This is a genomic window from Clostridium sardiniense, assembly GCF_050584765.1.
Classification (GTDB): Bacteria; Bacillota; Clostridia; order Clostridiales; family Clostridiaceae; genus Clostridium; species Clostridium sardiniense_A.
The window spans coordinates 125,895-587,267 of record NZ_JBNOOR010000002.1 but is presented as its reverse complement, the minus strand read 5'-3'; the positions used below and the strand labels follow the sequence as shown (position 1 = coordinate 587,267).

Genomic DNA, 461,373 nt, shown 5'->3' with positions numbered 1-461,373 from the left:
TTAAAGAAAGTATATTAGAGATATTAAATAATAAAAAAATATATAACAATCTATCGGAAGGAGCTAAAAATACTTCTGATAAATTATGTAATATCAATGATTATATGAATAAATTAAATTATATATACAATAAAGAGATTTGAGAGGGGCTAATATGGAAAATAAGCCATTAGTATCAGTTATAATGGGGATTTATAATTGTGAAGATACATTACGAGAAAGTATAGATTCAATAATTAATCAGACTTATGCAAATTGGCAATTAATAATGTGTGATGATAAATCTAATGATAGAACATATGAAATTGCTAGAAGCTATGCAAATAAGTTTAGAGATAGAATAGTACTTATAAAAAATAAAGAAAATATAGGTCTTGCAGGTTCATTAAATAATTGTTTAAAACATGTTAAAGGAGATTATGTAGCAAGACAAGATGGTGACGATATTTCAGTAAAAGATAGATTCGAAAAGCAAGTCAAATTTTTAGAAGAAAATTTACAGTACGATTTAGTTGGAACCTCAATGATTTCTTTTAATGAGAACGGAGTACATGGAGTAAGAGGAGTATTAAGTAGCAAACCAGATAAAGGAAAGATAGCGGTATTACCGCCATTTTGCCATGCAACTATAATGGTAAAGTCTAACGTTTATAAAGAATTAAAAGGATATAAAGTAACAAAATATACAAAACGATGTGAAGATATAGATTTATGGTTTAGATTTTTTCATAAGGGATATGAGGGATTTAATATTAGAGAACCATTATATATGGTTAGGGATGATGATAATTCTTATAAAAAAAGAAATCTAAAAAGCTATTTATATGCGACCAAGGTATGCTTTGATGGATATAGATTACTTAAACTTCCTTTAAAAAAATATATATATTTAAGTAAACCGCTAATAGCTGCTATGGTTCCTACTTTAATAAAGAAGTATTATCATAGTAAATTAAATAGCATATAAATTAAATACTAAAGTTGGTGATAAATTTGATTATAATGATTTCAACTTTAATTAGTACGTATATATTAGCATTATTAAGTAGATTAATGGAAGGTAGAAAAAAATATATACAATCAAAATATTTCTTAGTTATATTAGCAATAGTTCTTATACTAATTGCTGGATTAAGAACAAATATAGGAGATACAGGAACATATATTAGATCATATATAGATTTTGAAGGTAAAACATTAAGTGAAGCACTAGAAAATAAAGGCGATTGGGGATTCTATTTATTCACATACTATATATATCAGATATCATCAAATCCACAAGTTATGATATTTATAAATGCACTTATAACGCAAATTTTATATTTAAGATTTTTCTTGAGATATAAAAGTTTATTAGAACTAGAGGTATTTATGTATATATCTTCTGGATATTACTTTGTAACTATGAATGGAATTAGACAAAGTTTAGCAGCTGGAATTATTATGATAGGAACTAAATATATTATAAGTGGTAACTTTAAGAAGTTCTTTATTATTATAGTAGCAGCTTCAATATTCCATCAATCAGCTTTAATAATGATACCAATATATTTTATAAGTAGAATGAAACCATGGTCTAAAAAAATATTTATAATGATAGGTATAGCAGTTGTAGGAACTATACTATTTTATGAGTTATTACCTATATTAGAAAGAATATTACAAGGAACAAATTATGAACACTATATAAAAGTTTTTCAAGAAGGAACAGAGCAAGGAGCTAATATATTAAGAGTGTTAGTTGCGGCAGTACCACTTGTTTTAGCTTATATAAGAAGGAAGGATTTAGAGGATTCCAGTTTCAATAGAGTTTTTATAAATATGTCTGTAATAAATTTTGTATTTATGCTGTTTTCACTACAAACTTGGATATTTGCAAGATTTACAATGTATTTTAATATGTTTAATTTTATTTTATTACCGAGTGTTATAAGCAGTTGGAAATCAAATAAAGAAAAAAGGTTATTATATATTCTGTTTATAATATGCTACTTATTATTTTTCATGAAAGAGCAAATGACTGCTGAGAGAATAAGATTTTACAAGTTTTAAAAAACTACAAAAGTAACAATGAGAGGTGAAATTTTGAAAAAGAAAGTATTGCATATAGTAGGTGGTATGGATATAGGTGGAACAGAAACTATGCTTATGAATTTATATAGAACAGTTAATACTAGAATACAGTTTGATTTTATTTCTTACTATGAAAAAGAAGGTTACTATGATAAAGAAATAAGAGAATTAGGTGGACAGGTTATTTCAATTGATTCATCTAGTAAAGTTGGAATGATAAAATCTATAAAAAACTTATGCAAAGTAATAAAAGAGAATGGACCATATGATGCAGTTCATGCACATACATTATTTAACTGCGGAGTCGCTATGATAGCGGCAAAGGTAAGTGGAGTAAATATACGAGTATCTCATGCTCATACAAATTTAGATTCAAGTTCAAATATAATTAAAAAAATATATATGTGGTGTATGAGAAAGACAATAAATTTATTTTCAACAGATTGTATAGCTTGTAGTGAAAGTGCAGGGAAATATTTATTCGGTGAGGATATATTTTCAAGTGAGAAGTACAGATTATTACCTAACTATGTTGATTATAAAAAATATTTAAATTGTCATGATACAGATGGTATAAGAGAAGAACTTGGAATTAAACATGATGATATAGTTATTGGACATGTAGGAAGATTTGTAGATGCTAAAAATCATAAGTTTTTGATAGAAATAATAGATGAAATGATTAAGGTTAATAAAAGAGTTAAAGCTATATTAGTTGGTGATGGGGAGCTTAAAGAAAAAATAGAAAATTATGCAAAGGAGCTAGGAATTAGAGATAGTATCTATTTCTTAGGAATACGAGAAGATATAGATAGGATATTAAATAATTTAGATGTATTTATATTTCCATCAATATATGAAGGATTAGGATTGGTAATGATAGAAGCACAGTCATCTGGAATACCATGCTTAGTATCAGAAGCAATACAGAAGGAGGCAGATTTAGAGATTGGGTTAGTTAAGCAAATAAAGTTAAGTGATAAAAAAGAATTATGGGTCAAAGAAGCATTTGAGTTAATTAAAAGCAAGAATAAGAATGAAGAATTAATATTAGATGCTATTAAAAATAAAGGATATGACTTAGATAATATAGTCAAAACTCTTTTAAAGATTTATAAATTGGATTTAGAATTAAGAGATATTTATGAATTAGGAGATATTTATGAAAAAGATACTGATATCATCTTTTGATATGGAGATTGGTGGAGTTGAAAGAAGTCTTATATCAATGCTTGATCAATTTAATTATAAAGATAATAATGTGGACTTAATGTTATATAGACATCAAGGTGAGTTTATGAATTTACTTAATAAAAACATAAATTTATTAGATGAAGTATATGAGTATTCAACAATTAGAAGATCAATATTAGAAATTATAAAGGCTGGTAATCTCAATATTGCATCTGGAAGAGTTAGGGCTAAATTATATTCAAATATAAGGGCATTTAAAAGAGGTAGTGATAAAGATCCTGTATACCAAATGCAATATATGTGGAAATTCATTATGAAATATTTACCTAAGTTAGAAAAGGAATATGATGTTGCAATTAGTTATTTATGGCCACATTACTTTGTAGCTGAAAAAGTAAATGCAAAAAAGAAGATAGCTTGGATTCATACAGACTATTCTGTTATAGATACTGATGTAGTTGATGACTTAAAAATATGGAATAAGTTTGATTACATATTTGCGGTATCGGAAGAATGCAAAAAATCTTTTTTAAAGAAATATATAGGTCTTAAAGATAAAGTTATGGTTATGGAAAATATAACATCACCTGATTTTATAAAAACTATGTCAAATGAAAAGGTTAATGATAATTTTATTAAAGATCCTGACTTTAAATTACTATCAGTTGCAAGACTATCTCATGCAAAAGGAATTGATAATGGAGTAAAAGCTCTTAGATTACTCCATGATAGAGGGTTTAAGGATATTAAATGGTATGTAGTTGGGTATGGCGGTGATGAAGAAAAAATAAGAAACATAATAAAAGAAAATAATTTAGAAGATAGTTTTGTTTTATTAGGAAAGAAAACTAATCCATATCCATACATGAAAGAATGTGACCTATATGTACAACCATCAAGATATGAAGGTAAAGCAGTAACTGTAGGGGAAGCCCAAATACTTTGTAAGCCCGTTGTTATAACAAACTATTCTACAGCAAATAGTCAGGTTAATAACAATGTAGATGGATATATAACAGAATTATCTGTTGAAGGAATAGCTGATGGAATAGAAAAGCTGTATAAAGATAGAGAATTCAAAAATAGATTGGTGCAAGGCTGCATGGAAAAAGATTTTAATAACTCTTTTGAATTAAATAAATTATATAAAATTTTATAATAAATGAGGTTAATAATAAATGTTAGTATCAATAATAGTTCCAATGTATAATTCAGAAAAATATATATCTAGATGTTTAGAATCACTAATAAAACAAACCTATAGAAATATTGAAATTATAGTAGTAGATGATGGTTCTAATGATAATAGCATTAATATAGTAAGTAGTTTAAAGGATAAAAGAATAAGATTATATAAAAAAGAAAACTCTGGAGTATCATTAACTAGAAATTATGGAATTGAGAAATCAAATGGGGATTTGTTATTATTCGTTGATTCTGATGATTATATAGATATTAATATGATTGATAAATTAGTAAAGAAAGTTAGAAACAAAGATGAGGCTTTTGTTATTTGTAATAATACAGAAATTTATACAGATAAAGAGGAGGTAAGAGAAATATTTGAAGAAGAGAATATAGACTTAAATAAAGAATATTTAATAAGAGCTATAGCAAGTGGGAGAGCCGGACTTGTATGTTCAAAATTAGTGAGTAGAAAAGTTATAATTGATAACAATATTAGATTTGATTCAAATTTAAAAGTAGGTGAAGATCAATTATTTTTTATAGAGGTAGCTCAATACTGTAGTGATTTTGAGTATATAAATGAAAGTTTATACTTTTATGATAGAAGAAATGAAAATAGTGCCACAATATCCTATCAGGAGAATTTAATTGATAATTTTAAGTATCTACAAGAGAAAATAGAGAATATATTCTTTGAAAATAATATGAATTCAAAAGAAGATGCCACTCTATTAAATAATAAAATAATAAGTTGGTTTAATCATTGTATGTTTAATGAGATAAGAGGGCGAAAGAAAATTGGAGTAAAAAGGACATTGCAAAATTTAAAAAAGATTTTAAATAAAGTAGAAGGATTAATTGAATTTAAATTTATAAGTAAACAAAGCTTTATATATGAAAGAATAAATAGTTGTATAAGAAAAAATAGTAAATTTAGTTCTTTAGAGCTATTTGTTATTGGAGAGTTAATAGCTTTAAAAGTAGGGAGAGATAGTATATGAGAAGAATTATAAATCATTGTATGGAAGGAATGAAGTTTTTTACTGCTATACTAATTTTACCTATATATAAGATATTTAATAGAGAAAAGATATATTTAATAGGAGAGAGAAAGGATCAGTGCCAAGATAATGGGTATCACCTATTTAAATACATTAGAGAAAATCATAATGAAAAAAAAATATTTTATTGTATTACAAAAGATTCAAGTCAATTAAATAAAATAAATTATTTAGGAAATATAGTTTATTATAAGTCATTAAAACACTATTTATATTATCTTTTAGCGGAGAAGCTAATTTGTGCTCATGTAGGAAGTTGTACTCCTGATACTCCTTTTACTTGGAAATTTGAAGGTAAGGGAATAATAAAAAAGAGAAAAATTTTTATTCAACATGGAATAAGCATAGGGCTAATACAATCATTAATGTATGATAATACAAAATTTGAGACGTTTGTGTGTGGAGCAAAACCGGAGTATGAGTATATTAAAAAGAATTTTAAATATCCAGATGAATCTGTTAAGTATTTAGGCTTATGCAGATTTGATAATTTACATGAATTTAATTTAAAAAATCAAATATTAGTTATGCCAACTTGGAGGCAATGGTTTGGAATGAATGGGAATAATGAAATTAGTATTAAGAAGTTTAAGAATTCTAACTATTTTAAAGCATATAATTCATTTATAAATAATAAAAATTTAAATGATATTTTAGAAAAATTTGATGTAAGTATTATATTTTATGCACATCATGAGATGCAGAGGTATTTAGAGATCTTTAATACAAATTCTAAAAAAATTATTATTGCTAATGAGGATGAGTATGATGTCCAAACATTATTGAAAGAATCAAAATTACTTATAACTGATTATTCAAGTGTATCTTTTGATTTTGCATATATGAAGAAGCCTATTATATATTATCAATTTGATGATAAAAAATATTATAAATCCCATTATAAAAAAGGATATTTTGATTATGAGAGAGATGGATTTGGTGAAGTTACAAAAGATGAAGGTGAATTGATTAGATGTATAGATGATATATTAAAGAACAAAGAAAATAAATATGTAGATAGAATAGATAAATTTTTCGTATTAAATGACAGTAATAATTGCAAAAGACATTATGAATATATAATGAATACTTAAGATTTCAGAATAGATTTAGATTAGTAAGAAAGTAGGATATTATGAAAAAAATATTATTTGTTATTAACTCATTAACAATAGGAGGATCGGAAAAAAGCTTGGTATCTCTTTTAAACATATTAGATTATGATAAATATGATGTTGATCTTCTTATGTTAAAAAGAGGAGAGGCCTTTGAAAAATATGTACCTGATAAGGTGAATATATTAGATATTCCTAAGTATTATGGATTTCTAAATAGCAATAAAATTAAAATTTCTACATTAGAAAAAATAAAATATATTCACTGTAGAATAAAATGCTCAATAGAATTACGAGTAAATAGATATAAAAAAGAAATGATGAATAACCAACAAATATTTTATAAAAATCAAAAAAATATTCTTGAAAAACTAGATGAGAATTATGATGTAGCAATAGCATATGCACAAGGTTTTCCGACATATTTTGTAGCAGATAAAGTATGTGCATCAAAGAAAATAGCATGGATTAATTGTGATTATACGGCAACATTATATGATAAGAAAATAGATGAAGTCTTTTATGAGAAATTTAATAAAATAATAGCAGTATCAGAGAGCGGAAAACAATCAATAATTAATGTGAATAGAAAGTATGAGAAGAAGATAGAAGTAATAAAAGATATAGTAGATCCAAAAATAATAACAAAAATGTCTGAAGAAAAGATTGAAATGTTTGATGGAAAATATATAAATATCCTAACTGTTGCAAGGCTTGTTATGACTTATAAAGGCTATGATATGTTAGTAAGAGCAGCTGAATTATTAAAAAAAAGCAATTATAAATTTAAGTGGTATGCAATAGGAGATGGACCAGATAGAAAAGAAATTGAGAAATTAATTAAACAGTATGATCTTATTAATGAAGTTATCTTGCTAGGAAGTAAAGATAATCCATATTCTTATATGAAAAATTGTGATATTTATGTACAAACATCAAGAAAAGAGGGATTTGGCTTAACAGTAATAGAAGCTAAGATTCTTAAGAAACCAATTATTTGTACTGGATTTAATTCTGCGAAAGAAATAATAAATGATGGAATAGATGGATTAATAGTAAATATAAATGAAAATTCAATATTTAAAGGTATAAAGAGATATATTGAGGATATTAATTTTAAAAATATTATACAATCTAATATTAGTATAGGTAGAGAATACAATTCGATAAACGAGATAAATAAAATAATTAAGTTAGTAGAGGATTAATATATGAAAAAAATAGTGTTTATGATAATAAATATGAATGTAGGTGGAACTGAAAAAGCACTATTAAACATGATAGATGAAATATCTAGAGAAGAGTATAGAATTACCATATTAATGTTAGAGTATAAAGGTGGATTTTTAGAAGATATTCCAAAGGATGTAGATGTGAAGTATTTAGAAAATTATATATATGTAAAAGATATATTAAATATGTCACCTAAAGAAGTGATATTAAAATCAATTAAAAATAGAAATATATTAAAAACAATTGAGCTTGGATCTATTTATTTAAACTATAAGATAAGAGGAGAAAGAAGCGGATATTTTAAGTATGTATTAAAGGATTTTCCTAGTATTGAAGATGAGTATGATATAGCAATAGCATACGCTGGACCAATGGAGTTTATTACTTATTATGTCTTAAATAATATTAATTCTAAACGCAAATATCAGTGGATACATTTTGATGTTAATAAAATACATTTTAATAAGAAATTTTCGAATAAATGTTTTAGTAAATTTGATAAGGTTATAACTGTATCGGAAGATGCGAAGGAATCACTAATAAAAAAGTGTCCTAAGTTGCAAGATAAAGTTAATGTTAAGTTAAATACAATTCCTAAAAAAGAAATTTTAAATAAATCAAAAATGGATAAAGGATTTAATGATAATTTTAATGGAATCAGAATATTAACGGTAGGTAGATTGAGTGAAGAAAAAGGACAAGATATAGCTATTAGGACTTGCAAAAGATTAGTGGATAATGGATTAAATATTAGATGGTATTGTATAGGTGAGGGTAATTTATTTAATAAATATAAAGAGCTTATAAATGAATTGAAAATTAATGATTCATTTAAGCTTTTAGGAATAAAAAAGAATCCATATCCATATATGAAAGAATGCGATATTTATGTGCAACCATCAAGGCATGAGGGGTTTTGTATAACATTAGGAGAAGCTAAGGTTTTTAATAAACCAATTATTGCAACTAATTTTGTTGGAGCTAAAGAGCAACTTAATAATATTAAAAATTCTTATATAGTAGATAATGAAAATGAAATGTATAACATTTTAAAAAAATTGTTCAATCAGAAGGAGATATAATAATGCCTAAGGTAAGTATCATTATACCTATATATAATGTAGAAAAATACTTAAAAAGATGTATTAAATCAGTATTAAATCAAACTTTACAAGATTTTGAGTTAATATTAATAAATGATGGATCAAGTGATAGTAGTGGAGAAATATGTGATGAATACATCAATATTAAAAATGTAATAGTAATACATAAGAGAAATGAGGGAGTATCCTCAGCAAGAAATAAAGGGATAAATATAGCTAAAGGTGAATTTTTAACTTTTATAGATCCAGATGATTGTATAGATGAAGATGCACTCGAATTGCTATATAATTTAGCAAAAGATAATGATGCCGAAATTGCATGTTATAGTATGAAAACATATAAAAATAATATATTAACGACAGCACCTGTTAAAAATTATAAAACTAAAATTTTTAAGAAAGAAAAAATATTAAAAGAATATATAGAAAAAGGTACTTTTTTATATTCTGTTTGTAATAAGATATATGCTAATAAACTTTTTGCTAATAATAGGAATAGATTTTCAGAAGACATAAATTATGCAGAAGATGCACTATTTAATTGCTATATTATGAATGATACTAATAAACTTGTATTTACAAATAAACAAAAATATAACTATTTTATTAATGATAATAGTACAGTTAAGTATGTAACTGAGAAAAGACTAGATGTATTAAAAGCGCAAAAAGCAATGTATTATTTTATTTTAAATAATCATAAAGAATATACAAAACATATAATTAAGCAATATGTTAATTCAAGCATTCATATTGTAATAGATATTTCAAGAGAGGACAATATAATTAAGAAAAAATATATATTAAGAAAACTAAAGACTATCGTAAATAGGGATAAGGAAATTTTGAAAAATATATATTATACAAATTTAAAAGATAAAATATGTTTTAATATGATAAAAATATCTCCTGTATCTCTAACTATTTTATATAAAATAAGATTTTTCATGAAAAATTATAATATGGAGAAATGTTAAAGTATGAGAACAGAAAATTCTATGAAGAATATTTATATAAGCATTTTAACTCAGATAGTAATAACGTTATTAGGATTTATATCTAGGAAAGTATTCATAGATAACCTTGGCACGGAGTATTTAGGAGTAAATGGGTTACTTACTAATGTATTATCAATGATGAGCCTTGTTGAAGGAGGCATTGGAACCGCTATAGTTTATAATTTATATAAGCCATTAGCAGAAAATGATAAAGAAAAAGTAATTGCTTTAACTCAATTATATAAGAAAGTTTATGGAATCTTAGCAATAATAATTTTTATATTAAGTCTAATTATATATCCTTTATTAGGATATATAATGAAGAGCGAAGAGGGAATACCATTCTTAGGAGTAGTTTATTTTTTATTTGTATTTAAGAATATGATATCTTATTTAAATGCCCATAAATGGTCATTAATAAATGCAGATCAAAAAGGGTATATATTAGCAAAATATAATTTATTATTCAATGTAATAACAACAATATCTAAAATAATTATATTAGCGATAACAAGGAATTATATTTTGTATTTATTAATAGAGTGCTTAATTTTTATAGTACAGAATATCTATAATGGGAAAATTGTCAATATTAAATATCCTTATATAAAAACAAAAAAGAAGTATGTAGTAGATAAGGAAGTGAAAAATAATTTAATAGTCAATGTTAAAGCATTATTTCTACATAATGTTGGTAGTTGGTGTGTTTTTGGAACAGATAATATACTTATATCTTCCTTTATTAGCGTTGCCACTGTTGGATTATATTCAAACTATACAATGATAATCGGTCAACTTTCATCACTTCTAACTCCAGTAATAGGAGGCATAGGGGCAAGTGTAGGAAACTTAATTGCAACAGAAAGTAGTGAGAAGAGCTATAAAATATTTAAAATTACGTATTTAATAAATTTCTGGATATATTCTTTTTCAGCAATATTCCTGTTTAACCTATTAGAACCATTTATAAATTGGTGGTTAGGCTATGGATTATTATTGGATAATATAACATTTTTTATAATATTAGTTAATTTTTATATATCAGGATTAAGATCTTCAATAATTACTTTTAAGGTTAAGGGTGGAGTATTTGATCAAGATAAATATATTCCATTAATAGAATCAGTAATTAATTTAGGTTCATCATTGATATTAGTAAAGTATTTAGGCCTTGCAGGGATATTTTTGGGTACTACAATAAGTAGTGTATTTGTTCCTTTATGGACTCAATCTCACTTGGTGTACAAACATATATTTAATAAACCTGTATTTTTATATTTTAAAAAATATGCTTTTTATGGGGCTATAACAATACTAGTAGGTGCATTCACAACATATACATGTAATTTTATTCAGGCTGGAAGTTTCATATCATTAGTAATTAGGGGGATAATATGTGCTATTGTACCAAATACAATATATTTATTAATTTTTTATAAAACAGAAGAGTTTAGATACTTATGGGGAATAGTTAAAGTGAAATTAATGAGTATTAAAGCAGTTGAAAAGATATTTAGAAGAGATATAGAGATTAGCAGTTAAGTTATTATAAATATTAGGTTTTATTATATATAATTTATTTTAGTGGGATTTAATTAGGATAACTAAAGCTTATAATCTTAATAATTGTATATTTGATGCATATCCATGATATATAAATTTAAATATGAATATATATAGTATAATTTGTTAATAATTTATATAGTTTTATATTAAGGAAGTAAATTAAATGAAGAATATATCTAAAAGTAAACTATTAAATATATTAGTAAGAACTATAATAATAGCTATAGTTATTACTATAGTAATAACTATTTTTATAAATTATAAAAAACTATATACTGATAATTATGTATTCTCTGATAACATACAAATAGAATATCATAAAGATGAAAATAATATTAATTATAGATCTCCTAGCATGGATATTAAAATAGAAAATGTAATAAGGGAAAATTCCAATATAGATATGTGGGTAGTAGATATTAAAGTTAAAAGTGCAAATCAAATAAAATCAGCTTTTGCAGGAAATAAGTTTACACTTAAAGAAAAGGAGAAAACTTCAACTATAGCTAAGAGAAATAATGCTATTTTAGCCATTAATGGATCGGCATATGGATTTAACGATAAAGGATTCGTAATAAGAGATAAAGTGTTATATAGAGAAACGAGCTTAGACGTAGGACCATTAATAATAAAAGATAATGGGGATTTTGCTATATATGATCAGGGGAAAAAAACTGGACAGGAAATGCTAGACTTAGGAGCTATGCATGTGTATGATTTTGGTCCAGATCTTATAAGAGATGGAGATATAGTCGATTATGGAGATACATGGTATAAAGATGATAAACAACCGAGGACGGTAATAGGACAAAAAGGTTCATTGGAATATGTAATAATAGTTGTAGATGGTAGAAGTAGAAAGTCAGAAGGTATGAGTTTGTATGATGTGGCACTAGAACTTGAAAATAGAGGATGTTATGTAGGATATAATCTAGACGGAGGAGGATCAACTACATTATATTTTAATGGAAAAGTATTAAACAATCCTTCAGATATATTAGGAGAAAGAAAAATATCAGATATACTATATTTTACAGATTAATAATTTACAGATAAGAGATATGTAAGCAAAGGACTTACATATCTTTTTTATTTTTCTACATAATTTAAAAATACGTTAACTTAAATATAACAATACGAATATATTGTATATGTAAGAAACGTTATATTTTAAAGGGAGATGAGATATATGTCAAATTATAACTTGATAGAAGATTCTGAAAAGGATGTTATTTTAAATTGCGCTAATAAATGTATTTTAAATGAAAAATTATCTAAGGATATAGAATTTACTAATATTAAGGGCTATAAAAGAGATAATAATGCTAAATCTCCTACATTTAATAATGGAGTAATTAAAATTAATAATAAAAATGTACAATTGGATTTAGAGCGAGAATTAAGATATTTTGATGAAAATCACTTTGATAGATATGAGGATGAAAAATATTTTATAAATGTATTATTTATAAAATATTCAGACCAAAAAGTGGTATCAGATTATACTAAAGATGGAGGGAGTGAAAATATAGAATTTGATAATGAGGATGGAAGCAGAACATTTGGGTCTGGTATTGTAACAAGTGAGTCTATATTATCAATTCCAAATGGTGATATGGATATATCAAAAAGAGATGAATGGATAACTAATACACCATCAGGGAAAATATTACAATATAATTATAGAGAAATGGCGAATGAAGCACTTAAATACGGATGGGCTTGTTGTGTCGTTTCAAATAGAATTCTAATTAGTATAAGAAGAGAGTTATTAAAAGATATTGATGCTTATAAGGAAACAAATATAGAAAAACTAAAAGTTGCAGTATCTAATTTTTTAATAGACAAAGACTTTTATATATTAGCCAAAAAGAATGTTGAATCAGTTTATTATGCAAATCATAAAATTTATTATAAATTAAATAATTATCTGGAATATAGTGTGATAGAATCGGATGGGGAATTTAGTATAAAATACGCCAATAATCGAAAGCAATTAATAAATTATAATTATGCAAATTCAAATTCGAATATATATATTATAGAACTCAATAAGTTTGGAATTAAAGAGGGGAGATTATATAGGGAGATAGATGGATCTTATAATAAAGAAAGTTACGATATTGCTTATAACAATGCTGAAGGATTTAAAAAGATGTTTTATTATTGTAGGCAAATGAAGTATAAGAATATTATATTGCCTTATGGTGATTATTCAATTTGCTATAGAAATCCTAAAGGAGTAGATTATTATTCAAATAATGGTTGGGAAATTTATATACCATCAGAAACTATATTTGATATGAACGAATCTACATTAAGAGTTATATTTGATTCAGGTAATAAAAACCCTTATGATAATTCAAAAAATGATCCTTTTAGGCTAAATGGAGGAATATTTAAAATATCAAATACAACTAATACGACTATAAAAAATGGAACTCTAATTGGAAGTAAGCCTGAAAGATCGTTTAAAAATCCTCAGGAAAAGACATTAGACTATGGAGTAGGAATAGATATATGCGATGGTAGTAGATATACCAAAATAGAAAATATGATAATAAAAGGATTTATGGCTGATGGAATAGCTACAACTCCAACGTCAGCTGGAGCTAATATTTTATATTGTGAAAGCTTTAAGAAGGGGATGTATGATAATAATGGATTATATAATACTAATATTCAAGGAACATTTACAACAGAATTATTTAGTTTAAAGGGTCTAAAATATATTCAATTAACTGGTGATGTTAATTACAGTAATTTTCCTAATTTTGCAAGCGAATTATATCGATATAATTTTTTTGATAAAGATAAAAAATTTATTTCAAAAGAAGTGTCAACTTATCTTCAAACAAATATAGTACCGTATAATGCAGAATATGTTGCTATAACAATATATGGAGAAGATAAAACGATTGATATTATAAAAGATAAGAACTATAGAGTTAGTGGTCCTATTCCAGAATTTTTAGAAATAAGAAATTGTGATGTAATAGAAAATCATAGAGGTGGTATTGCCAACCTAGCTAATGATACTTTAATAGAGTTTTGTAATATAAAAAATAATGGGAATGGCAAAAAAGAAGGTAAACCACAATTCACTGATACAACTAGATATGCTATAAATTGTGAAGATAATGTAAGTAGAAGTGTAACTGTGAGAAATTGTAATATATCGGATCATTTTAATAGTATACTTGTTAGTTCATTAAAGTTTACTTGTGATAATAATATTATAGCAAATGGTGAAACAAGTGCAGTTGTAATATATGAGTGTCTAAATGCTACTATAACTAATAATATGATTGACCAATGTCCAGGAGGTCTATTAAAATATGCTTATCCTGATATAACTAGAAAGAGAATTGTAAATATTGAAAATAATACTTGTTATGGATGTAGTGGATATAATGCTAAACCTTTAAATCAAAATATAATAGTTAATGATAGAAATAATATATTTAGAAATGAAAGAATAGAAATTGAAAATGTAAATCAATTAAAGTTCTTTGGGGAAAATGCAACTACTCAAATAACTAATTCTAAAATTGCTGGTATTGTAAAAAATAACTATGTAGAGTTTGAATATTTACCTAATAGTACTCATAATTTATCTATTGATCTATCAGAAAAGTCAATAGCAAATATATTTAATTTAGGTGAATTACAAACTTATATATATAATATTTATGGAACTGAAATTAACAATGGAAAGTTAAAAGTTAATTTAAAAGGAAATGAAAAAAATTTTAATATTAATATTAGAGATTCAATATTAAGTCCAAAATTATTTGAAGCCGAATATCTTAGTAGTGGAGATTATAATATCAATATTAGCTTTAAAAATTCTATTATTAATGATTTGAATATGCAATATTTAAATTCTAATGCGAATATATTTATGAATTTTAATTCATTATCAAATTTAAAATATATTAATTCTAATATTTTATTTGAAAATTGTACTATTAATTTGTTAAATGCAGATTTTTTATTAAGGATAGCTAACAGTATACAGAATTCATCAAATATAAATATAAATATTATATTCAAAAATTGTGAAATAAACTTAGGAAAAGAAGTTAGTGTATTTTATAATAACTCTATAAAACTGCCAAATTTAAATTTAATAATGGATAATATAATTTATAAATCAGACTTCAGATTTAATATAACTGGAGTGGGTAATATAAAAATAGATGAAAATGTAGCTATTATAAAAAAGAATATGCCTCCATCAAATGCTCCTAAATTTATAGGACAACAATATATAGATTTATTAAACAAAAAAGTATATATTGCAGTTGGAATAAACACAATTGAAGATTGGATTAAAATTAATTAAAAAAACAATGTAGTAAATAATATGAATATATAATAGTCAATCTATATTCAAATAATTCTGTAAGTGAGTTTATTAATTATGGACTTGAGATGTATTTTTAGTAGAAATCAATCAAGTAAGTTTTATGATACTACGTTTGAGCATCTTAGAATATTAACCTATGGAGAAAAGATAATTAATATAATTTTAATTAACACAGCTTTATATGAATCAGTTAAAAGGATGAAATGGTATATAAATGAAGAACTAAAATTAAATTATATAAAAGTAATAGAGAGATAATGGTTACTATATTTATTTATTTATTTATTTTAGAATTATTAATGATAATTTTAAGATAAATAAATACATAAAATTTAGGGGTTTGGAATATCTATAGAAATATCCAGATATTTAAGGTAAATGATTAATTAGAAATCAAAAGAAAAGGCTTTACACTTTTTGTAAATATATGGTAATATAATGTGGTAGTTGTTAAAGCAACTATATAAATAAAGATAAAAGGAGAGAGAATATGAAGAATAAAGTATGGGAGAATCCAACAATGACTGCATTAAATGCAAAGGAAACTATGGAAGATGCGGATTTATTTAAAAAATGTGAATATTGCGGCGATGGTATACATTTGGGACGTCCATGTAAACCAGTAAAGTCATAATATAATGACGAAGTCATATTAATATAAAAATAGATTCATAAGAATCAATTTTTTTATTGAATTTTTATTAGGGTGTATTAAAAGTTTTTTATTAATTTCATGTAAATGATCATTCTAAAGTCGTACAAATTTATCATTTATAGATAAAGTGGATGATCTATGAAAGATTATTATGCAAGTTTGTTTATGTGATAGAGTCTTAATTGATTTTAATAAAATACTTCACTTGCATTGTGAAAATATAGCAATATAATAGCTATTTAAATTAACTATATAAATAAATGGAAATAAAAGGAGAGATATTATGAAAAATAAAGTATGGGAAAATCCAACAATCGCTACATTAAATGCAAAGGAAACTATGGAAGAGAATATGACTGGAATAATTTCTCCTAAATGTGGAAGTTGTGGTGGCGATCATGATGGCCCATGTCACTCAAGGTCATAACATAAGGCTGAGCTTATATTAATAGAAAAGTGGATTCAGAAGAATCCACTTTTTTCAGTTTGCTCAAAAAACCCACTTCTTCAAAAACATAGGGGTTTTTATAATTAAATTTTTATTAGGTTATTAAAAGTTTTTTTATCAACTTCATGTAAATAACCATTTTCAAGTCGTATAACTTTATCACATATAGATAAAGCAGATGGTCTATGAGTAATTATTATACAAGTTGGTTTGTGAGATAAATTTTTAACTGACTTTAATACTTTAACTTCAGTTTCAGGATCTAATGCAGATGTTGCTTCATCTAATATTAATATAGGTTTCTTTCTAATAAATGCTCTAGCAATAGAAATCCTTTGAGCTTGTCCTTCTGATATACCATTTCCTCGTTCTTTAATTAAAGTATTAAATCCATCTTTTAAATCATTTATAAAATTTAAAGCACAAGCACTTTTAGTGGCTTCTTCTATTTCAGATGTTGTGGCATCTGCCTTTCCATACTTTAGGTTATCCATAATAGTTCCAGAAAAAAGTGTATTACCTTGAGGTACATATGATATTAGTTCTCTATGATTTCTATTGAGATTTTCTATATAAGAATCATTACCTTCAACTAATATTTCACCAGAGTCTGAATCAATTAAAGAAAGTAATAATTTAATTATTGTAGTTTTACCTTCTCCAGATGGACCAACAAAGGCTATAGTTTCTCCAGGATTAATATTTAGATTTAAGTCCTTTAATATAGATTTATTTTTGTCATAAGAAAAAGATACATTATTAAATTTCAAAAGAGGCTTCCTCATTTTAGTTATATCTAAAACCTGTGATGTATCTTCTAAAGGTAAATTTTCAATATCCATTAATCTTTCAGTTGCAGCTAATGCATTTATAAGCTTTGGGTAAGTCCCAGCTAGTGATGAAAATGGACCTTGAATATTTGAATATAGCTGAAGCATGGCAGTTAATGAACCGTATGTTCCAAGCCCCTTCGAAATATTTAAAGCGCCATAACAAAATATAGAGAAATAAACTACTGATGAAGCAAAACTCATAGAAAGACTTGAAAGTAAACTTATTTTTGTATTTTTCATTGATAAGTCATATTTATTTTTCTGGATAGTATTTAATGTATTCATATTATTTTTTTCAAAGCAAAATGTTTTAACTATCATAATATTATTTAAAGTCTCTTGTATGAAAGACCTGTATTTAACATCTTCTTCTTGAACTAACTTATATAAAATTTTTAATTTGCTACCAAATATCTTGCTTATTAAAACTAAGAAAGGACCAATAATAACGGCTATCATTGCAATTGCTGGAGATAAATATATTAGTGTAGCAAAGGAAGCAATTAATGTTGCTGTTAATGATACTATGCTTGGTATAGTACTTATTAATACAGATGATATTGTATCCACATCATTTGTAATACGGGTTAGTAGGCTAACACTATGAAATTTTGATTGCTCTATAGATTTGCTATAAGTTATATGATTGTACATATCCTTTTGAAGTGATTGATTAAATCTTATAGATGTATGGGTCGAAAATAATGATATTAGAGGTCTTATAGCCATATTGCTAAATATTATAATACCCATTATAATAAGCCATTTTATTACTGCTGATGTATCTTTAGAAATTGCAGAATCTATTAATGATTTTGACACCAATGCATTATAGACTCCAATTAAGGATAATATAGTATTCATTACTATTGTAAATATTAAAAATGGAAATATAGCTTTTGATTTTAATAATATCCATTTTAGTTTCTTAATTAAGTCTTTCATAAAAAAGTTCACCTCATATGTGTTAAAAATTGTAATATAATATATAATATGGTAACATAAAAAAAGTGTTAAATAAAGTAACAGATATAAAAAATTAATCATTGGGGGAGATGTATGAATAGTACAGAGAAAGGAATAATAAATGTTCTTAACCATACTATAAGAGGAGAAAAGATATATGGTAGAGATTTAATAAATATTGATTGGAATAAATTTATTGACAAAGCATCAGAGCATAGTATAAGTGGATTATTATATTCTTCTATAAGTTGGAATGGTAGAGAAGATATAGATAAATCATTAGTAAATGATTGGAGAAGAAACACGTTCTATACAGGGGTAAATCAACTTAAACATATTAACCAAGTAGAAAAGATAATTAAAAAGTTTAATGAAGAAAAAGTAAGAGTTATTGTATTAAAGGGATTAGTTATAAGAGAATTTTATAAAAATCCAGAACTTAGAACTATGTGTGATGCTGATATTTTAGTCTATGAAGAGGATTTAGATAAAGCTAGAAATATTTTAATTTCACTAGGATATCTAGAAAGTGAAGAATATGATGAACATGGTGCACATATAGTATTTGAACATACAAGTCATTTGCCTGTAGAAGTTCATTGGACTCTTATTAATGATGATTATTTTAGTGGAAGTAAGGAATTTGAGAAAACGGTATGGGAAAATACGATGAAGGTGAAAATTGGTGATACGGAAGCTTTATCTTTAGGATGGGAAGATCTAGCTCTCCATTTATGTGTTCATATGGCAGTTCATATAGTGCATAGAGGTTTTGGTATCAGGCAGCTTGTTGATTTAGTTGTTTTAATAGAAAATAAAGGCAAATATATAAATTGGAATGAATTCCGTAGAAAATCAATTGAATGTAAAGTAAATAAGTTCGTTATTATAATATTTAATGTTTGCAAGGAATTATTTAATATGGAGATACCATTTGAAGTTAATGATGGGTATGAAGTAGATAAAGGATTTTTAAATAATTTTATTGAGGAGATAATAGAATCAGGAATCTATGGTCATGGTGATTTAGCGAGAAGTTTTGGAAATGACATATCAGGGTCAGAAGAGAATAATTCAAGAAAGTTTTTATCATTATTATTTCCAGCAATAGAAGATATGAATTCTAAATATAATTATGCTAAGAAGTATAAAATTTTATTACCAATTGCGTGGATTCATCATTTATTATCAGGAATATTCAATAAAGAGTATTCTCTATTAGATAAGCTTAAATTTATGACCTTAACAGTTAAAAAGTCAAATAATAAAACAAAAATAATTAGATGGTTAGAATTAGAATAGATTTTTTAGGGTATTATTTTTTGCATTATATTAACATATATTTACAACTAATGTTATTTTTGTTAAAATAACCTTAGTTATGTTTTATATATGACATTTAAGGCAATTTTATATTAAAACAAGGAGCTTTGTATATGAAAAAATATCACTATAGGGTATATGATTTAAATGTTGAATCGGATATAGAAATACCTGAATTACTTAAATCAAATGCAGATGATAAAATTGATGTATTTATTAAATATGGGAAAATACCTAAAGGCATAATAGATAAAATTCCAAGGGGAGCATGGTATCACTTAGAGAAGGATTCTTTTGTATTTAGAGTAGAAAATGTAGCAAAATATTTTATTAAGAACGGTTCAGCGATAATAGTAGAGCCTTTTGATTCTGCAAATGAGGATGATGTGAGAATTTTTACATTAGGTACTTCATTTGGAATCTTGATAAATCAAAGAAATGATATTGCTATACATGGTGGATCTATATTAATTAATAATGAAGCAGTAATTCTAACAGGGGATACAGGGGCTGGAAAATCTACCTTAACTAATGCTTTTAGACATAATGGATATAGATTTTTATGTGATGATGTATCTGTTTTAGATAGTAAAAAAGAGGGAATATTCGTAATGCCGGCATATCCACAACAAAAATTATGTAGAGATGCAATGGATAAAATGGGATATGATACAGAAAAGTTTAAAAAAATAGATGATGATAGAGACAAATATTGTATTCCAGTTCATGACAGCTTTGAAAAGAATCCTTGTAAATTATCTGCTATTTGTGAAATAGAACTAGTGGAAAGAGATAAGGATGTTGAAGTAAAAGAATTACTAGGACAAGAGAAACTTTTCTCTGTAATGAGAAATATATACAGGATAGAGCTAATTAGAAATATGGATATGAGTAAAGAATATTTTAATAAATGCTTAAATATAGCAAAAAGTATTAGGATATTTAAAGTAAGAAGACCTAAAGATAAGTTTACTGTAAATGAGCAAATAAGCTTAATTGAACAAGCTATATCAAATTTAAAAATAAAAAATTAGATTTATGAAGGGATGAGGAGATATGGAGAAATTTTCAAACTCAAAGATAGTACAAAATAAAGAGATAGATGCTTCAGATATAGATGGAGATAAAGTTATGATGAATTTAGATAAAGGAATGTATTTTGCATTAAATTCAGTTGGAAGTAGAATATGGGATATTATAGAGAGTCCAATGACAATGGATGGAATAATAGAAATACTTTTAAATGAATATGATGCAGATGAAAATGAATGCAGAGACACTGTAGTATCATTCCTAAAAGGATTAGAGGAAAATGACCTTATCACAATGTGCTAATGTATTTAAAAGTATAGTTAGAAAGATAAAAATATTTGTATTAACTGATTTTAGTACAAAGAAAATGATGATTTCATGCGTATTTATAACGGCTATATCGAGATACTCTATATTAAATATTGAATTTAAATATTTAAAAGATAAGCTTGGAAAAAATGGAGAAGAAACTTCTTATAGCGAAGATATAACAAATTATGATATAGCAAGAAAAGTTTCATGGATTGTTACTACTATAAGTAGATATACACCTTGGGAAAGTAAATGCTTAGTACAAGCTATGACAGCTCAAAAGCTTTTAAAGAAGCATAATATAAAATCTACTTTATATCTTGGAGTTCGTAAATTAGATAATGAACTTAAAGCTCATGCTTGGCTAAGGTGTGGAGAATACTTTGTGACAGGTGGAGATGGAACAGGATATAAAGAAGTAGCTAAATTCTCTTAAGGATATTAATAACTTTGTTGTATTGCTAAAAAGATATTAATCTAATTTATTATTTAAATAAAAGTTATGGGGTATAAATTAATGAAAAATATTTTAGTTACAGGTGGAATGGGATATATAGGAAGTCACACTACATTAGCTTTATTAGAAAAAGGTTATGAAGTTATTATAGTGGACAATCTATGTAATAGTAATATAAGAATAAAAGAAAAGATAGAGCTTATAAGTAAGAGAAAAATAAAATTCTATAAAACTGACTTACTTGATTATGAAGGAATATTAAATATATTTGAGTGTGAAAAAATAGATAGTATAATACACTTTGCGGCTCTTAAGGCAGTAGGTGAATCAGTTAAAAAGCCTTTAGAATATTATAAGAATAATATAATTGGAACAGTGAATCTTTTGGATATTATGAAAAGATTTGATGTTAAGAATATTATATTTAGCTCATCAGCTACTGTTTATGGAGATAGCAACATAATGCCAGTTCATGAAGAATTACCACTATTACCAGCTACAAATCCTTATGGCAGAACTAAAGGTATAATTGAAGAGATATTAAAAGATATATATATATCAGATAAGGAGTGGAATATAGTAGCTCTTAGATATTTTAATCCAGTTGGTGCTCATGAAAGTGGTATTATCGGAGAGTTGCCAAATGGAATTCCAAGTAATTTAATGCCTTATATATCAAAAGTAGCAAATGGAGAGCTAAGTGAAGTTAGTGTATATGGAAATGATTATAATACTATAGATGGAACTGGGGTAAGGGATTATATACATGTATGCGATTTATCAGGTGGACATGTTGCTGCAATTAAAAAATTAGAAGAAAAATGTGGATATAAAGTATATAACTTAGGGACCGGAAAAGGATATTCTGTTTTGCAAATAATTGAAGCATTTAAAAGGGCATCTAAAAGAGATATTCCATTTAAAATAGTTAAAAGAAGAGATGGTGATATAGCTTCTTGTTATGCTGATATTAATAAAGCAAAAAGAGAATTAGGATGGTGTGCTAAAAAAGAATTAAATGATATGTGCGTAGATTTTTGGAGATGGCAATCTACAGGTGTAAAAGAATTTCAAGATGCAAAATAGAATAAAAGTGAGCCTAATTACAAAAGATTAAAATGTAATATTTATAGTTAGGAGGAGATTCTATTGGCAAAGAAAAATCAACAATCTTCATGGAATAGTAAAAGATTTAAGGCACCACAAAAAAATGACGTAGCGCCTGTTCCAGAGATTCAAGGAAAAGAAAAGACTAAGAATTAGTTGTTCTTATATTAAAATGGTGGTGATATAATCACCATTTTAATATTTGTAAGACGGAGGAATAAAATGAGTAAATATAAATCATTTAACATATTACAGATATATAAGAAATATAGAGGACAATATTTTAATAACACAGATAAATTAATGGATAATATAAAAGTGAATAGATTAGAGACAATTCTTTATTATGAAATAAAAAATAATAAGTTTAAAAATATATTATCAGAAGAACAAGAAAATATAATAAAAAAGAATGCATTAAGCAAAATGATTAAGGCTAAGCTAAAATATATAAAAGCAATGGAACTTTTTAAAGCTTTCAATGAAAAAAGTGTACAAGCTGTTGCTTTAAAGGGAATAATAATAAGATCATATTATGTTAATCCAGAGTTAAGAACAATGACAGATATAGATTTATTAGTCAGAGAAAATGATATGAATAAATGTGAGAATATACTTTTAAGATTAGGGTATACATATGATCATGAAACTCCAGCCCATAAGGTGTATAAAGATAAAAATAATTTGATAATTGAGCTGCATTCCACATTAATAGATGAAGATTATTATAAAAAGGACAATCCTTATTTAGATGTATTTGAAAGAGTGAGAAGTGTAGAGTTAGGTGAGGAAAAGATTTATGCATTAGGGTATACAGATCAATTAATCCATTTAATAACTCATATGATAACTCATATTTATTCAAGTAGTATAAATATAAGGCAATTTCTTGATATAGCATTATTTGTTAATAAGGAAAATGAAAAAATAAATTTTGTAGACTTTAAATATAAGGGAGAAATATATGGGTTTTATAGAAATGCAATATTAATTCTTAGTATATGTGATGATATGTTTGAATGTAATATACCTAAAGAAATAAAGAATGACTTTAATCTTTTAAGTAAATCTCAGAAAGAAATTATTATAGATATGCTTTTTTCAAAAAAAGCATTAGGGAAAGATAAGTTTACTCATAGTATAGGAAGCTCAATTGCTTATGATAGAAATAATAAAGATGATAATTCAGTTTGGATTAAATATATTAGATATTTATTTCCAAACTATAATATAATGCGAGATAAATTTAATTATTGTAGAAGATATAAGTATCTTTTACCTATAGCTTGGATTCATAGAATAATTACTGGTGGAATAACAAAAGAAAAATCTATTATAAAAAAAGTGAGTTTAATTATAAAAAGCTTTAAGGTAAGTAGAAATAAAATAAAAATCATGAAAGAGTTAGAACTTTAAGTTAATGGGTAAGGAGAAGTTTAGAGAATGCATAATTATTATAAAATTTATGGATTAAATATTAAATCAGAATTAAAGTTGAGCTATTTGGAAGAATTAAATGAAAATGAAAGAAGTAATATAGATATAGAGATAAGCTATGGAAAAATTCCAAAAAAATTTTTAGACGCTCATAAGATTAATGGTGATATAGATTTAGATGGCGAAGAAATGTGTATGGAAATAGGTAATTTAGCAAGGTACCATATTAAGAATGGAAAATATATAACAGTAGAAGCAATTAATAAGAATAAACATGAAAGGATAGAAGCTTTTCTCCTTGGACGAGCATTTTCTATATTATTATATCAAAGGAGATCTATAGTAATTCATGGTTCTACTATTTTCAATAATGAAAAACTTGGAGGAAGTATAATAATTTCAGGTAGTAGTGGTGCTGGAAAGAGTACATTATCAACTAAATTCATAGAATCTGGATATAAAATGTTAGCAGATGATATATCGGTTATAGAGTTAGAAAAAGGGGAGGTAAATGTTCTTCCAGCTGTTGGTGTTCAAAAAATTTGTGGGGATATTGTGGATTACTTTAGATGCAATAAAGATAGATTAGTGAAAATTACTGGAGGAAGAGACAAATACTATTATGATAGAAAAGAAGAATTTATAAATAAAAAGCAGAAATTAAAATCAATAATAATCTTAGAATCTGATGATAATGTTAGCAAAGTAGAATTAATAGAACTTAATGGTTTAGAAAAACTAAGATTAACAATGATAAATATATTTGGAATTACCTATATAAATAGAATGGGAATATGTCCTAAGTATCTAGAAGATATAATATATCTAATAAATAGCATAAATGTATATAAACTAATAAGACCTACTAAAAAAATAACTGTAGATGAACAACTAAAAAAGATTAAAGAAGTGGTATAAAATAGCTTAATAAAATATATTTTATTAATAGATTTATTTTAAATTTTAATTAAAGGAGAGAAATTATATGAATAAGAAAGAGTGGAATAATCCTACATTAAACAAATTAGGGGTAAGTAATACTGAAGACATAACGAATGTAAATAAGTTCTTTTCTGTATCAGGACATAGTGATGATAGTAGTAGTGCTGATAGTAACTGTAGTAGCGCTAGTTCAGATAATTTTAAATTTTAAAATTTAATAATCAGAAATAAAAGAAGATAGTAATTAATTACTATCTTCTTTTATCTGTAATTTCATTTCATTTACAATTTCAAAGTCTAAAGCTTCACTAGCTCTTAAAGCTTCTATACTATCCAGTCCATGTTCATCAATTACTTCATATAGTTTATCTTTAAGAATATCGATCATTTAAATACCTCTAATAATATTTTATATTGTAATTTATTTTTAGATTAAAAAAATTCTTTACTTATTATTGGAGTTATTTCTTCTGCAAATTCTATCATATTATTTCTATGATTTTTTCTTTGTTTATGCTCTAATATTTCAATTAGATCATCAATTTCTTTAATCTTTAAGGTTATCTCTTTATTAAGTTCTCTTAAGTGATTTTCATAATATTTTTTATTGTTTTTTAGTTTTCTAAGTAGCTTATCTATAGTAAATTTGTTTATATCGAAATTAAAATTTTGCTCAGTAAGTAGTGGGGGATCAAAGGGATAAGATTCAGTTGCAACTTTACCTTTAAGGAGTTCGTCTATAGAACAGTTAAAGAAGTTAGATATCTTTATTATCATATCTAAGTCAGGTTCGCTTATACCATTCTCGTAATTAGAATATGTAGAACGTGAGATTCCTAATTTTTCAGAAAGTTTTATTTGGCTTAAATCATTATCTAGCCGTAAGTTTTTCAAGTTAACACAAAAATTATAATTCATAAAATCACCTAAATATAATATACCAAAAACAGTAAATAAAAATTCGTTCTGACAAATAAATTAAATCAAAATTTTTGTCAAAATTAAAGTAATAAAGATATATTAACATAAACTTACTTATGTGAGAATACTATTATAGGAAGGTAATTATTATAAATTTATTAATATTTCTTGTGAATTATAAATTGTATTTAAAAAATGATATAATTAACAATAATTAAATTAGAAGTTAATTATATAATAAATTCATTGAATAATAAATTAATCCTCAAAATATTACTTTCATATAAGTCAATGAATATATGAGTAATAAAAACATAAATATAACAAGCTATAAGGAGGAAAGGAATTATGGGAAATGTAGTTAATTTAAAAGAATTAGATTTAATAAATTTGTATGCTCCTAAAAATATTAAAATAAATGATAAAAATTTAGATATAAATAGATATAAAGTTTTAGAAATAGAAGGGTATTATCCATCAAATATATTTAAGGATATTTATGATATACAACTAAAAGGATATATTCCAATAGTGCTTTATCCAGAAAAGCTTATACCAATAATAGATAACATAAGTGATATTAATGACTTTATTGATTCAGATTGTTTATTCGTACTTGATGCAAAGAGTTTAGAAGGAGACTATGGAAGGGCAATAAAGAATACTTCAAAAGTTTTACTAGAAAATAAAATTTATAATTTTATTAATAAAAATAGAGTTTCGGAAGATGATATAAGTACAGTTATTTCAAAATATAAAGGGTATGATGAAATCTTAGAAGAGAGTATTGAAAAATTAAACAATGGAGAATTAATTGAATTCTCAGGAAGAAGGGTTAAACCTAAGAAGAAATTACTTGGAATATTTTAAAAAATAGGATATTCTATTATGAAAGAATGGTTAGGCATGCATATATTTTAAGTAAGGCAAATGATGAATTTAAGTGAGGTAATCGATGAAGTATAAGAAAGTTATTAAAATTATGATGCGTCATTAAAGTATAAAAAAAGTATAAAAATATAATAAAATATTATAAAAAATGAGGAAGCTTGAGCAGTAAGTAGCTTACCTCATTTTTATTTGCAATAAATTAAAATCAAATTAATATTTTAAAAATTAGATGATTTTGCGTAATTTAATATTATATATTAAATAAAATTACTTTAAGATTATCTGCAAGTTTTTTCTTTCTATATAAGCACTTTGAATAAGGAATGCAATATATTTCAGAATATCTTTTAAGTGGACATTTAACCCCACTATACATAAGAAAGTCGAATAAATGCTTGTACTCAGCACTTAGGAGATTTGCGGCTGTCTCTATTCTATTATCTTCATACTTTCCAATTATTATATCTTCAGTAGTAGCCTTTTCTTCTAAAAAATCCATTACTTCAATCCCTCCATCTGTTTTATTATTTAAGCTTAAAGCTTTTTTATCTATATTATTTTTTCTGCAAAGATAAGCAAAATTATTTGAAATAGTCCATTTTACATAAGAGCTAAAGGATGAACTTTTATTAGTGTCAAATGTATCTATAGCTTTTAATATACAAAGAGCTCCATATTGCATAAGATCTTCATTGTCATAGCAATCTATAAAGGCATATTTTTTTATTTGGCTTTTAATAATAGGAGAATATTTAATTATTAGTTCTTCTTTTGCATTAGAATTATTTTCTTTAGCTAGATTTATTAAGAGTAAGTCACACATGTTATGTCCCCCTTTCAAATTAAAACAAATATTATTTACCTTTTATATATGCAGTTAAGTAAAAAAAGTATAAAAAATAGGAACGTATGTTCGTGTAGAATTTAAAAAATATGCTTAGTAATCATAGGATTAAAATTACTAAGCTAATATTTATATTATTCTTCAGCTGTTTTCCCGTATATGAAGTTATGAAGTTCATTTGTTTCTGATTTTTTATCAAAAGTCATGTAGTATATACCATTCATATTAGTTCCTTTTGAATGAGTATCACAAGGCAACCTATATTGACTCATATTAGATACACCCATTGAAGCTATATTTGTACCAATTGTCATAAATTCACTTGAGCTTAAATTTGTTTGGGCAAGTGGTAATGTTTCATTTAATAAAGAAGGATAACTTGTAACAGGCATTTTCTTAACTTTATTAAATATAGCTTCTATAACATTTCTATGCCTTTGAGTTCTCATTTGGTCGCCACCATCGTATCTGATTCTAGAATATGCTAGAGCTTGTTCACCATTTAAAGTTTGATTTCCAGTTTTAGTGACGGAAGGACCTATATACTTTAAATCACCTTCAGTTATATTTAAATCAATTCCTCCAATTTCATCTATTATCTTTGGAAGACTAGTAAAATCAACTGTTATAAAGTTTTCAATATCTAAATTGAAATTTTCATTTAATGTACTTACTGCAAGTTCAGGTCCACCAAAGGCATAAGCATGAGTGATTTTATCTTCACCATGTCCTTTAATATTTACATAAGAATCTCTCATTATAGATGAAAGTTTTAATTCATTATTTTTTTCATCTATTGTCAGAATCATTATTGAATCTGAGCGACCTTTTTCACCTTCAGGAGAATCAACTCCAAACAATGCGATATTTTTTATTTTATTATCTTCATCTAACTTTTGTGTGATTTCTTTATTAATAGATAGGTTATCCTTATTTATATCTACTTTAGTGGTTTTGTTTAAAAGATTCTTTATATACATAAAGCTTCCACCAAAGAAAAGAATTATTAAAAGACAGATTAATAAAAGTATCTTTTTCCACGAGGCCATATTTTTAAATTTTCCCATACCAATCTCCTTAAATTTACAAATTTTCAATCTAAAAATAGTATACCATTTTGAGAAAATTATGTAAATAAAAGAATAAAAAGGAAGTGAATTAGCCTATATAATAAAAAAGAGATAGATTATTGAGTTAATCTATCTCTAAAAATTTTAATTTTATTGTTCGTATATAAATTTATGCATCTCATTAGTTTCAGCTTTTAGATCATATGTCATATAATAAACACCGTTAATCATTTTACCATCTTCATGTTTATCACATGGTACTCTTAGATCTTGGAAACTTGTAGCACCAGTATCAAGTATATCTTTACCTAAGCTTATGAATTCACTTGAACTTATATTTGTAGTTACAAGTGGTAGTAATTCATTTAAAATAGCAGGGTATTTAGTTGGAGATGTGGATTTCATTTTATTAAGAACTGCTTCAAGAACTGTCCTTTGTCTTTCGGTTCTTCTTTGGTCTCCACCATCATATCTAATTCTACAATAAGCTAAAGCTTGAGTTCCATCTAAGTGATGCATTCCAACATCATTAATTTTAGGAGAATTAGTTTTATTTATTTGATTTAAGTTTTCTATATATCCATTAATATATTTTAAATCGCCTTTAGTTATATTAATATCAACTCCACCTAATTCATCAATAACCTTTGGCATTGATGAGAAGTTTACTGTAATAAATTTATCAATAGCTAAATCAAAGTTAGTATTAATTGTATTAAGTGCAAGTTCAGGTCCTCCATATGCATAAGCGTGTGTAAGTTTTGTCATACCATGACCTTTTACATCAACATATGAGTCTCTCATAATAGAAGTAAGCTTTAACTTATTATGTTTTTTATCTATTGTAAGTATAAGATCAGCATCTGATCTTCCTGCCTGACCGGTTGGAGCATCAACTCCAAACAATGCAATATTAATTATATCATCCTTTTTATCATTAGCCTGTGTACTTTCATTTAGGCCTAATGAGTCTTTGTTCAATTCGACTCTGTTTGCTTTGCTAAGAGTCGCATAAACATATCCCATTCCAGAACATATAATAACTATTGCAGCAACTACAACACCTATAAGTACCTTCTTCCACGTAGCCATCTTCTTTTTTGTAGTTTTATTATCCCCCATTGTTTTACTCCTTTCAAATTACATTAGAGAGCAAACTTTCTAATCGCTTTAGCAACACCAGAATTAACATTAGTATCAGTAATATAGTCTGCTTCTTCTTTAAGAAGATCAAGACCATTACCCATAGCAACCCCAGTTCCAGCAAATCTTATCATAGAAAGATCATTCTCGCTATCTCCAATGCACATAATTTCATCCTTAGTTATTTCAAGAATTTTTGCTAATTGTTTAACTGCATTTCCTTTTGAAGTGCCTTTTTTCATTACTTCAAAGTTATGTAATCCAGAACTTACGACCTCATATTTATTAAGATTTATAAATTCATTTTTTGCTTCTAAAAGTTCAGTATCATCTTCAGAAGCTCTATTAATTGATATAGATTTAAGCACATCACCGTCAAGCTCTTTTAATATATCTGTAAGGTCATTAGCTACTTTGAATTTAATTTTATCCTCATCTTTAAGTAGCTTATTTGTAACTGCGTAAGCATGATCTTCTTTAAAATCAGTAGAAGATATAGCTGTGTTATGAGTATTAAAATAAGTCTCAAAGCTATACTTCTTGGAAATATCATATATTTCTAAACACTCATCTAAAGATAGAGTATTTTCATATATAACCTTAGATGAATCTTTTTCTCTTATATAAGCACCATTTGATGATATTATAGGAGCGTTAATTCCAAGTAAATCTGAGTAGTGTTTTGCAGATGTGAAAAGTCTGCCAGTTGTAATTGCTATAACAATTCCTTTATCTATAGCTTCTATTAATGCCTGTTTATTTTCATCAGATACGTTATGGTCATTATCAAGAAGTGTACCATCCATATCTATACAAATTAGTTTTATAGCCATGTCTAAACCTCCTTTATACATAGATTATTATACCCTAATGTATTCATCAAAATTTTATCATCAATAAAAAATAATGTAAAGTTAAGTATTTATTACATTTACAATGCTAAATATGTAAATTAAAGTATGGAGTGCTTAATCTAAGTGATATACACTAATTTAATTAATAATCAAAATGGAAAGAAGCAGGATATTTTAAATAATCCTGCTTCTAAGGTGTTTTGGGTTGTATTTATTTCAATATTATTTAATAGAAAAACCAATAATTTATTTAACTAATTCCTCTTTAAAAGAAGTATTAGTGACATTGTCTTCATTTTTATTTCTAAATAATACACATCCAACTAAAATTGCTACTACAGTTGGAATTAACCAAGCAAAGCCTTGGCTTCCAAGTGGAATGAAACTTAAATTTATTCCAGGAACTTGGCTAAGTAATCCAAATACTAATGAAGTGTAAACTCCAAGTCGTACTGCATTAATATTAGTTAAGAACTTGTCTAAAAGAGTTGTTGCTATAAGTGTTATTGCAACAGGGTATAATACATTTAAGATTGGTCCTGATATTTTAACTATATTATCAACACCAAGACATCCAATTACTATACTTATAATTGATATAACTACTGCATTAACCTTATAAGGAAGCTTTCCTTTTGAGACTTCTGCAAAGAATGAAGAACCTGCTGTTATTAAACCTATTGAAGTAGTAAGGCAAGCTAGTCCCATTGCTATACCAATAATTATAGTTCCAACATTACCTAAGATACCTTTTGATATTATTAAAAGTAATCCTGTCTTTGTAACATCAGCTGGAGCAAGTGATGCAGTTTGTGCACCTATAATTGTTAAACCACCATATACGAAGGCTAGTCCAACAGCTGCTACAATTCCAGCCTTTATTGTCATTGGAACTAAATCTTTATTTTTATAACCTTTAGCTAAAATGCTAGAAGATACTATTGCTGCAAAAAGTAATGCTGCAAGGGCATCCATTGTTTGATAACCTTCAAGGAATGCAGTTGATAGTACTGAAGTTGCACCTGTTGCTTCTATATTACCAATTGGGAATATGAATCCTTTAATTATTATTATAGCTAATATAATAAGTAGTGAAGGTGTTAAGAATTTACCTATTGTATCTATAATACTTGATTGTCTAAATACGAAGAATAGGTTAATTCCAAAGTATATAAACATCCAAACTAGTGGTGGAATACCAGGAAGTATTGGATTAATAGTTAATTCGTAAGTAGTTGCTGCAGTTCTTGGAATTCCAAGCATTGGACCAATTGCGATAAATAAAAGTGATGCAAATATAATTGCAAACTTTGGACTTATTTTTGATGCCATAGTTTCAAATGTTCCATCACCTTTAGTACATGCAATTATTGCAAGAAGTGGAAGACCAACACCTGTTAATGTAAATCCTATTACTGCAAATATGTATTCTGTTCCTACTGCATGTCCAAGATAAGGAGGGAATATTAAGTTACCAGCACCAAAGAACATTGCAAATAGCGCAAAGCCTATAACTAAACAATCTTTTGTTTTCTTATTCATAATTTCAAACCCTTTCTTAATAAAGTAAAATATTGCGTTTTATAATATAACTCTTGCGTTAAGTATTACTAAATATCTTTTATTTTAATTCTTATAAATTTTAATATATCAACTATAATAGCACTAATATTTATAAATATCAACAAAAAACACATAATATTATAGAAAACTACAAGATTTATATGGAATTTAATTAACAAATTAATAAAAAAATACACTTAATATTGAAAAATCGTTACATGGTAATTAAAGTATGTCTTATGATATAATGTTTACATGTCTATATTTTAGTGAAAATTAGCCTTATGATTATTAATTTCATAATGGCAATTAATAACAATTAAGTTGAGGGTGATATAATGAAAGTAAAAAAGGCAATAATCCCTGCAGCAGGGCTTGGAACAAGGTTTTTACCTGCAACAAAGGCACAGCCAAAAGAGATGCTTCCAATAGTTGATAAACCAACAATACAATATATTATAGAGGAAGCTATTGCATCAGGCATTGAAGAAATATTAATAATTACAGGAAGAAATAAAAAATGTATAGAGGACCATTTTGATAAATCAATAGAACTTGAAATGGAACTTGAAAAATCAGGTAAGAATGAACTATTAGAACTTGTAAGAGATATTTCAGAGATGGTTGATATACATTATATAAGGCAAAAGGAGCCAAGAGGGTTAGGTCACGCTATTCATTGTGCAAAGACTTTCGTAAGTAATGAACCTTTTGCAGTACTACTTGGAGACGATGTAGTTGATAGTGAAACACCATGTTTAAAGCAACTTATGGATTGCTTTAATGAATATAAAACTTCAATACTTGGAGTTCAAACTGTTCCAGAAGAAGATGTATCAAAGTATGGTATAGTTGATGGAATTCATATAGAAGATAGAGTATACAAGGTTAAGGACTTAGTTGAAAAGCCAAAGAGAGAAGAAGCGCCAACTAATGTTGCCATCCTTGGAAGATATATAATAACTCCACAAATCTTTGAAATATTAGAAAATACAGCACCAGGTAAGGGAAATGAAATTCAACTTACAGATGCTCTAAAAACTTTAGCTGCTCAAGAAGCTATGTATGCATATGACTTTGAAGGAAGAAGATATGATGTTGGAGATAAGTTTGGATTCTTACAAGCTACAATAGAATTTGGACTTAAAAAGGATGAATTAAGACCACAATTATTAGAGTACTTAGAAAATAAAGAGTGGGAAAAAAATCTTAAGTAGAATTATTAGGTTAATAGTTATATTTACGAAACTAGTCTTAAATTAAATAAAATATGATAAATATCGGATGTAGGTTTTTAGAAAGCCTACATCCGATATTTTTTATTTATAATAATTTATATACATATTATTAATACAATATCCAAAGATATCATATATAATAAATTGGTAATACCAGTTTAAATTATAATTATAATATAATTTAAAAAACAATTAAAAAACACATATTAAATAAAATTAAGGGGAAATGATAGGAGAGAAGCAAATGAAGAGTAAGAAAATACAAGCAATAATTGTTGCAAGTTTACTTAGTGTAAATTTACTAGTACCAGGGGGGACTGCTTTTGCAGACGAATTAAAAGATACTAATACTAAATCAAGTGATTATAATGATTTGAGTAAACAAGAAAGTCAGGAAAATTTAAATTCCGATAGTAATTCTAATGTAGATATCAATAATCTATCAGTAGATAAGTTAAAGAATGAAATCAATTCAGCTGTAGATAAAACACCAATTTCTGATTTTGACAAATTATCAAGCGATGAAAGTTTAACTAAAAATGTGTATGTAAAAGAAATTATATCAAGAGTTGGAGAAAATAATCTTAAAAGTTTTGCAAGTAAAAGTAAAGAAAATGCAGACTTTTTAAATTGGCTTTTAAATGATGAAACTGCAATGAAGGAATATCTAGATGGGGGACTACCATCTAAAACAAAAGAAGGTACTATGGATGCATATTTTTATGGCAACGATAACAAGGTTGTTCCAGAAAAAGAACTAAGTGCCCTTGAAGTATGGTCAAAGATTTGGAATAAAGATTCATCTTCAAAGGATGGAATTAATTTAAAAATAGCAATAGCAACTTCATTAGAATTCGCAAGTCCAGTAATGAGTTGGCCAGCAAATAGGGTAATAGATCCAGTTGAAAGATATCTAAATTTTAAAGATGCCAATCAAAATAATGAATTATTTGATTGCTTTAGAACATTTAATGTAAAGAACTTAAGAAATATAGTAAATGTAAATTTAACAAATGAAGATATAGTATGGCTTAGACAACATACTAAGGATGTATCAGAAGGTAAAATAGATGAAAAGTTTAAGTGGCAAAAAGAGCATATTAAGAAGAAAGATTTATTAAGCCAAGACAAAATAGCTGAAAGTGATTATACAATACAGTATACAACTAAGAATCCAGAAGGTAAGAGTGTATTTGGATCAGGATTTTATGGAGATAACCCTACAATACAAAAGGTTGCAGAGTATGGAGGCGTTTGTGGTGCTTTATCTAAATATGGTACTGCTTCATGCCAAGTGTTTGGTGTTCCAGCATATGCAGTTGGACAACCTGGACATTGTGCTTTCCTTTATCTTAAATCAGATAATCATTGGTATATAGGAAATAACATTTCAGGCTGGAAGGGTACTGCACATTATACTACTACAATTCCATATATGTTTTTACATGAAACTCTAAGCCAAAATCAAGAGACTTTCGATAAATCAGAAGAACTTAGAATGCTTGCAAATGATGTTAATTCTAATGAAAAAGCAAAAGCTATATTAGATGAAGCCATTAAAGCTTGTCCGCTTAACTATAGTTCATGGGAAAATAAATTAGATTTAATGCTTAAAGATACTAGTACATCAACAGAAGAATTCATAAAAGTAAATTCAGATATAATGAATACTTTTGCGCAGTATCCACAAGTTATGGAAAATCTTCTTGTTAAAATTAAAGACAAAGTAATAAATAATAGAGCAGAACTTCAAAATTATGTTTCAGAATACAAAGATGCATTAAATAAAGTTACTGATAATAGACAAAAGCCATATGTTGAAAATATATTAAATGATATGCAAAAGAATGGTCTTTATTTAGCTACATTTAGCTTTGATGGGGAAAATGCAGGAAAATTAAATGGAGCTAAAAAGGATATTGATGAATATAGCTTAGATGGTGGAAAAACATATAAGTTAGTTAAAGAAGATTCACAGCAGCTAACTAAAGAAGAGTTAGATTCTATAACTTCAGAAAATGGAATATTAATTAGAGTAAAAGGAACAGATAGTGCAAATCTTATTTCTATAAAAAAAGCAGCTAATATAAATGTAACTAACAATGATGAAGAAAATTTAATCTTTGGATTAGATAAGAGTATGGAATTTTCATCTGATAATGGTGTAACTTGGACAAAATATAATGGAGATAATCTACCTGATCTTAGTAAAGATATGACATTATTAATACGTAAAGCAGCAACAGGTAATACAGTAGCTAGTAACATAATAAAGTTAGCATTTACAAATAATGAACTTCCAAAAGGATTTATACTTCATAAAGATATGACAGTGGATAGTTATTCAAGTCAGCAAGATAATGGATCTGCTGCAACAAAGGCTATTGATGGCAACGTAAAGACAATATGGCATACAAAGTGGGATGGAAGTGATAAGCATCCGTTTATAACTTTAAAGCTTAATAAAGAATATGATATCTCAAAATTAACTTACCTTCCAAGACAAGCAGGTAACTATAATGGAAATATAACAGAGTATAAGATATCTACAAGTTTAGATGGAAAGAACTTTACTGAGGTAGCAAGTGGTTCATGGGCTAATAATAGAGCAATGAAAACAGCAGAGTTTAAGGCAACTAAGGCTAATTATGTTAAACTTGAAGTTATTCAAGGGGTAAATGGATATGCATCAGCTACTGATATAAGTTTATATACAAATTAATAAAAGATAAGTTAAGAGAAACCAGTTATATTTCTGGTTTCTTTTTTGTTTCAATTAATTTTTAAAAGATAGGCTATATTGGCTACTAAAATTTATTTATCAGAGTTTAATACAAAAATTATAGTATTACGTGAGGATATAAAAATAGAATTCTATTTTTAAAAAGTAGTTTGAATAAGCTATTAAAAGTTATCTGATTAAAAACATTTCAATACCAAAAAGTCCACATCCAATGCTAACCATAATATCAACAATTCCATAAATACTGCATAAAAGGAAGCTTATAAATGCAGTATGCTTTTCTCTTTTTTCAGTAAAAACCTTAGGGAATTCTTTTATAAAAAGAAATATTTTCATAAAGAATCCTAATAGCAGGGACAAATAGGCTAGTTTGACCATATAAAATTCTCCTTTAAGTTAAGTAATATTATTTAAGTTGAATAATAAGAAAGATAGATTTAAAGTTTAAGCTAAATTAAGAAGCTTTCTATAAAATAATTAGAAAAGAAACAGGTTAATGCAATTATAGTAAATTTAAGTGAAGTAGCAAATACACTCATAGATACTTTATAACATACTGATTCATCTTCATTCCATATCTCAATAATAGAGTCCTTCAATTCAAAAAGTCTCATTAATACAACAATAAGTATAAAAATATACAATAAAATAATAAACATTATAATACACTCCTATGATGAAATAACTTAATTACAATTTTAACATAATATTAAATAAATTCCAGAATTATGTTATTATCTAATGGTATAAATAGATTTATATAACTTATAAAGGGGTAGGGGATTAAAAGATATGGAAAATAAAATACTTATAATTGAGGATGAAGCAGACATCCAAAATATATTAAGGTATGCTTTTATGAAGGAAAAGTTTAAAGTTAGATGTGCTTCATGTGGAATAGAGGGTATAGAAATATGTGAAGATTTTAGTCCAGATATAATAATGTTAGATTTAATGTTACCAGATATAAGTGGATTTGAGGTTTGCAAAAGATTAACAAAATATAATATACCAATAATTATGCTAACTGCAAGAAATGATATAGTTGATAAGGTTCTTGGATTAGAACTTGGAGCAGATGATTATATAACAAAACCTTTTGATATAAGAGAATGTATTGCAAGAGTTAATGTAGCATTAAGGAGATTGCAAAAAAATAAATCAAGGTATGAATATATAGATAAAGAGGAAAAGCTAACTGAATTTACTATAGATAATATAAAAATAGTTAAAAACTCAAGAAAGGTATTTATAGATAATACAGAAGTTAAATTAAAGCCAAAAGAAATGAGTCTACTACTATATTTGATAGATAATAGAAATATAGCAGTTTCAAGAGAACAGATAATGGACAAGGTGTGGGATGATGATTATGATGGGGACTTTAGAACTGTTGATGTTCATATAAGAAGGCTTAGGCAGAAGCTTAATAACAAGGATATTATAGAAACTATCTTTGGTATTGGCTATATGCTAAAGGGGTAATTATATGAAAGTTAAACATAAATTTGGAGCTGGATTTATAGCTGTATTTTTAATTTCTTTCATAGTATTTAATTACTTCATAAATAGAACATTTGATAATTATATTAAAAATCAAATAAAAGTAGAGATGGAAAGCTCGTATAAAAGTGCTTATAGAATTATAAATAGATACTTCCAAAATAATGATTTAGAAATTAAGGAAAGTATATTTGATAAGAATTCCCCAGAGCTTGCAACTCAGATAAATGAAGAAAATAATTGTCAGATAGATATCTACAATACAGAAGGAAGTAAGGATTATTCTTATGAAAATAATGATGTGGAGATTTATATAGATAAGGAAAAACTTAAAAAGTCATTAAATGATTCAAAAGAAAATAAATTATCTTTCAATATATACACAAAAGATAATAAAGTAACTTCAAGTATTACATTTCCTTTGTACATTAAAGGAAATTATTTTAAAATAATTTCTTTAAGTAAAGATTTTACTGAGAATTATAAAAGTTTAATTAACCTTATGGGAATATGGAAAACCCTAACTGTAATTATATTTATTTTAATACTGATTTCAAGCTATATATTATGCAGCAAAATAATTAAGCCCTTAGAGATATTAAAATATTTATTTAAGAAAGTTGAAAATGGAGATTTAAATGTAAGAAGTGATATAGAATCTAAGGACGAAATAGGAGACCTATCAATTGGATTCAACAATATGAATGAGAGAATACAAAATCAGATAGATGCAATAAATAATGAAAAAGATAAGGTTATAGCTTTAGAGAAAAATCGTAGAGAGTTTTTTAATAATGTAACTCATGAACTTAAGACACCTTTAACTACTATATCAGGTTATGCACAAATTCTTAAAGATCCTGATTTTAATGATATAGAATTTAAAGAATTAGCTTTAGGGAGAATAGAAAAAGAAAGTGATAGAATGCATAGAATGGTTAAGGAGCTTATAGATATATCAAAAGATAATCTGGATATAGATAGTGACTCTATGGAAATATTATGTGTAGATAGATTTATAGAAGTAATAGTAAAAGATTTATCAATAAAAGCTAAGAAAAATAATATAAATATTATCTATAACTTAGAAAAGGTTAAGCTAGTATGTTCTTCAGAGGATTTAAAGAGAATTCTTATAAACATAATAGATAATGCTATTAATTATTCTAAGCCTAATAAAGATATTAATATTAATCTTTCAAAAGATGATGGATATTTAGAATTAGTAGTTACGAATTCTAGTGAACTAATTAGTAAAGGGGAAATTAGTAAAGTATTCGAACCATTCTATAGATATAATATAAAAAAATCAAAAGATATAGGTGGAAATGGACTTGGACTTTATATAACACAGGGAATAGTTAAAAAGTATAATGGAGATATAAAATTTATATATGATGAAAAGCTTATGGAAGCAAAAGTACTCATTAAAATGGAATGTAATAAAAAACTTTGATTGGAAACATTTTGGCAATATAATTTAATATTTTGGTAAAATCCTACTATTATTATTGAGATATAAATAATAGATTGGAGTGGGGGAATATGATAATTAGGGGTAAAGGGAATATTATAAGGTCTGGAGTAATAATAGCTACATTAGTAGCTATGTTATTCACTATAGGATGTAATAGTCCAAAAAGTATTGAGGAATCATCAATACTTTCAGAAAATGTAAAGGAAGACTCAAATAAAAATGATTTTAAAGTAGTATCAAAAGAAGAATATAAAATTACTGATAATAAAATACTTGATGCAATAATATATGGATTTACAGGTATAGAATATTTAATAAGAGATGATGGGATTTATGCAGAATTTTATAAGGCTGATGATGAACCTGAGAATGAATCAGATTACAGCTTAATCGAAACAAAGGAGAAGTTGTTATTCAAAAATGGAGAGGTAAAGATAGACCCAGAGGGAGAGGTTACTAAGTCAGTTCATAAAAGGAATAATAGTTCATATGAAATTTATGAGACGTTTGATGGGTATGTAGTAAAGGATATATTAAATGCGAGTTGGCGTGAAGAGAAGAAGGTAAGAGTAGAAAATATAACCATATATAATGAAGAATATGATATAGATAATAAGAAGAACTCTAAAGAAAAGGAATCTAATATTAAAGAAAAAATATCAATAGATATACCAAAGGATATAAACTATTATTACACTATTGGAATTATAAATAACAAATTATTATATGCAAGTGGAGAAGAAGGCGGACAATTTGCAAATAAGATAGGGAAAATTGATTTAACTACAGAGGAATTTGAAGATACTATTAAGGTAGAACCATACAGCCAAGCAGTTTTAATAGATGAAAATACAGTTGCATTCAAAACTATATCCTCAGAATATGTAGATTTAAAAATTTTTAATTTAAATAAGAAAACTTACGATACTATAATTAAAAATAAAAATATTTGGAATATGGGAGTAAGCAAAAACAAAGAAAAGATTTATTATACTGAAGAAAATGATAATAAAAAAGTTGTATATCTTGCATCTATTTCAGGAGAGAATAAGGGTGAGCTATGTAAAGTTTATGAAAATAGCAATAATGAAGAATTTATAGTAGATATTAGCAATGATGGGAAAGAAGTTTATGTTTTTTTACATGGAAGTGAACCTAAAATAATAAAATATGAATTAAATAAATAATATAATGAAAATTTTATGAGGAGAAGACAGGTTATACCAATAGGTATAACCTGTCTTCTCATTTTTTTAGATTTTTCTCATTTTTACATATGTCTAAAATATTAATTCATTAACAAAATGTTCAAAAATACTATAAAAATAGACATATTTATAGCTAAATATTAAAGGTAAATGATTGAAATATACTATTAATTTACCTTATAAAGAAAAAATTGAAGATAGACTTTGATACAGTAAAAATTTTATTAATACAGCATTAATAAAATTTTGCATTTTTAAAATAATATATGGTAATTAATAGATATTAAAAATAGAGATTAAGATGATGGTATCACTAGTATTAATACCATTTTGCTACTTTAGTGTTATAAATCAATAAAGTATATAAAATCCTATAAAGAGTGTATTAATTAAAAACCAATATCAATTACAGCGTATTAAAAAAGTCAAATATTTGCAAAAAATATTATGAAATACACATGTATTCAACAGAAAAACATATGATAAAATGATAAAAAAATCAGAGTATTTTTATGAATGGTTTAATAGAATAAAAAATTTTCAAAAAATATATAATTTATTGATGTCATCTTTGATAGAATATATAAAAAAGGGGGCATAAAAATGAAAGCTAAAAAGGCAATAAGCACAATTTTGATTAGCGTACTAATATTAACTTCCTTTACTGGATGCGGAAATAAAAATGAAACATCCTCTAAAGAAGTGAAAGTATTAAATTTAACAACTGGGGCAGTTAAAACTATGGATTCTGTTAAAGCTACAGATTCGGAATCCTTTAATATAGCACAAAATACTCAAGAAACATTGTTAGTATATAACAATGATAAGCCAGTACCAGGTGCTGCAAAATCTTTTGAGAAAAGTAAAGATGGAAAAACATATACTTTTCACTTAAGAGATGGATTAAAGTGGAGTGATGGAAAAGAACTTACATCAAAAGATTATAAGTATGCTTGGATGAGATTAATAGATCCAAATGTAGCATCAGGATATTCTTTCTTTTTATTTGGTGTAAAAAATGGAGAAAATTATTTTAACGGAAAAGCAAAGGCTGAAGACGTTGGAATTAAAACACCAGATGATAAAACTTTAGTTGTAGAACTTGAAAATCCTATTCCATATTTCACTCAATTAGTTGCTTTCCCAGCTTTGGCGCCACAAAGAAAAGATATTGTGGAAGCACAAGGGGAAGCATTTGGAAGTAAAGAAGATGGACTAGTATTTAGTGGACCTTTTATGGTTTCTAGCTGGAAAAGAGGATCTAAAATAGAGTTAGTTAAAAATCCAAATTATTGGAATGCTGAAAATATTAAATTAGATGAAGTAAATTTAAATCAAATTGGTGAAGTAAATACACAATACCAAATGTTTTTAAGTGGACAACTTGATGTAATGTTTAAAGTTGGTGGAGAATACATAAAAGAACTTCAAAAAGGAGTTACAGAAGGAAAATGGGACGAAGTAAGTGGCGTTATGCCAACTGTATATTATGACCAATATAATATGAAAAGTCCAAATAAACTACTTCAAAATACAAAAATAAGACAGGCTCTATCTATTGCTATAGATAGGGAACAATATACAAAAGATATATTAAAAAGCGGAGTTCCAGCTTACGGAATGGTACCAGAGGGAATTGTAGCTGGAGATGTTGAATATAGAAAAGAAGTAAAAGAGCCATTAAAAGAAATAGCAAATAAAGATCCTAAAGAATTATTTATAGAAGGGTTAAAGGAACTTGGACTTGATCCTGATCCATCAAAATATACAATAGATTTATTACTTCAACGTGGCGATTCAAGTATAAAAAACCAAGGTGAATATTTACAAAATACTTGGAAACAAAAAATTGGAGTAAATGTAAAACTTCAAATACCAGCAGATTTTTCAGATTTTTTAAGAAAGCAAGATGCTGGAGAATTTGACATAGCAATGGCTGGTTGGGGTGCTGACTATAATGACCCTATGACATTCTTAGATTTATTCGGGGCAAAGAATGGAAGTAATTATGGAAAATTCAATAATGATAAAGTAAACAAACTTTTAGAAGATTTACAAACTGAAACAGATACTAATAAAAGAATTGAAATGTATAAGGAAATAGAAAAGATTGTAGTTACTGATAATCCAGCAATAGCTCCAACTTATTATTTAGATATACATTCATACCAAAAGAAAAATGTTCATGGAATGCAATATCCAAAGTTTGGTGGAAGTTACCAATTAAGATGGGCATATATAGAATAAAGTAATAAAGGGGGCAAAATATATGGTTAAGTATCTTTTGAAAAGATTAGGGTTAATGATAATTACCTTATTTGTTATAGTTTCTGCTACATTCTTTTTAATGAATAGTATGCCAGGAAATCCAGTAAGATCACAAGCTAAAAAGTTACCAGAATCAGTACTTAAAAATATGGAACAAAAATATGGATTAGACAAACCAGTTGGTGAAAGATATGCAATGTATCTAAAAAATCTTGTAAAAGGTGATTTAGGAGATTCATTTGTAACACCGGGATTAAGTGTTGGTGAAATAATTAAAGATGGATTCCCAGCTTCAGCAAGAATCGGAATACAATCTGTATTATTTGGATTAGTAATTGGGGTGCTACTTGGAATTATAGCAGGGTTTAAAAGAAATACTCCAGTAGATTATGCAGTTATGTTTATTGCAATACTTGGAGTTGCAATTCCAAGTTTTGTACTTGCAACATTAATACAAAGTATTTTAGGTGGGAATTTTGGTATACCTATTGCGGGATGGTATAGTAGTAAAACACCATTTTTAGAGCAATTTAAATTTGTAATATTACCTACTATAGCACTAAGTTTTGGTAGTATAGCAACTTATGCAAGATATATGAGGGCATCAGTTTTAGATGTATTAGGACAAGACTATATACTAACAGCTAAAGCTAAGGGGTTATCTTCAGGAGCTATAACTTGTAAGCATATTTTAAGAAATTCTATATTACCAATAATAACAATACTTGGACCACAAATAGCAACAATAATTACAGGAACAGTAGTTATAGAAAAAATATTTGCAATACCTGGTATTGGAAATGCTTTAGTAGATGCTATATATTCTAAAGATTATAACGTTATTATGGGATTAACATTATTTTTCTCAGCGTTATATATACTTTCAATATTAATTGTTGATATTTTATATAGTGTTATAGATCCACGTATCAAATTAGAGGGGAAGTAGAGGGATTTATATGGCAGAATTAAGTAGAGATAAATTTAAAATTGTAGGAATAGATAAAAATAAATCTGAGCAGATTGCAAGACCTAATTTAACATATTGGCAAGATGCTTGGAGAAGACTTAAGACTAATAAAGTAGCTTTAGCTTCATTGATACTTTTAATAGTTGTAGTATTAATGTGTATAATACAGCCAATGATTGCAGGAGACAATTATGCAGTGCAAAATATAGCACAAATGAATCAAGGACCTTCAGCTGAGCATTGGTTTGGTACTGATAATTTAGGAAGAGATTTATTTGATAGATTATGGGTTGGAGGAAGAGTTTCCTTAATAATTGCCTTTGTAGGTACTTTAGTAGAATGTGTACTTGGTATCATATACGGAGGTATAAGTGGATATTTTGGTGGAAAAGTAGATGCTGTAATGATGAGAATTGTGGAAATCTTAAGTGGAATTCCATATTTAATAGTAGTTATATTAATTGCAATTGTACTTGGAAATGGTATATTACCACTTTTAATAGCTTTATGTATAACTGGTTGGACTGGTATTGCTAGAATGGTTCGTGGACAAGTAATGCAACTTAAAGAAGCGGAATATGTTATGGCAGCAAAAACATTAGGTGCAAGTCCTCTTAGAATTATAATGAAGCATATGATTCCAAATAGTTTAGGAATCATAATTGTATACATAACTTTTGATATACCAAGTTATATATTTGCAGAAGCTTTCTTAAGCTTTATAGGACTTGGAATACAACCACCACAAACAAGCTGGGGTGCTATGGCTTCAGCTGGACAACAAGTAATGCAATTTTACCCAAGTCAGCTTATATTCCCATCATTAGCTATTGCTATAACAATGTTAGCATTTAACTTATTAGGTGACGGATTAAGAGATGCATTAGATCCAAAATTAAGAAAGTAGTAGCAGTTTGTAAGGAGGGGAAAGATATTATGGAAAAAATACTTGAGGTAAAGGACTTAAAGGTATCATTTCATACTTATGCTGGAGAAGTTAAAGCTGTAAGGGGAGTAAGCTTTGACTTAGCACAGGGAGAGACTTTAGCTGTAGTTGGAGAATCAGGTTGTGGTAAAAGCATAACAGCAAAATCTTTAATGAGATTATTGCCTACACCACCAGCAGAGATAGATAAAGAGTCAAAAATTATGTTTAACGGAAAAGATATATTATCTTTAAATGAAAAAGAAATGCAAAAAATTAGAGGAAAAGATATTAGTATGATCTTCCAAGATCCTATGACTTCTCTAAATCCAACAATGAAGCTTGGAAAGCAAATAATGGAAGTTCTTAAAATACACAGAGGTATGAATAAAAAAGATGCAGAGGAAGAGGCAATTAGATTATTAAAATTAGTTAATATTCCTAATGCTGAAAGCAGAATAAACCAATATCCATTTGAATTTTCAGGTGGTATGAGACAAAGAATGATGATTGCTATGGCACTTGCTTGTAATCCTAAGGTATTAATAGCAGATGAGCCTACAACTGCTTTAGATGTAACTATTCAGGCACAAATCATGAATCTTATGAATGATTTAAAAGAAAAGCTTGGAACATCTGTAATTCTTATAACTCATGATTTAGGAGTTGTTGCAGAATTCTCAGACAAGATACAAGTAATGTATGCTGGAATAATAGTTGAAAGAGGGACAGTTGAAGAGATATTTACTGATTCAAAACATCCATATACTTGGGCATTATTAAAGTCTATGCCAACTTTAGATACTGAACATAAGGGAGAATTATATTCAATAAGTGGAACTCCACCAGATTTATTAAATCCACCAGTAGGATGCCCATTTGCAGCAAGATGTGAGTATGCAATGGAAATATGTAAAGAAGAGATTCCAGAAGAAACAATAATCACAGATTCTCATAAGGTAAACTGCTGGCTTATGCATGAAAATGCACCAAAGGTAGAATCACCTTTAAAGAGGGGGGTGTAAGCTAATGAGTAAAGAAGTACTTTTAGAAGTTAAAGATTTAAAAAAATATTTTAATGTAGGAAAAGGTAAGACATTAAAGGCAGTAGATGGAGTTAGCTTTACTATAAATAAGGGAGAAACATTAGGTTTAGTTGGTGAATCAGGATGTGGAAAAACAACTTGTGGAAGAACTGTAATGGGCCTTTATGATGTAACAGGTGGAGAAGTAATATTAGACGGAAAAGATATTACTAAGTTTAGTAACAAGGAAAAAAGAGCTAACTCTAAAACATGTCAAATGATTTTCCAAGATCCATATGCTTCATTAGATCCTCGTATGACAGTTGGTGATATTATAGCAGAAGGTATAGATATACATAAGCTATACACTGGAGAAGAGAGAACAAAAAAGATATATGAGTTATTAGAACTTGTTGGTCTTAATAAAGAGCATGCATCAAGATTTGCCCATGAGTTCTCAGGTGGACAAAGACAACGTATAGGAATAGCAAGAGCACTTGCAGTAGAGCCTAAATTTATTGTATGTGATGAGCCAATTTCAGCTCTTGATGTTTCAATTCAAGCACAGGTTGTAAATTTATTAATTGATTTACAAAGAAGAATGGGGTTAACATATCTTTTTATTGCTCATGATTTATCAATGGTAAGACATATATCAGATAGAGTTGGAGTTATGTATCTAGGAAATCTTATGGAGATATCTGAAAGTAATAAGGTGTATGAACATCCATTACATCCATATACTAAAGCTCTTATGTCATCTATACCATTACCTGAATATAGCAATGAAAAAAGAGATGATAGAATAGTATTAGAAGGTGAAGTAAGCAGCCCTATAAATCCTAAACCAGGATGTAGATTTGCAAGTAGATGTAAGTATGCAAAGGATATTTGCTCAAAGGAACAACCTAAATTGAAGGAAGTAGAAAAAGATCACTTTGTTGCTTGTCACTTATATGATTAATAATATAGTGTAAATAAGTTAATAGAAGTAGATTTATAATCAATAGAGAGTATATCTATATATTTAATAAAAAAGATTTATAAAACCAATAGAGACTTATATAGTTAATAAGCGTAGTTTATATAGCTTTAATAAGAGTTGGTTTATACCTTGAATAGAATTATGTTTATATGGATAATAAACTATATTTATATAATTGGTTAATACTTTAAATTTAATATATAAAATAAAGGAGAGTTACTTAAATTAGAGCTAATCTAAATTTAGTAATTCTCCTTTTTTATCTTAGTTATATTAAAAAATTATCTTGGAATGAATCCAATTTTCTTTTGCATTTTTCTAAGAGTTTTATTTGCAACATATGATGCTTTTGAAGCACCTTCTTTATAAATAGCTTCTAAAGCTTTCTTATCTTTAAGAAGTTCATTAACCTTTGCTTGAATTGGAGCAAGTTCATTTACAAGAGCTTCTCCAACATCTGCTTTAAGCTCTGCATATCCTTTGCCTTCATATTCTTTTACTAAAGTTTCAGGACTCTTTTCTGTTATTGCAGATAAAATGTTTAAAAGGTTTTTAACACCAGGTTGATCATCTGTATAGTTAACAATTCCAAGGCTATCAGTTACAGCTCTTGAAACTTTCTTTCTTATGACATCTGGTGGATCCATGATTAAGATAAATGAATTTAAGTTGTCATCTGATTTTGACATCTTCTTAGTTGGCTCTTGTAAATTCATTATCTTAGCACCAGTTTTAGGAACATATCCTTCAGGTATTTTGAATGTAGGGCTGTAAGTATTATTAAATCTTGCAGCTATATCTCTTGCAAGCTCTAAATGTTGGATTTGGTCTTTACCAACAGGAACTAAATCAGTTTGATATAATAATATATCAGCTGCCATAAGTACAGGATATGTAAATAATCCTGCTCCTACTGAATCTCCAGCTTTCTTTGATTTATCCTTATATTGAGTCATTCTTGAAAGTTCTCCAATATATGAATTACAAGTTAAAAGCCATGCTCCTTCTGAATGAGCTGGTACATGAGATTGAATGAAAAGAGTATTCTTTTCAGGATCAATTCCACATGCTAAATATATTGAAAGAAGTTCTAATGTTCTTCTTCTTAAATCTGCAGGTTTTTGAGGAACTGTTATTGCATGTAAATCTACAACGCAGAAATAACTGTTATATTCATCTTGAAGTTTCACCCAATTTTTTATAGCTCCAAGGTAGTTACCTATTGTAAGGTCCCCTGAAGGCTGAATTCCACTAAAGATGACTTTTTTAGCTTCGCTATTTTCCATAGTGCTTCACTCCTTAATTTAAACTAAAGTCATAATATAAATTATAATTGGTCTTGCCTAGTAATGTCAATTTGTATGTATTATGTAAATAAGCAGTTTGCTTACATTATTTAGATATATATATGGTACTTTGTAGCAGATAAAAAATGCTTAGGTAAAATAATAAAACCTAAGCATTTTGGGGAATATTAATAATTAAAACTAAATAATTGATAGTAAACTTTGAAATAGCTTTTACTAGTAGATAGTGAGCTTTACAACAGTTTTCAATGATAATTTTTTCTATTCCTTTGACTGTGTGCCTGATGGGAAGAAAAAGTTACCGCTAAGGTGAGATTCTTTAGAATCTTGTTCACTATTACTTTGATTATTACTTTCACTGCTATTTTGATTATTATTTTGATTGTTACTTTGTGAATCAGTATAATTACCAAATACATAGCAACCATTGGATTCATCTTGATTATCACAATTATTAGCTCCATTTTGGTTATTATGATTATTTAATTTACTTTGATTATTAAGAGAATTTCCGTTGTTAAAATTATCTTGGTTATTTAAAATACTTTGCGCATTAGGATAATTTCCATTGTTAAAATTGTTTGGAGTATTTGATCCATTATTATTATTATTAAAGTAATTTTGATTATCATAATTGTTTTGAGTGTTTATTCCACTTTGATTATTTGGGTTACCTTGATTGTTTGGTGCACCTTGATTATTCAGGTTTCCTTGATTAATCGGGTTGCCCTGATTATTGGAATTGCCATGATTGTTTAGGCTTCCTTGATTAATCGCATTACCTTGATTATTAGGAACACATTGATTATTTGAAGGAGTATTCCCATTTCCAGCAGCTTGAACCTTTAAATGTTTATTCCATCTATAATAGTAAATACAAAATGTTATAAATGGCATTATACCAAGTAGTAATAAAGCAACTAATTGATAATATCTTAAAAAGTCAAAGAAGGCATAGTGGTTTTTTGTAACAAAAAATGCACATATATAGGCAATTATTGAATAAACAATGGCATATACCCTTTTGTTTGAGAACTTATCTTTATAAAGATAAAGTATAGCAACAGCACAAAGAACATATTTAAGAAACCATAAACAAGTTGTCTTTGATATAAATAATAAATCACCAAATTCTATAAACCTTTGAATCTCTATGCGCTGAGTTCTTAAAAATTCAGGATAATATATATTACTAGCTCTTAAAGGTCCAAAGGTTGTAACAGCAGATATAACACTTGATACTGAAATAAATACAATAATTAATCCAGCTATAAGGGTAAATTTACTTAGCTTTTCCTTTTTATCTACGTATTTTAAGAAGGGAAAAGTAACTGCTGTCGAACAAAAAGCACCAAGTATAAGTAGTATACACAGAATAAACTCTTTATTTATTCCAAGACCCATTATAGGTAAAAGATAAGTGTAATGTTGATATGAGAAGGTAAATAGCTCAACAATAAACATAGTTGAGAATACAAGTACAATGGTAACCGTTATTACAATTAATAATGTTTCAAGTCTTCTTGTAATTAAATAAGCAGCAGGTATTATGAAGAATAGTAAACTATACCAAATTGGTGTTTCAATAAATATATTAGAATGTATTGAATCACTTTGAGCTGCAGCAGATTCAATTGATGTTAAAAATAGTGTAAGTGCAAAAATAAATATAAATATATTACCAATCTTTTCAGGATATGCTCCTTTAAATATTACCTTAATATCAAAAGTATTTGTCTTTTTACATACATATATAATGAAGTATAAATAAGCTAAGTAAATAATTCCTGCAATAATTCCAGCAAGCCATGTATCAGCACCCCCCATACTAATAAAAATGGAAGAATAACTTCTTAAACTTATAAATGAAACAACACATATAAAAAATAAATAATGTTTGCTTGATAGTTTATTCATTAAATCACCTCTAAAACTCTAAGTTACAACATTCAAGTATAGTATTAGCAAAATAATGAATATTAAACATTTCTGGAGGAATAATATTTTTAGGTGATGTAGATGAAAAATAATTTAGAAATAATTAAAGAAAGATTTAAAGATAGCTTTGATGTCAAGTATAGAGAGATTAATGGACCTTTAGGTAAGACGACATTAGTCTTTATTGATAATCTTTGTAGTACACAATTTCTTAGTGACTACATTGTAAGTCCAATTAGGAGTAAAAAGGTAAGATGTCAAAGCCTTGAAGATTTAATTACTAATGTATTAGAAATTAATATTGCAGACTTTGTAGAGAACAAAACAAGTATAGATGATGCAATGCTTCATATAGTTTCAGGAGATGTTGTTATATTTGTTGAAGGCTATGAAGAAATGATTTACTGCGAAGTTAAAGGTTATGTAAGAAGAGGTGTTGGAGTCCCTCTTACTGAGTCAGTAGTAAAGGGGCCAAGAGAAGGTTTTAATGAATTATTTGTTGATAACATAGCACTTATTAGAAGAAGAATAAAAAATCCAGATCTTAAGTTTGAACCTATATATGTAGGTGATAAAAGCCAAACTGTTGTATGTGTAGCGTATATAAAGGGAGTTGCGCCAGATAATTTAATAAATTACATAAAAACTGTTGTTAAAGATATGGATATGGATTTTATTCTAGATACTAATTATGTAGAGAGCCAACTTAGAGAAACAGATTCTGTATTTGATACTATTGGATACACAGAAAAACCAGATGAAGTGGCTTCTAAGATGATGGAAGGAAGAGTAGCTGTATTAGTTGATGGTACTCCATTTGTAATAACAGCACCATATTTCTTTATAGAGAATTTCCAGGCTCCAGATGATTATTATTTAAATAAGACTTTTACTAATTTTACGAGAATAATAAGATGGATGGCATTTGTTTTTGCTACTTTTATACCAGGTATCTATGTTGCAGTTTTAACCCATCATGCTTCTCTTATACCATCTTTATTTCTATTTAGATTGGCAGTTTCAAGAGCTGGAGTTCCGCTCTCAACAGTACTAGAAGTCTTAGTTATGATTTTTGCATTTCAGATAATTAAAGAAGCCGGACTTAGACTTCCACAGCCAATTGGAGGAGCTATGAGTATTGTTGCTGCTCTTATTTTAGGTGATGCAGCAGTTGGTGCAGGTATTGCATCTAGAATAACCATAATAGTTGTAGCACTTAGTACATTAAGTTATTTCTTGATACCAAAGCTTTATGGTGCTTTATCAATTTGGTCTGTTATATTTGTAATAATAGCAGGATTTTATGGGCTTCCAGCCATATTTATTACCTTCCTTATATTTTTGACAACACTTGCAGATTTAAAATCAACAGGATATTCTTATCTATTTCCAATTGGAAGTATGGATACATTTAAATTTAAGGACGTATTATACAGGGGAAGACTTAGTAGAATATCTAAGAAGATAATTGGGGAGGGAAAGGAATATGAAAAAGAATGGAAAAAGAATATTTAGTCTAATATTAATAATTCTTATTACACCTACTATATTATCTGGATGCTTTAATTATAATGAAATAAATCAAATAACATTTGTAACAAGTGCAATTTTTGATATTGATGATACAGGAAATGTTATATTGTATTTAGATTCTATGAGACCATATAGAAATACAAGTGAAAGTTCAGATAATGGTAAGAGAGTGATATATAAAGGTGTTGGTAAGACAGCACTTGAAGCTATAAGAGATGTAAATATGGCTTCAAGTTATAAAATTAACTTTACTCAAAATAGAGCATTAATATTTACTGAAGCTGCTGCAAAGCAAGGTATAAATAAATTTTTGAATTTAATAAATAACGATCAGGAATTCCAAGTAAAACCATATGCATTTGTATACTTTGGAGATATTAAAAATTTAATTGATATTAGTCAAAATGATGAGGAATATATAGGGTTGTTTTTAAATGATTTAGTTCATAAAAACAAAAAAAATCCAAGGAGTATAATAAGTAACATAAATGACTATATAGTAGAATCAGAAGTAGGAAATAACTATGCAGTAATGAGTGGATTAGAAATTAGAAAAGATGTTGTAGACCAAAGAGTTGAGTTATCTGGTGGAGTACTTATGAGAGATAATAAAATGATTGAAAAAATAGATGTTACAGATGGAATGAGTTACAATTTTTTAATGGATAAAATAAAAACAGGAACATTAGAAATATCAAATCCTCAAATGAATGAAGGATTCGTAACACTAGAGATACTAAATAGTAAGACAAAGACAAGTGTTGAATATAAAAATGATAAAGTTATACTTAATAAAAAGATAAAAGTAAAGGCGGTAATTGCTGAGGCACAAGGAAGATTTGTTGTTTCTAAGGAGTCAGTAGATACTTTGAAAGCTAAAGCTGAACAGAATGCAAAAGATTATCTTGAACAATTTTTTTATAGCTTTGCTGATAAAGATATAGATATTTTGCAAGTTGAAAGACTATTAGAAATTAAATATCCACAGAAAACTATAGAGGATGTATTATCAAAAATTGATTTAAATTTAGATGTAGAAATAAATATTCAAAGTGGAGATAGAGTAGAAAGTAGCCTTATTTAATTAAAAAAATATGCTATTGTTAGATAGATTTAGATAACTTATAAAGTGACATTATAGACTATAGGTAAATTAGTCTATAATGTCACTTATTTTTTATTGTAAAATATAATTATATCTATAAAACTTTAGTAATAGAGTTAGCTAATAGAAATATAATATAAGATAGAGAGGTTTAAAACTTTTTAACTAGATAATCAACAGGACAAGTATTTAATTTGGAGAAAGGGAAGAAAAATTGTGGATAGAAAAAAGTTAAACTCCTTAATTAAAAGAGAAGAAGGGCAAAAATTAGATTTTAAGTTAAAACTAGACTTAGTGACTGACAGTGGTAAAAGGGAATTTGCAAAGGATATATGTGCAATTGCGAATTCTAATGGGGGAAGAGGATATATTGTTGTTGGAGTAAGGGATAAAAGTAAGATAATAGAGGGAATAAAAGAAGATGACATGTTTACAGAAGAGAAAGTCCAACAGATTGTATCATCAAGATGTGATCCACCTATTCCTATTATTGTTGATTTTCTTAAGGTAGATAGCAAGACTGTTGCTATACTTACAATATGTGATAGTCAGCAGAGGCCATATCAAATTAAAGAACATGGAATATTTTATACAAGAAGAGGTTCAATAACAGATGTTATGAGAAGAAGTGAACTTATTGCAGCCTTTGAAGATAATATGGAGCTAACAGTTGAGACCACAAGTGTTATAAGAAGCAATATTAATATGCTAGATGATAATTTACTAAAGTTATATTTTAGGCAAAAAGGAATAGAACTTAATAAAGAGAATAGAGAGTTTTTACTTCAAAGTGCAGGCATAATTAATTTTGTTGATAGATTAAATGGGTATAGATGCACTTATGGTGGATTACTTGTGTTTTCAGAGGTTAATAATTTATGCATTCCAAATAATATGATAAAGATAGTTAATAAATCAAAAAATCAAAGTAAAAGAAATAAGGGCAACAATAAGTGTGAGGGCTCTGATATTAGAGTAGTACAAGGCAGCCTACTTACAATGGTAGATAAAGCAGAAAAAGAAATAAATAGTATTATGCCAAGTAACTATCCATCATGTACTATTGTAGAAGCTATAAAAAATGCTATTTTGTATAGAGAGTATACAGAAATTAATAAGATTATAGAGGTAGTTATTACTGATAAAAGTGTAGCAATTACAAGTCCTGGTGATTTTATAGATAAGACAGTTGATTTTAATAAGTTATCTTGTAGCAAAAGAAACATGTGGATATATGAGAAATTAATAAGTTTAGATAAGCAAAAGAGATTTTTAAATGATGGGAATGGTTTATCAAGAATTAAGAGTGCCTTCGAAGGCAAAAATAGAGTAAGATTCATTAATTCTAAATCTCAAAACTCATTTAAAGTTATACTGCCTGGAACTTTTTAAAATATTTATCTATAAAATGATAAAACTTTTATTAAAATTAGGATTAAATTTAAAATGATGAATATAATGTAATATAACTATAAATAAGGGGTGGTCCTAATGATTCAAGTATTTTGTAACAGGAGAGGTTCAGGAAAGACAAAGAAACTAATTGAACTTGCAAATACTCATTTAGATAAAGTTAGAGGAGATTCAGTATATATAGACGATGATTCAAGATACATGAGGCAGGTAGATAGAAAGATAAGGTTTATATCCACAGAAGAATTTGGAGTAAATGATTGCGATAGTTTTTATGGAATGCTTTGTGGTCTTATTGCAGAAAATTACGATGTAGAGAATATTTATATTGATGGTTTACTTGGGATTGTTTCATGTTCAATTCAGGAAACTTCTAGTTTGTTTAAAAGATTAAGATCACTTTCAGCCAGATTCAATATTAATATATTCATAAATATAAATTATGAATTCCAAGAGGATATACCAGAGTTTATAAGAGCTCACGTTGCGTAGGTTTGTTTAATTTTGAAATAGTTAATTCTGAAAACAATTACTTTGTATTAAAGAATTTGAATTAGAAATACACTTGAGTATATTAGCATGGGATATAAATCAAGATAATCATATATTAATGGTAAAATATCAATTACTATCTGGAATTAGAGATACTATAGGCTTTTATTACATTAGTTAAAAGCTTATAGTATCTTGTAATTTTGGGTGATTTAATTTCATAAGGTAAAAATTAACGTATTAAACATAAAAAAGCAATGAATGATGATGAAGTAATGAATAAAGGTTGTTTTTATTGCAAAAATAACATATAGAATATATACTATTTATATGTAAAAGTAGGAAACAATTAAAGGCTTGGAGGATAATAAAATGGCTAATGTATTAGATCAATTATTAGAACGTGGATACATAAAACAATTTACACACGAAAAAGAAACTAGAGAGTTATTAGAAAAAGAAAAGATAACTTTTTACATAGGATTCGATCCAACAGCAGATAGCTTACATGTTGGACACTTTATCGCTATGATGTTTATGGCTCATATGCAAAGAGCAGGACATAGACCAATAGCATTACTTGGTGGCGGAACTGCAATGGTTGGAGATCCAAGTGGAAAAACTGATATGAGAAAGATGCTTACTAAAGAGCAAATACAGCATAATGTTGATTCAATAAAGAAGCAAATGGAAAGATTTATTGATTTTACAGATGATAAAGCACTTATTGTAAACAATGGAGATTGGTTATTAGACTTAAATTACATTGATTTCTTAAGAGAAGTTGGAGCACACTTCACAGTTAATAAGATGCTTTCAGCTGAATGTTTCAAGAAGAGACTTGCAACTGAGAATGGACTTTCATTCTTAGAATTTAACTACATGTTAATGCAAGGATATGACTTCTATGTATTAAACAATAAATATAACTGTAAAATGGAGCTTGGTGGAGACGATCAATGGTCAAACATGATTGCTGGTGTTGATTTAGTTAGAAAGAAATCACAAGAAAGCGTATTTGCAATGACTTGTTCACTTTTAACTAACAGCCAAGGTGAAAAGATGGGTAAAACTGTTGGAGGAGCTTTATGGCTTGATCCTGAAAAAGTTTCACCATTTGATTTCTATCAATACTGGAGAAATGTTGCAGATGCTGATGTAGAAAAATGCTTAAAGCTATTAACATTCTTACCAATGGATGAAATAAACAAACTTTCAAGTCTTGAAGGTGCAGAAATAAATGAAGCTAAGAAAGTACTTGCATTTGAAGTAACTAGCTTAGTTCACGGAGAAGAAGAAGCTAAGAAGGCTGAAGAAGCTTCAGAAGCACTTTTTGCAGGTGGAAATGATATGACTAATGTTCCAACTGAAGTAATCAAGAAGGAAATGATAGGTGGAAGCTTATTAGATGCATTAGTTGAAGTTAATATATTCCCATCAAAGGCTGAAGGTAAGAGATTAATGAAGCAAGGTGGAGTTGCAATAAATGATGAAAAAGTTACTGACTTTATGAGACCATTAGAAGAAAGTGACTTTGTAGATGGATCAGCTTTAGTTAAAAGAGGAAAGAAGAAGTTCTACAAATTAATAGTTGAATAATTTATAGTTTAATCACTGAATGATATAGTCTAAAAGCTTAATGATTTATAGAATCATTTAATTTAGTAAATTATTATTAGTTAAATAAAAGCCCTCTAATTTGTTTATTAATTAGGGGGCTTTAAAATATCTTATAAAATTATTTGTTTTTTAATTTATTCTATTGAAGTTATGTAATTTTTGACGTTGTTTACAACATCATTTTCACCTACATAAACTATTATATCGTGTTCATTTATAGTAAAGTATGGGCCTGGAGAAAGGTATAATTGATCGTTTCTTTTAATTCCAACTATAGTAGCTCCAGTATTATGCCAAAAGTTTAACTCACCTAAGCTTTTCCCAATCATTAAGCTATTAGGTTGAACTATACTCTCATAGGGAACAATAAGACCTACATTTCTAAGTTGAGTAGCAAATTCAATAAGATTTTCAATGTTACTTTCTAGACTTTTCTCTAGAGTTTTCTTCTCATCTAACAAAGTATAAATTTGCTCTTTGATATTTGTAAACTCACTTTTAGTCTTGAATTTTTTTAAAAATTCACTAGCATTGTCTTTGCTGGCAATTCTTATTCCGCTCTTTTCTTCTACAATTACAACATCCATATCTTTTAATAAAGCAATTGAGCGACGTATTGTCTCAGGAGAAACGTTGTATATACTTACAAGTGTAGAACGACCAGAAAGTTTCTCACCCTCAGTAAATCCACCATTTACTATTCTTGAAGCAATATCAATTGCTATTTTTAAGTATGCTGGAGTTGATGTTTTTCTTGCCATATTAATCACTCCTATCAGTGAATAATTGTACCATAAATTAATAAAACATAATAGATGAAATGAGAAATAGTATATATGATAATATTTGCTAAAGTTATTGGAAATCATTAAGGATATGATGATATAATAAAGCAGAGTTTAGAATATGTATACATAAATAGAAAGGTGATTAAATAATGGCGTTATATGCTATATCAGATTTGCATTTAGCTTTAAGTGGGGATAAGCCAATGGATATATTTGGAGAGCACTGGAGCAAACATGATGAAAAGATAAAAGAAAATTGGTTATCTAAGATAAATGAAGATGATACTGTATTAATTGCAGGGGATATTTCTTGGGCGATGAAATCAGGTGAAAGTGAAGCTGATCTTAACTGGATTGAAAGCCTTCCAGGAAAAAAGATAATATCAAAGGGAAATCATGATTATTGGTGGGGAAGTATTAGCAAATTAAACAGTATGTTTGAAAAGACAAAGTTCCTTCAAAATAATTTTTATGAATATGGAGAATATGCAATCTGTGGTACAAGAGGATGGATATGTCCTGGTACTGATAGATTCACTTCTCACGATGAAAAAATATATTCAAGAGAGGGGATAAGACTTAGACTTTCTTTAGATGAAGCAAAGAAAAAAGGATTTACTAAGTTTATTGTAATGCTACATTACCCTCCAACTAATGAAAAGTTTATGCCATCACAATTTACTGAAATTTGTACAGAATATGGTGTTGAAAAAGTAATTTATGGTCATCTTCATGGGAATTGTTTAAATAGAGTATTAGAAGGTGAATTTGAAGGCGTTGAATATATAATGACAGCAGCGGACTTTTTAGACTTTGATCCAAAACTTATAAAGGAATAATAGATTCTCTTATCTTTAAAATATAAAAGGGGTGAGACGTTTTTTTAATTGATTTAAAGTAATAAATAAATTTAAAAATGTTTCCCCCATATTTTATTTATTAATACCAAAGAAAAACACAAATAGATATTATAAAAATTAAATTTATATGTATCATTAATTGAGTTAAATATTTATAGAAACTAGCTATAATTTAATAGCATAAAATGAAATATTTTTGATGAATTTCATTGAGGATGAATATTTATAAAGACATTACATACGGAAAAGTTTTTGGTATAATAAAATGTAGTAATAGGAATAGGTGGGTTATTTATGGCGATTAATGATTGGAAGAGTTTTTTAATGCCCTATGAACAGGCAGTAGATGAATTAAAAGTTAAGCTAAGAAGTATAAGAAAAGAGTACAGAAAGAGAAAAGAATATTCTCCAATTGAGTTCGTTACTGGAAGAGTCAAGGAAGTATCAAGTATTTTAGAGAAAGCTAATAAATTTGGAATTCCTGTAGACAGAATAAGATTTGAAATGGAAGATATAGCTGGCATAAGGGTCATGTGTCAGTTTGTTGATGATATAGATAGAGTAGTCGAGCTGCTGAGAGAAAGACAAGATATGCAAGTCTTATATGAGAAGGACTACGTTAGAGGAGTAAAATCTAGTGGATATAGAAGTTACCATATGATTATTAAGTATACTATAAATATGGTTGATGGTCCTTTAGATATACTAGCAGAGTTTCAAATAAGAACTTTAGCTATGAATTTCTGGGCAACAATAGAACATTCACTAAATTATAAATATAAGCAACAAATACCAGTTGAACTTAAGCAAAAACTAAAAAGTGCAGCAGATGCAGCTTTTCAGCTTGATGAAGAAATGCTAGAAATTAAAGATGAAATAAAAGATGCTCAAAAGTTATTTGAAGTAAAATCTGCAATTATTTCAGATATAATGAATCAAATTCTAGTATTAATATCTTTAGGTAAGATCCCAGAAGCAAGTAGATATGAAAAGTCCTTAAATAAATTAATCGAAAATGGGGATGTTTGGGAACTTAATAATTTACTTAGCTCAATAAAAAAAGAAGTGGATAAGTATAAAGATTAAAATGTAAAAATTAGAATATAAAGATTAAAATATATTTTAAAAAAATCAGCATAGATTTGGTTTTCCAAATTGTGCTGATTTTTTTTATTAAAATTAAAAGAAATAATGAATTATAAATACTGATTTTCCAAAAACTAATGTTGAGCAAAATGGTAAGAAATGATATAATTATAAATAATAATTATTAGTAGATATTTAATATTGAGTATCTGCTTATTTATGATAAATTTCAGTTCGTTAAAGAAATAATAAATTTAAGCTAATAAAGCAAATAATAAATAAGAAAATATTATAGTGTGTAAGTAAAAAAGCATTGTGTTATGAGGTGTTACAATGGATGAAAAAAGTATAATTAAAATGATAGAACAAAATCCAATGAAGATTGGAGAGATAGAAAATCAAACTGAAGATATGAAAATAGCAGCTCTTAAGAGAAGTGGAATGACTATAAAATTTATGAAGAATCCAAGTATTGAGCTTCAAAAACTTGCAATAAAAAATGATCCATTATCAATAGAGTATATAGATAATTTAGATGAAGAAATTGCAATACTTGCAGTTAGAACATTATGGAATTCATTAAAATATATAAAATATCCAAGTGAAAGAGTTATAAAAGAAGCTATAAATACTAAGGGGTGGGCAATTCAATATGTAAAAGATCCTAGTGAAGAACTGCAACTTTTAGCAGTATTAAAGGACTATGATGCAATAAAATATATAGAAAATCCAAGTGAAGAAGTGCAAGAAACTGCAGTTAAAAATTATTGGGGAGCTATAAGGTTTATAAAGAATCCAACACTAAAGGTTCAAAGACTTTCTATAATGGAAGATGATGAAGCTATAAATTACATTCAAGGATACTCCTATGATGAGATGAAAATTTTTATAAAAGATAATATAAATGTAGTTAAATATCTTTATGAAAGTATAGATCCAGAACTTGTAGTGGATGTATTAATTGAAAAATTACGTGATAAAGAAATGACTAAAGAATATATGAGAAACTTTTTAGATTTAGAGATTTTAGATATGGATAAAGTATTTTTTATTAAAGAATATGGAGATAAAGAAACAAAGAAGCTTTTAGTAGATTGTAAGCTTTAGGGGAGGATTATAAATGAGATATTCAGAAGTTTTAAGTGCAGCAGAATTAGTTATGGAAGGAAATGATGTTCCTTTAATTATAGGAGAAAGTGGAATAGGTAAGACAGCTTTAGCACGTGAAATTGCTAAGAATAATAATTATACCCTTATTACAATTGATGCAAATCTATTAAAAGAGGGGGAAATAGGAGGTCTTCCAACAGTTGAGTGTGGAAGAACTAAATATGCAACTCATAACAAGTTAGTACAAGTATGTGAATGTACTAATCTTGATAGAACAGTATTACTTTTCATTGATGAATTAAATAGATGTGAACATGCAGTACAACAAGAGCTTATGAATCTAATTTTAAATAGAGAAATAAACGGATTTGTTCTTCATGATAATGTTAAGATACTTGCTGCTATGAACCCATCAAATAAATATGAAAATTATAGAGAGAGTGAATATGCGGTAGTTGATATGGATCCAGCTCAAGAGGATAGATTTGTTTGGCTTGAAATGGACGTTGATGTTAAAGAGTGGATTAAATGGGGGATGAGTAAGAGTGGAAATATAGATGAGGATATAATTGAATTTATATCAACATTCCCAGAATACCTTCATACTCCACATTCAAATGATAGTATAAAAGCAACACCAAGAAGTTATGAGAGAGTTTCTAAAGCTTATAAGATATATAAGAAGAATAAAGAAAGATATTCTTTTGATGTATTTTTAAGTACTGTCAAAGGAAATTTAGGAGTAAGTATATCAACAGATTTTGCAAGCTTTATAAAAAGTAAGAAGAAACCAATGGTTAAAGCTGAAGAAGTATTTAGCTATGATATACTTCCAAATCATATAAAAGAGAGACTTGAAAGTGAAAATAATTCAAGACTTTATATCCTAGCAAAAACATGTTTATTCTACCTTGATGGATTAGATGAATTCAATAATGAGCTTTCAATCTTTGGAGAAATATTAAACTATTATCCAAGAGATTTAAGACTTGGAATTATGAAGGAAATTAAGAGTGAAGGAAGTAGGAAGGTATATGAAGGACTTCTAGATGAGGATGAATTCTTAGAGGCATTCTTTGCTATATATGAATATTAGATGTAAGTATGGTATAAATAAATCCATAGATTAGGAGGAATGGTATGGCGGGAGCATTTGAAGACAAGAGGAGTTTACTATTAAAAGAAGCTCTAAATTTTCAGGATATAAATGATATCTCAGCTAAGTTTAAGAGAGAGTTCTTAAATTTAGTAGAAGGAATAATAATAGATCAAATAGAAATTGAGGAAGGTTTCTTTGGAAACTTTATGCTTAAAGTAGATAGGGAAATAAAGCTTGATATATCATGGCCACTTGCAACCATTCCAACTATTGATGGGTTTAAGATGTATTTTAATCCAATATTATTTCTTAATAGTTCAAAGAGAGAAATGGGAGCTCTTTTTAAGCATGAGATATATCATATAATGTTTAATCATTATGAGAGAGAAAGGGAGCTTAAAAACTCTTATAGTAAAGAAGCTGTAAGTGTTGCTATGGATATTTCAATAAATCAATTTATAAAGCATCTTCCAATGGAATGCAAGAGAATTGATTCTGTTAAAATGGAATACAATATAAATTTAAAAGATGAAATGACTGTTGAATATTATGCAAAAGAAATTGATGGAGCAATAAAAAAGCGAGAAGAAAAAAATAAGAATAAAAAGAAAAAGAATGAGAGCGACAAAATAAAAAGAGAGTACGATACTGAATCAGCTCATGATGTATGGGAAAATCTTGAGATGGATAAAGATAGAGTAAAAGAGCTTACTAAGAAAACTGCAATTAGCTCTATAAAGGGAGATACCCCTAAAAATATATTAGATATAGTTGCAAAGTATAAAGAAAAGGAAGAAATAAATTGGCAAGAGTTTCTTAAAAGAATTCTTCCAACTGTAAAGAGTGGATATAAGAAGACAATAGTTAGAAGAGATAGAAGACAGCCAGATAGAGTAGAACTTAGAGGTACTTTAAGAGATACCATTCCAGAATTAATTGTAGCAATTGATATTAGTGCTAGTATGAGCGAAGATGATGTACGTAAGATTATGGTTGAGGTACTTGCTATAACTAGGAGTAGAGTAGATAAAATAAAAGTTATTGAATGTGATGATATGATAAGACGAGTTTATGATATTAGAACGCCTAGAGATATAAAGGAGAGAAGTAGCAAAAATGGAGCAACTAAATTCTCGCCAGTATTTGAATATATAAAAGATAATAGACTTTCTGATAGAGTTTTAATTTATTTTACAGATGGTGTGGGTGAAGAGGAACTTACAGTAAAGCCTACTTGTAAAAATGTTATATGGGTATTAACTGGAGAAGGTGAACTTTCTTTAAAAGAAAAATTTGGAGTTATAAAGCATATAAAGGTTAAAAAGAAAGTTGGCGAAGGTGGATCAGCAGCCATTGAAATGATGAGGGAAGTTGGTCATGAATGGCATAGATAAAATATATATTCAATTAAAAGAAGGTATATAAAATAGTTTCAATCATTAGTGGAAAGGATAGTATATCTTAATAATTCAATTATTGGAAAATATTAGGGTGAAAATTTAACTTAAATTTACAAAATATAAATAAAAACTTTCTAAAATTAACAATCAATCAAAAAACACTCTATTTGTAGTATAATTGTAACCTTTATGTTAAAATTGTTAATGTAAGGGGGAGAATAAGTATGCAGAAAGGGAAAAAATATAAGAATCATTCAATCATACTCATAGTAATTTTGTTAATAAGTTTTTTAATAAACATTTTTGTTTATATTGATAATATAGAATACAAACATAGGGTCGGGGTTAATTCATATAAAAATATAGAGAGTATTAAAGTCAAGAATGATAAAACTCTTGAGATAGTAAATAAGGCTGTAGAAGTAAATAAAATTAGTAATGAGGAATTATTAACACTGTATACAAACTACAGTGATATTTCAGATTATATAATAGAGCTATGGGATGATTATAAATTTTATAGTGAAAATGACAGCAATAGTTTGTTTAAGAAGAACATAGACACTAGTTCAATAATAGAAAATGAAGTATATTCTAGAATTGAGAGTTATTTAAGCAATACATTGATAAATATAATGAATACTGAAAAAAATGAGCTTCTTCTTAAAGAAAAAGACCTAAGAGATTTTATTGTTATGAAAGACTTATCCACTAAAATGAATGATATATTTTTAGAATTTAATGAAACAACCTTAAATGGTATAGATGGTAAAGAAAAAGAAAAGGTAGTTGTTAAAAAGAAATATTGGATAGATGTTTTAAATAAGATTAATAGAACAAGTAGTGAATATATAGATTATGATTTTACAAGAGATGTTAGCGTATCTAAAGTAATTTATTAATATTAATAAGAGCTTTATAATAGTTTAAACTATTATAAAGCTCTTATTTTTTTGAGGTTATTAAAGTCTATATATCTTTTTAAGGAGGTAGCGACTCTAGCATTTCGCAAGGCTTAGAGGATTATTATAACTTTTTATATATTTTTTTAAGAAGGCTTATTCTAAATTATTTTATATGCTTCTAGAAGAAAATAAATTAAAAGTATAAGAAAATAAGATTTTACAAATGGAATAAATTAAATAAAAAAAGCATAGTATAAATACTACGCTTTTTTAGTAATTAATATAATTACTTATAATTAGTGACATCCGCCGCCACATGAACCGCATCCACCTTCTGGAGCGATAACTGGTTTTAAGCTTAAGCCGTTTCCGTTATTTTCTTCAGCTGAAAGTAAGATAAATCCACCGAATTCTTCGATTAATCTTTTTTCTATAACGAAGTTTATGTCGTTAACTACTTCTACTATATCGTCATCAGTTGCTTCATCAACAGTTATGTTAAATACTGGACCGCTACAAGCCATTCCACCTAAGTTAATTCTTATATTATAATTTTCAACTTTGTTTTCGTCTAAAAATTCTTTAAATTCTTTGTAAGCATCTTCGCTTATTGTCATATTTTTCATTTTCTTCACCTGTCCTTATTTTAAAATTAAAAATAGTCTTAATGATATTATAACACAATTTAATTCAAAGTAAACCAGTCAGAATTAAAAATATTTGTGTACAATAAAAAAAATAAAGGTATACTAGACTTTAGAGCGAATTTATTATAAGTAAGGTACTATATAAATGTAGAAAGGATGGTTTTTAGTGAAACCATATGACAGAAATTTTGTATTAGAAAAAATAAAAGAATATAATGAAAAGATTCATGAAGGAAGAGTAAATAATCATGAAATAATAAGGACAAATGGAATAAAAGGAAAGATTCAAGGATACCTTTATGAACATGATGATGAAATAGATATAGACATTTTAGAACTTATAGGAAATGATAAATTTTGGATGAAGCTTAGTCCTAGAGAAATAGAAAGCTCATATGGAATTATAAAGCAAGCACATGGAAGAGTTGGAATCGTTGGACTTGGACTTGGCTATGTGGCACAAGAAATGGCTAAAAGTGATAAAGTTTCTGAAGTAGTTGTTTATGAATTTGAAAAAGATATAATAGAACTTTATAAAAATAATTTTGGTGAAAATGAAAAGATAAAAATAATTAATGAAGATGCTTATAAAGTTAAGGGTGAAAAATTTGATTATTTTTATGTTGATATATATGAGTACAAATTAACAGAGCAAGTAGTTAGTGATTATAAACACTTCAATGAGGCTCTTGACATTGAAGATTATGTATTTTGGGGAGTTGAACATTTCTTATTAAGTTGTAGATATGAAGATATAGTATGGGTCTATATTCCTGAAATATGGATGGAACTTAGCAAGCATATATTTGCAGCACTTCAACAGTCAGGATATTTAGAGTGGTATAAGCAGTTAGATAGTAATCTTGTTAGAAAGGTTCTTGAAGAGTTTAAAGAAGTACTAAATGATTAATGATATTTTAAAGGTTCAGAGAAGGAATTAAATTATTCATATTATCTTAAATAGCTTAATGAAAGATTAAGTGATTGATGATATCTTGAAGGATTTAAGGAAGCACTTAATGATTTGAATTATCTTAAATGGTTTAAAAAAGTATTAAACTACTGATACCATAAAGTTTAAAGTTTATATAATTAATAGAGTGATAAAAAATTAAATATAATAAAAAGTAAAATGAATAAATCGTCATAATAATTCTAAAACTACTAAAGTACGTAATGGCTTATATTTTGGTATAGAAAATACCTTTAAGAATATTTAGTTTAAAAATACTTAGGAGGAATTTATTATGAAGGTTACTAACTCAGAAGAACTATCTAAAAAGATGGAAGAGATTAGATTAGCTCAAAAGGAATATGCAACATATACCCAAGAGCAAGTAGATGACATATTTAGAGCTGCTGCAATGGCGGCTAATAATGCAAGAATAAAGCTTGCAAAAATAGCTGTTGAAGAAAGTGGAATGGGAATAGTTGAAGATAAAGTTATTAAGAATCATTTTGCAGCTGAATATATTTATAATCAATATAAAGATATGAAAACTTGTGGAATAATAGATAAAGATAATACTTTTGGTGTTACAAAAGTTGCAGAGCCAATAGGGGTTGTTGCTGCAATTGTACCAACTACAAATCCTACATCAACAGCTATATTTAAAGCTTTGATATCTCTTAAAACAAGAAATGCCATAATAATATCACCTCATCCAAGGGCTAAGAATGCAACAATTGAAGCTGCTAAGATAATATTAGATGCAGCGGTTAAAGCAGGGGCACCTTCTAATATTATTGGATGGATTGATGAACCATCAGTTGAGCTTTCTCAAAAGGTTATGCATGAAGCTGATATAATCCTTGCAACTGGAGGACCTGCAATGGTTAAGGCTGCTTATTCATCAGGTAAGCCAGCTATTGGAGTTGGAGCAGGAAATACTCCAGCAATCATTGATGAGACAGCACATATTAAGATGGCTGTTAATTCAATTTTATTATCCAAAACTTTTGATAATGGAGTTATATGCGCATCAGAGCAAAGTATTATTGCTATTGATGAAGTATATGATGAAGTTCGTGCAGAACTTATGGATAGAGGAGCATATCTTTTAAATGATAGAGAATGCGAGAAGGTAAGAAAGGTTATCTTGAATGAAAAGGGAGGACTTAACGCTGCAATAGTTGGTCAATCTGCATATAATATTGCAAAGATGGCTGGAGTTAAAGTACCTGAAGATGCTAAGGTTTTAGTTGGAGAAGTTGAATCAGTAGAACTTGAAGAACCATTCTCCCATGAAAAATTATCACCTATATTAGGAATGTATAGAGCAAATAATTTTGATGAAGCATTAAAGAAAGCTTCAAGACTTATAGAACTTGGAGGCTTTGGCCATACATCAGTTCTTTATACAGATCAAATAAAATCAAAAGATAGAATGGATAAGTTTGGTACGACTATGAAGACTGCAAGAACTTTAGTAAATATGCCTTCTTCTCAAGGAGCAATTGGGGATATATTTAACTTTAAGTTAGCACCATCTCTTACTCTTGGTTGTGGATCATGGGGAGGAAACTCAGTTTCTGAAAATGTTGGTCCTAAGCACTTATTAAATATTAAAAGTGTAGCTGAGAGGAGAGAAAATATGTTATGGTTTAGAGTTCCTGAGAAAACTTACTTTAAATATGGTTGTCTGCCTATAGCACTTAAAGAACTATGTGATATGGGAAAGAAAAAAGCATTTATAGTAACTGATAAGGTATTATTTGAACTTGGATATACTGATAAGATCGTGGAAGTTTTAGAAGACTGCGGTATTGAATTTAAGATGTTTACAGATGTAGAACCAGATCCAACACTTGCAGCAGCTAAGATGGGTGCACAGCAAATGCTTTCATTTAATCCAGATGTAATAATTGCAGTTGGTGGCGGATCACCAATGGATGCAGCTAAGATTATGTGGGTAATGTATGAGCATCCAGATGTTAAATTTGATGAGCTTGCAATGAGATTTATGGATATAAGAAAGAGAGTATTTAAGTTCCCAGAGCTAGGTAATAAAGCAATGATGGTATCAATACCAACATCAGCAGGAACAGGATCAGAAGTAACTCCTTTTGCAGTTATAACTGATGAAAAGACAGGAATTAAATATCCATTAGCAGATTATGAATTAACACCTAATATGGCTATAATTGATACTGCACTTATGATGAGTATGCCAAAAGGATTAACAGCAGCTTCAGGTGTAGATGTATTAGTTCATGCGCTAGAAGCTTATGTATCAGTTCTTGCATCTGAATTTACAAATGGATTAGCACTTGAATCTATTAGATTAGTATTTAAATATTTACCAATCTCCTATGCAAATGGTGCAGAGAATGTTAAAGCTAGAGAAAAGATGGCTCATGCTGCATCTATGGCAGGTATGGCCTTTGCAAATGCATTCTTAGGAATTTGTCACTCAATGGCTCATAAATTAGGAGCATTCCACCATATACCTCATGGTATGGCAAATGCACTTTTAATTAAAGAAGTTATTAAGTTCAATGCAACGGATGCTCCAAGAAAGCAAGCAGCGTTCCCACAATATAAATATCCAAATGCTAAGTGGAGATATGCAAGAGTTGCTGGATACTTAGGTCTTCAAGGAGAAACTGATGATGAAAAAGTAGAAAGCTTACTTAAGGCTATAGATGAATTAAATGAAGCTGTTGGAATGCCAAAATCAATTAAGGAAGCTGGAGTTTCAGAGGATAAATTCTATGCAACTTTAGACGAAATGGTAGAGCAGGCATTTGATGATCAATGTACTGGAGCAAATCCAAGATATCCATTAATGAGTGAACTAAAACAAATGTACATAAATGCATATAACGGATATAAGAATTATGATGCTGTTAAAGAGGCTGGCAGAAGCGTAGATGAAGAGTACTCTGAAGACTATGGATATGCAGGTGAAGGAACAGAAGAATAAGATTACATAAATTAGGTTTTATAGATTTAAAATTAAATGTTTTTAAAATTTAAAGTTATATACTTGAATTAAATAATTTTAGAATCAAAAATAATTAAAGGAAGGTAATAGGTATTACCTTCCTTTTTATTAGTTATATGCTCATTTTACATTAACTCGAACTTATTTATATTTCCTATATTAAGTTTTTTAGTAGTCATATATTCATTTTACATAAAAAGTTGACGCACTACAAAATATAGTGCGTCAACTTTTTTGAATATAAATTAAGCATTGTTTTTATAGTTTATGACTTTTCTTATAGTCAGGATTTTTCTTAACTTTTTTATTAAAATTAAGAACTAATGCAGTAGAAAAGATAAGAATTATTATAAAAGCAATAAAATACATTAAAGAAAATGATTTGTAGATAGAACCTTGATTAAAGATATCGCTTGCAAAGGCGCAAGTTGGAGCTTTAATTGCTAAAAGTGAAGTTAGTGATACAGCTACTAAATTAAATTTCCCTTTAAATCTATTCAATTAAATGACCTCCTTTAAATAAAGAGTTTCATATATTCAATATATTAATATTAAAGAAAAATGTAATTTATGTTTCTTAGTAAATGTAGAGCTTTTTATAGAAAGTTTAAATAAACAATATTAAAAATATAGGAATTAGTGGAACTAGTATTATCATCCAAGTTGTCTTCTTTGCCCAATTTAATACAAGACCATTTCCAGATTTTTTAGGAATAAACATTGAAGGGTCTTCAGGATTATAATAAAATATTCCAAGCTTCCAAAGTGTAGAATCACTTTGAATAATAGTATTATGATCATTAAGTTGGCTAGAATTAAAAAGCAGCATAACTCTATGATTTATTATTAAGTAATTTACACATATATTAAATACTATCAGTATAGTAAAAAGTATAAAAAGATTAGCATTAGGATATTTTGAGAATGTTATAAATGATAGAGTTAAAAGAAATAAAGAACTTATAATATAACGTTTAAAATACAGTTTAGTAAAGTTAATTTTAGAATTAAAAGATTTATCTACCTTTACGCCAAAGATTGTATCGTCACTACTCATAAAGGGTAAGATACATCCAATTGAAAATAAAATCAACAAATTAAAGTAAAGAAAAATTGTAGAAATATTAATAATCATAATTTTGTATCCCTCCTTAATTTATGAAACTTAGTATATGTAATTTTGTACTTTTCATACTTTAATATTAGCATTAATGCATATTTTAATATTAACATTAACACATAAAAAAATGGAAATAAATTATAAAGAAATTATTAAGTAATTAGAAGTAGTATTAGCGTATATAAAACAGTAATTTATACTTCTAATTTGATAATTGACAATTAACAATATATGCTGTTGAGATTTAATTTATTAGTATACTTTATAAATTAATAATATTACTTTTATGCTGTAATGATGATTATTTTAAGCATAAATTTAAGGATTTATAAAATAATAATTAGGAAAGATAAAAGGAACTTTGCATAATACTTTGCAAAGTTCCTTTATAAATTTATAAACTAATTAATAGTGTAATGTTATTTTACAACTATATTAACTAATCTTCCTTTGATAACAATAACCTTAACGATATTCTTACCTTCAGTATTCTTAACTATATTTTCATCAGCCAAAGCAGCAGCTTTTATTCCTTCTTCATCAAGATCTGAAGCTACGTTTATCTTAGCTTTGATTTTACCGTTAACTTGGATAGCTATTTCAACTTCATCTTTAACTAAAGCCTTAGGATCAAATATTGGCCACGCTTCATTAAATACTGAAGTAGTATTTCCAAATAAGCTCCATTGTTCTTCAGAGAAGTGAGGTGCAAATGGTGCAAGTATTTTTATAAAGCTTTCACAAACTTCTTTTAAGAATGAAGCATTTACAACTTCTTCTTTGTTATACTTAGATAGTGCATTTACAAATTCCATCATTCTTGCAATTGCAGTATTAAATTGCATCTTTTCTCCATCTTCAGTAACACCCTTAATTGCAGTGTTAAGCCAGAAGTTAAGTTCCTTTTCAGCCTTATCTACAGTAGTCTTAGATTTTCCTGAATTAATAGCTTCTCTTGCAGTTTCAAGATTTCTTTCAATTCTATCTACGAATCTACCAACAGATTTAATTCCGTCATCACTCCAAGCTCCACCTTCAGTGTAAGCAAATCCAAACATTAAGTACATTCTAAATACGTCAGCACCATATTCTTTAATGTAATCATCTGGTGATATAGTATTTCCTTTTGATTTACTCATCTTAAGTCCATCTGGTCCTAAGATTAATCCTTGGTGAACTAATGAAGTAAATGGTTCATCAAAGTTTAGGTATCCCATATCTCTAAGTGCCTTAGTTATGAATCTTGCATATAAAAGATGCATGCAAGCATGTTCAGGTCCACCAACATACATATCAACTGGAAGCATCTTATCTATAAGTTCTTTATTGAATGGAGCTTCAGTATTTTTGTTATCTGGGTATCTTAAGTAGTACCATGATGAACAAACAAATGTATCTAAAGTATCAACTTCTCTCTTAGCTTTTCCTCCACAACATGGGCAAGTAGTATTAACGAACTCTTCGCACTTAGCTAGTGGTGACTTACCATCTGGTGTAAATTCAACATCATATGGTAATTTAACTGGAAGGTCTTTTTCAGGTACTGGTACAGTTCCACATTTTTCACAATATATCATTGGAATTGGAGCACCCCAGTATCTTTGTCTTGATACAAGCCAGTCTCTTAATCTATAGTTAACCTTTTGGCTACCTTCATTAGTTTCAGCTAATTTTTCAACGATTTTAACCTTAGCTTCTTTTGTAGTTAATCCATCAAACTCTCCTGAATTAACTAATACTCCATGCTCGCAGTATGGAATTTCAGTTTCTGATCCATCTTTAGCAGCTATAACTCTGTTTATTGGAAGATTAAATTTTGTAGCAAAAGCAAAGTCTCTTTCATCATGAGCAGGAACTGCCATTACAGCACCAGTTCCATAAGTTGCAAGAACATAGTCTCCAACCCAGATAGGAACTTCTTTTCCGTTTATAGGATTTATAGCATAAGCACCAGTAAATACTCCTGTCTTTTCTTTAGAAATTGATTGTCTTTCTATTTCTGATTGTTTAGCAGTTTCTTCTTTATAAGCTTCAACTGCATCTTTATTTTCTGGAGTTACTATTTTATCAACTAATTTATTTTCAGGAGCTAAAACAACATATGAAACTCCATATAATGTATCTGCTCTTGTTGTGAATACATCAAATGTTAAATCATGATCTTTAATCTTGAATGTAACTTCAGCACCAGTTGATTTACCAATCCAGTGTTTTTGCATTGATACAGTTTTTTCTGGCCAGTTAAGTCCATCTAATTTTTCAAGTAATTCATCAGCATAATCAGTGATTTTTAAGAACCATTGAGTTAAGTCTTTCTTAGTTACTTCTGTATCACATCTTTCACATAATCCATCAACAACTTGCTCATTAGCTAGAACAGTGTTACATGATGGACACCAGTTAACAGGAGCTTGCTTTCTGTAAGCTAATCCATTTTTATATAATTCTAAGAATAACCATTGAGTCCACTTGTAGTAATCAGGTCTACATGTTACAACTTCATTTTCCCAGTTAAACATAGCACCCATTGCTTTAAGTTGAGCTTCCATAGTTACAATATTTTTATCAGTTGAGTCTTGTGGATGAATACCAGTCTTTATAGCAAAGTTTTCAGCAGGTAATCCAAAAGCATCAAATCCCATTGGCTGGAATACATTGTATCCATTCATTTTCTTAAATCTAGCCCAAGTATCTACTGGTCCGTAGTTGAACCAGTGACCAGCATGTAGCTGACTTCCTGATGGATAAGAGAACATTTCTAATACATAAAGTTTTTTATCTAAGTTTTTAGGGTCGAATTTATATAATTCTTCTTTTTCCCATTTGTCTTGCCACTTCTTATCAATGACAGTTCCATAGTTTCCCATAGTTTATTCCTCCTTAATATTTCAAAAATAATAATCTAAATAGAGTTATTATTTAATATAAATTACATTTATAAAATTACAATTTAATTATATAGATGAGTGAAAATATGTAGTATATTCTTTTAACTTACCTTTTATCTACTAATATACTTTATAAAGTTTTAGGGGTCTTTGGTAAGGTGAAAATAGTACTTATTTATATAAGAAGATTATGAATATAAAATAAAAATAATATTCAATTATATAAGTTAAGTATATTTTGAGAATAAAAAAAACCCCTCATCTCTTAAAATATAAGAGACGAAAGGATACTTCCGCGTTACCACTCTTGTTAGAAAATTTTATAACATAATAAAACTTCCTCACTCAATAATTTAACGGTTAAACCGTACTTGACTTATCATCAAGTAAGCTCATAGACAAGTTCCTATATTTGCAATACTGTTTTGCACCAAACAACAGCTCTCTAAAATTACAAGGTTATAGTACTACTTCTAATCATAGCAATAAAATATATAATTGTAATCATTTCTTCTAATTATATATTAATGGACAACTTTAAGTCAATACCGATAGATAAGTTATAAAAGTATCTGGAGGATATAAGTTTTTCTGAAGATTAATTTCTATTTATAGAATAGAAGAAAAAAGTTATATATTAGAAGATATTAAGGTATATGAATATATTTTTGAAATATAAGGAAGTTAGAGCAAATCATACGAGATAATAGGAAATATGATGACGAAAGAGATGGATTCAATTGAATGCGTATTGCCTTGAAATAGTCCTAATAGACCTAAATAGGCGAGTTTGATATTAATTGAATATAATAATATAATTTTAATAAGGGTGTTAATGATTTAAAAAAATTTATATCAAACAAAGAATTTAGGAGAGTGATATTTTGTGTTCGACGAGAAAGAACCTGAGAAGCATATTATTAGTAATAATTGGCTCGGGTATCTTAGCTTTTGGAAGCTATAATTTTAATTATCAAAATGGTGTAACAGAGGGAGGAGTATTAGGGCTAATACTCTTAGTGAAAAATGTCTTTGATATCTCACCATCAATAACAAATCTTATAATTGATTTCTCATTATTTGCACTTGGTGCAAGATTTTTTGGGAAGAGATTCTTATTATGTTCAATATTTGCAACAGTATGTTTTTCAACTTCATATGGTATATTTGAAAGAATAGGATTTGTTGTACCAAATTTAAACGAGCATATGTTATTTGCAAGTATATTTGCAGGAATATTTGTAGGAATTGGAGCTGGACTAGTACTTCGTGGAGGAGGAGCGTCAGGTGGAGATGATGTTATTGCACTTTTAGGTAATAAATTTACACCCCTTAAAGTAAATCATGTTTATTTATTAAGTGATGCAATAATTCTTATAGTATCTTTAGTTTACCTAGATTTTATACAAGTTATGTTTTCTATTGTAGCTGTGCTTATAAGCGGTAAATTAATAGGTATTATATATGAATACAAAAATGATGATATACAAGATAATATTGTTGAAGATAAAAGTACTGATGATGCTGAAAATAATGACGGCCTAAAAGGTGAGTCAGTAACAGCATAGTATATTATATATTTTTTAGAGTAGTTTTTTAAAACTACTCTTTTTATTTTGAATAAATTGAGGGTCACAATGTTTAGAAGTTAGCCAAAAATAAGCTAATAGAAAATAGGCTAATAGGAAATAGGCTAGCTAAAAAGTAGGTTTAAGATAGAGGAATCTTTTATAGATAGAAATGATTTTGATTTTTCTATACTGGGCTAAAGGAAGATATTAAGAAAGTTAAGTTAATATTATTATGATTTTTACTAAGATATTAGATTATATATTGTTTATATTATTTTTTCTAACTTACCTATTAGTAATGATGATGGTCTTTTAAATATTTAATTCGTAACGTAGAAAATAATAATTCATATTCTATTGATTAGCAATAAGTTGTTTATAAGAAAATTTATAAAAATAAAATTAAGGATAAATGTAATATAAAATAAAATTTCACAATATAATAAGAATGAGTGAAATTTTATTTGTAAAATCTATTGCAAATAAAATATAGAATGCTATAATAAAGATGAAATTAAATTTCTTAATAAGTTATGGGTTATATGAAATATTATTTCTAAAAAGAGGAGATGAGGTATGAAGATGCAGGTGAATTTAAAAAGATTAAATACCGAAGAAAGAAATTTTAATAGTAGAAATATAGACAAGCTCTCAACAAGAGAAATTGTGAGATTGATAAATAATGAAGATAAGAAAGTTGCACTTGCAGTTGAAGAAGTATTACAAGATATAGCTAATGCTATTGATTTAGTATATGAACAGATTAAAAACGGCGGAAGATTAATTTACATAGGGGCTGGAACTTCAGGTAGGCTTGGAGTATTAGATGCAGTAGAATGTCCGCCAACTTATGGAGTTAGTTTTGATTTAGTAAGAGGAATAATTGCAGGTGGAGAAAGTGCTATGTTTAAAGCTAAGGAAGGTGCAGAGGACTCAAAAGAACTTTCGGTAGAAGATTTAAAGGACATAGGATTTAATAAAAATGATGCTTTAGTTGGAATTGCAGCATCTGGAAGAACTCCATATGTAATAGGTGGACTTGAATATGCAAGAGAAATTGGTGCAAAGTCTGTTTCAATATGTTGTGTTAACAAAGGTGAAGTTTCTAAGTACTCAGATATATCAATAGAAGTTATCCCAGGTGCAGAAGTTGTAACTGGATCTACTAGAATGAAAGCTGGAACTGCTCAAAAGATGATTTTAAATATGATTTCAACTGGAGTTATGATAAAGTTGGGTAAGGTATATGAAAATCTAATGATAGATTTAAAGCCTACAAATGAGAAATTACTTGAGAGAGCAAAAGTAATAATAATGGAATCTACAGGATGTGAAAGAGAAACTGCAGAAGAATTTTTCTATAAAGCTTCTGAAAACGTTAAACTTGCTATTTTTATGATTTTATCAGGATTGGAAAGGGATGATGCTATAGAGATATTAGAAAAAAATGAAGGGAGAATTTCAAAAGCTATAGATTTTATCTAAAATGGAGGAGATTTTATGAAGAGCTTAAAAATAACCGTAATTGGAGGAGGAAGTAGTTATACTCCAGAACTTATTAATGGATTTATAAAGAGAAAAAGTGAATTACCAGTAAGAGAAATAGTCCTAGTCGATATTGAAGAAGGCAGGGAAAAGGTAACAATAGTATCAAAACTTGCAGAAAGAATGATTAAAAAAGCAAACTTAGATACAAAAATTTCAGTTTCTTTTGATAGAAGAGAAGCATTAAAGGATGCAGACTTTGTTGTAACTCAATTTAGAGTAGGTGGATTAGATGCTAGAGCAAGAGATGAAAGATTTCCATTAAAGTATAATGTTATAGGACAAGAAACATGTGGGCCAGGAGGATTTGCTAAAGCACTTAGAACAATACCTGTAATACTTGATATATGTAAAGATATTGAAGATGTATGTCCAAATGCATGGTTAATTAACTTTACAAATCCATCAGGAATGGTTACAGAAGCAATAAATAAATATACAAATGTAAAATGTTTAGGTTTATGCAATGTTCCAATACATATGAAGATGACATTCGCAGATGTACTTGGAGTTAAACCAGAAGATTTATTTGTAGAATATGTAGGGTTAAATCATTTAGTATGGGCTAAGAGTATATGGTTAGATGGAAAGAATATAACAAAAGATTTAATAAATGAAATGACAGACTTTGAAAGTTTATCAATGAAAAATATACCAGCAATAGCTTGGGATAGGGATTATTTAAAAGCAATAGGAATGATACCATCACCATATCATAGATACTATTTAATGACTGCTGATATGGTAAATGAGGAAAAGGAAGCAGCCAGTGAAAATGGAAAGGGAACTAGAGCTGAGGTTGTAAAAGCAGTAGAAAATAATTTGTTTGAAATTTATAAGGACGAGTCTATTGATACAAAACCTAAAGAACTTGATAAAAGAGGCGGAGCATATTATTCAGATGCAGCAGTTTCCTTAATAAGTGCAATATATAACAATAAAAAGGAAATACACACAGTTAATATATTAAATAATGGGGTAATTAAAGAGCTTCCAAGGAATTGTATAATAGAAACTAATGCAATAATAGATAATACTGGAGCAACTCCACTTACATTAAAGAGTCCATTAGCACAAGAAGCAATTGGATTAATATATTCAGTTAAATCTTATGAGATTCCAGCTGTAGACGCAGCAGTAAAGGGAGATAGAGAAAAGGCACTTATAGCATTAGTAAATAATCCATTAATTCCATCAATTGATAGTGCTAAGAAATTATTAGAAGAATTATTAGAAATAAATAAAGATTATTTACCACAATTTTTTAAATAAGGAGTAGGACGATGAAATTTGAAAATGAAATATTTGAGCTTATATCTAATACTGGAGAGGCTAGAGCTAACATTTTTAATTCATTAGAAGAGGCTAGATTAAATAACAATGAAAAATCACAAGAGTTTGAAAAAATTGCTGAACAGTATTTAACAAAAGCTCATAATATTCAAACTAAGCTTATTCAAGAAGATATAGCATCAGAAGGAATTAATGTATCTCTTTTAATGGTACATGCACAAGATCAGTTCATGACTACAATGTCAGAACAATATTTAGTAAAAAAAATGATAGAAATGTATGATACTATTCATAATTTAGAAAAAAAGTTGGAGGAAACTAAATGAAAGGGTTATTAATTATAAGTCTGTATATAGTAGCTGTGGTTATAGCAACAATGATTCCAATTAAATTAACTAGTTATATGTATAAAAAGAAAAATATTTTAATTAATAGATGGATTTATGGATTTGCTGGATTTTCGCTTATGATTTTACCTAATTTATTCTTTGATAATATTCCTAAAACTTTAAACAGAATATTTTTAGTAATATTTTTCTTTTTAACCATGATGTTTTTTGAAACATCAAGAATTAAAGTCGAGAAATATAGTATGAAAACCATGTTTGATTACACATGGCTTGCAAAAAGAACAGTTAAAAAGAAATTATAATTGGAGATAAGATTATGATTAGAGAAAAATTAATTATAAGTGGAAATGTTAGTGAAGGTGGAATAAGATATTTTGCTCAAATGAATGCTTCATTACTTATGTTAAGTGGTTATGCAAAAAGAGGGCCAGAAGAGACTATATTAATAGAAGTTCAAGGTGAAAGAGAAAATATCAATAAATTAAAGGAAAAACTTAAAAGTGGGAATGGTTTTTTTAAAGTAACAAATATAGAAAGTAAAGAAATTGATATTATTAAAAATGAAAAATTTTTTTCAATAAAATAATAAATTTTAAGGAGGAATTATTTATGAAAGTATTAATGGTTTGTTCAGGAGGATTTTCTTCAACAATAGTTGTAAATGCTATAAAGAAAGAGGCAGATAAACAAGGGTTACCAATTGAAATAATGGCATGCGGTACACCTGAGTTTCTTGAAAACGTTTCAAATTTTGAACCGAAAGTTGTAATAATTGCACCACAAGTAAAACATAGATTCCCATATTTTAAAGAGGAAGGGGATAAGATCGGTCTTCCAGTAGAGCAAATTCCTCTAAATGCATATACACCATTAGGTGCACCAAAAATTATTAAAGATATACTAAGAAAATATATTGAATAATTAGGATGTAAAAAAGGGGGTAAAGGAATATGAATAAATTTATGGATAAGTTCATGAAATTTTTTGATGAGAAAATCACACCACCATTAACGAAGGTATCTGAGGTTAAACATTTAAGAGCTATAAGAGATGGAATTATATCTACAATGCCATTAATATTAATAGGTTGTTTATTTTTAGTTATTTATAACTTCCCAATACCTGCATGGAGAGAGTGGATTACTCCAAAAGCAGGAATATTTTTAATACCATTTAGAACTACAGTAGGCTTAATGTCTTTATACGCATCTTATGGTATGGGATATGCATTAGCAAAATCTTATAAGTTAGATGGAGTTAGTGGTGGAGTATTAACTATGGCTGCATTTGTTTTAATGAATGTGCCTAAAACAGTACTAGATGCTGCATCAGGAGTAGAATTAGGATGGGCTTTACCTATGGAATATTTAGGTGGCTCAGGAATGTTTGTAGCTATTATATGTATGCTTATTGCAGTTGAGATTCTTAGATTTTGTAAGGCTAGAAATTTAACTATTAAAATGCCAGAACAAGTGCCACCTTCAGTTGCGAGATCTTTTGAAGCTTTAATCCCAGGATTATTTATTATTGTATTAGTATGGGTTGTTAGAGTTTTATTAGGATTTGATGTAAATGCTTTCTTAATGAAATTATTTGAACCTTTAATGGGTATAGCGGGCAATAGTTTAATTGGAATATTAATCCCAGTAATTTTAATGTGTTTATTATGGACAACAGGTATTAGTGGAGACTCTGTTATAGGTTCAATAGTTAGACCAATTTGGTTAGTGCTTATGGATCAAAATATGGCAGCTGTTGCAGCCGGAGGACAAGCTCAAAATATAGGTGTAGAAGGATTTTTAGATGTATTTTTATGGATAGGTGGTACCGGTGGTACATTAGCTTTATGTATATTATTATTAGGATCCAAATCAGCATATTTAAAGGAAGTTGGTAAATTCTCAATAATACCAGGACTATTTAATATTAGTGAACCAATAATGTATGGGGCACCTGTTGCAGTAAATCCAATATTAGCAATACCTTTCATAGTAGGGCCAATAATCACAACTTGTGTAACATATTTTGCTATGTCTTGGGGGCTTGTAGCAAAGGTGTCAGTTATGGCTCCATGGACTTTACCAGCTCCAATTAAAGCTTTCCTTGCTACGAATGATTGGAAAGCTATAGTATTAGTAATAATTAATTTTGCAATTTATTTAGCAGTTTATTATCCATTCTTTAAGGCTTATGAAAAGGAATTACTTTCTGAAGAGAAAGGAAATGAAGAAATAGCGCAATAATATTAGTAATAAAATTAAGGAACCAGATTATTCTGGTTCCTTAATTAAAAGTGAGGATATATGAAAGAAAATAAAATATGCGTAAAAAGTGGTATAGATAATATTAGGGATTATAGTTACTTATTTAAAAATAAACGAATAGGTTTAGTAACTAATATAACAGGAATAGATAAAAATTATAATTCTACTGTAGATATAATTAATGAGTTATATAATTTAGAAATTTTATTTGCTCCAGAGCATGGGTTGAGAGGAGAAAATCAAGCAGGAGAGAAAGTTAATGATTATATTGATGAAATCACTGGAAAACAAGTAATAAGTCTTTATGGCGATAAAAAAGATCCAAGCGATGAGGATCTTAAGAAAATTGATGTTCTTATTTATGATATTCAGGATTTAGGAATAAGATATTATACTTATATTTATACGATGTATTTATGTATGAAAGCATGTAGTGTTAATAATATTAAATTTGTTATTTTGGATAGAATAAATCCTTTAGGTGGACAATTAATAGAAGGAAATATATTAGATCATAAATATGATTCTTTTGTAGGTATGTTACCTATACCAAATATATATGGGTTAACTGTTGGGGAACTAGCTAATTATATTAATGATATTGAAGAAGTAAATTGTGATTTAAAAATAGTTCCAATAAGAGGATGGGAGAGAGGGATCACATTCTATGAGACTGATTTACCTTGGATTCCTCCATCACCTAATATACCAACATTAGATTCAGCATTGATATATGCTGGTACATGTCTTTTTGAAGGAACTAATGTTTCAGAGGGAAGAGGAACAACAAAACCATTTGAGATCATAGGAGCACCTTGGATAGATTGTAATAAATTAAGTAAATCTTTGAATGAAAATAATGATATACTAGGTGTTTATTTTAGACCAGTATATTTTGTACCGGAATTTTCAAAGTATGAAAAAAAACTTTGTAATGGAGTGCAAATTCATATTAAAGATTATAAAGATTTTTTACCGGTTAGGACGGCTATAAATATTTTATATACAATTAAGAAGCTTTATCCAGATGAATTTAAATTTGACATACAATCAATAGAATTTAAATATAATTTTTTTAATCATTTAGCAGGATGTGATTATATTCTGAATAATTCATTAGACTATATTTATAAAAAATTTGAATATGATAAAGAGAAGTTTGAAAAATCAATAATTAATTATATTTTATATTAAGGAGGATGGAACTTGTATTACTTAGGAATAGATGGTGGCGGAACAAAAACACAATTTACATTAGTAAACGAAAAACTAGAAGTTATTTATTCTGTAAAAAGGGGAACATCTCACTTTAAGCAAGTAGGATTTAATGGGGTTAAAGAGGTTTTACAAGATGGCTTAGAAGAGATTATAAATAAAAGCAAAATAGATAAGTGTGACATAGCTTGGATAGGTATTGGCCTTGCTGGATATGGTAATATACAGAAGGATAGAGAGGCTCTTCTTAAAGTTGTAGATAGAGTATTTAAAGATTTTAAATACATCTTAAGAAATGATGTTGAGATAGCTTTAGCCGGAGCATTAAATGGAGAAGATGGTGTAGTAATAGTTTCAGGAACAGGCTCTATAGCGTTATCTAAAATAGGTGACAAGTATAAGAGATGCGGAGGATGGGGATATTCTATAGGTGATGAAGGGTCTGCTTACTGGATAGGTAAAAAGATTATAGAGACATTCTCTAAAGAAGCTGATGGAAGATTGGAAAAAACACATATATATGAGATAATTAAGGAAATGTTAGCTTTATCAAATGATTATGATCTTATTAGATATATTAATGAGGATATAAAGTCTGATAGGTTAGAAATAGCGAGGTTTTCAAAAGTTTGTTTTGAAGCAGCAAAGCTTGGTGACAAAAATGCAATTGAGATATTTAAATCAGCATCAAAAGAACTTTCAGAATTAGTGAATCTATTAATAAAAGATTTTGAAGATGATATTATCAAAGTATCTTATCTTGGTGGCGTATTTAAATCAGGAGAACTTATTTTAAATCCATTAATAGAATCATTAAATAAAAAATGTGTTTTAGTTACTCCAAGATATACAGCTGATATAGGAGCTGCCATACTTGCATTAAAAAATGATGAGTAAAAGTTACTTTAGTATTACAAATGAAATTAGGAGATAAAAAATGAGTTGTTTATATATTATAAGACAAGGGATGAAGGGATTTACAGATGTTGAAAGAAAGATAGGTAAATATATTCTTTCAAATAAAGATGAGGTAATTAATCTTTCAGCACAAGAACTTGCAGATAAGGTATCTGTATCGCCAGCGGGAATCATTAGATTCTCAAAAAAGTTAGGCTTTAAAGGGTTTACTGCTCTAAAGGTAGAACTTGCAAAGGAAAATGAAGAAGAAATAGTAGATTTTAGTGAAATTATTAGTGAAAATGATGATACTAAAACTATGATAAAGAAAGCTATAAAATCTAATATTAACACATTAGATCAGACATATAAGCTTCTAAATATTGATGTAGTAAATAATGCAATAGATACTATAGCCAATGCAAAAAAAGTATATCTTTATGGTGTAGGTGCATCAGGACTTATTGCCTTAGATTTTCAATATAAACTACTTAGAATAAAAAAGGATGTAGTATATAGTCATGATTCTCATATACAACTTGCTACTGCATCCCATATAGATAAAGATGATGTGGCTATAGGGATAAGCTACAGCGGTGAAACAAAGGAAATTAATATTGCCATAAATGAAGCTAAAAATAATGGTGCTAAAACTATTGCTATAACAAAATATAATAGTAGTACATTATCAAAAAATGCTGATATGTGCCTTTATATACCAAATGAAGAAAAAGAACTAAGACTTGGTGCTATAGCATCAAGAATGTCAGCTTTAACATTAATTGATATTTTATATCTTGGAATTGTAAAGAGTAATATATCAAAAACGAAAAACTACATTACTGAAACTAGAAGAATAATTGAAAAAATAAAATAAAAAAGCCTAGCAATTAGATAAAGTTAATTGCTAGGCTTTTTTGTGCTAAAATCTATTCTTTATTTTTTGTTTAGTATCTATTCTTTTGATTGTAAGTCTTAAATAACAATCATTTTAGTTGCAGTATTATATCTGATCTTTAATTATATTCTTTTTGTTTACTTCGCTTAAATAATAATATTCTAGATACAGCCATTAAAACTGGAATCTCAATAAGTGGGCCAACTATAAGTGCTACAGCAATCATAGGCCTATCAGAGAAATAAGCTACAGCAATTGCAAGAGCTATTGGTGAGTTTCTAGCTAATGTAGTTAAATTTAAAGCTACCGTATCCTCATAAGACATGTTTAACTTAAATCCAACAAATTGTCCTAAAATAAATATTATAAAGAAAAATAGTAATAAAGGAATTAGTAGTTTTAAAAATATGCTTGGGTGTGATAAAAATACTTTTCCTTGTGATGCAAACATTGAAAGTATGGCTAAATTTAAAAACCATCCTTGAAGAGTGCAACATTTTTTTGAGATAGTCTCATTAAAATATGTATTTCCTTTAAACTTAATAATTAAATTTCTAATTATTATAGAAAGTATAAGAGGAATAATTAAATTTATAATAGTGCTACTTATTAGTTCCATTGAATTAAATTTAATGCTTGTACCACCTATCAATAATACGTATAAAGGCAGTAACACAATTTGAAGTATAAAGTTTAATGGAAGAAGAGATGCACCAAGGGCAGTGTTACCTTTAGCTATATCTGTGAATATTAAATACCAATCAGTACAAGGGGTAACAGTAAGCATAACAAATCCAATTAATAAATCAGGTTCATTAATTAAAAATAATCTCCCTAATATAAAGATTAGCATAGGCGTTATTATAAAATTTATTATTATTGCTGTAGAAGTGAATTTTATATTTTTCAAAGAATCTTTTATATTTCCAATTGGTATTTGAAGAAATAATAAAAATAGCATTAGTGTAAGAAATGGCATAATAAGCTTATCAGATAGATTAGATATAAAATCTACTTGTCCAATAAAAATACCAATAAAAGCTATAATAATTATAATCAAGCTTTGAAATTTATCTTTTGTATCCAATTTAATGTCCTCCTGATGTAAGTTTTCTAAACGCTAATATAAAAGTATAGCATTAATGATAATTAATATCAATTATTCAAATACAAAAAGAAATCATAGTTAGATTGCTAAGGGAATAACAACTAACTATGATTCCATTTAATGTATTCTTGAGGAGGATAAATTTATATTTTTTATTATATATGAATTAATGTATGAGATAATAGCATTTAATAAGATAATAATGAAACTGAATCAGTATCAAAGGCAATCGCTTGAGGGCTTGGATGCGAATTATAATTGGGTGTTTTGTAGGCAATGTAGAATTCTCATTTGCACTATGAGGTATTATTATAGTTTTAATATCTCTTGGATACACTTTTTATATAAGATTAAAAAATGGATGCAAGATAGATGAGGCATAAGATATATAACGGTAATATGTATAATTGATTAATACAATAGAAGCGTAATCTATAACTATGATAATAAAGGAAAAAATAAAAATTACAATGTAGATATAGACAATAATTGGATTCGTGAAATGTTAATTAAATGATAACAGATAGTTAACAGCCTTTACTAATTAAAGTATTATCATAATATATGATACATACTTTTTATAGTTATAATTAATAAATTAGAATTATCAATAAACTAGCTAAATTTTAAATTAAATATTTTAATATATAGCTGTTAAGTAGAATTTTAATAAAACTAGGAGATGACGATAATGGACTGGGTACCATTTAAAAAGATAGAAAAATCAATAACAAACAGACTTCATAAAAGAGATAAAAAGAAATATGGCGTATATGAAGCTGAAGTAGAAGAGATGGAAGAGTTTTTAGCCATTGATGATTGTGATGAATTAATTAGGCAGGGATATAATTTCTTAGAAGGTAAAAATGGCTTTGATAAAAATATTAGAAAGGCCATTTCTTTATTTGAAAGAGCAGAATCATTTGCGAGTGTACATGCAGCAATGATTTTATGTGTAATTTACTCTAAGGGTGGTAGAGAAGTTAAGGCTGATGGATCTAAGAGTCATTACTATTACAAACTTGCAGAAAAGCATATGAAATCTACTAAAAGTGAAGTGAAATCTGCTATGAAAATTTTAGAAAATGGTGATGGTAAATTAATAAAACCTAATGATAATAGATTAGATGGACTTAGAAAGCTTGCGAAGGAGCTAAATAAGGAAAATTGATATTAAATTCAGAAAATAAAAAATATTTAACAGCTAAAATAATAAGCCTAGTGCAATGAAATTATTGCACTAGGCTTATTTATTTTATCAAAATATTAAAAACGTTAGATGTTTTTGATGAAAATATAAATAGACAACATAGGAAATGAGTCCAAATATTTGAAAATGTAACTATTTTGTTATAGAATGTTAACAAATATCATATTTTGTTAACAAATAAGACTTGAAATAAATTTAAATCTTGTTCTGTTAACTAGAAAAAATACAAAAGAAATAAAAAAACTGGAGGATTTATAAATATGATAAAAAGAAAAGTAAGTAAAATATTGGCTATAGCTACTATATTCTGTTCTGTAATTGGTATTACACAAAATGCTACGCAAGCTAATGCAACTCAGGTTAAAGCAGAGAGAAGCTCTGTATCAATTGGAAAAGTTACAGCAAAAAGTGGACTAAATATTAGAAAAAGTGCAACTACAAACTCACAAATACTTAGGACTATCCCTTATAATGGACAAGTTAATATAAAGAGTAAAAGTGGAAGTTGGTACTATATAGAATACAATGGTACTTATGGATATGTAAGTGATAGTTATATAAAGCAAATTTCAAGTGGTAATTCAGGAAGTAATTCAAATACACAAACTCAAACAACTGAAACTGGAAGAGTTACAGCAAGAAGTGGGTTAAATTTAAGGAAGAGTGCAACTACAAGTTCAGGAGTAATAAGAACTATTCCATATAATGGACAAGTTAATATAAAGAGCAAAAGTGGAAGTTGGTATTATGTAGAATATAATGGTTCTTATGGATATGTAAGTGATGATTATGTACAAAAAACTTCAAGTGAAAGCTCTAATTCACAAGGTTCAAGCAGTAATTCAAATACGCAAACTCAAGTAAATGGATATGGAAAAGTTACAGCAAGAAGTGGATTAAATTTAAGAAAAGGTGCATCTACAGGCTCAGGATTAATAACAACTATTCCATACAACTCTCAAGTTAAATTAAAGAGTAAAAGTGGAAATTGGTATTATGTAGATTATAATGGTTCCTTAGGATATGTAAGTGCAGATTATGTACAAAAGACTTCAGGTAGTAGTTCAAATTCACAGGATACAAGTAATACATCTTCTAAATATAATAAAGTTTTAAGTGCTATGAAATCTCAAATTGGTAAGCCATATCTTTATGGAGGATCATCACCATCAACAGGTTTTGATTGTTCTGGACTTATGCAATGGGGATTTAAACAAGCTGGAATTAATATAGGTAGAACTACTTATGATCAAGTAAAAGCAGGTTCAGCTGTGAATATTAATAGCGCAAAACCAGGAGATTTACTAGTTTATTCTAGCAAGGAACATATTGGTATGTATATAGGAAATGGACAGTGGATAGAATCACCTAGAACAGGAAAGAATGTAAGAATTTCTAATGTGCCTTGGAATAAGATAGGATATGCAAGAAGAGTAATAAATTAATATAAGTTTTTAAAATAAGACCTTTTAGATAGTTTTACTAAAACTATTTAAAAGGTCTTTTGTTTTATAGTTTTAAGAAAAGGTAAGAAGACATAAAAATATTTTAAAATTGTTAATTATGTCTTTAGCTAATATCTCCTTTTATTTTTAAATTTATTATAAAAATAAAACATTAAAAACAAATCTACTATTCCAAAAAGAATGGCTACAATACAACGAGTAGCAAATGATATGTTAGGTATATAAAATAATATTATTATAGCTCCTGTTATTAGTAGGAATAATGCTATTATCCCAATAATAATTTTTAAAGTATCGTTATTCATAAGTATTCTCCTTTCTTAATATTTTATATATGTTATCAAAATATCAAGAAATATATAACAAAAAAATGTACTATCCCCAAAATATAAAGATATAAGTATGTAATTCTTAAAATATAATTAGGAATTAGAATTTTAGAATATTTAAAGACATAAAATAATAAAAATACAGTAATATTAAGTTTTTTGGAGGGGTATAATTTGAACGTTATTTCAGAAATTTTTGGCTCAATGATAGGTCAAGGAATACTAGGGTGGGCTGTTATATTTATTATTTTAGCCCTTGGAGGTTATGGAGTATATTTAAGTATTAAACTTAAGAGAAATTATGAAGGATTAAGGGAGGAATTTGAACGTAGCATAGTTATAGATGAAGATACAGGAGAGAAGGATCTTAAAGGGACAGCACTTTATGAAATATCAGAAGAATTTAAAAGGAGTGCAAGTAAGGGAACGGAGAATATTAATACTGAAGTTCTTATGGAGAAAAATTTAAGAAAATATATAAATGTTAATGAAAGAGTGATTCATTTATTGCCATCTACTTCTATTGCATTAGGTCTTCTTGGAACATTTTTAGGTCTTACTGTTGCAATTCACTCAACTAATGGTGTATTAGAGTCTGGGATTAAAACTATGGATGTATTTTTAAATAGGATGGGAGTACCACTACAAGGGATGGCTAGTGCCTTCTGGACAAGTATCTTTGGTGTAATAATGTCACTTGTCTTAAATTCTGTAATCCAAATGGTAAAAAGAGAAAAGGAAGAATTTTATGATGATGTTGAAGATTATTTAGATAATGTTTTATATAGCGAACATGCTTTTAGTTTTGTAACTCAATTTGAAAGATTTAATGATACTATATCAGCTTCTATGATTACATTAACTAAAGAAATGAGATCATTATTCCAAGAAGGAATTGATGAATTAGTTTCAAACATAAACAAAAATACTATTGATATGACTGAGTCTGCAAAAGTTTTATCTAACTATACTAAGGATTTAGAAATGGTTATAGTATCACTTAATAAATCAGTTGATAACTTTAAAGAGCCAATTGATATGTTTAAGTCTTCAATAGATGATTTTGATATAACAACTGAAAAATTAGAATTTGTTATGAATACTTCAGTAACTAGACTTTCTGATAAGATTGATGTTTTATCAGAAGTATTAAACAAGCTTGATATGAGTATAGAAGGAGAAAAGGAATCTATCGAGCTTATAAATGAAGAACTTAGAGGTTATAAAGAAGGTTTAGATAAGAGTTATAGAGAGCTTATACGAGGAACAGAGAATATTAATAAATCAATTGAAGATAGTAATACCCGTGCAAGTGATCAAATTGAAAGCTTAAGGCAGGGATATGCAGGCTTTGAAGCTGGAATAAATGACTTTGTATCTAATGTAGAAATGTTAAGAGAAGGAGTAGGAGAAACTATATCTAAGGTGCTTAGAGAGGAACTTGCAAATATTTCAGAGGAGATAGCAAATAAACTTCAAAAATCAATTAGAGGAATTGAAGAGGCGACAGAAAGCTTAAGCTACAATACAAGAACTGTTGGGGAGCTTGTTCGTGCAACAAATGAATGGGTAGCTGCAACTAGTGATGAGTAGGGGAGGCGAAGCTTTATGAAGATAAGAAGCAGAAAGTATAGGACTAGGACAGAGGGACAATCTTATTGGCCTTCTTTTGTAGATGTAATGACAGCATCTACATTAGTTTTCTTCTTCCTTATGATTATATCTATGACAGTTTCCTCTTTATTTGTAGATAATATATCTAAAAAGAGAGAAGAAATTTATAATTCAATTCAAGAGAATCTAGATAAGAATGAAGTTAATGAAGATATTATGTATTTTGATAGAGATGAAGGAAAGATGGTTTTAAATACAGAAACATTCTTTGATACTGATAAATGGATATTAAAAGATGAAGGGAAGACTCTAGCAAGTCAGCTTAATAAGATATTTTATCTACTTTTAAATGAAAAAGGAATAGCACCTGAAATTGAGTATATAGAAGTTGTGGGGCATACAGATTATGCAGGAGATACAATTTCAAATAGGAAACTTTCTACAGAACGTGCTATGAGCTTTTTAAATGCTATGGTTCCAATGGATAGTCCTTTAGAAAATGAATTTGGAGGAAAGTTTAAAGCCTCTGGTATGTCAGAATTTGAAACCAATCCAGATAAGAAAGATAGAGATAGAGAAGAGTATTCTAAAGAAGATATTGAAAAGACTAAGGATCAAAGAAAGATTGAAATAAAAATGGTATTTTCTAATAGAGATTTAGAAGAGGCTATAAGGTCTAGAGCAAGTGAGTAGGAGGACTTTATGAGTAATATGATTTATAGAGATTATGAGGAAATTACAACAGATGATGCCTTTAGCTATAAAGAAAGTACTTCCCTAGAAGATAAAGTTTTGTATTATAAAAAGGATATTGGACTTCATAAAAGATTTGAAGTTAAGTATGAAAGTGATGGTCCACTTTATGATATAAGAGTTATTCATAATGATCATGGAGAAATTATAAGGTGTGATGTATTAAATACTCCTAGTGAGAAGAAAGTTAAGATAGCTGTTGATATTCCAAAAGGTCTTACTAGAGAATACAATTTTAAAGAGACAATTCTTATATATACAGATTATGATATTAGAGAATTTTCCTTTTGTATTGAATGCATAGATGGAAGTTCTGACGAAAATAATATTATAAAACTTGAAGAGATTTTATTTTTTAATAGAAGCGAAGAGAATCTATTAAAGATAGTAAATGGAATAAAGAGAGTTGATGATATATTAGAAATTACAAAGAAATCACCAGCTATATTAAATACTGAGCTTAGTATGAATACGTATATTAAAATAATAAAAAGATGTAGATCGTTAAGTAGAGAAAATATCAAGCTCTCAATGTTTTGTGAGGAACTTCTAAAAAATAAAGGAATACTTCTAAAGGATATTATAGAACCAATTAAAGATATGTATAAGAAAGGATTAGTCACTAAAAATACAAGAGATGTATTAAGATATCTAAGAATAGGTAGCTCCAGTGATGAGGAACTTAATGCTGCATTAATAAATGTTAAAGTTAAGCTTAAGGTTGTTGATGAAGAGTTTATACATGGATTAATAATTCTATATAGTAGATCAGATAATAAGAAATCATTAGATAAGATTTTAAATATTATTTTATACTCTGATAATGTTAAATATAATGATGAGCTATTAAAGATAATATTTGATTTTTATAGGAGAAATAATGATGTAAAGTCTTTAATTACTGTATGTAGAGAGCTTAAAAAGAGGGGAATACCTTTAAAAGATTATGGTATACAAATTAAAGATAGAAATTTACTTGTTAAAGCCTACAGAAAGAATATATTAATAGATTGGAGAGAGCTTTTAGAATACTCAGAAGACTACTATAAAAGAAGTATTTATATAAGAGATGCTTTAGTAAATATATTAGAAGAAATCATTACAAAGGGAAAAGATAGGGAGAAGAGATATATTCATGTAAAGTACAAAACTGTAATAAGGGATTTAAGCAATTATAGTAAAGTAGTTTATAAATATTATATAGAAAATGTAATGGATTCTTACACTAAAAAGAATTTAGATAAGATTATAACATTAGAAAATTATCTAAATAATATTGGTGAAGGTATTGAAGATTCTAAAAGGATAGAGATACTTGAGAATATAATAAATTTTTATATAAAAAATGGAGATGAAAAGAAGTATATATCTTATTTGAAATACTATATTGTTAACTTAGCTGCAAAGGATGAAAATAAGTGCCTTAAGAGAATTATAGAAAATAATCTTTTAAATATAGAGTTCTTAGGAACATTTATAATGAGAGATGGACTTGCAGAAGTATGCAGAGATGATGATATTTTAGAGATTGTAACTAAAGGAGTAATTAAAAATAGGAAACAGGATCTGTTAGTTGTTATATTAAAAGAATATAAGAAGCTGGAGAGAAAAGATAAGTATATTCCTATATTAAAAGAACTTATTACAAATGGAAGTTTCATAAATAATTACGCTTATAATAAGCTTATAATTCCAATATATAATGAACTTCCAAATGATGAAAAAATAGATATATATGAGCTTCTTATAAAGAGAAAAGATCTTCCAATAGACTTTAGAGAAAAAAATTATGATATTTATAGAAGTAAGGAGAATGAAAATTATATAGTGAAAAACTTCTTAAATGGAAATTCAGATAGTGCACTATCAAAAACTCTTGCTCTTAAAGAATGTTTTGATAGTGATGAGGAGTTCTTAAAGACTATAGCAAAAGGAAAAGATAATTCTGAAGTCTTAGCTATTGTACTAAAAAAGATAGAGAGTAAATTCTACAAAGATAAGGATTACGTTAAAAAATTAATATCACTATTACGTTCAAAAAATAAAGAGATTAAGAAGATTGAAGAGTATATAAGAGATTATTATAAGTATAAAGATGATCTTAAACTTCTATATATCTTTGGAAATATGAGAATCTTGAAAAGAAAAGCATCTAATGTATGTGATTTTGTAATACTAAAGGGAATATTTAACAAAGAAGAATCAAAGGGATACCTATTTAAAAATGATGGTTCTAAGAAGATAATTAAAAAATATCTAAAGGAAGCTAGTATAGGATTTAGAGAAATAGATTCTAAAATTTTAATTATAAATAATGAAATAGAAGATATAAAAAAAGAAAAGAAAAATACAATTAGCTTTGAGATTAGAAATGTACTAAATCTTATAAAACTTCAACAAGGACTAATATTAAATGGAAGCATGATAGTTGATTTTAGATATGATTCATTTAAGTATATAAATGGAGTAATATTGCCTAAGAATCTAGAAGATTTAGTTCCTTATAAGAAAGAGTATGTATGTAGAAATAAAGAGCTTTTTGAGAATGATAAGATTGTTACTAATGATAAAGGTAGACTAGTTATAAATGAAAAAAATATAGTTAATTTAATAAAGTATTATTTGCATTTAAGGCTTCAATTAATAGATAAGAAAGCATTAGATGAAGATGAAGCTAGAATATTAAATTCTATTATGAAAGATATAATTCAAAATAAGGATGTAGATACTTATGGAGGATTAAGAGATTCTTTAAAAACTGTAGTTAAATCATCTGGTGAAGAATTTAAAGTATATAAGTATCCTAAGTATTTAGAAGAATATCCAAAACTTAAAAATTTATTTAAAGAGAGAGTTCTTGAACTTATTCTTAAGAGGAGAGATACTAGAAAAAGAGCAAAAGAAATTGTTATAAATTATGATTTAGAGGTATCTAAAAAGGAAGAGTATTTTAGTTATTTAATTGATTGCTTTAATGATCATTATTTTGATTTAGATATGTTTGAACTTCAAGATATTTATGAAAAAGTAATAGCAATGATAAAAGAAGATAGCACTATAACTAAAAATTTCCAAAATGAACTTATAGAGCTATTTTTAAACACACCTAAGAAATGCAATTATGATAGCCTTGAAGTGCTAATGGAAGTTAGAAGTTTAGATGGAATAGAGAATATTCAATATATAGAAGAAAAGATGATAAGTTAATTAGAAAAATAGATATAGTGGCAGCATTATATCTATTTTTATTTTATAATTTAAAATTTCCTGAAGTTTTTAATAATTACTGCTTATTGATAATTATTATCTAAAGTTATAATATATAAATATAGATAAATTTATATATTATTAGGAGAAGAAAATGAAAAAACTTAACATAACTCATGATGGTGAGATTATTACATTTACTCTTATAAGAAAAAATGTAAAGAATATAAACCTTAGAGTTAAAGGAACAGGAGAGACTATAGTAACAGCAAATCCTAGGGTTGATGAAGAGTATATTATAGATTTCTTAAAGAGAAAAATGCCTTGGATAATAGGACATAGAGAAAAGTTTAAAGAGAGAAGAGAATCAATTCAAAAAGAAAAAGATAGAATTGGTGAAGATAGTATTTGGTATCTTGGAAAGGTATATAAAGTTAAGGCTGTTAAGAGTGAGAAGGAATATATAAAGCGAGGAAAAGATGAAATTTATGTATTTCTAAAGGATAAGGATAATGAGAAAAGAGTTAATACACTTTTAAGCAAGTGGTATGGAGAGAGTTGCTTAGAGATATTTACCTCTATATATGGAAGTATGTTTAAGAAATTTGGCTCTTATATGATTCCACATGTTGATATAAAGGTTAGAAAAATGAAAAGTAGATGGGGATCTTGTAATCCAGTAAAGAAAAGCGTGACTTTAAATAGTGAACTTATGAAAACACCAATGGAGTGTATTGAATTTGTAATAGCTCATGAACTAGCTCATTTAGTCGAAGCAAATCATAGCAAAGCTTTCTATGAGGTTTTAACTAAGGTAATGCCAGACTGGAAGGAAAGAAAAGAAGTATTAGATAAATTTTATTTATAGCTCAGGTAGGAGCATAATATTTTTTATAGTTTTTTAATTTTTAATCATATAAGAAATATTATGTTCCTATTTATTTTTATTAAAATTAATGTTTTATGCTGGATGTGAAGGTTTTAAATAATTAGCTTATTTAGAGTATTGATTAAGAGGTCCTTATATTGTTTAAGAATTTATTATATATGATATTTTAATTTAAAGGTGTATAAGAAGTTTACATATGATTAATTTGTAATAATATTAGAGTGTTAATTGTAGATATATAAAGTTATGCTAAGTAAGACTTAAGGATTTATCATTTAATATAATAAGCACTGTATATTTTATTTGATAGATGATATAATTTCAAATGAAAAGGATTAAATTGAAATAAGAATTTAAATAAAGGATAGATTTAACCGTAGTATAATGGGGGGACAAAGTTGAGTAATAAAGAAAAAATTGAGATATGTTTAGCAGAACTAACAGATGAAGCATTTAAATCTAATAGAAGTGGTGGAGTAGAAACCCTTGAAATATCAGAACGATTAAATTTAAGAAGAAATGTTGTTAGCCATTATTTAAACGTTTTAGTAGCAGAAGATAAAGTTATTAAGATAAAAAGTAGACCTGTACAATTTATTCACAGAGAGACTTTAAATAAGTATAGAAATAAAAAGAGTAGTGAAATAAAAGATGGATCTATTGAAGGAGTTATATATAATGAATTTATGTCTATAAGTAATTTACTTATAGAATATGATGAAAATAGATTAAGCTTAAAGGAAATTAGAAAAGAGATTAGCATAATAATGAATAAATGCTTAAGCACTATTGTATACAGTGAAAATACTGCTAAAAATGATATTTTGGAAAAAGAATATTTAAATATAATTAGCAAGTCTCTTGAAATAGTTCATGATAATTATGGCCTTAAATATTATGGGAATACTGCCAAAGTATTTAGCAGAATAATCTTATTTTTCATGAAACATAAATGTCTAAATTCAGCATGGTCAGAGGAAGAGAAGAATAAACTTCAAGAAATATTAAATAGAAAATTATCTAAAGAATACATAATGGTAAACAAGCTTACCTTAAATATTAAAAATAATATGGATTGTGACATAGATTTTAATACTAAGCTTTTTATAACACTATATATTTTAATTACAATGAAAAATAATAATTTAAAGGTGAATGCCTTAATAATTGCTCATGGATATTCAACTGCAAGTAGTATTGCAAGTACAGTAAATCAATACTTTGGAGAGTTTATATTTAATACATTTGATATACCTATAAATATGCCAAAGGAAGAGATTGTACGAATAATAAAGGGATATATAAAATCAGTAGATAATGAGGAAGATGCAATAGTTTTAGTTGATATGGAATCTCTACTATCTATTGCTAGTGATTTAGAGGATATAGTGCAGGGTGATATTGGAGTTATAAATAATATAACAACAAATGTTGCTATAAATATTGCAGAGAAGATGATAGATGGGAAGAGAATACCAGATATAATTGACTACATAAAAAAAGAAGAAAAATCAAAATGCAAATTTATTAAAGGTAAAAAGAAAAAGAAAGCTATACTTACAACCTGTATTTCTGGAATAGGTACTTCTGTAAAAATAAAAGAATTACTTTTAAAGTGTATAGGGGATGTGGATATCGAGATAATCCCTTATGAATATGGAAGTCTAGCTAATAAAGGAATTGATGATGAGATTTTTTCAAAGTATGATGTAAAGCTTATAATAAGTACAACCAATCTAAAAATAGATGGTATAAACTGCATTTTATTAGAAAATCTAATAACTTCTGATTCAAATAGAAAGCTTGAAAAATTATTATTAGAGTTTTTGGATAAAGAGCATATTAAGATTATAAGAAGAGACATTGCAAAGATGTTCTCACTTCAAAATATAATAAATCAATTAACTATATTAAATCCAAATAAGATAATAAATGAAGTTGATATAATAATAAGTAAAATGGAAAGAAAGTTTAAAAAGACATTCTCATTAGATCTTAGGATGCTTTTATATATTCATATAAGCGTTATGATAGAGAGACTTATATTAAATCAAGGAATGGTCTTTAAAGAAGATGATGGTAAGTATGTTAAGAATAATAAAAAGATTATAGAAGTCATAGAAGATAGTTTTGGAGATACTGCAAAAGAATATAATTTTTACTTAACAACTAAAGAAATTCAAATTGTTCAAGAAATAATAGAAAGTAGACTAGGGAAGATAAAAGTTTAATATTTAAATAAAAAAGAAGTGAGCTATATGGCTCGCTTCTTTTTTGAAGAATTTAAGCTGTATCTTATCTTTATAAAAATGATATTCTTATTTTAATATAAATTAATGAAAATCCTATTAACAAAATATTTGTTTTTGCTTAAGAATGTATTAAGCAATTCTGACTTTACTAATAATCCATATTAATTTGGCAAATAGTAGATTTAGAATATAATAGTTTTATATAAGTGAATAATTATTCACTAAAGGAGGATGAGTTAAAATGACTATTGTTGATATTAAAGATGTATCGAAAAGTTTCTCTAAAAATAAGGTTTTAAATAATATTAGTCTTACATTAGATAAGGGGGAAATACTTGGTCTTATAGGGCCATCAGGTTCTGGAAAGACTACTTTAGTAAAAGCTATAATAGGAATGGAAAAACAAGATAATGGAAGTATTAAAGTATTAGATACTAATATGCCAAATAGAAAAGTACTTCAAAGAATAGGATATATGGCTCAAGCAGATGCTTTATATGGTGATTTATCAGCTAGGGATAATCTTGTATTCTTTGCAAAATTATTTGGAATCCATAAAAATAAGATAAAAGATAGAATAGATTATGTTCTTAAACTTGTGAATTTATCAGAGCATATCAATAAAAAAGTGGATAACTTTTCAGGTGGTATGAAAAGAAGGCTATCTTTAGCTATTGCATTGATTCAAGATCCTGAGCTTTTAATTTTAGATGAACCAACAGTTGGAATAGATCCAGAGCTTCGCCTTAGTATATGGAAGGAATTAAATACCTTAAAGGAAAGTGGAAAATCAATAATAGTAACAACTCATGTTATGGATGAAGCTGAAAAGTGTGATCGTCTAGCCTTAATTAGAAATGGAGAAGTTATGGTAGATGGAACGCCAAAGAGTTTAAAGGAAGAGTTCAATGTTAATACAATAGAAGAAGTATTCTTAAAGGTTGGGAGAGAAAGAGAATGAGAGTAGCTGCATTAATAAAAAGAATAATTTTTCAAATGATTCATGATAAAAGAACATTAGCATTGATGATGGTGGCACCTTTAGTAATTTTAACTTTAATGAATGTATTATTTAAAACTAGTGATAATACAAACTTAAAGATTGGAACTTATAAAGTAAATAGTGAAATTGTAAGCGCCTTTAAGGACAATGGTGTTGATGTAGAAGAATATTCAAATGATAGTGATATAAAGAACAAAATAGAAGATAATAAGCTTGCTGCATTTATAAGCATGAATGATAATAAATTAGATGTAACTTATGAAAATAGTGATCCTTCAAAAACAGCACAGGTTAATATGAATCTTCAAGGTGCAATGACAAAAATGAATATAGAAAACTTAGTCAATATAACTAAAACACAAGGTGAAGTTATAAAAAAACAACAGGAACTTATTTTGAAATTAACAAGACAGCCGATTACTGAAAAACAAGATAAAACTATAACACATAATAATATTCAAATTGAAAGTCATTATATATATGGTAATAAAGATACTAATTTCTTTGATACTATAATACCTGTACTTGTTGGATTCTTTGTGTTCTTCTTTGTATTTTTAATTTCTGGAATAGCTTTATTAAAAGAAAGAACTACAGGTACACTAGATAGACTATTGTCAACTCCAATTAAGAGAAGTGAAGTAGTATTTGGATATTTAATAGGTTATGGAATATTTGCAGTTATACAGACAGTTATTGTAGCGTTATATACAATTTATGGACTGAAGGTTGATATTGTAGGAAGTCTTGGACTTGTATTATTAACTAATGTAATATTAGCATTTGTTGCATTATCCTTTGGAGTGCTTCTTTCAACATTTGCAAATTCAGAGTTTCAGATGATGCAATTTATACCAATAGCTATAATACCACAAATATTCTTTGCAGGAATTATACCAGTAGATGGAATGGCAAATTGGCTTCAGGTTATAGCTAAATTTATTCCTATGTATTACGCAGGTGATGCCCTTCAAGGTGTTATACTTAAGGGATATACTTTTAGCCAAATACAATTTGATTTACTTATATTATTAATATTTGCAGTTGTATTTATTATATTAAATATTGTGGGGTTAAAGAGGTATCGTAAGGTTTAGGAAGGTCTATGCAATTATTAAGGATATTATATAAGTATAGAGAGGATTTATAGAAAATTATTAGATAAAGTTAAATTGGAATAATGAAGAGTAAAGAGAATATATGTAATAGATAATATTAAAAGGATTATTAAAAATACTTTAACTTATCTACTATGTAGTAAATAGTTTAGCCTGTAGCTAGTAAATTTTATAATTTACTAGCTTTAAATTTATAAATTATAAAAATTAGAAATTTCTTATTTGTGAATTTATGAATTTGTGAAGTTGTATTCAAAATGAATATTATTTTCTAAACGTAGTGGTAATGCCGAGTGAGACGTATTATTGTGAACTTTTATTTTTTTAAATATTAATTATTATTGAAATACTAATTCTTATATTGATTTTAGAAAATTGCAGCAGTATACTAGTAACAAATAATAATTATTAATTAATATTAAAGATTTGAGATTTATTAGCTAATGAATTGGTAGTATTGAATTTATACAGATGAGGAGATAAGGTTATGGATGAAAAAAATATACTTTCTACTGCTGCTGGCGCTCCAGTGGGAAATGATAATCAATCACTTTCAACAGATGAAGGATATGTTGGTATACAAGATAGCGAGTTAATTGAAAAACTTGCTCATTTCACAAGAGAAAGAATTCCAGAGAGAGTTGTTCATGCAAAGGCCGCTGGAGCACATGGATATTTTGAAGTTACAAATGATGTATCAAAATATACAAAGGCTAAATTCTTATCAGAAGTAGGTAAGAGAACAGAGGTGCTTGCAAGAATATCAACAGTTGGTGGTGAATCAGGTACAGCTGACACTGCAAGGGATCCAAGAGGGTTTGCTTTAAAATTTTATACTGAAGACGGAAATTATGATATGGTTGGAAACAATACACCTGTTTTCTTCATTAGAGATGCTATAAAATTCCCGGATTTCGTACACACTCAAAAGAGAAATCCACAAACTCACTTAAAAGATGCAAATATGTACTGGGATTTCTTATCACTTACTCCAGAATCAATACATCAGGTAGTTTATATGTTTACAGATAGTGGGACACCAAAAGATATAAGACATATAAATGGATTTTCAAGCCATGCATACATGTGGTATAACGAAAAGAACGAGTATGTATGGGTTAAATATACATTTAAAACTGACTTAGGAAGAGAAAATCTTACTGTTGAAGAAGCAGAAGAATTAGCTAGTAAAAATCCTGATAGCTCTATATCAGATCTTTTTGAGAATATAGAGAAAGGAAATTTCCCAAGCTGGACTGTATATGTTCAAATAATGACACCAGAACAAGCTGAAAAATATGAGTTTGACCCATTTGATGTTACAAAGGTTTGGTATCATAAGGATTTCCCACTAATTCCATTTGGTAAATTGGTTCTAAATAGAAATCCAGAAAACTATTTTGAAGAAATTGAACAAGCAGCCTTTTCTCCAAGTAATTTTGTTCCAGGAATAGCAGCTTCACCAGATAAGTTGTTACAAGGTAGATTATTTGCATATAAGGATGCCCAAAGATATAGACTTGGTACTAATCATGATCAATTACCAGTCAATGCTCCAAAACATTCTGCAAATACAAAACAAAGAGATGGACAAATGAATTTAAATAATGGTGGATCAAGACCAAACTATTTCCCAAATTCATTTGAAGATATATCTACAGATGAGAAATATAATCCACCAGCAGTAAATGTAAGTGGTATATTAGCGAAACATAAATTAGATGTAGAAGATATAGATTTCGTTCAACCAGGAGAATTCTATAGAAGAGTTCTTAAACCACAAGAGAAAATTAACTTAGTTCATAATATTGCATTACATCTTGGTAATGCTGTTAAGAATATTCAATATAGACAAACTGCTTTATTCTATAAAGTTGATGTTGAACTTGGAACTAAAGTAGCAGAACAATTAAAATTAGATGTTAATAGAGTTAAAGAGCTTGCAGAAATGTCTCAAGAAGATAGAGTAAAAGCAACTTTAAATTATTAATATAAAATCAGTTTAAGTTTAAGTAGATTTCAATCTATTATAAAAGGACTTTTTCTTGAAGGAAAAAGTCCTTTTAATATTTTATATAATTAATTTTAAAATAGCGCAGTATAAGATTTGATTTATATTACTAAAATTTATTTTGATTGTAAGACAAAAGAGTGTTTACTTTGTTGATATGAAGTAGACAGGTTGGATATTTAACTTTATAATTGATAGATGATTAACTGATATAAATTATTAACTAATATCAATTAAATTTTAATGGAAATAAAATTTAAAATATAAATGATGGATAATAGTGGGGAAGATTTGAATAAATTATTAATAACTGATTTTATGTATTGAGGTAAAATTTGTATAGTGTTAGAATTGGTTTTGACAAAATGAGTAAATTTCATGATGACAATGAAATCTATAAACTTAAGAATTATATTCTGTATATTAAAATTTTATATATAGAATTTGTAGTGTAACGGGCTAATTTATTTAAATTAATACTTAGAAATATAAATTAGTCTTTTTTTATGCAAAAATGAACTAATTATATAATTTATATAATAAAAAAATTGAATAACACATTTTTAGGAACTGTGAAATACATTCTGCATTTGGGCACTTGGAATGTATGGAGTTAGTAGTGCAACCGACTAATTTATTTTTTAATTACTGTTATAGAACTTTTTATAGAAGTTATTTTTTAATATTGCTATAGAACTTTTTATACCAATTAAATATAAGTTGGTCTTTTTTTATGCAAAAATAAACTAATTATATAATAAAAAAATTAAATAACACATATTTTTAGGAACTGTGAAGTACATTCTGTATTTGGGCACTTGGAATGTATGGAGTTAGTAGTGCAACCGACTAATTTATTTTTTAATTACTGTCATAGAACTTTTTATAGCAATTATTTTTTTAATACTGTTATAGAAATTTTTATATAAATTAAATATAAATTAGTCTTTTTTTATACCAATAGAATGAAATGAACAACAGGAATTTGTTAAACTAAAAAATTTTAGAAAGGAGTGATAATTAAAGGATTATTTAAGAGTAAATGAAGAAGCGATTATCTTATGGGAATCTTAAGAAAATTTAAAAAGGAGGGATTATATGAGTCGTAAGAGAAAAGAGTTTTTTGCATTTCTTGCTATAGTAGTGGTAGTTAATATGATTACTAGTATGTTTTTACCCACTGCATCAGTTTTGGCAGCAACAACGTCAAAAGGTAACTCTAATATAGAAGTGAATATAACGAGTGATAAAAAGACTGTAGAATCAGGACAGCAGATTACATTTAATCTAGAGTATAAAGTTGTTGGTGGACAGGGTTCTATAAAAGAGGGGGATGTTTTAGAATTTAAACTACCTGATGAATTTAGTAATATAAAACCTAAATATCCACCAGAACATTTTAAAGATGTAGAGGTACAGGGAACGACTGTAAGAGCTATATTTAGTAAAGGGGCAGAAACAGCTATTGCTGGATATATGTCAATAAATGCAACTGCAAAAGATGTAAATAGTAATACTCCAGCTAGGGTTGAAGTAAATGTAAATGGTACAACACAATACTTAGATGTAGATGTAACACCAAAACCAGAAGATCCAAATCCAGATCCAGATCCGAATCCAATAGATAGACAGTTAATGAAGAGTGTTGAAAATGCTATTGGTTGGGAAGGGGATAAAATGTTAGCTAATATAGCTAAACCAGTGGTTGGAAAAAGTACAAAATATACTATAGATATAAATGAAAAATATGCACCAATGCATAATGTATCTTTAGATGATACTATGCCACAAGGTACAGAACTTATAAAGGATTCTATAAAAATTTATGAAATACCATATGGTGGATCACAAAAAGATGTGACTAATGATATGAAAAATAAGCTGAGTATAAGTTCTAATAGATTATATTTAAACTTAGGTTATATAGATAAACGATATAGAATAGAGTATTCAGCAAAGTATAATACTGAGTATCCTCAATATATAAATACAGCTAAGCTTTCACAATATGGAAAAGATCCTATAAATAGTTCAACAATAGTTAAACCTATAGTTGATGATAGGATGATTACTAAAGAATCTAGAAGTGAAAATGAAATTAAAGATAAGGATGGAAGGTCTACATTTGTTGTAAGTAAGATAGGAGACACTGTAGACTATACAGTTGATGTAAATCCTAATAATGCTAGTATAAAGAATGCAATATTTGAAGATAACTTTCCAAAAGGAATGCAGCTTGTTGATGGTAGTGTAAGGGTTGGAGAAAGAGATATAAGTGGAAATTTCAACTGGATAACAGATAGTATTAAAGATAATATAAGCACAACTGATAACAAAATGACTATAAAACTTGGAGATACAAACAAGCACTATTACATATACTACAAACTTAAAGTAACTGATAGATATAAAGAATATAACAATAATGCAAAAATATCTTATGATGGAACATCGCAGGAAGTAAATTCAGAAATTAATTATGAGATGAATGCAGGTGCAATAAATGCACAAAAATTAGTTGATAAGACAGAGCTTAAAAAGGGTGACGATCAGATAGTTACTTATACAATAAACTTTGATTGTTATGGATATTTTAATCAGAATTATTTAAGTTTAGTTGATAATTTAGATAGTAGATTAAAGATTGTAGGAGTTGAGGTACCAAAAGAATTTACAGCAAAAGTAGCAGATGGAAACAAAGTTACTGTAGTAAATGATAAAGGCTCAATAGAATATGGACAGAAGCTTCAAGTAAAGATAAAAACTGATTTTAGTAATGTACCAGATGGAACAACGATAAGCAATGTAGCTAAAATCGATAAAGCCACAACAAACGAAGTTACTACTAAAAAAGGATATGTTTTTGAAGCTAAAAAAATTGATAGCTATACAAAAGAAGCATTAAGTGGAGCAAAATTTGAACTTTTAGATAGCAACAAAAATTTAATTGATACTGTAACAAGCGATTCAGAAGGAAATATAAAGCATAACATTGATGCTCCAGGAGATTATTATCTTAAAGAGGTAGAAGCTCCAAAGGGCTATGTTTTAGATAGTTCAGAAAAGAAATTTACTATAAAAGATAGTGATATAGGAACAGTTATTAATATAGGAAACTTAGAAAATAACATAAAGACTGGATCAGTAAATCTTACTAAAGAAGATAGTGAGACATCACAAAAGTTAGAAGGAGCAGAATTTAAGTTATATTCTAAGGATGATAAAGAAATAGGAACATATACAACAAATAAGGATGGCTCAATAGAAGTAAAAGACTTAAGACCAGGGGATTATTACTTTGTTGAAACAAAAGCACCAGAAGGTTATGACATAGATAGCTCAAAGCATGAATTTACAATTGCTTTAGGGGGAACAGAGAATCCTATAAACTTAGTAGTAAAGAATAATATTAAAAAAGGTGAGGCTGTACTAATTAAAGAGGATGCAGATACTGGAGAAAAACTTCAAGGTGCTGTATACGGATTTTATGATTCATCAGATAATCTTATAGAACAAGTAACAACTGATGAAAATGGTCAAGGGGTAGTAAGTAGTAAATTAAGACCAGGAAACTATTACTTTAAAGAAATAAAAGCGCCAAAGGGATACAACCTAAGTGATGAGAAAATACCTGTTGAGATAAAAACAGGAGGAATTGCAAATCCAGAAAGCGTAATTGCAAAAGATTCAATAATGCTAGGATCTGTAAAACTTATAAAAGTAGATAGCAAAACAGGTGGAAAACTTAAAGGTGCAGTATATGGAATATATGATGCAGATAATAACTTAGTAGATAAGGTTACAACAGGTGATAATGGAGAGGTAACAACTACTAATTTAAGACCAGGAAAGTATTATTTTAAAGAGATAACAGCGCCAGTTGGATATGAAGTTAATGAAGCTAAATATCCATTTGAAATAATTTTGGGACAAACATCACAGATTCAAGAAATAACAGCTAGTGATAACATAATATTAGGTTCAATAAATCTAATTAAAGAAGATAGTGAAACATCTCAGAAGTTAGGTGGAGCAGAGTTTGATTTATATAAGGTTAATGATAATTCTACTAATGGATTATTTAGATTAATAAAATCACTATTTAAATCAAATGATGAGAAGATAGGAACATATACTACAGATGAAAATGGACAAATATCAGTAAAAGATTTAAGACCAGGAAACTATTATTTTGTAGAAATAAAAGCACCAGATGGATATGAATTAGATAATTCAAAACATGAATTTGAGATAGTTTTAGGTAAAGCAGAAAATGCTATACAACTAGTAGCTAAAAATAATATTAAAAAAGGTGAAGCTATATTAGTTAAGGAAGATAGTAAGACAGGAGAAAAGCTTCAAGGTGCTATATATGGGCTTTACGACTCATCAGATAAACTTATAGAACAGGTAACAACTGATGAAAATGGTCAAGCTATAGTAAGCACTAATTTAAGACCAGGAAACTATTACTTTAAAGAAATACAAGCACCAAAGGGATACAACATAAGTGATGAGAAAATACCTGTTGAGATAAAAATAGGAGGGATTGCAGATCCAGAAAGTGCAATTGCAAAAGATTCAGTTATTTTAGGATCAGCGAAACTTATAAAAGTAGATAGCAAAACTGGTGGAAAACTTAAAGGTGCAGTATATGGAATATATGATGCAGACAATAACTTAGTAGATAAAGTTACAACAGGTGATAATGGAGAAGTAACAGCTACTGATTTAAGACCAGGCAAGTATTACTTTAGAGAAATTACAGCTCCATTTGGATATGAGTTAAATCAAACTAAGTATCCATTTGAAATAACACTTGGAGAAACATCAAAGGTTCCAGAGATAACAGCTAATGATGATGTAACATTAGGTTCAGCAAAACTTATAAAGACTGATAGTAAAACAGGAGAAAAACTTCAAGGGGCAGTATATGGAGTATATAATTCAGATAATGAGTTAGTGGAGAAAGTTACAACAGGAGATAATGGAGAAACAACAGCCACTAATTTAAGACCAGGTAAGTACTACTTTAAAGAAATACAAGCACCACTTGGATATGCTTTAAGCCAAACAGAATATCCATTTGAAATAACACTCGGAGAGACATCAAAGGTTCCAGAGGTAGTTACTAAGAATGATATGCTTTTAGGTTCAGTAAATCTTATTAAAGAGGATAGTGAAACAGCTCAGAATTTAGAAGGAGCAGAATTTAAATTATACTCTCAAGACAATATAGAGCTAGGAACATATACTACAGATAAAAATGGATCAATAGAAGTAAAAGACTTAAGAGCAGGAACTTATTACTTTGTAGAAACAAAAGCACCAGAAGGATACGCTTTAGATGCTTCAAAGCATGAGTTTAAAATAGTTTTAGGTAAAACTGATACACCAATACAATTAACAGTAAAAAATAATATCAAAAAAGGTGAAGCTATCTTAGTTAAAGAGGATAGTAAAACAGGAGAAAAACTTCAAGGTGCTATATATGGACTTTATGATTCATCAGATAATCTTATAGAAAAGGTAACAACTGATGAAAATGGTCAAGCTATAGTAAGTAGTAAATTAAGACCAGGAAGTTATTACTTTAAAGAAATAACAGCACCAAAGGGATATAACATAAGTGATGAGAAGATATCTGTTGAGATAAAAACAGGAGGAATTGCAGATCCAGAGGTAGCAATTGCAAAAGATAATGTTATCTTAGGATCAGCAAAACTTATAAAGGTTGATAGCAAAACAGGTGGAAAACTTAAAGGTGCAGTATATGGAATATATGATGCAGACAATAATTTAGTAGATAAAGTTACAACAGGAGACAATGGCGAAGTAACAGCTACTGATTTAAGACCAGGAAAATATTATTTTAGAGAAATTACAGCTCCATTTGGATATGAATTAAATCAAGCTAAATATCCATTTGAGATAATTTTAGGTGAAACATCAAAGGTTCCAGAAGTAACAGCTAATGATGATATACTTTTAGGATCAGTAAATCTTATTAAAGAAGATAGTGAAACAGCTCAAAGGCTAGAAGGAGCAGAGTTTGATCTATATAAAGTAAATGAGAAATCAACTAATAGTAATTCAGTAATAAGGGCAATATCAGATTTTCTTACTCCAGATAGTAGTAAGATAGGAACTTATACTACAGATGAAAATGGAGCAATATCAGTAAAAGATTTAAGACCAGGAAACTATTATTTTGTGGAGACAAAGTCACCAATAGGATATGATTTAGATAATTCAAAACATGAATTTAAAGTAACTTTAGGTGAAACTAATACTCCAATACAATTAACAGTAAATAATAACATCAAAAAAGGTGAAGCTGTATTAGTTAAAGAAGATGTAAATACAGGTAATAAACTTCAAGGTGCTATATATGGCCTTTATGATTCATCAGATAAGCTTATAGAAAAGGTAACAACTGATGAAAATGGTCAAGCTATAGTAAGCACTAAGTTAAGACCAGGAAACTATTACTTTAAGGAAATACAAGCACCAAATGGGTATAACATAAGTGATGAAAAAATACCTGTTGAGATAAAAACAGGAGGAATTGCAGAGCGAGAAAGTGTAATTGCAAAAGATTCAGTTATTTTAGGATCAGCAAAACTTATAAAGGTTGATAGCAAAACAGGTGGAAAACTTAAGGGTGCAGTATATGGAATATATGATGCAGATAATAATTTAGTAGATAAGGTTACAACAGGAGATAATGGAGAAGTAACAGCTACTGATTTAAGACCAGGTAAATATTATTTTAAAGAGATAACAGCTCCATTTGGATATGAATTAAGTCAAACTAAGTATCCATTTGAAATAATCTTAGGAGAAACATCAAAGGTTCCAGAAATAACTGCTAGTAATGATGTAATATTAGGTTCAGCAAAGCTTATAAAAGTAGATAGTGAGACAGGTGAACAATTAGAAGGTGCAGTATATGGAATATATGATGCAGACAATAACTTAGTAGATAAAGTTACAACAAAAAATAATGGAGAAGTAACAGCTACTAATTTAAGGCCAGGCAAATATTACTTTAAGGAAATAACAGCACCAATTGGATATGCATTAAGTCAAACTAAATATCCATTTGAAATAACTTTGGGAGAAACATCAAAGGTTCCAGAAGTAACAGCTAAAAATGACATACTTTTAGGTTCAGTAAATCTTACTAAAGAAGATAGTGAAACAGATAAAAGATTAGAAGGTGCAGAATTTAAATTATATTCAAAAGATAATAAGGAACTTGGAACATACGCTACAGATAAGAATGGTTCATTAGAAGTAAAGAATTTAAGACCAGGAACTTATTATTTCATTGAAACAAAAGCACCAAATGGATATGCTTTAGATGGTTCAAAACATGAATTTAAAATAGTATTAGGAAAAACAGAAGAGGCAACTAAGTTAGTTATAAAAAATGATATAGAAAAAGGAGAAGCTATCTTAGTTAAAGAAGATTCAGATAATGGAGAAAGACTTAAAGGTGCTATATATGGACTTTATGATTCATCAGATAATCTTATAGAGAAGGTTACAACAGATGAAAATGGTCAAGCTATAGTAAGTAATAAATTAAGACCAGGAAAGTATTACTTTAAGGAAATACAAGCGCCTAATGGATACAATATAAGTGATGAAAAAATATCAGTTGAAATAAATACTGGTGGAGCAGTAAATCCAGAGGTAGCAATTGCAAAAGATAATGTTATCTTAGGATCAGCAAAACTTATAAAGGTTGATAGCAAAACAGGTGGAAAACTTAAAGGTGCAGTATATGGAATATATGATGCAGACAATAACTTAGTAGATAAGGTTACAACAGGAGATAATGGCAAAGTAACAGCTACTGATTTAAGACCAGGAAAGTATTACTTTAGAGAAATTACAGCTCCATTTGGATATGAATTAAATCAAGCTAAATATCCATTTGAAATAATCTTAGGGGAAACATCAAAGGTTCCAGAAATAACAGCTAATGATGATATAATTTTAGGTTCAGTAAATCTTATTAAAGAAGATAGTGAAACTAATCAGAGCTTAGAAGGTGCAGAGTTTGATTTATATAAAGTAAATGATAAATCAACTAATAGTAATTCAATAATAAGAGCAATATCAGATTTCATTACTCCAGATAGTAGTAAGATAGGAACATATACTACAGATAAAAATGGAGCAATATCAGTAAAAGACTTAAGACCAGGAAACTATTATTTTGTAGAGACAAAAGCTCCAGAAGGATACAATTTAGATAATTCAAAACATGAATTCAAGATAAACTTAGGGGATGTGGATAGTCCTATAAAATTAATAGTAAACAATGATATTAAAAAAGGTAAGGCAATCTTAATTAAAGAAGATATAGAAACAGGAGAAAAACTTCAAGGTGCTATATATGGTCTATATGATTTAGCAGGTAATATGATAGACAAAGTTACAACAGATAATAATGGACAGGCAATCACAAATGTAAATTTAAGACCAGGAAATTATTACTTTAAGGAAATACAAGCACCTAATGGATACAGTATAAGTAATGAAAAAATACCTGTTGAGATAAAATTAGGTGGAGTATCAGATCCTAATATAGTAGTAGCAAAAGATGCAGTAATATTAGGCTCAGCAAAACTTATTAAGGTAGATAGTAAAACAAATGAAAATTTAAAAGATGCAGTTTATGGAGTATATGACGAAGGCAATAACTTAGTAGATAAAGTTACAACAGGAGATAATGGAGAAGGAACAGTTACTAATTTAAGACCAGGCAAATATTACTTTAAAGAAATAACAGCACCATTTGGATATGAATTAAGTCAAACTAAGTATCCATTTGAGATAATTTTAGGAGAAACATCAAAGGTTCCAGAAGTAACAGCTAGTGATGATGTAATATTAGGTTCAGTAAATCTTACTAAAGAAGATAGTGAAACAGCTAAAAATTTAGAAGGTGCAGAATTTAAATTATATTCTAAAGATAATAAAGAGCTTGGAACATATACTACAGATAAAAATGGAGTATTAGAAGTAAAAGACTTAAGACCAGGAGATTATTACTTTGTAGAAACAAAGGCACCAGTAGGATATGAGTTAGACAATTCAAAGCATGAATTTATAATAACTTTAGGTGAAACTGAAAGTCCTATGGAATTAGTAGTTAAGAATACTAAGATAAAGGAAGAGAAGACTAAGGTAGAAGATCCTAAAGGAAATGATGATCCAAAGGATAACAATAATAAACCTAAAGATAAAGAAACAATAATTGATAATATTAAGAACAATATTCTTCCTAAGACAGGCTATGAGATGAAATATTTATATGCATTTATTATAATAGCAGTAGGTGTAATATTAATATTTATATCAAGAAGGAAAAATAACAAATAGATTAAAAGAGCACAACTAAGATTTAGTTGTGTTCTTTTTTTAGGATGTGTTTCAGTATAGTATTGAAATCTTTATAAGAATGATATGCTTTTAGGTTCAGTAAAGCTTACTAAACAGTATAGTGAAGCAGCTCAGAAATTAGAAGGAGCAGAATTTAAATTATGCTCTCAAGACAATACAGAGCTAGGAATATATATTACAGATAAAAATGGATCAATAGAAGTAAAAGATTTAAGAGCGGGAACTTATTACTTTGTAGAGACAAAAGCACTAGACTTTATGAAAATGTTTTCTTGAAGAGAAAATGTGGTATAATTAATGTAAAATATGGATTAATATAGGAGGTAACATGTCTATAAATTTTTTTGATTTTGTTAACGATAAAATAGGAACACTTAATAAAACAGAAAAGAAAATATTTGATTATGTAGTTGAAAACATAGATGCTGTAAAGGGAATGAGTATAAGGAAGTTATCAAATGAGTGTTACGTATCAACCACAACTTTGTTTCGGTTCGTTAAAAAGCTAGGTTTTGTAGGGTACAATGAATTTATATCAACTTTAAGAATTGGTTATGTTTCTGATGGTAAGGTTGTAATTCCACAGGTAGTTAAAAGGCAAGATTATAATGAAGAATATTTAAAAAATATAATAGAGGCTATTAGAGTGATTAAAAAGGATGATGCGGAGAAATTTGTTAACATATTAAGAAACAAGCCTAAAATATATATATTTGGAACTGGATTAACATTTCAAGTTGTTGGGTATATACATTATTTATTATTATCTATGGATTATGATGCTACTATAATAAATAGAGATTATGAAAAGCAACATATAATAAGAAGTGTATCTCCAGATGATTTAGTTCTTATTTTTTCTTTTAGTGGAGAGAATGATGAAATCATAGATATTTTAGAGCAAATAAAAGTAAAGAATAATAATATTGTTTCAATAACAAGAGCAGATAATAATTTAATTTGTAGTCTTAGTAATATTAATTTTTATATATTTTCAGATAGTATTACTAATAATGGGAATGATCTTAGTTCAAGAATAAGTATGATAGCTATTATGGAAACGTTACTATATAAATCATTATCATAATTTGAGAAATTTTATTACAAAATAAATCTATTAATAAAGCGTATTTTAATTTTATAAAGGTCTTAAAATAGATAGTCAATATAAAGAATCCTTAAAGGATTTATAGGTATTGATTATATATTTTAAGGCTTTTATTTTTTGAGTTTAGGAACGCAGGTGGAACAAAAGGAAACGTTTACTAATACGTTTCTACTTTGTTCCTAAATGATTTTCATAGGTTATAAGATTTTCATATCTCCAGTATAAATTACCATAAGCAAATCAAAAAATAAAAAATAAAAAATAAAAAATTTCTTTTTAAAATATGGAGGTATGAAAAATGTCAAGAATTAAGGATTTTGTAAACACTAACGATTTAAATAAGGAAGAATTACTGGATATAATGCATCTTGGAATTATGTTGAAAAAATGTGTTAAAAACGGATATTATCCTCAATTATTAAAAAATAAAGTTTTAGGAATGATTTTTGAACAATCATCAACAAGAACTAGAGTTTCTTTTGAAACAGCTATGGCTCAATTAGGAGGACATGCTCAATATTTAGCTCCAGGACAAATACAATTAGGTGGACATGAGTCTATAGAAGATACAGGAAAGGTTCTTTCTAAATTAGTGGATATACTTATGGCAAGAGTTGAAAGACATAAGACTATAGTTGATTTAGCAAATAGTGCTTCAATTCCAGTACTTAATGGAATGTCAGATTATAATCACCCAACACAAGAAATTGGAGACGCAATAACAATGCTTGAGAATTTACCACAAGGTAAAAAAATTGAAGATTGTAAGGTTGTATTTGTTGGAGACGCAACTCAAGTATGTAGATCATTAATGTTTATAGCTACAAAATTAGGAATGGATTTTGTTCAGTTTGGACCAAAAGGATTCCAATTATCAGCTGCAGACTTAGAAATAGGACAAGAAAACTGTAAAGTTTCTGGCGGTAGTGTTCTTATAACTGAGGATGTTGATGTAGCTATGAAAGATGCAGATTTTGTATATACAGATGTTTGGTATGGATTATATGAAGCAGAACTTTCAGAAGAAGAGAGATTAGCTACATTTATGCCAAAATATCAAGTTAATTCTGAATTAATGGCAAAGGCTAGTCCACATGCTAAATTCTTACACTGTCTACCAGCTACAAGAAATGAAGAGGTAACAGATGAAGTTTTAGATTCAGAAGATTCATTAGCTTGGGAAGAGGCTGGAAATAGATTAACTGCTCAAAGAGCATTATTAGTATATTTCTTAAATAGAGATGCTGTTCAAGATTTTAAAGTTGAAACTTGTAAGCGTGAATTAAATGAAATGCTATCAAGAATATTATAAGAAATTTAAGTGTATGTCACATAAGGATTATTAAATAAAGTTAGAAAGGAAGATTAATTTTGAAAAGTTTAAATACAACACCAAAACAAGATGGATTTAGAATGCCAGGAGAATTTGAAGAACATGCAGGATGCTTTATCTTATGGCCACAAAGACCAGATAACTGGAGACTTGGAGGTAAACCAGCACAAGAAGTATTTGTAAATGTTGCAAGAGCTATAAATGAATTTGAGCCAGTTACTGTACTTGTAAATGGAGATCAATATAGTAATGCAAGACAAATGTTAGATGAAAACATTAGAGTTGTAGAAATGTCTAATAATGATTCATGGGTTAGAGATTGCGGTCCTACATTTGTAACTAATGGCAAAGAAGTTAGAGGTGTTGATTGGGAGTTCAATGCGTGGGGCGGACTAGTTGACGGATTATATTTCCCTTGGGATAAAGATGATCAAGTTGCTCAAAAAGTATGTGAACTTGAAGGAGTTAAAAGATATAGAACTAATGGATTTGTTCTTGAAGGTGGCTCAATACATGTAGATGGTGAAGGAACTTGTATGGTTACTGAAGAGTGTTTATTAAGTGAAGGTCGTAATCCAGAACTTTCAAAAAGTAGTATTGAAGAAAATTTAAAAGAACATTTAGGCGTTGAAAAAGTTATATGGATTAAAAATGGAATATATAATGATGAAACAAATGGACATGTTGATAATATATGCTGCTTTGTAAGACCAGGAGAAGTTTTATTGGCTTGGACTGATGATAAAGAAGATCCTCAATATAGTATTTCAAGTGCTGCTTATGAAGTTTTAACAAATGAAGTTGATGCAAAGGGAAGAAAGTTAACAGTACACAAAATGCATATGCCAAAACCAGTATTAATAACTGATGCTGAAAGTAAAGGTGTTGATGCAGTAGATGGAACTCTTCCAAGGGAGGAAGGAGACAGGCTTGCAGCATCATATGTTAATTTTTATATAGCAAATGGAGGAATAGTATTCCCATTATTTAACGATCCGATGGATGATGTTGCAAAAGCTTTATTAGAAAAATTATTCCCAGATAGAAAAGTAGTTGGTATTCATGCTAGGGAAATACTTTTAGGTGGTGGAAATATTCACTGCATAACACAACAATTACCTAAGGCTAACGTTTAGGGTGGCTTTATGGCTAGAATAGTTGTGGCTCTTGGAGGAAATGCACTTGGAAATACTCCAAAGGAGCAAGAAGAAAAAGTTAAAGCAGCATCAAAATCATTACTTGACTTAGTTGATAATGGAAATGAAATAATAATAGCTCATGGAAATGGGCCACAAGTTGGAATGATTAATTTAGCCTTTGATGAAGGCAGTAAAGTAAACGATAAGATAGTAAGTGTTGAACTTCCAGAATGTACGGCTATGTCACAAGGGTATATAGGATATCATTTACAAAAAGGAATAAGAAATGAATTAAACAATAGAAAAATGCCATGGCATGTTGCAACAATAGCTACACAAATTATTGTAGATAAAAATGATGAAGCTTTTGAAAATCCAACAAAGCCAATAGGAGGATATTACTCAAAAGAAGTTGCTGAAAAGTTAATGGTAGAAAATAAAAATGTAATATTTAAAGAAGATGCAGGAAGAGGATATAGGAGAGTAGTACCATCTCCAAAACCAGTTGAAATTGTAGAAAAAGAATCAATATTAAATATGCTTGATAATGAATTTATTGTTATTGCTTGTGGTGGAGGTGGAATACCAGTAGTTAAAAATGAAGATGGTAATTTAGAAGGTATTCCAGCTGTTATAGATAAAGACTTTGCAGCAGCTAAATTAGCAAATAGCATTGATGCAGAATACTTGTTTATATTAACAGCAGTAGATAGAGTAGCTATAAACTTTAATAAACCTAATCAGCAAGAGGTCAAAAAAATGTCAGTAGAAGAAGCTATAGCCTATTGTAATGAAGGTCAATTTGCACCAGGTAGTATGTTACCAAAGGTACAAGCTGCCATGGATTTCGTAAAAGGTGGAAAAAATAGAAGAGCTATAATAGCGTCCTTAGAAAAAGCTGCCCAAGCTATAAATGGTGAGAGTGGAACTGAAATTTATTTGTAGGATTTGAATAGCACTTTGGTGCATATGTGAATTTAAATGCATATGCACTAAATGCTAATTTTATTAAATGTGTGTTTGGAAATTATCTTTAAGTTTATATAAATTTTTGTGAAGAGAGGAAATAATGATGAGCGTTAAAAATAAGAAATTTAAATTATTTGAGGCTGTTCTTGCGGCTGTATGTATAGTTCTAGTAGCAGAAGCAGCAGCTCCAGCAGCAGCTATAGGTAACTCTCAATATTTTTGGTGGATATTAATAGTAATTGGATTCTTTATGCCTTATGGACTTGTAACAGCAGAGCTTGGAACTACCTACGAAAGTGAAGGTGGAATGTTCGATTGGACAAATAGGGCATTTGGTGAAAAATGGGGTTCAAGAGTTGCATGGTTATATTGGGTTAATTATCCATTATGGATTGGTTCACTAGCAGTATTATTTACAGGGATAATAGAACAATTAACTGGAAATGCACTTCCAACTATGATTTATATACCAATTCAATTAGTATTTATATGGTTAGTTGTATTTGTTTGTAGTTCTCCTGTAAGTGATAATAAATTGTTATTAAATATATCAGCTGTATTTAAAGTTATAATTATGGTATCTCTTGGAGCTCTAGGAATATATGTAGCAGCTACAAAAGGGTTTGCTAATGATTTTTCAGCTGAAACCTTCCTTCCAAGTTTAGATCCAGCTGGATTATCTTTTATATCAGTTATAATATTTAATTTCATGGGATTTGAAGTAGTATCATCATTTGCATCACAAATGGAAAATCCTAAAAAGCAAATACCTAAAGCTATAATTATAGGTGGCGTACTAATTACTGGTTTTTATCTTTTAGCTTCTTTTGGAATGGGCGTTGCAGTTCCTAAAGAGGAGTTAAGCTCATCTGGAGGACTTATAGATAGTTTTATATTATTATTAGATGGAAATGCTAAATGGTTTGTTGTACTTATAGGTTTAATGTTTATGTTTACCTTAGCAGGAAACTTAATATCATGGGCAAGTGGTGTTAATTTTACAGCTAAATATGCTGCAGATAATAATGCTCTTCCTAAAATATTTGGAACAGTAAATAAAAAGGGAATGCCTAAGGGTGCAAATATATTAAATGGAGTTATAGCAACAGTACTTGTTGTAGCTGCACCTTTTATACCAAGTGAGGACATATTTTGGTCATTCTTTGGATTAAATGTTGTTGCATTGCTTTTATCATATATAATGTTATTCCCAACATTCTTAAAGCTTAGAAAGATTGATGGAGACATAGAAAGACCATTTAAAGTAAGTGGAAGTAATTTAAAGATAAAGATAATAGCTATAGTACCATTAATATTATTAGCTGCATCTGTAGGATTTAGTGTTATACCATTAGAAAATACTCCAGAGGAAATTGGAGTAAAAATACCTGTTTTAATAGGAACGATAGTAACTCTAATTATAGGAGAAATTTTTGCACATACATGTACTAAGAGAAATCATTTAAAAAAATAATTTATAAATAAAAATTAGAAGGATGAATGATATCCTTCTAATTTTTATTTATACTAGAACTTTTTCTACTTCCGTCTTTATTAAAAATCTTTTTCAAGTGTAATTCATCAAGAATAATCATAATAATAACACCTAGTAAAATTATTATATTTTCATAGATTATACTAATATTTTCAAATAAGTGACTTAAAACAAATCCTAAAGCTAGATAAATAAAACTCAATACAATAAAAGAATTTGCTGAATATTTTTGTGCCTCATTCCATGTATCTTGATTTTTCGTTGATGATGGGGTTCTATAACCATATATACAATTAATTTTCCGTGGTGGAAAAATCTTAAGTAAAAAACCAGCGCCTATACATATTATTCCTACAACACCTAGCATATTTACCTCCTAAATTCATTAATAATGAAATGATTTTAACCATATAATACGAACTCACCTATATTTTCTATAATTTCCATATATATTATTATTGTAATACTAATAATTATGGAAAGGAAGTAGTTATTATGGTATCTAAGAAGTTTCATATTGAGTTAATATTATTTATGATAATTCTTACATTCATTGAGGATTTTGCACCTCCAAAATATTTTGTCTTAAGTATTGTAATACTTCCATTTATAATAATAGGGTTAGGATTAATTTGTTACATGGAGAAAAGTAAGTAGAATATACAATTATTATGTATTATAGAAAAATAATTTTTTTTGTTAACTAAATCTTTAAAATTGCCATGAACACTAATATGTGAATATGAATGATATAAGGAAATTTTATTGAAGTAATGATATAAAATATAGAAAATTCAATAATAAATAGATACATATTAGATAGTGTGTAATTGATAAAGTGTGAATAATATTAAGAGAGTATTTTAAAAACAATAAAGATATAAACTATTGTTAAGAAGAACTACTAAAAATAGTTCTTCTATTTTTGACTTTTTTTTGGCAGTTGATATACTGATTATGTATTTGAATGTAGTTTCAAATACATAATGATTTAAATACATAAGCTTTGGGTTATTAAAAGTATATAATTCGTTTTAATTAATTATTTTAATTAAAAGAATGATGGATAGAGATTAAATAAAAATTAAAAAAGGAGAGAGTGATTTATGGAGCAGAAGGGCGAGCATAATGGCAGGAAAAAGATATTAAAATGCATTCCATTGCTCATTTGGATAGTAGCAATAATATTTTTAACAGTAGTATCTCCATCACTTACAAAACTAGTTAGTGAAAAGGGAGGAGTACAGCTACCAAATGGTTATTCTTCAAAAGTAGCAGAACAATTAGCTAAAGATCATGGGCTAGATTCTAATGATTCTTGTATAGCAGTTTTTCATTCAGATAGTGAACTTACAAATGCAAATAAAGAAAATATAAAACAGACGGTAAATAATTTGAAAAATGATGAAAATAATCTCCATATATCAAATGTATTAGATAGCTTTAATAATCCACAGTTAAAATCTCAAATGGTATCAAAGGATAATAAAACAATAATTGTATTATTTACATTAAACTCAACTCCAGAAAATCTTAATGATATAAGAGCGAAACTTGAATCTGAGATAAAGACGCCAGGAGTTCAAACTTACATTACAGGAAATAAATTAATACAAGATGATGTAAACATAGCGGCACAAAAAGGCCTCGAAAAAACAGAAGGTATAACAATAGTATTTATACTTATTGTATTAATAATAGTATTTAGATCAATAATTGCACCATTTATTCCATTAATGACAATTGGAATAAGTTATCTTGTGGCTCAAGATGTTGTAGCTATATTAGCTCATAGATTTAATTTTCCACTTTCAAATTATACGCAGATATTTATGATTTGTATAATGTTTGGTATAGGTACTGACTACTCAATTCTTTTATTAAGTAGATTTAAAGCGGAGTTAGCAAATGGAAAAGATAGATTTGAAGCTATAAAAATAACTTACAAAACAGCAGGTAAGACAGTATTATTTAGTGCAACACCAGTATTTGTAGTATTTGCTTCACTTAACTTTATTTCCTTTAATCTTTATAGAAGTGCAGTAGCTGTTGCAATTGGTATAGTATTCTTGGTACTAGCTTTATTTACAATAGTTCCAGCATTTATGGCTTTACTTGGCAGAAATGTATTCTGGCCATCTAAAAAGAACACTGGAGAAAAAGAAAATAAAGTATGGGGAAAGCTTGGCTTATTTGCTTTTAAAAGGCCAATACAAACACTTATTATAGTTGCTGTTGTAACTATTCCATTTATTATGTTAAACAACAGAGAGGAATCCTTTAATAATGTAAATGAAATAGGAAATCAGTATTCTTCAAAACAAGGTTTTAATATTTTAACTGATAGTTTTGGTGAAGGTAAGGCTTCTACGACATCAATTTATATTGAAAATGATGTTAATATGAAGACTCCAGAGTATATTGCATTAATAGAAAAGATATCAGAGGATCTTAAAAATTCTAATAGCAATATTACTTCAGTTTTAAGTGTTACAAGACCAGAAGGTACAAGACTAGATCAGATTTATGTAAATGATCAAGCAAGTCAAGTTAATAAAGGTGTAGATAAAGCTACAAATGGAATAAATACGGTTAAGGACGGATTAAGTAGTGCAAGTGATAAGCTAAATGCTTCAAAGCCACAGCTTTCTACTGCGCAAAAGGATGTTACAAAACTTCAAAATGGTACATCTAAGACAAAAGACGGTGTAGAGCAATTACAACAAGCATTAAACGAATTAACTGATAGTATAAACTTAGAAACAAGCGGTACAGATAAATTAAAATCAGGAATCGCAGATGCAAAGGGTAAATTACAAGAGTTAAAAACAGGACAAAGTGAGATACAAAATGGATATGTAGAAGTAGCGAAAAATCTAAATGAAGTATCAAATAAATTAAATGGATTTACTCAAAAAATTAATTCAGGTGCAAATGTAATAGATACTTCAGAGCTTCAAAAAATATTTGATTCTCTTAACTCTAACTTAACAGAATATATAAATAAGCATCCTGAAGTTATGGGAGACAGTAACTTTAAAGCTGTAGTTAATTATATAGAACAATTAGCTAAAGAAACAGGCGGTTTACAAAAGCAAATAGAAAATCAAGTAGCTAGTAAAATAAAGGGGTCTATTGATCAATTAAACGAACTAAACAATGGAATTAAGCTTTTAGCTACTTCAATGAATGAATTAAATTCAAAATCAGCTGAAGTAAGTAAAGGACTAGGTGAATTTAATACTGGTATTAGTCAATTAGAGGCAGGGTTAGATGCTTTAGATAATGGGTTAGATAAAACAGATAGCGGAAGCAAAGAGATATTAGGAAAAGCACCTGAAATATCAAGTGCATTAACTCAAATTAAATCAGGACAGGCTCAAATAAAGAATGGGTTTAAAGAATTTTCAAATCAAGTTGATGAATTATCTTCTGGATTATCATCAGGTGCAAGTGGTTTAGAGGAAATTCAAAATGGACTTAAATATGCTAATGGTTACATTAATGACTGGGCAAATCTTTCATATAATGATTCAGGAATTTCTGTACCAGTGCAAATATTTAATAATAGTGACTTCCAAAAGGCATTAAATCAATATATTAGTCCAGATGGAAAACTAACAGAAATAAATGTATCATTTAACGAAAATCCATATTCTAATGAAGCTATGGCAGAGATACCAAAGATTAAGGATACTGTAGAAAATAGCGTTAAGGGAACTGCGCTTGAAAATGCTAATGTTGGTATTGGTGGTATAGTTAGTACAAGCTATGAAACTAAATTAATGGCAAATACAGATTATAAGAAGGCAGTAGCATTTGTTATTATTGGTGTATCAATTGTATTAGTTTGTATATTAAGATCATTAGTTATGCCAATTTACTTAATGGCATCCCTAATATTAACTTACTTTACTTCATTAAGTATAGTAGAACTTATTGTAGAGAAGATAATGGGGTATCCGGGAATATCATGGATAACATCCTTCTTTGGATTTGTGGTTTTAATGGCACTTGGAATAGACTATTCTATATTTATAATGACAAGATTTAATCAATATGAAGGCATGCCAATTAAAGAGCGTATGATTAGGACAATGAAGGTAATGGGAGGAGTTATAATCTCAGCTGTAATTATACTAAGCGGAACATTTGCAGCATTACTTCCATCAGGAGTTTTATCTCTTGTTGAAATATCATTAGTTGTACTTACAGGAATACTTCTTTATGCAATAGTTATTCTTCCATTATTTATACCAGCTATGGTTAGAATATTTAGAGAAGCAAGTTGGTGGCCATTTATGGGTAAAAGGATTGAAGCTAAAACAGAAAATGTAGATGAAAAAAAGATTGAAGCTAAAACAGAAGATGTAAATGATAGTAAAGAATAATAATATGGTATAAAGATCTAAAGAAGAGAGAAAGGGTCATAGAGAAGAATTTTTAAAGATTTAGAGTTAACTTTAAAAGGGCGAAAGTAAATTTAAAAAGTTTGAGAGTTAACTTTTAAAGGTGATAGTAAACATTAAAAGGGTGAGAATAAAGATAGATAATATATTACAAAAGGGAGTAGAGATACTCCTTTTTTGTTTTGTTTAGGTTAAAGAAACCACCTGTTACACGGATGGTATAGTAAGAGTAAAATTTATAATATATAATTAAAATAATATTATGAAGATATAGTTTTTTATGAGAGGATGACAAACTAATGGAGAAGTTTAAAGCAGAAATTAAAAAGTTAGAAGATAAAGATGGAGCTTATATTGAAATTCCATTTGATGTTGAAAAAACTTATGGAAGTAAAAGAGTTAAGGTAAAAGCAACTTTTGATGGAGTTAATTATAGAGGTTCAATAGTTAAGATGGGAGCCCCTTGTTATATTATAGGAATTACTCAAGCTATAAGAAAAACTATTGGAAAGGAGCCTGGGGATATTATTGATGTAACTATTGAGAAGGATGAGGAGGAAAGAGTAGTTGTACCTCCAAAGGAATTAGTTAATGGTATGGAAAGTGATAATGAAATAAAAGAATTTTGGAATGACTTATCATTTTCAATGCAAAGAAAATATGTTAATTGGATAGAGTCAGCAAAAAAAGAGGAAACAAGGATTAAGCGTATAAATACAGCCTTAGAAAAACTTAAAAATAAAGAAAAGATATAAGCAAAATTGAAATAGATAACTAAAATAGAAAGCTATTAGTTTAAGTGAAACTAATAGCTTTTTATATTTATAGATATTGGGGAGTTTTTATGAACTCTAAGTTTAGGCTAATAAAATTTACTGAATTTACATATATTATATACAATTTATGGTAACTAAATTATAATTATCATAAGATAGGATATAAAGATTATAATTATCATAAGATAGTATATAAAGCATTTTAATAAAAAGGGGATTTTATTGTGGGGAAAATTCAATTTAAAGACCTGATTAAATGTGTAGTTTGGGGAGTAGTACTAGCTGCTATATTATTTGGTTTTGCATTAATAATAGCTAGACATACACATTATGTATTTAAGGATATTTTATTTTGTGAAGGGATTGCCTTTACTATTATTGGTCTTTTCTCCTGCGTTGGAGGAGACCCTATGGGTACATCAATTCAAGGGCTTGGGCAGAATAATGCTCAATATATAGGAAGTGCTAATCTTGAAATATCGAAGATGGAGCAAGATAAAGGGAGAAATAGATTTAAGACAACTATAAGTGCAAGTATAAGTATGATTTCAGTAATTATTGCTGGTATATTATGTATTATAATTAATTTTATAATCTAATATATTTGTAGATTTTACATTATAAAAGAAGTAATTAAATAAAAGTATTTTATTTAATTATAAGAAATGATTTATGGAATAAAGTTAATGGGAGATAATAAATAAAGGCTTACATATGTAGGCCTTTATTTATTATCTTAGATATTTTTAGTAGATTTAGATTAATAAAAATATACTAAGTTAATCAATAAATAAATTAATCGCATATAAATTAATTACTAAGCTACTAAATAAAATACCTCTTTAATTTTTTATACTTTCTTTTAAAATAATATTATTTCTAATATATTGTGATAAAGAGGTACTAAAAAATATTAAAAATATAGAGAATAATGAAAGTATAAATATACGTTTCTCTAATAATGAGTAGTTATAAAAAAGAGCAATAAATCCAATTACATTTGTAAATTTTAAAATAGTAATTAGATTTTTAGAATAAAGTTTTAGAAAATTCACCACCCTTTGAGATTTAGCTAGAAGTTTAACCATTATACTTGGAAGTAAAGCAGCGGATAGGATTAAAATAATATCTATAAGCATTAAAGCACCCCCCATATTATTATATAAATAAGTTTGAAATATTTGTAATAAGTAATTATAATTGTTTAGAGTACTTAAGAGAGTGAGGATTTAAAGGATGAAATATGAGGTATTATTATTTGATATTGATGAAACGCTATTTGATTTTAAGAAGGGAGAGAATTTTGCCTTTTTAAAATGTGTAGATGATTTTAATTTATCAGAAGATAAAGAAGCATGTATTAAATTGTATAGAGAGATAAATACTCTTATATGGCAGGAGTTTGAGAAGGGATTAATTACATCAAAAGATTTAAAGGTTGATAGATTTAGAAGACTTATTAAGGCATTAAATATTGAAAGAGATGCTGAAGAAATTAGTAATACATATATGAGGTATTTAGGAATGTCTACATTTTTATTTGATGGTGTAGAGGAACTTATTAATGAGTTAAGTAAAGATTATAGACTAGCTATTGTAACTAATGGATTAAAGGAAACGCAAACCAACAGAATAAATAAATCCACTATAGGAAAATATTTTGATGCAGTTATTATTTCAGATGGAATTGGGATAGCAAAGCCAGATGCTAGAATATTTGAATATGCATTAGATAGAATAAATTATAAAGATAAGAGTAAAGTATTAATGATAGGTGATAGCTTAACGGCTGATATTAAAGGTGGAATAAATGCAGAAATTGATACTTGTCTGTATAATCCAGATAAAAAAGTTAATGATACTGATATAAAACCTACATATGAGATACATAAATTAGAAGATTTAAAGAACATTCTATAAAAATTTTGGGCATCAATCTTTACAGATTGGTGCTTCTTTATTAACAGATAAACTCAAAAAAATTCAAATTTATTATGTATAATGATTTATAAAATAATAATTAGATGGAGAAGTAAAAATGAATAAAGAAACAGTATTTGTTATTGGAGATAGTATATCTTTAAATTATGGACCTTATTTAGAGGACATGATTAAAAGTAAATATAACTATGGAAGAAAAAGCAATTTAGAAGATGCCATGGAGGATTTAGATAAACCTAAGGGTGCAAATGCTGGTGATAGTTCTATGGTATTAGAGTATTTAAAAGAAGAACATGATAAAGGTGTTAGATACGAAATATTGTTACTAAATTGTGGGTTGCATGATATAAGAGTAGAGAGAGATACTAAAAAAATTCAGATAGATGAAGAGACTTATGAGAAGAACTTAAATGAGGTTGTTGGATTAGCTAATAAGATGGCTAAAAAGGTATTTTGGATTACAACAACTCCTGTTGATGATGAAATCCATAACAAGAGAAAGGTTGGGTTTTTGCGTTATAACAAGGATGTTTTAAAATACAATAAAATAGCAGATAAAATCATGATGGATAATGGTGTAGCATCTATTGATCTTTATAAATTTACAAGTACTTTAGGAAAAGATATTTATAAAGATCATGTACATTTTAAAGAGAATATAGTAAAAATGCAGAGTTCATTTATAGCTGGATATTTATTTGGGTTGTATATTTAATTTAGAATTGAGGAAAAAATAATGAAGATAAAGTATACTTTTACGGGCTCTGCTCTGAATTATCACATGACATGATAAAAGGAAAGTGGATAATTTACATAGGCATCTCATTGTCTTGTAATTTAATCAATATTTAAACTTGAGATAAAGGAGAGATATTATGAAAGTAACCAGTGCAGGCATCAATAATGGTGTCATTGAAGAAAAGTATGGTAAAAAGGGGAGTGAATTTAATAGCTTTGGTATGCCAACATATTCTTTACCTATAAAGATAGAAGATGCTCCAGCAAATACAGTATCTTTTGCTTTAGTATTAGAAGATAAGGATGCTTACCCTGTAACTAAAGGATTCACATGGATTCATTGGGTTGCAGCTAATATAACTAAAGACCATATTAGAGAAAATGAAAGCCAAAATGCTAAAGATTTTATTCAAGGGGTTAATAGCTGGCATAGTGAACTTGGAGGAAATTTAAGTAGAGGAGAATCAAGTTACTATGGTGGAATGGCACCTCCAGATGCACCTCACACATATGAAATTCATGTTTTTGCATTAGATAAATTACTTGATTTAAGAGATGGATTCTATTTAAATGAACTATACAAAGAGATGGAAGGCCATATTATAGACCAAGATACATTAAAAGGTGTTTATAATAATTAGTTAGAATAAAAATATGTTATATATAAATAAAGTACTTAAATATTTTAAAATATCTAAGTACTTTATTTATTTTAGATTTAATAATTTATTGAATCTATTAAGGTATTTAAGAGCTAGTGAAAGTTTTTAATGAATTAATTACATAATGACTTTATACATATTTGATTAAATAATATATAACATATATCCAGCTCATTAATCCATGGAATATTGCCCATGGTATTGAATGCCATGCAGTATAAGATATTATCATTGCTAGACAAGAACCAAAAGAAAGTCCAGACTTAACAGTTTTTTTTACTATAACGTTCCTATTATCATTAGTAGTTTGTTTAACTTCATTATTTTCTATATAGAACACCCCTTTTAAATTGATACATGTAAAAAAATGGTTTATTATTAATATTAAGTATAAGGTATAAAAGAATCATTTTCAAAGATTTATAGGAGAAAAATTTATAATAATATATTTTAGATATATTGATTATTTAAAATTAATCGTATGGTTATAGTAAATAAGCTTTATAAAGAATTAAATATAATAAGTTGTATTTATATAGCATAAATAATTTTATAGAGGATAATTTTATTTAGTGAAGGGGGATGGGTATAGTATGGGGGAGAAAAGAAGACGGAAAATTATAAGTAAGAGAAAAATAAAAATGATAATAAGTGGTATTTTAGTTATAGCTGTAATCTTTATTTTAAGTCATTTGACACCTTCAGCTGCAATTAGAAGTGATTTGTTTTTTAAAGGATATTTTATAAAATCAATTATAGCAGATATAGAATTTAATGAATTTCAGCATAATTTAGATAAAGAAACATTAGAAGATGAGAATTCTAAAATATATAATGTTAAAAATAAAGGATTTACAGATAGAAATGGATTTGGGATATATAATTTTAAAGTTAAAAAGGTAGGTTTTTTATATTTTGCAAACAATTATGGTGAAGCTTAAATTATATTTTTGTATATGTTTATTCTAAAGTTTAAATTATAACTTTTCAGATAATTAATAAGAATGAAAAAAGTCACAGTTTTTAATCTGTGACTTTTTCTAATATAACTCTATATTATATTCATTTAATATATTAACAATTTCATCATTTGGAACAGCATCAGTTATTATTCCTTGAACATCAGCTATTGTTGCAAATTTATAATTACCGTCAGTATAGAATTTTTGGTTTTCCATAACTAAGAAAGTTTTCTTACTAGACTCAATTATTGCAGTTTTAGTTATACCATCTTCAATGTCAAAAGTGGTAATACTTTTATCAAAAACATCAATTCCACAACTACCTATAAAGGATTTATCAAATTTATATCTTCTAATAAGATCAATTGTAACAGGACCGATAAACCCATGTAAGTTCTTACTTAATATTCCTGAAGTAGCTATTACGATTATATTATTATCTTCACTAGATAAAATATTTATTATATCTAGCATGTTTGTAACAACTGTAACTCTCTTTTTACTTGAGGCTAATAGCTTTGCAATTAAAATATTAGTAGTTGATAGATCTAGAAAGATTGTATCTCTATCTTCAATAATATCTAAGGCTTTTTTTGCTATTATACTTTTCTTAGAAATATCTATTTTTTTACGGTCAGAGAATTCATAATTTTGCTTAGATCTGCGAAGCTTAATAGCACCACCATAAGTTCTTTGAAGTTTATCCATTTGTTCTAATTGCTTTAAGTCTTTTCTAATGCAGTCTTCTGTGACACTGAATTTTTTACTTAAGTCTTTAACTTTAACTTTCCCTTCATTATCCAAGATATTTAATATTTCATCTAATCTTTCTTTGTTAAACAATATAAAAACTCCAATCCATATAATTTTAATAATCTTTTATAGAATAAATAATCTAAAATCAAATAATTACATATTACTTTAATAAAAAGTAATAAAAAATAATAAGTGATTTTTATATTGATAATATGGGTATGTCATGAAAGGCATAAAGAAAAGCACTAAGTAATTTTTTTATGACTTAGTACTTTTGCCGGCCTATAAAATATTACGCTAGGCATTATCCTATGACGCTACAATGATATCTTTAAAAATATTATAAGAGAAAAATCTGGGAAAATCAATAGAAAATAATAAAAAACAATAATAAATAATAAATGGAGAAAGCTTTTAAAACATAATTATTTTATTAGTGTTAATAATTTAAAATATATAAATATAATTTAAACTACATATTAAATTTGTAAATATTAAGTAACCTACACTGTAAACAAATGATTAAAATAACAGATTAATACAATTTAATCATATATAATAAAAAATGGAAAATACATATCAGCTAGGGGGATGAATAAACTAATGATAAAACTAGAAAACATTAATAAAAGATACACTATGGGAAAAGAAGTTTTTAATGCTTTAGATAATATAAATCTAGAGATTGAAAATGGAGATTTCATGGCTATAGTAGGTCCTTCAGGATCAGGTAAATCCACTCTTATGCATATTATAGGGGGACTTGATAAACCAACTACTGGACAAGTTATGGTAGATGGCAAAGACATAAGTACTTCAAAGGAAAAAGAACTTGCAAAGTATAGAAGTACAAAGACTGGATTTATATTTCAAAATTTTAATTTAGAATCAACACAGACTGCACTTGAAAATGTTATGATGCCACTTATATTTGCAGGGGTATCTGGAAAGAAAAGAGTTGAAATGGCAACTGAAGCCTTAGAGAAAGTTGGACTTAAAGATAAGATTAGAAATAAGCCAACAGAAATGTCAGGGGGACAAAGACAAAGGGTTGCTATTGCAAGAGCTCTTGTAAATAATCCAGAGATAATATTTGCAGATGAACCAACAGGTAACCTAGATTCTAAATCTGGAGCGCAAATAATGCAATTACTTAAGGATCTTAATAAAAAGGGATACACAATTATTATGGTTACTCATAATAATGAACAGGCAAATGAGGTCAAAACAGTAGTAACTATTAAGGATGGAAAAATAGAGGGGATAAGAAAAAATGAAATTTAAAGATTACATAAAGATGGCTTTTTCTAATTTAGGGAGAAGAAAGCTTAGAACATTTTTAACTGCTTTTGCAGTAGCTATTGGAGTTATGCTTATAATTACTATGGTAAGCCTCGGAAAAGGCGTTGAAAATTTAATAACAGATTCTTTAGAAGAATTCAATAACATAAACGCTATATCAGTTATACCTACTCAGTATAAAGATGATGTAGATGATAGCGAAAATACTAATGAAAATGCAGTAGCAGATGTGAAATTTAAAGAAATTACAAAAGAAAATATAAATAAGATTAAAGAAAAAGGGGACGTTCAAGATATAGTTTCAATGTTTAAGACAGATGTTAGTAGCATAAAACTTGGAGATAAGAGTGTTAAACTTGGCTTTGTTAATGGAGTAGATACCAATTATAGTATCTATGCAGAGTCAGATGTTGATGCAGCAAGACAAAAGAAGAAAGATGATAGTATAAACTACTTAATATCAGGTAACTTAATTAAAGATAATAATGCAAATGAATGTATGATTACAGAAAAACTTTCAAAGAAATTAGGAATAGATAATCCTAAAGACATGATAGGAAAAGAAATAGAGATAATAGCAGATAAAAGTTTTGCTAATATAAAAGAGAAACCACTGAACCTAAAGGTAAAAGTAGTTGGAGTAATAAATGAAAAAGTAAATGAGACAGATAGCGTAACTACAACAATTGGGGTGGCAGATAAGATAAATAAATTTATGAAAAATAATGAGTATATTTATTCAAAAGTTGGACCAACAACTATAAGCGTTAATGTTAAGAATGCTTCTGATGTTAAGAAAATCAATGAGTATATTCAAAAGGATTTAGGATATACAACATTCTCATTGGAAGATGTCGCAGAGAGAGTTAAATCAGTATTTATAGTAGTTAAATCAATACTTGCAATTGGTGGGGCAATAGTTCTATTTGTTGCAGCACTTGGAGTAATAAATACAATGGTTATGTCTATTTATGAAAGAACTAAATCTATTGGTGTTATGAAAGCTGTTGGTGCATCTAAAGGCGATATTAAGGCAATATTCTTAGTAGAGTCTGGAGCAATTGGATTTATAGGGGGAGTACTTGGAACATTATTCTCTTTATTTAACTTAGTTGTAATTAAGGCAATTGCAACGTATGTACTAAAATCTAAAGGGGTCACAGATACATCATTTTTAGGTAATGTATTTGCATCACCCCTTAGGATATGTTTAATAACAATAAGTTTTGCAATAATAATTACAATATTAGCTGGATTATATCCATCATCAAGGGCAGCTAAGCTTAACCCAATTGATGCATTAAAGTATGAGTAATTAAAATAAGTAATAAATTATTTATAAAAAAATAATTACAAATTAATTTTTAGTCTTTATAATTTTGTTACAATGATAGTATATAAAAGTAGAGAAAAGTGAGATGGTACATATGAAAAAATTTGATATCAATGAATTACTTAAACAAATTATTATTGTTAATAGCAGTATTAAAAGTGGAGATAAAGAAAAATTAATTAAGGGTATAAATTATTCAGAATTAACAAGCTTAGAAGCTTTAAAGGTAATAGAAGGAGTTATAAACTACGGTGTATTACTTACAGAAGAGCAATTAGAGGAACTTCCAAAGGTTGATTGTAAGAAGTTAAATACAGCATTATATTTAATACTTAAATATTATAGAATAATGGATATTGAAAGTTTAGATGATGGATTAGATTCAATGCTTAGTATAAATATAGATTCAACAGATGGCGGATTCTATGAAAAGGATGCTATGGCACCTGTATCTGCTATAAATGATATTATAGAAGACTATGCTTCAGGTTCTAGACCTTCAGAATTCGAAGATTATGACTTAGCAAGTGATGAAATAAGCCTTTATGAAGTTAAGATTGATTATGGAAATAAGAGTATGATAAGAGAATTTGAAAGAACAATTTTTAGTTAAGACTGTATAAAATATAAAATTTGAAATTTAAAATGACTAAACATATCTAATACACTAGATATGTTTAGTCATTTTTGTTTTATAAAAGATATTATGATGATTATTATAAAAATTTAATTTGCAAAGTGAAATTTTAGGGTGTAGTAGATTGTTAAAGATTTAGCTAGATATTTAGATATAAATAGTATTTTTATCTTAAGTTTTGGTGGTTTAGGTGGATATTATTTTATGTTTTTTACATGGAATGATGTAGTTATCTGTAAGTGAAAACTGATTCATATGTCGAAATTGATAATAAATTCACTAAAAGTTAAAAATATTTAATAAAAATTCAAAAAAATTAAAGAAAAGTATTGACCTTTAAACCTTTACATGATAATATTTGGGTTGTAAAGGATATTTATACAATTTAACAATTGGATTGTTACTCAATAGGAGGCAATACCTAAGTCAAAATTTAATTCTTACATTGGCTATACGCAAAGAACCATACTTTTTTGTGGTCTATTAGTGTGCTGTTATATGTTTAGAATAACTTTGATTTGGGTATTTTTTATGTACAAATAAATTTAAAAATATATTTAAGTTAATAATAGTGTCGCGACTAATTAATTATAAAAAAAAAGTAATTTTGGAAAGGGAGAATAATTTTATGGCTTTTAGAATTAAGAAAAAAACACTTATAGCTACTGTTTTAGCTGCAACTGTAATTGCTGGAAACCTAGGGGGAATAAACGCATTAGCAAAGGATAGAAGGGATCAGGTTACAGATTTCAAAAATGTACTTAATGTAACTGCAAACCCTACATCAGAAATATATGGATCATATTCAACAAATAAGTATAATAACTTCTCAGATATGGGAGCTTGGCATGGATACTACCTTCCAAGTGAAGATGCAACAAATATTTATGGGGGATTTGCTGGACCTGTAATTATAGGGGAAGAGTATCCTGTAAATATGTCAGATACAATAAGTAAGATAGAAGTTAAAAATGCTGATAATGATGAATTATATGATTTAACAAAAGCTAAAAAGGTAAGCTTTGATTATTATCCAGGAAAATTAGTACAAGTATATGAAATGGAAGATTTCAACTTAAATTTAGAACTTATATTTGCATCAAATAGAAGTGCGCTTGTAAGAACAGAAATTGAAAATAAGACAGATAAAGAATTAAACTTAGATGTTCAATGGACAGGAAGTATCTTTGGAGAGTTTAACACAGGTAAGAAGGTTATAGACTTAAAGCAAAGCTTAAAGGCTACAAATGATGGAGTTCAAGTTAACTTCTCAGATTTTAGAGATACATGGAACTTCTTCTCAACTCCTGAAACTAAGTTTACAGTTAAATATGATGGTAATGTAGAAACTAAAGTTGAAGGAAAAGAGTATACTACTAAATTAAAAGATGCAGTAACAATAGCACCTAAGGGAGAGTTTAAGACATATTCAACTCAAAGCTATACATTTACTGATAAGGAACTTAAACAAGAAAATAAAAAGTTAGATGACTTTATTAAAAATGGAGACAAGCACTTTGCAGATAACAATACACGTTGGCAAGGATATTTAGATAAAACATTTGAAAATGTAGAGAGCACAAGAAATCCAGAATATAAAAATGCTGCTGTAAAATCAATTGAAACATTAAGTACAAACTGGAGAAGTGCAGCAGGTGCTATAAAGCATGATGGTATAATACCTTCAATGTCATACAAATGGTTTATAGGAATGTGGGCATGGGATTCATGGAAGCAAGCAGTTGCTACAGCAAACTTTAATGGAGATTTAGCTAAGGATAATATTAGAGCATTATTTGATTATCAAATAAGTGGTAAGGATGATGTTAGACCTCAAGATAAGGGTGCAATAATTGATGCAATATTCTATAACAAAGATGGAGCTAGAGGAGAAGATGGTGGTAACTGGAATGAGAGAAATTCAAAGCCAGCATTAGCAGCTTGGTCTGTTTGGAATGTATATGAAGCAACAGGGGATAAGGCTTTTTTACAGGAAATGTATCCAAAACTTGTTGAGTACCATAACTGGTGGTATACAAATAGAGACCACGATAAAAATGGTATAGCTGAATATGGTGGAATGGTTCACGATGCTCATTGGTTATACGATGAAAATGGAAATATAGTAAAAGATAAGGATGGAAATCCTAGATTTAATGAAGATGAAGTAATCTTAGCTGCTGCTTGGGAAAGTGGTATGGATAATGCTACTAGATTCGATAAAGAAGGAGCAGGCGGAGAAGATATTGGAGTTAAGGTATTTGAAAATAAAGATAAGAAGGGAAATCTTATTGGATATTCAATAAACCAAGAATCAGCTGATTTAAATGCATATCTTTATGCTGAAAAAGCATTCTTAAAGTCAATGGCAGAAGAGCTTGGTAAAAATGGTGATGCTAAGAAGTATGAGAAGGAAGCAGATTACGTAAGAGAATACGTAAGTGATAATATGTTTGATGAAAAGACAGGATTCTTCTATGATCTTCAAATAAGTGCAGATGGAAAGAAGAAGAACATGTTAGATGAAAGAGGAAAAGGAACTGAAGGTTGGATTCCTCTATGGGCTAAGATGGCAACACAAGAACAAGCTGAAATGGTTAAAGATAATATGACTGACCCAGGAAAGTTTGATACATTTGTACCATTCCCAACAGCTTCAAAGGATAATTCAAAGTACAATCCAGATAAATATTGGAGAGGACCAGTTTGGATGGACCAAGCACTATATGGTGTAGAAGCTCTTCAAAACTATGGATTTGATAAAGATGCAGAAAGAATGGCAAAGAAACTATTTAATAATGCAGAAGGACTTATGGGAGATGGAGCAATAAGAGAAAATTATAATCCTGAAACAGGTAAGGGACTTCATACAACAAACTTCAGTTGGTCAGCATCAGCTTACTACTTAATGTACCAAAATACATTAACTTCAAAAGATACAACATCACAAGATGGAATAGCAATTCCAGTATCTGAGGTTGAAGAAGGAAATAAGCCAGATGACGGCAACAAACCAGATGATGGAAATAAGCCAGATGACGGCAACAAACCAGACGATGGAAATAAGCCAGATGATGGTAACAAGCCAGGCGAAGGTAATAAACCAGGAGAAGGAAACAAGCCAGGAGAAGGAAACAAGCCAGGAGAAGGCAATAAACCAGGAACAGACAAGCCAGGAGCTGATAATAGCAAGCCAGTACCACCAACTGGATATGCATTTGGATTCGCAGGACTTGCAGCAGCTGCAGCTTCAATAGGTGTAGGTGTTAGAATGCTTAAGAGAAGAAAGAAATAATAAATTTATTTAAGAGCTTCTTAAGTAATTAAAAGTTACTAAGGTAAACATTACAAATATGATTATTAATTAAATAGTTTAAATAAGTTTACTAAGGTAAGTAAAGATAATAAGATAAATAATTAAGTGAGTATTAGAAATTTAGGTTTTTAATACTCACTTTTAATTATTCAAATTAGTTATTCAGGATAGTTTATGTTTAATTATTTGGCTCTGTTTTAATTTAGTATTGATATTCGTGGTATTAGTAAAGAATAAGTTTATGTTGTAACTGCTATTGATAGGCAAGGTAATTTAATTATAGAGTTATTATGCACTGGTAGAATGACTTCTGATGAATTGGAGCGCCTATATGGTAATCGTATATAGAAACATTCTATTCTATGGAGAGATTCGCATAAAAATTATATTAAATTTGCTACAGATATGGAATTTAAATCCATATATTATGTATAATAAAAATATAAAATATTAAATAGATATACTATCGTAGGAGGTAAAAATTATTGAATCAATTGTTGTATATAGTAACAGCATTAGGTGCTACATTATTCATTCTGGGTTTTTTTGATAAAAATAAAAAGGATAAGAAATAATAATAGCTTTAGATATATTTTTATTTAATAAAGATTAAAATATAAGTGATATAATATTCTAAATAAGAAGTAAGAGGTGATAAATAACATGTTTAATACTCTAAGTTATATAGGGAAAAAACTTAATGAGTCAAATGTAGTATGGGGAGTAGGTGCTTCCATATTATTAAACCAATTTGGTCTTATAGATAAGCCTAATGACATAGATATCTTTGTAGATATTAAAGATATTAATAAAGCAGATGAAATTCTTAAAAGTATTGGTTATAAAAAGCCATGGGAAAAGGCTGCTACATATTCAACAAAGTATTTTTATGAGTATGTAATAAATGGTGTTGATGTTGATGTAATGGCTGGATTTAGAATTAATCATAATAGTGGCGTATTTGAATATGTTTTTGATAATAGCTCAATTTCAGAAACTAGAGAAATTAATGGAGTAGATATTCCTTTTACTTCTTTGGAAGATTGGTATGTAATTTATCAATTGATTCCGAGTAGAGAAGCAAAGGTAAATATGATAGAAAAATATATAGTATCAAATGGAATTAAAAGATATGATTTATTAGAGAGAATGTTAGAAGGAAATTTGCCATTAGAAGTTAGAGAGAAAGTTAAGAATATGTTATCTTCATAATACAATAGAAGCTATGAAAATCTTATGATATTCATAGCTTTTATTGTATTATAATTGTTTAAATTGAAGTGAATTTATAAAAGTCTTTTTATAGTATTTCTTTTTCAAGCACATAAGTTTCGATATCTAAGTCATGGGGATTAAGTATCTTAACTATTTTAAATCCACATTTATTTACATAAAAATTATGATTTCTTTTTGAGAAACCTGGTGTGTCAGTAGTCCATTTCTTAGTATTTGGATATTTAGATTCAATATAATTCCATACCTTTAGCTCTATCCCCTTGTTATGAATAGTAGGATCTATAAAGATATTACCTAAGTAGTTTTCTTGATTTTCATTTATAAACACAATAAAGCTTCCTATAAGTCTATTATCTAATAATATTTTATAGGATTCAGAAGGTGATTCTAAAGCCCACTTCCTTAGAAAGTCTCCATTATCATATCCAGTAGGGCCATCTTTTTCATTATCTGTATGAAGCTTGGAATCAGAGTCAAAAGCTCTTGTCATTATATCGGTTAAGGGAATAATATCATCTTTAGTTATAGGTTCAAATATTAGAGTTTTATTATTATCCATATCTTATCTCCTTTAAAATATTGAAGAGTTTAGTTAATTACTATAATATACCTATTATAACATTGTTTACATAATATTCTGTAATGATAATTCTAATAAAATATTTATAAATACAAGGGAACCTTATATAGATATTGAATATCTAATGGTCATAAGGGAGGGATAATGTGGAATCAATAAATTTTTTAAGACGAAACTTTATAATAGAAAAATCTGATATAAGTTTAGCTATGAAAATCTTATGATATTCATAGCTTTTTCTTTTGTAATTATTAAGTCTAATTGAAGTTATAAAAAAAGAATTAAGCTTTGAAATACAGCTTAACTCCACTCTTTTATAAATTATTTAATTATAAAGGATACAATACCTATAATTATACATAGAATTCCGCTTAGGAATTGTCCTATTCCAGAAGCTTGCCCATTTAATAAAAGATTAAATATATTTTTTCTCTTTTGAGTTTTTCCAAAAAATGCATCATCTGTTTTCATTCTATGGATACCCCATAATGTTAAAAGCACTCCAAATAGTATAAATAATAACTTTCCAATTATCATAAATTTTCCCCCGTTTATCATTTGCTTTTTTAAAAATCTGTCTATTTTACATATTGTATAGTTAATAATTCTATCCAAATATAAAAAATTCCTCAATTGATAAGTCAATTCATATTATAGTATTTTAGGGGGAGTGTCAAGAAGTAACATATCACGATTGCTGTGAAAAAATATGTTATAATTGTAATAAAAAGTATTTAAGTTTCGTATAAGATAGATAAGTTGAAGATTCGTTATAGTGTTAGAGCGTTAGTTTAAGATTTGAGCTTAGTTTAAGGCGTACGTTTATTAGCAAAAAGTTTTATTATTTTTAGAATTAGGGGGATTGAGTATGAGGACTTGTCTAAGATGTAAAAACGAAATGATTGAAGGATTTGATTTTAAGATTGATGGTAGCTTTACTACTAACATAAGAATTTCAGCAAGTAAAAGTTCTTTTTCAGATAAACTTGAAAAGCTTAGGGTTGCAATATGTCCTAAATGTGGAGAGGTTTCTTTATATATAAATAGGGAGAATAAGGTGGTTAGAAAAGAGTAGTTTAATATACGGAATTAAAGCTAATTATAAATAAAAATATACTATAGATAAGAAGATATATAGGAAGGTAAAATATTATTTGTAATTGTTCTGGAAATGGAGGTGCATATATGATAATTGAAAAAACAAATATATTATCAGATAAGCAGATAAAGGCTATTAAGGATTTAGAAGATATCATTTTTAAGGAAGAAGGTCTAAAAAGTAATGCCTTTTTATCTAATGAAATTAACTTTGATAAAACAGTTCCTTGTTTTTATTTGGCATATGAAAAGGATGAATTGGTTGCTTTTCTAAATACATTTATCCCAAGCCCATCTGAGGGGGAAGTGATAGCATTTACTCATCTAAAGTTTAGAGAAAAAGGATATTTCAAAGAATTATTTAAATGTGCTAAAGAAGAATTGTTAGAAGTAGGCATTGAAAAAGTTTTATTAGTAGTTGAGCCAAAAAGTAAGAGTGGAATTGCGGTTTTGGAAAAATTTAAAGAAGCAAAATGGGAGCATTCAGAATATAAAATGGCTCATGATGGACTTGAAGATATTCCAAAATATTCAGATTTGAGTTTTATTGAACTTAATAATTCAAACAGAGAAATATATGTTGAGATTAATTTAGAAGCATTTCCAGGTTTAGAATATAATAAAAATTTTATTGATACTATAATCAATTCAGAAAGTAGAAAAGGATATATAGTCTATGAAAATGAAACTCCTATAGGAGCTTTTGCTTTAAAGTATGATAAAGAAGAAGCTTACATCTATAATGTTGGAATTAATTCTAAATATCGAGGAAGAGGATTTGGAGTGGAACTTATTGGATATGCAATAAAGGATGGCATTGAAAAGTGTGATAAGGTAGTGCTTGATGTAGATTCTAATAATCCAATAGCTCTTAATTTATATAAAAAATGTGGTTTTAAGATTGATTGTCAGGTGGATTATTACGATTATGAGTTGAGATAGATATAGATTAATTTATAAATATTTAAAGGGATAAAGAAATAGAGTCTATTCTTAAAGATAAAATAAAGCCTAAATTGGGTAAAATTTTATTGTAGAAGTTAATAGATTTGAGGGGGGAATGAATATGAAAGGGAAGGTAGTAAGGTCAGCTATATTTATATTAAGCATTGTTTGCTTAATAATATCACTTAAATTATTTTGGAATATTGGGATTTATTCAGATGAATTTAATACATCACCAGAAATAATATTAGGAGGAGACTTCTGGCTTTATATGAATTGGTTAAGGTTAGGATTTATTGCACTTATATGTATTCTATCAGGAATTAATTTATTTAGTAAAAATAAGTAGTATATGGACAACCTTTTAAAGTGGATTAATAAGCTGTTAGATGGTAGAGGCTTACATAATTAAAGGAGGATAGATAATGAGATTTGAAATGATTTTTGTTGGAGTGATTATAGTATTATTTATTTTCTTAGGAGTTATTTTCTCAATGGGGAAGGGAGCCTTCTTGATTGCAGGAATTAATACAATGTCAAAGGAAGAGAAAGCAAAATATAATATTTCTGCATTATGCAAATTTATGGGGAAGTTTATGTTTGTAATTGCTTTTTCTATATTACTGTTTGCTTTAGGTGAAGTATTTGAAAAGAATGTATTATTTATTATAGGACAAGTAATCATGTATATTTCTATAATATTTACTTTAATTTATATGAATGTAAGTAAGAAATTTAAGAAGTAATATTTTTAAAAGCTATTATCAGCACGTATAGTATTGATAATAGCTTTTAATTTTAAATGAAGAAATTAATAAGAGTTAGTTATGAATATTCTCGATATCTTTCCATGCTATAGCAAATACAATTAAAATAAATAATGAATATATACCAATTATGAAATATTTATCTGTTATTGAATTATTTGATAAGGGAATGAGAAAGCTACATATCTTGCCGAATACTCCACTTAAAATTAGTGCAATAATATTTAAAATTAGTGCAATAAAAAGTATAATATACCATTTAATTCCTCTAGCTAAAGCTAAAATAACTCCTGAAAAAATCTGAAGCTGAATAATAGAAGATTTAAATAAAAAAGATACAGGCTGAACAAGTGATGATAGATATTGTGAGATAAAAGTATCAGAAGAATTTGCTAATAAAGTATTTATTAAAGCACCAATTAAGCTATAGAGTATAAATACTATAATCCATGGTTTTAATCCTTTAAAAAACAATTGTTTTTTGCTATAAGGAAGATTTGTTGTACTTAAATAAACTTTATCACTTCCCATTTGTGGGCATATTCCCTTTATAACAAATATTGGATACATACATAACAATCCTGCTATAACAGTATAGGCGCTATCGTAAATCTCTTTAATAAGTTCATGGTGTTCTGGAACAAATCTTAAAAATAAAAGGGATAGAATACCGAAACCAAGTACACCTGATATAACTGGCAATGTAAAAGAATTTACATCATATAACCAATCTTTTTTAACTATTTGCATGACTATATACCTCCTTATATAGATCTACTACTGAATTGCCATTCATTCTTAAATCTTCAACTAATTCATTATGGGCTATTTCCCCATCTTTTAAAAGAATAACTCTATCTAGCATTTTTTCGATATCCACTAGCAAATGACTAGAAATTATCATTGTGCTCTCTGGACTAAAGTTTTCTAAAATCATTTTAATTATTTCTTCTCTAGTAAGTAAATCAACAGCAGCTAAGGGTTCATCTAAAATATATAAGACACCTTCAATCGATAGAGCTAATGCTAAATGCAGTTTTTCATTTTCACCTTTTGACAATGTCTTTATTTTACTATTTAAGTCTAAATTAAAGTTTTTTAATATGGTTTTACATTTTTCTGTATTAAATAGCTTAAAGTTATCTGCATAATAAGATATACAATCCTTAATTAGCCAATTATTAGGCATAATTGACTTATCACTCATATAACCAATAAGTCCTTTATGCTTGTAATTGAATTTGTCTCCTTCAAAATAATATTTTCCACTATTAAATATAATTTGACCACCTAAAATTTTAAGTAATGTACTTTTCCCTTGTGCATTTGGAGCTAAAAGCCCAATTATTTCACCTTTGTTAATATTTAATGTTATATTGTTTAGAATAACTTTATTTTCATAACTTTTATTTAGATTAACTAATTTAATCATTTATTCCCCTCCTAAATTTATTCGGCTATTTCTTCAAGTATTTCTAAGGCCTTTGCTTTTGATATTCCTATTGATTTCATATCTTTAAGAAACTTAAAAGCTAATTCCTTTCCCATTTTATATTGAAGTTCATCTGAATTTTCTTTTCTATCACTTATAAATGATCCCATACCTCTCTTGGTATATGTAATACCAAGTCTTTCTAATTCACCATAAGCTCTCTGGAGTGTATTTGGATTAACCCCTAAGGAAGTGGACATATCTCTCACAGAGGGAAGCTTATCACCTGGCATTAAATTGCCAGTAGCAATAGCCCTACGAACAAGTTCTATTATTTGAAGGTATATGGGCTCATTACTATTAAATTCAAAATTATTTAGATTCAAAATTAAAATTCACCTCCGTTTACTTTGTACTAGTGTACTACTAATATAGTACACTAGTAAATAATGGAAGTCAACAAAAATTACCATATATTCAAGAAAATACTTTGGAATATATGGTAATCTAATATTAATTATCTAAAATAGACATATTGATTTAAAAATAATCTTACTTTTAGATGATTGTATTTTTAATTTTTACGTGATTCAATAAAGCAGATTATAAGTCCAGATATACTAGCTATTACTGCAAGCAGGAAGTAATAAAAAGAGTTGGTTCCATTTAAGAAACCTGGTAGACCTGATACACCATCAAATGTAATGGGAGCGATAACTGAAAGAGAGAATATTGTTAATATAATGAGTGTTCCAACTAATAGAAGGGTTGCACCAAAAAACATTTTTTTCATTTATAATACCTCCAGAATATGTGGTTTTGCACGGGAATTATTCATTAAATTATACTAATATGATATACTTATAATTACATATGTTGGATAAATATGTCAAGGAACTAAGGGGGATTTATGAAAAGGAAAGCAAGAAAATATATAGTAATTCTTATTGGGATTTTGGTTTTATTATTACCATTTCTTCCATATAAGATAGCAAGGACTTTAGATAATTCAGATTATACAATGATAAAGGTTTATCATTCACAAATGGCTGGATTTGTAGCAGAAGATCATAATTTAAAAGAGGGAAGTATATATGGGAATACTCCAAAGCTAACTACATTTACAGAAGGAAATCCTAAATATATAGACTTTAATTTTTATGGAACATTTAAAGAAGACGGAAATAATACTAAATTTGAAGTTAAAAAGTGGTATCCATCAAGTGGATACGTAAGATTATACGATACTGTTTTATGGGAGAAATATTTAAGGATAATTTATATGATTATTGTAATTCCTACAGGAATATCATTAATTATAGCAATGATTTTTGGAATTGGAAAAGTAAAGGAGAAAATTTAATTGAATTATTAAAAGCTCTTCAGATGATAAGGAAACGTAGAAAAAATAAAGGATACTCCTAAGTATCCTTTATTTTGTTACTATATTCATAAGCCTAGGTATTTTGCTGTATTTAAGAGTTTTAGTTTTTCTTAATATAAAAATACTTAAGGCAAGACCAGGTATACTTAGATTCCAAAATAATGAATAGCTTATTATGCTTAATATATATAGTGTAAATATTAATAGTAAATAAGATATATTAGCTATTTTAAGTATAGAAAAATTATTCATTTATATTCTCCTCTCAATAGGTTATAAAAAATTTTGGTATAAGGCCAGGAGAATTTCTTATTATATAATTTAACTCCTAACACTAACACACTAATTTAAACAGTTTTAATTTTAAATATAAATCTAACGGTATGCGTATCATCCCATATTGTTTCAACTATATATCCGTAAGTTCCAGGTTCTTTTGGAGCCGTAATTGTGTAATTAGACACTTCAACTTCTTTATGATCTTCATTTGACTTAATATTTTCATTTATAGAGTATAATTTAAATGTTTCAATATCTTCAGTAAAGGACAAGTCTAATTTAATATTAGTATTGCATGAGACAGTAGCAGTCTTAATTTCTGATAATTTTTCTATATCATATGTGCCTAAATCAAAACTATTACCACCTTTACCATTAGAGGAATCAAACCAAGTACCTCCATTTGTTTCTGCATAAAATTCAATATCATCGCTAGAGGAACTAACTTTTAATTCAGGATGAGTATATGGAAATTTGAAGTATGATGAGATTGATAATGTAATTATTGATATTATAGAAAATAAGAAAACAAATAATAAAATATTAACGTTATATTTCTTCATGAAGACCTCCTCTTTTTATTATATTATAACATATATTGGAAATTATTGAATTGAATATTAGGATTAATAGAATTAAAAAACCTCCAAAACTGTTAAGATGTAGAAGGCTCCCAGACCACCACATAAACAATTTAGGAAGTATCCTTTTATAAAGAAGAACAATGAAAGCTTATCACATACAGCGTGGAGAGGTGTGTGCCGAATTTGAGCTTACAACCACTATAATTGAAATGAAGGTGGATGCTTGTCTAAATAAAGTAGGTAGTTTATATATTTACATGCGAACTTTTATACAAAACTAGTATTGCCGCTGATATAAAGATAATACCCATAAAAGCGGGTGCGGCATGACCAATCGATACATAGATTTGGCCTCCAATGATAGGCCCAATCATTCTTGCTAAAGCCTGAATAGATTGGCTACCTCCTTGAATCCTTCCTTGTTCACTGGAATCGACAGACTTGGAGAGCATTCCATTGAATGAAGGCCCAAATATTGAATCACCAAAACCAAATATAAACATTCCAGCGATAAAAAGAGGATAGAATGAAAATAAAGACGATGCTGCAATGAGGATGTAGCCTATAATCTCTGAAGACATTCCAAGAATTGCTATCTGCTTATCACTAAGTTTTATCACAAGCTTTGGCATTATGAAACCTTGTGAAATGATGTCTTGGAAGCCCATAATTGAAAACATAAGTCCAATTAGTGCAGGTGCCCAATTAAAAGTATCTATTGTAAATTGTGAAAAAACTGCCTGCAGGGATCCGTTTGGTATCCAAAGTAAGAACGCTGAGACAAGTAGCCTTTTTAAGCTTTTCATGGAAAGTATGTCTGCAAGCTGTGTGAATGGATTAAGTCTTACAAAGGTAATCTCTTTTAGTCTATTATTCTCCTTAAGACTCTCAGGCATATAAAAAACTCCATAAACAACATTCAATAAAGTTATTATTGCTCCAAAATACATTGGTACAGAATAACCAAACTTGGCAAGTAATCCGCCTATAGTTGGACCAATGACGGTACCTACACCTACAACTGCACTTACCCATCCAAAGTATTTGGTTCGCTGTTCTCTAGGAATTATATCTGCAAAATATGCGAAAATAGTGCTTATACTCCCGCCTGTTATACCTTCTATTATACGCCCAGCAAATAGTACCCATAGAGATCCGCCTATGCCAAAAACTAAGTACCCCATTGCGGAACCCAAAAGGCATAATAAGAGTAATGGACGACGGCCATATTTGTCGCTCAAAGCTCCAAGTCCGGGAGCTACAAAAAACACGCAGACTGCATAAACTGAGGTCAGTAGTGTAACAACTATAGCTTGTTCTCCTGGAGTGCTTGTATAAGGTTGTACTAAGAATGGAACGACAGGTGTGATGATACTGAAGCCTATTCCACAAAGGAACACAGAGATAAGACCAAATATTAAAGCATGTTTATCTACGGTCTGTTCTGTGTTCTGTTCATTGTGTGATTTAAATTTGAACACTTAAATTCTCCTCTCAAAAGTTAATATTTTGTTTCCTTGTCAACAAAAATAATATCGTAATTTTGTTTCCTTGTCAACAAAATAATAACAATAAAAATGCAGCCTGTTCTCAATAGAGCTTTTGGCTGCATGTGTTTTCATTTTCATTATTTAAATTTATTTCGACTTAATATCTATCTCTAGTTTTTTTATTTCTTCATCTAAATGATTACTATACTTTTCCACTAAGCTAAGCATATTGTCAAATTGTTCATCGGTTACCTTCTCAAATACGGCTTTATCCCGCTCGCGAAACTCTTGATGAAGTTCCTCATGTATTTTATAAATTGCTTTCCCTTGCTCAGTAAGCCTAAAATAGATTTCTTTCTTGTTATCCTGCTTCTGGTAGCTCTCGATAAGGCCTTTTTCTATGAGTTTTTTAGTTAATTTACTTATGGCACCTCTAGTCATAAAAAAGGACTCTGCAAGTTTTGTAACATTGGAGTCTATATTTCTTCCAATGTATTCAATACAATGTACTTCAGAAGGTTTATAACCCTTAAGACTGTCTTCCATCTTAAATTTATTAAGCCAAGATATCTTGTTTAGTAAATCCCTTAAACCCATCATGACCTGTTCTTCTTTGTTCATGGACTGTCCTCCCATCCGTTGGTGCATTAACAATATTATATTAAAGTTTTGTTTCTATTTCAACAATACTAAAATAATTATTTTAGGAATTGAGCTATACGTGAAAAAAGAGATTCAGAAGGGGTCTAAGTACTGAGTAAATAAGCTCTAGTTATAATTTGTTTCTTATATTAAAAAGTAGTTTTGTATTTTTATTAAATATAGAAAGTGATATGATAAATACAATATGAATTTGAGAGTATTTTCCAATACAACTCTAATTTAATTGAGGTTAGATATTATAATTAATATGATTTTATAATGGTGATTATGAGACAGAGAGATTAAGGTATTGTACATAAGGGAATATAAAAATATAAATTTTTATGGAGGTAATTATGATTGGTTTAAAGAGAAATATAGTAAAGCTATATCCACATTCTGATGAATGGAGGAGGGTGGCAGAAGTTACAATAAAGGATTTAAAAGATATATTCTCAGATAAGGCAATAGATATTCAGCATGTAGGAAGTACATCTATAAAGGAGATTAAAGCCAAACCTATTATTGATATTGCTGTTGGAGTGAAATCTTTTGAAGATGTGGATAAGGTTATTGAAACTCTTGAAGATAGGGGATTTATTCATATGGTAAAGAATGATGATGAGAGTCAAAGGTTCTTTAGTTGCGGTGATTTTGGTGCTGATACTAGAACACATCATATCCATGTTGTTATATTTGGAGATAAAGAGTGGTGTGATTATATTAAGTTTAGGGATACTTTAAATAATGATGTTAGTAAGAGAAGGGCCTATGAAGAGTTGAAATTGAATCTAGAGAAGAAGTATCCAAATAGTAGATATGAGTATACAGAGGCAAAGGCTGATTTTATAAGTGGTATTTTAAATGGATAATTTAAGTTATGGAAAATAAATAAAATGCTTAATAAAAATAATTAATTTGTATGCTACAAGCAGACCAATCTCCTTAAAGTTTTATATAAAATATACTCATAAGAGAGGATTATAATATATTTTTAGGGGGACGTATAGATGAAATTATTTAAGAAATCAAAGATATTAGTATTAGGGTTATTAGTAATGGGTATAGGTGCAGGATTTGTTGGATGTTCGGAAACAAGTGATTCTGCTAAGACTTCAGGAGATGATAAAAAGGCTGAGCAACAGCAAGAAGAAAAGGTATATGGAGTAGGGGACACTTATAAATATAAAGATGATTACTCACTTAAAATAGATAGTGTTAAGACTACAAAGGAAAGAAATCAATTTGAAGATAAGAAGGCAAAAGAGGTTGTAATTATAACTTACACTTATGAGAACTTAAATAGTGATAAAGATTTATTTATAGATTCTATGGCATTTAAGGCATATGATGCTGATGGAAATGCAGTAGATACTTATCCAGCAAATATAGAAAATATGCCAAAAGCAGTTTCAAAGGGTAGAAAGTGTACTGCACAAATTGCTTATGCAGTAAATAGTGGAGATACTTTAGAACTTGAATATTATGATAATATGTTTAATAACAAGAAAGATACAATATTTAAGTTAAACTTTAAAAATTAGTAGTAATTAAGTGTAGTTATCGGCTTAGATAACTACACTTTTTGCGCTATTAGATTATATTTTACTTAAAAATAAAAGAGTGCTGACTTTGTCGGCACTCTGAGAGACATAACACTCTCTATTTAAAATTAATAATTAATTGACTACCTTAAATCCTTTCATCATTAATCCTTCCATATACTTTTTATTATAGATGAATGGCATTACTAACCAACTGATTCCGAATGAAATAAGTGCTAAAATCCACATTATAATGAACCACTTCAAATCTCCTCTAAATAATGGAACAAATCCTCCGAAGAAAAATGTTGTCCAACTAAATCCCTGTTTTACTTCTTTTCTTAATCCTGAATCATTTTGTAATAGTACTTTCATTTGTGTTTCCCCCTCTAATTTAAAAATAACTTAAGTAATATAATCATAGTCCAAATAACTTCTTCTAAAGTTATTGGATTACTATGTTTTTTGTAGAAAACTTTCCCATACTTGTTCATTATATATTCACAAATGTTATATGTCTACGGTTTTTTATAAATTATTCTACAGCTAAAAAATTAAGTTCAAAGCTTAAGTATAGTGGCATCCACTATCAATGAGGATACTGTTAAGACTTAATAAATTAATCTAAGGTTTTATATGATAAATATTATTAGGCAGATCAGAAGGCACAAGAGGTTGTAATTATAACTTGCACTTATAATAATTTAAATAGTGATAAATATAGTTAAAAACGAGGAATATATTGCGTTAATAAAACGTTGTCTATTACTCGTTTTATTTTTTTATATAATTCTTAGTCTGATGAAAATATATATTAAAAATTAAATATAACGCTCTAATGAAATTATAACATTACTTATTTTATATACAATTAGTATGTAATACTAATCATAGTAAACTATATAAGTAAGAAGATAAAGAATATAAGAGTGCATATAAGATAATGGAAGTATTAAAAGTAAGGAACTTGAAGATGAAAATAGAAAACTGAAATAAGAATTAGAAGTTCTTAGAGGTAAATTATATGAAGGAATATATAGTAATGGAAGGTGATTACTCTGAAAAGGCTAATAATAGTATTAAGTTGTGTACTATGCTTCACATGCTTCTTTTGTACAGATAAATCTTTTGCTTTAGATATAGAAAAACATTATAACGAAAAAATGTCTGAACTACCTGAAAATTCAAAAGAAGAAATATATCGAGATGTGGCTATTTCATTACTTATTCCATATATACAAAAAGAAATAAATAATTATTATAAAGATTACTTGACTGAATTGCCAATAGTTTTTCCATATAGCGTAGATATAGTAAGTTCTAAAAGAGAAAGTGGATATTCAATCGAATTAGAACTTATAGTACATCCATTCGTTGGGCCTATTAATATTGTTGGAGATGACAGAATGATAATTGAAACCGGAGCTTTTGGATCAGTTAAGGTTATTAAATTTGAACATATTAAAAGTTACAAATTGCCATGGAATTGGCAACATATAATAAAGAAAACATATTAGAATTAGCTTAATTATAGACTACATTGTCTATATGTAGTCTATGTAAAAATAAATAAATACAGTACGTTTAGCTTAGGCTACACGAGATGTTGAGGAAAAGGTGAGCGAAATACAAAAACATGATCTTTTAAAATTGAATAGCATTATATTGACAAAATATGTTTCAATTGGTTCGTAATTGTAAATTATTGTGTAACTAATGAATAACTACAAAATATATTTTGTAGTATCAAAGGGAGGTATGAATAATGAAAATAGTTTTTATGGGAACTCCTGATTTTGCAGTTCCCTCATTGAAGAAAATGATAGAGAAATATAATGTAAGTGCGATTGTAACACAACCTGATAAACCAAGTGGAAGAGGGAAAAAGGTAGCAATTTCACCAGTCAAAGAGGTCGGACTATCGAATCAAATTCCAATTTTTCAGCCTGAAAAAATAAAAACAGACTCTATAATTATTGATAAATTAAAAGAAATAAAACCTGATTTTATCATTGTTGTAGCATATGGTCAAATCATAACTAAGCATATACTTGACATACCAAGACTCGGATGTATTTGTCTACATGCGTCTCTCCTCCCAATGTATAGAGGGTCATCACCAATAAATTGGAGTTTAATAAATGGGGAAATAAGAACTGGAAATACAACTATACTAATGGATACTGGTATAGATACGGGTGATATGCTTATGAGAAGTGAGTTTGACATATCTGAATCTATGACAGCAGGAGAATTGTACAATTTATTAAAAATAAACGGTGCTGAACTGTTAGAGGAAACAATAAATGGAATTGTCACAGGTGAAATTTCTGGGGTAGAGCAACAGAGTGATGGAAGTTCTTATGTACAGATGTTAAACAAGCAAATGGCAAAGATTAATTGGAATGATAGTAGTATTAACATACATAATTTAATAAGAGGATTGAGTTCTTGGCCATATAAAAATATAAACTCATGGCCAACTACTCATACTTATTATAAAGATATCCCAATTAAAATATTCAAATCCAAGTCATTAGAGGCAAATATTATTAAACCACCTGGTTATATCATAGATGCAAATAATGAAGGAATTGCGGTCGCCACCAATAACGGTATTCTGATTATAGAAATATTACAGTTTCCAGGGGGAAAACCTCTTGAGGTAAAAGAATTTTTAAAAGGAAATAAAATAGAAAAAGGCATTGTATTATCATAATCATAATTGATTAATAGTCTATATAGGACTACAATATTATGATTATTGGTTCATAATATTCTTATGTTATGTAATAAATGGGAGAGTTTTTAATGAGAAAATTTATAGATATATCTATTAGTTTTGTTTTATTTATTTGGAGTTGTTTAAATTGGTTATATGCAACAAGAATTACAAGTGATATAAAGGTCTTTTATTCATTAAAAGAAATAATAATTTATATGTTAATTATTATTTTATATTTAACTATTCAAGTTTTTTATATTAATAAAAGTAGATTTCACTTTTTTAATATTTTATTATTAAGTTTACCAACAATAATTTGGTTTGTTATTTTAAAAAATTCATTAAGCATTGATGGATTTTTTAAATATGATGGGATAGCTTATACATCTGGATTTATTGTTATGGTAGTAGTATTATTTTATAATTTTTATAAAATAATATCAAATAATAGTACACAATCTTAAATTATTACGAATATAAAATTAAATATTAATTATTAAAACACCGTATTATTCAATGATGAATATACGGTATTTTTTAGTTCGCAATAGGCAGAAAAAATGATTTTAAATGTTCTTTAAAATTGAACAATACTGCACTTACAAAATATGGTATAATAATATATTATAAACCATATCACGTTTTATCTATAGGAGGTAATAAAATGAAAAATAGTATTAAGGTTGCGAAGAGAGGAGTAATTATTTCTTTATTTACTCTTGTTATTTCTTCAATAACCCTGATATATTCAAGTATTACAGGAAAGAAAATTGGTAGTGAAATTATAATATTTTGTTCGGTCATAACTATTTTATTTTCTAATATATCAATTTATAAATCAATTAAAGTTAATGAAAATAATTCACATAGATAAAACATTACAAAAGTATCGTATTATTCAGATATGAATTTGCGATATTTTTTTATTTAATTTTGGTTCGTAATTTGAGGATTAAGCGAATCAGTTAAGAAAAATTGTTCTTTGAAAATTGAATAGTACGGTATTTACAAAATATGTTATAATTAACTCATAATAGTATTATAATGAGAAACAAAGATACTTTTGATATCATATAGATAAATAGAAATTTATCGAATAGATTAAATAGGCTTTAAAGAAAGTGCTAAAAAGGAGGAAGTATGAAAAAGATATTTCAATATTTACCATTAGCAATTATTATTATTGTAACATATGGTATTATTTATTTTCTGACACAGAATAATGTAAATCCTGCAATCAATTTTGTTGTTATGGTATTATTAGTATTAATTACTGATAAATACTATCTGACAAGATTTATGGAAACAAATATAAAAGTTATATTGAAGTCATTTATCTGGGTATTTATAATTTCACTCATTGCTTATTTTATTTACAATAGTATTAGAGGGTATTTAACTTATGACATTATGACTTTGATAGCATTAACACTCTTAGTATTTATGGTGTCATCAACTCTGTTAATATATCTTATATTTTATAAGATAGCCTATTCTATAAAGTTGTTATATAGTAAGGTTATTAAATAATTCAAATTATTAGTCAAGTATAAAATTGACAAATTCCAATTTAGCGATTAGAGTCTGAGGAATAATCTTAATATATTAGGAATACACAATTAAATATAAATTAATGAAAATACCGTATTATTCAAATAGAATATGCGGTATTTTTTATTTGTATTAAGTTCACAATACCATAATATTGCAAACTTAAAATTAATCCCATTTTAAAATGAAAGGAAGTAAGTGTATGAGTAATATTGTTTTATTAATAGTAGATGTTCAAAATGGATTGATTAATTCACATCCTTATAATGAACAAAGGGTAATTGAAAATATTAAAAAACTTATTTTAACTGCAAGAGATAATAAAAAAGAAGTTCTATATGTACGTCACGATGATGGAGAGGGAACAGAATTAGAAAAGGGTACATATGGATGGCAGATTTATGATGAAATATCACCTAATAGCAATGAAGTAATCTTTGAGAAGAGTTATAATAGTGCCTTTTATAAAACTAATTTGAAGGAATATTTAGATAGCAAGAATATAGATACAGTAATATTGGTTGGACTTCAAACAGAATATTGTATTGATGCTACTTGCAAAAGTGCTTTTGATTATGGATATAAAATAATTATGCCAGAAGAAACAAATACAACTTTTGATAATGAATATCTATCTGGCGAAAAACTTTATGAATTTTATAACTATAAGATTTGGAATAAACGTTTTGCTAATATTATACAGGTTGAGGAAGCTATAAAAATTTTAGTATAATTAATTCGTGATTGTAAATTTTATACTATAAATTAAATTGGCAGGAGGAAATAATGGATAATATTATGAAAGATAAATTAATTAATATCACAAAAGAAAAGTTTCAAGAGGGTGACCCTGCTCATGATATTTATCATACCCTTAGGGTTTTAAAAAATGCTGAATTTATAGCAAGTAAAGAAAATGGAGATTTAGATATTATTATTCCTTCTGCATTATTTCACGATATTATTTGCTATCCAAAAGATAGTGAGAAGTCAAAAGATTCAGCAGCTGAAAGTGCAGATTTTGCAGCTAGTGTATTAAAAAGACTACCTGATTACCCTAAGAATAAAATATCAAAAGTGCATACATCAATAAGAGAATGTTCATTTTCTAAAGGAATAATCCCAGAACTGCTTGAAGGGAAGATATTACAGGATGCAGATCGTTTAGAGGCAACAGGAGCCATTTCTATAATGAGAACCTTTGCCTCTGCTGGTTTAATGAATAGTAAGTTATATAATTTTGATGACCCTTTTTGTAAAGAAAGGGATCCAGATAGTTTAAATTATGCTTTGGATTTATTTTATAATAGGCTTTTAATAGTAAAGGATGTAATGCATACTGAAACTGCAAAAAATATTGCAGAAAGACGAACTAAAATTTTGTATGATTTTTTAAATTCTTTAGAAGAAGAAATATATGAAATAGAAGAATGAGCGAATAATTAAGTTAGTAATTGTTATATATATTGTTAATCAAGGAATGTATAAGGGGGCTATTATGAATCATAAGGGAACAAAAAGAATAGAGACTAAAAATTTAATTTTGAGAAAGTTTGAATTATCAGATGCGGAGGATATGTATAGAAATTGGGCTAATGATTCAGAGGTTACAAAGTTTCTTACTTGGAAACCACATGGTAGCATTGAAGTTTCAAAAAATATCTTAAAAAGTTGGATAGATGAATATAAAAATAAAAATTTTTATCAATGGGCTATTGTACTAAAATCAAATGGAGATGAACCTATTGGATGCATAAGTATTGTACGTCAAGATGACGAAATAGGAATGGTGCATGTTGGTTATTGTATAGGAAGAAAATGGTGGAATCAAGGAATTACTTCTGAAGCACTAAATGCATTAATAAAATACTTTATTAATGAGGTTGGAGTAAAGCGTATTGAATCAAGACATGATCCATTAAACCCAAACTCTGGAAAAGTAATGATAAAGTGTGGATTGAAATATGAAGGAACAATGAGAAAGGCAGATATAAATAATCAAGGAATTTGTGATTATTCTATGTATGCATTACTTGCAGAAGATTATATTAGAGAATAGCATTAAAATGATTTGATAATATGAACTATAATTTGGCTATAATAATGCAAAATATAAAGTTCAATTTAAGAATTATGTAAAGTAATAAAAAGGTTATATAAGTTGTAAAGAAGATATGTTAAGTAATTAAGTGTAGTTATCAGGTTTAGATAACTACACTTTTTTTGGCTTAACTACTTCTTTAAATTACTTTTGATAATTTCAAATACTAATCTATACAAAACACAAACACATAGCACATTCATATAATGTAGTAAGTTTTTAACAAAGGGAAGATATAGCGTAATAAAAGGATGTGAATACAATGGAGATTAATAAGAAAGAAATAGAACTTAATAAAGAAGAGCCAAAGGGAAAAGAAAAGGGGCGGATTAAAAAAGAAGAGCCAAAGGGAAAAGAAAAGGAGCGGATTAAAAAAGAAGAAAAACCAAAGGGAAAAGAAAAGGAGCGGATTAAAAAAGAGGAAAAGCTAAAGGAAAAAGAAGAAGAGGAGATTAAAAAAGAAGAAAAGCCAAAGGAAGAAGAAGAGGAGATAAAAAAAGAAGAAGAGGTAAAGGAAGAGGAAGAGATTAATAAAGAGGAAGAGCCAAAGGAAGAAGAAGAAGAAGAGGAAATTAAAAAAGAAGAAGAGGCAAAGGAAGAAGAAGAGGAAATTAAAAAAGAAGAAGAGGCAAAGGAAGAAGAGGAAGAGATTAAAAAAGAGGAAGAGCCAAAGGAAGAAGAGGAAGAGATTAAAAAAGAGGAAGAGCCAAAGGAAGAAGAAGAGGAGATTAATAAAGAGGAAGAGCCAAAGGAAGAAGAAGAGGAAATTAAAAAAGAGGAAGAGCCAGAGGAAGAAGAAGAGGAAATTAAAAAAGAGGAAGAGCCAGAGGAAGAAGAAGAGGAGATTAAAAAAGAAGAAGAACCAAAGGAAAAAGAAGAGGAGCAAATTAATAAAGAGAAAAAGCCAATCAATAAAGAAGGAAAACAAAATAGAAAAGTTAACCCTTCTGACCCGAACACCATTTCTAAATTTAGAGATCCTTTAGTAATTCCCCCTATTGCAAGATCAATAAATAGTTGTGATAACACAAATAGAAGTCCTTATTATAATATTGTAATGAGAGAAGCAAGACATAAATTCCATAGGGATTTTCCATTCACTAAAATATGGGGCTATAATGGAATATATCCTGGACCAACTATTGAGGCAACTAAGGATTCAGCTATTTCTGTAAAGTGGACTAATTACCTTCCTGATAAACATTTCCTTCCAATAGATCATAGTCTTCATAGCACTATTGATCTTCCAGATGTGAGAACTGTAGTTCATGTACATGGTGCAAATGTAGACCCTGATAGTGATGGTCATCCAGATGCTTGGTTTACAAAAGATTACTCACAGGTAGGAAAAAAATTCACAAGAAAAGTTTATGAATATACTAATCATCAACCAGGTACTACTTTATGGTACCATGATCATTCTATGGGGATAACAAGATTAAATGTTTATGCTGGTCTTGCTGGTTTCTATATTATTAGAGACAGTTTAGAAAAAAGGCTTAATCTTCCTAGGGGAAAATATGAAATACCACTTCTTATACAAGATAAAAGCTTTAATGCTGATGGTTCATTATTCTACCCTGATAGAGTAGCAAATAATCCAAATGCACCTATCCCTTCAATAGTAGGATTATTCCTTGGAAACACCATATCAGTAAATGGAAAGTTATGGCCTTATCTTAATGTAGAACCTCGTAAATATAGATTTAGAATTTTAAATGGATCTAATGGAAGACCATATGATTTAAGCTTATCAAATGGAGAAAGTTTTTATCAAATAGGTACTGATGGTGGATTCATTGATCACACAATGGAGGTTTCAGGGATAACTATGGAGCCAGCTGAAAGAGTGGATGTTATAATAGATTTTTCAAAATTTAAAGGAGAAGAGATTACATTATTAAATTCAGCATTTGGTGCTGATGAGAATACTAGTGTAATAATGAAATTTAATGTTATTCTACCTTTAAGTGATGCAGATACAAGCGAAATTCCAGAAGAAATAAATCATGCTGAGCCTATAAATCAAACGTTAGTTAAAAATACTAGATTTCTACCACTAACTCAAAGATTAGATAGATTTAATAGACAAATGTTCTTATTAGATAATAAAACTTGGGCAGATCCTACTACTGAAAAACCTGAAATAGATAGTATAGAGATATGGAATATAATAAACACATTCCCATTCCCACATCCTATTCATGTGCATTTAGTTCAATTTAAAATACTAGATAGGACACCTTTTGATGTTGCGGAGTATCGAAGAACAGGGAAAATTGTGTTTACTGGTCCACCAGAGGAACCTTTAGATTTTGAAAGGGGATTCAAGGATACAGTAAGAGTTGATGGTGGAATGATTACAAGAATTATTATGCATTTTAAGGACCATGTAGGTGACTTTGTGTGGCATTGTCATATACTTGAACATGAGGATTATGATATGATGAGACCTCTTAGAGTCTTAAAAGATTAGTTTAAATATCTAATTACAATGGTAAAAGTAAGAGACTCATTAATAGATTTATAATTATAGAAAATATATTAGAAAGTTTAGGGATTGTATTAATTTATAAAAATTATATAAAAGATATATAATTTTTATAATGTGTATAAATATATATAATTAATGCAAAAATATATAAATTTAATATGCTTTTGGAGTATAGAAATGTATTGAATTATTTAAGAAAACAATGTAAATGAAAATGAAGAGGCAGATATATGCAGAATATATCTGCCTTTAATATTATAAAACAGTATAAATTTAGTACTTTAAAGTAATAAAATAAGATGTGAATATTAATTCAATATATTGTTAACAAAATATTAACAATTTGATTATCAAAATAAATTTTAAATTTCTGTTTTTTACTTTTACAGGAAATAAGGGACTAGGCATAAGTTATATCAATGGTTAAGTAAATTTAAGTGATAATATCATCTTGTTTAGTAATACTAAATTTTTTATTTAGTATTTGTTTAACAAAAGATAATATATTGAAAAAATGTAATAAAATTATATATATGGAAGTTTATAGTGATAGAAAAAAGAAAAATTGTAATATATAATAAATCCGAAAATTCGAAAAACCTGAAATTTAGCTAAATATCAAAGAGTAATGAGAAGAGGTGTGTATGCAGTGAGTGAAAAAATAAAACTTTATGGATTTAACAATCTAACAAAAACATTAAGCTTTAACATCTATGATGTTTGTTATGCAAAGACAGAAAGAGAAAAAGAAGATTATATTAAATATATAGATGAGCAATACAATTCAGAGCGTTTAACAAAAATATTATGTGATGTAACAGAAACGATTGGGGCCCATGTATTAAATATTTCAAGACAAGATTATGAGCCGCAAGGAGCTAGTGTTAATATCCTTATTACAGAAGAGGCGTTACCAATTGCTAATATTGATCCATCTTGCAACAAGGGAGAACTTTCATACGTGGATTTAAGAGATAGTATAGTGGGTCACTTAGATAAGAGCCACCTTACTGTGCATACATATCCAGAGTTTCATCCAAACAATGACATTATTTCTTTTAGAGTTGATATTGACGTTTCCACTTGTGGAATGATATCTCCACTAAATGCACTAGATTATTTAATAAATAGTTTTGATTCAGATGTAATCACTATGGATTATAGAGTTCGTGGATTTACAAGAGATGTTGATGGACGCAAGTGTTATATAGATCACGAGATGAAGACAATACAAGATTTTATAGATGATGATATATTAAAGCGTTATGATGCTATGGATGTAAATATGTATCAATCAAACATATTCCATACAAAAATGATGGTTAAAGATATTAAATTAGATAATTACTTATTCAATTCAGATCCATATGAATTATCACCACATGATAGAAGAGACATAAGAGATAGACTAACTAAAGAGATGATAGAAATTTATTGTGGAGTGAATGTTTATTAAGAAAGGGGTTGAGTTTTTTTTGAAGAAATTATCTCAAAGTAATGCCCCAATATATGAGGCACTAAAGTGGTATAGAAATCAGAGAATAGTTCCTTTTGATGTACCAGGGCACAAGCAAGGTAGAGGAAATAAAGAGCTTAGAGAGTTTTTAGGAGAAGATTGTTTATCTGTTGATGTAAATTCTATGAAGCCTTTAGATAATCTTTGCCATCCAACATCAGTAATTAAAGATGCTGAAAGTTTAGCAGCAGAAGCTTTTGGTGCAGATAGAGCATTCTTTATGGTAAATGGAACAACATCAGCAGTTCAAGCTATGATTATGAGTGTTTGTAAAGAGGGAGATAAGATTATAATCCCAAGAAATGTTCATAGGTCAGCTATTAATACTTTAATAATATCTGGAATAAAGCCAGTTTATATTAATCCTGGAACACATGAAAAAACAGGTATTTCACTTGGAATGTCTATAAAGGATATAGAAAAAACAATACTAGAGAATAAGGATGCTAAAGCTATTTTTGTTAACAATCCAACTTATTATGGGATTTGTTCACCACTTAAAGAAATAGTTAAATTAGCTCATGCATATGGCATGTATGTATTAGCTGATGAAGCACATGGAACACATTTTTATTTTGATAAAAATCTTCCACCATCAGCTATGGAAGCTGGTGCAGATATGGCAGCTGTTAGTATACATAAGACAGGAGGTTCTTTAACTCAAAGTTCAATTCTGCTTATGAAGTGCAATAATATAAATCCTGATTATGTAAGGACAGTTATAAATTTAACTCAGACAACAAGTGCATCTTATCTTTTATTATCATCTTTAGATATTGCAAGAAAGAATCTTGCAACTAATGGTGAAAAGATTTTTGAAGATATAGTTGAACTTGCAGAGTATGCAAGAAACGAAATAAATAAAATTGGAGGCTACTATGCTTTCTCAAAAGAAATTGTAAATGGTGATAATATTTATGATTTTGATATAACTAAATTAACTATAAATACTTTAAATGTAGGATTAGCTGGAATAGAAGTTTATGACATATTAAGAGATGACTATGGAATACAGATAGAACTTGGAGATACAGCAAATATTCTAGCTATAATATCAGTTGGTGATACAAAGTATAACATAGAAAGACTTGTATCAGCTTTAAGTGAGATTAAGAGAATCCACAAGAAGGAAGGGATTTTTATATTTGATCATGAGTATATAAATCCAATAGTTAAGGTTACTCCAAAGGAAGCATTTTATGCAGATAAGAAGAGCATTCCTCTTAAGGAGAGCGAAGGCAAGATAACAGGCGAATTTGTTATGTGTTATCCACCTGGAATACCAATATTAGCACCAGGGGAGCTTATAACGAAGGAAGCAATTGAGTGTATAGAGTATTCAAAATCAAAGGGAAGTTTAATAACTGGCCCTCAAGATATGAATATTGAATATATAAAGGTTTTAACTGATTAAGGAGGTATGAAAATGGAATTATGGTACACAGAAGAACATACAGATAAGGTTAGATTTTCAATAAAGGTTGAGGAGCAATTATTTAAGGGACAAAGTGATTTTCAAAGAATAGATGTTTTTAAATCACAAGAATTTGGAACTTTCTTCACATTAGATGGACTTATGATGGTAACAGAAAAGGATGAATTTATTTATCACGACATGATAGTTCACGTTCCTATGGCAACAAATCCTAATATAAAAAATGTATTAGTAATTGGAGCTGGAGATGGTGGAACTGTAAGAGAGCTTACAAGATATAAATCAATTGAAAAGATAGATATGGTTGAAATTGATAAGATGGTAGTTGATGTATGCAAGGAATATTTACCTCAAACTGCTTCAAAGCTTGATGATGAGAGAGTAACTTTATACTTTGAAGATGGATTAAAGTTTGTAAGAACAGTAGAAGATAAGTATGACTTAATAATTGTTGATTCAACTGACCCATTTGGACCAGGAGAAGGATTATTTACAAAAGAATTCTATGGAAACTGCTTTAAGGCTCTTAAAGAAGATGGAATTTTAGTAAATCAACATGAAAGTCCATATTATGAAGCTTATGCAAAATCAATGAAGAGAGCTCATAAGAGAATAAAAGAGTCATTCCCAATATGTAGAGTATATCAAGCACATATTCCAACATATCCTTCAGGACATTGGTTATTTGGATTTGCATCAAAGAAATATGATCCTATAAATAGTGAAAGAGTAGAAGAGTGGAACAACTTAGGATTAAAGACTAAGTACTATAATACAGAACTTCATAAAGCTTCATTTGCTCTTCCAAACTATGTAAAGGAAATGTTAGAAAATGCAAATGAATAAGAATGTTAGTACATTTATAGGCTGTGAATCAGAATATGATGAATCAAGTGTTGTAGTATTTGGAGCACCATTTGATTCAACTACATCTTTTAGACCAGGTACAAGATTTGCAAGCCAAACTATGAGACTTGAATCTTGGGGACTAGAAAGTTATAGTCCATATCAAGATGCAGACCTTTATGATATGAATATATTTGATGGTGGAGATTTGGAATTACCTTTTGGTAATACAAAAGAGTCACTTAAATGTATAGAAGAGTTTGCAACTAAAGTAGTAGAAAACTCTAAGATTCCAGCTATGATTGGAGGAGAGCATTTAGTAACACTTGGTGCATTTAGGGGAGTATTTAAGAAATATCCTGATGTTCATGTAATACATTTTGATGCTCATGCAGATTTAAGAGATAGCTATTTAGATCAAAAGTTATCTCATGCAACAGTTCTTCATAGAGTTTGGGACTTAGTTGGAGATAATAAGATATTCCAATTTGGAATACGCTCAGGGGATAGAGAGGAATTCCTTTGGGGAAAAGATCATGTATTTACAAATAAATTTAACTGTGACAACTTAGAGTATGCAATTGAGAAAGTTAAAGATCATCCAGTCTATGTAACTATAGATTTAGATGTACTAGACCCATCAGTATTTCCTGGAACAGGAACACCAGAACCAGGAGGAATAGAGTTTAATACCTTACTAAATTCTATTTTAAAGCTTAAAGGATTAAATATTGTTGGTTTTGATATTAATGAATTATCACCACAATATGATCAGGCAGGAGTATCAACTGCTGTTGCATGTAAGGTACTTAGAGAGATGTTACTTATAACAAATAAGTAATTTAAGAGAGTTTAAATATATTTTAATTGATTGAATTTCTAAATAAGAAGCTAGAGAGAGGTAGCAATCTTTCTAGCTTCTTTTAATTTATTATAGGGATGAATTGAAAGTTATTTTTATTATGTAAAATTAGAAAAATGATTAGTAAAACATATATACAATTAATACTTCAGCTAAAAGATTAAATTTATTATCCTTTTTTGAAAACTTATTGTTAAATCCCAATTTACTTAATTTTATTATTATATAATGAAGAAAAGATAGTAAAAATTAAATATAGGGGGAGTTTAAAGTGAAGATATTAAACAGGAAAATATTTATAATAATTGGAGCAATAGTTTTATCACTTGCATTTGTTGGCTGTGGGAACGACATGGTTACAAAGTCACTAAATGAAGCAAAACAAGATATAAATAATAAAGATTATGCAAAGGCAATGGATGCTTTGCAAATAGTAATAGACCAGGATAGCAATAATAAGGAAGCAAATGATCTTATGCAAATACTAGGAAATTATAATGGAGCAGTAATTCACTATAAAGATAAAGAATATAAGGCTGCTGAAAAGGAACTTAATGAAATAACAGCAGATTATAGTAACCTTGCTATTAAAGGTGATATAGATGAATTAAAGAGTGAGATTGCATTCCAAGAAAGTAAGACAAAGGTTGTAGATGAATATATAAATAAAGCAACTACATTGGTAAAGCAAAAGAAATATAAAGAAGCTGAAGCTGAGATAAAGAAAATAGATGTAAATTCACCAAGTAAAAAGCAACTAGAAAAGATTAATACTTTAAATAAGACTATAAAAGAGAATATGAATTAAAAAGAAAGAGACTATAATGAGTGATTAAGTTATAGTCTCTTTTATTTTAAGTTCAATCATTTACTTTTATTTTGCGATATGCGAAATAAGATATTTATTTACATATATTAAGAAAAGTACAAATATAATAGTGCAGAATAATATGTAAAAAATCTACAACTACTATAATAAGTCTTGAAGAGAATACTTTGATAGCTCCTTTATAAAGGCATCTAAAGACTTTGATAGTACTCCATTCAATTTACAACCACTATTCATAAGGGGGCACACATCAGGTTTATCCATACATTCTACAATATTTAGATTATCCTCAGTTAGAATTAATATTTTTCCAAGATTAATTTTTTCAGGTTCTAATCCTAATTTTAGTCCACCACTTCTTCCTTTAATAGAAATTATATATTCAGTTTTTGCTAATTTATTTATAACCTTTTTTAAATGATGCTCTGAGATTTCTAATTCTACTGCTAATTTTCCTATAGTTAAATTTTGATCCTGATTCTTAGCTAAAAAAATTAATGACCTAAAAGCATAATCTGTAAACTTTGATAATTGCATATTATATCTCCTAATAAAATCTTATAAATAATTCTAGCAAAAAAACTATATTATGAAAAGAATTCAAATTTATATTATTTTAATGTGCATTTTACTTGCACCTTTTATTTATATATGATATATTGAGTGCATAAAATAATAATAATTATTAATTGATAATTATTGATGATTAAAACTTTTTAAAATAGAGGAGAAATATATTATGATAGATTCAAAAACAATAGAAATTATTAAAAGTACAGTTCCAGCACTAAAGGAACACGGAGTTGAAATTACAAAAACTTTCTACAAGAGAATGTTTGAAAATAATCCTGAAGTAATGCCTTTATTTAATATGGATAGACAAGCTTCTGGAGAACAACCTAAAGCTTTAGCAATGACAATATTAGCCGCAGCTCAAAATGTAGATAACTTAGAATCTATAATGCCTGTAGTAAATAAGATAGGTGAAAGACACTGTGATTGCAATATTAAGCCTGAGCATTATCCTATAGTTGGCAAAAATCTTTTAATAGCAATTAAAGAAGTATTAGGTGATGCTGCAACAGATGAAGTAATTGAAGCTTGGGGTAAAACATATGGTGTTATTGCTGAAGTGTTTATAAATGTAGAAAAAGAAATCTACAAATCAAGAATGCAATAAAAATAGATTAATTTAAAAGTGCACCCCATTAAGTGGATTGTAATCTACTTAATGGGGTGCACTTTATTTACACTCTCTTTTAGTGTGATATATTTTATCTTGAGCCAATTTTATCTAAAGTAACAGATTCTATTGAAGAACTCTCTATAGTCGGAAGTTCGATAATATTAATATTACCTTCATTATAGTTAGGAGAACTCTTACTTAAAATATTATCAGATTCATTATTAGCATCTTCATTAGTTGTATACTTATGATTTTCAAAAGAACTATCTATAATATATCTATAAGATGTATTAATTGCTTGAGGTTCCAGACTTAAAAATGAATTAAAAAATAAAATGGAACCTAGTAAAATTATTGATTTCAAAATAATCACTCCTTAATAAAATACATATTTATTATTATGTATTATATATATTCTTCTGTATTTAAAATATTCAATTTAAAATATTAAATTTAAAATCAGAGTCGAGTAAAATATCATACTATATATAAAGATAGTTCTTTTTTAGATTTATAAAAATAATATTAAATAAATCTAGAATTACTGTGTATTTAAGGTAGGTGGTTTTTATGAAGAAAAAAGTATTAATACCACTAGATGGAAGTAATAGAGATTTAATTTCATTAAACTTCCTAAAAGAAAATTTTGATTCTAAAGATACAGAGGTACTATTATTAAATGTAGGTGATATAGTTTATTCCCATGGAATTGTTGTATCACATTTAATTTCAATGGAGGAAGAAAAGGCAGTTAGGACATTAGAAAGAGCTTATGAACTTTTAAAGGACTATGATTGCACTAAGGAATTCCAATTTGGATATGTAGATAAAACTATAGTTGAATGCTCCATTGATTATGAGATTGATATTATAATCATGACTAAGGATGCTAGAAAGATATATATACCTTTCATGGGTTCTGTTAATTGTAAAGTAGTTAAAAAAGCAAAGTGTATAGTAATAGTATTGCCACAAGTTTAGAATAAGTTATTAGTTTAAATATTTGGTGAGGTAGCTAAGATTCTAGCTACCTCATTATAATGAAAATATATTATATTTAAGCCAGTAAGATTTAAGTTCCTACTGGCTTTGTTTATATTATTTACTTAACTCTTATATATTCTACTTATATAACAATTTAATTACAATTATTTATAGCAATATATACAATTCCTAAAATAATTGTTAATAAAGAAATTACTAATATTATATTGCCTAATTTTTTTAAAGATTGATGTTTTCTATAGCTTAGAGCAATATAAAATAAACAAGTATATAAATATATAGTTACTACTATTTTGGTAAAAGTATTTATATTAACTATAACTCCCGCAAGAATAGTTAATATAAATATTATATGAGGTTTATTTTTAAAGAATTTATCTCCATAAATAGACTTTATATTGTATATATTTTTAAAACAAGCAATAAACATAATTATTATTAAAATTAATATTATTATTATAAATACCCTATTTAAATCTAACATATCTATAAAGGCAAGCTACTTCTAATTACTTTTTAATTTTTTTATTATAGATTTAGTTTTAAATTCAATTAACAACTCTAAACCTAAGGCGATTAATATTATTTTTAATATATGAAGTTCAGGAAATAATATTGATAAAATAAGTCCACTAATAAAAGGCACAGCAGCAAATTCAATAAATTTTTTGAATGTATTCATTTTAGAATCCCCCTTTTTATTTTTACAAATATATTACCATTTTTATATTGTTAAGTAAATAAATTACATATAAATATTTCTAAAGTTAGAAGGAAATAGTAAGTAGCTATAGAATTATAACTATAAAAGGAAGGTGATTTTTGTGAAGAAAAAAGTATTACTACCGCTTGATGGAAGTGATAGAGATTTAATTGCAGTAAACTTCCTAAAGGAGAATTTTAAGCCACAAGAAACAGAGGTCATATTACTAAATGTAGGGGAAATAGTTTATGCTCATGGTATTGTTGTGTCACACTTAATAGGTTCAGAAAAAGAACATGGTGGGAGAGTATTACAAAGAGCTTATGAACTTTTAAAAGACTTTAATTGTACTAAGGAATTTCAATTTGGATATGCAGATAAGGTTATAGGTGATTACGCTATTGATCTGAATGTTGATAGTATAATTATGGCGAAGAATACTAAAAAGAAATTTGTGCCATTTATTGGTTCAGTAACTTCTAAAGTTCTTAAAAAGTCAAAGTGTACAGTAATAGTATTACCACAGATTTAGAGGGAACTATTAATTAGATTTAGAGTGACTTATTAATTAAATTTAGAATGAGATATTAATCAAGTATAGAATAAGTTATTAATGAAATATAAGAAGAGGTAGTTAAAAATTTTAACTACCTCATTATTTTATAATTTTTTATTTGTTAAGTTCAAAGAACAATATTATATATTTTGAAATTATGTTTATGCCTTTTTAAAATTATGTTTATGGTTTTTTATTATTAAGATAATCCTATTTATATTTTATAGAATCAAAATTATATCTAATAATCTTTAAGATACTTTAGTGTTTTTTATTAAATCAAAGTTATCTTTAATTGCTTTTAAGGCTAAAGTTTCTCTATAAACCCAAGGACTTATAGTGTTATTAGTAGAATTTAAGATATTTTCATTTGAAGAGATAGCTTCATCTAATGTAACCCAAACTGGATTAAAGCCAAGCTCCTTCTCATAAAGGTCTAACTTTTGAGACGTCTTTTCATGGGATACTTCACATAAGTAGTAGGATGAAACCATTTCAAATATATCACCTATTTTAAAATGATCTGGATGTCTTTCTATAATTAATCCAATATTATCTTTTACTTTAGTGACTATATATCCAGTTTCTTCTTTAACTTCTCTTTTTAATGTGTCTTCATGTATTTCATCTATAACAGCTCCACCACCTGGGAATTTATAATCACCATTATTAGAATGAACCATAAGGAGCTTATCATCTCTAAATATGATACCGCGAACAGCTTCTCTATAGTTTATATTTACTCTATTGTTATTTACCTCTGTTATCCCTAAGTTATAATTGAATACCATAAAATCCCTCCAAACAAAACTTAATCTATATAGTATGTGCTAATTTTATAGTATTATACCATTTATCGTATAAATTTTTCTTAACAAAATAAATTAATACACCACCTAGCAGGTTAAAAACTATATCCATAATATCAAATCTTCCAATTGGGAAAATAGTAGATATAAATTCAGCAACTATAAGCCCAAGGGTAGGTGCAGCTATAAGTATAAGCTCATCAGTTTTATTTTCACAAAAGGAGGTATCTTTAAAAATCATATATGCAGATAAAAATACAGGCATAATTAAACTAGGAAAAGAACCTGCAATAAAGAAATCAAACATACCTCTGCTATAGATATAAGGCTTATAGATAAATTCCATAATTAATAATATGGCTATAAGAATCATCATAAATATAAAACTTTTTTTCTTCATAAGTCACTTCCTTTTCAAATTAAACTAGTTAATATTATGTTATAAACAACACTTTTTCTAAATATTTTTTACTTTCTATTATCCATGAATGAGGATGTAAAATCATACCATTATCTATAATATAATTTATGTAAGATAGGCATGCTTTTTCTAAAGAAAGAGATAAATTTTTAATTACTACATCATAAAATGGGGGAGTTCCCTCTTGGTCCCATGAAAGTTTATCAGCGATAAAAAGAGCCATATCATATTGTGATGGATTGGGTTTTAGAGTTGTATGACACTCGATAGCAGATAATATAGTTTCATCTTCTATATTGAAAAAATTCTTTGCTAGTAATTTTGAAATTCTTTGATGTAAGATAAAAGGATATTTCCTTTCTGACTCATCAATAAATAAATTGTTTTCCATCATATAAGTTAGCATATCATTAGGATCGATTACTGCACTTATATCATGTAAATAGCCAGATATAACACATATACTTTTATCTAATCCATACTTTTCTGCTATTTCACTATTTGTATTAGCAACATTAATAACATGTTCTAAAGTTTTTTGTTTATTGTTTTCTGAAAGAAAGTTAGTTACATCAACTACTATATTACCAGTAATTTCTATAGTGTTAACATATTTATAATTATCTAAATTCATTGGTATACCTCACTATATAGAATATTTAAGTATCGTTTATATGTAATTATTTATTGTAGAAAACATTAGTGTAATGTATTATGATAAATACATTAATAGAGCTTAAAATTAAAACAAGGCAGACTTTTTATAACCACCTTGCTTTAGAAACTTACTAAGCTTTTAAAATTTATAATTCTTTAAAATCAAGAAACCAACCTGCTCGTCCTTTTTGAACAAGTTCGCATTTATAAGTGACATCATTTATAGATATTATTGCAGGTTTTGTTCTTTGAATAAATTCAAATTTAAAATCTTCTTTAGTACAGTATTTTTCGATTTCAATCAAAAATTCCTCTCTATCACTTGGCCTTTCATCTAATCCAGCATCAAAACCTTTTTTCAGAAGTTTAGCAAAAAATCCTTCACTCATAATAATATCTCCTTTTTATATCGTGATATATTATACAATAGGTTATTATATAACTTATTATATTGTGTTTATTATCTACTTTCAAGGGTTTATTGGAAAAAATACATAAAATTACCTTTGTATATTTATATTATGAAAGGTTTATAAGTATGTATACACATATAAGCATTATTGTCTAATAGAGACTATTATTATTCAGAATTTAGATATAAAATATATAGTAAATAAGAAAAAATTAACAAATATAATATATAATGAGCAATTTGTATTAAAGAATAACTTATACAAATTGCTCATTATATTTAGTATGAAATTTTTAATGGAATCTAGATTAATTTATAAAAAATGGTCAGAAGATAAATTGTTAAACGTCTATATAGTGTAAAGAAAAAGAGGGGAGAAATAATATGACTGAAGACAAGTTGATAGAAGGTATATTAAATAATGATGTTGAAGCCTTTAGCCATTTATTAGACACATATTCGGTTATAACTTTAAAGGTTATAAAAAGCATATTAAATAAGTCACATGAAGAAGATTTTATAGTGCAATGTTTTGATGATGTAATCTTAAAAGTGTGGAAAAGTATAGGGGATCACGATAGAAGTTGTGAATTAAAATACTGGATATGTACAATAGCTAAGAATAAAGCACTTGATTATAAAAGAAAATTAAATAAATGTTATGAGACGCAAGAGCTTAAAGATTTTGATATAAAGGATAAAAGTGCAGAGGAAGAATTCTTAATAAAAGAAGAAATGAAGATAGTACAGAAAGTTATGGATAGATTAAAGCCTAAAGAAAAGGAACTTTTTATAGATAAATTTATAATTGGACTAACTCAGGGGGAGCTGGAAAATAAATATATCGTAAATAGCAGTGTTATATATAAACGGGTAAGTAGGCTTCGGGAAAAGATTCGGAAAATAAAGGGTGATTTAGATAAGGAGGATAGCTGTTATGAGTAAAGATAATATGATAAGTAAAGAAGAGTTAGAGATGTATGAAAAAACTGAAATAAATGAAGAGTTAGTGGAAAAAGCTAAAAATAAAAGTAGTGATAGCTTTATGAGAGAAATGTTTAGAAAATCTCTTATACAATTAAAGAAGGAATTAGATGAAGATGAGAAGATAGTAGATTATGTCAGAGGCTTTAATAATGAGGCTAATGAAACAAGATTATTTATGTCATTTGTTATACCAGCCTTTTCAAATCCAATGTTCTTTAATTGGTCTGCAGCATCAGTTTTAGTAAAAACAAATAAGAGGTTATTTTTACTTGAAGTTGATATGTTTAATAAAACAACAAATAAGTTTGAAGTTAATAAGCGAGATTTTACAATTTATAAGGGTAAGAAATTAGCTACACTTATATTTAAAAGAGATGATGGTAAAGATTATAGTATACAATTTAATACAGAAAGAGTAGATAGATTTAAGAATTTATTAGAAGAGTATAATCTTAAAATAGTAAACAAGAAGTTTAAAAATTCTACAACTAGAATAAATAGTATACTATTTACAGTAGCTATTATTATGGTTATTGCAGTTATTATAAAATTGATAATTGTAGACTGTCTGCCTCTTATGAAGTAAATATAAAATTATAATAATTATATAGCTAAAATATATAGTAAATGAAATTATATAAATATCAGAAATTGTGGGCAATTTGTATTATATTATCAAAAGATACAAATTGTTCATTTTTGGTTTATGGAAAAATAAGAATTTTAATATAAAATATATCTTAAATAAAGAGCAGTATTAGTAAAGAGGGGAATAAATAAAGGCTAATATGGGCAAAAACCACATGAATAAAAATTAGTATATAGTAAGAAACTAATAGTATACAAAAGAGGGGAGAAATTATTATGATAGAAAATTTTGATTATGACATGTTTTATTCTACAAGCATTTTAGGAATCAGCTTTATCTTATTAGTTATAATGTATGTTATAAGTGCATATCCACTTTATAAAATGGCAAAAAAGGCAGATCTTAAAAATAAATGGGTTATGTGGATACCACTAATTAATACATTTAAACTATACAATTTAGCAGGAGTATCAGGATGGCTTGTATGGTTAACATTTATACCTTTTATAGGATGGGTTATAGCAATAATAGTTTTATATAAAGTATTTAGTAACTTTGGAGTAGGGCTTCTTGGAAGTATATTAGGGGTAGTATTTTCAGTAATAGGCTTCTGGTACTTAGCATTAAGTAGCAAAAAGTTCATTGCAGATATAAACCCAAAATATAGGGAATAATAGTTAATATTTATCTTTAAAAAATTCTGTATGCAAAACTACGTATGCAGAATTTTAACCTATTTGTAATTAATTTTAATCAGTTTGTAAAAGAATTATAATTTTAAAAGGATTATAATTAATTTAAATCAAACGGAAGATAACTAGAGAGGTGATTATATATGTTAAAAGAACAATTAATAAATGCATTATTATGGAATGAAAATGAAGCTGTAGTCAAGAGACTTGAAGAAGAGGCTAGCTTAAATGATATATTTGAAATGGACAATGGAAAAAGAGTTGCAAGAAAAGAAAATGAAAGCCTGGGAAATTACATAGATAGATGTACAACTCAATTAATGCGTAACTTTTCAAGAGAAAAATACATAATACTTAAAAATCTTTATAAAAGCTATAATGATTCAGGAGATAGTAATGTAGCAATATATGAATCACTTCCAGTTAAGAAATCAAAAATAGATTATAAAAAGAACGTAGCTTTAGGTGTAGGGGCATTAATTGCAGGGGTAGCTGCATTTAAATTATTTAAAAGAAAAAAATAGATGGTTAATATTTAAAATAAATACTAGTTAACATTTAAAATAAATGTTAGTCTACATATGAAAAATAGGGACTTAGATTATCTAATGGATAGAAATCTAAGTCCCTATTTTTGTAGAATGTTTTAATTAGATTTTGAAAGTATCTAGGTACAAGTATATTATAATACATTTTTATTGGATAATATAGTAAAAAAAGTTAAATTTGTATATAATATTACTATACTATAAAGAGAAGAATTTTATAAATTGCATATTTTATAGAGAAAATCTTATACTCATCAAATAAAGGGCTTTAAAATAGAAGGGATGTTTTTATGAATAATAAAGATATTAAATTACTTTATTCTGCTTTAGGGGCTTTCATGCTTGTATTGTTACAAACTACTGTATTTCAAAATGCTGTAATGTTTTTAAATCTTATTGGCATACCTTATTTAGGTGATATAGCATTAGTACTAATTAACATGTTATCTTGTGTAGGTGTTATTATTTTTATAATTTCATCTGTGAAGTTAATTAAGAATAATATTAAATTTAAAGGTGAATAATCAGTTGTTTTTAATACATTAAAGAGGAGAAAATATACCCTATTTAAGAATTGTTAAATATTAATATTATTCTTGAAGATAGCGTAATTTTAATAAAGAATACTAGAGATTTAATATATACTACATAAAAATAAATTTAAATAACATTAGAAAAAAGCTAAAGGTGGAGCATATATTTATGTATAAAGGAGGTGATGAAGTTTGGATCCAGTTAGAATTATTTTAGCTATAATTGTTATAGCATATTGTACTTATAAGCTAACTAAAAATAATTTAACTAAAGGAAGAAAAAAGTTACATGTATTTTGGATACTTTTATTTATCTATAGTATAACTTCATTTGGATTTATAATAAGACCAGAAAACTACACTGAAATAATGAATATACAATCTTATGGAGCTGTGAGATTTTTAAATGCGGCACTAATAATTTCAGCCGCATTATTAGGAGTTAATATTTTATTTGAGCGTTTTAGAAAAAAACGAATTGCTTAAAATTCTATTAGAAGATAGTAGTGGAAGTATAAAAAGTATTAATATTAGGACTATTAAACTAGCACATGATGATGAAAATCAAAAAAAGATTTAGTAAAGTAGAGAAGGGAAATCTACTTAATTAATATGTAATAATGAAAAGTAAGAATTGATACAAGGTGATGGAGAGGATTTATTATGAGTATGATAGTAGGTATAGCAAATATATTTTTAACTATAATATATTTAATTTATTCAATAATATGTAGTAAAAATAAGAAGTCAGTGCCTATTTATTTTAATTTAGACAATTATGAAATTATAGATAAAAAGACGTTTTATCTATATAATTTATTAGCTTCATTACTTTTATGTACATTAAGCATTACTATAGGAATATTAATATCACTTGAATCAATAGAAATATACTTTATAATACTAGTTCCTCTGTTACTGCATAGTATTAATCTTATATTTAAAATAATATGTATTAGTAAAAAAATTATAAGTAAAATATAAATTGATAAAAGGTGCTTAATAGAACTTAAGCACCTTTTATTTATAATATTAAATATAACTTGTATTTTCTTATAGCAATAAATATAAGTACTATCATAATTAGGAGTACATATATGCTGACTTTAGTCCTATATATAAGTTATATTTATTTAAGAATATGGCGAATAATAAAGTAAAGTGTAGTAAAACAAGCTCATTAAAAGGAAATTGGTAATGCCAAAGGATAAAGAAGGAATTTGTTAATAAAAGTCCTGAATTAAGCCCTTTGTGGTAATTAATATAGTCATTTGTATTTTTGATGAATAAAATTACAAAGAGTACATTAAATGTAAAATGAGTAAAAAGATTTTAAAAATAATCATAAAAAAATTTAAATAGTATCAATTTAATATAGTCTCCACTACACTATTATCAAAAAATATATATGTCAAAATTATGTATAAAAATTTAATACAGTTGAAAAAAACTTAGAAATATTATAAACTTATAATGAATTTGAATAATGTGTTAAATATATATTAAAACAAAAGAGTAAAAATTGGAGGAACGTAATGAGGGGGAAAAAGTTAATAATGTGTTTAGCCGCTGTAGTAGCTATAGGGGCAGCTGTCGCATGCACATCAAGGAACGAAATTGCTGAATTTACGAAAACTAATAATACTACCAATAAAAAATCTGATGAAGAAATCAGCACAAATAAAGATGTAATATCACAAATAAACATAGAAGAAAATTTAGAAGTAGTAGATAATAATACTTCTGATGATAATAGTAAGAGTGAAGATTTATCCAATGAGACCAAAGATGTGGTAGAGCAAATACAAGAAACTGAAGTTTTTGGACAAGTTACAGAGAAGCCTGTAATGGATGAAAAGAAAACTAATAAAATAGGTACATATGCAGAAGTCACTATAAAGGATAAATCAAAATTCACAGATGCGAATTTAATAAAGTTTTATAAAGATACTGTAGAGGATTCAAATTATAAATGGGTAACATTAAAATTATCCAATAAAAAAGGAATACAATTTACAGGGGAATCATTTATATTTAAGTACGGCACTTTAGATGATAATGGAAGAGTTATTGATATAGAGGGCAGTGGAAATATTATGGAAGATAAAATAGAATACCAAAAGAAATAAAAACTTTATAATAAAAGATTAGTATATAGTATTAAGCATATTATTCAAATTGGAGGATTTAAGATAAAAATTGTTATTAAACAAAGTTATCTTAAGTCCTTTTTTTATTTATAATCCTTTGTTAGATAAAATTGTTGATTTATTATCTAAAATAAGATTACCCATATAGGTAATCTTATTTTATTTGGATTTTTAAATTATTCTTGAGGATTATTTTTACATTTTTTGTCTGCATATATATTATCAAGTAATAAGACGCATAAAGCGCCAACTACTCCAGCACTTAATCCAAGACCTAGCACCTCAAATATTGCACCAAAAATTATTCCAAAACCTAGATATTTAAACCACTTACCGTTATCTCCCATAATTCCCGCCCTCATTAAATATAGATTCTTTTAAAATCACTTCATTTTAAATTATAACAATTTTTTCCTAATGGAGGCATATACTTTCTAAAAATTTTCTTTAAAAACTTTAAGAAATTTTTCTAGTAAATTTAATCTACTGCATATATACAAAATAAGAGAAGAAACTTTAGGGGGAATGGTTATGGGAATGCAAAACATATTAATTGGATACTCACAAGAGAAAGGAATAGAACTTGGACTAGATTTAAAGGACCTAGTAATACTTAGATTTATTTCTACTTTTATAATAAGTAAATCGCTATTTAAGAAAGAAATTGATGGACGTGACTTTTATTGGATAAAGACAAGCTACATTATAGAGAAGCTTCCAATGCTTAATATAAAGAGCAAAGATATGATGATGAGAAGAATAAAGAAATTAGTTAAAAGTAATCTTTTAGATTATAGATTAATGAAAGAAGGAGGCACATACACGCTTTATGCAATAGGAAGTGAGTATGAAAATTTATTTTTTAAAAAGGACAATGAGTCTTTGCGCCCAAAAGGAGACGATAAAAATTCCAATGGGGGATCCGAATTTGACACAAAAGCAGACGATGAAAAATCAGTACCAAAGAATACTAAAGATATAAATACTAAAGAAAAAGATAATAAAAAAATATATACAAAAAAGATTTGCAAGGAGGTTATAGATTTTCTAAATGAGAAGCTAGACACTAATTATAAAAGCACAACAAAGACGACAGTTAAGCTAATAGAGGGAAGGCTAGAGGAAGGATACACTGTAGATGATTTTAAAAAGGTTATTGAAAACAAGAAAAAATCATGGAAAGGCACTAAGTATGAGGCTTATTTAAGACCATCAACTCTCTTTAGGGAGAGTAAATTTGAGGAATATCTTAACGAGAAAGTATCTTCAAGGGTAAGTACGCAAGATGAGATATTTAAGGACATGTATAGTGAATTTGATTTTGATATTTAGTAAATTAAATTTAGAAGTTAGGGTTTAAAAGAAAAGGGGTTTTGGGTATGGAGATAAAAAATATTGAGGCAGAGGTAGAAGTTTTAGGCGCTATGATTTATAAAAATAGCGTTATACCAAAGTGCATTGAAAGTCTAAAAGAAGAAGATTTTTACTTAGATAAGCACAAGAGAATATATAGAGCAATAATCACACTTTATGGGGAGGGGAAGGATATATCCCTTATAACTTTAATTGAGGAGATTTCAAGAAAGGTGCTTGAAAAGTTTGGTGGAGTAAGTTACTTAACTGAACTTATGGGAACTGGAACAGTTGTAAATATTGATTCTTATATAGGCATATTAAAGGACAAAAGCTACAGGAGAAGGCTTATAAAGTGTTTGCATAATGGCATTAGAGAACTGCAAGATGAAACCTCAAATTTAAGAAAGATTACAAGTCAGATAGAGGTAGAGCTTATGGAGAATTATACTAGCAAGAGAAGTATGCTTAATGAAAATCAGCTATTTAGTATAACACTAGACCATATAGAGGAGAGATATGTAAGCGGTGGTGGAATTGCAGGAATGAAGACAGGCTTTATAAAGTTTGATAATGCAGTAAATGGTCTTCAAAAGGGAGAGCTTGCTATAATTGGTGGTAGACCTTCTATGGGAAAGACAGCAATGGCGCTTATTATTGCAGAAGGATTAGCTGATAATGGGAATACTGTTGGCATTTTTGAGATGGAGATGAATGAAGAGAGTATTGGTACAAGAAGGCTTGCAGCAAATGCTAATATTAAAGCTGATAAGATTAAAAAGGCTATTTTAAGTGAAGCAGAGCTACTTAAGATAACTGATGTATTTAATGAAGTATCAAAGAGAGGCAAGATATTTACAGATTGTACAAGTGGACAAGATATGTTAAATATAAGAGCCAAATCAGCAGCGCTAAAGATGGCAGAAGGCTTAGATGCGATTATAATAGATCACTTAGGACTTATGGATATGGGAAGGACAGATAATAGAACACAAGCTATAGGTGATGTAACTAGAGCACTTAAAATCCTTGCAAAGGAGCTTGATATTAATGTTATACTTCTATGCCAATTATCCAGAGCAGTAGAGCAAAGATCTTGTAGAAGACCAAGACTTTCAGACCTTAGAGAAAGTGGGAATATAGAGCAAGATGCAGACCTTGTAATATTTGTTTATAGAGATGCTTATTATGAAAAAAGTAGTGATGAGAAGGATATTATGGAGTGGATTATTTCAAAGCAGAGAAATGGAAGGACAGGAATATTAAAGTTTAGATATTTAGAGAGTTATCAAAGGATAGAGAATATAGTGTAGCAAAGTATAGAGCATATATAAAGTGTAGATTAGCAAAGTATTATAAGGTTTAGAAAGTATAGGTTAGCAAGCATGCTATAGAGTGTATAAGTATAGGTTAGCAAAGTATATTATAGAGAAGTATAGGTTAGAAAATAGAAAAGATAATATGAGGATTATAAAATAATTTATCCAAATAAGAAAACATAAGAGAAGAGGGTTTAATTAATATATATTAGTGATATAATGCAATTAAATACAATATTTGGATTGTATTTATTATGGTTTATAAAAGTCTAAGAGGATAATATGAGGAGGAGATTATTTATGATAAAACTTATAAGAGAACTAAGTAATAAGGGTATATTATTTAGAGAAAAAAGAAACAAGGTATTTAGAGACGAAAAGATTATAAAGTTATGGATTATGGGTGAAATGAAATAACAATTATATTTATTAGATTCAATTGGTTCGGTTTTGAGGTGCAGAAAAATTTTTCACAGTAAAATTCACAAGCACTTTCTCAACTAAATTCACAAAATAAAGGTCGAGCATCTGCCCGACTTTTATTAATTTAAATTATTCTCATCATTATTTAACTCTTCTTCAATTTTCTTCTGTTTTATTCTATTTAAATAATATAATAGAAAAGAAAACACTAAAAAGCAAATAGTAGTACATATAAATATAGAAGCAAGAGTAATAAAATCACTTATACCTGCTAATATAAAAAGCATAATACAGCATACTAATCCAGAAATAATAGCACCAATAATAATATTTTTCTTAGTCTTAGAGCTTGTAGGGTAAAGATTATTCCCTAATAAAATATTGCTAATTGCCACATAAATATTAATAACTATAACTCCTATAAATTCAACAGCGATTTGATGAAATGGAGCATTGAAAAGAAATTTTTGAACTACAATTGTTATTAATAAATAAACTGATAATAATTGAAAAGCATCACTTTGGACCTTTCTTTTTAATAATAAAGTTCTCTCATCCTGATTCTTTAAATTGCTCATTACAATTCCTCCCAAAATAAATCGTTTAAAGTTTTTTTTAATACTTTGCATATAGAAATACAAAGATTTAATGATGGATTATAATTTCCTGCTTCTATTAAACCTATTGTTTGTCTTGTTACTCCAACAGCTTTTGCTAAATCCTCTTGACTCATGTCATACTCAATCCGAGCTATTTTCATTCTTTTATTTCTCATAAAAACCTCCTTATATTACATATGATATTCCATTTATCCCCAAATGTTAACTATATATTGCATTTTGTAATAAATAAAATAGCTATACTGTATATATTTTTATAATATAGCTATTAATTCTTTAACTTTATTGTACTTTTCATTCATTCACTATTTTCTCCTTTTTTGCTTGTTGCTAAACAACCTTAGTTTTATAACGCCTGTTTTTTAACCATTTTACAAAACCAAAACCAAACCCGTTGTTATTATATTTGATCTACTATTTAAAAATAGTAGATTTTTTTTTAGTTTTTTTAGGCTAGTGCATATATGTAAAGTGAAGGGAGTGATAAGTATGATAACAAAAACAATTGACGAGGTAGTTTTAAAAATTACCTACAACAGAGGTAAGGACGATAAGGGGAAGGACATAATAAAATATCAAAGATTTAAGGATGTAAACTTAAATGTAAAAGATGAGGATCTACATGCAGTTGGGGTAGCTTTATCAGAAGTTGTAAACTATCCAGCAGTATCTGTAGAAAGAGAAGAATTTAGCCTATTATCAGAATAATTAAAGTTGTTTTGAATCTATCCTTAGAAATTATCAGAGTTTACTTTTATAAAAATTATGTTAAGTCTTTTAAGGATAGAGGCTGGATTAGAATTTAAATATTAAAAGATTAAGGGGGAGAAGGAATATGATACAAAAGTCATTAGTTATGAGTTTTAAGAATGAATTAGAAAAGAAGGTTAATATTACAGTTAAGGATGCAAAGGAAGATTTAGATAACACAGCTGTTAATGATCTAATGGATTTAATCATTTCAAAGGGTGTTTTTGAAACATCAGGTGGTGCATTAGTTGAAAAACTAGGTGCTGAAGTAATTACTAAAGAAACTACTGATATAGAAATAGTGTAGTAAATTATTAATAATAGTATAAGATCTCTTACAGACCAATAACTTTTTTATAAGAAGCAATATTTTCTCAAACAAATTTACTCAGAGTGCCTAGGAATAGGCACTCTTTTTTTGTATATTATTTGCTTAATTATTTTATACTCTACTATTTTTATATTTAAATGTAAACTTCAGGTTGATCATATAAATAAAATGTAAATATGATAAAAATTTCAATTAAAGGATGATGTTGGGTGGTAATATATATATATACGCATATATATATATGTATATATAAATTGTACCTAGGGGGAATAGAAATGAATAGAAAAAGAATAACATCTTTATTATTGGCAAGCGCAATGATATCATCATTAGCTATTAGTAATAACATTATTACTGCAAATGCTGATACATTAAATAATACAGAGGTTAGCCAAAATATATATAGTTCATCAAATAAGGGGATAACTTTATCAAGAGCAATTCTTAAGGATAAAAATGGAAATACAGTAGGGAGTACTAATACATTCGATATGTTAGATATAATCAATGTTTCTAATGGAAAATATGAAGTTATCACTCAATCAGGTCTAAAAGGATATTTAAATAAATCAGATTTTGAGATAGCTAATGATGGGTTGAATTCTAAATTAATTTCTCTAGATAAAAATAGTAGTGTAACTAATGTAGCTACAGTATTAAATTTAAGAGAGAAACCATCTACTAATTCTAGCATTTTAGATACTATGCCTAATGGAACTATTTTAAATATTGTTGGAAAGCAAGGCGATTGGTATAAAGTTAAGGTTAATAATAAAGAAGGTTTTGTTTATGGAATGTTTACTTCTGAATCAAATAAGGATATTAAAAAAACTCAAGATAACCAAAAAAATTCAAATGAAGATGTTAATACAACTGTAAAACATTCAAATAAAGTAGTTAAACTAACCAAAGCAAATAATGATAAAGGTCACGATACTACAACAGCTCCAAGCAAACCTTCAGCAATAAATAATAAGCCAGTTTTAACAGCTAATGATGTAGTTTTAACTGAAGGAGAGCACTTCGATACTGATATGTTACATGCAAGAGCTATGGATAAAGAAGATGGAAACATTACTGATTCTATAGTTATATTTGGTAGACCAAATACCTCTAAACCAGGAACTTATGAATTGAAATTAGAAGTAACAGACTCACAAGGAGCTTATACAGATAAGATTGTTAAGGTAACAGTTAAAGCTAAAGAAGTAAATCCACCTGATGTAGCTAATACTGCTCCAGTTATAACAGCTAATGATGTAGTGCTAAATAAAGGAGAATATTTCTCATTTGATATGTTACATGCACAAGCTATGGATAAGGAAGATGGAAACATTACTGATTCTATAGTTATGTTTGGTAGACCAGATACCTCTAAACCAGGAATTTATGAGTTGACATTAGAAGTAACAGACTCACAAGGAGCTTATACAGATAAGGTTGTTAAGGTAACAGTTAAAGGTAAAGAAGTAAATCCACCTGATGTAGCTAATACTGCTCCAGTTATAACAGCTAATGATGTTGTTCTAACTCAAGGAGAACAATTCGATACTGACATGTTACATGCAAGAGCTATGGATAAAGAAGATGGAGATTTAACTCATTCACTAGTTATATATGATATGCCAGACACATCTAAGCCAGGAGTTTATAAAGTAGGGTTAGAAGTGGTTGACTCTCAAGGAGCATGTACTGACAAGTTTGTTACAGTAACAGTTAAAGCTAAAGAAGTAAATCCACCTGATGTAGCTAATACTGCTCCAGTTATAACAGCTAATGATGTAGTGCTAAATAAAGGAGAATATTTCTCATTTGATATGTTACATGCACAAGCTATGGATAAGGAAGATGGAAATATTACTAATTCTATAGTTATGTTTGGTAGACCAGATACCTCTAAACCAGGAATTTATGAGTTGACATTAGAAGTAACAGACTCACAAGGAGCTTATACAGATAAGGTTGTTAAGGTAACAGTTAAAGATAAATAAGTAGTTCCACCTGCTGTAGTTAATACTGCTCCAGTTATAAGAGCTAACGATGGATTAGTAAATGCAATTCAAGATTTCTGCTAGGAAAAAGTAATAAAGAGAGTATGTTAAATAAAGTGGATCCTATCAAGGACAATTTTAAAAAGCGAGTTTGGGCTGCTAAAAGCTGATTTTTTTATTGAAAAAGAGTCAGCTTTTTTTGAATCCATTATAATAACTTTAATTTAAAATTTTTGATATTTATAAATTAAAAGTTATATATATATAAATGGAGAGCAAGAATTAATTTTAATTAAAAGAAACATAGTAGATTTATATCAAATACAAAAACTATTAAATAGAATAATATGAAAAAATTACGGATGACCAGTTATCAATGATTACTGGAGAGAATTGGGAAAACATTTGGTCAGTTGGACCAGGAATGTATCAATATAATACAATTACACACAAAATATCGCTGGATTAAAACAGAAAGTAACTTATCTTATATTTTAAAAGTTATTAGTAATGGTTGGGCAAGCTCTGCTGTGGGTGGATATTTTTGCAGAAAGTAGGTAATTAAATTGAGTAAAAAAGAAAAAATAATAGCAGAACAAAATTCTTTATTATCAAGAGTTTATGATTTAATTTTAAATACACAAACCCTTGATGATGAACGTTCTAAATTGATTGAATTTAAGAATGCGGTTGAAAGCGGAAAAGACTTTGAGCAACAAGCAATGAACTTAGCAGAAGCTTTACGACAACTAGCAGTTCGCAAGTTAAAGGATAAAGAAACACTTAGTTCAGAAGTTGGTAAATTTTATATGGACATTTCTACTACTGGATTACTTAAAAAGAATTTGGGTATTGGATTGACTGCAATTAGCTTTTTAGCTAAATAAAGAATTTACTTAGGATATTCTTTTATTGCTTGATCTAATTCATCACCTTTTACATTTGGTGTTGTTAATGTTAAGTTAAAGTATATTTAAGTGAAAAACTTTAGTATAATATTTTAAATTAAAGTTACTTTACAAAATAAACTATATATAACATTAATAAAAAATTACATAATATAATGAAAAAATACTCTAAAATAAATATAGTGTAGATAACCAATGATATGAAGTGGTTAATTGATTTAGCTTAGTATATGTAATTAAATTATGATAATATATAGTTAATATTATATAGAAAGGTATAGAGTTATATGAGCAAAATACAGTATAAATACCAAGCAATTGCAGATCAGATTAGGAATAAAATTATTAATGGTGAGTATAAAGAGAATCAAGTTATAGATGATGAGAAAACCTTAGCTAATAAATTTTCCTGTAGTAGAATGACAATGAAACAAGCAATGGATCAATTAGTTGCAGAGGGATATATAGTTAAATCAAGGGGAAGAGGAACTTTAGTTAAGCAACAATTCAAATCTTTAAAAGGTAATAAAAGATATTCAAATAAACCATCAACTTTTGGATTTAACAATACTTTTACTAATGATAACAAAAAATCAGAGGTAAAATTATTCGAAGTTATTATAGCAGAGGATAATATTGCAAATATTCTTCAAATAAAGAAAGGTAGTTTTGTTTATCATATTGAGAGGGTAAGATATTTAGATGATTTACCTGTTATATTTGAAACTATATATATGTCAATTGATAGAATAACGGGATTAACAGAAGAGATATTAAAAGGATCATTATATAAATACATAGAAAATGAATTGAATTTAAGGATATATAATGCAGACAAATTAATAAGAGCGGAAATAGCAGATGAAAAGGATAAAGAATTTTTAAACATTGCTGATGGAAGTACAGTAATCGAAGTTGAGCATGTAGTTTATGGTGATGATGCAATACCATTAGAATATGCTATTATTCATTATAGTGGAGATAAGTTTGAATTGCATTTAATAAGTAAAAAAGAATAGAGTACAAATAACTTTAAGCTAATGGTAAATCCATTAGCTTAAAATTTTGTTTAAAATATACATTTTTAAAATAAAAGACTAGACAATTATAATTAAAAACTATATAATTAATGTAAACAATTACTTAATTTAAAGGGGATGTTTTTATGGGGAATATTATGAACAAAGTTGAAGAGAAGATGATGCCTATTGCTTCAAGGTTAGCAAGTAATGCGATACTAACTGCTATAAGAAATACTATGATTTCACTAATGCCATTCTTTATAGTTGGCTCTGTATTCTTACTTTTTGCATATCTGCCTATTAAGGGATATGATGAATTCATAAACGGTATATTTGGTGAAGGTGTTCTTCAAGGGTTAGTAACATCAGTTTCTAATGCAACTATAAATGTTATGGGACTTATTATTTTAATTGGTGTATCTTACAATTATTCAAAGGCAAAAGAGGAAGATCCTATATTTATAATAATAACAAATTTAATGGTATTTTTAATAGTTACTCCATTAGTTGATGGGAATATAGCTTCAGAATGGCTTGGAGCTAAGGGAATGTTTATATCAATTTTAATCGCTATAATATTTACTAATATTTTTATTAAAATAAAGAAATTAGGCATACAGCCTAAAATGCCAGATACTGTACCACCAGCAGTTACAAAGTCTTTTGGAGCCTTAGTACCAATAGCTTTAGTTTCAATAATTGCTGTATTAATTAGAGCTTTATTTATGAATACAAGCTATGGTGATATACATCATTTTGTTTTCTCAATTGTACAAGCTCCTTTATTAAAATTAGGAAATAATATTTTCTCAATGATTATAGCAGAAATGTTAGGACAATTCCTATGGTTCTTTGGATTGCATGGTAATGATATTGTAGGCTCTGTAATGAGTCCAGTTTGGTTAAGTCAATCAGCAGAGAACTTAGCTGCGTTTACTGCTAATGCAGAGTTACCTTTTATAATAACTAAACAATTTAAAGACATATTCATGCAAATGGGTGGATCAGGTTCAACACTTCCATTAGTTATCAGTTTAATCTTTTTAACTAAATCAAAACAACTTAGAACATTAGGAATACTAGCATTACCAGCAAGTCTTTTTAATATAAATGAACCAATAATTTTTGGGTTACCTATAGTTTTAAATGCAATAATGTTTATTCCATGGATGTTAGCAACACCAATTGTTTCTATAATAACTTATGTAAGTATGAGTATAGGATTAGTTAGTCTAACATCAGGAGTTATAATTCCTTGGACAACTCCAGTAGTCCTGAGTGGATATTTAGTATCAGGAGTTAGCGGTGCTATCCTTCAAATTGTTTTATTAGTTGTAGTATTCTTTATATACTATCCATTTATAAAAATATTAGACAAAAGATATCATAAGGAAGAAATGTTAGATTTAAGTATAGCAAAAGGGGTTTAAACTATGAAAAAAACAAGAGATATTTGCACACATGAATCAGAAAGTAATATAGGAGAGTATTTGGCTGTTTCCATGCCAATAGTACAAACAAGTTCTTTTAAATTTAATTCTTATGAGGACTTTTTAGATATAGTTTCTGATGAAAAAAACAGTTATATGTACACAAGAGGTTCTAATCCAACAACAAAGTTAATAGAAAATAGATTGGCAAAGTTAGAAGGTGGTGAAGCTTGTAAGGTATTTTCATCTGGTATGGCAGCTATAACATCTACCTTATTTACAATGCTGAAAAGTGGAGATCATATATTGACTATTGGGACAATCTACGGACAGACAGTTTCGTTTATGAAATACCTAAGTAAGTTCAATGTTTCACATTCGAATATAGCATCTGACGAAAAGGTAGATATAGAATCAGCAATAAAGGAAAATACAAAAGTAATATATATTGAAAGTCCATCCTCTCAACACATGAGATTATATGATTTAGAAGTTATTTCGAAAATTGCAAAGGAAAATAATATTATTACTATAATGGATAATACTTGGTCAACAGCTATTTTTCAAAAGCCAATTGAGTGGGGAATTGATATAGTAATACATTCTTGTTCAAAATATATTGGGGGAAGTTCAGATGTAGTAGCAGGGGCTGTTATATCAAAAAGGGATATTGTTGATGATATATTCGAAAATGGTCATCAAACTTTAGGCGGAGTAAGTAGTCCATTTAATTCATGGTTATTATTACGTTCTCTTACAACATTACCAATAAGAATGAAACAACATGATGAGTCAGTAAGAAAAGTTATAGACTTCTTAAAATCTGACAGTAGAATAAAAGCAATATATCACCCATATTGTTCAGAGGGTAAGCAAAAAGAATTAGCAAAGAAATATTTAAGTGGATATTCAAGTTTATTATCATTCGAATTGGTTGATAGCGATTTTAATAAATTAATTAAATTTGTTGATTCCTTTAAACTATTCACAATAGGAGTTAGCTGGGGAGGCTTTGAAAGTCTTATTTTGCCAGCTAATAAAGGCATAAATCATGAAGATTTAAAGGCTAGAGGAATTGGAGAATCGCATATAAGATTATATGTTGGATTAGAAGATCCAGAATCATTAATAGATGATATAAAAACTGCATTAGATAAAATATATATTTAAGATAAATATGTAAAGGGCTATTCTAGATTTAGGATAGCCCTTACATTATGTATTAATGAGATACTAATATATTATTAATAAAATTAGCTTTAATAATAATTCCTTATAATATATAATTGTCATATATTGGGGGGGGTATCTATGGGATTAAATAAAAAATACATGATTTTTAATGTAATTAAATTCTTAGTATTCTTAACTATTGTTATAGCATCTTTTGGATATAATGAAATGTATTTTGGAGATATTACAGTTAAAGCGAATCTTCGTGAAGCATATATTATATTCTCTGTAGTGATTGCTTTTTTATTTGGTAATTTATTTTTAAAGTTTTTTATAAAAAATAAATTATTAACTTTTATTGCTAGTATACTATTTTTAGTTATTATTACTAAATACTGGATTGCATTTATAGGAATGACGTTATGTATTATTTCCATGGATTTGCTTTTTGAATCTAGTATAAGATATTTTATTGACTTTTTTATAAAGGAAACTAAATTAGTTTATATTGTATTCTCATTACTAAATTTTTTTAGTTTGCTTTTTATTTGTGAAATTTTATCAATGGAACCATTATTATAATTTTATTTCAAAGTTAGTTTACAAAATAAACTATATATAACACTAATAAAAAACTATATAGTATAATTAGAACTATACTTTAAATAGTATAATGAGAAATACTTTAATAAGGAGAATTACAATGAACAACGGACAAGAAAGATTTTTTAATTTCATAATGGATAGAGTAGAAGAACAAAATCAAGATAAAGCAAAGGAATTACTTAGCGAAAGTTTTGCAAAGCAAAATAATGGTACTTTCAATGCAGAATATATGGCTACTTTTATTCCTAAAATGCTACAATTAATAAAGCCAGAATGCCTTGAAGAAGTAAAGAATATTATGACTAATCATAAAGCATAAAAACATAAAGTTTACGTGATATTTAGATAAACTTTTTTAATTAGCCACAATATATGTACTGGGAAATAAATTAAGCCCAGATATATATTGTGGTTAATTTTTTTTATAGCTCTTTATATAATTTTACTAACTTAAAATAATAAATAAGGCTCGTACATATTTACGTTTAAGGATTTACATTTTTGGACATAAGAAAATTTTAAGAAATTTGGTAATATTATCTTAATGTTTAAGGTATATACTATATTTGTAAATTTGAAAATTTTAATTGAATAATAAATGAGGAGGTTAAATTATTATGATGAAAAGTTATATAATATCCATGGCATTAGCATTGATCTTAATAACTATTTTAAATATTTGTTTAAATAAAGGTACTGATAGTATTAAAGAAAAAATTAAATGGCAGCATTACTTTTTTGGGTATCTTTTTATTCTATACTTAATGATTGCATTAAAAGATGTAGTAGGATTTCCTTCAATAAGTGATTTTCAAGGAGCTTTAAAAGTAAATAAACCAATATTTAATCCTATTATAAATTTTATTCCTTTTAGCAATGGAATTGAAATTTCAGCTATACTTAATATAATATTTTTTATGCCATTTGGATTTTTATTACCTGTCTTATGGCAAAAGTTTAGAAGGTTTTTACCTATATTATGTGCAGGGGTAGTATTTTCGCTTATCATTGAAATTGGACAATTATTTACTCATCGTGCCTCTGATATTGATGATTTAATAATGAATGTATTAGGAGCTATTTTAGGATGGATTATTTTTATGGTTATGAGTAAAATTTTTTATAAACTGTCTAATAAGACTGCAGCTGAGCCTTCTGCTACGGATAGTATTATTTTAAAATTGGAACCTTATATATACATTGTAATTGCAATTATGAGTACATTTTTAAGCTGAATTATTAAGTGAAGATAATAGCAAGTACAACTTACGAAAAATAGTATTTTCATAATATATAGAAGTTTACTATTGTATATTATGATTCATTAGATCTATTGAAAAGGAGTGAGAATGTGAAAAAGAAGGTAATCAATAGTTTATTTATAATAAGTTTTATTTTTTATATTTTATTTTTGCTGTGGAATATTCTTTTTAAGTATGTTTCACCTATGGAGCTATTTAGTAGTGGAAGATATTTTTCTAGAAGTATTAATTTAGTTCCTTTTAATGACATTATTAATGGATATTATAATAGCCTTGATATTTGGGGTAACGTGATTTTGTTTATTCCTTTAGGAGTTTATATTAATATATTTTTGAAAAATTCTAAGATAAGCAAAAATATAGTTAATATAGCAGGAATATCAATATTGTTTGAAGTTATTCAATATGTGTTTGCAATAGGGGCTAGTGATATAACTGATGTAATTACAAATACCTGTGGTGGAATTATTGGAATAGGGTTGTACTTAGTAATTAAAAAGGTATTAAAAAATGATAAAAGGGTTAAAACATTTGTGTCTATTTGTAGCACCTTAGTTATGATACCTGTTGCATTTATTATTTTAGCACTGTTTATTTATAATTAGTTTATTACTTGCAGATAGATATTTAATATATAATCTTAAAATATTTATGACTATGGAGGAAGAGAGATGGACAATATTGATATAATATTGAAAGAAATTCCTGAATGGAGTGGTATTGAAGGAATAACATACGAACCTTTAAATGGTGGTTTATCAAATGTTACTTATAAGGTAAAAGTAGATAATAAATTTTATGTATTAAGGATTAATAGTAATCAAAATTAATATCTAGATTTAAGCAGGGAAAAAGAACAAGATGCAAATATTAAAGCATCAAAATTAGGCGTAGCGCCTATTATTTTTTCTACAAGAAATAAGAAGGATTTTTTGATTACTGAATTTATCGAAGGAAAAAGTATAGAAACAGAAAGAATGAATAATCCAGAATTAATAAAAAGGTTACGGAAACTCTTCTAAAAATACATTCTCTAAAAGGTATAGAAAGAAAATGTTCTCCTTTTGATTTAATTAGAGGATATTTAAATGGTGCACAAGATTTAAAAGTAGCGGTTCCTGATAGATTATATAAACACTTAGAACGCATGGAGAAAATAGAACTTCAAAGAAGTAAAGATAAAGAAAATATAAACAAGTATTGCCATAATGATTACCATACACCATATAATATGATATTAAATGAGGAAAAGCTTACCGTAATTGATTGGGAGTTATCTGGTATTGGAGATGCGTTTTTTGATCTAGCAACTATTTCCTCAGATAATAGGTTTAGTGTAGAAGAAGATAAAGTTTTATTGGAGAGTTATTTTGGTGTGCTTAAAGAAGAGCAACTTAATACATTAAATGATATGAAATTTATTTGTATGTTAAGGGAAATAGCATGGGCATTAATGTATGAAGGAATGGACATTGAAAGAGTGAACTTCAATATGAACTATTATGAATTTGCAAACCATGTTTTAGATAGATTAGATCAAGGTTTAGTAACATTATAGTCTCTAGTCATTAGAAATAAACTAAGATATTTGCATAATGATAAATTTTTATGTAATGGTGGAGCTTGGTTAATAAGATACTATTTAATAATACTCTTATACTACTAAAGCAACTAGAAAAACAGGTGATGAGGGGATAGATGGAATAATATATGAAGTGAAGAAAATGGATACAGATTACTTTATTGAAGAATAATATTAAATTTTTAGTTAGATAAATTAGAATTTGTAAGAGAGGAAAATTAAAATATGTGTACTGATTTTGTTAACTTAACAACAGAAAATCTTGCTAATGAACATTTATGCTGTATTATACGCAGTAAAAAACCACATCAAGGTATTGACGAAAAACGACAATGGCTTTCTGATAGACTAAATGAAGGTCATGTTTTTAGAAAGTTAAATGAAAAGGCAACGGTTTTTATTGAATATGCTCCTCTTGAAACAGCTTGGGTTCCTATAACTGGTGATAACTATTACTATGTATATTGCTTATGGGTTTCCGGTAGTTATAAAGGAAAAGGGTATGGGAAATCACTAATGGAGTATTGTTTGGCAGATGCAAGGGAAAAGGGTAAATCAGGCGTTTGCATGATCGGAGCAAAGAAACAAAAACATTGGCTTTCTGATCAATCATTTGTGAAGAAGTTTGGTTTTGAGGTGGTTGATACTACCGATAATGGATATAAACTGCTTGCACTTTCTTTTGATGGAACAACACCAAAGTTCACACAAAATGCTAAAAAACAAGAAATTGAATGTAAAGATTTAATAATTTATTATGATATGCAATGCCCTTATATCTATCAAAACATTGAGAAGATAAAACAGTATTGTGAAATAAATGATGTTCCTGTATCTTTAATTCAAGTGGATATGCTACAAAAAGCAAAGGAATTACCTTGTGTTTTTAATAACTATGGTGTGTTTTATAAAGGAAAATTTGAGACAGTGAATTTATTAGATATTGGAAGTTTAGAGAGAATACTCAAGAAATGAGAATACAATTTTGAGTTTTTCTTTTGATAATTAGGACTATCTATTAAAAAAAAGTGTCACCTGAATGTATGATGGAGATATAGATATAATAGAAAAATATTATAGCTATAAGGTTTGTTAAATTAGAATTTGAAAGTGTGAGGGATAGTGATGGAAAAGAAGGAAACAGTAACACAAGAAGACTTGCTTAAAGTGTTGAATTTAATAGATAATACTGGAATAAGTTATTGGTTAGATGGTGGATGGGGAGTAGATGTGCTTGTTGGGAAACAAACGAGAGAACATAGAGATGTAGACATAAATTTCGATTCTAAATACACCGAAAAACTATTACAGATATTGAAAGAAAACGGATATGAAATAGTAACAGATTGGAGTCCTGTTCGTATAGAACTGTATCATCCGCACTTAGGTTATATAGATATCCATCCATTTATTCTTAATGATAATGGAACAGCGAAACAAGCTGATTTAGAAGGAGGATGGTATGAATTTGAAGCTGATTTTTTTGGGAATGCTATTTTTAATGGAAGAATAATACCATGTATATCTGCTAAGGGTCAAAAAATATTTCATACAGGTTATGAATTACGTGAAGTTGATAAACACGATATTAGAAATATAGAAAAATTATTAAATTTCAAAGAATAGGCACCGTGTCAAATTTCAGTTTGTCTAATAGATAAAAAACCTCACTTACTACCGATACGGAGAATCGTACCATAAGTAAGCCTCCGAATCTTCGATTTTGGGAGCAGAGCTAGCACTTGGTGATAGCGATGAAAGAATATATATAGTTGAACCTACTGGTGAATTTGAAGATGATCCTAATTTGACTGATAAAAAATTCCCAGGGAATCCTACACGTTCTTATCGTACACGCTTTCCACTGAAAGTAATTGGTGAAATAAGTGAATGGAAAGGGCATTCACCAGAAGTACTTAAAAATATGAAAGATAATTTAATTAAGCTTAAGAAACAGGGAATTGAAGCTATTAATGAGTAAAAGTTATATTAAGTACTACTAAAAATGAGTATATATAACAATGAGGTAAATAAAATTTAAAAAAATATATTCAAGCAAAAGGAGTTATTATGGCTAAAGTACGAAAAATGATTGGAAAAGCAGATTCACCATATATTGTTTCTCTTATGAGATTAATAGAAACACAAAGCAAAAATACAATTGTAAAATGGTGTAATGAATATGCAAGGGAGCATATTCTACCTATTTATGAAAAAGATTATCCAGAGGATTCTCGTCTAAAAAATGCATTGAATGCATCTAATGAATGGCTAGAAGGAAATATGAAATTAATAGAGGCAAAGAAAATTATTAAGGAAGCTCAAATAGCTGCAAGAGAAGCAGAAGGAAATCCAGCTGCACAAGCCGCAGCTAGGGCAATTGGAGCAACAACGGCAACAATTAATACTGTAACAAGTTCTTTAGGACTCGCATTTTACGGTGCTGCAGCCATAGCATATTCATCTATTGGTGTTAATGAAAAGGCTGAGGTTTATGATGAAATTGCAACAAGAGAGTGTAAAAAAATGGAGGAGGCTTTACGTAAAGTTGCTATAATAGATGAGCCTAATCCAGCAAAAATAAATTGGAATTGCTAAATATGAAAATTTATATTTATTAACGAAAAAGATGCTATCTTGTAAGAAGAAAGTGTCTTTTTATTTTAATTTAAAATTTAGTTGACCTATCAACTAAATCTATTTATAATAGGATTAATAGATAAGAAATAATGAGAATAAAAGATACAATCTAATAATAAAGAAAAGATTAATTGAATAAAAAATAATAGGGGCTAGTTAATGAAAAGGTTTAAAACAGAATCAATTAGTAGATATATTAATTACTTATATAGGCAAGGTGTTAGTTTTTTAGGAAATGAATATAAAGATTATAATATTGGAGCAGGTCAATACCAATTTTTGCTTTATTTATATATGAAGGATGGAATAACTCAGGATGAATTAACTCATAAAATAGGTGTTGATAAAGCAGCTACAACTAGAGCAATTACTAAATTAGAGGAAAATGGATATGTAAAAAGAGTTCATGATGAAAAGGATAAAAGAAAGCATCATATATTTTTAACAGAGTATTCTAAAAAAAATAAAGAAGAGATAATTAATGTATCAAAAAAATGGGAAAATGGGTTAGTAGAAGAATTAACTAAGGAGGAAATAGAACAGTTTTATTACCTTCTTAGAAAAATAACTAAAAATGAATTAAAAGATGACTTTAATGAAGAAACTATTTAAGAGGAGAGGTTTTGAATATGGAAAAGAAGTTTTTTGAAGGTAGATTTGAAAATAAAGTTATGATAGTAACAGGTGCTGCTAGGGGGATAGGTAAAGCAACTGCCATAAGAGCAGCTAAAGAAGGAGCAAAAGTCGTAGTAGTTGATATTTTGAAAAAAGAAGGTGAAGAGACTTTAAAGGCTATACTTGATAATGGTGGAGATGCAATATTTTTAAATTTAGATATATCTATTGAAAGTAATTGTGATTACATGGTAAAAGAAACTATTAAAAAGTATGGTAAGTTGGATATAGCTATAAATAATGCAGGGGTTATGGGAAAGCCAGGTCCACTACATGAGTTAAAGCAAGAAAATATGGATTATACAATGGCAAATAACTTCTATAGTGTTTACTTTAGTTGTAAATGCGAAATCAATCAATTCTTAGCACAAAATACTGCAGGTGTTATAGTGAATAATGCATCAATTGCAGGATTAACAGGATTACCAGGAAATCCAGCATATGTTGCATCTAAACATGCTGTAAATGGATTAACTAAGAATTTAGCTTTAGACTATGCAAGATTTAACATAAGAGTAAATTCTGTAAATCCTGCTGGAACAGATACTCCAATGGTTAGAGAAGCTATGGAATATGTTAAGGCTAGAAGAGCAGAAGCTATAGCTAAAGGTATGGATCCAGCACAAGCACAATCTATGGCAGGACAAAAGACAAGGACTATTCAGCAAAGAGAAGCAACTGCAGAAGAACAAGCAGCTTCAATATTATTCTTAGCTTCTGATGATGCAACTCATATGACAGGTGCCACATTGCAAACTGATGGTGGATGGACATCATTCTAAATAATAATATATATTTATTTCAAATGAGGCTCCAATATTTACTGAAATTAATGAAAAAAATAGTCTTAGATATTGATACAACATATCTAAGACTATTTTTATAATTGAAACTTATTTATTTTAACATATTTAATATTTAATATTCCAACTTCTGGAAGTGAAGAATCACAACTAAATTCTATTGCTCCATTTTTACTAAAAATAAATCCTATTGTATTTATTATTTTAGCACTTTTTACTTATAATTAGCCTATTACTTGCAGATAGATATTTAATACACAAATTTAAAATACTATGAGTAAAAGGTTGATGGTTTATTAAAGGTATATAATTAAATTCAAATGTTAAAAATTAAAATAGATATCTAGAATTAATAAGTAAATCTAGATATCTATTTTTTATTAAAAAACCTTATGTAAAAATACAAAATATGGTTTTTAAAACTTTAAATGTATGATAAGATAAGCATGAAAAAATTAACAATCTTAAATTATTGCAGGCTATGGAGGAAGAGAGATGGACAATATTGATATAATATTGAAAAACATTCCAAAATGGAGTGGTATTGAGGGAATAACATACGAACCTTTAAATGGTGGTTTATCAAATGTTACCTATAAGGTAAAAGTAGATAATAAGTTCTATGTATTAAGGATTAATAGTAATCAAAATGAATATCTAGATTTAAGTAGGGAAGAAGAACAAAATGCAATTATTGAAGCATCAAAATTAGGTATAGCTCCTAATGTTTTTTCCACAGCAAACAAGAAGGATTTTTTGATTACTGAGTTTATAGAAGGAAAAAGTATAGAAACAGAAAAAATGCATAACCCAGAATTAATAAAAAATGTTACAGAAACTCTTTTAAAAATACATTCACTAAAAGGTATAGAAAGAAAATCTTCTCCTTTTGATTTAATTAGAGGATATCTAAATGGTGCACAAGAGTTAAAAGTAGTGTTTCCAGATAGATTATATAAATACTTGGAGCGCATGGAGAAAATAGAACTTCAAAGAAGTAAAGATAAAGAAAATATAAACAAGTATTGCCATAATGATTATCATACAGCGTATAATATGATATTAAATGAGGAAAAGCTTACTGTAATTGATTGGGAGCTATCTGGTATTGGAGATGTGTTTTTTGATCTAGCAACTATTTCATCAGATAATAGGTTTAGTATAGAAGAAGATAAAATTTTATTGGAGAGTTATTTTGGTGTGTTTGATAAGGAGAAACTTAATACATTAAATGATATGAAGTTTATTTGTATGTTAAGGGAAATAGCATGGGCATTAATGCATGAAGGGATGAACATTGAAAGAGTGAACTTCAATATGAACTATTATGAATTTGCAAACCATGTTTTAGATAGATTAAATCAAGGATTAGTAACATTATAGTATTAAGGAATTTTATTATAAAAAAATTTAATAATTAATTTTACAAAGAAAAGTAGATAAGTATAGAATGTAAGAAGTTTATAAGGGGGGGGGATTAAATGAAGAGTTTAAAGGTTGGATTAATTCAACATAAAGCAATAGCAAACAATATTAATATGAATTTAGAATTAGGTTTGAAATATATAGCTGAAGCAAAAAAGCTAGGTGCTGACATAGTCCTTTTTCCAGAAATGTGGTCAAATGGATATGAACCTCCTTATGATGAGGCATTTGAAAATCCATTTGATGAAAATTACAAAAATGAACGTCAAAAATGGCTTGATGAAGCTGTTGATGAAGAAAGTAAATATGTTAAAGCTTTTAAAGGGGTTGCTAGAGAATTAGAAATAGGTATTGTTATAACATATCTTTCAAAAGGAAATGCTAGTCCACAAAATACAGCTTTAGTTATTGATAAGACAGGAGAGATTTTGATTAAATATTCAAAGGTTCATACTTGTGATTTTTCATTAGAAGCTTTGCTTGAAAATGGAAAAGAGTTTAAGGTATGTGATTTCTGTGGAGTTAAACTTGGAGTAATGATTTGCTATGATAGAGAATTTCCTGAAAGTGCTAGAATTTTAATGTTAAAAGGGGCAGAAATTATACTTGTACCCAATGCTTGTGATATGAATCCGGCAAGAATAAATCAATTAGCGACAAGAGCTTTTGAAAATATGACTGGTATAGCAATGACAAATTATCCGGGAAAGAAATGGGGAAATTCATGCGCATATAGTCCAATAGTTTTTGATGATGATGGTAACTATGTTGATAATAAAATTATTTCAACGAATGATATCCAAGAGGATATATTAATAGCAGAATTTGATTTAGATAGAATAAGAAATTATAGAAAAATGGAAACGTGGGGAAATGCATATAGGAAAGTTGAAGCTTATAAAGAGTTATTAGATAATAAAGTACAATAACCATTTATAAGTAGAGATATAGCTGATAAAATAGCAAGGAAATGTATTGAAAATAATGATTTATTGTTTGATGAATTGTTACCTTTTATAAGTAAAGAGGTAGCAGAAGAACTTTTGAAAAAAGATTAGGTTAGGATTAATATGACATCAAAAGAATGTGATATATTACAATTAAAGTTAAATTTTAAAACATTTCAATTTTAGAGATATCTATTAAGGTATCTCTTTATTTAATATAAAATATTGCCTAATTAATTATAAAACTTATAATAAGTGAAATTTAATTTATTTAGTTTAATTATTGACAAACAAAATAAATGAGGTTACAATTTATTTTGTTAGCTAATATACAAACTAAATAAATTATTGTGGAGGTTAATCACATGAATAAGAATAATATATTAAATAAATTAATGGAGATTACATATCAGCCGTTTCTGATTTTTGCAAATCAAGTAGAAGAAAAGTCTGACAATGCTTTTGAAACGCTAAGATTACTAGAAAAAGAAGAAAATGTTACTGCTGGCCGTATCGCCGAATACTTGGATATCAAACCTTCTAGTGTTACGCAAATAATTAAAAAATTAGAAGAAGCGGGGACTGCTAATCGTGTGAAATCAGAAAATGATGCACGTGTTACTTTTGTAGAATTAACCGATAAAGGTAGAGAAAGTATCAATGATCAAGGAAAAATTTCTTCAGGTTTGAAAGATGAAATGTTTAAAGACTTCACTGAAGAGGAGTTAGAAACGCTTGATAAATATTTAAACCGCATTAATGAAAATATCTCGAGTGATGAATTTAATGAAAAGTTAAATGAGATTTTTGGTGATGATAAACGTTGGAAACATTTCAGTAAAATATCTGCTCATTTTGGTCGTGCTAGAGAACAAATGTTAGAGCGTAGCGGGTTCGGGAATGATGTACATAGAGGCTTTGGCGGAGGTTTTCATGGTAGATTCGGTGGAGATAGTAGATTCTTTGGAAGGGAGCACAAATAATGGATGACGGAAGAGCAGCAGGTGGCGGAGATATTCGTAAAGACGGAACAAAGTTCTCTTTAAAACAATTTGCCAAACTGATTAAAACAACAAGACCAAAATATTATCTATTAGTTATTGGAAGTTTGTTATTACTTATTTCATCTAGTGTACAAATTTACGTACCAAAATTAGCATCATCGTTAGTCAATAACTTCTCAAAAGGTATAGATTATACTTTATTAGTAAAGGTTGTATGTCTTTTTGTGGCTGCAGCGATTATTTCAGCTATTGCGGGAACAATATTAGGGATTTTTGGAGAAAATATAATTCAAAATCTAAGGAAAAATCTCTGGCTTAAATTGGTAACACTTAAAGTGAAATACTTTGATACAGTAAAAGCAGGTGAAATTTCAAGTCGTCTAGTAAATGACACATCACAAGTGAAGCAATTACTTGCAACTACATTTCCACAAACACTATCAAGCATTATCTTGATATTAGGTTCTGTATATATGATGATCCGTATGGATTGGCATATGTGTGTGGCCATGCTTGTAGTTGTTCCTATAGTGCTAATTATTATGTTCCCGATATTTAGTTTTGGAACGAAAGTTGGGCATATGAGACAAGATGCACTAGCTGAATTTAATGGGGTTGCCAGTGAAACATTAAGCGAGATTCGCTTAGTGAAAACATCAAATGCTGAAAAACAGGTACAATTTCGTGCAAATAAGGAAGTAGATAGACTTTTTAAAGTTGGTAAGAAAGAGGCAGTTTTTGATGCAACCATGCAACCAATTATGATGATGGTTATGATGAGCATGATTTTTGGATTGCTTGCATATGGTATGCATAGAATTGCTATAGGTGAGATGGAAATTGGGACATTGATGAGCTTTTTGATGTATCTATTTAACTTAATTGGTGCATTACCAAGCGTAGCTACATTGTTTACAGAAATGGCGAAAGCTGCTGGTTCAACTAAACGTGTTCAAGAATTGCTTGATGAAGAACCTGAGGATTTACAAGCGGGAAAAATTATTGATTTGAGTGGTAAGAATTTGAAAGTTGAAAACGTAAATTTCTCTTATGAAAAAGATGAAATGATTTTGACAGATGTATCTTTTGAGGCGAAACCTAGTCAGATTATTGCTTTTGCAGGACCATCTGGTGGTGGTAAATCAACAATCTTTAGTTTGCTTGAAAGATTCTACGATCCAACTAGTGGAACCATTAAGTTTGGAGATACCGATATTAAAGATATTAATTTAACAAATTATCGCAGTCAAATCGGTTTCGTTTCTCAAGACAGTGCCATCATGGCAGGAACGATTCGTGAAAATCTGACTTATGGATTAGATAAAAATTTTAGTGATAATGAATTGTGGGAAGTATTGGAATTGGCGTATGCTCGTAAATTTGTAGAAGAAATGCCCGATGGCTTATTAACAGAAGTTGGCGAAAGAGGTGTGAAGATTTCTGGTGGTCAACGTCAGAGAATTGCCATAGCTCGTGCGTTCTTACGTAATCCTAAAATTTTAATGCTTGATGAAGCAACTGCAAGTCTTGATAGCGAATCAGAAATGATGGTGCAAAGTGCTCTTACGAATTTAATGAAGGGTAGAACAACACTTGTAATTGCACATAGACTTGCCACAATTGTTGACAGTGATAAAATCTATTTCTTAGAAAAGGGGAAAATCACTGGTAGCGGAACGCATGATGAGCTTGTAGAAAGCCACGAAACTTATGCGAAGTATGTGAGTGAACAATTCAGAGTTGAAACTCCGATTTTAACGAGGTAGGAGAATAATCCATGAGTGGCCCTATGCCAATATCTTAGACACAAAAAGTCAAACTTTTTTATGCTACACTTTTAGCTAATAATTCATATTGATGTGGAGTCATGTAATTAATAGAAGAGTGTAGCCTTTTTTCTATTATACCAGCCTTTAATGTATTTAAATATTGCTATATTATCTTCTTCGAAGGTAAGGTATGTATTTCTATAAATTTCTTTTTTCTTGAATTTAATAATGAAGGGCAGATTTATGTAGAGTATTTATATATTACTTTATTAAATAATTAACCTTACTTATTACGGAGAACCGTACCATAAGTAAGCCTCCAAATCTTCGATTTGGCTAAGGCGAACTTACTCAGCGAGAGAATGAGAGAAGAGTTTCATATAAATGATATTTTTACTAAAATTGGATAATGAGAGCAGATTATGGCTCTGCTATCCTGCACTAAGCATATCCTTGGCAATACTAATGTAGTGCTATCAGGATTTTTTGTGTCTTAAGCAAGAATAGATATATGGTAAAAAACCCCTCTTTATTATTTATTTTTAAATGCTTGAAAAAATATCAATAAACATATAGAATTCAATATAAAGTACAAAAGTATTGTATATCAAACAAAAGCTTATTTTTCTTTTATAATAAGCTATAACTAAAGCAATAAAAATATTTTGTAGTTAAACGTATTATCCTATAATTTATGATGAAAATAATATATTAAATAGGAAAATAATAGTAATATCTTATGTGATTTATGTATGACTACAATGCAAGTTAAAAGAGAGGGAGTTTATAATGTATAGTTTTAAGAATGATTATAGCGAAGGAGCACACCCAAGGATATTGACTGCTTTGATAGAGGGCAACATGGAACAAGTTGAAGGGTATGGAGAGGATCCATATACAAAACAAGCCATTGAACTATTGAAACAAAAAATAGGACGCGAGGATATAGATATACACTTATTTCCAGGAGGCACACAAACAAATCTAACGGCAATCTCTGCTTTCCTAAGACCTCACGAGGCAGCAATAGCAGCAAATACAGGACACATTTTAGTCCATGAGACTGGGGCTATTGAGGCTACAGGTCATAAAGTTATTTCTATAGAAGTAGAAGATGGAAAACTATGCCCTAAGCATATAAATCCTATTTTAGAGTTACATGCAGATGAACATATGGTAAAACCAAAACTTGTTTATATTTCTAATCCTACAGAGATAGGCTCAATTTATAGTAAAAGCGAACTCGAAAATCTAGGTATTTTCTGTAAAGAGAAGAATTTAATCCTATATGTTGATGGTGCAAGACTAGGCTCAGCACTATGTTCAGAAGAGAATGATATGGAACTTTCAGATTTAGGAAAATATGCAGATGCATTTTACATAGGTGGAACTAAAAATGGTGCATTAATGGGAGAAGCACTTGTAATATGTAGAGATTCACTTAAGGAAGAGTTCAGATTCAGCATTAAGCAAAAGGGAGCTCTACTTGCGAAAGGTAGATTACTTGGAATACAGTTTGCAGAACTATTCAAAGATAACCTATACTTTGATTTAGCAAAACATGCTAACAAAATGGCTAGTATATTGAAAGATGAGATTAGTAAAGCAGGATATTCATTTTTAACACATTCACCTTCTAATCAAATATTTCCAATACTACCTAATACTTTGATTGAAAAACTTCAAGAAAAGTATTCATTTCATATTTGGGAAAAAGTTGATGATAATAATTCGGCTATTCGCCTTGTAACTTCTTGGGCAACACAAGAAATTAAGGTTAGAGATTTTATAGATGATTTAAAAAATTAATGTAGCCCAATATAGAATCTAATATATTGTAAGATATAAAATGTACCAAAAAGGACTTACAGATACAGGTAAGTCCTTTTATGTATTAAAAATAGATTTTAAAATAAGAAAAGAAGGTACTTTATTATAAAAACAGAAAAACTATATCACTTATAACTGATACGGAGAACCGGACCACAAGTAAATGAGGTTTTTACTAAATTTGGACAATTGAATATTATGAGATAACTTGTAAAGTAACCAGTAAATATAAAAAAGTATACAAAAAAAGAGAAGTCACTCCTATTTAGTAAACATCTCTTTCTAACTTAATTATAGCATGTATAAAGTGGAAATATAAGTCTATATTTTTCGCTTTATATATATTAAGATAATGTAACTATAATAAAAAGACGAGGAGACTTTATATGAGTATTGAAAACAAAGCACCTATCAAAAATAACTCAGATATAATTTTAGATAAAGGACCTTTTTATCATGGAACGAAGGCTAACCTTGAAATAGGAGATTTAATTGAAATAGGATTTTCATCTAATTATGGTAAAGGCAACAAAGCTAATTTTGTTTATATGACAGCAACTTTAGATGCAGCCATTTGGGGAGCAGAGCTAGCATTTGGTGATAGCGATGAAAGAATATATATAGTTGAACCTACTGGTGAATTTGAAAATGACCCTAATTTGACTGATAAAAAGTTCCCAGGGAATCCTACACGTTCTTATCGTACACGCTTTCCATTGAAAGTAATTGGTGAAATAAGTGAATGGAAAGGGCATTCACCAGAAGTGCTTAAAAATATGAAAGATAATGTAATTAAGGCTAAGGAACAGGGAATTGAAGCTATTAATGAGTAAAAACTATATTAAGTACTACTAAAAATGAGTATATAACAATGAGGTAAATAAAAATTTAAAAAATATATTTAAGGAAAAGGGGTTATTATGGCTAAAGTACGAAAAATGCTTGGAAAAGCAGATTCACCATATATCGTTTCTCTTATGAGATTAATAGAAACACAAAGCAAAAATACAATTGTAAACTGGTGTAATGAATATGCAAGGGAGCATATTCTACCTATTTATGAAAAAGATTATCCTCATGATTCTCGTTTAAAAAATGCATTGAATGCATCTAATGAATGGCTAGAAGGAAATATAAAATTAACAGAGGCAAAGAAAATTATTAAGGAAGCTCAAATAGCTGCAAGAGAAGCAGAAGGAAATCCAGCTGCACAAGCCGCAGCTAGGGCAATTGGAGCAACAACGACAACAATTAATACTGTAACGAGTTCTTTAGGACTTGCATTTTACGGTACTGCAGCCATAGCATATTCGTCTATTGGTGTTAATGAGAAGGTCGAAGTTTATGATGAAATTGCAGCAAGAGAGTGTAAAAGCATGGAGGAGGCTTTACGTAAAGTTTCTATAATAGATGAGCCTAATACAGCAAAAATAAATTGGAATTGCTAAATATAAAAATTAATTTAAGAGATTAAAAGTAAGCCAATGATATTAAAGTATCATTGGCTTATGTTATATTCAATTAGTAATTATTTAAATATCATTAATCAGATTAATTTAGATTTCAATTTGTACTTTTATAGGAAAATTATCTGCGAAATTATAGAGTATCATAACTGCATTTACTAACTAATTCAGTAGCAGTATTTATATAATCTTCATAAGACACTATAAAAATCATTATTTCATTTTATATGATAACCATTCTCCGGCCTGTCCGACTTTTTCGAAGCTTATAAATTTGCATATTTTTTCTGAAAATCTTCCAAATTTACGATATAAAATATTAAAGGCAAGATAGGGCATGATTTGTTTCTTACTTTTAGGCAATCTTTTTATTATATTTTTAAAACTATAAATCTCTTTATAGATATTAATATAACCATTATATAATTCTTCTTGTGTCATATTTTTAGGCATAAAAACAACATTTGCTGTATTGTATTTTGATAAATCAAAGTCAATAATTCTTCCTGACTTCAACATTTGATTATACAGATTTGTTCCAGGATAAGGAGTTAAGATATGCGATGTTACGGTTTCAATTTTATTGTCTACTATCCATTGCAAGGTAGTCTTAAAGGTGTTTTTATCATCACCATCTAATCCAAAAACAAAACTAGCATTAATCATAATTTCCCTCTTATGAAGTTCTGATACTAATTTTTCAAATTGTTCAACATTGTTTTGTTTTTTGTGAACATTATTTAAGGATTCTTTGTTTATGCTTTCAAAGCCTATAAATAAGCTTTTGCATCCAGTTTCAGCCATTTCATCTAAAAGATCTGGCATATTAGAAATATTAGCTGATACTGCTGCATTCCATTTTATTTTTAATGGCTTTATAGCTCTCAAAAATTCTCTAGTCCATTGAGGATTTCCAATAAAGTTATCATCAATAAACATAATATGTTTTTTACCAATTGTCTTTATATCTCTAATAACATCTTCTATGGGTCTATTAACATAAAAATTACTATAAGTATTACAGCTGTTATAACAGAAATCGCATTTAAAAGGACAGCCTCTGCTTGTACTAACTATATTGCTATATAAATAGTCTTTTTTATTTATTAAGTTATAGGCTGGTGACACTATAGTACTTCCATTAATCTTAGTATTACAATAATAGATTTTTTTAAGTTTCTTATTTTCTAAATCTTTAATAATATCAGGCCATGTTGTTTCAGCCATTCCTACAGATATTACATCAAAATATTCTAAATATTTTTCTGGAACTGCTGTAATATGAATTCCGCCTACTACTACGGGAATATTCATTTCTCGATATTTTTTAGCTATGCTGATAGCGCGTGGCAAAACATCAACTGTGACTGTTATTCCAACAACATCAACCTTTTCATTAAAGTTTATATCTCTAATATTTTCATTTTCAATAAGAACAGTATGATCCTTATTAAAAATATTAGCTATTGTGAGAAGTCCCAATGATGGAGACATTCTAATCTTTAAATCTGTATCCATAGGTCGTTTATTCATTTTAAGTTGTATTAGTTTAATAATCATAAAAACTCGTTCCTTTCATGAGAGAGGTAATAATTGGTTATTGATAAATTTTATTGTTAGAAAACTAGTTTTGCATTAAAGTAGCATGCTTATTAACTTTAAAAGGATATTAAAACTGGTTTTATAAAAGTCTTTGACTAAATTGTTTATTAATATAAATATTACATTATTTTTTATTGCAAAACAATAAAAAAGTATTAAAAAGCAATAAAAGTAGTTTCTTCTTGATTTGGAGTTAACTCTAAGTAATATAATAAATTTATATATTGAATGTAAATGGAAATAGCGTGGGCATTAATGCATGAAGGAATGGATATTAAAAATAGGCTAAAGATATTTTAAAATATCTTTAGCCTATTTATTTTTTACAATGGAAGCCTAATAGTGAATTGAGCACCAATATCAGTATTATTAGCACTAATTTCTCCATTAATATAAGTAATTGCAGATTTAGCTATAGGTAATCCTAAGCCGAATTTTCCACCCTTACCTTTATAGAATCTAGAAAACATGTTTTCCAAATCGTCTTCATCAAAACCTTTGCCATCATCAGTTATCTTTATATTTATATAAGAATCATCTAACTCGACAGATATGATAACAACTTTATTTGCATATCTTAAACAGTTAGATAACAGATTTAGAATAACTTTAGATAATAAATACTCATCAGTATGTATTAGAATGTTTTTAGAGCAATCAATTAAAATTTCTAAATCATTTTTATATGTTAAGCCTACTAATCTATTTGAATAATCTTTAAGCACATCATATAAATTTAAGTATTCTAAATTCAATTCAAAATCATAAGTATCTAATTTTGAAAGTTCTAAAAGACGTTCTACTATTGCATTAAGCCTCTTGCTCTCAGCTATAATAATATCAGTTGGAGTATCTAAATCATCAAACACATCATATTTAATTCCTTCAGCATATCCTTGAATAGACATTAAAGGAGTCCTTAATTCATGTGAAGCATTTTGAAAAGCCGTCTTTTGAGATGAATAATATTTTTCAAGTTTAGAAACCATATGGTTTATGTTTTCATTAAGATCAATGATTTCTTTTATATTATTATCATCTTTTAATGGTTTATAATGTCCATTTGCAATATCTCTTGTAATATTAGAAAGCTCCTTAATAGGATTTGATAAAGATATAGCCATAAAATGAGAGAGAACTATAGATATTAAGGTTGTTAAAGCTAAAATTATTATCATTGTATAATCAAGTGGCTTAAGAAAAGAGTCAATTATATCTTTAGATAGATATATTAATAGATAGTCCTCTTTATAAATATCAGTTCTAATTATTGAAGCATAATAACTATTATTATTTGAGTAAAGTTTTAAAATCTTATTTTTATTACTTTGATTTTTAAAGTCTATTGAAGTAAAAGCTTGATTTAATAAATCATTAGTTAGGTCAGATGTAATATTATCATGTGGGTACAAGACCTTAGAGGAACTATTAAATAATGCTATATGAATACCAGACATTAATTTAGAATCATTAATTTCATTACTCAATATATCAATTAAATCCTTAAATTTTTCTTCAGGAGACATGTCTTTATCAATAACATCCTGATTATATTTACTTTCAATTGTATTTGTTAAATCTAGTAGGTTAGTATTAATATACATTTCAATATCAGGAGATACTGCTAATTTAAAAAGGATGTAAATTATAAATGAGGATAATATTGATACTATTAATAAGAAACTAAGAATCTTGTATCTTATACTTACTGGTTTATTTTTCATAGCTATCATTTTGTATAATTCTAAAACCATATCCTCTCAAAGTTTGAATAGTTATATTAGCATTAAATAATAATAATTTTTTTCTTAGTCTTTTTACAGTATCATCTGTTGCTCTAGTATCTATAGTATCTGAATTAAAGTTCCATATTTTTCTTAGGAGTTCATGTCTACTTATAGCACGATCAGAGTTTTTAATAAGGTAAATTATAAGTGACAGTTCTGTAGGTGTAAAATTGATTTCTTCACCATCGATAGTAGCTATACGTTTCTTTTCATCAATTATTAGATTACCAAAAGTTAAATTAGCAGGGCTTGTTTTATCTACTTGATCAAGATCAATTCTTCTAAAAATAGCTTTAATTCTTGCTAATAGCTCTAGTGGTGAGAATGGTTTAGTTATATAGTCATCACAGCCAATATTAATAGCTGTTACTTTATCAATTTCACTACCAAGTGCAGAAACAATAATTATTGGTACAGAGCTTAATTTACGAAGTAAAGAACAAATTGTTATTCCATCAATATCCTGTAACATTACATCCAAAATAACTAAATCAGCGGGAGTCTTATAAAACTCCTGAAGTAAATCTGAACCTATATTAAATGATTTTACTATAAAGCCATCCTTTTCAAGAAATGATTTTATAAGTGCACATATATTTTCTTCATCATCGACTAAATATATCATCTTTTTCAATATATCACCTCTAAATTGCATAAATTTGTTAAACATAATTATAGCATATTATAAAGAGTAAAATCATGAATTAGTCACCTACTTTATTGATTATTAAAAAGATATGTAAATGCCACAAAGTTGCCACAGTTATTCGTTTGTTTTGCCGTAGCTAGTTAGATAGAATAAAAACAATCTAACAAGAACTTTTAAATATTTAATAAAAGAAATCACAAAGTGGGGGAAATAACAATGGAAAATAAAAAAGGGTTTTATGGATGGAAAGTTGCCACGGGATCATTCTTTATAATGGCAATGCCTTTTGCAGTAATATTTTTAGCACATTCAATATTTCTTAAGCCAGTTACAGAGGCATTAGGATTCTCAGCAACTCAATTCTCATTAGTGTTTACAATTGTGGCAATAGCAACAGCGTTAACATCACCAGTAATGGGTAAATTATTGAAAAAGTATGATATTAGATATGTTATGGCTATAAGTGGTGGGATAGTATCAATAGCATTTGGTGCATTTGGACTAGCAACTGAATTATGGCAATTTTACATATTGGCTGCAATAGTTGGGGTGTCAGCTACAGGAATCACTCAAATTCCAATTTCGAATATAATTACTAACTGGTTCCCATCAAAGAAGAAGGGCGTAGCTACAGGGATAGCTTTTGCAGGAGGGAATGTAGGATCATTTTTAACTATATTAATAATTTCTAATTTAATACCAACTATAGGATATGAAAAGTGTTACTTTATCCTAGGTGGAATTATGTTAGTAATAACAGTATTAGTTTCATTATTTGTAATTAAAGGAAAACCAGCAGATAAGGGGCAGTTTCCATATGGTTATGAGGAAAACTTAGCAAAAGCAAAATCTAAAACAGCACCTAAAAAGGAAGCGCAAGGATATACATTAAAAGAAGCTATGGGTACAAATATATTTTGGATATTTATAGCAGCAATAATTTTGCTAGGGGTAGTATTTGCAGGAGTACAAATGCATATTCCAAGTTATATGCAAAGTATAGGTCATAGTGCTAGTTTTGCATCTACAGTAACTTCAATTGTTGCAATTGTAGGTATAGTTTCTAACGTATTAATAGGAGCATTACTAGAGAAAGCTGGATTAAAAAAAGGGATGGCTACTGTTGGAATGTTCATGGTAATGGCAATAATATGTTTGCTATTAGGTAAAGTTTCAACTTTTGCAGTAGTATTTGCAGTATTGTTTGGTATGTTTGCAGCTATAGCAGCAATGGGACCATCATATTTAACAAGTGAAATGTTTGGTAAAAAGGACTATGGAACAGTATTAGGTGTAGTTATGATGTTCTTCCAGCTTGGGGGTGCTATAGGACCTACATTATCAGGATTTATCTTTGATATTACTGGAGAATATAAAATAACTTGGATGATATTTATCGTATTATTAGTTATAACTTTTGGTACATTCTTAGTAGCAATTAACATTGCAAATAAAAGGAAAGCAGCAAGATAAGTATTACTTATCTTGATTACTTAATAAATTACTATGAATTTAGGAGGATTTAGATATGAATTTTAGAGAAAAATATGGACAATGGGGAATTGTTTTAGGAGCAACAGAAGGAATAGGTAAAGCTAGTGCTTTCGAATTAGCTAAAAGAGGAATGGATGTTATTTTAGTTGGAAGAAGAAAAGAAGCATTAGAAGAGTTAGCTAAGGAAATACATGAAGAAACAGGAAATGAAATCAGAGTATTACCACAAGATTTATCTGAATATGATGCTGCAGAAAAATTAATAGAAGCAACTAAAGATTTAGATATGGGAGTCATTGAGTATGTTGCATGCTTACATGCAATGGGACAATATAATAAAGTTGACTACTCTAAATATGAACAAATGTATAGAGTTAATATAAGAACATTCTCAAAATTATTACATCACTATGTAGGTGAATTCAAAGAAAGAGATAGAGGTGCATTCATAACAATAGGATCTTTATCAGGATGGACATCATTACCATTCTGTGCAGAATATGCAGCAGAAAAAGCTTATATGATGACAGTAACAGAAGGAGTTGCTTACGAATGTGCAAATACTAATGTTGATGTAATGCTTTTATCAGCTGGTTCAACAATCACACCTACTTGGTTAAAAAATAAGCCATCAGATCCTAAGGCGGTTGCAGCAGCAATGTATCCAGAAGATGTTATAAAAGATGGATTTGAACAATTAGGAAAGAAATTCACTTATTTAGCTGGAGAGTTAAATAGAGAAAAAATGAAGGAAAATAATGCAATGGATAGAAATGACTTAATTGCAAAACTAGGAAAAATGTTTGATCATATGGCATAAAACTTATATTTGTAATAGATAGATTATTTAAGGAGTGAACATAATGAAAAGATTAGAAGGAAAAGTCGCAATAGTAACATCATCTACTAGAGGAATAGGACGTGCATCTGCAGAAGCATTAGCAAAAGAAGGTGCTTTAGTATATCTAGCAGCACGTTCAGAGGAATTAGCTAATGAAGTTATAGCAGATATAAAAAAGCAAGGTGGAGTAGCTAAGTTTGTTTACTTTAATGCTAGGGAAGAAGAAACTTACACTTCAATGGTAGAAAAAGTTGCTGAAGCTGAAGGCAGGATAGATATATTAGTTAATAACTACGGTGGAACAAATGTTAAGTTAGATAAGAACTTAACTGCTGGAGATACAGATGAATTCTTTAGAATATTAAAAGATAACGTTCAAAGTGTATACTTACCAGCAAAAGCTGCTATACCACATATGGAAAAAGTAGGCGGTGGAAGCATAGTTAATATCTCAACTATAGGATCAGTTGTTCCAGATATATCAAGAATAGCTTATTGTGTGTCAAAAGCAGCTATAAATTCTTTAACTCAAAACATAGCATTACAATATGCAAGAAAGAATATCAGATGTAATGCAGTATTACCTGGTTTAATAGGAACTAGAGCAGCCCTAGAAAATATGACTGATGAATTTAGAGATTCATTTTTAGGACATGTTCCGCTAAATAGAGTAGGAAGACCAGAGGATATAGCAAATGCAGTTTTATACTATGCTTGTGATGATTCAGGTTATGTAACAGGAATGATTCATGAGGTTGCAGGAGGCTTTGCATTAGGAACTCCTCAATACTCAGAGTATTGTCCAAGATAAATTATCTTTGCCAAATATTTTATAGCAGAGTTACAAGGTGGAAGTAGTGTAATGAATAAAAAAGCCTCACTCAAATATGATGCAGATAAGAATATCATAAGTAGGAGAGGCTTTTATTTAATTAGTTTTTAAATTCTTTTTTATAATTAATTTCTTTATTCATTTGAAATCATCCTTAAAACTTTTAAGGATATTATTCCAACTGTTCTAGTACAGTATACAAAAAAGACTGTAGGTAAATTTGCTTTACACAAATTCCGCTACAGTCCATGTAAATATAGTATTAAATTAATACTTAACTATATAATTACTTTCATCAACTAAATCAATTTTATCTTTCTTTTGCAAATAATCCATTATGATTTCACTCATATCTAGATTAATTTCCTTTAAGGCTTCAGCATTCTCATAAGCTGGGTAAACAGAGGTATTGCTAGCTCTATAATTACTTAAAACTATAGTATAGTAATCATCCATCTTAATTACTTCATCATTCTTCTTCATAGAAACAACTCTATCTCCAAATTCCTTTGATAAATCTATTTCATATGTTAGACCACCGTATGTGTCGTAGTTATAATTTTGTACCTTTGGAAGAAGGAAGTCCTTACTTATATGTACCTCATTATCTGTAGCAACAAAGTATGTAGCACTTTTTTCAATAGCCTTTTTTAATTGAGCTCCTTTAATCTTTAAAACTTTTAAAGTATTTGCATAAGGATAATTAATTAGTACATCTTTAATAGTTATATCCTTCTTAAATCCTATTGCACAGTCAAATAATGAAAGGGCAGAGAAGTCAGCATCAGAAATATCAAGTTGAATTTGATGTAATAAATTAATAAAAGGATGTCCTTTTAATCTAGCTAAGAAAATATCATCAATAATTATATCTTTATCTAAATGTCCAATTTCAGTATCTAAAAAGTCTTTTAAATCACCTTGAACGCTTGTAAATATTTTTTCTAAGCTTTCATCTATATCATCATTTAGCAATTTAACATCTACTAATTCATAAGTCAGTTCTTTTGTGTCAGTATCTAGGATAATCTTAGTAAAAGTTTGTCCATTATTAAGTGGTTGAGAACAAATAACTCCTTTTACTTTAGTTATAAATGAACGATGTTGATGACCACTTAAAATGATATCAATTGAATCAAACTCTTCTAGTAATTCACTTCCTTGATTTTCTTTAGTTAAGCTTTCAGTTGGAAGCATATGATCATCTAAGCTTCTTTCAAATCCACCATGATAACATACAACAATTAAATCAGAACTTTCTTTTAATTCCTTTTCATATTTTGCATACATATCTACAGGATCTAAAAATTCTATGTTTTTGATATTATTTTCATTTTCCCAGTTTGGTATAAATGATGTTGTAAGTCCAATACATCCAATCTTAAATCCATTAAAATCAAATATTTTATATGGCTTTGTATCAAAGGATAGGCCTTTAATATTAGCATTTATAACCTTATCTGAAACTTCAGTATATGAATTAGTTAGGTAGTCTAAGCCGTAATTAAATTCATGATTTCCTAATACATAAGCATCATAATTTATTTTCTCTAATCCTTGTATTATAGGATTACTTTTAAAATCTTTTCTAGATAAATAATTTGTAAGTACTGATCCTTGGATTAAGTCTCCGCAATCAATCTTTAATGATGCATCATAATTTTTCTCATCTTTAAGAATATAGCTTCCGATTTTAAGAATCCCAAGATTTTGATCAGTTACATAATTAGTTGGATATACAAATCCATGTAGGTCGCTTGTTTGATATATAGCAAGTTTCATAAAATTTCTCCTTTAGTAAAATTTAATAAAAAAGGTGACTTAAAAACTACATTTAAGACACCTTTTTATTTATATTATAATTCTTTTATTCCCAAGTTGAACTTAAAGTAGTTTTAAATTCTTCTAACTTTTTATTTACGTCTGAGTTATTGTCAGATAATATACCTTCTAATACTGTGTTTATTTCACGGAATGCACTATCAGCACCAGGTACAACAGGCATTACATATAAGTTTTTAGTTGCATCTGATAAGATCTTAGCTGTTAAGCTTCCAGAATTCTTATATTCATCTGATTCAATAGCACTCTTTCTAATTGGCATATATCCAGTTTCTTTAGCCCAAGTTATTTGATTTTCTTTAGTAGTTAAGAATTTTAAGTATTCATATGCTGCAGTTCTTTGTTCAGGTGTCGCATTTTGGAATACGTATAAATCAGTACCTTGTTGGATAGAAGATTTTGCAGGATATGGAGCAGCACCAACTTCAAACTTATCGCCAACTCCTAATTTAACAAAGCTTTCTCCAGCCATTGAACCAACGTACATACCAACAGTTTCATTTGCAAATGGTCCTGATAGATATTTATCTGTTCCAGCTATTCTGAAGTATCCTTCTTTTATACCATTTAAGTAATAGTCAGCAGCTTTAACTGAAGCTTCGCTAGTTACATCAAATTTAGGATCAAAAGTTTGTCCTTCATTCTTTATGAAAGTAGTATAGTAAGTATTTAATGAATCAAATCCAGCTCCTGCTATACCTTTCTTTTCTTTTATTGTCTTAGAAACATTAACAAATTCTTCGTAAGTTGTTGGTACTTTTAATTTTAATTCATCTAATAATGTTTTGTTGTACCAAATAACTTCTGTTGATTTATTAAAAGGTATTCCGTATGTTTTGCCATCTATAGTTGTTGCTTCTCTAAGGCTTGGCAGGATATCATCGTAATTATCAAATTTAAGTGTTTCATTATTTATATATTGACCTAAATCAACAACTAAATTATCTGAAATAGCATTTAACATCCAGTCAGGATATGCTTGAGTCAGTGTTGGTAGATCCTTTGGACTTGAAACAGTTGAAGTTATTTTTTGTTGTAAGTCTGGGTAACTTGATTGGTTTTGTAGTGTTACCTTAATGTTTGGATTTTCAGATGTAAACTTTTCTGTTAGATTTTGAAGAGATTTTTCTTGCTCTCCATTCATTGCATGCCAGAATGTTATTTCAACTGGTTCCTTAATTTCTGTTACTATTTCTTCATTCCCGCTACCTCCAGTACTAGCACAGCCAGTAAGTAATCCTAACGATAGCATTAAAGGTAATATTTTTTTAAGTTTCATAATTCTCTTTCCCCCCACTAAATAGTTTGTTTTTTTTCTGGTAATAATATATCTCCACATTCATTGTAAAGTCTCTCAGGACGATATGAATGAATAGGGACTAACAACTTAGGTTTTATTAAATTTATTATTTCAATTAGGTCATATGGATGAGCATGACCACTACATGATACTCTAACAAATTCAATATTATGTTCTCCAAACTTTTCTACAAAAGGCACATAGCTTGGATCAAAATCTCCTAATGGAACTGCATTTGAGTGAATATAAATTCCATTAGATTTTAATTTATCCATATGCTTAAGAGCATTTGAATCTAATTGCCAGAAGAATTCTCCTTCGTCATCTAAAAGTTTTTCAAAATCAATCTTATAATTTTCATCTAGCCCATACTCTTTATCATCTAATTGATAGTAATAAGATTGATATCCTGTAGCTTCTTTAAGTACATATGAGTAATATGCATCTAAAACTACTGTTCTAGGATTAGTCTTTATTATATTTAAAATTCTTTCTATATTAGAAATATAATAATTAAATGTTATCTGTTTTTCAGGATTATTTTTAACAATTTCATTTATCTTTTCTATTAACTCAGGTTCATTTGATATTTCTCTATCACTTACATCCTCATCAAACTCTTGGAATGAAACACTAACACCTTCTATTAATAGAACATCACATTTTTCACTTTCTTTGCAGAAGTTTAATGTAGCATCTTTTCTATAACCATGAAGTCTAATATCTCCAGTATAAGATATTACTAAATCTGGAGTTTCTATTAATAATCCACTAGCACCATAAGCATCGTGGTCAACTGGCATTACCTTTACTTTAATTTCCCCAACATTTATAACTTCGTTTTCTTTAACACCTACGATTTCTCTAGTGTTAGCCCCTTCATTTTTTTCATAAAGAGGGAATAGGAAATCATCATTAATATTTAAAGTATTTAATAATGATTTAGTACCTTCTAAAGTATATAAAGGTATATTAGGATTTAAGTAATTAACAATTTTAGAATGATCTAAATGAACGTGTGATAAAAATACTGCTGTATTTTTAAAGTTATCTTCCTTTGATTCATATCCAATCAAAGGTATTTTAGGATCAAACATATTATTTAAATATGGAACTAAATTCTCATCCAATAATCCTTGAAGATCTTCAGGCTGTACCTCTGCTTTTGGATTATATTCGCTACCAAAATCAAAGAATATATGACTATCTTCATAAGTAATTTCTATAATAGTTCCACCAATAGTTAGGATACCATTGTGGAAAGTAATTCTAGTTTTTTTATCCTTTAATACCACTCTTAACAACTCCTCTAATAATTTGTTTTCTAAAGACTAAATATAATATTAAAATTGGTACAATGGCTATTGTTGATGCAGCCATCTGTAATTGTACGTTTGTACCACTTTCTGTTGCGAAAGAACTTAATCCATTACTTAAAAGTCTCATCTCTTTACTGTTAGTTACAAGTATTGGCCATAGGAACGAATTCCATCCATTAATAAAGCTAAGTATTCCCATTGTGAATAATGAAGGTTTAGCTAAAGGAATTAAAATTCTCTTTATAAATTCTAAATCGGAGCATCCATCAACTTTGGCAGCTTTATAGTAGGAGATAGGTATACTTGTAAGATATTCTTTTAAGTAGAATATATAAAATACACTTGCAAGGGATGGAACTATTAATGCTACATAACTATCTAATAAGCCAAGCTTTGCAATTGTTTGATAGTTTGTAAATACTACAACTTCATAAGGTACCATTAATAATGCAACCATACCAATTAATAATGCATTTTTAAATCTAAATTCTAATTTAACTATAGCAAATGCAGCAAGTATAGATGTTAATATTGTTCCTAGTGTTGATAATCCTGCAACTAAAATTGTATTAAAGAAATATCTAACAAAAGGAGCTTGTTTCATTGCTAGTGCAAAGTTTTCCCACTGAAGCTTATCTGGGAAAAGTTTTGGTGGAATACTAGTTGCTTCTTGGAAAGTCATAAGACTTGATAAAATCATATATACAAATGGAAACAGCGTAATCAACGCCATGATAATAATAAATGTTTTTGATAAAACTAAATTAATCTTCTTCATACGCTCACCTATTTAGATAATTTTTTTAATATTTTATTTTGAATTAATGTGAAAATTAAAATTAATATAAATAAAATAACTGCAGCAGCCATACCCTGACCATAACGATTTTCTACATAGAACTTATTAAATATATAGAAAACAGCAGTGGTAGCACTATCTGCAATACCAGCTTTTCCATTGAATATAGAAAATACCTGAGCATATACTTTAAATGCATTAATAAAATTAACCATCAATAGGAATGTAATAATTGGTAGCATTTGTGGAAGAGTTATTCTAAAGAATTGCTCAATCTTTGATGCTCCAAACATATCAGCAACTTTATAATAATCTTTATTAACATTTCTTAATCCAGAAAGTAATATAATTATATTAAAAGCAAGTCCAGACCAAATACCAAATATAATAAGGGTAACCATACTCATAGCAGGATTGTCTAAGAAGTTTACTGGATCAACACCTACAATACCAAGTAAGTAATTTACAAATCCATAGTCTTTATTTAATAAAAATCTAAACACAATACCAACTGCGATAATACTTGTTAAATATGGTATAAAAAATATAGTCTCAAATATTTGTTTATGTTTTATCTTCTCGTAAATTGTAATAGCAATAAACATTGAAATAATAAGCCCTAAAGGTACAACAACAAATGCATAAATTGATGTGTTTGTTATTGCTTTATGAAATTTTGGATCTTGCAATACAAATTCATAATTCTTTATCCCATTAAATGCTAAGTTGTTTAAAGTTCCTTTTTGGAAGGACATGATGAAGGTTTTGATTAATGGTAATACATTGAATATTCCTATTATTATCAAAGCGGGTAGAAGGAATAGCCATGCCTGTGGAGAATTCTCAGCTCTGTACTTAAACTTTTTAAATTTAAACTTTCTCATTAGTACACTCTATCTCCATTCTCTTTGAATATGTAAATACCACTATAATCAATATCAAGACCTACTTTATCACCTTCAGAAACTTTGTTGCTTATATCTGTAATTAATCTTGCATCTATACCATTAATATTGAAGTTTAATATGCAATCTTTTCCTATTAATTCAACATAATTAATTTCAGCTTTAAATAAAGGAGAATTACTTATTTTAAAATATTCAGGTCTAATACCAACTATATAATTTTCTTCATTTAACTCTTGTTTAAATCTATTTTTATCTAATAGACTTAAATCAATTGAAAGGTCTTTGCTTTCCAAAACATTTCCTTTTTTCTTCATATCGAATATATTAATAATTGGATTTCCCATAAATTTAGCTACAAATAAGTTTGTAGGTTCTAAATATAAATTTTGAGGAATATCGAATTGTTGAACAATACCTTCATTCATAAGTACTATTCTGTCACTTATAGACAAAGCTTCTTCTTGGTCGTGAGTAACGAATATAGTAGTGATTCCAATCTCCTTAACAAGCTTTCTTATTTCTTCTCTTATTCTTAATCTAAGTCTTGCATCAAGATTACTTAAAGGCTCGTCCAATAAAAGAATCTTAGGATTTTGAACTAATGCTCTTGTAATAGCAACTCTTTGTTGTTGACCTCCTGACATTTCACCAGGTTTCTTGTCAGCTAACTCTTCAATACTTGTAATTTTCATATACTTCTTTGCAATTTCCATTGCTTCATTTTTAGGTTTCTTTTTATTTCCAACAGTAAGAGGAAACATAACATTTTCAAGTACAGACATATGAGGATATAAAGCATAGTTTTGGAATACTAATCCTATATTTCTATCTTTAGGATGTTTATCGATAACTGACTCATTATCAAATCTAATATCTCCGCTAGTAGGATCTAATAATCCAGCAAGTAGATTAAGTATAGTAGTTTTACCACAACCACTAGGTCCTAAAAGACAGATAAGTTCACCTTCATTAATTTGAAGGTCAATGCTTTTTAGAGCTTCATAACCGTTGTTATAAACCTTTTTAAGTTTTTCGATATGTATCATAGTTCACCTCTATTATTAATATTTGATTTTTCTCAATACACTTTAGTATTTTGTTCATTATTTAGCTTATATTACATATTAATTTAGTATTTTAATTAATATATAATATTTTACAATGTTACCACCTTTATAATACAACAATGTATAAAATTATTAAAGATTTTTTGAATAACTTTATATTTATGTGAATTTTTTTAACAAAATTTTAACTAAAACAAAATTTTTCAACAAAAATTTAACTTATTTTTATTAAAAGGAGAAAAGTGATATAGTTTTACATCCTCTTTATATGCGTCTTTTTCAAACATTTTATTTTTCTCTTAGTTTTTCATAATATTTTTATGTTACTAATTAATTGTCATTAAAACGATTTCATGATAACATTATAAACAGGTAAATATTAACAAAGTTCTATAAAAGACTGTTTGTTAGGAGGAGAAGATGGGAAAGTTATTAAAGTCTATTGTAGCTATAGCAGCTACATCATTAATTCTTGTAGGATGCACTACTAGTGGCACAAAGGATCAAGGGGAAACATCTAATAGTAAGAAGGAAATAAAAAAAATTCTCTGGGAACAGGGGGGAGAATTGGAGGCCCAAAAAGGTTATAGTAAAAATATTGGTACCGCAGGTGTACTTGCAGGTAAATCAAATGGTTTTATTATTGTTGGTGGGGGAGCCAATTTTCCTGACGAGCCAGCTGCAAAAGGTGGAAAAAAGAAATTGTATCCAGATATCTATGTATTAAAAGAAGAGGACGGAAAATTAAATCAGGTAAATCATACAACATTAGACTATGAAATTGGTTACGGAAGTTCAATAACTACTGACGAAGGAATTTATTATATTGGTGGAAGTCCAGATGAGAAAGAAGGAGATAATATTACACTTATTACAGCTGATGATAAGGGTAATATAACTACAAAACACATAGGGGATTTACCATTCACTCTTAGCGATGGTATTGCAGTAAAAAAGGATAAGAATATATATGTTGGACTTGGAAAGCAAAATGGAAAGCCAAGCAATAAATTCTATAAATTCGATACTGAAAATGGCAAAACAGAAGAATTAGAATCTATTCCTGGAGAAGATACTAGAAATCAAGCTGTAGCTCAAATTTTAGGAGATAACATATATGTATTTAGTGGAGGAGATAAGGTTGCTTATACAGATGGATATAAGTATGATATAAAAAATAATTCATGGAGTAAGGCCTCTGATGTTAAAATCGGAGATGAAGATATTTCTCTTTTAGGAGCAAATTCAGTTAAACTAAATGAAGATGAAATGCTTGTAATAGGTGGTTTTAATAAAAAGATCTATGACAATGCTGTAGATAAGTTAGGATCATTAAAGGATAAAGAATTAGATGATTTTAAACAATCTTATTTTGGAGCAGATCCTCATGAGTTTAATTGGAACAAAAAAATGTTAATTTATAATGCTGCTACTGATAAATGGACATCCATAGGAGAAGTACCATTTAATGCACCTTGTGGAGAGGGATTAGTTCTTGATGAAGACCATATATATTCAATAAATGGAGAAATCAAGCCTGGTACTAGAACAGACAAAATTTATTCTGGAACTTTAATTTATTAATACTCTGTATGTACACTTAAAAATATTAGTGTTAATTATCTAGAGATTTCCAAGTGATTTTTATAAGTAAATAATAAAAGAAATAAATGAAAAAATAGCCTTAGATATTGATACAACTTATCTAAGGCTATTTTTATAATTGAAACTTATTTATTTTAACATATCTAATATTTCATCTTCTGGAAGTGAAGAATCACAACGAACTTCTATTTCTCCATTTTTACTAATAATAAATCCTGGTACAGTTGCAATATTATATTGCTTTCTAAATGAGCTAAGTCCATCATCAGAAGAATTTTCACTATCTACATAATAAATAGTTGTATTAATTTCATTAGCCAATCCACTTAATTTTTTAGTAAACTTACGGCAGAATGGACATGTTCCTCGACCAATATAAATAGCAGCCAATTCTTCACTAGATAATAACTTATCTGCTTGTGTAGAAAGTACTTTTTCAAATAGTTTTACATCCTCTTTATATGTGTCTTTTTCAAACATTTTATCTTCCTCCTAGCTTTTTAGAATATTATACCAAAACTAAATTAATAATCATATAGATAAAGTAGAAATTTAATTATAATGGATAATTGATGAATTAAATTTTACTACTATTATAAATGGGTATGAAAGTAATAGTAAAAAATAACCTTAGCACACTCAATAAGTAGCTAAGGCTATTTTTATTTTTTATGATATTTTCTATATAGTGAAGGAGTTATACTTTCATGCTTTTTAAAGATTTTTATGAAATATCCAGATTCATTAAAACCAAGATTATCACTAACTTCTGAAATAGTTAAATCTGTTGATATAAGTAATTGCTTTGCCCATTCTATTTTTAGTAGTGATAAGTATGCAGAGTAGTTGTGGCCTACTTCCTTGGCAAATATTCTACTAAAATGGCTAGGACTTATATGACATAAATCAGAGGCCTTTTTCAGTGATACGTTTTCATTTTTATGAGAATAAATATATTCAATAGCTGGTTTTAATATTGAATTATGTACAATATTTTTTTCATAAGATAAATCTTTTATATGGGAGTTTGTAATAGCATTAGAAAGCTCATCTTTTATATTTTTAATATTACTTACTTTATAACTAGATAAATCTAATTGATTATCAGAGGAGTTTTTATGTATAACTTCTTTTTCATATAGTTCAAGAATAAGACTTTTATCTAGTGATTCTTCAACTATATAATTACATAATTGAAACAACATTTCAGCAGTGTTTTTAACTTCTTCATAAGACAAACTTGGTATATTAGAATATAAATTATTTAATTCATCCATGTTATCATTTACAAAAAACTTTGAAGGTATAGTTAAAATATGCTCTAATGAATCTTCATCCTCTTTTTTATTTAATCTAACTTGACCTGCCATTATGGCACCAATATATTTATCATCTACAATAATAGGAATTGCTATATCAACGATATTATAATGACAAAGATAAATATAAGGCTTATTTTCTCTAACTGCTTCAAGTCCACCTCTAGAATCACATTTTTGGCAATAAGGTGATAACTTTGGATCTTTTCTAACAGCTTCACAAAATTGATTACAAGAGCTATGCTTAGATACCGGTATACCTTTATAATCAACTGTTATCATGGCCATTTTTGTAACTAGAGAAAGGGAATCTTGGAGTTTTTGCCATTTATCTAAATCAATAATTTTATTTAAATTTAGGTGTTTACTTTTCAATGAAATCTCCCTTCTTATTTTCTTAATAATATAAAATTAATTTTATCACAGAAATAATAAAAACTCTATTTTAGTGCCTATAACTTTGTACAAGAAAATAATGCCAATATCATAAAAGTATAATTCTTTTAAATTGTAGCAAAATATTACGATTACAAATTGCAATATTTCATCATTATACTCCAATGAAAATAAATAATAGAGGGATTATAATGAACTTACGAAAACATTATCATAACAGGATAGTTAAGATTAAAGGAGGACTTTTTATGAGAAAAGCATTTATTTGCCCAACTAAATATGTTCAAGGAGAAGATGAACTATTAAATCTTGGGTACTTCGTGAAAACGTTTGGGGAATCAGCACTTTTAATTGCCCATAAAGATGATATAGAGCGTGTAAGAGTTAAATTAGATAAAACAGCAGAAAAGTTTGGTATTAAGTTTATAGAAAGTAACTTTAAAGGAGAATGTTCTAGAACTGAAGTAGCTAGATTACAACAATTAGCAAAAGAAAATTCTTGTGCTTGTACAATAGGTCTTGGTGGTGGAAAAGCTATAGATACTGCAAAATGTGTTGCAGAGGGAGATGCATTAATAATAGTTCCAACTATAGCAGCTACAGATGCCCCTACTAGTCACTCAGCAGTATTATATACAGAAGATGGAGCATTCGATGATTATGCTTATTTCAAGCAAAGTCCAAGTGTAGTACTTGTAGATACTACAGTAATTGCAAATGCGCCAACAAGATTTTTAGTTTCAGGTATGGGAGATGCTTTATCAACATATTTTGAAGCAAGAGCTACATCAGAATCTTATTCAAATGTAAATGCAGGATTACCTTGTGGAGTTAGAGAAGGAGATTGTGGCCGTGCAAGAGGAACTAATGCAGCATTAGTACTTGCAAAACTATGTTATGAAACATTACTTAATGATGGTAAGAAAGCAAAGGAAGCTTGTGACTGTAATTTAGTAACTAAAGCATTAGAAAATATAATTGAGACTAATATACTTTTATCAGGTTTAGGATTTGAAAGTGGTGGATTAGCAGCAGCACATGCCATTCATGATGGATTAACTATATTAGAAGGAACACATAAATATTTCCATGGTGAAAAAGTTGCATTCGGAACTATTGCACAATTAGTTCTTGAAAATGCACCAACTGAAGAAATAAATCAAGTATTAGATTTTTGTTTAGAAGTAGGATTACCAGTATGTCTTTCAGATATAGGTGTTGATGAGATTTCAAATGAAGAGTTAATGGAAGTAGCTAGAAAGTCTTGTATTCCAGAGGAATCAGTTCATTCAATGCAATTTGATATAGCAGTAGAAGAAGTAGCGGCAGCAATAGTAGTAGCTGATAAAATTGGTAAAGAATATAAAATTAATAGAGGTAGATAAAAACATGAAGAAGATAATAAATACACCAGAAAATGTAGTAAGAGAATTATGTAATGGAATGGTTATGGCTCATCCTGAGCTAGAATTTATAAGTAAATATAAAATAGTTAAAAAGAGAGAAATTAATAAAGATAAAGTAACTCTTATAAGTGGTGGTGGAAGTGGACACGAACCAGCACATGCAGGATTTGTTGGAGAAGGTATGTTAGACGTTGCTGTTTGTGGAGATGTATTTGCATCACCATCACAAATTCAAATATATCAAGGAATAAAAGAATCTGCTAGCAATAAAGGAACTTTACTTATAATTAAAAACTATAGTGGAGATATGATGAACTTTAAGAATGCAGCATATCTAGCAAGTGAAGATGGAATAAATGTAGATTATATAAAAGTAGAAGATGATATTGCAGTTGAAGATAGTCTTTATACAGTAGGTCGTAGAGGTGTTGCAGGGACTGTATTAGTACATAAAATAGTTGGTGCAGCAGCAGAACTTGGAGAGAGCCTGCAAAATGTAAAAGAGGTTGGACAAAAGGCAGCAGATAATGTACGTAGCTTAGGATTTGGATTTACTTCATGCACAGTTCCAGCTAAGGGAACACCAACATTTGAAATTGGTGATGACGAAATGGAGTATGGCGTAGGAATCCATGGTGAGCCAGGAATTCGTCGTGAAAAAGTTATATCAGCAGATGAATTAGCTGAAAGAATGGTAAATCAACTTTTAAATGACTTAGGAATAAGTGAAGGTAGTAACGATGAGATTGCTCTTTTAGTAAATGGATTTGGAGCAACACCAATGCAAGAATTATATTTATTTAATAACTCAGTTACTAGAGAACTTGCAAAGAAAAATATTAAGATATATAAGACTTTTGTAGGTAACTATATGACAAGTATAGATATGGCTGGAGCTTCTATATCTATAATGAAGCTTGACAATCAATTAAAGGAATTACTAACTAAACCTTGTGATACTCCTGCATTTAAAGTATCTAAGCATATAGAATCAAGAAAATATAAAGATGTAGAGATTGAAGATTTAAATGATGAAGAAGTATCATTTAAAGTAGAAACAGATGAAGCACATTCTGTTATAAAAGATAATAAGATTACATTAAATAACATGATATATATTGTAGATAAAATGAGTGAATGTATCATAAGTAATGAAGTTCCATTCTGTGAATTAGATTCTCATGCTGGAGATGGTGATTTTGGTATGAGCGTTGCTAAAGGATTTAGACAATTAAAGAGAGAATGGAAAAATATCACAAGTGATAAAGATATGAGTATAGGTTCATTCTTAGATGAATGCTCTATGATTATAATGGAAAACTGTGGAGGAGCATCAGGCCCAATTTGGGGATCAGCTTTTAGAGGTGCTGGTAAAAAGGTTGGAAATTTATCAGAGCTATCTATTAAGGATTTTGCAGGTATGATGCAAAGTACAGTAATAGCTATACAAGAAACAGGAAAGAGATCTTTTGGAAGAGGAGCAGTAGTAGGAGATAAGACTTTAATAGATGCACTTGTACCTTGTGCAGATTCTTGGTCAGAAAGTGCAGATAAAGGAAAAGGCGTTATAGAAGCTTTTGAAAATGCAGCTAAAGCGGCTGTACAAGGAGCTAAAAATACAGAGGAAATAGTAGCTCGTATGGGAAGAGCAGGAACTGTAGGAGAAAGAAGTATTGGATATCCAGATGCAGGTGCCTATGCTTTAGGTGTTATCTTTACTGAGATTTCAAAAGGATTAAAATAAAGATAAAAATCTACTTCAATCTTAATATAATAGGTTTTAAAAAGGTCAGCAAATTTATTGCTGACCTTTCTTTATACAATATTAAAGAGTGACTTAATTATTTCAACCGTAATTATTATAATACGTACATTAAGTACATAAATCTATTTAAATGAAGTTTATTACATACCAAATATAAAAAATAAAATAGAAAGCTAAATTTGTGTATAGCTTATTACTATAACTCTTTTTTATTACCTTCTACAAAACAATTCATATCGTAAATTTCATCTTCCTTAGGTTCTCTATTAAATTCCTTTTTAAATTCATTTATACAATCTTCAATAGAAGTTTTATCAGAAACGAGTTTACTTATAGATTTCATATGATTTACATATTCATCAAAGCTTTCTTTAGTATATATTCCATGGTGAGAAGGAACATAATAATCAGCCTCATAACATTGAAGCTCTATTAAAAGTGGTATAAATTTATCTTTTGAATAGCTCCATTCACCGTTGTACATATCTAGGTAAAGGGAATCTCCAACAAAGGCAGTAGTTTTATCATTTTCTTCAATTAAAACTATTGAATTATCATTTGAATGATCACTTGATATATGCTCAACAAATACTTTAACGCCACCTAAGTCTATTTTTAAGAGTTCATCATAAATAATATCTCCTGTAGGGATTGAAAATTCTCTATTATTATCAGGATGTTCTATCTTTATATGCTCTAGGCAAAATTCTATTTCTTCTCCATTTTTTACTCTTTCTTCAATAGCACTGTTTGTCCATTCTAAATCTCTAAGCTTATCCAGTTTTTCATTAGTAATACCATTTACTATATTTATTAAATTCATATAATTTGCACCAACTATATGATCCCAGTGCCAATGAGTTATAACTAGGTACTTAAGAGGTGAGTGATTTAACTTATTAACTTCATTTAAAAATTGCTCAGCATGACTTTTAGAATTTCCGCTATCAATAATTAAACTATATTTATCACCAATTACAACTCCAAGTGCTGGTCTATCTCCAGACTGTCTATTTTCCATATAATATACCCTATTAGTAAGTTTCTTTAACATAACCTCATCCCTTCTCTTCATTTGATTTAACTAATTATAACACTTATATATATGTATTCTCAATTTATGAATTTCTTAAAATTTAGTATTTGTTTGTTAAATGTTATTTAATACTATGTTCATTGTATTTACTATGAAAAAGTATTATCATGAAAAAGTAGTTAGGATGCTAACCAATTTAATCCTAGGAGGCTACTATGAAAGACGCACATGAGTTTAGGATATGTCTTTATTTAAAAGAAATCAATTCTATAATAAATAATAAGATAAATAACAAAGTTAAAGAAAGAGGACTTACTCAAAGTCAAATTACAGCAATAAAGCTTGTTGCACATTTTAAAAAATTAACAATTACAGAACTTAGTGAGTGTATGTCAATTAAAAAATCTACTTGTTCAGGAATTGTTGATAGATTAGAAAAGATGGAAGTTTTAGAAAGAGTTAAAGATGAAAATGATAAGAGAATAACTTACATAATGTTTTCTAAAAAAGGACAAGCATTATCAAATGAAATAAAAGAAGATATAAATAGATGTTTTAAAGAGATATTTAATAGCATTTCTGAAGAAGATCTAATACTTATAGAAAATAATTTAGAAAAGTTAAGTAATTTAATACAAAAAAATTAAAATAAAAAAGGAGAGATTTATATGCCAAAATTATTAATTCCAGCAATTATATTTATAACATGTGCTTTAATTTTCTATACAATAGGTGTATGGGGAGAGCATAGAGCAAAGGTACTAAGAAAGAAACACGTTATTATTTTCTGGTGTGGTTTAGTTTGTGACACATTAGGAACATACACAATGAGTAAAATTGCAGCAGCAGGTACTGATAAAGCAATAACATCTACACAACTTTTAATTCACCAATCAACAGGTATGCTTGCAATATTATTAATGTTATGTCACGCTGTATGGGCAACTTGGGTATTAAATAGAGGAAGCGAAAAAGCTAAAGAAGCATTCCATAAATTCAGTATGGTAGTATGGGTAATATGGTTAATACCATACTTCGTAGGAATGTATATAGGAATGGCAGGCTAAAATATTATATAAAAATTAAAGGTGCTATAAATTTAGCACCTTTTTCTTTTTAATGCCAGAAGGTCAGGAGCATTAAAAAGGTTTGTATATAATATATATTAATGTAAAAGTATATTTAGGATTAATATTTTAATTTTAGAGCTATTTTAATCGTGAAATACAATTTAATTAATATAAAAGGAGAGATATTTATGGAAAAGAAACAATATATTTGTCCAAAGTGTGGAAATGATCATTATGAATCAGATCAATTCCAAGCAACAGGAGGAAACTTTGCAAAAATATTTGATGTTCAAAATAAGAAATTTATTACAATAAGCTGTACAAGATGTGGATACACAGAATTGTATAAAGCAAAAACTAGTGATGGATGGGATATACTAGATTTCTTAATAGGTTAATGATAAAAAAGCTAAGTATCAATTTGCTATTATAGCAATTATTTAGAATTAATATTAGTGAACTGTATTATAAGTAAGCCTCCAAATCTTGTATTTGGCTAAAGCAAACTTATTCAGCGAGCGAATGCGAGAAGAGTTTCATATTAATACAAAATATTGTGTTAATTCCAATTTTTTATAAAAATAATCAAAAAAAGGTTGTAATTAAATAAATACTATGTTATTATAAATGAGTAGCAAAGATGCTAACAAAAAAATAAGTTTCATTTAGGTAAATAGTTTCTCATAAATTAGAGATTATTATATCAATTTAGAATCTTTAATTTCAGGAGGAATATTTATGACAGATAAGACAATAACATGCAGAGATTGCGGAAGCGAATTCATATTTTCAGTAGGAGAACAAGAATTCTATAAAGAAAAAGGATTCGAAAATGAGCCAACAAGATGTGTATCTTGTAGAAGAGCTAAGAAAGAACAAAATAGAAGATAATTTTAGATTGTTATAGGTTGTAGTTTAAACTACAACCTTTTTTGATATTCATTATAAAGAAATTAATAAGGCAACTTGGGTTTTAAATAAAGGAAGCGAAAAAGCTAAAGAAGCATTCCATAATTTCAGTATGGTAGTATGGGCTATATGGTTAATACCATACTTCGTAGGAATGTATATAGGAATGGCAGGCAAAAATATTTATATAAAAATTAAAGGTGCTATGAGTTTAGCACCTTTTTCTTTTTAATGCTAGGGGGTCAGGAGCATCAAAAAGGTTTGCATATAATATATATTAATCTAGACTTAATGAAAAGGTTACATTAAGTCTTCTAAAAATATATTCCTCTAAAAGGTATAGAAAAAATGTTTTCCTTTTGATTTAATTAGAAATAAATTAAATAATGTAAATTTCCATTGAGATAACATAATATCTTCACAATAGTTTATCTTAGATGTTAAAATAGTAGCTATAGAAGAAATTTAAGTAAGGATGTGTTGAAAGAAGTATGCAAAAATATGATCAGGATAATCCAAAGCTTATTAATTCTATGGTATGTACTATAGATATATTAGGATTTTCACAAATGATAGTAGATTCTTGTAGTGAGGGGGATGGAAACAAGCTACTCAATGAGATCAACGTTCTTATAAATAAGAACAAACAATGTATAATCCCAAATAAGTATAGTCAAGGGAAGATAAAGATATATACTGATAATATGATTGTTGGATACCCTATAAAAGATGATGGGGAGGAAGAATTAGACGAAATATTGGATAATGTATCAGAATATCAATTTAACCTATCGCTAGAAGGCCTTTTTGTTAGAGGGGGCGTAAGTGTAGGTGAATTTTACATAAATGAAGATATTGTTTTTGGGCCAGCTCTTTTGGATGCTCATAATACTGAGAGTAATCTAGCTTGCTATCCAAGAATTATATTAGACCATAAGACAGTGAGTAGATTACAAAAGTATATAAATAATTATGATGTTGCGCCACAACACAAGAAAATACTTATTGATAGTGATGGGCAGTGGTTTTTAAATTATTTAAATACTATATTTAAATATTACACAGAATGTAACAATGAATATGAGTTTGAAAGAGTACAAATAGAGTTGCTTCTTAGACATAAAGTTAAAGTTGAAGAAATGCTAGATTTAAATAAAAAAAATATAAGAGTATGGGACAAGTATGTATGGACAGCTAATTATCATAATTATTTCTGTGATTTAAATTTTCCAAATGAAAAACAGTTAAAAATATCAAGAAAGAGGTTACTTTCATGGCCTAGAGAATTTTCGAAAAATGATTTTTAATATCATAGATAATACATTGTGGATTGAAATGAAACCTATTGATAGTGAATATTTCAATAAAAGTATTGCAATAATATGAATAATATGTTAATATAAATGAGTAGCAAAGTTGCTAACAAAAAAACAAGTTTCATTTAGGTAAATAGTTTCTCATAAATTAGAGATTATTATATCAATTTAGAATCTTTAATTTCAGGAGGAATATTTATGACAGATAAGACAATAACATGCAGAGATTGCGGAAGCGAATTCATATTTTCAGTAGGAGAACAAGAATTCTATAAAGAAAAAGGATTTGACAATGAGCCAACAAGATGTGTATCTTGTAGAAGAGCTAAGAAAGAACAAAATAGAAGATAATTTTAGATTGTTATAGGTTGTAGTTTAAACTACAACCTTTTTTGATGCTTTATTATAATGAAATGTTAAATGAAAAAATATAAGAGTATGGGACAAGTATCTATGGACAGCTAATTATTATAATTATTTCTGTGATTTAAATTTTCCAAATGAAAAACAGTTAAAAATATCAAGAAAGAGGTTACTTTCATGGCCTAGAGAATTTTCAAAAGATGATTTTTAATATCATAGGTAATACATTGTGGATTGAAATGAAACCTATTGATAGTGAATATTTCAATAAAAGTATTGCAATAATATGAATAATATGTTAATATAAATGAGTAGCAAGTATGCTAACAAAAAACAAGTTTCATTTAGGTAAATAGTTTCTCATAAATTAGAGATTATTATATCAATTTAGAATCTTTAATTTCAGGAGGAATATTTATGACAGATAAGACAATAACATGCAGAGATTGCGGAAGTGAATTCATATTTTCAGTAGGAGAACAAGAATTCTACAAAGAAAAAGGATTTGAAAATGAGCCAACAAGATGTGTATCTTGTAGAAGAGCTAAGAAAGAACAAAATAGAAGATAATTTTAGATTGTTATAGGTTGTAGTTTAAACTACAACCTTTTTTTGATATTCATTATAAAGAAATGAATAAAGCAACTTAGGTATTAAATAAAGGAAGCGAAAAAGCTAAAGAATCATTCCATAAATTCTTCTAAAAATATATTCGTCTAAAAGGTATAGAAAAAATGTTTTCCTTTTGATTTAATTAGAAATAAATTAATATATTTGCACTAAGATAAATGGGACTATATCAATTTGATATAGTCCCAAGTTAGTTTGTTAAAATTTATTAAATTTATAAGATTATATTATTTGTTTTCAAATCTAAGTGCTGTTAGAGTATTAGGTCCTTGTGTGACTACACCAGCTATACTTGCTGATACAATAACACTATACTCAACATCAAAAAGATTATTAACATTAACATCTACATGTGAAAATGGTATTGCTTGCTGATCATCACGGCCCTCAGCATCAACCTCAACGAATAAAGTATAGATTGTTGTAGGAGCAATATTAGGTGAATCTTTAACAATCCTAATTGTGATTGTTGCTACAGCAGCCGCATTATTATTAATTGAAATTACACCACTTAGCCATACTCTATTTCCTCTTGCCACTCTATTAAATTCTACTTCAAGCAATTCTACACCGGTAACAGGGATAGGAGTAGGAGTTGCTGGTGTTCTTTCATCATATCTGAATTCAACCTTAGTATCTGAATCTTTGCAAGGTTTAGATCCTTTATCATAGCAAGGATCATATTTAACATTACAATAAGAATCGGTATTTTTATTACAATTCATTTGTGACATAATAAAACGCCTCCTAATTTGTTATTTTTTATTCTTTACTTATAGTATATTAAGTAGAGTAAAAAGTGTGACAATATGTTAAGCATATAAATAATTAATTTATGTTTATATGAAAAAATAATTGAGATGATTATTAATTCAGTATCGAGATAAATTCCAACTTATCTAACAGTTAATAATTTTAAATATAAAAAAATATTAATGAATAAAATTATTCCACTTGCTTAAAATATAACTATATTTTAGATAAGGAGATTAATTTTACATGTATATTAGTATATTATTTAGCACAATAATCAAAGGTATTTTAATATATGTTTTAGCACTAATTCTCAGTAAATTAATTGGTATTAAAATTATTTCACAAATGAATTTTTTTGATTTTATAGTGGGTATCTCTATAGGCTCAATGATTGCTAAAATTATAATTGATAAAGATCATGTAGTTTTTTCAGGAATTACAGCATTAATAGTTTTTACATTGTTAACTATAGCAACTAGTTATTTAAATTTAAAAAGTTATACAGCTAGAAGGGTAATAAATGCTAAAACTTTGATATTAGTAGAAAATGGACGTATTATTGATAAAAATATAAAAAGACTTAGGATTACAATAAATGAGCTTATGATGAAGCTTCGAGAAAAGGATGTTTTCAGTTTAGAGGATGTACAATTTGCAATAATGGAGAGCAATGGAAAGTTATCAGTTTTAATAAAAGCAGATAAAAAGCCAGTAACTCCATACGATATGGATTTAAAGGTAAAGAGTTTTTCTTTGCTAAATGATATTATAATTGATGGAAAAATAATAGATAAGAATCTTAAAATAGCTGGTATAGATAAAAAGTGGTTACAATCTGAACTTAAAAGGAGAAAGATAAATAATATTGAAGAGATTTTTTATGCAGGTGTAGACAAAAATAAAAAACTTACTATTTCAGAAAAGTATCCTGATGATTTTAATCCAGAAGATAAGTTTGGTATAGAATAAATAATTGAGGATAAATCAGTATAAGAATCGAATAATGGACTTTAATTAGGCAATGTGATTTAAAAGGCAATAGAGTTACTTCTATTGTCTTTTATTTATTTTTATAACTGATAACTATTAATTAAAAATGTATATGCAATTATATTACCAAAATGTTACAATTTATATGTGATGTTTTTATATAATTAATTATATAGAAATGTAATTAATATTTATATGTGGGGGATGTATGGGATTTAAAGATACCAAAATAACACTATGTACATTTGAGCCTTATGAATGTAATGCTGTTAAAGAATATTTAGAAATGATGGCAGAGAAGGGTTGGATGCTACAATCAATATCAATGAACTTTTTTAAGTTCAAAAAAATAGAACCTAGGAAGATAAGCTATTCAGTAAATCCTCTTGAGAAAGCTTCTATTTTTGATACAACAGATACTGATGAAGCCTTAGAGTATAGAAGGATTTATGAAGATGATGGGTGGAGATTTATAGATCAGGCTAATAAGGTACAGATATTTATGTCAGAGTATGAATGGAAGACTACCCCTATTCATAAAGAGCCAGAAGAATTATTTAAATCAATTTCTAAAGCTTCATCTCATTATGTATTTAGTCAATTAGCTATAGTTATATTATTTATGATTAATATTTATTTACAGTTTTTTTCTAGAAGTCTAGACTATTCCCTTTCTTCAAATTTAAGCATAGCAACAGGTATACTGTTGGGAAGCATAGTACTTGCTAACTTTATAGAGGGGGTAAGCTTTTTCTGTTGGTATTTAAAAACTAAAAGAAAGATTAAAGAAAATGAGTTTAAACACTATGGTAGTTATAAACAACTAAGAATAAAAAATTCTATTATTCTATTAGGGATTGTATTAAATGTAATTACATTAATAGTTTGTATGATTCTTGGAGATGGGATTACCATTGTAGATTTATTATTAATACTTATACCAGTTATAGTTATGGTTATTACTTATAAATTAATTGGTAAGCTTAAGATTTCTATTGAGTTTAATATTCTTATGACTACAGCAATAACTATAATTAGTCTTGTTATAGTTGCTGATATTGTAGCATCTCCAATGTTTAATGATTATGATTTAAAAGATAATAAATTAGCTTATGGAATTAATTTAACACTGATGGATTTTGGAGTTGATAAAGAGGATGAGGATCATACTTATAAAGACACTCAATCAAGTGTTTTGGCTAAGCGGATAGAGTATAATTCTACCTATGATAATAATAGTTTAGATTATACTATTCTTGAAAGTGAATATCCTTGGGTAATTGAGCTTCAAAAAAATAGTTTTATAAGAAAATATATTGAATACGGATCACATAATATGATTGAAAAAGATATGAACTTACCTAATAATATAAAAGTTTATTCTGCTGATGATACTCAAAAGTATATAATTACTTCAGAGAATAAGGTGATAGAAATTGCGAATTGGTTAGAAGATGTTAGCGAAGATGAATTTATAAATAAAGTATATAAAAAGTTGTTTGAATAATATTATGTTAAGTAATTAGGCTATATTTAAGTATAATGCTGAAACACAGCCTCTTAGAATTCATTTCATCTGAATTAGCTTTATTTGTTACGTTTTAATATAATGCTAAAGAATAGCATTAGTAATTTATAGCTTTTAAGAGAAACCCCTAGAGATAGGGCTTTCTTTTTATATTATAAAAAGTGAAAAATATTTGAATAACAATTTATATAATAAAAGTGTAAAAAAATTTTTTCATAATATTATAAAAAATAGTTCTATTATTTGATTAAGGATACAAAATTTATATTAAAAGTTAATAAAATATCAAATGAAAATATAATTTTGTGTTTACAAAATATTAATTTCTATGATAAAATAGGACAAAATATGTAGAATAGTAGCATAGGTAGAAAAGAAGATTTATTATGTAGGATTTAAGTATTTAGAGTTAATACTTTAGGTACTTAAAAGAAGAAAAATTTATAGTAGTATAGGAGGTATGAACATGAATAAAAAACATGATTTCATAGCAGTAGGATTCACAATATTCGCCATATTCTTTGGCGCAGGAAACTTAATATTCCCACCAGAGATTGGGATAAATTCAGGTGAAAACTGGTTTATGTCTTTATTAGGATTCTTTATTTCAGGAATAGGGCTACCCCTTCTTGGAATATTAGCAATTAATAAAGCTGGATCACTTGAAAAATTTGGAGAAAAGATAGGGTCTAAATTTACAAATATTTATACAGCACTAATACTTATATGCTTAGGACCTATCGTTGCAATTCCTAGAACAGGAGCTAGCACATATGAAATGGGGATATTACCTAATTTAGGTAATGTAATAAGCCCAGGAGTATTTGCAGTAATATTTTTTGGAATAGCTTTAGTATTGACTTTAAGACCAACAAAGATAGTAGGTTACGTTGGAAAGGTATTAACACCAATTATTTTGGTTATTCTTGCAATTATTATAATTAAAGGTGTATTCTTTACAGATCATATGTTTACACAAGGAACAGGAAATTCATTTAGCTACGGATTTATAAATGGATACCAACCAATGGATGCTTTAGGTGCACCACTTACAGCAGTAATTGCTATAAATGCTATAGTAGCATTAGGCTACACTGAAAATTCAGATAAAAAATCTATACTTAAAAAGGCAAGTATAGTATCAAGTATTGGATTTGTATTTGTTTATGGAGGATTATTATTCTTAGGTGCAGCCCTTGGAGGATACTTCCCACAAGGAATAAGCCAAACAGAATTAACTATAGGTATTGCACAATTAGTTTTAGGAGACTTTGGTAAGATAGCACTTGGAATAGCAGTTGCAGCTGCATGTCTTACAACAGCAATTGGATTAACTGCAATGGTAGGAGAGTTCTTCTCAAAACTTTTAAAAGTTAGATACGAAATTATAGTTACAATAATTTGTGTTGCATCAGCAGTAGTTTCAATTGCAGGTATAGATAGCATAATAAAACTTGCATTACCAATACTTATGATTTTCTACCCAATACAAATAGTTCTTATATTATTTAATGTAATTGGAGTAGAGAGTAAATTAACTTACAAAATTACAGTATACACAACTCTTGTAGTATCTATTTTAGATGTACTTCACACTCAATTTGGAGTAACAGCACTTAATGGACTATTTAAATTTATACCATTATCTAGTGCAGGCTTTGCATGGGTAGTACCAGCTGTAATTGCAGTGGGCGTTTCTTTATTGATTAACATGCTTAATAGGAAATCAATAGATGCAGCTGTTGATATAGTAGATGCAGAATAGGAAAATTATAAAATAAAAGAATTATAAAATAATGGAATTTATAAGACATTAGCTTAGATAATATAGTCTAGCTAATGTCTTTTTTATATAATATTGTAATTAATGGTAAGAAGGTTATTGATAGAATATAGTCTAACTAAGTCTTTTTTTATATCTATAAAATACAAATTATTGAATTTATGTTATAATTATGATAACGTTTTTAAATTAATTGTTGATTACTGTATAAATAGGGTTACTAATTTGGTAAATATAATTTTTTATAATATTTATGGAGGGGTTTATATGTATAAATATATGTATGTGGAGGCAACTACTAGTGGGATGTTTAGGGAAGCAGATCACAGGGAATTAATCGATAATTATAGCAAAGAGGGTTGGAGATATGTAAGTGCTATACCAACTGAGTTTTATGGAAATAATGGTCAGATTAAAACATTTGATTTAGTTTTTGAAAAGAAATGTGACGAATAAAATTATATAAAAAAGCAATATAGTGAATAAAAGATATAGGTTTTGACATAGAATTAATATTGTAATGATTTATTACAAATTCCTTTAAAATGTACGAAATTTAAACTTCAAGGAGGAGTATTCTATGGAAAAATTTATAGTAGCTTGTCTTTTATTAGTGCTCTTAATAGGTGGCTCTTATTATGTAAACAATAACTCTAGCGAAAATGCTATAGAGTCTAGTGGAGATATAGAGTCTGACGGAGAGGTAGAGTCGGGTGGAAAAGAGATAACAACAAAAGAAATAGAGAACTTAACAAAATACATAGAAAGTAAAACTGATGATATTTGCGAAAAGACAAATAACAGATCTTATAATGCATTTGAAATTTTAGGTGTCAATGAAGATGAAGTTTATATTTGGCTATTAAAAGCAAATGATAAAAGTGTAGTATCTACACCAGTTCAATTAAAGGTAAATGATGATTTTGAAGTTATAGGTCATAAGTATCCAAATGGTGATGCAGATTATAAAGAGGAATTACAAGACTTATTCCCTAAAAGAGTAATAAAAAAGATGGATGATGGTCAAAACGGCTATATAAAAAAATTAGAAAAGAAAATAGATGAAGAGAGAGCACTTAATAATTCTTAAAAGAATATGATTTATAATATGATTTAAAAGGCTGTATCAAGTTGAATGAAAATATTCAGTTTGATACAGCCTATTTTTAATTTAGAACATAAAAAATAGAAAATAAAGAAGATAATTGAGAGTTATATAAATATAATAATTTACGAGTGTTTCTGGATTAATTATCCATAGGATATGTATAATAAAATATATAAAGAATTTGAGTAAAGGGTGGGGCAGATGAGGTTACGCAAGAAAATATTTATGGCATCTTTTGTTGTAATAGTAATGATAATTACAATTTTAATTAAAGGAAGTGCTTCAAGTAATTTAGATAAATTTATTAACTATGATGAAAATAAGTATATGTATACAAGCTTTGATTTAGCTATAAATTTAGAGAGTGAAGTGATAACTAACATGACAACATATACTGATAAATCTAAAGACAGAATAGAGCTTTTGAAGCACTTAAAAACTCTTGAGCAAACTGAATTTGAAGAAGGTTATAAAAAATCTAATGCTAATATAGGAATAACTATTCAAGATAAAAAAGTATTTACTAAAGAAAGTTTCAATTATTATTATGCAAAATTAGCTATTTATTTAAATGATAATATTATTTGCTTAGAAGAACATAGTGAAATAAATAATGAGGACTCTGAAGCTAAAAAAATATATTATAAAATTAATAACGAAACAAAAAAATTAGTAGAAAAAATAATTAAAGATGCTGTAAATGAACAATCTGAATATTTATAAATTAAGGGCAAGCTTATCGACTTGCCCTTAATAAGTATTATTTATATTTAAAGGGGGTATAGGAAAATGGGATTTTGGATTTTTATGATGATTTCAGATTTATTAATTCCAATTACAATGGTTGGCTTTGGTAAATACTTTATCAAACATGCACCAAAAGAAATCAATGAAGTTTTTGGGTACAGAACTTCTATGTCTATGAAAAATAAGGATACATGGGAGTTCGCACATCACTATTTTGGAAAACTGTGGCTAACTATAGGATGGATTATGCTTGTTATTTCTGCTATAGCCATGTTATTTGTAATTGGAAGAGATGAAGATGTTGTAGGAACTTTTGGTGGAATACTTTGTGGTATACAGCTTGTTTTATTAATTGGGCCTATCTTTCCTACGGAGAGAGCCTTGAAGAGAAACTTTGATAAACGTGGTAATAGAAAAAGTGAAATAACGAAGAAATGATCAACTACTATAAATATCTTTGAAAATGGTGTGTAGAAATTTTATGATAAAGATAAGAGAATATAAAATCGTTAAAAATTTTGCGTGGCTACTAATTCCAGCTACATTAGGCTTTTATCAATCTAAACTTAATAGTATACAGAGTTTACTTAAATATGTAGATTGTAATAATATTGATGGATTAATTGCTACAACAATATTACCTAATATAATGATATTAAAAGTTATAGGTTATATAATTTTCTTTATTGCTATAGTATTGTATTTTAAATTTGTACGGGGTAGTTCTCGTGCTGAAGTTAAGAGAAATAAATAAAAATGATAAGGAAAGTTATTTGAATTTCTAGATTCTCTTTTCAAGAATCTTCTATAAATTACTTTCATATGTAAATATTAATATGAAAGTGCATAAAAGTTCCAACATAAAATTGTAGGAATTTATGCACTTTTTTTGTTGCTTATTTTCAAGAGGAAGTAGTTTACATAAAGAAATGTATGATTTAACTTATCTAATAGATTTTGATTACAGAAAGGGAGAGACCTATACAGGAAAAAAATAACTAAAAAATTGAAAAATATTTTCAAAAAGGTATTGAAATATGAATAGAAAATGATTACAATAAGAATATAGAGAAAATAATTTTCAGAAAGGTGATATATAAAATGTTAGATGGATTAAAAGGGAATTTGATAGTTTCTTGCCAAGCTTTAGAGGATGAGCCTTTACATAGTTCTTTTATTATGGGAAGAATGGCAATCGCAGCTAAGGAAGGTGGCGCAGTAGCAATAAGGGCACAAGGTGTTAGTGATATTAATGAAATAAAGAAGGTTGCAAAACTTCCTATCATTGGAATAATAAAAAGAGTTTACAATGATTCAGAAATTTATATAACGCCAACTATTAAAGAAGTGGACGAGCTTCTAGAAACAGAATGTGAAATGATAGCATTAGATGCTACAAAAAGAAAAAGACCTAATAATGAAAATATACAAGATTTAGTTGATGCTATTCATGAAAAAGGAAAAACAGCAATGGCAGATGTGTCAACTTTAGAAGAAGGTATTGAAGCAGAAAAAATAGGATTTGATTGTATATCAACAACACTTTCAGGGTACACATCATATTCCAAACAAAGTAACAATGTTGATTTTGAACTTTTAGAAGAGTTAGTAAAAACGGTAAAAATCCCAGTTATTTGCGAAGGAAAGATAAATACTCCAGAGGAACTAAAGAAGGCATTTGAATTAGGTGCATATTCAGCAGTGGTTGGAGGAGCAATCACAAGACCACAACAAATAACAAAGAGATTTACTGATGTTTTAAAATAAATTAAAAATTAAAATGATTTTGGGAGGAGAACAACAATGAAAGGTATTTATTCAGCACTATTAGTTTCATTTGATAAGGAAGGAAACATCAATGAGAAGGGGTTAAGAGAAATAATAAGACATAATATTGATGTATGTAAGGTAGATGGTCTTTATGTAGGAGGAAGTACTGGAGAAAACTTTATGCTTTCAACTGATGAAAAGAAAAGAATATTTGAAATTGCAATGGATGAAGCAAAAGGACAAGTTAAATTAATAGCTCAAGTAGGGTCAGTAAACTTAAAAGAAGCAGTAGAACTTGCAAAGTTTGCAACAGAGCTTGGATATGATTCATTATCAGCAGTTACACCATTCTACTATAAATTTGATTTTAATGAGATAAAACATTACTATGAAACAATAATAAATTCAGTAGATAATAAAATGATTATTTATTCAATTCCATTCCTAACAGGAGTAAATATGTCAATAGATCAATTTGCTGAACTTTTTGAAAACGATAAGATTATAGGCGTTAAGTTTACAGCAGCAGACTTCTACTTATTAGAGCGTATGAGAAAAGCATTCCCAGATAAATTAATATTTGCTGGATTTGATGAAATGCTATTACCTGCTACAGTACTTGGTGTTGATGGAGCAATTGGTTCAACATTCAATGTAAACGGTATTAGAGCAAGACAAATCTTTGAAGCTGCTCAAAAAGGTGATGTACAAACATCATTAGAAGTTCAACATGTAACTAATGATTTAATAACTGATATTTTAAATAATGGTCTTTACCAAACAATTAAATTAATTCTTCAAGAGCAAGGTGTGGATGCTGGATACTGCAGACAACCTATGAAGGAAGCTACTGAAGAAATGGTTGAAAAAGCTAAGGAAATTAACAAAAAGTATTTTTAGGGATATTTATTGAAAATAGTAGTCTAACTTTAAAAAGTTAGACTACATAAAAGAATAGGGGAGGAGAATTGGTATGCAAGGGTTTACGAAGATTGATTTAGTTGTACTAGTTGTTTATTTAGGGGCTGTGCTTTATGCAGGTTTAAAGTTCTCTAAGAAAGAAATGAAAGGAAAAGAGTTCTTTAGAGGTGATGGAACTATTCCTTGGTGGGTTACTTCGGTTTCTATATTTGCAACTTTATTAAGTCCAATTTCATTTTTATCATTAGCTGGTAACTCTTATAAAGGTAGTTGGATAATGTGGTTTGCTCAACTTGGTATGTTTGTAGCAGTACCTCTTACAATAAGATATATCTTACCAGTTTATAGTAGACTAGATATAGATACTGCTTATGAATATCTAGAAATAAGATATAAGGATAAAGGGCTTAGAGTTCTTGGGGCTATAATGTTCATAATTTATCAAATTGGACGTATGGCAATTATAATGTATTTACCATCAATGGTATTAGCAAAGCTTACTGGTATAAATGTTTACTTACTTATCATAGCAATGGGCATAATAGCAATAATTTATTCATATACAGGTGGATTAAAGTCAGTATTATGGACAGACTTTATTCAAGGATGTGTACTTATAGCAGGTATTATTTTTGCATTAATATTCTTAATTTCAACAATAGATGGCGGATTCGGATCTATTATGAGTGAATTAACTGAAGGTGGAAAATTCTTATCTTCAACAGAACCGATATTTGATGCTAATATATTTAAAACAAGTGTATTCTTATTAATAGTTGGAGGAGGATTAAATACTTTCTCATCATATATTTCAAGTCAGGATGTAGTGCAAAGGTTTACTACAACTACAGATATAAAACAATTAAAGAAAATGACTTATGGTAACCTAGTATTATCATTATTTGTAGCAACTATATTCTATTTAATAGGAACAGCTTTATATGTTTTCTATAATCAAAATCCTCAGTTATTACAAACTGCTCAACAAGACCAAATTTTTGCATCATACATAGCATTCCAATTACCAGTTGGTATAACAGGTATAGTTCTTGCAGCTATATATGCAGCAGCACAATCAACACTTTCAACTGGATTAAACTCAGTTGCAACAAGTTGGACTTTAGATATTCAAAATTTTATAACAAAAGATATGTCAATGGAAAGACAAACAAAAATTGCGCAATATGTATCTTTAGGAGTTGGTATAGCTTCAATACTAATGGCAGTAATCCTTGCAAATGGTGGAGTAAACTCAGCTTATGAATGGTTTAATGGATTTATGGGACTTGTTCTTGGAGTTTTAGCAGGAATATTTGTATTAGGAGTATTCTTCAAAAAGGCTACAAAAACAGGAGCATATGCTGGATTTATAGCATCAGCAATAGCTGTTGTTGTATGTAAATATGGCGGATTCGATGTAAGTATATGGTCATACTCAATCATATCAATTGGAGTTTCAGTTATAGTTGGAATGATAGTTTCATTAATGACTCAATCTCAATTGGTTGATGAGAAAACTTTAAATAAAGCAACAATGTACTACAATAAAAATTAATAATATAAATAAAAATATAATGTTTAATTAGATTAAGTGTTGATTTTTAAATGATCCCTAACATTCATTTAAAGATCAGCACTACTTTAAAATCAAATATTTTTAGAGGTGAATGAAATGATATTTGGCAATTTAATGAATTTAGAAAGTTATGATTATTTACCAAAGCTTGTTAAAGAAGCTTTGCTACATGCAAAAGATAATAATGTAATAGAGTTTGCTCCAGGTACTCATGAAATAAAAGGGGAAGAGCTGTTCTTTAATAGGGTTAATTATACTACAAAAAATAAGGAAGATCGTTTTTGGGAAGGACATAAAAAATATATAGATGTTCATGTTGTTTTCAGTGGAAAAGAAAGAATAAATCTTAATTTTAAGGAAAACTTAGAATTTAAAGAATTTATTGAAAAGGATGATTTTTTAGCTTTTGAAGGAGATGAAAACTCTTCAGTTGTTTTAGAAGCGGGAGATTTCTTAATTTGTTATCCAGATGATATACACATGACTTGTCTAAAGGCTAGTGAGGAGTCTTCTGATATAAAAAAGGCTATTTATAAAGTGATTTTATAATATTTTATGAGGTTGTATTAAAACTTACAATAATAAACTATGAAACTAGATTGATTGATTAGGTTTATAATTTTATTTTAAGTTATTTTGATACAGCCTTTATTGCTTATAATAATTTTATAAGGTATTAATTTTTTAGAGGTGATAAATATGGATTTATTTGCGGTTATAGATATAGGTGGAACTAGCATAAAGTATGGAATTATAAATGAAGAAGAAACATTAATAAACATTAATGATAGAGATACTGAAGCTTATAAAGGTGGATTAAGTATACTTGATAAAGTTAAAGATATAATTAAAGAGATTAAGAATAATTATGATATAAAAGGAATATGCATATCAACAGCTGGTATGGTATGTCCTAAAGAAGGCAAAATTGCCTATGCTGGGCCAACAATACCTAATTATACTGGGGTTGAAGTGAAAAAAATATTAGAAAAAGAATTTCATTTGCCATGCGCTGTAGAGAATGATGTTAATTGTGCTGCGCTAGGAGAATTCTTCGGAGGAGCTGGTAAAGGTAAATCTTCAATGGCATGTTTAACAATAGGCACAGGAATTGGTGGAGCATTAATTATAGATGGAAAAATACTTCGTGGATTTAGTAATTCAGCTGGAGAAATTGGTTATATGTTAGTTAACGGAGAACAAATTCAAGAAATTGCATCAGCAAGTACCTTGGTAAAAAATGTAGCTATAAGAAAGAATATTGACCCTAGTGAAATAGATGGTAGATATATATTAGATAATTATGAAAAAGGAGATCTTATATGCAGGGATGAAGTTGAGAAATTGGCTGATAATTTAGCATTAGGAATTTCAAATATTGCTTATTTAATAAATCCTGAAGTTATTGTTCTAGGTGGAGGAATAATGGCTAGAGAGGAAGTTTTTAAACCTCTAATTGAAAAGAGTTTAAAAAAGTATTTAATAGAGTCAGTTTATAACAACACTAATATAGCTTTTGCAGAACTAAGAAATACCGCTGGACTTAAGGGCGCTTTTTATAATTTTAAAGAAACATTTAAGGAGTCTTCTTTGTAATTTGATTATTAAGAATGAGATACTTAAAATATAGATTATTAGCATTGATTTAGGTATATATTGTTTTATTACTTATATACGAGCCTTCAGGATTTATACAAAATTGCACAAAAATTTAATTAATTTTAAAATGTGCAAATTTCTATAAAATATTTTAAATACTAATTTAAATGGGGGGATAGAAATGAAAAAAAATTTTGTTAAAAACCTAAGATTCTTATCTATAATGACTATTATCGTATTATGTACTAGTAATCCTGTATTTGCAAGTGAACTAAATACTAATACTGAGGAGCCAGCAATAACAGTATTTGATAAAACTAATAATGTATGGAATGCAAAGTATTTTAGAATTCCAAGTATGCAATTATTAAAGGATGGCACGATGTTAACGTTTTCTGATATTCGTCATAATGGTGCTCAAGACCATGGAAATATTGATATTGGATGTGCACGTAGTATTGATGATGGAAAAACGTGGAGTTACCAAGTAGCAATGAAAAATGATGGTGTCAATTCAAAATTTTCTCGTGTAATGGATTCAACAACAGTAGTTACCAATACAGGCAGAGTTATATTAATTGCAGGCTCTTGGAATAAGGATGGTAATTGGGCAAATAGTACAACTTCATTAAGAGATGATTGGTCTGTTCAGATGGTTTACTCTGATGATAATGGCGCAACATGGTCTGATAAAATAGATTTAACTACAAATCAATCAAAAATAAAAAATCAACCAAGCAATACAATTGGATGGTTAGGGGGAGTTGGATCAGGTATTATAATGTCTGATGGAACAATAGTAATGCCAATACAAATTGCATTAAGAGAAAACAATACTAATAATTATTATTCATCAATTATATATTCAAAAGATAATGGTGAAACATGGACAATGGGAAATAAAGTACCTAAATCAAAAACTTCTGAAAATATGGTAATAGAGCTAGATGGATCTTTAATTATGAGTGCTAGGGATGATTCAGCTGGTTATAGAGCATCATATATATCTCATGATTTAGGATCTACATGGAGTGTATATGAACCTTTAAATGGTAAAATTTCAACTGGTTCTGGCTCAGGCTGTCAAGGTTCATTTATTAAAATTACAAATTCTAATGGCCATAGAATTGGATTAATTTCAGCACCTAAGAACACTAAAGGCGGATATACTAGAGATAATATTACTGTTTATATGATTGATTTTGATGACTTATCTAAAGGAATTAAAGAACTATGTGTCCCTTATCCTAAAGATGGAAATAAATCTGGAGGTGGGTATTCCTGCTTATCTTTTAACAATGAAAAATTAAGTATTCTTTATGAAGCAGATGGAAATATAGAATATAAAGACTTAACATCTTATTATAAATCAATACAATAAAAGAAAATATTATTAAAAAAATCTTCAGTAATTATGCTGAAGATTTTTTTAATAATTAACAATAATTTGATGACAGCACTTGCCTATTGGATTTTTCTTTTGACATTGTTACTTCCTCCTATAAAACAAGTATGGATTAAATTATAGTATATAAGTAGGTTTCTTTTAGTATAAATAATAGTTAAGTGTAATTTAAATATAAGATTAAACCTATTATTATTTCGTGTTATAATCTGGTATAAGGGATATTGTACATAATAAAAATATAATCTATGGTAGGTGGGGAGTAATGTTAACTTATAAGGAGATACAAAGCTTAAATGACTTAGAACTTGAAGTATACAAATATATAATAAGCAATAAGAATAAAATAGCAGATATGAAAATTAGGGAATTGGCAGAGAAGTCACATGTATCAACAACTACGGTTCTAAGGTTCTGTAAGAAGATGGGATGCGATGGTTATTCAGAATTTAAACTAAAATATAAGCTTTATGGAGAAGAGAAGCAAAATTCAGCATATGAAATTGATGCTAACTTTATGATTGACTATTTTAAAAAGGTTAATAATAAAGAATTTGATGATAAATTAAATGAAGTGGCTAAATTAATAGGAGAATCAGATAAAGCTGTTTTTATTGGAATAGGTACTTCAGGCGTACTTGGAAAGTATGGGGCAAGATATCTTTCTAATATAGGAAAATTTGTTCAATATATAACTGATCCATATCATCCAGTTCCTAAAGGCTATTATGAAGATTCAGTAGTTATAGCCCTTTCAGTTTCAGGAGAGACAGAGCAAACAATAGAGCATGTTAATAAGTTCAAATCATATAATTGCAAGATAGTTTCAATAACAAACAGTGAAACAAGCACTTTAGCTAAGATTTCAGACATAACATTAGCTTACTATATGCCTATTGATCTTGCTAGAGAAAATTTAAATATAACGTCTCAGGTTCCCGTTATTTATATGATTGAAGTTATAGGAAGAAAATTAAAAAAGTATATATAAAAAAAGCTGTAATCTATGAAAGATACTTAGATTACAGCTTTTATTTGTTTAAAATAAAAAGAACTTCTTTAGATAACTTTTTTTCTATATTATATAAATCTTACTTATATAAATCTTGTTTTTTTTGTGTAACAGATTTTATAAAAGATAATTTGTTTTTTACGATTCTAAAAGTACTGACATCTATGAAAACGTTTGATATTATGAATTCATAAGTAGGAAACAGAAGAAGTTAAATAAGTATTTTCGGGGGTATATATGAAAAAAAGAGGGTTACCAGAAGGTTTTTTATGGGGAGGGGCAGTAGCTGCTCACCAATTAGAAGGTGGCTGGAATGAAGGCGGAAAAGGTGTTAGCATAGCTGATGTAATGACGGCAGGCTCACATACTGTTAAAAGAAAGATAACTGATGGAGTAGAAGAAGGATATTATTATCCAAACCATAAAGGAAATGATTTTTATAACCATTATAAAGAAGATATAAAGATGTTTGCAGAGATGGGATTTAAATGTTTTAGAACATCAATAGCATGGACAAGGATTTTCCCAACAGGTGAAGAGGAAATACCAAATGAAGAAGGATTAAAATTCTATGATGATATGTTTGATGAACTATTAAAATACAATATTGAGCCGGTTATAACATTAAGTCATTTTGAAATTCCTTATAATCTAGTTAAAAAGTATGGCGGCTTTAGAGATAGAAAGCTTGTAGATTTATTTGCTAGATTCTCTGAAGTTGTAATGAAGAGATACAAAGATAAGGTTAAGTATTGGATGACATTCAATGAAATAAACAATCAAGCTGAATACGATGTGGACATACTTCCATTCTGTAATTCAGGGCTTTTATTTAAAGAGGGAGACAATAGAGAAGAACTTGTATATCAAGCAGCACACCATGAGTTATTAGCAAGTGCAAAGGCAGTAAAGATAGGACGTGAAATTAATCCAGATTTTGAAATAGGATGTATGATTGCTTTTGTTCCAGTATATCCTTACTCTTGCAATCCAGATGACATGATGGCTCAAGTTGAAGAGATGAGAAAGAGATGGCACTATGCTGATGTTCATGTAAGAGGAGAGTATCCAAGCTTTACTAAAAAACTTTGGGAAAGAAAAGGGCTTAATATAAATATGGAGCCTGAAGATGAAGAGATACTAAAAGAAGGAACTGTAGATTATATAGGGCTTAGTTATTATATGTCAGATGCAGTCAAAGCAAATGCAAAAGAGAAGGTTCAAAATCCATATATTAAGAGTAGTGATTGGGGATGGCAAATTGACCCTGTAGGACTTAGATATTCATTAAATGTTATATATGAAAGATATAATAAGCCAATGTTTATAGTTGAAAATGGATTTGGAGCTATTGATAAACTAAGTGAAGATGGTATGGTACATGATGATTATAGAATTGCATACTTAAGAGATCATATTATTGAAATGCAAAAAGCAGTTGAAATTGATGGAGTGGATCTTATGGGTTATACACCATGGGGTTGCATAGATTTAATTTCCTTTGGTACTGGTGAGATGAAAAAGAGATACGGTTTTATTTATGTTGATCAAGATGATGAAGGAAACGGAACTCTTGAAAGAAGCAAGAAGTTATCATTTGATTGGTATAAAAAAGTTATAGAAAGCAATGGAGAAGATCTTACAGATTAATAGGAATTATATTAATTATAATAAGGCTACTTAAATTAGATCTAGGTTGATTAAATCAGGGTTAATTAAAAGTAGGCTGATCAAATTAAATTTAATTAGATTAAGACTGGGTTTATTTTTATAATTTTTAAGAAAGGTAATTTGAAGAGTTAAGTTTCAAATTATCATTTCTTAACAGGCTGCGGAAAACGTATTCAAAAAGTGGGGAGGAATAATAAATTATGAAAGAATTTCTAAATGATAAATTGATACCTTTAATTATGAGGTTCATAACTTTAAAACCTGTACAAGCATTAAAGGATGGATTGCTATTTACAATGCCACTTACTATAGTTGGTTCAGTATTTTTATTACTTGCAAATTTCCCTTATACTCCAATAGCTGAATTTATAGCTAGTAAAGGATGGGATGTAGCATTAAATCAAGCTTATGGTGCAACATTTAATATTATAGCGTTAGTAGCTGTTGTAGGTATAGCTTACACTTATGTTAAAAATGAAGGATATGAGCCATTATCAGCAGGTATCATAGCATTAGTATGTTTTGTTTTAATGAATAATTCTTACGTTATAGATAAAGCAACTGGGGTACAAGTAAATAATGTTATAGATAAGACATGGACAGCTGGACAAGGTATGGTAGTATCTATAATAATCGGTATATTAGTTGGGGTAATATATACATGGTTTATGAAAAAGAAGATTATAATAAAGATGCCAGAAGGTGTTCCTCCAGGGGTTGCAAATTCTTTTACAGCATTAATTCCAGCAGCTGTTATTATAACTGGAGCAATGATAGTTTTCGTAGTATTTAAAGATGTATTTAATACAACATTTGTTGAATGGGTTTATAAAATTATACAAATGCCACTTCAAGGTATGACAGACTCATTAGGTGGAGTAATACTTATGGGATTAATGATACCATTCTTATGGTGGTTTGGTGTACATGGTTCAACGATTGTTGGTGGAATTATGGGACCTATATTACAATCAAACACATTATCTAATCAAGCTATTTTAGATTCAGGAATGGAGCTTACTATTGAAAATGGTGGTAGAATTGTTACTCAACAATTCCTAGATCAATTCATGACAGTAACAGGAGCTGGTATGACTATTGGACTTGTAATGTTTTTACTATTCTTTGCAAAATCAGCTCAATGCAAGCAATTAGGTAAACTTGCTGGATTCCCTTGTATCTTTAATATAAATGAGCCAATAATATTTGGATTACCAATAGTTATGAATCCATTTATGGCGATTCCTTTTTTCGCAATGCCAGTTATATCAGGTATAATACTTTACTTCTCAATTTCAGTTGGTTTAGTTCCACTATTTGGTGGAGTAATGGTTCCATGGACAACGCCTCCTATAATATCAGGATTCCTTGTAGGTGGATGGAAAATGGCATTACTTCAAACAGCAATTTTAGTTTTATCATTCTTTGTATACTTACCATTTGTTAGAAAGATAGATAGAATGAATTTAGAAGCTGAAAGAGCAGCTGAAAACTCAGATAATTAAATCTAAGAATAATTAGTTTTAAAGATAGAAATTAATATAAGTGGTTGTCTTAAAATAGTTAAAAGTTATTTTGAGGCAACCATTTTTTATATCCTTTCTTATTTACTAGATATAAAGCTTTAATATATAACATAAAAAAGATGAATAGATTAGATTATTGAGTTTTACTTGTAGATTATGTAATATTAAATAACGATATTTATAGAGTACTAACAACCTTTTAGTTAAATAAATATTTTTTATAATTTTAAGCCAACACTTCTTTTTATATAATAACTTACATAGTAGAAGTCCACATATGCCAAATAGGTATATGTGGATTTTTAGTTATGTTTTAAAATAGCTATCTTATCAATGAAATTTAATTTATAAATGAAATATAGTAACATAAGATTAATAGATTTATCATGAATCTTAAGAAAAAATAATCTAAATTTATATATTATAAAATGATATAATTGTATAAATAAAACTAAAAAATGCTTTAAAACTTTGAGGAGATGAACACATTGAAAGAACAGATAATAAGAAAGATATTTAATGGCTTAATATATATTCATATATTACATCATGCAGATAAAGAAAGCTTCTATGGAAGTTGGATGATAGAAGAACTAAAGGGGCATGGGTACAATATGAGCCCTGGAACATTATATCCTGTTCTTAAAACTATGGTAGAGGAAGGGCTTTTAGAAAAGGAAGAAAAGAATGTTAATGGCAAGATAAGAAAATATTATAAAAGTACAAAAAAGGGAAATGAACTTTTATTAGAATTAAAGAAAAGCTTAAAGGTGCTAGTAGGTGAGGTTATGTAGAAAATAGGTTAGTAGATTTGAAAATTTAAATTTACTAACCTATTTTTTATTGAAAAGGAAAAATTTTTATGTTAATATCGAAATGCGATATTGAAAATTGATATATTATTAAAGGGGTAGGAGAATTAATATGAAAATACTTGAGTTAAATAGAGTCTACTATGATGTAGAGCATGAGAAAAATATAATAAATGGAGTATCCTTTCAAGTAAATGAAGGGGATTGTATATCTATTATAGGGGAATCAGGAAGTGGTAAAAGCACATTAATGAAAATATGTGCAGATTTAATAGAAATTAAAAGTGGAAGTATAAAGTATAGAGATAAAGAATACGAAGCTTATGAGCCTACTGAATTACGAAGAAAAGTTAGTTATTGCACACAATCAGCACGTCTATTTGGAGACACTGTATATGATAATTTAGAGTTTCCCTTTAAGATAAGAAATAAAGAGGTTGATAAAGATAAAATTATATACTTTCTAAACCTATTTAATTTAGATGAAAGCTATTTAGACAAGCAAATATCATCTTTATCAGGAGGAGAAAGGCAAAGGGTTGGACTTATAAGAAATGTTATATTTAAGCCAGACGTTTTATTGCTTGATGAAGTAACATCTGCTTTAGATATTAGTAATACAAAGGTTGTTGAAAACTATGTTAAAAAAATAAATAATGAAGGTGTTACTGTATTATGGATTACCCATAGTGAGGAGCAAAGCACTAGCATATTTAATAAAAGAATAGTTTTTTCAAAGGGGAATATAGAGAAAATGGAGGAATTATATTAATGAGTACAGAGGCTTTAATTTTTTCATCGATTTTAGTAGTAATACCGATATTTATTTCATATAAAGATAAATTAAATATAGGCAAAGATATAATAGTAAGTGTAGTTCGTGCAATTATACAATTAGTTATAGTAGGATACCTTTTAAACTTTATTTTTGGATTACAAAACCCAATATATACAATAATGCTGATTTTGGTTATGATCTTTATTGCAGCATTAAATACTAAGAAAAAAGGAGATTCTATAAAAAATCAAATCCTTATATCCTTTCTTTCTATTCTTATAGGGACAAGCATTACTATGACCATATTAATAGTATCCAATGCAATAAAATTTAAAGCAAGTGACGTAATACCAGTTGCAGGGATGATTATAAGTAACTCTATGGTAGCAATTATATTAAGTTATAGAAATTTAAATACTAGCTTTAAAGAGAGAAAGGAAGCTGTTGAAGTTAAATTGTCATTAGGTGCAGATATAAAGGAAGCCTCAAGCGATATAATAAGAGAAAGTATAAAGCTTTCTATAATGCCAACTATTGACTCAGCAAAAACTTTAGGAATAGTATCCTTACCAGGAATGATGACTGGATTAATACTAGGTGGAACATCACCAATAGTTGCAGTAAAGTTTCAGATAATGGTTACCTTTATGATTCTATCATCAGCATCTATATCAACTATGATATCCACATATTTAACTTATAAAACATTCTTTAATAAAAGAAAGCAATTAAAAGATTCAAGTAAATATATACTTTGATGATGTATTATTAGTGATAAATTCAGACTAAGTTCTCTATAGAACTTAGTCTTTTTTATATATAAACCTTCATTCTAAAAGATAATTTCTACACATAAAATTTAGTATATGTATATTATAAAGAGGTGAGCTTTTGCTTAAAAGAAAAAGGTATTTTAAGTTTATTATAAAAGCTATATTACTGATTATTTTATTTATTTTAATGAATATATTTTTTGACTCTCACTCTAGTTTATTTGTACTAGGCTTATGCGTTTTAGTTGTATATGTGTTAGTGAAGTGCGATAAAATGGAAATATAAGGGGAGAGGATATTAATAATATTTTAGATTGTATTTATAGAAAACTTATTAGGAGAAAATAGATAATGGATGATAGACTATTAGAAAATAAAAAATTTATATCTATATTTAATGATGAATATTTTACTAGTTATATTGACTATTTTAATGAAGATAAAGTAGTAGTTGGATTAGGCTGTGATTATAATCTTACTCAGCATATTGAATCAGATGAAATAATAGATCATCAGCATAAAGATCCTCTAGGAAAAGTTTTATCTATAGCAAAGGGAGATTATATTGGATGGACTATAAGAAGAATAATAGAGGTAAATGGTGAAATTTTACTACAAGTTAATAAAATTTTGGGGAGAGTAGAGAAGGATTTAAAGGATATATATGAATTTAAAAAAGATGTAGGACATGTAATTCCAATTAAAGCTCTCGACAAGAAAACAGTAGTATTAAAATATTATAATGTTATCAATTGGAATAAAATTGAAGATATAAATAGTGGATATGATGAATTTAAAGATTTAGATTATTTTAAAGGATTAGAATATGAAGAAACAAACAAATTTTACATGAATATAAAGTTCTTTTCAGATGACTTTATTAAAATAGGGGACACAGAAATAATTATTGATCTAAGTAATTTAAAGGTTACAGATAAGCCATATTTATATGCAATAAAAAATTTTTCTGTAGGAGATTTTTTGTTAGGACAATTTATATATGCTGGAGAGGATACAAAAGTATTAAGAGTTATAGGTAAGATTAAAAAAATGGACCTAGAAAATGATACCAAAATAATATTAGAAGTTTTTTCAAAGAAAGAAAAGAAGTATGAGTATGGTTCTATTATAAGTATTCATAATAATGATATTAATTCAATAAATAACTTCATTAATAAAGATAAAAATATAATTTTATATGGGCCGCCAGGGACAGGTAAAACTTATAATATAGATAATGAAGTACTAAAAATCATAGATTATTCTAAGTATATAAACAATGTGGATAATAGAAAGATTATTCATAGTGAAGTTAAAAAGGCACAGCTTGATAATCGAGTTAGATTCTGCACATTCCATCAATCCTATGGATATGAAGAATTCATTGAAGGACTAAGGTCAGATGGCAGGGGAAACTTTATATTAGAAGATGGAATTTTAAAAGAGATAGCAATAGAGGCAATGTTTGAAGGTTTACTGTACTATTTAAAGTCAGATTTTGTAAGCAAAATGAATTCTATGAATGAGAATGAAATCAAATCCAAGAAGAAGGAATTAGTATTAGAATATATAAATGATAGTAGTAAATATGACTTCTTTGATTGTGATCAATATGTAATAGTTATTGATGAAATAAATAGAGGTAATATATCAAAAATTTTTGGTGAGCTATTAACTTTATTGGAAGAAGATAAAAGATTAGATACTGAAAATGAAATGATAGTAAAGTTACCATATTCAAAAGAAGAATTTAGTTTACCACCTAATTTACATTTAATAGGGACTATGAACTCTTCAGATAAATCTGTAGCTCCCATAGATGTTGCGCTAAGAAGACGGTTTAAATTTAAAGAAATTATGCCTGATGAAGAAATATTAAATGTTGTTGATGATATAGATTTATGCAAAATGTTAAATAAGATTAATTCAAGAATAGAGTATCTATATGATAGAAATTACATGATAGGACATGCATATTTTATTACTTGCACATCACAGGAAGATATAATAAATACTATAAATGGTAAGATAATTCCATTATTACAGGAATATTTCTATGAAGATTGGAAGAACATTGCATTAGTCTTAGGGGGAATAGGTAAATCTGAAGCGGATAAGTATATAGTCTATAGAGAAGAAATTAATCCAAAAGATTTATTTGATGAAACTTATATAGATGAATTTACAACTTCCTATAAGTATAATATTAAATCAAATATAACAGAAAAAGAGTTAAAGAGCATCTATGAATAAGTATATTTGTGTTAGAGAATCCTTTGATTATATTTATTTAGGTGATGGTAAAGAGAAGTTATCAAATAATGAATATAGAGCTCTGCAAAAGTATTTAGAAGAAAATATAAGGGATAATACCAATGTAATTGAAGGCGGATATACTAAAATAAGATTTATTAATTATGTAGGTATTTTAAAAATAAAGAATGTAACAATAGAAGTTCTACCTAAAATATCATTTAGTAATGATAAAAATAAAGATAGAAGAATTCTATTAGAAATGTTGTCTAAGTGCTTGGATTTAGATATAAATTTAGATAAGCTTATTAATTCTAATACTCAAAATTATAACTTGTTAGATTTAATTGCAAATAAATATTTGGAAATATTGATGCTGGAATTAAACAAAGGAATTTTTAGAGAATACGTAAATTACTCAGACAATCTAAAAATGATTCGAGGAAAGATAGTATTAAAGGAGCATATGAATAAAAACTACGCAAATAAGGATAGAGTATTCTGTAGCTTTGATGAATATAGCGAAAATATTTTACTAAACCAAGTTTTAAAGTTTGCTAGTGAAAAAATACTAAGGAATATAAATAATATGGATATTACAAAAAAGTGCAATAAAGCATTATTTAAGCTTAGTAATGTTGATATAAAGTATATAAATAAAGAAATTCTTTCACGAGTTCAAATTAATAAACAAAATAAAAGATTTTTACAGGTCTTTGAATTAGCTAAGTTTATTATTTTAAATATGAGTAACGATAGTGGAAGAGGAATGAATAATGGATTTTCAATGCTATTTGATATGAATACATTATATGAAAAGTACACTGTAAAAGTAATAAAAGAAATATGCACTAACAAAAAAGTATACTTACAGGATTCAAAAAATTATTTGTTAGCTAACAAAAGCAATAATAAGCAAAGTTTTAATCTAAGACCAGATATTGTAATACAAGATAATGTATCAACAACTATAATAGATATAAAATGGAAGGCAGTAGAATATAATTCAAAAAATAATTATGAAATAAGTGATATATATCAGATGTATGCTTATGCTAGTAGGTATGAAGATGCAAAAAAAGCAGTTCTTTTATATCCTTCTTTAGAAGAGGGGAAGGAGTACGAAGCTTGGACCTTTATAGATAATGTTAATAAAGAAATTGAGATTAAAACAGTTAGACTGGATAGCTATAATAATACAGTTGAGGACTTAGAAAATATAATTAATTAGCTTATATAAATTGTATTTGAAGATTATAATTCTATATATTTTATATAAGGTGTAAAACTTAAAAAATCTACTTAAAGTAGTTATGGAAGACCGTATCATAAATGAATGATACGGTTTAATTTATATAATATAATTACAAGTAATATAGTTTAGTCTATTATTAGTATAAGGAGTAGCATAAATTAAAAACACAGGAGGGGTAACTATGAAACATGAATGGAGAAAAAAAGAGAAACAGTATTATATACCAAAAACAAAGCCAGAGATAGTAGATATTGAAGAGTTTAAATTTATCCAAATAAAAGGAGAAGGAAATCCAAATAGTGAGGGATTTTCAAAAGCTGTAGAAGTGTTATATTCACTATCTTACACCATAAAGATGATGCCTAGAAATGGCATAAATCCAGAAGGGTATTTTGATTATGTAGTCTATCCTCTAGAGGGAATATGGGATTTAAAAGAAGAGGCTAGAGGTAAAGAAGTTTTAGATAAAGATAAATTAGTCTACACTATAATGATTAGGCAGCCAGAGTTTGTAACAGAGGAATTATTCAAAGAAGCCATAAATATTGTAAAAAAGAAAAAGCCAAATATGCTATTAGATGAAGTTGAATTTGTCAGTATAGAAGAAGGTAAATGTGTTCAAATGATGCATATAGGATCTTTTGACGATGAAGCTAAGAGCTTTGAAATAATGGAAGAGTATTGCAAAGATAATAATTTAGAGATAAAAAGTAAGGCACACAGAGAAATATATATATCAGACTTTAGGAAAACAGCACCTGATAAACTAAAAACAGTTTTAAGATATAGAGTTAGCTTATAACTCAATTAAAAATGAATTTGGATTTAATGATGCTGACACGGTTTTAGTTTTAAAGGATATTCTTTATCAAAAATATAAACTGGAAAAAGAAAAATAAATAGAATATAAAGATGAAATTAAAATCTCTTAAATGTTACATTTATGAAACATTTAGGAGATTTTTTCGTGTATAAATTATTTTATTATTATATTGCAAACATTTTCAGGAAACGTTTTCCGAAAAATTAAAATATGTTCTAGAATATTTCAGAATATATGAGTTAATGGAGGAATTAAATGGACGCAATAGTTAATTTTTTTAATATCGATAAAAAGTCAGTTTCTGTGCCAATAGAACAACAAAGAAAACAGTGGATTAAACAATTTTTAAAAGCTTTTTTAGTTGTATTTGTTGTTTACGCTTGTATGTATCTAATTAGAAATAACTTTAAAGCGGCACAACCACTTTTAAAAGAACAATTAGGTTATACTACATCAGAACTTGGATACATAGGATTTGGATTTTCAATTACATATGCAATAGGTAAAACATTATTAGGTTACATAATTGATGGTAGAAATGCAAAACGTATAGTTTCATTTTTATTAGCAATGTCAGCAACAATAGTATTAATAATAGGTATTTTATTACTTAATGGTAAACAACCATCAGGAATTATATTATTACTTTGGGGATTAAGTGGATTTTTACAAGCACCAGGAGGCCCAGCTGCTTACTCTACAATATCAAGATGGACTCCAACAGTTAAAAGAGGTAGATATTTAGGATTTTGGAATATGTCTCATAATATAGGTGGGGCAATTGCTGGAATACTTGCACTATGGGGTGCTAATGCTTTCTTCCATGGAAATGTTGCAGGGATGTTTATATTCCCAGCAATAATAGCACTTATCGTTGGTGTTTTATTAATGTTTGTTGGTAAAGATGAGCCTGAAGAATTAGGTTGGAATAGAGTTGAAGATATCTTTGGTGAGCCTGTAGATGAAGATAATATCGAAAGTGAATCAATGACTAAGTTTGAAATCTTTAAAAAATATGTTTTAAAGAATCCTTGGATTTGGACACTTTGTGTAGCGAACGTTTTCGTATATATTGTTCGTATAGGAATAGACAACTGGGCTCCACTTTATGTTACAGAACATTTAGGATTTGGAATGACAGATGCTGTTGATACAATATTCTACTTTGAAATGGGAGCACTTTTAGGAAGTATGACTTGGGGATATGTGTCTGACCTTCTAAAAGGAAGAAGAGCAATACTTGCTGCTTTTTGTTTAGGAATAACTGCCTTTGCGGTACTTGGATATAGATATGCAACTAGTGTTGCAATGATAGATGTTTCATTATTCTGCTTAGGTGCATTAATCTTTGGACCACAACTTTTAATAGGTGTCTCAATAGTAGGTTTTACTCCCAAAAAGGCAACAACAGTAACTAATGGATTAAGTGGAACATTTGGTTATCTTTTTGGTGATTCAACTGCTAAAGTTGCACTTGCAAAAATTGCAGATCCAAAATCATCTGGTATAACTGTATTTGGGACAAATCTTCATGGATGGAATGATGTTTTTGTTGTCTTCTATGCAGCACTTATTGTAGGTGTAATCTTACTTCTTGTAGTAGCTTATGGAGAAGAAAAGAAAATTAGAAGATTAAGAAGAGAAAAAGCTTCAGCGAAGTTAGAAGAAGCAGTTTTAACTAGCTTAGAAAAAGAAGCAGCTGTAACTAACTAAAAATTTTAGCTCATAAATAAACATTTATTTTATAAATCTAAAAATAAAAAAGAACCTGTATAATAGACAATCAAAAAGAGAGTTTATATATAGGTTCTTTTTTATCATATAATCCTATTAATTAATTTTTAAATTTTAAATTATACAATTAATTGAATTGTAGTATTAAATTATTCTTGTAAAAGTAAGAAATGACGATACAGAAACATGATTAACAGAGTATCTCCACATTTCAGTGTAGACATCTGATATATTTACCTTCCATACCTGAAATTAAAACAATTCTATTTACATAAAAAAGTATACCCCTAATACATTCTTTATGAAGCTCTTTCGTATTTTAATATAAAGTCTCTCTAACATTCTCTGCGATAATGTCACATACTATCTCTCGCATTCTCTACGACAACATCTTTCACATTCTCTGCGGCAACGTCTTTCACACTCTCTTTCACATTCTCTACGGCAACGTATCACACATTCTCTGCAACGTCTCGCACACTCTCTTTGGCATTCTCTCTCGCATTCTCTACGACGTCTCTCACATTCTCTGCGGCAGCGTCTTTCGCACTCTATTTCACACTCTCTACGACAACGTCTTTCACATTCTCTGCGACGTCTTTCACATTCTCTCTCGCATTCTCTTAAACAACGCTCACGTTCTCTTTGACATTCTCTTAGACAACGTCTCTGACACTCTCTTTCACATTCTCTGCGACAACGTCTCTCACATTCTCTACGGCAACGTCTTTCGCACTCTATCTCGCATTCTCTACGACAACGCTCACACTCTCTTTGACATTCTCTGCAACGTCTTTCACATTCTCTCTCGCATTCACTGCGACGTCGTATATTAAACTCTCTATCACAATCTCTATTAGACATAAAAAACACCTCTATATAAAAAATTATTTTATATGTTATAATATGTAAAATTATTAACAATGGTACATAAAAAAGTCGAAATCAATAATAATTTCAGAATTAAATATTAAAATCATAAAATAAAAGCGATTTTAGAATAAAAAGGAGTTTTAAAATAATAAATTAATATTGCAAAAACAATACTTTAGTAATATAAATGGATTAAATAGTTAGAAGCTAAAGAAAAATATAGTAAGAATAATAAATTATTAGAGGTATAAACTAAAAAGAGTTCAGTTATTATATAAGTTTATATCTGAAAAAATAATAGAAGCTATGATTTTCGTTTCATATAGAAAACTATATAAAATAAAAGAAGAAAGGGAGATACGATGAGAGAAGAAGAGGGAACAATAAAAACAGGTTTTAATTTAGAAAATACTTATGCTAGCCTTCCAGAAAAGTTTTTTACTAAACAGAATCCAAGCCATGTACCATCAGCAAAATTAATTAAATTAAATTATCTGTTAATAGAGTCATTAGGGCTAAATGCAAATAATTTAGAAAGCGCTGATGGAGTAGATATATTTGCAGGAAACAAGATTCCAGAAGGAGCTACTCCTATTGCACAAGCATATGCAGGACATCAATTTGGACATTTTACAATGTTAGGTGATGGAAGAGCTGTATTATTAGGAGAACACATAACTCCAGAAGGTGGGAGAGTTGATATTCAGCTTAAGGGTTCAGGTAGAACTTCATATTCTAGAGGTGGAGATGGAAAAGCATCACTTGGTCCAATGTTAAGAGAATATATTATAAGTGAAGCAATGAATGCACTAGGTATTCCTACAACTCGTAGTTTAGCTGTAGTTACAACAGGTGAGCCAATAATTCGTGAAACTAGACTACCAGGTGCAATATTAACTCGTGTAGCTGCCAGTCATATACGTGTTGGTACATTTCAATATGCTTCAAATTGGGGTACGGTAGGAGAACTTAGAGAATTAGCGGATTATACTATAAAAAGACATTTTAAAGGAGGAGAAAATAAAGAAAATCCATATCTTTTCTTGCTTCAAGAAGTTGTTAAGAAGCAAGCAGAGCTTATTGCAAAATGGCAACTAGTTGGTTTTATTCATGGAGTAATGAATACTGATAACATGACAATTAGCGGAGAAACAATTGATTATGGGCCTTGTGCTTTTATGGATACCTATGATCCTGCAACTGTATTTAGCTCTATAGATATTCAAGGTAGATATGCTTATGGTAATCAACCTGGTATTGGAGGATGGAATCTTGCAAGATTTGCAGAAACTCTATTACCACTTTTGCATATCAATCAAGATGAAGCTTTAAAGCTAGCACAAAATGCAGTTTCAAATTTTGCAAAGCTTTATAAGGATAATTGGCTTTCAGGAATGAGAGCAAAGCTAGGTATATTTAATGAAGAGGCAGAAGACGAAGAGCTAATTGAAAATCTTTTAAATATTATGAAAGAGTATGGTGCAGATTATACTAATACATTCCTTGCTCTAACTTTTGATAAGATAGAGGGTACAGAACTTTCAGGCAGGGATGAATTTAATAAGTGGTATGAGTTATGGCAGGCCAGATTAGAAAGACAAGAAGAATCAAAGGATGACTCAAAGGAGCTTATGAAAAATAATAATCCAGCAGTAATTCCACGTAATCATAGAGTAGAGGAAGCACTAGACGCAGCAGTAAAAGATGGAGATTATAGCGTTATGGATAGACTTTTAGATGCTCTTTCAAAGCCATATGATCATTCTAAGGAACAGGAATATTACTCTACACTACCTGAGCCATCAAATTGTAAATATAAAACTTATTGTGGAACATAACATAAAAATATAAAATTTTAAAAATTAGTAGCTAGTAAAATAGATTAAGTTTTACTAGCTATTGTTGTATATAGTTTATTTTATTGAATTATAAATATCTTCTTAAATAGCTTTCAAAAAATATTTAAAAGTATATAAGTTAGTGAAAGGTAATAGAAACATGATAAGTAAAGTTCTAAGTAATAAAGAACCTATATAATAAACAATGAAAAAAGAGTTTATATATAGGCTCCTTTTTGTTATACAAACTTAATTTTAAATCTAAAAATTTAAAGTCATACAGTTAATTAGATTCTAATATTAAATTATTTCTATAGAGCTAATAAATGATGATATTTTCTTAAAAATCTTATATATTTACTCTCAATACTAGAATTACAATAATTCTATTTACATTAAAAAAGTAAATATCTATGAAATTCTCAATAGAACTTTATATTACATTAGCAATCGCAATCTCTATCGCATTCTCTACTACAGCATCTCTCACATTTTCTACTACAACATCTCTCGCAATCTCTACGACATCTAGCACATTTTCTTTCACATTCTCTACGACATCTTTGACATTCTATGCAACAACGTCTTTCGCATTCTCTGCGACAACGTCTCTCACATTCTCTGCGACGTCTTTCACATTCTTTTTCACATTCCATACGACAACGTCTAACACAACATCTCTCACATTGTCTACGACATCTATCACAATCTTTATCGCAATCTCTACTAAATTCATCCCATATTCTATCGCAATCTTTACGGAAGCAGTCTCTATCACAGTCTCTATCACAATCTCTACGGAAACAGTCTCTATCACAATCTCTATTACACATATTAACACCTCTCTGAATAAAAAAATAGTTTATATGTTATAATATGTAAAACTATCGATAAAGGTACATAAAAAAGTCGAAATAAATAATAATTAGTTTTAAATATTAAAATCATAAAATAAAAGCAATTTTAGAATAAAAAATAAGATTTTAATCTAATTTTAATCTTTCTTATATTTTACATTAATTTTCTAAAAGTATTATATAACCATAATGAATTAAGTAATGAATTTGTGGAGGTAATATAAATGGAAAGAAATGAAATGATTGAAATCTTAATTAAAAAGGCTAATGTAAGTCGTGAAGAGGCACAAGAGGTATTAGAAAAATGTAACTTTGATCTTTTAGACTCTATTATTTATTTAGAGAGAAGCGGAAAAGTAGAAAATAATGAAACTACTACTATAATAGAAATGAAGAAAGAAGATCAAGAGAAAGAAGAGGCGCACGAGAAAAAAGAAGAGAATAAAAAGCATGATGAGAAATTTGGTGGTATTGGAGAAGTTGTAGGAAGAGTATTTAAGTTCTTGGGAAAGATTTTAAAAAAAGGAAATAATCATTTCTTTGAGGTTAGAAAGCAAAATGAAAAACCAATAAGAATATCATTAACAATATCAGTACTTTTATTAGTATTCTTATCAGTGCCAAGTATAGTTTTATTAATCGTTGGATTATTCTGTGGATATAAATATTCAATTTCAGGTCCTAATGTTAATTATGATGGAGTAAATAATATTTTTGAAGAGGTATCAAAATCAGCAGATACTATTAAAAGAGATTTTAAAGAAGGATATGAGAAATAATATATATTTTAGAAAGAGGTTTTGAAAAATATTCAAAGTCTCTTTATTTTTATGCTGCGGAAATATTAGATGGAATGATATAATTTAATGGATAAGGATAGAATTAAGATAATTGATTTTAATTATGCCATAGGTATGGAGGATTATTTATGGAGAAGCTTAAACTTGTAGATAAATTACGAGATAAAACTAATATAAGTTATGAAGAAGCTAAGAGTGCTTTAGAAAATAATAATTGGGATATACTAGATGCCATGCTGTATTTAGAAGAGCATGGAAGAGTGGAAAAGCCTTCTGTTAGCATATTTTATACCAATGAATATAAAGAAAGTTACACTAATCAGGGAGAAATAGTTAATATTAGCGAAAATAGAGATAATAATGATTCTAAAAGTAAAAATAACTTTGAGGGGATTTTTGAAGCTATATGTAAAGCTATAGATACTTGCAATAATATATTTGTTGAGATTAGAAGAAGAGGTATAGTACTTTTAAAAATTCCACTTACTGTATTAATACTACTTTTATTTTTTGCCTTCTGGATAATCATACCTCTAATGATTGTTGGATTATTCTTTGAGATAGAATTTTTAGTATCGTCTAAAAGTATTAATACGGATAAGGTAGATAAAGTAAATGAGTTATTTAGTGAAATATCAAAAAATGTCCAAATTATAAAAGATAAATTTAAAAAGGGGTTTAATTAATGATTAAGATTTTAATTGTTGAAGATGAAGAAAAAATAGCAAGATTTATAGAGCTAGAGTTAATGCATGAGGGGTATAAAGTAATAAAAACGAATAATGGTAGAGCAGGCCTTGAAATTGCAGAGAGGGGAGAGGCTGATTTGGTTATTCTTGATGTTATGCTTCCTGAACTTAATGGACTTGAAGTATTAAGAAGGCTAAGAAGAAGTTCTGAGATTCCTGTTATAATGCTTACTGCAAGAGATGCTGTTATGGATAAGGTATCAGGGCTTGATGCAGGAGCAGATGATTATATAACAAAGCCCTTTGCAATAGAAGAATTACTTGCAAGAATAAGGACAGCTCTTAAAAAGAGAGTAGTTACAGTAAAAAAAGATGAAGATGTATTAAGCTGTGGTCTGTTAACTTTAGATAAAATGAGACATAAAGTAATTTATGATAATACAGAGATTGAATTGACTAATAGAGAATTTAATTTACTACAAATATTAATGGAAAATAAAAATATAGTACTAACTAGAGATGTACTTATAGAAAAAGTATGTGGTTATGATTATTTTGGAGAAACAAATGTAATAGATGTTTATGTAAGGTATTTAAGAACAAAAATTGATGATGCTTTTAAGGTGAAAATAATAACTACAGTACGTGGTGTAGGATATGTAATAAAAGATGAGTAAGAGTAAAAAGAACAAGAACAAGAATGTTACATCTATTGCAATAAAGATGAATGCTACCTCTGTAAGAGATTTATTTTTTAGATTTCTTTTAATTGATATATGTTTAATCATTATCTTGGTTGGCCTTTGGTGTATGGAATCTGAAAAGAGCTTCTATGGGGAATTAGTACAAAATGCACAAAGGTCATTTAATTTTTATCCTATAGAAACAGCAAACTATACAGTTACTTGGGATAATGGAAAGACTATGGTTAAAGAAGCTAGTGCTTTTCTATATACCCTTATAAAAATAATTATAGTTTTAGGAATAGTGGAAGGGATATTTTTATTAGAAGAAATAATATTTGGTACAGCAAAAATTAGAAAGGTTTTAAAACCACTTAATGAAATAGCAGAAACAGCAAGTAGACTTAGTAATATGGATTTTGATGAGGAAAAATTTCAGAGCCTTGAGGATGCTATATCTAAAATTAGTCCTGTAACATCTGATGAAAGAATACACATTGGTGATAGTGAGCTTCAAGGGTTAGAGGATGCAATAAATAAACTTTTAGATAGAATGAGAGATTCTTATAGGCAACAGGCAAGATTTGTTTCAGATGCATCACATGAACTTAGAACTCCTATTTCTGTAATTCAAGGTTATGCAAATATGCTAGATCGTTGGGGTAAAAATGATGAGAGTGTATTAGAAGAATCTATTACAGCAATAAAATCTGAATCTGAAAATATGAAAAATTTAGTTGAGCAGTTATTATTCTTGGCTAGAGGTGTTAATGGAAAAACCCAGCTTACCATGACTGAATTCTCACTTAATGATATGATGAATGAAGTTTTAGAAGAGTCTAAGATGATAGATAAAAATCATATATATAGTTATACTAATTCAGAAAATATAAACGTTTATGGTGATATAGGTCTACTTAAGCAGACTGCTAGAATATTAGTTGAAAATGCAGCTAAATACACAGAAATTGGTGAAACTATAACACTTAGAGTAGGAAGAAATGATAAAGGAGAAGCATACTTTTCTATTCAAGATAATGGGATAGGGATGGATGAAGGTGATGTACCTTATATATTTGAACGTTTCTTTAGAGCTGATACGGCAAGAGTTAGAAAAGATGGTGGAACAGGTCTTGGACTATCTATAGCAAAATGGATTATTGATAACCATAAAGGATATTTTAGTGTTTTAAGTAGAAAGGAAATAGGTACAAGGATAATTGTATTTTTACCACAAAATAACAAATAGAAAAATAATGAAACAACCATTATTGTAAAAATAATGGTTGTTTTTATCTTAAAGAATGTAGTATTTTTATTTCTTATTTTTCAAGCGAAATTGCATAGGTGTTTCACTAGTTACTTTTTTAAATGAAAGTTGAAAGTGGCTTTGTGATGAAAAATTTAAATTCATTGCAATATCTACAAGGCTTTTATTTGTGAATAATAGAAGCCTTTGAGCCTCTAAGATTTTTTCATTTAATATATACTGTGAAAGCGTAATACCAGTTTGTTTTCTAAATTGATTACATAAATATGTGCGAGAAAAGCCTAGTTCATTTGCAATATCTTTAACTGTAATATTGTTAAAGATATTTTTTAGAATATAATTTGAGCATTTTTTTAATAATGGTGATACTGATACACAACCATATTTAACATATTTTACTCGCAAGGCGAAATCTAACATCATTTCATCAATTAATTTTGATATTTTTGCCACATCATTTAAAGATTCAAATTTTTGAATATATAAATCAGAAAGTTTAAATGCTGTAAAGGCATCTAATCCACCTGAAATTGATGCACGAGAAGATACTGCGGCGCTACAAATACCCATATTTTTCATTTGTCTTAATGTATCATTTGCCATTTCTCCAGCTTTTAACTTAGGAGAGGCACTAAAAATTTCTTTAAGCTGTTCTACTTGTCCATTTTGTATGCAGAACATAATTATTTCCTCGTATTTATAACTGTCGTAAACTATTTTAGCGTTAAGTGTATTTTCAAAGTTATTTAAATTTTCCTCAGTATTTCGTTCAACAATACTTTTGTGAACACTATCAACCTTATCTAAATGCACATCTTCCACATGTAAAGATTTACTATTTATGGCTGTAGATAAAGATGATAATATCCAAGCTATTCGTTTAGCAGTTATGGTAGGGGCATAATTTAGTTTTCTGATATATTCTTCTTGTTCATCAATTGGAACATTTAATAAAAATAAGATTTCATCTAGTAGTCTTTTATCTTTGGTAAGAATTCCAGAAGGACCAATGATGATTCGATAATCATCTGTTGTATCAAAATAGCCATAAAACTGAAAGGCCGGAGTAGTAATAACCCCTGCTTTGTATGTACTATTTAGTATTTCCTCTAGATGCAAGGTTATTGGATCAGGATTTAATGGCAATATAGAATGATAATATAATAATTCCTGATTTTTATATAGTCTTATACCAACACCTAAAGTATTGGATAAAGATTCGCACATATATCTCATTTCTTCTAAACTTAACATAAAAATCACCTTCTACTAACAATTGTATAATTTTTCCAACTTATTTACAATATTAGATTTTAACATCAATATATAATTATTTTATAGTCTATTTGAATCTATTAAGCTAATATGAAAAATATTTAATTATTAGGGGGATGAGTATGGAAAGAAAATATGATTTATCATTGCTTGAGGCAATTAAAAGAAATGAAAAAGAAGTTGATGTTCAAGATGTAAAGGTTTTAATAAAACCAATTCCAGAAGGCGGGGAGTCTGGAGATATGGATCCAAGACTATATAAATCTATGGAAGCTACTATTTCAATGATGGAAGCTATGCCAAAACAGGAAATACAACAGGAAAAATCAAAAACAACATTAGAAAAGATTCTTCCATTTCGTAATATGTTCAATGAATATAAAGGTATAAAAATTGCAGATGAAGGTGTTAATACAGAATATTTTAAAGTAGAAAGTGCCGATGGTTACAAGGTTCCAGTAAGAGTGTATAAAAGAGAAAATTCAGGAAAAGACCTGCCAATGTTTGTATATTATCATGGTGGTGGATTCTTTGGTGGATCTCCAGATATTGTAGAACAAATGTGTAAGCTTTTAGTTCAAAATATAGACTGCATCGCATTAAATGTTGATTATCGTTTGTGTCCAGAAAATCATTATCCAGCACCATTAGATGATTGTTTTTATGCTACTAAATGGGCATATGATAATGCAGAACGTTTTGGTGGAGACAAAAATAAAATGGTAGTTTCAGGTGATAGCGCAGGAGGTAATCTTGCAGCAGCAGTTACTCTACGGGACAGAGAAGAAAAAACTGGAATGGTAAAGCTTCAAGTTCTTATTTATCCTGCTGTGAACATATCAGGACAAGAAACTGAGTTTTATCATGGAGTTGATATTTCAAAATATAAGGTAAGTAAAAAGCATGAAAAGGTACTAATGGCTACTTTAAATATGATGAGTGGATTAACAGATGGTGAAACAGAAGATAGCAATATGTTAGATGATGTATATTTGCAAGGCAATCTTGAACCTACACATATGTATGCATCTCCTATACTTTCAGATTTAACTGGACTGCCACAAACTCTTATGATTTTTGGAGAGCATGATTTCCTTGTTTTTGAAGATTTTGCTTATGTACAAACTGCTTTAAAAGCTGGTAATAAAGTTAAGACAATAATTTATAGAGGCCTTGGGCATGGTTTTGCAGATCAGATTGGTGTAGTTCCACAGGCTGAAGATTGTATAAAAGAAATAGCAACTTATATGAAAGAAATATTATAAAAGAGGTGCGTTATGAGTAAAACAGGTACTCCTTTAAAAACTAAGTCTTCTTCAAAAACTAAGTCTGTTTCTAAGACAAATTCTCTTCCTAATGCTGAATCTCTTTATACTGAGAAAATTGGTATTGGTGAAAAGTTAGCCTATGGTTGTGGAGATTTAGCAAGTAACTTGGTTATGGTGCTTACTGGGACATACATTACATTCTTCTATACAGATGCACTTGGACTTAATGTTGGTATAGTTGGAACATTAATATTAATATCTCGTTTCTTTGATGGAGTTTCAGATATTTTTATGGGCTTTATTATGGATAGAACTAAGTCAAAACATGGTAAAGCGCGTGCCTGGATGCTGTGGCTTGCAGTACCATTTGGGGTATGTACAGCACTTTTAACTATGGTTCCGAGTTTTGGGGATGTAGGTAAGTATGTATATGTTTTTATTTCTTATAATGTAGTTACCACTTTATTATATACAGCAATTAATATTCCATATGGTGCATTAAATTCGCTAATGACTAGAGATCAAACTCAAAGAGAAACAATTAATGTATTCCGTATGACTATGGCACAAATTGGTGGATTAATCATAAATGCTGTTACAATTCCATTTGTAAATGCAGTTGGAGGATCAACTCATCAAGGTTCATGGATGATAGTTTCTACCGTTTATGGAGCTCTTGCAGCCATATTGTTCTTACTTTGCTTTGCTAAGACAAAAGAGCGTGTTAATATAGTTTCAGATGAGGATCGTAAAATTGGATTTATTAAAACATTAAAATTAATGATGAAAAATGATGCTTGGCTTCTTATATGTGCTATTTGGGTTGTAAATATTCTTGGTATGTCAATTGGAATGGGAGTTGGAGTTTATTATGCAAAATATATCCTTCATAATGAAGCATACTTTGGATTCTTAGCCGTAATTCAACAAGGTACTGCAATTGTATGTATGGCAATGATGATGCCATTTGTTAAAAAGTTTGGAAAAAGAAATGTAGCTTTTGTTGGAACAATAATTTCTTTATTTGCACAACTTCTTATAATTGTAAATCCAACATCTTTTTCATGGCTTATATTCTGTAATGTAATAAGAGGTATTGGTACTGCACCATTAATGGCAACACTATTTGCAATGATGGCAGATTCTATTGAATATGGTCAATGGAAGACAGGAGTGCGTATTGAAGGTACTTTATATAGTGCTACAACTTTTGGAGCAAAAATTGGTGGTGGAGTTGGTATGGTAGTTGCGACTACTGTCCTTGGAATGGCAGGATATAATGGTGCACTTGCAGTTCAGAGTGAAGCTACACTTGCTGCAATCTCTGGTTTATATATTTATGTTCCAATTATATTTATGGTTATTCTTCCTATACTTTATTACTTTTACAAACTTGACAAGCAGTATCCACAAGTTATGAAAGAACTTAAAGAAAGAGAAAAGAAATAATACCTTTGAGGGGAGTATATATAACTCTCCTCTTTTTTATAAAGCCTTATATGTGTTCCATACAAAAATGAGAGAATAGGTAATATGATTTATTATGCAAAGTGAGAGATTCAAAGTCAGAGAAATTTTAATATACAATTTTTTTTTAGTTTGATTTATAGAGCATTAAAATACAAAGAGGTATTGAAAATTTAGGAAAAGATGTTAAAATCAAAGGTAATACTTTACCATTTTTGTAAACTTAATATGAACATTGATTCAAATTAAATTATTTAAGATAAGTTTTATAGAGCAAAAGCCTTTGAATAATAGTAATGATGGGATTAAGCATAAAAGAAAACATATTAAATATATAGTATAAGGAGTGGGGTGTTACTATAGAATAATTTATAAAAAAGCATAAGATAATATATAAATATTGTTTAATCGTATGGAGAAACAATGGGAGGGGATTTAAATGATTAAAGGAATTATATTACTAGCATTATTTACAGGGATAGCATTAGTGGTTGGAAAATTAGTTTCAAAGCTTAATTTACCATCTATACTTGGATGGTTAATAACAGGTATGGTGATAGGACCACATGCATTAAACTGGATGAATAGTACCATAATGGATGCACAGTGGTTTCATATTATAAGTAATGTTGGGGAAGTTTTAGTAGGTATGATGATAGGGAGTGAGCTAATACTGAAAGAACTTAAAAAGTCAGGAAAACAAATAGTGGGTATATGCTTTTTTGAAGGTATGGCAGCCTTTATATTGGTTGCAGCTGCATTTTTCATATTTGCAGATCTTCCAATTTCTATAGCTTTAATATTTGGAGCAATTGCATTAGCAACAGCACCAGCGCCATCTTTATCAATAGTTAAAGAATATAATGCTAAGGGGCCAGTTGCAAAAACTTTAATACCTCTTGCTGCATTAGATGACGTATTAGGGCTAATTGTATTTTTCTTAGTTATAGGGGTAGTTTCAGGAAGTATGACTGGAGAATCAGTAAATATTCTTTCAATAATAATGATGATAATATTACCATTAGGTATTGGAGCATTTACAGGTATTATAGGAGCAAAAATATTACAAAATAAGTCACCTAAAGAAGTAGCTGATAATGGAATTACAAAAGATAAAACTTTAGCTAGGGAAAATTCTAAGCTTAAAATTTTATTGAAAATTTCATTACTTATAGCACTTACAGTTATTATTGGAAGATATGTAAATGATAATATACTATCAATAAATTTATTACTATCTGGTATAGCCTTCTTTACTATTATTGTAAACAAAGTTGAAAAAGAGACATTAATTGAGATAATGGATATCTTTAATCCTATAATAGGTATAGGATTGGTTGTAATGGTAGTAAACTTAGGAGCACCATTAGATTATAATTTAATATTTGGTGCAGGGCTTCTTACTGTTATATATATAGTAGCTCGTGCAGTTGGTAAGATATTAGGTGCTTACACAGGAGGCAAGCTATTTAAGGCTGATGATAATGTATGTAAATATTTAGGCCTTTCTCTTTTACCTCACTCAGGAGTATCACTTATATTTACTGGAATTGCAGTTACTGCATTATTACCATTTGAACCTGAGTATGCAACTATGATACAAGGAACTATTGCAGCGGCAGCTGTTATAAATGAGATTATAGCAGTATTTTTAGCTAAGCAAGCATTTAAAATGGCAGGAGAAATTGGAGAAAAAGAAGAAAATGAAGTAAAAGAAGAGTTAGTTGTAGATGAAGCAGTTAACTAGAAAATAGAAATATATAAATAACTAGGTGTAAAAGTAGAGGCTTAAATCTATTTTTGCACCTTTTTATTATGTAAAACATTATTAAAAAACACCTCTAAAGGCTATAGTAGTAGGGGATAACTAATCTATAATTAGATTAAAGTATTTGTGAAAATAGTTAAGATAGTAAAATAAAGTGCTTTATAAAATATTATAAAGCACTTTATTTAAAATTTTGAACTTAAAACTTCTAGCGTTGGATGTAATATAAGTAAGAGAAGCCCTTACTTATTAATTTAGGCTTTTGCATGTTTTTTTAATAAAGAAGATACTCCTTTAATTGATGCTGAAATTATACCGATAAAAAATAGAAGCCATGCTATAGGGACTAAAAAGAATGGTTCTACAAGTGTTCCATCAGGGGCTACTTCTGAACCTATAATATTAAAAGCTGCTAAGCAACAAAATCCTAAAACAAATGGTAAAAGATAAATAAATTTTTTCATATATAAATCACTCCTTAATATTCTGTGTTTATGATCATATATTAACATAGAGTGATTTAAATAGCAATAAAGAAATATCGAAAAACAATAAATAAATATTATTTAGGAATAAAATAGCTTTGGAATCGAATTTATAAAATTCAAGATTTAAAGTGAATTTATATTATTACATTGAATTAATATAAATATTGGAGAAATAGATAAAGATCTATGAAATCGTTGACACGAATATTTTGATATTGTATAATTAAGAAAAAGAATTGGATTGTTACTTATATGAAGGCAACACCTAAATTAGTATAAAGATATAAAATAATTATCAATTATTTATGTTTTTATGTAGTTTTGGGTGTTTTTTTATTTAGAAAAATTCATAACAAAGGGAGAGGGAGAGAAACTATGAGTAGATTATCAGATAATTTTTTATGGGGTGGAGCTACAGCTGCAAACCAATGTGAAGGTGGATACTTAGATGGAGGAAGAGGACTCGCAACAATTGATGTAGTACCTGCTGGGAAAGATCGTTTTCCTGTTATGGCTGGAGAAATGAAAATGTTAGAATGTGATAATGAACATTTCTATCCAAGTCATGAGGCCATTGATATGTACAACAATTATAAAGAAGATATAGCATTATTTGCTGAAATGGGATTTAAATGTTATCGTATGTCAATTTCATGGTCCAGAATCTATCCAAATGGAGATGATTTAACACCAAATGAAGAGGGATTAAAATTCTACGATGATATTTTTGATGAATGTATCAAATATGGAATTGAGCCAATAGTAACAATATGTCATTTTGATATGCCAATGCATTTAATAAAACAGTATGGAGCATGGAGAAATAGAGAAGTAATTGGATTCTTTGAAAAATATTGCGAAACTATTTTTAATAGATATAGAGAGAAGGTAAAATACTGGCTAACTTTCAATGAGATTAACATGATTATTCATTTACCATTCATTGGAGGCGGGATTTTATTTGAGGAAAATGAAGATAAAGATTCAGTTATATACCAAGCAGCTCATAATCAATTAGTAGCAAGTGCTAGAGCAACAAAATTAGCTCATGAAATTAATCCAGATTTTAAAATAGGATGTATGCTTGCTGGTGGATCAACATACCCTAATACATGTGCTCCAGAAGATGTATGGGAAGCTTTAGGAAAAGATAGAGACAATTATTTCTTCACAGATATTCAAGTAAGAGGAGAATATCCATCTTATTCTAAAAAGTTATTTAGAGAGAAAAATATTACTCTTAATATTGAAGATGAAGATATAAAAGTATTAAAGGAACATCCAGTTGATTTTATATCATTTAGTTACTATTCATCTAGATTAGCTAGTGCAGACTCAGAAGTAAACGCAACAACTGAAGGCAATATTTTCGCTACATTAAAAAATCCTTATTTGAAAGCAAGTGAATGGGGATGGCAAATAGATCCACTAGGGTTAAGAATTACTTTAAATTCATTATATGACCGTTACCAAAAACCATTATTTATTGTTGAAAATGGACTAGGAGCTGTTGATACTATTGATGCAAATGGTCATATAGAAGATGACTATCGTATTGAATATTTAAGAGAACATGTTAAAGCTTTAAAGGATGCTGTTTTAGAAGATAATGTTGATTTAATAGGTTACACACCTTGGGGTTGCATTGATTTAGTAAGTGCTTCTACAGGAGAAATGAAAAAAAGATATGGATTTATCTATGTTGATAAAGATAACGAAGGTAATGGAACTTTAAAACGTAGCAAAAAGAAGAGTTTCAATTGGTACAAACAAGTTATTGCGTCAAATGGAGAAAATTTAGATTAATAAATATTAACTTTAATTTTAAATTTAATTATTTAAAGGATAAGCCTTGTATATAACGGGGCTTATTTTTTTGAATTTAATATATAGAGAATAGATATTAAAATGTGAAACTTATTGCTCAATGGATAAATATGAGCAAATTTTATAATGAACATCTAATAATTTATATAATATAACAAAGGAATATAAATAATTATTTTAAAAAATAAATTTGATATAGAGAGAGAGTTAATTGATATATAAGAATGATATTAGTGTAGAGGAGAGAGTTAATTGGTATACAAGAATAATGTAGAAGATTTAAATGAGATTATAAAATTTTTAGCAAGGCAAGATATTGATAGGTTCTCTAAAGAGGATTTAATTAAAAAATATAATATAGAACAAGTGGACTTGCTTATTCTATTAGGAAATAGTCTTCCTCATATTGCAATAGAAGCTGCAAAGGCATATAAGAGTGGAATTGCAAAAAAGCTTATGATAGTAGGTGGAATTGGACATTCAACACAAGAACTTAGAGATAATATAAATAAAAAGTATCCTAATATAGAGACAGCAGAAAAGTCAGAGGCAGATATTATAGCACAGTTATTAGATCAAGAATTTAACATTAAAACTGAAGATATAATAATTGAAAATAAATCTACAAATTGTGGAGAAAATGCTAGAAATGCTTTGCAAACAATTAAAGAAAATAAATATAGCCCAAAGACAGTTTTACTAATGCAAGATCCAACAATGCAACAGCGTATAGATGCTTGCTTTAATAAGGAATGGAAAGATGAAGATGTTACTTTCATAAATTATGCAGCTTTTGTTCCATATTTAAAAGAAGAGGATGGAGAACTTGAATTTATAAACAATGACATATGGGGAATATGGGATATGAATCGTTATTTATCTTTGATAATGGGAGAGATACCAAGATTACTTGATAATAAAGATGGGTATGGTCCAAAGGGAAAAGGCTTCATAGTGCATGTTGAAATACCTAATAATGTGCTAAAGGCATATGATAGATTAAAAGTAGATTATAATAATTTTATTCGCAAGTAAAAATGAAGTTGTGATTTATTAATAAATTAACACTTAGGTAGAATTGAAGCTGTGTTTTATTAAGTAATTAACACTTATTACTTGCAGATATTAAAATACCGATAAATTACATTAAAAAATAAGTATAATAGATAGCTTAAAGATATATTTTAATAATATAATACATCTTAATTAATTATCTAACAGAAATGAGTATCTATATAGATACTCATTTTTTATTGCAAATATTTAAAAAATATATTGAGATATAAAATTATATACAAATAATGGTAATAAAGATATAATTTATATATAGATACTATAAATAGCATATTTGAAAGTAGGTGAATATCTTTAATGAGAATAACGCGAATTAACTACTCGGTGCAGTTTAGATAATCTGATAGTAGATTGTATCGAGATAAATTAATTTACTATCAGCTAACTGCACTGCCTTTATTATAAAGAATAATAATATAAAGGAGTAAACAGTTATGGATTATAATAAATTAAAAGAATTATGGAAAATGGATGAAGATATGAGTTTTAAGGGATGGGATTTTTCTTATCTAAATAATAGATGGGAAGAGGAGACTATACCTTGGGACTATAAAAATATAGTAAAAAACTATTTAAAGAATACTTATACATTACTTGATATGGGTACTGGTGGGGGAGAATTTCTATTATCATTAAAGCATCCATACAAAAAGACTTCAGTAACAGAAAAGTGGAAACCTAATGTGAAATTATGTAATGAAAGGTTGTCTCCATTAGGGATAGATGTAAATCAAGTATATGATGATGGCAAGTTACCTTTTAAAGACAATTCCTTTGATATGATTATCAATAGGCATGAATCCTATGATGCAAAGGAAGTAAAAAGAATATTAAAGCCAAATGGAATATTTATTACGCAGCAAGTTGGTGGCAAGAATAATGAAAGCATGTCTAATAGACTAATAAAAGATTTTAAGCCACAATTTTTAAATATTAATTTAGATAATGCAGTAAGAGAATTTGAAGAAAATTCTTTTGATATTATATACCAAAATGAATATTTCCCATATTTAAGATTCTATGATGTTGGAGCAATAGTGTATTTTGCTAAAATCATAGAATGGGAATTTCCTAATTTCTCTGTAGATAATTGCTTTGATGAACTTTGCAAATTATATGATGAATTAAAGAATAAAGATTATATTGAAAGTCTTGAGCATAGATTTATTGTTGTGTGCAAAAATATATAAGGTGTGGATAAAATGGAGTACATGGGAGATAAAAATTACTGGGATGAAAAGTTTTCTAATAGAAGTGATAAACTATTAAATCCAGAAAAATCATTAGTTCAAAGTATAAAGTATTTCAAGGAAGGAACAGTTCTTGATATTGCATGTGGAGACGGAAGAAATACAATATTTTTAATTGAAAATGGATTTAGAGTAACAGGAATTGATTTTAGTAGTAAAGCCCTTAATCGATTAGAAAGCTTTGCTAAAAGAAAAAACTATTTAGTAAATACAAAACAAATTGATTTAATCAGAGATGGATCACTAGAGCACATTGGCATATTTGATAATATTGTAATTAATCACTATAGATTAAATAAGAAGCAACTTAGAAATCTTAAAAATCATATAACCGATAATGGAATTTTATTTATCTGTGGTTTTGGAGATAATGATAAGGTAGATTCTAAATTTAGAAAAGAGGACTTAATCAAATCAACTGATTTTGAAGATATAAATAAGTCATTTCAGTTACTTAATTATACTGAAAATCAAGATGATAGAGGAATTGTCCTTACTTACATTTTTAGAAAGATAAAAGCTTAAAACAGAGATATAAAATTATAAACATTGGAGGAGGATTATTATTGTAGTATTAGTGTTGCTAATTTGTTTAGCTGTAATAAGAATTTATATAAGTGAAAAAGTAAAGTTAGATTATTTCTTAGCAGGACTGTATCCAGTAAATATTATAACTTTTATCATTACAGCGTTTTCCATTGCATTAAATAGCAAAAGTGAAAATATGAGTTTTTTAATTAATTCAACAATGATTGTAGGAGCAATTATATTTATTTTTGCAGCAATATCTAGTTTGAAGAATGTAAAAAATCAAAATATAAAAATCAACAAGTCAATATTATGTTTAATTAGTATAATATGCGTTATAACTATAATACCAGCCTTTTTAATATCAATTATAATACCTTTAATAGATTTAGGAATGCTTATAAAACATATAAGTTCCTTAGATTCCTATAGAAAGTTTGTGAGGTAAATAATTTATATTAAATAATAAAATATAAATGAGTAAATATATAAGTTTTTTAGACTATATATTTACTCATTTTTTAATTAACTATTCTCTAGAATAGATTTAAATACTTTATTATGTTCAGTATCTTTACTTAAAGCTTGAATAATTCTTATTATTTGATTTTCTGTAACCATCTCATGGGAATATTCATAAGAGCATAGAAGATACCCCTTAATAATTCTATAACTATTAATAAGAATATTTATACTTTCATTTAAATTGTCACCTCTATTAAAAGGTATTATATTCTTAAAGATTTGGTTTACTAAATAGTTTTCAAATATGTAAGAATAATTACTAAGCTCAAAATATTTAGAGCTAACTTTATCAGAGTTATTGAGATTTATTTTATCAATGGCATTACAATTTATATTACTAAAATCATCTTCTATACTTAAGATATCTTTTCTTAAATTACTTAAATAAGCTTTTAGTCTAGTTCCAATAACTTTATTAAAAATATCATCATTTAAGATTGAATCATAAAAGCTAGTATTCTCTACAAATTCTTCTCCTTTTAAAGAGTCAAAATCTATAGAATCATCACCAAAGTTTTCTAAAAGCATTTCAATATCATAATAATCTTTAGTATCACTTAAAGCTTCTTCTCTTAAGATTTCAAGTTCTGTATAGAAATTTTTAAGTATATTAAGTCTTTCATCAATACTAAAATCTCTATTTTGCATTATACTTATTGAGATAATTCTTATATCCCAAAAATATTGAAGAAGGCTATCAGTACCACTAAAGGCTTCACTATCAATCATTCTTCTTATTTCAACTGCATCTTCATCTAAATCTTCTTCCCATTCTATAAATTCCATCTTTTCTTTATTTAGAAATGCCTTATTACATACTTCTCTACAGGAAGGAAGACCACTTTTCTCATATATATCATCAATAATATTAAAAACTCTAGGATACCTTTTGCAAGTTATAGAAAGATTATCCTCTCCACAAGAACCATGGATATCACAAAGCATATTTTCATTTAAGAAAGGACATTTATTTTGTTCATCAATAATCATAAATCCATAATTAAATGAATCATCAGGTATATTATTTCTAATATATTTATCCTTAACTAGAGCTTTAAGATTATCACTACCATTTTCATATTTATTAAATGTAGCTTCATCTATGTTTACATCCCAACCAGCACAACAAGTATCAGTACAATTTGGGCCAACGCAACTAAATTCTTTCATATACTCGGGCATAAAAAAATTAACTCTCAAAATGTAACACCATCTTTCTTGGATAATAATACAATTATATTTATCCTTTATAGTTGTTAAATTATATGAGTTTAAGTAAGCCTAATTAAGTTCTATCCTAAATTCAATATAAGGTTACAGCTGTAATTTAAAATATTTTTATATTGTTATCATTAATTTGCATTTTATTCACATGCTTTAATATTTTAACACTTATATTAAGGTTTGTGTTTAGAAGTTTATTTAGAATTTAAAAAGTTTATAAAAAAATAAATTTAGGATAATGAAGAATGAACAAGGTAGTAAAAACCATATCACAAATAAGTGATATGGTTTTTACTTACTTAAAGTTGTTAATATAGTTATTACTTAAAGTATTTACAGAATTAATTATTTTAACAATTTCACTAGGAGGCTCAGGCAAATCATTTTCTAACCAAGTTTGAATAATTGCAATACAACCTCCAATAATATATCTTATATAGTAATTTGAGTAAGGTTTACTAAAGTCATCTGAATAGCTATATATCTGATCAAGATCAGCTTTATTAGTAATAAATATTAATTTATCTATGAGTTTATTATCTCCCTGTTTAGAAAATATAATTTTACATAAATCTCTATTCTCTGAAATCAATTCAAGAACATTAAGAAGTAGTGAATCAGAATAGTTTTTCACTGGAGTTTCATCAATATACTTAATAATTTGATTGAATAGTTCATCTTCCATAGACTGGAGTAAGTCATATGCATCTTTGTAATGAGTATAAAAAGTCCCTCTATTAATATCTGCATTTTTACATATATCAGTAACAGTAACCTGATGAATCTCTTTACTTTTAAGTAGTTTAATTAAACTTTCTTTAATTACTTTTTTAGTATATAAAATTCTACGATTTCCTTTAACTCCTGCCATATACAATCTCCTTTACTTGTTATTTGAATAATTTAATATTAAATGTTATTTAATATACAAATTTATTTTCTATGTATAGTTAATAACATTAATAAAATATATGATTATTGTTTGTTAAAATCTGTTAAATTATAATATTATCATACTATTAAATAAACGGTATGTCTATTTAATAACGATAAGTATATTAAAGAAATAAAATGGAGGATTAGGATGTCGTATATAAAGATTAGCAATTTATATAAAAAATATAAGATTGGAGAGAATGTAGTTGTAGCTAATAATGGAATTACATTTTCTATTGAAAAGGGAGAGTTTGTTGTTATATTAGGGCCAAGTGGAGCAGGAAAGTCAACTGTACTTAATATTATTGGTGGAATGGATAGTTGTGATGAAGGAAAAATAATAATTGATAAACTGGATATTTCTAAGTTTAATAATAAACAGCTTACTAAATATAGAAGAGATGATGTAGGATTTGTATTCCAGTTTTATAATCTAGTACAAAATCTAACGGCGAAAGAGAATGTAGAACTTGCTACACAGATATCAAAAAATGCATTAGATGTAGATAAAACACTTGAATTAGTAGGACTTAGTCATAGAAAAGATAATTTTCCATCTCAATTATCTGGAGGAGAGCAACAAAGAGTATCTATTGCAAGAGCAGTAGCAAAAAATCCTAAGTTATTACTTTGTGATGAGCCAACTGGTGCTTTAGATTATAAGACGGGAAAGCAAGTTTTAAAAACTTTACAAGATACTTGCGAAAAAATGGGTACTACAGTTATAGTTATAACTCATAACTCAGCAATTGCACAAATGGCAAATAGAGTTATTAAAATTAATGATGCAAAGGTCAGAAGTGTAGACATTAATGATAATCCTATTTCAGTTGAAGAGATTGAATGGTAGAGGTGACTTACGATGAAGGTTAAGGCATATGAAAAATTAACAGTAAGAGAAATTTTATCATCAAAAGCAAGGTTTTTTTCAATATTAACAATTATTCTTCTAGGGGTTGCCTTTTACTCAGGGATAAAATCAGCAGGACCAGATATGAAACAAGCTATAAATAATTTATACAGTAAATACAATCTTATGGATAGCAAAATCGTATCAAATTTTGGATTAAATGATAAAGATATTGATGTACTTAGAAATAATGATAAAATATTAGATTTTTATGGTACACATAGTATAGATGTTAATCTTACTAATACAAGCAATGTAGTGAAATTTATGGAATATGACAATAAAAATAATATAAATAATTTTATTGTTGTAGATGGTAGATTGCCTGAAAAAAGTGGAGAGATAGCGCTCGATGAACAAGCTTTAAAATTAAATAAAGATTTAAAGATAGGACAAGAATATGTAATTGATACTGATAAAGATACAATGAAGTCTTTTAATAAGACAAAATTTAAAATAGTTGGTATTGTAAGAAGTCCAATGTATATAGAAAAAGGTGCTAGAGGTATAACTTCTGTTGGTAAAGGAAGTGTTGACTACTTTGCAGTATTAAATAATTCAGATATATCAATGGATTTATACACAGATATATATGTAAGATTTAAAAATGTACAAGGACTTGATGCATATAGCAATAAATATAAAGAATTAATGGATGAAAATAATAAATACCTTGAAGAAATATATTCAGATAGAAAAGTAGAAAGAGCTAAAGAGCTAAAGGAAGAGTTCCAGAAAAAGCTTAGTAAGGGCAGTGAAGGAATAGAGAATAGTGGACAAGGACCTTTAGATTACAAAGAAGATAGTAATATGGGGTTAGATGAAGTTCAATATTATATTTCTGATAGAACTGATAATCCAGGATATTCAGGGTATGAAGATTCAATTAGTAGCTTAGATAATATTGCCTCAGTACTACCTGTATTTTTCTTTTTAATTGCAGTATTGATTTGTTTAACAACAATGACAAGAATGGTAGAAGAAAATAGAGTGGAAATAGGTACATTAAAGTCACTGGGCTATGGTGATTTTGAAATATCTAAAAAATATATAGTATATTCATCACTAGCAAGTATCTCAGGAAGTGTATTAGGTATATTAATTGGTTGTAACTTACTTCCAATGATAATTAGTAATGCTTATGAAAGCTTATATAGTTTACCTAAATTAGAGATATATTATTATCAATCATATATAATTCAATCAATGTTAATATCAATATTATGTACAGTAGGAGCTACTTTGTTTGTTATAAGAATTGAATTAAAAAGTAAACCATCAGATTTAATGAAGGTAAAAGCTCCAAAACTAGGCAAAAAGATATTTCTAGAGAGAATTACACCATTATGGAAAAGATTAAGCTTTAATTATAAGGTTACATTTAGAAATATATTTAGATATAAACAACGTATGATAATGACGATTTTAGGAATAGCTGGTTGTATGGCAATACTTGTTACAGGATTTGGACTTAAAGAGTCAAATGTAGGATCAGTTGAAAAGCAGTTTGATAAGTTTTGGAAATATGATGCAATGGTAATATTAAATGAAGATTCTACTAAGAAAGAAAATAAAGAGTATAACGATACTTTAAAGAAAATATCTGCACATGAAAATAATTTAAATGTGCATCAAGAGTCCGTAATATTTAGCAAGGAAAATATGAACAAGCAAGAAGCAACTTTATATGTGCCACAAGATAAAGATAAGATAAATGACTTTATACTTTTAAATGATAGAGCATCAGGCGAAAAATATGAAATATCTGATGATGGTGTTATCATAACAGAAAAATTAGCAAAGCTTTTAGGAGCTTCTGCTGGAGACACTATATCAATGAAAGATGAAAATAATAATACTTATAAAGTTAAAGTAGATAAAATAGTAGAAAACTATGTTAAACACTATATTTATATGTCACCATCATATTATGAAAAGGTATTTAAAAATAAGCCGTCATATAATATGCAATTTTTAAACATTGATAATGATGCAATAAATGATGATGAAATAACTTCAAAACTTTTAGAATGTGAAAATGTATTAAATGTTACTTTAAGATCTAAAATACAAAAGTCAACTGAAGACTCAATTGCTAATATGAATTTAGTTATGTTGGTTATAATTGTATCAGCTGGATGCTTAGCTTTTGTAGTTTTATACAACTTAAATAATATAAATGTATCAGAGCGTATAAGAGAATTATCCACTATAAAAGTACTTGGATTTTATGATAATGAAGTTACTATGTACATTTTAAGAGAGAATGTAATATTAACATTATTAGGAATAATTGCAGGCTCAGGCTTAGGAAAAATACTGCATACATTTATAATTTATACAGCAGAAACTGATACTATGATGATGTACCCTGATATTTCTATTATTAGTTATATATTATCAGCAGCAATAACGATACTTTTTTCAATAATAGTCATGATTATAATGCATATTAAGTTAAAGAAAGTTAATATGATTGATGCATTAAAGTCTAATGAATAATATAAACAACTTTTTATATAATTATATTCATGTTTCTTTATGAAAGCTTTCATAATTATTCTAAATAAATTATAAAAATAATAAAAGAGATACAAGTCTAATTGAAATAGACTTGTATCTTTTTTTATAATTAGATAAAATCATAATTTACTAAATTTGGACTTAATAAATTATAATATAACATAATTAGGAATAAATAGATTAGCAGTATAAAGAGTAGGTTGAAATTAAATGTTTATAACCTCTCTTTTTTTACATCTCAAAATATGCATATTGTGCATTAAAAAGGGCAAAATTACAAAATGATGTTTAAATATTATACATTAATAATTTATGTTGGGATGAGAAGTTTATGAAAGAAGTATTACATTTAGGTGTTGATATAGGATCGACTACTATTAAGCTTGTGTTATTAGATAATAAGGACAATATTATTTATAGTAAGTATGAAAGACATTACTCTAATATAAAAGAAACTACAGCTTTTTTTATAAAAGAAGTTTTTAATAAATATAAAGATTATGATATTACAGCAATGGTAACAGGATCTAGTGGATTAGAACTGTCAAAGCTTTTAGGATTATCTTTTATTCAAGAAGTTATTGCTTGCACAGAAGCTGTTGAAGTTTTTATAAATGATGCTGATGTAGTAATAGAATTAGGTGGAGAAGATGCAAAAATAACATATTTTGAAGGTAGTTTAGAACAACGTATGAATGGGGTTTGTGCTGGTGGTACAGGCGCTTTTATAGATCAGATGGCTACGTTACTTGAAACAGATGCTAAAGGATTAAATGAATTAGCTAAAAATTATAAGATAATTTATCCCATTGCTGCAAGGTGTGGGGTTTTTGCAAAAACTGATATACAATCTCTTATAAATGAAGGAGCTACCAAGGAAGATATGGCTGCATCTATATTCCAAGCTGTTGTAAATCAGACTATAAGTGGGCTTGCTTGTGGAAAGCCAATAAAGGGAAATGTTGCATTTTTAGGGGGTCCCTTATACTTTTTATCAGAGCTTAGAAAAAGGTTTATTGATACCTTAAAGTTAAAGCCGGAGGAAATATTATTTCCACAAAACCCTCAACTATTTGTAGCTATTGGTGCAGCTATTGAATCTAAAAAAGAGAAGGTTATAACTTTTGAACAACTGCTAAAAGCTGTTGAAAGTTTGGATAATAATATAGCTACTTCAGATACATTAGAGCCATTATTTAAAAATGAACAGGAATTACAAAATTTTAGACAAAGGCATTACAATTACAAAGCAAAGACAAGAGATATAACTACATATGAAGGAGAAGCTTTTTTAGGTATAGATGCTGGCTCTACTACTACCAAAGCTATATTAATAGATAATGAAGGGTCTATATTATATTCTTTTTATGGTAGCAATAAGGGTAATCCTATGCAAATTATTATAAACATATTAAAAGATATATATAGTAAAATCAATGGAAAAATAAAAATTGCTAAAGCCACTGTTACTGGGTATGGAGAGGCTCTTATAAAGTCAGCTTTAAATATTGATATTGGAGAAGTTGAAACCATTGCACATTATAGAGCAGCAAAACATTTCTTAAAGGATGTGGACTTTATTCTTGATATAGGAGGTCAAGATATGAAGTGCATTAAGATAAAAGATGGAGTAATAAACTCTATTCAATTAAATGAGGCCTGTTCATCAGGTTGTGGTTCTTTTCTTGATATGTTTGCACAATCTTTAAACATGAACATTAAAGAGTTTTCAGAAGAAGGATTATTATCAAAAAGCCCAGTGGATTTAGGGTCAAGATGTACTGTATTTATGAATTCTAAAGTTAAACAAGTTCAAAAAGAAGGTGCTGATATTGGATCTATATCTTCTGGATTATCTTATTCTGTAATTAAAAATGCCCTTTATAAAGTTATAAAAATAAGAAAACCTGAAGACCTTGGAGAAAAAATTATACTTCAAGGAGGAACTTTTTATAATGAAGCTGTTTTAAGAGCATTTGAAAAAGTTACTGGTAAAGAAGCTGTAAGACCAGATATCGCTGGCCTTATGGGAGCATTCGGAGCTGCGCTTATTGCAAAAGATAACTATAATGAAAATGAGATTTCTAATATTTTAGGGGAATCTGATCTTGAGAAATTTACAGTATCAAATGAATTTAGGCATTGTGGATTATGTAGTAATAATTGTCTACTTACTGTAAATAAATTTTCTGATGGTAGAAAATTTACTTCAGGTAATAGATGTGAAAGAGGTATAGGAGCACATAAAAATACAAAAAAAGCAGCAAATTTATTTGATTATAAATATAAAAGAATTTTTGGATATAAACCTCTCTCAATAGAAGAAGCAACAAGAGGAGAAGTAGGTATACCAAGAGTTTTAAATATGTATGAAAACTATCCTTTTTGGTACACTTTTTTTACAGAGTTAGGTTTTAGAGTAGTATTATCTCCAAATTCTACAAAGAAAATTTACAATGAAGGTATTGATACTATACCATCAGAGTCTATCTGTTATCCTGCTAAAATTGCTCATGGACATATAGCAAGTCTTATAAAGAAGGATTTAAATTTTATATTTTATCCATGTGTTTCTTATGAGAGACTAGAAGATAAAAGTGCAGATAATCACTATAATTGTGCCATAGTAATCTCTTATCCAGAGGTTGTTAAAAATAATATTGGATTTTTGAGAAGTAAAGACATAATGTACAAAAATCCATTTTTGAATCTTAATGATATAAAGTCAATGAAAAAGAACTTATATGATGAACTAAAGGTATTTGATATAAGTCGAAAGGAAATAAACATTGCAGTTGATAAAGCTTATGAAGAAGTTAGCAAGGTTAAAGAAGATATAAAAAATAAAGCATTAGAAGTTCTAGAAGACTTAGATAAAAGTGGTGGAAAAGGTATTGTATTAAGTGGAAGGCCATATCATTTAGATTTAGAAATAAATCATGGTATAGCAGATATGATATCACAAGAGGGATTGGCAGTCTTTACAGAGGATTCAGTAGCTGGTCTAGTTGAAATTCCAAGACCATTAAGAGTGCTTGATCAATGGACTTATCATTCAAGAACATATAGAGCAGCACATTTTGTAGGAACTAGGAAAAACTTAGAGTTAATTCAATTAAACTCTTTTGGATGTGGATTAGATGCAATTGCTACAGATCAGGTACAAGAAATATTAGAGGGTTTTGGTAAAATATATACATTGTTAAAAATAGATGAGGTTAATAATTTAGGGGCAGCTAGAATTAGAGTACGTTCTCTTAAAGCGGCTATGGATGATATAAGTAAGTCCAAAATTTTCGATTCAAAAAACATTAAACCAATTAAAACATATTCTAAAACTATATTCACAAAAGAAATGAGAGAAAAACATACACTACTTTGTCCACAATTTTCTCCAATACATTTTGAACTGCTAGAATCTGCTTTTAAAAGGTCAGGATATAATTTAAAAGTATTACCTACAGTTAATAGATATACCATAGAAGAGGGATTAAAATATGTAAATAATGATACTTGTTATCCTGCTATTGTAATAGTAGGTCAAATTATAAGTGCACTTAAGTCTGGGAAGTATGATTTAAACAATACATCTGTAGTGATTTCTCAAACAGGAGGTACTTGTAGAGCATCTAATTATATTTCACTTATAAGAAAAGCATTAAAAGATGCAGGATATGAAAAAATACCAGTTATATCTTTAAGTGTTCAAGGAATAGAGAATAATCCTGGATTTAAAATAACGTTGCCAATGATCAATAGAGCATTAATGGCATTAGCTTATGGAGATATGCTACTAAAAATGGTAAATAGAGTAAGGCCTTATGAAAAAATTAAAGGTTCAACAAAATTAGCTTATTTGAAGTGGTTAGATATATGTAAAAATAGTATAGCTAGTGGAAGCTTTAAGGAATTTAAAGATGTCACAAAAGAAATGGTAAATGAATTTGATAGTTTAGAAATAAAAAATGTAACTAAACCAAAGGTAGCAGTGGTTGGAGAAATTTTTTTAAAGTATAACACCTTAGCAAATAACAATATTATAGGAGTATTAGAGAAAGAGGGAGCAGAAGTAATAATACCAGATTTAATGTATTTTCTATTATATTGTTCCTATAATCAGAAATTTAAATATGAGAAGCTAGGTGGTAACTTAAAAAGTTTATTAGGTGGTAGATTGGCTATTAAATACATAGAATTTTATATAGCAGAAATGAAGAAAGCACTAAATAATAGTAAAAGATTTATAGCACCAGAAAGAATTGAAAAGTTAGCTAAAGAAACTGATGATATCTTATCTCTTGGTAATCAAGCTGGAGAGGGCTGGTTATTAACAGCAGAGATGGTTAAGTTATTGAAGTCTGGAATTAACAATATGATTTGCATACAACCTTTTGCATGTTTACCCAATCATGTAATGGGGAAAGGGATGATTAGAGAAGTAAAAAGAAGATATCCTTATTTAAATATTACGCCAATAGATTATGACCCTGGTGCTAGTGAAGTAAACCAATTAAACAGAATAAAGCTTATGCTTTCTACTGCAGTTAAAAATATGGGAAAAGTAGAAAAAGGTGAAATAGGTATGAAGAATCAAGGATTTAGCAGGTAAAATTAACAAGCGTATAACTTATATATAATCTTTTCTCCTTTCAATTTTAAAATAATATAACCAATCCCATAGCTTACAACTTATAAACTATATAAGTATGTGAGCTATGGGATTTTTATTATAATATATAAGATTAAAATTATAAAATTTACTCATTGTAGTTAAAGTTGATTTCAATTTTATTTGGCAAAATAAATCCTCCTAAATTTAAATCATTATATCTATAAGTATTATAGATATTTATTAACTAAAGTGGTACAAATCTTTATATAAATGAATAGCATGGTAAGGGAAAGGAGGTTGTTAAAGAATGGCTTTAGAAGAAAATAATTATTACAGAGATTCACAGTCATTATATAATGACTGTAAAAAATGCTTAAATTATCATGTTATGATAACCCTGAAGGATGGAAGTAAATTAGATGGAATTGTTGTGGAGGTACAGCCAGATCGTGTTATGGTGTTAGTTGGTGAAGATGTAATGGATCAAGACCGCGAAAGTGAATCTGATTTACAGCGTCAACCGTTTGGTTTTGGGCGTCCAATGAGGAGATTCAGGGCATTTAGACCTAGATTTTTCCCATTTGGTGCTATAGCAACATTAGCATTATTGCAGTATCCGTTTATTATGCCACCATACCCTTACTTCTTTTAATTATAATACTTAAACAAAAGAGTAACTATTTAATTAATCTTTATGATTAAAAAATAAGAGGTTTGAGATTATATTACTCATACCTCTTATTTCTTATTATTAATTTTAAAATATTTTTAGATAGAGAGTAGAAGTTAATTTTTCTAAATAGTCATAAGTTTATCTTGGAATTTATTTATAAAATTTTATAATGAGAATTGAATATTAAATAATTTGAGCGTATAATATTTAGTAATATTATTTTAGGAGGAAAGTTATGATAACACTTAATATTATTAAACAAAACAGAATGCATCATCATTACTAGAGACTTGGTCTGTAAAAAAAGCAGATGCAGGTCTATTAGCATTAGGCTTGTATCTCTAGGTAATGATAAATTAAGTGAAATCATAATTTATTTAGCGCCATGTGGGATATATGCCTACATGGCTTTTTTGTGTAAAAAAATATATAGGAGTGATTAAAATGAAAAGAAATATTATAAAGCCAAGCATACTACCAGGATTTATGGAGCTACTACCAAATGAGCAACAAATATTTAATGATATAGTATCTAAAATAACAAAGGTATACGAAGATAATGGGTGTTTAGCAATAGATACGCCAATAATAGAAAAAGCAGAAGTATTACTTGCAAAAACTGGTGGAGAAACAGAAAAACAAGTATATAGTTTTCAAAAAGGAAAAAATAAGTTAGCTCTAAGGTTTGACCTAACAGTACCATTTGCTAGATATGTGGCTCAATATTATAATGATTTAGTTTTTCCATTTAAAAGATATCAAATAGGTAAGGTATATAGAGGTGAAAGAAACCAAAAAGGTAGATATAGAGAATTCTATCAATGTGATATTGATGTTATAGGAAAAGAAAAGTTAAGCATAGATAATGATGCATGGGTTATAAGTTTAGCATCTAAAGCTTTTAAATCAATAGGATTAACTAATTATAGATTTCAAATAAGTAATAGAAAGATATTAAAAGGTATATTAGATGAATTAGAAATAGATAAAGCTAATGAAGTTATGATATTAATAGATAAATATGACAAGATAGGCAAAGAGATATTTTCTAATGAGTTAGAAAGTCTTATAGGTATTGAGAAAAGCCAATATATTAATAAAGTATTAGACATAAATGGTACTAATAAAGAGAGAATAGAAGAACTTTTAAAACTTAATATTAAAAATGAAGACTTTATTGAAGGAATAGAAGCGTTAAAGAAGGTTTGTTATGTATTATCAATATTAGGTGTAAGTGATGAAGAGTTTGAAATAAATTTAAGGATCATAAGAGGTTTAGATTATTATACCGGAACTGTTTTTGAAACTATATTAGCAGGAAATGAAGAGTATGGTTCTATTTGTTCTGGTGGAAGATATGATAATCTAGCTGAAAATTACACTAATAATATATTACCTGGAGTTGGTATATCAATAGGAATAACTAGATTATTCTTTATTTTAAAAGAGATAGGATTTATAGATAAGTATGAAATGAAAAAAGGTTTAGATTATTTAATAATACCTATAGGAGATACAATTGAATATTGTATAGAAGTAATGAGATGTCTACAGCAAAAGGGAAAAATAGTTACAGTTTATTTTGAAGAAGATTCATTAAAGAAAAAGATGAATTATGCCAATAAAATAGCTGTTAATAACGTAATATTAATTGGTGAAGATGAGGTTAAAAGGAATGAAGTAAATATAAAAAATATGATTTCTGGTGAGAGTAAAAAGGTTGATTATAAGTTGTTGTAGGTTTTGGAGTATATAATGATATAAAATAATTTTTTGTAAATAAGAATTTTAAAAATTAAAATAGGACTTTATATGTCTTATTTAAGTATTATAATAATTACAAAATCATCAAGTAATAATTAAATGGTAGTTATTTTAAGGATAGTAATATGAGATTATTGGAAATATTATTTTATTTATTAAAAATTAATTCTAAAACTACAATTAAACAATTAGCAAAGACATTTAATGTATCAGAAAAAACTATACAGAGAGATTTAGATAAATTATCAATTTTAGGAATTCCTATAATTTCGTATAGAGGCAAAAATGGTGGTATAGAAATAGATTCAAATTATATAATAGCCAAATATATATTAACGAAAAGTGATTATAAAGATTTAATTTTGTCATTATATATTTCAGAAAATATAGTGAGTGATTTAAAGAAATCAAACCTTATCGATAAATTTAGATTTATTAACTCTAAAAAATGTGAAGAAATATTATCAGAGTTAGAAGAAAAATTCATAATAGATTTGGATGAAGAGAAAGGTAATAATGAAAATAACATACATGAAGTAATTAATAAGTGTATGGATAACAAAACTTTTATGAAGGTAGAAGTAGAAGGAAAAGTTATAAAAGTATTTCCTATTTCTTATGTTTTAAAAAAAGATGGATTATATTTATATTGTTATGATGATGATTATAAATTAATTTTAGAGAGTATGTTATCTAATGCCTTAGAATGTGAGAGATATTATGAAGGAAAAATAATTAAATACAAAGATAATAAAGAAAATCTAAAATACTATTCCAATTATAGTAAATAATAAGATAATGAGGTGATAATATGTGTACAGCATTAAGTATTAAATCAAACGAAGGACATAATTTCTTTGGGAGAAACATGGATTTGGCATATAACTTTAATCAATCAGTTTTAATTGTACCAAGAAATTATAAGAACGAAAATAAAGTTACAGGAAATAGTATGACAGGCAATTATGCAATTATTGGGATGGGAACTGTTATTGATAATCATCTTGCTATGGCTGATGGCATGAATGAAAAAGGATTAGGATGTGCAGGATTGAATTTTGCAGATTATGCTTACTTTGAAGAAAAACCAGTAGAAGGAAAAAATAATATTGCACCATATGATTTTATATATTGGGTATTAGCTAATTATGAAACAGTAGATGAAGTTAAAAATGATATTAAAGATATAGAACTAGTAAATGTTCCTATAAATGAAAATACACCAGTAGCAATGCTTCATTGGATGATCTGTGATAAAACAGGAAAATCAATAGTAGTTGAAAAGACTAAAGAAGGAATTGCAGTTTATGATAATCCAGTAGGAGCTATGACTAACAATCCAAAATTTGATTGGCATTTAACAAATTTAAATGAGTATTTATATATTACTCCTAATCACCCAAAAGAAACTAAGTGGAGCAATAAGAATTTAAGAGCATTAGGTGTTGGAGCTGGAACATTAGGAATTCCAGGAGATTTTGCTTCTGTTTCAAGATTTATAAGAATTGCATATATTAGAGCTAATATGCCTGATATGAAAGATGATGAAGCTGCTATTACTCAGTTTTTCAATATGCTTGATTATGTAAAAATGGTAAAAGGCGGAATTATAACAGAAGATGGTTTAGAGGATTTAACTACATATACAGCTTGTATGAATCAAGAAAAAGGAATTTACTATTATAAAAATTATTATAATAATAGAATAAATGCTGTTGATATGAATAAAGAAGATTTAGATGGAGATGAAATTAAAAAATTTCCATACTTAACAAAACAGGATTTTAATTATCAAAATTAATAATAAAAAGATATATGATGAAGTGAATAAGTAAAATAAATAAAATTATACTATATATCAAGTTTAGAATTAATATTCTAATTTATGATATGATAAGATAATGCTAAATAAGTAACGAAAAGTTGTAATATATCGTGAAGTAACTATATGGATTTACTTATTAATGAAATATAAAATTTGGAGAGTATTTCTGTGTAAATCAGGAATACTCTTTTTTATTAAGAAATATAGAATATGTCGATAAATAAATAATAAGTTTTAATAACTATTTATTGCAAAACGATAAAAATAAGGTTATTCTATATATAGAAATTTAGAAGTGAGGTGCTTTTTATGAAACGAGAAACGCTCTTTTTAAAGGCAGTTGTTTTTCTTATTGGAATTATAGCTCTTGGGTTATGTATATTTTTGTTGCCTAGAATAGCAAATAGAGCGGCAGAAATAAACAGAGATTTGTATCATTTTATAATAGTTGTATATGTATCAGCGATACCATTTTTCATTGCATTGTATCAGGCTTTAAGAATTTTAAGCTATATTGATAAAAATGAAGCTTTTTCATATTTATCTGTAAAAGCTTTAAAGAATATAAAATACTGTGCTATGACAATCAGCATCTTGTATGTGTTAGGTTTACCATTATTATATATCATAGCTGATAAAGACGACGCTCCAGGTATTATAGTAATAGGACTGGTTATTGTTTTTGCAGCGTTTGTGATTGGTGTATTTGCTGCTGTTCTTCAAAAGCTATTAAAAAATGTCATAGATATAAAATCAGAAAATGATTTAACGGTCTGAGGTGAATAATATGGCGATTATAATTAATCTTGATGTGATGCTTGCTAAAAGGAAAATGAGCGTAACAGAACTTTCAGAGAGGGTCGGAATAACAATGGCGAACATTTCTATATTGAAAAATGGAAAGGCAAAAGCAATTAGGTTTTCAACTTTGGATGCAATTTGCAAAGAATTGAAATGCCAACCTGGAGATATTTTAGAATACAGAAATGATATATTAGAAGAATAGATAGGATTGTTGTTCTTCTAATATATAATAATCATTTCATAATATTAAAATAATAAGAGTAAAAGGCTCAGCAAATTTGCTGAGCTTTTTTTGTTTGTTACCGCTTTTCAGTGGATTGCATTTAAAAATCAATACTATATTCAAGTACAATATCAATTAATATAGTTTAAATCAAGTCATCTAAGCCATTAACTTTAGCTTGTTCATCATCATTGATAGGAATAACTATGCATTTTTGTCCATCAATTACTTGAGATTTTATTTCAGGTATTTTTTCAGGTTTAACTTGAAGTATAACGTCATAATCAGAAGCAATATTATTATCTTCTACGTTTGTATCAGGAGCTTCTTCATTATTTTCTAAGATTTCTTCTGAATCTGCATTAGAAGTTTCTTCATTATTTTTTGAATCTTCTTCTAAAGTATCTTCAAGATTAGTTTCTGAAACTACATTATCATCATTAACCTCTGTAGATAGGGGAGTCTCATTATCTACAGCAACCTCTTGTTTAACTTGTTCAAGTCTAGTTTGAAGTACTTCTACTTGCTTTTTTAGGTGTTCTTCCTTTTTTCTTTGCTCATTTGCTTTAAGTATCTTTGAATCAATTAAATTTTCTGCTAGAGGAATATCATCACCAAAGCTTTCTACATAGGATTTTTCAATTTTAGTAGTAATTTCTTCTGGAACTCCACTTTCTATTAAAAGATTTTGGATATCTTTATTTTTTAAGCTTATAGGCTCACAATCTGTATCATCATACATCTCATTATATTCTTCTACCATAGCATTTAGGTTATCTTGTATGTCCATAAAAACTTTATCAGCCTTCTTTTCATCAGCACCAAAAGAATCTTTAATAATTGATTGGAATGTTTCTTTTTGTATAGTAGCAGTCTGCCTTGAATAACAACCTAAAGCATTTTCCATTAATTCAGGATGTGTATCCTTTGCATTTTTTGTGTAGTACATAATAGAGTTAACATCTGAACTACGATCAATAAAAGCAGGGAATACAAAACCATTAATTGGTGGCTTAACTATCCAATCTCTAATACGTGCTTTTATACTATTTTCTTCTTCAAAATATCTAAGTCCAGGCTCTGAAAGTTCTACAGGGCATATTGCACATAAAACATATTCATATACTTCTTCAGATTCATCTATCTTGTTATTATCTTTAGTTTTTGTAAGAACATCATAAGAGTCATTAAAAAGAAGTATTAAAAAATTACCTGTATAATCATAGCTATCTATAATAGATTTATAAAAATCATCAAGAAGAGTATCATCCTTTAATTGACTATTTTTAAGCTGCATAAGTGAAACTTGTCTTTCGTTTATAAGATCTTCGTTAAGTGGAAAGTTAAGCTCTAAAATGTTGTTTCCTATAGTTCCAGATAAGACTTTTTTTGCAATTTCTAAGTATTTAAAGTATTCATCCTCATCTAAATTTAGAAAGGTTTCTTTAAATTTTAAAATAGTATGTTTTTCTCCATTAACATAGCAACCACACATTTTACTGAATGTGCAATAATCTTTTTTGAAACGCTTTTTTAACTCAAGTATATCTTTTTTTCTCATATATAAACTCCTCAATTTGATATTTCATATTTGACGGTATTTTGCTTGTACTTTATATTGCATTTATATATATAAATGCAATATTTACTTTCATTATTTAAGTATAGTATTTTTTTTCTTTTAATTAAAGACTTTATTAGGTGAAGTTAATTTTATATTTTAAAAATAAATCATATAAAACTTTAGTATTAATAAGTTAAATCTGTAAAGCTTATGAATATGAATTTAAATATTTATTAAAAATAAAGTTAAAAAAATAAAGCAAATGAAAATACTGTTAGAATGTTAAATGTAAAAGAAAATTTAGTTAAATAATTAGTGAAGAAAATAAGTATATAAAGGTTATTGAGGTGATAGACATGAAGATATGTTCATCTATAATAGAAAACAAAATAAAGTATGATTCATATTTTGATAAAAAGGTTAAAGGTTATATTATTTTAAAAATAAAATTTGTTTTAATATGTGTTTTAACTTTAGGAATAGGATATCCATGGGCATTATGCATGGAATATAAAGTGAAAAGCCATCATACAGTTATTTGTGGAAGAAGGCTAAAGTTTATAGGTAAACCTAGTGAGTTAATATTTCATTGGTTATTTTGGTGGTTATTAAGTATAATAACATTTGGATTATTTCTTATAGTAACTCATGTAAGAATGGATCAATGGATAACAGCAAACACAATATTTGAAGATGTAGAAATAAAATAAAAACATATTCAATATATTTAGTTCTTCTGAGAAGAAGGTATTAGATTATCCTTTATCAAATTGATATTCTATTTCTGCAATATCTTTAAAAGTGAACTTAATGAAGGAGTGAGCCTAGTAGGGTAAGTACAGGTTGATTTTAATGCAGAAGATAGGTGAAAATTAAAATGAAGATTTATATGACTAATATTATTTAGTCAAATAGAAAGGTTGGAATAAGGATGATAAGACCAGTTGTAAAGGATGTATTATTTTTAGGACAAAAGTCAGAATTAGCAACAAAAAGTGATATATCAGTTATTGATGATTTAGTAGATACATTAAGAGCAAATTTAGAGCATTGTGTTGGTATGGCTGCTAACATGATAGGAGTAAAAAAACGTATATTAGTATTTAGCATAGGAAATATTATAGTTCCTATGGTGAATCCAGTTATATTAAAGAAAGAGAAAAGTTATGAGACAGAAGAAAGCTGTTTATCTTTAACAGGTTTTAGAAAAACAATGAGATATGAAACAATAGAGGTAGAATATCTTGATAGAAACTTTAAGAAGCACAAAGAAACATTTACTGGGTTTACTGCACAGATTATTCAACATGAAATAGATCATTTTGAAGGTATAATAATATAAAAATTATGCTCTGTTTTAAAGATATGTTGATATGTAGAGATTTAAAAGTGGACAGCTTGATTGTCCACTTTTTCTACTAATTTGAATTATATAGTGAGAGGACTTTATATTATATCCAACAAAAAAATTAAATTTATTTTTTCTTTTTATTATCTAAGGCAAGGCCGATTGCGACACCGAAACACAATCCTAGTGCTAACTGGTCAAATATCATACCAAATACGAGTCCCATTCCTGTAAAAAGTGGAAAATAGTAACCGCTTTCCTTTTTAGCATTATCTTTACTCATATAATTTACCCCCATAAATGCATATCTTAATGTATAAAAAAATTTATTATTTTCTTAGTAGAATTATTTAGTTAGTTTATATCATGCATAATTTATAAATACAACCTAATTGGTTATATTTATATTATAATCCATTTTTAAGAAATCATCATATGAATTTTCATTTAAAAAGAAATAGAAAAAAGAAAAGTTTATAAAATAAACAATCAGATAAAAAGTAAAATAATTAAAAAGAAGACTATAAAATTTCAAAAAAAGAAGATCAATGTTCTTTAATTATTGGGTCTTCTCTAAAACGGTCAACAGGAATACAATTATATTAACCGATACGGTAAATGGAAGGGGGAGAGTCTTGAATCAAAAGTTTTTTAATCTACCCAAGGAAAAGCAGAAGTCTATTATAGATGCAGGATACAGAGTTTTTTCAGAGAATAAATATAAGAAGTCACCTATGTCAGAAATATCAGCAGAAGCAGGGATATCTAAGTCCTTATTATTTCATTATTTTACTAACAAAAAGGAGTTTTATTTGTACTTATATGATTATGGGACAAATTTGATTTTAGAAGTTGCTAATAAAGAGAGCATCTTTACTGAAAAAGATTTCTTCCAGTTATATTTACAAGGTGCAAAGTGTAAATTAGGAGTATTTAAAAAGCATCCTGATTTATTTAATTTTATGTTAAGGGCTTATTATGAAGATGACCCAGAAGTAGCACCAGATATAGCGCAAAGAAATAGTTCTATGATCCAGTTTAGAGATAATAATTTTTTTAGATACTTAGATAGAAGTAAATTTAAAGATGATATAGATATTGAGGAATTATTTAATATGATAACTTGGTGTGCAGAAGGCTATATGAAGGAGAAGTGTAAAAGTCAACCTCTAGATTTAAACGATCTTGAAGAGGGATATATTAAGATGTTAGATTTCTTTAGAAGAAATAGTTATAAGGAGGAGTATTTAAGGTGAATGTAATTGAGATTAAAGACCTTACAAAAGATTACGGAAATAATAAAGGTGTTTTTGATATTAATCTAACTGTAAAAAAGGGCGAGGTTTTTGGATTTTTAGGGCCTAATGGTGCAGGGAAAACTACAACTATAAGACACTTAATGGGTTTTATTTATCCTAACAAAGGTAAGTGCTCAATAAATGGAATAGACTGTAGCAAGGAAAGTTATAAAATTCAGGAAAGATTAGGATATCTTCCAGGAGAGATTGCTTTTATGGATGATATGACAGGAATTGAATTTATTCATTTTATAGCTGACATGAAAGGTTTAAAGGATTTTAGTAGAGCTGAAGAATTAATTAAAATCTTTGAATTAGATCCAAAAGGTAAGATTAAGAAGATGTCTAAGGGAATGAAGCAAAAAATAGGAATTGTATGTGCTTTTATGGGTAACCCTGATATATTAATTCTGGATGAGCCAACAAGTGGGTTAGACCCATTAATGCAAAATAAATTTGTAGAACTTATTCTATCAGAAAAAGAAAAAGGAAAAACAATATTTATGTCTTCACATCTTTTTGATGAAGTAGAAAAGACTTGTGATAGGACAGCTATTATTAAAGACGGGCATGTTGTTGCAGTGGAAAATATGAAGATCTTATCTGGTTCAAAACAAAAATCTTATGTAATAACATTCTTAAATGATGAAATGGCTAAGGCGTTTTGTACGGAAAATTTAAAAATAAAAGAAGTTGTAGGTAATGTTGTAACTGTAGCAGTAAAAGGTGATATAAATCCTTTGATAAAGGCCTTAAGTAAATATTCAGTAACAAGCCTTGATGTTAAAACTCAAAGTTTAGAAGAGTTATTTATGCATTTTTATGGAGGTGAAAGTGATGATTAGTTTAACATTATTTAAGAGAGATATAAAATCAAATTATAAAATTATACTTTTATTTTTTGCAATTTTAACTTTATATTCTGTAAGTATTGTTTATATGTATGACCCTACAACTACTAGTGCCTTTGAAGAAATGGCTAAAAGTATGCCGGAGCTTATGAAAGCATTTGGTATGGCATCAGTAGGAGCTAATCTTACTGAATATATAGCAAATTATCTATATGGATTAATAGTTCTTATGTTTCCAATAATCTGTATTATAATACTTGGAAATAAGCTAATAGCATCATATGTAGATAGAGGTTCTATGGCATATTTATTAGCTACACCAAATAAGAGAGTTAAGATTGCTTTAACTCAAGCAGTATTTATGTGGGTAGCTAGTGCTGTGTTACTTATATATGCATCAGCAGTAATAATATTTTTCTGTAATACACTTCACGGTGGAGACTTAGATGTTAAAACTTTTATTCTTGTGAATGTAGTTTTATATTTTCTTCATCTTGCAGTAAGTGGTATATGTTTCTTTGCATCATGTATAAGTAATGATTCTAAGCTTTACTTTACAATTGGAGCAGGAGTACCAGTATTATTTTACTTACTACAAGCTTTAGCTAATATGGGAGGCAAGCTTGAAAACCTAAAGTATTTTACTCTTTTCACATTCTTTAATACAGGAGATATTATTGCTGGAGATAGCATAGTAACGCCAATATTAGTTCTCCTATCTGTAACTATAGTTCTCTACGGAGCGGGAATATATATTTTCTCAAAAAGAGATTTGTCTTTATAAGATGATATTTAACAATTAAGTTATTATTCAAGGAAGAGACCATGTTTTTACATGGTCTTTTTTAATAAACATATATACCCTAATGAGCATATATTATTATAGTTTAAATGAATGAACTGTTTTATATAAATAATAGTTTAAATTATAAGAAATAAGAAAAGTTGAAAAATGATGAAATTTAAATAAAACTACAGCTTTAGGTTTATTACGATTTTTATTTACAATGAAATATTAAGATGGTAAAATTTATTTACAAAAAGTTAATATTTAAGTTAGAAGATTAATAGGGGGATTAAAAGGGAATTAAGAGGGGGATTTAAAAGTGAAATCAATATTAAAGTTCTGTTTAGGGATAGTTATATTCTCGGCAATTGTAGCTCTAGGAGCCTTCGTAGCTTGGTGTGTTGCATCAGTATTTGTAGTAAGATACTTATTTAAATTAAAAGGAAAGTATAAAGATCCTAAAGATTGTCTAAAAGAAGGGAAAAATATAGTGGCAATAGTAGCTGCTGTGGTATTATTTATTGTAATACCTGTAGGTTTTGCTAAAACATCAAGAGAATATGACCAAGAGCAAAAAATAAAGCAAGAACAACAAGCGATGTTAGAGGAGCAACAAAAGATAGAAGCAGAGCAAAAGCAGAAAGATAGAGAAAGAGCTAATGTATTAAATGCTAAATCTAGAGTTAAAAAAGCAGGAAAAGATGCTACTGTTGTATTAACAGAAGAAGAGATTGAAAAGTACAATATAACAGAGGAAGAAATATCAACATTTGATGAAGCTGTGGAAGCAGCGGTAATAGGACTTGAAGAAGCTGACATGGCAAAGAAATTTGAAAGAGAAGCAAAAAGTTATGTTAAAAAGAATTTAGATTATACTGCTCCTAACTTACGTTCTCCTTCTAAATATAGTTTTAATGAAGATGGAACTATATGTACTATAAAAGGAACATATAAAAGTAAGAATAAGTATGGAGTAGACGTAAAAGGTGAATATAGTATTGACTTTGATACTACTTCTGGAGAAATTGTTGATGAGTTTATTGGAAATGAAAAAGTAAATAAATAGGATATAATTTTTAATATATAAATTAAGAAAAAAGATGTTGCTAAAAAGTAGCATCTTTTTTATATATTAAACTATACAGAAGTAATAAATAAAGTTTATTTTATGCTATAATTTTATGAGAGTAATTTATTAATTTACAATATAAAATAGGAGATGTAGAGTAATTGATAATTATAGATAAGTTAAATAATTATATTAATAATCATAATAGTGAAGATATAAACTATAATATAGCTTCATTTATAGTTAATAACATAGAAAGTATTCCAAACTATAATATAACTGAACTTTCGAAGCTTTGCTTTGTATCTCAAGCAACTGTTAGTAGGTTTATAAAAAAACTTGGCTATATTGATTATAATGCTTTTAAAGAGGAATGCTCAATTTATATAGAGGAAGTAAAAAATAATATAGATAATAATTATACTGATATAAATTTATTAAGTCAGGATTTAAAATTATTGTATAGTAAAATAAATCATATAGATATCAATAATATAGCTTCAGTTATAAATAGCTATGATAAAGTTTATATTTCAGGATTAAATTATTGTTATTTAATGGCACAATATTTTCAGATGGAATGTCATCCATTTGGAAAAATAGTTAAAGTTATTGAAGATAATGAAGAAATACAGGATATAGGTAGTGATAGTTTATTATTAATACTTACTACATCAGGAAATTATTTTAATGGAAATAGAATTGTTAAGGAGTATATAAGAAATTGTAAAGGCAAAAAATTAGTTATTTCAATACAAAATTTGGACAATAAAATTAAAAATTTGTTTAATAAATATCTTATTCTAGATATGAACATTGGAGTAAAAAATAGTCGTTATGTTATGATGGCTCTATTAGATAATATAATAGAAGCGTTAAAGAATGCGAGATGAGTTAGTTACAAATCATCTCGCATTTTTTTATTCAGAATTTGAATAAAAAATATTTTAATAGAGTTTAATTATATAATTTGATCATAAAGTAAATTGTTTATGGGAGGGAAAAAATATGAGTTTACCAAAGAATTTTTTATGGGGAGGAGCAACTGCTGCTAACCAATTTGAAGGTGGATATAGAGAAGGTGGGAAAGGACTTAGTACTGCTGATGTTATAACAGGAGGCACTCACACAAATCCAAGAAGAATAACACCTAAGTTAGAAGAGGGAACATATTATCCAAGCCATGAGGCTATAGATTTTTATCATAATTATAAAGAAGATATAAAATTATTTGCAGATATGGGATTTAAGCTTTTTAGGATGTCAATAAACTGGACTAGAATATTCCCAAATGGTGATGAGTTAGAGCCAAATGAAGAAGGATTAAAATTCTATGATGATGTTTTTGCAGAATTAAAGAAATATAATATTGAGCCATTAGTTACAATATCACATTATGAGATGCCTTTTGGATTAGTTGAAAAGTATAATGGCTGGAGTAGTAGAGAAGTTATTGATTGCTATGTTAGATACTGTGAGACTATATTTAAAAGATACAAAGATGTGGTTAAATATTGGCTAACTTTTAATGAAATAAACTGTTTAACAAATCCATTTGGTGGATTTATGGCTGGTGGAATTCTATTAAATGGTGGTGGTGAGCTTTCTATTAATTTTAATAATAAAGAAGATGAAAGCAAACAACTTAGATTCCAAGCACTTCATCATCAATTTATTGCAAGTGCCGAGGTTGTTAAGTTAGGACATGAAATTAATAGTGATTTCAAAATAGGATGTATGATTGCATACATGTGTACTTATCCTTATACATGTAATCCTGAGGATGTACTATTAGCTCAACAAAGAGATAATTTAAATAATTTCTTATGTTCTGATGTTCAAGTAAGAGGAGCATATCCAGGATTTGCAAAGAGATATTTTAGAGAAAATAACATAGAAATTAAGATGGAAAAAAATGATGAGCAAATCTTAAAAGAAGGATGTGTAGATTTTTATACATTCAGCTACTATATGTCAAACTGTTCAACTGTAGATAAAGAAGTAGAAAATACTTCAGGAAACATATTAGGTGGAGCAAAGAATCCATACCTTAAAGCTAGTGACTGGGGATGGCAAATTGACCCTAAGGGATTAAGATGGACTTTAAATAATATTTATAATAGATATGAAATTCCAATGATGGTTGTAGAAAATGGATTAGGTGCAGATGATAAAATTGAAGAAGATGGTTCTATTAAAGATGATTATAGAATTAGCTATTTAAGAGATCATATCATTGAAATGAAAGAAGCAGTTGAAGATGGAGTTGAATTAATAGGATATACTCCTTGGGGATGCATAGATTTAGTAAGCGCATCAACTGGGGAAATGAAAAAAAGATATGGGTTTATATATGTTAATAAAGATAATGATGGAAATGGAGATTTAAGTAGAAGCAAGAAAGATAGTTTCCATTGGTATAAAAAAGTTATAGAAAGCAATGGAGAAATCCTATAAATATTTTAAGTTAGTAGGAAGCACTAGATTAGTAGTGCTTCTTTTTTAGTGGGGAAAGCTAGCCAACAACTTGGCGGTAAAAGTTCTTTGCTAGCTTGGGAGTGGAAAGCACTAGCTTAAACTCACGATAGTAATTATCGTGAGTTATTGTATAATATTTAGTTTATAGTTCGAGATATGTATAAGACGGCATCATTTTTATGTATTTTTATAAAAATGATAGTATTTTTTCGCAAACTAAAAAGTTATTTTAATGTATTTCTTACAAATAAAATAAAAATTAATAAACTAATGAGAGCAGATAAAGCGCAAACAATAAATAACATTTCATATCCCATGAGTTGTAAAACAAATCCTAGAGTAATAGATCCTAAACCAATACCTAAATCAAAGGCAGTGAAAAATGTAGCGTTTGCTACTCCTCTTTTCTCTGCTGGAAGTAATCGTATAGTCGCTACTTGAAGAGCAGGTTGTGCTGATCCAAATCCAATTCCATATAAAATAGCTGTAATAACTAGTCCAATAGTTCCTTTTGTAAGTGTTAGGACTAATAGTGCAATAGCTAGTATAATAAGTGCAGGAATAATAATGATTCCTTCTCCATATTTATCAGATATTTTTCCTGTAATCGGCCTAGTTAATATAAGTGTGATAGCATAAACTAAGAAAAATGTACCAACATTAACCTGAATCTTTGCTGCAAATAGTGGTAAAAATGTTGTAATACCACCAAAAGTAAGGGATAGGAAAAATGTAACGATAGCGATTGGTAAAGCTGTTTTTTCAAAGAATGATATTTGTTGTTTTTCTGCATGCTTAACTTTTGGAATTTTTGTAACAAATGAAAGTACAAATGCAATAAGTGCTAATGCTGTACATACAAGAAATAGATAATGGAATGAATATGATTTTACTACCCAAAGACCTAATATTGGACCTAAAGCCATTCCTAAAGTCATTGCAAGTCCGTACCACCCCATTCCTTCTCCACGACGAGATGGTGGAATAACATCAGTTACAGCAGTTCCTATAGAAGTTGTAGCAGCTGCCCAGCTAACTCCATGAAGGATACGTAATATTATTAAAAATATAATTCCTGTTACCCAGTCATAAAAATACATTGTAATTGCAAAAAATAGTAATCCACTTATTATAAATATGCGTCGTCCATATTTATCCATTAGCCCTCCAACAATAGGACGAACAATTACTGAAGATATTGTAAATACTCCAATAATAAATCCAACCTGAGAATCACTTCCACCTAATTTCTTAATAAACATAGGTAGTGTTGGCATTAGTAAATAAAAACCACTAAATAGTAATAATGCTTTAACCGTGAGCATTATATAACTTTTTGTCCATAAACGTTCCATTTTAATTCAATCCTTCTTTCTATTTATTTAATAAATTAATAATCAAAATCTAGCATCAATTTGGTTCTTAGAGACCAAATTGTTACGAAATAAGCGAATAAAAAAGCAGTACAACTCCTATAAAGTTTTTGTACTGCCATATATAGTAACAAGCATTTTGTTAATTAGAACGTGCTTGATACTTTAATAGCCTTTTCAAGTCCTGCAGCAATGATTTCTTCTGCTTTATCTGGACGTTGGCTGTGACCTTCGATCACTATCTTCTCTATATCTTTTACTCCGAAGAAGCTAAGCATGTTTTCTACATATTTAACAGCCATCTCCATATGAGCTGCTGGTCCTTTAGAATATACTCCGCCACTTGCATTTAATAATAAAATTTTCTTATCTCCAATAAGACCTACTGGACCTTGTGGTGTATATTTGAATGTTTTACCAGCACGGTTTAAGTAATCAATATATGTATGTAGTACAGCTGGTATTGTTAAGTTCCATAGTGGGAAACCAAATACAACTTTATCAGCTGCAAGGAATTGATCTAAATATTTATCAGCAACAGCTACTGCTTTTGCTTCCTTTTCTGTTAAATCTAGCCCTCTACTAGCCTTAAAAGTACCGTTAACCATATCTACACCTACATATGGTAATTCTTCATTGTGTAAATCAAGCTCTACTATTGTGTCACTTGGATGTGATTCCTTATAGCTTGCTAAAAAAGTCTCATATAATTTTACACTAACCGCCTGATCTGCTGGACGATTGTTTGCTTTTACAAATAAAACTGTTGACATTTTCTTTTCCTCCTGTTGTTAACTCTTATTTTTTATATGAATGATTAATAAAATGGTCAACTTGATTGACTATATTGCATATAGTACAATATAAATTAGATAAAGTCAACTTAATTGACTTTATTTATAAGGAGGGTTTATATATGAATGGTCAATTATTTGATGAATTAGATTTTATATCAATTTTGTCACTATCTCTTAGTGCATCTATTAATGAATTACATGAAAGACTTAGCGAATTAGGATTTGAAGATATTAGACCTACACATGGCTTTATGTTTAAATATATGATTCCAGATGGAGCAACAGGCATAGAACTAGCAGAATATTTAGGAATTACAAAGCAAGCTGTGAGCAAAATGATTGATCATCTTGAGAAAAATGGTTATGTAATGCGCAAAGCTAATCCTAATGATAAGAGAGGGAAAATTATTGTTTTAACTGAACGAGGTTGGTTAGTAATTAAAGCAAAAGAGAAGATATTACTTGATATTGAAAACCGTTGGATTGAAAATATAGGTGCTGAACGAATGAAAATGCTTAAAGAAGATCTAACAAAATTAATTTATGAAGCAGATAAATGTAATTTATTATCAAAGTTAAGACCAGTTTGGTAATATAAGTACATTAAAATATTAATTTTATAATTAGATAGAGGTATCCTTATATAAGTAACTTAAATTTTTTTTAAAATATTGAAATTAGAACATAATAGCTCCCTATATCCTATTATTGAAATAATACCCATAATATTGTAAAATATAGAGGTGTGAATTGAAATATCGTATTCATAATAATTGTAGAGATAATAGGTGGATGGGGAGATTATAATGCAAAAGAAGTTATTAAGTCAAAGGGGACCAATATTTTATTTTTTAGCTGTTTGGTATAGACGTATACTTAAGTATAAGCAGTGGTATTTTAGTTCTATAAAGTTTTCAAAGGATAGGGATTTTAACAAACTACCATATAGAGTTAAAAAGCATCAATCGGTTTTAATCAGAAAATTAGGGGATAGCGATAGACAGTTACAGCTTAATAAGGTTGAAAACTTAAAAATTGCTATAAAAAAGATAGATGGAATTATCATAAGACCAGGGGAAGTTTTTTCTTTCTGCAAATTAGTAGGACTTCCAACAAAGAGGAAAGGATATCTTCCAGGAATGGAACTTTGTTTTGGTGAAGCAAGACCGGGAATTGGAGGGGGATTGTGCCAGATTGCAAATCTTTTAAATTGGCTTACAATACATAGTCCTCTTACTGTAACAGAGAGACACCACCACGGTTTTGATCCATTTCCAGATGTGGGAAGGGTACTTCCATTTGGTAGTGGGGCTACTATATTTTATAACTACGGAGATTTTCAGATAAAAAATAATACAAGCCATACATTTCAAATAAATCTTTGGATGAGTGAAAAGTGCTTAGAAGGGGAACTTAGGGTAAGTGAGGAACTTGACTTTGGATATCATGTTTTTGAAAGGAATCATAAATTTTCAAAAGTTGAAGGTGATTATTATAGACAAAATGAAATTTGGAGAAATAAGATAGCTAAGTTTGAAGGCGGTAGGATTTTAGATACTGAGCTTGTTACTAAAAACTGTGCTTTAGTAAAGTATATTCCTGAAGAATTTGAAGAGGAAGAGTGTTCATAATGTGGACACTCTTTTATTTATACGAAATATTATATTAAGTATATTAAATTTAAATATTTATTATATAAGTATACCTTAATAAAATAGAGGGGGATTAATCTTACTATGATTTAGAATTACGAGAATATTGATTTAAATGATTTTTAGGAAATATTGTGGTGAAATAAGTGATATTATATTTAATAAATTTTATTATTATTTATTAGATAACTTTTTGTATGTATCAAGTTTATAGATTATATTTTTGTCATAATCAAATTCAAAATAGCATGTGTATATACAATCTAAAACATATAATAAAGATAGTCTTGTTGAAAAAGATGAAATCTTATTAAAGTGGTTTTCATTTGAACTTAAATATAACTGATAGCTTGCATATTTAGTAAGAGGATTTTCATTTGTAGAAGAAATTAAAATAATTGGAGTTTTGTTCTTTTTTAATATATCAGCTATATTTTGTATTATCATTCCTCTACCTTCAAAAGAAACTATTATTGCAATATGATTTTCATCACTGGTAGAAGCTGTTAAAAGCTGATGATATTCTTCTATTGGAACATTAATAAAGGTTCCGATTTCTTGCATTTGAAATTTAAAGTTTTCTGCAAAATAAAGGTTTCCAGCAGATGTATAAAAATCAATGTGTTTTGCCTTTTTTAAAACATTAGAAATCAACCTTAATTGATCTAAATCTATTAAATTTAATGAAGATACTAGTGCTTGTTCATATAATTCCTTCATTTTTATTACAATTTGATTTTGTGTTTCATTTTGCTTAAAGGGATAGTTATAATTTAATGAACTCTTTTCTTTTAAAAACTCATTAATAGACACAGATACTTGTACTTTTAATTCTGACAGTCCTGATAAATCTAATTTTTGGCAAAATCTATAAATAGTTGAAGTTGAAATAAAGCAAGCTTTACTAATTTCAACAGCGCTCATTTTTACAAAGGTTTCAGGATTATTCTGCATATAGCTAACTAATGTTTTCTCATTTTCAGTTAAGTTGGTTAGTTTGTTTAATTTACTAAAAATGTTCATGAAGATCACCTCATGAACATTATACAATATTTTGTTAAATTTTACTGTTTTAAGCGAAAGAATAATTTAAAATATCTATATCCTTTAAGTGCTTACTTAGTGTATAAGCAATACCATCTTCTTCATTAGATAAAGTAACTTCATCAGCTATAGCTTTTAAATCATCTACTGCATTATCCATAGCTACTCCGATACCAGCATATTTAACCATTGAGGCATCATTATGTCCATCTCCAAAAGCAATCATTTCTTCTTTTTTATACCCCATAGGAATTAGTACAGTATCTAAAGCTTTAGCCTTATCAATTCCTTTAGCAGTAAATTCAAAGTAGAAAGGTGCTGTAAACATACAACTTAAAGTGTCTTTAAATGGTTCCATCATTTCTTTGTAATTAGCCTGTAGATATTCAGGTTCTCCTGCAGTTAAAATTTTATTTAGTGGATAGTCAGCAAAGGCTGCTAAATCATCCTTTTCACATAACTTGAATTTACCACCACGAGATTCATATTGAATTATGTTAAAAGGCTCTCCGTTGTAATTTATCTGATTGTCGAAAACATCATTAACATACATATAGTCACCTTTATCAATCATAGGTTTAACATCAAATTTCTTCATATGTTCAAGTACTGCTCGTCCATCTTCAACACTCATTGTTTCATTAAATAAAACTTCATTAGTCTGACAATCAACCACCTTAGAACCGTTAAAGGAAACTAAAAGTCCATGATTCTCGTCCATTTTTAATTCTTTAGCCAAATCCATTAAGCCAGATGTAGGTCTTCCTGATGCTAGAATTAATAGAACTCCTGCTTCTTGTGCTTTAATTAAAGCATCCTTAGTTTTCTTTGTAATTACTTTTTTACTATTAGTTAATGTACCATCCACATCCATAATAATTACTTTTATATTACTCATATATCTTTCCCCCATAGTTTTTATTTGATTATACTAATACTACTTTTATAAATAAATAGCATAATTAAAGAATGAATAATATATATCAAAAATAATAAAGTTAGCAAATAATAAATGAAACAAGTCTATCATTTTTTAGATTTTATTGAAGCATACTAATCTTATAAAGGAGAGTGATAAACATGAAAGTAAAAATAGTATGCGAAAGAGATAATGAGATAAAAGAAGTAAATCTACCTATGAATGAAGAATCCTTATTAAAGATTCAAGGGAGTGCACTTGATAGAGACACAGCGGGATATATAACAGGGGCACAAGTAAAGTATTACGATGAGCAGGGAAATGAAATAGAAAATATATTTCTTCTAAATAGGGAGCTTCAAAAGTAGCAGAGATATATGGGAATAAAGATGGAAAACCTCACTTAGAATAGTTACGGAGAAGCGTATTATAAATAAATGAGGTTTTTGTTATTTAGTTTATGATAGAAAGAGACTATAATATTAGAGAAAAAGAAAAATAGTTTATGGAAGTAATTATAATGTCTTTAATTTTAAGATATGTAAATCTAAGAATAGTACAAATAAGATAATTATAAAATTATATAGATACAAAAGGAGTAATAATATGAGTTATTGTTTTCAGTGTGGAAATAAATTAATAAATAAACAATGTAATGATGAGGGAGAGGTTCCATATTGTAGTGAATGTAAAATGTTTCGTTTTCCTGGCTTTAGTTCAGCTATAAGTGCGATTATTTTAAATCCTGATAAAAATAAAGTGTTGCTTATACAGCAGTATGGACGAGTAGATAACATACTTGTAGCAGGATATATTAATAAAGGTGAGGATGCAGAACAAACTTTAGTAAGAGAAGTAAAAGAAGAGACAGGTCTTAATATTAAAGATTATCAATATATGAAGAGTAAATATTATGAAAAAACTAATACACTAATGTGTAATTTCATTTGTACAGTAGATAGTGAAGATTTAAGTCGAATTAATGATGAGATTGATAAAGCACAATGGTTTACCTTTAAAGATGCAATAAAGCATATTAAAAGTGAAAGTTTAGCAGAAGAATTTTTAATATATGCTTTTAAGAAAATGAATTACATATAAAATATTAATATTGTTATTTAGTATGGAGGGGAAATCAAATGACAATAAAGGAAGCATCTGAATTAACAGGGGTATCTATTGATAATCTACGTTATTATGAAAGAATTGGCTTAATTCCAAAAGTTCCAAGAACAGCATCAGGAATTAGAGATTATGATGAGATATCAATACGCTGGATAGAGTTTGTAATGAAGTTTAAAAAGGCTGGAGCAAGTATAGAATTAATTATAGAATATATTCGTCTTGCAGAGATGGGAGAGTCAACAAAGAAGGAAAGAAGACATATACTCATAGAAATCAAAGAAAGCATTGAGGAGAGAATGAGGGAATTACAAGAATGTCTTGATGTTACAAATTATAAAATAAATAATTATTATAATCTTTGTGAACCAGTTACAAGAGAGTTAGTTGATGATTGGAAAAAGAGAGAATGTAAGAAAGATGACTAAAGAGCATGAAAGAATTTCGTGCTTTTTTTATAAATAATTTCTGTTTTATCTATTGACCTTAAGTAGACTTAAGGGTTTAGAATTTTATTATAGAAGAGAAAGAAAAGATAAATTAAATATAAATAATAAAAATGAAGGGATGAGGGTTATTTATGAAGAGAAGAAAATTAGGAAATCAAGGACTTGAAGTATCTACTATTGGACTTGGATGTATGGGGATGACTCAAAGTTATCCACCATTTCCAGAAAAAAATGATATGGTCAAATTTATTCATCAAGCTGTTGATTTAGGAGTAACTTTTTTTGATACAGCTGAAGCTTATGGACCATATACAAATGAGGAACTTTTAGGAGAAGCATTAAAGCCATATCGTGATAAAGTTATTATTGCAACTAAATTTGGGTTTGATTTACAAGGGCAAAGAACAGGAAAAAGTGGAAAGGTTGTTAGTTTAGATAGTCGTCCTGAAACAATTAGAAGAGCAGTGGATGGCATGCTTAAACGTCTAAAAATAGATCATATTGATTTATTATATCAACATCGTGTTGATCCAGAGGTGCCTATTGAAGAAGTTGCTGGCACAGTTGGAGAATTAATAAAAGAAGGAAAAGTTTTATACTGGGGAATTTCTGAACCAGGAGTGGAAACAGTTCGTCGTGCTCATGAAGTTTGTCCGCTTTCTGCTATACAAAGTGAATATTCCATGTGGTATCGTAATCCAGAAGAAGAGTTGTTACCAGTCTTAGAGGAGCTTGGTATTGGATTTGTTCCATTTAGTCCACTAGGAAAAGGATTTTTAACAGGAAATATTAATAAGGATACTAAATTTGAAAGTACAGATTTCCGTAATGCTATACCACGTTTTAATGCGGAAAATATGGCTGCCAATATGGCATTAGCAGATATAGTAAAAGAAGTTGCATCAAAGAAAGAAACTACACCAGCACAAATTGCACTATCATGGATATTATATCAAAAGCCATGGATTGTTCCTATTCCTGGAACTAAAAAGTTAGAGCGTTTGAAAGATAATATAGGATCTGTGGATATTAGATTTACAAAGGAAGAATTATATGAATTAAATCAAGCAATTTCAAAGATTCATATTATTGGAGAGCGTTATCCAGAAGATCAAGAAAAATTAACTGGAATATAAATATGCAATATTTTTGAGAAATTAAAGTATATGTAAAACTTAATAATGATACTAATTAATAGATTAATCTTAAAGATATGTTTGATAGTACTTATTAATAGATTAATTTTAAAGAAATATTTCATAATACTTATTAAATATCAAAAGCAAATAAGAATATCCTTATAGATAAATGGCACTAACTATCTATGCTTATTAGATAAATGGTGCCATTTTAACTGCTACAATTTTATGATAAATTCTGTTTTTTAATCGAAAAAGTATATAAAAATATGCAGCCTAAGAGTTATATTTCTAGTTTTTTAATTTATTGTTTATTTTAGAATACCTTTAATCCAATTACTGAAATTATAATCAAGATTAAATAAAAAAATTGTTTTTTAGATAGATTCTCATTAAATAAGAAAGCACCTAATAAAAGTGATCCCACTGAGCCTATGGCGACCCAAATACTATAAGCAGTTCCAGCTTCAGTTGTTCTCATAGCCATTGACAAAAGAGTTAAGCTACTAGCTGCAACTAAAATAACAATTAAGGACCATAGTTTATGAGTAAATCCAGCTGACTTCTTTATGCAATAAACTAGAAGAACCTCACATAAGCCAGAGCAAATTAAAAATAGCCAATCCATTGTTACACCTCTTCTTTTGAATTTATTTTTAAACCAATAATTCCTATTAGTAATAAACAGCTAAAAATAATCTTTGGAAAGCTAATACTTTCACCTAAAATTAAAATTCCAAAAACGATTGTACCAATGGCTCCAATTCCAGTGAAAACTGTATATGCTATTCCAGAAGGTAATAAGGTCATTCCTTTGGAAAAAAGATAGAAGCTTATTACAACTAAGATAATAGTTATTGCTGTATATCCTAAGTTTGTGAAACCATTAGATTTTTTTAAGCAAAGAGCCCAAAAAACTTCTAAAAATCCACCTATAATAACATAAGTCCAAGCTTTATTCATAATATTCCTCCAATTTTAATATAGTATAAGGACAAAAAAGACCGGATAAGATAAATATCTTATCCGGTCTTTTTCTAACCCTCCGATAAACAATGCCATTTTAGCATGTGAAAAAATAGATGTCAATTTTTTTGACTTTCCACATCACTTATTAAGTGAAGATAATAATATAAATTTTACTTTATATTATTAACATCTTTTAAGATGTTCTCAAGTTTTTCTACGGACACAATTCTCTCATTACACTTCTCACTATCTAAACATACATGAAAGCCTATTGATCTATAATAATCTTTTCCAGCATTAGCCTTTTTACATACAGGTGAAACAAATGCAACTTCGTTATCAGGGCCTATATGATTGCAAAGTGTACATACATTAGTATTGTTAGAATTAAAATTTGAAATTCTACATGCCATACCTACAAACTTTCCATCCATATTATAAGCTATAAGTAATTTTCTTATAGATTGATCAATCCAACCTAAATATACATTCTTTGAATCCAGAACTGTTAAATCAGGTAATTTTAATTTTTTTTCCTTTTTAAATAATTTACTAATTTGTGCATTTGTGATCTTTGGCATTCCATATACATATTCATTCAAGTTACTTAAATAAGGATTGATATGTAAGGAATCAGTTATTTTACTAATATCGAGCAAATCTCTTTCTTCTTCAGATAAATTTGTAAAAATACTTAATATTTTATCTTGTATATATGCTCTAGTTGCTTCAATAGTATTAGTATCTATACAATTTCTAAAAGCATTATTTAAATCATATAAACATTTTTTTATATAATTATATTCATGTTTTTTTATGAAAGTTTTCATAAAACCTAGCACCTCTTTTCTAAATATATGACATTTTTATTATTCATGTAAGCCAATAATATATTACTTACAGTTTCATTTCACTAACAGATCAATAATAAAAAAGATGATTATTATTACTTCAACTGAAAGTAACAATAATCATCTAAATTTAAAATATATTAAACATTCATAATCAGTTTACCTATGAATATTGTATTAAATTAGAAATTATAACTTTCATTGAATTGATACAATGAAAGAATAACACGATTTTAAATAAATATTCAATCTAATAAATAATTCTGTAACGATTATGAGCATAGACGTTTCTCTTGACTTATTATTCTCCTGATACTCTTTTCTGACAAGTAGTATTCTTGAGCTAGTTCCTTAATAGTAGTACCATTAAGATATTTTTTATAAATTTCATTATTTCTTATCTTAAGTACACTTTTTATACCGCTCTTTTCTCCCCAGGATTTATGGTTTCCATTTTTCCTTGGGACATAAAGGTAATCTCCGTCTACATATTCTTGTATTATTTTAAGAATTTCTTCTGGTAACACATCTTGCGCTTTTAAATACTTCATTTCCTTACTCCTTCACTTTTACGATAGTATTAAAGCAAAGAATACTAAAAAGCTATGTGTTAAAGAACCTAAAACATGTACGTATTTCAGCTAACTTAACAGCTTAGGCTCCAAACAAGGCATAGCTGACTTTGTTGTAGTCTTTGCAAGGAGCAGCCTGATTTAGAGCTGAATGTATTACAAACCTTCATAAAAAACACCTCCAATACGATATGCCAATTATATCATAATTAAAATAACAGTAGGTTTATGATTTGATTTCTGGTATAATTTTCAATACCTAAATAGATAAAAGCCTAAAATTTTAGATCCTTATAGCTAAAATTAGCATTAAATCTAAATCATAAAGGTTATAAATTTTCTATGTGGTTATAATTACACACAAAAGAAGAAGTAATAATTAAGTATAGATTTAATGGATAAATGGAGGGCAGAACATGAATGAAGAATATATAACCTTAAAAGGGTGTAGAGAAAATAATCTAAAGAACATTTCATTAAAGATACCAAAAAGAAAAATAACAATATTTACAGGGGTATCTGGTTCAGGTAAATCATCTATTGTTTTTGAGACAGTAGCAAAAGAAGCGCAGCGCCAGTTAAATGAGACTTTTAGCGCTTTTATAAGAAATTTTCTACCAAAGTATGGTGATGTAAAGGCGGATTATATTGAAAATTTATCAACACCAATAATAATTGACCAAAAGAGAATTGGTGGAAATTCTAGATCAACTTTAGGAACAATCACTGATATTAATTCATTTCTTAGAGCTTTATATTCAAGATTTGGAAGTATTAATTTAGGAAAAGCTAACATGTTTTCATTTAATGATGTAAATGGTATGTGCCCAGAATGTGAAGGTATTGGTAAGAAGTTAACGGTAGATATGGACATGATTCTTGATAAAAGCAAGTCTTTAAATGAAGGAGCAATTTTACTTTCAGGATTTGGAGTTGGTTCTTGGCATTGGAAACTCTTCACAGAATCAGGCTTCTTTGATAATGATAAAAAAATATGTGATTATTCAGAGGAAGAATTAGAGAAGTTTTTACATGGAGAAGCTGAAAAAATAAAGATATCTGATGTTGGTACAATGAATTTAACTTATGAAGGATTAATGGTTAAATTTAATAGATTATATCTAAAAAAAGAAGGGGAAATGTCAGAAGCTGCAAAGAAAAAGTTAAATAAACTTCTAAAAGAAGGGGAATGTCCTCTATGTAATGGAAGAAGACTTAATGAGCAGGTATATAAATGTTTAATTAATGGTTATAATATTGCAGACCTTACAAGTATGCAGATTGATAAACTTGTAAATGTTATTTCTGAAATTGATGAACCAGAAGCTAAGCCATTAGTAAAAGGAATAATAGAAAAACTTAATAATATCATAGATATAGGTCTTGGATACTTAACTTTAGATAGAGAAACATCATCACTTTCTGGTGGAGAATCACAACGTATTAAAATGGTAAAGCATTTAAATAGTAACCTTATAGATTTAATGTATATATTTGATGAGCCAAGTATAGGACTTCATCCAAGAGATGTCCATAAATTAAATAATCTTCTAAAAAAATTACGTGATAAAGGTAATACTGTAATAGTTGTTGAACATGATCCAGATGTAATTAAGATAGCAGATCATATAGTTGATGTTGGTCCACGTGCAGGTAAAAAGGGTGGAACTATTGTATATGAAGGAAGTTATGAGGAACTACTAACATCAGGTACACTTACAGGAAATGCATTAAATAATATCACTTCAATAAATGAAGATGTAAGAAGTCATAATGGGTATTTAGAGGTTGTTAATTGTAATAAGAATAACTTAAAGAATATCTCAGTTACAATTCCAAAAGGTGTATTAACAGTAGTTACAGGGGTTGCAGGTTCAGGTAAGAGTACACTTATAAAGCATGAATTCTTAAAACAAAATAAACAAGCAGTACTAATAGATCAAAGTCCAATAGGAGCAAATTCAAGATCTAATTTAGCAACTTATAGTGGGATTATGGATAATATCAGAAAAGCTTTTGCAAAAGTTAATGAGGTTAATGCATCATTATTTAGTTATAATTCAGAAGGTGCTTGTGAGAATTGTAAAGGAACTGGAGTTATAGAAACAAATCTTGCTTTTATGGAAAATATTAAAACTCCTTGTGATGTTTGTGAAGGTAAAAGATTTAGAAAAGAGTCTTTAGGATATAAATTCCAAGATAAAAATATAATGGATGTCTTAGATATGACAGTTTCTGAAGCAATAGAATTCTTTAAATTAAAGCCAATTAAAACTAAGTTACAGTCAATAGAAGAGATGGGAATTGGATATTTAACACTAGGGCAAACTCTTGATACATTATCAGGAGGAGAATGTCAAAGGTTAAAGCTTGCAAGTGAGCTACATAAGGAAAGCTCTGTATATATTATGGATGAACCAACTACAGGGCTTCATATGGCAGACATTGAGAATTTTATAAATATAGTTCAAAACATTGTAGATAACGGAAACACTGTAATTATAATTGAACATAATATAGATGTTATTAAAAGTGCTGATTGGATTATTGACCTTGGACCAGATGGTGGTACAAATGGTGGAGAAATAATTTTTGAAGGAACACCAGTGGAATTACGTAAATGCAAAGAATCACTAACAGCGAAATACATTTAGAGATTTAATATATAATAAATAAATTAAAATGTATATAGAATTATGTTATATTATGGTAAAATAATAAGAGCCTCTCATATTTGTACACAAAGTGAGGGGCTTTTAAATTTAGTATTTACTATGTTTAAAGGATATAGCTTATGGAATGCATAAAATAAATATTACTGAAGTAAGTTATATGGGAATATAATTAAGATGAAATTAAAAAGGGTTAATGGGTAATGGGGGAAGTTATATGAAAATAGAAGAAAGTAAAAAGAAGATAAAGGTTAATAAATTAGATGTAATAAATATTAGTTTAATGATTATTACATTAGGTTTAAACGAAATAATGTCAAAGAACTTACCAAATGAAATAGCAGTTCAGGTTTCCAGTACAGGACAAATATTAAATACTATGCCTAAATTTGCATTTGTTTTATTGATTCCAGCTGTACTTTTAATAATAAATATATATTCTATTATGATTAGAAAAGATATAAGCGCTAAAGCTACTATTGCATCTGCTATTGTATTTTTAGGAAATATATTTCTACTTTTTATAAATAGTTAACTATAAAGAATATTGTGATATTTAATAAATTACTTAAACTTATATATATAAAGTATTACTAATTAAGAAAACGCTATTATAAATAAAAATTTATAATTTTTAAGGTTAGAATGTGAATGGTTTTACGGAAAAGATATAAGTATTAAAATATAGATTAATAAAAAGGGGAAATGATGTATAAATGAAAAAATACAAGAGAGTTATAACAAAAAGGTTATTTCTATCAATGCTAACTTGTCCGATATTTATATTTGTATATGGTATTTCATTTTATGAATTAAATACATTAGCTAGGTTTGGAAGATTTAATAATAATATTGCTATATTAAGTGTATGTATGATATTCTTCTTGGCTTGGCTTATATTGTTCATAATTAGAGCTAAAAGAAACCCAGTAAGTGTACCAAAGCAAATTATAGACAGATATGAATTAAATTATAATGGAATAAATGTTTTGCAAGAAGATCTACAAAGTGAAGTTGTACAAGTAAATTTTCAAGATGTTAAGTCATTTAGCATAAATAAAAAATATGGATTTATAAAGCTTAAAAATAAAGATATACTTTTGCTGAATATGCTAAATAAAACACCTGAAGAAATAGAGAGGCTAAAGAAAGCTTTAAATGAGGTTATAACAATTAAGCCAGTTTATAAAGTTATATGGACGTATTTAGCTGTAATGCTTATAATTTTTATAACATTATTTTATGGAGCAAAAATATATCGTAGCGGAATAAAATATAATGGTAAACTTTCATGGATTATACAAGATTTAAAGGATAAAAAGACTGTAGAGTTTAATCATAATGATATATATAAAGATGGTATAGAGGGGATATTTACTGATGTAAATGAAAAATTTCATATGCCTGAAAAATTATATGTTTCTGATGAGTTTAGACTTTACTTTGATTCAGATGGAATAATAACATACATTGATACTTTTATTTATGGAAAAAATGATAAAGGTGAATTAAAAAGTTATTTAATTTCTTATGATAGAAGTAGCTCAAATAAGATTACCGTATATCTAAATAGAAACGTATATGCAGATTATAATGAAGACAAGCTTTTAAAACCATTAATTGATACAATGAAAATTATTCCACTTAAGCAAACAGTAAGTAAGTGGAATGAAAAGCAATACGGTATCCTTTATCGTGGTAAAAGAAGCTGGGGTTATAACACAGATGGAATTGTTTATATTGATCCAGACGGAAACCAAAAATCACCTGATGTTGTTTCATCAGAGATAATAGAAAATACTGTTTCTGTATTTGTACCAGATAAAGAGACTAGATATACTCCTGTTAGATATAATTTGGTAGAGAATTTAAATGAAGTTAAAGAAGCAAAATCTTTACAGTCAGATGATGATAAAAATTTTTCTATACCAATAAATAAAGAGACACAGGAATTTTATTTATCAGATAAAGTTGGTTATCGTTTAGTAGAAGCTGGTGCAGCGCTAGGTAGTAGATTTTACGCACTATATGGAACTAAGGATGCTGGAGCTACATGGAAGGTTATAAATGGAGATCCATTCTCAGGATGGAGTGGAGGAGCCGCTGGAATAACATTTTTAAATGATAAGCTTGGATTCTTAGCTTTATCTCATAGTGGCGGAAGCTATGCTGATTTGTATCGTACAGATGATGGAGGTCTATCTTACAAAAAGGTAGAACTTCCAGAAGTTAAAATAAAATTAGATGAGGAAAAAACTTATAATCCTTTTGATTTTCCTGAAATGCCTTATAAGGAAGATGGAACTCTTAAAGTTTTAGTAGGACAAGGTTCTGATGGAGACTATAATGGCGTAAGTAAGGCTTTGTATGAATCAAAGGATGAAGGAAAGACATGGAAGTACGTAAAAGAAGTAGCTAGAGATTCATAAAAGGTATTAGGTAAGCCAATGGTATTAGATTATCATTGGCTTATTTTATTTTTGTGCATAATTAATGTGGTTATTTGTTATAAGCATGTCTGACAAATATAAAATACTATAGTAAAATAAATATAAAAAAGACTGGAATTAATTTATTTGCAAAGGAAGTATACCATGGAAAAAAGTATAAAAAAAAGATATCCAAAATATCTTAAAGAATTTGAATGTATAGGTGGAAAGTGTGAAGATAGCTGTTGTATCGGCTGGGATATAGATATTGATAAAACTACCTTCAGACAATATTACAAAGTTAAAGATAAAGAAATGAAGAAGCTGTTCCAGAAAAATGTTCATAATAATGAGTATTGTCAAAGTCCTGATGTAGACTATGGAAAAGTAAAATTAAAAGGAGATAAAAGATGTCCTTTTTTAGATGAAGATAATTATTGTATTATTTATTCTAATCTTGGAGAAGAATATCTTTCAAATGTTTGTACATCTTTCCCTAGAATATTAAATAAAATAGACGGATACTATGAAATGTCACTTGATGTATCTTGTCCAGAAGCTGCAAGAATACTTTTATCAAAAGAAGAAGGTATTGAATTTGAAGAGAGTGAAGAAATTTTAGGAAAACATATAATATCAAGTGAAATCGATACTAAATCTAAAGAGTTTAAAGATTCTCCTATGAAATACCTTAAAGAGATTAGAGATTTAAGTATCAAAATAATAAAGAATAGAAAGTTTGATTTAAATAAAAGACTTTACATATTAGGTGAATTTATAAATGAATTAGAAGAAGAACTTAAATATAACTATAAGGATGTACCTAAGTTCATTAAAGAGTATGATATAGATTCAGTAAATGATCCTTATGATAAAGATGAATTTAGTTATCTACTTCAAGTGGATTTCTTTAAAAAGACAATGAAGTATTTAAATATACTTGATGAAGTGGACAGCGTTTATTTTAAAGAATGTACTAATGAAGTTATGAATGGCTTTAATTTTGAAGAAGATAACATAAGTAAATATTCAGATGTGTACATAAAAGCATTTGAAGATTACTCAGAAGAGTTTATAAATAAGAATAGCTATATATTTGAAAATTACCTTGTGAATTTCATGTATAATTACATGTTCCCATTCTCTGAGACACAATCAGTATTTGATGGGTATATTATGCTTTTAATGAGATATTCATTTATTAGATTTTATTTAGTTGGTATGTATCTAAATAATAAAGAGGAATCTAAAGAGGATGTAATTAAATTTATTCAAGTTTTCTCAAAGAGTATAGGACATCATAGAAATTATTTAGTTAATTTATTGAAGTATATAAAAGAGAAGGAATTTAATAATATAGAGTTTGTTAAAATACATTTACCTATATTAAAGTAATAGAAGTAAATCGATGAAGAAAATATAAAAGTAATACTAGAAAAGCTTAGAGAGTCAGTAAAGAGTAAGGGTGTAGCAGCAATATTTTTATTAGATCGAAATGGGGTATAATAATTATTGGACAAAAGAAAGCTTAAAAAGTCGGGATATCAATCTTTCATGATGGTAAGATTAGATTAACGAATTGTAAGGGGGATAAAATTTATGGAGTGGATTGAAAGTATTAGAGAAGCTATTTCTTATATTGAAGAGAATATTACCAAGGATTTATCCATGAAAGAAATTGCAGATAGGGTAAATATTTCTCCTTTTTATTTTCAAAAAGGATTTGGAATGTTATGTGGATATTCTTTAAGTGAGTACATTAAGAGAAGAAGACTTGCACTTGCCGGCAGTGAGGTTTTATCTACTAATGAAAAAATAATAGATATTGCAATAAAGTATGGATATGATTCTCCAGACAGCTTCACTAAAGCTTTTACAAGATTTCATGGAGTTACACCATCTGCGGTTCGTAAAGAGGGCGCAATGATAAAGTCCTTTGTTGCCCTTAAAATCAAATTTTCGTTGGAAGGTGGATATATTATGGATTATAAAATAGTTGAGAAGGATTCGTTTAAGGTTGTAGGAGCATCTAAGAAATTTAAATATGATTCAGCATTTATGGAGGTACCTTCATTCTGGAATGAGCATATTTCACAAGGAAAGTTAAAGGATATATGCGGAATGTATGGTATCAACATTGATGAGGAAATGGGTGGTAATGAGTTTGAGTACCTTATTGCAGAGGATTATTCTAAAGAAAAAGAAGGTATGGAAGGATATATAGTTAAAACAATCCCTAAGTTTACTTGGGCTGTTTTCCCTTGTTACGGACCAAGCCCAGCATCAATTCAAGAAACTAATAAGAAAATATTTTCAGAGTGGTTACCTAACTGTAGAGATTATGAGATTACTGCAGGTTATAATATAGAAATGTATAGTGATCCAAGTGAGTATGAAAAGGGGATTTTAGATAAAAATTACTATAGCGAAATTTGGATTCCAGTAAAGAAAAAATAGGACTTAATTAAGATATTAGGATATGTAAGTTTTTTAGATAGGACGAAAAAGGATGGAGACAATATTTCAATATCATTTAATTAACCAAATGATATTTGGATTAGCCTAAAAAATAAGATATGAAAATATGAGGGTATTGAAAAAGTTTAAATTTTCAGTATCCTCGTTTTTAAACAGGGGTATCAATAAATTGTTGTTTTTATAAAAATATATAATTAAAAGTTGAGATTGAAATAATAGTATTTATAATGTATATGGTAAAATATAGGTGGAATTAGTAAAAGGGGGATATTATTATGAATGTATGGTCAACAACTTGCTTAGTACTTGCAATAATATTTTTAATAGTCTCAATAATTTTTGCAGTATTAAAAGAAAAAGCAACAGTAATAATTAGTGGATTTAATTCATTTTCAAAAGAAGAAAGAGAAAAATACGATAAAAAGAAAATGAGTATGGATATGAGAAACTCATTTTTTCTTTGGGCTATAGTCTTACTTTTAGGAGCAATACTCTCATATTTTATAAGTAACTACTTTGCTATTATAGCAATTATTATTTGGATAATTCTATTTATAAAAGATGTTCATATGGATCCAGAAAAAGCATTTAGAAAATACAGAAAGAAATAATATAAATAAAAAATAGCGAAGAAGTTGTCCAAACTTCCTCGCTATTTTTATTATAGAAGTACTATTTAATAGCCTTCCTAAATTCCTTATATCCAATTAAGATTATCCAAACATATGCTAAAGTTTTAGGTATCATAAGCATTCCAACAAGCATACTTTCAGATGCCCAAAGCACAACTGGAATATAGAATGCAAATGATAAAAATACAGCTATACCAAGATTTTTATAATCCTTATCGTTATGTTTAACTCCAGAGCTATATAAAAGATAAATCATAATAATTCCCATAATTGCAAATGGTATATTTCTGTATATGCCCCAGCTAACTGGTGGATTATTTACAAACCATTCATTTTGAGGGAATAGACAAAGGACAATTCTAATTCCAGCTAATACATACATTGTTATATCCAATGTTTTTGTACCTTTAGCATCAAATCTAATTTTCCAAATCTTATACAGTATAAGATAGAAAATCGTCATAGTTATTGATGTAACTAGCTTACCAAATCCTAGTGAAGCTGCATGACTCTCTAATCCAGTAGTTAATAAAGCATATATTCTAGGAATTAGATGGAATGCATCACCACATCCTAATACTACTGACATTGTTCCAAATAGTTTAAAATACTTATTATCTTTTGATTTGCTTATCATTATAATTCCTAAAGTAATGACTGTAGTTAAATAAACTACGTGAAAAATTGGTTCCATAATTGCTTGCATAAGTAATCTCCTTATTAAATTATTTGTGATTAAGCTACTTTTTTTAGTAATGTTTATTTTTTAGATAGAACTGTAAGAACATCTTAATAATCAATTAGTTCTGAAGGGCTATCTAAAAATTGACAATGACTTAAAACAGTATTAATTCTGATATTAGTTTATTATATTTATATTTAACTGGGATAAATTTCATCTTAAATCCATCTTAAATAAATTTATATAGTTAGAAATATAGTATATATTAGGTATTTCTATGATATAATCTAAAAAAAATAAGGGGACTGGGGATATATGAATAATATTTTTGATAAGTATAAGGTTTTAATAATTGATGATGAACAAGATATTATAGATATTTTAGATACTGTATTAAAAAGAGAGGGTTTTAAAAATATTTTTATAGCTAACAATGGGACAGATGGAATAGAATTATTTAAAAAAGTTAATCCAGATATAGTCCTTTTAGATATTATGTTACCTGATATAAGTGGATATGATGTTTTTAATGAACTTAGAAAATATAGCCAAGCACCAATATTATTTATATCAGCAAAAGCAGAAGAGGTAGATAGGCTACTAGGTTTTGCAATTGGTGCTGATGATTACATTACTAAGCCTTTTAGTGCTAAAGAGGTAGCATATAGATTAAAGGCAAGGCTTAAAGCTTTTGACAATGTATCTATAAATAAAAATATAAAGGTTAATAGGATTATTAAGTTTGGAGATATTGAAATAAATGAAGAAACAAGTGAAGTATATAAATGTGCAAAACTTCTAGAATTTACTGCAAAGGAATTAAAGCTTCTAATGTATTTAATTAATAATCCCAATAGAATAATAAGTAAAGAGATGATTTGTAATGAAGTTTGGGGAGAGAACTTCTTTGGTTATGACAATACAATTACAGTTCATATAAGAAAACTTAGGATGAAAATTGAAGATAATCCGTCAAAACCGAAGTATATAACTACAGTAATTGGACTAGGTTATAAGTTTATGATGAATGGAGAGTAATGTATGAAGGGAAAACTTTTGGCTCATTACGCTGTATCATTTATATTAGCATGTTCAATTATTGTAATTATAAATATTGCTTTCATGAGAAGTAACATTTATAAAGAAGGAGTGTTATACAATTATCATCCAGAAGAGATAATATCAGAATTTAAGGATTATTTATATTTATCAAAGGATAATAAAGTATTAGTTAATAATAATGGAATAAAATTTTTAGAAGAAAATAATGCTGGACTTCAAATATTGGATGAAAATAATAATGAAGTTTATAATTATAACAAACCTAATATAGCTCCATCTAATTATTCTAATGTATCACTTATAAATATGTATAATGATGATAATAAAACTTTGTTTTTAGATGAAAAAACTTTAGGAAATAATGTTTATACATATTTATTATTTTTAGATTCTAATGAAGTAAAAAGAGTGACTTACGTTTATGATTCTAAGCTAATTGAAAAGGCACATAAGTTTCCTACATTAATTGTTATGAATGTAGTTTTAGTATTAATAATAAGCTTTTTATATACTTTAAGGGTAACTAGACCTATAAGTAGAATTGCTGATAAGATATTAAATTTATCTAATGGTATTTATTCAAAGAGAAAAGTAAAGCTTGGAATCTATTATGAAGTAGAAACTTGTTTAAATCAATTAGAAGATAGATTGCAAAGTAATGAGAGGGAAAGAGAAAAGTTAGAAAATATGAGAGAAGAGTGGATTTCAAACATTTCTCATGATATAAAAACTCCTCTTACTTCAATTATTGGAAATGCAGAAATAATGGAAGACACTGAATATGAAATAGATGATGAAACAAGAAAAAAATGCTGCAATACTATAATAAGTAAAAGTGAATATATAAAAACTTTAGTTGAAGATTTAAATTTATCAACTAGACTTAAAAATAATGCTTTAGTTTTAAATAAGGAAAAAATAAATATAGTATCCTTAGTAAGACATGTTGTAATTTATATTATAAATGATGAAAAATATAGCCATAGTAATATAAGTTTTAATTATTCAGATGAGGAGATATTACTAGAACTAGATGAGCATTTAATAAAAAGAGTATTTGTAAATCTTATAATAAATTCATTTGTTCACAACAGTAATGATGTAAAGATAAATATAAATATACAAAAGCTTAATGATAATAATGTAGATATTTTGGTAGAGGATAATGGTAGAGGAGTATCTGAAGAGGAGTTAAATAATATATTTAAAAGATACTATAGAGGAACAGATACAAGTAGGAAAGTAGAAGGATCAGGACTAGGAATGGCTATAGCTTATGATATTGTTAAAGCTCATGGTGGCAATATTTATGCTACAAGTAAGCTAGGAAAAGGATTAAAAATAAATATAAAATTTTAGTTGAAATGAAGTTCTTAAATGAATTTTTATTAAAAAAGAATAATAGAAAAGCTTAGTATTTTTATTGCTAAGCTTTTAGTACTTTATATTATTTTTTCTTCCATATAAATTGTAACTTCGTAAGAAGCTTTCCAGTAGTATTACTTGTAATATTATGAATAGTAGTAATCTCGTTATTGTCATCATCAATTACTTCAGATGAAATATGTAATGTATCTCCGTCAGTTGTTTCTTTTTTAAAGAGTACTTTGATATTAAATAGCTCATATTCATTTAATATAGACCTTGGAAGAGTATCCATTGCCATTTCCATATACTTTACATTATTCACATGACCATTAGAATCTATATCACTATATCTAACAGGATAATCCTTTATATAGTCCTCTTTTTGAATATTAGGAATATCATCTAAAGGAGGTACTTCTTCTAATTCTCCTTCAATTCCATATACTTCGCGTTGATCAGGTGATATTTTCATAGGACGTCTTTTCTCAAAGTCTATTAATATAGCTGTTGAAACAACTTCACCTATAATTTTTCCTTCAGAATCTTTTATATTATTGTGTCTATAACCATAAAACTTCTTTGTACCTAAAGCTTTAGTATCTACAGTTATCTTATCTCTAAATTTAGGGTATTCATATATAGTTATGTCATACTTTAAAAGAACCCAAATACATTGATTATGAACAAATCCTTCGTTAGTTTCACCTAAATAATCAGATTGAGAAATAACAACATCCCATAAGTAATCTACTAAAGATGAAAATTTGCATTTATGTTCAGAATCAACATTAAAAATATCTATTTTGTATTCCTTTTCAAAAACATTATTCAATTATATTTCCTCCTCTTATAAAGTTGGTATGTATTTCATATTAAATATTATATCACAGTTTTAAAAATTCTATATTCTGCATAGGAAATATAAGTAATATTAGGTTGATAGATATTTTATTAAGGCAGATTAAATTATCTTTTACTAATTATACAAATCCACAAATACTAAGGTTGCATAATTAAAGATGTAAGCATATTACCTATATAAAAAAGCTTTTAAGTTATCTTTATTATCAAGGGTAGCGAACAAAACATTTTTTATCTCAGTTTGATATAAGACTTCTAATTTGGAAACAACCCAATCTTCGTCCTTATGAAATTCCTTTAGCTCCTTGAAATTAATTTTCCCCTCTTTGATAATTGTTCTTGAAAAATTAAAAGGTTCCGTTTCTATACTCAAGGACGAAGGGGTAATTGGTTCGTATTTTGGATCTAAAAAAACAGAAACTTTTCCATTAGGTTCCCAAGTTGCTAATGCTACCTTTTTCACGTCATCTACTTTTTCTACTCGTAATTCCTCTAATAATACATCAATTGATATTCGCGCCTTTTTTAATCCTTTATAAAGGATTTCACCGTTTTGAACAAGTGTGATTGGTGAATTATTAATAAATCTTCTAAGAGACGGAAATATAAAAATGCTAAATATTCCACAAAGATATAATATAACTAATACAAGTGTTGTAATTATAGAGCCTTTTAATCCGAGTTTTTCGTCAGATAAGGGATGGGCAATAATATTACCAATTACTATAGAAACAACAAAATCAAGAAGTCTTAATTGAGAAAGGGCACGTTGTCCTAAGAGTTTTGCAATAGTCAGCAAAAAGAAAAAAGCAATAATAGCGCGAAGTATCCAGTCAATGGTAGTAAGTGTTTCCTGACCATGTAAAAAGTCCATATAAGATATCTCCTTTACCAAAATATTTAATACTTATGTTATTTTAACCAGTAATTGATAAAAAAATTAAAAGAATTGAAGGAATTCACAAATTGTTATTTTAAGGAAATGCAATGGAAGGATGGTGTTTTATGGTGAAGTTATTTGGTTTTAAAATTTCATTTAGAGATGTTACGGAGACACTTACAATAAATAAATGAGATTTTTAGTATATTACCGATAATTTAATTATTTAATTGAATTTTATGTGTTATATAATTAATATGATAATAAATCTAAAAGATAGGAGAATGTTGTATGAGTATATATAAGACTGATTACTTAAAAAGTGTATTAAGCTTCTAGCAGAAACTGTAGTAGATAAGACTATTTTGTTAGGAGCATTTAAGAAATTATAAAATTTAATAGAATAGTTTTGTGCAGTTTTTGCAGTAATATTTACGATTTTAATAGTAGATAGGAGCAAAAAGTATGAAATATAAGAAAGCACAAGACATATTACCACAGGATTTAGTTATTAAGCTTCAGGAATTTGTAGATGGAGCTTATTTATATATCCCTAAGAAAGGTAGCAACAAAAAATCATGGGGAGATAATACTGGCATTAAAAATGATTTATATGAGAGAAATAAGAAAATCTATGAAGATTTCAACAATGGAATGACAGTGAAAGAATTATCCAATAAATATTATTTAGTAGATAACAGTATTAGAAGAATATTAAGAGAGTATAGAAAAAGAATATAAATAGATTAAAAAGATATTTGTTTAATTACAAATATCTTTTTTATATCAAACATAAATTAAACAGAATTATTTATGAACTATACGCATATGTACTAATTGCGATAAAATTTATATATATCAATAAAATTAATAGTGGGAGATATAATTTATGGGAAAAAGTAAGTATGATAATCAAGAGTTTTTTGATAAATATATTAAAATGGATCGTTCTGTTTATGGGCTTAAAGGCGCTGGTGAGTGGCAGGAATTTAAAAGAATGTTGCCAAGGTTAGAATGTAAAAAGGTTTTAGATTTAGGTTGCGGATTTGGATGGCATTGTAAATATGCTATTGAAAATAATGCTAAAAAGGCAGTTGGAGTAGATTCTTCAGAAAAAATGCTTGCACAGGCTAAAAAAATTAATGGAGATTCATCTATAGAGTATGTAAAAGATACAATAGAAGGTGTAAAACTTAAAGAAGAATATTTTGATGTTGTAATAAGTTCATTAGCATTTCACTATGTTGAAAGCTTTGAAGAAGTTTGTAAGAAGGTATATGATTGCTTAGTAGATGGAGGAGACTTTATATTTTCAGTTGAAAATCCCATATTCACAGCTTATGGAAATCAAGAATGGTATGTTGATGAATTAGGAAATAGACTACATTGGCCAGTGGATAATTATTTTAATGAAGGAAAGAGAAAAAGCATTTTTTTAGGTGAAGAAGTAGTTAAATATCATAGGACAATAACTACGTACATTAATACATTAATAAATTGTGGATTCGAGATAAAAGAAGTAACTGAACCAAAGCCACCAGAAGAAATGTTAGAAGGAAATAAAGAAATGCAAGATGAACTACGTAGGCCAATGATGTTATTAATATCAGCAAGAAAAAAGAAGTAGTAGATATTAAAGTAAATGAAAGAGAAGAGTAGTCTTAACCATTGATATTATTTGGTTAAGGCTATTTTTATATAAATTTTTAATAATATAAATAATAAAATATTAATGATGGAGATGTTAATCAAATTAAGGTATTTTAGAGTTTGAAATATATTGAACTTAATTATAATTTTATATCTACAGAGAGTTAAGGTGGTAACTTAAATGTTACTGGAAACTAAAAAGTGCCTAATTGTTGGTTTTTATTTAATGAATTATTATGAGTTTGTACGACAGCACTAAATAATTTTAAATGAAAACAGGGAGGAATTAAAATGAAATTTAATAATAAAGAAACAGCATTAGTATTAGTAGATCCACAAAATGAATTTTTACATGAAATGGGAGAAGGGTATAAATTAGCTAAAGATGTTATTGAGGCTAATAACACAATAGAAAATATTGTGTCTTTACTTAAAAAATCAAAGGAAAGGGGATATAAAGTATTTGTATCACCACATTACTACTATCCACATGACTATACATGGAAATTTGGATCAAATGGTGAGCATATGATGCACGACATGAAGATGTTTGAAAGAAAAGGACCTTCAGAAGCAGTAGAAAAGAATTCAAGAGCAGATATACTTGATGAATTTAAGACATATATTGAAGATGGAGAAACTATAATAGCAAGTCCACATAAAATTTTTGGACCACAAACAAATGATTTAGTATTACAGTTAAGAAAACAAAAAATAGACACAGTAATACTTGCAGGAATGAACTCAAATATTTGTATTGAATCACACATGAGAGATTTAGTAGAACAAGGTTTTGAAGTTTATATTGCAAAGGATGCAACAGCAGCACCAGGAATGGAAGCATACGGAGCAGCAGAAGTTAACTTTGGTATGTTATCAAGTGGTTCATTAACAACAGAAGAAGTATTAAAAGAATTAAATTAATACATAAAATCAAGATTATAATAATTATATAATATACAAAGAGTAGTTAGAGAAGTAAAAAAATAAGGTCTAGACTTAATTCTAGACCTTGAAAAGTAACTATCATTGCTTTAGATTTTTAAGCAAGTCAAATATTATTTCTGTTAATTTAATAATATATTTATACTTTAATTAATTTTGTGAAATACACTTTTTAGGGCAAGCAAGTTGACAAGCTCCGCAGTCAACACAGCCATTTTTATTGATTAATCTTTTTCTATTCTTCTCTTGAGATATGCATCCAACAATACATACTCTTTGGCAGGTTCCGCAACCTACACATTCTGATTTATTAATTATTCTTGGCATAGTTTTATCTCCGATTCAAAATGTACTATAATGTTTGTTTGCAAGATTCAACTGTGAATTCTAGTACTCTTGTTAAGAAAGGATATTTCTTTAACATCATATCAAAGTATTCACCATCTTTTAAAAACTTTGCAGTCCCTTCAAGTAAGAATCCAGTTCCCATATTTCTATACCCCATTACTTCTTTGCTACCTAAAGTTAATTTAATTTTGGGATTAATAGTAACATTTTCTTCTGTTTTAATCATAGCTGCAGCAGGTATTAAGATTTTATTTCCTTCTACAATTACTAAATAGCTATTCCATGTATTACAAATATGAACTTCATTATTTGAACAACTTCCTATTGAAACTACACCTTCGTGATTTATTACATCATAAAATTTTTCTGTTAACATTTTATATTTCCTCCTTCAACATGGATAATATATATCGTAGATAACTTTTATCTGTAATTAAGTTTATGATAGATTTATTTTTTTGTCAAATGGAAATATTTAATATATAAATAGAAGTAATGATTATTGAAATTTGTGGGTTGAATGAGAAGTGAAAATAGTCTATTATAAGATAATATTAAAACTGTAATAAGGAGATTGGATAAGTATGAAATTCTCAGTAGGAGTAGAATATGCACTACATTGTTTATTATATATGGTAAAGATAGAGGAAGGTAAGTCAGTAGGAATAAGGGATTTAGCAACATTTCAAGGAATATCGGAGACTTATTTATCAAAGGTATATACAAAATTAACCAAGTGTGGAATCATAAAATCAGTACCTGGAGTAAAAGGAGGATATGCTTTAGCTAAAAATCCAGAAGAAATAACCTTTTGGGATGTTGTTGAAGCTGTAGAGGGAAAAGAGCCATTTTTCCAGTGTGCAGAAATTAGGCAAAATAATATATTGTTAGATAAAGATAATTTACCAGATTCTCATACAAAATGTCCTTGCTTAATTAATGTTGTGATGTTAGAAGCTGAAAATGAGATGAGAAAATATCTAGAAGGTAAGACATTATCATGGTTGTATGATGAAGTTTATAATCATAAGCTTCCAAAAGACATGGAAAAAGCAACGATTGAATGGTTTAAGAATACAAAAAAATAATTTATAAGAATATCATTTAGAAATGTTACATAGAACTATAACATAAACAAATTAGTTTTAGTAAAAAGGAGCTTTATGGTAACAATAAATAGTATTTATTGTTACCATAAATTTTAAAATTCTAAGCTTTCTCCAATTATTATTACTTTTTTACTACCTTTTATAGTAAATATATTATTAATTAAAAGTCATATTCATATAAGAATACATCAAGCCCCATACTAAGTGTATTAAAATATATATTTTTTTCATTTATGAGTTTAAAGTTTTGACTATCATAGAATTTATAATTACATCTAGTATCTGTATATACATATAAAGATTTAACATCCATACTTTTTATATAATCAAATAGATAAGCAAGAAGAGTTTTACCTACTCCAAGACCTCTAGATTCTTTTGATACAATAAATAGTTGTATACATCCTTGAAATTTATCTTTTTTTCCTGCTATAAGTTCTTTATAGACATCATTAATCCTTGAGAATTCTTTAAGTAGCTCCATGTTCCCTTTAGACATAATTGATTCGATCTCATTAGGATCAAGATTAATGCTAGAATTATAATTAGCTATACGATTAGTATCTTTTTTGGCACTACCTAAAATAAATCCTATTATTTTATTATCTTTTTCTGCAACTTTGCTAAATGAACTTGATAAAACACAGTCGTTTAGATAACTACTTAATGCTATATCTAGAATTTTAGTATCTTTAATAAACTCATTGAAACCAAATGCTTCCCCTATTAAATGCTTAATAGCTTCATAATCATCTTTAATTATTTCTCTATATTTTATTTCACCCATGTTTAAATACTCCTTTTACATAATAAAATTTTGATTTTAGTATTTATTGTTTATAATGATAATAAGGTATACCCTAAAGGGAGAGTCAATGAGGATTTAAAAGATATGAGAGGGGATAATTATAATGAAAAATTTATTTTCTATTGGTGAAGTTTCTAAAATTAAAGAAGTTACGATAAAAGCTTTAAGATATTATCATAAGGTTGGGATACTTATACCAAAATATATTGATGAGGAAACAGGTTATAGATATTATTCTATAAACCAATTTATTCATATAGATATTATAAAAGGTTTTAGAGCACTAGGAACTAGCATAGAAGAGTTACAACAAATCTTTAAGGAACGTAATACAGATAAGCTCTTAGAATTTTTACAATTAAAAAAGCATGAAGCGCAAGAAAATATAAAAAGAATGAATGAAATAATAAAAAACATTGATGCATTAAATAATAGTATAGAATATTCTAAGGATATAATTAACAATGATGAGATATCTACACAATTTTTTAATGAACGTTATGTAATTACAGTACCATGCAAAGAAACTGAAAGTTTGAAAGAGTTATTGTACTATTCAGAGTTAGAGAAAGTAATTGAGAATAAAAATGTAGAAATGTCTTTAGATAGAGGAATTATATACAATGTTGATTTCGAAGGAAATATAGAACCAAGCTACGCTTTTAGTGGATTTAAAGAAAATGATTATGTGGATATGGAAGATGATATAAAAGTATTACCAAAGGGAGAGTATCTAACTTTAGTTTATAGTAAAGAAAATGAGGATGAACGCAGAGAAAAATTATTTAATTATATAAGAGAAAGGAATTTAAAGGTTAAATGGTTTATTGAAGTAGAGTTATTTAATGACTTTTTCAATATAGAATCATATAATTGTCAAATTCAAGTGCTTGTATAATCTTATGAACTTAAAGAAAGATAGAATAAATCTTGTAGAATTTCTATAATAAAATTAATTTATAAGAGAGAATATAGATAACTAATTATATATATTACCACATATATAAATTAAGAAACTTAAGGTTTCTTAAGAAATTTTTATAAGTGTTGTAAACTTTCCCCTCTAGAATGAAATCATAATATTAAAAGAGGGGTAGAAAAAATGAAAAGTGGATTAAAAAAAGTGTTAATATTCATAATAATAATATGTGGAATTTTTTATGTTGTAGATTTTATAAGTGCAAAGCCGAAGAATATAAATACTAAAGAAAAGGTATTTGAATTAAAGGGTGAAGATATGTCAGTGCAAGGAAAGAGTACAAAGATAGCTAAAGAATTAATATTGGTAAATAGAGAGTATGGTTTAAACAAATATTACAAGCCAGAAGGCTTAGCTATACCAAATATAGAATTTACAAATGAAGCAACTAATGAAGAAAAACATGTAGCTGGGATTATGGCAAAACCATTAGAAGATATGGTAAATGCAGCTAAAGAAGAAGGCGTAATACTACTTGGAAATTCAGCTTATAGATCATATAGATCTCAAACAAAAACTTATAATAATAGAGTAAAATCAGAAGGACAAGAGAGTGCAGATGCATATGTAGCAAAACCAGGATTTAGTGAGCATCAAACAGGATTATGTATTGATATTACTAATAGAGATAAATATTTTGCGCAGGGAACAAAAGAGGCAGACTGGCTTGCTAAGAATTGTTATAAATTTGGATTTATTATAAGATATCCTTATGGAAAGAAAAGTGTAACAGGTATAGAATATGAACCTTGGCATGTTAGATACGTTGGAAAAAAAGCGGCTAAGGATATTTATGATAAGAAGATTACATTAGAAGAGTATCTGGGAAAATAATTATATAATTGGAGGGGTATATGAATAATAATATTCTTGTAGTAGATGATGAAAATGAAATAAGAGAATTGTTAGAGATAAATCTTAAAAATGAAGGATATAATGTTTTTAAGGCAAGATGTGGAGAAGAAGCTTTAGATATATTAGATAGAGAAGAAATTCATTTAATGGTTTTAGATATAATGATGCCAGGGATGGATGGTTTAGAAGTTTGTAGAAGAGCAAGAGAAAAGTATAATATTCCAATACTTATGTTAAGTGCAAAAGTGGAGGATATGGATAGAATACAAGGAATTATGACTGGTGCAGATGATTATGTATGTAAGCCATTTAATCATTTAGAGCTGACAGTTAGAATAAGAGCATTACTTAGAAGGGCATACTTTCTAAACACTAAAATGCAAACTTCAAATGACATAATAAGAATTGAGTCAATGGTTATAGATAAGAGCAAACATAAAGTAACTATAGATGATAACGAAGTATCATTAACTGCAAGGGAATTTGAAATTTTATATTTATTAGCTACAAATAGGGGAAGGGTATTTAATACAGAAGAGATATTTGAGAAGGTGTGGAAAGAAAGATACTATCAATCAAATAATACAGTTATGGTTCATATGAGCAGAATCAGAGATAAACTAGAACAACATATGTCAGGAAATAAGATAATCCACACTGTATGGGGAGTTGGTTATAAAATTGAAAAATAAAAAAGTTTATAAACATTGGGAACTAACATTAATTGATATAGCTATTTCTGCAATATTAACTTATTTTACAGTAATAATAATTAGAGGGATTATAGTATTTCTTTATAGATATACCGCAATTCAACTTATCAATAATATTATAGATTTATGGCGTTATATACATGAAATGTACCTTGATGGAGTTGTTTACTTAGTTTCCGGAGCAGGATTATTTATAATATTTTATTTACTTGTTAAGACATATAGAAGAAATAAGAGCTTGGTGAATATTATAAATGAAACTGAAATAATGGCTAATGGTGATTTGGATAGATCAATAAATGCTTATGAAGAAGGAGATATCAAAAGGTTAGCAGATAACATAAATAGTATATCAAAACAGCTTAAAGATAGAACTATAGAGGAGAGAAAAGCACAGCAAACAAAAACAGATTTAATAACAAATGTTTCTCATGATTTAAGAACTCCATTAACTTCAATAATGGGATACTTAGAAATTATTGATAGCGATCAGTATGATGATGAAGTAAGGCTTAGATATTATGCTAATATTGCATATGAAAAATCAAAGAGCTTAAATCTTCTTATAAATGATTTATTTGAACTAACTAAAATGCAAAATAATACTATTAATTTAGATAAGAGAGAAATTAATTTAGTAGAATTATTAGGCCAAGTAGTTGCTTATTTTGAATGTCAGTTTAAGAATGCAGGTATGGAATCAAGAATTAATTTTTCAGATGATAAGCTAATAGTAAATGCAGATGCAGAGAAATTAGTAAGAGCTTTTGAAAATCTATTATCTAATGCAATTAAGTATGGCAAGGACGGACATTATGTTGATGTAACAACAAAACTTGAAGATAATATGGCAGTAATTCAAGTTATAAACTATGGCAAGTCTATATCATCAATAGATCTTCCAAACATATTCGATAGATTCTATAGAGTAGAAAAATCAAGAAATAGTGATATAGGGGGATCAGGTCTTGGACTTGCAATAACTAAAAATATTATTGAGTTACATGAAGGAACAATAGAGGCTTATAGTGATGATTCAAGAACTATATTTGAAGTAAGATTACAAGTTGTAAGATAGAATTAAAGTGTGGTATTTAAATGTATATAAATTATAAATAGAAGTAAAGTATGGAAATCAATAAATTAACAGAGATAATAATAATACTTCTAAATAAAAGAATTGTAACAGCAAAAAAATTAGCAGATAAATTTCAAATTTTAAAAAGCCTAGAAGATATTAAATATTTTCCAGGCTTTTCTCTTTTCGTATACATAGTACACTGTGTGGCTTATTTCTGACCAGACCAACTTATTAAAATTATAAATCAAAAGCTCTTAATTACAAAGAAGTTAATCCAGTTTAACATAACTTCTTTTGTTATTAATTTCTCATACAATATTTTTATATATAATAATATTGTATGAGAAATTAAAATAAAGAGTAACAACAGAACTAGTTAAATATGGTAGGTTATATATGATTAACATTCAATAAACATAAGAAAGTGTATAATTAATTGGCACTTTTAAAAGACTTAGGAGATGAGGTAATGAGAATTTTAATAATAGAAGATAATAAGGAACTCGCTTATAACATTAAGGAAGGATTAGAAAATCTAAAATTTAGTGTTGATGTAGCTAATCTTGGATTAGATGGAGAGGAGAAGGCTTTTGTAAATTCTTACGATATTATTTTGTTAGATTTAAATTTGCCTGATAAAGATGGGTTAGAAATTTTGGAATATTTAAGGAGTAATGAAATAAATACTCCAATAATAATTGTTACAGCTAGAGATGAGGTTAAAGAACTTGCCAAAGGGTTAGATTTGGGAGCTGATGATTATATAGTTAAGCCATTTCAACTATTAGAACTTAGAGCAAGGATACAAGCTGTTATAAGAAGATTTCATGGAAGAGCAAATCCAAATATAATTATAGGAAATATAGAGGTAAATCCAGCTTCTAGAAAAGTTGTTATAGATAAAAAGGAAGTAGAGCTTGGAGTAAAAGAATTTGATATATTTGAATATATTATTAATAGACATCCTGATGTTGTATCAAGTGAGGATATAGCAGAACATGTGTATGATGAATTTTTTGATCCAACCTCTTCTGTACTTAGGGTTCATATAGCTAAGTTAAAGAAAAAATTAAAAGAAGCTTGTGGGAAAGAAGTTCTAAAAACAACTAGAGGAAAGGGATATTCAATATGCGAAGAATGATTAAATGGAATAAAAAAACAGGATTAATTTTAGTTATATATTCAATGGTTATAACTATTATATTTGTAGTTGGTATATTAATCTATCTTAGAACCTTTAATAATAATCAATACAATGTTTTACCAAATAATTTAGTAGACTTAGGAAGCATTAATTATAGAACTATAAATGAATTGAAAAATACTAATGATATTTATGCTGATTTTACTAAAGACGATACAACTAAATATGCTACTGCTAAAGATTCTATTATTAGTAGAGATCAAATAGAAAATTATTATGCATCTAAGTTATATAGTAATTTACCAGTATTAATGATTACAATATGTATTCTTACTATAGTTTTTACCTGGATACTGTGGATTATATTGAAAAAAATAGAAAAGGAAGAAGTATTAACTATTGCACGTGGTTTAGTTAATATAGAAGGTAAAGAATATAATATTGAGAATTTAGATCCTGTTTTAGTAGAGGTTTATAATGGTCTAAAAGAAAAATTTAATAATCATATAGAAGATTATAAAAGGTTACATTCGTATATATCACATGAGCAAAAAAATGCAATTGCTATATTAAAAACTAAGCTTGAAATAAATGGTGATAAGGAGCTATTAAAAAATTTAGATTATATAACTGATAGTATAGAAGATATACTAACAGTTAGTGAGTCAAATGAAGTAGACGGAATGGCAAATATTGATGTTGCTCTTATATGTGCAGAGGTGATTGATCAATATAAAAAAGTATATAATGATATTTCTTTTGATTTTGATGAGGATGGTAACACAAATATTTATGCAAAAGAAAGGTGGATATATAGAGCTATAGCTAATTTGTTAGATAATGCAATAAAGTATGGAGAAAATAAACCTATAGAGGTTTCAGTATATAATAAAAATAATAGTGTGATTATTACTGTAAAGGATAATGGCATAGGAATGTCTGAGGACAAGTTAAATAAAATTTTTGATAATAGATATAGGGTAAATAGACTTAATAAGGATGGTTATGGAATAGGGTTAAGTCTTGTAAGTCATGTATGTGATTTATGTGATGGATATGTATGGGTTGATAGTAATTTAGGAAAGGGATCAGTATTCTATCTTGCATTCAGAGCTTGTTAGGTAAAAAAACAGTAGGTTAATTAAAAAACTACTGTTTTTATTTTATGTTGTTTATCAATTAATTATACATAAACATTAAATTAACATAGTGATTGGTATAATTTACTTATAAACAAGTATAAAGTGAGTATAAGGATAGGAGAAAGTAATATGTATATTTTAAAAAATGCTATGAAAAACTTGGTTAGAAACAAGGGAAGAAATATTTTGATAGGAATAATTGTTTTGACAATGATCTCTACGATAGCTATCTCTACGATTATTAATACAACTACTAATGAAGTAATAAAGTCGTATGAAAATAGATTTGGATCGGAGGTTTTTATAGATATAGATCCTGTAAAAGCGCAAAAAGAAATTGAAAAAAACCAAAATAAGATACCTTTTGCAGGAGAGATAACTGGAAAGATGAAAGTCGATTTTGCAGATTCTAAATTAGTCAAGGAATATAAAATGGAAGCAAGCTTTCAAGGAGTATCTGAAGAAATAAAAGGTATTGGAGAGGAAGAGTTTAATAAAAGACAAAATGAAAGACAAAATAATAGACCATTAAAAGGAGCTACTTCTGATGGAGCAGTAAGCTCAAATTATGTATGGCCGTCTTTAGCTATTAAAGGATATACTGAAAATAATTTATCTAAGGATTTTAAAAATGGCTCTATACAAATTAAAAGCGGAGAAATGTTTAAAGGTAATAATGAAGCAATAATATCTCAGCAGTTAGCAGATTTAAACACGTTAAAAGTTGGAGATGAATTTGAAATTACTGATACAAATGACAAGGATAAAAAACTTAAATTAAAAGTAACAGGTATATATTCAAGATTAAATCAAAAAGATGAAATGATGCCAATTCCTAGTATGGATTTAAGAAATGAAATATATACAAATTTTAATACATTAGCAGAGTTTGATACTTTATTTAAAGGTGAAAATGCTCCTATTCAAATTAATGCAACATATTATTTAAATAGTCCAGATGATCTTGAAGCTTTTAAATCAGAGTTGAAATCAAAGGGATTAACAGATAATTTCATAGTTTCAACAGATGAAGAAAGTTACAATAGGATTGTAGCACCTGTAAATGGATTAAAAAAGGTATCCGTAATGTTTATGATTGGAATAATGGGATTTGGTTCTATAGTGCTTATTTTACTTTCAGTGTTATCTATTAGGGAAAGAAAATATGAAATCGGTGTATTAAGAGCCATGGGAATGTCTAAATTTAAATTAGCTACAGGATTTGTTTGTGAGAGTGTAGTAATTATTATGATATGTCTTACTTTAGGATTAGGAATTGGAGCTATAAGTGCACAACCAGCAGCGGATGTTTTATTAAAAGAGCAGATAGAATCAAAAGTAGAACAACAAAATTTAAGACCTTTATATACTCAATCAGGAGAAATAAAAGAGGTAGAAAAGTTAGAAGAATTAGAAGTTAAACTTAGTCCGGAAGCTGTTCTAAAAATATCAGGTTTTGCAATTATTTTAGGGTTAATAACTAGTTCAATATCAGTAGGATATGCTACAAAGTATGAACCGATAAAAATACTTTCAGAAAGGAATTAGGTGATAAATATGGGAGTTCTTAAATTAAAAGATGTTTCTTATAGATATGAAGGAAGCAAAAAAAATGTTTTAAATAAAATAAATATAGAGTTTGAAAAGGGGTGTGTATACACTATTGTAGGAAAATCAGGAGCTGGGAAAAGCACTTTATTGTCATTAATATCAGGATTAGATGTATGCACTGGTGGAGTAGTTGAGTATAAAGATAAGGATTTGAAAGAGATAAATAGAGATGTTTATAGGGCTGAAAATATAGGTGTTATATTTCAAGGATATAATTTATTAAATAATGCAACATCTTTAGAAAACATAGTGCTATCAATGGAGATTAGTAAAGATAAGAGAAAAAATAAAAAAGAAATAGCTTTTAAATTGTTGGATAGTATTGGCATTAATAGAGAAAAAGCTAATAGAAAGGTATTAAGATTATCAGGAGGAGAGCAACAGAGAGTTGGAATTGCCAGAGCATTGTCACATAATCCAGATATAATTATAGCAGATGAACCTACAGGAAATTTGGATGAAGAAACAGAAAAGAATATAATGAGTATTTTGACTTCATTGGCTCATGAAGAAAATAAATGTGTTATTATTGTAACTCATTCAACTAAAGTAACTAAGTATGCTGATGAGATATGGGGACTTGCAAAGGGAAAACTTATGTTTATAAAATAAGTTAATAAAAATGTTAATAAATAAAATTTTAAGGAGAGTGTTGATTTTGAAAATAGATAGTAAGAATGTATATATAGTTCCAATAATTTTCTATGTTATGGCAGGATTTATGTTATTATATTCAATTTTTACTTTAGTTAATTCTTATGACTATATTTCTGGACTTGTAAATCAAGGACGAATAAATATTACAGCTGAATTTAAAGAAGTGATAACATATTATATGAATGCATGTATGCCTTATGTGTTTTATTCAATAGTATTTGGAGCTATAGGATATATAATAAATAAATTAGAATTTATAAGAGAAAATAAAAATAATAAGCATGATAATATAATTAATTGTAATAAAGAATATTACAGTGTAAATCAAATGAAATCTAATGACGATGAAATAGATTTACTTCTGAAAGATTTAGAGGTAAAATAAAATTAATATAAAGCATAAATTAATTATTAAGGGAGTTTAGGATATAAACTCCCTTATTTTTATATTTATAAATATTAATTTCTTTAAATGGGTGAAGATATGTATTTTAATAAGATTCTTGGAATAAATGAAGTAAAAATGAAAAAGTTTTTTATAGAATTGCTATAGGAGCTATTATTTTAAAGGATAAAAATATACTTATGGATTTCACTAAATATGCAAGAATATCATTTTGGAGGTGTTTGTATGAAAAAAACGCTATATGATTATAAAGAGATAATTAAAAAGTTACCTCTGAAAGACAAATATACAAAAGAAGAATTATTAATAGAAGATTTCTTAATTGATAAGAAGGATAATATAGAAATATATTATGCTCCACATAATGAATATATCAACTCAAAAGCTAAAGTATTTATAATTGGAATAACTCCTGGATTTCAGCAAATGAGTACAGCAATTGCTACTGCAAGGAAAGAGTTAGAAGTAAGTGATGATATTGAATTAATTCAATATAAGTGTAAAGTTGCAGGACGTTTTAGTGGATCTTTAAGGAAGAATATAATCAGTATGCTAGATGAGATAGAGGTTAATAAAGCCTTGAATATAGATAGTTGCAGTGAGTTATTTGCTGAAAAGGACTATTTATTACATACAGTATCTTTAATTCCTTATTCTGTTTTTGTTAGGAAACAAAACTATTCAGGTCATACTCCAAAGTTAATAAAAAGTGATTTTTTAATGAAATATGTTCGTGAGAATTTTATTAATGAACTTAGAAGCTTAGATAATTTTGAAGATATATTATTAATACCGCTAGGGAGGGCAGTTGAAGAAGTTTTATTTAAACTTCAAGAAGAAGGAATTATAAACGAAAATCAAATTCTTAAAGGCTTTCCACATCCTTCTGGAGCAAATGTTAATAGGATACCTCAATTAAATGAAAATAAGGATCAGATGATTAGCTTTATAAAAGAAAGATAAATAATTTTATCATTCTTATATACACAATGATAAGGCTATTGAAAATGTATAGGCTAATAAATTTAATATTGTAAATAAGATTAGGATAGCTTTCGTTTTTAGGGTAAATAATAATAAACGAAAGCTATTTTAATTGCAAACGAAATATTTATATGATATTGTATTAATGAAAAGAGTGGTGAATTGATATATGGCTAAGATCTTAGATAGACATACTAAAATTTTAGAGTTATTAACAGAGAATAAAAAAATAGAAGTTACTAAGTTATCTGAGTTATTAAATGTATCTCAAGTAACTATTCGTAAAGATTTAATACAATTAGAAAATAAAGGTCTTATTATTAGGGAGCATGGCTTTGCAACATTAAACTCAAGTGATGATATTAATAATCGTTTAGCTTATCACTATGACATTAAAAGAAGGATTGCAAAGGTTGCTACTGAGTCAGTAATGGATGGAGAAACTGTTATGATAGAATCAGGCTCTTGTTGTGCATTACTTGCCCTTGAAATAGCAAGAACAAAAAAAGATATTACCATCATTACAAACTCAGCTTTTATTGCTGAATATATAAGAAAAGAATCCAATACAAGAATTATTTTGTTAGGTGGAGAATATCAAAATGAGTCTCAAGTAATGGTTGGGCCTATTACTAGAAAATGTGTAGAATCTTTCTTTGTAGATAAATTATTTATTGGGACTGATGGTTTTTCAGAAGTATCAGGGTTTACAGGTAAGGATTATATGAGAAGTGAAACAGTACGTGATATGGCAAAACAAGCTAATCATGTAATTGTTGTTACTGAGTCAACTAAATTTTCTCAAAAGGGTGTTGTTAACTTAATTGCAACGGATGAGATTAGTTCTGTTGTAACAGATGTAAATATACCTAAAGAATATGAAGACTATTTGTCTAGTAAAAACATAGAAGTAAAAAAAGTAGAATATTAAAAGGGATCATATCAAAATAGCAAGTTCCCCAAAATACAGCTTGTACTTATCGAATTTTAAATAATCAATACAAGTTTAATAATAAAACCAGTAGAAATAATTAAATCTACTGGTTAATTTTTTATTCGGAGCTACTCCATACAATTTACTAAATTATAGTTATGAGGTAGCCCCTTTTTTATTAGAAGAAGCAATTAATTCCTTTATTAATAAATACTTCTTGATAATTCTTTAAATCTTCAGGGTGCAAAGCTTTTGTATCTTTTAAAGTGTATACTTTATTTAACATATCATATTTTTTTTCACCAAATTGATGGAATGGGAGAAGTTGTACATTTGTTGCTCCAACATCCTTTAATAAATTTGCTATTCCACTAGCATCTTCTAAGGAGTTATTAAAACCAGGTATAACTGGAATTCTTGGTAAAACATTTATTCCATTAGCAATTGCCCATTTTAAATTTCTAACAATTAAATCATTATAAACACCAGTACCTTCAAAATGTTTGTTACTATCATAATGTTTAACATCAAATAATAGTAAGTCAAAGAAGGTAGAGAGTTCTTTAAACACATCATGATCAATATAGCCAGTTGTTTCAATTGCAACATGTATGTTTTCTCTTTTTAAAGCAGAAACTAATTCCTTTAGGAAGGTTGGTTGACTCATTCCTTCGCCACCTGAAATTGTTACACCACCATTTGATTCGTCATAAAAATCTTTGTCTTGAAGACATTTATCAAGAATTTCTTCAACTTCTTTGTATTCACCTTCATTTTTAAGAGCATCGTTTGGACAACTCGCTATACATTCTAAACAGCCAAGGCATTTTTTATCATCAATAGTAATTCTATTATCGATTAGATTAATAGCATTTTGTTTACAAATATTAATACATGTCTTACAGCTTGAACATTTTGATTGGTCCCATAGTATCTGAACACTGTCTAACTGTGATTCAGGGTTAGAGCACCACTCACATCTTAAAGGGCAACCCTTAAAAAATACAGTAGTTCTTATTCCAGGACCATCATGAATACTAAATTTTTGAATATTAAATATTATACCTTTATTTTTCATATTACTTCCTCCCCTTATTATACTTATATAATAGCATCATAGATTATTAAAGTAAATAAATTTGTTTCAAATGAAACTTATATATACTTTTTATGAAATAAAATATTGACAATGGTAGTTAGTATGATAGTATATAATTATAAACGAAAGGAAAATTAATTATGAATGAAACCTGAATAAAATATTTCCCTTAAGGAGGAGAAAAAATGGAAAATCATTTTGGATTATTAACTAATAGAATGTATGATTTTAGAGAAGAATTATTAGAAACTAAAGCATCAGTTGATGCTACAAGAGCAATTCTTACTACTGAGGCTTATAAAGAACATGCAGATAAGCCAATGATTGTGAAAAGAGCATATATGCTTAAAAATATTTTAGAGAAGATGCCTATCTTTATTGAAAAGCAAACATTAATTGTTGGTAACCAAGCAAAAGCTAATAGAGCAGCTCCTATTTTCCCTGAATATGCTATGGATTGGGTAGTCAGAGAGCTAGACGAGTTTGAAAAAAGAGATGGTGATGTTTTCTATATTGATGAAGAGACTAAAGAAGAACTTAGAAATATCGCTCCATATTGGGAACATAACACAACTCTTGATAAAGGATTAGCAAGTATTCCTCCAAAGAGTAGGGTATTATATGATTTAGGAATTATTAAAGCTGAAGGAAATATTACTAGTGGTGATGCCCATATTGCAGTTGATTATGGACGCATTATGAAAAATGGATTAAAGGAATACGAAGAAAGGACTATTGCTGCAAGAGATGCACTAGACCTTACTGACTTCCATAATATAAAAAAATATCATTTCTATGAAGCAATCCTAATTGTAATGGATGCAATTAAAACTTTTGCTAAAAGATATTCTGATTTAGCAAAAGAGATGGCAGCAAAAGAAAATGATGAAGCTAGAAAAATGGAGTTAATAGAAATTGCTAGAATAATGAATAAAGTTCCATATGAACCATCAGATAGCTTCTATGAAGCGGTTCAATCAATGTGGTTTGTTCATTTAATTCTTCAAATTGAATCTAATGGACACTCATTATCATACGGTAGAATGGATCAATACTTATATCCATATTTAGAAAAGGATTTAGAAAGTGGAGATATTACTGAAGATAAAGCTGTTGAACTATTAACAAATTTATGGCTTAAAACATTCACAATTAATAAAATAAGAAGCTGGTCACATACACAATTTAGTGCTGGATCACCTTTATATCAAAATGTTACTGTTGGTGGGCAAACTATAGATAAAAAAGATGCAGTTAATAAATTATCTTATTTAATTCTAAAATCTGTCGCTCAAACAAAATTACCACAGCCTAATCTAACTGTTAGATATCATAAAGGCTTAGATGATAAATTTATGAATGAAGCAATTGAGGTTCTTAAATTAGGAACTGGAATGCCTGCCTTTAATTCAGATGAAGTTATTATTCCTTCATTTATTGAAAAAGGTGTTACAGAAGAAGATGCTTATAACTATAGTGCAATTGGTTGTGTTGAAGTTGCTGTTCCTGGCAAATGGGGATATCGTTGCACTGGTATGAGTTTTATAAATTTCCCTAAAACATTATTAATTGCAATGAACGAAGGGGTGGACCTTGCTAGTCAAACTAAATTAGTTGAAGGATTAACACATTTTGATAATATGACAAGTTATGAAGAGTTAAAAGAAGCTTGGGATGTTACTATTCGTGAATTTACTAAGCATAGTGTTATTATTGAAAATTGCTGTGATTTAGTTTTAGAAGATGATGTACCAGATGTGTTATGTAGTGCTTTAACTGAGGATTGTATTGGTAGAGGTAAGCCTTTAAAAGAAGGTGGAGCTATATATGACTTTATCTCAGGATTACAAGTAGGTATTGCAAACTTAGCTGATTCTCTTGCTGCAATTAAAAAGTTAGTATTTGAAGAAAAGAAAATTTCTACAACAGAGCTATGGAATGCTTTAATGGAGGACTTTGCAAGTGACAAAGGTAAAATGATTCAAAAGGCATTGATTGAGGATGCTCCTAAATATGGTAACGACGATGATTATGTAGATAAGCTAGTTGTTGATGCTTATAACACTTATATAGATGAGGTTAAAAAGTATCCAAATACAAGATATGGAAGAGGACCAATTGGTGGAGTTAGATATGCAGGAACTTCATCAATATCAGCAAATGTAGGTCAGGGAAAAGGTACTTTAGCAACTCCAGATGGACGTAATGCTGGAACACCTCTTGCTGAAGGGTGTTCACCATCACATGCAATGGACCAAAATGGACCAACTGCTGTATTTAAGACAGTTTCTAAATTACCAACTCATGAAATTACAGGAGGAGTATTATTAAATCAAAAAGTTACTCCTGCCATGTTATCTACAGAAGAGAATAAGATTAAATTAGCAATGTTAATTAGAACATTCTTTAATAGATTAGAAGGATTCCATGTACAATATAACGTAGTTTCTAGGGATACTTTATTAGATGCTCAAGCTAATCCTGAAAAACACCGTGATTTAATTGTTCGTGTAGCTGGATATTCTGCATTCTTTAATGTTCTATCAAAACAAACGCAAGATGATATTATTGAAAGAACAGAACAAACATTATAAAGGAGATAAAGATATGAAATTTATTATTGATGATGCAAATATTGAATTAATTAAAAATATATATGAGTATTTTCCAGTAGATGGTGTAACTTCAAATCCAACTATATTATCAAAGGCAGGAAGAAATCCATTTGAAGTATTAAGAGAGATACGTGAATTTATTGGCAAGGACGCAGAGCTTCATGTTCAAGTTATATCTAAAAAAGCAGAAGATATGTTAGAAGAGGCAGAGCGTATATTAAAGGAATTAGGTGATAATACATTTATTAAAGTACCTGTTACTAGAGAAGGGCTAAAAGCAATTAAAGCATTGAAAGCTAAAGGTGTTAATATTACGGCAACTGCTATATATACTTCTATGCAAGCATACCTGGCAGGAAAGGCAGGAGCTGATTATGCAGCACCATATATTAATAGAATTGATAATTTAGGCTTTGACGGTATTGAAGTTGCAAAAGAAATCCATGATATCTTTAAAAATAATGGATTTAAATGCGAAGTATTAGGAGCTAGTTTTAAAAACTCTAAACAAGTACTAGAATTAGCTAAATATGGAGTAGGAGCTTCAACAGTAAGTCCTGATGTTATTGAAGGATTAGTAAAAAATGATGCTGTTACTTGTGCAGTGGATGTTTTCACTAAAGATTTTGAAGGATTATGTGGTGAAAATATGACAATGAAAAATATTTAAGACATTGAAGAAGGTAAGAAAACTTACCTTCTTATTTTTTGAGTACTAAAATATATAAATTAATTTAAGTAGTAAGTTACTATAATACCGCTTTATAGCATCTAATACTTACAGCATAAAATTCTATATTTAACATGTCAATTTCTATAATGTTGCCTTATAGACAAGTTTCCCTTGGGGAATATAATTGCTAAGGTTTCTAAATTTTGTTAAAATCAGATTAAATAAGATTTAGGTAAGAGGGTTAGAGGAAAATGGAATATAGGTATGAAAATATAGAACATAATTCAAAGATACCCATTAAAATATTTACTCATACATTAGAACAATTTCCTTATCATTGGCATGAAGATATGGAGATATTATTTGTTCTAAAGGGAAATGTTGAGATTTTTGTTGATAAAGAGGCTACCCTTTTAAAAGAAGGGGATATTTTTTTAATAAACAGTAATGAGATTCATTATGTAAAGTCAACAAATTATTTAGAAAAGTCACAATTATTAGCGCTTCAATTTAATAAAGAGTATTTCAATAAATTTGATATAGATTTAAGTCATGTGCAGTTTAAGTTAAATTCAAGCAAAGATGATGTAACTAATGAAAAAGTTTATTATAAAATAAGATCAATCCTTGCAATGATGATGAATGTAGTTATTAATAGGGAGGAGCCTTATGAACTCTTAATTAATAGATATTTATTAGACCTTATAATTATTCTGGTAAATAAATTTACTGTTAGTGAGAAAAGTGATTATATAGATTCCAAAGCAAGTGAAAATAGATTATATGACATAGTTAAATATATTAATGAAAATTATAAAGATAGTGAACTTACAATTCCCAAAATAGCTGGAATTTTTTATTTAAATCCACAGTATGTTTCAAGATATTTTAAAGAAAATATTGGGGTATCAATAAAAGGATTTATAGAAAACTTAAGGTTAAATAGGTCATTAAATGATTTAAAAACTACTAAAGATAGAGTGATAGATATTGCCCATAGACATGGATTTCCAGATGAAAAATCATACTATAGAGTTTTTAAAAATGTATTAGGAATAACACCTAATAAATATAGAGAAATAAATAGTATAGAAACAACTAAAGATAATAAAATTAACTATTTAAATATTAATAGTAGTGAGGCACTATCAAATCTTTTTGAATACTTAAAACCATATGATGATATTTTTGAAATTAGAAAAAGTAATCATAATATTAATATAATAAAAGCTGATGTAGTAATAGATAAGCTAAGGGATAGTTGGAATAAAATATTAACTTTTGGACATGCTGTTTATGGGTTAAGAAATGATTTTAATAAACAACTAAAAACAATACAAAAAGATATTGGATTTCAGTATATTAGATTTCATGGTATTTTTTCTGATGAAATGCTTTTATACAATGAGCACTCAAATGGAGAAGTATATTATAATTTCAATCATATTGATAGTCTTATAGATGGATTTTTAGAAAATGGGATAAAACCATTTATAGAGATAGGTTTTATGCCAAAAAAACTTGCAACTACAAAGAATAAGGTCTTTATGTGGGACTGTTATGTTAGTGCACCAAAAGATATGGATAAATGGTTAGATATGGTGGATGCTTTTATAAAACATATTTTAAATAGATATGGAGCTTATGAAGTTGAGAAGTGGTATTTTGAGTTTTGGAATGAACCAAATTTAGAAACAGTTTTTTGGGAAGGAACTCGTGAAGAATTTTTTAATTTCTTTATGTTAACTTATAAAAGAATAAAGTCTATTAATAGTAGACTTAAAGTTGGAGGCTTTGGGATTTTAAAGCTTGGAGACCTTAATACTTGGATTGATGAATTTAAGGAGTATTCTAAAAAATATAAGTGCTTTTTAGACTTCTTCTCATTTCATGCATATCAGTTAAAGGGCAATGATAAGGAACTTGATTCAGATAGTACATTTAATAGAGTATTAAAATATATGAAAGACAATGAGAGTATATATTTTAATAATTTAGAGTTTGAGAATATAGCTGAAATTGGTGATGAAAGCTATATATCTGAAACTATAAAAGAAATGGTAGAGATAGGTAAGGGACTAAATACAAATTATGATGAGTACTGGATTACTGAATGGAATTCTAGTATGGATTGTAGAGATTTAGTCCATGATACATGCTTTATGGCCGCTTTTATAGTTAAAACTTGCATTGAGAACAGTAATCTAGTTAATGGAATTGGATTCTGGACCTTTACAGACTTATTTGAAGAATTTAGATTAGAACAGAAGCTTTTCCATGGTGGTTTTGGACTTATTACCTATAATGGAATAAAAAAAGCAAGTTATCACGCTTTTGAGTTCTTAAATAAGTTAGGTGAAGATGTAATGTATAAAGAGGATGGTTTAGTTATTACAAAAAAAGATGATGAATATCAATTACTATTTTATAACTATTGTCATTACAATGATTTATATAGATTATTTGATTATTCTCAGATATCGCAAACAAATAGATATGATGTTTTTAAAGACTCATCTGAAAAAAATTATAATTTAGCACTTGATTTAGAAAGTGGTAGATACCGACTTGATAGATATAGAGTTAATAGAGATGAAGGGTCAGCTTTTGATGCTTGGGTTAAAATGGGAGCCCCAGAAGTTTTATCAAAGGATGGGGAAAAGTATTTACAAAAAGCTGCTGAATGTGGATATAAAACATGGGTAGAAGAGGTAAATGATGTATTAAGTATTAAAACGGAAGTTCTACCTCATGAAATACAATTAATTATTGTCAAAAAATTATATTAATTATATTAATCATATTAAAAAGGAATGTACTAGATAATGTACATTCCTTTTTTAGACTTTTAAATTATTGTAAATGAATACAAAGGTCAAGAATTGGAAGTAATTAAGTTAAAAGTGGGAGGTCTTTATAAAATGTAGATTTTATAATTTAAGTGTAGATATTATTTTGTGAAGGGGAATTATAAATGAAATATAAAGAGACTGAAGAGCTAATTAGCTCTAAATAATTAAATAGATAATTTAAAACTAATATAAATTATAATATGGTCAAATCACAAATAATAAAGGGTTTAGAATAAAGAAGGGGAGATTAAAATGGATATAGATTTAACTAAAAAGCCTTTTTATTTAAATAAAGAGCAAATAAAGTGGGTAAATGAAACAAAAAGTAAAATGACTATAGAAGAAAAAATAGGTCAATTATTCTTTACTATGGCAGGAGATGACAAGAAGGAAACTCTTGAACTTATATCAACTATAAGACCAGGTGGCGTTATGCTAAGACCAATGAAAGCTGAAGCTGTAGTGAAAGCACATAAAAAGCTACAAGAAGATAGCAAAATACCTTTATTTTTAGCAGCTAACTTAGAGGCTGGTCCTAATGGCTTAGCTGAAGAAGGTACGGAAATAGGAAATGAAATGTTAGTAGCTGCAACAAATAATGTTGATAATGCATTCAAGCTAGGGGAAGCTTGTATAAAGGAAGCAAAGGCTTTAGGTGGGAATATGGCTTTTGCACCAATTTTAGATATAAATTTTAACTGGGAAAATCCTATTGCTAATATAAGATGTTTTGGAGATAAGGTAGATCTAGTTTCAAAAATGGGTCAAGCATATACTAATGCTGTTCAAATGCATGGTGGTAGTGTAACACTTAAACATTTCCCAGGAGATGGGGTAGATGGACGTGATCAACATATTATTAAAACAATAAATAGTTTATCCTATGAGGATTGGATGAGTACTTTCGGAAAAGTATACAGAGAAAATATAGATAATGGAGCAACGGGGGTTATGGTAGGTCATATTGCTTTCCCTGGATATTATGATGAAAATAATATAACTGATGAAGATAGATTAACTCCAGGAAGCTTATCTAAAAGTTTATTAACAGGTTTATTAAGAGGAGAGCTTAAATTTAATGGTCTTGTTATGACTGATTCAACATTAATGACAGGATTTGGAGCGCATGGAAGAAGAGAAGATTTAGTGCCTATGTGTATAGCTAGTGGTATTGATATGTTATTATTTCCTAAGAATTTCGAAGAAGATTATAAGTTTATGATGAATGGATACAAAAATGGCATTATAACAGAGGAAAGATTAAACGATGCTCTTGATCGTATTTTAGGACTTAAAGCATATCAAAATCTTCATAATAGTATTAATTTAGTTCCAGGAGAAATTGATAAAGTTGGTACATCAGAGCATAAAGCATGGGCTAAAAAGGTTGCAGATGAAGGCATAACATTAGTACAAGACAAGCAAAGGCTATTACCTTTAAATAAGAACAAAATAAAGAAGATTGGTATTATCCCTTTAGGTTGTGATGATGATTTATTTGCTTTACTTGCAAATTCAAAATCACTTCCATTCTTTGTTAGAATGGCTTTAAAGTTTAAGAAACCTGCACCTAAGAAATACCAAAAGTTTATGGAAAAGATGAGTAGAGAAGGATTCGTTTTTGAAGAGATTGATCATACAGATCTTTTAGCAGGAATGAAGCAAATCTCTCAAAGTATAGAAGATTTTAGAAAACAGTATGATTTATTAATATACTTCTTAAATAAACCAACAAAGTCTAATCAAACAAACGTAAGAATTGAATATAAGTCATTTGGTGGCTTTGACTCACCATGGTTTGTACATGAAGTTCCAACTATGATGATATCTGTTGCAAATCCATATCATCAATATGATTTAGAGAATGTAGAAACGGTTATAAATACTTATTCTTCAACAGAAGAGGTATTAGATTCATTAGTAGATAAATTAGTTGGTAAAAGTAAATTTAAAGGAAAGAGTCCTGTAAAATTAGAATTCAAACCATTTGTAGGAGATATTTCAGCATGGAAATTTGATGGAATTAAATCTAAAGGGCAAAGTACTTTAAAAGTAAAATCTAAATAATTTGTAGGGGATATTTAAAAATGGAAATAAAGGCAGTCTTATTTGATCTAGATGGAGTAATAGCAGATACAGCAAAATTTCACTTTATAGCATGGAAAGAAATAGCTAAAGAAATTGGTGTTGATATTGATGAGGAGTTTAATGAGCAGCTTAAAGGTGTAGATAGAGTTTTATCTTTTGACAGAATTTTAGCTTATGGGAACATTACTTCTTTAAAAGAGGATGAAAAAGAGTATTATAGAACAAAGAAAAATAATTTATATAAAGAGTTATTACAAGGTCTTACGCCACAGGATATATTACCAGGTATACTAGATTTCTTTAATGAGTTAATAGATAATAATATTAAAATATCTATTGCATCTATTTCTCAAAATGCACCATATATTTTAGAAAAGCTAGATTTATTAGATAAAATAGATGGCATTGCAGATCCAAGGTCAGTAAATAATTCAAAACCAGCACCAGATATATTTTTAAAGGCAGCTGAAATTGTAGGAGTAGACGTGAAAAATTGTGTTGCTATTGAGGATGCTGAAGCTGGCATAGAAGCTATAAATAAAGCTGGAGTTTTTTCAGTAGGAGTAGGGAATTTAGTAGATGCAGATTTATTAATAGACTCTACAAGTGGGTTGAATTTAAATATTATCAAAGAGAATTTTAAAAAGAAACAAAATATTATGAAAATGCATGTTTAAATTACATGCATTTTCAATTAACATACGATTTAATTGCGGTCTAAAGTATATTCTTTAAATCAAATTTATAAACAATAAAATGGTAGGAGGAATAAGAATGGGAAATTGGAAAGAAATTAAAAAAGATGGATATAACATAATAATAAATGAAGGTGGACAAAACATAGCTTATAATCCTGACTCAGGTGTTAAAATAATTGAAAAAGATGGACTTGCTTTTAAAAATTTAAGCAAAAGCGGTAAACTAGAAAAATATGAGGATTGGAGATTATCAGTTGATGAAAGAGCTAAAGATTTAGCATCAAAGTTAAGTATTGAAGAAATAGCTGGCTTAATGCTTTATAGTGCTCACCAATCTGTTTCTTCAGGGAATGATCCATTTTCTAAGATGTTTTCAGGAACATATAATGGTAAAAAGTTAGAAGAAAGTGATGCCGACATAAGTGATTTAACAGATGAGCAAAAGGAATTTTTAATAAATGATAATTTAAGACATGTACTATTAACAGTAGTAGATAGTGGAGAAGTCTCAGCAAAATGGAATAATAATATGCAAGCTTTAGCTGAAAAATTAGGATTTGGAATACCAGTAAATATTAGTACAGATCCAAGACATGGTGCAAGCGCAGATAGTGAGTTTAATGCAGGGGCTGGTGGAGATATTTCAAAATGGCCTGAATCACTTGGATTAGCAGCTACATTTGATCCAGAGGTAGTTAGAAAATTTGGAGAAGTTGCAGCAAAAGAATATAGAGCCTTAGGAATAGCAACAGCTTTATCTCCACAAGTAGATATTGCTACTGATCCAAGATGGATGAGATTCTTTGGGACTTTTGGAGAAGATCCAAAGCTTTCTGCTGATATGGCTGAAGCTTATTGTGATGGATTCCAAAATTCAACTGAAGAATATGAAATAAAAGATGGTTGGGGATATGAAAGTGTAAATGCTATGGTTAAGCATTGGCCAGGTGGTGGTAGTGGCGAAGGTGGTAGAGATGCCCACTATGCTTACGGGAAATATGCAGTATACCCAGGAAATAATTTTGATGAGCATTTAAAGCCTTTCACAGAAGGAGCATTTAAATTAAAAGGAAAAACAAAAATCGCTTCTGCTATAATGCCATATTATACAATATCCTATAACCAAGATATAAAGAATAATGAGAATGTAGGTAATTCTTATAACAAATATATAATAAATGATTTATTAAGAGAAAAATATCAATATGATGGAGTTGTATGTACAGACTGGTTGATAACTAAGGACAATCATGTATTAGATGCCTTTATATCAGGTAAATGTTGGGGAGTTGAAGAACTTTCAGAGGAGGAAAGACATTATAAAGCATTAATTGCTGGTGTGGATCAATTTGGAGGAAATAATGAAGCACAACCTGTAATTGAAGCTTATAAAATGGGAGTAAAAGAATATGGCGAAGAATTTATGCGTAGTAGATTTGAAAAGTCTGCTGTAAGATTATTACGTAATATCTTTAGAGTAGGTTTATTTGAAAATCCATATCTTGATATAGAAGAAACAAAGAATACAGTTGGAAATGCTAAATACATGAAAGAAGGTTATGAAGCACAACTAAAATCTATTATTATGCTAAAAAACAAAAATAATGTACTACCTATTAAAGAAAGAAAAACAGTATATATACCAAAAAGAAGAGTTAAGGAATCTAAAGATTGGTTTGGAAATGTGATACCAGAGCATGAGGTTTATCCTGTAAATAGAGGTGTAGTAGAAAAGTACTATAATGTAACAGATAATATAGATGAGGCAGATTTCGCTTTAGTATTTATAGAGTCACCTAAAACTGTTGGTTATACAGCAGAGGATGGATATTCACCAATTAGTTTACAATATATACCATATACTGCTGTAAATGCAAGAGAAACAAGTATTGCAGGTGGAGATCCTTTAGAAGAGTCTACAAATAGAACATATAAAGGTAAAACAAATTATGCAAGCAATGAAGCAGATTTAGATATAATATTAGAAACAAAAAAGGGTATTGGGGATAAGCCTGTAATAGTATCTTTAAATATGACTAATCCTACAGTTGTAGGAGAGTTTGAAAAGTATGTAGATGGAATTATAGCTGAATTTGGAGTACAGACTCAAGGAATACTTGATATTGTTAGTGGAGCTGTAAATCCAAGTGGATTATTACCATTCCAAATGCCAGCTAATATGGAAACTGTAGAAAGTCAATATGAAGACGTACCACATGATATGGAATGTTATAAAGATGAATTAAATAATGTATATGATTTTGCATATGGACTTAATTTTGAAGGGGTTATAAACGACGACAGAGTTAAGAAGTATAAAATTAAATAGATTAAATTAAAATTAGTAACACCCTAGGAGCTAGTAACTCATTAGTTGATTTTAGATTTAGTAGAGATGCTGAAAAAGCAATAAAAGAACTAGGTGGAACTAAAGTTAAGTGTACAGAGTATCCAACAGGAACAGTTCTACCAATAGGTCACTTCTCTTGGATACCAGCATTACAAGATAAAGAAATGATAGATTGGATGTTCAGTCAATCAAAAGCTAAATAGCTTAAAATATAAATTGTAGGTACTATTCCTACAATTTATACCCATAATATACTAAGAGAGATAATAAATTTTAATATTTATTATCTCTTTTTTTATTTATTTGGTGAAATTGAATAATTTTATATAGAATAATATAAAAGATTATAATTTTTATCTAAGCAGAATGAGTAGATACTACTAAAGTATAAGTTTGTATATTACAAAAGTTGGTTAAAAAATGGGAGCAAAATGGGAAGTTTAGGTAATATATTTTTAAGAGGGGAAAATTGTATAATTTTATTGAGATTTTAAAAAAAAGGGAATTTTATGGAGGGGTTTAAATGAAAAAGAATAAAATTGTAGCATTTGCTATGGCAGGAGCATTATTAGTGGGAGGAACTTTTGCTGGAACTAAGGCATGGTTTACAGATTCAGCAACAGAAAAATCTGATTTAGTTATTACTACTGGTAATATTGATGTAGATACAATAACACCAGATGGTTGGCTTCCAGGAAACTTACAGGATATACCAGGACAAGGTATGCAACCAGTAGAAGACAAAGAAACTGAAGCTGATAAGAATGATAAAGGTGAATTTACTAATGTAAGACCAGGAGATAAATTCTATAAGCGTGTTAGAGTAGAAAATAAAGGTTCTCTTTCACAAAAACTTAATGCTTCAGGTGGAGAAGATAAGGTTGAGAATGATTCATTTAAGATTACCAATACAGCAAAATCAGATTTAGGTAAGGATCGTATATTAGCACCAGGAGAAGCTACTTCATTCTATATAGAAGTAGAAGTTTTAAAAGAAACTGGAAATGATAAGAAAAGCACATACTTCAATTTAGAAGATTCAATGAATCCTATTGTTATAACAGCAGAGCAAAAAAATTCATAAACTAAATAATAATAAACAAAAGCATTCTTTATATAAGGATGCTTTGTTTATATAGATATGGGGTTATGTTATGGGAAAGATAAATAAAAGATTAGTTCAAACATTGGTTATAGCAGCTGTTTTATCTGTTAATACGGTAAGCGCTTTTGCAGATAGTAGTGCATCTGTATCTATAACTCCTGGTTTAAATGAGAGTGTAAATTTATATCCGGGAAAAAGTGAAGATATTAGTTTATATATAGAAAATAATGAGGAAAACGCAGTTAAAGTAGAGACTATATATATGGAACTAAAATCTTGTAAAGATTTAAAGACAAATGAAATTTTAAATGCAAATAGTAAACAGGTTGCTGAATTATTAGAAAATAGTACTGTAAAGTTAATGTATGAAGAAGAAGTGTTATTTGAAGATAAATTGAAAAAATTAGCAAGGGAAAGAAAAATAGTATTACCAAAGAAAATAGATATAAAGCCAGAAGAAAAAGAATTATTAAGTTTAGTAATTGATAGCAATGAAGAAATGGGTAACGATGCTAAGTCGCTTGAAGTTATATTTAGTATGGGTACTAAATATAAAATGGATACAGATATAATTAATCCAAGTGGAAAAGATGATGAGACAACTGGAAAAGAGGATAATAGTAGCATAGATAGTTTGCCTAAGACAGGGATAGAATTCAATATATTTAATCTATTAGGATTAGGTGCTGTTGGAGTTGGAATTAACTTAATAAGAGGCAAAAAATAATTGCTATGTGAAGGAGAAAAGGTATATGAGTAAATGTAGACAAACTAGAAGCAATATTAGAAAAAATAATATTAGAAAAAAGACTACAATAATTCTTTTAGCTATTAGTTTAGTTATGGTAACTTCACAAAATATGACTACCTATGCATTTTTTAAGGATACAGAAAGTGTGTTAAATGATTTAATTGTAAAAATGGGAAGTATATCTGTAGATGTAACAAAAGGATTTGATGGAGTTCTATCAAAAAAAGAAAATGAAATAAATCATACATTTAAAATGAAAAATACAGGTACATTAAAGCAAAGTTTAACATTTAAATTAGTTAGTGAAAATAGAGATATCTTTAATTATGTAAATTATAGCGTAGGTTTTGACAAGCATAATAATAAAAATATAAAAATGATAAGTGGAAACTTAAATGAATTATTAAATAAAGAAATTCAATTAAAATATGAAGATGAATCTCCAGTTATATTGAATAAAAATGAAGTTATAAATGCTAATGTTAAAATAACTATAGATAAGAATAAGGTACTACCAGATTTATTAGATAGTATAAAAGAAAATAAGGTTAGAATAGATTTAAATGTTATAGCTAATCAAAGTAATTCCAATAACATAGAAGGTAAAGGATTTAGCTTTGTATCTATTCAAGAAAATTATCTAAAGATTAAATTTAAGTTACCTAATAACGAAATAAATATTAAAGAAGAGAATGAAAAAGATTATTCAAAGGATAAAATAGAAAATATTGAACAAGTGAATAAAGAAGAAGATTCTTCAATAAATTTAGAAGAAAATAAGCCTTCTAAAGAGGAAGAAAATTTGAATAATAAAGAAGATAATGTAGACGTTGAAGAAGAAAATATAGAAGTTAAAGATGAAAACTTAGAAGAAAATTTAGAAGAAGCTAAAGAAAAGAATAATGAAGGCGTATTAAATAATAAGGAAGTAATTGAAGAAATAAATAAAAAACAAGACTTAAAAAATAATTAAAAATCATTATAGTTTCATAGAAATTTAAAGAAAAAGTGGTATCTAATTTGATGCCGCTTTTTAGACGAATCTTAAAAACGAAAGGATAAAATAATATGTCAATAAGAAAATTTAGTATATCAAAAGTAATAACTGCTACTGTAGTATGTATATTTGTGATAATATCAATAAATTTTTTAGCAGCTAAATCTGAAACTATTTTTAAGTTAGTGGGATATAGAAGTTATACAGTGTTATCAGGTAGTATGAAACCAGAGTTTAATCCAGGTGATGTAGTAATAGTAAAACATAAAAATAAATCAGATATACAAGTAAATGATATAGTTACATTTAAGGATAGTGACGGAAATATAATAACTCATAGAATAGTAGAAAAAGTAGATGGAGATGGATATATTACTAAAGGTGACAATAATAATGTAAGAGATGCAGAAGTTGTGAAAGAAGAAAATATTATAGGAAAAGTTAAGGTTATAATACCAAAGGTAGGTTATATATTTAATTTTTTATCAAATCCTAAGATTATACCAATTGAATTAATATTATTAGCAATATTTATACTAATTTCTTATAAGGATTAAATTAAATGAGTGCAAATATTATCATAACTCCAATTATATATTTAAGGTACATATAGTAAGTAAATAGAATTTAAATTAACTATGTGATACTATATTATTACCAATTTAATAATTTCATTAAATTGGTAAATATACTTGTTTTTTTATTTTGTATAAGTTTATGTAAAAGGGTTTTGTTTGTATCTGGGAGAGCATGGGGGAGAGTATGGAAATATTAATAATATCGAAATCATCTATATTTACGGATGGATTGGAAGCATTTTTTCATAGTAGATTTGAAAATTGTAATGTTAGCCGATTAAAAAGTGTTATTGAACTTAGAAAGGTTGATTTATCAAAGTTTGAATTTATATTTATGGATATAGAAAAAGATATACTTGATAATATAAAGTTTATAGATGATGAATTTAACAAAGCAAATATATTGTGTTATGATAGGCACAATAATAAGAGTATATTTTTTGAACTTTTGAAATTAGGTATAGATGGATACATAGTAGATAGGGTAGAGAAAGATGATCTTGTATATATAATAAGAAAAATATTAAATGGTAAGAAGTATTATGATTCGGAGTTGCTAGAACATGTAATATCTGATGATTGTAATAATAATTATAATAAGCTAAGAACATTAACATATAGAGAAAGGGAAGTCTTAGAAAAAGTTATGAAAGGTCTTAGCAATAAAGAAATATCAAAGGAACTATATATAACAGAGCATACTATAAAAAAACATATAACAAGCATTTTATCAAAGTTAAATATGAAAAATAGAAAAGAGTTAATTTATAAGGTTAGCGTAGATGTATGTATATAGAGTAAAAAAATAATAATGACACATTAATAAGGAGATAATAAATTTAAATATTTATTATCTCTTTTCTCTTATTTATTAAATTAGAGGATCGTAATTTATGCTAAGTAGATTAAAATAATAATTTGGATAGATAGTATAAAATATTTATATGAGTAAAAACATTACAAAAATTTTTAATATAAGTTAACAAAACTGTGAAAATATATATAAAGAATGAAATTTTTATAAAGTTTTTTCGACAAAATTATTGACAAATACCTTAATGTAAAATTAATATATATAAGGGCTGGCGTTTACAGAAAATATGTTTAATCATGAGGTAATGGTTAGTAAGATTTTCTAAGTCATTTTATAAATTATAAATAACTATAGGTTAACTATATTTTAAATTGTAGAAAATTTAACATTGAAATATTAAATAATTATTTCGTGTGTATATTTATACTGTATTGATAGAAAAGTAAAAGCGTTATATAAATTAAATAATTGGAATAATTTAGATAAAATCAATAAGCATATTTATGATATATCATCTAATTGAAAATAAATGGTTTTAGGTGATTTAATAAAATATGTAGAGGATATTAACTAAAGAAGAAGCAAATATTATTTAAATAAGAACAAGATAAAATAGTTTATATTTATTTAAACAGGTATCATTTTTTTTATATATAATAGATATTTTTTTAACAACATAGAGTACATAAATAAAACAGTAAAATCTACTTTTCTATAATACTTAGTTATATTTTAATAACCTTTTTGAAATACTTATATATAAGTAATCTTTAATTTTAGCTTATATTATAACATAGTTGATTTCAGTAAAAGTTAGCTATTTAGTTAGTATTTATTTTTTCATTAAATAGATATTGATTAAAATATTTAACAAAAGAAAGAAGGCGAAAAAATGTCACAGACAAGTACATCTGAGAAGAAAAAAGATCAGCAAGTAGCAAAGGCTAAAACTGATAGATTAACTCCAAAAGATTATCTAAATAAAGTTTTAGCTGGAACTGCTACAGGAATTGTTGTTGGATTAATACCAAACGCAATTTTAGGAGAAATTTTTAAAGCATTAAGAGGAAGTTATCCAATCTTTGGAGATCTTTATAACGTTGTAAATATTATGCAATTCCTTGTTCCGGTAATGGTTGGGGTTTTAATCGCATTACAATTTAAATTTAACCCTATGCAATCAATTATCGTTGGTGCTGCAGCATTTTTAGGTTCAGGAGCTTATAAAGTTACTGAAGCAGGAGTGCAAATGGTGGGAATTGGTGATTTAATAAATGTTATGCTAGTTTCCTTTTTAGCAGTATATGTTATTCGTTTAATTGGAGATAGATTAGGATCATTAACAGTTTTACTTTTACCAATTATCGTAGGTGCAGGTGTTGGTGCTATTGGTTTATTCATGCTTCCTTATGTAAAACAAATTACTGTTTATATAGGTGACTTAATTAATACATTTACTACTTTACAACCATTATTAATGGCTATTTTAATTAGTGTTTCATTCTCAATTTTAATCATTTCACCAATATCAACAGTAGCTATTGGTATTGCTATCGGAGTTACTGGATTAGGAGCAGGTTCTGCAGCTGTTGGTGTTGCTGCTTGTACAGCTATATTAGTTATTGGTTCAAGAAGAGTAAACCAAAGTGGAGTTACTTTAGCTGTATTATTAGGAGCAATGAAAATGATGATGCCAAACTTAGTAGAGTATCCAAGATTAGCTATTCCAGTTGTTGCTAATGCTATTTTAGGAGGAATTGGAGCATATATGTTCAACATTCTTGGAACACCAAGTAGTGCTGGATTTGGTCTAGTTGGTTTAGTTGGTCCAATTGCTTCTGTTAATGCAGCGGCTGGAGCAGCAGGTGCTATCGCTAGCGCTATCATAGCTTTCATCGTTATCCCATTTGTAGGTGGATTTATAATTGACCTAGTTTGCAGAAAAGTTTTACATTTATATACAGATGAAATTTTTAAATTTATACAAAGCTAATGAAAAAATTTATATAAAACTAATGAATTGGAGTGTGAATAACTAATGAAAATCGCAATTGCTGGAGCCGGCGCAATGGGCTCACGTTATGGTTATATGTTACATAAACAAGGAAATGATGTAGTATTAATTGATGGTTGGGAAGATCACGTAAAAGCTATCAATGAAAATGGATTAAGAATTGATGAAAATGGAACAAGCAAAAATGTAAAAATTCCAGCTGTTCTACCAAAGGATGCAACAGAAGTTCCAGATTTAGTTATCCTATTTACTAAATCAATGGGATTAGAAGCGATGTTAACTTCTATTAAAAATATCTTAGGGCCAAATACTAAAGTATTATGCTTATTAAATGGTCTAGGACATGAAGAAACAGTTGCTAAATATATAGATAAGAAGAATATCTTCATGGGAGTAACTTTATGGACAGCAGGATTAGTTGGACCGGGTCATGTTACATTAACTGGTGATGGTAGCTTAGAAGTTCAAAATATTGATTCAAGTATGACTGATGCAGCGAAAGAAATTTGTGATGTGTTAAGTCAAGCTGACTTAAAAGCTCATTATAGTGAAAATGTAGTATTTTCAACATGGCGTAAAGCTTGCGTTAACGGCACTTTAAATAGTTGTTGTACACTTTTAGATTGCAACATAAAACAATTTGGAAGCTTAGGTGAGACTTCAAATATAATTCGTAAAATTATTACTGAATTCTCAGAAGTAGCAAAACACTATGGAGTAACATTAGATGTTGAAGAAACTGCAAAGGGAATAGAAGCAATATATGATCCAAGTCAAGCTGGTGAGCATTACCCATCAATGCACCAAGATTTAATTCAACATCATCGTCGTACAGAAATTGACTACATTAATGGATATGTTTCAAGAAAAGCAAAAGAGTTAGGAATAGCTGCTCCATATAATGATTTAATTACTAGCTTCATTCATGCAAAAGAAGATTTACTTGTTTAGGATTAATGATAAAATATTAATTTTTAATACTAAATAACGTACTTTAATATTCTTAACTTATGTTATTTATAATATTTTTTAAGAGCAAGGTTTAATATAACCTTGCTCTTTTTGTGTCATGAAAATATTTTTTATTAGCAATATAAATTATTATGAAAGTCTTATAATATTAATAAAATTATTATTACTACTTATATATTATCCTTTTAATATAGGAATAAATGTTGTAATAAAGATAACTGCAATAATAAACGGTGAATTATAAAACTATAAATGAGAATACTAAAATATATAAAATTAATAACTAATAAGAGGGTAAGGATTATGAGTAGTAGTTTTAATGATAAGATTTCTGTTTATTTAGATAATGAAGATGATATGTTAGATGAATTTTATGCTCCTGATGACTTTAATCTTTCAAGTGAGTTAGAAGAATATCTTATTAAAGAGGTAAGTAGAAGATATAAAAATGATAAAATTAAAATTTATGTAGAGTTTAAGGAAGATGGTAGTATTGAGAAGTTTAAAGAGGCAGTTTATAATACATTTAATAAGAAAGTGATTTCCGTAGGATATGATATAAAAAGAAATAATCTTTTATCAATTGCTACGCTTATTATTGGTTTACTTCTTGCAGTAATGATATATATTTTAACAGATATAAATACAGCATTTGCACAATTTTTAGCTATAGCGTGTTGGGTATTTATTTGGTACTCTGTTGAGACTCACTTTATTGTAAATCGAGAATTGAAATTAGAAAAAATACGATATAATCAACTAGTTATAGCTGAAATTACTTCTAAAATCAAATATGAACGTTAAAAATAATATTAGATATAGCACTTAGAATGAGCATGTTAATGAATCGTTCTAAGTGCTATTTTTACAGTATTTAATGATATAGATAAGAATATAGAACTTAATTATGGAAATCATGGACTTCCATTAGACAATTATAAAAATTCACAGACAATAAAAATAAAGTAGGATAATAAATAAATTTTAACTAAGAACCGTACCATATATATAGGTACGGTTTTCTTATATAAAATTTATTATAAAAACATATTTACAATATATGTAAGTATGATGTAAAATTATATATATCAAGCGATATGTATCATTAGATATATAATATACCATAAGAAAAGAGGTAATAGAAATGCCACCAAAAAACAAATTTTCTAAAGAACAAATTATAGATGCTGCATTTGAAATTGCGAGAGAGGAAGGTATGGATAGCATAACTATAAGAAAAGTTGCTTCAAAATTAAAAAGCTCAATTGCACCTATATATGTAAACTTTAATGAAGTAGATGAATTGAAAATGGCTGTGATTTCAAAAGTACAAGAAATTAGTACTGATATGATAGTAGAACAAAATACGGGAGATGCATTTTTTGATATAGGGATAGCTAGTATAAAATTTGCTAAGAATTATAGCACAATTTTTAAGGATCTTTTATTAAAAGAAAGTAGTTATTTAGAGGTCTACAATGAAAACATTATGCCAATAATTATTGAGGAAATGAAAAATGACCAAGAACTTAAAAATTTTTCAGAAGAAGAACTTAAAATGCTCTTAACTAAGTTAGAGGCTTTTCAAGTTGGATTATCAATAATGGCTACAAATGAAGCTTTTGCATCAGAACTAACAGATGAAAAAATTATTGAGATGTTAAAGGATACTTGTGTAGATATAGTCAATGGTATGAAATGTAGAAAAATATAAAGGGGAAATTTATGAAGATATTAGAGGTTAGCAATTTAAAGAAAAAATATGGTCATAAGGAAGTTGTTAAAGGAATTTCATTTTCTGTAAATAAGGGAGAAATTTTAGGGTTTTTGGGACCCAATGGAGCTGGTAAGAGTACTACAATAAATATACTTTCTACAGCTCTTAAGGCATCAGAAGGCAATATGAAATTTATGGGAAAAGATATATTAACGAACAAAAAGGAATATAAAAGTAAACTAGGTATAGTCCCGCAAAGCTTAGCCATATTTGAAAATTTATCAGCTTTAGAAAATGTAAAATACTTTGGAAGTTTTTATGGATTAAAAGGAGAAAAACTAAAAGCTCAATCTGAGAAAGCATTAGAGATGGTTGGACTTTTAGATAGAGCTAATGATCTGCCTAAGACTTACTCTGGAGGAATGAAGAGAAGATTAAATATAGCTTGCGCTTTAGCACATGAGCCTGAACTATTAATATTAGATGAGCCTACAGTTGGGATAGATCCACAATCAAGAAATCATATTTTAGAATCAATTAAAGAATTAAGAAATAATGGAACAACTATAATATATACCACTCACTATATGGAGGAAGTAGAGGCAATAAGTGATAGAGCTTTAATAATTGATAATGGACAAATTATAGCAGAAGGAACATTAGAAGACTTAAAAGGACAAATGGAGGAACAGGTCGTTTATAACATTTCCACAACTGATGTAGATGAAATAGATACAACTATACTGTCTTCAGTTAAAGGAGTAGAAAAGGTAGAGTGGAAAGACGGATTAAGGGTAAGCACTTTAAAGGAGTCTAATAATCTAGATAAAATAATTTTAAAGCTTATAGAGAATGATGTGAAAATAAAAAATATAGTTACTGAAGAGCAAAATTTAGAAACTGTCTTCCTGAATCTAACAGGTAGAACTTTAAGGGATTAGGTGGACGTTATGAATTTACTTAATATGGTGAAATTTGAATTTAAGCTAATGGTAAAAACTCCGGTTATGATATTGACATACTTTATTTATCCAGTATTATTAACTGCAATAATAGGATATTTAACTCAAAATAATTTTGGAGGAGAAGTAACTTCATATCAGTATTATTCAATTAGTATGATGATATTTATATTCTCAGGGGCAGGTCTTGCAAGTGTATATAACTTTATAGACAAACCTATAAAGGAAGGCAATTTAAGATTAATATTTACTCCAATTAGTAATATTGGTATATATCTGTCTCAAATAGTTACTGGAACAATATTTAGTTCATTAGGTGCTGGAGTATCAATGATACTTTTTAAAGTATTATTTAGTATAAATTATAATGGAAATGAGTTTATAATTTTTCTATCCTTTGTTGCCTTATCACTTATGTCAAATGCATTAGGTATTCTATTATGTACAATATTAGATGATGTTGGACCTATTAATATGATTTTTAATATGCTACAAGTTTTTTTGTGTGTACTTGGGGGTGCTTTCATTTCTTTAGAATCATTAGGAGAATTTCCAGCAGCTTTATCAAAGATATCACCAGTAAAATGGTTAATGGACGGATTACTAAATAGTATTTATGATAATAACAATTTCTTACTTTTTGTAACAATAGGTGTAAATATAGTTTTAGCAATAGTGTTTATAGTGATTTGTACTAGAACATTTAAGACTGAAAAATATTTATAGAAAGGGAGAATTTAAATGAGAAATATATTATTAGTAGTTAAAAATAACTTGCAGAGAATTATTAAAGAAAAGATTATGTTGTTTATGGTAATTATAATATTACCAATTGTAGTGTATTTTGGGGTTTATTTTGGTCAAATTGATGATATAAAAGGTAAACTTGCAATAGTTGGAGCTGATATACAGCAAGAGACCATGATGAAAGAATCTATGAAAGATAATTCTAATATAAATCCTGTGTTTTTAGATAAAGAGCCAAGTACTACAGAGCTTATAAAAGGAGTTTATTTAGCTGAAATAGATTTTAGAAGTGGTGAACCAAAGGTAATTAGTTATGGAAATGAAGAGATTAAACTATCATTAGAAGCTAGTTTAAAAGGTGAAGTTTATGAAGGAAGCCATGAGAGCCAAACTGTTGAAGGAAAAATAATAGGGTTCTTAATAATGTTCTTATTCTTTGGTTCCTTAATGGTTATAGATAACTTCCTAACAGATAGAGAAAATGGCGTTTATGTAAGGGTACTTCATGGAAAACTTTCTTATTTTCAGTATATGATAGGACAGATTTTGTATTCAATGTTAACTTTAACACTACCTACAGTAATATTAACATTACTTGTGCTAAATATATTAACTGTTGAATTAAGTATTAGTTATGGATTAATGTCTTTATTAATAGTATTGGTTGGAATATTAAGTAGTAGTTTTGCTATATTAATTTCTACTCTTTGCAAAAATAAAGTAGCTGTAACAATGGGAGGTTCTGCAATAGCTATGATTACATGCCTTTTAGGAGGATGTATTGTAAATATTGTAGATAGCAATAAAGTAATGGAGCTTTTAAGAGGTTTGTTACCTCAAAAAAGATTAATTGATTTAGCTAATAGTTTTAATAATAAGGACTTAGCATTTTTATTAGTAGTAATAGTTTTATTTATTGGAGTTAGTGTATTTCTTGGGAAAAAGCAATATGAAAATGGGGAATTTATTTAGATTAAAATAATTAAGAAGGATTAATTAAGGATTAGCTAAGCTGATATTCTTAATTAATCTTTTTTTACTTTTAAGAATGGGAAATTGAGTATTATAAATATATTATATTGCAAGATTTATTTAATAGATTAAGTATAGATAATTTTATTGTAAATAGAGTGAGTACAATAGAGAAATATTATGTGATATATCTACTTTAATAGGCAAAGAGGATCTGATTATTTAAAAAGAAGTATCTATTTAAACAAATATATGAACTTCTGAAAGAAGCAGAATCTATAATTTTATAGAATCAGTAAAATCACAAATTATTATAAGAAAACAACAAATTAACATTTTTTAGAATAAATGTATTTAAAAACTTGAAATAAGGTATAATATACTATATAATATATTTAAACAAAACTTTTATGAGGTGATTATTATGAATTATGAGAAGGTTCAATTATTAGTAAATAATAGCATAGAGTTAGATAATGCAGGTGGGATCTTTATAGGAAATTCCTTTAGAAAATGTAATGCATTATCATTAACATTAAAAGGTAAGAGTGCAGATGCTGCTAGAATTAATGATGCTATAAAAATTATTAAAGATACTACGTCTATTTTATCAAACTTTAGAGGAAATAATTTATTAACTACTGCAATTACTATATCTCTTGAAAGTGATATGGAAGGTAGCTTTAAAGAACTTATGACTATTTATGATAAGTTGAAAAATCTTTTCTTTACAAATCAATATATGATTTTAGCTTCAATTGTAATTTTTAATGCAAGATATAGAGTGAATATTGATGATGCAGTGAGAAATACTAGGGTAGTTTATGATTATATGAAAAAGAATCATAGATTTTTAACAGGGCAAGAAGATATATCAGCTGCAGCCATGATTGCAACTACTTCAGGTAATATGGAATTAACTTTAAATGAAATAGAAGAGTGTTATGAAGCTTTAAGAAGTAGGGGATTTAGCATAGGAAATAACACACAAAGTTTATCACACATATTACCTCTGTTTAGTGGAAGCGTGGATGAAAAAGTTAGTAGGATTGTTAAAGTAGATGAAGCTTTAAGAGATAATAGAGTACCTTTAAAACACTATTCATTACCTATATTAGGGGTAGCAGCGATTATAACAGATGATCCTAATACTTTTGCAAAGGAAGTAAGAGAAGTTAATGAAAGAATAAAATCTGAAAAAGGCTTTGGAAGTTTTACATTAGGTTCAACTATTAGAAATATGATAGCTACAGGACTTGTTGCTTCATATTATGTTGATAGATTAAATGATGAGGATAAGCAAATGTTGATAGATACTACTAATAATGTAGCTTTAACAATACAAATAGCTATTGAAATAGCAGCAGCAAGTGCAGCGGCAGCAGCAGGAGCAGCAGCGGCTTCATCATCAGGAAGCTAGAAGGAGATAGGAGAAATTCTAAATGAAAAAGCATTATAAGAAAATTATAAAAATTTTAATATTGGTTATTTTAATTTTTCCAACGACTTCTGTTTTCCCAATAGCTGGGGGAGGTTCTGGTGGAGGTTCTGGTGGAGGATCTGGTGGAGGATCTGGGGGAAGGTCTGGGGGCTCATCAGGTAGAGGAGGTTCTTCAGGTACGAGTGTAGAATCAGAGATTATATCAGGAGCGCTTTTTATTTTTACCTTTGTAGGAGGTTTTGAAAAAGTAAAACATAAAATAATTTTAAAGAGAAAAAAAGATGGATTTTTATCAGCTATTAAAGAGTTTAAAAAATATGATTTAGGTTGGGAATACAATAATATTTCAAATTATATAACAACAGCCTTTTATCTTGTTCAAGAAGCGTGGACTAAAAGAAATCAAGATATAGCGAAGGAGTATATGAGTAAGAAACTTTATACACTTCATAAAACAAAAACAGAATGGATGAAAGTAAGGGAAGAAAAAAATATATTAAAAGATATAGAGTTATTAGAAGTTATCCCTGTTGGTGCATTAAATTCTAAAGATAAATTTGAAGATATGATTTGGGTTAATATAAAATGTTCAATGATAGATTATACAATAAATGAGAAAACAAATTCAATTATAGATGGGAATAACTCTAAGCATAAAAAGTATGAGCAATTTTGGAAATTTAAAAGAGATGAAAAACATTGGGTATTAGATGAGATAAAGTGGCCTGATGAAATTGAAGATATAGATAGTTATTTTAATATACAAGAAGAGAAGAATTCATTAGATTTAATTAAATAATAAATCTAAAAAATGATTTTTTAGACTAAAAAGATCTATAACTTTGAGAGTTTAAGATGAGAAGAAAAAATATTAAAGAATTATGAATTGTACTATCTTAAATTTATATAAGCGTATGAAAAATAAGGAATCAAAGTTCATGAAATGCATATAGAAAATGAGTTTGTTGCTGATGAATAAAATCTTTCTTATAAATGAGAATGAGAAAAATTAAGATACTTCATTAAAGATTATCCTGAACTTGGCTTTTTGAAGAATATTATATTGATTCTGAAGTTTGGCTAGGAACGATTAATGTACCATAACCTTTCACAGGGTGAGGGAGGATAGCAACGAAGATTATTATGGTTATGGACTAGTATTAAAAGTTTAAGGAGTGTATAATTATATAAGTTATGGATATAAATGGGGTAAAAAATATACAAAAGAAGTCCGTTAGATTAGATACAATTAAAAAGCAAATGGCCAATTCAGTAGCATTTAAAAATCTTGATAATTCAACAGTTTTAGTTGTTGCTAATAAAATAGATGAAGACAGAAAATTAATTGTAAAAATTAAGGACAAGTCTTATGAAATCGATTAAAAACCATTCGTTTAATACTATGGTAGCTGAATAAGAAAATATAAAGGGTAGTCTATATTTATTTTAAGAGAGGAAGATAAGTGATGTTTATTACAATCGATATTGGGGGAACTTTTATTAAGTATGCAGAAATGGATAATAGTGGGGAGATAAGTAGTAGAAAAAAAATTCCTACTCCTAAAACTAATTGTGAAGATTTAATAGAATCAATATTAAAATTAGTGAAACCTGAAAAAAATAAAGATATAAAAGGCTTGGCTATTAGTTGTCCAGGAACAGTTGATAAAGATGGTACCATTTATTATGGTGGTAGTCTAGGATATATGCATGAAATTAATTTTAAGAAAGAATTAAAAAAGTATTTTAATATACCAATTTCAATACAAAATGATGCTAAATGTGCTGCCTTAGCTGAACTGTGGCTTGGAAGTATGAAAGGCATAGATGATGGAGTTATCTTAGTTTTAGGAAGTGGAGTTGGTGGAGGAATCATTTTAGATGGGAAATTAAGAGATGGAAAAACTTTAGCATCAGGGGAACTTAGCTTTTTAACAGAAAATCTTGATTGGGCTAACAAAAAGGCTACTTATTTTGGTTTAAGCGGCTCAGCAGTTTCTATGGTTAAAAGAATTGCTGAAGAGCTTAATCTTCCAGAAGGTACAGATGGTCAAGTAGTGTTTGAATATATAAATAATAAGAATGAAATTGCGTGGGGAATATTTGAGGAATACTGTGCAAAGATTGCAATTCAAATTATTAATCTTCAGTATATTCTTGATGTAAATCGTTTTTCAATTGGTGGTGGAATTAGTGCACAACCAATAGTAGTTGAAACTATTAAAAAGGTAGCTAAAGAAATATTAGAATCTGAGGAAATGCATAGAGCAAATGTAGAAATTGTTAATTGTAAATTTAAAAATGATGCTAATTTATATGGAGCACTATATCAATTATTGTTAGATATAGATAATACACAGAATAAGTTATAAATTAAGTTTATTATTAGAGATATAAGAAATTTAAGCTTAGAATTATAAAAAGAGTTTTTAAAAGAAGATAGATAAAATAAAAAATAAGAACATTAAAATAATTGTTATATGACAAAAGTTTAATATGACAGAAATTAATAAAGATTAAAATAAATTATAATTTATAGAGATTATACTTAGTAAGAAGATATATAAGTAAAAGATATATCTTCTTTTATTGATATTGAATATTTTAACAATTAATAACAAACTTTTATTAAAGGTTTTTTAGCTTATATAAAAAAGTTTATAGATATGTATCAGATAGAGAGAAAAGTTTATAAAAAAAGAGCTGGAGTAGGAAGTAAAGCTTATAAAAAGAGTAAGAGGAGTAATGTATGAGAAAATATAAATGTATAATATTTGATTTAGATGGAACTATGTTAGACACAGAGGAGATGAATTTAATTCCTTTGCAAAAATTAATTAAAGAGGAGTTAGGAAAAGATATAAAATATGATGATTTACTAAAATATAGAGCATATGCAGGTAAAAAGACTTTGAAATTATTAGGGTTTAAAGATATAGAAAAATCTTATGCTAAGTGGGTAAAATCTGTAAATGAATATAAAGATGGAGCAAAGCTATATGATGGGTTCCATGAAGTTGTAAAATCTTTAGATGAGAATGGAGTTTTATGTGGAATATCAAGCTCAAAGATGAAGGAGCAATATGAGATAGATTTCTTTAAGACAGGCTTACAAGGATATATGAAAAGTGTTGTTTTAGCAGAAGATACAGATAATCATAAACCTCATCCAGAACCATTATTAAAAGCTGTAGAGATAATAGATATAGATCCAAAAGATTCATTGTATATAGGTGATACTATTGCAGATTATAAAGCGGCAAAGTCTGCTGGAATGGATTTTGGGTTAGCCGTATGGGGAGCGTATGATACTTCAGAAATAGAGGCAGATTATAATTTAAATGAACCAAAAGATATTTTAAAAATATTAGAATTATAAATAAAAGATATAAGTTTGAATGCAAATGTGTTAAAAAATAAATACAGCATAATTAGTTAAATAGTATTAGTTATAAGAAATAAAGAAGTTAAATTAGTAAATATTTAAATTATTAAAATAGAATGTATTAATAGAAGAGATGCTTATAGAATTTAAGCATCTCTTTTGTTTAATAAATAAGATATAGCTTAGGATTTTTAGGTATAGTACTAAAAAATAATATAGTAATTTTATAAATCAACTTTAAACTTTTTAACATCAGTTAATCCTTGATAAACTTCTTTTGGGGGAAAATATTTTTAGAATATTTATATTAAATAAAATATATTATTGATAAATAATAAGTTTTCATTATTCAAAATTTCATCATAATATTGTGATATTATCATAATATTATGATTGAAAAGGAGATATTTTTATTTTAGATTAGTGAATTACATGTGTAAAAGTTTGAGAAAAGTTGTGCATAACAATGTATTAAAAGTGGATATATATGATAAAGCATGAAATCTATGATTATATTAAGGGATATTATATAAAGTATTTGTTAAGCAAAATTAATTAAATACGAGGGGGAAAAGGATGATTCACCAAATATTAAATATGTATATTGATAGAAAAGATTTTTTCATTGACTTAACTATTCAGCATTTAGAGATTTCAATGACAGCTATTATTATTGCAGCAATTTTAGGACTTATTTTAGGAGTAATAATTAGTCAGTATGAAAAATCATCTAGCTTTGTTTTGGGAGTGGTAAATTTCATTTATACAATACCATCTATTTCGTTATTAGGATTTTTGATTCCATTTTCAGGAATAGGAAATACTACTGCTATTATTGCATTAACTATATATGGATTACTACCAATGGTTAGAAGTACTTATACTGGAATTAAAAATATAGATCCATCTATTATTGAGGCGGCAGAAGGGATGGGAAGTACTAAGTTTCAAATATTATATAAAGTAAAATTACCATTATCAGTTCCAGTAATTATGTCAGGATTAAGGAATATGGTAGTTATGACAATAGCTTTAACTGGTATTGCTTCATTTATTGGTGCAGGTGGTCTTGGTGTAGCAATATATAGAGGTATCACAACAAATAATGAAGCTATGACTATGGCTGGTAGTATATTAATTGCAGTACTCGCATTAGTATTAGACACAATACTTGGAATTATAGAAAAGTCTTTAAATAGAAAAAATAATAAAAAATATAAGGTTAAAAGAAAAGTAATTTATATTATATCTTCTATATTAATACTAGGAATTATAATCACTTCAGTATTAAATATTAAAGCTGAAAAAGATACTATAAAAATTGCAACAAAACCAATGACTGAACAATATATTATTGGCGAAATGATGAGTAGCTTAATTGAAAATAAAACAGGTTTAAAGGTTGAATTAACTCAAGGAGTTGGAGGTGGAACATCCAATATTCAGCCAGCAATGGAAAAGGGAGAATTCGATATATACCCAGAGTATACAGGAACGGCATGGAATAATGTTTTAAATAAGAAAGGGATATATAATGAATCCATGTTTAAAGAATTGCAAAAAGAATATAATAAAAATTATAAATTTCAGTGGGTAGGAATGTATGGATTTAACAATACTTATGGTTTAGCAATAAGAAAAGAGATTGCAGATAAGTATAATATAAAAACATATTCTGATTTAGCCAAATATTCTAAGAATTTAGTCTTTGGAGCTGAATATGATTTTTATGAAAGAGAAGATGGATTTGATGCTTTAAGTAAAGCTTATGGGCTTAAATTTAAGAAAAATGTGGATTTAGATATAGGACTTAAGTATAATGCCATAAAAAATAAAGATATTGATGTTATGAATATATTTACAACAGATGGTCAATTAAATACATCTGATATAGTTGTACTTGAAGATGATAAAAATTTCTATCCATCTTATATGTGTGGCAATGTAGTTAGAGAAGAAGTGATAGACAAGCATCCAGAGATAAAAGAAGTTTTATTAGAATTAAATAATAAACTAGATAATAAAGAAATGTCTAAATTAAACTATGAAGTAGAAGTAGAGGGGAAGGAGCCAAAGGCAGTTGCTAAAGAGTTTTTAACTGAAAAAGGCTTATTAAAATAGGAGGATTATTATGAGTAATAAGGTAATTATAGAAATGAAAAATATTAAGAAGAAGTATGATGATAAGATAATTCTTGATGATTTTAATCTTAATATTAATAAAGGAGAATTTATTACTGTAATAGGAAGCTCTGGTTGCGGAAAAACAACAGTATTAAAAATGATTAATGGACTTAATGTTCCTGATAAAGGTGATATATTTATAAATGGAAATAATATAAAGAATGAGAATTTAATAGAGCTTAGAAGGAAGATTGGCTACTCAATACAAGGAACTGCTTTATTTCCTCATATGACAGTGGAAAAAAACATATCATATGTTCCAGATTTAATTAATAAAAAAAATAAGGATAAAATAAAAGAGTCTGTCTTAAAATTAATTAAAATAGTGGGACTAGAAGAAGGTATTTTAAAGAGATATCCAGATCAATTATCAGGAGGTCAAAAGCAAAGAGTTGGTATTGCAAGATCGCTAGCTGCAGGACCTGATATATTATTAATGGATGAGCCTTTTGGTGCAGTAGATGAAATAACAAGAAAGCAGCTACAAGATGAAATTATTAGAATTCATAAAGAGTTAGGTGTTACTATAATTTTTATAACTCACGATATTAAAGAAGCATTGAAGCTTGGAACTAGAGTATTAGTTATGGATAAAGGGGAAATTGTACAGTTTAATAAACCAGAAGTTATAAAGAATCATCCAGCAAATGATTTTGTTAGGAAACTTATATTATAAAGTAGAAGTTCTAATGAACATATTCATTTAGCATTAAAGTTTTTATCAATAGATGAGAAGTTAAAGAAGGAATTAGACAAGTTCCCATTTGTAAAGGATATTGATTCAAGAGAATTAGATAGTAAAATAAATTTAAAAAGGAAGTTGTATAAATTTTAATATACAACTTCTTTATTTTTCATAAACTATGATAGAATATCTTTAGAAAATAAGAGGGGGTGAATCCTTTGAATTTAGAATTAGCAAAAGATAATATACTAAGGATTAGTTCATCATTTACAAAAACTCAAGGAGAGAAGTTATCAAAAGAATCTTTTATAAAAGATCTAGCAGGTAAAAGCATTAATGGAGTTTATCACATCTATGGAAAAGTTTTAAATGATAATAAAAGCAAGGCATATAGTACTCATATAAAGATTGATATGAAAACAGATAGGATAATTGACACTAAATGTACTTGTGAGACCTTTGAAGAGAATAGAAGGCAAATAAGAAATTATGTATGCAAGCACATAGTTGGAACTACATATACATTTTATAATGCAGCAAAGAAAAAAATAAAAAGTAAGAATAATAGTGTAGAAGAAAAAAAGGTAGAAAATAAAAATTCAGATGATAAGATTCTAGAGAAAACAAAAAAAGATTTAGAAAGTAAGAGGTTTTTAAATCTAGATATAATGATAAAATGCATCAAAAATGATAGAATACCTTCTTTTAAGTGTGAGTTTAGAATAGGTTCAGGAGGTACTCATTTAGTTGTAGACATTAAAGACTTCATAGAAAAGAGTAACAGTAAAAGAACAATAAAATTTAATGAAGGATTTACTTATAACCCAATAAAAGATGAGTTTTTAGATAGTGATAAAGATATAATTAAATTTATAAAAGAAAATAAGCAAAGAGCAAAAGGTAAATATATAACTCTATATCAAAATGAGATAAAAGACTTTTTAAAATTAATAGATGAAAATAAAAAGATTACATTTAATTATGATTTTATAAATTACGAGGTAAGAGTTAAGAAAAGTAATGTTCCAGTTGCACTAACAGTTAGGCTTAAAGGTAATGAATTTATATTAAAGCATCATAATAAATTTCCAGAATTATTAAGTACTAATGGAGAAGCAATGTTTTTTGATAGAAATATATATCTACCAAGAAAGAAGCAGTTAAACTCTTATCTTCCAATATATAAAAGCTTCTTAAAAAATAGTGAGATAAAATATGAGAAATCGCTAGAAAGTCTAAATGCCCTATTAGAAAGCCTTAAAAATATAACAAATGAAGTTGTATTAGATGAGTATACAAGTGAATACAAAAAGAAATTAATAAAACCTACATTTTATTTTTATAAAGAAAAAGATAATATATATTGCAATGTTAAATTAAATTATTTTGGGTACATTATAGATTTAATTAAAGATAAATCTAATAGAAGCTTTTTAAGAGATGAGATGAAAGAAAAGCTTATAGATATGGAACTTGAAAGATTTAAATTTATTAAGAATGACAAAGATTTTATGTTTATTGGAGATGATGAAGATATATATAATCTTTTAAGTAGTGGATTCTTAAAGTTAAGAGAGATAGGAATAGTCACAGTTTCTAAAGAATTAGAAGGATTAAATTTAATAGATTCTTCAAAGATTTTCTCAGAATTAAATGAGTTCGATAACTTTTATAAGCTTAAATATAGTTTTAATGATTTTACTGTGAAAGAACTTGGAGAAGCTATAAACTCAATGAAAAATGGTGAAAGATTTTATAAGAGTAAAACTTCATATTTGGATTTAGAAGATCCAGGAGTTGCTAAGTTTTTAAATCTTATAGAGGATTTAGGACTAGATAAAATATCTGATAATGAAATAGAAATAGATAAAAATAAAATGCTATATCTTCAAGAAAAGCTAAAGGATAGAAATTTATCATTTATAAAAGGAAGTAAGGTTCTTCAAGATATAGTACAAAAGCTTTTAAATAAAGAATATAAAAGAAAACTTGTACCAAAGAAATTAAATGCAACACTTAGAAATTACCAAGTAGCAGGATTTAAATGGCTTAATGAAATAACAGCATTAGGATTTGGTGGTATACTTGCAGATGATATGGGACTTGGAAAGACTATTCAAGTCATAGCATTTATATTATCTCAAAAGAAAACAAAAACACTTATAGTTATGCCGACATCAGTAATTTATAATTGGAAAGATGAATTTGAAAGATTTGCACCTACACTTAAACTTGGCTTAGTACATGGAAGTAAGGCTTCAAGGGGGAAGGTATTAGATGAGTATAAAAAGTATGATGTAATCTTAACTACATATGGAACTCTAAAAAACGATGAAGAAAAATATAATGATTTAAGTTTTGATTATCTTATAATAGATGAAGCGCAGAATATAAAAAATCATTCAGCACAAGCTACAGTTTCAGTAAAGAAAATAAAATCAAGATGTAATATTGCACTAACAGGAACTCCAATAGAGAACAATTTAATGGAACTATGGTCAATATTTGATTTTGTTATGCCAGGATATTTATTTACAAAAGAAAGATTCAAAGAAAGATTTGTTGGTAATAATGATGTAAGTGAACTTAAAGCGTTAATAACACCATTTATATTAAGAAGGCTTAAAGTAGATGTTTTAGACGAATTACCAAGTAAGGTAGAAAAGAAATATTTAGTAGAGCTTAACTCAAAGCAAAAGCAGATCTATAAGTCATACCTAAAAGAGATTAAGATGAAGATAGAAACTTCAAAGGATAAAGTAAATCTATTTGCATATCTTACAAAGCTTAGAGAATTATGCTTAGATCCATCACTTGTAATACCTGATTATGTAGGTAAGAGTTCTAAGCTTAATATAGTAAAAGAGTTAGTTGAGGAAGCAAGTGAATCAGGAAAGAAAATATTATTATTCTCTCAATTTACTTCAGTGTTAAAGAAGATAGAAGAAGACTTTGAGAAAAGTGGAGTAAATTATCTATACTTAGATGGAGCAACATCTGCAAAAGACAGAGTAGAAAGAGTAAAAGAATTTAATGAAAATGATGATATAAAAGTATTTTTAATTTCACTAAAGGCTGGTGGTGTAGGACTTAATTTAACATCAGCAAGTTTAGTAATACACTTTGATCCATGGTGGAATCCATCAATTGAAGATCAAGCAACGGATAGAGCTCATAGATTTGGACAGAAAAATACTGTTGAAGTAATTAAGCTTGTTGCTAAGGATACAATTGAAGAGAAGATTATATTAATGCAAGAGGATAAAAAGGAGCTTATTCAAAGTCTAATGGACGGGAAAACTATGGATGGTAAAGGACTTAAGAGATTAAGTGAAGAAGAGATAATTAAGTTATTTGATTAAGTAAATTTAATATATATAATATAAAAAACTGTACATTATCAAAAATATAATGACAGTTTTTTAATTAAGCAACAAAAATGAAATATGGAGATTTTATATACTAATTATTAATAAATTCGGACAATAAATACTATATGTGAATAAAGGCATAAATATATTTACAACTACTTAATTATATGTAAAATAAATGAAATTAAAGAAATAAATGCTTGAATGAAAAGTAATAATTTGCTAAATTATACTATAATAAAACTTATCAATAAAGAAAAGAGTGTTTTATATGATTATGCAAGAGTTTAGAAATAATTTAGCAGAAAAATTAATTCCGCTAGTTAAAAAAAAGATAGTAATTCCCAGTAATAGAATGTTGTTTGAGCAAGGTATTTATAGAGATAAAATAATAATAGTTTTTGAAGGAGAGTACAAACTTACTCATATAATGCCAAACTCTAAAGAGTTCACAGTAGGATACTATAAAGGTACTAATATATTACTTCCTCATTTTTTCGATAATGATAACTTTGTATCGCTTTTTAGAGCAGAAACAAAAAGAACATGTACTATTGGATTAATTTCATGTGATGAAGAAATTTTTGATGAAGACATATGGCGTGATTTTTCAAATTATAGTGATCTTCTGTCTCAAAAAGTGTATCTTCAAATGAGAGATTTATTATTTAATACAAAAAGAAATGCATTGTTTTCAATTTTAATAAGATTTACTAATAGCCATGGTATTAAAGTTAATGATGGAATAAAAATAAATATAAAATTATCAAATATAGATTTGGCGGAATACACAGGAACTACTCCTGAAACTATAAGTAGAATATTAAAGACAATAAAAGAAATTAATTTAATAAAATACGAAAAAAAATATATAGTAATCACAGATATAGAATATATGAAAAAAGAATTAGGTTGCAATTGTTGTAATAATAAATTATGTGAAATTTAATAAATAAAAATAGTATAGTACACAGTATTTTAGAAGAGAATCAATAAATTGGTTCTCTTTTTTTAATATAGTATTTAAAAAATGAAAAAAATTAAAAGTTATTTTAAAGTTACTTCAAACATAGATAATTTGAATATTAAAATTTGTGATTTTAATAAAATTTAAGAACTATATGAGTATAAAAAAACGTAAATATGAACTTTGTAAAAGATTAGAAATTAATGATAGTCGTCAATTACAAGTTAAATAAATAGGAATATTCTATAGTCGATGTACGTCAACAAAATCAAATTTTAAAAGGAGTGATGTAAATGTATCTAACAACAAAGGAGAGAGAAAAACTTATGATTTCTCTTGCAGCGGAAGTGGCAAGAAAAAGAAAAGCTAGAGGTGTAAAACTAAACCATCCTGAATGTATTGCATATATAACAGATGCAATATTAGAAGGTGCAAGAGATGGAAAAAGTGTTAAAGACTTAATGTCTTATGGAAGAACTATACTAAAAAAAGAGGAGGTTATGGATGGAATTCCAGAAATGATTGATATGATTCAAGTTGAAGCTACATTTGTAGATGGAACTAAGTTAGTAACAGTTCATAACCCAATTCAATAATTAAAAATAGGAGGATAAGTTTATGGTACCTGGAGAATTTATATTAGCAAAAGACCCAATTAAATGTAATGAAAAATATGAATCAATAACAATAAGCGTTACAAATAGAGGGGATAGAGCAGTCCAAGTAGGATCACATTTCCACTTTTATGAAGTAAACACAGGTCTAGAGTTTGATAGAGAAAAAGCTTATGGAAAGAGATTAGACATTCCATCAGGAAGCGGAGTTAGATTTGAACCTGGAGACACAAAGGAAGTCAATTTAATAGACTTAGGTGGAGAAAGAAGAGTATTTGGTTTCGATAATAAAGTAGATGGATTTTTAGACTAGAGGAGGTATTAAAAGATGAGTTTTGAAATGAATAGAAAGCAGTATTCTAGTATGTTTGGGCCTACAGTCGGAGATAGCATAAGACTTGGGGATACAGATTTATTTGCGAAAATTGAGAAAGATATGACAGTATATGGTGAAGAAAGTAAATTTGGTGGTGGTAAAACCCTTAGAGATGGTATGGGTGTAAGTGCAACTGAAACAAGAAGAGATAATCCAGAAGTTGTAGATACAATCATAAACAGCGCTGTAATTATTGACTACACTGGTGTCTATAAAGCAGATATTGGTATAAGAGATGGTAAGATTGTTGCAATAGGTAAAGGTGGTAACCCTGCGGGTATGAACAATGTGGATTTTATTGTTGGTGCAAGTACAGAAGCAATAGCTGGGGAAGGTCTTATACTTACAGCTGGAGGTATTGATTGCCACGTTCATATGATTACACCAGGATTAGTACGTGCAGCTTTAGACAATGGTATTACTACAATGATAGGTGGAGGTACAGGTCCTGCTGATGGTACAAATTCAGCTACTGCAAGTCCAGGAGCTTGGCATATAAGTAGAATGTTAGAGGCTGCTGAAGAGTTCCCAATAAATATGGGATTCTTATGTAAAGGTGTTGGTGCAGTTGAAGACGTTACAGCAGAACAAATTGAAGCTGGTGCTATGGGAATAAAGATACATGAAGACTGGGGTGCAACTAGATCTGGTATTGATTACTCACTTAGAACAGCAGATAAATATGATGTTCAAGTTGCTATTCACACAGATACATTAAATGAAGGTGGATTCGTAGAACACACAATAAAAGCATTTGGTGGAAGAACTATTCATACATTCCATACAGAAGGTGCAGGTGGTGGACATGCTCCTGATATTATAACAGCTGCAGGATACAATAATGTATTACCATCATCAACAAGTCCAACTAATCCTTATACTGAAGATACTCTTCCAGAACATTTAGATATGTTAATGGTTTGTCACCATTTAGATCCTAAGATTCCAGAAGATGTAGCTTTTGCTGATTCAAGAATAAGAAAGCAAACAATAGCAGCAGAGGACGTATTACAAGATATGGGTGTTATCAGTATGATGAGCTCAGACTGTATGGCAATGGGAAGAATTGGAGAAGTTGTAATGAAATCATGGCAATTAGCTGATAAGATGAAGAAACAACGTGGACAATTCGAAGGAGATACAGAACATTCAGATAACAATAGAATTAAAAGATATGTTGCTAAATATACAATCAATCCAGCAATCACTTGTGGTGTAGCAAATTATATAGGATCTGTTGAAGTAGGTAAATATGCCGACTTAGTTCTATGGGAACCAAAGATGTTTGGTGCTAAACCAAAAATGATTTTAAAGAGTGGAATGATTGCTTACGGTGTTATGGGAGATGCTAGTTCAAGTATACCTACTCCTCAACCAAGATTCCTAAGAGAAATCTTTGGAGCATGTGGAAAAGCTAAGAAGACATGTAATATGACATTTGTATCAAAATATGCATATGAACATGGGATAAAAGAAAAATTAGGCTTAGAAAGAAATGTATTACCAGTTGGAGGAGTTAGAAATCTAACTAAGAAAGATATGATATTTAACTGTAAGACTCCACATATAAAGGTAGATCCACAAACTTATGATGTTACAATCGATGGAGAATTAATTACTTGTGATCCAGCACCGGTGTTACCATTAGCTCAAAGATATTTCTTATATTAAGGTATTACAATAAAGGTTACATGGAGGAAGATTTATGATTTTTGAAAAGATACTTGGAAATATAAAAGATATAGATGATTTAGAAAAGTTTCATGTAGAGGTAATCTATTTAGATAGTGATGATTTAGTTAAAAAAATAATTAGAGTTACATCTGATCATGGAAATGAATATGGAATATCATTAGTTGATAGAGAAGAACATTTAGAAGATGGATCTATATTATTAAATGATGGTAAAAATATAATTGTTATAAAAACAAATAGTGAAGATGTAATTGTTGTAGAACCTAAAAATATAAATGAAATGGGCGAAGTTGCACATTTACTTGGAAATACACATATACCTGTACAAGTTAAAGATGGAAAGATAATTCTTCAATATGATTATGTTGTAGAAAATATGTTAAAGGATAAAAAGGTTTCATATTCAGTAGAAAATATGAAACTAGAAAAGGCATTAAGACATGTCAACTATGCACACCACCATTAATATAAAACAGGTACTTAAGGTATTACAAGTATGTGATTCTACATTTCCAGTTGGATCTTTTAATCACTCATATGGAATGGAAACTTATTTGAGAAATTTCATAATAGTAGATACACCATCTTTAAGAAAATGGTTAAATACATTTTTACTTCATCAATTTGTCTATGGAGAAGGTTTAGCAGTTAAGTTAACCTATGAATATTTACAAAAAGGTGATGAAGAAGCTATATGGAATTTGGACAGACATATGACAGTCCAAAATATGGCTAAAGAAGGTAGAGATGGAGGAAAGCTTGTTGCATATAGAATGAGTGAGCTTATGTTAAATCTCTATGATATAAGTTTATTAAAAGAATATAAGCAAAGAATGAGAGAAGAAAAGTGTTATGGTAATCCAGCAATAGTTTTCGCTATGGTTATGATGGAGTTAGGAGTATCTGTAGATGCGGCTGTAATCTATTACGGATATAGCGTTATTGCAACCTTAATACAAAACGCTGTTAGAACCATACCTTTAGGACAAAGAGATGGTCAAATTGTATTAAACGAATCATTTGATACATTAGAAGAAGTTTATAAAAGAGTATCTGCTCTAGAAGAAGAAGATTTAGGATCTAATATTCCTGGTCTTGAAATATCACAAATTAACCATGAAACCCTAACATTTAGACTATTTATGTCTTAAGTTAATCATGTTTTACCTAAAGTAACTTAAGTTATTTTAGGTAAAACAAATTAGATTTGGATAGATTCTTTTAGAGTATATACATAAATAATAATTTACAAACTAAAGAATAAAACTAAAGAAGTAAATTTTAGGAGGAGATAATTATGAAACCAGTAGTAATTGGAGTTGGAGGTCCTGTTGGAGCAGGAAAAACATTATTAATAGAAAGATTAACAAGAATGATGCATAAGGATTATAACCTAGCAGTTATAACAAATGATATTTATACAAAAGAGGATGCTAAATTTATGGTAAAGAACTCTGTATTAGATGAAGATAGAATAATAGGTGTTGAAACTGGTGGATGTCCACATACTGCTATAAGGGAAGATGCATCAATGAATTTCTCAGCACTTGATAAATTAAAAAATAGATTTAAAGATTTAGATATAATATTCTTAGAAAGTGGTGGAGATAACTTAGCAGCTACTTTTAGCCCAGATTTAGTAGATTTCTCAATATATATAATAGACGTTGCTCAAGGTGAGAAGATACCAAGAAAAGCTGGACAAGGTATGATAAAGAGTGATTTATTCGTTATAAATAAAGTGGATTTAGCTCCTTATGTTGGTGCAAACCTAGAAATAATGAGACAAGATACATTAGCATTTAGAAAAGAGAATACATTTATATTTACAAATCTAAAAACAGATCAAGGTGTTCAAGAAGTTATGAATTGGATAAAGAAAAATTGTTTGCTAGAAGGAATTAAATAGTTATGAGCAACTTTGATGGTAAGATAAAAATAATACTTGAAGAAAAAGATAAGAAGACAGCAATCAATGAGATATATTATGAAGGTGTATCAAAAGTATCACCTACTATGTATTTAGATGATGAGGAAATTCCTTGTTATTTCTTAATGCACATGGGTGGTGGATATGTAGAGGGTGAAAGATGCAGTAATTATATAGAGATTAAAAAAGGGGCCAGAAGTATAATTACAACACAAGCACCAACTCTTATATATAAATGTGAAAATGGAATACCTTGTGAACAATATTCAATGATAAAGCTAGAAGAAAATAGTGTATTAGAATATATGCTAGACAACACAATTCTTTTCAAAGATGCTATATATCAGCAAAAAACTGATATATATATGGAGAAAAATTCAACACTTATATATACTGATGGAATTACATCAGGATGGTCACCAGATGGTGCAAAGTTCCAATATGATGTTTTACGTATGAAAAATAGAATCTTTATGGATGGAGAGCTTGTGTTTTTAGATAATTTATTATTAGATCCTAAAAATCAGGAGCTTGAAGAACTTGGGTTCTTAGAAGGATATTCAAACTATGGTACAGCTATTATTATAGACAGAAGAATAGATGATACCTTTGTTGAAAAATTAAGAGAAGAAATAGAAGGATTTAACTTAGATATAAACTTTGGTATATCAGGTTTAGAGGTGAATGGATTTGTAATAAGAGTTATTGGTAACCGTACGCAACATATACAAAAAGCATTATATGCCTGCGTAAATTATGTTAGAAAAGAATTATTTGAATCTTGTAACCTATATTTACGTAAATATTAATTTATTAAGAGAAGGAGGTAAACACCGATGGGACACGCGATAAATAATGGAGATACCGCATTTATGATTATATGTACTGCCCTTGTGTGTTTAATGACACCAGGACTTGCATTTTTCTACGGTGGATTAGTAAGAAAGAAGAATGTTTTAATAATAATGATGCAGTCATTTATATCAATGGGAATAGTGACTGTAATATGGATTTTCGGTGGATTTGGATTAGCTTTTGGAGCAGATCATGCTGGAATTATAGGAAGCATAGGAGATTTCTTTGCACTTAGGGATGTAGGAGTGTATGCAAATGCAATGCATGGAGCGACTATACCATTTCTTATGTTCTTTGCATATCAATTAATGTTCTGCGTTATAACAGCACCACTTATGACTGGTGCATTTGCAGGTAGAATAAATGTAAAGGGGTATATCTGGCTATTAATAGTTTGGACAATATTAATATATATACCTGTATGTCACTGGGTATGGGGAGGAGGATTCCTTGCCCAAATGGGATTTGTTGACTTTGCTGGAGGTACGGTAATTCATACGAGTGCAGGATTCGGAGCTTTAGCCTGTGTATTATTCTTTGGTAAGAGAGTAATGAAACCAGGAGAAAAATCAGATCCAAATAATCTTGTAATAGTAGCAATTGGTACAGGATTGTTATGGTTTGGATGGTTTGGATTTAATGCAGGTGGAGCCTTAGCAGCAAATGAATTAGCAGCAACAGCTTTTGTAAATACAGCAGTTGCATTAGCAGTAGCTATGGTAGCTTGGATGATAATAGTAAAAATTAAGAATGGAAGAATTGCATTTACAGATCTTTTAACAGGATCAGTTGCAGGACTTGCAACAATAACACCTTGTGCAGGATATGTAGAACCTTGGGCGGCAGTTATAATAGGAATAATAGCAGCCATAGTATGTTCATTATGTATAGGATTAAAAAACAAAATGAAATGGGACGACGCATTAGATGTATGGGGAGTACATGGAATGGGTGGATTTACTGGAAGCTTATTAATTGGAGTATTTGCAAGAGCTTCAGTTAATGGAGTATCAGCTGGAGGTCATCAATTCTTGGTTCAATTATTTGGAGCAGTTTTAGTTGCAGTATATTCATTCGTGGCAACATATATAATCCTTAAAGTTCTTGATAGGATATTCTCTATAAGGACTACACCAGAACAACAATTAAAGGGATTAGATGACATGTTACTAGGAGAAAAAGCTTACTGGGATTAGAATTTTGAAATTCTAAATTTATATCATATGTTCAAAGTGCCAATTAAACATATAATATAAGTTTAGATAAAATAGAGTATTTTATCTATGAGTAAATTACTTATAATAATTATTTGTATGAATTTATGAGCTTATATTTATTTTTATATAGGCTCATAAATTTTATACAATCAAAAAGATAATTTAAGTATTAAAAAAATAAAATTTCAATTGATATAGAAAATATAAAAATGATATTAAAAATAAAAGAAAGGAGATAGTATGAAAAATGAGAATGTTAAAGCATTAGAACATAAAAAATCTAAGGCTATATTATTTATGATTATTTCAGGACTAGGTTATGCCCTTATGAATATTTCAGTAAAGTTAAGTGGCGATATTCCACCTTTAGAAAAAGTGTTTTTTAGAAATATAGTTTGTGCTATAATATCAGCTGTCCTAATTTTAAAAACTAATGGTACTTTTATAGGAAGAAAAGAAAATAGAAAATTTTTAATGGGAAGAGCTATTATAGGTACATTTGGAACCTGGTGTAATTTTTATGCCATAACGCATTTAATAGTGGCTGATGCATCAATGCTTAATCAGATGAGCCCATTTTTCGTAATGATATTCTGCTTTATATTTCTAAAAGAAAAGTTAAAACCTGTGCATATAATATGCATATTAGTGGCACTATTTGGCGTATGGCTTATATCAGATCCTAAGTTTAGTAGTGCTTTTATTCCATATCTTTCAGGTATATTTTGTGCTGTGTTTGATGCCGCGGCGTATACATTTATAAGGGCAATGAAAAATGGAGAGCATGATTATACTATAGTATTTGTATTTTCAACAACAGCAGTAATTATGACAACACCTTTTATGATACCTCAATTTAAGATGTTTAACGCTGAAGAACTTTTTTGGCTATTAGCAATAGGTGTTTTTGCAGCAATAGGACAATTTGCATTAACTTTCGCATATGAAGCAGTACAAGCTAAAGAGGTATCTATTTTTGGATATTCACAGGTTATATTTACAGCTATAATAGGATTTTTCTTATTTGGGAATATTCCTAATGATATAGCTATAGCAGGATACATTTTAATACTATTAGCAGCATTGGTTATTTTTCTAGCAGATAGAAGAGAGACAAAAGAAAAATTAATTAAGAATTAAAAAGGAGATGTTTATATATGGAAGGTATATTAGCATTAATAGTAGGATGTGGAGGATTTATTGGAGCAGCAACAAGATATTTAGTATCAGATTTTTGTACAAAAAATTTCAAAAATCCAATACCATATGGTACATTAATCGTAAATGTCGCAGGAGCAATTTTGATAGGTTTTGTTGTTCAGTTAAGCCTAGCAAATATAGTATCACCAAAGGCAAAATTATTTATAACAACAGGTATATTTGGTGGTCTTACAACTTTTTCTACTTTTTCACTAGAATCAATAAATCTTTTTACAAGCGGAAAGATAGAGATGGGAATATTGAATATAGTCTTAAATTTATTCTTAAGTCTTATAGGAGTTTTAGTTGGACAAGCAGTAGCAAAATTAATAATTGCAGCTTAATAATTGTATAGCAACTAAAAAAGTTTACAGTAAATATATTTACTGTAAACTTTTTTAGTTATATTTAAGTTGTTCGATCCTTCTACATTAAAAAAATTAAGAAATTAGTGCCAAAGACTTACAAGCATTAAGAATCCTGGAATCCAAGCTGTAACTATACCTTCAAAAACTCCTAAGTATCCTACAAATTTTCCAAGTGGTTTTTTCAATACACATTCTATGAAACCTGTTAACCATAATAGTCCCCATAAGAACCAAATGATTCCCATTCTCCAATCTCCACCAAAGTGTTTAAAACATAAGATACCTGCTGGAATAGAGTTTATTGCAACGAATAAGCTATACCAACCATAAAGTCTTGTATCTAGTTTTAAAATTGTATTAAAGGCTACATAAAGGTATGTAAACCCAAATAGTAAACCTGTTGCTGCTGAATAGAAATCCATTTGATTTCCTGCAAATTGACCTTGAACAATAACAATAATATTACATATTACTGATAAACCTCCAGTGAAAATATTCATTACAGCAACTGACTTATCATTTATATTGAAAAGCCTTGCCATACCATTACTTATCAGTACTATACCTACGTATAATAAGACTACTCCTAACATATAACATCCCTCCTATAAAGTTATTTTTATAGAAAGGATTGAACAACTTAAATATTATCTATTATATAAAGTATATAATTTAAAGGAATATTTTCACATGATGGATGATATGAATTGGTGTAAAAAAAAGATTACCAAAATTAACAAATAAAAAATATTTAGGCTAATAGTTAAAAAGGTATTACAAATAAGTATAAATATGATAAATTCAGAGATTAATTATGAAGGATATGGAAGGAAATTAATAAATAAGAACCAATATTTATATATATTTAAATATATGTTAAATGTATACATGAAAATACAATAGTCCTTGAAAATGGAATTTTTATTGTATAAAATTGAATTAATAACAAACGATTTTGGGAAAACTCTATTAAATATATCTAATAATAGAGAACTATGTAATACTGTTTGGAGGAGATACTATGCATATACCAGAAAACTATTTAAGTCCATCCACTTGTGCAGTTATGGGGGCGGTTATGATTCCAGTATGGAAGCACTCCATAAGCAAAGTGAGGAGAGACTTAAGTAAAAAGAAAATCCCAATGCTAGGAGTTTGTGCAGCATTTTCATTTCTATTAATGATGTTTAATGTTCCAGCACCAGGAGGAACTAGCGCCCATGCAGTTGGATCAGTCTTAATAGCGATAATGTTAGGTCCAGCATCGGCCACCATAGCCGCTAGTATAGCTTTATTAATACAATGTTTATTCTTTGGTGACGGTGGAATACTTGCATATGGAGCAAATGCATTTAACATGGCATTTATTATGCCGGTTGTTGGCTATTATACTTATACATTTTTAAAATCAAAAATTAAAAGTGATAAGGGAGAGTATGTAGCAGCTTTTGTTGGAAGCTATTTAGGATTAAATATAGCAGCGTTATGTGCAGCAATAGAATTTGGAATACAACCTCTATTATTTAAAAATTCATTAGGACAACCTTTGTATTGTCCATATCCATTAAGTGTATCCATACCAGCTATGGTATCAACACATCTTTTAATTGGATTACTTGAAGGGGCTGTTACGGTAGGTGTATATGCTTATATTAAAAAAGTATCACCAGCAACAATTCATGATGGAGGACAAGAAAACATAAGTTCAGTGTTTAAAGGTTCAATTGTTGCTATAGTTGTAATGATAATATTAACACCTCTTGGTCTTATAGCATCAGGTACAGCTTGGGGTGAATGGGGTGCTGATGAAGTAAAGGATTTAATTGGATATATTCCTAATGGAATGAATTCAGGTTTCTCATATCATGCTCTTGGAGATGGATATGGATTTAGTGGATTAGGGCCTGTTGCAGGATATATATTATCGGCAGTAATAGGAGTAGCATCACTTATAATATTATTTAAAGTAATTGCAAGTCTTAAGAAAGAATAAAAATATTAAATAAATCATAGAAAGGTTAAAGTAAACACTTAGCTTTTCTATGGTTTATTATTATATATGATGAAGATTATTACTAAGTATAAAAGAGGTGAATTGAGATTCTAAAAACAATTATATATTTTTTAGAATCTATAGATTATGGAAGTTAATGAGTGGTTATTAAAGAAGGATGATTATGAACCGGTTAGAGATAAAGAAAAGTTTTTAGATAAAAGTATAGTTGGAATTGTAACAATACTTTCAAAGATACGAAGAGAGAATAATAGTTCAGATGGATTAATATATAAAATAAATCCACTTGTAAAATTATCATCTACGATAGGATTAATTATATTTTTATCACTATCTAAGAATATGGATTTTGTATATTGTATGTTAGCATACTCATTAGTATATTTATGTATTTTAGATGGAATTGCAATAAAAAAGATATTAGCAGTGAGTTTAATAGTCCCTGTATTTACTTTAATAATGTTATTGCCATCTATATTTTTTATGGGAAATACACAGAGTAGTATAATGCTAATTTTAAAAGTATTTATAACAGTATTACTTGTTAATACACTTTCATATACAACAAAGTGGAGCGATATAACTAAAGCACTTAAAATGTTTTTTGTTCCAGATATGTTTATACTAGTATTTGATATAACTATAAAATATATATATGTATTAGGAGATTTTTCACTAAAGATGTTATATGCATTAAAATTAAAATCTGTTGGAAAAAACAATGAGAAAAGAAATTCATTATCAAGAATTATAGGGAATTTATTTCTAAAATCAAAAACAATGGGTGAAGAGATGTATTCAGCTATGGAATGTAGGGGCTTTACAGGAGAATATGTAGCATATTCAAAATTTAAATTTACAGTAACAGATGCAATATATTTATTTGTTAGCGTATTAATGGTAGTAGTATTTTTTATAGTATAATAGAAAAAAGTAACTAAAGAGAAGGATGAGGTTTTATGATAAAATTAGAAAATGTACATTTTTCCTATAAGGATAAGATTGCACTTAGAGATATAAATATTGAAATAAAAGAAGGCGAATCAGTAGCACTAATTGGACCAAATGGTTGTGGTAAGTCTACATTATTGAAGGTTTTAAATGGTATTTTAAGTCCAGGAGAAGGGAAATATATATTTGATGATGATGATATTACAGAAAAGAAATTAAATGATAGTGCATTTTCAAAAAAATTTCATAAAAGAATTGGATTTATATTTCAAAATTCCAACGCTCAGCTTTTCTGTTCAACTGTATATGATGAGGTGGCTTTTGGACCAAGACAAATGGGACTAAGTGAAGGTGAAGTACAAATAAGAGTTAATGATTGTTTAGAATTATTAGATATAAAGGATCTTAAAGATAGAGAACCATATAATTTAAGTGGAGGAGAAAAGAAGAGAGTTGCAATTGCTAGTGTGCTTTCTTTAAATCCAGAAGTTCTTGTATTAGATGAACCGCTAAATGAAATAGATCCTAAAGGAAAAAAATTCATAAGAGAATTATTAATAAAGCTTAATGAGAGTGGAAAAACAATAATATGCTCTACGCATGAATTTGGATATGTAAAGGGAATTTTTAAAAGAGGAATAGTATTTTCTGAGAATCATCACGTAATAAAGGATGATGATTTTGAAAAAATATTTGAGGATATAGAGTTTTTGGAAAATAATAATATTTTATAAGTAAATATTATATATGAAACATATATATAGATATATTTATATAAAACATAGATGAAAGATTTTTTAGAATAAGAACTAAATAAAAAAACAAATAAGGTTGGAAAATAATTGACAATTTGAAAATAGTGGTATAAAATATAATAAAATTTAATGAAGACCAAAATTAAATTCTATGACGAGAAAAAGTAGGTATATTATTGTTCTACAGAGAGTTGGCATTTTGCTGTAAGCCAATGTTCAATGTATTTCTGAAAATCATCTCTGAGAAGTAAAGCTGAAAATATTTTTTAGTAAGCTTTATCGGATTTTCACCGTTACAGGAAAAGCGTATTAAGATGTACGTATTTAAGGTGCTATAAACATACTTAATTTATATATTAAATTAAGTTTTATTATAATAATTTGTTTATAGAATTAGGGTGGTAACGCGATTAGACCTCGTCCCTTTTATAGGGACGGGGATTTTTTTATTTTTTTAGGGATTTTAAGAGCAGTATACTTTAAGAATTTAATAATGAGTGCTTAAATAAATCCTTATAAAAAAGTGTGTATATAACTTATACCACATTGTAGTTTAGCGTTACTACATAAATTAATAGGAAAAAAGGGGGCATTTATATGGACATAGAAGGAGACATAAAACTGGAATGATTTAAAAAGTAAAATTATTAATTGGGGGCGTTTTAAAATGAATAATTTATCAAGAAAAGATTTAGTACTTGTAAGCTTAATGCTTTTTTCACTATTTTTTGGAGCTGGAAATCTAATTTTTCCACCTTTTCTAGGACAAGCAGCAGGAAATGCAACATGGGTCACTATGGGCGGGTTCTTTATTACAGCAGTTGGGTTTCCTGTTTTAGGAGTTATTGCAGTAGCAAAATCTTCAGGACTTCACAATCTAGCAAGTAGGGTGCATCCTCTATTTGCAACGGTATTTACAGTTCTTATATACCTTTCAATTGGACCAGGACTTGGAATTCCAAGGGCAGGAAGTTTACCTTTTGAAATGGCCGTAAGACCATTTCTACCAGAAGGGTTAATATCACATGGATTAGCATTATTCATTTATACATTTGTATTTTTCTTAGTAGCCTATTGGCTTTGTTTAACCCCATCTAAGTTAGTTGATCGTATGGGTAAGATTTTAACACCAATTTTATTAATTTTAATTTCAGCAATTTTTATAGCAAGTATTTTTAAGCCATTAGGTTCTTATGGAGAGGTAACAGGAAGCTATGTAGATTCACCTTTTATAAGTGGATTTTTAGATGGGTACATGACTATGGATACAATTGCAGCTTTAAATTTCGGTATTGTTATATCACTTGTAATAAAATCTAAAGGGATTAAAGGAGAAAAGGCAGTAGTTAAAAATTCAGTAAAGGCAGGAGTATTTGCAGGAGGATTATTAATTATAATCTATTCAATGTTAGCCCACTTAGGAGCAACAAGTGGTGGAAGATTCGGAGGAACTGAAAATGGAGCGCAAACCCTTGCAAATGTAATGCTATATATCTTTGGTGATGGAGGCGCGGTACTTCTTGCAGTAATATTTACATTAGCTTGTCTTACAACTTGCGTTGGACTTATAACTTCATGTAGTCAATATTTTGTAACGTTAAGCTCAAAGGTAAGTTATAAAACTTGGGTTAGAGTTCTTTCATTATCAAGTATGGTACTAGCTAATATGGGACTTACAAAAATTCTTAAAGTATCAGTTCCAGTTCTTGATGCAATATACCCTGTAGCTATAGTTTTAATTGTACTGGCAATGTGTGATAAGTTATTTAAAGGAAATCAAATGGTATATGGAGTGACTATAGGAATTACTTCTTGTGTAAGTGTTATCTATGCATTAAGTAATGCTTCTATTAATATTTCAGTCATTGAAAATATTGTTAAGTGGTTGCCATTTTATGATAAAGGGTTAGGATGGGTACTTCCAGCTTTATTTGGAGTAGGTATAGGTATGTGTTTAAATTTAGTTAAGGATAAAGTAGGAAATAAGGAGTTATTAAGTGAGGAAGAAGTTTCTTGATAATGAGATAGAATAATAAAATTTAAATTATAAAATCTGCATTATTTTAGGATATGATAAATTAAAGGTATAAGATTTTATTAGTTATTATTTAAAAATAAAGTACTGTATAGGTTTTTTCTATACAGTACTTTTTATATAGAATTAAAATAAAATTATTAAGAATAAATATAAAAAGTTTTACTTCACATTATTCTTCAATAGGAACAAAGGCTTCCTTTCTTGCACCACAAACAGGGCATGTAAAATCATCAGGAATTTCATCACCAACATAAATATATCCGCAAATAGAACATTTATAGCTCTTTTGACTTTCGGTAGAAGTAATACCTTTACTAGATGTTGGATCAGAATTATCATCTTCAATAGGAATAAAGGCTTCTTTTCCTGCACCACAAACAGGGCATGTAAAATCATCAGGAATTTCATCACCAACATAAATATATCCACAGACAGAACACTTATAACTTTTCTTAGTTTCACTGGAAGTAGTATCTTTATTATAATTACTATCTTTAGTAGAATTGTTATCTTCTAAAAGAACAAAGGCGTCCTTACTAGCACCGCAAACTGGGCATGTATAATTATCGGGAATTTCATCACCAACATAAATGTATCCGCAGATAGAACACCTATAACTTTTTTTAGTTTTATTAGAATTACTATCTTCATCAGAAGTAGTATCTTTATTAGAATTGTTGTCTTTCAAAAGAACAAAAGCTTTCTTACTAGCACCGCAAACTGGACATTTATAATCATCAGGAATTTCATCACCAACATAAATATATCCACAAATAGAACACTTATAGCTCTTCTTAGCACCAGTAGTATCATCATTAGATGTACTAGTAGATACATCATTGCTTGTAGCAGGTGCATAACTAGAAAGTCTTTCACAAACCATTTCTTTTGGACCTAAAGTATCACTTCTATCAGTATAAGTTGTATGAAGCAATTCTTTAGCAAGATCACTAAGTGGCTCGCCATAAAATTCTTCATAAACACGCTTTATATCAGGATTTTCATAACTTGATCTTATAGACTTATGCTCATCTCTATTATATAAAGCATGAATTCTTTTAGAACGAATATTATCAACCATAGGGATAGCACTCTTAGGTTGTCCACCTCCACCTATGCAACCACCACGACAAGTCATAACTTCAACAAAATCATAAGAAACTTCAGAAGCATTTAATTTATCTATTAACGTCTTTGCATTATCAGTTCCATGAACAATTGCAACTTTTAATGATAAATCTCCAATGTTAACTGTTGCTTCACGAATATCTTCAAGTCCACGAACTGGAGTTAAATCTAATAATTTTTCAGGTGGATTTTCATTTGTAATAAAGTAATAAGCTGTACGAAGAGCAGCTTCCATAACACCTCCAGTATTTCCAAAGATAATTCCACCACCAGAAGCTTCTCCCATAAGCTTATCATAGTTACTTTGAGCTAATGAATCAAAAGAAATATTATCTTCATTCATCCATTTGGCTAATTCTCTAGTAGTAATAATATGATCCATATCTCTAAGTTCAGGAATGTTATTGTAAGAAGCAGAAGTATTCATTTCAGGACGACGAATCTCAAACTTTTTAGCAGTACATGGAGTTACGGTTACATTAACAATATCTCTAGGATCAATTCCTTTTGCCTTTGCAAAATATGTTTTGATAGTAACAGATTGCATTCCAATAGGGCTTTTCACTGAGGAAATGTTAGGTAGAATACTTGGATAGAAAGTCTCAGCAAATTTAACCCAAGCAGGACAACAACTTGTAAATTGAGGTAATGGCTTTGTTTTCTTAGTTATACGCTCAATAAGTTCAGAGGCTTCCTCCATAATAGTTAGATCAGCTGCAAAATCAACATCTAATACATAATCAGCACCAAGAGCTCTAAGTGCAGCTACCATTTGACCTTCAACAAAAGAACCAGCAGGTAAATTAAATTCCTCTCCAAGAGCTACACGTACAGAAGGTGAAGTACTAAAGATAACAATCTTTTTAGGATCCTTTATAGCCTCACGAACCTTCTCATATTCATATACTTCAGTTATTGAATTTGCAGGGCATACATCAGAGCATTGACCACAATTAATGCATATTGCCTTATCACCAGTACTTTCAATATCATATAGTCTTCCAACGGCAATATCATTTTCGCAAATACGTCTACATTGACCACATTTAATACATAATTCTTCATGTCTTTGTATAGATGGATTATCCTTTTCAATAGGAATTCTAATGTTTAAAAATTCATGTTTACTCATAAAAATTATTCCTTTCACACACAAAACTATTAATTTTACAATTATATTACTATTATAAAACTTAGGTAAATATATAGAAATAAATGTAGGTAAAGGTTTTAATAAAGTATCATATTTGTTAAAAATATACACATTTAATTAATATTATTATTAGTTAAAAAGTATTATGATATAATAATGATTTTTAATGAGAAAGTTATTATATATTAATTTTCTTTACAAAAATTTCAAGTGGAAATATAATTATAGATAAGAAGAAATAAAGGTACATTGGGTGATATTAAAGGATTATTAAAGATATTATGTAGAAATATTTTTATGTTTTTAGTACTGGAGGGGGATAAAATGAATAAATCAGACTTACATATCCATTCTTGTTTTAGTGATGATGGAGAATTAAGCCCAGAAGAAATCATTGATATGGCAATAAAAGCAGGTATGGATACAATTGCGATAACAGATCATAACTCTGTTAAAGGAATAAAGAGAGCAATAGAATATGCGAAAGATAAAGATATAAATATAATACCAGGGATAGAAATTGACTGCACTTTTAATGGAATTAATCTTCACTTACTTGGTTACAACATAGATTTTACAAATGAATGTTTTAATAAATTAGAAGAAGATATTCTTGCTCAAGAAAGAGCAGCAGCAATTAAAAAAATTGAAAAGATAAAAGAGGTTACTAATTTAGAGTTAGATGCTAATGAGGTATTAAAAAAATCACATAATGGTATAGTTACAGGGGAGTTAATAGCAGAGGTATTACTAGAAAATAAAGAAAATATTAAATCTCCTATATTAAAATCTTATATAGAAGGTGGAAATAGAAGTGATATGCCTTTTGTAAACTTTTATTGGGATTATTTTTCAAAAGGAAAACCAGCTTATGTAGATATAAAATTTATTCAATTAAAAGAAGCTATAAGAATGATTAAAGAAACTAATGGGATATCAGTAATTGCTCATCCGGGCAATAACTTAAAAGGTAATCTTGAAATAATTGATGATTTAATAGATGAAGGAATTGATGGTATTGAAGTATATAGCTCATATCATTCAGATGAGGATATAAAATACTTTTTTGATAAAGCAGTAGAGTCTAATTTAATTATAACTTGTGGTACAGATTTTCATGGAAAGAATAAACCTAATATTTTTATTGGGGACTTTAAACAGAAGCCTGAAAAAATTGTTGATTTAGTAGTTTAAAAAATAACCGTACTGAAAATAGTACGGTTATTTTTTGCAATACAAATAATTAAATTTATCTAATTAATGTACAATAATGGTATTTAATTATATATTGGTAAATTGTATAATAAAAGGGGTATATTACAATAATAAACTTTAATATTATACTAATTTTTATAAATCAGGGGGACATATGAACAAAAAATACAAAATAATAGTAAGTGGTATTGTGATGTTTATATTAGTAGGAGTATCGGCAATCCTATATAAAAACTTAAATACTAATAAAGTAGTAGAAAAGGGTCTGGAGTTAATGTCGCAAAAAGAATATAAAAAAGCAATAGCATCATTTGAATTAGCATTAGATGAAAAACCAGATGAAAAGGAAGCATTGGAAGGAAAAGAAATGATAGAAAAATACATAAGTGCTAAAGAGTTTTTAAATGATGGACAAGCAGAAGAGGCTAATAAAAAAATAAGCGAAATAAATAGTAATTATACAAATTTTAGTGGATTTAGTGATGATGTTAATGAACTAAAGAATCAAATAGATGACTCTATAAAAAAAGATGAAAAAATAAATGGTAGCATAAGTGAGGTTCGAGAATTAATAAATAAAAAGAGTTATGATGAGGCTAAGAAATTAATAGATAAAATAGGAAAAGAAAAATTAAATGAAAATCAAAGGATACAAGTTGAAGATCTAGGTGCAAGAGTTAGCACCGAATTATCAAAAATAGATATTCAAAAAAGAGCTAAAGAAGAAGTTGAAAAGAAAGCTAAAGAGCAAAAAGAAAAAGGTAATACTGTAGAAAGAGCTATACAAATAGTTAAACAAGTTGCACCAGAATCGAAGGTTGAATATAGTGGGAGAACTACAATAAATGGTAATCCATATTACACATTTATGATTACATCGCTTAAAGCCGATGAGGGCGGAGAGGCACATTATGTAATCTCAACAGAAGGTGGAAATAAAGTATATAGTCATGCGCCAGATGGTAATCTATATCCAATTAATTAAGTGGGCTAATGAATCAAAATTCAATATTAGAATAGGAAGAGAAATTTATGAAAAAACAATATAAGATAATAAAAGCATACAGTAATAGGATAATAAAAGAATATAAGATAATAATAGTAATATTAGTAATTGCAATTTTAGGGGGAACAGGGTTCTTCTTATATAGAACTTCAAGTACTAATAAAGCAGTTAAAAAAGGAATTGAATTAATTTCACAAAAACAATATGAGAAAGCATTAATATCATTTGATTTAATATTAGAAGATGATAGTGATAACACTAAGGCTTCTGAATTGAAAGATATGGTTGAAAAGTATTTAGAGGCTAAAAAACTCTTTGATGAAGGAAAGTTAACTGAGGCAAAAAGTGAGATAGAATCTATAAATAAATCTTATAGTAATTATAATTCACTTAAAGAAGATATTAATGCTTTAGAAAATAAAATAAATGAAGAAATTAATAGTAATAAAGATATAGATAATAATATAAACAAAGTAAGAGAACTAATAAATGAAAATAACTTTGATGAAGCTAAAAGAGTTATTGAAAACTTAGAAAAGCAAGAATTAGATGAAAATCAAAAGCAACAAATTAGTGATTTAAAAGGAAGAGTAACTGCGGAATTAGAAAAAATAGATATAAAAAATAAAAGTGAAAATAGTGCAAACCAGGATATAAATAAAAATTCTGATAGTAAATCAAATATATTAAAATATTTAAATGGAGTTGAAGAAAGAACTCCTGAATTCGATGGTTCTGTGCCTAGTGCCAATAAGATTTATAGCAATTGGGATGATGCTCTAAATTTTGTATGGAGTAAATTGAAAGAAGATTTACCGCAAGGTGAATTTAATAAATTAAAAGAAAAGCAAATACAATGGATAAGTGAAAAAGAAAGTGCTGCTAAACAAGCATCAATTAATTCAGGTGCAGATGCAGGATCACAGATGTATAGAATGTTAGGTACTTTAGAAGCGGCTGATTTAACTAAAGAAAGGTGTTATCAATTAGCGGCATACTTTAAATAGATTCATAAAAATATATATTACAAATAAAATAAGAAAGCTATTTAAGTAGCTTTCTTATTTATTTCTAATTCAATAGAGAGTCAATTATTTAATATCTATTATTATAAAATTCGTAAATTTTATAATTAATCTTAGTAAAATCATTAAGTATAAATATATTAATTATTTGAATTTTTGAGGGAATTGTCTAATTATACCTTCAGCAAGTATATCAGCAAACTTAATCATATGATCTTCACCTTCATCAAATGCTTCAATATCTTTCTTCCAATCCTTATTTAATCTACTTACAGCTTGCGCTGTGACAAGTTGTAAGTGTCTATGTAGCATATCCTTTAAAACCTTATTTGAATATTTAGGATTAGCAGAACTTAAAAAATTAGCTATTTCATCTGCATTTTCATACCATAACTTAGTATACTTTTCTAAATTTTTCTTATCTCCACTTTTAGCAGCATCAACTACCTGTCCAGCAAGTTTTATATGATCTTTTAATAGTGCAGCAAGCTTATTTCCAGCTTCTTGACCATAATAAGGTTTAATTGAATCACCGATATCATCTTGATTTTTAAGAAGTCTTTCTAATACAGGCTCCTTATCTTCAAGTGAAGCTAAATCACTTACAATAAAACTTCTAGTCCATAAAACATGGTCTATCCAAAGCTTTCTTTCAGCCATTTTTAAATCATAGGCAGCCTTACTGCAAGAGTCATCTTTATAAGATGTATTTTCCATAGCTATAGCTTTTACTGGAACAAAAACTAAATTAAATAAAAATAATAGCAATAGGGAATTTTTTATGATTTTTTTCATTATTAATTACTCCTTTAATTGTTGAAATTCTATCTTAGTTTGTTCAAAGCAGTATGTATGTATACTAAAATATTGAATCTATTGAATGAAAATTTATAAGAGCAATTAGTTACAAATCTTTGTAGGTATTTAGTTTCGTATACATATAGATTTTATTAGAATAAGTTAAATAAAAATAAGTTAAATAAAAATAAATTTAATATATAGAAAGAATAGAAGGAAAAATCTTTATGAAAAATTATAAGCAAAAAATGAATTAAAATTCATTTAAAGAATAATTAAATCAATTCTGTTAATAAAATATTCACATAGATTAGGAGTAGTATTTATTCAAATAAATAATTTGAATAAAGTAATAAAATGTTCAATGTTTATATTCAAATTTAGTGAATAAATATGAATATTGAAGATGATTAACAAACGTTTACAAAGAGCCGGAATGTTATTTCGTGAATAAATATCCAAGGCGAAATTTTCAATATAAAAAGTGCTTAAAGTATAGATTGCTAGTCACTTATGAATAAAATCTAAAATTTTATTTTGGCCATTGATTAAGAATATATTTCCTTAGTATAATTAATTAACCAATTTATTAATATAAAATGAAAAATAAAAAATATTAATAAATTTTGAAAACAAAAAGGGGGACACACAAATGAAAAAAATATCAAAACACTTACTACTTTACATAATGATAATTGGTTGTTTTATCATTCAGCCAATTCAAGTTACTTATGGTAGTGAATTGAATAATAATGCACAAAATAATAATCTAGGACAAGTTAATAGTTATGCTATCAATAATGGAATTTATAATTTAACTTATAATCGTAATGAAATATTATCAGCAAATGGAGATCAAATAGAAAGTTTTGTTCCAATGCAAGGAAAAAAGGAACCTGGAAAATTTATAGTAGTTAACCATGAGAAAAAGAATATATCATCAAGAACAGCAGACATTTCTTTAATTGATGCTGTAACTGATAGAACTTATCCAGGAGCAATACAGCTTGCTAATAGGTCACTTGTAGAAAATAGACCAGACATAATAATAGCAAAAAGAAAGCCTTTAACAGTGAGCGTAGACTTACCTGGAATGGGGAATGAAAATAAAGCTGTAGTAGAAAACCCTACATACTCTAATGTATCAGCTGCAGTAGATACTTTAGTATCTAAATGGAATTCTAAATATTCTTCAACACATACATTACCAGCAAGGACACAATATTCAGAGTCAATGGTATACAGTGAATCACAACTTTCAACAGCACTTAAAGTTAATTCTAAAGCAGTTGGAACTTCACTTGGAATAGATTTTAATGCAATAGCTAAAGGTCAAAAAACTGTTATGGTTGCTGCATACAAGCAAATATTCTACACAGCAAGCATTGATTTACCTGAAAAGCCATCAGATTTATTTGATGAAAGTGTTACATTTAAGGATTTACAAGCAAAAGGTATAAACAATGAAAATCCGCCTGCGCTAGTATCAAATGTTTCTTATGGAAGAACTATTTATGTAAAGTTAGAATCAACATCAAAAAGCAAAAATGTAAAAGCTGCTTTTAAAGCATTATTGCAAAAGGGAGATATTGAAAGCAATGCAGAATACAAAGATATACTTAATCAAAGCTCATTTACAGCAGTAGTATTAGGGGGAGACTCAAAGGAACATAACAAAATTATAACTACTGATTTTAACGAAATTAGAAATGTTATAAAGTCTAACGCAGAAATGAGTGCTAAAAATCCAGGATATCCAATATCATACACAAGCGTATTCTTAAAGGATAATGCTATAGCTTCAATTAATAATAAGACTGATTATGTAGAAACTACATCTACAGAATACTCAAGTGGTAAAATAGCTTTAGATCATAGTGGAGCTTATGTAGCGAGATTCTATGTTACTTGGGATGAAGTTTCTTATGACAAAGATGGAAATGAAGTTTTAGAACATAAAGCTTGGGATGGAAATGGATATGATAGAACAGCTCATTTCTATACTGAAATTCCACTAGATGGTAATGCAAGAAATATAAGAGTTAAAGCAGAAGAGTGTACAGGTCTTGCGTGGGAATGGTGGAGAACTGTATTTGATGAAAAGAATGTTCCTTTAACAAAACAAAGTACTTTCTCAATTTGGGGTACAACGTTATACCCAAAAAAGAGTATAGAAGTAGAGGTTTAAATAAAATATCTAACTTAGGTACTAAAATTAATATAAAAAATAGATATTAATGATAGCGATATAAAAGCAATTATATTAATACTTAAAAATAAATATTTAAAGTAAAACAAAAGGCTTAGAAGATATAAATTTATAACTTCTAAGCTTTTTTATTAATTTCATTTAAGTTTAGATTTTGTATGTATTTTTATTTACCCAAAATACATAATAAACTTATGGAATTAAATGAAAAGTTATAAAAAGAATTAGGGATAAGCTATGATGAAAATATGATGGTAGTAAAAAGGTCAAAATAAAGATTTTTAAAATACAAGTAATATTTTTGATGGAAGCTTATAGAAAATATAGTAAAATATATATGGATTATAATTAATATTTAAGGGGTTTAGGGGGAAAAGGATGGATAAGCTTTCATGGGAAGGTATTTTAGATAGTTTTAAATATATACTAAAGATTGATTGGATAGGATATGTTATTATACTTTTAAGTCCTATGATAGGATATTTCCTTAGTAGAATATTTAGTATTTTCTTCTATAGCTGGGTTACAGAGATAAGCTGTAATATAGCTATTATTACTGTTGGTGTTCTACTTTGTATTAGAAATAATAAAGAGAAAAAAAGAGTAAGATAAAGTATTTTACACATGATATTTATTGTTTATAAAGATATAATAAAAGGTTTAGAATTCATATTTTTATATTCTAAACCTTTTATTTATTAGCTATTTTTAAGTATACATTTTGATTTTACTTTGTTTGATAAGAAGAATGATAAAGTACTAATTAATATATAGACTATTAGAAATGGTAGTGTACTACTCATGTTATAGAATATGGAAACAGGTAATATTACAGATAGTGATGATAGTATTAATCCTACTATTAAATTATTTTTTGAATCTTTGCAAAGGATACCTTGGACGATAAATGCAATTGGAAAGACTATGAATAATCCAAGTAAAATGTATTTTGAATATGGGTTAAGTAAGTCAATGAATATTAATGAAAGAATAAGTAAGCTTGGTAGAGCTAGAGAAATTATCTTTTTCATGATGACCTCCTTTATGATTAAATTCATCTTAATTACATTATATGTTAATTATATTTATCAAGCAATTAAAACTGTTATAAATTTAGCTAATATAAAAGAATAGATAGTATAAATTAAAATAAGATATAAAACTTATAATAGAATATATTATGTAGAAGCAATTTATTATAAGATAGATGAAAAAACTTTTATTAAGAAATAGTAAAGTATAATAATTTTGTTTATAAATGAATAAAAATATTACTTTGTAAAGATTTATCATAGTTTTAATTAAACTTAATTCAAAGATATTTTTTTCTCAAATAATCTTGTTATAATATGAGTATAAAAAATATTAGAAATCTATTTGAATTTCTATTTAGGAGGGTTTTATTATGAGTAAAAAAGTTGAAGAATTAAAAGAAGAAATAAGAAGTAAAGCAGAAGAAGATCTTAAGGTTGTAAATGAAAATAGCAAAGCTTACAAAGAAGACCAAAAAGAAGCTAATGTTCTTGGAAAGAAAATAACTCAAGAATTAGATAGAGAAGCAAAAGAAGAAGCTTCTATGGAAAAAGAATTTGCAAAAGAGCTAGAATCAGATATGAAAGCTAGAAAATAATTAAGTGCTTTGCATAATGTTTTTAAAAGAAACTTTGAAAGTATTATAGAAAGTATAAGAACTATTAGGCTAACCTAATAGTTCTTTTTTTATATTGAAAATTATTTATCCATATTAATAAAATTTCTTGATTATCAATAAATGGAGTATTTTCTACTCATGATATAAATATAATTAATAAGAATTTATTATATATTTATATCATAGTTCTATATTTTTTATAATTATCTTTGTACCAGTTGGGAATAATGCTTTTAAAATTATTAAAGTCTTTAAAAGCATTAATACATCGTAATTTCATTCCATTAATTTCATCTTCTCCAAATGCTTCAGCCCAATTTATTGCAGTAAGTGAAGAGTGTGTAACATAAACAGATAATATGTCCCAGAATTTAAGTGGAGGCTCATTATTAAAATATCCATCGATTTGCCCTATTGCAAATGGAATACTTACTTCAATATCAAAGAATTGAACTTTATAGAATTCTTCATATCCATCTCCACATTTCCATCTATTAAAGTCAATTACACCTACATTATTATTAGGAGTAAGAATTAAATTACCAACATGAAAGTCGCCATGGGTATAGACTGGGGGTAATGAATTTAATTTCCTAATATTTTTCTTGATAAATTTTAATGCATCTTTATCATTATTAATACGAACAGAACTATTTTCATATTTAATTAGTTTTTTTACTTTTCGTTCTTGTCTATTTTCTACAGGCATATCAGATTTTATTACAGGTATAGAGTGTATTTCTTTTAGAATATTTCCAGCTTCTAAGCCAAGACTATATTGTTCCTTTTCAGAAAGGTTTGGAAGAGCAGTTATTAAGGATTCTCCTTCAACCCAACTTAGGAGCATATAAACATTTTGTTTATTATTACATATCCCAAAAGAAATTACTTTTGACATTTCAAAAGATAAAGAATTGTATTTTTTTATTATTTCAAACTCTTTATTTTTAGGCTCTAACATACTAATATCTGAAAGTCTAAGGAGTAACTTATTTTTATTACAATCTTCTATGTAATATTTTATATCTTTTGACCAGCCTTCATCTATTTTCTTAATAAGAGTCCAATCTTTATAATCTGGAATATCAATTAATTCTTTATGAACTTTAATCACCACCTAATAAATATTTGTATTATAGTATAATTATACAATAGTTAATTATTTCGATGCTTTATTTTTTATATAATTTAAGAATCGCAAATTTATTTATAATAGAAAAGATACACTTAGTATATAGATTATAGATAAAGTAAGATGGTAAAATAATCATATAAATAAAAATAGGAGTAGATAAATGGAAATTAAATTACCATATGATAATAATTTAAGAATAAATAAGTTAGAAAAGTTACTAGATGAAAAAGTAACAGTAGCATCATATAAATTATTCTGGCTTGATGCAATATTAAAAGAAATAATAGTAGGAAATAAAGAGATAACATTCAAGAGATTAGCTTGCAGAATGATAGCTACAGCTTGGTATCCATTAGTTGAATTTAAGCTAAGTTTTGGAGTACATGATAATTTAGGAGAAGTGGTAAATAAGATAAAGGATAGATATGAGATAAATAAAAATCCAAAAGAAGAAGATTTAATTGAGTTTTTAGAGAATAAAACTGATAAAGAAGTAGAAAAAGATATATTAAGTCTATGTAATATGGTTCCATATAGACTATTATCACCCTTTTATGAGAATCAATTAAAGGGATTAGATAAGAGTCAGAAAAATAGAAGAATTATTGATTTATCAAATGAAGATGAAGGTTCACTTTATAAAATAGATATAACAAATTCAAGTGAAAAAAAGATAATAGTAAATGATCTATGGGCTAAATATATAGAAAGTAATGAAAGGATAATTTATGGATGGATAAGGTACAAGCTGATATGCTTCTTGCAAAAAAGAAATCCAAATGTTCCGGCTATAGCCTTTAAATTAGAAGCACCAATTCATAGAAATCTTAAAGCACCAACTGATTACTGGAAGCTTGTAAATAAAGAGATAGGGGTAAAGGATATATATACTGGTCAAATAATGAATGAAGAAAATTATGAAAGATATGGTGTAATGAGTATAGATCATTTTATTCCATGGAGTTTTGTATTACATGATGAACTTTGGAATTTAATACCTACATTTAAAAATATAAATAGTAAAAAAAGTGATAATTTACCTGATTTAGATAGGTATTTTAATGATTTTTGTGAACTTCAATTTAAATCTTTTGATTTTATGAGGAAGAATGAAAAGGGAAGAAAAATACTTGAAGATTATAATAATATAAATTTAGATATGAGCTTTAATAAAGACACTAAATTATATGAACCAATTAAAAAAGAGATTTTTATAAGTTCTATAGAGCAAACAATTAAGCCTTTATACCAAATTGCTTATAATCAAGGATTTAATATATGGGAAAATAATTTTATTGACCATAAAAATATTGAGGTGGTGGCAGACCTTGAAAGAGTATAACAAATTAGTAAGAGATGATATACCAAAGATAATAGAAGAGTCAGGCAAGAAATGTAATATAAAAATAGTAACTGGCAAAGAAAAAGAAGAATACCTAGAAAAGAAACTAAATGAAGAAATAAATGAATATTTAGAAGATAAAAATTTAGAGGAACTTGCAGATATCATGGAAGTATTATTTGCACTTGCAGATAATCTAGGATATTCAGAAGAAGAATTTCTAAATAAAAGAGAAGGAAAGAAATCACAAATAGGTAGCTTTAAAAATGGAATAATACTTAAAAAAGTAATAGAGTAATAGATTATAAAATCTATTACTCTATTTATTTCAAAAAAATTGTTAAATTAATAACTTATAAAAAATAAAGCAATTTTTATAAAAGATATCCAAAATATATAACAAAGTTTAGAAAAATATTATCATATACAAAGTTTCATAAAACAAATAAAAATTTCAGAATAATTGATATATTGAAAATAAAAAATACCTTCAATATACATGATATAATTCCCTTATATAAACAAGGGGGGATAAAATTGAATATAAAGTCATTTATATCAAGTAAGAAGAAAATATTAATTTCTTGTATAGCATGCTTTTTAATTGGAGGGGGAATTGCCTTTGCAGGAAATGTTCCAGATCAAGAAATAAGCGATATGCAAGCAAAGAACACAGAAATAGCGGCTCAAATATCACAAAAGAATGCATCATTAGAGTCTGATAAAAAAGATTTAGATAATCTAAAAAATAATCTTTCAGAATATCAAACTAAAAAAGATGATATAGACAAGGTTAAAGAAGAAAAGCTTGCAAAAGAACAAGAAGAAAAGGAAAAGAAAGAGCAAGCAGAAGCAGAGGCTGCAAAGAAAAAGCAAGAAGCAGAAGCAGCTAAAAGTGTAGCACCTTCTTCAAATAGTAGTAATGCTGATAACACTAAATCTTCAGATAACAAACAAGTTGGAGCTATGGTTTGGAGAACAAAAACAGGTAAAAAATATCATAGCACAAGTCATTGTGGTAACACACACTCAGCACAGGCGACTGAAATAACATTAAGTGAAGCACAAGCAGAAGGTTTAACACCTTGCTCAAAATGTTATTAATGGAGGTATAATAGATGAATAAATTTTTTAAATTTATAAAATATAACAAAGGTACAATTATATTAGGAATAATATTTTTTATATTGGGGTGTACAGCTTTTACTTCAAAGAACAATAAAACAAAAGAAGAATTAGAAAAGACATACATAAGTCAAGAAGAGACTTTGAAAGCAAAAAGTGAAGAATTAAACTCTATAGATGATAATATAAAATCTACAAATGCACAAATAGAGGATATAAAAAATTACATAGATGAAAATAGCAAATAGTAGTAAATGATAATGAAATCTTACATAATATAAAATTATATAAAACAGATATTAAAGGAGTTGCAATAGTTGCACTCCTTTGAATTTTACTATAACTAAATTTATATCTTGCCGAATATTTACATTGACTATTAATATAGTTTGGACTAAAATAAATTTGCGAACGCAAAGATTTATTTTTTTATCAATATAATTGCGAACGCAAATACATTAGGTTATATGATAAATAACTTAATTTTGTAGAAAATAAAAAAGGGAGGATTACAAATGACAAAAGATAATAGTAAATCAGAACAAAAGTATAATATTTGGCTTATGTTAATTGCAACTTGTTTATTTACATTTATGTCTACATTAGATGGAAGTATTGTAAATATAGCAATGCCAGTAATATCACAAGATTTATCAATTAATATGAATCAGGCTGAATGGATAGTTTCTTTATATATAGTTGTAATATGTATGCTTTTAATATTTTTCGGAAGAATAAGTGATACAAAAGGAAAAATTAAAGTTTTCCAGATAGGGACAGTTATATTTGTAATAGGATCACTTCTATGTGGTATAAGTACTAGTTTAACTTTTCTTTTAGTATCAAGAGCGGTTCAAGCTATCGGAGCTAGTATGACTATGGCGACAAACTTTGGAATTATAACTGAGTATTTTCCAAGAGAGATGAGAGGAAAAGGACTTGGAATCCTTGGGAGTTTTGTATCTTTAGGCAGTATTGCAGGGCCGGGTATTGGAGGATTTATAATCGAAGGTTATTCATGGCATTATATATTTCTAATAAATATCCCAATAGGAATAGTAGCTATAATTTTAGGATACTTTGTATTTCCTAAAGAAAATAAAGATAAAGTTAAGATAAAGATAGATTATAAAGGATTTATTTTATTTGATATTAGTATAGTTTCATTATTTGTAGCGATCTTTATAGGTCAACAAACAGGATTTATGACTCCTACAGTAATAACTTTATTTATAATATTTATAATTTCATTAATTGTATTTATAAGAGTTGAGAATAGGATTGATGAGCCATTAATAGATATGAAGATGTTTGAAAACTTTGAATTCTCGATGGGGTTATTCTGTGCACTTTTAATATTTTCAGCAATTTTATTCTTTAATGTTTTAATGCCGTTTTATCTTCAAAAGACTTTAGGATATTCATCTATTGTATCAGGATTTATATTAATGTCTGTTCCAATTGCAATGATGATTGTTGCACCTATAAGTGGAAGTTTATCAGATAGAATGGGATCAGAGATATTGACATTTATAGGATTAGTAGTAGTTACAATAACTCAATTTTTATATATGTTTATAGATCAAAGTACATCAGTTATTTATTTAGTTGCAGTTACAACTATGAATGGAGTTGGTATTGCATTATTCCAATCACCGAATAATTCAATAATAATGTCCTCTGTGAAACCAAATAAGTTAGGTATAGCTGGAAGCTTAAATTCTCTTGCAAGAAACTTAGGGATGATTATTGGTATATCATTATCAACTACAATTCTTTATCTTGGAATGAGCCATAAGGCAGGTTATAAAGTAATAACTTATATAGATAATCAGCCGATTCTATTTGTCTATGGAATGCATATAGCTTTTGCAGTTTCATTTGCATTATGTCTTATTGCATGTGTGGTTTCTGCATACAGATTATTCAAAAAATAGTAGATTTCATTGTGAGTTTATCTTATTATTAAAGTTAGGTTGAATCTAATTATGGAGGCAGAAATGATGGATGATTTACTTAAATGGATTTCAATTACTGACAGACATAATAAAATATATCTAGATAAGAAGTTAAAAGATATAGGGCTAAATAGTAGCCAGCACTTTTATATACTAAAAATTTATGAAAATCCTGGAATAACACAGGATAAATTAATAGATATAATTCATTTAAATCCTAGTAATATTACAAGGGCTTTATGTCAGTTAGAAAAGCTCGGATTTATAGAAAGGGTAGCAAAGAAAGATGATAAAAGAACATATAATCTTTATCCTACAGACAAAGCTTTAGAAGTCTATCCAAAGATCAATAAGATAATAAATGATTGGAAAAACTTTTTATTAAGCAATTTTTCTGAAGAAGAAAAAGAAGGTTTATTAAAGTTAACTAAAAAGATTTGTATTAATTCATTAGAAGCTACTAAATTATAGATAATAAAGAAGCATCATTTTTATGGTGCTTCTTTATTTTATATATAGAATTATTTAAATAAGGAATTTATTAAATAAAATAATTAATTTGGGGTTATTTTTATATAAAGGTAAGCTCTTAATTTTCAATAATATTAGGGTGTGGATAAATCTTTAAATTTTAATAAGCTTTAAAATATAAATTAAATAGTAAATAATTTATTGACTTAAAGTGTACTCTAAGGACTATACTAAGTTTAATTGAAGGAAATCTAAGTAAAGATTAATAGATTACCTATGACTTAAGGAGGAAATTTTATATGATGAATTTTGATTTTTATAATCCAACAAGAATAGTTTTTGGAAAAGATCGTTTAGGAGAATTAAATAATTTAATACCAAAGGATGCTAAAGTTCTTGTACTTTATGGTGGAGGAAGCGTTAAAAAGTTTGGTACTCTAGAAAAAGTATTAAAGGGACTTGGAGAGAGAGAAGTAGTTGAATTTGGAGGTATAGAAGCTAATCCAAGATTTGAAACATTAATGAAGGCTGTAGATGTAGTTAAGAAAGAAAATATAGATTTCTTATTAGCTGTTGGTGGTGGTTCTGTAATGGATGGAACAAAATTTGTTTCATTAGTATCACAATATGATGGAGAAGATGCTATAGATCTTTTAAGAGATAAAATGGCTGCCTTTGGTTTAACTAAAGCATTACCACTTGGAACGGTAGTGACACTTCCAGCTACAGGTTCAGAGATGAACTGTGGAGGAGTTGTTACTTCAAGCATAGGTAAGAGAGGATTTAGAAATCAATTAGTATTCCCTAAATTCTCATTCTTAGATCCAACTTTAACATTCTCACTACCAAAGACTCAAGTAGCTAATGGAGTAGTTGATACATTTATTCATGTTCTAGAACAATATGCAACATATCCAGCACATGCAATGTTTCAAGATAGAACTGCTGAAGGAATACTTCAAACATTAGTTGAAATAGGAAAGAAAACTATAGATAATCCAACAGATTATGATTTAAGAGCAAATCTTGTATGGTGTGCAACTATGGGACTAAATGGGTTACTAAGGACAGGAGTACCAGAAGACTGGGCAACTCATATGATAGGTCATGAACTTACAGCAATGTTTGGTATAGATCATGGTAAGACTTTAGCTATAATATTACCATCACTTTGGAATGTAATGAGGGATAAAAAGAAAGATAAATTAATACAATACGGTGAAAGGGTTTGGAATATAACTTCTGGAACTGAAGAGGAAAGAATAGATCTTGCAATAGATAAGACTAGAGAATTCTTCGAAAGCTTAGGTATAAAAACTAGACTGTCAGATTACGGTGTTGATTCAAGTAAAATTGATGATTTAGTTAAAGCCTTAGAAGAACATAATATGACAGCTATAGGAGAGAACGGACAAATCACTCTAGATATTAGTCGTAAAATATTAGAAGGTGCATTATAATATTTTCTAAATTAAATTTAAAAAAAGTTTTGCTTATATATTTAGGCAAAGCTTTTTTTGTTAAGTTAATTAATAAAAGATATTATTTTAGCTATAAAAAATGGTAAATGTACATTTTTTTTAGATTAAAATATAAATTTTAAAATAATTATAATAGAAAATTAAATTTTATAATAAAAAATATAATAAAAATTACAATAAAACAATTGGTATCTTGTTCCAAAAATGATAAAATAAATATAAACATTATATAAATATATTTATATAATGTTTACTAACTACTAAAGAAAAATATTATGGGGGAAAAGAAATGAATAAAAAATTGAGGATTTATGTAGGATTAGCAGTATTCCTAGGAGCCTCGCTTACCTTAATTGGGTGTGGTTTCTATGGAGGAACGGTTACTAGTGTAGAAGATGTTAATAAGACATCAGGAATGGAATTATTTATAGAGGATTATAACAAAGACTATGATGAATTTAAAAAAGATAAGGGGAATATTTCAAATAATGAAATAGAAAAAAATCCAACCTTAAAAATAACCTATGAAGATACAACAGAAGATACTAGGTTAATTATGTATTCTCAAAAGAAAAGTAATGTAAAGATAATTAAAGAAGAAAGTGATGACATTATTAGAGGAAGTGGACTACCAGTATATAAAGTATCTCCAGAGGAAGAACTAAAATTAGATTTTAGTAAAGGCGGACAAAAATACATAGGTTTTTGTATTCTAGATGGGGATAGGGGAATAGATCTAGATGAGAGAATGTTTGCAACTAAAGATAATGATGTTGATTATATAAAAGCACCAGAAAGAAAAGGAAATTATATTATGTATATATTTAGTGGATGGGAAGATCAATATACTATACATACGATTAAACTAGAAGTACAATAATTTAAAATAAAAAAAGAGATATCTCTTAAGTAGAATAAAATTAAGAGATATCTTTTTTTATGATTAAATTTAAAAAGGAAAATTAGAATAAAAATGTCAATGTAATCTATGGCACAAGTACATAATATATTCCAAAATAAATTAATAAATAAGTAATTGTAATAATAACTATAAGTTATTTGTATAACACTTTATACAATGTTAAAAAACTAATCATACTAGTTACATTCTAATTTTCTATAATAAGTTATAGAAAAGCTTAGGAGATGATTATAATGAAAGTTATTGTACATGTAAATGAAAAAGAGAAATGGACTATGGCTGTAGGTAATATTCAAAATATTTTAAAAGATGATCCTACTTTAACTGTAGAGATGCTAGTTCATGGTGAACCAATAGTTAATTTAAGGGAAGAAGATGCTAAGAGATTAGGCTTTTATAATGATATTAGTGAATTAGCTTCTAAGGGAGTTGTATTTGCAGCTTGTAATAACACATTAACTAAAATGGAAATAAAAAAAGAAGAGCTTTGTGATTTTGTTGAAGTAGTCCCAGCTGGTGTTATGGAACTTATTAAAAAGCAATATGAAGGATATGCGTATGTAAAACCTTAATAAAGATAAGAAGGTAGATTAAATGGAAATAGTATATTTTCTTTTAGCAATAATAGCAACTACAATAGGTGCAGCTGCTGGAATAGGTGGAGGAATTGTAATAAAACCAGTTTTAGATAGTATTAGCTCATATTCTCTTCCAACAGTAAACTTACTATCCTCAGCAACTATATTTGCAATGGCAGTAGTATCTATAGGTAAACAGATTACTAAGAGGGATAAAATAGATGTAAAAAGAACAATGACTATAGCAGTTGGTTCAATTATAGGAGGAGTTGTTGGACAAAAGATTCTTAAGGTATTAGTTTCAATGAATAAGCATTCTGAGTCAGTTTCAATACTTCAAAGTGCACTGATTATATTATTGTTAATTAGTGTTTTTTTATATATGAGAGTAAAAGATAGAATAAAAAAACGTGATTTAAATAGTAGTTTAATAATTGCTATAATTGGAATTATTCTAGGTGCTATTTCAGCCTTTTTAGGCATTGGTGGAGGACCTATAAATGTTGCCATATTTGCTATGTTATTTGGTATGGATACTAAAGAAGCTGCAAGAAACTCGATTATAGTTATATTATTTTCACAGGGTGCTAAAATACTATCAATAGCAGCAACTACAGGATTTTCAAGTTATAATTTAAAAGTATTACCAGTAATGCTTATAGGGGGAATACTTGGAGGGTTTTTAGGATATAAGCTCAATAAGAGTTTATCTGAAAAAAATATAATAAAAATATTTAATGCTACAATAATACTTATTATATTTATAAGTAGTTACAATATTTGTAAAGTAATATAATAGAAATATTTAAAAAATTAAAATTATCATTAAAGAAATTACTTAAATATATATAATAATAATAAAATATGGTAATATAATCTTTGAAAAATAGATAATAAAATGTATTGTTACATTTATATGTCACCATTATAGCGTATTATATAATTGTATGGTAATTCCTTTAAATCATGGTACATAAAAGACGAAGTTTTCTCAAAGTATAGGGTGTAATTAAGCTAATAACTACTGCTATCATGATAGGAATTTGGGAATTATTTTGACAGATGAGATTTTGCTAGGGGGCGGAATCTCATTTTTTTTGCTTTGTAATTAGAACATTTTTAAAGATACAGAGGAGAGTGATTATGGGCAAGGTAAACAATGCTTTAAATATGTTGATGCTTCTAAAAACTAGAAATAAAATGACTAGGCGTGAAATTGCAGAGGAATTAGAAGTTGATATTAGGCAAATCAGCAGGTATAAAGAAGACTTGTGTATGGCAGGAATTGTAATAGAAGAAGAGCGTGGAAGATATGGAGGTTATAGCATAAAAGGTAAAACTGCTTGGATTAATGCGGATTTAACTGAAGATGAAGTAAAAGCTATAGAACTTGTAATGAATTACTTACAGGCAGGAACATTTCCTTTAAAGACAGACTTTAATTCTGGAATAACTAAAATCCTATCAAATTATAAAGTAGATGATAATAGTTTTTGGAATTCCAATGCTACAGCGCAATTTAAAAGAATAAATAGAAATACAGATGAGTTGAAGCAAAAATGGATTACTATAAATGAAAGTATAATTAATTTAAATAAACTTAAGATAGACTATTCAAATCTTAAGGATGAGAATATGATAAGAACTGTATGGCCCTATGCTATATATATTTATCAAGGCGCAAACTATATGCTTGCCCATTGTGAATATAGAAATAAAATAAGAAATTTTAAACTTGTAAGAATAAGAAAGATAGAAGTTTTGGATGAAACCTTTGATAAAGGAAATTTTGATGTTAAAGCCTATCTTAATAGTAGACTTGGTATACATAATAGTAGAGAAAAATTTTTAGTTAAACTTAAAATATTTTACCCATATGCAAAATGCTTTAAGGAACATAAATGGGTAATAGAAGAAAAAATTGAAGATCATTATAATGAAGGGTATTTGATCTATAGTGGAAATATAGAGGGGAAAACTGATATTATAAAGTGGATAATGGAGATGGGAAGCGATGTTGAAGTTCTAGAACCTAAAGAAATTAGGGATGAAATTATAAAGGAATGTAAAAAGATAATGGGATTATATAAAGTATAGTCCCATTATCTTTTATATTATTAATAGGTAGTATTTAATAATCGCAAATTAAATACTACCTATAAATGAATTCATAATTATAGAGGGTTTGATAAGGCTACAGAAGAGTCAGTGAAAACATTCCAAAAAATATATAAATATATAAATATAAAAAATACAAGTAAATAATGTAAATATTACTTATAAATGTTAAATTAAATAATATAAAAATACTATCAAAAAGGAAGCTAAATACAATATTGATATAAAAATATTAATATTAAATACACCTTCTAAACTATCATTAAACAAATGGTTAAATATACTAAAAAGCTATTTTCTTATATGAAAAAAGTAGTATCATAATATTCATAGAGGGCCTCTATAAAAAGTACAAAAGATAATATTAAGTATACAAAAGATGAGAGTTTATGAGTAAAAACTATGATAACAAAAGATGAGAGTTTATGAGTAACAAAAGATTTAAAGAAAATTTTAGATATATATAATTAGTATTATAAATGCAAAAGATAAGTATAGAAATACAAAGGATAAGTGTTTAAGGTACAAAAGATAAGTATCATGAATACAAAGGATAAATATCCAAGATACAAAAGATAAGTATATTAAAATACTAATTTAATATATAAAGCAAAAGATGAGTTTAAGTAGATTTTATAGCTATGAAATATAACTAAAAACCCTAAACGATCTTGTTTTTAAGTTTTAAAAAAGATGAAGACATTTTATGAGAACCTGAGGAGGAATTAGTTATGAAAAGATTTATGTGTACAGTATGCGGATACGTATTTGAAGGAGAAGAAGCACCAGAAAAATGCCCAGTATGTGGAGCACCAAGAGAAAAGTTCGTAGAACAAAAAGGTGAAATGGCTTGGGCTGATGAGCATAGAGTAGGAGTAGCTAAAGGTGTTGATGAAAGAATTTTAGAAGGATTAAGAGCAAACTTTGCAGGAGAATGTACAGAAGTTGGTATGTACCTTGCAATGGCTAGACAAGCTGATAGAGAAGGATACCCAGAAGTTGCAGAAATGTATAAGAGAGCTGCTTTTGAAGAAGCAGACCATGCTTCAAGATTTGCAGAACTTCTAGGAGAAGTATTAGAAGCTGATACTAAGAAAAATTTACAAATGAGAGTAGATGCAGAATATGGTGCTTGTCAAGGTAAGAAAGAATTAGCAACACTTGCTAAACAATTAAACTTAGATGCAATTCATGATACAGTTCATGAAATGTGCAAAGATGAAGCAAGACATGGTAAAGCTTTCAAGGGATTACTTGAAAGATACTTTGCATAGAAATAGCGTTCACACTACCCTTTAAAATATATAGATTCAAATAAGGCTTAGGAAAAGGATATTTCCTAAGCCTTATTTGTCTTTATAAATAGTTAATATAGTTTTTAGATATGTTAAATAAGATGGATCATGATATATGAAATTTAAATAGATATATAAGATCTAAATAATATATAGAGGTGAAGATTAAAATATAGGATTTAAGGATCGAAATATAGAAATTATATTAGAATATAGAAAATCAAATGTAGTAAATAAAAATAAGAAGAAATTAAGGGCATTAATGTAAGATAAAGTATATAATAATAAAGTCTAAAAAAAAATTAGAATATGAAAGGAAGAATTAATATGAGTTGTCTTGGAAATATAATATGGATTATATTTGGAGGAGTGTTTAATGCTTTAGGATGGTTATTCTTAGGGGCTGTATGGTGCATAACTATAATTGGAATACCAGTTGGACTTCAATGCTTTAAGATGGCAAAACTTCAATTTGCACCATTTGGAAAGGAAATTGTAACAGTAAATGATGGTGGAACAAGTCTAATACTTAATATATTATGGATTATATTTGGTGGGCTCGCTATGTGTATTGCAAATTTAATTAGTGCAGTACTTCTTTGTATTACTATTATAGGAATACCATTTGCAGTTCAAAGCATTAAGATTGCAAAGCTTTCACTTATGCCATTTGGTAAAGATGTAGTTTAATATAAGTAAAAGATGAAAAGTACTTTTGTCGAATGGTATTAGTAGTAATTTGAAAGAATTCAAGTTATAATGAAAATGTGGAAAATATTTCATTATATTAATGGAAATTTAACCGCTTTATTTAATTCTTCTATAAATATTATAGAAAAATTAAAAACAAGCCTTTACAAGTAATAATTATTATTATATAATAATAAATGTAGACAGGCGATAGATAAAAATTATTAAATAACAGAAGATATAAATTATACATAAATTTTAAGATACAAAGGATTTTTAAAGAACAAAAGATGTATAAGATAAATTAATTAATCTAGAATTTAACCCTTCGAACCTATGATAAAAAACTAAGGAACAAAAGATGGTTATAATGTCTGTATTTAATATAAACTAAGATATAAATAGAAATTATATAAATAAAAAATATGTGTTTTATATATGAAATAGGAGGAATTAATTATGAAGAAATTTGTGTGTCAAGTATGTGGATATGTTTATGAAGGTGAAACTGCACCAGAAAAGTGCCCAGTATGTGGAGTAGGTGCTGATAAGTTTATGGAACAAGTTGGAGAAATGGCTTGGGCTGACGAGCATAGAATCGGAGCTGGAAAAGACGTAGATCCAAGAGTTGTAGAAGGATTACAAGCAAACTTTATGGGAGAATGTACAGAAGTTGGAATGTATCTTGCAATGTCAAGACAAGCTGATAGAGAAGGATTCCCAGAAGTAGCAGAAGCATATAAGAGAATTGCTTTTGAAGAAGCAGAACATGCTGCAAAATTCGCAGAACTTTTAGGAGAAGTTGTTGATGCTGATACAAAAACAAACTTACAAAAGAGAGTAGATGCAGAATTCGGAGCTTGCCAAGGAAAGAAAGATTTAGCAACTTTAGCTAAACAATTAAACTTAGATGCAATCCATGACACAGTACATGAAATGTGTAAAGATGAAGCTAGACATGGTAGAGCATTCAAGGGATTATTAGACAGATATTTTGCATAATATAAAAAGTTATACACTTACATTAAAAGGCTTAGAGAAATTTCTCTAGGTCTTTTTAAATTGTTATAAAATTAATTTTAAGTATATTAATTTAAATGCACTTACATATATAAGAGATTAGATTTATTAATAAGAAAATATAAGAAAGTACATGAATTTATATGTTCTATACGTTTTACATATAATTAAAGTTGAAGATTTATGTTAAATTTTATGAAATCATTATTATTTTAAGCACATAGAGAGCTAGGATATCATATAATTAAGATAATTTATAGATTAATACAAGTAAATTAATATATAAAATAATAACATAGGATGAAAGGGGTAATTTATGACTTTATTTACGATAGGAATTATAATTTTTATTATATTTCTACTGAGCTTTCTACAAAATCCAAGTAGGCTTATTAATGGATTCATACTTCTTAATGCAATAATGTTTATGCTAATTGATTTAATATTATCTTTAGAAAGTATTAACCAAAGCTTAGCTATAGGAGTATTTTTAATAATGTTTATTTTAGGAATATTAATCTTCTTTGGAGTAATAATATTTTTAATTGTAAATGGAATTACCATGATGAAGAGAGAAAGTAGAAGTTTAAGCAATATGCTATCTTTTATATTAGGGGTAGGAACATTAATAATTATAGTATTTGTAATTATATCTCCATTTTTACCATTTGACTTTGGTATAAGGGAAATCATATGTGGATTCATATTCTGGTTATTTTTAGCAACAATATTATTCTTCTTATTACTTTTAGATTTTTTAGTATCAGCATTAGTTTATAGAGTTAGGTTTTGTAAGATGAATAAAGATTTTATAATAGTACTTGGTGCAGGACTTATAAGAGGTAGAGAGATATCTAAACTTTTGGGAAGTAGGCTGGATAAAGCATATGATTTTTATTTGAAACAAAAAAATAAAAGAAGAAAAGATTCGAAAATTATTGTTTCAGGAGGAAAAGGTTCAGACGAGGAGATTTCAGAAGCTGAAGCTATGAAAGATTATTTAGTATCTAAAGGATGTCCAAGTGAAGATATAATTTTAGAGTATAAAGCTAGAACTACATATGAAAATATGACGTTTTCTAAAAAGATAATGGATAAAATGAAAAAGAAATATAAAAGTGTATTTGTTACAAATGAATATCATGTCTTTAGAGCTGGTATATTAGCTAAAAAAGCAGGACTTAAGAATGTAGGATTAGGATCTAAGACAGCTTTTTACTTTGTACCTAGTGCATTTATAAGGGAATTCATTGGAGTGCTTTCACTTAGAAGATGGTGGTATGTATTCTTAATGGTTATATTAGCATTATTCATTGTAGCAGTATTTGTAGCACTACATTTTATTGCAGAATTAGGATATATAATTTAAAAATATACTAAAAGGAGTAGATTATAAAATAGTCTGCTCCTTTTTAATTTTATTACAAGGATTAAATGAAAAATAGAGGAGTATATTTAACTAAAGGTATCCATAATGAAGATTTGAATTTCTTAATACAGTAAAAAACTATACTAAAGAGTCACATTGTTTTAATGACATGGGTTTTTAATAATTGGAAAATATAGTATAATATTTATGTAATATATTTATAAATTTACAATTATTTAGAATAGGAATACGCTTTAAATTAAAAAAGTCATAATACCTATTTGGTACTCTGGAAAGCAAGGGGGAGTATTATGATAGTCTGCAAAAAGTGTGGCGCACTTAATGAAGATTTATGTATAACCTGCAAAGATTGTAGGGATACATTAACAAAAAGTGATATATATGAATACAACAGAAGTATAGAAAAAATAAAATTAGATAGGGCTAATAAAAGCAAAAAGAAAAAGACTACAAAATTAGCTTTAAGTGTAATATATTTTATAGTTATATTAGCATTACTTGTATTAAATATAATCTCTAACAAAGAAAGTATTACTTTAATTGCAACGACAATACTTATGATATTATCTGGATATATCTGTATAACTAGGCCAGAGTTAATTTTTATAGTTACACATCTATTTAGTATCAAAGATGTAAATGAAGGTGATATGTCAGATATGTATGAAACATTAACCATAGTCTTTGGATATCTAATATACACCTATGCTTTAATAAATCTAATATTAAATTATATAGAAGGGGCTTAAGTTTTGGGAAACATGAAAAGAAAATCTGAAAAAAATATTATAGCAATTATTTTAGTAATGGTAGTTATAACATCAATAATTGTAGGGAGCGTTATTTATAATTACATTAAAAAACATAATATTTATTCAAATATTATAGAGTCAAGTTGGGGGATTGAGTTATCAAAAAATTATGATGAATTGTATGCAACAGATAGTGGTGAGAGTTTTTTAGGAGATGGACAAAGGTACCATGTATTTAAATTTAAAGATACAGAAGATTTAAATATAGATAAGAGATTAAGTCTAAAAAATGATAAAGATGAAATCCTAGAAGCAAATATTGAAGAAATACTTAAAAATTTAAGTGTTGCAAAAGAAAATTATCCAGATTTCAATAAAGAGTATAGTTATTATTTTAAAACAGAGGAAGACTCATCAAAATTATATATGGTGAACTTTAAAGATAGTAATACTTTATATGTTGTAGAGGATATATATTAATAAGAGTTATAAGCTTATAGAAAATTTAGGAGCTAGGAAAGGTAAGAAAGGAGAGGATTTATGAAAAGAAAAAATAAGGTTATAACAGTGATAGTTATAATTGTAGCTTGTGTGATTGTAGCATTTGCTGTGGGACCGCATGAGGGAAATGCTAAGACTGTTATGTCTATAGCATCTAGTACAAAAAGTAGTATGAAAATGATATATAAAAGTTTTGATGGAGAAAAGTACAAAACATTAAATCTAAGCTCAGGACAAAAATTAGATGTTAATATTGATGTTACTACTAAAAGCGGAGAACTAACTGTGCTTATTTTAGATAAAGATAAAAATGAAATATATAGTGTGAAGAATCCTGATGAAAAAATTTCTAAAAGTATAGATATAAAAGAAAGTGGTAAATATACCATAAAAGTAGCAGGGAAACATAGTGGAAGCTACAGAATAGATTGGGATATAAATTAAATTTAATATATTTATATATAGGAGCTTGTATGAAGATATGAAAAACAAAGGAGCTTGTGTAAAGTGCAATTCTAATAATATTAAAATAATAAGTGCTGTACCAATAAAAATAACAGCAGTTAAACTAATTAAGCCTAAATATTATTTATGTAATGATTGTGGTTATATGGAAATGTGGCTTGATGATAATAAAGAAGAGATAGGGTATATTGATAAAGATTAAGAATACCAGGATGATACTTTAAATAATTAAATTGTCATTTTAAGATATGAAATTAGAGGGTGTAGAGAAATTTATATAAATTTTTCTACACCCTCTAGTAGCTTAAATATTTAGTAGTTTTATTTATAATAAAGTTTAATATATATTAAATCTTCTGACTATTTTCTATTTCATGTTCAGTTATTTGAGTTGCTTCTTCTTTAATATTATTTGGAATTTCTTTTTTTATTTCTCTTATTCTTTGTTTAGTTTCCTTTTTTAGTTTTGCTTCCTCATCTTGAGATTCTTCAGCTTTAAATTCCTTTGTTTTTTCTGCTACAGTTTTTTTATATTCAGCCTTTTCTTGTTTATGTTCTTTTCTTTCTTCTTTGTGCTCTTCATGTTTTTCTTTTATCTTAGTTACTTCATTTTCAAATTCTTCTTTTAATTTACCCATTTTAACTCACCTCTTGAAAAATTCTTAATCATTAGTTTTAGTAATAATTACCTTATATTTATTATAACACCATTGATGTAATAAGAATTAATATTAGATTTTAAATATGTATGTATATTAGGTGCAAAAGGGTAAACAAATAATTACTAAATTAAGAAGATTTAATTCTTAATTATATAATAAAGTAAGAATTAATTTTTTTATTAATATTAGTGTAAAAGTTAAAATTATATGATGATATTTGATATTATAAAAATAAGAATATTTACCTATTAAAGAAATGGAGGAACATAATTATGGATATATATTTTAGTATATTTACATTAATCTTAGTAATATTACTACTAAGTATAATGTTATTTTTAAATCAGCTTATAGTAGAATCTAGACGTATAAATAAGACGTTAAATAAAATTGCAGAAAAATTAGGTGTAGAGAGCGAAAATAAATAAGAAAATATATAAGGGCAAATAATAAAAAATCCTATAGAAACAATTAATAAATTTATTTTAATTGTTTTTATAGGATTTTTTTAGATGGAATTAATTTATTAATTTCTAACTTTTACTTTAGCTTTATCTTGTTCTTTACCAAACTTTCTGTAGTTTCTAAAGTTTATTATAAAAGCAAATGCAGACATAACAAGTGGTACATTTAAACTTTCCATAAGATTATATTGCTTTTTATATCCAACGCACCAAGCAAGTAAAACTAATGTTACTATAAATACTCCAAAAGATAGTATTGTTAGAATAAGTGATTTTCTTGGCATAATAGTATTCCTCCTAGTCGTAATTAATGATTAAATTATACCTTTTTTATACAAATTTATCTAATTAGGACAAACTGATATATATTAAAGTTTTAACGGAGTATGAACTATATTAATAGGTATTTTATAAAATTATTTCACTTCATATTTATTAAGAACGAAGATAGAGAGTTTTATAGAAATAATATGATTATATATTTAACTAATTATTTCATTTGTTTATAGAAGGTAAAATATTTTTATTTTAAATTATAGATTAATATTCAAATAATTATCCAAGGAGTATTTTAAAGAAATGTATTTTAGACTAAATGATTTTTGATACATAAATTACAAAATATGTTATAATCATCGTGGGTTTTAGGGATAGACTTATAAAATAACATTAGGGGGAAGCGTATGGGAATTGTAAAGGCAGGATTAAAGATATTAGTATATCTTATAACTATTCTAGGGTACATATTATTACCAATATTTTTAAATTTTAAAGGTAATATAATTTTATCATTAATTCTAAGTTTAATCTTAATTTTTAGTACAATTAAGATAATTAAAAACATAATAAAGAAAGAAAAGGGAAGTAAAGCAAAAAATATATTGTTTTGTACATTAAATCTAATACTTATAGTAATAGTTGGAGCTATAACAGTTACAGTTGTGGAGCTTTACAAAGAAGAAGATAGGAGTATAGCTTTATATGCTGTTTTAGAAAAGACAGAGATGGAACCAGAAGGGTATAATGATGTATTTAAAAAGGAAGAAAAAGAAAATTATAAAATTCTTTATACAGAAAAATTAGAGCCAGCATTAAATAATATAAATTTAATTTTAGATAGGGCAATTAAATTAAATAATAGAATTTTTGGAGATTTTGATAAAGAATCTGTAACTATTAAATTTGATTATATAAAGGATGTATTTGAAGGCAGAGATAGTTCAGAAGGGTCAGATGGATTATATATGCCACTTACTAGAGAAATCTATGTTTATGGAAAGGATGCATACGATGATGCATTATCTGGTGGAGGAAGTATGAAGCTACAGGATTCATTAATACATGAATATACTCATCATGTAATGTTTGAATTCTTTAAAGTAAATGATATAGATTCTAAAACTATTCCTCTTTGGTTTATTGAAGGAGTAGCAGAACATGTTGCTGATACAAACTATATTACAGAAATTAATGAAATAGTTCCATTTAGTAAACTTGTAACTACTGAGCAGTGGGAAAATAATTTACAAAAAGAAAATACAATATATATGCAAAGTAAGTATGCAGTAAGAAGAATAGTTATATTAAAAGGTGAAGATAAATTAAAAGATATTATATTAAAGAGTAAAGAATCAGATTTTAATACTGCTTTTAAAGAAGTTGTGGGAATTTCTATAGAAGATCTTGAAAATATTATGAATGAAGATTTAAAGGATAACTTTACTAAACAATTTCATGAATTTAGAAATGCTAATAAAGATATATATGAGGAAGAGAAAATATATTTAGATAAGTATATGAATGAGAAGGAAAAAGCATTAGAAAAATATATTTCAATAGATAATAATCCAGATGCATATGCCCACTTAGCACGTATATATATCGGAGGTGATGAATATGATAAAGCTGAAAAGTTATTAAAAGAGGGTATAGAAAAGAATCAAGATGAAGCGGAATTATATAGAGAATTAGGACTTATGTATGAGGAGAAAAACCAATTAGAATTGGCAAAGGAATGCTTTAAGAAGGAAGAAAGTCTTAATAAAAAGTAATGTTGAAATTAGAGTTTCTTAAATTATGGTTATTTAAATTAGAGTATGGGGGAGTATATTATGTTATGGCTTATCCTAGTGATATTACTTTATTATATTATAAAATGGGCAGTAAAATATGGCGTTGAAGAAGCTAGTTCTTCTATAGCATCAGACAAATTTATAGATAGGTTATCAGATACAGTAATAAATAAAATTAAAGAAAATGAAAGTTTAAATATAAAAAATAAAGCTAAAAAAATTCTAACAGATACCATAAAAGAGTGTGTAGGTAAAGAGTGCAAAATAATTTTAGATGTAGTCTATGTAGATGATAATGGGGAAGGTAATATTATAAAAGGAATAGTTAGATCTGTTGATGAGATATGGCTAAGACTAGAATATATAAATAAAAATAATGAGAATGCTCTAAAAATAATAAAATTAGAAAATATTACTTCAATAGAGATAATATAATTTAATAAATAGATAAGTTTAATTGATTTATATAAATTATATATTTTTGAGAGGAGTAAATTTCTATGAAATGTGCACTTTGTAATGATGAGATGGAAAAGGGATATATACAAAACAAACGTGAAGCACTTTGTTGGATACCTGAAGATGAAGAGCGAGGAGTATTCAAATGCTTAAGCAGTCCAAATGGAGTAGAGCTTGCAAAATACTCAATAGTAGAAGGTAGTGAGAAGGCTACAGCTTATTACTGTAGACAATGCAAACAATGTATTATAGAAGGAAAATAAAGAATATAATTAGAGAATCTATTATAAAAGATAAGTGAAAAATGCATTGTAAGTAGAAGTTTTTTATATAAGAAATGTACTATATAAAATAATAAAAGAAATAATATACAGATTAAAAAAGCCAGCAAAATTAATTTTTGCTGGCTTTTTTTATAATTTTAAGATGCAAACTTAAATACAATTCCAACAACAGCAGATAAAGCTATATAAACAATTGGAGACTTCTTATATTTAGATATTAAGAAAAATAAAACTGCTGCAAGTATTAATGCTTTAAAGGAAAGTATATCCATAATATCTGATGTTTTAGCATACTTATCTAAAGTTAATATTGATATTTTAACTATTTCGAAGCCAGCAGCAGCTAGAAGACCAGTTGAGGCTGGACGTAATCCATAGAAACAATTTTGAACCATATCATTTTCCTTAAATTTATCTAATACCTGTGCTACAAGTAAAATTATAATAATTGAAGGAACAATAATACCAATTGTAGCATCTATACATCCTGCAAGTCCTTTAGTTGCATATCCAACATAAGATGCCATATTAATTCCCATTGCTCCTGGAACAGATTGAGATATAGCAACCATATTAGCAAGGTCTGTATGAGTAAACCATCCTGTTTTATCAGAAATATCATAAAGGAATGGAATAGTAGCAGCACCACCACCTACTGCGAAAAGGCCTACCTTAAAAAATTCAAAAAATAGTCTAATTAGTACCATGATTCTTACCTCCAAGTCCTTTAAGTACAATTCCACTTATTCCTGCAATAATTATAAATAAAACAGGAGATATATTTGTAAAGATAGAAAAACCAAGTACAAGCACAAATATAATAAGTGTTTTAATATCAATTACAGATGTCTTAAGTAATTTAATTGCAGTATTTAAAATAAGTACAGCAACACATACACGAATACCAGCAAAAGCATCTTTGACAACTGGAAGATCAGCAAAGTTTCCGATAAAGGCTGCAATTATTGAAATAAGTATTACAGATGGAGTTACAAAACCAAGAGTTGCAAATATTCCACCTAAACTTCCTTTTCTTTTATAGCCTATAAATGTAGCAGTATTAACTGCAATTACTCCAGGTGTACACTGACCAATTGCATAATAATCAGTAAGTTCTTCATCAGTGATCCAATGTCTTTTTTCAATTAGTTCCCTTTGAAGTATTGGAAACATCGTATATCCTCCACCAAAATTCATAAGTCCGAGCTTCGCGAAGAGAAAATATAAATTAAATAAATCTTTCATAATAAAATCCTTTCTATAGCTAATTATTTAACATTTATTATCTTTACAAGTAATTTATTTTATATTAAAGTTTATTTAAATATTTAATTAACATAAGATTTAAACAAACTTTAACATAAACAGAGGTGCTATTTATGGATATTAAACATCTTAAATACTTTATTGCAATTGCAGAAGAAGGAAATATAACTTCAGCTGCAAAAAGACTACATATTTCACAACCACCTTTAAGTATGCAGTTAAAACTTCTAGAAGAAGAACTTGGTATGACTCTTGTAGAAAGAGGTTCTCGCAATATAACTTTAACTGATGCAGGAAGACTTTTATATAAGCATGCATGTAAGATAGTTTCATTAACAACTACTGCAATTAAAGAGATAGAAGACTTTGATAATGGCGTTAAGGGTACATTAAGACTTGGTACTATCTCATCATCAGGAACTGCGCTTTTATCACATAGAATGATAGAATTTCATAAAGATAATCCTAACATAAGCTTTGAAGTACATGAAGGTACAACCTTTGAAATGCTAGATATGCTTGAAGATAATACTATTGAAGTAGCAATGGTTAGAACACCTTTTAAAGCAAAAAATGTTGCTTTTCATTATTTGGAATCAGAGCCTATGGTTGCAGTTGCAAGAGAAGAACACTTTAGTGATATAAAAGAAGATATTATATCAATTGATAAGCTAGATAATAAACCTTTAATTTTCTATAGAAGATATGAATCATTACTCACATCAGCATTTGAAAAGAATAATGTTAAGCTAAATAGTTTCTGCAAAAATGATGATGCAAGAACTACACTATTATGGGCAAAAGCAGGTCTTGGTATAGCAGTTATTCCAAAATCAGCAGCAAAGATTATTGAAGATAATAACCTTAAAACAAAAGTAATAGATGAAACTAATCTATATACAAGGCTTGGAGTTATCTATAGAAAAAGCACAAACCTTTCAAAAGCAGCAAAAAGTTTTATTAAGTTGTTTAATTAGAAAGATACATAATAAAAAGTATAGTAAAATTTCTTACTGGTATAATATAACACTGAATTTAATATATTTAAAATATATAATTTGTATAATAACCATATATTTTTTGTATAATTATGATAAATGTATAAACTTAAGGTATGATACTTAGTTTATCCAAAAAGATAAAACATAAAAATTAAATAGAAAACTTTAGATTCTGCATTAGTAATACTTCAGGGATACTGTATAATTAATAATGTGGAATTTTTTTATTATTATATAAAATGATAAAAGTAAATTTAATTTATAAATGAGTTAACTGTGGGATTATTTAGGGGGAATATGCATGGAGAGAAAGATGTATAGGTCAGATACTGACTATGTTATAGCAGGAGTTTGTGGTGGTATTTCTGAATATTTTGGATTTAATTCATTGGTTTTAAGAATAATTTGGATATTTTTTATAGGACCTAATTTATTGTTGTATATTTTATTAATGTTTCTACTACCATCTAGACCGAGGCTATATTAAGTTATAATATTTATATTAAATTAAAAAGTAGTTATATTGAGATACAGTGATTTTTTACTTTTTTATAAGTTTTAATATATATTTGCATATGAGAAAAAAGAATTATTTAGATTATTGAAACTTTATTAATATTGTTATATATTATATATAACAAATAGAATATAAGAAGGTGAAATCTGTGTTAATGACATTAGAATTTGATAGTGAAGTTCCGATATATCTTCAGATAAGGAAGAATATAATAGAAGGTATTGCAAAAGGTAAGATAAAAGATGGTGATAGACTTCCAGCAGTAAGAGAGCTTGCATCAGAGATAGAAGTAAATCTTCATACAGTAAATAAAGCATATAACTTATTAAAAGAAGAGGGATATGTAAGTGTAGACAGAAGAGTTGGTGTACTTGTAAATATAAAGAAAGCTAAGGATGATGAAAAATTTATAGAAAACTATAAAGAAAAAATAAATGAAGTGGTAGCAGAGGGTATGGCCAAGGGATTAAAGCGAGATGAAATGGTAAGTTTATTAAATACTATTTTAGATGGATATGAGGGGAGATAAATTTTATGGTTGATATAGGATTTATAATTATAATGATTTTAGTAATTCTTACTGAATTCTTTGCGTGTGCGATTTTAGCTGTAAAAGGGAAGAAGAATGTATTAATAGGGTGTATTGTAAGTGATGAACTTAGAGCTAACAATAAGATAAAGCAAAAAGAAAAGGAATATATAAATGTAAATATAATAGTTACAACAATATCAATTGTGGGGATAATAGTAAGTTATATTCAAAATAGCCAGTTAATATCTATAATCTCAATGTTCTTTTCTATAATAGGTGGAATGGTATGTTATGGAGTTTATAATAAAAAGGTAAGAGAACTTAAAGAAGAACTTGGTGGGTTAAAGGACAAAAAGCAAGTTGTTGTAGTTTCTACAGAAAGAAGCAAGTACAGCTTTAAAAGACTTTCCTATTATCTTTTAATTGGAATTCCAGTATTAGCATTAAATACAGTTTTTTCTATAAAGCAATATAGTATATTACCTGATAGAATTCCAACTCAGTTTGATTTTAGTGGAAATATAACTGCTTACTCTGAAAAGAGTTTTTTCCTTTTTGGTGGTTTAATATTTTCTATAGTATTTATGATAATAACTTTTATAGCAGTTGATTATATACTACAAACTAAAAAGATGAAAATTGATCCTACAAATCCAGAGAAATCTAGGGATAATAATTTAAAATATAGGAATATAATATCAAAGCTTATGATGTGTATAATGCTAGTTGCTTTGACAACATTAACTATAGCAAACCTTCAAGTGCTTCAAATAATAAAAAGTAGTAAAAATGTAATGTGGATAGTAGTTATACTTACAGCTATTATGCTTATAGCACTTATGTATTACTCAATAAAAGCATTTAAGGTTAGAAATGATTATAAAACAGAAAATGATAAAGTAATTCAAAGAGACGACGATAGCAAATGGAAATTTGGATTAATATATTACAATAAACAAGATCCATCAATATTTGTTGAAAAAAGAGTAGGAATAGGATGGACGGTGAATGCTGGAAATAAGATAGGCATGTTATTATATATACTAACATTAGTTATAGTAGTTTTTGCTATAGGTATGAGTATAATTCAAAGTTAACTAAAAGAGATGTAATATACATCTCTTTTAGTGGGGCTTCGTAGATGCTCTGAAATGAGCTTATGAGATAGCAGAAATTTTTAATAAAACAAACAAATGGCAAGAGATTTAGCTATAATTAAATAGAACTTTAAAATTTTTAGAATTTTTTAAAAATACTTGCAATTAATTGAAGTATCTGTTATTATAAGAGAGTAGCAATACAAAATAAAATAAATTAAAGATAATTAGATTATAACTTTCTCCTATTAGAGAATTTATAAGTTTTAATGAAGTCTTTAACAGGAGGAATTAGAATGGATAAAACATTAGTATGTAAAGATTGCGGTCAAGAGTTCATCTTCTCAGAAGGAGAACAAGCGTTCTACAAAGAAAAAGGATTCGATAACGAACCAGTAAGATGCCAAGATTGCAGAAGAGCAAGAAAGCAACAAAGAAACAACAGATAGTTTCTTAAAATAAAGAGATGTATGTAATGTACATCTCTTTTTTTATTAAAATTTATAAAAATACTTGATTTTTAAATAGATATTTGATAAAATGAAATAGTAGAAATACAAAAAAATTATAAATTAAAGATAATTAGATTATAACTTTCTCCTTTTAGAGAATTTATAAGTATTAATTAGGTCTTTAACAGGAGGAATTAGAATGGATAAAACATTAGTATGTAAAGATTGCGGTAAGGAATTCATCTTCTCAGAAGGAGAACAAGCATTCTACAAAGAAAAAGGATTCGATAACGAACCAGTAAGATGCCCAGACTGCAGAAGAGCTAGAAAGCAACAAAGAAACAACAGATAGTTTCTTGAAATAAGAGGAGCATAGATTATATCTATGCTCCTTTCTATATTTACCAAAAAAGTGTTAAATTTTATTAAAATACTTGATTTATTAAAACGTTTTTGGTACTATGAAATGGTAGAAATACAAAAAAATGATTAAAGATAGTTAAGTTATAATTTTCTCCTTTTAGAGAATTTATAAGTTTTAATGAAGTCTTTAAACAGGAGGAATTAGAATGGATAAAACAATAGTATGTAAAGATTGCGGTAAGGAATTCATCTTCTCAGAAGGAGAGCAAGCATTCTACAAAGAAAAAGGATTCGATAACGAACCAGTAAGATGCCCAGACTGCAGAAGAGCTAGAAAACAACAAAGAAACAACAGATAATTTCTGCTTTCTAAAAAAGACTATAGATCAATCTATAGTCTTTTTTGTTTGCCTTTAAAACTTATAAATTTTTATGAGCTTTTTGGAAGCTTAAAATAAGAATCGCTTATAGAACCTTTAAGGGTAGGTGATAAGCTATTTATATAATTCAAAATTGTTTTTCCTTTTTCACCAGTGGCTACAGTTGGAATATAATCGTTCTTATTTGATACTGATGATATAGTAGCTGGAATAACTTTATATTCAATATCCTTAAGAGTATCCCCTTCAAAGTTAAACTTTGATTGAAGAATAAATGTTCTTTTATCTGCAGGATTAGAATTTCCACCGAAACAGAAATTAGATAGAGAGTATGCAATAAGCTTTCCTTTATAATTTTCAATTGTCTGAATTACATGAGGGTGTGAACCAAGAACCATTGAGGCACCAGAGTCAATAGCGAAGTGTGCTAAATCAATTTGGTATTCTGATGGTTTACTATCTTTCTCTATTCCCCAGTGAAAATATGGAATAATAACTTGTGTTCCTTTATCTTTAAGAGTTTTTATATCTTTAGATATTTGATCTTTAATTTTTTGTCCATTATCCCAAGCTTGATAACCTAAAAAACCAAATTTGATACCCTTAATTTCCTTTTCTATCACATATCCTTCACCAGTTATATCAACTTTATTGTTTTTTAAAGTATTAATAGTATCATTAAATCCTTCCTTACCATAATCATATATGTGGTTATTTGCAACAGTGACACCTTCTATAGAAGATGAAGTTAAAATTTTTGCAAATTCAGATGGACCTTTAAAATGAAATTGGATTGCATGTCCTTTATCTAATTTATTAGTACTATTAGTAAATGTAGTCTCTAAATTAACAAGAGTATAATCATCATTTTCAAAGATATCTTTTACATTTTTAAGAAGATAAGAATAATTATTTCCAGATGCGCTAACTGCTGCTGGAAGGCTAGTTGATTTATCAAAGGAAGTATCTGTACCTAAAGTAAAATCACCTGCTGCTGTAAGTAATATTTCTTCCTTTTTAGGTGGAGTTTCTTCCTTTTTAGGAGTTTCAGCTTGAGGTGTAGTTTTAGAGTTATCTTCAGTGGATTTAGGAGTTTTTGAGGAAGTATAATTATGTATAATGTAGCCTATTCCTCCTATCATTATAAATAATAATCCAAAGAATAGAATTCTATTTCTTAGAATTCTTCTTTTTTTAATCTGTTTTTTCCTATATAATTGCTTTTTTGAATTGGATCTTTTTTTGTTATCCATATATATGTAATACCTCCATAAAATATATTCAATAATATAATACATCAAATTTTGTTATAAATATACATATAGCTCATAGAAACTAAAATAATAGATAAAATAGACATTAAATATGAATTTATATTTTTAAATTACATAAATAAAAATATTGAAATATGGGTATTATTTAAAGGTGCATAATTTAGGCAAGAATAAAATTAAAAAAATTATAAAAAAAGTGTTTACAACGGATAATTATTATTATATAATAATGATTATAGAAGAACAAAACAAACCAAAACAAAGTTTAATAAATTAGAATTTTAAAAAGTTAAATATAAAAAATGTGTGTAAGAAAGAGGAGAGATTAAATATGAAAAAATTTGTATGTTTAGTATGTGGATATATTCATGAAGGAGAAACTGCACCAGAAAAATGCCCAGTATGTGGAGTAGGTGCTGATAAATTTAAGGAACAAGTTGGAGAAATGGCTTGGGCTGACGAGCACAGAATCGGAGCTGGAAAAGACGTAGATCCAAGAGTTGTAGAAGGATTACAAGCAAACTTTATGGGAGAATGTACAGAAGTTGGAATGTACCTTGCAATGTCAAGACAAGCTGATAGAGAAGGATTCCCAGAAGTAGCTGAAGCATATAAGAGAATTGCTTTTGAAGAAGCAGAACACGCTGCAAAATTTGCGGAACTTTTAGGAGAGGTTGTTGATGCTGATACAAAGACAAACTTACAAAAGAGAGTAGATGCAGAATTTGGAGCTTGCCAAGGAAAGAAAGATTTAGCAACTTTAGCTAAACAATTAAACTTAGATGCAATCCATGACACAGTACATGAAATGTGTAAAGATGAAGCTAGACATGGTAGAGCATTTAAAGGATTATTAGATAGATACTTCGCTTAATATTCACGAATATAGCTTACGTAAAATACCTAGAGAATTAAATTCTCTAGGTATTTTTTATTATATTCTAATATTATTAATTAAAAAGATTGTTTTAGCTTGAGGTTATAATCACCATTATAAAATACACCTATACAATATAATAGGTAAAATTATAGTTTTGTAGAGGTGAAGTTTAGATGATAAGCATAAGTTTATGCATGATAGTAAAAGATGAAGAAAAAACATTAGGAAGATGCTTAGGTGGTATCAATGATGTTGTGGATGAAATTATAATTGTAGATACAGGTTCTACAGATAATACAAAGGAAATAGCAAAATCATTTGGATGTAAAATATATGACTTTAAGTGGGAAGATAATTTTGAAAAAGCGAGAAATTATGCATTTAGTAAAGCGAGTAAAGAATATATAATGTGGCTTGATGCTGATGACTTTATTGATGAAGAAAATATAAATATGTTAATTGACTTGAAAGAAAATTTAGATAATAGTGTTGACTCTGTAATGATGAATTATTCACTAGTTAGAGATTCAGAGGGAAAGACAACTTATTCCCTTAAAAGAAATAGATTAGTTAAAAGAGCAAATAATTATAAATGGGTTGGAAAAGTTCATGAGTTTTTGAATGTTTATGGAAATATAATTCAAAGTGATATAACAATAAATCATGACAAACAAAAAGCTCATACTAATAGAAATTTTTTAATATTTAGTGGAATGGAAGAAAGAGGAGAAAAATTTACAACAAGAGATCTTTTCTATTATGCAAATGAACTTTATGATAATGGATTATATGATGATGCCATAAAAAAATATAGGGAAGTTTTATCAAAAGAGGATTTATGGTCAGAGGATTTTAAAAGAGGAACTATAAATTTAGTTAGAGTCCTTAATATATCTGGTGGAAATGATGATGAAAAAATAGAATTAATTTTTAATTCTTTTAAGAAATATTCTCCAAATAGTGAGATGCTTTGTTTACTTGCAGAGTGTTTTAAGGGGAAAGGTATGTATGATGAAGGAGTAATTTATCTAAAGGCTGCAATGAACCTAGATGAAGATAAAAAAAATATGGGATTCAATAATAATATATATTCAACATGGTTTCCAGCACTAGAGCTTTGTGTATACTATTCAACTATCGGAGATATAGAAAAGTCCTATTATTATAATGAATTAGCGAACTTATATTCAGCACCAAAAGATAAGATTGAGTATAATAGAAAATATTTAACTCAAGAAATGGAGAGAAGAAATTTAAAAGCTAAGAAGTTAAAGACAATATTAAGCTGGGATATATAAAAATGTCAAAAATTCACCTTTTATGATAGCAAAGTGAAAATTTAAGAATATAATGTAATGACTATTAAAAGGCGGTGATTTTTTGAGCGATAAAAATATTAAGACCAAAGATGATACTTTTATTTCCTCTAGTTACCCAGATAAGAATTTTTCAAAAGAAAAGGTTCTTGTAGTTTCAAAAGGTGATGAGGACGATTGTAAATGTGAATATGACAATTCTCTTATGAAATTTGATTTAAGAGAATGCTTATGTGGATGTAAGGTTTCAGAAGCTGAACTTAAGCTTTATGTAAAAAAGGTTAATTCATGTAAAGATAAAGGAATATTCATTGATATTTTATATAATTTAGATGATTATGATGTTTGTGATGTTAATTATAAAAATGCTCCTAAAGCTAAATTATTTAGAAAAAATATATTTATTGACGATAAGTGTGAAGGCAGATATATAAGTATTGATATATCTGAACTTGTTAAGTCATGGATAAGAGGGAAAATTAAAAATAATGGTATAACAATAATAGCATCTTTAAAAGAAGAAGGTGAGATTGTATTCATATCTTCAAGAGGACATAGTGGACCAACACTAAGTGTAAAATGTAAAGATGAATGCAAAATTTGTCCACCAGGACCTAGGGGACCAAGAGGACCGGAAGGATCACAAGGGCCAATGGGATGCAAAGGTGAAGTTGGACCAAGGGGACCACAAGGGCCAAGAGGGGAAGAAGGACCGGAAGGACCGGAAGGACCGATGGGACCAGTAGGACCTATGGGTAATAGAGGACTACAAGGAGTAACAGGACCAACAGGACCAAGAGGACCAATAGGACCAAAAGGAGAAATGGGATTAGAAGGGCCAACAGGACCAAAAGGGCCAACAGGACCAACAGGACCAACAGGACCAAGAGGGCCACAAGGTGTTCAAGGTGAAATGGGAGAACAAGGAGAAGAAGGACCAGAAGGACCAAGGGGACCAGAGGGACCTAGAGGAGAAGAAGGACCAAAGGGATCTAGAGGAGAGCAAGGACCACAAGGTCCACAAGGAGAAGTAGGAGAAGAAGGACCAGAAGGACCAGAGGGACCAATGGGTCCAACAGGGCCAAGAGGACCAAAAGGTGAGAGAGGGGAAACAGGAGCAACAGGACCAACGGGACCAAGGGGACCACAAGGACCAAGAGGTGAGCAAGGAGAACCAGGAGATGAAGGACCGGAAGGACCAAAGGGAGAACAAGGACCAGAAGGGCTACAAGGTTTAACAGGACCTAGAGGATTACAAGGGCCAATGGGACCAGAGGGACCAATGGGACCAGAAGGGGAAGAAGGACCAGAGGGACCAATGGGACCAGAAGGACCAACGGGACCAATGGGGCCAAGAGGACCGATGGGACCAGAAGGACCAGAAGGACCAGAAGGACCAGAAGGGCCAGAAGGACCAATGGGACCGGAAGGACCAGAAGGGCCAGAAGGACCAGAAGGACCAGAAGGACCAAGAGGACCAGAGGGACCAAAAGGTGATACAGGAAAAATGGGACCAATGGGACCGATGGGACCAGTAGGACCAATGGGACCAAGGGGAATTGAAGGAGAAGAAGGACCAGAAGGACCAGAAGGACCAGAAGGGCCAGAAGGACCAGAAGGACCAATGGGACCATGTGGACCAAAAGGTGATACAGGAAAAATGGGACCAATGGGACCGATGGGACCAGTAGGACCAATGGGACCAAGGGGAATTGAAGGAGAAGAAGGACCAGAAGGACCAGAAGGACCAGAAGGACCAATGGGACCATGTGGACCAATGGGGCCAAGAGGACCAGAAGGACCAAGAGGGCCAAAGGGTGATTGTGGATCTTCAGTAACTGATGAAAATGCTTATATAGTATCAAATTCTTGTCAAATGATTTCAAGTAAAGCTGAAATTCCATTAGCAAATAATGTAACTATAAATGGTGATTCTATAAAGCATAAAGAAGGATGTTCTGATATAAGAGTAGAAGAAGGGACTTATTTAATTAACTTTGGTGCAACTGTATCAGGAGAGAGTTGCGCTCTTGCAGAATTGAAACTATGCGTAGGTGGAGAAACTTTCAGTATAGCAGCAGGAGATATAGTAAAGAGTGGAACCTTTGTAAATCTTTCAGGTACAGCAGTAGTAAATGTTTCAGATTGTGACTGCGAGGATGTAGCTATAGAGCTTATAAATGGAAGCAAGTGTTCCTTAAAATTCTGTTTAACTAAAATAACAATAGTAAAATTAGCATAGTAATATAAGATAAGGTATAGGATGGAGGTTCTATACCTTATCTTTTTATAAGTTGTACAAACCATTAATAATTAATATTACTTTTACAAAGTTAGAGAAGTATTTAATTGCGTAGCTATTTAAAAGGTAATATAATTAAGAAATAAAATATGTAAAAAGGGAAAGAATATACAAAATGATGAAAGAAATCACAAATAAAAGTAATTATAAAGAGGGGGTGCTTATATGAGTTTATTTGTATTTATAACAATTTTAGTTTTATTATTAAATACTATTCTAGCTTTTTCTTTAATATTTATAGAAAGAAAAGATCCTACAACAACATGGGCATGGCTTTTGATTTTTTTAGTATTACCCGGTATTGGATTTATAATTTATATAATACTTGGACAAAACTTTAGTAGACAAAAGTTATTTAGAGGGAAGATTATAAATGATGTTCATAAGAAGAAAGAAATGAATGAAATTTTAAATGATAATAGTGGCCATGATGGTGGGGAACAATTCTTAGATCTTAGAAAGATGAACTATAACAATAGCGGTGCAAGATATACCATAGGAAATGAAATTGATATTTATGTAAATGGTGAAGATAAGTTTAAAGCATTATTAGAGGATATAAAAAATGCCAAGAAGTATATCCATATTGAATATTATATTTTTAGAAAGGACTTTATAGGAGCTAAAGTGATTGAAGCACTTGAAGAAAGATTAGCTCATGGGGTTGAGGTTAGGCTATTAGTTGATAGTATGGGATCATATACTGTGACTAAAAAGAAACTTAAGAAATTTCTAGAGCTTGGTGGACAGTTTGCAATATTTTTCCCAGGTATGCTTCCACATGTAAATACTCGTGTAAATTATAGAAACCATAGAAAAATAGTAGTTATTGATGGTAAATATGGTTATGTAGGGGGATTTAATGTTGGAGATGAGTACATAAATAGAGATAAGAAGATAGGATTTTGGAGAGATACTCATATAAGAATAAAAGGAAATGCAGTTAATGATTTAAATGAAAGATTCCTTTTGGATTGGTGTTATGCATCAGAAGAAGATATAGAAGACTTTAGCAAGTTTATGCTTGAAAAAGAATATAAAGAAGGGGATGTTGGAGTTCAAATAGTAACAAGTGGACCTGACCACAATGAAGAGTATATTAAAAATGCATATCTTAAAATGATTAATAATGCCAAGAAAAATGTATACTTAACATCACCATACTTTATACCAGATGAGCCAATCCTTGAAGCTATAAGAATATCAGCATTATCAGGTGTAGATGTTAGAATACTTGTACCAGGAAAGCCAGATCATAAGTTTATGAAATGGGCAGCAGATTCATACATCGGAGAACTTTTAAAGGCTGGAGCGAGAGTATATTATTATGAAAATGGATTTATTCATGCTAAAACTTTAGTTGTAGATAGTTCTGTTGTAAGTATTGGAACAGCTAATATGGATATGAGAAGTTTTTATTTAAATTTTGAGGTTAATGCATTCATTTTTGATGAAAATGAATCAAAAATATGTGAAGAGCAATTTATGAAAGATTTACAGGAATCAACTGAAGTTAAATTAGAACATTTTGTAAATAGACCAAGAGGACAAAAGATAATGGAATCTATAGTAAGATTACTTGCCCCAATCCTTTAGTAATAATTAAAGTGATAAGATAAGAAATTAATAGATTTTGTTATATAAACGGAATATTTAAATTACTATATTAATAATATTAGGATTAATATAGTAATTTAAAAACCTAATTATTTATTAAAATTATTTTATTTATAGAAATTAGATAAAATAATTAAAAAATTAGTGACGATAATATGGAAATATGGTAAAATCATTTTTAAATACTAAAAATGAAATAAATATAATTATGGAGGAATATTATGAAAGGATTAATCAAAGAATTAAGAGCAAAATCTTATAGCTTTTTTTACTTTAGCTTCTGGGGCTTTTATTATGGCGCTGGCTATTTGTTTTGCACAAAAAAATATAATTCTTTGATATGAGTAATTAAGTTTATACTACTTTTATAATGTTTTCATAAATACGTTAGATTTAGAGCTCATAGATTGGGCTCTTTTTTTATACAATAAATAAGGTTAAGAAGTTGTATTAAAGGGCAATTTGAAAGAAAAGCAATAATATATTATAAATTAATATTTAATTTTAGATACTTATATTAATTTATTTAAAGTATTTCTATGATACAACTTCAAATATAAAGGGGGCTTAAATATGATAGTAATTTTAAAACCAAAAACAAAAAAAGAGGAAATTGAAAAGCTAACGCAGCAATTAGAAAATAAGGGGGTATCAGTTAATCCTGTAATAGGAAAAGATCTTATTATACTAGGACTTGTTGGGGATACTAGTAAACTTGATCCTACTCAAATTGAGGCAAATAGGAATGTAGAAAGAGTAATGCATGTTCAAGAGCCTTTTAAGAAAGCTAATAGAATGTTTCATCCAGATAAAACAATAGTTAATGTAAATGGAGTAGAAATTGGTGGAGATAAATTAGCTATGATAGCAGGGCCATGTTCAGTAGAAAGTGAATCTCAAATAACAGAGATTGCAAAAGAAGTTAAAGAACTTGGGGCGAATTTTTTAAGGGGCGGAGCTTTTAAGCCAAGAACATCACCATATAGCTTCCAAGGTCTTAAATATGATGGACTTGAACTTTTAAAGCTTGCAAGAGAAAAGACAGATCTTCCAATAGTTACAGAAATAATGTCACCTTATGATGTTGAGGTTTTTAATAGAGATGTTGATGTTATACAAGTTGGGGCAAGAAATATGCAAAATTTTGATCTTTTAAAGGAGCTTGGACAAACTAGAAAACCAATACTTTTAAAGAGAGGTTTATCTGCAACTATTGAAGAGCTACTTATGAGTGCAGAATATATTATGGCTGGTGGTAATAATAATGTAATTTTATGTGAAAGAGGTATAAGAACTTTTGAAACTTATACAAGAAATACATTAGATTTAAGTGCCATACCTGCAATTAAGAAGTTGAGTCATTTGCCAGTAGTTGTTGATCCAAGTCATGCAACAGGAAAATGGTGGATGGTAGAGCCTTTAGCTAAGGCAGCTGTTGCAATTGGAGCAGATGGTCTTATAATTGAGGTTCATAATGATCCTGCAAATGCTCTTTGTGATGGACAGCAATCCATAAAACCTGATGTTTATGGTAAACTATTAGAAGAACTTAGACCTATTGCAAATGCAGTGGGAAGAGTTTTATAATTTTACAATAACAATTAACTATTTATAGCTACTAAAAATACTAACTATAAATAGTTAATTTAAAACTGTAATTTGAAATGAGGTTTTACTGTGAAAGAATTATTAGTTAATTTAGGAGAAAACTCCTATAACATAGAGATAGAGAAAGGACTTATAAAAGACACTCTAAAGAGAATAAGAAAAGTATTTAATGGAGAAAAGATATTTATAATTACAGATAAAAATGTGGATAAATATTATGGTGATATAGTACTTACCTCTCTTAAAGAAGGTGGATTTATTGTAGAGAAATATGCAATAGAACCAGGGGAAGAGAGTAAGTCATTTGAGACACTTCCAGAAGTTTATGAAAAGTTACTTGATTTTAAGTTAACGAGAAAAGATTTAATCATAACTTTAGGTGGAGGAGTTGTTGGAGACCTTGGAGGATTTGTAGCATCAACATTCTTAAGAGGTGTATCCTTTGTTCAAATTCCAACTTCACTATTATCTCAAGTTGATAGTAGTGTTGGTGGTAAGGTTGGAGTGGACCTTCCTAGAGGAAAGAACTTAGTTGGAAGCTTCTATCAACCAAAGAGAGTGTTAATTGACCCAAATGTTCTAGATACTTTAGATGAGAAATTCTATAAAGATGGTATGGGTGAAGTTATAAAGTATGGATGTATTAGAGATAAAGATTTATTTAATCTTTTAAATAGTTTAAATAGTAGAGAAGAAGTAATGGAGTATATAGAAGATATTATATATACATGCTGCAATATTAAAAGAATCATCGTAGAGAGAGATGAGAAAGATCTTGGAGAGAGAATGATTTTAAACTTTGGTCATACTCTAGGTCATGCAATTGAAAAATATTATGGTTTCTCAGAATTTACCCATGGAGAAGGTGTAGCTATTGGAATGTATTTAATTACAAAACTTGCAGAGAATAAGGGATTAGTAAAGAAAGAGTTCTCAGAGGATATTAAAAATATTTTAGTTAGATATGGTCTTCCATTTGAAGTGGAGTTAGCAGATAAAGACGCTATAATTGAAACAATATCTTTAGATAAAAAGAACATGGGTAGTAGACTTAAAGTGATTATCATGAAAGAAATAGGTAATGCAGAAATTTATGATACTACAATAGATTTCTTTAGACAGAACTTTAGATAAAAGGAGACACGTGTAATGGGAAGTCTTAAAATATATAACAATAAGTTAGAGGGAGTAGCTAAGATTCCTCCTTCAAAAAGTATGGCACATAGGGCAGTTATATGTGCAGCACTTAGCAAAGATAAAAGTATAATAACAAATATAGATTTATCAGATGATATAATTGCAACAATAGATGGAATGAGAGCTTTAGGAGCTAAAATAGAAATAAGGGATCAAGTTCTAGAGATAATAGGATTAGATATAAATGAGGATTTTTCTACAGAAAGAGTTATAGATTGTAATGAATCAGGATCTACTTTAAGATTTCTTGTTCCGATAGCTTCATTAAGTAATTCTAATAATAGATTTATAGGAAGAGGAAATCTTGGAAAGAGACCTTTAGATATTTATTATAATATTTTTAAAGAGCAAGGTATTAATTACTCATATAAAGAGAGTGAATTAGATCTTAAAACTAAAGGAAAGTTAGTTTCAGGAGAATTTGAAGTGTTAGGTAATATAAGCTCACAATTTATAACAGGACTTATGTTTACACTGCCGCTTTTAGAGGGTGATTCTAAGATAATTATAAAAGGACCACTTGAATCGAAGGGATATATAGATTTAACTCTAAAAGCACTAGCTGACTTTGGAGTAAAGATAGAAAATAATGATTATAAAGAGTTTATTATAAAAGGAAATCAAAGCTATATAGGAAGAGAATATAGAGTTGAGGGAGATTACTCACAGGGTGCATTTTTCTTATGTGCAGATGCTTTAGGAAATAAAGTTGTATGCAAAGATTTAGATAATAATTCTCTCCAAGGTGATCGAGAAGTTATAGAAATATTAGAGAGAATGGGAGTTTACTTTAATAGAAATGAAGATGGAATAATTGGAGTTTCAAAGAGTTTAGAAGGAACTATTATAGATGCAAAAGGATGCCCTGATATAATTCCTATACTTTCAGTAGTTGCAAGTCTTTCAGAGGGAAAGACAGAAATTATAAATGCAAAGAGACTTAGAATAAAAGAATGTGATAGACTTAGTGCAATTAATTTAGAGCTATCAAAGCTAGGTGCTAAGATTGAAGAAAAAGAAGATGGATTAATAATTTACGGTATAGATGAATTTAAAGGCGGAGTAAATGTATGGAGCCATAAAGACCATAGAATTGCTATGATGCTAGCTATCGCAGCTACAAGATGCAAGGAAGAGATAATATTAGAAGATTATGAATGTGTATCTAAATCATATCCAAGTTTCTTTGAAGATTTTAAAATGTTAGGAGGAAGAGTAGATGAGTGGAATTTGGGGGAATAATTTAAAAATATCTATTTTTGGAGAATCCCATGGCGTAGGTATTGGACTTACAATAGATGGTCTTCCTTCAGGCTTTCAAATTGATTTAGAAAGAATAAATTATGAGATGGAGAGAAGAGCACCAGGTAGAAATAATTTATCAACTGCAAGAAAAGAAGGAGATAAAATTGAAATTCTAAGTGGACTATTTGAAGGAAAGACAACAGGTACTCCTCTTTGTGGAATGATAAGAAATAGTGATAAAAGATCTAAAGATTATAGCAAACTTAAAAGTTTAATGAGACCAGGTCACGCAGATTACACTGGTAATATAAGATATGATGGATTTAATGATTATAGAGGTGGTGGACATTTCTCAGGAAGAATTACAGCGCCACTTGTATTTGGTGGAGCTATATGTAAGCAAATCTTAGAATCTTATGGAATAAAGATAGTATCCCATATAAAGAGTATTGGATCTATAGAAGATGAATCATTTAATCTAGTAAATGTTAGTAATGAATTAATAGAAGAATTACCTAAGATGGAGCTTCCACTTATAAATAAAGCTTTAGATAATGATATAAGAAATGAGATATTATCTGCAAAATCAGAAGGAGACTCTGTAGGTGGTATTATAGAATGTGCAATTGTAAATATAGATGCAGGGATTGGTAATCCGTTCTTTGATTCAGTGGAGTCAACTCTAGCTCATCTATTATTTTCAGTTCCGGCTGTTAAAGGTGTTGAATTTGGTGAAGGATTTAATATAACAAAGCTTAGAGGTTCAGAAGCTAATGATGAGTTTTATTATGATGGAGATAAGGTTAAAACAAGAAGCAATAATAATGGTGGAATACTTGGAGGTATTACAAGTGGAATGCCAGTAATATTTAGAGTAGCTATAAAGCCAACAGCCTCTATATTAAAGAAACAAAATACTATTAATATAGATGAGAAGAGAAATGAAGAGTTAAATATTGAAGGAAGACATGATCCGTGTATAGTACAAAGAGCAGTACCTGTTATAGAAAGTGTTGCTGCAATTGGAATTTTAGAACTTTTGAAAGGAAGATAGAAAAGATGGATGCTTTAGAAGGCTACAGAAAAGAGATAGATGATATAGATAGTGAGATTACAAGACTATTTGAAAAGAGAATGAATGTGGTATTAAAGGTAGCAGAATATAAAAAAGCAAATAACCTTCCAATTTTTCATAAGGGCAGAGAAGATGTTGTAATTAAGAAAAATATAGATAGATTACAAAATAAAGATTATGCTAAAGAAATAGAGAAATTCTTTAATGGAATGATGGAAGTATCTAGAGAGTTACAAGGAAGAAAGCTAAATAGAGCAAAGGATGCCTTTAATGTAAAAGGAAGAGTTATATCAAAAGAAGATATAATAGGATTTCCAGGGCTTCAGGGTTCCTTTAGTGAAGAAGCACTTTTAAAGTATTTTGGAGAAGAGAATAAGTCAGTAGCTTATACTGAATTTGAAGATGTATTTATAGCACTTAAAAATGGTGAGATAAATTATGGAGTACTTCCAGTTGAAAATTCATCAACAGGTGGAATAAATGAAGTACATGACCTTTTAGTAAAGTATGGGTTCTATATAGTTGGAGAAGAAAGCATTAAGATAGATCAACACTTAATAGGAGTACATGGTTCAGAACTTAAAGATATTAAAGAAGTGTATTCACATCCTCAAGGATTTAGTCAAACTAGTGAATTCTTAAAAGAGTATAGTGATTTAAAACTTATCCCATATCATAATACAGCAACAAGTGCAAAGTTAATTAAAGATTTAAATGATAAAAGTAAAGCTGCAATTGCAAGTAGTAGAGCCGCTAAGATATATGATTTAGATATAATAAAAGAAGAAATAAATAATGTGAAAAATAACTGCACAAGGTTTATTATAATAGGAAAAGAATTATTAAAAGAGGAAGAGGCTAATAAAGTAAGTATAGTATTTTCATTAGAAGATAAAGCAGGTACGTTATATAGACTTTTAAGTCATTTTGCAGAAAATAATATAAATATGATAAGAATAGAATCAAGACCAACTAAGCATGATAAGTGGAAATATTTTTTATATATTGATTTTGAGGGAGACCTTCAAAATAGTGAAGTCGTAAAAGCTCTTAAATTAATAGAAGAAAGTAGTGAATATTTTAAGTTGTTAGGATGGTATAAGAAAAGAATGGATGTGAAATAATGGAGTTTTATGGACTTGTAGGAGAGAAGCTGTCTCATTCTTTATCGCCAGAAATTCACAAAGATATCTTTAAAGAGCTTAATATTGAAGGGGCCTATAGATTATTTGAAATACCTAAAGAGAATATAGGGAGTCTTTCAGAATCTTTAAGAACCTTGAGTATTAAGGGCGTGAATGTAACTATTCCTTATAAAGAAATAGTAATGAAGGATTTGGATGAAATTTCTAGAGAAGCGAAAGAAATTGGAGCTGTTAACACAATTTTTAATAAAAAAGGGAAGCTTTTAGGGTATAATACTGATTATTATGGTTTTAAATATATGCTAGAAGATAAAAATATAGCTGTAAAAGACAAGAAAGTAACAGTTTTAGGTACTGGTGGAGCAAGTAAAGCAGTTGTGGCTTATCTTTTAGATGAAGAAGCTTTAGAGATTAAATTAGTTAGTAGAACTAAAAAGGAATTATATAAAAATGAGAGCAAAGTAGATGTTATAACATATGAAGATTTAGATGAAGTTGTAGGAGATGTTATTATAAATACGACTCCAGTTGGAATGTATCCAAATGTTATGGATTCTCCAGTTTCAGAAGATATAATTAAAAATTATGATGCTTTAGTTGATTTAATATACAATCCTTTAGAGACAGAGTTTCTTAAATTGGGTATTAAAAATAATAAAGTTACTTGTGGTGGGCTTATGATGCTTGTAGGTCAAGCTATCAAAGCAGAAGAGATTTGGCAAGAAAGAAGTATTGATAAAAAGGTTATACTAGATATATATAAGAGGCTTATTATAAAGTTTAAATAAGGAGTAGTTATGGAAAAGAGAGATAAAATTATTATTATTGGAATGCCAGGATGCGGCAAGACAACAATAGGAAAGATTTTAGCTAGAGAATTAAATTATAACTTTTATGATATGGACCAATATATCGAAGAAATCAACGAGAAATCAATAAAAGAGATATTTGCAAAGTCAGAAGATGATTTTAGAGAGCTTGAAACAAAAGCTTGTAGAGATCTTATAGCAAAAAAAAGATGCGTAATTTCAACCGGTGGTGGAGTTATTAAAAGAGATATCAATATAGAGATATTAGGAGAAGGTGGGATCATCCTATTTATAAATAGACCTATTGAAAAGATAATAGGAGACATTGATATTTCTAATAGACCATTACTTAAAAATGGTAAGGAAAGATTATATAAGCTTTATGATGAGAGGTTTTATAAGTACAAAGAAGCAGCACATGTTGAAGTTATTAATGAAGGATTTTTAAGAGATGCGATTAATTTAGCAAAATTTAAGCTTAAGGGAAAGATTAAGGAGTAGCATATTAAAAGCATTAAGGTTATAAATTAGTCAAAGCCAAGAAAAAGATATCGGTATATGAAAAAGGTTTTAGAATTACGAAGGCAAATACTTTTAGGGGTTTTTAGTATGTAAAAGAAGGGGCGATAAGGAGTTTATAAATAACTCCTTTCCAGAGTAAGATTGAAGGACTACAACAAAATGAAGAGACATTTATAAGAATTGATGAATTTGTTGTTTAAAAGATGTAAAGATACATTTATAGATAGATAAATTAAAAGTTGTCTAAGGACTAGGATATGAAGTATAGCGGGAATTTCTAAGAAGTATTAATAAAAACACAGGAAATTTTGGAGGATATTTTATGATAATTATTATGAATACAAATGCAAAGGCGGAAGAAGTAAGTAAAGTAAGTAAATGCGTAGAAGGATTGGGCCTTAGAACTAATATATCAAGAGGAGATTCACATTTAATAGTTGGAGTTATGGGAGATACTTCAATATTAGATCCAAATAAACTTTTAAGATTTGATGGAGTAGAAAAAGTAGTTAAAGTTCAAGAGCCATTTAAAAAGGCAAATAGATTATTTAAGCCAGAGGATACAATAGTTGATGTTTTAGGAAACAAAATCGGAGGAGGGAACCTAGGTATAATGGCAGGTCCTTGCTCAGTTGAAAGTGAAGAACAAATAATTGAAATAGCAAGAAGTGTTAAAGCATCAGGTGCAAATTTCTTAAGAGGTGGAGCTTTTAAGCCAAGAACATCACCATATAGTTTCCAAGGATTAGAACTTGATGGATTAAAGTTATTAAAAAAAGCAAAGGAAGCTACAGGTCTTCCTATAGTTACAGAGTTAATGTCAACAGATTATATTGATGAGTTTGTAGAAAATGTTGATGTTATACAAATTGGGGCAAGAAATATGCAAAACTTTGATCTCTTAAAGCAAGTTGGTAGAACAAAGACACCAGTTCTTTTAAAGAGAGGTTTATCAGCAAGTATAGAAGAATGGCTTATGGCAGCTGAATATATAATGGCTGGTGGAAATGATAATGTAATTCTTTGCGAAAGAGGTATTAGAACTTTTGAAACTGCTACAAGAAATACATTAGATTTAAGTGCTATTCCAGTAGTTAAAAGATTAAGCCATCTACCTGTTATAGTAGATCCAAGTCATGCGGCAGGATACTGGTACTTAGTTGAACCTTTAGCAAAAGCTGCAATAATGGCAGGGGCTGATGGTCTTATGATAGAAGTTCATAATGATCCAAAGAATGCTTTAAGTGATGGACAGCAATCAATTAAACCAGAAAGTTTTGAAAAATTAATGGAGAAAATAAAGAAAATAGCAGAGTTTGAGGGGAAAATTCTTTAAAACTCCATTATTTAAATAGGGGGCGAATGAGAATATGAGAATTGTAATTGTTGGACTTGGAGTCATTGGAGGCTCCTTTGGTATGGCTTTAAAAAATAATGGGTATAAAGATGTTTATGGAATAGATAAAGATAGAAATACTCTAAAAAAAGCTAAAGACATGGAAATTATAAAGGAAGGTTATGAAGACGGAAGGCAAATTTTAAAAAGTGCAGACCTTATTATAATCTCAATATATCCAAAGCTTATTTTAAACTTTATAAAAGAAAATAAAGACAATTTTAAAGAAGGTGCAGTAATTACAGATGCTACTGGAATTAAAGAAATGTTTATAGATGATATAGTAAAGATTCTTCCAGATGGTGTAGATTTTATTTTTGGACATCCAATGGCAGGAAGAGAAAAAAAGGGAATAGACTATGCAGATGATAAAGTCTTTAATGGGGCAAATTATATAATAACTCCTATTGAAAGAAATAAGGAGGAGAACATAGAGCTTGTTGAAAATTTAGTTTATGATATTGGATTTAAGAGTGTAAAAAAGATAAGTTCAAAATATCATGATGAAATGATAGCTTTTACAAGTCAGTTGCCACATGTTATTGCAGTATCGCTTATAAATAGTGACGAGAAAGATAGAGATACAGGTTCTTTTATTGGAGATAGTTATAGAGAGTTAACACGTATAGCAAATATAAATGAAGAGCTTTGGAGTGAACTTTTTCTAGGAAACAGAGAGAACTTACTAATAACTATAGAAAAGTTTGATGAAGAGCTTATAAAAATGAAAAAAGCTATAGAAGAAAATGATAAAAATATACTATGTGAGCTTTTTAAGAAGGCTACATTTAGAAGAGAACAATTATGAAAAAGAAATTAAAGTAAAATTTTTATTTTCATATTTTTAAATAGCTTAGAATATAACAATTATAAAGAAGAAATTCTAGAAGGATTAAACTTTTAGAATTTCTTTTTTTATTTTAATTAAATTGAGATTAGGTACAAATAATTCATTGACATAATATAACATATATAATAATATATGTATTGTAAGAAATATTTAATGAAATATTAATATATATTTAAAAATATTAAAAAATATTTTAAACTAACTTTGAATTTTATATTTAGTTGCATTAGAGTTGTGCCAATTATTTAACAGGTACTTAGCTAGAAGGATATCCTTATGTCTTTTTAGCTTTTTTTATTAAGAAGTTCTTTATTAAACATTGACATATAAATAATAAATCAAAATTTTTTAATCAGAGGGGGATTAAATTAATGCTGAAAAGAAAAGTTAGTTTGTTGATATTATCAGCGATTATAACAACAAATATTTCAAGTTTAAAGGTTCTAGCAGCACAATCAAATGAGACTACACAGGTAAATAAGCAAGTAACCAAGGAAGAAAATTATGAAATCTATCCATTGCCGCAAAGTGAGACATATACAGAAGGCGAATTTATAATCACTGATAATGTAAACATAGTAGTTGAAGGTAACATTGATGAAAGTACAAAGAATTTCTTAATGGAAATATTAGAAGAAAACAATATAAAAGGAACTATTTCAGACAGTATTGTAAACGATGTGACAAATATTCTTCTAGGGGTAAGAGGATCAGAAGGATATGTTAATAACTATTTTAATGAGAAGAAAATTTCTTATAACGAGAAAATATACGATGAACATGATGCATATGTTTTAAAAGCAGATAAAAATTTAGAAGAAAAAGGTGTCATAGCTATACTTGGTGCTCATACTGACGCAACTTTTTATGGACTAGCTTCTCTTAAAATGATATTTAATCAGTTAGAAAACAAAACTATTAAAACTCTTCAAATAGAAGATTATGCAGATGCTGAAAATAGAGGATTTATAGAAGGTTTTTATGGGCATCCTTGGAGCAATGAAGATAGAGCAAGCCTTATGGAATTTGGCGGAGAAGTAAAGATGACATCTTATATTTTTGCACCAAAGGACGACCCATATCATAATAGCAAATGGAGAGAATTATACCCAAAGGATAAATTAGATGAATTAGCGGAACTTGTTAAAGTAGGTAAGGAATCTAAGTGTAACTTCGTTTGGGCGATTCACCCGGGATTTAGCATGATTAATTGGAATGATTACGAAAATGAATTAAAGAAGTTAACAGATAAATTAGATCAGCTTTACAGTATAGGAGTTAGGCAGTTTGGATTATTCTTAGATGATATAAGTACATCACAATCATTAACAGATAGAGAAAAACATAAAAAGTTAGTTACTGACGTAGCTAATTGGGTTAAAGAAAAACAAGGAACAGAATCATTGATATTCTGTCCACCTTTCTATAATAAAAGCTGGACTGGAGATTCAGGAAAGCCATATCTAGAAACTATGAAAGATCTCCCAGAGAATGTTGAAATTATGTGGACTGGTGATGGTGTATGTGGAAGAGTTACTCAAGATGCTCTTCAATGGCCAAAGGATGCTCATGGAAGAGATCCATATATGTGGCTTAATTGGCCAGTTAATGATTATAAAAATGCAAGGTTACTTCTTGGTCCTGGAGAAATGATGGAACCTGGAGTTGATAATTTTTCAGGTATAGTAACAAACCCTATGGCACAGGCAGAAGCATCAAAAATTTCGTTATTTGCAGTTGCAGATTATACATGGAATACAGATGAATTTAACGCAAATGAAAGCTGGAAAGATTCATTTAAATATATTACTCCAGAGGTAGCTGAAGAGTTTAATATTATTGCAAGTCATATGTGTACGCCAGAACCTAGTGGACATGGATTAACTGTTGGTGAATCAGAATATTTAAAAGATGAATTTGAAGCAATAAGAAATAAATTAAATAATGAAGAAGCTATAAAGAGCGATGCAAGTAATTTAAAAAGTGAGTTTGACAAGATAGTTAATGCAGTTAATGTATTCTCAGAGGTTGTTGAGGAGAAAAATTTCAATCTATATGATGAAATGAAACCATGGCTTAATTGCTTAAGAGAGATAGGACTTGCAGGAAGTGATATAATGCAAGCTATGATAAGTGAAGAAGAAGGAAATGCAGTTGATGCATGGACATCATATTCAAAGGCATTAAAGAATATTGAAGATTCAAAGATGTTTACTTATGAAACTATAAATGGTAGTAAGCTTACAGTTGAGGCTGCAACAAAGAGAGTTATTCCTTTTATAAATGAGATGTTATCAAAAGTAGAGACTAAGATTCATGCAAAATTAGATAAGACAGCGATTATAAAGAGTTTAATTACATCTCATGATGATAAAGATGAGTTTGAAAAAATGATAGATGGTGATGAAAGCACATATATGTATATTCAAAATGTGCAAAAGGATAATGATTATTATGGTTTAGATCTTGGAAATGTTGTACCTGTAAATGAAATAGATATTGTACAAGGTAGAAATGATAATGACCACGATAGATACCATAGAGCAGTTTTAGAGTATTCTGTAGACGGAAAAGAATGGATTCAAATAGGTGATGAAAGAAATGAAGTAAGAATAAGTGAGAAAAATTTAGGTATAGAAGCTAGATTCATAAGACTTAGAGCTGTAAAGGCTGGAGTTCCAGGAGGAAAGCCAGATTTATGGACAGCCGTAAGAGAGTTCACTATAAATGGCAGTGAAGGAAAGTCTAGTGTATTTACTAATAGAGATGAATTAAAATCACTTAAGGTTAATGTAGAAGGTTCAAATTCGACATTATCAAGTGATGAAGAAATAACTTTATCAAAGAATCAATATCTTGGAATAAAGCTAGACTCAATAAAGAATATATCATCTATTGAAAAGGCTTTAAATACAACTGATTTAACACTGCAAGTTTCTGAGAATACAAGTGAGTGGAGAGAAATAAGCAAAGATGATAAAGGGTATGGAAGTGCAAGATATATAAGACTTATAAATAAAACTGATAATGAAGTCAAATTTAATCTAGAAAAACTTAAGGTTAGAATTGCTGAATTTGTGGAACCATCAGTTACAACAAACTATGGTAATCCATATGATGGAAAATTTGACAATGTATTTGATGGTGATATAGATACATTTGTTTGGACTAATGGTAATCAAGATAGTGGCAAGCAAATTACAGTTGATCTAGGTGGATTTAGAAATATCAATGATATATCAGTTTGGGTTAATGATGGAAGTGCTGACTTCTTTAAAGAAGGGGTGCTTGAAATATCAGCTGATGGAACAAACTTTGAAACTGTTCATGAATTTAATAATCCAGGAGATATAACTAAAAACTTCCCAACTCATCAAGTACCACATAGATACCTTAAAGTAGATAATATTGGTGGAAAGGAAGCTAGATATGTTAGGTTAAGAAGCACAAAGAGTCATGGCAACTGGTTGAAATTATACGAAATAAAGGTTAATGAGGGAGAGGCTAAACCAGAGAATAAAGATCCAAATATTGAAAGTACTCATGAAGGTACTGAAAAGAATGGAATTAAGAATGTAATTGATGGAAGCATAGCAAGTTTCTACACTCCAAAATCAGATGATTTTAATGGTGGAAGTCTTTCTTATAAAATATCAGAAGAAGAAAAAATTAAAGAAATTGTAGTGCTTCAAGGTGCTGACAATATATCAAATGCTGATGTATCAATTAGAACTTCTGATGGATGGAAAAAAGTATCTAAGCTATCAAAGAGTTACAACGTAATAGATGTCAAAGATTTTAAAGATATCTTTGAAGTGAAATTTGATTGGATAAGTAATGTAAAACCTGTAATACATGAGCTTATAGCTGTTAAAGAACCTGCAAAGGTTACAGTAGATAAAGGTGAACTACAAGAATTGATAACTGAAGTACAAGGCATAGATAAAGATAAGTATACAGAGGAATCTGTATCTGTCTTAGAAGAAAAATTAAAGAAAGCAGAAGATGTATTAGCTGATGAAAGTGCAACTACAGAAGAGGTAGAAAAAGCAGTTAATGAATTAAAAATAGCAAAGGAAGGCTTGGTATTAAAGCCAGAGAAACCAGAAGTAGATAAAAGTAAGCTGCAAGAGTTAGTAAATGAAGTAAGGGAGTTTACTAAAGATAATTACACTGAAGATAGCTTTAAAGTATTAGAAGAAAAGTTAGCTTTAGCAACTGATATTTTGGATAAAGAGGATGCAACTCAAGAGGAAATAAACAATATCTTAAATGAATTAAATGAAGCAAAGAGCGCATTAGTTAAAAAACCAAGCAAGGTTACTGATTTAAAGGCTTCAGAAATTAAAGTTGACAGTGTTAAGCTTACATGGAGTTCTAATGAGGATGAAGACATTATAGAATACAACATTTATAGAGATGGAAAGAAAATAGATACAGTTACTGAGAAGGAATATATAGCTACTGATCTGAAAGATGAAACAGAGTATTTATTTGAAGTAGAAGCTATAAATTCAAATGGCATAGCTTCAGATAAGGTAAAAGTGACAGTTACAACAATAGATAAAATTAATAAACAAGCATTACAAATGGCTATAGAGTATGGAGATAACGTAATAGAAAAAGGCGGTCTTAATGGAGTAATTCCAACAGTGGTTAAGGAATTTAATGAAAGACTTAAAGAAGCAAAAAATGTATATGAAAATGCTGATTCAACACAAGCTCAAGTAAATACTGCATTAGATAGACTTATGACTGTAATCCATATGCTTGAATTTAAGAGCGGAGATAAGGAAGAGTTAGAGTACACAGTTAATATTGTAAAAGCATTAGAAGAAAAAGAATATACACCATCAACTTGGAAGGTGTTAGTAGAAGTTTTAAAAAATGCTGAAGAAGTATTAAATAATGAAGATGCTATGCAACCTGAGGTTGATACTGCTTTAGAAGAATTAATGGAAGCTTATTTAAACTTAAGGTATAAAGCAGATAAATCTAAGCTAGAAGATTTAATAAAAGAAATAGAAAAATTAGATTTATCTAAGTACACTGATGAGAGTGTAAAAGCTCTTAAAGAAGAATTAAAAAAAGCTAAGGAAGTATTAGCTGATGAAGAGGCAACAGATAAAAATGTGGAAGATGCAATAAAGAAATTAAATAATGCTAAGAATAACTTAGTTGAAAAGCCAGTAGATCCAGATAAACCGGTAGATCCAGATAAGCCAGTAGATCCAGATAAGCCGGTAGATCCAGAAAAACCAACAAATCCAGATAAACCAGGGGATGGTTCAGGTAATAATGGAGATAATGGAAATAAACCAACAAACCCAAATAAGCCAGATGGTGGAAATAAACCAGGAAATAATCAAGGAACAGATAATAATATACCAGCAACAGGGGGAATGGTACAAACAGGAATACTGGTTGCGGGAATGATTTCAGCACTTGGTGGAATTTCTATAATAAGAAGAAAGAAAAAGTAGTTTAATAAATAAACTATAGAGTTTAAATAAAATAATAATAGTATTTTAAGTATAGTATTCAGCATGGAATTAGACCTCATGAAGGGCTAAAGGAGATAAATATACTTCTTTAGCTTTTCAGAAATTCTAATATTAATAGACATAAATTTTAATTATATTTAAGTATTAAGACTTTCAAATATCTTTAAAAAATTTATTTATTGGAGGGTAATCTAATGCAATATCTTAAAAGAAATAAAAGATTTAAATTAATGCTACCTTTATTTCTTATCTTTACAATGATGTGTGGAAATATTTCTGCATATGCTACTGCGTTAAAAAATAAAGGAAAATTAAATCTAGCTTTAGGAAAAGCTACATTTGCATCAAGTGAAGAAACATCAGATTTTAGTGCACGTAAAATAAATGATGGAATTATTGATAGGACAGGTGAAAAGAAATCAAGATGGGCATGTGAAAGATATGAAGAGAATCCATGGGTTGCAATTGATTTCGGAGAAAAGACAAAGTTTAATCAAGTAGTAATTGAATGGGAAAGAAAAAATATTGAATCTTATAGAATAGAAATTTCAGATGATAAAACTTCATGGACAAGTATCTATGGGGGAACAAAAGTTGAAAATTATAGGGACACTATAGAAGTTGGAGATCAGGAAGCTAGATATTTAAGAGTGTTAGTTGAAAGCTATATGCCAAAAGAAGAGGGTTCAGATATATCATGGGAGACTGTTTCATTATATGAAGTAGAAGTCTATGGTGATGCTGAGGAACCAACAGAAGGAGTTAATGTAGCTTTAAATAAGGAAGCTACTGCATCATCTGTAGAAACAAACACTTTTACAGCAAGGAAAGCTACTGATGGAATTATTGATAGAGGGGGAGCTAAATCTTCAAGATGGGCAAGTGCTGTTTCATCAGAAGACCAATGGCTTAAAGTAGATCTTGGAGCAAACACTCAGTTTGATGGTGTAGTTATAGAATGGGAAAGAAAAAATTCACCTAAATATAGAATACAAACATCAGTAGATAATACAAATTGGACAGATGTTTATACAGCAAATAAAGCTCCAGATAATCATAGAGATGAAATTAAATTAAATGAGAAAGTTAGTGGAAGATATGTAAGACTTTATATTGATGAGCATATTTCAAATTCAGAAGGAGTAAACTGGAACACTGTATCAGTATATGAACTTGAAATATATAATGGCAAAATTCCAGAAGCTCCAAAGACTGTAGAAGAAGTTGCAAATAGTATAAAGGTAGAAGAACTAAGTGCAGAAGATACAAAACTTAAAATGCCTGAAGTTCCAGAAGGATTTGAGATATCATTTATTGGTGCAGATTATGAAGAGGTTATAGATTATGAAATGAATATTCATAAACCACTTGTAAATACTAAGGTTTCTGTAAATTTTGAGGTTAAAAAAGGCAATGAAAAGGCAACATCTAAAGCAATTGAATTAACTGTACCAGGCTCAAATATGGTAAGTGTAAATGATAAGCCAACAGTTATACCAGAACTTAGAGAATGGGCTGGAATGAGTGGAAACTTTGAAATAAAAGATAATTCAAGAATAGTTATAAGTAAAGATTCAGAAAGTAAATTAAGAAGTGTAGCTGAAACATTTGCTAAGGATTATAAAGATATAGTAGGACGTGATATAGAAGTTGTAGTATCTAATTCTCCAAAGAAAGGAGATTTCTATCTTGCATTAACTTCAAATTATGAAGAGCTTAGAAAAGAAGGATACTATATGGAGATAGATGATGCTGTAAAGATTCAAGCAAACGAAGCGCAAGGTATCTTTTTATCAACTAGAACAATACTTCAAATCCTTAAACAAAATAAAACGTATATACCAAAAGGTCTAGTAAGAGATTACCCACAGTATGATGTAAGAGGATTTATGTTAGATGTAGGTAGAAAGTTTACTTCATTAGATTATTTATATGAAATAATGAAAACAATGTCATGGTATAAAATGAATGACTTCCAAATTCACTTAAATGATAACTATATATGGCTTGATGATTATGGCAATGAAGCTTTAGAGAAAGCTTATGCAGGCTTTAGACTTGAATCAAATGATGTTGGTTCAAATGGAGTAGCATTAACATCAAAAGATGGACATTATACTAAAGAACAGTTTGGTAAATTCATTGATGATTCATCGCTTTATGGAGTTAATATAGTACCTGAATTTGATACACCTGGACATGCATTAGCATTTACAAAAGTACATCCAGAATATGCATATGGAGATGGAAATGGTGAAAATGCTGCAATGTTAGATGTAAATAATGAAGAGGTTGTTAATTATATAAAAAGCATATATAACGAATTTATGGATGGAGAAAACCCTGTGTTTAGAAATTCTACAGTTCATATAGGAACAGATGAATTCTATGGAAAGGCAGAGGAATATAGAGCATATACAGATAAAATGCTTAAGTTTATGAGAGATGAAAAGAAAGCTGTACCAAGACTTTGGGGAAGTTTAACAAATAAAAAAGGAAGTACGCCTGTAACATCAGAAGGTGTTCAAATGAATATTTGGAACTGCGGATGGGCAAATCCAAAAGATATGTATAATCAAGGATTTGATTTAATAAATACAGATGATGCTTGGGTTTATATGGTGCCAGGAGCTAACTATTATAGAAATTATTTAGATACTGAATGGCTTTACAATAATTGGGAAGCTAACAAATTTAGTAATGGAGTTGTATTACCAGAAGGTTCACCTCAAATGCTTGGAGGAATGTTTACTCTTTGGAATGACATGATAGATAGAAAATCAAATGGAATAGTTGAGTATGATATTTTTGATAGAGTTTATCCAGCTATACAAGCATTATCAGAGAAAATGTGGGGAGAAGCTGAAGATAAAACTTATAGTGAGTTTAAGGAAGTATCAAAAAAGGTTGGAACAGCACCAAATACAAATCCAACATATAAAGTAGAATCAAAAACAGAAAAAGTTATAAATTACGATTTTGAAAATGCAGAAAATAATATTGCAGATGATAAATCAGAAAATGGATATAACTCTGTTGAGATTAAAAATGCAGAAATTAAGAATGGATCATTAAAATTAAATGGAGGAGAAAGTATTCTAAAAACTCCAATTAATAATATAGGACCAAATTATTCAATTTCATTTAGTGTAAATAGAGATAATGATAGCAGTAATGAAGAACAGGTTTTATTTGAATCTTCAAAAGGTCAATTTAAGGCTGTCCAAAAGAAAACAGGGAAGGTTGGCTTCTCAAGAGAGAGCTATGACTATTCATTTAATTATGAACTTCCAAAGGGAGAATGGGTAGATATAACTATAGTTGGAAAGCTGAATAAAACAGAGCTTTATGTAAATGGCGAGTATGTTGATGAGATAAGTAAATCAAGTGAAACAAATAACTTTGGAACATTTGTATTCCCATTAGAGAATATAGGAAGTAGTAGTAAAGCTTTCAAGGGAGAATTTGATAATCTTTTAGTTAATAATAAAGCTGCTATATCAGATCCATTAATGATACCACAAGAACAAATGCATGCTACAGCTTCAAGTGAGCATCCTAATGTAGGAAGTGAAGGGTTGGCAAGCTTTGCTATTGATGGAGATGAAGGTACTATGTGGCATACTAATTACAATAATGTAAAACCACTTCCACAGCATATAACTTTAGATTTAGGTGGAAAGTATAATGTTGATAGACTGACATATCTTCCAAGACAAAGTGGACAAAATGGTAATATTACAAAATATGAAGTGCAAGTAAGTACTAATGGAGAGGACTTTGTTAAAGTTTCAGAAGGCACATTTGAAAATAACAATAAGCTTAAGGTTGTGAAATTTAATGAACCAGCTGAGGCAACTCATGTTAGACTTGTTGCAAAAGAAGGTGTTGGAGGATTTGCTTCAGCGGCAGAATTAAATGTTTATAGAGCTAAAGATGTTAGCTTAGAAGGAGATTTAAAGGTTATAGCACCAGAAGAGGTTCTAGTTGGAAATAACTTTGATGTTAAATTTGGAACCGGTAAATTAAGTAGTGATGATATCTTTGCAATGGAATTTGATGTTGAGTTTGACAATGAAAAAGTTGAATTTGTTGAAGCAGCTTCAATGGATAGTGAAAAGTATATTGTTAGCAGTAAGGAAGTAGAAAATAAAATAAAAGTAATTGTTGCAACAAAGGGAGTTCCAATAGAAAGTGACAAGGATGTTGCAAAACTATCATTCAAAGCAAAAGCTGAAGGAAATGATGTTCAGTTTAATGCAGTAAATGTAAAGATTGCAGATGGAGAAGGAAAAGAACATTCTATTAATGGTGGATCTGCAATTACTAATATTAAAAATGAAGTAGTTAAGCCAGTTGATAAAAAAGCATTAAAAATGGCTATAGATTATGCAGAAGATGCAAAGGCAAATGGTGCACTTAATGGTGTAATTCCAGCTGTAATCATGGAGTTTAATAAGTCATTAGATTTAGCTAAGGAAGTTTATAACAAAGAAGATGCAACTAAGGTAGAAGTTAATGAAGCACTTAAAAAGTTAATGAATGCAATTCATATGCTTGAATTTAAGGAAGGAGATAAGGAACTCCTTAAAGGAATTGTTGATATAATAGAAACTTTAAAAAAGAGCGATTATATTGAAACAACATGGGCTCCTTTAGAAGAGGCACTTAAAGAGGCGAAGGATGTATTAGCTGATGAGAATGCTATGCAACCAGAAGTAGATAAATCATTTGATAGCCTAATGAAAGCTTATCTTGATTTAAGATTAAAACCAGATAAATCAAAATTAGAGGGGCTAATAAATGAAATTAAGGGTATGGATTTATCTAAATACACAGAGGAAAGTGTAAAGAATCTTAATGAAGCTGTAAGTAAAGGGGAAGAGGTTCTTAATAATGAAGAAGCTACAAAACAAGATATTAATAGTGCTATAAAACTTATTAATAAAGCAAGGAATGGATTAAAAGAAAAAGTAGAAGAACCAGGGGATAATGATGATAAAGAAGAGCCAGGAGACAATAATAATGGAAATTTAGATAAACCAGGAGATAATAATAGCGGAACAAATGGTGGAGACAATAACGTCACTGGAGATAATGGAAACAACAATAATAAGCCAAGTGGTGGAGAAGGATCAGGAAATGTTCCAGCAACTGGAGGACTAGTGCAAACTGGATTATTACTTGCAGGAATAATGTCAGCAGCAGGTGGAGTAGCAATATTAAGAAGAAAAAGAAAGTAAACTAATCTAAACTTATTGAAAGGATAGTCTTAAGTAAGTAAGATATCCTTTCAATAATAAAATAATTTCTTAAACTATAATATAAAACAGAACTAAACTTTAGAAGAATATCTTATAGAAGTAATGAAATCTAAACAAGAAAATTTATATAGGGAGTTTATTTATGAATAAAAATAGAATTAAGAAGGTTATAGCTTGTGGATTGTTTACTACATTTTTATTAGGTACAGCAGGTAACTTAGTACAAGCAAATGCTACATCATCAAAAGATTCATTAAAATCTGTTACAGAAGCCTATGGTGCTACTCCAACTGCTCAACAAGTAGATTATCAAAAAGATGAGCTAACAGCTTTTATACACTTTGGAATAAACACTTTCTATGATGTTGAATGGGGAAATGGCAATGAAGACCCTGCAAGGTTTAATCCTACAAAGGTAGATGCAGATCAGTGGGTTAAAACATTAAAAGATGGTGGCTTTAAGAAAGTTATATTTACAGCAAAGCATCATGATGGATTCGCTCTTTGGCCAAGCAAAACAACAGATCACAGTGTAGAGAAAAGTCCATGGAAGGATGGAAAAGGTGACGTTGTTAAAGAGGTTGCAGATGCCTGCAAAAAATATGGATTAAAGTTTGGTGTTTACTTATCTCCATGGGATCAAAACTCTCCAGATTATGGTGAGGGGAATGGAAGAGATTACAATGAAGTTTATATGGAACAACTTACTGAGCTTTTAACTAATTACGGAGAAGTTTCAGAGGTTTGGATGGATGGAGCTAAGGGATCAAATGTTACACAGGAGTATAAATTTGATGAATGGTTTAAGTTAATAAAAGAACTTCAGCCAGACTGTACAATATTTAGTCCTCAAGGACCAGATATAAGATGGATAGGAAATGAAAATGGATATGCAGGAGAGCCTTGCTGGTCAACAATTGATTTAGCTAAGATGTCAGAGAGAGAAGTACCTAGTTATTTAAATACTGGAGAAGAGAATGGCCCAGATTGGGTTGTAGGTGAGTCAGATGTATCTATAAGGCCAGGCTGGTTCTATCATAAATCTCAAGACAATGCAGTTAAATCATTGGAAAAATTAATGGATATATATACTAAGTCAGTTGGCAGAAATTCTGTTTTATTATTAAATGTGCCACCTAATAAGGATGGAATATTACACGAAAATGATGTTAATAGAATAAAAGAATTTGGAGATGCAGTAAAGGGATTATTAGATGAAGATTTAACTGATAACAGTACATTATCAGTTGACAGTGAAATAAATAATACTTATAGCAAAGATAAGCTTAATGACAACGACTTTGATACTTATTGGGCTCCAAATAATTCAGCTAAAACTGGAACTATAGAAATTGAGTTTAATGAGAATACAACATTTGATGTAGTAAGTCTTCAAGAGTATATAACTTTAGGACAAAGAGTAAAGGAATTTTCAGTTGAAGTATCTAGGGATGGAGAAGAGTGGAGTGAAATATATTCTGGAAAAACTATTGGATATAAAAGATATGTAAGAGTTCCACCAACAACTGCCAAGAAGATAAGAATTAATATAAAGGATTCATTAGCCACTCCTTTAATTAATGAAATTAATGTATATAAGGCACCTAAAAATATAGAATTACCAAAGGATATTCCTGATGGGCTAAAGTTTTTAAATGATTCAAATAAAGGAACTGAGGTAAATCAATTTAACTTTGGAGCTAATTGGAACTATGAAGATATTCATGGAGACAATGATAGAGGTGGAGATGCACATTGGTCCAATAAAGCTGGATCAACTGTGGATATAAAATTTAAAGGAAGTCTATTTTATTTATCAGCTGCTAAAGATCCTGGTCATGGAATAATGGAAATTTCCATTGATGGAGGAGAATTTAAAGATATAGATTTATATGCAGAAAGCAGAAAAACAAAACAAATAGTATATGAAAGTGAAACCTTAGAATATGGAGAGCATACTGCAACTATAAGGGTATCTGGAAGAAAAAATGAAAGGTCTACTGGCATTTCAGGTCATCTCGATGGTGCTTTTGTACTTGATAATAATGGTGTGGGATTAGTAGAATTTGAAAAAACTTCAACAAGAGTTTCAGAGAGTACTAAAAATCCAGAATTTAAGGTTATTAGAAAAGGGGGAAGCAAGGGAAGAATTGAAGTAAACTATGATACAGTGTTAGGAAGTGCAGAAAATTTAAAGGATCTACATGTATGGTCTGGAACTTTATCCTTTGATGAAAATGAAACAGAAAAGGTAATAGATAGAATAACAATAATAGATGATGATGAAATCGAAGAGGATGAGAACTTCTTTGTGACCTTAAGCAATCCTATAGGGGGAATAATAGGATTTAATGATAATTTAGAGGTTACTATAGAAGACAATGATAATACTTATTTAAAGATTAATACAACTGATACTGGAAGTGGCATGAATAAGTTTACCTTTGGAGAAGGGTGGAATCAAGAATCAAATGGAGCCTGGGCAAGAGGAGAAAATAAAACTTATAGCATTAAATTTGAGGGATCAAGAATTGTATTAATTGGAGCTAAGGACCCAAATCATGGATTATATAAGATTAAGATTGATGATGGAGAATTTTTAGAAATTGATCCATATTCAGAAAATAGACTAGAGAATGAAGTAATATTCGATAGCGGAGATTTAGCTTATGGAGAGCATACATTAACTTTCTTATCTGTAGGAAATAATCCACACGGAGGAAGAGTTGATTCTCAGATTAATCATGCTTTTATAAATACTAAAGATAATGGAGGCAGCGGAGAGGAAATCCTATTAGGAGATTTTAATAAAAATAATAAAATTGACTTAGGAGATCTAGCTATAGCATCTAAATATTATGGAAAAAATAAAAGCGAGTATGATATCAACAAGGATAATATAGTTGATGAATACGAGATAGATTACATTATGGATAATATAAAATAAAGGGTATAAGGGGAGAAGAAAATGAAGTGTAAGAAGATATTAGGAGCTCTACTTTCATTATCAATAATAGTAACGTCCTCAGGGGTGACAGCTTTAGCAGATACTATAAAAGAAGGTGGGAAAAATCCGGTGAGTAAAGTACTAACGGAGCAGAAAGAAAGATCAATATTATTTAATGATGGGTGGACATTTAATTTAGGGGATGTTCCAGAAGCAAAGAATAAGGATTTTAATGATGATTCATGGAGACAATTAAATCTTCCACATGATTGGAGTATAGAATTAGACTTCAATAAAAATTCACCATCTACTCATGAAGGTGGATATTTAGATGGAGGAATAGGTTGGTATAGAAAGAGTTTTGTACTTCCTAAAGAAATGGAAGGTAAAAAGATATCAATAGATTTTGATGGTGCATATATGGACAGTTATGTCTATGTAAATGGAACACAGGTTGGTAATCATCCTTATGGATATACTCCATTCTCTTTTGATATAACAGATAACCTAGTTTATGATGGAGTTACTGAAAACGTTATAGCGGTTAAAGTTAATAATAAGCAACCTAGTAGTAGATGGTATTCAGGAAGTGGTATTTATAGGGATGTACACTTAACTGTTACAGAAAAGGTTAGCGTAGATAAGTATGGAACATTTGTTACAACTCCAAATCTTGAAGAAGAATATAAGAAAGGTAGAGCTTTAGTTGATATAAAGACTGATATTGTAAATGAAGAGAATGAGGATAAGGATGTAAAAGTAACCTCAACTATATATGATGCAGAAGGTAAGAATGTTGGAGAAGTTAGTAGTACAGAAGTAGTAACTAAAAGTAGTGAAAAGAAATTTAGCCAAGAAGTAACAGTTAAGAATCCAAAGCTTTGGAGTACGGAAAGTGGTTATATGTATAAAGTTGTAACTACTGTTTCTATTGATGAAAATGTAGTTGATGAGTATAAAACTGACTTTGGGATGAGATGGTTTGATTTCTCAGATGATGAAGGATTCTTTTTAAATGGAGAGCAAATGAAACTTCAAGGTGTTTGTATGCATCATGATCAAGGAGCACTTGGTGCTGTTTCAAATGAGGCTGCAATAGAGAGACAAGTTAAGCTATTAAAGGATATGGGAGTAAATTCTATAAGAGTTACTCATAATCCAGCTTCACAGCAATTAATAGATATATGTAATAGAGAAGGTATACTTCTTATAGAAGAAGCTTTTGATACTTGGTATGATGGAAAGAAATCACAAGACTATGGAAGGTTCTTTGAAAAGAAATCAATACATGGAGATATGACATGGGCAGAATTTGATATAAAACAAATGGTCGAGCGTGGAAAGAATGCTCCAAGTATAATAATGTGGTCTTTAGGAAATGAAATATGGGAGACTAGTCAATCTAAAGCAATACAAACAGCTCAAAATTTAAACGATTGGGTTAAGGAAGTAGATCCTACAAGACCAACAACAATGGGTGAAGATAAATTTAGAATGGGAAATGGACAAGGTGCTCATGAAGCTGTAGCAAATATTATAGACGTAGTTGGATTTAACTATGCTGAAGATAACTATGACAGCCTTAGAGCAAAACATCCAGATTGGAAGATGTATGGATCAGAGAATTCATCTGCAACAAGAAGTCGTGGAGTTTACTCACATCCAGAGAAAAAACTTCAAATGCATACACATCAAGATAAACAACAGTCATCATATGATAATGACTATGTTGGTTGGGGAAAGACAGCTGAAGAAGCTTGGAAGAGAGATAGAGATAGAGGTTATATAGCAGGAGAATATATTTGGACAGGTTTTGATTATATTGGAGAGCCAACTCCTTATTATGGAGCATATCCAGCAAAGAGCTCATATTTTGGAGCAATAGATACAGCTGGATTCCAAAAAGATGTTTTTTATTTCTACCAAAGTCAATGGTCAGATGAGCCAATGGTTCATTTATTACCACACTGGAACTTTGAAAATGATGATAGCATAAAGGTTGATGGAGATAAGATTTTAGTATATGCATACACTAATGCAAATAGTGTTGATTTATATTATAACGAAGATGTTAATTCTAAAGAACTTGGAGAGTTAGTTGGAACAGATACTTACGAAGTAACTAATGCTGGATATAATGGAGAGTTTAAAGAAACTAATGAGGGAAAACTTCATTTAGAATTTAGAGTTCCATATAAGCCAGGAAAACTAACTGCTGTTGCAAAGGATGCAAGTGGAAAAGAAATTTCAAGAGATGAGGTTAAAACAGCGAAAGAAGCGAAGAAGCTTAATTTAACTGCTGATAGACAAGTTGTTAAAGCAAATGGCTCTGATCTTTCTTATATAACAGTAGATGTTGTTGATGAAAATGGAACATTAGTGCCAAATGCTGATAATTTAATTAACTTTGAAGTATCAGGTAATGGAAAGATAGTTGGGGTTGATAATGGTAATGCTGCAAGTGTTGAAAGATATAAAGATAATAAGAGAAAAGCAGACCACGGTAAAGCTCTTGTTATTGTACAATCAGATGCTAATGCAGGTTCATTTACATTAACTGCAACAAGTGAAGGCTTAGGTACAGACAATATAAAGGTATACTCAGTTGAAGAAGAAGACATGGATAAGATGGAGATAGTAGGCTATGACGTTAGTGATATAACAGTACCAGTTAATGGGGAGCTAAATCTTCAAGATAAAGTTACTGCATTATATAGCAATGGAAGTAAAGGTGAAGTGCCAGTTACTTGGGAGGATGTTCCTATTGATAAATTAAGCAAAGCAGGTACTTTTAAAGTTAGCGGTACTACTGAATATAGTGATATTCCTGTTGAAGTAACTGTTATTGTAAAAGATATAATAGGAATACTAGATAGTAGAATTTTAACAGCTGTTAAGGATAAACCAGAACTTCCAAAGGAAGTTTCAGCAATATTTAATGATGGTAGTATAGAAAATTACCCAGTAACTTGGGATAGGGAATTAACTGATGAGGATGTTAATAGCGCTAAAACAGTAGAGATAGAAGGAACTGTAGAAGGAGTTTCAGGTATTAAGGGAAAAGTAATAGTTACTGTTACTGATAACTTTGAAATGAAAAATATTGCAGTAAATGAAGGAAAAGAATTCCCTAAAGCATTTACTACTTACGAAGGACCAGACAATATAAGCAATATAAATGATGGAGTAATATCAAAAAATGATTCTCCACAAAATAGATGGACTAACTGGGGAAAACCAGGAGCAAACTATGATGATTATGTAGGAATTGAATTTAATAAAGCTTATTCAATTAATAAGGTTGGAATTTCTCTTTACAAAGACCATGGAGTAGAGATTCCAAGTGAGATAACAATTGAATATTTAGATGGAGAAGAGTGGAAGGAAGTTACAAATCAAAGTAAGAAGACAGGTTTCTCAGCTGAGGGAACTGAAGAGATAACTTTTGATACAGTAAAAACAAATAAAATAAGAGCATTATTAAAAGAAGATACAAATGCAAATAAAGCTGTAGGACTTACTGAATTTGAAGTTTATTCAAATGTATTAGTAAGTGAGGGAACATCACTTTTAAAAGAAATTAAAGTTAACGGTAAAGCTATAGAAAACTTTAAAGAAGAGACTATGAATTATACTGTTAATCTTCCATATGGATCAAAAGTTCCAGAGGTTACAGCAGTGGCTAAAGATAATGGAAGTGTATTTGTAGTTCCAGCATTAGATGTTAATGGAACAACTAGAATAATGGTAATTGGAGAAGATGGAACAAAGAGAAACACTTATTCAATTAAATTCAAAGAGAATGCTCCGACAATTGAGAGTGCAAGCATATCACTTGGAAAAGAAAATATAATAGAAGACGATATAGTTGATATATTAATAGAAGCTAAACTACAAGATGGAAATAATATAAATAAAAATGATTTAGACGTTAAATATAATGTAAGTACAGAAAATGGTGCAGAAGTTCAAATAAAAGACAATAAGCTATATGCATATACTGAAGGTGATATAAGTCTTTCAGCAGAAGTAACTTATAAAGGTGTAAAGAAAACTACTAATATAATAAATGTTAATATAGGAAAGAATACTTCCGACAAAACAATTGTTTCTTATGAGAAAGTTGATGTAGATACAAATAAAGGGGTTAAACCAGTTCTTCCAAACAAAATAAAAGCAAATTATGATGTAGGACTTTCAAGAGATGTAGAAGTTAAATGGAATGATATAAAGGAAGAAGACTACAATAAATATGGAGTATTTACAGTAGAGGGAACAGTTAAAGGACAAGAATTAAAGCCAGTAGCAAAAGTTACAGTTAAAGGTATTTCAGCGTTAGGTAACGTATCAATTGCTACAAATAAAGGAGTAGCACCAAAGCTTCCAGGAACAGTTAAAGCATACTATACTGATGGTACAAGTGTTGATGTTGATGTAACTTGGGCAGAGTATGATAAAGAGTTACTAAATAAAGAAGGAACATTTAAAGTAGAAGGAACAGTAAAGGGAACAGATATTAAGGCAAGTATAGCTATAAGAGTAAGTAATGAGTCTGTAAATGGAGATAATATAGCTCTAGGAAGAAATGGGTATGATCTTCCAATGGCATTCGCATCATATACAAATGATACTAAGATAGATCAAGCATCACAAGATAGTATTGAAAAAGTAAATGATGGTGTAATAGAGCATAATACTAACGCACCAAATAATAGATGGTCAAATTGGAAAAGGTCAAATAAGAATGCAACAGATTGGGTTGGAGTTATATTTGGATCAGGTGTACCTGAAATGAAATATATAGATAACTTAGAAGTTGATTTCTTTGAAGATAATGGAACAAAGATTCCAAAAGATTTTGTAGTTGAGTATTATACTGGAGATGAGATAACATTACCAAATGACCCAGCACATGTTTTAGATGAAGAAAATTCACCATTAAATGATGATAACAATTGGAAATCAGTTACTAATATGACTTCTAATCCAGAGGTAACATCAGGAACAGATACTAATTATCTAAATTTTGATATGGTTAAAACTTTTGCATTAAGAATAAAGATGAATGCAAAAGAAAATATGGGACTTGGTATAACTGAAATAAAAGCATTTGAAAAGAAAGCAGTTATAAATCAAGACTTTACTACAAATATGATTAAGGTTAATGGACAAGACTTAGAAGAATTTAGAGAAGATAGAGTAGATTATACTTTAAAACTTAAAAATAATGAAAAGTTACCAGAGATAACAGCAGAAGTTACAAATAACGCATCAGTTTCAGTTATCTATACAGCAGGACAAGATGAAAAGATAGATGTTCTTATCAAATCAGAGGATGGTCTTAAAGTTAAGACATATTCATTAACTATAGAAAGAGAAGATGCTACAGAAGTTAATAAAACTGCATTAAGAATGGCAATTAATTATGCTGAAAAAGCAGAAGCTGATGGGGCACTTAATGATGTAGTTCCAGCAGTAGTTAAAGAGTTTAAAGAGGCATTAAAGGAAGCTAAAGCTGTCTATGCAAATGAAGATGCTACAGCAGAAGAAGTAGATACTGTATTTAAGAGATTAATGAACGTAATTCATATGCTAGAGTTTAAACAAGGTGACAAAGAAGCACTTCATGGAATAGTTGATATAATAGATGCTTTAGAAAAAGATGATTATATAGAAGCAACATGGAGTAAATTAGAAAAATCTTTAAAAGAAGCTAAAAAAGTATTAGCAGATGAAAATGCTATGCAAGCAGAAGTTGACAGTGCTTTTGATAACTTAATGAAAGCTTATCTTGATTTAAGATTAAAACCAGATAAATCTAAGCTTGAAGAATTAATAAAGGAAATTAAAGCTATGGATTTATCAAAATATACTAAGGAAAGTGTAGATAATTTAAATAAATCATTAGATAATGCAGAAAAGGTATTAAAAAATGATGCTGCAACATCAGAAGATATTAATAATGCAATAAAATCTCTTACTAAAGCAAGAAGTGAATTAAAAGAAAATTCAGATGATAACGTAGATGATGAAGATAAGGATGATGGTAATAAAGATGAGGACAAAGATGATAATACAAATATAGATAAGCCGGGAGATAAACCAGGAGATAATAATTCTAATAATGGAAATGCCAACGGAAGCAATAATGGTGGAAGTGGTAGTCAGGAATCAGGAAATAGTAACAAACCAGGGAAAGTACCAGCAACAGGTGGTATGGTATCTAGTGGTATATTATTAGCAGGTGTACTATCATTAGCAGGCGGTACAGCAATAATAAGAAGAAAGAGAAGATAGTTAACTAAAAAAGAGATGCTAGAAATATTTATATTTCTAGCATCTTTTTATTATTTCTAGTAAACGTTTTATGTTATATTACACAGAAAAGCATATCAGTGTAATACTGTGTAATAATTTTACACAGTGATATTTAAAAAGTGTGTAAGAAAATGTCGGAAAAAGGCACTTAAATTCACGGGAAGAAGACATTCTTCAAAAATAGAATTAAAAAATAGTCTTGGCATGCAAATTGCTATATATAAATAGTGTAAACATAAACAAATTGCAAAATATAAGATACAAAAGAATTACTAATTTATTTCAAAATGAAATTATAATAATCTAATATTTAGACTGTAAAATAAAATTTAGAAATAAGATAGTAATTAGAAACGATAGGAGGAATTACATATGAAAAAGTTTTTTGATTGGATGGAAAAATACTTTGTACCTATAGCAGCAAAGATAGGTTCACAAAGACACTTAGTTGCTATCCGTGATGGATTCGTTACAATAATGCCATTAATTATAGCTGGTTCATTTGCAGTATTAATTAATAACTTACCATGGGAAGCTTATCAAAACTTCATGAATTCAGTATTACCAGCTAACTGGAAAGATTTTGGGGGAGTTATCTATGATGGTTCTTTCACAATCATGTCGATATTGATAGTTGCTACAATATCATATCACTTAGCTAAAGGATATGACAAAGACGGTGTTGGAGCAGCAGTTATATCAATAGGTTCATTCTTTATACTATATCCAAAAACACCTATGCAACTTGCTGATAATTTAGGATTCAATAGCAATTACTTAGGTTCAACTGGATTATTTATTGCAATTATAGTAGCACTTGTTGCCACTGAAATATATGTAAGACTTGTTGGAAATCCTAAATTAGTTATTAAGATGCCAGATGGAGTACCACCTGCAGTATCAAGATCATTTGCTGGATTATTACCATCAATCATAGTTTTAGTAATAGCTGGAGCTCTAAGAATGATATTTGTTGCAATTGGAATTGACAATGTATTTGAATCATTATTCTTAACAATCCAAAAACCTTTAGAAGGCTTAGTTGGAAGCTTTGGTGGAATGCTTATATTAATATTATTCCAACAATTATTATGGTTCTTCGGAATACATGGTTCCAATATAATAGCACCAATTGTAAATGCTGTATTATTACCACTTACATTAGCTAATACAACTGCATTACAAAATGGACAAATACCACAAAATATTGTTAATAGCCAATTCTTAGATTCATATGTAAATATGGGAGGATCAGGTACAACAATAGCACTTCTAATAGCTATATTTATAGTAGGTAGAAGAAGCAAACAAGAAATGATGATTGCAAAATTAGGTATTGCACCTGCTTGCTTTAATATAAACGAGCCAGTAATATTTGGTATGCCATTAGTACTTAACCCAGTATACTTTATACCATTTATATTAGCACCACTTGCTTCAGCAAGTATAGCTTATGGATTAACTTTAATAGGATTTGTTCCTGCTGTAAGTATAGTTGCAAACTGGGTAACTCCACCAATACTTGGAGCTGTTATTTCAACAGGGTCATTAACTGGTGGATTAGTAGCACTTATATGTTTAGCTGTATCAGTATTAATCTACATTCCATTCGTAGTGATATCAAGCAGAAAAGCATTAGAAGTAGAAGGCCTATAAGATTTTAAACTTTATATAAATGAGAACTCCTTAAGGTATTTAACCCCCCTTAAGGAGTTCTTTATTTTTTATAAAAAATTATAAAATAGAGAATATATTAAATTAATTTCTAAATAATATGTGTAATAAATATATTATTAATTTATTGAAATACTAAAAGAGAATAATATTTTAGGGAGAGTGAAGCTTTTATGGAACAATATAAAGAAGAAAAAAAGAGAGAAGTAGTTAAGTCTGATGAGATGTTTAAAGATGATAAAGATAATAAAAAAGAACCAAGAGAAGAGCATGATTGGGAACTTATTAGATAAATACAGTATTAAACTTTAGCCTAAGCTTAATAGTATTATTTTTATTAAATTAAATTTTCTTAAGTAGAGTATAGTAAATTAAGCTAGATAACATTAACTTTATGTAGTTATGTTTTATGAAATGTTAATTTATTCAAAGATGCTTAATAATGAAGTTCAAATATTAATAATTATTATTTGATAATGATTATTGATTATTTTGAGATAAAGTATTATAATTAATTTAACGAAAGAAAAGAGTTATTGATAGACTAAATAATCTAATCAATAATATAAAAACAAGGATGGTTAAATACTATGAATAAAGTTAAGATATATAATAAAGTAAAAGAAAATGATGTTGTAACTTCATTTTATATAAAGTCAGAAGATGGAAAAGAACTTAAGAAAAATGAGGCAGGTCAATTTATTGCAGTAAAGGCAATTAAAGATGGAGAGAATAAAAATGCAATTAGACAATATAGTCTATCTATGAAACCTGGAGAAGAGTTCTATAGAATAAGCATTAAAAGAGAAGAGCATGGACTGATATCAAGATATATGCATGATAACATTCAAATAGGAGATATAGTAGAAATATCAGATCCATTAGGAAAATTTATATTAAAAGAAAGTAATAAGCCTTTAGTGCTATTAAGCGGAGGAATAGGAGTTACACCTATGATGTCTATGCTTTATAAAGCAGTAGAAGAGAAAAGAGATGTAATTTTTGTTCAAGCAGTATTAAATTCAACTGCACATACATTTAAAGATGAAATAAAAAATATTAAGGAAGAACATGAAAATGTTAAAACTGCAATATTTTATCAAGGCCCTTTAGAGTCAGATAAGAAAGGTATTGATTATGACTTTGATGGGGTAGCTACTAAGGAATGGATTGAAGAAAACTTACCTAAAGATGGTGATTTTTACTTCTGTGGACCACTAGGATTTATGAAACACGTATATGATACGTTAAAAAATATGGGTGTTTCAGAAGATTCAATAAACTATGAAATGTTTGGTCCATCAAAAAATTTAGCAAATCTTTAGGTTTGGAATATAATATATTATAGAGAGAAATTATGACTGAACTTAGTGTTAGACTTTGCTCAGTCATTTTTTATTTTATATATTATTTACTTTTTTCATTATATTCGTCAATAAGTTGATAGATAGTCTTAGATGTTGTATCTTCCATAGTATATCCTATTAAGTCTAGTATTTTTTCTAAAGATTCAACTGATGAAGTTTCAATTTCAATGTAAGGGAAAGGACAGAACTCCTTATCATTTATATCTATTTCAACTAATCCATCTAAAACCTTATAGCTTTCTCTATATTTTTTTATTGATTGATGAAGTTTAAGCCCTAAAGCTCTATATATTCCTTCAGCCATAGTTTTATTATCTACTATAACCTCATTTTCTTCCATTTCTTTAAACTTACCTTGAGATAGCATTTTTTTTGTTGTCATAAATATTACTTCTTTAGAATTTAGTAAGTCATTAACTGTTCTAATTCTTGCATATCCTTTAGCCTTTAAAAGTCTACCATCTTCAAAGTCATATATATCATTTATTTGATTTTCAGATTTAACCATTTTAGCACCTAAGGCTTTTAATTTAGCTCTCATATCATATACATTTATGTTTATAACTCTTGTTTCTAATTCTTTTCCCATAAGGTTGCGCCTCCTAAAATAAATACTTTTCTTTAATAGTACATCAAATGAATATAAAATAAAACTAAGGAAAACAACTAAATATTATAAAGTTAACAAAAAAAGGCTATTGTAAATAATTAATTAATAAAATAGAAATACTATTAACTTTATCTAAAATAATAGATAAAATTAAGTTGTAAACAAAAGAAGAGGTTTGGAGGAATAAGAAATTGGAGATATTAGGGATAATTTCAGGTCTTATAGGTGGATTAGGTTTATTTCTATATGGAATGAAGTTAATGGGGGACGGTCTTGAAAATGCAGCTGGAGATAAGCTAAAGAGCGTAGTTGAAAAAGTAACTAGCAATAGAATAATCGGTGTTGCAGTTGGTGCTTTAGTTACAGCAATAATTCAAAGTTCCAGTGCAACCACAGTAATGGTAGTTAGTTTTGTTAATGCAGGAATTATGAATTTAATTCAGGCAACTGGCGTAATCATGGGAGCAAATGTTGGTACAACTATAACAGCTCAAATGGTATCACTTGATTTAGAAGGTATAGCACCTTTTGTAATTGGAATAGGAGTATTTATTTCTCTTATAGCTAAGAGCAAAAAGAAGAGAGATATTGCAAATATTTTATTAGGATTTGGTTTACTATTCTTAGGAATGGGATTAATGTCAGATGCTATGAAGCCAATTGCTGAATCAGAAATGTTTAAAGAATTTGTATTTTTAGTTGGAAATAATATATTCTTAGGACTTTTAACAGGATTAGTTATGACTGCCATAGTACAAAGTTCATCAGCAACAACTGGGATATTAATTGCCCTTGCAACAACTGGTCAAATAGATCTTTATGTTGCAATTCCAATAATCTTAGGATGTAACATAGGAACTTGTGTAACAGCATTACTTGCGGCAGCTAATGCTAATAGAACAGCAAAAAAAGCAGCAATAATACATTTGTTATTTAATATTATAGGAACAATTATCTTTATACCATTTATAGGATGGCTTATAGAAGCAGTTCAAGCAATAAGTCCAAATGAAGTGGTTAGACAAATTGCAAATGCACATACAATATTTAATGTTATAGTAACTTTAATTTTATTACCATTTGCAAACTTATTAGTATTTATAGCAAATAAGATACTGCCTGGTGATGGTGAAGTTGAAAAGGATGGTGCATTATACT

General features: G+C 28.1%; 431 protein-coding genes, 3 pseudogenes, 2 riboswitches and 2 other annotated features (2 of these 438 running past the window's edge). Of the genes and pseudogenes, 345 read left to right on the top strand and 89 right to left on the bottom strand.

The window, feature by feature from the left end; all coding sequences use genetic code 11:
• The 16 genes from ACQPUW_RS12495 to ACQPUW_RS12420 form a co-directional block, all read left to right on the top strand.
• Window positions 1–143, top strand: the final stretch of a protein-coding gene (locus tag ACQPUW_RS12495; protein WP_430837831.1) for a glycosyltransferase. The gene continues 886 nt to the left of window position 1, outside the view; the window shows 143 of its 1,029 coding nt (coding positions 887–1,029); its start codon lies off the left edge, out of view; its stop codon occupies window positions 141–143.
• Window positions 144–154: 11 nt separating this feature from the next.
• Window positions 155–967, top strand: coding sequence for a glycosyltransferase (locus ACQPUW_RS12490; RefSeq protein WP_430837830.1), 813 nt, complete (start codon window positions 155–157; stop codon window positions 965–967).
• 35 nt (window positions 968–1,002) lie between these two features.
• Entirely contained in the window at window positions 1,003–2,052 is a 1,050-nt protein-coding gene (locus ACQPUW_RS12485; protein WP_430838091.1) for an EpsG family protein, read from the top strand.
• A gap of 33 nt (window positions 2,053–2,085) precedes the next feature.
• Window positions 2,086–3,264 carry a glycosyltransferase family 1 protein gene (locus tag ACQPUW_RS12480; RefSeq protein ID WP_430837829.1) on the top strand — a complete coding sequence of 393 codons (1,179 nt, stop codon included), beginning with the start codon at window positions 2,086–2,088 and terminating at the stop codon, window positions 3,262–3,264.
• Window positions 3,236–4,426 (top strand): glycosyltransferase, encoded by a 1,191-nt coding sequence (locus ACQPUW_RS12475; RefSeq protein ID WP_430837828.1) that lies wholly within the window; start codon window positions 3,236–3,238, stop codon window positions 4,424–4,426. The genes ACQPUW_RS12480 and ACQPUW_RS12475 overlap by 29 nt, the downstream gene beginning before the upstream one ends.
• A 19-nt stretch (window positions 4,427–4,445) precedes the next feature.
• Window positions 4,446–5,456 carry a glycosyltransferase family 2 protein gene (locus ACQPUW_RS12470; protein ID WP_430837827.1) on the top strand — a complete coding sequence of 337 codons (1,011 nt, stop codon included), beginning with the start codon at window positions 4,446–4,448 and terminating at the stop codon, window positions 5,454–5,456.
• The gene (locus ACQPUW_RS12465; RefSeq protein WP_430837826.1) at window positions 5,453–6,610 is read left to right on the top strand and encodes a CDP-glycerol glycerophosphotransferase family protein; all 1,158 of its coding nucleotides are present in this window, start codon (window positions 5,453–5,455) and stop codon (window positions 6,608–6,610) included. The genes ACQPUW_RS12470 and ACQPUW_RS12465 overlap by 4 nt, the downstream gene beginning before the upstream one ends.
• 41 nt (window positions 6,611–6,651) lie before the next feature.
• Window positions 6,652–7,839, top strand: coding sequence for a glycosyltransferase (locus ACQPUW_RS12460; protein WP_430837825.1), 1,188 nt, complete (start codon window positions 6,652–6,654; stop codon window positions 7,837–7,839).
• Window positions 7,840–7,842: 3 nt separating this feature from the next.
• The gene (locus ACQPUW_RS12455) at window positions 7,843–8,946 is read left to right on the top strand and encodes a glycosyltransferase (RefSeq protein WP_430837824.1); all 1,104 of its coding nucleotides are present in this window, start codon (window positions 7,843–7,845) and stop codon (window positions 8,944–8,946) included.
• Window positions 8,947–8,948: 2 nt separating this feature from the next.
• On the top strand, window positions 8,949–9,944 hold the full coding sequence (locus ACQPUW_RS12450) for a glycosyltransferase family 2 protein (RefSeq protein WP_430837823.1): 996 nt from the start codon (window positions 8,949–8,951) through the stop codon (window positions 9,942–9,944).
• A 3-nt stretch (window positions 9,945–9,947) separates the two neighbouring features.
• Window positions 9,948–11,507, top strand: coding sequence for a lipopolysaccharide biosynthesis protein (locus ACQPUW_RS12445; protein ID WP_430837822.1), 1,560 nt, complete (start codon window positions 9,948–9,950; stop codon window positions 11,505–11,507).
• 187 nt (window positions 11,508–11,694) lie between these two features.
• Complete coding sequence (locus tag ACQPUW_RS12440; RefSeq protein ID WP_430837821.1) at window positions 11,695–12,573, top strand: phosphodiester glycosidase family protein; 879 nt, start codon at window positions 11,695–11,697, stop codon at window positions 12,571–12,573.
• Between the two features lie 147 nt (window positions 12,574–12,720).
• Window positions 12,721–15,879, top strand: a complete 3,159-nt coding sequence (locus tag ACQPUW_RS12435; protein WP_430837820.1) for a hypothetical protein — start codon at window positions 12,721–12,723, stop codon at window positions 15,877–15,879.
• A gap of 78 nt (window positions 15,880–15,957) precedes the next feature.
• A complete protein-coding gene (locus tag ACQPUW_RS12430; RefSeq protein ID WP_430837819.1) occupies window positions 15,958–16,161 on the top strand; it encodes a hypothetical protein in 204 nt (67 codons plus the stop codon).
• A gap of 232 nt (window positions 16,162–16,393) precedes the next feature.
• Complete coding sequence (locus ACQPUW_RS12425) at window positions 16,394–16,537, top strand: hypothetical protein (protein ID WP_430837818.1); 144 nt, start codon at window positions 16,394–16,396, stop codon at window positions 16,535–16,537.
• Window positions 16,538–16,841: 304 nt separating this feature from the next.
• Complete coding sequence (locus ACQPUW_RS12420) at window positions 16,842–16,985, top strand: hypothetical protein (RefSeq protein ID WP_430837817.1); 144 nt, start codon at window positions 16,842–16,844, stop codon at window positions 16,983–16,985.
• A gap of 104 nt (window positions 16,986–17,089) precedes the next feature.
• Here ACQPUW_RS12420 and ACQPUW_RS12415 read toward each other — a convergent pair whose 3' ends face one another.
• Window positions 17,090–18,784: an ABC transporter ATP-binding protein gene (locus tag ACQPUW_RS12415; protein WP_430837816.1), complete on the bottom strand. Its 1,695-nt coding sequence runs from the start codon at window positions 18,782–18,784 to the stop codon at window positions 17,090–17,092.
• A 114-nt stretch (window positions 18,785–18,898) separates the two neighbouring features.
• On the opposite strand from ACQPUW_RS12415, the gene ACQPUW_RS12410 reads away from it, so the two are divergent.
• From ACQPUW_RS12410 to ACQPUW_RS12375, 8 genes are all read left to right on the top strand, one after another.
• Window positions 18,899–20,107, top strand: a complete 1,209-nt coding sequence (locus tag ACQPUW_RS12410; RefSeq protein WP_430837815.1) for a nucleotidyltransferase domain-containing protein — start codon at window positions 18,899–18,901, stop codon at window positions 20,105–20,107.
• Window positions 20,108–20,241: 134 nt separating this feature from the next.
• Window positions 20,242–21,162 carry a hypothetical protein gene (locus ACQPUW_RS12405; RefSeq protein WP_430837814.1) on the top strand — a complete coding sequence of 307 codons (921 nt, stop codon included), beginning with the start codon at window positions 20,242–20,244 and terminating at the stop codon, window positions 21,160–21,162.
• Window positions 21,163–21,184: 22 nt separating this feature from the next.
• The gene (locus tag ACQPUW_RS12400; protein ID WP_430837813.1) at window positions 21,185–21,463 is read left to right on the top strand and encodes a lasso peptide biosynthesis PqqD family chaperone; all 279 of its coding nucleotides are present in this window, start codon (window positions 21,185–21,187) and stop codon (window positions 21,461–21,463) included.
• Complete coding sequence (locus ACQPUW_RS12395; RefSeq protein ID WP_430837812.1) at window positions 21,441–21,908, top strand: lasso peptide biosynthesis B2 protein; 468 nt, start codon at window positions 21,441–21,443, stop codon at window positions 21,906–21,908. Before ACQPUW_RS12400 ends, ACQPUW_RS12395 begins: the two co-directional genes overlap by 23 nt.
• Window positions 21,909–21,989: 81 nt before the next feature.
• Window positions 21,990–23,015 carry a UDP-glucose 4-epimerase GalE gene (galE, locus tag ACQPUW_RS12390; RefSeq protein WP_430837811.1) on the top strand — a complete coding sequence of 342 codons (1,026 nt, stop codon included), beginning with the start codon at window positions 21,990–21,992 and terminating at the stop codon, window positions 23,013–23,015.
• 243 nt (window positions 23,016–23,258) lie between these two features.
• Complete coding sequence (locus ACQPUW_RS12385; RefSeq protein WP_430837810.1) at window positions 23,259–24,452, top strand: nucleotidyltransferase domain-containing protein; 1,194 nt, start codon at window positions 23,259–23,261, stop codon at window positions 24,450–24,452.
• Between the two features lie 27 nt (window positions 24,453–24,479).
• The gene (locus tag ACQPUW_RS12380) at window positions 24,480–25,391 is read left to right on the top strand and encodes a hypothetical protein (RefSeq protein ID WP_430837809.1); all 912 of its coding nucleotides are present in this window, start codon (window positions 24,480–24,482) and stop codon (window positions 25,389–25,391) included.
• Between the two features lie 67 nt (window positions 25,392–25,458).
• Window positions 25,459–25,626, top strand: a complete 168-nt coding sequence (locus ACQPUW_RS12375) for a hypothetical protein (protein WP_430837808.1) — start codon at window positions 25,459–25,461, stop codon at window positions 25,624–25,626.
• 33 nt (window positions 25,627–25,659) lie between these two features.
• On the opposite strand, the gene ACQPUW_RS12370 is transcribed toward ACQPUW_RS12375, so the two are convergent.
• Window positions 25,660–25,803 (bottom strand): hypothetical protein, encoded by a 144-nt coding sequence (locus ACQPUW_RS12370; protein WP_430837807.1) that lies wholly within the window; start codon window positions 25,801–25,803, stop codon window positions 25,660–25,662.
• 44 nt (window positions 25,804–25,847) lie between these two features.
• Window positions 25,848–26,333, bottom strand: a complete 486-nt coding sequence (locus ACQPUW_RS12365; RefSeq protein ID WP_430837806.1) for a helix-turn-helix domain-containing protein — start codon at window positions 26,331–26,333, stop codon at window positions 25,848–25,850.
• Between the two features lie 351 nt (window positions 26,334–26,684).
• Here ACQPUW_RS12365 and ACQPUW_RS12360 point away from each other — a divergent pair, with 351 nt between their 5' ends.
• The gene (locus ACQPUW_RS12360; RefSeq protein ID WP_430837805.1) at window positions 26,685–27,206 is read left to right on the top strand and encodes a CpsB/CapC family capsule biosynthesis tyrosine phosphatase; all 522 of its coding nucleotides are present in this window, start codon (window positions 26,685–26,687) and stop codon (window positions 27,204–27,206) included.
• 271 nt (window positions 27,207–27,477) lie between these two features.
• On the opposite strand, the gene ACQPUW_RS12355 is transcribed toward ACQPUW_RS12360, so the two are convergent.
• The 5 genes from ACQPUW_RS12355 to brnQ (ACQPUW_RS12335) all read right to left on the bottom strand — a co-directional run bounded on the left by ACQPUW_RS12355 (window position 27,478) and on the right by brnQ (ACQPUW_RS12335) (window position 32,680).
• The gene (locus tag ACQPUW_RS12355; RefSeq protein WP_430837804.1) at window positions 27,478–28,050 is read right to left on the bottom strand and encodes a sigma-70 family RNA polymerase sigma factor; all 573 of its coding nucleotides are present in this window, start codon (window positions 28,048–28,050) and stop codon (window positions 27,478–27,480) included.
• Between the two features lie 155 nt (window positions 28,051–28,205).
• Complete coding sequence (locus tag ACQPUW_RS12350) at window positions 28,206–29,138, bottom strand: LCP family protein (RefSeq protein WP_430837803.1); 933 nt, start codon at window positions 29,136–29,138, stop codon at window positions 28,206–28,208.
• 153 nt (window positions 29,139–29,291) lie between these two features.
• Window positions 29,292–30,263: an LCP family protein gene (locus tag ACQPUW_RS12345; RefSeq protein WP_430837802.1), complete on the bottom strand. Its 972-nt coding sequence runs from the start codon at window positions 30,261–30,263 to the stop codon at window positions 29,292–29,294.
• Window positions 30,264–30,286: 23 nt separating this feature from the next.
• A complete protein-coding gene (locus tag ACQPUW_RS12340; protein WP_430837801.1) occupies window positions 30,287–31,117 on the bottom strand; it encodes a Cof-type HAD-IIB family hydrolase in 831 nt (276 codons plus the stop codon).
• Window positions 31,118–31,384: 267 nt separating this feature from the next.
• Window positions 31,385–32,680, bottom strand: coding sequence for a branched-chain amino acid transport system II carrier protein (brnQ, locus tag ACQPUW_RS12335; RefSeq protein ID WP_430837800.1), 1,296 nt, complete (start codon window positions 32,678–32,680; stop codon window positions 31,385–31,387).
• 359 nt (window positions 32,681–33,039) lie between these two features.
• Between brnQ (ACQPUW_RS12335) and galU the strand changes: the two genes are divergently transcribed.
• Both galU and ACQPUW_RS12325 read left to right on the top strand, forming a co-directional pair.
• Window positions 33,040–33,918 carry a UTP--glucose-1-phosphate uridylyltransferase GalU gene (gene galU / locus ACQPUW_RS12330; protein ID WP_430837799.1) on the top strand — a complete coding sequence of 293 codons (879 nt, stop codon included), beginning with the start codon at window positions 33,040–33,042 and terminating at the stop codon, window positions 33,916–33,918.
• 265 nt (window positions 33,919–34,183) lie between these two features.
• A complete protein-coding gene (locus ACQPUW_RS12325) occupies window positions 34,184–36,661 on the top strand; it encodes a discoidin domain-containing protein (protein ID WP_430837798.1) in 2,478 nt (825 codons plus the stop codon).
• 189 nt (window positions 36,662–36,850) lie between these two features.
• Here the strand turns inward: ACQPUW_RS12325 and ACQPUW_RS12320 are convergent, their stop codons facing one another.
• Together ACQPUW_RS12320 and ACQPUW_RS12315 are read right to left on the bottom strand one after the other, a co-directional pair.
• Complete coding sequence (locus tag ACQPUW_RS12320; RefSeq protein ID WP_430837797.1) at window positions 36,851–37,060, bottom strand: hypothetical protein; 210 nt, start codon at window positions 37,058–37,060, stop codon at window positions 36,851–36,853.
• A gap of 71 nt (window positions 37,061–37,131) precedes the next feature.
• Entirely contained in the window at window positions 37,132–37,341 is a 210-nt protein-coding gene (locus ACQPUW_RS12315) for a hypothetical protein (protein WP_221858312.1), read from the bottom strand.
• 133 nt (window positions 37,342–37,474) lie between these two features.
• Here ACQPUW_RS12315 and ACQPUW_RS12310 point away from each other — a divergent pair, with 133 nt between their 5' ends.
• From ACQPUW_RS12310 to ACQPUW_RS12275, 8 genes are all read left to right on the top strand, one after another.
• Complete coding sequence (locus tag ACQPUW_RS12310) at window positions 37,475–38,167, top strand: response regulator transcription factor (protein WP_430837796.1); 693 nt, start codon at window positions 37,475–37,477, stop codon at window positions 38,165–38,167.
• Window positions 38,168–38,171: 4 nt separating this feature from the next.
• Entirely contained in the window at window positions 38,172–39,641 is a 1,470-nt protein-coding gene (locus ACQPUW_RS12305; RefSeq protein WP_430837795.1) for an ATP-binding protein, read from the top strand.
• An 89-nt stretch (window positions 39,642–39,730) separates the two neighbouring features.
• Window positions 39,731–40,849, top strand: coding sequence for a hypothetical protein (locus ACQPUW_RS12300; protein ID WP_430837794.1), 1,119 nt, complete (start codon window positions 39,731–39,733; stop codon window positions 40,847–40,849).
• A 624-nt stretch (window positions 40,850–41,473) separates the two neighbouring features.
• The gene (locus tag ACQPUW_RS12295; RefSeq protein ID WP_430837793.1) at window positions 41,474–43,117 is read left to right on the top strand and encodes a peptide ABC transporter substrate-binding protein; all 1,644 of its coding nucleotides are present in this window, start codon (window positions 41,474–41,476) and stop codon (window positions 43,115–43,117) included.
• Between the two features lie 22 nt (window positions 43,118–43,139).
• Window positions 43,140–44,087 carry an ABC transporter permease gene (locus ACQPUW_RS12290; RefSeq protein WP_430837792.1) on the top strand — a complete coding sequence of 316 codons (948 nt, stop codon included), beginning with the start codon at window positions 43,140–43,142 and terminating at the stop codon, window positions 44,085–44,087.
• Between the two features lie 10 nt (window positions 44,088–44,097).
• On the top strand, window positions 44,098–45,015 hold the full coding sequence (locus ACQPUW_RS12285) for an ABC transporter permease (RefSeq protein WP_430837791.1): 918 nt from the start codon (window positions 44,098–44,100) through the stop codon (window positions 45,013–45,015).
• A gap of 29 nt (window positions 45,016–45,044) precedes the next feature.
• Window positions 45,045–46,058, top strand: a complete 1,014-nt coding sequence (locus tag ACQPUW_RS12280; RefSeq protein WP_430837790.1) for an ABC transporter ATP-binding protein — start codon at window positions 45,045–45,047, stop codon at window positions 46,056–46,058.
• A gap of 4 nt (window positions 46,059–46,062) precedes the next feature.
• A complete protein-coding gene (locus ACQPUW_RS12275) occupies window positions 46,063–47,022 on the top strand; it encodes an ABC transporter ATP-binding protein (RefSeq protein ID WP_430837789.1) in 960 nt (319 codons plus the stop codon).
• A gap of 302 nt (window positions 47,023–47,324) precedes the next feature.
• Here ACQPUW_RS12275 and trpS read toward each other — a convergent pair whose 3' ends face one another.
• Together trpS and ACQPUW_RS12265 are read right to left on the bottom strand one after the other, a co-directional pair.
• The gene (trpS, locus tag ACQPUW_RS12270; protein WP_430837788.1) at window positions 47,325–48,329 is read right to left on the bottom strand and encodes a tryptophan--tRNA ligase; all 1,005 of its coding nucleotides are present in this window, start codon (window positions 48,327–48,329) and stop codon (window positions 47,325–47,327) included.
• A 282-nt stretch (window positions 48,330–48,611) separates the two neighbouring features.
• A complete protein-coding gene (locus ACQPUW_RS12265; protein ID WP_430837787.1) occupies window positions 48,612–50,267 on the bottom strand; it encodes a GerAB/ArcD/ProY family transporter in 1,656 nt (551 codons plus the stop codon).
• 102 nt (window positions 50,268–50,369) lie between these two features.
• Here ACQPUW_RS12265 and ACQPUW_RS12260 point away from each other — a divergent pair, with 102 nt between their 5' ends.
• The 5 genes from ACQPUW_RS12260 (at window position 50,370) to tyrS (ending at window position 56,430) form a co-directional block, all read left to right on the top strand.
• Window positions 50,370–51,803: a spore germination protein gene (locus tag ACQPUW_RS12260; protein WP_430837786.1), complete on the top strand. Its 1,434-nt coding sequence runs from the start codon at window positions 50,370–50,372 to the stop codon at window positions 51,801–51,803.
• Window positions 51,775–52,905 carry a Ger(x)C family spore germination protein gene (locus ACQPUW_RS12255; RefSeq protein WP_430837785.1) on the top strand — a complete coding sequence of 377 codons (1,131 nt, stop codon included), beginning with the start codon at window positions 51,775–51,777 and terminating at the stop codon, window positions 52,903–52,905. Before ACQPUW_RS12260 ends, ACQPUW_RS12255 begins: the two co-directional genes overlap by 29 nt.
• A gap of 237 nt (window positions 52,906–53,142) precedes the next feature.
• Window positions 53,143–54,318: an AlbA family DNA-binding domain-containing protein gene (locus ACQPUW_RS12250; RefSeq protein ID WP_430837784.1), complete on the top strand. Its 1,176-nt coding sequence runs from the start codon at window positions 53,143–53,145 to the stop codon at window positions 54,316–54,318.
• Window positions 54,319–54,417: 99 nt separating this feature from the next.
• On the top strand, window positions 54,418–54,831 hold the full coding sequence (locus ACQPUW_RS12245; RefSeq protein WP_430837783.1) for a hypothetical protein: 414 nt from the start codon (window positions 54,418–54,420) through the stop codon (window positions 54,829–54,831).
• A gap of 372 nt (window positions 54,832–55,203) precedes the next feature.
• On the top strand, window positions 55,204–56,430 hold the full coding sequence (gene tyrS, locus ACQPUW_RS12240) for a tyrosine--tRNA ligase (RefSeq protein WP_430837782.1): 1,227 nt from the start codon (window positions 55,204–55,206) through the stop codon (window positions 56,428–56,430).
• Between the two features lie 155 nt (window positions 56,431–56,585).
• Here the strand turns inward: tyrS and ACQPUW_RS12235 are convergent, their stop codons facing one another.
• Window positions 56,586–57,212, bottom strand: coding sequence for a TrkA C-terminal domain-containing protein (locus ACQPUW_RS12235; RefSeq protein WP_430837781.1), 627 nt, complete (start codon window positions 57,210–57,212; stop codon window positions 56,586–56,588).
• Between the two features lie 176 nt (window positions 57,213–57,388).
• Between ACQPUW_RS12235 and ACQPUW_RS12230 the strand changes: the two genes are divergently transcribed.
• The 6 genes from ACQPUW_RS12230 (at window position 57,389) to ACQPUW_RS12205 (ending at window position 63,696) form a co-directional block, all read left to right on the top strand.
• The gene (locus tag ACQPUW_RS12230) at window positions 57,389–58,078 is read left to right on the top strand and encodes a metallophosphoesterase (protein WP_204593217.1); all 690 of its coding nucleotides are present in this window, start codon (window positions 57,389–57,391) and stop codon (window positions 58,076–58,078) included.
• Between the two features lie 315 nt (window positions 58,079–58,393).
• A complete protein-coding gene (locus ACQPUW_RS12225; protein ID WP_430837780.1) occupies window positions 58,394–59,185 on the top strand; it encodes a GTP pyrophosphokinase in 792 nt (263 codons plus the stop codon).
• Window positions 59,186–59,518: 333 nt separating this feature from the next.
• A complete protein-coding gene (locus ACQPUW_RS12220) occupies window positions 59,519–60,292 on the top strand; it encodes a hypothetical protein (protein ID WP_430837779.1) in 774 nt (257 codons plus the stop codon).
• Between the two features lie 13 nt (window positions 60,293–60,305).
• The gene (locus tag ACQPUW_RS12215) at window positions 60,306–61,391 is read left to right on the top strand and encodes an AAA family ATPase (RefSeq protein ID WP_430837778.1); all 1,086 of its coding nucleotides are present in this window, start codon (window positions 60,306–60,308) and stop codon (window positions 61,389–61,391) included.
• A 44-nt stretch (window positions 61,392–61,435) separates the two neighbouring features.
• A complete protein-coding gene (locus tag ACQPUW_RS12210; RefSeq protein ID WP_430837777.1) occupies window positions 61,436–62,788 on the top strand; it encodes a vWA domain-containing protein in 1,353 nt (450 codons plus the stop codon).
• A gap of 230 nt (window positions 62,789–63,018) precedes the next feature.
• Window positions 63,019–63,696: a hypothetical protein gene (locus tag ACQPUW_RS12205; RefSeq protein ID WP_430837776.1), complete on the top strand. Its 678-nt coding sequence runs from the start codon at window positions 63,019–63,021 to the stop codon at window positions 63,694–63,696.
• A 299-nt stretch (window positions 63,697–63,995) separates the two neighbouring features.
• Here the strand turns inward: ACQPUW_RS12205 and ACQPUW_RS12200 are convergent, their stop codons facing one another.
• Window positions 63,996–64,325, bottom strand: a complete 330-nt coding sequence (locus ACQPUW_RS12200; RefSeq protein WP_430837775.1) for a HesB-like protein — start codon at window positions 64,323–64,325, stop codon at window positions 63,996–63,998.
• A 187-nt stretch (window positions 64,326–64,512) separates the two neighbouring features.
• Between ACQPUW_RS12200 and ACQPUW_RS12195 the strand changes: the two genes are divergently transcribed.
• Both ACQPUW_RS12195 and adhE read left to right on the top strand, forming a co-directional pair.
• Window positions 64,513–65,256 carry a hypothetical protein gene (locus ACQPUW_RS12195; RefSeq protein ID WP_430837774.1) on the top strand — a complete coding sequence of 248 codons (744 nt, stop codon included), beginning with the start codon at window positions 64,513–64,515 and terminating at the stop codon, window positions 65,254–65,256.
• Window positions 65,257–65,593: 337 nt separating this feature from the next.
• Complete coding sequence (gene adhE / locus ACQPUW_RS12190) at window positions 65,594–68,272, top strand: bifunctional acetaldehyde-CoA/alcohol dehydrogenase (protein WP_430837773.1); 2,679 nt, start codon at window positions 65,594–65,596, stop codon at window positions 68,270–68,272.
• A gap of 279 nt (window positions 68,273–68,551) precedes the next feature.
• Here adhE and ACQPUW_RS12185 read toward each other — a convergent pair whose 3' ends face one another.
• The 3 genes from ACQPUW_RS12185 to leuS all read right to left on the bottom strand — a co-directional run bounded on the left by ACQPUW_RS12185 (window position 68,552) and on the right by leuS (window position 72,280).
• Window positions 68,552–68,794 carry a hypothetical protein gene (locus tag ACQPUW_RS12185; protein ID WP_430837772.1) on the bottom strand — a complete coding sequence of 81 codons (243 nt, stop codon included), beginning with the start codon at window positions 68,792–68,794 and terminating at the stop codon, window positions 68,552–68,554.
• Window positions 68,795–68,900: 106 nt separating this feature from the next.
• On the bottom strand, window positions 68,901–69,350 hold the full coding sequence (locus ACQPUW_RS12180) for a hypothetical protein (protein ID WP_430837771.1): 450 nt from the start codon (window positions 69,348–69,350) through the stop codon (window positions 68,901–68,903).
• A 482-nt stretch (window positions 69,351–69,832) separates the two neighbouring features.
• Window positions 69,833–72,280 (bottom strand): leucine--tRNA ligase, encoded by a 2,448-nt coding sequence (gene leuS, locus ACQPUW_RS12175; protein WP_430837770.1) that lies wholly within the window; start codon window positions 72,278–72,280, stop codon window positions 69,833–69,835.
• A 293-nt stretch (window positions 72,281–72,573) separates the two neighbouring features.
• Window positions 72,574–72,791 (bottom strand) — a binding site (T-box leader).
• Window positions 72,792–73,185: 394 nt separating this feature from the next.
• On the opposite strand from leuS, the gene ACQPUW_RS12170 reads away from it, so the two are divergent.
• The 11 genes from ACQPUW_RS12170 to ACQPUW_RS12120 all read left to right on the top strand — a co-directional run bounded on the left by ACQPUW_RS12170 (window position 73,186) and on the right by ACQPUW_RS12120 (window position 82,313).
• A complete protein-coding gene (locus ACQPUW_RS12170) occupies window positions 73,186–73,869 on the top strand; it encodes a YitT family protein (protein ID WP_430837769.1) in 684 nt (227 codons plus the stop codon).
• 585 nt (window positions 73,870–74,454) lie between these two features.
• Window positions 74,455–75,357 carry an N-acetylmuramic acid 6-phosphate etherase gene (gene murQ, locus ACQPUW_RS12165; RefSeq protein ID WP_430838090.1) on the top strand — a complete coding sequence of 301 codons (903 nt, stop codon included), beginning with the start codon at window positions 74,455–74,457 and terminating at the stop codon, window positions 75,355–75,357.
• Window positions 75,358–75,372: 15 nt separating this feature from the next.
• Complete coding sequence (locus ACQPUW_RS12160; RefSeq protein WP_430837768.1) at window positions 75,373–76,689, top strand: 6-phospho-beta-glucosidase; 1,317 nt, start codon at window positions 75,373–75,375, stop codon at window positions 76,687–76,689.
• A gap of 11 nt (window positions 76,690–76,700) precedes the next feature.
• Window positions 76,701–77,036 carry a PTS lactose/cellobiose transporter subunit IIA gene (locus tag ACQPUW_RS12155; RefSeq protein ID WP_430837767.1) on the top strand — a complete coding sequence of 112 codons (336 nt, stop codon included), beginning with the start codon at window positions 76,701–76,703 and terminating at the stop codon, window positions 77,034–77,036.
• On the top strand, window positions 77,033–77,362 hold the full coding sequence (locus tag ACQPUW_RS12150) for a hypothetical protein (RefSeq protein ID WP_430837766.1): 330 nt from the start codon (window positions 77,033–77,035) through the stop codon (window positions 77,360–77,362). Before ACQPUW_RS12155 ends, ACQPUW_RS12150 begins: the two co-directional genes overlap by 4 nt.
• Before the next feature lie 14 nt (window positions 77,363–77,376).
• A complete protein-coding gene (locus tag ACQPUW_RS12145) occupies window positions 77,377–77,646 on the top strand; it encodes an acylphosphatase (RefSeq protein ID WP_430837765.1) in 270 nt (89 codons plus the stop codon).
• A 23-nt stretch (window positions 77,647–77,669) separates the two neighbouring features.
• On the top strand, window positions 77,670–77,981 hold the full coding sequence (locus tag ACQPUW_RS12140; protein WP_430837764.1) for a PTS sugar transporter subunit IIB: 312 nt from the start codon (window positions 77,670–77,672) through the stop codon (window positions 77,979–77,981).
• A 29-nt stretch (window positions 77,982–78,010) separates the two neighbouring features.
• Window positions 78,011–79,303 (top strand): PTS sugar transporter subunit IIC, encoded by a 1,293-nt coding sequence (locus ACQPUW_RS12135; RefSeq protein ID WP_430837763.1) that lies wholly within the window; start codon window positions 78,011–78,013, stop codon window positions 79,301–79,303.
• A 60-nt stretch (window positions 79,304–79,363) separates the two neighbouring features.
• Window positions 79,364–80,518 (top strand): exo-beta-N-acetylmuramidase NamZ family protein, encoded by a 1,155-nt coding sequence (locus tag ACQPUW_RS12130; RefSeq protein ID WP_430837762.1) that lies wholly within the window; start codon window positions 79,364–79,366, stop codon window positions 80,516–80,518.
• Window positions 80,519–80,530: 12 nt separating this feature from the next.
• A complete protein-coding gene (locus ACQPUW_RS12125) occupies window positions 80,531–81,436 on the top strand; it encodes an N-acetylglucosamine kinase (protein ID WP_430837761.1) in 906 nt (301 codons plus the stop codon).
• Between the two features lie 40 nt (window positions 81,437–81,476).
• Window positions 81,477–82,313, top strand: coding sequence for a MurR/RpiR family transcriptional regulator (locus ACQPUW_RS12120; protein WP_430837760.1), 837 nt, complete (start codon window positions 81,477–81,479; stop codon window positions 82,311–82,313).
• A 139-nt stretch (window positions 82,314–82,452) separates the two neighbouring features.
• Here the strand turns inward: ACQPUW_RS12120 and ACQPUW_RS12115 are convergent, their stop codons facing one another.
• The gene (locus tag ACQPUW_RS12115; RefSeq protein WP_430837759.1) at window positions 82,453–83,421 is read right to left on the bottom strand and encodes an arsenic resistance protein; all 969 of its coding nucleotides are present in this window, start codon (window positions 83,419–83,421) and stop codon (window positions 82,453–82,455) included.
• 712 nt (window positions 83,422–84,133) lie between these two features.
• Here ACQPUW_RS12115 and ACQPUW_RS12110 point away from each other — a divergent pair.
• On the top strand, window positions 84,134–84,613 hold the full coding sequence (locus ACQPUW_RS12110; RefSeq protein WP_430837758.1) for a hypothetical protein: 480 nt from the start codon (window positions 84,134–84,136) through the stop codon (window positions 84,611–84,613).
• A 299-nt stretch (window positions 84,614–84,912) separates the two neighbouring features.
• Window positions 84,913–86,097, top strand: coding sequence for an SH3 domain-containing protein (locus ACQPUW_RS12105; RefSeq protein ID WP_430837757.1), 1,185 nt, complete (start codon window positions 84,913–84,915; stop codon window positions 86,095–86,097).
• A gap of 128 nt (window positions 86,098–86,225) precedes the next feature.
• On the opposite strand, the gene ACQPUW_RS12100 is transcribed toward ACQPUW_RS12105, so the two are convergent.
• Entirely contained in the window at window positions 86,226–86,423 is a 198-nt protein-coding gene (locus ACQPUW_RS12100; RefSeq protein ID WP_430837756.1) for a hypothetical protein, read from the bottom strand.
• Window positions 86,424–86,621: 198 nt separating this feature from the next.
• Between ACQPUW_RS12100 and ACQPUW_RS12095 the strand changes: the two genes are divergently transcribed.
• The 15 genes from ACQPUW_RS12095 to ACQPUW_RS12025 all read left to right on the top strand — a co-directional run bounded on the left by ACQPUW_RS12095 (window position 86,622) and on the right by ACQPUW_RS12025 (window position 114,737).
• Window positions 86,622–88,040: a hypothetical protein gene (locus ACQPUW_RS12095; protein ID WP_430837755.1), complete on the top strand. Its 1,419-nt coding sequence runs from the start codon at window positions 86,622–86,624 to the stop codon at window positions 88,038–88,040.
• Between the two features lie 15 nt (window positions 88,041–88,055).
• Window positions 88,056–88,754 (top strand): OmpA/MotB family protein, encoded by a 699-nt coding sequence (locus ACQPUW_RS12090; RefSeq protein ID WP_430837754.1) that lies wholly within the window; start codon window positions 88,056–88,058, stop codon window positions 88,752–88,754.
• Window positions 88,755–88,763: 9 nt separating this feature from the next.
• Window positions 88,764–92,021 (top strand): hypothetical protein, encoded by a 3,258-nt coding sequence (locus tag ACQPUW_RS12085; protein WP_430837753.1) that lies wholly within the window; start codon window positions 88,764–88,766, stop codon window positions 92,019–92,021.
• A 154-nt stretch (window positions 92,022–92,175) separates the two neighbouring features.
• Entirely contained in the window at window positions 92,176–92,889 is a 714-nt protein-coding gene (locus ACQPUW_RS12080) for a M48 family metallopeptidase (RefSeq protein ID WP_430837752.1), read from the top strand.
• Between the two features lie 419 nt (window positions 92,890–93,308).
• On the top strand, window positions 93,309–95,141 hold the full coding sequence (locus ACQPUW_RS12075) for a PRD domain-containing protein (RefSeq protein WP_430837751.1): 1,833 nt from the start codon (window positions 93,309–93,311) through the stop codon (window positions 95,139–95,141).
• 262 nt (window positions 95,142–95,403) lie between these two features.
• Window positions 95,404–96,123: an ABC transporter ATP-binding protein gene (locus ACQPUW_RS12070; protein ID WP_430837750.1), complete on the top strand. Its 720-nt coding sequence runs from the start codon at window positions 95,404–95,406 to the stop codon at window positions 96,121–96,123.
• Window positions 96,120–97,262: an ABC transporter permease gene (locus ACQPUW_RS12065; protein WP_430837749.1), complete on the top strand. Its 1,143-nt coding sequence runs from the start codon at window positions 96,120–96,122 to the stop codon at window positions 97,260–97,262. Before ACQPUW_RS12070 ends, ACQPUW_RS12065 begins: the two co-directional genes overlap by 4 nt.
• 508 nt (window positions 97,263–97,770) lie before the next feature.
• On the top strand, window positions 97,771–99,273 hold the full coding sequence (locus ACQPUW_RS12060) for a catalase (protein ID WP_430837748.1): 1,503 nt from the start codon (window positions 97,771–97,773) through the stop codon (window positions 99,271–99,273).
• Window positions 99,274–99,850: 577 nt separating this feature from the next.
• A riboswitch (cyclic di-GMP riboswitch) is annotated at window positions 99,851–99,934 on the top strand.
• 136 nt (window positions 99,935–100,070) lie between these two features.
• Window positions 100,071–100,154, top strand: a riboswitch (cyclic di-GMP riboswitch).
• Between the two features lie 238 nt (window positions 100,155–100,392).
• The gene (locus tag ACQPUW_RS12055) at window positions 100,393–108,693 is read left to right on the top strand and encodes a SpaA isopeptide-forming pilin-related protein (RefSeq protein ID WP_430837747.1); all 8,301 of its coding nucleotides are present in this window, start codon (window positions 100,393–100,395) and stop codon (window positions 108,691–108,693) included.
• 84 nt (window positions 108,694–108,777) lie between these two features.
• Entirely contained in the window at window positions 108,778–108,990 is a 213-nt protein-coding gene (locus tag ACQPUW_RS12050; RefSeq protein ID WP_430837746.1) for an MSCRAMM family protein, read from the top strand.
• A 52-nt stretch (window positions 108,991–109,042) separates the two neighbouring features.
• Entirely contained in the window at window positions 109,043–109,801 is a 759-nt protein-coding gene (locus ACQPUW_RS12045; protein ID WP_430837745.1) for a MurR/RpiR family transcriptional regulator, read from the top strand.
• 319 nt (window positions 109,802–110,120) lie between these two features.
• Window positions 110,121–111,134, top strand: coding sequence for a putrescine carbamoyltransferase (ptcA, locus tag ACQPUW_RS12040; RefSeq protein ID WP_430837744.1), 1,014 nt, complete (start codon window positions 110,121–110,123; stop codon window positions 111,132–111,134).
• A gap of 59 nt (window positions 111,135–111,193) precedes the next feature.
• On the top strand, window positions 111,194–112,291 hold the full coding sequence (gene aguA / locus ACQPUW_RS12035) for an agmatine deiminase (RefSeq protein WP_430837743.1): 1,098 nt from the start codon (window positions 111,194–111,196) through the stop codon (window positions 112,289–112,291).
• Between the two features lie 9 nt (window positions 112,292–112,300).
• On the top strand, window positions 112,301–113,239 hold the full coding sequence (arcC, locus tag ACQPUW_RS12030) for a carbamate kinase (protein ID WP_430837742.1): 939 nt from the start codon (window positions 112,301–112,303) through the stop codon (window positions 113,237–113,239).
• Between the two features lie 124 nt (window positions 113,240–113,363).
• Window positions 113,364–114,737, top strand: coding sequence for an APC family permease (locus ACQPUW_RS12025; RefSeq protein WP_430837741.1), 1,374 nt, complete (start codon window positions 113,364–113,366; stop codon window positions 114,735–114,737).
• 37 nt (window positions 114,738–114,774) lie between these two features.
• On the opposite strand, the gene ACQPUW_RS12020 is transcribed toward ACQPUW_RS12025, so the two are convergent.
• Window positions 114,775–115,125 carry an SdpI family protein gene (locus ACQPUW_RS12020; protein WP_430837740.1) on the bottom strand — a complete coding sequence of 117 codons (351 nt, stop codon included), beginning with the start codon at window positions 115,123–115,125 and terminating at the stop codon, window positions 114,775–114,777.
• Between the two features lie 128 nt (window positions 115,126–115,253).
• Between ACQPUW_RS12020 and ACQPUW_RS12015 the strand changes: the two genes are divergently transcribed.
• The 7 genes from ACQPUW_RS12015 (at window position 115,254) to ACQPUW_RS11985 (ending at window position 123,263) form a co-directional block, all read left to right on the top strand.
• Window positions 115,254–115,415: a hypothetical protein gene (locus ACQPUW_RS12015; protein ID WP_430837739.1), complete on the top strand. Its 162-nt coding sequence runs from the start codon at window positions 115,254–115,256 to the stop codon at window positions 115,413–115,415.
• Between the two features lie 449 nt (window positions 115,416–115,864).
• Window positions 115,865–119,149 (top strand): MMPL family transporter, encoded by a 3,285-nt coding sequence (locus ACQPUW_RS12010; RefSeq protein WP_430837738.1) that lies wholly within the window; start codon window positions 115,865–115,867, stop codon window positions 119,147–119,149.
• Between the two features lie 317 nt (window positions 119,150–119,466).
• A complete protein-coding gene (locus ACQPUW_RS12005) occupies window positions 119,467–119,922 on the top strand; it encodes a DUF1905 domain-containing protein (RefSeq protein ID WP_430837737.1) in 456 nt (151 codons plus the stop codon).
• Window positions 119,923–120,167: 245 nt separating this feature from the next.
• Window positions 120,168–120,542 carry a hypothetical protein gene (locus ACQPUW_RS12000; RefSeq protein WP_430837736.1) on the top strand — a complete coding sequence of 125 codons (375 nt, stop codon included), beginning with the start codon at window positions 120,168–120,170 and terminating at the stop codon, window positions 120,540–120,542.
• 637 nt (window positions 120,543–121,179) lie between these two features.
• Window positions 121,180–121,863, top strand: coding sequence for a YjjG family noncanonical pyrimidine nucleotidase (locus ACQPUW_RS11995; protein ID WP_430837735.1), 684 nt, complete (start codon window positions 121,180–121,182; stop codon window positions 121,861–121,863).
• Window positions 121,864–121,981: 118 nt separating this feature from the next.
• Window positions 121,982–122,599 carry an SGNH/GDSL hydrolase family protein gene (locus tag ACQPUW_RS11990; protein ID WP_430837734.1) on the top strand — a complete coding sequence of 206 codons (618 nt, stop codon included), beginning with the start codon at window positions 121,982–121,984 and terminating at the stop codon, window positions 122,597–122,599.
• 160 nt (window positions 122,600–122,759) lie between these two features.
• Window positions 122,760–123,263, top strand: a complete 504-nt coding sequence (locus ACQPUW_RS11985; protein WP_430837733.1) for a YbhB/YbcL family Raf kinase inhibitor-like protein — start codon at window positions 122,760–122,762, stop codon at window positions 123,261–123,263.
• 151 nt (window positions 123,264–123,414) lie between these two features.
• Here the strand turns inward: ACQPUW_RS11985 and ACQPUW_RS11980 are convergent, their stop codons facing one another.
• Window positions 123,415–123,624 carry a hypothetical protein gene (locus ACQPUW_RS11980; protein WP_430837732.1) on the bottom strand — a complete coding sequence of 70 codons (210 nt, stop codon included), beginning with the start codon at window positions 123,622–123,624 and terminating at the stop codon, window positions 123,415–123,417.
• Window positions 123,625–123,877: 253 nt separating this feature from the next.
• Here ACQPUW_RS11980 and ACQPUW_RS11975 point away from each other — a divergent pair, with 253 nt between their 5' ends.
• Window positions 123,878–124,225: a hypothetical protein gene (locus ACQPUW_RS11975; protein ID WP_430837731.1), complete on the top strand. Its 348-nt coding sequence runs from the start codon at window positions 123,878–123,880 to the stop codon at window positions 124,223–124,225.
• Window positions 124,226–124,324: 99 nt separating this feature from the next.
• Here ACQPUW_RS11975 and ACQPUW_RS11970 read toward each other — a convergent pair whose 3' ends face one another.
• On the bottom strand, window positions 124,325–125,089 hold the full coding sequence (locus tag ACQPUW_RS11970) for a DeoR/GlpR family DNA-binding transcription regulator (RefSeq protein WP_430837730.1): 765 nt from the start codon (window positions 125,087–125,089) through the stop codon (window positions 124,325–124,327).
• Window positions 125,090–125,605: 516 nt separating this feature from the next.
• Here ACQPUW_RS11970 and ACQPUW_RS11965 point away from each other — a divergent pair.
• The 6 genes and pseudogenes from ACQPUW_RS11965 (at window position 125,606) to ACQPUW_RS11940 (ending at window position 132,802) form a co-directional block, all read left to right on the top strand.
• The gene (locus ACQPUW_RS11965; RefSeq protein ID WP_430837729.1) at window positions 125,606–126,286 is read left to right on the top strand and encodes an ABC transporter ATP-binding protein; all 681 of its coding nucleotides are present in this window, start codon (window positions 125,606–125,608) and stop codon (window positions 126,284–126,286) included.
• On the top strand, window positions 126,276–127,619 hold the full coding sequence (locus ACQPUW_RS11960) for an ABC transporter permease (protein ID WP_430837728.1): 1,344 nt from the start codon (window positions 126,276–126,278) through the stop codon (window positions 127,617–127,619). The genes ACQPUW_RS11965 and ACQPUW_RS11960 overlap by 11 nt, the downstream gene beginning before the upstream one ends.
• A gap of 112 nt (window positions 127,620–127,731) precedes the next feature.
• Entirely contained in the window at window positions 127,732–128,250 is a 519-nt protein-coding gene (locus tag ACQPUW_RS11955; RefSeq protein ID WP_430837727.1) for a hypothetical protein, read from the top strand.
• 652 nt (window positions 128,251–128,902) lie between these two features.
• The gene (gene ygjK / locus ACQPUW_RS11950) at window positions 128,903–131,569 is read left to right on the top strand and encodes an alpha-glucosidase (protein WP_430837726.1); all 2,667 of its coding nucleotides are present in this window, start codon (window positions 128,903–128,905) and stop codon (window positions 131,567–131,569) included.
• Between the two features lie 237 nt (window positions 131,570–131,806).
• Window positions 131,807–132,007 (top strand): annotated as a pseudogene (locus tag ACQPUW_RS11945) (IS1595 family transposase); the annotation flags it as partial.
• Between the two features lie 246 nt (window positions 132,008–132,253).
• On the top strand, window positions 132,254–132,802 hold the full coding sequence (locus ACQPUW_RS11940; RefSeq protein WP_430837725.1) for a nucleotidyltransferase: 549 nt from the start codon (window positions 132,254–132,256) through the stop codon (window positions 132,800–132,802).
• An 88-nt stretch (window positions 132,803–132,890) separates the two neighbouring features.
• Here ACQPUW_RS11940 and ACQPUW_RS11935 read toward each other — a convergent pair whose 3' ends face one another.
• Window positions 132,891–133,385 (bottom strand): GNAT family N-acetyltransferase, encoded by a 495-nt coding sequence (locus tag ACQPUW_RS11935; RefSeq protein WP_430837724.1) that lies wholly within the window; start codon window positions 133,383–133,385, stop codon window positions 132,891–132,893.
• Window positions 133,386–133,727: 342 nt separating this feature from the next.
• The gene (locus ACQPUW_RS11930) at window positions 133,728–133,943 is read right to left on the bottom strand and encodes a hypothetical protein (RefSeq protein ID WP_430837723.1); all 216 of its coding nucleotides are present in this window, start codon (window positions 133,941–133,943) and stop codon (window positions 133,728–133,730) included.
• Between the two features lie 331 nt (window positions 133,944–134,274).
• Between ACQPUW_RS11930 and ACQPUW_RS11925 the strand changes: the two genes are divergently transcribed.
• From ACQPUW_RS11925 to ACQPUW_RS11910, 4 genes are all read left to right on the top strand, one after another.
• Window positions 134,275–134,481 (top strand): hypothetical protein, encoded by a 207-nt coding sequence (locus tag ACQPUW_RS11925; protein ID WP_430837722.1) that lies wholly within the window; start codon window positions 134,275–134,277, stop codon window positions 134,479–134,481.
• 110 nt (window positions 134,482–134,591) lie between these two features.
• On the top strand, window positions 134,592–135,446 hold the full coding sequence (locus tag ACQPUW_RS11920) for a GNAT family N-acetyltransferase (RefSeq protein ID WP_430837721.1): 855 nt from the start codon (window positions 134,592–134,594) through the stop codon (window positions 135,444–135,446).
• A 124-nt stretch (window positions 135,447–135,570) separates the two neighbouring features.
• Window positions 135,571–135,798 (top strand): hypothetical protein, encoded by a 228-nt coding sequence (locus ACQPUW_RS11915; RefSeq protein ID WP_430837720.1) that lies wholly within the window; start codon window positions 135,571–135,573, stop codon window positions 135,796–135,798.
• 76 nt (window positions 135,799–135,874) lie between these two features.
• On the top strand, window positions 135,875–136,195 hold the full coding sequence (locus ACQPUW_RS11910) for a DUF3784 domain-containing protein (RefSeq protein WP_430837719.1): 321 nt from the start codon (window positions 135,875–135,877) through the stop codon (window positions 136,193–136,195).
• A 75-nt stretch (window positions 136,196–136,270) separates the two neighbouring features.
• Here ACQPUW_RS11910 and ACQPUW_RS11905 read toward each other — a convergent pair whose 3' ends face one another.
• From ACQPUW_RS11905 to ACQPUW_RS11890, 4 genes are all read right to left on the bottom strand, one after another.
• A complete protein-coding gene (locus ACQPUW_RS11905) occupies window positions 136,271–136,966 on the bottom strand; it encodes a hypothetical protein (protein WP_430837718.1) in 696 nt (231 codons plus the stop codon).
• Window positions 136,953–137,648, bottom strand: a complete 696-nt coding sequence (locus ACQPUW_RS11900; RefSeq protein WP_430837717.1) for an ATP-binding cassette domain-containing protein — start codon at window positions 137,646–137,648, stop codon at window positions 136,953–136,955. Before ACQPUW_RS11900 ends, ACQPUW_RS11905 begins: the two co-directional genes overlap by 14 nt.
• A gap of 17 nt (window positions 137,649–137,665) precedes the next feature.
• Window positions 137,666–138,034, bottom strand: a complete 369-nt coding sequence (locus tag ACQPUW_RS11895) for a GntR family transcriptional regulator (RefSeq protein ID WP_430837716.1) — start codon at window positions 138,032–138,034, stop codon at window positions 137,666–137,668.
• A 188-nt stretch (window positions 138,035–138,222) separates the two neighbouring features.
• Window positions 138,223–138,441 (bottom strand): hypothetical protein, encoded by a 219-nt coding sequence (locus ACQPUW_RS11890; RefSeq protein WP_430837715.1) that lies wholly within the window; start codon window positions 138,439–138,441, stop codon window positions 138,223–138,225.
• A 117-nt stretch (window positions 138,442–138,558) separates the two neighbouring features.
• Between ACQPUW_RS11890 and ACQPUW_RS11885 the strand changes: the two genes are divergently transcribed.
• Entirely contained in the window at window positions 138,559–139,011 is a 453-nt protein-coding gene (locus ACQPUW_RS11885) for a hypothetical protein (protein WP_430837714.1), read from the top strand.
• Between the two features lie 69 nt (window positions 139,012–139,080).
• Here the strand turns inward: ACQPUW_RS11885 and ACQPUW_RS11880 are convergent, their stop codons facing one another.
• The 4 genes from ACQPUW_RS11880 to ACQPUW_RS11865 form a co-directional block, all read right to left on the bottom strand.
• The gene (locus ACQPUW_RS11880) at window positions 139,081–139,284 is read right to left on the bottom strand and encodes a hypothetical protein (protein WP_430837713.1); all 204 of its coding nucleotides are present in this window, start codon (window positions 139,282–139,284) and stop codon (window positions 139,081–139,083) included.
• A 95-nt stretch (window positions 139,285–139,379) separates the two neighbouring features.
• The gene (locus ACQPUW_RS11875) at window positions 139,380–139,874 is read right to left on the bottom strand and encodes a hypothetical protein (RefSeq protein WP_430837712.1); all 495 of its coding nucleotides are present in this window, start codon (window positions 139,872–139,874) and stop codon (window positions 139,380–139,382) included.
• Between the two features lie 266 nt (window positions 139,875–140,140).
• Window positions 140,141–141,376 (bottom strand): MFS transporter, encoded by a 1,236-nt coding sequence (locus ACQPUW_RS11870; RefSeq protein WP_430837711.1) that lies wholly within the window; start codon window positions 141,374–141,376, stop codon window positions 140,141–140,143.
• Window positions 141,377–141,532: 156 nt separating this feature from the next.
• Complete coding sequence (locus ACQPUW_RS11865) at window positions 141,533–142,006, bottom strand: MarR family transcriptional regulator (RefSeq protein WP_430837710.1); 474 nt, start codon at window positions 142,004–142,006, stop codon at window positions 141,533–141,535.
• Window positions 142,007–142,383: 377 nt separating this feature from the next.
• On the opposite strand from ACQPUW_RS11865, the gene ACQPUW_RS11860 reads away from it, so the two are divergent.
• Window positions 142,384–142,899 carry a GrpB family protein gene (locus ACQPUW_RS11860; RefSeq protein ID WP_430837709.1) on the top strand — a complete coding sequence of 172 codons (516 nt, stop codon included), beginning with the start codon at window positions 142,384–142,386 and terminating at the stop codon, window positions 142,897–142,899.
• A gap of 138 nt (window positions 142,900–143,037) precedes the next feature.
• Entirely contained in the window at window positions 143,038–143,571 is a 534-nt protein-coding gene (locus ACQPUW_RS11855; RefSeq protein ID WP_430837708.1) for a DUF4352 domain-containing protein, read from the top strand.
• Between the two features lie 135 nt (window positions 143,572–143,706).
• On the opposite strand, the gene ACQPUW_RS11850 is transcribed toward ACQPUW_RS11855, so the two are convergent.
• A complete protein-coding gene (locus ACQPUW_RS11850; protein WP_430837707.1) occupies window positions 143,707–143,946 on the bottom strand; it encodes a DUF2628 domain-containing protein in 240 nt (79 codons plus the stop codon).
• Between the two features lie 683 nt (window positions 143,947–144,629).
• Here ACQPUW_RS11850 and ACQPUW_RS11845 point away from each other — a divergent pair.
• The 14 genes from ACQPUW_RS11845 to ACQPUW_RS11780 all read left to right on the top strand — a co-directional run bounded on the left by ACQPUW_RS11845 (window position 144,630) and on the right by ACQPUW_RS11780 (window position 157,909).
• Window positions 144,630–145,088, top strand: a complete 459-nt coding sequence (locus ACQPUW_RS11845; protein ID WP_430838089.1) for a DUF3888 domain-containing protein — start codon at window positions 144,630–144,632, stop codon at window positions 145,086–145,088.
• Between the two features lie 248 nt (window positions 145,089–145,336).
• Window positions 145,337–146,290: a methionyl-tRNA formyltransferase gene (gene fmt / locus ACQPUW_RS11840; RefSeq protein WP_430837706.1), complete on the top strand. Its 954-nt coding sequence runs from the start codon at window positions 145,337–145,339 to the stop codon at window positions 146,288–146,290.
• A gap of 92 nt (window positions 146,291–146,382) precedes the next feature.
• Complete coding sequence (locus tag ACQPUW_RS11835; RefSeq protein ID WP_430837705.1) at window positions 146,383–146,760, top strand: hypothetical protein; 378 nt, start codon at window positions 146,383–146,385, stop codon at window positions 146,758–146,760.
• A gap of 200 nt (window positions 146,761–146,960) precedes the next feature.
• A complete protein-coding gene (locus ACQPUW_RS11830; RefSeq protein WP_430837704.1) occupies window positions 146,961–147,170 on the top strand; it encodes a hypothetical protein in 210 nt (69 codons plus the stop codon).
• 266 nt (window positions 147,171–147,436) lie between these two features.
• Complete coding sequence (locus ACQPUW_RS11825; protein WP_430837703.1) at window positions 147,437–147,826, top strand: hypothetical protein; 390 nt, start codon at window positions 147,437–147,439, stop codon at window positions 147,824–147,826.
• Window positions 147,827–148,049: 223 nt separating this feature from the next.
• Window positions 148,050–148,580, top strand: a complete 531-nt coding sequence (locus ACQPUW_RS11820) for a cysteine hydrolase family protein (protein WP_430837702.1) — start codon at window positions 148,050–148,052, stop codon at window positions 148,578–148,580.
• A 53-nt stretch (window positions 148,581–148,633) separates the two neighbouring features.
• Window positions 148,634–149,281, top strand: coding sequence for an HD domain-containing protein (locus ACQPUW_RS11815; RefSeq protein WP_430837701.1), 648 nt, complete (start codon window positions 148,634–148,636; stop codon window positions 149,279–149,281).
• 64 nt (window positions 149,282–149,345) lie between these two features.
• Window positions 149,346–149,906, top strand: a complete 561-nt coding sequence (locus ACQPUW_RS11810; RefSeq protein WP_430837700.1) for a GNAT family N-acetyltransferase — start codon at window positions 149,346–149,348, stop codon at window positions 149,904–149,906.
• Between the two features lie 304 nt (window positions 149,907–150,210).
• Window positions 150,211–152,424 (top strand): multicopper oxidase family protein, encoded by a 2,214-nt coding sequence (locus tag ACQPUW_RS11805; protein ID WP_430837699.1) that lies wholly within the window; start codon window positions 150,211–150,213, stop codon window positions 152,422–152,424.
• Between the two features lie 646 nt (window positions 152,425–153,070).
• Window positions 153,071–153,898: an adenosylmethionine decarboxylase gene (gene speD / locus ACQPUW_RS11800; RefSeq protein ID WP_430837698.1), complete on the top strand. Its 828-nt coding sequence runs from the start codon at window positions 153,071–153,073 to the stop codon at window positions 153,896–153,898.
• Window positions 153,899–153,917: 19 nt separating this feature from the next.
• Window positions 153,918–155,372 carry an aminotransferase class I/II-fold pyridoxal phosphate-dependent enzyme gene (locus tag ACQPUW_RS11795; protein ID WP_430837697.1) on the top strand — a complete coding sequence of 485 codons (1,455 nt, stop codon included), beginning with the start codon at window positions 153,918–153,920 and terminating at the stop codon, window positions 155,370–155,372.
• Between the two features lie 12 nt (window positions 155,373–155,384).
• Window positions 155,385–156,239 (top strand): polyamine aminopropyltransferase, encoded by an 855-nt coding sequence (speE, locus tag ACQPUW_RS11790; protein ID WP_430837696.1) that lies wholly within the window; start codon window positions 155,385–155,387, stop codon window positions 156,237–156,239.
• Window positions 156,226–157,080 (top strand): agmatinase, encoded by an 855-nt coding sequence (gene speB, locus ACQPUW_RS11785; RefSeq protein ID WP_430837695.1) that lies wholly within the window; start codon window positions 156,226–156,228, stop codon window positions 157,078–157,080. The genes speE and speB overlap by 14 nt, the downstream gene beginning before the upstream one ends.
• A 292-nt stretch (window positions 157,081–157,372) precedes the next feature.
• Complete coding sequence (locus tag ACQPUW_RS11780) at window positions 157,373–157,909, top strand: hypothetical protein (protein ID WP_430837694.1); 537 nt, start codon at window positions 157,373–157,375, stop codon at window positions 157,907–157,909.
• A 162-nt stretch (window positions 157,910–158,071) separates the two neighbouring features.
• On the opposite strand, the gene ACQPUW_RS11775 is transcribed toward ACQPUW_RS11780, so the two are convergent.
• Window positions 158,072–158,467, bottom strand: a complete 396-nt coding sequence (locus tag ACQPUW_RS11775; RefSeq protein WP_430837693.1) for an RrF2 family transcriptional regulator — start codon at window positions 158,465–158,467, stop codon at window positions 158,072–158,074.
• 202 nt (window positions 158,468–158,669) lie between these two features.
• Between ACQPUW_RS11775 and ACQPUW_RS11770 the strand changes: the two genes are divergently transcribed.
• A complete protein-coding gene (locus ACQPUW_RS11770) occupies window positions 158,670–159,110 on the top strand; it encodes a globin domain-containing protein (RefSeq protein WP_430837692.1) in 441 nt (146 codons plus the stop codon).
• A 94-nt stretch (window positions 159,111–159,204) separates the two neighbouring features.
• Here ACQPUW_RS11770 and ACQPUW_RS11765 read toward each other — a convergent pair whose 3' ends face one another.
• On the bottom strand, window positions 159,205–159,480 hold the full coding sequence (locus ACQPUW_RS11765; protein WP_430837691.1) for a hypothetical protein: 276 nt from the start codon (window positions 159,478–159,480) through the stop codon (window positions 159,205–159,207).
• A gap of 206 nt (window positions 159,481–159,686) precedes the next feature.
• Between ACQPUW_RS11765 and ACQPUW_RS11760 the strand changes: the two genes are divergently transcribed.
• On the top strand, window positions 159,687–160,097 hold the full coding sequence (locus ACQPUW_RS11760; protein WP_430837690.1) for a universal stress protein: 411 nt from the start codon (window positions 159,687–159,689) through the stop codon (window positions 160,095–160,097).
• 529 nt (window positions 160,098–160,626) lie between these two features.
• On the opposite strand, the gene ACQPUW_RS11755 is transcribed toward ACQPUW_RS11760, so the two are convergent.
• Window positions 160,627–160,803, bottom strand: a complete 177-nt coding sequence (locus tag ACQPUW_RS11755) for a hypothetical protein (RefSeq protein ID WP_430837689.1) — start codon at window positions 160,801–160,803, stop codon at window positions 160,627–160,629.
• Window positions 160,804–160,945: 142 nt separating this feature from the next.
• Here ACQPUW_RS11755 and ACQPUW_RS11750 point away from each other — a divergent pair, with 142 nt between their 5' ends.
• A complete protein-coding gene (locus ACQPUW_RS11750) occupies window positions 160,946–161,356 on the top strand; it encodes a universal stress protein (RefSeq protein WP_430837688.1) in 411 nt (136 codons plus the stop codon).
• A 275-nt stretch (window positions 161,357–161,631) separates the two neighbouring features.
• Here ACQPUW_RS11750 and ACQPUW_RS11745 read toward each other — a convergent pair whose 3' ends face one another.
• The 4 genes from ACQPUW_RS11745 to ACQPUW_RS11730 all read right to left on the bottom strand — a co-directional run bounded on the left by ACQPUW_RS11745 (window position 161,632) and on the right by ACQPUW_RS11730 (window position 163,656).
• Entirely contained in the window at window positions 161,632–162,171 is a 540-nt protein-coding gene (locus tag ACQPUW_RS11745) for an NUDIX domain-containing protein (protein ID WP_430837687.1), read from the bottom strand.
• Window positions 162,172–162,196: 25 nt separating this feature from the next.
• Window positions 162,197–162,589, bottom strand: a complete 393-nt coding sequence (locus ACQPUW_RS11740; protein WP_430837686.1) for a hypothetical protein — start codon at window positions 162,587–162,589, stop codon at window positions 162,197–162,199.
• A 34-nt stretch (window positions 162,590–162,623) separates the two neighbouring features.
• Window positions 162,624–163,244 carry a bis(5'-nucleosyl)-tetraphosphatase (symmetrical) YqeK gene (gene yqeK, locus ACQPUW_RS11735; RefSeq protein WP_430837685.1) on the bottom strand — a complete coding sequence of 207 codons (621 nt, stop codon included), beginning with the start codon at window positions 163,242–163,244 and terminating at the stop codon, window positions 162,624–162,626.
• 169 nt (window positions 163,245–163,413) lie between these two features.
• A complete protein-coding gene (locus ACQPUW_RS11730) occupies window positions 163,414–163,656 on the bottom strand; it encodes a DUF4318 domain-containing protein (protein WP_430837684.1) in 243 nt (80 codons plus the stop codon).
• Window positions 163,657–164,063: 407 nt separating this feature from the next.
• On the opposite strand from ACQPUW_RS11730, the gene ACQPUW_RS11725 reads away from it, so the two are divergent.
• The 8 genes from ACQPUW_RS11725 to ACQPUW_RS11690 all read left to right on the top strand — a co-directional run bounded on the left by ACQPUW_RS11725 (window position 164,064) and on the right by ACQPUW_RS11690 (window position 169,157).
• Window positions 164,064–164,624, top strand: a complete 561-nt coding sequence (locus ACQPUW_RS11725) for a sigma-70 family RNA polymerase sigma factor (RefSeq protein ID WP_430837683.1) — start codon at window positions 164,064–164,066, stop codon at window positions 164,622–164,624.
• Window positions 164,617–165,252 (top strand): hypothetical protein, encoded by a 636-nt coding sequence (locus tag ACQPUW_RS11720; RefSeq protein WP_430837682.1) that lies wholly within the window; start codon window positions 164,617–164,619, stop codon window positions 165,250–165,252. The genes ACQPUW_RS11725 and ACQPUW_RS11720 overlap by 8 nt, the downstream gene beginning before the upstream one ends.
• A 278-nt stretch (window positions 165,253–165,530) precedes the next feature.
• Window positions 165,531–165,929: a DUF5684 domain-containing protein gene (locus tag ACQPUW_RS11715; protein WP_430837681.1), complete on the top strand. Its 399-nt coding sequence runs from the start codon at window positions 165,531–165,533 to the stop codon at window positions 165,927–165,929.
• 161 nt (window positions 165,930–166,090) lie between these two features.
• On the top strand, window positions 166,091–166,471 hold the full coding sequence (locus ACQPUW_RS11710; protein WP_430837680.1) for a hypothetical protein: 381 nt from the start codon (window positions 166,091–166,093) through the stop codon (window positions 166,469–166,471).
• 314 nt (window positions 166,472–166,785) lie between these two features.
• Window positions 166,786–167,019 carry a hypothetical protein gene (locus tag ACQPUW_RS11705; RefSeq protein ID WP_430837679.1) on the top strand — a complete coding sequence of 78 codons (234 nt, stop codon included), beginning with the start codon at window positions 166,786–166,788 and terminating at the stop codon, window positions 167,017–167,019.
• A 201-nt stretch (window positions 167,020–167,220) separates the two neighbouring features.
• Entirely contained in the window at window positions 167,221–167,514 is a 294-nt protein-coding gene (locus tag ACQPUW_RS11700; RefSeq protein ID WP_430837678.1) for a hypothetical protein, read from the top strand.
• 177 nt (window positions 167,515–167,691) lie between these two features.
• Complete coding sequence (locus ACQPUW_RS11695; protein WP_430837677.1) at window positions 167,692–168,012, top strand: hypothetical protein; 321 nt, start codon at window positions 167,692–167,694, stop codon at window positions 168,010–168,012.
• 551 nt (window positions 168,013–168,563) lie between these two features.
• The gene (locus ACQPUW_RS11690; protein WP_430837676.1) at window positions 168,564–169,157 is read left to right on the top strand and encodes a hypothetical protein; all 594 of its coding nucleotides are present in this window, start codon (window positions 168,564–168,566) and stop codon (window positions 169,155–169,157) included.
• Between the two features lie 197 nt (window positions 169,158–169,354).
• On the opposite strand, the gene ACQPUW_RS11685 is transcribed toward ACQPUW_RS11690, so the two are convergent.
• Window positions 169,355–169,525, bottom strand: coding sequence for a hypothetical protein (locus ACQPUW_RS11685; protein ID WP_430837675.1), 171 nt, complete (start codon window positions 169,523–169,525; stop codon window positions 169,355–169,357).
• Window positions 169,526–169,709: 184 nt separating this feature from the next.
• Here ACQPUW_RS11685 and ACQPUW_RS11680 point away from each other — a divergent pair, with 184 nt between their 5' ends.
• Both ACQPUW_RS11680 and ACQPUW_RS11675 read left to right on the top strand, forming a co-directional pair.
• Window positions 169,710–170,510 (top strand): conserved phage C-terminal domain-containing protein, encoded by an 801-nt coding sequence (locus ACQPUW_RS11680; protein ID WP_430837674.1) that lies wholly within the window; start codon window positions 169,710–169,712, stop codon window positions 170,508–170,510.
• A gap of 47 nt (window positions 170,511–170,557) precedes the next feature.
• Window positions 170,558–171,844 carry a replicative DNA helicase gene (locus ACQPUW_RS11675; RefSeq protein WP_430837673.1) on the top strand — a complete coding sequence of 429 codons (1,287 nt, stop codon included), beginning with the start codon at window positions 170,558–170,560 and terminating at the stop codon, window positions 171,842–171,844.
• A gap of 548 nt (window positions 171,845–172,392) precedes the next feature.
• Here ACQPUW_RS11675 and ACQPUW_RS11670 read toward each other — a convergent pair.
• Together ACQPUW_RS11670 and ACQPUW_RS11665 are read right to left on the bottom strand one after the other, a co-directional pair.
• Window positions 172,393–172,851, bottom strand: a complete 459-nt coding sequence (locus ACQPUW_RS11670; RefSeq protein WP_430837672.1) for a DUF6773 family protein — start codon at window positions 172,849–172,851, stop codon at window positions 172,393–172,395.
• Window positions 172,851–173,048, bottom strand: a complete 198-nt coding sequence (locus tag ACQPUW_RS11665) for a helix-turn-helix transcriptional regulator (protein ID WP_430837671.1) — start codon at window positions 173,046–173,048, stop codon at window positions 172,851–172,853. The genes ACQPUW_RS11670 and ACQPUW_RS11665 overlap by 1 nt, the downstream gene beginning before the upstream one ends.
• A gap of 334 nt (window positions 173,049–173,382) precedes the next feature.
• On the opposite strand from ACQPUW_RS11665, the gene ACQPUW_RS11660 reads away from it, so the two are divergent.
• The 26 genes and pseudogenes from ACQPUW_RS11660 to ACQPUW_RS11535 all read left to right on the top strand — a co-directional run bounded on the left by ACQPUW_RS11660 (window position 173,383) and on the right by ACQPUW_RS11535 (window position 196,489).
• Entirely contained in the window at window positions 173,383–173,601 is a 219-nt protein-coding gene (locus tag ACQPUW_RS11660) for a DUF1659 domain-containing protein (RefSeq protein WP_430837670.1), read from the top strand.
• A 127-nt stretch (window positions 173,602–173,728) separates the two neighbouring features.
• The gene (locus ACQPUW_RS11655; RefSeq protein ID WP_430837669.1) at window positions 173,729–173,950 is read left to right on the top strand and encodes a DUF2922 domain-containing protein; all 222 of its coding nucleotides are present in this window, start codon (window positions 173,729–173,731) and stop codon (window positions 173,948–173,950) included.
• A 299-nt stretch (window positions 173,951–174,249) separates the two neighbouring features.
• Window positions 174,250–175,965, top strand: a complete 1,716-nt coding sequence (locus ACQPUW_RS11650) for an immunoglobulin-like domain-containing protein (protein ID WP_430837668.1) — start codon at window positions 174,250–174,252, stop codon at window positions 175,963–175,965.
• Between the two features lie 566 nt (window positions 175,966–176,531).
• Window positions 176,532–176,852, top strand: coding sequence for a bacteriocin immunity protein (locus tag ACQPUW_RS11645; RefSeq protein WP_430837667.1), 321 nt, complete (start codon window positions 176,532–176,534; stop codon window positions 176,850–176,852).
• A 308-nt stretch (window positions 176,853–177,160) separates the two neighbouring features.
• Window positions 177,161–177,892, top strand: coding sequence for a GntR family transcriptional regulator (locus ACQPUW_RS11640; protein WP_430837666.1), 732 nt, complete (start codon window positions 177,161–177,163; stop codon window positions 177,890–177,892).
• A 146-nt stretch (window positions 177,893–178,038) separates the two neighbouring features.
• A complete protein-coding gene (locus ACQPUW_RS11635) occupies window positions 178,039–179,325 on the top strand; it encodes a PTS sugar transporter subunit IIC (RefSeq protein ID WP_430837665.1) in 1,287 nt (428 codons plus the stop codon).
• Between the two features lie 3 nt (window positions 179,326–179,328).
• Window positions 179,329–180,495, top strand: coding sequence for a trans-sulfuration enzyme family protein (locus tag ACQPUW_RS11630; RefSeq protein WP_430837664.1), 1,167 nt, complete (start codon window positions 179,329–179,331; stop codon window positions 180,493–180,495).
• Between the two features lie 141 nt (window positions 180,496–180,636).
• A complete protein-coding gene (locus ACQPUW_RS11625) occupies window positions 180,637–181,080 on the top strand; it encodes a hypothetical protein (RefSeq protein WP_430837663.1) in 444 nt (147 codons plus the stop codon).
• A 121-nt stretch (window positions 181,081–181,201) separates the two neighbouring features.
• The gene (locus tag ACQPUW_RS11620; RefSeq protein ID WP_430837662.1) at window positions 181,202–181,423 is read left to right on the top strand and encodes a hypothetical protein; all 222 of its coding nucleotides are present in this window, start codon (window positions 181,202–181,204) and stop codon (window positions 181,421–181,423) included.
• 298 nt (window positions 181,424–181,721) lie between these two features.
• A complete protein-coding gene (locus tag ACQPUW_RS11615; RefSeq protein WP_430837661.1) occupies window positions 181,722–182,339 on the top strand; it encodes a VanZ family protein in 618 nt (205 codons plus the stop codon).
• Window positions 182,340–182,455: 116 nt separating this feature from the next.
• A complete protein-coding gene (locus tag ACQPUW_RS11610; RefSeq protein ID WP_430837660.1) occupies window positions 182,456–182,971 on the top strand; it encodes a VanZ family protein in 516 nt (171 codons plus the stop codon).
• Between the two features lie 66 nt (window positions 182,972–183,037).
• Window positions 183,038–183,196, top strand: coding sequence for a hypothetical protein (locus tag ACQPUW_RS11605; protein ID WP_430837659.1), 159 nt, complete (start codon window positions 183,038–183,040; stop codon window positions 183,194–183,196).
• Between the two features lie 161 nt (window positions 183,197–183,357).
• Window positions 183,358–183,924: a phosphotransferase gene (locus ACQPUW_RS11600; protein ID WP_430838088.1), complete on the top strand. Its 567-nt coding sequence runs from the start codon at window positions 183,358–183,360 to the stop codon at window positions 183,922–183,924.
• 249 nt (window positions 183,925–184,173) lie between these two features.
• The gene (locus ACQPUW_RS11595; RefSeq protein WP_430837658.1) at window positions 184,174–184,923 is read left to right on the top strand and encodes a GNAT family N-acetyltransferase; all 750 of its coding nucleotides are present in this window, start codon (window positions 184,174–184,176) and stop codon (window positions 184,921–184,923) included.
• Window positions 184,924–185,073: 150 nt separating this feature from the next.
• Window positions 185,074–185,574, top strand: coding sequence for a nucleotidyltransferase domain-containing protein (locus ACQPUW_RS11590; RefSeq protein WP_430837657.1), 501 nt, complete (start codon window positions 185,074–185,076; stop codon window positions 185,572–185,574).
• An 85-nt stretch (window positions 185,575–185,659) separates the two neighbouring features.
• A pseudogene (arr, locus tag ACQPUW_RS11585) lies at window positions 185,660–185,929 on the top strand (NAD(+)--rifampin ADP-ribosyltransferase); the annotation flags it as partial.
• 89 nt (window positions 185,930–186,018) lie between these two features.
• Window positions 186,019–186,546, top strand: a complete 528-nt coding sequence (locus ACQPUW_RS11580) for a putative immunity protein (protein WP_430837656.1) — start codon at window positions 186,019–186,021, stop codon at window positions 186,544–186,546.
• 201 nt (window positions 186,547–186,747) lie between these two features.
• The gene (locus ACQPUW_RS11575; protein WP_430837655.1) at window positions 186,748–187,200 is read left to right on the top strand and encodes a MarR family winged helix-turn-helix transcriptional regulator; all 453 of its coding nucleotides are present in this window, start codon (window positions 186,748–186,750) and stop codon (window positions 187,198–187,200) included.
• A 17-nt stretch (window positions 187,201–187,217) separates the two neighbouring features.
• Window positions 187,218–188,045 carry an SDR family NAD(P)-dependent oxidoreductase gene (locus tag ACQPUW_RS11570; RefSeq protein ID WP_430837654.1) on the top strand — a complete coding sequence of 276 codons (828 nt, stop codon included), beginning with the start codon at window positions 187,218–187,220 and terminating at the stop codon, window positions 188,043–188,045.
• Between the two features lie 516 nt (window positions 188,046–188,561).
• Window positions 188,562–189,449 (top strand): phosphotransferase, encoded by an 888-nt coding sequence (locus ACQPUW_RS11565; RefSeq protein WP_430837653.1) that lies wholly within the window; start codon window positions 188,562–188,564, stop codon window positions 189,447–189,449.
• 98 nt (window positions 189,450–189,547) lie between these two features.
• Window positions 189,548–190,420: a carbon-nitrogen hydrolase family protein gene (locus ACQPUW_RS11560; protein WP_430837652.1), complete on the top strand. Its 873-nt coding sequence runs from the start codon at window positions 189,548–189,550 to the stop codon at window positions 190,418–190,420.
• 383 nt (window positions 190,421–190,803) lie between these two features.
• Window positions 190,804–191,421: a MarR family winged helix-turn-helix transcriptional regulator gene (locus tag ACQPUW_RS11555; protein ID WP_430837651.1), complete on the top strand. Its 618-nt coding sequence runs from the start codon at window positions 190,804–190,806 to the stop codon at window positions 191,419–191,421.
• Window positions 191,421–193,208, top strand: coding sequence for an ABC transporter ATP-binding protein (locus tag ACQPUW_RS11550; protein ID WP_430837650.1), 1,788 nt, complete (start codon window positions 191,421–191,423; stop codon window positions 193,206–193,208). Before ACQPUW_RS11555 ends, ACQPUW_RS11550 begins: the two co-directional genes overlap by 1 nt.
• A 792-nt stretch (window positions 193,209–194,000) precedes the next feature.
• A complete protein-coding gene (locus ACQPUW_RS11545) occupies window positions 194,001–195,020 on the top strand; it encodes a threonine aldolase family protein (RefSeq protein WP_430837649.1) in 1,020 nt (339 codons plus the stop codon).
• Window positions 195,021–195,427: 407 nt separating this feature from the next.
• Window positions 195,428–195,874 (top strand): NAD(+)--rifampin ADP-ribosyltransferase, encoded by a 447-nt coding sequence (gene arr / locus ACQPUW_RS11540; RefSeq protein ID WP_430837648.1) that lies wholly within the window; start codon window positions 195,428–195,430, stop codon window positions 195,872–195,874.
• Window positions 195,875–195,961: 87 nt separating this feature from the next.
• A complete protein-coding gene (locus tag ACQPUW_RS11535; RefSeq protein WP_430837647.1) occupies window positions 195,962–196,489 on the top strand; it encodes a putative immunity protein in 528 nt (175 codons plus the stop codon).
• Window positions 196,490–196,720: 231 nt separating this feature from the next.
• Here the strand turns inward: ACQPUW_RS11535 and ACQPUW_RS11530 are convergent, their stop codons facing one another.
• The 3 genes from ACQPUW_RS11530 to ACQPUW_RS11520 all read right to left on the bottom strand — a co-directional run bounded on the left by ACQPUW_RS11530 (window position 196,721) and on the right by ACQPUW_RS11520 (window position 200,521).
• Window positions 196,721–198,067, bottom strand: a complete 1,347-nt coding sequence (locus tag ACQPUW_RS11530) for a B12-binding domain-containing radical SAM protein (protein ID WP_430837646.1) — start codon at window positions 198,065–198,067, stop codon at window positions 196,721–196,723.
• Window positions 198,068–198,432: 365 nt separating this feature from the next.
• The gene (locus ACQPUW_RS11525; protein ID WP_430837645.1) at window positions 198,433–199,833 is read right to left on the bottom strand and encodes a sensor histidine kinase; all 1,401 of its coding nucleotides are present in this window, start codon (window positions 199,831–199,833) and stop codon (window positions 198,433–198,435) included.
• On the bottom strand, window positions 199,823–200,521 hold the full coding sequence (locus ACQPUW_RS11520) for a response regulator transcription factor (protein WP_430838087.1): 699 nt from the start codon (window positions 200,519–200,521) through the stop codon (window positions 199,823–199,825). The genes ACQPUW_RS11525 and ACQPUW_RS11520 overlap by 11 nt, the downstream gene beginning before the upstream one ends.
• Window positions 200,522–200,761: 240 nt before the next feature.
• On the opposite strand from ACQPUW_RS11520, the gene ACQPUW_RS11515 reads away from it, so the two are divergent.
• From ACQPUW_RS11515 to hdhA, 3 genes are read left to right on the top strand one after another with little or no spacing between them, the layout of a single operon-like run.
• Complete coding sequence (locus ACQPUW_RS11515) at window positions 200,762–202,018, top strand: MFS transporter (protein WP_430837644.1); 1,257 nt, start codon at window positions 200,762–200,764, stop codon at window positions 202,016–202,018.
• Window positions 202,019–202,073: 55 nt separating this feature from the next.
• Window positions 202,074–202,859, top strand: a complete 786-nt coding sequence (gene hdhB / locus ACQPUW_RS11510; protein WP_430837643.1) for a 7beta-hydroxysteroid dehydrogenase — start codon at window positions 202,074–202,076, stop codon at window positions 202,857–202,859.
• A gap of 43 nt (window positions 202,860–202,902) precedes the next feature.
• Window positions 202,903–203,691 carry a 7alpha-hydroxysteroid dehydrogenase gene (gene hdhA, locus ACQPUW_RS11505; protein ID WP_430837642.1) on the top strand — a complete coding sequence of 263 codons (789 nt, stop codon included), beginning with the start codon at window positions 202,903–202,905 and terminating at the stop codon, window positions 203,689–203,691.
• Window positions 203,692–203,979: 288 nt separating this feature from the next.
• Here the strand turns inward: hdhA and ACQPUW_RS11500 are convergent, their stop codons facing one another.
• The 6 genes from ACQPUW_RS11500 to ACQPUW_RS11475 form a co-directional block, all read right to left on the bottom strand.
• Window positions 203,980–205,494: a bifunctional metallophosphatase/5'-nucleotidase gene (locus tag ACQPUW_RS11500; protein ID WP_430837641.1), complete on the bottom strand. Its 1,515-nt coding sequence runs from the start codon at window positions 205,492–205,494 to the stop codon at window positions 203,980–203,982.
• Window positions 205,495–205,579: 85 nt separating this feature from the next.
• The gene (locus ACQPUW_RS11495) at window positions 205,580–206,833 is read right to left on the bottom strand and encodes an ABC transporter substrate-binding protein (protein ID WP_430837640.1); all 1,254 of its coding nucleotides are present in this window, start codon (window positions 206,831–206,833) and stop codon (window positions 205,580–205,582) included.
• A 17-nt stretch (window positions 206,834–206,850) separates the two neighbouring features.
• Window positions 206,851–208,149 (bottom strand): MBL fold metallo-hydrolase, encoded by a 1,299-nt coding sequence (locus ACQPUW_RS11490; protein WP_430837639.1) that lies wholly within the window; start codon window positions 208,147–208,149, stop codon window positions 206,851–206,853.
• Entirely contained in the window at window positions 208,133–208,951 is an 819-nt protein-coding gene (locus tag ACQPUW_RS11485) for a carbohydrate ABC transporter permease (RefSeq protein ID WP_430837638.1), read from the bottom strand. The genes ACQPUW_RS11490 and ACQPUW_RS11485 overlap by 17 nt, the downstream gene beginning before the upstream one ends.
• 8 nt (window positions 208,952–208,959) lie before the next feature.
• Window positions 208,960–209,856 (bottom strand): carbohydrate ABC transporter permease, encoded by an 897-nt coding sequence (locus ACQPUW_RS11480; RefSeq protein ID WP_430837637.1) that lies wholly within the window; start codon window positions 209,854–209,856, stop codon window positions 208,960–208,962.
• Complete coding sequence (locus ACQPUW_RS11475) at window positions 209,856–210,926, bottom strand: ABC transporter ATP-binding protein (RefSeq protein WP_430837636.1); 1,071 nt, start codon at window positions 210,924–210,926, stop codon at window positions 209,856–209,858. Before ACQPUW_RS11475 ends, ACQPUW_RS11480 begins: the two co-directional genes overlap by 1 nt.
• A gap of 441 nt (window positions 210,927–211,367) precedes the next feature.
• On the opposite strand from ACQPUW_RS11475, the gene ACQPUW_RS11470 reads away from it, so the two are divergent.
• Entirely contained in the window at window positions 211,368–212,531 is a 1,164-nt protein-coding gene (locus ACQPUW_RS11470) for a cyclically-permuted mutarotase family protein (protein WP_430837635.1), read from the top strand.
• A gap of 150 nt (window positions 212,532–212,681) precedes the next feature.
• On the opposite strand, the gene traF is transcribed toward ACQPUW_RS11470, so the two are convergent.
• On the bottom strand, window positions 212,682–213,032 hold the full coding sequence (gene traF, locus ACQPUW_RS11465; RefSeq protein ID WP_430837633.1) for a conjugal transfer protein TraF: 351 nt from the start codon (window positions 213,030–213,032) through the stop codon (window positions 212,682–212,684).
• 182 nt (window positions 213,033–213,214) lie between these two features.
• Window positions 213,215–214,246 carry a PocR ligand-binding domain-containing protein gene (locus ACQPUW_RS11460; RefSeq protein WP_430837631.1) on the bottom strand — a complete coding sequence of 344 codons (1,032 nt, stop codon included), beginning with the start codon at window positions 214,244–214,246 and terminating at the stop codon, window positions 213,215–213,217.
• Window positions 214,247–214,515: 269 nt separating this feature from the next.
• Here ACQPUW_RS11460 and ACQPUW_RS11455 point away from each other — a divergent pair, with 269 nt between their 5' ends.
• Both ACQPUW_RS11455 and dhaK read left to right on the top strand, forming a co-directional pair.
• Window positions 214,516–215,652, top strand: coding sequence for a glycerol dehydrogenase (locus ACQPUW_RS11455; protein WP_430837630.1), 1,137 nt, complete (start codon window positions 214,516–214,518; stop codon window positions 215,650–215,652).
• Between the two features lie 4 nt (window positions 215,653–215,656).
• Complete coding sequence (gene dhaK, locus ACQPUW_RS11450) at window positions 215,657–217,417, top strand: dihydroxyacetone kinase subunit DhaK (RefSeq protein WP_430837628.1); 1,761 nt, start codon at window positions 215,657–215,659, stop codon at window positions 217,415–217,417.
• 217 nt (window positions 217,418–217,634) lie between these two features.
• On the opposite strand, the gene ACQPUW_RS11445 is transcribed toward dhaK, so the two are convergent.
• Window positions 217,635–218,492: an MBL fold metallo-hydrolase gene (locus tag ACQPUW_RS11445; protein WP_430837626.1), complete on the bottom strand. Its 858-nt coding sequence runs from the start codon at window positions 218,490–218,492 to the stop codon at window positions 217,635–217,637.
• 197 nt (window positions 218,493–218,689) lie between these two features.
• Here ACQPUW_RS11445 and ACQPUW_RS11440 point away from each other — a divergent pair, with 197 nt between their 5' ends.
• The 8 genes and pseudogenes from ACQPUW_RS11440 (at window position 218,690) to ACQPUW_RS11405 (ending at window position 222,702) form a co-directional block, all read left to right on the top strand.
• Window positions 218,690–219,121, top strand: a complete 432-nt coding sequence (locus tag ACQPUW_RS11440; RefSeq protein WP_430837624.1) for a MarR family winged helix-turn-helix transcriptional regulator — start codon at window positions 218,690–218,692, stop codon at window positions 219,119–219,121.
• Window positions 219,122–219,142: 21 nt separating this feature from the next.
• A complete protein-coding gene (locus ACQPUW_RS11435) occupies window positions 219,143–219,541 on the top strand; it encodes an HsmA family protein (protein ID WP_430837623.1) in 399 nt (132 codons plus the stop codon).
• A 191-nt stretch (window positions 219,542–219,732) separates the two neighbouring features.
• Window positions 219,733–219,942, top strand: coding sequence for a zinc ribbon domain-containing protein (locus ACQPUW_RS11430; RefSeq protein ID WP_430837621.1), 210 nt, complete (start codon window positions 219,733–219,735; stop codon window positions 219,940–219,942).
• A gap of 340 nt (window positions 219,943–220,282) precedes the next feature.
• Window positions 220,283–220,435 (top strand): zinc-ribbon domain-containing protein, encoded by a 153-nt coding sequence (locus ACQPUW_RS11425; protein WP_148323715.1) that lies wholly within the window; start codon window positions 220,283–220,285, stop codon window positions 220,433–220,435.
• 70 nt (window positions 220,436–220,505) lie between these two features.
• Window positions 220,506–220,685, top strand: a pseudogene (locus ACQPUW_RS11420) (hypothetical protein); the annotation flags it as partial.
• A gap of 259 nt (window positions 220,686–220,944) precedes the next feature.
• On the top strand, window positions 220,945–221,760 hold the full coding sequence (locus ACQPUW_RS11415) for a hypothetical protein (RefSeq protein ID WP_430837620.1): 816 nt from the start codon (window positions 220,945–220,947) through the stop codon (window positions 221,758–221,760).
• Between the two features lie 207 nt (window positions 221,761–221,967).
• Complete coding sequence (locus ACQPUW_RS11410; protein ID WP_016207147.1) at window positions 221,968–222,120, top strand: zinc-ribbon domain-containing protein; 153 nt, start codon at window positions 221,968–221,970, stop codon at window positions 222,118–222,120.
• A 429-nt stretch (window positions 222,121–222,549) separates the two neighbouring features.
• On the top strand, window positions 222,550–222,702 hold the full coding sequence (locus tag ACQPUW_RS11405; protein WP_148323715.1) for a zinc-ribbon domain-containing protein: 153 nt from the start codon (window positions 222,550–222,552) through the stop codon (window positions 222,700–222,702).
• 287 nt (window positions 222,703–222,989) lie between these two features.
• On the opposite strand, the gene ACQPUW_RS11400 is transcribed toward ACQPUW_RS11405, so the two are convergent.
• The gene (locus tag ACQPUW_RS11400; protein WP_430837618.1) at window positions 222,990–223,496 is read right to left on the bottom strand and encodes a hypothetical protein; all 507 of its coding nucleotides are present in this window, start codon (window positions 223,494–223,496) and stop codon (window positions 222,990–222,992) included.
• 265 nt (window positions 223,497–223,761) lie between these two features.
• On the opposite strand from ACQPUW_RS11400, the gene ACQPUW_RS11395 reads away from it, so the two are divergent.
• The 24 genes from ACQPUW_RS11395 (at window position 223,762) to uhpT (ending at window position 249,561) form a co-directional block, all read left to right on the top strand.
• Window positions 223,762–224,487, top strand: a complete 726-nt coding sequence (locus ACQPUW_RS11395) for a DUF421 domain-containing protein (RefSeq protein WP_430837616.1) — start codon at window positions 223,762–223,764, stop codon at window positions 224,485–224,487.
• Between the two features lie 229 nt (window positions 224,488–224,716).
• Window positions 224,717–226,015, top strand: coding sequence for a DUF2812 domain-containing protein (locus ACQPUW_RS11390; RefSeq protein ID WP_430837615.1), 1,299 nt, complete (start codon window positions 224,717–224,719; stop codon window positions 226,013–226,015).
• A gap of 487 nt (window positions 226,016–226,502) precedes the next feature.
• Window positions 226,503–227,801: a branched-chain amino acid transport system II carrier protein gene (gene brnQ, locus ACQPUW_RS11385; protein ID WP_430837613.1), complete on the top strand. Its 1,299-nt coding sequence runs from the start codon at window positions 226,503–226,505 to the stop codon at window positions 227,799–227,801.
• 285 nt (window positions 227,802–228,086) lie between these two features.
• Window positions 228,087–228,275, top strand: a complete 189-nt coding sequence (locus ACQPUW_RS11380; protein WP_430837612.1) for a DUF4177 domain-containing protein — start codon at window positions 228,087–228,089, stop codon at window positions 228,273–228,275.
• A 124-nt stretch (window positions 228,276–228,399) separates the two neighbouring features.
• Complete coding sequence (locus tag ACQPUW_RS11375; RefSeq protein ID WP_430837610.1) at window positions 228,400–228,909, top strand: hypothetical protein; 510 nt, start codon at window positions 228,400–228,402, stop codon at window positions 228,907–228,909.
• Between the two features lie 219 nt (window positions 228,910–229,128).
• Entirely contained in the window at window positions 229,129–229,650 is a 522-nt protein-coding gene (locus tag ACQPUW_RS11370; protein WP_430837609.1) for a hypothetical protein, read from the top strand.
• A gap of 66 nt (window positions 229,651–229,716) precedes the next feature.
• Window positions 229,717–230,112, top strand: a complete 396-nt coding sequence (locus tag ACQPUW_RS11365; RefSeq protein ID WP_430837608.1) for an SdpI family protein — start codon at window positions 229,717–229,719, stop codon at window positions 230,110–230,112.
• 43 nt (window positions 230,113–230,155) lie between these two features.
• Window positions 230,156–230,428: a hypothetical protein gene (locus tag ACQPUW_RS11360; protein WP_430837606.1), complete on the top strand. Its 273-nt coding sequence runs from the start codon at window positions 230,156–230,158 to the stop codon at window positions 230,426–230,428.
• A gap of 347 nt (window positions 230,429–230,775) precedes the next feature.
• Window positions 230,776–231,441, top strand: a complete 666-nt coding sequence (locus tag ACQPUW_RS11355) for an N-acetylmannosamine-6-phosphate 2-epimerase (RefSeq protein ID WP_430837605.1) — start codon at window positions 230,776–230,778, stop codon at window positions 231,439–231,441.
• 36 nt (window positions 231,442–231,477) lie between these two features.
• Window positions 231,478–232,344 (top strand): N-acetylneuraminate lyase, encoded by an 867-nt coding sequence (locus tag ACQPUW_RS11350; protein WP_430837604.1) that lies wholly within the window; start codon window positions 231,478–231,480, stop codon window positions 232,342–232,344.
• Between the two features lie 73 nt (window positions 232,345–232,417).
• Window positions 232,418–233,920, top strand: a complete 1,503-nt coding sequence (locus tag ACQPUW_RS11345; protein WP_430837603.1) for a sodium:solute symporter — start codon at window positions 232,418–232,420, stop codon at window positions 233,918–233,920.
• A gap of 117 nt (window positions 233,921–234,037) precedes the next feature.
• Window positions 234,038–234,490, top strand: coding sequence for a YhcH/YjgK/YiaL family protein (locus tag ACQPUW_RS11340; protein WP_430837602.1), 453 nt, complete (start codon window positions 234,038–234,040; stop codon window positions 234,488–234,490).
• Window positions 234,491–234,640: 150 nt separating this feature from the next.
• Complete coding sequence (locus tag ACQPUW_RS11335; RefSeq protein WP_430837601.1) at window positions 234,641–235,537, top strand: ROK family protein; 897 nt, start codon at window positions 234,641–234,643, stop codon at window positions 235,535–235,537.
• Window positions 235,538–235,721: 184 nt separating this feature from the next.
• Window positions 235,722–236,921: a sialidase family protein gene (locus ACQPUW_RS11330; protein ID WP_430837600.1), complete on the top strand. Its 1,200-nt coding sequence runs from the start codon at window positions 235,722–235,724 to the stop codon at window positions 236,919–236,921.
• A gap of 289 nt (window positions 236,922–237,210) precedes the next feature.
• A complete protein-coding gene (locus ACQPUW_RS11325) occupies window positions 237,211–237,936 on the top strand; it encodes a MurR/RpiR family transcriptional regulator (protein ID WP_430837599.1) in 726 nt (241 codons plus the stop codon).
• 258 nt (window positions 237,937–238,194) lie between these two features.
• On the top strand, window positions 238,195–239,607 hold the full coding sequence (locus tag ACQPUW_RS11320; protein ID WP_430837597.1) for a 6-phospho-beta-glucosidase: 1,413 nt from the start codon (window positions 238,195–238,197) through the stop codon (window positions 239,605–239,607).
• 221 nt (window positions 239,608–239,828) lie between these two features.
• Window positions 239,829–241,133, top strand: coding sequence for a PTS sugar transporter subunit IIC (locus tag ACQPUW_RS11315; RefSeq protein ID WP_430837596.1), 1,305 nt, complete (start codon window positions 239,829–239,831; stop codon window positions 241,131–241,133).
• Between the two features lie 509 nt (window positions 241,134–241,642).
• The gene (locus tag ACQPUW_RS11310) at window positions 241,643–241,948 is read left to right on the top strand and encodes a helix-turn-helix transcriptional regulator (protein ID WP_430837595.1); all 306 of its coding nucleotides are present in this window, start codon (window positions 241,643–241,645) and stop codon (window positions 241,946–241,948) included.
• Window positions 241,949–242,078: 130 nt separating this feature from the next.
• Complete coding sequence (locus ACQPUW_RS11305) at window positions 242,079–242,738, top strand: ABC transporter ATP-binding protein (protein ID WP_430837594.1); 660 nt, start codon at window positions 242,079–242,081, stop codon at window positions 242,736–242,738.
• A complete protein-coding gene (locus ACQPUW_RS11300) occupies window positions 242,738–243,502 on the top strand; it encodes an ABC transporter permease (protein ID WP_430837593.1) in 765 nt (254 codons plus the stop codon). Before ACQPUW_RS11305 ends, ACQPUW_RS11300 begins: the two co-directional genes overlap by 1 nt.
• Before the next feature lie 366 nt (window positions 243,503–243,868).
• Entirely contained in the window at window positions 243,869–245,770 is a 1,902-nt protein-coding gene (locus ACQPUW_RS11295; RefSeq protein WP_430837592.1) for an McrB family protein, read from the top strand.
• Window positions 245,763–247,001 (top strand): McrC family protein, encoded by a 1,239-nt coding sequence (locus ACQPUW_RS11290; protein ID WP_430837591.1) that lies wholly within the window; start codon window positions 245,763–245,765, stop codon window positions 246,999–247,001. The genes ACQPUW_RS11295 and ACQPUW_RS11290 overlap by 8 nt, the downstream gene beginning before the upstream one ends.
• A gap of 205 nt (window positions 247,002–247,206) precedes the next feature.
• Window positions 247,207–247,827, top strand: coding sequence for a GyrI-like domain-containing protein (locus tag ACQPUW_RS11285; RefSeq protein ID WP_430837590.1), 621 nt, complete (start codon window positions 247,207–247,209; stop codon window positions 247,825–247,827).
• 276 nt (window positions 247,828–248,103) lie between these two features.
• Window positions 248,104–249,561, top strand: coding sequence for a hexose-6-phosphate:phosphate antiporter (uhpT, locus tag ACQPUW_RS11280; protein WP_430837589.1), 1,458 nt, complete (start codon window positions 248,104–248,106; stop codon window positions 249,559–249,561).
• Window positions 249,562–249,945: 384 nt separating this feature from the next.
• On the opposite strand, the gene ACQPUW_RS11275 is transcribed toward uhpT, so the two are convergent.
• Complete coding sequence (locus ACQPUW_RS11275; protein ID WP_430837588.1) at window positions 249,946–250,446, bottom strand: hypothetical protein; 501 nt, start codon at window positions 250,444–250,446, stop codon at window positions 249,946–249,948.
• 371 nt (window positions 250,447–250,817) lie between these two features.
• Here ACQPUW_RS11275 and ACQPUW_RS11270 point away from each other — a divergent pair, with 371 nt between their 5' ends.
• Complete coding sequence (locus tag ACQPUW_RS11270) at window positions 250,818–252,293, top strand: protein adenylyltransferase SelO (protein ID WP_430837587.1); 1,476 nt, start codon at window positions 250,818–250,820, stop codon at window positions 252,291–252,293.
• 443 nt (window positions 252,294–252,736) lie between these two features.
• On the opposite strand, the gene ACQPUW_RS11265 is transcribed toward ACQPUW_RS11270, so the two are convergent.
• The gene (locus ACQPUW_RS11265; protein WP_430837586.1) at window positions 252,737–253,126 is read right to left on the bottom strand and encodes a hypothetical protein; all 390 of its coding nucleotides are present in this window, start codon (window positions 253,124–253,126) and stop codon (window positions 252,737–252,739) included.
• 248 nt (window positions 253,127–253,374) lie between these two features.
• On the opposite strand from ACQPUW_RS11265, the gene ACQPUW_RS11260 reads away from it, so the two are divergent.
• The 4 genes from ACQPUW_RS11260 (at window position 253,375) to ACQPUW_RS11245 (ending at window position 256,571) form a co-directional block, all read left to right on the top strand.
• Window positions 253,375–253,929, top strand: a complete 555-nt coding sequence (locus ACQPUW_RS11260; protein WP_430837585.1) for a DUF4342 domain-containing protein — start codon at window positions 253,375–253,377, stop codon at window positions 253,927–253,929.
• Window positions 253,930–254,078: 149 nt separating this feature from the next.
• Window positions 254,079–254,636, top strand: a complete 558-nt coding sequence (locus tag ACQPUW_RS11255) for a ubiquitin (RefSeq protein ID WP_430837584.1) — start codon at window positions 254,079–254,081, stop codon at window positions 254,634–254,636.
• Window positions 254,636–255,316: a response regulator transcription factor gene (locus ACQPUW_RS11250; RefSeq protein ID WP_430837583.1), complete on the top strand. Its 681-nt coding sequence runs from the start codon at window positions 254,636–254,638 to the stop codon at window positions 255,314–255,316. Before ACQPUW_RS11255 ends, ACQPUW_RS11250 begins: the two co-directional genes overlap by 1 nt.
• Window positions 255,309–256,571: a sensor histidine kinase gene (locus tag ACQPUW_RS11245; RefSeq protein WP_430837582.1), complete on the top strand. Its 1,263-nt coding sequence runs from the start codon at window positions 255,309–255,311 to the stop codon at window positions 256,569–256,571. The genes ACQPUW_RS11250 and ACQPUW_RS11245 overlap by 8 nt, the downstream gene beginning before the upstream one ends.
• 66 nt (window positions 256,572–256,637) lie before the next feature.
• Here ACQPUW_RS11245 and ACQPUW_RS11240 read toward each other — a convergent pair whose 3' ends face one another.
• Window positions 256,638–257,846 carry an AraC family transcriptional regulator gene (locus tag ACQPUW_RS11240; RefSeq protein ID WP_430837581.1) on the bottom strand — a complete coding sequence of 403 codons (1,209 nt, stop codon included), beginning with the start codon at window positions 257,844–257,846 and terminating at the stop codon, window positions 256,638–256,640.
• 143 nt (window positions 257,847–257,989) lie between these two features.
• Here ACQPUW_RS11240 and ACQPUW_RS11235 point away from each other — a divergent pair, with 143 nt between their 5' ends.
• The 3 genes from ACQPUW_RS11235 (at window position 257,990) to ACQPUW_RS11225 (ending at window position 262,349) form a co-directional block, all read left to right on the top strand.
• Window positions 257,990–259,132 carry an alpha/beta hydrolase gene (locus ACQPUW_RS11235; RefSeq protein ID WP_430837580.1) on the top strand — a complete coding sequence of 381 codons (1,143 nt, stop codon included), beginning with the start codon at window positions 257,990–257,992 and terminating at the stop codon, window positions 259,130–259,132.
• Window positions 259,133–259,144: 12 nt separating this feature from the next.
• Window positions 259,145–260,584, top strand: a complete 1,440-nt coding sequence (locus ACQPUW_RS11230; RefSeq protein ID WP_430837579.1) for an MFS transporter — start codon at window positions 259,145–259,147, stop codon at window positions 260,582–260,584.
• A gap of 457 nt (window positions 260,585–261,041) precedes the next feature.
• Entirely contained in the window at window positions 261,042–262,349 is a 1,308-nt protein-coding gene (locus ACQPUW_RS11225) for a cation:proton antiporter (protein ID WP_430837578.1), read from the top strand.
• Between the two features lie 275 nt (window positions 262,350–262,624).
• Here ACQPUW_RS11225 and ACQPUW_RS11220 read toward each other — a convergent pair whose 3' ends face one another.
• Window positions 262,625–262,834 carry a DUF3955 domain-containing protein gene (locus ACQPUW_RS11220; protein ID WP_430837577.1) on the bottom strand — a complete coding sequence of 70 codons (210 nt, stop codon included), beginning with the start codon at window positions 262,832–262,834 and terminating at the stop codon, window positions 262,625–262,627.
• A gap of 399 nt (window positions 262,835–263,233) precedes the next feature.
• Here ACQPUW_RS11220 and ACQPUW_RS11215 point away from each other — a divergent pair, with 399 nt between their 5' ends.
• The 5 genes from ACQPUW_RS11215 (at window position 263,234) to ACQPUW_RS11195 (ending at window position 267,985) form a co-directional block, all read left to right on the top strand.
• A complete protein-coding gene (locus tag ACQPUW_RS11215; protein WP_430837576.1) occupies window positions 263,234–264,664 on the top strand; it encodes a 6-phospho-beta-glucosidase in 1,431 nt (476 codons plus the stop codon).
• A gap of 273 nt (window positions 264,665–264,937) precedes the next feature.
• Window positions 264,938–265,720 (top strand): YdcF family protein, encoded by a 783-nt coding sequence (locus tag ACQPUW_RS11210; RefSeq protein ID WP_430837575.1) that lies wholly within the window; start codon window positions 264,938–264,940, stop codon window positions 265,718–265,720.
• Window positions 265,721–266,193: 473 nt separating this feature from the next.
• Window positions 266,194–266,949: a class I SAM-dependent methyltransferase gene (locus ACQPUW_RS11205; protein ID WP_430837574.1), complete on the top strand. Its 756-nt coding sequence runs from the start codon at window positions 266,194–266,196 to the stop codon at window positions 266,947–266,949.
• A 12-nt stretch (window positions 266,950–266,961) separates the two neighbouring features.
• Window positions 266,962–267,534 (top strand): class I SAM-dependent methyltransferase, encoded by a 573-nt coding sequence (locus ACQPUW_RS11200; RefSeq protein ID WP_430837573.1) that lies wholly within the window; start codon window positions 266,962–266,964, stop codon window positions 267,532–267,534.
• Window positions 267,535–267,586: 52 nt separating this feature from the next.
• Window positions 267,587–267,985 carry a hypothetical protein gene (locus tag ACQPUW_RS11195; RefSeq protein WP_430837572.1) on the top strand — a complete coding sequence of 133 codons (399 nt, stop codon included), beginning with the start codon at window positions 267,587–267,589 and terminating at the stop codon, window positions 267,983–267,985.
• Window positions 267,986–268,062: 77 nt separating this feature from the next.
• Here ACQPUW_RS11195 and fliB (ACQPUW_RS11190) read toward each other — a convergent pair whose 3' ends face one another.
• Window positions 268,063–269,262, bottom strand: coding sequence for a flagellin lysine-N-methylase (fliB, locus tag ACQPUW_RS11190; RefSeq protein WP_430837571.1), 1,200 nt, complete (start codon window positions 269,260–269,262; stop codon window positions 268,063–268,065).
• Between the two features lie 319 nt (window positions 269,263–269,581).
• Window positions 269,582–270,157 (bottom strand): TetR/AcrR family transcriptional regulator, encoded by a 576-nt coding sequence (locus ACQPUW_RS11185; RefSeq protein ID WP_430837570.1) that lies wholly within the window; start codon window positions 270,155–270,157, stop codon window positions 269,582–269,584.
• 213 nt (window positions 270,158–270,370) lie between these two features.
• On the opposite strand from ACQPUW_RS11185, the gene ACQPUW_RS11180 reads away from it, so the two are divergent.
• From ACQPUW_RS11180 to ACQPUW_RS11140, 9 genes are all read left to right on the top strand, one after another.
• Window positions 270,371–271,072: an ABC transporter ATP-binding protein gene (locus ACQPUW_RS11180; RefSeq protein ID WP_430837569.1), complete on the top strand. Its 702-nt coding sequence runs from the start codon at window positions 270,371–270,373 to the stop codon at window positions 271,070–271,072.
• A gap of 12 nt (window positions 271,073–271,084) precedes the next feature.
• The gene (locus ACQPUW_RS11175) at window positions 271,085–273,634 is read left to right on the top strand and encodes an ABC transporter permease (RefSeq protein WP_430837568.1); all 2,550 of its coding nucleotides are present in this window, start codon (window positions 271,085–271,087) and stop codon (window positions 273,632–273,634) included.
• Window positions 273,635–273,986: 352 nt separating this feature from the next.
• A complete protein-coding gene (locus ACQPUW_RS11170; protein ID WP_430837567.1) occupies window positions 273,987–278,264 on the top strand; it encodes an acyl-CoA dehydratase activase-related protein in 4,278 nt (1,425 codons plus the stop codon).
• Between the two features lie 310 nt (window positions 278,265–278,574).
• A complete protein-coding gene (locus ACQPUW_RS11165; RefSeq protein ID WP_430837566.1) occupies window positions 278,575–278,919 on the top strand; it encodes a hypothetical protein in 345 nt (114 codons plus the stop codon).
• 465 nt (window positions 278,920–279,384) lie between these two features.
• A complete protein-coding gene (hisS, locus tag ACQPUW_RS11160) occupies window positions 279,385–280,680 on the top strand; it encodes a histidine--tRNA ligase (protein WP_430837565.1) in 1,296 nt (431 codons plus the stop codon).
• Between the two features lie 149 nt (window positions 280,681–280,829).
• On the top strand, window positions 280,830–281,495 hold the full coding sequence (locus tag ACQPUW_RS11155; protein WP_430837564.1) for a helix-turn-helix transcriptional regulator: 666 nt from the start codon (window positions 280,830–280,832) through the stop codon (window positions 281,493–281,495).
• A 20-nt stretch (window positions 281,496–281,515) separates the two neighbouring features.
• Window positions 281,516–282,505 (top strand): choloylglycine hydrolase, encoded by a 990-nt coding sequence (bsh, locus tag ACQPUW_RS11150; protein WP_430837563.1) that lies wholly within the window; start codon window positions 281,516–281,518, stop codon window positions 282,503–282,505.
• 333 nt (window positions 282,506–282,838) lie between these two features.
• Window positions 282,839–283,306 carry a DUF2975 domain-containing protein gene (locus tag ACQPUW_RS11145; RefSeq protein ID WP_430837562.1) on the top strand — a complete coding sequence of 156 codons (468 nt, stop codon included), beginning with the start codon at window positions 282,839–282,841 and terminating at the stop codon, window positions 283,304–283,306.
• 10 nt (window positions 283,307–283,316) lie between these two features.
• The gene (locus ACQPUW_RS11140) at window positions 283,317–283,535 is read left to right on the top strand and encodes a helix-turn-helix domain-containing protein (protein WP_204593422.1); all 219 of its coding nucleotides are present in this window, start codon (window positions 283,317–283,319) and stop codon (window positions 283,533–283,535) included.
• Between the two features lie 166 nt (window positions 283,536–283,701).
• Here ACQPUW_RS11140 and ACQPUW_RS11135 read toward each other — a convergent pair whose 3' ends face one another.
• The gene (locus ACQPUW_RS11135) at window positions 283,702–285,117 is read right to left on the bottom strand and encodes a DUF4317 family protein (RefSeq protein ID WP_430837561.1); all 1,416 of its coding nucleotides are present in this window, start codon (window positions 285,115–285,117) and stop codon (window positions 283,702–283,704) included.
• Window positions 285,118–285,476: 359 nt separating this feature from the next.
• On the opposite strand from ACQPUW_RS11135, the gene ACQPUW_RS11130 reads away from it, so the two are divergent.
• Together ACQPUW_RS11130 and ACQPUW_RS11125 are read left to right on the top strand one after the other, a co-directional pair.
• Window positions 285,477–285,830: a hypothetical protein gene (locus ACQPUW_RS11130; protein WP_430835086.1), complete on the top strand. Its 354-nt coding sequence runs from the start codon at window positions 285,477–285,479 to the stop codon at window positions 285,828–285,830.
• Between the two features lie 221 nt (window positions 285,831–286,051).
• Window positions 286,052–286,462, top strand: a complete 411-nt coding sequence (locus ACQPUW_RS11125; RefSeq protein ID WP_430835085.1) for a peptide deformylase — start codon at window positions 286,052–286,054, stop codon at window positions 286,460–286,462.
• A 133-nt stretch (window positions 286,463–286,595) separates the two neighbouring features.
• Here the strand turns inward: ACQPUW_RS11125 and ACQPUW_RS11120 are convergent, their stop codons facing one another.
• Window positions 286,596–286,751: a hypothetical protein gene (locus ACQPUW_RS11120; RefSeq protein WP_430837560.1), complete on the bottom strand. Its 156-nt coding sequence runs from the start codon at window positions 286,749–286,751 to the stop codon at window positions 286,596–286,598.
• Between the two features lie 352 nt (window positions 286,752–287,103).
• Between ACQPUW_RS11120 and ACQPUW_RS11115 the strand changes: the two genes are divergently transcribed.
• From ACQPUW_RS11115 to ACQPUW_RS11090, 6 genes are all read left to right on the top strand, one after another.
• The gene (locus ACQPUW_RS11115) at window positions 287,104–287,724 is read left to right on the top strand and encodes a TetR/AcrR family transcriptional regulator (protein ID WP_430837559.1); all 621 of its coding nucleotides are present in this window, start codon (window positions 287,104–287,106) and stop codon (window positions 287,722–287,724) included.
• Complete coding sequence (locus ACQPUW_RS11110; protein ID WP_430837558.1) at window positions 287,721–288,611, top strand: ABC transporter ATP-binding protein; 891 nt, start codon at window positions 287,721–287,723, stop codon at window positions 288,609–288,611. The genes ACQPUW_RS11115 and ACQPUW_RS11110 overlap by 4 nt, the downstream gene beginning before the upstream one ends.
• Window positions 288,604–289,401, top strand: coding sequence for an ABC transporter permease subunit (locus ACQPUW_RS11105; protein WP_430837557.1), 798 nt, complete (start codon window positions 288,604–288,606; stop codon window positions 289,399–289,401). Before ACQPUW_RS11110 ends, ACQPUW_RS11105 begins: the two co-directional genes overlap by 8 nt.
• A gap of 322 nt (window positions 289,402–289,723) precedes the next feature.
• Window positions 289,724–290,470, top strand: coding sequence for a hypothetical protein (locus ACQPUW_RS11100; RefSeq protein ID WP_430837556.1), 747 nt, complete (start codon window positions 289,724–289,726; stop codon window positions 290,468–290,470).
• A 164-nt stretch (window positions 290,471–290,634) separates the two neighbouring features.
• Window positions 290,635–291,366 (top strand): MurR/RpiR family transcriptional regulator, encoded by a 732-nt coding sequence (locus tag ACQPUW_RS11095; protein WP_430837555.1) that lies wholly within the window; start codon window positions 290,635–290,637, stop codon window positions 291,364–291,366.
• Between the two features lie 115 nt (window positions 291,367–291,481).
• Window positions 291,482–292,930 (top strand): glycoside hydrolase family 1 protein, encoded by a 1,449-nt coding sequence (locus ACQPUW_RS11090; protein ID WP_430837554.1) that lies wholly within the window; start codon window positions 291,482–291,484, stop codon window positions 292,928–292,930.
• Window positions 292,931–293,175: 245 nt separating this feature from the next.
• On the opposite strand, the gene ACQPUW_RS11085 is transcribed toward ACQPUW_RS11090, so the two are convergent.
• Together ACQPUW_RS11085 and ACQPUW_RS11080 are read right to left on the bottom strand one after the other, a co-directional pair.
• Window positions 293,176–294,306 (bottom strand): MFS transporter, encoded by a 1,131-nt coding sequence (locus ACQPUW_RS11085; protein WP_430837553.1) that lies wholly within the window; start codon window positions 294,304–294,306, stop codon window positions 293,176–293,178.
• A 164-nt stretch (window positions 294,307–294,470) separates the two neighbouring features.
• Window positions 294,471–295,097, bottom strand: a complete 627-nt coding sequence (locus ACQPUW_RS11080; RefSeq protein ID WP_430837552.1) for an FMN-dependent NADH-azoreductase — start codon at window positions 295,095–295,097, stop codon at window positions 294,471–294,473.
• Window positions 295,098–295,240: 143 nt separating this feature from the next.
• Between ACQPUW_RS11080 and ACQPUW_RS11075 the strand changes: the two genes are divergently transcribed.
• Together ACQPUW_RS11075 and ACQPUW_RS11070 are read left to right on the top strand one after the other, a co-directional pair.
• Window positions 295,241–295,714 (top strand): MarR family winged helix-turn-helix transcriptional regulator, encoded by a 474-nt coding sequence (locus tag ACQPUW_RS11075; RefSeq protein WP_430837551.1) that lies wholly within the window; start codon window positions 295,241–295,243, stop codon window positions 295,712–295,714.
• 213 nt (window positions 295,715–295,927) lie between these two features.
• Window positions 295,928–296,752 (top strand): VanW family protein, encoded by an 825-nt coding sequence (locus ACQPUW_RS11070; protein ID WP_430837550.1) that lies wholly within the window; start codon window positions 295,928–295,930, stop codon window positions 296,750–296,752.
• A 195-nt stretch (window positions 296,753–296,947) separates the two neighbouring features.
• Here the strand turns inward: ACQPUW_RS11070 and ACQPUW_RS11065 are convergent, their stop codons facing one another.
• Both ACQPUW_RS11065 and ACQPUW_RS11060 read right to left on the bottom strand, forming a co-directional pair.
• Window positions 296,948–297,796 carry a MurR/RpiR family transcriptional regulator gene (locus ACQPUW_RS11065; RefSeq protein WP_430837549.1) on the bottom strand — a complete coding sequence of 283 codons (849 nt, stop codon included), beginning with the start codon at window positions 297,794–297,796 and terminating at the stop codon, window positions 296,948–296,950.
• Window positions 297,797–297,845: 49 nt separating this feature from the next.
• Window positions 297,846–298,715 (bottom strand): Cof-type HAD-IIB family hydrolase, encoded by an 870-nt coding sequence (locus tag ACQPUW_RS11060; RefSeq protein ID WP_430837548.1) that lies wholly within the window; start codon window positions 298,713–298,715, stop codon window positions 297,846–297,848.
• A gap of 182 nt (window positions 298,716–298,897) precedes the next feature.
• Between ACQPUW_RS11060 and ACQPUW_RS11055 the strand changes: the two genes are divergently transcribed.
• The 4 genes from ACQPUW_RS11055 to ACQPUW_RS11040 all read left to right on the top strand — a co-directional run bounded on the left by ACQPUW_RS11055 (window position 298,898) and on the right by ACQPUW_RS11040 (window position 301,443).
• Window positions 298,898–299,104: a hypothetical protein gene (locus tag ACQPUW_RS11055; RefSeq protein ID WP_430837547.1), complete on the top strand. Its 207-nt coding sequence runs from the start codon at window positions 298,898–298,900 to the stop codon at window positions 299,102–299,104.
• Window positions 299,105–299,342: 238 nt separating this feature from the next.
• A complete protein-coding gene (locus ACQPUW_RS11050; protein ID WP_430837546.1) occupies window positions 299,343–299,837 on the top strand; it encodes an NAD(+) diphosphatase in 495 nt (164 codons plus the stop codon).
• 38 nt (window positions 299,838–299,875) lie between these two features.
• Window positions 299,876–300,286, top strand: a complete 411-nt coding sequence (locus ACQPUW_RS11045; protein WP_430837545.1) for a MerR family transcriptional regulator — start codon at window positions 299,876–299,878, stop codon at window positions 300,284–300,286.
• A 152-nt stretch (window positions 300,287–300,438) separates the two neighbouring features.
• Entirely contained in the window at window positions 300,439–301,443 is a 1,005-nt protein-coding gene (locus ACQPUW_RS11040; protein ID WP_430837544.1) for an aldo/keto reductase, read from the top strand.
• 319 nt (window positions 301,444–301,762) lie between these two features.
• On the opposite strand, the gene ACQPUW_RS11035 is transcribed toward ACQPUW_RS11040, so the two are convergent.
• From ACQPUW_RS11035 to ACQPUW_RS11020, 4 genes are all read right to left on the bottom strand, one after another.
• A complete protein-coding gene (locus tag ACQPUW_RS11035) occupies window positions 301,763–302,074 on the bottom strand; it encodes a DMT family transporter (protein ID WP_430837543.1) in 312 nt (103 codons plus the stop codon).
• Between the two features lie 2 nt (window positions 302,075–302,076).
• Window positions 302,077–302,409: a DMT family transporter gene (locus ACQPUW_RS11030; protein ID WP_430837542.1), complete on the bottom strand. Its 333-nt coding sequence runs from the start codon at window positions 302,407–302,409 to the stop codon at window positions 302,077–302,079.
• A gap of 176 nt (window positions 302,410–302,585) precedes the next feature.
• On the bottom strand, window positions 302,586–303,245 hold the full coding sequence (locus ACQPUW_RS11025) for a FusB/FusC family EF-G-binding protein (protein ID WP_430837541.1): 660 nt from the start codon (window positions 303,243–303,245) through the stop codon (window positions 302,586–302,588).
• A 293-nt stretch (window positions 303,246–303,538) separates the two neighbouring features.
• Window positions 303,539–303,817, bottom strand: coding sequence for a CD3324 family protein (locus ACQPUW_RS11020; RefSeq protein WP_221861676.1), 279 nt, complete (start codon window positions 303,815–303,817; stop codon window positions 303,539–303,541).
• A gap of 437 nt (window positions 303,818–304,254) precedes the next feature.
• Between ACQPUW_RS11020 and ACQPUW_RS11015 the strand changes: the two genes are divergently transcribed.
• The 6 genes from ACQPUW_RS11015 to ACQPUW_RS10990 all read left to right on the top strand — a co-directional run bounded on the left by ACQPUW_RS11015 (window position 304,255) and on the right by ACQPUW_RS10990 (window position 312,028).
• Window positions 304,255–306,492: an ATP-binding cassette domain-containing protein gene (locus ACQPUW_RS11015; RefSeq protein ID WP_430837540.1), complete on the top strand. Its 2,238-nt coding sequence runs from the start codon at window positions 304,255–304,257 to the stop codon at window positions 306,490–306,492.
• 235 nt (window positions 306,493–306,727) lie between these two features.
• Window positions 306,728–307,045 carry a hypothetical protein gene (locus tag ACQPUW_RS11010; protein ID WP_430837539.1) on the top strand — a complete coding sequence of 106 codons (318 nt, stop codon included), beginning with the start codon at window positions 306,728–306,730 and terminating at the stop codon, window positions 307,043–307,045.
• A gap of 181 nt (window positions 307,046–307,226) precedes the next feature.
• Window positions 307,227–308,939, top strand: coding sequence for a WD40/YVTN/BNR-like repeat-containing protein (locus tag ACQPUW_RS11005; RefSeq protein WP_430837538.1), 1,713 nt, complete (start codon window positions 307,227–307,229; stop codon window positions 308,937–308,939).
• 165 nt (window positions 308,940–309,104) lie between these two features.
• Window positions 309,105–310,334: a flagellin lysine-N-methylase gene (gene fliB / locus ACQPUW_RS11000; RefSeq protein WP_430837537.1), complete on the top strand. Its 1,230-nt coding sequence runs from the start codon at window positions 309,105–309,107 to the stop codon at window positions 310,332–310,334.
• Between the two features lie 204 nt (window positions 310,335–310,538).
• The gene (locus ACQPUW_RS10995) at window positions 310,539–311,396 is read left to right on the top strand and encodes an AraC family transcriptional regulator (RefSeq protein WP_430837536.1); all 858 of its coding nucleotides are present in this window, start codon (window positions 310,539–310,541) and stop codon (window positions 311,394–311,396) included.
• A 296-nt stretch (window positions 311,397–311,692) separates the two neighbouring features.
• Complete coding sequence (locus ACQPUW_RS10990) at window positions 311,693–312,028, top strand: DUF3784 domain-containing protein (RefSeq protein ID WP_430837535.1); 336 nt, start codon at window positions 311,693–311,695, stop codon at window positions 312,026–312,028.
• Window positions 312,029–312,089: 61 nt separating this feature from the next.
• Here the strand turns inward: ACQPUW_RS10990 and ACQPUW_RS10985 are convergent, their stop codons facing one another.
• The gene (locus ACQPUW_RS10985; protein ID WP_430837534.1) at window positions 312,090–312,755 is read right to left on the bottom strand and encodes a hypothetical protein; all 666 of its coding nucleotides are present in this window, start codon (window positions 312,753–312,755) and stop codon (window positions 312,090–312,092) included.
• Window positions 312,756–313,046: 291 nt separating this feature from the next.
• Between ACQPUW_RS10985 and ACQPUW_RS10980 the strand changes: the two genes are divergently transcribed.
• The gene (locus tag ACQPUW_RS10980; protein ID WP_430837533.1) at window positions 313,047–313,769 is read left to right on the top strand and encodes a response regulator transcription factor; all 723 of its coding nucleotides are present in this window, start codon (window positions 313,047–313,049) and stop codon (window positions 313,767–313,769) included.
• A 3-nt stretch (window positions 313,770–313,772) separates the two neighbouring features.
• Complete coding sequence (locus ACQPUW_RS10975) at window positions 313,773–315,152, top strand: sensor histidine kinase (RefSeq protein WP_430837532.1); 1,380 nt, start codon at window positions 313,773–313,775, stop codon at window positions 315,150–315,152.
• Window positions 315,153–315,240: 88 nt separating this feature from the next.
• On the opposite strand, the gene ACQPUW_RS10970 is transcribed toward ACQPUW_RS10975, so the two are convergent.
• Both ACQPUW_RS10970 and ACQPUW_RS10965 read right to left on the bottom strand, forming a co-directional pair.
• The gene (locus ACQPUW_RS10970; RefSeq protein WP_430837531.1) at window positions 315,241–315,993 is read right to left on the bottom strand and encodes an acyl-[acyl-carrier-protein] thioesterase; all 753 of its coding nucleotides are present in this window, start codon (window positions 315,991–315,993) and stop codon (window positions 315,241–315,243) included.
• Window positions 315,994–316,191: 198 nt separating this feature from the next.
• Complete coding sequence (locus tag ACQPUW_RS10965; protein WP_430837530.1) at window positions 316,192–316,896, bottom strand: DUF421 domain-containing protein; 705 nt, start codon at window positions 316,894–316,896, stop codon at window positions 316,192–316,194.
• A 471-nt stretch (window positions 316,897–317,367) separates the two neighbouring features.
• On the opposite strand from ACQPUW_RS10965, the gene ACQPUW_RS10960 reads away from it, so the two are divergent.
• The 3 genes from ACQPUW_RS10960 (at window position 317,368) to ACQPUW_RS10950 (ending at window position 319,476) form a co-directional block, all read left to right on the top strand.
• Window positions 317,368–317,643 carry a CD3324 family protein gene (locus tag ACQPUW_RS10960; protein ID WP_430837529.1) on the top strand — a complete coding sequence of 92 codons (276 nt, stop codon included), beginning with the start codon at window positions 317,368–317,370 and terminating at the stop codon, window positions 317,641–317,643.
• A gap of 148 nt (window positions 317,644–317,791) precedes the next feature.
• On the top strand, window positions 317,792–318,529 hold the full coding sequence (locus ACQPUW_RS10955) for a class I SAM-dependent methyltransferase (RefSeq protein ID WP_430837528.1): 738 nt from the start codon (window positions 317,792–317,794) through the stop codon (window positions 318,527–318,529).
• Window positions 318,530–318,843: 314 nt separating this feature from the next.
• Entirely contained in the window at window positions 318,844–319,476 is a 633-nt protein-coding gene (locus ACQPUW_RS10950) for a cysteine hydrolase (RefSeq protein ID WP_430837527.1), read from the top strand.
• Window positions 319,477–319,647: 171 nt separating this feature from the next.
• Here the strand turns inward: ACQPUW_RS10950 and ACQPUW_RS10945 are convergent, their stop codons facing one another.
• Both ACQPUW_RS10945 and ACQPUW_RS10940 read right to left on the bottom strand, forming a co-directional pair.
• Window positions 319,648–319,824, bottom strand: a complete 177-nt coding sequence (locus tag ACQPUW_RS10945) for a 4Fe-4S binding protein (protein WP_430837526.1) — start codon at window positions 319,822–319,824, stop codon at window positions 319,648–319,650.
• Window positions 319,825–319,849: 25 nt separating this feature from the next.
• A complete protein-coding gene (locus tag ACQPUW_RS10940) occupies window positions 319,850–320,221 on the bottom strand; it encodes a pyridoxamine 5'-phosphate oxidase family protein (RefSeq protein ID WP_430837525.1) in 372 nt (123 codons plus the stop codon).
• Window positions 320,222–320,429: 208 nt separating this feature from the next.
• Between ACQPUW_RS10940 and ACQPUW_RS10935 the strand changes: the two genes are divergently transcribed.
• Window positions 320,430–320,933, top strand: a complete 504-nt coding sequence (locus ACQPUW_RS10935) for an RrF2 family transcriptional regulator (RefSeq protein WP_430837524.1) — start codon at window positions 320,430–320,432, stop codon at window positions 320,931–320,933.
• Window positions 320,934–321,114: 181 nt separating this feature from the next.
• On the opposite strand, the gene ACQPUW_RS10930 is transcribed toward ACQPUW_RS10935, so the two are convergent.
• Entirely contained in the window at window positions 321,115–321,741 is a 627-nt protein-coding gene (locus ACQPUW_RS10930; protein ID WP_430837523.1) for a GNAT family N-acetyltransferase, read from the bottom strand.
• 124 nt (window positions 321,742–321,865) lie between these two features.
• Here ACQPUW_RS10930 and ACQPUW_RS10925 point away from each other — a divergent pair, with 124 nt between their 5' ends.
• The 11 genes from ACQPUW_RS10925 to ACQPUW_RS10875 all read left to right on the top strand — a co-directional run bounded on the left by ACQPUW_RS10925 (window position 321,866) and on the right by ACQPUW_RS10875 (window position 332,265).
• The gene (locus ACQPUW_RS10925; protein WP_430837522.1) at window positions 321,866–322,660 is read left to right on the top strand and encodes a MerR family transcriptional regulator; all 795 of its coding nucleotides are present in this window, start codon (window positions 321,866–321,868) and stop codon (window positions 322,658–322,660) included.
• A 204-nt stretch (window positions 322,661–322,864) separates the two neighbouring features.
• The gene (locus ACQPUW_RS10920; RefSeq protein ID WP_430837521.1) at window positions 322,865–323,575 is read left to right on the top strand and encodes a M15 family metallopeptidase; all 711 of its coding nucleotides are present in this window, start codon (window positions 322,865–322,867) and stop codon (window positions 323,573–323,575) included.
• A gap of 20 nt (window positions 323,576–323,595) precedes the next feature.
• Window positions 323,596–324,288: a response regulator transcription factor gene (locus tag ACQPUW_RS10915; protein WP_430837520.1), complete on the top strand. Its 693-nt coding sequence runs from the start codon at window positions 323,596–323,598 to the stop codon at window positions 324,286–324,288.
• A complete protein-coding gene (locus ACQPUW_RS10910; RefSeq protein ID WP_430837519.1) occupies window positions 324,278–325,387 on the top strand; it encodes a sensor histidine kinase in 1,110 nt (369 codons plus the stop codon). The genes ACQPUW_RS10915 and ACQPUW_RS10910 overlap by 11 nt, the downstream gene beginning before the upstream one ends.
• Window positions 325,388–325,859: 472 nt before the next feature.
• Window positions 325,860–326,531, top strand: coding sequence for a response regulator transcription factor (locus ACQPUW_RS10905; RefSeq protein WP_430837518.1), 672 nt, complete (start codon window positions 325,860–325,862; stop codon window positions 326,529–326,531).
• Window positions 326,519–327,655 carry a sensor histidine kinase gene (locus ACQPUW_RS10900; RefSeq protein ID WP_430837517.1) on the top strand — a complete coding sequence of 379 codons (1,137 nt, stop codon included), beginning with the start codon at window positions 326,519–326,521 and terminating at the stop codon, window positions 327,653–327,655. Before ACQPUW_RS10905 ends, ACQPUW_RS10900 begins: the two co-directional genes overlap by 13 nt.
• Window positions 327,656–327,805: 150 nt before the next feature.
• The gene (locus tag ACQPUW_RS10895; RefSeq protein WP_430837516.1) at window positions 327,806–329,224 is read left to right on the top strand and encodes an ABC transporter permease; all 1,419 of its coding nucleotides are present in this window, start codon (window positions 327,806–327,808) and stop codon (window positions 329,222–329,224) included.
• Window positions 329,225–329,233: 9 nt separating this feature from the next.
• Entirely contained in the window at window positions 329,234–329,899 is a 666-nt protein-coding gene (locus ACQPUW_RS10890; protein ID WP_430837515.1) for an ABC transporter ATP-binding protein, read from the top strand.
• A 46-nt stretch (window positions 329,900–329,945) separates the two neighbouring features.
• Entirely contained in the window at window positions 329,946–330,329 is a 384-nt protein-coding gene (locus ACQPUW_RS10885; RefSeq protein ID WP_430837514.1) for a hypothetical protein, read from the top strand.
• Between the two features lie 246 nt (window positions 330,330–330,575).
• The gene (locus ACQPUW_RS10880) at window positions 330,576–331,313 is read left to right on the top strand and encodes a hypothetical protein (protein ID WP_430837513.1); all 738 of its coding nucleotides are present in this window, start codon (window positions 330,576–330,578) and stop codon (window positions 331,311–331,313) included.
• A gap of 190 nt (window positions 331,314–331,503) precedes the next feature.
• Window positions 331,504–332,265: a DeoR/GlpR family DNA-binding transcription regulator gene (locus ACQPUW_RS10875; RefSeq protein ID WP_430837512.1), complete on the top strand. Its 762-nt coding sequence runs from the start codon at window positions 331,504–331,506 to the stop codon at window positions 332,263–332,265.
• 181 nt (window positions 332,266–332,446) lie between these two features.
• Here the strand turns inward: ACQPUW_RS10875 and ACQPUW_RS10870 are convergent, their stop codons facing one another.
• Complete coding sequence (locus ACQPUW_RS10870; RefSeq protein ID WP_430837511.1) at window positions 332,447–333,346, bottom strand: glycyl-radical enzyme activating protein; 900 nt, start codon at window positions 333,344–333,346, stop codon at window positions 332,447–332,449.
• A gap of 206 nt (window positions 333,347–333,552) precedes the next feature.
• Here ACQPUW_RS10870 and ACQPUW_RS10865 point away from each other — a divergent pair, with 206 nt between their 5' ends.
• From ACQPUW_RS10865 to crcB, 37 genes are all read left to right on the top strand, one after another.
• Window positions 333,553–335,961 (top strand): glycyl radical protein, encoded by a 2,409-nt coding sequence (locus ACQPUW_RS10865; RefSeq protein WP_430837510.1) that lies wholly within the window; start codon window positions 333,553–333,555, stop codon window positions 335,959–335,961.
• A gap of 13 nt (window positions 335,962–335,974) precedes the next feature.
• Window positions 335,975–336,652 (top strand): fructose-6-phosphate aldolase, encoded by a 678-nt coding sequence (locus ACQPUW_RS10860; RefSeq protein WP_430837509.1) that lies wholly within the window; start codon window positions 335,975–335,977, stop codon window positions 336,650–336,652.
• Window positions 336,653–336,906: 254 nt separating this feature from the next.
• The gene (locus tag ACQPUW_RS10855) at window positions 336,907–339,444 is read left to right on the top strand and encodes a GH39 family glycosyl hydrolase (RefSeq protein ID WP_430837508.1); all 2,538 of its coding nucleotides are present in this window, start codon (window positions 336,907–336,909) and stop codon (window positions 339,442–339,444) included.
• A 315-nt stretch (window positions 339,445–339,759) separates the two neighbouring features.
• Complete coding sequence (locus ACQPUW_RS10850) at window positions 339,760–341,574, top strand: glycoside hydrolase family 3 protein (protein WP_430837507.1); 1,815 nt, start codon at window positions 339,760–339,762, stop codon at window positions 341,572–341,574.
• Between the two features lie 20 nt (window positions 341,575–341,594).
• Entirely contained in the window at window positions 341,595–342,272 is a 678-nt protein-coding gene (gene pgmB / locus ACQPUW_RS10845; RefSeq protein ID WP_430837506.1) for a beta-phosphoglucomutase, read from the top strand.
• A 97-nt stretch (window positions 342,273–342,369) separates the two neighbouring features.
• The gene (locus ACQPUW_RS10840) at window positions 342,370–344,622 is read left to right on the top strand and encodes a glycoside hydrolase family 3 N-terminal domain-containing protein (protein ID WP_430837505.1); all 2,253 of its coding nucleotides are present in this window, start codon (window positions 342,370–342,372) and stop codon (window positions 344,620–344,622) included.
• A 544-nt stretch (window positions 344,623–345,166) separates the two neighbouring features.
• On the top strand, window positions 345,167–345,727 hold the full coding sequence (locus ACQPUW_RS10835; RefSeq protein ID WP_430837504.1) for a hypothetical protein: 561 nt from the start codon (window positions 345,167–345,169) through the stop codon (window positions 345,725–345,727).
• 70 nt (window positions 345,728–345,797) lie between these two features.
• Window positions 345,798–346,475, top strand: coding sequence for a hypothetical protein (locus ACQPUW_RS10830; protein ID WP_430837503.1), 678 nt, complete (start codon window positions 345,798–345,800; stop codon window positions 346,473–346,475).
• A 25-nt stretch (window positions 346,476–346,500) separates the two neighbouring features.
• The gene (locus tag ACQPUW_RS10825) at window positions 346,501–347,472 is read left to right on the top strand and encodes a hypothetical protein (protein ID WP_430837502.1); all 972 of its coding nucleotides are present in this window, start codon (window positions 346,501–346,503) and stop codon (window positions 347,470–347,472) included.
• Window positions 347,473–347,567: 95 nt separating this feature from the next.
• Window positions 347,568–348,053 carry a signal peptidase I gene (locus tag ACQPUW_RS10820; protein ID WP_430837501.1) on the top strand — a complete coding sequence of 162 codons (486 nt, stop codon included), beginning with the start codon at window positions 347,568–347,570 and terminating at the stop codon, window positions 348,051–348,053.
• Between the two features lie 205 nt (window positions 348,054–348,258).
• Window positions 348,259–348,870: a response regulator transcription factor gene (locus ACQPUW_RS10815; RefSeq protein ID WP_430837500.1), complete on the top strand. Its 612-nt coding sequence runs from the start codon at window positions 348,259–348,261 to the stop codon at window positions 348,868–348,870.
• A gap of 910 nt (window positions 348,871–349,780) precedes the next feature.
• Window positions 349,781–350,881 carry a PTS transporter subunit IIC gene (locus tag ACQPUW_RS10810; RefSeq protein WP_430837499.1) on the top strand — a complete coding sequence of 367 codons (1,101 nt, stop codon included), beginning with the start codon at window positions 349,781–349,783 and terminating at the stop codon, window positions 350,879–350,881.
• Window positions 350,882–350,926: 45 nt separating this feature from the next.
• Window positions 350,927–351,853, top strand: a complete 927-nt coding sequence (locus ACQPUW_RS10805) for a 2-dehydropantoate 2-reductase (protein WP_430837498.1) — start codon at window positions 350,927–350,929, stop codon at window positions 351,851–351,853.
• A gap of 324 nt (window positions 351,854–352,177) precedes the next feature.
• Window positions 352,178–352,678 (top strand): hypothetical protein, encoded by a 501-nt coding sequence (locus tag ACQPUW_RS10800; protein WP_430837497.1) that lies wholly within the window; start codon window positions 352,178–352,180, stop codon window positions 352,676–352,678.
• 340 nt (window positions 352,679–353,018) lie between these two features.
• The gene (locus ACQPUW_RS10795; RefSeq protein WP_430837496.1) at window positions 353,019–353,588 is read left to right on the top strand and encodes a TetR/AcrR family transcriptional regulator; all 570 of its coding nucleotides are present in this window, start codon (window positions 353,019–353,021) and stop codon (window positions 353,586–353,588) included.
• An 11-nt stretch (window positions 353,589–353,599) separates the two neighbouring features.
• A complete protein-coding gene (locus tag ACQPUW_RS10790; protein WP_430837495.1) occupies window positions 353,600–354,532 on the top strand; it encodes an ABC transporter ATP-binding protein in 933 nt (310 codons plus the stop codon).
• Window positions 354,533–354,541: 9 nt separating this feature from the next.
• Window positions 354,542–355,279 carry an ABC transporter permease gene (locus ACQPUW_RS10785; RefSeq protein WP_430837494.1) on the top strand — a complete coding sequence of 246 codons (738 nt, stop codon included), beginning with the start codon at window positions 354,542–354,544 and terminating at the stop codon, window positions 355,277–355,279.
• A 15-nt stretch (window positions 355,280–355,294) separates the two neighbouring features.
• Window positions 355,295–356,272 (top strand): ABC transporter permease, encoded by a 978-nt coding sequence (locus ACQPUW_RS10780; RefSeq protein WP_430837493.1) that lies wholly within the window; start codon window positions 355,295–355,297, stop codon window positions 356,270–356,272.
• Window positions 356,273–356,696: 424 nt separating this feature from the next.
• On the top strand, window positions 356,697–357,692 hold the full coding sequence (locus ACQPUW_RS10775; protein WP_430837492.1) for a DUF4003 family protein: 996 nt from the start codon (window positions 356,697–356,699) through the stop codon (window positions 357,690–357,692).
• 22 nt (window positions 357,693–357,714) lie between these two features.
• Window positions 357,715–358,512 carry a Tim44 domain-containing protein gene (locus ACQPUW_RS10770; protein ID WP_430837491.1) on the top strand — a complete coding sequence of 266 codons (798 nt, stop codon included), beginning with the start codon at window positions 357,715–357,717 and terminating at the stop codon, window positions 358,510–358,512.
• A gap of 395 nt (window positions 358,513–358,907) precedes the next feature.
• Window positions 358,908–359,096 (top strand): glycoside hydrolase family 30 beta sandwich domain-containing protein, encoded by a 189-nt coding sequence (locus ACQPUW_RS10765; protein ID WP_430837490.1) that lies wholly within the window; start codon window positions 358,908–358,910, stop codon window positions 359,094–359,096.
• A gap of 83 nt (window positions 359,097–359,179) precedes the next feature.
• Window positions 359,180–360,085, top strand: a complete 906-nt coding sequence (locus ACQPUW_RS10760) for an ROK family protein (protein ID WP_430838086.1) — start codon at window positions 359,180–359,182, stop codon at window positions 360,083–360,085.
• A gap of 377 nt (window positions 360,086–360,462) precedes the next feature.
• Window positions 360,463–361,092 carry an HAD family hydrolase gene (locus tag ACQPUW_RS10755; RefSeq protein WP_430837489.1) on the top strand — a complete coding sequence of 210 codons (630 nt, stop codon included), beginning with the start codon at window positions 360,463–360,465 and terminating at the stop codon, window positions 361,090–361,092.
• 582 nt (window positions 361,093–361,674) lie between these two features.
• A complete protein-coding gene (locus ACQPUW_RS10750) occupies window positions 361,675–363,219 on the top strand; it encodes a glycine betaine ABC transporter substrate-binding protein (protein ID WP_430837488.1) in 1,545 nt (514 codons plus the stop codon).
• Window positions 363,220–363,229: 10 nt separating this feature from the next.
• Window positions 363,230–363,958 carry an ATP-binding cassette domain-containing protein gene (locus ACQPUW_RS10745; protein WP_221861624.1) on the top strand — a complete coding sequence of 243 codons (729 nt, stop codon included), beginning with the start codon at window positions 363,230–363,232 and terminating at the stop codon, window positions 363,956–363,958.
• Between the two features lie 227 nt (window positions 363,959–364,185).
• Window positions 364,186–367,329, top strand: a complete 3,144-nt coding sequence (locus ACQPUW_RS10740) for a DEAD/DEAH box helicase (RefSeq protein ID WP_430837487.1) — start codon at window positions 364,186–364,188, stop codon at window positions 367,327–367,329.
• Between the two features lie 280 nt (window positions 367,330–367,609).
• Window positions 367,610–368,287, top strand: a complete 678-nt coding sequence (locus ACQPUW_RS10735) for a Crp/Fnr family transcriptional regulator (RefSeq protein ID WP_430837486.1) — start codon at window positions 367,610–367,612, stop codon at window positions 368,285–368,287.
• Window positions 368,288–368,598: 311 nt separating this feature from the next.
• Window positions 368,599–368,901 carry an urease subunit gamma gene (locus ACQPUW_RS10730; RefSeq protein ID WP_430837485.1) on the top strand — a complete coding sequence of 101 codons (303 nt, stop codon included), beginning with the start codon at window positions 368,599–368,601 and terminating at the stop codon, window positions 368,899–368,901.
• A gap of 22 nt (window positions 368,902–368,923) precedes the next feature.
• Window positions 368,924–369,232, top strand: a complete 309-nt coding sequence (locus tag ACQPUW_RS10725; protein ID WP_430837484.1) for an urease subunit beta — start codon at window positions 368,924–368,926, stop codon at window positions 369,230–369,232.
• Window positions 369,233–369,247: 15 nt separating this feature from the next.
• Window positions 369,248–370,966, top strand: a complete 1,719-nt coding sequence (gene ureC, locus ACQPUW_RS10720) for an urease subunit alpha (RefSeq protein WP_430837483.1) — start codon at window positions 369,248–369,250, stop codon at window positions 370,964–370,966.
• Window positions 370,967–371,000: 34 nt separating this feature from the next.
• Window positions 371,001–371,456, top strand: a complete 456-nt coding sequence (locus ACQPUW_RS10715; protein ID WP_430837482.1) for an urease accessory protein UreE — start codon at window positions 371,001–371,003, stop codon at window positions 371,454–371,456.
• Window positions 371,431–372,141 carry an urease accessory protein UreF gene (locus ACQPUW_RS10710; RefSeq protein WP_430837481.1) on the top strand — a complete coding sequence of 237 codons (711 nt, stop codon included), beginning with the start codon at window positions 371,431–371,433 and terminating at the stop codon, window positions 372,139–372,141. Before ACQPUW_RS10715 ends, ACQPUW_RS10710 begins: the two co-directional genes overlap by 26 nt.
• A gap of 146 nt (window positions 372,142–372,287) precedes the next feature.
• A complete protein-coding gene (ureG, locus tag ACQPUW_RS10705) occupies window positions 372,288–372,899 on the top strand; it encodes an urease accessory protein UreG (RefSeq protein WP_430837480.1) in 612 nt (203 codons plus the stop codon).
• Between the two features lie 2 nt (window positions 372,900–372,901).
• The gene (locus tag ACQPUW_RS10700) at window positions 372,902–373,729 is read left to right on the top strand and encodes an urease accessory protein UreD (protein WP_430837479.1); all 828 of its coding nucleotides are present in this window, start codon (window positions 372,902–372,904) and stop codon (window positions 373,727–373,729) included.
• Window positions 373,730–373,756: 27 nt separating this feature from the next.
• Complete coding sequence (locus ACQPUW_RS10695; RefSeq protein ID WP_430837478.1) at window positions 373,757–374,971, top strand: ammonium transporter; 1,215 nt, start codon at window positions 373,757–373,759, stop codon at window positions 374,969–374,971.
• Between the two features lie 261 nt (window positions 374,972–375,232).
• Window positions 375,233–376,132 (top strand): DMT family transporter, encoded by a 900-nt coding sequence (locus tag ACQPUW_RS10690; protein ID WP_430837477.1) that lies wholly within the window; start codon window positions 375,233–375,235, stop codon window positions 376,130–376,132.
• Window positions 376,133–376,149: 17 nt separating this feature from the next.
• On the top strand, window positions 376,150–376,536 hold the full coding sequence (gene crcB, locus ACQPUW_RS10685) for a fluoride efflux transporter CrcB (protein ID WP_430837476.1): 387 nt from the start codon (window positions 376,150–376,152) through the stop codon (window positions 376,534–376,536).
• A gap of 104 nt (window positions 376,537–376,640) precedes the next feature.
• On the opposite strand, the gene ACQPUW_RS10680 is transcribed toward crcB, so the two are convergent.
• Complete coding sequence (locus ACQPUW_RS10680) at window positions 376,641–377,153, bottom strand: AmiS/UreI family transporter (protein ID WP_430837475.1); 513 nt, start codon at window positions 377,151–377,153, stop codon at window positions 376,641–376,643.
• Window positions 377,154–377,581: 428 nt separating this feature from the next.
• Here ACQPUW_RS10680 and cbiM point away from each other — a divergent pair, with 428 nt between their 5' ends.
• The 4 genes from cbiM (at window position 377,582) to brnQ (ACQPUW_RS10660) (ending at window position 382,297) form a co-directional block, all read left to right on the top strand.
• On the top strand, window positions 377,582–378,553 hold the full coding sequence (cbiM, locus tag ACQPUW_RS10675; RefSeq protein WP_430837474.1) for a cobalt transporter CbiM: 972 nt from the start codon (window positions 377,582–377,584) through the stop codon (window positions 378,551–378,553).
• Between the two features lie 147 nt (window positions 378,554–378,700).
• On the top strand, window positions 378,701–379,498 hold the full coding sequence (locus ACQPUW_RS10670) for an energy-coupling factor transporter transmembrane component T family protein (RefSeq protein ID WP_430837473.1): 798 nt from the start codon (window positions 378,701–378,703) through the stop codon (window positions 379,496–379,498).
• 35 nt (window positions 379,499–379,533) lie between these two features.
• Window positions 379,534–380,259, top strand: coding sequence for an energy-coupling factor ABC transporter ATP-binding protein (locus ACQPUW_RS10665; RefSeq protein ID WP_430837472.1), 726 nt, complete (start codon window positions 379,534–379,536; stop codon window positions 380,257–380,259).
• Window positions 380,260–380,422: 163 nt separating this feature from the next.
• Window positions 380,423–380,708 (top strand) — a binding site (T-box leader).
• Window positions 380,709–380,947: 239 nt separating this feature from the next.
• Window positions 380,948–382,297, top strand: coding sequence for a branched-chain amino acid transport system II carrier protein (gene brnQ / locus ACQPUW_RS10660; RefSeq protein WP_430837471.1), 1,350 nt, complete (start codon window positions 380,948–380,950; stop codon window positions 382,295–382,297).
• Between the two features lie 190 nt (window positions 382,298–382,487).
• Here the strand turns inward: brnQ (ACQPUW_RS10660) and ACQPUW_RS10655 are convergent, their stop codons facing one another.
• Window positions 382,488–384,578: a [FeFe] hydrogenase, group A gene (locus ACQPUW_RS10655; RefSeq protein ID WP_430837470.1), complete on the bottom strand. Its 2,091-nt coding sequence runs from the start codon at window positions 384,576–384,578 to the stop codon at window positions 382,488–382,490.
• 345 nt (window positions 384,579–384,923) lie between these two features.
• Between ACQPUW_RS10655 and ACQPUW_RS10650 the strand changes: the two genes are divergently transcribed.
• The 3 genes from ACQPUW_RS10650 to ACQPUW_RS10640 all read left to right on the top strand — a co-directional run bounded on the left by ACQPUW_RS10650 (window position 384,924) and on the right by ACQPUW_RS10640 (window position 387,827).
• Window positions 384,924–385,793 (top strand): PHP domain-containing protein, encoded by an 870-nt coding sequence (locus tag ACQPUW_RS10650; protein WP_430837469.1) that lies wholly within the window; start codon window positions 384,924–384,926, stop codon window positions 385,791–385,793.
• Window positions 385,794–385,968: 175 nt separating this feature from the next.
• Window positions 385,969–386,799 (top strand): hypothetical protein, encoded by an 831-nt coding sequence (locus tag ACQPUW_RS10645; RefSeq protein WP_430837468.1) that lies wholly within the window; start codon window positions 385,969–385,971, stop codon window positions 386,797–386,799.
• A 47-nt stretch (window positions 386,800–386,846) separates the two neighbouring features.
• Window positions 386,847–387,827 carry a lysozyme inhibitor LprI family protein gene (locus ACQPUW_RS10640; RefSeq protein ID WP_430837467.1) on the top strand — a complete coding sequence of 327 codons (981 nt, stop codon included), beginning with the start codon at window positions 386,847–386,849 and terminating at the stop codon, window positions 387,825–387,827.
• A gap of 162 nt (window positions 387,828–387,989) precedes the next feature.
• Here ACQPUW_RS10640 and ACQPUW_RS10635 read toward each other — a convergent pair whose 3' ends face one another.
• The gene (locus tag ACQPUW_RS10635) at window positions 387,990–388,640 is read right to left on the bottom strand and encodes a glycosyltransferase (RefSeq protein ID WP_430837466.1); all 651 of its coding nucleotides are present in this window, start codon (window positions 388,638–388,640) and stop codon (window positions 387,990–387,992) included.
• A gap of 655 nt (window positions 388,641–389,295) precedes the next feature.
• On the opposite strand from ACQPUW_RS10635, the gene ACQPUW_RS10630 reads away from it, so the two are divergent.
• From ACQPUW_RS10630 to ACQPUW_RS10615, 4 genes are all read left to right on the top strand, one after another.
• On the top strand, window positions 389,296–390,831 hold the full coding sequence (locus tag ACQPUW_RS10630; protein ID WP_430837465.1) for a thiol-activated cytolysin family protein: 1,536 nt from the start codon (window positions 389,296–389,298) through the stop codon (window positions 390,829–390,831).
• Window positions 390,832–391,230: 399 nt separating this feature from the next.
• Window positions 391,231–391,464 (top strand): hypothetical protein, encoded by a 234-nt coding sequence (locus tag ACQPUW_RS10625; RefSeq protein ID WP_430837464.1) that lies wholly within the window; start codon window positions 391,231–391,233, stop codon window positions 391,462–391,464.
• Between the two features lie 201 nt (window positions 391,465–391,665).
• Window positions 391,666–391,986, top strand: coding sequence for a hypothetical protein (locus tag ACQPUW_RS10620; RefSeq protein WP_430837463.1), 321 nt, complete (start codon window positions 391,666–391,668; stop codon window positions 391,984–391,986).
• Between the two features lie 271 nt (window positions 391,987–392,257).
• Entirely contained in the window at window positions 392,258–392,482 is a 225-nt protein-coding gene (locus ACQPUW_RS10615; RefSeq protein WP_430837462.1) for a hypothetical protein, read from the top strand.
• A gap of 196 nt (window positions 392,483–392,678) precedes the next feature.
• On the opposite strand, the gene ACQPUW_RS10610 is transcribed toward ACQPUW_RS10615, so the two are convergent.
• The gene (locus tag ACQPUW_RS10610; RefSeq protein ID WP_430837461.1) at window positions 392,679–393,620 is read right to left on the bottom strand and encodes an aminoglycoside phosphotransferase family protein; all 942 of its coding nucleotides are present in this window, start codon (window positions 393,618–393,620) and stop codon (window positions 392,679–392,681) included.
• 178 nt (window positions 393,621–393,798) lie between these two features.
• On the opposite strand from ACQPUW_RS10610, the gene ACQPUW_RS10605 reads away from it, so the two are divergent.
• The 19 genes from ACQPUW_RS10605 to ACQPUW_RS10515 all read left to right on the top strand — a co-directional run bounded on the left by ACQPUW_RS10605 (window position 393,799) and on the right by ACQPUW_RS10515 (window position 409,948).
• On the top strand, window positions 393,799–394,980 hold the full coding sequence (locus ACQPUW_RS10605; RefSeq protein WP_430837460.1) for an HNH endonuclease domain-containing protein: 1,182 nt from the start codon (window positions 393,799–393,801) through the stop codon (window positions 394,978–394,980).
• On the top strand, window positions 394,967–395,278 hold the full coding sequence (locus ACQPUW_RS10600; protein WP_430837459.1) for a phosphoribosyl-ATP pyrophosphohydrolase: 312 nt from the start codon (window positions 394,967–394,969) through the stop codon (window positions 395,276–395,278). The genes ACQPUW_RS10605 and ACQPUW_RS10600 overlap by 14 nt, the downstream gene beginning before the upstream one ends.
• A gap of 239 nt (window positions 395,279–395,517) precedes the next feature.
• Window positions 395,518–396,084 carry a hypothetical protein gene (locus tag ACQPUW_RS10595; protein WP_430837458.1) on the top strand — a complete coding sequence of 189 codons (567 nt, stop codon included), beginning with the start codon at window positions 395,518–395,520 and terminating at the stop codon, window positions 396,082–396,084.
• A gap of 14 nt (window positions 396,085–396,098) precedes the next feature.
• Window positions 396,099–396,353 (top strand): hypothetical protein, encoded by a 255-nt coding sequence (locus ACQPUW_RS10590; protein ID WP_430837457.1) that lies wholly within the window; start codon window positions 396,099–396,101, stop codon window positions 396,351–396,353.
• A gap of 267 nt (window positions 396,354–396,620) precedes the next feature.
• On the top strand, window positions 396,621–398,042 hold the full coding sequence (locus tag ACQPUW_RS10585) for an MFS transporter (RefSeq protein WP_430837456.1): 1,422 nt from the start codon (window positions 396,621–396,623) through the stop codon (window positions 398,040–398,042).
• A 63-nt stretch (window positions 398,043–398,105) separates the two neighbouring features.
• Complete coding sequence (locus ACQPUW_RS10580) at window positions 398,106–398,534, top strand: MarR family winged helix-turn-helix transcriptional regulator (RefSeq protein ID WP_430837455.1); 429 nt, start codon at window positions 398,106–398,108, stop codon at window positions 398,532–398,534.
• 299 nt (window positions 398,535–398,833) lie between these two features.
• Window positions 398,834–399,994: an iron-containing alcohol dehydrogenase gene (locus tag ACQPUW_RS10575; RefSeq protein ID WP_430837454.1), complete on the top strand. Its 1,161-nt coding sequence runs from the start codon at window positions 398,834–398,836 to the stop codon at window positions 399,992–399,994.
• Between the two features lie 310 nt (window positions 399,995–400,304).
• Window positions 400,305–400,895 (top strand): hypothetical protein, encoded by a 591-nt coding sequence (locus ACQPUW_RS10570; RefSeq protein ID WP_430837453.1) that lies wholly within the window; start codon window positions 400,305–400,307, stop codon window positions 400,893–400,895.
• Between the two features lie 275 nt (window positions 400,896–401,170).
• The gene (locus ACQPUW_RS10565; RefSeq protein WP_430837452.1) at window positions 401,171–401,509 is read left to right on the top strand and encodes a DsrE family protein; all 339 of its coding nucleotides are present in this window, start codon (window positions 401,171–401,173) and stop codon (window positions 401,507–401,509) included.
• 22 nt (window positions 401,510–401,531) lie between these two features.
• Entirely contained in the window at window positions 401,532–402,311 is a 780-nt protein-coding gene (locus tag ACQPUW_RS10560; RefSeq protein ID WP_430837451.1) for a sulfite exporter TauE/SafE family protein, read from the top strand.
• 347 nt (window positions 402,312–402,658) lie between these two features.
• Window positions 402,659–403,612, top strand: a complete 954-nt coding sequence (locus tag ACQPUW_RS10555) for a helix-turn-helix transcriptional regulator (protein WP_430837450.1) — start codon at window positions 402,659–402,661, stop codon at window positions 403,610–403,612.
• Window positions 403,613–404,364: 752 nt separating this feature from the next.
• The gene (locus tag ACQPUW_RS10550) at window positions 404,365–404,907 is read left to right on the top strand and encodes an NADH peroxidase (protein ID WP_204593519.1); all 543 of its coding nucleotides are present in this window, start codon (window positions 404,365–404,367) and stop codon (window positions 404,905–404,907) included.
• A 348-nt stretch (window positions 404,908–405,255) separates the two neighbouring features.
• Entirely contained in the window at window positions 405,256–405,618 is a 363-nt protein-coding gene (locus tag ACQPUW_RS10545; protein WP_430837449.1) for a YccF domain-containing protein, read from the top strand.
• A gap of 459 nt (window positions 405,619–406,077) precedes the next feature.
• Complete coding sequence (locus ACQPUW_RS10540; protein WP_204593521.1) at window positions 406,078–406,620, top strand: ferritin family protein; 543 nt, start codon at window positions 406,078–406,080, stop codon at window positions 406,618–406,620.
• A gap of 334 nt (window positions 406,621–406,954) precedes the next feature.
• Window positions 406,955–408,007, top strand: a complete 1,053-nt coding sequence (locus ACQPUW_RS10535) for a YdcF family protein (RefSeq protein ID WP_430837448.1) — start codon at window positions 406,955–406,957, stop codon at window positions 408,005–408,007.
• Between the two features lie 311 nt (window positions 408,008–408,318).
• Window positions 408,319–408,777, top strand: coding sequence for a hypothetical protein (locus tag ACQPUW_RS10530; protein ID WP_430837447.1), 459 nt, complete (start codon window positions 408,319–408,321; stop codon window positions 408,775–408,777).
• A gap of 3 nt (window positions 408,778–408,780) precedes the next feature.
• On the top strand, window positions 408,781–409,260 hold the full coding sequence (locus ACQPUW_RS10525) for a hypothetical protein (RefSeq protein ID WP_430837446.1): 480 nt from the start codon (window positions 408,781–408,783) through the stop codon (window positions 409,258–409,260).
• A gap of 60 nt (window positions 409,261–409,320) precedes the next feature.
• Window positions 409,321–409,725, top strand: coding sequence for a hypothetical protein (locus ACQPUW_RS10520; RefSeq protein WP_430837445.1), 405 nt, complete (start codon window positions 409,321–409,323; stop codon window positions 409,723–409,725).
• Window positions 409,726–409,762: 37 nt separating this feature from the next.
• On the top strand, window positions 409,763–409,948 hold the full coding sequence (locus tag ACQPUW_RS10515) for a hypothetical protein (protein WP_430837444.1): 186 nt from the start codon (window positions 409,763–409,765) through the stop codon (window positions 409,946–409,948).
• Between the two features lie 145 nt (window positions 409,949–410,093).
• Here the strand turns inward: ACQPUW_RS10515 and ACQPUW_RS10510 are convergent, their stop codons facing one another.
• Window positions 410,094–410,384: a hypothetical protein gene (locus ACQPUW_RS10510; protein ID WP_430837443.1), complete on the bottom strand. Its 291-nt coding sequence runs from the start codon at window positions 410,382–410,384 to the stop codon at window positions 410,094–410,096.
• Window positions 410,385–410,680: 296 nt separating this feature from the next.
• On the opposite strand from ACQPUW_RS10510, the gene ACQPUW_RS10505 reads away from it, so the two are divergent.
• Entirely contained in the window at window positions 410,681–410,836 is a 156-nt protein-coding gene (locus ACQPUW_RS10505) for a hypothetical protein (RefSeq protein ID WP_430837442.1), read from the top strand.
• A gap of 98 nt (window positions 410,837–410,934) precedes the next feature.
• Here ACQPUW_RS10505 and ACQPUW_RS10500 read toward each other — a convergent pair whose 3' ends face one another.
• Entirely contained in the window at window positions 410,935–411,156 is a 222-nt protein-coding gene (locus ACQPUW_RS10500; RefSeq protein ID WP_430837441.1) for a hypothetical protein, read from the bottom strand.
• A 399-nt stretch (window positions 411,157–411,555) separates the two neighbouring features.
• On the opposite strand from ACQPUW_RS10500, the gene ACQPUW_RS10495 reads away from it, so the two are divergent.
• The 3 genes from ACQPUW_RS10495 to ACQPUW_RS10485 all read left to right on the top strand — a co-directional run bounded on the left by ACQPUW_RS10495 (window position 411,556) and on the right by ACQPUW_RS10485 (window position 413,666).
• On the top strand, window positions 411,556–412,923 hold the full coding sequence (locus ACQPUW_RS10495; protein WP_430837440.1) for a tetratricopeptide repeat protein: 1,368 nt from the start codon (window positions 411,556–411,558) through the stop codon (window positions 412,921–412,923).
• A gap of 60 nt (window positions 412,924–412,983) precedes the next feature.
• Window positions 412,984–413,379, top strand: coding sequence for a DUF6019 family protein (locus ACQPUW_RS10490; protein ID WP_430837439.1), 396 nt, complete (start codon window positions 412,984–412,986; stop codon window positions 413,377–413,379).
• A 65-nt stretch (window positions 413,380–413,444) separates the two neighbouring features.
• Window positions 413,445–413,666 (top strand): PF20097 family protein, encoded by a 222-nt coding sequence (locus ACQPUW_RS10485; protein ID WP_430837438.1) that lies wholly within the window; start codon window positions 413,445–413,447, stop codon window positions 413,664–413,666.
• A 158-nt stretch (window positions 413,667–413,824) separates the two neighbouring features.
• On the opposite strand, the gene ACQPUW_RS10480 is transcribed toward ACQPUW_RS10485, so the two are convergent.
• The gene (locus ACQPUW_RS10480; RefSeq protein WP_430837437.1) at window positions 413,825–414,394 is read right to left on the bottom strand and encodes a chromate transporter; all 570 of its coding nucleotides are present in this window, start codon (window positions 414,392–414,394) and stop codon (window positions 413,825–413,827) included.
• Window positions 414,381–414,932, bottom strand: a complete 552-nt coding sequence (locus ACQPUW_RS10475) for a chromate transporter (RefSeq protein WP_430837436.1) — start codon at window positions 414,930–414,932, stop codon at window positions 414,381–414,383. Before ACQPUW_RS10475 ends, ACQPUW_RS10480 begins: the two co-directional genes overlap by 14 nt.
• Window positions 414,933–415,066: 134 nt before the next feature.
• On the opposite strand from ACQPUW_RS10475, the gene ACQPUW_RS10470 reads away from it, so the two are divergent.
• From ACQPUW_RS10470 to ACQPUW_RS10440, 7 genes are all read left to right on the top strand, one after another.
• A complete protein-coding gene (locus tag ACQPUW_RS10470) occupies window positions 415,067–415,930 on the top strand; it encodes a LysR family transcriptional regulator (RefSeq protein WP_430837435.1) in 864 nt (287 codons plus the stop codon).
• Window positions 415,931–416,255: 325 nt separating this feature from the next.
• Window positions 416,256–416,441 carry a PspC domain-containing protein gene (locus ACQPUW_RS10465; protein WP_430837434.1) on the top strand — a complete coding sequence of 62 codons (186 nt, stop codon included), beginning with the start codon at window positions 416,256–416,258 and terminating at the stop codon, window positions 416,439–416,441.
• Between the two features lie 184 nt (window positions 416,442–416,625).
• The gene (locus ACQPUW_RS10460) at window positions 416,626–417,000 is read left to right on the top strand and encodes a GntR family transcriptional regulator (protein WP_430838085.1); all 375 of its coding nucleotides are present in this window, start codon (window positions 416,626–416,628) and stop codon (window positions 416,998–417,000) included.
• 5 nt (window positions 417,001–417,005) lie between these two features.
• Complete coding sequence (locus ACQPUW_RS10455; RefSeq protein WP_430837433.1) at window positions 417,006–418,100, top strand: DUF1648 domain-containing protein; 1,095 nt, start codon at window positions 417,006–417,008, stop codon at window positions 418,098–418,100.
• Window positions 418,101–418,396: 296 nt separating this feature from the next.
• Window positions 418,397–418,549: a zinc-ribbon domain-containing protein gene (locus ACQPUW_RS10450; RefSeq protein ID WP_204596204.1), complete on the top strand. Its 153-nt coding sequence runs from the start codon at window positions 418,397–418,399 to the stop codon at window positions 418,547–418,549.
• Window positions 418,550–418,751: 202 nt separating this feature from the next.
• Window positions 418,752–418,904: a zinc-ribbon domain-containing protein gene (locus tag ACQPUW_RS10445; protein WP_204596205.1), complete on the top strand. Its 153-nt coding sequence runs from the start codon at window positions 418,752–418,754 to the stop codon at window positions 418,902–418,904.
• Window positions 418,905–419,121: 217 nt separating this feature from the next.
• Window positions 419,122–419,274: a zinc-ribbon domain-containing protein gene (locus ACQPUW_RS10440; RefSeq protein ID WP_204596206.1), complete on the top strand. Its 153-nt coding sequence runs from the start codon at window positions 419,122–419,124 to the stop codon at window positions 419,272–419,274.
• A 71-nt stretch (window positions 419,275–419,345) separates the two neighbouring features.
• Here the strand turns inward: ACQPUW_RS10440 and ACQPUW_RS10435 are convergent, their stop codons facing one another.
• On the bottom strand, window positions 419,346–420,548 hold the full coding sequence (locus ACQPUW_RS10435; protein ID WP_430837432.1) for a CapA family protein: 1,203 nt from the start codon (window positions 420,546–420,548) through the stop codon (window positions 419,346–419,348).
• A gap of 352 nt (window positions 420,549–420,900) precedes the next feature.
• Here ACQPUW_RS10435 and ACQPUW_RS10430 point away from each other — a divergent pair, with 352 nt between their 5' ends.
• The 19 genes from ACQPUW_RS10430 (at window position 420,901) to ACQPUW_RS10340 (ending at window position 459,563) form a co-directional block, all read left to right on the top strand.
• Window positions 420,901–421,443 carry an NADH peroxidase gene (locus tag ACQPUW_RS10430; protein ID WP_430837431.1) on the top strand — a complete coding sequence of 181 codons (543 nt, stop codon included), beginning with the start codon at window positions 420,901–420,903 and terminating at the stop codon, window positions 421,441–421,443.
• A 179-nt stretch (window positions 421,444–421,622) separates the two neighbouring features.
• Window positions 421,623–422,747 (top strand): glycosyltransferase, encoded by a 1,125-nt coding sequence (locus ACQPUW_RS10425; RefSeq protein ID WP_430837430.1) that lies wholly within the window; start codon window positions 421,623–421,625, stop codon window positions 422,745–422,747.
• Between the two features lie 82 nt (window positions 422,748–422,829).
• Window positions 422,830–425,007 carry a DNRLRE domain-containing protein gene (locus tag ACQPUW_RS10420; protein WP_430837429.1) on the top strand — a complete coding sequence of 726 codons (2,178 nt, stop codon included), beginning with the start codon at window positions 422,830–422,832 and terminating at the stop codon, window positions 425,005–425,007.
• Between the two features lie 225 nt (window positions 425,008–425,232).
• Complete coding sequence (gene cls / locus ACQPUW_RS10415; RefSeq protein ID WP_430837428.1) at window positions 425,233–426,663, top strand: cardiolipin synthase; 1,431 nt, start codon at window positions 425,233–425,235, stop codon at window positions 426,661–426,663.
• Between the two features lie 594 nt (window positions 426,664–427,257).
• A complete protein-coding gene (gene aroF, locus ACQPUW_RS10410) occupies window positions 427,258–428,271 on the top strand; it encodes a 3-deoxy-7-phosphoheptulonate synthase (protein WP_430837426.1) in 1,014 nt (337 codons plus the stop codon).
• A gap of 90 nt (window positions 428,272–428,361) precedes the next feature.
• Window positions 428,362–429,426: a 3-dehydroquinate synthase gene (gene aroB / locus ACQPUW_RS10405; RefSeq protein ID WP_430837425.1), complete on the top strand. Its 1,065-nt coding sequence runs from the start codon at window positions 428,362–428,364 to the stop codon at window positions 429,424–429,426.
• Between the two features lie 15 nt (window positions 429,427–429,441).
• Window positions 429,442–430,731 (top strand): 3-phosphoshikimate 1-carboxyvinyltransferase, encoded by a 1,290-nt coding sequence (gene aroA, locus ACQPUW_RS10400; RefSeq protein ID WP_430837424.1) that lies wholly within the window; start codon window positions 429,442–429,444, stop codon window positions 430,729–430,731.
• The gene (aroC, locus tag ACQPUW_RS10395; protein WP_430837423.1) at window positions 430,709–431,788 is read left to right on the top strand and encodes a chorismate synthase; all 1,080 of its coding nucleotides are present in this window, start codon (window positions 430,709–430,711) and stop codon (window positions 431,786–431,788) included. The genes aroA and aroC overlap by 23 nt, the downstream gene beginning before the upstream one ends.
• A 5-nt stretch (window positions 431,789–431,793) precedes the next feature.
• Complete coding sequence (gene pheA / locus ACQPUW_RS10390) at window positions 431,794–432,933, top strand: prephenate dehydratase (protein ID WP_430838084.1); 1,140 nt, start codon at window positions 431,794–431,796, stop codon at window positions 432,931–432,933.
• Window positions 432,933–433,742 (top strand): shikimate dehydrogenase, encoded by an 810-nt coding sequence (aroE, locus tag ACQPUW_RS10385; protein WP_430837422.1) that lies wholly within the window; start codon window positions 432,933–432,935, stop codon window positions 433,740–433,742. The genes pheA and aroE overlap by 1 nt, the downstream gene beginning before the upstream one ends.
• Window positions 433,743–433,751: 9 nt before the next feature.
• The gene (locus tag ACQPUW_RS10380) at window positions 433,752–434,264 is read left to right on the top strand and encodes a shikimate kinase (RefSeq protein WP_430837421.1); all 513 of its coding nucleotides are present in this window, start codon (window positions 433,752–433,754) and stop codon (window positions 434,262–434,264) included.
• 343 nt (window positions 434,265–434,607) lie between these two features.
• Window positions 434,608–435,621 (top strand): 3-deoxy-7-phosphoheptulonate synthase, encoded by a 1,014-nt coding sequence (aroF, locus tag ACQPUW_RS10375; protein WP_430837420.1) that lies wholly within the window; start codon window positions 434,608–434,610, stop codon window positions 435,619–435,621.
• Between the two features lie 34 nt (window positions 435,622–435,655).
• On the top strand, window positions 435,656–436,489 hold the full coding sequence (locus tag ACQPUW_RS10370) for a prephenate dehydrogenase (protein WP_430837419.1): 834 nt from the start codon (window positions 435,656–435,658) through the stop codon (window positions 436,487–436,489).
• A gap of 413 nt (window positions 436,490–436,902) precedes the next feature.
• Window positions 436,903–442,014: a beta-N-acetylglucosaminidase domain-containing protein gene (locus ACQPUW_RS10365; protein ID WP_430837418.1), complete on the top strand. Its 5,112-nt coding sequence runs from the start codon at window positions 436,903–436,905 to the stop codon at window positions 442,012–442,014.
• A 215-nt stretch (window positions 442,015–442,229) separates the two neighbouring features.
• A complete protein-coding gene (locus tag ACQPUW_RS10360) occupies window positions 442,230–447,278 on the top strand; it encodes a discoidin domain-containing protein (protein WP_430837417.1) in 5,049 nt (1,682 codons plus the stop codon).
• Window positions 447,279–447,441: 163 nt separating this feature from the next.
• Entirely contained in the window at window positions 447,442–450,246 is a 2,805-nt protein-coding gene (locus tag ACQPUW_RS10355; protein ID WP_430837416.1) for an alpha-L-fucosidase, read from the top strand.
• Between the two features lie 21 nt (window positions 450,247–450,267).
• A complete protein-coding gene (locus ACQPUW_RS10350) occupies window positions 450,268–456,543 on the top strand; it encodes an Ig-like domain-containing protein (RefSeq protein WP_430837415.1) in 6,276 nt (2,091 codons plus the stop codon).
• A 393-nt stretch (window positions 456,544–456,936) separates the two neighbouring features.
• Window positions 456,937–458,220, top strand: coding sequence for a PTS sugar transporter subunit IIC (locus ACQPUW_RS10345; RefSeq protein ID WP_430837414.1), 1,284 nt, complete (start codon window positions 456,937–456,939; stop codon window positions 458,218–458,220).
• Between the two features lie 608 nt (window positions 458,221–458,828).
• Window positions 458,829–459,563 (top strand): FAD-binding oxidoreductase, encoded by a 735-nt coding sequence (locus tag ACQPUW_RS10340; protein WP_430837413.1) that lies wholly within the window; start codon window positions 458,829–458,831, stop codon window positions 459,561–459,563.
• A gap of 82 nt (window positions 459,564–459,645) precedes the next feature.
• On the opposite strand, the gene ACQPUW_RS10335 is transcribed toward ACQPUW_RS10340, so the two are convergent.
• On the bottom strand, window positions 459,646–460,194 hold the full coding sequence (locus ACQPUW_RS10335) for a class IV adenylate cyclase (RefSeq protein WP_430837412.1): 549 nt from the start codon (window positions 460,192–460,194) through the stop codon (window positions 459,646–459,648).
• A gap of 212 nt (window positions 460,195–460,406) precedes the next feature.
• On the opposite strand from ACQPUW_RS10335, the gene ACQPUW_RS10330 reads away from it, so the two are divergent.
• On the top strand, window positions 460,407–461,373 hold the 5' portion of the coding sequence (locus tag ACQPUW_RS10330) for a Na/Pi cotransporter family protein (protein ID WP_430837411.1). The gene runs 638 nt beyond the window's last position; only the first 967 of its 1,605 coding nucleotides appear in the window; it begins with the start codon at window positions 460,407–460,409; the stop codon falls past the right edge of the window.

Bases quoted from the DNA above. Each gene is read 5' to 3' on its own strand.
- ACQPUW_RS11055 (WP_430837547.1), top strand. From the start codon at position 298,898: ATGAAAGTAAAAATAGTATGCGAAAGAGATAATGAGATAAAAGAAGTA.
- ACQPUW_RS10490 (WP_430837439.1), top strand. From the start codon at position 412,984: ATGTTATGGCTTATCCTAGTGATATTACTTTATTATATTATAAAATGG.
- ACQPUW_RS11360 (WP_430837606.1), top strand. From the start codon at position 230,156: ATGATAAAGATAAGAGAATATAAAATCGTTAAAAATTTTGCGTGGCTA.
- ACQPUW_RS10925 (WP_430837522.1), top strand. From the start codon at position 321,866: ATGAAAAATTTATTTTCTATTGGTGAAGTTTCTAAAATTAAAGAAGTT.
- aroE (WP_430837422.1), top strand. From the start codon at position 432,933: ATGGAGTTTTATGGACTTGTAGGAGAGAAGCTGTCTCATTCTTTATCG.
- ACQPUW_RS10535 (WP_430837448.1), top strand. From the start codon at position 406,955: ATGACTTTATTTACGATAGGAATTATAATTTTTATTATATTTCTACTG.
- ACQPUW_RS12370 (WP_430837807.1), bottom strand. From the start codon at position 25,803: ATGATCGATATTCTTAAAGATAAACTATATGAAGTAATTGATGAACAT.
- ACQPUW_RS10830 (WP_430837503.1), top strand. From the start codon at position 345,798: ATGGGAAAGATAAATAAAAGATTAGTTCAAACATTGGTTATAGCAGCT.
- ACQPUW_RS12430 (WP_430837819.1), top strand. From the start codon at position 15,958: ATGGACTTGAGATGTATTTTTAGTAGAAATCAATCAAGTAAGTTTTAT.
- ACQPUW_RS11140 (WP_204593422.1), top strand. From the start codon at position 283,317: ATGGCGATTATAATTAATCTTGATGTGATGCTTGCTAAAAGGAAAATG.
- ACQPUW_RS11345 (WP_430837603.1), top strand. From the start codon at position 232,418: ATGCAAGGGTTTACGAAGATTGATTTAGTTGTACTAGTTGTTTATTTA.
- ACQPUW_RS12230 (WP_204593217.1), top strand. From the start codon at position 57,389: ATGGCGTTATATGCTATATCAGATTTGCATTTAGCTTTAAGTGGGGAT.
- ACQPUW_RS11580 (WP_430837656.1), top strand. From the start codon at position 186,019: ATGGCTAAAGTACGAAAAATGATTGGAAAAGCAGATTCACCATATATT.
- ACQPUW_RS10775 (WP_430837492.1), top strand. From the start codon at position 356,697: ATGAATTATGAGAAGGTTCAATTATTAGTAAATAATAGCATAGAGTTA.
- ACQPUW_RS10920 (WP_430837521.1), top strand. From the start codon at position 322,865: ATGAAAAGTGGATTAAAAAAAGTGTTAATATTCATAATAATAATATGT.
- ACQPUW_RS11455 (WP_430837630.1), top strand. From the start codon at position 214,516: ATGAGAAAAGCATTTATTTGCCCAACTAAATATGTTCAAGGAGAAGAT.
- traF (WP_430837633.1), bottom strand. From the start codon at position 213,032: ATGTTTGAAAAAGACACATATAAAGAGGATGTAAAACTATTTGAAAAA.
- ACQPUW_RS12265 (WP_430837787.1), bottom strand. From the start codon at position 50,267: ATGAATAAACTATCAAGCAAACATTATTTATTTTTTATATGTGTTGTT.
- hisS (WP_430837565.1), top strand. From the start codon at position 279,385: ATGAAAAGAAATATTATAAAGCCAAGCATACTACCAGGATTTATGGAG.
- ACQPUW_RS10780 (WP_430837493.1), top strand. From the start codon at position 355,295: ATGAGAAATATATTATTAGTAGTTAAAAATAACTTGCAGAGAATTATT.
- ureG (WP_430837480.1), top strand. From the start codon at position 372,288: ATGAAACCAGTAGTAATTGGAGTTGGAGGTCCTGTTGGAGCAGGAAAA.
- ACQPUW_RS12045 (WP_430837745.1), top strand. From the start codon at position 109,043: ATGTCTATAAATTTTTTTGATTTTGTTAACGATAAAATAGGAACACTT.
- ACQPUW_RS10735 (WP_430837486.1), top strand. From the start codon at position 367,610: ATGATTATGCAAGAGTTTAGAAATAATTTAGCAGAAAAATTAATTCCG.
- ACQPUW_RS11005 (WP_430837538.1), top strand. From the start codon at position 307,227: ATGAAAAAATACAAGAGAGTTATAACAAAAAGGTTATTTCTATCAATG.
- ACQPUW_RS11770 (WP_430837692.1), top strand. From the start codon at position 158,670: ATGATAGATTCAAAAACAATAGAAATTATTAAAAGTACAGTTCCAGCA.
- ACQPUW_RS10450 (WP_204596204.1), top strand. From the start codon at position 418,397: ATGGATAAAACATTAGTATGTAAAGATTGCGGTCAAGAGTTCATCTTC.
- ACQPUW_RS12135 (WP_430837763.1), top strand. From the start codon at position 78,011: ATGAATAAATTTATGGATAAGTTCATGAAATTTTTTGATGAGAAAATC.
- ACQPUW_RS10650 (WP_430837469.1), top strand. From the start codon at position 384,924: ATGAATAAATCAGACTTACATATCCATTCTTGTTTTAGTGATGATGGA.
- ACQPUW_RS11730 (WP_430837684.1), bottom strand. From the start codon at position 163,656: ATGAGTGAAGGATTTTTTGCTAAACTTCTGAAAAAAGGTTTTGATGCT.
- aroC (WP_430837423.1), top strand. From the start codon at position 430,709: ATGAGTGGAATTTGGGGGAATAATTTAAAAATATCTATTTTTGGAGAA.
- ACQPUW_RS11480 (WP_430837637.1), bottom strand. From the start codon at position 209,856: ATGAGAAAGTTTAAATTTAAAAAGTTTAAGTACAGAGCTGAGAATTCT.
- ACQPUW_RS11415 (WP_430837620.1), top strand. From the start codon at position 220,945: ATGCAAAAATATGATCAGGATAATCCAAAGCTTATTAATTCTATGGTA.
- ACQPUW_RS11330 (WP_430837600.1), top strand. From the start codon at position 235,722: ATGAAAAAAAATTTTGTTAAAAACCTAAGATTCTTATCTATAATGACT.
- ACQPUW_RS11615 (WP_430837661.1), top strand. From the start codon at position 181,722: ATGATGAAAAGTTATATAATATCCATGGCATTAGCATTGATCTTAATA.
- ACQPUW_RS10835 (WP_430837504.1), top strand. From the start codon at position 345,167: ATGAAAAAGAATAAAATTGTAGCATTTGCTATGGCAGGAGCATTATTA.
- ACQPUW_RS10630 (WP_430837465.1), top strand. From the start codon at position 389,296: ATGAAAAAAATATCAAAACACTTACTACTTTACATAATGATAATTGGT.
- hdhB (WP_430837643.1), top strand. From the start codon at position 202,074: ATGAATTTTAGAGAAAAATATGGACAATGGGGAATTGTTTTAGGAGCA.
- ACQPUW_RS12295 (WP_430837793.1), top strand. From the start codon at position 41,474: ATGAAAGCTAAAAAGGCAATAAGCACAATTTTGATTAGCGTACTAATA.
- ACQPUW_RS12465 (WP_430837826.1), top strand. From the start codon at position 5,453: ATGAGAAGAATTATAAATCATTGTATGGAAGGAATGAAGTTTTTTACT.
- ACQPUW_RS10560 (WP_430837451.1), top strand. From the start codon at position 401,532: ATGGAAATAGTATATTTTCTTTTAGCAATAATAGCAACTACAATAGGT.
- ACQPUW_RS12455 (WP_430837824.1), top strand. From the start codon at position 7,843: ATGAAAAAAATAGTGTTTATGATAATAAATATGAATGTAGGTGGAACT.
- ACQPUW_RS12065 (WP_430837749.1), top strand. From the start codon at position 96,120: ATGAGAGTAGCTGCATTAATAAAAAGAATAATTTTTCAAATGATTCAT.
- galE (WP_430837811.1), top strand. From the start codon at position 21,990: ATGAAAAATATTTTAGTTACAGGTGGAATGGGATATATAGGAAGTCAC.
- ACQPUW_RS11325 (WP_430837599.1), top strand. From the start codon at position 237,211: ATGTTAACTTATAAGGAGATACAAAGCTTAAATGACTTAGAACTTGAA.
- ACQPUW_RS12055 (WP_430837747.1), top strand. From the start codon at position 100,393: ATGAGTCGTAAGAGAAAAGAGTTTTTTGCATTTCTTGCTATAGTAGTG.
- ACQPUW_RS11805 (WP_430837699.1), top strand. From the start codon at position 150,211: ATGGAGATTAATAAGAAAGAAATAGAACTTAATAAAGAAGAGCCAAAG.
- ACQPUW_RS10875 (WP_430837512.1), top strand. From the start codon at position 331,504: ATGGCTAAGATCTTAGATAGACATACTAAAATTTTAGAGTTATTAACA.
- ACQPUW_RS11775 (WP_430837693.1), bottom strand. From the start codon at position 158,467: ATGCAATTATCAAAGTTTACAGATTATGCTTTTAGGTCATTAATTTTT.
- ACQPUW_RS11935 (WP_430837724.1), bottom strand. From the start codon at position 133,385: ATGGATAATAATAAAACTCTAATATTTGAACCTATAACTAAAGATGAT.
- ACQPUW_RS12100 (WP_430837756.1), bottom strand. From the start codon at position 86,423: ATGAATAACGATACTTTAAAAATTATTATTGGGATAATAGCATTATTC.
- ACQPUW_RS11250 (WP_430837583.1), top strand. From the start codon at position 254,636: ATGATTAAGATTTTAATTGTTGAAGATGAAGAAAAAATAGCAAGATTT.
- ACQPUW_RS11710 (WP_430837680.1), top strand. From the start codon at position 166,091: ATGTTAAAAGAACAATTAATAAATGCATTATTATGGAATGAAAATGAA.
- ACQPUW_RS11320 (WP_430837597.1), top strand. From the start codon at position 238,195: ATGAAAAAAAGAGGGTTACCAGAAGGTTTTTTATGGGGAGGGGCAGTA.
- ACQPUW_RS11660 (WP_430837670.1), top strand. From the start codon at position 173,383: ATGATAACAAAAACAATTGACGAGGTAGTTTTAAAAATTACCTACAAC.
- ACQPUW_RS12120 (WP_430837760.1), top strand. From the start codon at position 81,477: ATGAGTTGTTTATATATTATAAGACAAGGGATGAAGGGATTTACAGAT.
- ACQPUW_RS12300 (WP_430837794.1), top strand. From the start codon at position 39,731: ATGATAATTAGGGGTAAAGGGAATATTATAAGGTCTGGAGTAATAATA.
- ACQPUW_RS12320 (WP_430837797.1), bottom strand. From the start codon at position 37,060: ATGGTCAAACTAGCCTATTTGTCCCTGCTATTAGGATTCTTTATGAAA.
- ACQPUW_RS11875 (WP_430837712.1), bottom strand. From the start codon at position 139,874: ATGAAGAAATATAACGTTAATATTTTATTATTTGTTTTCTTATTTTCT.
- ACQPUW_RS12450 (WP_430837823.1), top strand. From the start codon at position 8,949: ATGCCTAAGGTAAGTATCATTATACCTATATATAATGTAGAAAAATAC.
- ACQPUW_RS10915 (WP_430837520.1), top strand. From the start codon at position 323,596: ATGAATAATAATATTCTTGTAGTAGATGATGAAAATGAAATAAGAGAA.
- ACQPUW_RS11010 (WP_430837539.1), top strand. From the start codon at position 306,728: ATGAAAATAGAAGAAAGTAAAAAGAAGATAAAGGTTAATAAATTAGAT.
- ACQPUW_RS10340 (WP_430837413.1), top strand. From the start codon at position 458,829: ATGAATAAAGTTAAGATATATAATAAAGTAAAAGAAAATGATGTTGTA.
- ACQPUW_RS11815 (WP_430837701.1), top strand. From the start codon at position 148,634: ATGGATAATATTATGAAAGATAAATTAATTAATATCACAAAAGAAAAG.
- ACQPUW_RS12420 (WP_430837817.1), top strand. From the start codon at position 16,842: ATGAAAAATAAAGTATGGGAAAATCCAACAATCGCTACATTAAATGCA.
- ACQPUW_RS11570 (WP_430837654.1), top strand. From the start codon at position 187,218: ATGGAAAAGAAGTTTTTTGAAGGTAGATTTGAAAATAAAGTTATGATA.
- ACQPUW_RS10770 (WP_430837491.1), top strand. From the start codon at position 357,715: ATGAAAAAGCATTATAAGAAAATTATAAAAATTTTAATATTGGTTATT.
- ACQPUW_RS11050 (WP_430837546.1), top strand. From the start codon at position 299,343: ATGAGTTATTGTTTTCAGTGTGGAAATAAATTAATAAATAAACAATGT.
- ACQPUW_RS10555 (WP_430837450.1), top strand. From the start codon at position 402,659: ATGGGCAAGGTAAACAATGCTTTAAATATGTTGATGCTTCTAAAAACT.
- ACQPUW_RS10785 (WP_430837494.1), top strand. From the start codon at position 354,542: ATGAATTTACTTAATATGGTGAAATTTGAATTTAAGCTAATGGTAAAA.
- ACQPUW_RS12090 (WP_430837754.1), top strand. From the start codon at position 88,056: ATGAAGATAAGAAGCAGAAAGTATAGGACTAGGACAGAGGGACAATCT.
- ACQPUW_RS11985 (WP_430837733.1), top strand. From the start codon at position 122,760: ATGAAAGTAACCAGTGCAGGCATCAATAATGGTGTCATTGAAGAAAAG.
- ACQPUW_RS10655 (WP_430837470.1), bottom strand. From the start codon at position 384,578: ATGAGTAAACATGAATTTTTAAACATTAGAATTCCTATTGAAAAGGAT.
- ACQPUW_RS12130 (WP_430837762.1), top strand. From the start codon at position 79,364: ATGAAAGAAAATAAAATATGCGTAAAAAGTGGTATAGATAATATTAGG.
- ACQPUW_RS12150 (WP_430837766.1), top strand. From the start codon at position 77,033: ATGAAAGGGTTATTAATTATAAGTCTGTATATAGTAGCTGTGGTTATA.
- ACQPUW_RS10515 (WP_430837444.1), top strand. From the start codon at position 409,763: ATGAAAAACAAAGGAGCTTGTGTAAAGTGCAATTCTAATAATATTAAA.
- aroF (WP_430837426.1), top strand. From the start codon at position 427,258: ATGATAGTAATTTTAAAACCAAAAACAAAAAAAGAGGAAATTGAAAAG.
- ACQPUW_RS10605 (WP_430837460.1), top strand. From the start codon at position 393,799: ATGGAAATTAAATTACCATATGATAATAATTTAAGAATAAATAAGTTA.
- ACQPUW_RS10855 (WP_430837508.1), top strand. From the start codon at position 336,907: ATGGAATATAGGTATGAAAATATAGAACATAATTCAAAGATACCCATT.
- ACQPUW_RS11695 (WP_430837677.1), top strand. From the start codon at position 167,692: ATGAGTATGATAGTAGGTATAGCAAATATATTTTTAACTATAATATAT.
- ACQPUW_RS11675 (WP_430837673.1), top strand. From the start codon at position 170,558: ATGGAGATAAAAAATATTGAGGCAGAGGTAGAAGTTTTAGGCGCTATG.
- ACQPUW_RS10565 (WP_430837452.1), top strand. From the start codon at position 401,171: ATGAAAGTTATTGTACATGTAAATGAAAAAGAGAAATGGACTATGGCT.
- ACQPUW_RS12210 (WP_430837777.1), top strand. From the start codon at position 61,436: ATGGCGGGAGCATTTGAAGACAAGAGGAGTTTACTATTAAAAGAAGCT.
- ACQPUW_RS11975 (WP_430837731.1), top strand. From the start codon at position 123,878: ATGGGGGAGAAAAGAAGACGGAAAATTATAAGTAAGAGAAAAATAAAA.
- ACQPUW_RS11405 (WP_148323715.1), top strand. From the start codon at position 222,550: ATGACAGATAAGACAATAACATGCAGAGATTGCGGAAGTGAATTCATA.
- ACQPUW_RS10370 (WP_430837419.1), top strand. From the start codon at position 435,656: ATGAGAATTGTAATTGTTGGACTTGGAGTCATTGGAGGCTCCTTTGGT.
- ACQPUW_RS10585 (WP_430837456.1), top strand. From the start codon at position 396,621: ATGACAAAAGATAATAGTAAATCAGAACAAAAGTATAATATTTGGCTT.
- ACQPUW_RS12315 (WP_221858312.1), bottom strand. From the start codon at position 37,341: ATGTTTATTATTTTATTGTATATTTTTATACTTATTGTTGTATTAATG.
- ACQPUW_RS11995 (WP_430837735.1), top strand. From the start codon at position 121,180: ATGAAATATGAGGTATTATTATTTGATATTGATGAAACGCTATTTGAT.
- ACQPUW_RS10860 (WP_430837509.1), top strand. From the start codon at position 335,975: ATGAAATTTATTATTGATGATGCAAATATTGAATTAATTAAAAATATA.
- ACQPUW_RS11550 (WP_430837650.1), top strand. From the start codon at position 191,421: ATGGATGACGGAAGAGCAGCAGGTGGCGGAGATATTCGTAAAGACGGA.
- ACQPUW_RS12470 (WP_430837827.1), top strand. From the start codon at position 4,446: ATGTTAGTATCAATAATAGTTCCAATGTATAATTCAGAAAAATATATA.
- ACQPUW_RS11515 (WP_430837644.1), top strand. From the start codon at position 200,762: ATGGAAAATAAAAAAGGGTTTTATGGATGGAAAGTTGCCACGGGATCA.
- ACQPUW_RS12080 (WP_430837752.1), top strand. From the start codon at position 92,176: ATGAAAAAACTTAACATAACTCATGATGGTGAGATTATTACATTTACT.
- ACQPUW_RS10345 (WP_430837414.1), top strand. From the start codon at position 456,937: ATGAAAAAGTTTTTTGATTGGATGGAAAAATACTTTGTACCTATAGCA.
- ACQPUW_RS11185 (WP_430837570.1), bottom strand. From the start codon at position 270,157: ATGGCAGGAGTTAAAGGAAATCGTAGAATTTTATATACTAAAAAAGTA.
- ACQPUW_RS10520 (WP_430837445.1), top strand. From the start codon at position 409,321: ATGAAAAGAAAAAATAAGGTTATAACAGTGATAGTTATAATTGTAGCT.
- ACQPUW_RS11820 (WP_430837702.1), top strand. From the start codon at position 148,050: ATGAGTAATATTGTTTTATTAATAGTAGATGTTCAAAATGGATTGATT.
- ACQPUW_RS11885 (WP_430837714.1), top strand. From the start codon at position 138,559: ATGAAAAGGAAAGCAAGAAAATATATAGTAATTCTTATTGGGATTTTG.
- ACQPUW_RS11060 (WP_430837548.1), bottom strand. From the start codon at position 298,715: ATGAGTAATATAAAAGTAATTATTATGGATGTGGATGGTACATTAACT.
- ACQPUW_RS10820 (WP_430837501.1), top strand. From the start codon at position 347,568: ATGTCAATAAGAAAATTTAGTATATCAAAAGTAATAACTGCTACTGTA.
- ACQPUW_RS10365 (WP_430837418.1), top strand. From the start codon at position 436,903: ATGCTGAAAAGAAAAGTTAGTTTGTTGATATTATCAGCGATTATAACA.
- ACQPUW_RS11120 (WP_430837560.1), bottom strand. From the start codon at position 286,751: ATGAGTAAAGATAATGCTAAAAAGGAAAGCGGTTACTATTTTCCACTT.
- ACQPUW_RS10480 (WP_430837437.1), bottom strand. From the start codon at position 414,394: ATGGTACTAATTAGACTATTTTTTGAATTTTTTAAGGTAGGCCTTTTC.
- ACQPUW_RS11030 (WP_430837542.1), bottom strand. From the start codon at position 302,409: ATGAATAAAGCTTGGACTTATGTTATTATAGGTGGATTTTTAGAAGTT.
- ACQPUW_RS10745 (WP_221861624.1), top strand. From the start codon at position 363,230: ATGAGTAATAAGGTAATTATAGAAATGAAAAATATTAAGAAGAAGTAT.
- ACQPUW_RS12145 (WP_430837765.1), top strand. From the start codon at position 77,377: ATGATTAGAGAAAAATTAATTATAAGTGGAAATGTTAGTGAAGGTGGA.
- ACQPUW_RS11265 (WP_430837586.1), bottom strand. From the start codon at position 253,126: ATGTGTAATAGAGATTGTGATAGAGACTGTTTCCGTAGAGATTGTGAT.
- ACQPUW_RS11555 (WP_430837651.1), top strand. From the start codon at position 190,804: ATGAATAAGAATAATATATTAAATAAATTAATGGAGATTACATATCAG.
- ACQPUW_RS10990 (WP_430837535.1), top strand. From the start codon at position 311,693: ATGAATGTATGGTCAACAACTTGCTTAGTACTTGCAATAATATTTTTA.
- ACQPUW_RS11715 (WP_430837681.1), top strand. From the start codon at position 165,531: ATGATAGAAAATTTTGATTATGACATGTTTTATTCTACAAGCATTTTA.
- ACQPUW_RS12180 (WP_430837771.1), bottom strand. From the start codon at position 69,350: ATGAGTAGTGACGATACAATCTTTGGCGTAAAGGTAGATAAATCTTTT.
- ACQPUW_RS11285 (WP_430837590.1), top strand. From the start codon at position 247,207: ATGAAACATGAATGGAGAAAAAAAGAGAAACAGTATTATATACCAAAA.
- ACQPUW_RS11835 (WP_430837705.1), top strand. From the start codon at position 146,383: ATGAGAAAATTTATAGATATATCTATTAGTTTTGTTTTATTTATTTGG.
- ACQPUW_RS10890 (WP_430837515.1), top strand. From the start codon at position 329,234: ATGGGAGTTCTTAAATTAAAAGATGTTTCTTATAGATATGAAGGAAGC.
- ACQPUW_RS11410 (WP_016207147.1), top strand. From the start codon at position 221,968: ATGACAGATAAGACAATAACATGCAGAGATTGCGGAAGCGAATTCATA.
- ACQPUW_RS11315 (WP_430837596.1), top strand. From the start codon at position 239,829: ATGAAAGAATTTCTAAATGATAAATTGATACCTTTAATTATGAGGTTC.
- ptcA (WP_430837744.1), top strand. From the start codon at position 110,121: ATGTCAAGAATTAAGGATTTTGTAAACACTAACGATTTAAATAAGGAA.
- ACQPUW_RS11745 (WP_430837687.1), bottom strand. From the start codon at position 162,171: ATGGTATTCAATTATAACTTAGGGATAACAGAGGTAAATAACAATAGA.
- ACQPUW_RS10895 (WP_430837516.1), top strand. From the start codon at position 327,806: ATGTATATTTTAAAAAATGCTATGAAAAACTTGGTTAGAAACAAGGGA.
- ACQPUW_RS11855 (WP_430837708.1), top strand. From the start codon at position 143,038: ATGAAATTATTTAAGAAATCAAAGATATTAGTATTAGGGTTATTAGTA.
- ACQPUW_RS11390 (WP_430837615.1), top strand. From the start codon at position 224,717: ATGGGATTTAAAGATACCAAAATAACACTATGTACATTTGAGCCTTAT.
- ACQPUW_RS10545 (WP_430837449.1), top strand. From the start codon at position 405,256: ATGAGTTGTCTTGGAAATATAATATGGATTATATTTGGAGGAGTGTTT.
- ACQPUW_RS10790 (WP_430837495.1), top strand. From the start codon at position 353,600: ATGAAGATATTAGAGGTTAGCAATTTAAAGAAAAAATATGGTCATAAG.
- ACQPUW_RS11020 (WP_221861676.1), bottom strand. From the start codon at position 303,817: ATGAAGTATTTAAAAGCGCAAGATGTGTTACCAGAAGAAATTCTTAAA.
- ACQPUW_RS11220 (WP_430837577.1), bottom strand. From the start codon at position 262,834: ATGAAAAAATTTATTTATCTTTTACCATTTGTTTTAGGATTTTGTTGC.
- ACQPUW_RS11890 (WP_430837715.1), bottom strand. From the start codon at position 138,441: ATGAAAAAAATGTTTTTTGGTGCAACCCTTCTATTAGTTGGAACACTC.
- fmt (WP_430837706.1), top strand. From the start codon at position 145,337: ATGAAAATAGTTTTTATGGGAACTCCTGATTTTGCAGTTCCCTCATTG.
- fliB (WP_430837537.1), top strand. From the start codon at position 309,105: ATGGAAAAAAGTATAAAAAAAAGATATCCAAAATATCTTAAAGAATTT.
- ACQPUW_RS11755 (WP_430837689.1), bottom strand. From the start codon at position 160,803: ATGAATACATTCAAAAAATTTATTGAATTTGCTGCTGTGCCTTTTATT.
- ACQPUW_RS10440 (WP_204596206.1), top strand. From the start codon at position 419,122: ATGGATAAAACAATAGTATGTAAAGATTGCGGTAAGGAATTCATCTTC.
- ACQPUW_RS12005 (WP_430837737.1), top strand. From the start codon at position 119,467: ATGGAGAAGTTTAAAGCAGAAATTAAAAAGTTAGAAGATAAAGATGGA.
- ACQPUW_RS11215 (WP_430837576.1), top strand. From the start codon at position 263,234: ATGAGTAGATTATCAGATAATTTTTTATGGGGTGGAGCTACAGCTGCA.
- ACQPUW_RS10430 (WP_430837431.1), top strand. From the start codon at position 420,901: ATGAAAAAATTTGTATGTTTAGTATGTGGATATATTCATGAAGGAGAA.
- ACQPUW_RS12415 (WP_430837816.1), bottom strand. From the start codon at position 18,784: ATGAAAGACTTAATTAAGAAACTAAAATGGATATTATTAAAATCAAAA.
- ACQPUW_RS11370 (WP_430837609.1), top strand. From the start codon at position 229,129: ATGAGGTTACGCAAGAAAATATTTATGGCATCTTTTGTTGTAATAGTA.
- ACQPUW_RS11760 (WP_430837690.1), top strand. From the start codon at position 159,687: ATGAAGAAAAAAGTATTAATACCACTAGATGGAAGTAATAGAGATTTA.
- ACQPUW_RS10425 (WP_430837430.1), top strand. From the start codon at position 421,623: ATGATAAGCATAAGTTTATGCATGATAGTAAAAGATGAAGAAAAAACA.
- hdhA (WP_430837642.1), top strand. From the start codon at position 202,903: ATGAAAAGATTAGAAGGAAAAGTCGCAATAGTAACATCATCTACTAGA.
- ACQPUW_RS10530 (WP_430837447.1), top strand. From the start codon at position 408,319: ATGATAGTCTGCAAAAAGTGTGGCGCACTTAATGAAGATTTATGTATA.
- ACQPUW_RS11445 (WP_430837626.1), bottom strand. From the start codon at position 218,492: ATGTTAAAGAAACTTACTAATAGGGTATATTATATGGAAAATAGACAG.
- ACQPUW_RS12155 (WP_430837767.1), top strand. From the start codon at position 76,701: ATGAAATTTGAAAATGAAATATTTGAGCTTATATCTAATACTGGAGAG.
- ACQPUW_RS10940 (WP_430837525.1), bottom strand. From the start codon at position 320,221: ATGTTAACAGAAAAATTTTATGATGTAATAAATCACGAAGGTGTAGTT.
- ACQPUW_RS11680 (WP_430837674.1), top strand. From the start codon at position 169,710: ATGGGAATGCAAAACATATTAATTGGATACTCACAAGAGAAAGGAATA.
- ACQPUW_RS12365 (WP_430837806.1), bottom strand. From the start codon at position 26,333: ATGAATTATAATTTTTGTGTTAACTTGAAAAACTTACGGCTAGATAAT.
- ACQPUW_RS12380 (WP_430837809.1), top strand. From the start codon at position 24,480: ATGCATAATTATTATAAAATTTATGGATTAAATATTAAATCAGAATTA.
- brnQ (WP_430837613.1), top strand. From the start codon at position 226,503: ATGAATAAAAAACATGATTTCATAGCAGTAGGATTCACAATATTCGCC.
- ACQPUW_RS10755 (WP_430837489.1), top strand. From the start codon at position 360,463: ATGAGAAAATATAAATGTATAATATTTGATTTAGATGGAACTATGTTA.
- ACQPUW_RS12375 (WP_430837808.1), top strand. From the start codon at position 25,459: ATGAATAAGAAAGAGTGGAATAATCCTACATTAAACAAATTAGGGGTA.
- ACQPUW_RS11080 (WP_430837552.1), bottom strand. From the start codon at position 295,097: ATGTCAACAGTTTTATTTGTAAAAGCAAACAATCGTCCAGCAGATCAG.
- ACQPUW_RS12435 (WP_430837820.1), top strand. From the start codon at position 12,721: ATGTCAAATTATAACTTGATAGAAGATTCTGAAAAGGATGTTATTTTA.
- ACQPUW_RS11255 (WP_430837584.1), top strand. From the start codon at position 254,079: ATGGAGAAGCTTAAACTTGTAGATAAATTACGAGATAAAACTAATATA.
- ACQPUW_RS12410 (WP_430837815.1), top strand. From the start codon at position 18,899: ATGAATAGTACAGAGAAAGGAATAATAAATGTTCTTAACCATACTATA.
- ACQPUW_RS10550 (WP_204593519.1), top strand. From the start codon at position 404,365: ATGAAAAGATTTATGTGTACAGTATGCGGATACGTATTTGAAGGAGAA.
- ACQPUW_RS11955 (WP_430837727.1), top strand. From the start codon at position 127,732: ATGAAAAAATTTGATATCAATGAATTACTTAAACAAATTATTATTGTT.
- ACQPUW_RS11725 (WP_430837683.1), top strand. From the start codon at position 164,064: ATGACTGAAGACAAGTTGATAGAAGGTATATTAAATAATGATGTTGAA.
- ACQPUW_RS11565 (WP_430837653.1), top strand. From the start codon at position 188,562: ATGGACAATATTGATATAATATTGAAAAACATTCCAAAATGGAGTGGT.
- ACQPUW_RS11275 (WP_430837588.1), bottom strand. From the start codon at position 250,446: ATGTCTAATAGAGATTGTGATAGAGAGTTTAATATACGACGTCGCAGT.
- ACQPUW_RS10445 (WP_204596205.1), top strand. From the start codon at position 418,752: ATGGATAAAACATTAGTATGTAAAGATTGCGGTAAGGAATTCATCTTC.
- ACQPUW_RS12085 (WP_430837753.1), top strand. From the start codon at position 88,764: ATGAGTAATATGATTTATAGAGATTATGAGGAAATTACAACAGATGAT.
- ACQPUW_RS10335 (WP_430837412.1), bottom strand. From the start codon at position 460,194: ATGGGAAAAGAATTAGAAACAAGAGTTATAAACATAAATGTATATGAT.
- ACQPUW_RS12400 (WP_430837813.1), top strand. From the start codon at position 21,185: ATGGAGAAATTTTCAAACTCAAAGATAGTACAAAATAAAGAGATAGAT.
- ACQPUW_RS10380 (WP_430837421.1), top strand. From the start codon at position 433,752: ATGGAAAAGAGAGATAAAATTATTATTATTGGAATGCCAGGATGCGGC.
- ACQPUW_RS10435 (WP_430837432.1), bottom strand. From the start codon at position 420,548: ATGGATAACAAAAAAAGATCCAATTCAAAAAAGCAATTATATAGGAAA.
- ACQPUW_RS12010 (WP_430837738.1), top strand. From the start codon at position 115,865: ATGGAGCAGAAGGGCGAGCATAATGGCAGGAAAAAGATATTAAAATGC.
- ACQPUW_RS11475 (WP_430837636.1), bottom strand. From the start codon at position 210,926: ATGATACATATCGAAAAACTTAAAAAGGTTTATAACAACGGTTATGAA.
- ACQPUW_RS11375 (WP_430837610.1), top strand. From the start codon at position 228,400: ATGGAAAAATTTATAGTAGCTTGTCTTTTATTAGTGCTCTTAATAGGT.
- ACQPUW_RS11530 (WP_430837646.1), bottom strand. From the start codon at position 198,067: ATGATTATTAAACTAATACAACTTAAAATGAATAAACGACCTATGGAT.
- ACQPUW_RS11040 (WP_430837544.1), top strand. From the start codon at position 300,439: ATGAAGAGAAGAAAATTAGGAAATCAAGGACTTGAAGTATCTACTATT.
- ACQPUW_RS11810 (WP_430837700.1), top strand. From the start codon at position 149,346: ATGAATCATAAGGGAACAAAAAGAATAGAGACTAAAAATTTAATTTTG.
- ACQPUW_RS10620 (WP_430837463.1), top strand. From the start codon at position 391,666: ATGGAAACAGGTAATATTACAGATAGTGATGATAGTATTAATCCTACT.
- ACQPUW_RS11155 (WP_430837564.1), top strand. From the start codon at position 280,830: ATGAGATTATTGGAAATATTATTTTATTTATTAAAAATTAATTCTAAA.
- ACQPUW_RS11630 (WP_430837664.1), top strand. From the start codon at position 179,329: ATGAAAAAAACAAGAGATATTTGCACACATGAATCAGAAAGTAATATA.
- ACQPUW_RS11860 (WP_430837709.1), top strand. From the start codon at position 142,384: ATGATTGGTTTAAAGAGAAATATAGTAAAGCTATATCCACATTCTGAT.
- ygjK (WP_430837726.1), top strand. From the start codon at position 128,903: ATGGCTTTTAGAATTAAGAAAAAAACACTTATAGCTACTGTTTTAGCT.
- ACQPUW_RS11990 (WP_430837734.1), top strand. From the start codon at position 121,982: ATGAATAAAGAAACAGTATTTGTTATTGGAGATAGTATATCTTTAAAT.
- ACQPUW_RS12440 (WP_430837821.1), top strand. From the start codon at position 11,695: ATGAAGAATATATCTAAAAGTAAACTATTAAATATATTAGTAAGAACT.
- uhpT (WP_430837589.1), top strand. From the start codon at position 248,104: ATGGACGCAATAGTTAATTTTTTTAATATCGATAAAAAGTCAGTTTCT.
- ACQPUW_RS10870 (WP_430837511.1), bottom strand. From the start codon at position 333,346: ATGAAAAATAAAGGTATAATATTTAATATTCAAAAATTTAGTATTCAT.
- arcC (WP_430837742.1), top strand. From the start codon at position 112,301: ATGGCTAGAATAGTTGTGGCTCTTGGAGGAAATGCACTTGGAAATACT.
- aroA (WP_430837424.1), top strand. From the start codon at position 429,442: ATGGGAAGTCTTAAAATATATAACAATAAGTTAGAGGGAGTAGCTAAG.
- ACQPUW_RS10625 (WP_430837464.1), top strand. From the start codon at position 391,231: ATGGATAAGCTTTCATGGGAAGGTATTTTAGATAGTTTTAAATATATA.
- ACQPUW_RS11230 (WP_430837579.1), top strand. From the start codon at position 259,145: ATGAGTAAAACAGGTACTCCTTTAAAAACTAAGTCTTCTTCAAAAACT.
- ACQPUW_RS10485 (WP_430837438.1), top strand. From the start codon at position 413,445: ATGAAATGTGCACTTTGTAATGATGAGATGGAAAAGGGATATATACAA.
- ACQPUW_RS11965 (WP_430837729.1), top strand. From the start codon at position 125,606: ATGATAAAACTAGAAAACATTAATAAAAGATACACTATGGGAAAAGAA.
- murQ (WP_430838090.1), top strand. From the start codon at position 74,455: ATGCAGGTGAATTTAAAAAGATTAAATACCGAAGAAAGAAATTTTAAT.
- ACQPUW_RS10980 (WP_430837533.1), top strand. From the start codon at position 313,047: ATGAATAATATTTTTGATAAGTATAAGGTTTTAATAATTGATGATGAA.
- ACQPUW_RS10645 (WP_430837468.1), top strand. From the start codon at position 385,969: ATGAACAAAAAATACAAAATAATAGTAAGTGGTATTGTGATGTTTATA.
- ACQPUW_RS11880 (WP_430837713.1), bottom strand. From the start codon at position 139,284: ATGAATAATTTTTCTATACTTAAAATAGCTAATATATCTTATTTACTA.
- ACQPUW_RS11165 (WP_430837566.1), top strand. From the start codon at position 278,575: ATGGCTTTAGAAGAAAATAATTATTACAGAGATTCACAGTCATTATAT.
- ACQPUW_RS11300 (WP_430837593.1), top strand. From the start codon at position 242,738: ATGAGTACAGAGGCTTTAATTTTTTCATCGATTTTAGTAGTAATACCG.
- ACQPUW_RS11960 (WP_430837728.1), top strand. From the start codon at position 126,276: ATGAAATTTAAAGATTACATAAAGATGGCTTTTTCTAATTTAGGGAGA.
- ACQPUW_RS12395 (WP_430837812.1), top strand. From the start codon at position 21,441: ATGACCTTATCACAATGTGCTAATGTATTTAAAAGTATAGTTAGAAAG.
- ACQPUW_RS11365 (WP_430837608.1), top strand. From the start codon at position 229,717: ATGGGATTTTGGATTTTTATGATGATTTCAGATTTATTAATTCCAATT.
- ACQPUW_RS10500 (WP_430837441.1), bottom strand. From the start codon at position 411,156: ATGCCAAGAAAATCACTTATTCTAACAATACTATCTTTTGGAGTATTT.
- ACQPUW_RS11720 (WP_430837682.1), top strand. From the start codon at position 164,617: ATGAGTAAAGATAATATGATAAGTAAAGAAGAGTTAGAGATGTATGAA.
- ACQPUW_RS12205 (WP_430837776.1), top strand. From the start codon at position 63,019: ATGCAGAAAGGGAAAAAATATAAGAATCATTCAATCATACTCATAGTA.
- ACQPUW_RS12385 (WP_430837810.1), top strand. From the start codon at position 23,259: ATGAGTAAATATAAATCATTTAACATATTACAGATATATAAGAAATAT.
- ACQPUW_RS10765 (WP_430837490.1), top strand. From the start codon at position 358,908: ATGGATATAAATGGGGTAAAAAATATACAAAAGAAGTCCGTTAGATTA.
- ACQPUW_RS11340 (WP_430837602.1), top strand. From the start codon at position 234,038: ATGATATTTGGCAATTTAATGAATTTAGAAAGTTATGATTATTTACCA.
- ACQPUW_RS10680 (WP_430837475.1), bottom strand. From the start codon at position 377,153: ATGTTAGGAGTAGTCTTATTATACGTAGGTATAGTACTGATAAGTAAT.
- dhaK (WP_430837628.1), top strand. From the start codon at position 215,657: ATGAAGAAGATAATAAATACACCAGAAAATGTAGTAAGAGAATTATGT.
- ACQPUW_RS10665 (WP_430837472.1), top strand. From the start codon at position 379,534: ATGATAAAATTAGAAAATGTACATTTTTCCTATAAGGATAAGATTGCA.
- ACQPUW_RS12460 (WP_430837825.1), top strand. From the start codon at position 6,652: ATGAAAAAAATATTATTTGTTATTAACTCATTAACAATAGGAGGATCG.
- ACQPUW_RS10700 (WP_430837479.1), top strand. From the start codon at position 372,902: ATGAGCAACTTTGATGGTAAGATAAAAATAATACTTGAAGAAAAAGAT.
- ACQPUW_RS12220 (WP_430837779.1), top strand. From the start codon at position 59,519: ATGGATGAAAAAAGTATAATTAAAATGATAGAACAAAATCCAATGAAG.
- ACQPUW_RS11930 (WP_430837723.1), bottom strand. From the start codon at position 133,943: ATGATAATTGGAAAGTTATTATTTATACTATTTGGAGTGCTTTTAACA.
- ACQPUW_RS10710 (WP_430837481.1), top strand. From the start codon at position 371,431: ATGTCAACTATGCACACCACCATTAATATAAAACAGGTACTTAAGGTA.
- ACQPUW_RS11915 (WP_430837720.1), top strand. From the start codon at position 135,571: ATGAAAGGGAAGGTAGTAAGGTCAGCTATATTTATATTAAGCATTGTT.
- ACQPUW_RS10750 (WP_430837488.1), top strand. From the start codon at position 361,675: ATGATTCACCAAATATTAAATATGTATATTGATAGAAAAGATTTTTTC.
- pgmB (WP_430837506.1), top strand. From the start codon at position 341,595: ATGGAAATAAAGGCAGTCTTATTTGATCTAGATGGAGTAATAGCAGAT.
- ACQPUW_RS11305 (WP_430837594.1), top strand. From the start codon at position 242,079: ATGAAAATACTTGAGTTAAATAGAGTCTACTATGATGTAGAGCATGAG.
- ACQPUW_RS11425 (WP_148323715.1), top strand. From the start codon at position 220,283: ATGACAGATAAGACAATAACATGCAGAGATTGCGGAAGCGAATTCATA.
- ACQPUW_RS10850 (WP_430837507.1), top strand. From the start codon at position 339,760: ATGGATATAGATTTAACTAAAAAGCCTTTTTATTTAAATAAAGAGCAA.
- speE (WP_430837696.1), top strand. From the start codon at position 155,385: ATGGAATTATGGTACACAGAAGAACATACAGATAAGGTTAGATTTTCA.
- ACQPUW_RS10955 (WP_430837528.1), top strand. From the start codon at position 317,792: ATGGGAAAAAGTAAGTATGATAATCAAGAGTTTTTTGATAAATATATT.
- ACQPUW_RS12200 (WP_430837775.1), bottom strand. From the start codon at position 64,325: ATGAAAAATATGACAATAAGCGAAGATGCTTACAAAGAATTTAAAGAA.
- ACQPUW_RS10905 (WP_430837518.1), top strand. From the start codon at position 325,860: ATGAGAATTTTAATAATAGAAGATAATAAGGAACTCGCTTATAACATT.
- adhE (WP_430837773.1), top strand. From the start codon at position 65,594: ATGAAGGTTACTAACTCAGAAGAACTATCTAAAAAGATGGAAGAGATT.
- ACQPUW_RS11170 (WP_430837567.1), top strand. From the start codon at position 273,987: ATGAAAGAAGTATTACATTTAGGTGTTGATATAGGATCGACTACTATT.
- ACQPUW_RS11940 (WP_430837725.1), top strand. From the start codon at position 132,254: ATGTTTAATACTCTAAGTTATATAGGGAAAAAACTTAATGAGTCAAAT.
- ACQPUW_RS11850 (WP_430837707.1), bottom strand. From the start codon at position 143,946: ATGAAAGTACTATTACAAAATGATTCAGGATTAAGAAAAGAAGTAAAA.
- ACQPUW_RS11090 (WP_430837554.1), top strand. From the start codon at position 291,482: ATGAGTTTACCAAAGAATTTTTTATGGGGAGGAGCAACTGCTGCTAAC.
- ACQPUW_RS11175 (WP_430837568.1), top strand. From the start codon at position 271,085: ATGAAGGTTAAGGCATATGAAAAATTAACAGTAAGAGAAATTTTATCA.
- yqeK (WP_430837685.1), bottom strand. From the start codon at position 163,244: ATGAATTTAGATAATTATAAATATGTTAACACTATAGAAATTACTGGT.
- ACQPUW_RS11125 (WP_430835085.1), top strand. From the start codon at position 286,052: ATGATAAGACCAGTTGTAAAGGATGTATTATTTTTAGGACAAAAGTCA.
- ACQPUW_RS10350 (WP_430837415.1), top strand. From the start codon at position 450,268: ATGAAGTGTAAGAAGATATTAGGAGCTCTACTTTCATTATCAATAATA.
- ACQPUW_RS10495 (WP_430837440.1), top strand. From the start codon at position 411,556: ATGGGAATTGTAAAGGCAGGATTAAAGATATTAGTATATCTTATAACT.
- ACQPUW_RS10815 (WP_430837500.1), top strand. From the start codon at position 348,259: ATGGAAATATTAATAATATCGAAATCATCTATATTTACGGATGGATTG.
- ACQPUW_RS11440 (WP_430837624.1), top strand. From the start codon at position 218,690: ATGAAAGACGCACATGAGTTTAGGATATGTCTTTATTTAAAAGAAATC.
- ACQPUW_RS10455 (WP_430837433.1), top strand. From the start codon at position 417,006: ATGGTTGATATAGGATTTATAATTATAATGATTTTAGTAATTCTTACT.
- ACQPUW_RS10995 (WP_430837536.1), top strand. From the start codon at position 310,539: ATGGAGTGGATTGAAAGTATTAGAGAAGCTATTTCTTATATTGAAGAG.
- ACQPUW_RS12340 (WP_430837801.1), bottom strand. From the start codon at position 31,117: ATGGCTATAAAACTAATTTGTATAGATATGGATGGTACACTTCTTGAT.
- ACQPUW_RS10760 (WP_430838086.1), top strand. From the start codon at position 359,180: ATGTTTATTACAATCGATATTGGGGGAACTTTTATTAAGTATGCAGAA.
- ACQPUW_RS12245 (WP_430837783.1), top strand. From the start codon at position 54,418: ATGATTCAAGTATTTTGTAACAGGAGAGGTTCAGGAAAGACAAAGAAA.
- galU (WP_430837799.1), top strand. From the start codon at position 33,040: ATGAAAGTAAAAAAGGCAATAATCCCTGCAGCAGGGCTTGGAACAAGG.
- ACQPUW_RS12290 (WP_430837792.1), top strand. From the start codon at position 43,140: ATGGTTAAGTATCTTTTGAAAAGATTAGGGTTAATGATAATTACCTTA.
- ACQPUW_RS10355 (WP_430837416.1), top strand. From the start codon at position 447,442: ATGAATAAAAATAGAATTAAGAAGGTTATAGCTTGTGGATTGTTTACT.
- ACQPUW_RS11640 (WP_430837666.1), top strand. From the start codon at position 177,161: ATGAGCAAAATACAGTATAAATACCAAGCAATTGCAGATCAGATTAGG.
- ACQPUW_RS10570 (WP_430837453.1), top strand. From the start codon at position 400,305: ATGAATAAAAAATTGAGGATTTATGTAGGATTAGCAGTATTCCTAGGA.
- ACQPUW_RS10965 (WP_430837530.1), bottom strand. From the start codon at position 316,896: ATGGACTTTTTACATGGTCAGGAAACACTTACTACCATTGACTGGATA.
- ACQPUW_RS10505 (WP_430837442.1), top strand. From the start codon at position 410,681: ATGGATATATATTTTAGTATATTTACATTAATCTTAGTAATATTACTA.
- ACQPUW_RS12225 (WP_430837780.1), top strand. From the start codon at position 58,394: ATGGCGATTAATGATTGGAAGAGTTTTTTAATGCCCTATGAACAGGCA.
- ACQPUW_RS10975 (WP_430837532.1), top strand. From the start codon at position 313,773: ATGAAGGGAAAACTTTTGGCTCATTACGCTGTATCATTTATATTAGCA.
- ACQPUW_RS12140 (WP_430837764.1), top strand. From the start codon at position 77,670: ATGAAAGTATTAATGGTTTGTTCAGGAGGATTTTCTTCAACAATAGTT.
- ACQPUW_RS11350 (WP_430837604.1), top strand. From the start codon at position 231,478: ATGAAAGGTATTTATTCAGCACTATTAGTTTCATTTGATAAGGAAGGA.
- ACQPUW_RS10470 (WP_430837435.1), top strand. From the start codon at position 415,067: ATGGATATTAAACATCTTAAATACTTTATTGCAATTGCAGAAGAAGGA.
- ACQPUW_RS11045 (WP_430837545.1), top strand. From the start codon at position 299,876: ATGACAATAAAGGAAGCATCTGAATTAACAGGGGTATCTATTGATAAT.
- ACQPUW_RS11590 (WP_430837657.1), top strand. From the start codon at position 185,074: ATGGAAAAGAAGGAAACAGTAACACAAGAAGACTTGCTTAAAGTGTTG.
- ACQPUW_RS11295 (WP_430837592.1), top strand. From the start codon at position 243,869: ATGGATGATAGACTATTAGAAAATAAAAAATTTATATCTATATTTAAT.
- ACQPUW_RS11270 (WP_430837587.1), top strand. From the start codon at position 250,818: ATGAGAGAAGAAGAGGGAACAATAAAAACAGGTTTTAATTTAGAAAAT.
- ACQPUW_RS11825 (WP_430837703.1), top strand. From the start codon at position 147,437: ATGAAAAAGATATTTCAATATTTACCATTAGCAATTATTATTATTGTA.
- ACQPUW_RS12020 (WP_430837740.1), bottom strand. From the start codon at position 115,125: ATGCTAGGTGTTGTAGGAATAATATGTATAGGCGCTGGTTTTTTACTT.
- ACQPUW_RS11355 (WP_430837605.1), top strand. From the start codon at position 230,776: ATGTTAGATGGATTAAAAGGGAATTTGATAGTTTCTTGCCAAGCTTTA.
- ACQPUW_RS12285 (WP_430837791.1), top strand. From the start codon at position 44,098: ATGGCAGAATTAAGTAGAGATAAATTTAAAATTGTAGGAATAGATAAA.
- ACQPUW_RS12325 (WP_430837798.1), top strand. From the start codon at position 34,184: ATGAAGAGTAAGAAAATACAAGCAATAATTGTTGCAAGTTTACTTAGT.
- ACQPUW_RS11015 (WP_430837540.1), top strand. From the start codon at position 304,255: ATGAATGAAGAATATATAACCTTAAAAGGGTGTAGAGAAAATAATCTA.
- ACQPUW_RS11130 (WP_430835086.1), top strand. From the start codon at position 285,477: ATGAAGATATGTTCATCTATAATAGAAAACAAAATAAAGTATGATTCA.
- ACQPUW_RS11920 (WP_430837721.1), top strand. From the start codon at position 134,592: ATGATAATTGAAAAAACAAATATATTATCAGATAAGCAGATAAAGGCT.
- ACQPUW_RS10800 (WP_430837497.1), top strand. From the start codon at position 352,178: ATGAGTAGTAGTTTTAATGATAAGATTTCTGTTTATTTAGATAATGAA.
- ACQPUW_RS10465 (WP_430837434.1), top strand. From the start codon at position 416,256: ATGGAGAGAAAGATGTATAGGTCAGATACTGACTATGTTATAGCAGGA.
- ACQPUW_RS11260 (WP_430837585.1), top strand. From the start codon at position 253,375: ATGGAAAGAAATGAAATGATTGAAATCTTAATTAAAAAGGCTAATGTA.
- ACQPUW_RS11500 (WP_430837641.1), bottom strand. From the start codon at position 205,494: ATGAAACTTGCTATATATCAAACAAGCGACCTACATGGATTTGTATAT.
- brnQ (WP_430837471.1), top strand. From the start codon at position 380,948: ATGAATAATTTATCAAGAAAAGATTTAGTACTTGTAAGCTTAATGCTT.
- ACQPUW_RS11620 (WP_430837662.1), top strand. From the start codon at position 181,202: ATGAACAACGGACAAGAAAGATTTTTTAATTTCATAATGGATAGAGTA.
- ACQPUW_RS11670 (WP_430837672.1), bottom strand. From the start codon at position 172,851: ATGAGCAATTTAAAGAATCAGGATGAGAGAACTTTATTATTAAAAAGA.
- pheA (WP_430838084.1), top strand. From the start codon at position 431,794: ATGGATGCTTTAGAAGGCTACAGAAAAGAGATAGATGATATAGATAGT.
- ACQPUW_RS12070 (WP_430837750.1), top strand. From the start codon at position 95,404: ATGACTATTGTTGATATTAAAGATGTATCGAAAAGTTTCTCTAAAAAT.
- ACQPUW_RS10945 (WP_430837526.1), bottom strand. From the start codon at position 319,824: ATGCCAAGAATAATTAATAAATCAGAATGTGTAGGTTGCGGAACCTGC.
- ACQPUW_RS12050 (WP_430837746.1), top strand. From the start codon at position 108,778: ATGCTTTTAGGTTCAGTAAAGCTTACTAAACAGTATAGTGAAGCAGCT.
- leuS (WP_430837770.1), bottom strand. From the start codon at position 72,280: ATGGGAAACTATGGAACTGTCATTGATAAGAAGTGGCAAGACAAATGG.
- ACQPUW_RS11690 (WP_430837676.1), top strand. From the start codon at position 168,564: ATGAGGGGGAAAAAGTTAATAATGTGTTTAGCCGCTGTAGTAGCTATA.
- ACQPUW_RS10880 (WP_430837513.1), top strand. From the start codon at position 330,576: ATGAAAAAAACGCTATATGATTATAAAGAGATAATTAAAAAGTTACCT.
- arr (WP_430837648.1), top strand. From the start codon at position 195,428: ATGAGTATTGAAAACAAAGCACCTATCAAAAATAACTCAGATATAATT.
- ACQPUW_RS11240 (WP_430837581.1), bottom strand. From the start codon at position 257,846: ATGTTAAGTTTAGAAGAAATGAGATATATGTGCGAATCTTTATCCAAT.
- ureC (WP_430837483.1), top strand. From the start codon at position 369,248: ATGAGTTTTGAAATGAATAGAAAGCAGTATTCTAGTATGTTTGGGCCT.
- ACQPUW_RS11395 (WP_430837616.1), top strand. From the start codon at position 223,762: ATGTATATTAGTATATTATTTAGCACAATAATCAAAGGTATTTTAATA.
- ACQPUW_RS11070 (WP_430837550.1), top strand. From the start codon at position 295,928: ATGCAAAAGAAGTTATTAAGTCAAAGGGGACCAATATTTTATTTTTTA.
- ACQPUW_RS11025 (WP_430837541.1), bottom strand. From the start codon at position 303,245: ATGAAAACTTTCATAAAAAAACATGAATATAATTATATAAAAAAATGT.
- ACQPUW_RS11685 (WP_430837675.1), bottom strand. From the start codon at position 169,525: ATGGGAGATAACGGTAAGTGGTTTAAATATCTAGGTTTTGGAATAATT.
- ACQPUW_RS11595 (WP_430837658.1), top strand. From the start codon at position 184,174: ATGTGTACTGATTTTGTTAACTTAACAACAGAAAATCTTGCTAATGAA.
- ACQPUW_RS10640 (WP_430837467.1), top strand. From the start codon at position 386,847: ATGAAAAAACAATATAAGATAATAAAAGCATACAGTAATAGGATAATA.
- ACQPUW_RS11520 (WP_430838087.1), bottom strand. From the start codon at position 200,521: ATGATATATTTAGTCGATGATGAAGAAAATATATGTGCACTTATAAAA.
- speB (WP_430837695.1), top strand. From the start codon at position 156,226: ATGCAAATGAATAAGAATGTTAGTACATTTATAGGCTGTGAATCAGAA.
- ACQPUW_RS10475 (WP_430837436.1), bottom strand. From the start codon at position 414,932: ATGAAAGATTTATTTAATTTATATTTTCTCTTCGCGAAGCTCGGACTT.
- ACQPUW_RS11650 (WP_430837668.1), top strand. From the start codon at position 174,250: ATGAATAGAAAAAGAATAACATCTTTATTATTGGCAAGCGCAATGATA.
- ACQPUW_RS12275 (WP_430837789.1), top strand. From the start codon at position 46,063: ATGAGTAAAGAAGTACTTTTAGAAGTTAAAGATTTAAAAAAATATTTT.
- ACQPUW_RS12350 (WP_430837803.1), bottom strand. From the start codon at position 29,138: ATGGGAAAATTTAAAAATATGGCCTCGTGGAAAAAGATACTTTTATTA.
- ACQPUW_RS12215 (WP_430837778.1), top strand. From the start codon at position 60,306: ATGAGATATTCAGAAGTTTTAAGTGCAGCAGAATTAGTTATGGAAGGA.
- ACQPUW_RS11495 (WP_430837640.1), bottom strand. From the start codon at position 206,833: ATGAAACTTAAAAAAATATTACCTTTAATGCTATCGTTAGGATTACTT.
- ACQPUW_RS12060 (WP_430837748.1), top strand. From the start codon at position 97,771: ATGGATGAAAAAAATATACTTTCTACTGCTGCTGGCGCTCCAGTGGGA.
- ACQPUW_RS11830 (WP_430837704.1), top strand. From the start codon at position 146,961: ATGAAAAATAGTATTAAGGTTGCGAAGAGAGGAGTAATTATTTCTTTA.
- tyrS (WP_430837782.1), top strand. From the start codon at position 55,204: ATGGCTAATGTATTAGATCAATTATTAGAACGTGGATACATAAAACAA.
- ACQPUW_RS11865 (WP_430837710.1), bottom strand. From the start codon at position 142,006: ATGAACAAAGAAGAACAGGTCATGATGGGTTTAAGGGATTTACTAAAC.
- ACQPUW_RS10590 (WP_430837457.1), top strand. From the start codon at position 396,099: ATGAATAAATTTTTTAAATTTATAAAATATAACAAAGGTACAATTATA.
- ACQPUW_RS10900 (WP_430837517.1), top strand. From the start codon at position 326,519: ATGCGAAGAATGATTAAATGGAATAAAAAAACAGGATTAATTTTAGTT.
- ACQPUW_RS11225 (WP_430837578.1), top strand. From the start codon at position 261,042: ATGATTAAAGGAATTATATTACTAGCATTATTTACAGGGATAGCATTA.
- ACQPUW_RS10615 (WP_430837462.1), top strand. From the start codon at position 392,258: ATGAGTAAAAAAGTTGAAGAATTAAAAGAAGAAATAAGAAGTAAAGCA.
- ACQPUW_RS11180 (WP_430837569.1), top strand. From the start codon at position 270,371: ATGTCGTATATAAAGATTAGCAATTTATATAAAAAATATAAGATTGGA.
- ACQPUW_RS12280 (WP_430837790.1), top strand. From the start codon at position 45,045: ATGGAAAAAATACTTGAGGTAAAGGACTTAAAGGTATCATTTCATACT.
- ACQPUW_RS12360 (WP_430837805.1), top strand. From the start codon at position 26,685: ATGGGAAATGTAGTTAATTTAAAAGAATTAGATTTAATAAATTTGTAT.
- ACQPUW_RS10725 (WP_430837484.1), top strand. From the start codon at position 368,924: ATGGTACCTGGAGAATTTATATTAGCAAAAGACCCAATTAAATGTAAT.
- ACQPUW_RS10580 (WP_430837455.1), top strand. From the start codon at position 398,106: ATGATGGATGATTTACTTAAATGGATTTCAATTACTGACAGACATAAT.
- ACQPUW_RS12160 (WP_430837768.1), top strand. From the start codon at position 75,373: ATGAAGAGCTTAAAAATAACCGTAATTGGAGGAGGAAGTAGTTATACT.
- cbiM (WP_430837474.1), top strand. From the start codon at position 377,582: ATGCATATACCAGAAAACTATTTAAGTCCATCCACTTGTGCAGTTATG.
- ACQPUW_RS12425 (WP_430837818.1), top strand. From the start codon at position 16,394: ATGAAGAATAAAGTATGGGAGAATCCAACAATGACTGCATTAAATGCA.
- ACQPUW_RS12310 (WP_430837796.1), top strand. From the start codon at position 37,475: ATGGAAAATAAAATACTTATAATTGAGGATGAAGCAGACATCCAAAAT.
- ACQPUW_RS11905 (WP_430837718.1), bottom strand. From the start codon at position 136,966: ATGCAAATAGTTAAAAAAGATTGGTTATATGATGTAAATTCTTTTACA.
- speD (WP_430837698.1), top strand. From the start codon at position 153,071: ATGAGAAGAGGTGTGTATGCAGTGAGTGAAAAAATAAAACTTTATGGA.
- ACQPUW_RS10635 (WP_430837466.1), bottom strand. From the start codon at position 388,640: ATGAAAAAAATCATAAAAAATTCCCTATTGCTATTATTTTTATTTAAT.
- ACQPUW_RS10805 (WP_430837498.1), top strand. From the start codon at position 350,927: ATGAAAATCGCAATTGCTGGAGCCGGCGCAATGGGCTCACGTTATGGT.
- ACQPUW_RS10840 (WP_430837505.1), top strand. From the start codon at position 342,370: ATGGGAAATTGGAAAGAAATTAAAAAAGATGGATATAACATAATAATA.
- ACQPUW_RS12260 (WP_430837786.1), top strand. From the start codon at position 50,370: ATGAAAAATAATTTAGAAATAATTAAAGAAAGATTTAAAGATAGCTTT.
- ACQPUW_RS11400 (WP_430837618.1), bottom strand. From the start codon at position 223,496: ATGTCACAAATGAATTGTAATAAAAATACCGATTCTTATTGTAATGTT.
- cls (WP_430837428.1), top strand. From the start codon at position 425,233: ATGAGTTTATTTGTATTTATAACAATTTTAGTTTTATTATTAAATACT.
- ACQPUW_RS11635 (WP_430837665.1), top strand. From the start codon at position 178,039: ATGGGGAATATTATGAACAAAGTTGAAGAGAAGATGATGCCTATTGCT.
- trpS (WP_430837788.1), bottom strand. From the start codon at position 48,329: ATGGAAAATAGCGAAGCTAAAAAAGTCATCTTTAGTGGAATTCAGCCT.
- ACQPUW_RS11430 (WP_430837621.1), top strand. From the start codon at position 219,733: ATGGAAAAGAAACAATATATTTGTCCAAAGTGTGGAAATGATCATTAT.
- ACQPUW_RS10690 (WP_430837477.1), top strand. From the start codon at position 375,233: ATGAAAAATGAGAATGTTAAAGCATTAGAACATAAAAAATCTAAGGCT.
- ACQPUW_RS11910 (WP_430837719.1), top strand. From the start codon at position 135,875: ATGAGATTTGAAATGATTTTTGTTGGAGTGATTATAGTATTATTTATT.
- crcB (WP_430837476.1), top strand. From the start codon at position 376,150: ATGGAAGGTATATTAGCATTAATAGTAGGATGTGGAGGATTTATTGGA.
- ACQPUW_RS12355 (WP_430837804.1), bottom strand. From the start codon at position 28,050: ATGTGTGACTTACTCTTAATAAATCTAGCTAAAGAAAATAATTCTAAT.
- ACQPUW_RS11485 (WP_430837638.1), bottom strand. From the start codon at position 208,951: ATGAAGAAGATTAATTTAGTTTTATCAAAAACATTTATTATTATCATG.
- ACQPUW_RS11075 (WP_430837551.1), top strand. From the start codon at position 295,241: ATGAATGGTCAATTATTTGATGAATTAGATTTTATATCAATTTTGTCA.
- ACQPUW_RS11290 (WP_430837591.1), top strand. From the start codon at position 245,763: ATGAATAAGTATATTTGTGTTAGAGAATCCTTTGATTATATTTATTTA.
- ACQPUW_RS11560 (WP_430837652.1), top strand. From the start codon at position 189,548: ATGAAGAGTTTAAAGGTTGGATTAATTCAACATAAAGCAATAGCAAAC.
- ACQPUW_RS11470 (WP_430837635.1), top strand. From the start codon at position 211,368: ATGGGAAAGTTATTAAAGTCTATTGTAGCTATAGCAGCTACATCATTA.
- ACQPUW_RS11065 (WP_430837549.1), bottom strand. From the start codon at position 297,796: ATGAACATTTTTAGTAAATTAAACAAACTAACCAACTTAACTGAAAAT.
- ACQPUW_RS10575 (WP_430837454.1), top strand. From the start codon at position 398,834: ATGATGAATTTTGATTTTTATAATCCAACAAGAATAGTTTTTGGAAAA.
- ACQPUW_RS10510 (WP_430837443.1), bottom strand. From the start codon at position 410,384: ATGGGTAAATTAAAAGAAGAATTTGAAAATGAAGTAACTAAGATAAAA.
- ACQPUW_RS12110 (WP_430837758.1), top strand. From the start codon at position 84,134: ATGGACTGGGTACCATTTAAAAAGATAGAAAAATCAATAACAAACAGA.
- ACQPUW_RS12305 (WP_430837795.1), top strand. From the start codon at position 38,172: ATGAAAGTTAAACATAAATTTGGAGCTGGATTTATAGCTGTATTTTTA.
- ACQPUW_RS11035 (WP_430837543.1), bottom strand. From the start codon at position 302,074: ATGGATTGGCTATTTTTAATTTGCTCTGGCTTATGTGAGGTTCTTCTA.
- ACQPUW_RS11205 (WP_430837574.1), top strand. From the start codon at position 266,194: ATGGATTATAATAAATTAAAAGAATTATGGAAAATGGATGAAGATATG.
- ACQPUW_RS11525 (WP_430837645.1), bottom strand. From the start codon at position 199,833: ATGAAAAATAAACCAGTAAGTATAAGATACAAGATTCTTAGTTTCTTA.
- ACQPUW_RS10960 (WP_430837529.1), top strand. From the start codon at position 317,368: ATGAAATATAAGAAAGCACAAGACATATTACCACAGGATTTAGTTATT.
- aroF (WP_430837420.1), top strand. From the start codon at position 434,608: ATGATAATTATTATGAATACAAATGCAAAGGCGGAAGAAGTAAGTAAA.
- brnQ (WP_430837800.1), bottom strand. From the start codon at position 32,680: ATGAATAAGAAAACAAAAGATTGTTTAGTTATAGGCTTTGCGCTATTT.
- ACQPUW_RS10825 (WP_430837502.1), top strand. From the start codon at position 346,501: ATGAGTAAATGTAGACAAACTAGAAGCAATATTAGAAAAAATAATATT.
- ACQPUW_RS11575 (WP_430837655.1), top strand. From the start codon at position 186,748: ATGAAAAGGTTTAAAACAGAATCAATTAGTAGATATATTAATTACTTA.
- ACQPUW_RS10695 (WP_430837478.1), top strand. From the start codon at position 373,757: ATGGGACACGCGATAAATAATGGAGATACCGCATTTATGATTATATGT.
- ACQPUW_RS11335 (WP_430837601.1), top strand. From the start codon at position 234,641: ATGGATTTATTTGCGGTTATAGATATAGGTGGAACTAGCATAAAGTAT.
- ACQPUW_RS11235 (WP_430837580.1), top strand. From the start codon at position 257,990: ATGGAAAGAAAATATGATTTATCATTGCTTGAGGCAATTAAAAGAAAT.
- ACQPUW_RS11625 (WP_430837663.1), top strand. From the start codon at position 180,637: ATGGGATTAAATAAAAAATACATGATTTTTAATGTAATTAAATTCTTA.
- ACQPUW_RS11245 (WP_430837582.1), top strand. From the start codon at position 255,309: ATGAGTAAGAGTAAAAAGAACAAGAACAAGAATGTTACATCTATTGCA.
- ACQPUW_RS12490 (WP_430837830.1), top strand. From the start codon at position 155: ATGGAAAATAAGCCATTAGTATCAGTTATAATGGGGATTTATAATTGT.
- ACQPUW_RS12255 (WP_430837785.1), top strand. From the start codon at position 51,775: ATGAAAAAGAATGGAAAAAGAATATTTAGTCTAATATTAATAATTCTT.
- ACQPUW_RS10935 (WP_430837524.1), top strand. From the start codon at position 320,430: ATGAAATTCTCAGTAGGAGTAGAATATGCACTACATTGTTTATTATAT.
- ACQPUW_RS10360 (WP_430837417.1), top strand. From the start codon at position 442,230: ATGCAATATCTTAAAAGAAATAAAAGATTTAAATTAATGCTACCTTTA.
- ACQPUW_RS10950 (WP_430837527.1), top strand. From the start codon at position 318,844: ATGAAATTTAATAATAAAGAAACAGCATTAGTATTAGTAGATCCACAA.
- ACQPUW_RS11655 (WP_430837669.1), top strand. From the start codon at position 173,729: ATGATACAAAAGTCATTAGTTATGAGTTTTAAGAATGAATTAGAAAAG.
- ACQPUW_RS12025 (WP_430837741.1), top strand. From the start codon at position 113,364: ATGATGAGCGTTAAAAATAAGAAATTTAAATTATTTGAGGCTGTTCTT.
- ACQPUW_RS11135 (WP_430837561.1), bottom strand. From the start codon at position 285,117: ATGAGAAAAAAAGATATACTTGAGTTAAAAAAGCGTTTCAAAAAAGAT.
- ACQPUW_RS11740 (WP_430837686.1), bottom strand. From the start codon at position 162,589: ATGAAGAAAAAAAGTTTTATATTTATGATGATTCTTATAGCCATATTA.
- ACQPUW_RS11105 (WP_430837557.1), top strand. From the start codon at position 288,604: ATGATTAGTTTAACATTATTTAAGAGAGATATAAAATCAAATTATAAA.
- ACQPUW_RS12485 (WP_430838091.1), top strand. From the start codon at position 1,003: ATGATTTCAACTTTAATTAGTACGTATATATTAGCATTATTAAGTAGA.
- ACQPUW_RS11085 (WP_430837553.1), bottom strand. From the start codon at position 294,306: ATGGAACGTTTATGGACAAAAAGTTATATAATGCTCACGGTTAAAGCA.
- ACQPUW_RS11925 (WP_430837722.1), top strand. From the start codon at position 134,275: ATGAGGACTTGTCTAAGATGTAAAAACGAAATGATTGAAGGATTTGAT.
- ACQPUW_RS12015 (WP_430837739.1), top strand. From the start codon at position 115,254: ATGGTATCTAAGAAGTTTCATATTGAGTTAATATTATTTATGATAATT.
- ACQPUW_RS10540 (WP_204593521.1), top strand. From the start codon at position 406,078: ATGAAGAAATTTGTGTGTCAAGTATGTGGATATGTTTATGAAGGTGAA.
- ACQPUW_RS10715 (WP_430837482.1), top strand. From the start codon at position 371,001: ATGATTTTTGAAAAGATACTTGGAAATATAAAAGATATAGATGATTTA.
- ACQPUW_RS11200 (WP_430837573.1), top strand. From the start codon at position 266,962: ATGGAGTACATGGGAGATAAAAATTACTGGGATGAAAAGTTTTCTAAT.
- ACQPUW_RS11380 (WP_430837612.1), top strand. From the start codon at position 228,087: ATGTATAAATATATGTATGTGGAGGCAACTACTAGTGGGATGTTTAGG.
- ACQPUW_RS10730 (WP_430837485.1), top strand. From the start codon at position 368,599: ATGTATCTAACAACAAAGGAGAGAGAAAAACTTATGATTTCTCTTGCA.
- ACQPUW_RS11605 (WP_430837659.1), top strand. From the start codon at position 183,038: ATGGACAATATTGATATAATATTGAAAGAAATTCCTGAATGGAGTGGT.
- ACQPUW_RS12105 (WP_430837757.1), top strand. From the start codon at position 84,913: ATGATAAAAAGAAAAGTAAGTAAAATATTGGCTATAGCTACTATATTC.
- ACQPUW_RS12235 (WP_430837781.1), bottom strand. From the start codon at position 57,212: ATGGCAAGAAAAACATCAACTCCAGCATACTTAAAAATAGCAATTGAT.
- ACQPUW_RS10985 (WP_430837534.1), bottom strand. From the start codon at position 312,755: ATGCAAGCAATTATGGAACCAATTTTTCACGTAGTTTATTTAACTACA.
- ACQPUW_RS12405 (WP_430837814.1), top strand. From the start codon at position 20,242: ATGAAAAAATATCACTATAGGGTATATGATTTAAATGTTGAATCGGAT.
- ACQPUW_RS11545 (WP_430837649.1), top strand. From the start codon at position 194,001: ATGTATAGTTTTAAGAATGATTATAGCGAAGGAGCACACCCAAGGATA.
- ACQPUW_RS11665 (WP_430837671.1), bottom strand. From the start codon at position 173,048: ATGAGAAATAAAAGAATGAAAATAGCTCGGATTGAGTATGACATGAGT.
- ACQPUW_RS11435 (WP_430837623.1), top strand. From the start codon at position 219,143: ATGCCAAAATTATTAATTCCAGCAATTATATTTATAACATGTGCTTTA.
- ACQPUW_RS10460 (WP_430838085.1), top strand. From the start codon at position 416,626: ATGACATTAGAATTTGATAGTGAAGTTCCGATATATCTTCAGATAAGG.
- ACQPUW_RS10865 (WP_430837510.1), top strand. From the start codon at position 333,553: ATGGAAAATCATTTTGGATTATTAACTAATAGAATGTATGATTTTAGA.
- ACQPUW_RS11145 (WP_430837562.1), top strand. From the start codon at position 282,839: ATGAAACGAGAAACGCTCTTTTTAAAGGCAGTTGTTTTTCTTATTGGA.
- ACQPUW_RS11705 (WP_430837679.1), top strand. From the start codon at position 166,786: ATGAATAATAAAGATATTAAATTACTTTATTCTGCTTTAGGGGCTTTC.
- ACQPUW_RS11900 (WP_430837717.1), bottom strand. From the start codon at position 137,648: ATGATTAAATTAGTTAATCTAAATAAAAGTTATGAAAATAAAGTTATT.
- ACQPUW_RS12445 (WP_430837822.1), top strand. From the start codon at position 9,948: ATGAGAACAGAAAATTCTATGAAGAATATTTATATAAGCATTTTAACT.
- ACQPUW_RS10810 (WP_430837499.1), top strand. From the start codon at position 349,781: ATGTCACAGACAAGTACATCTGAGAAGAAAAAAGATCAGCAAGTAGCA.
- ACQPUW_RS10670 (WP_430837473.1), top strand. From the start codon at position 378,701: ATGGAAGTTAATGAGTGGTTATTAAAGAAGGATGATTATGAACCGGTT.
- ACQPUW_RS10795 (WP_430837496.1), top strand. From the start codon at position 353,019: ATGCCACCAAAAAACAAATTTTCTAAAGAACAAATTATAGATGCTGCA.
- ACQPUW_RS10930 (WP_430837523.1), bottom strand. From the start codon at position 321,741: ATGGGTGAAATAAAATATAGAGAAATAATTAAAGATGATTATGAAGCT.
- ACQPUW_RS12345 (WP_430837802.1), bottom strand. From the start codon at position 30,263: ATGGGGGATAATAAAACTACAAAAAAGAAGATGGCTACGTGGAAGAAG.
- bsh (WP_430837563.1), top strand. From the start codon at position 281,516: ATGTGTACAGCATTAAGTATTAAATCAAACGAAGGACATAATTTCTTT.
- ACQPUW_RS12475 (WP_430837828.1), top strand. From the start codon at position 3,236: ATGAAAAAGATACTGATATCATCTTTTGATATGGAGATTGGTGGAGTT.
- ACQPUW_RS11535 (WP_430837647.1), top strand. From the start codon at position 195,962: ATGGCTAAAGTACGAAAAATGCTTGGAAAAGCAGATTCACCATATATC.